Genomic DNA, 461,373 nt, shown 5'->3' on the forward strand with positions numbered 1-461,373 from the left:
TTTAATTAACTTTCGTTATAATTGGTTAAATAAATCGTAACAGTTAGTTACCCTTCTACACTTTCACGAAGAATCGTTTGTGTCACAACAGAGCCAGCACTTGCTCCAAACGCTTGAATAAAACGACTTACCAATAAAACTTCAATGGAATTTGCAATAAAGCATAAGAAACTTCCAGCGCCATATAAAACAATTCCAAATAACATCGCCGGGCGACGGCCAATTATATCTGATAGCCATCCAATAAAAAATACACCTAAAGCAAATCCAGCAAAATACACACTAAGTGTTAACTGCACCTCATTATTACTTACATGTAACGCCTTTGAAATATCAGGTAAAGACGGTGTGTAAATCGTTTCACTAATTTGCGGAAATGCGACAAGAATAATCATTAACAAAAGTGATGGTACTGAGACTTTTTTCATTTTTCATACCCTCCTATAACTTTGAAAATCTCAGAAATAAAAAGACTTTCCTAAGCTACGGAACAGGAGGGGCCATTATAGAAATTCGATCATAAAACAACAAAGAAAACACCTCAATTACGTATGTTAATACTTATAGGAGGGTAATATTAACATTGATTTTTTAAATATACTTTTTCAATTATATTACATATTGTGTTTCTTTTTCTAGTGCTCAGCCTCGGAATATTTGTTAGAAGGATACCTTGATACCAACACCTTTTTATGGAATAATTAGAAATAGTTTGAATTGATAGATTGAATTATTAAACGATAGACTAATATATTTTTAATGTCGTAAGCTTACAAACAGGGGGACTTTCGTAATGATTGAAATTTTAAGGACAATATTAAACTTCCTAATCTCTCTATTCTCAGGAGAATTACCAATTGTATATTATGTATGGATTATTACCCTATTCCTGATTCAAATAATCCAATCTACTCTGAACTACAACTTCTTTAACAAGAAAGACAATTTCAGCACTTATATATCGGAAGGATTACTTGCTTTTATTATTTTATTGTTTGGAGGAATATTAGTATCTAAGTTACTTGCTTACATAATAGACGACCCTACTATTAGTATGACGAATTTAACACATTATTTTGTTTCTCTTATCATATTAACTATATTTGTCTTAATAACCTGCGTTAAAGACTTTATAGAGACATCTATAAAGAATAAAAATATATCTCTTTTTAGCTTTTTAGTAATTTCCTTAATAACAAGTATACTTTCATTCAAGTTTTTATCACCTTTAATTGAAGGTTCTTTTTCTCTTTCTAAATCTTTTATAACTACTTTAATCATTCTAGTAACTGTATCCATTCCTCTATTAATTTCTTTAGAAGAAAAGTATGCAGATGAAGAGTAATTCTTGCACCCATAGTGTGGATTTAGATGTCTATTCTTTTTAACGGTATTACTAAAAAATAACACAGGCATTGAATTGAAATTTACATAGAAATGAGGAAATACAATTGAGCATTGAACAACAATTATATGATGCAGTGAAACGTTTAATTGACCAAAGATATCCACATGGTTGGGGCGGAGCTGCAGCAATCCGTGTAGAAGATGGATCCATTTATACAAGTGTAGCACCTGACGTTATAAACGCTTCAACAGAACTTTGTATGGAAACAGGTGCAATTTTAGAAGCGCATAAATTTCAAAAGAAAGTTACACATTCTATTTGTCTCGCAAGGGAAAATGAGCATTCTGAATTAAAAGTATTATCACCTTGTGGTGTATGCCAAGAACGTTTATTTTATTGGGGGCCAGAAGTACTATGCGCCATTACAAATTCTAAACAGGATATCATTTTTAAGCCGTTAAAAGAATTGCAGCCCTACCATTGGAGCGAAGCATATTATGATGAATTCGCAAAAGAATGGAGTTCGAAATAAAGATTATTCACTAAAAACGCACCGTCACAAATGACGGTGCGTTTTCTATGTAAGAGCTACTAGAAGATACCCTTCTAGCCTACTCCCATTTATAAGTCCAAAATTGTTCAAGTTGCAACCATTTTAATGTTGCTGCATCTTTGTTTTTGATTTTCGCGTGTGTCTCTTCAAGCATCGCTTCTGTTTGCGAACGGTGCGCACCTAGTGCAGCTAATTTATGCTCGAATACTTCACTAATATTGTTTACAACATCTGGCTCACCGAGTACAGCTTCACGATTTTTCGTAATCGCAACCGCATGAATAACTGGACGTTCTTCTTTTGACATACGTGATACGGCGCGAACGACAGCGCGGCCAAATGCATCATGATCTGGATGTACGCCGTGCTCTGGATAAAATGTAATAATTCGAGATGGATTTACTTCTTGAATGATTGCTTCAATTTTGTCTGCAACGAAATCAACATCTTCAAATTCTAACGTTTTATCATGGAAACCAAGCATTCTTAAATCTTTGATTCCCATCGCTTCACATGCATCTTTTAATTCTTTTTCACGTATATTTGGAATCGTTTCACGGTTAGCAAACACGTTTTTCCCCATGTTACGTCCCATTTGTCCTAGCGTACCGCACGCATACGTTACAGGTACTCCTTGATCTGTTAATAAGCGAATTGTTCCTCCCGCCGCAAATGCTTCGTCATCTGGATGCGGAAATACAACAAGTACATGTCTCTCCATAAGTTTCCCTCCTTCTTACTTAAATGGCGTTAAGCTTAACTCAAGTGCAACTGCTAAGCGACCTTGATTATCGTGCCCTGCAAGTAATAAACGCTCTTTATCGTCTACTTCCCAGTGCGTAATACCTTCTGCATATACCCAGCCATGATCCATCTTTAGACCAACTCGGTATGGGTTTGTTCCAGTAATCTTTCCGCGCTCAAAGCGAATAATTGCATTTCGAATGAATGCACCAACCGTCATCATCTTTTCATTAAAGTGTGACGCATACGCTCCGTTCGTTGTTTCTAAATGAATATATACATCTTTATTTACAAAACGTTCAATTTCATTTTGAATAAGAGAACTATCTTTTACTATTTCCATCGGAATTCACCTCTTTAAACCATTTTACGCAAAAATAATGTAAATTGCTATCTCTATATTAGAGGACAACGCCCACTTTTCCTAATAATTTGCACTGTGTTTCTTTATTTTTTTATATCATATGTAAAATCATCATTTTTTCCTTCACTTTGTTAAATAGTTTTCTTTCTTTTTTGAATTTGCTACAATATATTTTATCCCGTATGAATACAGCGAGATACATTTTGACAATTAAATACATACTTTAAAGAAGGTGACATGATTGGAACAATCAGCACATGAAGTAGCAAATTGGCAATATTATTTTGCAATTGCCGTATTTTTAGTCACGTACGGATTTATTATTTCTGAGAAATTGAATCGTGCTGTAATCGCACTATTCGGTGCTGCTATTATGATTATTTTTGGAGTTGTTGAATTACATACTGCTTTCACCTCTCATATTCAATGGGAAACGATTACCCTTTTAATTGGGATGATGATTCTCGTACATATTACGAGTCAATCAGGCGTATTTGAATTTGTGGCCATTAAAGCAGCAAAAGCAGCCGACGGAAAACCAATCCGCATTTTATTATTGCTATCCTTATTAACTGCTGTCGGATCAGCATTTTTGGACAACGTAACAACCGTATTATTAATCGTACCTGTTACGCTATCCATTACACGTATTTTAAAAGTTAATCCTGTTCCTTATTTGATCTCAGAAGTATTATTTTCAAATATAGGCGGAACAGCAACATTAATCGGTGATCCACCTAATATTATGATCGGATCAGCAAATAAGCATTTAGACTTCAATGCCTTTTTACTTAACTTAGCTCCTATCGTAATTATTATTTCTATCGTGACACTTGGCATTATTTACTTCATGTATCGTAACAAACTAAAGACAACACCTGAGCAAATCGAAAAATTAATGGCATTAAATGAAAAAGATTATATTAAAGATCAAAGCCTCCTTTTAAAATCCATTTCGATTTTAGGACTAACTATTTTAGGCTTTGTACTTCATTCGATTATTCATGTAGATGCTGCAGTTATCGCGATGACAGGTGCTACACTTCTTATGTTAATCGGTGTGAAAGAACATGATATTGAAGATGTATTTGCACACGTTGAATGGGTAACCATTTTCTTCTTCGCCGGACTATTCGTTCTCGTTGGTGGTTTAATTGATATCGGACTTATTTCTTCACTCGCAAAAGAAGTAATTGACGTCACAAATGGCGATATCGGTTTCGCCGCTGTACTTATTTTATGGGTATCAGGTATCGCCTCTGCAACAATTGACAATATCCCATTTGTCGCAACGATGATACCACTTATTCAAGACTTAGCTACAGGACTCGGACTATCTGTTGATTCTCCGCAAATCGAAGTACTATGGTGGGCACTATCACTTGGGGCCTGCTTAGGAGGAAACGGAACGTTAATCGGAGCATCAGCAAACGTAGTCGTTGCTGGTATTGCAAAACGTGAAGGACATGCTTTCTCTTATATGGACTTCTTAAAAATTGGTTTGCCGTTAACAATCATTGCATTACTATTATCACATGCTTATATATATTTACGTTATTTAATGTAAAAGTTGTATTGCATGAAATTATATCGACGATTCGACAGAGAATATCGACTTACCGACAAATAACGACAACGAAAAAGGTATGCAGCGCTAAACTGCATACCTTTTTTCGTTCACCAAAATATACCGATAATTGCTAATCCGCCTAAAATCATACCACCAATTTGTCCAACGATTGTTGGTGATAGTTGAACACCTTTCCTCACTTCAACAACCGGTCTTTCGTGCCTTAGTTGCTGCACTTCGCTTTGAAGTTGATGTACACTTCCGTGTAATTCTTTAATTAGTTCCTTCAATTCAGCGACCTCTTCATTTACTGGTTTTGCTTTTTCTAAATTCATTTTGCATGACTCCTTATAAAGTGAAACTTTAATAAGTGGGGGGCATCCCCCACTTATTATTAGTTGAACCAATCGGACGTTTACGGACAGTTAACGCGGGATAAGTTCAATCAGTACATTGTAAAAATTCGCCAATTATCGTTATATCTCCTGCATTTTACACATATAAGAATGCATTTTTAATCTTGCAGCTCTATCCATTCATCCCGCAGTATCCCCATAATGATACGATCAAAACATTTCCCATCTCTTTGCACTGCTTCTCTCATACAGCCTTCCATCTGAAAACCCATCTTTTTATACAACTCAATAGCATCTTTGTTATAAGAAATAACATCAAGACCAACGCGGTGTAAATTCAATTCATAAAAAGCATACTTTAAAATAAGATGGATTGCTTCTCTTCCATATCCCTTCCCTCTATCATTTGCATCTCCTATACCAATTGCTAATAACCCCGTTCTGTTATTCCACTCTATGCCATGAATTGCAACAAAACCAATTAAACGATCATCTTGAACTGTCCTCAACATGAAAGATACACTATTCGATCTCCGTCCCTTTAATAACCCATCACTTGCTATTTCTTGTAACGATTGTGGAAATGCTACATCTGTATCGACATTTCTTAAATACTCACTATCCTCTTGCCACATAACCATTACTTCAGCATCTGCTTCTCTCATAGCTGTTAATTTAATCGTTTTATTTTGAAAAAGATTCATTGTCATTTCAAACTCCCCCTTTTAATAACGGGGATACTTATTTTAACCTATTTATCCCCTTGTTCCATAAACTGTTTCATAGACGGGATACTTACAATAAGCGCTGACATTGGCACATCTCCTCTACGTTAAATTAAATTCATTGTATAATTTTTCATTTATTCTAACAATAAAAAAAGACCCTCTAAATTTAGAGGATCTTCCTAACGACGAATCGATATTATTTCGTAAACATTTTTTCCGCTTCATCCATTGCCATTTTGTTTCCTAAAGCAGAATAATCAAGCCATGGTTGGTCATTGATAATGTATACGTGCTTGCCTTTAACAGCTTTTAAATCTTTCCAAATTGGTGTTTCTTGAAGTTGTTTAAATGCTGCTTTTGCTTTATCATCTCTATTTACAACAACGAAAATCGCATCTGCATCAAAGTCAGGTAATACTTCTTGTGAAATGACTTCGAAAGGGCGGTTTCCATCAATTTTCTCTACACCATTTGCAGGTTGTAATCCTAAGTCTTGGAATAAAATTGGTCCCATCGGTCTTTTCGTACTAAATACACGTAATTCTTTTGCAGTAACGCGAATTGCCATTACTTTTTCGTTATTACCTAATTCTTTATCGATTAAACCTTTTACTCGTTTTGATTGCTCTTCGTAATCTTGAATATATGTATTCGCTTCTTTCTCACGGTTTACAAGTTTACCAACTTGTTTTAAATGGTCTCTCCACGTACCTTCATCTAAATTGAAAGTATGCGTTTTTGCAATTTTTTCGTATTTCGCTACATCTTTACCCGCATATTTTTCATCCACATAAATGTCAGTAGGTTTTAATTGAAGTAATGCTTCCATATTCGGATCAGTTACAACACCAAGTTTCTTCGTATCTTTCAGTTGTTCTTTTGCATGTGGTAAGAAATCTTTTAAATCTCCACCAATTACAGAACCTACTGGTGTAATTCCTAATGCAAGTAAATTATTTGTTAAGTGAATAGACATAGAAGCGATTTTTGGATCATTACTTTTTTCCGTTTTTTTCGTTGTCTCTTCATTAGCTTTCGTTTGACCACATGCTGCTAATACTAAAATACACATGATGCTAAATAAAATAGTAAGTTTCTTTTTCATATGTTCTCCTCTTCGAAGTATTTATTTTGTTTTTGTAAGTAAATAAAGAAAATACGGTGCTCCTAATGCGGCCACTACTACACCAGCCGGAATAGCGTTTGGCTCAAATATAGAACGGCCTATCGTATCTGCTAGCACTAAAATAATCATTCCAATAATACCAGTTAAAGGAAGAAAGTGTTGATATGTAGTACCTACTAACTTCCTTGCGATATGCGGAGCAACTAAACCGATAAAACCAATTCCTCCTGCCATCGATACACTTGCACAAGATAATCCAACCGCTGTAGCTAAAAGTAATAACCGTTCTTTTTGAACAGAAACACCAAGTCCTGCTGCTACACTATCACCTAGTGACAATGCATTTAACGTTTTAGATTTTAGCCACGCATAAGGGGTTAGTATGAATATCCAAGGTAATAATGCAAAGACATGAATCCAATCCCTTCCCCACACGTTACCAATTAGCCATCTAGAAGCGAATGTATATGTCTCATCATTTAACTTAAGGGAGAAAAATAACGAAATTGCACTAAAGCCAGCTGAAACAGCAATACCAACGAGAATAAGTCTAATAGGAAGTAAACCTTTTGACCGATCACTCGCAAGTAAAATAATAAGAAATGCAGCTAATACTCCTCCGCCAAATGTAAATAACGGTATTAAAATCGATGCATTCTCATTAATAGAATGAAAGAAAGTAACGAATATAATTAGCCCGAAAGATGCACCGGAATGCAGTCCAAGAATACCAGGATCGGCCAACGCATTCCTTGATAACCCTTGCAAAATCGCACCGGAAATTCCAAGGCCAATACCAGCTAACATTGTGATTATAATTCTTGGCATACGATAATCGTATAGCACGGTTGCGCTCTCAAAATCACCATGACCGAAAAGCGTTTGAATTACTTTGAGCGGTGCAATGCTAAGTGTCCCCGTATTTAAACTAAGCAAAATAGCAGCGAGACCAATACAACCAAATATTGTAGTTACAGTAACGGCTCTCTTTTTATCCGTGTTTAAAATCTTCTTCACTTACAACTCCCTCCCAACTTTACGTGCTATATAGAGGAAGAACGGAACTCCAACAAGAGCCACCATAATTCCTATTGCAAGTTCTTTAGGAGGATTTACTGTTCTTGCCCCTAAGTCAGCTAAAACTAATAACATAGCTCCTAATAACGCCGACATAGGAATAATAAGTCGATAATTCACACCAACTAATTTTCTAGCAATATGCGGAATAACAAGTCCTACAAATCCGATAGAACCAACTGCTGAAACAGATACACCTGCAAGAATGACTACTATAATCATCCCTAGTATTCTCGTTCGGTTCGTTTTTACTCCTAAATTCGTAGCGACGTCATCCCCCATTGATATGAGTGAAATAGACCGCCCTATCACTGTTGCAAAAAGAATTGTTACGAGAATAATAGGAACTAAAAATTTCAAGTGTTCCCACTTAACACCTGCAACACCACCAGCGTACCAAAACGCTAAATCTTGACTTAAGTCATAATAAATCGCGATACCCGAACTTAACGAATGTAAAAGCGCAGCCATAACTGCCCCAGCGATCGTTAACCTCATCGGTGTTAATCCGCCTGATGTTGCTGATCCGATAATAAAAATGAGCACTGTACTTAAGACCGCTCCAATAAAGGAGACAATCATTAAATAGGAATACGGCATATGCGGGAAAAAGGCAAAACTAAGTGCTACTACAAACATCGCACCTGCATTTATGCCAAGCACACCTGCATCCGCTAAAGGATTTCGTGTTACTCCCTGCATAACAGCTCCAGCCACTGCAAAAGCCGCTCCTACAACTGCTGCACCAATTACCCTTGGGAGTCTTAATTCATAAATAATTTGGTGCTGCGTTAATTTCGGATTATAATCAAAAACCGCTGTCCATACGGTTTGTAAATGGATATCCTTTGCACCAAATGCAACTGCTAAAAATATAGAGCCGATTAAAGATAAAATTGTTAAGCTCATGAAACATATGAACTTAATATGTAGCCAGCGATTATTGCCAGCATATACAGCAGGCTTATGTAACATGTTTCATTTCATCCTTTATATTCAGTTGTTTTTTATAATTGTTTTTTATTTGTAATTATTATTGATAATAATTATCATTTTCATTTAGATATTATATCCCCACTTTTTTTAAATTGCAAACTATTTTTTTACTTTGTTAAATATTAAAATACTTATTACGATTTTTATCCAAAACTTACAAATACATGCAAAATAGACTACTGGAATATTTTTTAAATTGTAGTATACTTAATCATTATTTTGAGTTTTCTAACAAAAAAATCGAAGGTGACACAATGTTCTATTTAAAACAACTACTATACTTCACTTACGAGCAAGCATTATCTTGCTTATTCCCAGTTGTTATTTTCTTAACACTAGCCCTATCAAAAATCATTTCTATCCCAGGATTCTACCGCTACGATTTCATACTCATCGTATGCCTTCTTATGCAGTGGGTTATGTACAAGACTGGCCTTGAGACGAAAGACGAATTAAAAGTAATTACTGTCTTCCACCTCATCGGCCTTTTACTAGAAATATATAAAGTTCATTTCGGTTCATGGAGTTATCCGGAAGAGGCATATTCAAAGGTTTTTGGAGTTCCACTTTACAGCGGCTTTATGTATGCAAGTGTTGCAAGTTACATATGCCAAGCGTGGAGAAGATTGCATTTACAAATGTATCTCTGGCCGAGGGCTATTTTTGCCGTACCGCTAGGAGCAATGATTTACTTTAATTTTTTCACACATCATTTTCTATATGACTTTAGGTGGGTATTAACTTTACTTCTATTCATCGTTTTCTTTCGGACATTTGTGGAATTTTCATTACGAGGCGTTACATATACAATGCCGCTCGTTCTCTCCTTTTTTCTTATCGGATTCTTTATTTGGATTGCAGAAAACATCGCAACATTTTTCGGTGCATGGCAATATCCAAATCAACGGGAAGCGTGGGATCTCGTCCACTTAAGTAAAATTAGCTCATGGTTTCTACTCGTTGTTATTAGCATTATGATTGTTACACAACTTAAATATTTGAAGGAGTCAAAAAAATAATGCTGATTATGTAAAAATAGTTAGCCCATCACTCATTAGAGAGTAATGGGCTTTTTTATTAATATTTTTTAAACCGTTCGTTATAAATTCATCATAATTTACAAGAGCATAAGCATTTGCACATTATGAACTACTACTAGCAGAAGAGGTTGCTGCAGATGAAGCGGCAATCGTTGCCATCATAGCTGCCTGTTGCGCTTGGATGAGGACTTCTATCATAGTTTGTAAACCTGTGTTGGTAGCTTTACTTTCCTCACCTTTCTGACTTACGAACAGTTGAATAGCAATAAGAATATTCGTATCTGTATGCCAACGGAACAATTTCTCCCCCTGCAATTTTTCAATCAACGCTTTAATAGAATGAATCTCTTTTTCTCCATCCTCTAGTAACGCTAATAGCCCGATTGCTGGGTAATGCATTTGTTTCACTTTTACCTTTTCTTGCTTTAACAAATTCCATATGTTTGTGCATGTTGCAACTAATATTTCTTCACGGACATCCTTCTTTAATGAAAGAATATGACTTAAAAATTGAAGATCATTCCCTTTACGTAAGCCAGCTTTCGCTAGTTTCTGATAAAGACGCTCCACTCGATCCATAAGTGTTTCTACATGCTCTGATTGTCCCGCTAATAAAACCGCGAGCGGATAATCATTTGTACCTGTTAGAAAAAGATGATCCTCTTTCATACGTTTATATACTTGCATCGAACGCTGAATGTGCGTGCCATGATGTTCATTATCTTCTGTTAAAAGCACAGCCGCTGCAAGATAAGTAAATATACTCCGGCTAAAACCACCAGCGACCAATTGTTCATATAAATCTAAAAACTTCCGAAAAGCTTTCTTGTAATCTGTAAAGTGAATATCTAATGTTGCGGCCACTACAAAACGATGATAAGACTTTAAGTATGAAAACATTCCTACCTCATTCTTAATATAACTACTAATTTCTAAAAAACGTTTGAGATCAAGCAATTTATCACTACTTGCATACATAGCAGCAATCATCATTCCTGTTCGAGAATCACTCGTTTTCCATTTTAGTTCTCCCTTTATCTGTGCATATGTATGTGTGTATTGCTCCAACTTTTGTTCTAATGTAATCATAGTATTCACCCCTATTTCTAGTTCTTCTCTATTATTATACGTATATTCCATATTTAGGAATACTATAATTAATAATCCATCATAAAAATAATAATTTTTTTATCCTTATATATTGTTTTTTTCGCCCTTCTTCATCAGCATCACGATGATAATCCCTAATCCTTCAAGAAGTTATACAAAAAAGGTAGATAATAATTTATCTACCTTTTTTGTATATATTATTTAACATTACACCTGTATTGCTTGTTATATGCAATTAAGACTAAAGAGCTTTAATAATACGTTCCATCGCCTTCATTTGCCCAATATGATCCGCTTCATGATAAAGCATCATGCCGTAAAGCTCCCCTACCGTTTCCAATCCTAGGAATGGCTCTGGCAGTTTATTCTCAAATGCTTCTGCTGGAATTTCGTTAATACGCTTTGCTTGTTCTTTTAATTGAGCCGTTAACACTTCTAACGTTGGTCCTTCTGTTTTCCATTTAGACGGTCTTGATCCATATCCAAACATACCTGGATATTCAGTTGGTAATTGTTTGAATTCTTTTCCAAACATGAAAACTTCTGCTGCCGTTAAAACGTGACCGATATGCCAGCGGATTGTATTATTAAAACCATTCGGCTGCGTATCCGCAGTTTTATCGTCTAGCGTCTCCATAAATTTAAACAATTCCCCACGCGTTATTTCAAATTGTTTTAAACCAACTAATCTATTCATCTTATCGTTCTCCCTCTTGATGCACAATTTATTATGAACTAAGAATGTTCAACTTATTAAAGTTTCACCTTGTATAATCTATCAGAAACAATTAATAAATACACCTAATATGCTTAATAAAAAGGTTCACCCCTCGTAAATATAGAATTACTTACTGCACAAATATTTTAGTAAACAAAAAAGGAGTGTTAATTTCATGTTACATGTTTTAAAACAGCAATATCACCTTATTCGCTCTACAAGAGAAACTTTATTTTCGTTTTTGGAAGAAATCCCGCTAGAAAAATTACATAGCACTGTTCCCAATTTCGGAAACGGTAGTATTATAAAGACCCATATTCATGTAGCTGATTGCTACCGATACTGGCTTGGATCATTCGCATTTAAGCAAAAGCGAGCAGATTTTTCATTTGCTAGTGATGACGAAATTGAGCATGCAGATGTAGAGAAAGTCCGTGCTAGATTTAAGTTAGTAGATAAGACTGTACAACGGTTTTTAGAGGAATACAACGACCGGTGGCTCGAAAATATAGCAAATGAAGTGAAATGGCAAAAAGAGCCTTGGAGCATAACTCCGCTATGGCTTTTAACTCATACGGAAACGCATGAATTTCACCATAAAGGCCAAATTGTATCTATGGCTAGACACCTTGGGTACACCCCTCCTAATACAGATCTTAATCTTAATTAATTCAATCGTTCAAACAAATGAATTACTATAACTATCGTTAGCAGTGTTTATATATATATGGAAAGGCCCTTCATTCTTTTTGATGTTGTTTATAGTTTTGCAATTTTTTTGCGGCACAAACTTGTAATATATTTTAATTATGTTTGTGTCGTGTTCTTACTAACTAGTTTCATATCCATAAAAAATATATTAATATGTTTCCTTCTATAATTTCAGTTACGTAATCAATAAGAGGTTCTTTCTTTTTATTATGAATGTATACAAAACAAACACGAAAATTCCGAAAATAAAAGTTGAAAACGCTGGTAACACTTTATCATTTGGCACGTACACACTCCAAAAAGAATTAAGAAGCGCATGAAAAATTAGACACATAAAAATACTTTTAGTTGCGTTAATAATTGTAGTTAATAAGAAAGATACGGCAATTGTCGTAATTATAAAGGCTAGAAAATCCCTTTGAGTTTGATTCGTGCCCGGAATAAACCATAACGGCCAGTGCCAAATAGCCCATATAACGCTCACAATAATCGTACTAAAAAATTCTGAAAACCTTTTCTGAAGAGCAGGTTGTAAGATTCCTCTCCATCCAATTTCTTCAAGACCTCCACCAATGATCATTATTGGAAAACTAATTAATGCCACGTATAATGGTTTTTGCACTGTTGCTCCACCAAATATTGTTGGAAGATAACAGCTTATAAAGGCTAGAATAATGATTAGAATATACCATGCAAAGTGATGTTTAGGATTTACAATATTTTTAATGAACCTTCTAAACTCCTCTTGTGATCCATATTTTTTCTTTAAACTAATCGCAATGATTGCCGGCATGATCCCACCGAAAACAAATAATATCATCGCAAGCGGTGTACCCAATGTCGTAATGTTTAATTTTATTAAGTTAATTAATAACCCCCAAAGTGTCCATGTACCTATAAAAGTACAAATTACATATCGTTTAATATCATTACTCATCTACTTGCCTCCTTTGTTTTAATTAGAGCACAAATTTCGAAGTATGAAAACAAATTATGTTAAATTATCCCAACATCCGAAAGAAATATCCATACTCAATTAGACCTTTACGAAATATCCCGCTATCTGCTTCACTTCAATTAAAGCTCGAAGTTAAGGTCTTACTATTCGTTAATACTGGATAGACGAACAAAAAAGAGCATGTTTTGAAATCCAATCAAAACATGCTCTTAAAATATTCTATCTTACAATCTCCATTTCCTCATCAATACCAAATCGTCTCCGCATAATTATAAGCATCACTATTCGGAATGGCATGTTTCCCCTGCGCTTGCGCTTTTCTTGGATCTAAATCATATACCATCGGCGTATAGCATGATGTTTGCCCTTTATTTACAACACCATTTCCTCCAGCACTTCCGCAAGTATATGCCTTTCCATCGGTTTTTCTGACGATCCTTGCATCAGCTTCGTTATTATAAACTGCCGGGCGGGTTACAGTAACTTTTGCCCATGCTGTCTTACACGTCGTGCTAAATTTTAATTCCACATAAGAATTTGAATCAATCCACTTCTTCTCTTTCGTTACTGCTGATTGATCACAGCTATTGTAGTAAGGGCTTTTTCCATCATATGAATGGTCTTCTGCAAATGCTTTATCATTATTCGTCGTACTAAACATACTAGTTACAACGAGCAATGCCAGACAAAGACATGCGCTTACCTTTTTAAAAAGCTTCATAGAATTCCACTCCTTTATTAATAACGTCCAGTTTTCCCGTAGCCATTATTAATCGTCACCGCTTCAGCATCAGCTGTATAACCAAAATCAGCAGTTAAATCAAATACCATTCCTGTATAGGTGCTCGTTTGCCCCGTTTTAATTGCTCCATTACCACTATTAGAATCTACTGATTTTTGAAATACACCATTTTTATATTTATTAATAACAGCGTAAGCATATACTCCTCCAGAAACAGAAGGTGCTGGTTGATCTAAAACAAGCTTAGACCATGCCGCATGACATTTATTACTGTAACGTAAATACACTGTTCCTACTTTTTTACTACCTTCATACACCGCTGTAGACTTTGCATTAAATCCATCTGCATCACATGTTGTACTGCCTCCGTATACTTTCGTTGTTGCTGGATTTTTCCCGTCATAATAACTACTCAGATCGGTAGCTGCAAATGTACTTCCTTGAAAACTAAATAATACCCCTACACTCGCTACACTTAACACACATACTTTCATTAACTTTTTAAACATTGTAAATCTCCTCCCTCAAAATAAGTACGTATATCTATCCCCTATGTACGCCCCTCCTTTCGTGCTGCCTAGAGGCATCTTACAGAAACGAATAAACGTTGTAAATTCCCTTACGATTATTGGAATATACGAAGAAATTTACTTATCCTTTTAAGAAAAAAAGTTGAGAAATACACATTTTATAACATCCTTTATTTCAACCATAAAAGAACCGATACTTGTTACATGCAAGCATCGGTCCTTTTATACAAAATTGCCATTTTTTCTTTTATATAAAATAAATATTTCTCCACTTAATCTGTTGTAAAAAACTCCCTCGTTACATCAATAAATTGCTGCAGTGGCACTGTCATCCATTTGTCTTTATGCCAAGCAATTTGTGTGAAAATTGGATTGATAGTATTGTCTAGGTGTAACTCTTTTATCGTTCCCTCTCGTATATCTTTTTCTACTACTATCGCTGGCAAAACTGCTACACCTAAATCTGCAATCACACATTGTTTAATTGCCTCTACACTAACGAACTCAATCTTATTTACTGGATACACATCTTGGATGCGAAATAACTCTTCAAATAAAATTCGATATGAACACCCTAGTTCTGTTAATAAAAGTGTTTCCTTCTCTAAATCTTTTATAGAAACGGAAGTTTGCTGGAGTAAATGATGCCCTGGAGCAGCTACTACTTTTAATTCTTCTTTCATAAGCGGCTCCACATGTAAAGCATCTTCTGTTTTACATTCGTCCAAAATAAATGCAAGATCGACTTTTCCCTCCATCAATTGTTCCTTCGCATCTTTATTGGAATGTGCTGGTTTAAATATAAGTTTTATTTGAGGAAATTGCGCTTTAAACCTCTTTAATATAGAAGGAAGTCTATATGTACATTGGCTCTCTTGCGCACCGATTATTAACGTACCTGCTATTTCCTCATCATCTTTCACAGCCATCTTCGCTTCGTTACTAAGTGCAATCATCTTGTCGGCATATAGTTGAAACTTTCTGCCCGCTTCAGTTAAGAAAAGGCGTTTTCCTAATCTTTCAAATAACGGCGTACCTAGCTCAGCTTCTAACGTTTTAATTTGCGCTGTCACGCTCGATTGAGCAAAGTTTAATTTCTTCGCAGTTTGTGTAAAGTTCAAAGTATCTGCCGCTACTTTAAATGTAATTAATTGTTTTATCTCCATTTATCATCCCTCTTTTCAATCGTAATTCTCGATTGATTTCATCGAAATAATCCTCTTTGTCTATTGATATTTATATTGTATGATAAAGAGCATCGACAAACAATATAATGGAGGTATTCCATATGAAAGCACTTTGTTTCGAACAGTTTGGAAATCCGGATGTACTACAATATAAAGAACTAAATGATCCAATCATAAATCCAAATGAAATTCTTGTCCGCACGAAAGCAATCGGTTTAAATTTCGCCGATATTTATAGACGCCGCGGTGATTATCATCTCGCTGGCAACCCACCTTATATATTAGGTTATGAAGGCGCTGGTATTGTTGAAAAAGTAGGAGCTGACGTTACGAATATTAAACCTGGAGACCGCATTGCATTTGCTGACGTTCCATTTGCAAATGCAGAATTAGTTGCCGTTCCATCAAAAAAAGCAATCCCGCTTCCAGATTCTATTTCTTTTGAAACAGCCGCTTCTGTCTTATTACAAGGTCTAACGGCACATTATTTAACGAAAGATAGCTATGAAATAAAACAAGGTGATATAGCTTTAGTCCATGCCGCAGCTGGTGGTGTTGGACAACTTCTTATTCAAATCATTAAACTACTAGGCGGAAAGGTAATCGGCCTCACGTCAGCAAAAGAAAAAGCACAAATAGCTACATTATCTGGTGCTGACCACGTATTTTTATATACGGAAGCATGGCCTGCGAAAGTACTTGAAATAACAAACGGCACTGGAGTAAATGTTGTATATGAATCAGTAGGTTCTACATTAGAGGAAAGTTTTAGCGCTACTAAAACTGGTGGCACTGTCGTATTTTACGGAATGGCCGGTGGTAATCCTGCGCCAGTTGATCCGCGTATGCTTATGGATACTTCAAAAACTTTAACTGGCGGAGACCTTTGGAATGTGCTTACTACTTTTGAAGAACGAAAAAAACGCTCTACTCAATTATTTGATTGGATCGCAAGTGGAAAATTAAACATTGCGAGCCCTACTACATTCTCTTTACAAGACGGTGCCCGTGCACATGAATTATTAGAGAGCAGAAAAAGTACAGGGAAGATTTTATTAATCCCATAATCGTTCCAGTAAAAAAAGGAAGCTAGATTTCTCTATCTTCCTTTTCTTATTTTTATCCCGCTTTAATGGGCAGTAAGACCCCCACTGATTAAAGTTTCACTTTATATTTCCACACTTTCTGTCCCTTTTGCAACATAACTCATATCTCCAACCGACTCGACTGTGTATGTTCCATCTTGATATACAATCTTCGTTACACTAGCATTTTCCACTCCAAGTTTTGTTTTACTACTGTCTAACATTTCTATTAAGGTAGTAATCAACAACCCATGAACAACAACTAAAACGTTACCGCCACCATCTTTAGCAGCTTCTTCACTAATTTTATCTATCTCTGCTTTTATACGAGTAGAAAATAATTCCCAATCTTCCGCCTGTTTCGTAGGGTCTGCTGCTCTAATAAGATTAATTACTTCTTGAATAGAAAACTTCATAAGTTCTTCTGGTGATGCAACGCCCGCAGCTTTTCCAACCACATCCCACATATTTTCAAGCTTTTCACCTTCAAAAATACCGAAATTTAATTCTCGTAAATTTTTCCTTTGCTCAAGTTTCAATTTTGATTGCTCACTATATTTTAATACTAAATTAGCAGTTTCAATCGCTCGGCCGCTATCACTACTATACGCATTCATAAAATGAACATCTTTTAATCCCATTCCTAAATTCGTGGCAACTTCCACACCTTTTTCTACTAACGGAGAGTCTGCCCAACCTTGCGCGCGATGGTTCGTATTTAATATTGTTTTACCATGTCTTGTAACATATAACGTAACTACATTCTCATTGCTATTTGTTTCTCGCTTCTTCATTCAATTCTCTCCCTTTACATTTCTATATCAATTTTATCATCTTAATTATTCATTGAGCAAAATATACGTAAGTGCATTTGTTTAATAAAAAAGCTATCTTTCTGTATATCCCTACAAAAAGATAGCATCTTTTATGATTACATTTTTTTAAACAATACTCCTACTCAGCAAATGCACTCGAATATTGCACAACTCCTTCTATACCTTGCAGAGCGTTCTCACTTAGCTCAACCGCCATAAACGCTTCATCTGGCACTTCAAATGGTGCTTTTATATTCCACTCACTTGCTTTCTTAAAACCAAATTTCGGATAGTACTCTGAATGTCCTAATACTACAACTGATCCGTATCCAAGTTCTTTCGCTTTTTCTAACGCAGCTACTATAAGCTTTCCACCAATTCCTTTTTTCTGATAGCCCCTGGCAACTGATACTGGTGCAAGCGCTAATGAATCTACAGAAGCTCCATCTTGTTCTATCGTAATTTTAGATAACATAATATGCCCGACTATTTCTTCGTCTACCGCAACGATAGATAACTCAGGAATAAACGCGTCACATTCTCTAATACGCTTTACAAGTTCATGTTCCTTTTTATCACTAAATTCTTCATTCAAAAATGCTTGTTGTACAACTTCTTCCGTTTTTCTATAATCAGTTTGTTGTTCTTGTCTAATCGTTACCATTTTAATTTATCCTCTATTCTTCCTTATTTCTTTTTGGATTTTACGAAGCGCTTTTTTCGATCCACGCTCAATGTCGTGCTGCATTTTTCTTTCTTTATAATCGACAAATAGTGTATTTAAATCGTATCCCTCTGGGTATAATTCTTTTGCCGCTACTTCTAAATTAATGCGTTTTACATTTACTTCAACAAAGTCGCCGTTATAATATACAACAACATTATAGAAATTATCTATTTCCTTATAGATAATACCAAAATCATCGTAATCTAATAAATTTACACGATCACCGATTTTGTACTCGTAGTGATTTTCTCTTTTTTCTTGCACGAATTTCGGTTTTCTAATTTTACTTTCATTCACTTTTTCTAATGCATATTCTTTATTTCCCATGTACTCTTTCACTCTTTTCAGTACATGTTCTCTTACGTTCATTTTGTTCGCAATCCAAAGTGCATTACTTTCACCTGATTTACCGATTACTAATTTATAAAGTGGTTCTAGTGTCTCGCTATTAAATTGCATTGCTGCGTTCATGAAATCATCATGCATTTCTGAGAAGCGTTTAATTTCACCGTAATGCGTACTCGCAACTGTAATACATCCAGCAAGATAAAACTCCTCTAAAATAGAAATTGCAAGTGCTGCTCCTTCATTCGGTTCAGTCCCGCTTCCTATTTCATCAAATAGTAGCAACGTATTATTATTTGACATCCTCATAATCTCAGATAAATTTTTCATATGTGATGAAAATGTACTTAATGCATTTTCGATACTTTGATTATCACCAATATCTACAAATACATTTTCGAAAATAGCAATTTCTGTTTCTTTATCCCCTGCAATATGAAGACCTGACATTGTCGCTAATGTTAACAATCCAATCGTTTTTAACACAATTGTCTTCCCGCCCGCATTCGGCCCTGTAATAATTAAACTACGATAGTTTTGACCGATTTCAAAGTTTAATGGTACTACTTTTCCACTTAAAAGCGGATGCTTACAATTTACTAAATGAACGTAGCCATGATCATTTAACTTCGGCTCTATTCCATCAATCGATTTACTAAACTTCGCTTTCGCAAACACCATATCATACTGACTAATCAATTCCATATTAATTTTGATATGATAAATATTTTCTACTACCATTCCTGATAAAGTCGCTAAAATTTGATATTCTTCCATCGCTTCTTCTGCTTTCAAACTTGCGAGTTCCACATTTAACTTTGTAACCGTATGTGGTTCTATAAATACAGTAGAACCTTTAGCGGAGGCTTCAACTATACTTCCCGCAACTTGATTTTTATAAGAAGATTTAATCGGAATCGTGTACCTATCGTCCTTTTTACTAATAAAGAATTCTTGAATATACTTCTTATTTGCACTACTATTTAAAAACTTCGTTAAACGTTCTTTTATTTTCCCATCTACCGAATCAATGTTATTTCGAATTCGTTTTAACTCTTTACTAGCGGCAGAATCAATACTATTACCTTTTATTGAAAAATTAATTTCCTCTTCAATACTTTTAAATTCAGTCATTGAATTTGCATAAGAAGCTAATACTGGCGCAAAAAATTCTTTATCTAACATAAATTTTTTAATCTTTCTACATCCACGTAAAAAGTCTGAAACACTTACTAATTCTTCTGGATCTAAAATCATCCCTTTTTCTAATTTTTGAATTGTACTAGCAATATTTGAAATACCGAAAAAAGGCACATGCCCTTCTGCATCTAATATAGCTCGTGCTTCCGTCGTTTCATTCAATCGATTCCTTACTACTTTTATACTTGCACTCGGCTCTAATTTATTTATTAATTCTTTTCCTAATCCACTTACACAATAAGATTTCACTATATCCTTTAATTCGTTATATTGTAACTTTTCAAAAGTCATCGTATTCATTTTGTTTCTCCTCACTATGATTGATTTCTATCATAAATGAAGATACCTACTCATTAGATTCCAATGAGTTCTACATGATTCAATTACCATTTTTAAACATTAAAAATATACACAAAAAAGCTGCGGGGATACCGCAGCTTTTACATTTACAAGGCATGAGTAATAACATATGGGGAAATAAACCATAAAAAAACGGATGGAAATCCCCTTATTACACGCTTTATAAAGTATTGTAGGTATCTTCATAGGTATCGAAATAAATCCATGACAAAATTAGGGGTATGGTATACATAAAAATCCCCTGTTCTTATCCGATTTATTTCATTCAATTTTTCCTATTTAGTACCTACCGCACTCACAAAAAGCACCTCTCATTATTTTATATTATGATCATTGAAATCTAATTTACTGAAATCATCATACTATATGTATAGCAAGAAGTAAAGGTGTCATACTTTAGTCGTACGCACATATGCAGATGTTTCCTCTTGCAATATTAGATACAATATATATAAATCGTTTAACGGAGGGATTTCCATGACAGACTTTCAAAAACAATTTTTCGCACGATTACATATAGAAAAAAAAGACAAAGTTTCATTTGAAGATTTACCTAACATTATGTACGCGATGGCACAAACTGTCCCTTTTGAAAACTTAAATATACTCGAAAACAACTTTACAGAAATATCAAAAGAAAATCTAAAAGAAAAAATTTTAGTAAACAACCGCGGCGGTCTTTGTTATGAACTCAATCCTACTATGTATTACTTCCTTAAAGACGCTGGATTTGATGTTCATCTCGTTTCAGGAACAGTGTATAACGCTGCAAATTCTATATGGGCCGTTGATTCTGGCCATATCGCAACCGTTTTAACACATCATAATGAACTTTACTTAATTGAAGTAGGATTCGGATCATACTTACCTCTTGCACCTGTTCCTTTCTCAGGTGAAGTCATTCACTCCGTTACAGGAGATTATCGTATTCGTAAAAAAATGACCGAAAAAGGAAACTACATGTTAGAGATGCGTAAAAACAATGAGTTTTTGGATCAATCTTCTACTGATGATTGGACGTTAGGCTATGCATTTTATATAGAAGAAGTGGATGAAGAAAAAGCAAATGCAGCACAAAAAATTATCGTTGAACATGAGGACTCACCATTTAACAAAGTACCTCTCATTGTAAAACTAACTGAAGATGGGCATGCATCTTTAACGAAGGATAGTCTCACAATAGCGAAAAATGGTAAAAAAATGAAAGAAAAAATTACAGATGTGCAATATAAAAATCTTTTACATGCAAAATTCGGAATTACATTATAATTTTTTAAGCCTTGCCATTTTAGCAAGGCTTTTCAATTTTCAGCAGGGATTTTTTGCAATTTGTTGTATTTCATAGTTATATAGGAATATAACTACATATTTAGAAAGGAAATGATTATGACAGAACTTAAAGATCGACTACAAGTAGCGGATAAAGAAAAATGGGATTTAACGGATATTTACGATACCATTGAAGATTGGGAAAGCGATTTTCATAAAATTGAAATATTAACGAAAGAATTACACGAGTTTAATGGAAATATTCACGATGGCAATAGTTTATTAGCCTATTTAACAAAGAGTGAAGAAATTTCTAGCATAATAACTTTAATGTTCGCTTATGCACGATTACAATCTGATCTTGATACACGCGATACTGACGCTCAATCTCTTGTCGATAAAGTAACACAATTACAAGTGAAAGTAAGTGCAGCTAAATCTTTCTTTTCTCCATTCTTACTTAGCGTAGATGAAAACACATTACAATCTTACATAGAAGAAGCAGAGGGCTTACAATATTATAAAGAAGACTTATTTGAATTATATCGTTATAAAAAACACGTATTGAATAAAGACCAAGAAGAGATTTTATCACAAATGGGCGAAGCGCTCTCCTCTCCGCAACATACATATGGCATGTTAAATAATGCAGATATACTATTTGGTGAAGTGACTACTAATGATGGAGAAAAAGTTACTTTAACAAGAGGAATGTATGCAAAGTTAATAGAAGATGAGAACCGTGAAAAACGTAAAGAAGCCTATAAAGCTTATTACAAACCATACGTTCAATTAAAGAATTCTATCGCTTCTACTTTATCTGCAGCTATTAAAAATAATGTTACTGTTTCTAAGCTAAGAAACTATCCATCAGCTTTAGAAAAATCATTATTTGGCGATATGGTTCCGAAAGAAGTATATGAAAACCTAATTGATACAACGAAAAAAAACATTCATTCTTTACATACTTATAATAAACTTCGAAAAGAAAAATTAAATGTAGATGAACTACGCCAGTACGATTTAAGTGTTGATTTAGTATCTGGTGTAAAACAGGACATTCCATACGATAGAGCGTTTGACATCATGATTGAATCACTAGCCCCTTTAGGTGAAGAATATATTGAAACATTAAAGAGCTTTAAAGATAAACGTTATATCGATGTGAGAGAAACGCCAGGAAAACGTTCCGGGGCTTATAACTTTGGTGTATACGGCGTTCATCCATTCATTCTTTTAAATCATCACGATGATTTAAATAGCCTTTTCACTCTTACTCATGAATGCGGGCACGGTATGCATACGCACTATTCACACGGATACCAACCAAGAATTTCTGCACACTATACTATTTTCGTCGCAGAAGTCGCTTCTACAGTAAATGAAGTGCTATTAATTCATCATTTATTAAAAGAAGCACAAGATGCTGATGTACGTAACCATTTAGTAAATCACTTCATCGACAAATTTAAAGGCACTTTCTTTACACAAATCATGTTCGCTGAGTTTGAAAAAATCACACATGAAATGGCACAGCAAGGTAAACCATTAAATGCCCAAACCTTTAGCGAGGTTTACGAAAACTTGTTTAGAGAATATAATGGCGACTCCCTCGTATTTGACGAAGAAGTAAAATACGGATGGGCTAGAATACCGCATTTCTATCGTCCATTTTACGTGTACAAATATGCAACTGGATTCGCTTCTGCAATCCAAATTGCCGATAAGTTATTGAGCGGCGATCCAAATGCTCAAAAACATTATATTGAATTCCTTAAAGGCGGAAGTTCAGACTACCCATTAAACTTATTGAAAAAAGCTGGTGTTGATTTAACTACGCCAGAACCGATTGAAAGTGCATTAAATCGTTTTAGTGAACTTGTTGAAGAGTTTTCAGCATTATAAAAAGCATGCAGAGTATATGCTCTGCATGCTTTCTCATTTGAATCACTTTATCCTCATGCTATTTTCGTAACTAAAAAACAAATTTGTGTCACATACTCTTCTACTAAACAATCACATTCGGGTCCCTTTATATAAACTTCATATGGATGACCATCTATTGTATAACCGTTCTTTTCCACCCACTCTTCTAATGCCATATAAGCATAACCTATATAGTCATAACTACCATAATGCAAAGTAGTAACAATTTGATGTTGATGTATCTTTTTTATTTCGCATCCTTGCAATTCATTTTTATCGTCACCATCCATAATCGGAATTCGTAATTCAATATCACTGTGACCCGGCATAAACTCTTCATCATAAAAAACTGTAGAAGGAGAGCCTACTATTTGCAAACTACTTTTTTGTACTTCTTCATATAAATCATAAAAATAATCATCCATATAATCTATATCTATTTGTAACCTTTGAGCAATTACTGTTATTTCATTTCTCATCCCAATTAATATATCGTAACTTCTATGACGAGCAATATTTAAAGCCGTATTCATATTTACCATCTCATTCATTTCAGAAATAACTTGTAAATTTTGTTTCACCTCATGAGACAACTCGATAATTTGCGCCTGCATATGGTGAATAAATGACTCTTGATCTGATGACTGCAGTATTACTTTAATTTTCGGCAAAGGAAACTTGTACTCCCTCAGCTTTTTAATTTTCAGTGCTATCTCTAGCTGCCCTTGCTCATAAAATCTATATCCATTTACCGGATTTACATATGCCGGTTTCAATATTTCCTCTTTATCATAATGCCTTAGCATCCGTGTACTCATTTTACAAATCCGAGAAAATTCAGTAATTGTATACATATACATACCCCTTGAATACATTTTCTTTTGTAAACTTTATTATTAAAACCAATCTAAAAACTTTCTAATTGAAGAACTTTCATTCTGATTGTTCAATTTTTTCATCTTTGAAGGTAACAAATGACTCGGACAATACCACGTTAAACAATTCATTGCGCCTCCCATGGTCGATATTTCTCCTACATGAATTTGAATAACTTGTTTCTCTGTATGTTGTTGAATATATCGTAAAACTTCTCTATCTTTGGCAAGCCCAAACTTAGGGACGTAAAGAGCATCACATGTTTCCAACATATTTATATATAATCCTTTTGCCGACGCTATTTCTTGATCATATTGCCCTTTCTCTGTATATGAGGAAGGAACAACTATAAATTCAGCTTCTGGCATTTGCTCTTGAATAATCTCTTGAACATGATATCTAAATTCATGATCCCCTAAAAAATCACTAATAAACATCGTATGTTCATCAATAAATTTAACCATTCCGTCTGCGTGTGCCAGTACATCTCCTTCTTCAGCAGGAATAATAATAACCCGGCTTACATCTAAATCCCACTCTAATTGCTCAATAATTTCCTCTTCTGTCCAATCATCATTATCATCAAATATGCGTTCTGTTACTATAATGGTATCTTTTTTATTCCAAATCAGATTACCACCATCTAATATTAACGGGGACTTCACATATTCAAAGTCGTTCTTTTTCAACCATTTATTAAAATGTTGATCTAAATATCTCCCTTGATCACCTGGCAAATAATTTGGTCGATATTTAAATTTAACAAGATGATTCGTTACAACTGGCGCTACATCTCTTAGCCAAATATCATCATACTCAAAAAAGCTTGTATAAAAGTCTTGTTCTTCAACAGATAAAGAAATAAATTGATCTGTAGCTCCCTTTTTTTTATTTAAATTTTCATTAAAATAAATAATTTCTTCATAAAACGGTTCATAATATTCATTTGATTCATCTGGTATCGCAGTAAAAATAATTCCCTTTTGTTTTTGTTCCATTTTCTTTCCCTCGCTTTTTTATAGTAATTAAGTAGCCCACTCTTCCTCAACATTTCTTGGGTGGATATAGTACGGTGAAATATTATATATACAAAACCTTAGTTAAGCGCAAAGATCGACTATTGACAGGATTTTAAAATACAATATTAAGAATTCATATGAAAGTATGAAATTTAATAATAGAATCATAATCCCTATCATTATGAAGCTAGTTAAGATTATCTCTTTCAATACCGTTACTCCCTTTTTGCAAAAAATAAAACATGACAAAATAGGCAAAGATAATATTTCACCTATTTTGTCTATATAGCAGCACAACGAAATTCCAATCTATTACTTCAATGCAATCGGTTGTTGTTGTGTCACACAATGAATCATACCGCCATTTTTATAAAGCTCTCTCACATCAATACCGACTACTTTACGATCTGGATATAATTTCTGAATCGTATCGTTTGCGATTTTATCATTCGGATCATTATAATTAGGCACCAACACTACTGTATTTCCAATATAATAATTGATATATGATCCCTTATAATCGAGAGTTTTTCCATTTTCTAATACAACCTTTTCTTTACTAAGCGGTAAGTATTCATACTTATATTTTTTTCCTAAAGCATTTTTTGCATCTAACAATGTATCCATATCTTTATTAGATAAACCCCATTCGGCTAGGTCATCTTCTTTCATCGTTACAATGGTAGATTTATTATGGAATTTAGCAAACCCATCAATATGAAAATCAGTAATATCTAAATTAGGCACTCCGTCTAACCAAATAAAGTTTGTCACACCCAGGTCACTTATATATTTTTCAATTTCCTTTTCTGATAAATCCGGATTTCTATTTTTATTTGTTACCGCACTTCGAGTTAATAAAGCCGTCCCATTGCTGTCTAATTCAATTGCACCGCCTTCAAGGACAAATTTCCCCCAATCAATTCTTTCAATTCCTGCTTGTTTACTCACATTTTCACGTATACGAGCATCATTTTTGTACGGCGTTTTCTTTCCCCACCCATTAAATGCCGGGTCTAATATTTTCAAATTTTTATTATTGTCATAAACAAAGATTGGTCCACTATCTCGTGCCCATACATCATCAGTAGGAGCGATAAAGAAATCAATTTTATCCATATTCAGTCCTTTATCTATTAAAAGTTTATTGATTCGCTCTTTCTCCTCCTCGTCGTATGCAACAATGTGGACTTTTTCCCCCTCAGTTAAAGCACTTGCCATCTTAACCCAAATCGGTTCAACTTCCTGCTTATACTCTTCACCATATGTGTATTCATGAGGCCATTGCAGCCATGTACCTTCATGTTTATCTTTTTCATCTGGCATCGTATATTTTCCGACGGTTTTCTGTATCTCTACTTTTTCTCCTTCTTTCCCCTTAGCATTTTCATTGTTCCCCTCAAAAGAGCATCCACTAACAATCGCTGTAGAGAGTGTAGCTATTAAACAAAACTTTATTGCTTTTTTCATTTTTCTAACCTCCTGTTTGTTACTTCAATAATGTAAAGCTTCACATAGTGTGAAGCTCAAGCTTTTTTACCGATGTAAAATTTACCAATTATTTTTCCGCATAAATTCATTACGTATAGATGAACTTCACACATCAACTTTCCTATATTTAACATCCATATCATTTAACTTTCTATACAAAGTTATTCTAATATTCCCCTTTCATCATTACTTCTTCAGCAAACTTAACATCTCCAAACAAAAAAATCGGTATTGATAATTACATATCAATACCGATTTTCAAATTATTATTTTCCTTCTATTAAATCATTCGCCATTTTCCTAAACTCTTGATTAAATGCATCATTCATACCATTTTGAACGTTAGAGAATAATATGACAAACGTTTTTTTATCCCAGTTAAAATTATTAAAAGTATTCCACCCCGCTAATACGCCGTGGTTATGATAATAATCTGGATACGTATAGAAACTAAATCCATATCTTCTTGCAGGTGATGCCGTAAACATATCTAATACACTTTGTTTAGATAACAGCTTTCCATCCATTATTGCCTCATCTAATCTTTTCATATCTTCAACAGTTGTATACATTTCACCACACCCATACAACCAGTTCATTTTTAAGCGGGGTGCAGCTATTAATTCATTATCTTTTCTCGTATAACCTTCTGCTAAAAAAATATCTTCTGGGAGAGTCGCACCCATTCCAGATTCATGCATGCCAGCAGAAGTAAAAATATTTTCTTTGACGTATTCAGCGAGCGGTTTATTTGTAATTTTTTCTACAATATATGCAAGCACCATGTAATTATAGTCTGTATATTTCCAGCCTGTCCCTGCAGGAAATTGCAATTTTTGCGCTCCAATCCACGTTACTAACTTTAAACGTGACCCTGCATCCACCCTACCTTGTCCTTGATCTGGCAAGCCAGATGTGTGTGTTAATAGATTTCGTAACGTAATGTTTTTATCTGCTGGAAACGATGGAATATACTTATTTACATTGTCTTCAATGTTTAATTTCCCTTTTTCTTTTAGCTGCATAATAGATATTGCAACGACCGTTTTCGTAATAGAACCAATACGATATTTCGTTCTTGGCGTTGTTACTACTTTATCTTTCACATTCGCATATCCATAACCTTTTCGTAAAATCACATGATCTTTACTAGCTACAAGAACGCTCCCATTAAATCCTTTATCTTTTAAATATTGATCTAGTTTTCCAGCTACAGCTTCATAGCGTTTTTTCTCAGTTGCATCAACTTCTTGCATATCGTCCTTTTGCTTACTATTTACATTAGAAAATGCCTTTATATCATATTTCTTACCTTTATTTGCATGTATTAGTGCAACGACACTCCCACAAAAAATAGCAAAAACAAAGAAAACGATTAACCATTTCTTTAGCATAATAGGAACCCTCTTTTATATAGTTTCACTTAACGTACATCCATTCTGTTCTATATCTTTTTATTTTCAAATATTTTATAATACTACCTATTATTCACCTAAATGAACTAGATTCCTTTTTCTCATATTCAGTTTTTAGCTACTCTCTATTGTATTTCTTTCTTGCAAAATTTCCACCTTACAATCGGATGCACCCTACTATAATTTCAACATCTTATGTAACATTTGTTACACACGATAAGAAACGGAGTTGTTACGATGAAAAATACTGACAAACGCAATCGCTTAAATGATAGGATATTTCATTACAGGGTAACAAAAAATAACATAGTTTTAATTGAATATTACATAAAACAGATTATAATGTTAAAAGGAAATGACGCTAACAAATTTTTATACAAAATAAATCATGCACATAATGATACAGAAAAACAACTCATTATGGCTAAAGTAACAGGCAATTTCGAAAGAGAAAATGAACGTAACTGAAAATGAATCTCATTTATATTTTAATTATACAACATATAAAAAAGAAATGTCGCTCATTCGGCATTTCTTTAGACTTTCTTCATAAAAAATTTACATTGCTAACTTTCTTTTATTTTTTGTTTTTTCTATATAAACTGACTGCTGAGATACATAGTAATACTACTATACACAACCACGCATACGTATACCCTTTCTTATCTACAATATAACCAAATAAAATAGGTGCAACAATAATAGCAATTTGATTGAATGTAAGTGCCAAACTAACTGTTATCCCAACAGAATCTTCCCTAGCCAACTCAGCAACTTCGGCTATAAAAAGACTAAACCATCCAATTGAAAAGAAACCTAGCAATGCACTTACACCATACAATACTCCACTCGTTACTGTATGTATGCTCATTACTAACAATAGAATTAAGCCGATAGAAGCACAGACAGCTATAAATAATGGCGTGCGCCGATTTCCATTATAAAACAAATCACTAATAGACGCTAATATAACACGGCCAATCATTCCAGAAAAGAACATAACTGAAAATACTGTTCCGGCTACAATAGATGTGATAGATTGTTCCTTTACTAAAAATTTCATAAAGTGTCCAACTAACACCATTTGCAATGAAATCATACAAATACCCGTTATATATATTGGATACAACTCTTTTTTACATATCACTACTTTTAGCTGCGTCCAAAAAGAAATTTTAATATGTTCTTTCCTTGCTTCCTCCTGTACATATGACTCTTTATAAAACACAAAAAATAATAATCCTCCAATTATACAAATGCATGCAATACTATTGATCGCGTAAGTCACATTATATTGTATTGTTAGAAACGGGATTAGCACTCCCGCTAACGCGCCACCAATCGGTATACCAGCTTGCCTTATCCCCATCGCTAACCCACGATTTTCTTTTGGGAACCATTTTAAAATCACTTTACTTCCTCCTGGCTGGGAAACACTATAAAACATGCCCATTAATAAAAGTACAAATAATAACCCATTAAATCCATTTACTATATTAGTCAGTAAAAGTGAACTCCCTAGCAAAAATGAACTGATAGAAATTAATATTTTTTCATTATATTGATCAAGTAGCCGACCGACAAAAAGCATACAAAATAACGGCCCAACATTTACAACACTTACTAACAATCCACTCTCCGTATTCGTAAGTGCATATTCTTCTTTCCAAAATAAAGCGAAAACCCCGACACCATACGTTATAAGTGTCGCTGTTGTTTGAGCAATCGTCGCAACAATTAACATAACCCATTTATAAGTACGATTCACCCTTTCTTCAATCAACATAATAATCCCTCCCCCCTTCCATTGTATGAAAGTTCTGATATCATATAAAATAAAGATTCATCATATAATCCATCAAAAAAATTGATACCTTTTCGGAGGGATGATACGTGGACATAAAAGATTTAACTGTATTTTACGAGGTCGCGAAGGAAAATAATATTTCTCACGCAGCGAAAAATTTGAACTACGTACAATCAGGCGTAACAATGCGTATGAAACAACTAGAAAATGAATTAGGCGTGCCTTTATTTTACCGTAACGGAAAAGGTGTAACTTTAACTTCTAACGGTGAGATTTTATTAACGTACGCCAAACAAATTATCCACTTAATGGATCAATCTATAAAAGCGGTTCAAAGTAATGGAACTGATCCTAAAGGCACTTTGACAATCGGATGTACAGAATCTACAACTGCGGTAAGGCTCCCCTCTATATTAACGGCCTACTATGAGAAATACCCAAAAGTCGATTTAATTTTAGAAACAAATACGACTGAACAACTAATTAAGCTTGTATTCGAGCGAAAACTAGACGGAGCGTTTATAGCTGGCTCTACTCAGCATGCTGAACTCCATACAACTGTATTTCATGAAGAAGAATTGGTTCTTATTAGTAAAAAACCTTTGTCCTCTCTTACAGACATAGAAGATATGAATTTACTTGCTTTTAGTCACGGGTGCTATTATAGAAGTTTATTAGAAGACTGGCTTCAAGAAGAAGACATCTCACCTAAACGAGTTTTAGAATTCGGGACAATCGAAGCTATACTTGCATGTGTAAAATCAAGTATGGGCGTAGCGATTATGATGAAATCAATTTTAAAGGGGCATGAACATGACGTATCATTCAATCCTTTACCCAATAGCTTCAAAAAAGTTCCTACTACTTTCATTACTAGAAACGATATATTTCGCTCAGCTGCATTACAAAAATTTATGGAGATGACTCACAATGCATGAAAAGAAAATACGTGGTATGAAACGAAAAACAAACACTATGATTAAGCGCATTGAGGAACATACAAAAACGTTCCCTTCTACTTTCTATAACGATGAATATTGGTATATGCCTTTACCAGTTTCTCAAGCTTTTATCGAGTCTCATAAAACACCTAGAAAAGTAAAACGATTATGTATACAAACCTTAATAGATCGAGTAAATCATTTAATAAAAATAAAACCAAGTGATACACATACATATCGAGTTGTTACTATAATTTCTATAGAAAATTTATGGAGATCGCAAATTATCGTATTTAAAAACGATGACTACTTTCAAATTTTTTTCAATAGAAATAATGAATTTCAAACATGGATCCCTCTTTCAATTGAAATTAATTTTTGGGAAACTTGGGGAATTTCAATTTGCCCTACTGCCCAAATGTTGCACTTTCTAGAAGTCATTTATGATGAAGATGCAATCGATAAAAAAGAGATTTGGTTTATTGGAGAGTTATCTTAAAAGGGGTACTTTCAAATGAAAAGCTTCCCTTTTTCCACTTAATAAAATCGCTATATAATGAATTTATCGTTTTACTTTATAGGAGGTTTTCAAATGGTAATACCTAAATATCCTGATGTCCCTACTCTTACGAAAAAACAAATCGATCAAATTACAGAAATCGTTTTTCTAAAAGAAATAACAACACAAAAATGTGATGCTATTTTCGTTTTCGGCGGTTCTCATCCCGGCAATTGGCAAGCTCCTCTAGAAGCTTACCGACAAGGTTTAGGAAATCAAATTATCGTTACAGGTGGTACTAGTTTGCATGGCATGAAACATCCGAGCTGGAATTACGGGGATTTGTCAGATGCAGAAGTAATTGTAACTAAATTAATTGAACATGGCGTACCAAAAGATGCTATCATGTTCGAGAAAAACTCCCTCCATTCTATCGCTAATGTAATAGAAGCGAAAAAGATTTTTGATTTTACAAAGATTAATCGCCTACTATTTGTTTGCAAAAGCTTAGGCGCTGGTCGGCAATACAGAGTATTAAAAAAACATTTACCTAAAACTATTACTTGTATCCCATATACATTTGATACAAGTTTCGATGGTGAGTTTATAATTAATAGATATAATTGGATGGAAAATGAGAAAAGCCGCTCTATGATTTTTGGAGAATACTTGAGAAATATTTGCTACGGTAGAAAAGGCGGCATTGAGCCACCTGAAAATGAGGTTGAAGGTTTAGAAGAATATGTATCCTACTACTATAATCTAGCATAATAGAAAAAGGTATACCAAAACCTCGGTATACCTTTTCTCCTATTTATTTTTCTTTTAACACACTATGTAATCGATCAGGATAATTTGTAAACATTCCTGTAGCACCCCATTTCATTAACAATCTCATATCTGGTTTCTCATTAATTGTATAAGGGTGAATTAACAGACCATTATTTCTAGCCATTTTCATATATGACTCATCAATAATTAGTTCTCCGTTATCATTGCGTAAGTTCGGTCCAATACCAACTGCATACTTTTTAATTTCTTGAAAATCTTCATTTGTTACACGTTTCGGTTCATGTGTAATGCCAGACCATTCAACAATCTCATTGTTTTCATTTGGATAATACCAAAGCAGTTGAACTAACGGAATATTTTTATTCATACTATGAATCTTTGTTAAACTATCTTTACTAAATGACTGAATCATAACACGGCTAGAAGACATGTTTTGACCTACTAAATTATATTTTTTTAATAAAGCTAATAATTTCTCTTCCATTCCTGGATACACATCTGGTGATTTTGTTTCAATGTAATACTTCATGCTTCTTCCGTACTTTTGGAAAATTTCTTCAAGAGTCGGAACCTTTTGACCAACGTACTCTTGCTTAGCCTTTTCTGGATAAGCTTTATTGAACCAAGATCCTGCATCTAAGCTTTTTATTTCACTTAATGTTTTATCTCGTACTTCACCTGTTCCATTTGTAGTGCGATCAACTGCTGTATCATGCATTGCAATCAACTGGCCGTCCTTAGTTAACTGAATATCTAATTCCAAATAATCCGCTTTCATTTTTTTCACAAGATCATAAGAAGCAAAAGTATGCTCAGGTGCATGTCCACTTGCTCCGCGATGTGCAATATTTAAAAACTTATTCGTATCCCATTCATGCTTCCCTTCTGCTTTCGCATGAACAGCTCCCCCAGCAAAGATACTTCCCGTCATAAAGAAGATAACTAACACGCTAATAATTTTTCTCATCCTTCTAATCCTTCCTACGCTGCAAATTTCAACAAGTTAATGAGATTTACACGAAATAGAAGATATACTTTCATCATTTTTATAAGTTTATATTAAAATTCCAATCTTACAAATATAATTCCCCTATGTTATTACTATACTATTTATTTTCCATATCCCCCCTATTCACATGTAACTTCCTATTGATTACAGTTCATCAATAAAAAAAGCCATAAATTATTTAAAGGACACTTCTGTATCCCTAAATAAATTTATGGCTTATCTCAAATATCTCCGGCCTCGATTAACTTGTCGAAATTAATCATACCAAACCTATTAATATTTGTGAATATTATTTAAATAGATATTTTCTATACTAAAGCAAACGGCGGCATTAACTGCGGACCCTTTCCCATACGTGCCAACACCCAATCATCGTAATACCACATTTCCGTTTGACGACGACTCATCATATAATCCCAGCGTACTTCACGCTCAAATTCGATGATTTGTCCGTCGCCTCCAATTGTCACCCAGTTAAAACTCCCATTATCATGCATCATTTTCACCCATAAAACAGGAAAAGTAACAATTTCTCCTTCACCTTTATACTGTCTCGTTTGTTTTTCTATACGAATTAAAGTTAAACCACTTGCATATTGTTGATCAACCTTTTCCATTACATCCATTGCTATTTGTTCAGCATCATCTTTACGAGGCAGTTTATTTGAGTATACCGGCATCATATTCGTATAACTTAATAAACACTTATCATTTTGAGTAGTAATGGTTGTAATATGAGCACCGCCATAATGTAACAACTCTTCCGCCTGATAGCGCTTGATGAAAACTTGTACACCGTCACGTAATTCTTCATGCTCCCGTACTAACTTTACATACTTCGGAAGTGGTAATAACATTGACACTTCTTTACTACAATTTTGAAAAGTATTATATTGATTCGCCATTTAACATCTCTCCCTTATATATAATTCCTCTGGAACATGTGTAAGAAATTCCGTTAGCTCCCCGGCATAATATACATATAATTCATGCATCGCCCTCGTACATGCTGTGTAAAATAAATTGCGTTCAGACTCCCTATAATAACTTTCATGAGAAGCATCAAATATAATAACAGCGTCAAATTCTATCCCTTTCGCCAAATAAGCAGGAATAACAACAACGCCTTTCTCATAAGTTGTATTCTCTTTTTTCATAAGATGGACGTGTAATGTATTCCCTATTAACTCCATCACTTTCATACATTCTTCATTTGTTTTACAAATAACTGCAATCGTTTTATGTCCTTTTTCTTCTAACTCTTTCACCTTAAAAATCATATTTTCTACATGCTCTCGTTCATCACTTACTTTTATATAAACGGGCTTCTTACCATCCCTGTTAAAAGCTTCAATATCATTTCCATTTGGAATCATACACTTTGTAAATTCAATGATTGGTTTTGTCGATCGATAACTCCGGTTAAGCTGGACTGTTTCTACTTTACGATTTGCAAATAATGCGGAGATAAAATTGTTCTCTCTATTGTAATCATGAGAGAAAATATTTTGATTGAGATCACCAAGTAATGTCCATTTCGCCTTCGGAAATAGTCGTTTTAGAAATGCTAATTGAAAGGATGTATAATCCTGCACTTCATCGATGAATACAAATTTCACAAGATGATTCGTTTTAAAACCTTCAAGTAATTCTTTTAAAAATAAATACGGCGTAACATCTTCATTTGCTAGCTGTTTATCCTTCAAACGCTTCACTGTCTGCTTACATATATCTTCCCAGCAATCTGGTACGAAAATATCTTTCTGCTTACTTTCAAATAACTGCTCAAAAATTGCAGGATGATTTACAAAAGCAAATTTTTTCACCTTTCTACGTAGCGAACGAAAATGTTTCTTCACTACATATTTCGTTAATAACTCATGTTCTTTCTCATAATAATCAAATTGATTATCTTTCTCTATTTTTTCATATATGCGATTGTAATCTTCTTTATTTAAATACTGAACTTCTCGTTCCACCCAATCTTTTTTCGCTTCTATCTTTTCAAAATCATTTAACTTCCGAAGAACCCATTCCATTGTAAGTTGCATTCGATTCGGTATAGCAATAGACATGTCTAGACTATAAAAATAATCACATATGGATTTTGCTTTTATAAGTACTTCACTTTTACATGTAACATCATGAAAGTGTAAACCTTTTTCCCCTAGACTTTTCGCGTATTTCTCAAGTAGTCCCATAAATTCAACCGAGGATTTATATTGAATTCCCTTCACTCTAGTTTCATACGTACTTTCATGCTTCTTCGTTAATACGTATTCTAACTGCGCAAATGAATCTTCTACAGTAAAGCTTTTTCCAATCACATGTTCCACATACGCTTGAAACGTCGTTTGTTGCATATTCTCTTCCCCAAGCTCTGGCAAAACGTTTGCAATATAACTATTGAACAACTCATTCGGAGAAAACAGTAACATTTGATCCGCATAAACCGTGCCGCGGTAATGATACAATAAATAAGCAACGCGCTGCAGTGCCGCTGAAGTTTTCCCGCTCCCAGCAGTTCCTTGCACAATTAACACATCACTTTTATCGTTTCGAATAATTTGATTTTGTTCTCTTTGTATTGTCGTTACAATGCTTTTCATTTGTTCACTTGCATTTCGTCCCAGTGCTTCTTGTAATAATTCATCACCTATCGTCACACCTGTATCAAACATACTTTGAATCGTTCCGTTTCGAATCATGTATTGACGTTTTAAAAGCAAATCACCTGAAATCGTACCTATTGGCGCTTTATACTGTGCCCTGCCTAAAGTGTAATCATAATAAAGACTCGAAATAGGTGCTCGCCAATCATATACTAAAAACTCATCATTTTCTTTATCATAAAAAGAGCCGATACCGATATACATTTCATCGGCATCCGCTTCATCATCTTCTTTAAAATCAATCCGGCCAAAATACGGCGTTTCTTTTATTTTCATTAAAAGGTTATATTCATTTTTCGTATGACGATGTGTATGTTCTCTTTCAGCGAGAAGCTCTGCCTCTTGCCTAATACTCGCCGCCGTTTCAACCGCTTCTTTAATATTATCTATATTTACTTTTACATCTTCCCAAAAGTTTTTTCTAATACTAACAATTTCAGACTTCACCGATCCAACTCGGCCATCAAGCTCTTTCAGTTCTTCATCTACTTTTTCAATGACTATATTTACACGTTTTTTCTCTTCTTTATAATGACTCATATAATCTCCCCTTCTCATACTGTTTGAAAGCCTTATATGATACGTAACTTTTTACTTTCGAAAAATGCCACAGGTAACAATCTCCCATGACTTTTGGAACTCTTCGTTTATCCTCTCTTCTTTCCATCTCTCAGAAAAGGCAGGATGATAAAACACTGAAAGTAACCAAAATAGCGTATGCGCTAAAAACAAACTATCTTGTTTTTCAATCTCATTGCGCTCTATCCCGCGATTTATCACATTCTCCAGTTGTCCAACTAATCTTTCTTCATGCTTTTGAATTACCTTATTCTTTTGCTGCACTAATGAACTATTCAATGTAAATAACTCTTCGTTTTCCAGCAACTCTTTCTTTTTAAGCTGAAATAAACGAAAGAACCACTCTTGTAAAATGCTTTCCGTCTCTCCATCTTTTCCTGCAATTTTCTCAAGCTGATCCGAGTATTTGAACAGCCACCTTTCTAAAATAGCATCGCGCAGCGTTGCCTTACTCCGAAAATAAGAATATAAAGCTGCATGACTAACATCAAGTGACTTCGCAATACTAACAAGTGTCGTTCTGCTCCATCCATATTTCATTAACTCTTTTTCCGCTGCATCTAAAACAACATTTTTCGTTAACGCCTTATCTGTCATTTTTCTCACCGTCCATTTTATTTACATAACAATATCATTCCAATAACAACTTACATTTTTTATTTTTTGTAAGTTAAGTGCAAAAAAATACTATTTCAATTAGGTTATAAGATTAACACATCCTCTTTCAACTTACAATATTTTTATTTTGTAAGTTGAAAGCATAATAGAAGAATTGCCTTATATAAGACAATTCTTCCTCGTTACTTAAAAATTACATAATAAATGATTCATTACTTCATTAAGTACTGCATCTGGATTTGCTACCTCTTTTTCCAAACGCCATCCTATAAAACCATCTGGTCTAATTAATACAGCTCCGCCATTCTCTATCCCATATAATTTACTAAAAATATCTTCTTGAGCAATAAAGTCTCCACTTCCCCCTACTCGATACAGTTTAATATTTATTCCTAATTTAGATGAAACATCAAATACAGCTTCAGCCCAAGAGCTATTGTCTACTCCAGTAAGTAATACAAAATTGTTACCAAATAAGTCTAATATAGAAGCTTCTTTCCCTTTATACATCCCCCAAAAGTGCGGCGCTCGCGTTCCAGGTCTCCCGTTCAACTCTACGCTATCCATTCTATGTGGAGTGACTGAGTCATCTATAATCGCCTCTGAACAATACTGATATCCAACTGTAACAGCTAAACCATCCATATTATTCAAACTGCCTTCCTCTCTATTCGCAGCACGAAACAGTAAACTACTCGCATAATCTGTCGTTAATTTTGCAACAGGATATCTCTCTTCATGATATGTTTCTAACAATTTTGGTTTTGCCTTGCCTTTTATAACAGCCGCTAATTTCCAAGCTAAATTGTGCGCATCTTGTATTCCTGTATTGGAACCAAACCCTCCAGTTGGCGGCATAATATGTGCAGAATCGCCAACTAAAAAAACGCGATTATCTTGAAATTTTGTAGCAGTACTTTCAGTCGCTTCCCACGGTAAAACACTTACTATTTCTGACTCAACATTTGTACTTCCAATTGCGGTTTGAATAATTTGTTTACAACGTTCTATAGTGAAATCCTCTGGTCTCTCTCCTTTTAATGGATCATAGGATACATGGTAAATCCATCTTTTTTCGTTATCGACTGGAATGAGCGCACCAAGAACTTCCGGATGAAGTACCATAGTAAAACCAAATGCATCTCCTTGTATAAACTCACTTAAATCCGCTTCAAAATAAATATTCATATAATAACCGCCAATGGTTCCACGACCCTCAGTTGTAATCCCTAATTCCTTACGTATTTTACTTTTTGCTCCATCTGCTGCAATTACATAATCACAATGAATAATACTTTCTTCTTCCGTTTCGCGATTCCGAATCGTTGCGATTACCCCTTGCTCATTTTGTTCATAAGAAACTAATTCATGATAAAAAGATAATTCTCCGCCTAATGTTCTCGCTTCTTGTAACATCATCTTTTCCAAAGTAATTTGATAACAAGCAGTTTGTTTTGATGGACTAATCTCTTCTATTTTCTGAAGTAACTTTTCATCATTTTCATACTGATTCGCCCTCATTTGTGCCAATTCTTCCTGATTCGCCTCAGCTATTGTATGAACCGCTATTCTTCCTCGGCAATTTTCTAACGCTTTACCCGCTGATCTAATTCTTTGTTCTAAACCTAATTCTCGAAATAACTCCATCGTACGAAAAGTAATTCCACCCGCTTTTGGATGAATTGCAGTAGACGGATGCCTTTCAATAAGTAAGTACTTAATGTTATGTTTTGCAAGGAATAACGCAGATGCTAATCCTGATAATCCCCCTCCAACAATTAAAACTGGTACATCATTCGATTTCATATATTTATCCTCCACATCATTGTTCTGAGCTCAGTGACATAAATATAATCAAAAAAACAACAAAAATATAGACTTATATTTCATTTTAAAGTATCATATAGATAGATTACGCCCCAAATTACTTTTACTCTTTCATATATCTATAATCCGCTTGTATTATGTATGTATGAAAGAGTAAAACGAAACAACTCACTTTAAAATAATAAAAACATGATAAGCGGTCGTAACCCTAAAAATTATACAGGGTTACGACCGCTTAATTTTTTGTTCAATGGCTTAACTATCCTCATCTAGAAACAACGTATTATTAAATCATTTTCTATTTTAAAACTTTATCCATTCCAATATGTAATTCTTTTCTACCCCCTTTATCATTTTCAACATAAAAAATTCATTCGTCTCGATTTTCTTTCCCAATATTGCAGTTCATACAACAATCATGTAGCATTACGGTATCGAAATAATGGTCCATCATTTTAAACCTTTCGACTAATTTTTGGAGGTAAAGTGATTGAAATGAATAAACAAGAACAATTAAATGTTATAAAAAAAGATTTTATTGATTCTCAAAAAGTATTATTGGCAATTGGCGATGAAACACGTCAAGCTATTTTGTTAGTTCTCATGGAAACGGAATGTCAAACCGGATTACGTGTAGGAGAAATTACGAAACAAACACACCTTTCTCGGCCAGCGGTATCACATCACCTAAGGATTTTACGAGAAGCCGGTATTATTTTAATGCGTAAAGAAGGTACAAAAAACTTTTATTATATTGATATACGTACAAAATTAAGTTTATTAAAAAATCTTGTATTAGACATTGAAAAGCTATTGCACAACTTTTATCCCACTTTAACGGGCAGTAAGACCCCCACCTCAAAATTCAGCGAAAGCAAATAATTTAGATAGGGGATCAACTGCCCATAAAGGTCCGATTGGTGAGGGCTGATAATCAGTGGGGGATGAAGCCCCCCACAGTTTCATTTTATTGAAATTTGGAGGTATAAGAAATGAAAGCGATGATAATTGATAAATACGGAAAAGTCCCAATGCATATGACAGAGGTACCTACTCCTGAAATAAATGAGTATGAAGTGCTCGCAGAAATTCATGCAGCTAGCATTAACCCAATTGATTTTAAAATACGCGATGGAAAAGTAAAAATGTTACTGAAATATGAAATGCCGCTAATCCTTGGGAATGACTTTTCCGGTGTCATTACGAAGGTTGGATCAAAAGTAACTCGTTTTAAAGTCGGTGATGAAATATATGCTCGTCCAAGAAAAAATAAGATTGGTACTTTCGCGGAATATATAGCCATTCATGAAGATGATATAGCCTTAAAACCGAAAAATTTAAGTTTTGAGGAAGCTGCGTCAATTCCACTCGTTGGCTTAACATCCTATCAAGCATTACATGACATTATGCACTTACAAAAAGGTCAAAAGATTTTAATTCACGCTGGATCTGGTGGTGTTGGTACTTTCGCAATTCAGTTAGCAAAAATAATGGGCGCTACTGTTACAACGACTGCTAGTGAAGCTGGTACGAATTTAGTCAAGTCTCTTGGTGCAGATGAAATTATTAATTACAAAACAGAAAAATTTGAAGAAATACTAACAAATTATGATGCAGTATTTGATACAATTGGCGGTACAACACTTGAAAAATCATTCAACATTATAAAAAGCGGTGGCAACATTGTTTCCGTTTCAGGTACGCCGAATGCTCGATTCGGTAAAGAATTCGGTTCAGGATTTTTCAAAACACTCTTATTTTCATTAGCAAGCAAAAAACTTACTGCACTTGAAAAGAAGCATAATGCTCAATATTCATTTTTATTTATGAAGCCAAGCGGAGATCAACTACGCACTATTGCAAACTATATTGAAGCCGGAAAAATCAAACCGGTAATCGATCGAGTTTTTTCATTTGAAGATGCTCAAAAAGCAATGGAATATTCAGAGGCTGGCAGAGCAAAAGGAAAAATAATCGTAAAAATTAAGTAATAATAAAAACTCCATTTTTTAAAATGGAGTTTTTATATTTGCTGTTAAATAGACATAGTGCAGTGAAGTCCTTACAATAGATTGCAAGGGGAAATATCATATTATACTTTTAGCTAATTTTACAAAAAATACATACGTACACATACATAATAAAAAAATAAACAAGGAGGAGATACAATGACTAAAAATAATGAAGCAGGTTGGAATTTAGACAATAGTTATGCTACTTTACCACATTCATTTTATACAGAAATCCCCCCTACTCCCGTAAGTTCACCGGAGTTAGTTAAGCTAAACCATTCACTTGCGATATCTCTTGGCTTTAATCCGGAAGAACTGAAGAAAGAAACCGAAATTGCGATTTTCGCCGGTAATGCACTACCAGAAGGAGCTCATCCATTAGCTCAAGCGTATGCTGGCCATCAATTTGGACATTTTAATATGTTAGGCGACGGTCGTGCTCTTTTAATTGGTGAACAAATTACTCCTTCAGGTAAACGTTTTGACATTCAGCTGAAAGGTTCTGGCCCTACTCCTTATTCACGCCGTGGTGATGGTCGTGCTGCACTCGGTCCGATGCTACGTGAATATATTATTAGCGAAGCAATGTATGCACTTGATATCCCAACTACCCGCAGTTTAGCAGTTGTCACAACAGGTGAGCCAACCTATCGTGAAACAAAGTTACCTGGAGCTATTTTAACTAGAGTTGCAAGCAGCCATATACGCGTCGGCACATTTCAATATGCTGCAGCTCGCGGCTCAATCGAAGATCTTCAATCGCTAGCTGACTATACAATAAAAAGACATTACCCAGAAATTGAAGATCCTGAAAACCGATATACTGCATTGCTACAAGAAGTCATCAAAAAACAAGCCAGCCTCATCGCTAAATGGCAACTTGTTGGATTTATTCACGGCGTAATGAATACTGACAATATAACGATTAGCGGTGAAACGATTGATTACGGCCCTTGTGCATTTATGGACCATTACGACCAAGGAACTGTATTTAGCTCTATTGATACACAAGGCCGCTACGCATATGGAAACCAACCATATATGGCCGCATGGGACCTTGCGCGATTAGCAGAATCTTTAATACCAATTCTGCACGAAGATGAAGAAGAAGCATTAAAAATTGCTCAAGACGAAATTTCAAAATTTAGCGTACAGTATGAAAACCTGTGGTTCCTTGGAATGAAAAAGAAATTAGGACTATTTAGCAACGAAGAACAAGATCATTCACTTATTGAGCAACTTTTAAAAATGATGGAGAAATATAAAGCGGATTACACTAATACATTCCGTTCATTAACTCTTAATACGTTAGAAAATACCCCTCTATTCGATAGCTCTGAATTTAAAGAATGGTACAAACTGTGGCAATCTCGATTAGAAAGACAAGATGAATCGAAAGAAAATGCCTACGAAATGATGAAAAATAATAACCCATCAATCATCCCAAGAAACCATCGCGTAGAAGAAGCACTAGAAGCAGCTGTCACAAATGGCGACTATAGCGTAATGGAAAAACTTCTTGAAGCTCTAGCAAATCCTTATGCGTATGCTACAGATCAAGAAGAATACTGCGTTACACCTGCGCCTACGAATCGTCCTTATCGTACTTTTTGTGGGACTTGATTGTTTAATATGTAAAAAGGTGTATTCATACAAATTGTGTGAACACACCTTTTTTATATTCCCACCTCTCAACTAGAACTTTAAAATACCCCTCCCCGATTTCCTTTCTTTACTCCAAACCAAAATTAATACTATTCCAATCGGCTTACTGAAAATCTTATTAAACAAATATTGAGAAATAAAAATCGTATTTCTAAATATTGTTATTTTTGATACTATATTTTATAAGAATATTCAAAAAGCGAGGGGATTTCATGAACGTTCAACTACAAGGTAATGAACAAATTACAAAATTATTTAATGACTGGTATTTAGCCATGCTAAAACAAGATGTGTCCCAGGCGACAAACTTAAAGCATGAAATTGAGGAAAAGCAACTAAACATTACAGAAGATGAAAACTTAGCATTATACTATTCTCTACTAGATTTTCGTTTCAAAGTTTTAACTGATGGTTTAAGTATTACAAAAGACAGTTTCAATAAGATAGATTCTTACGCCATTTCACCTAATCACCAACTTTCTTACTACTATCATTTATTTAAGGCGATTCATGCTACTTTAACAACAAATTATAATTTAGCAAGTGAACATTATGAAAAAGCTGAGAGACTACTGGTAAATGCCACTGATGATCTAGAAAAAGGGGAATTTAATTATCGAATGGCTATTTTCTATTATCATTTTTACCAGCCAATTGAGGCTATTGAGTATGCAACCAAGGCGAAAGAATTCTTCATAAAAGCTGTAGGCTATGAAAAGAATGTCGCCTCTTGTGAAAGCGTATTAGGTGCAGCATTTGTATATTTAAAACAATACGAGCAAGCAGAGGAAAAATATAATTCAGCAATCAATATTTTACAGAAACAGGGTGAAGAATCATTACTGTTAAGAGTGCGTAATAACTTAGGTTGGCTATATGCTAATCAAAACTTATCAACATTAGCTATTCGTCATCTATCTGAAGTGACAACAAAAATGCCTACACATTTTAAAGCGATTTTCTTACAAGCAAGGGAACATTCTAAACTTGGTGAGATAAATATCGCTTCAGAATTTATAAAAAAAGGATTAAAAATTTGTACAGAACTTAACAATGAAGAATATATGCTTCACTTTAAAATTTTAGAGTCCCTTAACAATAACAAGTCAACTGAAGACTTAGAAAAAATTATTCTTGAAGGAATTGCGTATTTCGACAAAGAATCCTTATATAACTACACTCAGGAATATTCAGAAAAGTTAGCCATTAAACTTTATGATGAAAATAATCATATAAAAGCAAGTGAGTATTTTCATAAAGCGTTACAAGCAAAAGAAAAAACGTTTGAGAAAGGGGCATTAAAATGATAAAAAAAATTAGTTCTATCGTTTTAGGATTATCTGTACTAGGTATTGTATCTATTGGTCTAAATAGTTCATTTACATATCAAGCAGGCCATGCGGATTTCCCTGCACCACAAAGACCTGACCTTGTTCAATCCGTTGACGTAAGTAAAGACTATAACTCAACAATAGCTGAAAAAACACTTTAGAAAACGAAAGACCTTCATTAAGAAGGTCTTTTTTAATAAGCTTATTTAGAATATTTCCCTTTCATATAGGCTTTATTTTCTCATCAACTCCGCAATCCCCCTACTCCCCTCACTACCAACTTTCTCAAGTTTCTCCACAACTAATGCTCTTCTTTCCACAGAATGATTTTGACTTAACTTCGCTTTTCCTTCTATTTTACTAATCTTAATTTTAAAACCAACTATCCCCTTACTTAATCCCACCATATAATTTGGATCTACATCATCAAGTGAGTAGGCACTCTGTGGATCTTCATATGTATGTACTAAATCTTGAAGAGAATTTATTAATTCCTGTTCATCTTCAACAATTTCTAATTCACCATATACATGCACTGCAACGTAATTCCATGTTGGTACTGCATTGTTTGTTTCATACCATGACGGCGATATGTAACTGTGTGGCCCTTGGAATATAGCGAGTACTTATTGATTCCCACTATCTTTCCACTGTTCATTCGGCCGTGCGAAATGACCATGTAACGTGAGTGTTTCCCTATTTAACAACAACGGCAAATGTGTTGCATATGGTTCCCCGTTATGTTGAGAAAATAATGTCGCAAAGCTATTTTGTTCAATTATTTCATACTTCATCTCTTGATCTTGTATTGCAAAATATTTTGGTATGTACATAATTCCCCTCTTTTCCGGTCTTTTATTTCTCATTATATTTAAGTCTCGTTTCATTCAATAGGGCCAGTTTGTATTTCTTTTACAATGGCAGCTTTCTATCCAAAAAGAACAGGCGGCATATACTCCATGCCGCCTTAGTTTATTTCTTCTAATATATTTGTAATAAATTTCGTCTTACCTTCACTGTAGCTCGTTCTACTTTTTGACTCTCTTGCTAACTCGTCCTTTAAACGACCATATTCACCAGCAACATCTTCATGTTCACGAAGATAATCCCGAAACGCTATATGTCTTCTTAGCTCTTCACTTTCTTTATCACACACATACAAATGATGTTCCATCCAATCTGTACTTTCTCCGTCCCACGGAACGAAAGTATCCTTTCTACCAAATGCCTCTCTCCCTTTATAACTCCATTTTTCCTGATGATAGTATCCTATCGCTTCAAGATTTGTTACTACTTCAGGAAAAATCCCATAATCTTCTATTACAATATCAATATCTAATATTGGTTTTGCTGCAAGCCCTTTAATAGATGTACTCCCAACATGTTCAATGGATAAAATGCTGTCTTCCATTACATCGTTAATGAGAGTTTGTAGCTTATTAAATTCACTTTCCCATTTGATGTTATATTCTTCGATAGTAATTCTTTGTTTCAATGTATCCCTCTCCTCAAAAGCAACTATAACCTCTGAATATGAGTATCCTTAAAATCTGTCTCATATTTCAATCCATATCCAAACATTCGATCCATTCCAATATGTGCTGTCCATATTAAACCAATCATTATAACCGTATCTACCTTAAAATAGACTCCTATGATAGCTATTACTATCGATATAATATATGTGTGACATATATTATAAATCTTAGCACCTACATGATTATTTATACCATACGCTAACATTGATAAATCCGGAGCTAAAAGGAACAGAAAAAATATTATCCAACTAAATTCATATACTGAATACGCATAAATGGCAGCTATGAAAACAACTAGCCCTTCAAAATGTACAATACGTTTTTGCATTCTTTATCATTCCTATTTTTCTATATTTACCGATAAAGTTTCATCACTGAAAGTATCCTTTGCATTTTTTGACCAGATGGTTGCTAATATTGGTCCTGCAATGTTATGCCATACTGCTGCTAATACACTTGGAAGCGCAGCTGCTGGTCCAAAATGTGCTGTTGCTAGCGCAACACCTAAACCTGAATTTTGCATTCCTACTTCTATTGAAATAGCTCTTCTTGTCCCTTCGTCTAGTCTAAGTATGAATGCTGTTATATATCCGAGTAAAAAACCAAATGCATTATGAAGCATAACTGCGATAAATATAAGAAGTCCTGAAGAAGTAATGCTACTTACATTTGCTGAAACTACCGCTGAAACAATAATGATAATTGCTAAAACTGATATGAAAGGGATAACGGTCATTCCTTTCTTAACAGTTTTCGGGAAAAACTTCTTCACTACTAATCCTAAAATAATAGGTATGATAATGACTTGTACGATAGAAAGAAACATAGACATAGGATTAACCGGCATCCATTGTCCTGCAAGCAATAGTAAAATAAGAGGTGTAGCAATTGGTGCTAGTAACGTTGATAATGATGTCATTGCAATAGACAACGCTAAGTTCCCTTTTGCTAAATAAACCATAACATTTGATGCAGTGCCACCCGGTACTGAACCGAGTAACACTAATCCAGCTGCTAATTCGGCTGGCAGATTCATAACGTAGGCTAGTACGTATGCGACAAGTGGCATAATAATAAACTGAGCACATACACCGATAATAACTGGCAATGGTTTTGTAGCAATGATTTTAAAATCAACAGCCTTTAACGTTAATCCCATCCCAAACATAACAACCCCAAGTAAAATCGTTATGTAACTAGTTAACCCTAGAAATGGAGCAGGAATAAAATACGCAATAGCTGCAATACAAATAACCCAAAATGCAAAATACTTTCCAGCTATATTACTTATCGCTTCTAGTACTTTCACCCAATCAGCCCCTATCCTTTAACTGAAAAACTTTATTCGGATTCAAAATATTTTGCGGGTCAAGAGCTTTCTTTATTTTCTCCATTACGAGTAATGCCGCCCCATGTTCTTCTTCTTGATACTTCCGCTTTCCGATTCCAACGCCATGTTCTCCCGTACACGTTCCCCCTCGTTTAAGAGCATATAAAACGATACTTTCATTTATTTCGTCTGCCTTTTCCACTTCTTCTTTATCGTTAGGATCAACCATTAAAAGCACATGGAAATTCCCATCTCCTACATGACCAAGAATACCACCAACAAGACCAACCTTATCTAATGTCTCTCTCGCATGTTGAATTGCCCCAGCCAATTCTGAAATTGGTACACATACGTCTGTACTCATAAGCTTTTTACCAGGATAGCTATGGACGTAAGCGTATGCTAGATTATGCCGCGCATCCCATAATTTATTTCTCGCTGCCGTTTCCGTTTCAAAAGCAACTTCTTTACATTTATGATCAAAAACAATTTCTTTCGTAAACTCAATATCTTGCTTTAGCCCTGCTTCATTACCATGAAACTCTAAAAACAGCGTAGGCTCTTCTCTGTAACTTGTTTCACTATAATGATTGACTTGTTTCATAGATAGTTCATCAACGAGTTCAATTCTCGCAATCGGAATACCCGCTTGTAATATGTTAATAACAGCTTCTACTGCATCATTTATAGCCGGAAACGATGCTCTCGCGGCCATAACATGTTCTGGTATACCGTATACTTTTAGTGTTAATTCCGTAAAACATCCAAGCGTCCCTTCTGACCCTACGAAAACACCGTTTAAATGGTAACCTGATGATGACTTCGCCGCTAAATTCCCAGTATGTATTACTTCTCCATCAGCAAGAACGACTTCTAAATCACGAACTTGATTACGCATTACTCCATACTTAACCGCTGTCGTTCCGCTTGCATTTGTAGCAGCCATTCCACCTAACGTTGCATCTGCTCCTGGATCCACACTAAAAAACAATCCATACTTTTTCAATTCTTTATTAAGCTGAGAGCGAGTCACTCCTGGTTGTACTCTCACTAGAAAATCTTTCTCTCTTATTTCAAGAATTTTGTTCATTAACGAAAAATCAACTGTAATCCCTTTTTCATAAGGAATTACGTGTCCCTCTAAACTGGACCCTACTCCAAACGGAACGACAGCTGTTCCGTGCTGACTCGCTACTTTCATTATCGCGCTAACTTCTTCGGTCGTTTTCGGAAAAACTACTACATCAGGTAAACTACTAGCATGATAAGATTCATCTTTACTATGTAACTCTCTTACTGTCGTATTGATTACTACTCGATCTTCAGGAATTACGTTTTTTAATTCATTTACTAAACGCTCTACTGTTATTTCCATCGTACACTCTCCTACTCTCTATAAATTTGAATTACAAAATATGTTAAGTGTTTTATACATAATAATCCGAAAAATTAAATAATTCAAGTTTTACATAAATGAAATTCGTTTCCTACTATCCAATAAACAAAAAGAACTTGCAATTAATTGAATATAGATTAAATAGTATAATAAAATAAAACCAGACCTTATATTTAGAGTTTTTGAGTTTGATTATATATAATCAAACTTTTTGTTTGTATGGGGTAGCACAAATAAAACGCGAATTTCGTACGCTAAGGATATCCAATATAAAAAATCCCAATCTCTCAGTGATATACATAAGAAATTGGGATTTAATTATTTAACAATTGCACTCAACTGTTAAATAATATCTATTTTTTCATACGCTTTACAAACCTATAACCTGTTATCTCGTAACCAAGGAATTTATATAGTTCGTGTGCCTTTATCCTCTGTTCACTTTTTCCACTTAGAAGATAAATAAAATTAGAACCCCTTTTCAAAGACCATTCTTCCACATATTTAATCAATGCTTTCGCAATACCTTGACCACGATATTCTTTCTTTGTAACTAGCGATGTTATTTGAATCTTTTCATCATTGTTTGTGTACGTTGTATGAATTGTTATTCCTATCATCCCTACTAAGTTATTATCATTTATTGCAACAAAGGTGTAGTAATTTGGATTGGATTCGATACGTTGCATTCTTACTTTCATTTCATCTAATGAACTGGGATAACCTAAATCTGGCATTAAATCTGTAAATTGTTTGATGTCATCAGAATTATATTTTCTTATCTCCACTAAGGAACCCCCCACATTTTTTCTCTAATTATATCATCTTTAATATTACAATATTTGTCTTAACGTACAGAATCCGCGTTATGTTGGTGTACCCCATGCCCATCACCTTAAGAATTTAGAACTTCCCCAAAAAATTATGAGTTTTTTGTTACAAGTTATCACAAAATTTTCGTTTTTTTGGTAGTTTTATTTTCTTAGCTTGATTACGATGAGCGGCACCCCATAAAGGCCCCTAATACATAATTGATGTTCTGCCATTTGTAGAAAACAATTCACTTATACCATTTTAACAAGAAGAAATATCTCGTCCATGTTGTAATATTGGCTTACGTTAAGCTTGTGAAAAAAACATATTCATGTATAATACAATTGATGTATGATACATTAGTTGTAGGAGGGGGACCTTTTTGAAAAGAGAAGATGCCTTAAAACTAAGAACAGATATTAAGAAAATGATTGTAATAACTGGGGTTTTTGAATCTCAAAATTTGCCCAATGGACCATTTGAAAAACCTTTACCAACTTCTCAAATGATGGCGTTAGAAGAACTAGAGGTGGAAAAATTAACAGTTTGGCAACTATCCAATAAACTTAGATTAGAGACTTCAACTGTAAGTAGATTGGTAGATAAGTTAGTAAAAAAGGGGCTTATTTATCGTGAAGTAAATGAAAAAAATAGAAGAGAACTTTTTCTGCACCTCACAGAAAAAGGTCACATAACTGTTAATTGCTTAAGAGAGCAATCCATTACATTTTATCAAAGTATTCTCAATAATTTATCAGAGTCAGAACAAAAAATAGTTGTGGATGGTTTTGAATTATTTATTGATTCTATTTCTAAGTCTTTTGATTAGAATGAGGTAAATCATAACATTTGGAGGATAAAATGAGTTTGCATTTTGAACGTCCTATTATTGAATTAAAAGAGAAATTTGATGAATTAAAGAAAATTATGAAAGAAAATAATGTAGATTTATCTTCAGAAATTCATGAATTAGAAAAACGTTTAAATAAAATGCAAGATAAAATTTATTCTAATATTACACCTTTTCAACGAGTTCAAATTGCAAGGCTACGTAACCGGCCCACGACATTGGACTATATACCTTTATTGTTTACAAACTTTCTCGAACTTCATGGTGATCGATTATATGGTGATGATAAAGCAATGATAGGTGGTATTGCAAAATTTAAAGGAATGCCCGTTACGGTTATTGGTCATCAAAGAGGTAGAAATACAAAGGAAAGTATAGAAAGAAATTTTGGAATGGCACATCCAGAAGGTTATAGAAAAGCGCTAAGACTTATGAAACAAGCTGATAAATTTAATCGCCCTATTATTACATTTATTGATACAATAGGCGCCTATCCAGGGATAGGGTCTGAAGAACGTGGAATTTCTGAAGCGATAGCTCGAAATCTATTTGAAATGACTACACTTAAAGTGCCAATTGTTTGTATTGTAATTGGAGAGGCATCAAGTGGTGGGGCTCTTGGCATTAGTGTCGGTAACCATATCCATATGTTAGAGTATTCATGGTACTCGGTAATTTCGCCAGAAGGAGCAGCATCTATCCTATGGAAGGACGCTAAGTATGCTCCAGAAGCTGCTGAACATATGAAAATTTCAGCAAAAGATTTAAAACATTTAGGAATTATTGATGAAATCATCCCTGAAATTAAAGGTGGAGCACAAAATGATATAAAATCACAGGCAAAAATGATTGAATCTGTAATCGAATCATCTCTAAAAAAATTGATACCATTATCCTCGGAAGAGCTTATACAACAGCGATATGAAAAGTATAGACAAATAGAGAATTATAAATGAAAGTATTTAAAGTCCATATTACATTTCGGAGGATTCTCGCGAAAAAAATTCTAAATATTTTGTAAGCAACCTCTTAAACCGGGATATGCTGACACTATTACTCTACAAAAGATGTGTGATCGGTATGGAAAAGGAAAATTTATTCAAATGGAAGCATTATCACATGCCCATCAACTTAAGAAATTGATTGTTCCCCAAAACGAAAAAATGAGCTAAATTCTCATAAATAACTGTAAAAAGGTGAAAATTCCGGTATGGGGGTATCTCAAAACTTAGGTTGATGGCAATGTGGCGTGACCCCTGTATGTAAAAATACATCCATTAAATCAATCTTTTTTGAGATAATGGATGTATTTTTTTATTTTTCATTTACCTACATTTTGATTATTATATTACATATAATACCGTAGATATTTAAATGTAACTACAATAAAAAAGGCACTACATCATTAAAATGTAATACCTTTTTATTAGTTTGCTTATAAATATTTTACCCTAGATAACAATTATGGCAAGTTCTTTTCTATAAAGTGAAACTTTAATCAGTAGGGGGTTCATCCCCCACTGATTATTAGTTGAACCAATCGGGCTTTTACGGGCAGTCCGACCCCTACCTAACTTCTTTGCTTTCGTTGAAATATGAGATGGGGGTCTTACTGCCCGTTAATGCGGGATAAAACTATATTTTAAACGACTTCTTTATTAACAACATAAACCAAATTAAAGTAACTGCCATCAACGAATGAGAAAAACCAACAATATAAGTTAACCCTTTAAAGTCCGCTCCATTTAACTGAAGAAGCCCTCTTGCTGCTAGCGAACCTAACATTAAAATTAGTGCGATATTATGTACAACAAACCACTTATTAAAAGTATTCGCTTCATGAAACGCGAATACTTTTGCTAATCCTAAAGCAATTAAAAAGAAGAAAAAGCCGAGTACAAGTGTATGTGTATGTAAAAGGTTTAACAAAGTAGATCCTACAATCCCTTTATACTTTCCATACTCCCTAGCGAAAATCCCTGATAATAAACCGATAATCAAATACGTAAACGATGCATTATATAATTTCTTCATTATGTACCTCCTTGAGTAGAATGTGTAGTGTGTCATATTTAGTAATAATGATAGTTATATAGTAAAAACTCCTAGTCACCTAGGAGTCATTGTATAAGCATCTCACTCTTTACAATCAATTCTAATTATAAAATATCCCTTTATACAAAACAAACGAACTTTATGTGAACAATCAGGACTCTATTAAAATATGTTGCGATTTTGTATTACACAATCCATACTAATGATTATAAATGTTAAAGGTGGTGCATTGGATTGATAGTTCTTGAAACTGAACGCCTCGTTCTTCGCTGGTTTGATATAAAAGATGCTCCATTTATTCTTAAATTAGTAAACAATCCTGCATGGATTCAGTATATCGGTGATAAAAGGATTAAAAACTTAGAAGATGCAAAAAAATACATCTTAAACGGACCCATCGATATGTATAATAAAATGGGCTTTGGCCTTTACTTAGTAGAACGAAAAGAAGATTTCACTTCACTTGGTATGTGCGGTCTTATTAAAAGAGATTCATTAGAAGATGTTGATATTGGCTTTGCCTTTTTAGAAGAATTCCGTTCAAAAGGATATGGCTACGAGTCAGCCTCCGCTGTAATCGAATACGGAGTACAAAAACTAGGACTGAAACGAATTGTAGCAATTACTACTATTGATAACATCAATTCAGGAAAGCTTTTAGAAAAAGTAGGATTGAAGTTCGAAGAGGTCATTTCGGACTCAGGGGAAGATTTAAAATTATTCGGGTATAACGCGTAAAAAAGATTTTGAAAGAAAAACCCTTGATTTGTCTACGCTAAGCAGAAAATCAAGGGCTTCATTTATGTTCTAAGGGGGCGTAATGATCGAATAGAATGGGAACTGTTAATATCGAATTTATATTGACCTAAGAAATTTATATGCTCCCAACCTAAAGGTGGAATATGGGCAAGTAAAGGCTCCTGATGTTTTCCTACTTCCATATGTAAATCTGTTTCGTGATGTAGTAAACCATCAATGACATGAACGGCATCCCTAGCATTCGTATTAATCACTTTTGTATAAAAGCTAGAGAATTGATCACTCACAAAGCGATAAAGTGAAACTTTAATCAGTGGGGGTTTTCTTCATCCCCCACTGATTATTAGTTGAACCAATCGAACTTTAATGGGCAGTTAATCCCCCACCTAACTTCTTTGCTTTCGCTGAATCTTGAGTGGGGGTCTTACTGCCCATTAAAGTGGGATAAATGGTAGCACCTTTACCTGTTCCGTAATGTGGATTTGCGTCTGCATGTAAAGATGAAACCCCAATTTGCATGCACATCCCATCTGAAGACGAAGTGGTACCATCTCCCCAATAAGAAGCTAATTCTAGTTGGTGCTAGTAATTTACTAATGTTGCTTGTGCCTTATTCATTGAATCTTCACCACTCGTTTTTTATCGGACTTCTTTTTACTGTACTTTTATTTTCTTTATGAGTTATTAGAAAAATAATTGTCTATATAAGTCTTTATTTTTTCAAAATTCTTTTCCATAAATAAGATTGCTGGTACTTCAATTATTGGAAGATTATTTTCATTATCAAAAGGTGGACACGGTTTGGGAACTACCAAATAGTCAACTGAGTTTTTATCCCTAATATAATTAATCGAAACATCATAATACTCAGAAAAATATTCCTTCAAATCATCCTGATTCCTTAAAAATGGTAGAGAAAATATTGAACCATAATTTATACCAGCGTCGACAATTAATACAAAGCATATTTTTTTCATGATACACCCTCCTCGTATAATAAGTTTTAAGTTAATAACTGTTCCTTGAAAATTAAATAGTTTTTATCTTCAAGAGCTACATCAAAAAAATGATGTATGGGTAAAATTTAGTCTTGGATATCAGGGGATCCCACAGATAATGGAAGTACAGCGATGAATCCATCGGGAATATGCTTACTCCTCCTGTAGTTCGAGCACGTTAAAAGACTGTGACCCAGACCAAAATGCACTGCATACGCACAAGCTGTATCGGTTTCCTTCACTTACCTCTCTAGTGGTGGGAGGGCAGCTTAGGTGAAGGCAATCATTGAATACTCATACGCGAGGTTGTGGCTATGTTTTGGACTCTAGGGAGATCCCACAGTATCCAAGCTCATTCCAAATACTATTCAAAGAAAGGAGGTCCTTTCTTTGAGATTATTCGTAGCTATTGATGTAAGCTCTGAAAAACTTGATGTATGTTTTCTTGACAGTCATGACACTTGTTTTCGTAATCCGAAATTAGCTTTAGCTTCTAGAAGAAACTATATGGCTAGCTCATATCCTATCGGTATCTTGAGTGTTGATTTTACATGGAACGACTTTACTTAGGCGAAAAAGCTAAACTTTTTTACGGATCTAATCGGCTTTATATTTGAGAGATATTGTCTTATCGTGTTTTTCATGACATTTAGTTGGTGGCCCCGTGGTGTAATTAGAAAAAGGTAACACTGATAAAAACAGGTTTCCTTTTTCTTTATATTCAATTAAATTATATCATTATTTTACATAAATTTACAGACTTTGTTTTTTTATTTTATTGGTAAGCTTATGCTTAGCGTATAATTTACGCGTTTCGTCGGCAGGACCCCTTATATGGAATCTTGTACAATACCGTATTGAAATTAAATATGCCTAAATGGACTGCACATATGGTAGCTACGATACTTTCCCTTGGTAGTACCTATCAAGCTTTTGTAAATTTTATTTAATTTTTTGTATAACACGCAACAAAAAGGTCGCCACTCACGGCGACCTTTTTACTATTTCACTTCTACCGTATAATTCCCTGTTCCCCCGCTATACTGATACACATGTAAGTAATACTTTCCTGGATACGTGTAGTAACTTCCTACTAACTTATTCCCTTCTTGCTGTGCATACGTAACATAATTATTTAAATCTGCTTCCGAATAAAGAACCCAGTTCATTCCGATATTATTTTCATTCGTTACGTTAATTTGAAGGTTTTTAGCAGTATCCACATTAATTTCAAAGAAATCACTCGTATCGCCATTTCCTAAACTAGCACGTAAAATTTGATTTAGCTGCAGTTTATTTGCTGTTTGAAATGAGTTATTCGGCTCTTTTTCCACACTGTTATCTTCTTTCTTTTGAACCGTTACATTCGTTGTAGCAGTATTCGTTAATCCTTTGTCATCTGTTACTGTTAATTTCGCTGTATATGTTCCTTCTTTTGTATACACGTGAGTCGGATTTTGCTCATCACTTACTGCTCCATCGCCAAACTCCCATTTATACGAAATGATTTTCCCATCTTCATCTTTTGATCCATCGCTTTTAAACGAAATTGCTTCATTTACCTTTCCGCTATATGGACCATTTATAACCGCAACTGGCGCTTTATTCACAGCACCTTCTTCTGTATTAATACCATGGAATACAACATCATACTCAAATTGTCCTGCTGCATTCACACGATAGTTTACGAAGTATGCTGTTACTGTTTTATAGCCTGTCCATTCTTTCGCACTTAAACGTTTTAACGTATCATTCACGTTTTGTGTAATTGTCTTCCAGTCTTCATATTCTCCTTTTGCAGTAGTACCTGTGTATGTTCCTTGTAGTGTAAATGTATGAAAGAACTGTGATTTATTTTTCTTAACTGATACATTATTTAATTTTGCTTCTGCTGTAATTTCTGCCGCAATATCTGAAACTGGTTTCGGTGCGTGAGTTGCTAAATAATCATCTGATACTAACGGAACATTATATTTCTCACGGTTATCTACTAACATTTGCATATAATCTTGATATTCTTTATTTAAATTCGCATCTTTACTTAAAGCAGAGCGGTATGCATCATATGCTGTTACATCATTTTTCCTAATAAGATCATGAATTTTGTCAAACATATCATATCTCTTATTGTACATGTACGATTGTAAAGCGAAGGAATAATTATAGAAATCCCACGTTCCATATTTTGCGTTTAACGTTCTCTCTGCTGTATAACGTTCTGCTGGATTTGAAGATATTCCTCCTATAATGCTCTTTCTCGGTACAACATTATCTGTTCTCGTTGCCCCTGCAAAAAACTCCGCATTCCCTTCTTCAAACCAAGATAATCTCTCATTCTCATACATCTTCCCTTGTCCCCAAAGTCCTGGCACTTCATATCTACCTTGTAAGTAATGTGTGAACTCATGTCGGAACAATTCTTCTAAACTATAAATACTTTCTTCTGGCGTACGTTCATAAGTAAAGAACGTACCTGTTCCTTCTATATAAAGACCGCCGTTATTCGTTTCATATCCGTATAATTGACGGTTAAATTGATATTCAGATGGGCTATTATAAATAACCATTGTTAATACATCATCAGGATTGCCTTTTTCTAACGGCTGGTCACTTTCAACCGTACGATGGAATTGTGCCTTCACTTCTTTTGCCGCCCAATATAGACGTTTTACTTTTTCTTCTGTCACCTTATCTCCAGCTTTTAACACAATTGCTCCATCATCGAACGTATACGTTTTCGGTAAATATTTTTTCTTACCATCTTCTCTTATTTGATCTAGATCAACCACTTTACCATTCGCATCTTTCCCGCCATAATTCGTCGCAATTTGCTCAGCAGCTACGAAATATTGCTCTCCTAAATACGGATACATTTTCATTGCGTCCGTTACAACTTGCAACCCTTTCGTTCCTGTACTATGGAACGTACCAAGTCTACCTGTATAATAAATACCATTATTAATTAACCAACCATTTTTCGCTGTCACCGTTCCAATTAAGGCAAAACGACTTAATTCATTAATATAGCTATCAATTTTTTGATACCACATTGTATCTTTCGGTGCTTTTCTCGTATCGTATAAATACGATTGAATATCGTAATCAACACCTTGCATAATATCGTAAATCGCATTTCCAGCTGATAGATTGTCTACCAATGTAGAAAAATTATCGTTATATTGTTTAAAAATCTTTGCAGCTGATGTTATCGTTTCCACATCACTCGAAGCATTTCCTATTAATTTTCCGTATGATGAGACAACTCTATTTTGTTCTAACGTACCGAGTTTGAAATTCGGGTTATTCGCAATCGTTTTTAATGCAGGTAAGCATTTATCATGATAGCTTCGATCATTTAGTTTACTTAATTCTGTATGATAAAATCCTAGATAAAACCCTGAGCGTAATACCTCTACTAAAGTCTCAATCCCTTTTGAATCATCCTTCGTATAAGCTTGTCCTTGCTGCTTCAATTTATCAATAATTGCCTGCATTCTACTATCATTTTGATAGAATGCAAGACTATCCTTATTAAACTGAAATAGCCCAGTAATTTGCTCCCAATCAATTGTTACAAGTAAATCCACTAACTGCTGATTGCTCAATTGATTTAATTCAGCAATTGTATACGTTTTCGCTGCGGTTAATTGTTTACTTTTCTTTTTTACTTCAGGCGGTCTTTGTGACAAATCAGCAAATTGTAGCCTTTTCTCAAAAGACTTATTTTCCAACACTTTTGATGAATGAGCTAATTCTTGCACTGGTAATTGTACACCAACCGGCTCCATTTTGAGCACATTCCGATATGAAACTTGCTCTCCCTTTGTACCTTCTGCCAATGCGCCCCCTTGAAAACTCCCTAACATGAAACTAGCAAAGCTTACCCCTACTAACACTTTTTTTGAATAGCCTTTCATGCTCTCCCCTACCTTACATTTTTAGTGTACCGCACCATTATTTTACTATTTTTACTTTTTATACTGTATTGAGAAAAAATAAGGTAACGTTCACACATGTATCCATACCATGCAAAATTAACACTTGACTTTATGTGCGTTTTATATCAAAAAAAGATAGATGATAGCGTAATTCCCGCTACATCTATCCTCGTTTTCAGCGCTATGATTTTAACTTTATGAATGTAACTTCCGGTAATGTTTGCATATGCTGAATAAACTCATTCTTTTCTTCTGGCGATATATTTTTCAGTTGCATCCCTACCTTATAAACAGTTTCTATACCTTGCTGTGAAGCTTCCACTTCATATGAAAGTATTGGAATGCCTTTCACTTGTAGTGTTTCTAATATTTGTTGTACTGCTTCATGTTTATTTATACACATTTGCACCGTTATATTTTGTGGAAATAAAAATTGCACCTTAAAAATACGACTTACAATCTCTAAACCAATTAAAACGAGAATCGTCGCTCCAATTCCTACTACATACATGCCAGCCCCAATTGTTAATCCAATTCCTGCTGTGGCCCATAAACCAGCTGCTGTCGTTAATCCTTTCACCGCCTGCTTTTGAATAATAATTGTCCCTGCACCTAAAAAGCCTACACCACTAACAACTTGTGCTGCAATACGGCTTGGATCAAGTGCCATATGTTCTTCATTCATAATATCTGAAAAAGCATATTTCGAAACGACCATTATTAATGCACTCCCTACCGCTACTAGGAAATGTGTTTTTAATCCCGCCTCTTTTGATCGAATTTCCCTTTCAATACCGATTATTGCCCCTAACAAACCCGCAACACCAATTCGTATAATGAAATCAAAATTTGCACTCACGAGCCCTTCCCCCTTTCATTCATTATAGATAGATAAAACAAAAATTATCACACACATCCATGTATCGATATGAAGGAATTTCACTAAAATACACTTAATACCTAGGTCGTTTTATGTTAATATTTTAAATATTAACATAAAATAAATAACTTCCAATTTTAAACATCCACTCATTTTCTTGAAAAAACAAAGGTGGATTACATGAAATGAGGTTGAGAAAGTTTGGAAAACGCTTTCATTTTTTGTTGTAATTTTTTATACATTCTACATAAATAAAGGAGCTTGCTAACAATGAACGTCTCTTTGCTTACACCTACTACCGATTTACAAGACGAATACTTAGATTTTTATAACGAATGGAAAGATAGCGGTGAAACGATGATTCCGTGGGTTATTACAAAAGACCCTTCTAACTTCCCCGCTATGGTACAAGAACTACTAGATGCCCATAACGGAATAAATCTTCCTGAATCTTGGGTACCAGATTCTACGTATTGGCTCGTTACAGATCATAATAGAATTGTAGGCGCTGTTAATATACGTCATAGTTTAACCGAACATTTATTTAACGCTGGCGGTCATATCGGTTATGGCATTCGCCCTTCTGAAAGAAGAAAAGGTTATGCTACGAAGTTATTAGAATTATCTCTAGAAAAAACGAAGGAATTAAACATCGAGAAAGTACTTGTTGTTTGTGACGAAGTGAATACAGCTTCTGAAAAAACAATTTTACATAACGGTGGACTTCGTGATGATGATTTCACTGAGGAAGATGGGAATGTAGTAAGAAGGTTTTGGATTGAGCTATGAAGAAGTCCACCAATAAACATACTCTTGTTATAGAGAAGTATAGTAGAAGTAATGAGCTACAAGTAAAACAACTTATTGATTTATATAATGAAGAATCGTATCTATATCACTTATTACGAAATATTAAAACAAAATGCGCGTATGTTGCCTACTATAAAAAAGATGTAGTAGGCATCTTTTTTACCTGGGGCAGTAACTTCCATCCATTCTGCACATACTTTCGAATATATACGAATCCTTTCTATTCAGAGCTACACATTGAAGAATTTTTATTAAACGAAATTCCAAAACTAGAAAACTTCAAACTACCATTACAAACCTCTATATGGGAAACGTCAGCTCATTTAAAAAATTATTATGAGCAAAATAATTTTATGGAAATCCGAAGAACATATATGCCGATATTAGACGTACGAAAAATAATTTCTATCGATATAGTCCCTAATTCAAATTATCATTTACAAACTTTATCAAACATCTTATCCGATAATAATTTACTAGAAAAACTAGCCTACTTAGTAAAAGAAATTTACGAGCAGACCCACTTAGCAAATCCAGTTGCCTCATTCCCGCTACAAACTTGGAAAGAAATGATCTTAGCTGATGATGTGTTACTGGATGGGAGCTATCTCATTATAGATGAAGAGTATCAAATTGTGGCATACTCTTTCCTCCATACATCAGAAAAGGATAATACGGTAGAACTAGGATGGTGCGGAACTCACACGATAGACGATTTATCCTTACTGAAACTGCTCGTTTTCGAACAATTTATGTATGCAAATAAACACGGCTATTCTTTCATTCAAGGTGAATTCGATTCAACTAGTATATATGCCATGGAAATCTTAAAATCCTTTCCTTTTAACCCTTGTCCTACTTGGATTACGTATCAAAAAGAAGCTAGAAAGTGATGAAACACTTTCTAGCTTCTTTTATACTGCTTCTATTTCAAATTGGACTGTAATACCACTCGGGTCTACTACTGTAAACCCATTTATAGTTTCATTTATTTCATGCTGTTTTTCTATTAATCTTTCTTTCACTTCATCTAACGCTTCTTTATGCGGCAGTACTATCGTATACACTTTTAATCCAGTTGCATGTGCCGGTGGGTGCGGATTATTTACTCCGTTCCACGTATTTGCGCCTATATGGTGATGATATCCTCCTGCAGAAATGAATACGCAGTCATCTTCGCGTTGCTGTACTTCAAAGCCTACTGTATCTACATAAAATTCATATGACTCCTCTACATCGGCTATCCGTAAATGCACGTGTCCAACGACAGTATTAGCAGGTAATCCATCAAATTCATAATCAACAAGCGTTGCTAGTTCTTTTAAATCAAGCGGGGTACTTCCTCCTGGCCCTTCTCCCCATTGATCGCGCGGACGATCCGCATATATTTCAATACCATTTCCCTCTAAGTCATGTAAATAAAACGCTTCGCTATACGTATGATCACTCGCACTATTAAACCTTGAAATTGGTAAAATTTCATTTGAATATGTATAACGTCCCTCTTGCTCAGCTGGACTATCAATTACATTCTTATTACGAATCACACCAAATAATGCCGAAGCAAACGCCTCACGAGTCGGAACTAAAAAGGCTACATGATATATACCAGTCGTACGCGGCTCTTGCAGTAACCCGTCCTCTAACTTTTCAAGAACAAGTAACGTGTTCTTTCCACCTTTTCCAGATAAATACGCTTTATTCCCCTCTTGCTTAATTACTTCTAAACCTACAACATTCTCGTAAAAAGCAATTTGACGTTCTAAATCTAACACCTTAAATTCAACATGACCAATACGTGTTTTTGGATGAATTTGTACCATGAGTAACTTCCTCCCCAGTTTCCTTTTATTTTTATATAAGTTGATGGACAATAGCCACATTCAACGAACATACTTTAATTTTGTTTTTTTGTAGCATCAACTTTCAGCCATTTTGTTGATATTTCGCTTAATGTCCCATCTTGTTCTAATTCTTTCAATGCTTTATTTATATCTTCTAACTTTTCGCTCTTTTTAGCAAATGGAAATGCAATCTCTCCCCATTTAAGTGGACCAAATCCTACTTTCACATTATCTAAATCGGCCTTTTTAATTGTTGTTTCTACTTGCACTTTATCATTATAGTAAGCATCTACACGACCAAGTCCTACTTCATTCAATTCTGCTGTTGGATCTTCTGAGAACGTTTTAATTGTAAAAGCATTATTTTTATTTACAGCTTTTAATTCTTGTTCCCCGGCTGTACCAAGCCCCACACCTACAGTCTTTCCTTTTAGATCTTCTATCGATTTAATTGTATTATTATCTTTCTTCACCGCGAAAACAGATCCTGAATAAACATATGGAATTGAAAAGTCATATTTCTTTTTTCTTTCCGGAGAAACCGATAATTCATTTGCAATTGTATCAATACGACCCGAGTCTAATAAACCGAATAATCCTTCAAAATCAGAAACGCTCCATTCAACTTTATATCCAGCTTTTTTAGCAGCCGCTTCAATAATTTCAGCATCAAAACCTTTTACTTTCTCACCCTCTTTAAAAATAAATGGACTACGACCTGCAGACGTCCCAACTTTCACTACTTTTTCATCTGTTTTTTTGCTCGCTGTATCTGAACCACAAGCAGATAAAAGCCCAACCGATACTGTTAATGCTAATGTTAGTAATAATGATGATTTCCTCATAATTTTTCCTCCTAAATAACGAAATGATTGCCTTCTTCTGAAGCATTCAATTGTCGTAAAAACTTTTTCGTACGCTCATTTTGTGGATTCCGAAAAATTTCTTCTGGCGTTCCCTGCTCTACAATAATGCCATCAGCCATAAATATAATACGGTCCGCTACTTCTTTCGCGAAATTCATTTCATGTGTGACAATAACCATCGTTATATGCTGCCTTGCCAAATCCTTAATGACTTGCAATACCTCGTTCACTAATTCTGGATCAAGTGCAGAAGTCGGTTCATCAAACAATAATACAGCGGGATTTAAAGCCATTGCCCTAGCAATACCTATTCTTTGTTGTTGCCCACCTGATAACATCGTTGGGTAGAAATTTTCTTTTTCAGCTAAACCTACTTGTTTTAATATTTCTTTTGCTATTCTTTTTGCTTCTTCTTCACTTTTTTTCTGCACAACTGTTAATGGCGTTGTAATATTTTGCAATGCTGTTTTATTTTTAAATAAATTATAATTTTGAAAAACCATCGCTGTTTTTTGGCGTAATTTTATTATTTCCTTTTTATAAAGCTTCTTCACATGAATCTCTAAATCTTCAATTCTAATACTTCCATCCTCTGGTTGTTCTAATAAATTTAAACATCTTAATAGTGTCGATTTACCTGAACCAGAAGGTCCAATAATGACTACCACTTCTCCTTTATTTACAGTAAGTGAGATTCCTTTTAGTACTTCATTACTTTTATAAGATTTATACAAATCACTTATCTCAATCACACATATCACCTCATCCTTGTTACAAATACGGTGCATCCAGTTTCTTTTCTAACTTTTTCTGTCCCCAGCTAATTACGATTGTAATAATCCAATATACAATTGCTACCGCTAAGTAACTTTCCATATAACGATACGATTGTGCCGCTAACATTTTCGCTTGCGCTAAAATTTCAGCCACCCCAAGTGCAAAAGATAACGAAGATTCTTTTAACAATCCAACAAAATTATTTCCAAGTGACGGTACTGCAACCCGAATAGCTTGCGGAAAGATAATCTGTCGCATAGCTTGCGCCTTTGTCATTCCAACTGATAAACAAGCATCCATTTGTCCCGATTCGACAGCATTTAATGAACCCCGAATAATTTCTGACAAATACGCTGCATTATTTAAACTGAGACCAATTAAAGTCGCTTGCATCGCTGTAAGTACTGTAAAGGTTGGGAATATTTGCGGCAATCCGAAATACAACACGAACAATTGAACTAATAAAGGTGTTCCTCTAAAGAAAGATATATATACTCTTGCAATAGAATATAGAAATTTCGTTTTGTTTTTCGTTATGATCGCCAAACCTATCCCTATAACAAAAGAAATAATCATTGAAACTACAGTAATTCCTAAAGTTATGTATACATACTTAAATAATTGCGGAAAACTTTCTAAAAAATACGTTACATCAAACTTCACTCTATCCCCCCTCTCTAAATAAAAAACTCTTCTTACACATATAAGAAGAGTTGAATGTTAATCCATTTCCCCTCATCTTCCAAACGCTTCATACGTTTGCTGGACTTAGCACAGTACTTTTATAGCCTGTTGCTGAGATTTCATCGGGCCAGTCCCTCCATCTCTCTTAATAAGAAAACTAATAAATTTTTCCATTTATTTAGTTGTTATTATGAAGAATACAGTTAATAACTAATAATGTCAATAGGAAAACTAAGAATTAAATTCGATAAAGTGAAACTTTAATCAGTGGGGGGTTCTTCATCCCCCACTGATTATTAGTTGAACCAATCGGGCTTTTATGGGCAGTTGATCCCCCATCTAACTTCTTTGTTTTCGCTGAATTTTGAGGTGGGGGGTCTTACTGCCCATTAAAGCCGGATAAATTCCCAAACATCTTGTTCCTCACATTCACCTAGTCTTGAAATGTATCACTAATACTGGATAAACTACACAGAAAAAGCCATTATTTCTATTGTTAGTAGAAATAATGGCTTTTTCTAGATTATGATTCTTATCGCATTTTATGTACTTCAGCAACTAACTTTCCGCCCTGAATACCCATATAAAGCTTCACAGGTGCATCATTCGTGTTTTCAAACACTAAGTCTAAGTATGGATATGCAATTGTAGCATCTCTTCCTTGTGGAACGTAACCTACCGTTTTAGAATGTGTTGTTCTCTCTACCATTTTCAAACCAGCTTGATCTGCTGCATTGTATAATGTTGATGATGTTTGACAAACACCACCGCCATATCCATCTACTAATTTACCATCTACAATTTCTTTTCCTAATTGATATCCTTTATCTGGCGTTGTATCACCAATTAATGCATTGAAAGAGAAACGGTCTCCTTTTGCTAATACAACTCCATTTATGCTCGCTGCTGACAAACGAATATTTTCAATACGGCCACCTGTTGAGCCACCTAAATTCGTTTCATATCTACCAATTACCGTACCACTTCCTTGCGCATCACTTAATGTTGCAGTAGGCTTCTTCTCAACAATAGGTAATTGATAGGAAGAATCCCACATACCTACGTTTAATAATTTATCTACTAATTCTTTTTCCATTAATTCATAAGAAGGTTTCCCTTCTTGCCAACTTCCATCAGATCCTAGACGTGAAGGGACCATCTTTTTGTCAACATTTTTTCCAACTTCCCTAGCAACCTTCTCAACTGATTTTTTAAATTTCGCTTCATCTTCAAAATAACCTAGACTCGACAAATCTAGCTTTTTCACTTCCGTACCTGTACGACCATCTACTAAACTAATAGAATCCTGTACTTCTGCTTTAGCCTCTACCGTGTGGCCACCAATATCACTTACTAATGCAACATCACTTACTTTTGTACCACAGCCACTCACTACAGCTACACATAAAACCCCAACTAATATACCCTTTACTTTACGGAACAATATACTCTCCCCTTTTCCCCAATACTACTTTTATGTATTATTTCATTTTTATGTATGTTTTGTTACAATCATTTTACAATATATTTATAAATTGTTACAAGTTATTTTTCACTCTATATAAATTACTCTGTTCTTTTCCAAATGTCTATACATATTTACATAAAAGTTTGAGTTTGATAAAATTGTAACCTTTACGTAACCTCTCCCCATTATCCAGTATATACCATAAAACGAACGAAATACAAATGTAAAACTCCATATTCATATTTATAAAAAAACATCCTGTGAACATAAATAGGTATTTGCCGTGCCACACTCCGCTTTTACACATACATTATGGTGAATTAACCTATTTTAAAGAAATGGAGGATGTTTTTATGTACCCCTACAATCCATACGATCCATATAACCAAACTGGTTATCAACCTCAATATGATTTACAAGCACAATACCAACAATATATAGATCCAGTAGAACAAGTTAATCCATACGATCAAACTCGACAATTCCAACTTCCAATCTCTTTTCCTGGTGCTGGAAACCGCCAATTAGAAAGACGAGTAAATGAGCTTGAACAAAGAGTACGTCAATTAGAAAACACGGTTGAGCGTCATACACGTAGATTAAACCGCTTAAACCAACGTTTACGTACAGTAGAAAACAGACTGAACATTCCATTTTCAGCATTAGAAGACGGATTTTAATTTCGAAAATAAAAAATATATGAAGGAAGGGGGCTTCCCCTTCCTTATATAAATTGACGAAAGTTTTTTCCATCTCTATACTGATAAGAGTTAATGAAATGAAACAAGGTGATAAATATGGATTTTGAAATAAATTATCTTTCCTTTTATGTTGTACAAGTAGAAGGAAAAGGTGAAGCTGTTGATAAACGCTACAAACATTTTCAAACATTAGACGCTGAAGAGTATGAAGATAGCTCCTTAAAAGAATTTTTGAATGGAGAATTATTAAAAATTTCAAAGCGAAAAGTAGAACGTCATGCGAAAACAGAACAAGCTCCGACAAAGATCGGTCGCTTTATTGTAGAAGAAGGGCACGAACTTGATTCAAACCCTCATTACAACTTATTTAATCGCATCCGCTTTGCAGAAACGAAGGAAAACTTCAAAGATATGAGCGAACCTCTCGTTTATACATATCTTGACACAAGTGCTGTGCGCGGTGGTGTATTTTTAATTGCGCAAGCAAAACTACGCAAATACTTTGATGATCCATTCGTCTTCGTTATGAAATGTGACTTCGAGCCAAAAGTCGCTTCTATTTCCGATGAATCCACACTAATTCGTAACGTTGAAATGGCCATCACAACAAAAAATATGAAATCTATCCAATATCCGTACATGCCCGAAGAAGGTATGGTCGAAGTGGGCGAGCTAAAAATTCACCAAGCATCACACGCCCGTTACTTTGAAGACTTCTTAAAATTCGTCGAATACGAACGCTCTATGCCTGAAATTATGAAAACACAAGTAATGGACATGGTATACGACCAAATTGAAGATGTATTTGAAGAAGGTACGGAAGAGCGCGAACAATTCGACCAAGCGATGGAAGTATGGGCTGCCAGTCCGAAACGCGAAATTATGGAACAATTTTCAACCGAAGAAGTAATGGAAGCTACCGCTCAAATCGTCGAGCACGCGCCTGAAGTGGAATTAAAGCTAAAAGCAGACCATATCTCTGTAAAGTCCCTGCTTGCTGATTTCGGGGATCAAATACATATCGCAAAGGTAAATGACCGATACGTATTAATGATTGAGGCTGATACACTTACATTTGAGAAAGGCTTCTCTCCAATTGAGTTTCTGAAGCCAGATGAATTGCAAGACGTAATTGAGCGGATTGAGAATAAGCAGCAGTATTCTTATGATCCGAACGGGATTGAATAAATTCTTCTATATACCTATTTTTACTGAGCGCTATTAACAAACGATCTTTTATTTAGGACATATTTGAAAGTTATGTAAAAAACCGATTCTACTAAGAATCGGTTTTTCTGCTTTATAATAAAATATGCTTATTTTTGATCCAAGAGGACATTTGTTACAGAATCAAGTAGATTACTTCCTTATTACACAAGCGTATTGCCAATAGAAGGACTTACTTCAATATTTCTAGTTGAACAAGTCCGTCTATACATTTTTTATGTTTTCTTTTTAGTCACTATGTATGTTGTTCAAGTGAAAATTTCACTTCACTACCTCAAATTTATTGTAATCGTAGAAAGATAATTGAAAACGATATTCTGGATGCTCTCTCACCCAATCGTAGGCTTCTTCTAAAATTTCCATTTTATTTTGCAAGTCATTCAATTCACTACATTCGTTCCTTTTCTGTTTGCATAGCGGACAGAATCCATTCACTATTTCAACACTCGTCGCCCTAATCGTTTTATTTTCTAAGTCAACTACTAAACGAAGAATAAAAGAATGCTCTTCTTTTGTAGTCACCGTCATTTCAGCAATCCCATCCTCATTCCAAAAGACTCCGTTTAATTCCATCTGTACGTTGACGTCTTTAATATCTAAGTCTATCACTATCACACCTCCCTTGTATAAAACTCATCTTTTACTCTTCTATTTTAATCTTTAACACACCACGACTTAAAGAGATATTAAGCTTTTTCCAATTCTTCTTCTTTGCTATGAAAGGAAGTGTAATTACCGCTAATAGCGTGGTAAATATTATCCCAAAAACTAAAACTGTTACAATGTTAAAGATTGCTTCCATTCAACTTTACCCTCTTTCATTTCTATGGGCTCTAATTTTATGAATATATTAAAAAATTTCTTACCACACCATAAATTTCAAAGTAGCACAACAAATCAATTCCTATTTATATGAATACTTTATTCATCCATCAATACAATGACAGTAAATTTATGTAGCTACAAATAGAGAAGAATGTCATTTAACCTCTGCATTCTTCTCCATCTCAGCCAAATACCTAATCCGCCTTTCCGCTTTTCTAACCGCCGTACGAAAATGTTTTTTCAGAAGTTCTATTGTAGGTTCACTTATATAATATCTTTCCGTTATACTTTCCCACGTGTCACTACTTTCAAATGTACTCCAAGCGAACGGACGCTCAGTATTTTTTCTCATTTCTTTAAATACCCATTTTCGCATCTTTTTTTTCGCTTTTTCTGTTAGTTTTCCGTTCTCTACAAGTTCAAGTTCACCATGCCTTTTATACCTTTTAGTAATATCTCTCTCACTATATGCTTTAAGAAGTATGTTCGCTGTATTCTCAGCATCCGCTAAAGCACGGTGCTGCTTTCCTTCCCATGTTAAACCGAGTTGTTCTACTGCAGATTGTAAACTCGGTGTATGCTCAAATAATTCTTCATACGCTTGGAAAACAAACTTTTGCAAATCAATTCTTCTTTCTTTTTCCATACACGGGCAATCTACACCATGTAACGTACAATCATGAACTAGAAACCGATAATCTTCTTTTCCCCATGTAACAAATATAGAATCTTCTCCGATAAACTGAATAAATCTCTCTATAATTTGCGGAAATTTCTCTACATTCATTAAATCTTTCTTTGTAATTCCCGTTAATTTTGTCGTATGACGAGTAAGCCTAGCACCCGGTTTTACTAATTCCGAAAATTCTCCAATTACCTTCATTGTACTCGCTTCTATTTTTACAGCCCCTATATCAACTATCTCTGACGGGTCGTCTGATTTATACGGCCTAAAATTTCTCTCTATATCAAACACAATAAAATGTGTAGTGTTTTTCAATTTTTTTACCTCTTTCTAAGTTCCTTTTCACACACATACTTTATTTTCAGTATTTATTTATTCATACACTTTATGCATGCAATACCTTGTCTAAAAAAACAAATTCAATCTCATTACTATATGTACATAGGGGGTTATTCAGTAAAAACGCAAAAAAAAAGAAGGGCAAGCCCTTCTTTTTTCCACAATTACTTCTTGTTAACGTTAGTAGCTTGAGGTCCACGGTTACCTTGTTCTACTTCGAAAGTAACTTCTTGACCTTCTTCTAAAGTTTTGAAGCCTTCGCCTTGGATAGCTGAGAAATGTACGAATACGTCTTCTCCGCCTTCAACTTCGATGAATCCGAAACCTTTTTCTGAGTTAAACCATTTTACTTTACCGTTTTGCATGAAAAAAATCCTCCTACAATGTACCTATATGTACATATTCATTTTCAACCACTTTACAAAAATAAGTCAGACATTAAAAAAACTGCAACTCTGAGGAGATTTAACATTGCTATCCTCCTCGGAAGTTACAGCTCATTTAAATCTCTATATTATTAAAAGTAAAATGGTTTAAATATAATATATCATATCAATATAATAAAAGCAAAGTTTTTTTTACTATACAACTTTTTTCTTCCATTGCATTGCTTTTGATTCACCTGATCCAGCTACAACATAGCCTTCTTTTTCGTTCACGATGCGCCAACCATGCCCTTTAACTGAGTCACATACTGTAACAATTCCTTCTTCTAGAAGTACACGACAAACTGTACTAATCCCCGCCTTATTTTGCGTTGACGTTGTATATAGCACATGTTGATCTACACTTAAGTCTAAATAGCTACTTGCTTTTTGCTCACTTTGACATGTGTGCCAATATGTTTTTTCACTCTCTATACTTTCATCTATTTTACAAAAAGAAATATTACCGCTAATCCCCTTGCACGACCCACTGGCTGCTACTAAATAAGAATTGTGTAAAGTCAACGCTGAAATCATCTGATTCATTACGATTTTAATCCTCTTTAATTTACGTGTCTCCAAATTAAAGAGCCAAACACCACCATATTTAGTATGTATTTTCGTACCAATAAATAAGTAATGTTTATATAAAAACAACGATCGAATAGATGGTGCCCCGCCACCATACTCAAGAAATGGATGAATGGTTTCCCATGTCGAACCAAAATCATTCGAATGATACAACGTTTTATCTCCATGAGCAATGACAGTTCCTTCTATATTACTACACACATTCCAACTCGTTGCCTTTGTTGGAAAACGTTGAACCGTCCAATTCTCCCCACCATTCATACTACGAATAAAAATTCCTTCGTCACCTACACCATACACTACATTATCTTCGCTATGTAAATCCCTAATTCGTTTTTGAAAACCATGTAAAATTTGTTTCCATTCTCCGTCTTGTTCAATAAATAAACCATTATATGTAGTAGCTAACATAAGCTTTCCATCTCTTAACTTTGTAATAGCGGTCGCACTTAACATTGTCTCCACGTTGACACTCCCATTCTTAGAACTTCTCAGCAAATGCAATTGCAAAATTACTGCATTTTTCAACATCCTCTTCATCTTCTGGAGCTAGTTCGATTTTCAACCCTTCTTGTACAAGCTCTGCACCGCGCTCTACAAGTCTTTCTTCAAATATCGTTACCGCTTCACAAAATAGTTCATACGCCGTATCACCTGATCCGAATACCGCTGCTTTCTTCCCTGATAAATCTATATTTTCTAAGTCATCATGGAAATCTTCCGCTTCAAATGGCAATTCCCCATCTCCCCACGTATAAGACCCTAAAATGATTCCATCATAAGCTAATAACTCTTCAGCATCCATGCCTTCCATTTCTTGCAATACTACTTCATGATCAAAGGCATCTAAACTAACTTTAATTAAATCAGCAATACTCTCTGTATTTCCTGACATACTCGCATAAGCTATTAAAATTTTCGCCACTTCGGCATCCCCCTCTTACAATAAATGATTCTCATTATATTAATAATGAGAATCAATTTCAATTATATTTTTATTTATTCCATATAAAAAAGCACAGATGACTATACAATCATCTGTGCTTTTTATTACTTTTTAAAAATACCAAACGGCTTTCCAACTGGTAAAACAACTTTTCCAAAGTGTGTGTTTAACACTGCTGCTGCTGAACCATAGAAAGATAATAATGAAATAAGAAGTTCAGAATATGCTGCTAAATTATGCATTGCATGCGGCATAACACCTAAAGTACTTAATGAAAGACCAATAAATAAGAAATCAATAAGAACGAAAATCATAAATAATACTTTATGTGTTTCCATTGCACCAATTGTCATAAAGATTGTGAAAATCAAATATCCGATAAAGGCTACACCAAGCTGTTTTGAATCTGCAGCTTGTACTAATTTTTCGCCGAATACTCCAAGTTGAATTAACCAAGTCATTCCAACGCCTAGCCAAAATAGACCGTACGCACCGAATGCTGTTGTACCGAATGTATTGTTATGCTTTGCATCATGAATGCACGCAAAGATTTGTGCAAATCCTCCTAAAAAGATTGCCCATGGTAATACGAGTGAAACGCCATCTGTTAAGCCTAACTTTTGAGATGATGCTACAAGTGTTACCATCGCTAATCCAAATAGACCGATTCCAGATGGATCTGCTGTTGTCATTTTCACATGATGTGTAGTTGTTTGATTGCTCATATAAACCTCCTGATTATAAACATACTCGAATACAATACTTAAATCAGAAGGCTATGTCAATGGTTTTTTTTGTATGTTGTCAGACTTTACTTTTTATAATGATTGAATATACTTCCGACCACTTCATACGGTTTTATATTCACTTTTTCCAACTCATATATCGGCAACCATAACGGAATATAAATCCCTCTATCTTTCATTTCGAATTCTTCAGCTTTACCACTTCCAAAAACTCCACCTATAATATCGGCATTAAAATAATACTCCGTACTCTTATACTCCACCTTTGCAATTAAATGCTCCACTTTTATATGTACCCCTAATTCTTCAAAAATTTCTCGCCTTGTTGCTTCTTCAGGTGTTTCTCCTTCTTCGATTCCTCCGCCTGGAAAAACATAGTACGTTTCATCTTCTCGAATACGTTTTATAAGAGCTATTTTTCCTTCCTGCACAATGATAGCCGCGCCGCGATTTCTTATCATTTTATTACCTTAATACCGATCGCAACTGTTCCCCACTTTTTTTCTTGTTCTTTCGTATATATTTTGTATGTACTTTCTAACATTTCCTCTAAACTATCATTTTCACAATCCAATAATTTTTTATCAATTTGTTCGTACATTGCTTGAAAGTTTTCGTATCGTTTTATCTCCGTTACTTTTACAGCCATCGTTGCTGCTGTCGTAAGGTTCGTAAATATAATATGATCGCCTTGTTTTATGAGTTGACGTTTTTTATCGTATAAGCGCACTTCATACACTTTTTTTCCTAATTTAATTGACTGAAAAGGTTTATTATATAATCCCATTTCATATCTCATACATTCCACTCCCACTTATTCATTTTACCTATTAACACTGGTCACCTTACTACACCTTGCATATAATATTCCACGCTTATTTCTTGATTGAGAAAGAAGGTTGAGGAATCATGTTATATTTAAATCAAAAACCTGAATATAGTAAGTATGATATCGGTGATTATACTTATAGTAAAGTAGGTCCAACTATTTTTTCTTGGAATGATGAAACGAAATTAAAAATAGGTAAGTTTTGTTCATTAGGAGAAGACGTTGTTTTCATACTTGGCGGAGAACATCGCGCGGACTGGATAACGACTTATCCATTTAACGCTCTTTTCAGCGAAGGAGCCCATATTACTGGTCACCCCTCTTCAAAAGGTGATATCGTAGTCGGCAATGATGTATGGATTGGTTATCAATCCTGCATTTTATCTGGTGTTACAATTGGTAACGGTGCCATTATTGGTGCCAAAAGTGTTGTTACAAAAGACGTCCCTCCATATGCAATTGTGGCTGGTAATCCAGCAAAATTTATTCGATATCGTTTCCCGCAAGAAATAATTGACAAACTAGAGAATCTTGCATGGTGGGATTGGGACATTTCTGTTATAAAAAGAGCGATTCCATTACTACTCTCCGACAAAATCGATGAATTTTTCACCTCGCCCGAAAAAGAATCTACATGATTCATACAGAAAGAGCATCCTTCTCTTACAGGATGCTCTTTCTGCATTTATTTTTTCTTTATTTGCAAGTGATCACACGGAGAACATTGAAAAGGAATTTTCCCTAAACAATTAAGATTCGTTTCGCAAATTTGTTCTATCGTTGGAACGAACGGAATGACGACCATATTACTTTCTACTATTTGTGTAACAGGTGGCAATACTGTACCTACTTGATGTTCGAAACGAATACTCGCTTGATTAATATAATTTCCTGAACCACTTGGTGCGCTCTGCACTACTACTTGGAACGAAACCGTTCGCGCTTGACCAGGATTTAAACTTCCTATAAGAAATCCTGATACTGGGTTTACATTTGGCACTGACGTATTATCAACCGTTACAGTTCCAAGGACAAATTGAACACTACTATCTAACATATCTTGAAAACGAATGTTTTGTATTGCTGTATCCCCCGTATTTGTAATAACTGTTGTAAACGTAATAACATCTCCAATCGTTGCTGCCTGTAAATCTGCTGTTTTTACGACTGTCGTTGAGACATTTTGAGAAATAAACGGGATAACAACTGTATTGCTATCACCTTCAACTAATACTGGCGGCTCATTCGGGTTTACAATTGCAAACCCATTTGCTATAGCAGTATTTGTAACTAAATTATTTATTTGTCCTCCTGTTATTACAACTTGGAAATTAATAATTGCCGCATCATTTGGCTGAAAATCACCTAACGGGATACCAGTATTCGGATTGGCAAATGGGAGAGGTACATCATTTACCGTTACCGTGCCATTTATAAATAACGTATTCGGATCAATGATATCTGTTAAAATAATATTCGTCACAGGAACTGTACTTTCATTTATAACGGCGATTCCGTAAGTGATAACATCTCCTACCATCGCTACTTCAAAGTTTGCTCCTTTTGCAACAAATAAGATTGCAGTATTTACCGTTACTATAACTGTATTGCTCGTGTCCATCACTGTAACTGGCGGCTCTCCTGGTACTAAAATATATTCTGCCAACGCCCCTGCAACGTTCACTACTGTACCACCATCTGGAAAACTTGTAATCGTAGCTTTATATGTTACAAGTGCGGTCTCACCAACTGGAATATCAGGTATCGTAAATCCGAGCTGCGGATTTAACCCCGGCTGTGAAACTCCATTTATCGTTACACTATTTGCGACAAAATCGGCTTCTGGAGATAGCACATCTATAAATTGAACATTCATTGCATCAGCAGTACCAGTATTTAATATACGAACCGTATACGTTACCGTTTCTCCTACTCCAACAACTGAATGATCTACTTCTTTTAGCATATCTAAGCTGCCTCTATTTACTGGCGTAACCGTCGTATTACTTGAATTCGTAATTGTAAACGGAGGTTCTCCTGGAATCAATTCGAAATCACCCGTTACTCTCGCTGTATTCATAATGCTACTAGAAGGTGGAACCGCGATTACATTTACTTCAAATGTAATTAATACGCTATCTCCTACTGCAAGATTCGGTAATGAAAAGCCTACAAATGGATCTAAGCCTACTTGCGGAATTCCATTTATTTGTACACTTCCAGGAATGAATTCTAAACTAGGTGATGGGACGTCAACAAACTGAACATTCGTCGCTGTTACCGTTCCCGTATTTGTAACTTGCACACTATACGTTAACGTATCTCCTACTCGCGTTGCTTGTTTATTTACTGTTTTTATTACATTGAAGCGCCCTCTATTCACCCTCGTTATTGTCGTATTACTTGACTGATTTACTATAACTGGTGGCTCTCCTGGCACTAAAGTAAAGCTTCCTGTTATATTTGCAACGTTCGTAATTGTTCCTGATGACGGTATGCTTGTAACTGTCGCTTGAAACGTCACGATAACTGTTTCACCAACTGAGATATCTCCAACTCCAAATCCAGTAATCGGATTTAAGTTTGGTTGCGGGGCTCCATTTATCGTTACACTATTTGCTACAAATGACGCACCTGTTGAAATGGTATCAATAAACTGAACATTGTTAGCTGTTACTGTTCCTGTATTCGTTATTTGTACTGTATACGTCAATATATCTCCCACTAGAGTAGCGGCTCTATTTACTTGTTTAATAACATTAAAGCGTCCTCTATTTACAGTTGTGAGTGTTGTATTACTTGGCTGATTTACTATAACTGGTGGTTCTCCTGGTACTAAAATAAAGCTTCCAGTAACATTTGCCGTATTGGCAATTGTTCCGTTTGACGGAACGCTAACAACTGTTACTTGGAATGTGACTTCTACACTTTCACCTGGATTTATATCTGGAAGCGTGAACCCATTATTCGGATTGAACCCAGGTTGTAACACACCGTTTATCGTTACACTGTTCGGTACGAATGTTATAGAGGAAGGTAATACATCACTATATTGAACATTCGTTGCTATCACGGTTCCCGTATTTTGAACTACTGTTGTATATGTGATTGTATCGCCTACCGCAACAACCGGCTGACTTACTGATTTTAATACATTTAAACCAGGCTCATTGATTTCTGTTAATGTCGTGTTACTTGTCGTTATCTCAGTAATAGGCGGCTCTGTCTCACTTACAGCAAATGTAGCCGTAACGTCCACAAAGTTAACAACTGTTCCACCTTGAGGTATGCTCGTTACCATCTCTCGGTATGTGACAAGTACAGAATCACCTACAGGTATATCTGGAACTGTAAAGCCTATGAATGGATCTAGTCCAGGTTCTGGTATTCCATTTATACTCACACTTCCTGGAACAAATGCTACACCACTCGTACTAGAATCAAGAAATTGAACATTCGTTGCCGGTACTGTTCCAAAGTTAGAAATTAGTACATCATAGGTTAATATTTCTCCAACCGTCGCTGCCTCTTTATCTACTATTTTCACTGGAGAAATTGAAGCTATATTAATTGTCGTAACGACTAAATTCGTTAATATCGTTTGCGTAATCGGTGGCTCCTGCGGATTTGGTTGTGAAGTAAACGTAACGTCAGCATCATTTAATATGACTTCATTATCTGGAATTTCCGTAATGGTCACTTGGAACGTTACAGAAATACTCGCACCAGTATTTAATAACGGAGTAACTGTAAAGCCTATTTCTGGATTTAATCCAGGTTGCTGTATTCCACCTATCGTTACACTGTTGTCAACAAACGTCGTCCCTTCTGGAATGACATCCTGGAAGAGTACGTCTGTAACAGGGATAATTCCTACATTCGTTATTAACACTGTATACGTTAATACATCTCCAACAGCTCCAGCGGCAACATTTACTGTTTTTGTTGCTGTCACTTCGCCAGGAGGAGGTAATGGTATTGTAACTACCGTTGTATTACTTGAATTCGTTGTTGTTACAGGTGGTTGTAAAGGATTTAATAAGAAAGTGGCTGTAGCAGATGCTGTATTTAATACTGCTCCGCGTGTAGACGGTGCAACTACCGTAACTTGGAACGTTACTGTCAATGATGTTCCAGCTGCAATATTAGGAAGCAGGAAACCTACATTTGGGTCAAATCCAGGTTGTGGCGTTCCATTTATCGTCACACTATTTGGTACAAATGTTGTTTCTAGAGCAATTGGATCAATGAAAGAGACATTCGTTGCTGTTACTGTGCCGTTATTTCGAATGACAACAGAATACGTGTAAGTTTCTCCAAGTGCTGCTTGTTGTACAGATGAAGATTTTTGTATATTTAACTGTGCTGTATTTACTTGTGTCACTACAAAATTACTAGTTGTAGTAGTTGTTATAGGAGGACCTGCTGGATTAATAAGGAAACTTGCGGTAACGTTTGATTGGTTTCTTATATTTCCACCACTCGGAACACTTGTCACTGTCACTTGGAAGGTAATTGTAGCAGTTTGCCCCACCGGAATATTGGTAACAGGAAAACCCGCTATAGGATTCGCACCTTGCTGAACGACTCCATTGATCGTTACACTATTCGCTACAAATGTAGCTCCAGATGGGATTGGATCTTGAAAAATAATATTCGTTGCAGGAACAGTTCCTGTATTTTGAATAAGAATCGTATACGTTAACGTATCTCCTACTCCCGCTTGTGTTGTATTTACACTCTTCATTACATTAAGCGATCCCACATTCACTCGCGTCACAACAATATTACTAATCGTTACAATTGTAATTGGTGGCTGGAGAGGACTGACTTGGAAATCCGCAGTTACATTCGCATTATTCGGAAGAACTCTATTTGGTGGTTCACTTGTGATTGTCACTTGAAAAGTAACTGTTACTGTCCCTCCTACTGGAATATTAGCAAGCGGAAATCCAGAGGTCGGATCTAAACCCGATTGCGGGGCTCCGTTTATTGTTACACTATTCGCTACAAAAGTGGTTCCAACTGGAATCGGATCAAGGAATGATACGTTTGTCGCTGCTACTGTTCCACTATTTTGTATAAGAACTGTATACGTTAACGTATCTCCTACACCAGCTTCAGTAGCACTTACACTTTTCATTACATTTAATCCTGAAGAATTCACGACCGTCATAACAGTATTACTTGGTACTGTTACAGTAATTGGTGGCTCTGTTGGATTCAGAAGGAAATCTCCAGTGACATTCGCATTATTTACAACATTATTTCCTTGGGGAATTTCATCAATTAATACTTCAAACGTAACAATTACATTCGCGCCAGTAGGCAAATCATTTAACGGGAATCCAAGTTCTGGATCTGCACCTTCTTGTAAAATACCATTAACAAATACACTGTTTTCAATAAATAATGTTCCTTGTGGAATTGAATCTTGGAAAAACACATTTGTAGCTGGTACACTACCTGCATTTATGATTTCGATTGTATATACTAAAATATCGCCTACGGTTGCCACATCCGTATTCACTGCTTTCACAACTTCAAAATTCCCTGATTGTACAGTTGTATTCACTAGGTTACTCGGAATAGTAATCGTAACTGGTGGTTCACTCGGATTCACTTGAAAACTTGCTGTGACATTCGCGCGGTTTAAAATATCTTCATCTCCTGGATCCTGTACAATTACTACTTCAAATGTGACTACAACCGTTTGAGCCGCAGGAATATTTGGAAGAGAAAATCCTGTATTCGGATTCAATCCACTTTGTGGTACTCCATTAATTGTTACAGAATTTGCAACGAAAGAAACAGCGGAAGAAATAGTGTCTTGGAATAACACATTTGTTAGGGGAACGTTTCCTGTATTTTGAACGGCAATCGTATATGTTAAAGTATCTCCTACTGCTGCTTGCGTTGTATTCACTTCTTTTATTACATTTAAACCGCCTGTATTAATTTGTGTTACCACTGTATTCGTCATTCTATTAATTGTAACTGGTGGCTGATTCGGATTAACAACAAAATTAGCAGATACACTCCCCCGATTCGCAATCGTACCTCCCGATGGTGTAGATGTAACTCGAACTTGAAATGTAACAGTCCTACTTCCGCCAGCAGATATATTAGCTACTGTAAACCCAGTCGCTGGATTTGCCCCAGGTTGTGAAACCCCGTCCACAGTCACACTATTTGCGATAAAAGTCGTTCCAACTGGAATCGGATCTTGAAAAATAACATTTGTCGCAAGTACATTTCCGATATTCTCAATAGTAATAGTGTACGTAAGAACGTCATTCACTGTCGCAAAAGCTCTATCTACTGTTTTTCTCGTTCTTATATCAGCTATATTAATAGTAGTCACTACAGTATTACTTGTCGCTTGCCCTGAAACTGGTTGTTGACCAGGCACTGGGGTAAAGGTAAAGGTTGCACTCGCACGGTTCGGAATTGGATTGACAAGAGGATTAGATGTTACTCGAACTTGAAAGCGCACTACAGTCGTTTGTGAAGCATTAATACTTCCTAGATTAATACTACTTGCTGGATTCGCTCCTGGACGCGCTACTCCATTCACCGTAACACTATTTGGAACAAATGTTGTTCCAGCCGGGATGCTATCAACAAAAATCACATTGTTTGCAGCAACATTCCCATTATTTGTGACATTAACTGTGTACGTTAATACATCATTAAGTGTCGCAGTCTGTAGATCTACAGATTTTTGCATACTTATAGTTGCTTGGTTCACTGTCGTTTGTACTGTATTTGAAGAAGATGTACTTGTAATAGGAGAACTACCGACAAAAGGACGGAATTGATATGACACCATCGCCCGATTTGGAATAGGGTTTGGGTTCGGAAACGATGTTATTCGTACTTGAAATGTAACAACTCTTTGCGTGTTATTTGGGATTGTTCCTAAATTAATTCCAGTAGCAGGGTTTGCATTCGGCTGTGTTACTCCCCCTACTGTTACACTACCTGCAACAAACGTCGTTCCGTTCGGAATGCTATCACGTAATACAACGTTTTCTGCACTTCCTGTTCCTGTATTTGGGACCGTAATCGTATAAGTGAGAGTATCCCCTACCCCTGCGACTGTTCTATTGACCGATTTAACAGGATTAATAATTGGACCTGTTGCATCAATTTGAACACCAAAACCAGCTGCAGCGTATCCATCTCCATTTGTAACAAATCGAACAGTTGCTGACGTTTGATTGTTTACTAAAGATGCAGAGGCATCTACATTCGTAATATCCCACCCTTGTCTTCGGACAGCCAAAGCTACCCCTAACGGCTGATTTAAATCTCCGAATGTACCGCTCGTATCTAAATTTCCGCTGTCATTACAAATTTGAGACTGGAAGAAATTATTTGCAGGGTTTCTCGGCCCGAATAATGCAACTGTAGCATTTGGGTTTGGTCCAAAGCGAAGTTGATCTCCAGAAATATTGGAATCTCCCTCTTGAGCGGTTACAAGTACCCTTCCTGTTACAGCTCCTGTAGCTGGCGTAGCAAATCCTGAAATAGTAGCATCAACTGGTGGTGATGAAGCATCAATAATTTCTTGACCTGCATATACTGACAAATTTCGAAGTGGTAAACTTGCATTTTGATACACAACCTCAAGCGTCCATCCCGCTGAACGGCTAATTGTTGGGTCAGCTGAAGTTCTTGCAGCTGGCACAGCACCCGTTGTATACGTGCCTGCCCCACCTGCACTAACAAGATTCGTTACATTGGCAGAGCGAGCATAATAAAACTGGTTTCCTACTGAACCTTGCTGCGCGGTAGCAGGATCTGGCGTAACAGAAAACGTCCCTGCTGGCGTTGTAAATGTAATGTTATCATTTAAAAATGGTAAAACATCTTCCGTATCAGTCCGGAAAGTACCAGCCCAAACTAATTCTGCATATAACACACTGCTTCCCGCTGGAAGATTTAAAATTGCACTAGAAGAATTCAATCGCCAGTCATCCGTTGTACCTGCTGGGAATCCTGGTACTTGCAGCGCTGTATTTACTGTCGTAAACACAGCAAGTGTACCAAAAATATTGCCTGGCGCAGGCGATGTAGGGCTAAGCCCTAACGTATTCCCCGTAAAAGTGACGGCACCAGGTACTGTTGTCGTAAAACGATTTATAAAAGGCACGCAATCATCTCATTTCAATTATAGTAAAAAGTGCTCTATACTATAAAATGTAGACAAACTATACAATGTACGTTGTCCAACAAAATTCCGCACATATGAGAGGAGTTTATAAAACTATGCGCTACGTTATCATAACAGGAACTTCACAAGGTTTAGGTGAGGCTATTGCCACACAATTGTTAGAAAAAAATACAACTGTCATCTCTATTTCTAGAAGAGAAAATAAAGAGCTTACGAAACTCGCAGAACAATATAATAGCAATTGTGTTTTCCACTCCTTAGATCTTCAAGATGTACATAATTTAGAAACGAACTTTAACAAAATCATTTCATCTATTCAAGAAGACAGTGTATCTTCTATTCATTTAATTAATAATGCGGGTACGGTTGCCCCTATGAAACCAATTGAAAAAGCAGAAAGTGAACAATTCATTACGAACGTTCACATTAATTTACTTGCGCCAATGATCCTCACCTCCACTTTCATGAAACATACGAAAGAATGGAAAGTAGATAAACGTGTGATAAACATTTCATCTGGTGCAGGAAAAAATCCTTACTTTGGCTGGGGGGCTTATTGTACAACAAAAGCTGGCGTAAATATGTTTACACAGTGCGTAGCAACCGAAGAAGCAGAAAAAAAATATCCAGTAAAAATCGTCGCTTTTGCACCTGGTGTTGTTGATACAAATATGCAAGCACAAATTCGCGAAACAAATAAAGAAGACTTCACAAACTTAGACCGCTTCATTACATTAAAAGAAGAAGGAAAGCTATTATCACCCGAATATGTTGCGAAAGCTATTCGGAATTTATTAGAAACCGAAGACTTCCCTCAAGGCGAGGTTATTAGAATTGACGAATAACAAAAAGGCGTGCTATTTTAGCACGCCTTTTTGTTCTACTTCTCTAAAAATATGAGTACAGACTCCGCAATTTGCTCATAACCGATTTCTTGATAAATTTTATTCGATGTCGGATTCGCTAGATCAGTATATAACGTAGTCGTCTTGTACCCTTCATCTAACATACGTTGACTAAGTGCCGCTACACAATTAGATGCGTATCCCTTTTTCCTTGCTTCTTTAGGTGTATATACGAAATTAACTGTTATATTATTTTTAGTTGGACGTGTTTTTGCTGCTACAGAAACAAGTTTCCCGTCTACTTCTAGACCAAATAAACGATGATTAGTAATTAATGTATGTGCCGTTTGTTTTGCTTCTTCTTTCGTAGTAGGAAGATTCACATCTTCACAAAATTGATATATCCACTCTTCTATTAATGTTAGTTCATCACTACTTACTTCTCGAAAAAACCCATCCTCGCTCGGTTTCTTCTTCACTTCTTTCAACTCATATACCCCTTGCTCCATTACCACATTCGTTTTCTTATTTTCTAACACCGCAATCTCTTCTGCTAAGTGCTGTACAACTTTCTTATCACCAATTAACCCAGGAATATCCGGATATATTTTCGTTAACTCTTTTGCAAGCTCCTTGATAGCTACTCCCGAAATTTCAGAAGTTGCAACAATGATTTGTTTCTTCTCTTCTGTTTGAAGAAATACAACCGCAATTTCTTCTCCTTGTTTCGCTATCCCCATAAATATCGGTTGGTGGACCATTTGTAATACGCCTAATATGAGATTATTTTCCTGCTCATTCTTTTCTAGAAATGGTGTAACCTCTTCTTTAAAATTAACAATCTCTTCATATACATGCAATTGAATCATCGACAATCTCTTCTCTCTATTTATAGTTTTATTAAGGTATTGGCGATTAATTCACTAAATTCCTCTTTTACGATTCAATAATATTCGAAGCTAACGTATTCAAATTATTTTCAGCTTGTAAAATTCTCTGTTTTTCCTTTTCAAATACCTCTTCTTCTTGTCGAAATGACTCTTTTCGATTGTTAATCATGCGCTCCATTTCTTTTTTACTTGGCCCACCGTATACATTTCTTTTTTGTATAAAAGCTTCTGGCGATATAATTTCTTTCCACTCTTTTTCTAATAAAGTTATATTAAATTTTTCTTGTAAGTACATATTCACATCTTTCAAATGTAATTCATGAAGCTCCTTTTTCTGCTCCAATAACATATTTGCAATAGCACTCGCTGCATGATGCGCATGCCGAAATGGAATGTCATAGTTTTTTGTTAAAGCATCTGCGAAATCAGTTATCGTAATTGCATGTTTATAGGAACGATTTTTCAACGTTTCTTCCTCTACTTTCATCGTTCGAATAACTGCATTCATAATAGAAAAAACACGAATAGTCTTTCCAATCCCTTTATATAAATACGGCTGCAAGTCATCCTCTGTATCCACAATATCACCAAATGGTGTATTATGAATCATTTGAAATACTGTAAATGCTTCTCCTAAAGCACTACTCGTAATTGCACGGGCGTGTTCAATAGAAACTGGATTTCGCTTTTGCGGCATAATACTACTAATTTGCACATATGGCTTCGCCACAGTAATACCATCATATTCTTTCGTCGCTAATAGTAAGAAGTCATGGATCCATCTGCTCGTATTCGTCATCATTACCATAAGTAAAGAGCTAACTTCTAATAAATAATCCGCTCCAGCAACAGCATCATATGAGTTCTCAATTACATTTGTAAACCCAAGTAAATCGGCAACTCGCTCTCGTTTAATTTGGAAACTTGTTGTAGAAAGCGCAGCGGCTCCCATTGGCGACTGATTTAAAAGTTTGTACGTTTTTTTCATGCGTTCTAAATCTCTCTGCATCGTATCATAAATCGCTAACGTATAATGACCAAATGTCGTTGGCTGTGCTGGTTGTGTATGTGTATAAGCTGGCATAATCGTTTCCTTATGATCAGAAGCAAGTTGCAGCATACTTTCCTGCAATAACAAATGATGTTCCATTAATCGTAATACATACCGTCTTAAACTCATGCGATACATCGTTACACCCATATCATTTCTACTTCTACCAATATGCATATTACTTACAAAATCGCTTTTTGCTTCTTGAGAAATTAAATGTTCCACTAAAAAAAAGAGATCTTCATGCTGCTCTGTATAGAGCAATTGCTCTTCTGGCATTCCCTCTACCTTTTTTAATGCGTGTAATATAACTTTACCTTCTTCCTTTTTCATTAAATTTTCTTCCATCAGCATTGTAATATGCGCTTTATGCACTTGAAACATATCTTTCAATAAGTAATTTCGTTGAAAATTAAATACATGTTGTAATACACAATCCACATATGTTTTCCCAGGGAAATCAGCGCCTTCACTCTTTATAAACTCTTCTTTATTTTGTTTCATCACCTTTTCCCCTTTCACCTAAGTATTACTACCCATCATACCCAGAGATAGCAAAAAAGTGCTTGTATATAAAAATAAACTCGGCGCCTCTGCACCGAGTTTACTTAATAAAAGTCGCATCATACTTATCACTTTGCAACACTTGGAAATGTAAGTTTGCTAAATGTTTCCGTATTTCTGCACTGTCGTCCTCATTTAAATTATTTGCTAAGAACACTATTTCTGTACAGTTCCCGCGTTTATCCATTGCATAAACTGCCTTTGTAACTGTCCATGGCGTATAACCATTTTTTTGGCCTGCATGTCTAAATGTTTTACGATATTTCTTAGCGCTCATATCTGTTTCAACGATATTCGCCCATACTTTTTCTTCAGCTTCTGTTAGGCCACCTTTATGATTTGCCTTTTGAAGCAGTACCATATAATCGTTTGCAGAAGCAGCTGGCAATCGATCTGACCAAATTTTATCGTAACGTTCCTCTAAATAAAGAGGAATTTCCTTCTGTAATAATGGCCCCTTCTTTTTTAAGCGTTCATGAATAATCATTGCATATTCACGATATTGCTCTTGAGACATTTCTTTTAACTTTTTCTCTATTTTATATTTCGGAACATGTAATTCTTTATGCAAATATCCTGGAATGTATAAAGATGAAACGATTGGAAATAGCGGCTGATGTGCTGGAAGCGATAAACTTTGTAAATTCCGATTAATATTATCTAATCCTAACACTTCCATTAAATATTCAGCATTCGCATTCGAACTAAACTTAACCATTCCTTTTGCCACTTCTTCTAAAGAAACCGCTCCTTCAGTTATCTTGCCTGTCTTCTCCAAATATCTTTGCCATCTATCTTGTGCACCACCATCTGTATTCGGTACATAATAACGATTCACGTCATTAATGGAAACAAAACTAGACGAATCAATTTTCCCTTCCGTAACTTGTTTCGTATATTCAAGCGCCACAATTAATTTCATTGTACTAGCAACTGGCAACACAACGTTAGGATTGACAGAATAAACAACTTTATCATTTCTCTTTACTAGAAGCGCACTATTTTTTTCATCTTTATGTTCTTCAATAAAGGATGCAATATACTGTGCATCATCATTATTTGAACTCCACACTTTTTTCACTAAAAAGTTACCCGATATTAGCAAAACGAAAATACCCACAATCACTGCGCATACTATAGTTTTTTTCAAATAAAATTCCTCTCCTATTGTGTAACTCTTCTCTATCTATCTCTTACAAACAAAATAATGGAGATGATTATTTTAGTAATCATCTCCATTATTTTAACTTGTATTCTCCCATTATGTCTACGTCATAATTTTAACGAAATCTTCGAGGAATTTTTTATAATGTAACGACCAACCAATTCGCACCCAATTCTTTAATGCTTTTGAGTCAGGTTGAGGCCGGAAATCAGCAATACTCTCTCCTTTTGCAATTCCAACTGTATCTACATCGACTCGGCGATATACATAATCCAAAAGGGACGGATTTGCCGCAACCATCATTGTAACGACGTCATGTACTGGACTACCTGTTATTTTCGGGTTTAACTTTTTATATGCTTTATAATAATACGTAAATATCGGCTCGATCAACTTATTGAAACTCGTTTTAGAGTGTTTTGTAATATATTTTACCATTTCCGGCGTAATAATAGCTTCAGATGTAACGTTAAGTGGCACTAATGTCACATTCTTAGCATTTTGCATAACTAATTGTGACGCAATGGGATCACCATGAAAATTTGCCTCTGCGACTGGTGTCACATTTCCAGGCATTAAAAAAGCACCGCCCATTATATAATATTCTTTCACAAACTTCATCATCGGCTTTTCTAAAATAAACGCTGTCGCAAGTGTCGTTGACCTGCCAGCATCAACTATAATTAATTCTCCTTTATATTTTTCAAGAATATCAAAAAACACACAAAAAGGCTTTATATTTGGAGAAAGATTTTTCGGAGGACGAATTGGTCCTAAACCTTCTGCCCCGTGAATTTCCGGATAGTATGTTGTAATATCTCCTGATAAAGGAATCTTCGCACCATTAATAACCGGTATATCTTCCCTTCCTGCTAACTGTAATAAATATGCTGCATTACTCGTCGCCTTTTCTTGCGTTACATTTCCATATCCCGTTACTACGCCGACAATATCAATATCAGGATGCAACAATCCATACATAATTGCTAAAGAGTCATCAATTCCCGGGTCTCCTAAAAATAATACTTTTTTCATCGACCTCAACTCCATCCCCCTCAATTGTTATTAATTTATGAATAGTCATTGATATACAGAATAAAAAAGAACAAATTCATACGAAAAAACGCAGTCCTATAAGGACTACGTTTTTCATATAACCTATGCTGTTTTTTTCACAGCACTCATACTTCCAATGATGTAAGCGATAAACGCTAAGCAAATCGGGAAGACAACCGTATGTATACCGAACGGATTTGGGTAGAAAAGATGGATACACATATATGACCCTACTCCAACTACAATAGACGCAAGCGCTCCTGTTGCATTTCCTTTTCTCCAATATAACCCTAATACGATCGGCCAAATGAATGCTGCTTCTAATCCACCGAAAGAAAATAAATTTAACCATATTAAAAAATCTGGTGGTTTAATTGCTGCTGCATAAACGAGCAGCCCTACGATAGCAGTAATCCATAAACTTCCTTTTCTAATCGTACTATCTGTCGCATCTTTATTTATGTAATTCACGTATATATCTTTAATGATTGATGAACTTACAAGTAGCAATAACGAGTTTACTGTAGACATAATGGCTGCCATTGGTGCAGCTAAGAAAACCCCAGCTAGCCACGGTGGCAACACTTCCATCGCGAGTAGCGGCATTACTTTATCTGGTACTGTTATACCTGGAAGTACGACTCGTGCGAACACACCCGTTAAATGCATACCAATCATAATGGTACCCACAACAATCGTCCCAATTATTAACGCTTGATGCATCGCTTTTGAATTTTTATAAGACATGGCACGCACACTAATTTGCGGTAAACCAACAACGCCAATTCCAATTAAAATCCAAAATGATGTCACATATGATTTCGTTAAGCTTCCATCCGCTCCGAATGGTGTAATTAAATTCGGATTGATTTGAACAAGTTCCTGCATAATCTTTTCAATTCCACCACCGGCAACGACAGTAGCGATTAAAATGATTGTCGTCCCAACTAACATAATGATACCTAATAACGTATCTGATAAAGCAACTGCACGAAATCCACCAATTAATACGTACACAAGTACAGAAAAAGTAAATAAAAATAGTGCTGTTGTATAAGAAAGACCCGTTAGCGACTCAATTAATCGGCCACCGCCGACCCACTGAGCTACTGTTGCTGAAAATAAAAAGATAATAATACATAACGCAGAAAGTATGACAACTGCTTTATTATTGTATCTTCCCTTTAAATAATCGATAAGAGTAATAGCTTCCATCTTCCTAGCAATAATGGCAAACTTTTTACCGATAACTGTTAAAACGATATACCCTGTTACAACTTGAATCGCAGATAACAATACCCATCCAAGCCCCATATTGTATGCTATACCAGGGCCACCAATAAAGCTACTAGCACTACCGTACGTAGCAATCATTGTCATTGCTAATAATAAACCACCGAGCTCACGCCCACCTAAAAAATATTCTTGCAAAAACTTATTATGGGCAGTCGCTTGTACACGTCTTGAAGCATATACACCAATTAAAAATACAACGATAAACGAAATTATCATTGGAATGATTACATACCAATTCATCTATTATTCCTCACTTTTTTCTTCCTCATCGAGTGAAATATCTTGAAATACAAAACGAACAACTAAACTAAGTAAAATAACCATAACGATAAAACCAACGATACAGCTATAAAAAAACCATGCTGGAAAACCAAATACATATGTATATTCACTTGGATTTTTACTACCAAGCCCATAAGCAAATCCGTACCATATTATAAAATTGATAATAGCAAGTCCAAGACCAATTAACGCTTCTCTATGGGCGATTCGAAAGCGTGGATCATCATGATAATTCTTCATTTTTCTCCCTCCTCTCACGATGTATTATTGTACCATTGTTCTTCTAGTTTTTCCTACTAGAAAGCAAAAACAAGCAGGATTTTTTATAATCATATAGAAGACTTTCTTACATTACATATTTTTTACAATTGTAACACAAATGAAATTTGAATTTTCAGTATTTGTTAATTATGATTTTAATTAGAGGCTTTCCATCTAGTTTCCACATCCTTGATTTCGGAATAAACGCCGTCTCGTACTGCGTTTACATTATATTTTCAAGGGGGTTATACAATGAGTCAACTAGCTGTAAATCTTCATGAAAAGGTAGAAAAGTTTCTTCAAGGTACAAAAAAGTTATATGTGAATGGATCCTTTATTGAAAGCGCTTCCGGTAAAACATTTAACACACCTAACCCAGCAACTGGCGAAACACTTGCCGTCGTTTCTGAAGCTGGTCGCGAAGATATTCATAAAGCTGTCGTTGCAGCTCGCATGGCTTTTGACGAAGGTCCTTGGTCTCGCATGAGCACTGCTGAGCGAAGCCGGCTTATGTACAAGTTAGCTGATTTAATGGAAGAACATAAAGAAGAGCTTGCACAGCTTGAAACGCTAGATAACGGAAAGCCAATCCGTGAAACAATGGCAGCAGACATACCACTCGCAATTGAACATATGCGCTATTATGCCGGCTGGGCGACGAAAATCGTTGGTCAAACAATCCCTGTTTCCGGTGATTACTTTAACTATACACGCCATGAAGCTGTTGGTGTCGTTGGTCAAATTATCCCTTGGAACTTCCCGCTTCTTATGGCAATGTGGAAAATGGGAGCAGCGCTTGCTACAGGATGTACAATCGTTTTAAAACCTGCAGAACAAACTCCACTATCTGCCTTATACTTAGCTGAATTAATTGAAGAAGCTGGATTCCCGAAAGGTGTTATTAATATCGTTCCTGGATTCGGTGAATCAGCTGGACAAGCTCTTGTTAATCATCCACTCGTTGATAAAATTGCATTTACTGGTTCTACTCCAGTCGGTAAGCAAATTATGCGCCAAGCATCTGAAACATTAAAGCGCGTTACACTTGAGTTAGGCGGTAAATCACCAAATATCATCTTGCCAGATGCTGATTTATCTCGCGCGATTCCTGGTGCACTTTCTGGTGTTATGTTTAACCAAGGACAAGTATGCTCTGCTGGATCACGTTTATTTGTTCCGAAGAAAATGTATGATAATGTCATGGCTGACCTTGTCCTTTACTCTAAAAAATTAAATCAAGGTGCTGGCTTAAGTCCAGAAACTACAATCGGCCCTCTCGTTTCCGAAGAACAACAAAAACGTGTAATGGGCTACATCGAAAAAGGGATTGAAGAAGGCGCTGAAGTACTTTGTGGAGGAAGTAATCCATTCGATCGAGGCTACTTCGTTTCTCCTACAGTATTCGCTGACGTAAATGATGAAATGACGATTGCAAAAGAAGAAATTTTCGGTCCGGTTATTTCTGCAATACCGTTTAACGATATTGATGAAGTAATTGAACGTGCAAATAAATCACAATTTGGCTTAGCGGCTGGTGTGTGGACAGAAAATGTTAAAACAGCACACTACGTTGCAAGTAAAGTACGTGCTGGTACAGTATGGGTAAACTGTTATAACGTCTTTGATGCAGCATCTCCATTTGGAGGATTTAAACAATCCGGTCTTGGTCGTGAAATGGGATCTTACGCATTAAATAACTATACAGAAGTGAAGAGCGTTTGGCTTAACTTAAATTAATGAGAAAGAACCTGACCTATCCGGTCAGGTTCTTTTATTATGTATGTCTTTAAACTTGCAGTCCTCCGCTCACATTCAATACTTCTCCTGTAATATAGGATGCGTATTCTGATGCTAAAAAGGCTGCTGCGTTCGCAATATCTTCTGGCGTTCCAATTCTACCAACTGGAATCGCGCCGACCATCTTTTCTTTCACTTTATCTGGTATCGTTTTTGTCATATCTGTATCCATAAATCCTGGACAAATCGCATTACACGTAATACCAAAATTCCCAACTTCTTTCGCTGCCGTTTTCGTTAAACCTACAACGCCTGCCTTCGTAGCTGCATAGTTTGCTTGACCTATGTTTCCTTCTCTACTAATTGAAGATATATTAATAATACGTCCATACCCTTGTTGTCTCATGTAAAGGAGAGCTGGTTGCATACAATAAAAAACACCAGTTAAGTTCACTTGTAATACTTGTTCCCAAGCAGACTTCTCCATTTTATGTAACATTGCATCTCTTGTAATTCCAGCATTGTTCACCAAAATATGTAATGTACCAAATTTTTGAACCGCATATTCAATTAACGACTTCGCTTCATTTTGATTACTCACATCACATCGATATGAGCACACTTCATATCCTTCGTCCGATAACTCACGTGTCGTTTTTTGTAGCTTCTCTTCATTTACGTCGCTAATTAATACTTTCGCCCCTAGCTTTGCATACACCCGTGCAATCTCTTTTCCAATTCCCTGTGCAGCTCCTGTTACAACAGCTGTTTTCCCATTTAAAAACTCCATTCCTATCCCCCATTTCTATTACTTATACTGTATATTTCGGCTTTTTACTTTCCAATTCCTCTTTGTATAAAAAAGTCTATTTGTGTCAAACTAACTTTGCAACGCCGCATAAAGTGAAACTTTAATCAGTGGGGGTTTTCTCCATCCCCCACTGATTATTAGCCCTCACCAATCGGACTTTTATGGGCAGTTGATCCCCTACCTAACTTCTTTACTTTCGCTGAATTTTGAGGTGGGGGTCTTACTGCCCATTAAAGCGGGATAAAGTGTAAGGAGATTGTGTCGAATGAACAAAAAAAATTTCAAACAAAACAAAGCTACTGATGGCATTGATGTTGAGTTCTCTCGTGAACTCGCTGATCACGATGACTTAGAAGCGAACGCACGTGCAAATGCCGCTGATGCACGTCAAAAACGCCAGTCAACAGAAAAATAAGGAAAGCACAACCTTATTCTTTTCAACAGGGACCTACTACCCAACAAAATAAACCGAGAAACATCTCTCGGTTTATTTTTGATATTTTTTTGTATAATGTGCCAAAGTAAGTAGCGGATAAATTTGGGCATAGCTATGATAACGAATATAAAACCCACCAGGTAAACCTGTTCCAGTAGGATATTTTTCATTCACATAAGGATTCGCAAGCAAATATGAAACGCCTTTTCGAATAGTTGGTGTTTCTTTATCATAGTAAGAAATGAGAGCATCTAACGCCCATGCTGTTTGAGATGGTGTACTAAATGGTAAAGTAACGAATCTTTTCTCCACACTACTTTGGCATGATTCTCCCCATCCACCATCTTCATGCTGTATATGTTCAAGCCATAAAGCTGCTCGTTTCAATGATGGATTGTTAGATGGAATTCCGAGTGACCGTAAACCAGTCATAACAGCCCACGTACCATATATATAACAAATCCCCCATTTCCCATACCAGGATCCATTTCTCTCTTGTACATTCATTAACCAATTTATCGCACTTTGTTTTTGTTTCTTAGGTAATTCATTTTGCGTATATGTCCCGAAAAGCTCTAACACTCTTCCTGTAATATCTGGTGTGGAAGGATCCGTAATCATATCACTTGCATTTTCGATTGGTAAATTCGCTAATAATTTGCTCGTCACACCTTTTTCAAACGCTCCCCAGCCACCATCATTATTTTGTAATCCTTTAATCCAATTGACCCCTTTCTTCCAAGCATTATCTATATTTTCGTTTCCTCTACTCCTTGCCAACGCTCTTAGCACAGCTGTTGTATCATCGACATCTGGAATTGTCGTATTTACATCCGAAAAACCCCAACCACCTGGAGTAAGTGCGAGAGCATGTACGCTCCAATCAGCTTTTTTTGTATGCTGTTTTTTCAATAAATATGTTATTGTCTGTTGAATCATCTTGTGATCTTTCGGAACGTGGGCCTCTTGTAACGCATAGCTGAGTAAAGCTGTATCCCATACGGTCGAAGGAGAGTTTTGCAAGTGACTCCCTCTTTCCATCTTCCATATATAAGATGTTATCCCAGCTATAGCCTTTTGAATCAGTGATGATTGAAGAGAATGCCCTAACGCAAGTAAAGCATAAATCATATAAAACGAGGCAGTTGCGTAACTATATAACGTTCCATTTTCATCAATACGCTCTTTCATGAAACGTTCGACTTCCTCATATCCTTTATGATGTAACGAGAGTGGATACGAGATAATTTGTTTTACATCACTTAATAACGTTTGAAACAACGGAGACCGATCCTCCCGAAACCATTCTCCGCCCCCGCCCGCAATGTGATTTAAATTTGGCAATAACTTTTTCCCTACTCGAAATCTTTTATTTAAACACACCATCATCGGAATTAAATGGATACGTGCTGAGCTACTCAATTCAAATATACTGAGGGGGGAATCATTCTGTAGAAACATGATTGGTGTTGGTAAATGAAAGAGTGAAGGATATTCATATTCTCCATGAATTGCTAATAAAAACTTCGTCATAAAATGAGCACGCGCCACGCCTCCGCGTTCCTTAATAAAATTTTCCGCTCGCTTCATATTCGCATCTTCTTTTGTATATTTTTTCGATGCTAGCAAGGCCGCATAAGATTGAATGGTAGCTGATAAATTACCTCCCACTTCATCTTCATACAATTTCCACGTTCCTTCATTTGTTTGAAGTGATGCTAACCTTTTTACAAACGGTTCTATCTCTTTATCTCTACCTAATAATTTTAATAAAAAAATCATATGGCAATCTGTTAATGGAGCTCCTTCAAAACAAAATCGCCACGTACCATCTTGCCGTTGCATCGTTTGAAGTGCAGTTGCTCTTCTCGCTATTTCTTCATGCGCTTTTTCATATAATAACAAGTTACTCACCCACCCTTTCGAAATCCGTATAACGATATTCAAGAAAGCAGCTGAATATGTATGAATACAAAGAAAAGCAGAACATATAAGATGCTCTGCTCATAAACAATATCCTACTCCGACAATAATCCCTAATAAAGCACCAACTACTACTTCATACGGCGTATGCCCGACAAGCTCATTTAACTTCTTATATTCTGTTTGTCTACCGTGAAAAAACTCATTCAATATTTTCGCCTGTTTACTTACTGCCAGCCTTACTCCTGAAGCGTCATACATAACTATAATGGCAAAAATAGCAGCAATTGCAAATAAAGTACTTTCCACACCTTCCACAACGCCAACACCTGTCGCCAGTGCTGTAACAGTTGAAGCATGAGAACTTGGCATCCCACCTGAAGCGAAAAACTTTGCAAAATCAAATTCACCCGTTTTGAATAATTTAAAGACTACTTTCGTTAATTGTGCTAAAAACCATGAAATTACAGCGGCCATAAGCGGATCGTTATGTAAAATTGTTTCCACGTTCTCAGCTCCCTACTAGCTATAATGGAAATCCTATAGTATCAGTATAAAGAAAAATGCGTAGAAAATACTACGCATTACGATACTTTTGCTGATTTATTTTTTATAAATTTCGGTTGTTTCTGCACTAAGAACTTTGTTTTCGCTACCGAGAATACAACTAATGCAACCCATATACAGAAAAATGCAATCATATGAGTAGATGTGAAATGTTCACCAAATACGAATACACCTAAAATCAAACTAATTGTTGGCGCAATATATTGTAAAAAACCTACCATATAAAGTGGAATAAGTTGGGCTCCTTTTGCAAAATAAAAAAGTGGCAATGCTGTAACAATGCCCGCTCCTATTAATAGTAATGTCGATAACATTGAGATAGAGCCAAATGAGCCGAAACCATGTACTCCTGTCATTACTAGATAAATAATCGCAAACGGTGTCACTAACATCGTTTCCATCGTAAGTCCAATTGTCGCATCATAGTTTAACAATTTTTTTGTTAATCCATATAATCCAAATGAAAGGGCAAGTGATAAAGAAACCCATGGAATAGCCCCGAAACGTACTGTTAAAATAATAACTCCTACTCCAGCTAAACCAACTGCAACGTATTGCCAAAAGTTTAACTTTTCCTTTAAAACGACTGTACCAAGTAAAATACTAATAAGCGGATTAATATAATAGCCAAGACTTGCTTCAATGACATGATTATGATTAACGGCCCATATGTAGACAAACCAGTTTCCGCTAATCAAGACTGAAGCTATTGTTAATGACATTAATAATTTAGGTCGTTTAAAAAGATTCATGAACTCTCCAATAAACTGACGAAATCTCTTCGTAACACCTAATACGATTAACATAAACACGAACGCCCAAACGATGCGGTGTGCTAATATTTCATCTGCTGGGACTTCCTCAACCCATTTCCAATAGATTGGTAGTATTCCCCACATCGTATACGCACCAGCCGCATATATAATCCCTTTTTTTTGCTCTGCTGATTGATTCCCCATCTTCCTTTTTCTCCTCTTCTCATTTTTTCTCCATTATACGTTCCCACGTGCTCACTTTACCAATAATCAATCTGCATTTCTTTCGACATTTCTCATACAACGAATAATAAACATACCGTTATTACAACAAGTAACGGTATGCCGAAAACAAATTTCTTTTTATGAGTTTTATGATGAAACATATACATACCAATCCAAGCTCCAACTGCTCCCCCAGCTGCTGCTGATAAAAACAACGTACTTTCTGGCGTTCTCCACTGTTTCTTCTTCGCTTTTCGTTTATCAAGCCCCATAAGGCTAAAAGCTATAACGTTAATAATAATAAAATAAATCCATTTCATCGCTTTCTCTCCCTATGAAAAATTCGCTTAATGGTAACATGAAAAAATGATGGAAACAACTGAAGAACGCTTTTTATTGATTAGTTACCTTCATATTTACATAGCCAATTAAACAGAAAGATGTTATGGGCAAGATCTTATATTTCATTCCCTTCACCCACTACCATAGCATCGAAAAAACTTCTCTCAATCTCTTTTTCATCAAAATGAAGAACTACGATTAGCCCCACATATAAAGAAACGAAATTTAGAAACCATTCCTCATTATCATCTTTCTTAGCTAAACATTTAAATATCTCTTGAAATTGCATACGCTCGTCTACAGCAATAATCGGTCGCACGCCAAAATATTTCAATACAAGATGTAGGTTTAGCTGCACGGATAATGATAAAATATACTTTAATAGCTCCGTATAATGAGCAACATTTTTTTCACTATATAACTTCACAAGCTCTTGATGTAAAGTAGAAATCGATAATTCTTCTTTAGTCACTTTTGTTGCTTCTATCATTTCAATCATCTTTTTCATATCCATTACATTTACCCCTCCTGTTGCAAAACAAAAGCCAAAGTGTATTTATTTTATAATCAGCAATAATTGAGTATTTCTCGCCTCTCTTTCTTCTTCACTTACTAAGTCATACTTTTTTAAAAGGTGAAATACATCATTTAACATTTCTTGTGAGTGATTACCTTGCAAAAATTTTTTTAACCCTTTAAAAATATCTTCAGATAAAAAAATCTTTTGACTTTCAAGTTTATTCATTACATCTTCAATAGAATGATCGATATTACACGCCATAAAAAATTCCTCCTCTATCCTTTATAAATAATATCTTCTGCTAACGATGTAAACACTTCTCCAACAAGAGAATCTTCATCATATACAGATGAACCGCTATTTTCTTCACGTTTTGCAAAAGGTACTTGTGCGATTACTTCTGTTTGCAATTGTTCTGCTAACATTTCGCCGCCGCCTTTTCCAAACAGATAATTTTTCGATCCATCTTGTTCTTCATAATAAGCCATGTTTTCCACAATCCCTAAAATCTCGTGTTTCGTATGTTTTGCCATTACGCCTACTCTAGATGCTACGAATGAAGCTACATTATGTGGTGTTGTAACAATAATTTCTTTCGCCTGCGGAATCATTGCTGCAACATCAATAGCAACATCTCCTGTACCAGGTGGTAAATCAAGAAGTAAATAATCTAATTCTCCCCAGTGCGTATTCGCAAGGAAATTTTGAATCCATTTATTTAACATCGGTCCGCGCCACATAACCGGATTATTTCCTTCTGTAAAAAATCCCATCGACATGATTTTAACACCGTGACTAATAACTGGAATTACTGTTTGATCAATCATCGTTGGTTTTTGATTCGTTTCCATCATAGCTGGAATGCTAAAACCATATATATCTGCATCTAATATCCCCACTTTTTTGCCCATACGAGCTAAAGCTGTTGCAAGATTAATTGTTACAGTTGATTTTCCGACTCCACCTTTTCCGCTCGTTACAGTAATAAAACGTACTCCTGAATCAGGACGAAGCATGCTCGGCATACCAGTTTCTGTTCTACTATTTTTCTTTAACTTCTCTGTTAAAGCTGCACGTTCTTCACTTGTCATAGAACCGAATGTCAAATCTACTTTAGAGGCACCAATTGCGTGAAGTGATTCTTCAATATCTTGTTGAATTTTTGCTTTTAACGGACAACCTTGAATCGTTAGCACTACTTCAAGTTTAACCTCTGTTCCATTCATTTGTATATTTCTAACCATGTTTAACTCTACAATACTTTTGTGTAATTCTGGATCCTCTACATGTTTTAACGCATTCATTATTTGTTCTTGAGTAATCATAAAACTCATCCCTTCTCGTATTCTAATTTATCCGACTTTAACTACTAATCAGTGGGGGATGAAGAACCCCCCCACTGATTAAAGTTTCACTTTATATACAACATCTTCTTGTCGTTGCAAGAAACACTTATTATCCACCACTAACAGGCGGGATAAATGCGACGATATCTCCAGCTTGTATCATCTCTTCATTCGTTACAAACTCTTCATTAACAGCCACCATCACTCTATCAAGCGATTGTAAACTATAGTTTGCTTTGAGCCATTCTTTTAATTGCTGCACTGTCATTTCTTCTTTTTCTGAAATTACGAATCGATCTAATCCGACTTCCTCACGCAAATTTGCAAACAGTAAAATTGTAATCATTTTCTCATTCTTCCTTCTTCGGTTTTCCTGCTGGATATGGTGTATTTTCAAGTTGATCGCCAATCCACATCGTCCCATCTTCCCAAAATTCTTTTTTCCATATTGGGACGATTCGCTTTATACGTTCAATTGCGTATTCATTCGCTTCATAAGCTACTTTGCGATGCGGTGATGAAACTGCAATGACTACCGCAATATCCATTATTTCTAGCCGGCCTACTCGGTGAGTAATTGCTACTTTTGCATCCGGCCATCTTTCACTAATTTCTTCACCAATTCTCATAAGTTGCTTTACTGCCATCGGTTTATATGCTTCATACTCTAAATGTAGCGTTCGTTTTCCTTTTGTTAATTCTCTCACTGTACCAATAAAAGTTGTAATCGCACCTGCCTCTCTTCTTGCAACTTTATTCGTTACTTCTTCAACTACAATCGGTATATCAACAATCTCAAATAGCACTTGTCCCATTGGAACCACCTCTCACTTTGCGAAATGTCCAAGGCCATTCACTACCTTCGTTATCTTCCAATAAAAGAACATCCACAAACATATCTTTTTTATATCCTCTTGTCCCACCTGGTAATACGATAAAAATATTCGATTCTGCTAATGAAGAGACCGAGCTAGATTTATCAAATCCTGAAGGACAAGCAATTAACTGACCTTCGTTATATGTCAGTTTCGCTCGTACAAATCTTGTAAATGGATTTGGCTTTAGAAAGTCTTCTCCTAATAACGCTTTTTCTCTCTTTACATGTGCTTTTTCACTAAACATATACGTCCGAATACAAGGTCTTACAAATAATTCAAACCCTACGTAACAAGCAGATGGATTTCCTGATAAACCAAATAATAACTTGCCATTTAATTGTGCTACAGTCGTAACACTTCCTGGCCTCATTGCAACTTTATTGAAAAGAACAGATGCACCTAACTCTTCATATATAGCTGGTAAATAATCGTAATCCCCTACTGATACACCGCCTGTTGTAATGAGCATATCTACTTGGCCAAGCGCTTCTTTTACAGCTTTGAAACATGTATGAAAATCATCGCTAAACTTCCCAAAATATTTTACTCTTCCGCCCGCTCTTCGAATTTGAGACAATATCATATACGTATTACTGTTTCGGATTTTCCCTGGCTGTAATGAATCGTTTACGTCCAGTAATTCACTTCCAGTCGCTAATAGTCCAATTACAGGCTTTCTAGCCACCGGTACCTCGCTATACCCAAACGTAGCAAGAAGAGCTGAAATACCTGGATGAATGTATGACCCTTTCTTTGCAAGAACCGTGCCTCTACGAGCATCTTCACCTTGAAAAGAAATATTGTCGCCCGTTTTGAATGATCGCTTCACTTCCATATATTTGTTGCCATCCTCCTCATATTGACGAGTTAGCTCTAACATAACAACCGCATCACACCCATTCGGAATTTGCGCTCCTGTCATAATTCGAACTGCTTGAAATGGACCTACTTTCTCATCGAATAGCGATCCTGCACCGATTTCACCCACTACTTCAAATACACTTGGAGTTTCATAACTTGCTAAATCCGTATCTTTTGCTCTAATAGCAAACCCGTCATACGGTGAACGATTAAATGACGGCACATCATGGTCAGCTACTAAATCCTCTGCTAATATACGTCCATAAGCTAATTCAATAGGTAGTAGCTCCTTTAAGCCGTTATGAGCAAATCCCATCACTTTACGAACAGCCTCTTCAACTGTGATTGGTACTCTTCTTTCCATTGTTGACAACCCTTTCTATTAGCCAAATACGCGATAATATAGTTGTTTCGCTTTCGAAATATCATTTGTGCCATGAATAAAAACACGACCATCCCGAAAAACAACGATGCGGTACTCATCTAATTGGCAAGATAGTAAATACGGATTCCGATCTACTTCCCCCACTTTTTTTAATACTTTTTCTATATCATCAAAATTGTATTTTCTATTGTCTACTGGTCTAATTTGAACTGTATTTCTTCCGCATAAAGCAGCTATCTTCGTTTGGTTTTCATATGATAAATAAGGATAAGTTCGATTCAAACCACATGAGAGACAAGCGTCTGTTTTTATTTTCCCTAGTTTTATAAAATGGTTTTGATTACTCCATATATCAAACATGAAAAATGTTTTTCTAATAGCTGCAAAATCTTCTACTAAAATTTTGAGTGCTTCCGCCACTTGATATGCTGCGACGATTTGTACAGTCGGGCTAATAATTCCAGCTGTATCACACGTCACACCTGTAACTGGAACGTTCTTCAGCACACAATGTAAACACGGTGTCTCTTGGGGAATAATTGTATAACTCATACCGTACGAGCCAACGCAAGAACCATATACCCACGGGATATTATGTTTTTGTGATAAGTCATTTATTATAAATCGGATATCGAAATTATCTGTTGCATCAATGATTACATCGACATTTTCTAATAGCCCTTCCAAGTTTTCTACACATGCATCCATTACGAAAGCATGTATTTGTACTTCCGCATTAAGTTTTTCTAGCCGATTTTTAGCAGCGATTGCTTTTGGCAATTTCTCTCTTGCATCTTGTTCAGAGTACAATTGTTGCCTTTGTAAATTACTCCATTCAACGTAATCACGATCTATAATCGTCAACTTGCCAATACCTGCACGTACGAAACTTTCGGCACTTGCACTTCCTAATGCGCCTACTCCTACAATTAACACATGTTTATTTCGAATTTTTTCTTGCCCTCTACTCCCAATTGGTTTAAACAAATGTTGTCGTGAATACCGCTCAGCCATTACATACCCTTCCTCTCACGAACTCTATTTCATATTAGAATGTTGTTTTTGATAACAAGCAAAGTACGCAAATCCAACAAAACCAGCTCCGCCAATTACATTTCCGATAAAGACAGGAACAAAATTTTTAGCAAGATCCATCCATGTCAGATGACCTGCAAAAATAACTGCTGAGATGACAAACATATTTGCTACCACTTGCTGAAATCCAATCACTACAAATGCCATAATTGGAATCCAAATTCCGATTATTTTTCCGACAAAATCACTCGTCCCATAAGCGAGCCAAAGCGCCAAACAAACGAGCCAATTACACCCAATTGCTAAAATTAAAGTTCTCCCAAATGATTCATGTAACTTTCCTTCTGCTATCGCTACCGTTTTATTTAAATAATCTCCCTCTGTTAATCCGCCAAGATGACCGAAACAATACGCTACGAAAATAGCTCCTACAAAATTCATGAAAGTAATCCAAATCCAGTTATTTAGCACACTAACCAATGTAATTTTCTTTGCATATAGCGCCATAGATAGTGACATCATATTTCCGGTAATTAATTCTCCTCCTGCTAATACGACGAGCATGAGTCCAACAGGAAAAACCGCTCCTCCTAAAACATTCACTAAACTCCCCCAGCGCTCAGGCAAATTACCTAAAACGCGAATGTTAAGTAAAAAACCTAGCGAAATAAACGCTCCTCCTAAAAAACCGAGAATAAGCATTGCTGGCAAGGTCTGACTTACTTTTTGAACACCGGCCTCAATTACAAGCTCAGCAATTTGTTCCGGTTTATGAAATGCCATTACTAATTCCTCCATTTTCTCCAAATAAAAAAGCAGCTTCAAAAAACCTCCTCAAAATAAAGGTTTTTGAATGCTGCTTAATTTCTCTGCACATCTTTTACAGAGAGATCAATCATCACTTTTACTATAAAATAGAAAATCTACAAACGTTGCACATCTTCCATTTTGTATATACTGCATCATAGTGTCACTTATATATATCAACCACCAATATGTGACATTTCAATTTTAGGTGCTCTTTTTTTACTTGTATGACTTAAGCGTTCATCTGAATAACGATCTTCTCGGTTGTTCCATATATCGCTTACGATATCTTTTATTTCTTCATCATTGTATTCAGATCGAAGCAATTCTCTCAAATCATTTTCTTTAGAAGCGAACAAACAAGTGTATAACTTTCCTTCTGCAGAAATACGGGCTCTCGTACATGAGGAGCAGAAGGAATCTGTTACTGATGAAATAATACCTATTTCTTCATCACTTCCAATATAACGATAGCGAGTCGCAACCTCTCCTGCATAATTCGCTTCTATTCGTTCTAATGGCATAACTTGATGAATCGTATCTACTATTTCTTGTTTAGAGACAACCTCTTTTAAATCCCAACCGTTATAATTTCCAACGTCCATATACTCAATAAAACGAAGAATATGTTTATTTTCCTTAAAGTATTGCGCCATCTGCAAGATATCCTGTTCGTTTTTCCCCTTTTGAACGACCATGTTTATTTTAATTTTCATACCGACTTCAGCTGCAGCTTGTATTCCTTCCAGAACCCTTTGTACTTTGCTTCTATTACCATTCAAATAGAAAAACCGCTCTTCTTCTAAGGAATCTAAACTAACTGTCACACGTGATAAACCCGCCTTATATAAATCAGGAGCAAACTTTTTAAGTAACGATCCATTAGTTGTTAAACCGATATCCTCCACACCATTTATTTTATTCAGGCGCTCGATAAGCTGCGGAAGACCTCTTCGAAGTAACGGTTCTCCGCCTGTAATCCGTAATTTTCTAACACCTAAAGAAACGAAAATACGCGTTATCCTTTCAATTTCATCAAAAGATAAAATTTTATCATTAGACAAAAACGAGTAATCCGGACCAAATATTTCTTCTGGCATACAATATCGACAGCGAAAATTACAGCGATCAGTAACTGAAATACGTAAATCCTTTAACGGACGTTGTAGTTTGTCTAATGTGACAGATTTCATATTTATTGCCTCGCTTTTACTTATTTTATATTTAAAACACGCTCCGGATGCGTATATACATTTAAGGATTCATTCCGAATAAACCCTATCGTAGTAATACCTAATTCTTCAGCTAGCTGTAAAGCCAACTCAGTTGGAGCTGATTTTGACAGTATAATTTCACAACCAATTTTTGCAACCTTCAATAGTATTTCCGAAGAAATACGACCACTAAAAACAATGATTTTATCTCTTATAGAAATATTATTTTTTAAGCAATAACCGTAAATTTTATCTAACGCATTATGTCTACCGATATCCATTCGGCTTAAAATAATACCATTCACATTGCACAAAGATGCATTATGAACGCCGCCTGTATGATGAAATGTCTCTGCAGATTGCTGCATTTCTTTCATTAATCGAAAACAGTCTTCTGCAGCAACCTGTACATGAACGCCATTCATTTTCTTTGCGCTTAATGCATCATTTGCAAAAACAAACCCTTGTCTACTCATGCCACAGCATGAAGTAATATAGCGTTTATTTTGCATTTGTTCGTAATACGGATTTACTTTTGTCGTCGTGACATGTACAAATCCTTCTTTCTCTTGTACCCATATGTCATCAATATCTTCATATTTCCGAATAATTCCTTCAGATGCTAGGAAGCCTATTACCATATCTTCTATATATTCTGGAGTACTAACCATTGTAACAAACTCCTGTCCGTTCATTTTAATCGTGACTGGAAACTCTGTTACAATGCTGTCCTCTATATGCTTAAACGCCCCTTGTTCATAACGAAAGATTTCTCTTTCTACCTGTATCGGTTTCACGATCAGTATCCTTCTCTCACGTTATATTTTTATCAAAAACAAATACCGAAACTGCAATATCTTCTTCTACTTTCATATCTGAAAACAAATTCACTAATTTCGCTCCAACAAGTTCCTCCAAATGTTCACGGGAATTCGCAGCATACACTTCTTGAATCATTTTCGTTCTAGCCATATGAACCATTTCCGCACCGTCCATCGTACTTGAAATGAATTTCTCAGTAGGTGTTAAGTTTCCGTAAAGAGTCGCAATCGCCATATTTTCAGCAAAAACAGTATGAATTCGTTCTGGCCCTTTTCCGAAAAGTTCCTTTCGAAGTTTTCGAATCATATCATTAAATTCATGTACTTTTTTTGACATACCATTATACCTCCCAAAAGCCTCATTTTACTTTATTATATATTTTACCAAAATGAGCCTTCCGCCCAAACTATTTCGTACAAACATTTGGGCGAAAGGATTTACCTCGTGAAGGTTACTCGTCTTTTAACCCTTTACCCATACCTTTTAAGAAATGAAGCCCAAATCCGATAGCACGGTTAATGTCTGGATCTTTCAATACTTTCATAAGATCGAATACCCCTACTTTTTTATTACTCTCTAGATGTTCATTACCTTCTTCTAGCCCTACTAATAAACTACCTATAAGCTTTTTCGTAAGTTCCGGATCAAGTTCTGTTAGAGCACCTGCAGCCCCCATCATATTATTAATTAAATTTGTAACCGGCTCACGAGTCACTTGGCCAAGAACAATCTTTGCGATTGGTTCTTTCGCCTTTAGCATAGAATTTGCAGCTTCTAACATGCCAATATCATTCAATTCCCCTACAATGTTAAACATTTGATTTAGAGCGTCTTCATTATTAGCTAGAAGCTCTTTTAAATCATCTAATTTTTTCTGTTTTATTTCTTCCTCAGTTAATTCTTGTTTTTGAATCATTTTTATAGGTGCAGCCATATTTTTCTCCTCCTACTTATCCGTTAAATGCACATACCCTGGACGTGCCCACTTACGATGTACCTCAATGCCAGCTTGAGGGTGACGTTTTTTATTACGCGGATTCGCTTTTGGCATCGGATTTTCACCCTCAACTTCCAGCACTTCCATACGCACTTTCGTCTGTTTATAAGCAGGTGTGTTCGTACGCGTATCAACGGCAGGACCTGTTAAGAAATTAATTGCTGTTTCATTATCTGTAGAGTTCATCGGTAAATATAACTCATTCGCTTTTACACGATCTGTTACAAGTGCACGTAATTTTAACGCTCCAAACGGAGAGACAAGACGGACTAATGAACCAGTTTTCACTCCACGTTCTTTTGCAAGTGCTGGAGAAACTTCGACGAAAACGCCAGGCACTTTCGTTTGAATACCTGTTGATTTATTTGTCATATTCCCTTCATGGAAGTGCTCAAGCATACGACCATTGTTAATATGAAGGTCGAACTCAGCTGGGAATTCAGCTGGGCGCACCCAGTCAGCAATCGCAAAACGAGCTTTTTTATCTGGGAAGTTAAATCCATCTTGGAAAAGTAATGGTGTATTCGTGCCGTCAAAACTTCCCCAAAGGAAACTATTCCATCCTTCCAGTACTTCATAGTTTGCTTGTGAGAATAGTGGTGATAAACTTGCCATTTCAGCAAAGATTTCACTTGGATGGCTATAATTCCAGTTTGCACCTAATTTATTCGCAACTTCCTGCACGATCCACCAGTCTGGCTTCGCATCTCCAAGCGTAGGAAGAACTTGATATAGTCTTTGAACACGACGCTCTGTATTTGTGAAAGTACCTTCTTTTTCAAGAGATGGCGCTGCTGGTAATACAACATCTGCATATTGAGCCGTTTTAGATAAGAAAACATCTTGCACAACGAAGAAATCAAGGCTTGATAATACTTCATGTACATGATTTGCATTAGAGTCTACAAGAGCCATGTCTTCTCCGACAAGATACATAGCTTTCATTTTCCCTTCGTCAATCGCGTGAAGCATTTCAATATTATTCAGACCTGGTTCACTATTAATTTTCACTCCGTAAGCCATTTCAAATTTCGCACGTTCCATATCGTTCGTAACGTGCTGATATCCAGGAAGCCATCCTGGTAAAGTACCCATATCACAAGCACCTTGTACGTTATTATGACCTCGAAGCGGATATGCACCAGCGCCTGGACGACGATAATTACCTGTTGCAAGTAGTAAGTTTGAAATCGCAGCGGAAGTATCAGATCCACCTGTATTTTGCGTTACCCCCATTCCCCAAAGGATACATGTACCATCTGCATCACGAATCATTTCAGCCATTTGAATCAGTGTTTCTTTTGAAATACCAGTCATTTCTTCTGCATATTCAAGTGTATATGCTGTAAGGCTCTCTTTGAAATCTTCAAAGAAATTTACATTCTCATCAATAAATCGTTGATCGTGCCAGCCTTGATCAATCATATATTTCGTAACAGCCATTAACCATACTTGATCTGTTCCTTGTTTTGGACTAATAAAGACATCTGAACGCTCTGCCATTTCTGTTTTACGAAGATCAGCCACAATTAATTTTTGTCCGTGTAATTTATGTGCACGTTTAATACGTGTAGCTAAAACAGGATGACCTTCTGTCGGATTACAACCTACAATAATAACAAGACCAGATTGTGCAATATCTTTAATCGTTCCAGCATCTCCGCCCATACCAATTGTCCGGAATAATCCGTCTGTCGCTGGTGATTGACAATAACGTGAGCAGTTATCAATATTATTCGTTTCAAATACTTGTCGAGCTAATTTTTGAATCACATAATTGTCTTCATTCGTAATTTTAGATGAAGAAATAAAACCGATAGCATCTTTTCCGTACTCTTCTTTAATCGCTCCTAATTTACTTGCAACTACATTCAATGCTTCTTCCCATGTAGATTCAACAAACGTTCCATTTTTACGAATTAAAGGTTTCGTAATTCGTTCTTTAGAATTTACGAAGTCCCAACCAAATTTTCCTTTTACACAAGTAGAAATTGCGTTAACTGGCGCATCAGAAGAAGGTTGTACTTTAAGAATTTTACGTCCTTTCGTCCACACTTCAAATGAACACCCTACGCCACAAAATGTACATACTGTTTTCGTTTTCTTCGTGCGAGTATCACGCATGGCCGCTTCCACTTCTGATACCGCAAAAATACCGCTATATCCAGGCTCAACTTCTTTAATTAAATCTACCATTGGTTCAAGAATATCTGGTTTTAATCCCGTCATAAATCCAGCTTCACCGAGCATCGTTTTTTCCATTAAAGCGTTACAAGGGCAAATCGTTACACATTGACCACAGCTCACGCATGAAGAATCATTAATATTTACTCCTTCATCCCAAATCACTCGTGGTCGCTCCGCTTCCCAGTCTATCGATAACGTTTCATTTACTTGTAAGTTTTGACACACCTCAACGCATTGACCACATGCAATACATTGATTCGGGTCATAGCGATAAAACGGATGCGTCATATCAACTTCACTTACATCTACTTTCGGTTCATAAGGATATTTTTGATGTTCGATTTCCATTAATTCTGCTGTATTATGCAGTTTACAGTTCCCATTGTTGTTGTCACATACTGTACAGTATAATAAATGATTTTCTAATAACCGATCCATCGCCTCTGTTTGTGCTTCTTTCGCACGAGTAGAGTTACGTTCAATGTTCATACCTTCTGTCGCTACTGTCGAACAAGAGCGCATTAACTTTCCGTCAACTTCTACAATACAAGTGTCACATGTTTGAATAGGATCTACTTCTGGCACGTAACAAATTTGCGGATGTTCAATCCCGTTCTCGTTCATAACACCCAATATCGTTGAACCGGGCTCCGCTGTATACTTTTTTCCGTCAATTGTAATATGAACCATGTTGTTATTCATGGTCTTTCCCCCTTTTTGAGAATAAAAAAAACTCCACCACGAAAATATACGCACCACATTTCGGCACGTTATTATCATGGTGGAGTAGTTTATTAGCACATCTTGCTAAAATACCAATCCATTTATTCATAAATAAAACGATAGATTCATAACAGGTCATATCACGATTCCATCTTTAACACTATAATTATAGCGTTAAAGTTAAAAATATACAATATAAAATTTAAACTACGCATATGTCAGCTTGGAACTATCCATAATAACCCATATAAAGTGAAACTTTAATCAGCCCTCACCAATCGGGATAAAACATAACAAGGAGTAAGCAAACAAATGGGGTCTTTTAATAAATGGATTCGTGGTGAAAAATCTTTTTCTACCCAAGAGCAAGCTGATCACACATTAAATAAATTTATCTCTTCTTCCCTTTCCCTTAATTTAAAGCACTTGTCCAAACTGTTTAGCGGTATTCCAGAATTAATAACACGCACTTTTCCATTAAAAAACGGACAGGAAGCTGCACTTATATATATGGAAGGACTTGTAGACAAAACTGTTATTAACGTAAACATCCTTCGTCCTCTCTTATTTAAAGAGTGGACTGAAGACGATTTTTGGGAAGCCTCTGTTTCTATCGGAAATATTAAAAAAGTTCAACAGTGGACAGACATTGAACAATCTCTTTTACACGGCAAAAGTATTTTATTTATAAACGGGCAATTATCCGCTTTAGAGCTTGATACGCAAGCGGCACCAAAAAGGAGCATTGAAGAGCCTACAACAGAGAGCTCCATAAAAAGCTCACACGAAGGATTTAATGAAGTAGCGAGCGACAGCCTTGCACTTATTCGTCGATATATTCCAAATCGCGAATTGAAAGTAAAGGAATTCACTGTTGGTGAACGAGCTACTTCAAAAGTTTTTTTGCTGTACTTAGCAGACATTGCAAACGAAGATGTTGTACAAGAGATGGCCTGCCGCATCGAATCAATCAAAGTAGATGCCATTCTTACTACCGGAGAATTAGAAGGATTTGTTGAAGATAATTCCTATACTCTCTTTCCGCAATTATCAATAACTGAACGCCCTGACACAACAGCACATCATATTTTAGACGGGCGAATTGCTGTTGTTGTAGATCGTTCACCAGGCGTATTAATGACCAATGACTTTTTCAGCTTTTTTTCAGACGATAGATGATTACAGCTTCAGACCAATGATTCCATCTTTTATACGATTACTTCGTTTCACTGGATTATTTATTGCAATTTTTGCTCCTGCTCTTTATATTGCTATGATTTCCTTTCATTATGAAGTGATTCCACTTAAATTATTGTTAACGATTGGAGAATCTCGAGCTAAAATTCCTTTTCCTCCTATATTAGAAGCACTTTTGATGGAATTAGTACTTGAAATGCTCCGCGAAGCTGCAGTTCGGCTTCCTGGACCCGTTGGACAAACCATCGGCGTCGTAGGAGGGATTGTTATTGGACAAGCTGCAGTTCAAGCAGGAATAGTAAGTAATGTCATGGTTATCGTCGTATCTATTACTGCAGTCGCTTCTTTCATCATCCCTAACCTAGAAATGTCTGCAGGAATTCGCCTTCTTCGATTCCCAATGATGATAATTGCCTCTTTATTTGGTGTCATTGGCATTATGGTTGGGATGGCAATCATTATTATTCATATACTTTCCATGGAATCTCTCGGTGTTCCTTATGGTAGTCCGTTTTCTCCGTTATTTGCTTCGGATTTAAAAGATATTCTTATACGTTTACCATGGAAAATAATGAAGAAACGCCCACTATCCCTTAACTTAAAACAAGAGAATCGACAAAGCGATATAGAAGGAACGGAGGAAGATAAGTGACAAAGCGTGCAAAGAGGGAGATTAGTTTATTTCAATACATCTTAACGATTAGTGGTGTTCAAGTAGGATTCGGTGTCCTTACACTTCCACGTGAAGTTGCACAAGGGGCGAATACAGATGGCTGGATGTCTATTATTATTGGATGCGCTATCACTACTTTAGTCAGTCTGTCTATTGTAAAAATCATGGAAAAGCATCCTGGATATACTTTACTCGATGTGCTAACTCGTTATCTTGGGAAGTGGCTAGGAAGAGCAGGAATGATTTTTTGGATTTTATATGCTGTCCTTGCAGCTATTTCCTTAATTTTTTCCCTCTTATACGTTATTCACATTTGGATTTTACCTAGAACTCCAATGTTTTTAATTATGATTTTACTATCTATTCCCATGCTTATGCTCGCATGTAAAGGCGTTCTTATTATAAGTCGCTACGCTGTTTTCACTGTGTTTTTCACACTGTGGATGCCTTTGCTATTGTTTATCCCTCTTAAAGACGGGCATTGGATATACCTTCTCCCTCTTCTTAAAGAGGGCTGGATACCAGTTTTAAACACCGTAAAATCAACTATTATTGCATTTCTTGGATTTGAGTTTGCATTTATCCTTTATCCGTATTTGAATAACAAATCCTCTGCCAAAAAAGGGATTGTTATCGCAAATTTAATTACACTATTTCTCTATCTTCAAGTCACGTTCGTTTCTTTCGTTTATTTTAGTCCAGATGGTATAACAAAGTTTTTATGGCCCACCCTTTCTCTTGTTACACCATTTCACTTTTCATTTCTTGAGCGGTTTGAAATTATCTTTTTATCTTTTTATCTCTTCATTATTTTTGATTCTTGCATTCCTTACATATTTACTGCTTCAGATGGAATTAATCAATTACTTAACAAAAAAGGGAGTTCCTTACCTATTTGGTTTTTATTATTCGGGTGTATTGTTGTCTTATTCTTTTATATCCCTTCCTCTTACCAAATAAGTGCTTTGCGAGACTTTTGGGGAACTGCCAGTTATTTTATCGTTTTTCTATTTCCAGTCGTATTTCTCTTATACATGACACTTTATCAGCATTGGAAAAGGAGAAGAGTTTAAATGAGGCGCTTTATTCATTTCACTATACTTTACTTTCTCATAACCTTTTTAACAGGCTGTGGAGATCGACTCGACTTAGAAAAACAATCGATTTCATTAATTTACGGCTTTGACGCAAAAGCAAAAGGAAAATTAATTGTGTACCACGTAAATCCTATTTTTAATGAAGACGTAGAAAAAAAGTACGAAACACATGAAGCGAAAGTACGTACACCTCGAGAAGCAAAAGCAACGTTTAATAGTTCAAGTGGCGGTTTAGTATCTACAGAAAAGTTACAGCTCATTTTATTTAGCACAAATTTTTTAAAACAAGAAGGGGCTATGCCTTACCTTGATGTTTGGTATCGTGATCCTAAAAACACTGGAAACATGCGTATGGTTGCAGTAGACGGTCCAATTTCTTCAGTTATATATAATAACTTTAAAGACAAGCCTGCCCTTCCCGAGTATTTAACAGATTTAATTAATACGAACAAACTGTACAATCGGACCGTTTTTACAACATTCCATGAATTTCACAGGCAAACGTTTAATAAAGGTATAACACCTGCTATTTCAGAAATAAAAAAAGGTAAAAAAGATGTTATCGTTACCGGTTCCGCGCTATTAACTTCTCGCGGAATTTATAAAATGTCATTAAATCGTTATGAAAGCGCCCTTCTTCTTTTGTTACAAAAGAAAGCGAATACACCGGTTTCGCTTACATTGAAAATCCCTTCTACTTCAGTTGAAAGTAATAGTGATTTAAAAGATACCGATGGCGGCGATTTCGTAACAATAAATGTTCTTAGCATGAATCGTGATATCCATACAGACTATAGCGATAACCGCTTCAAATTTAATGTTAAAATGAATTTAAAAATCGCTGTATCTGAACTTACATTCAATATGGATATAGACAAAGATAGAAAGAAATTAACTTCTCTTATTACAAAACAACTAAACAAAGATTTGAACGATTTAATCCACAACATTCAAAAACAGCAGCTTGATCCATTCGGATTTGGTGATTATGCGAGAGCGTTTCAATATGAAAAATGGAAAAGAGTTGAAGACGATTGGCCGAGTGCCTTTTCAAAAGCTAACGTAAAAGTAGCACCTACTATTAAAATTTTAGAAAATGGGATTATTAAATAGCAAAAACACGCTACTTGTTCTTATACGTTTAAAGAACAAGTAGCGTGTTATCATCTTTATTTTGAAGCTTCTTATACAGTTACACTTCTGTTTCTGGTTCTTCGTTTTCCACTTCTTCCAATCTTTGCTGCTCTGCAAGCTCAGCTGAAATCATTCCATAATAAATTTCTGGATACAATCCGAATATTTGATATACACTTCCTAAAAACGGCATCGGAATCCCTCTTTTCTAAAGTTGTATTGCCACTTTTAAGGATTCCCTTTTCATTCATTATACATTCGTTTTTGGCGTTTCTTCTTCATCATGAACGCTTAATAAATTTTGCCACTTTTTATAAGGAGCACTATTTGGATCTACATATCCTTTCGCGTACGAACGATCCCACAATTGTTTAATAAACATCTCTTTCTCTTTCTTGGCAACCATATCAGCACCTGTACCGTAATAGTTTTGGAAATATAACTCAATTTCATCAAGGAACAGCCTTAATAATTCATCAGAAGTTTCTTCTAACGTTGGATCATATTTCGCTTCACGGTCATACATTAAAATCATATCTAAAATATTATGGACATGCTCTTTACGTAGCCATCTAATATCTTGAGCACCTAATACAAATGGATGCGTATATAAATGTCCACCTTGTATCATCGCCTTTTCTTGTTCTTCTTCAAATCTGGACAAAATGTTTTCATAAATAAATGGGTTATGAAGCAATGCTCTGTGTAATTTATAACTTTCACTTGAAATATTTTTACCCATCGACTGAATTAAGAAGCTACGTCCAACACCGTTATATTGATACACGAACTGACCATCAACAGCAACTAAACTTATCCAGCGATACATATACGCGTATAGAAGAGCTCGATTACATTTATCATAATCTAACTTCGTTTGCGTTGCATTTAAGTCTGGCATGAATGCTGGTAAGTGCCAATACTTATCTAAATGCGGTGTTAAACTAGATTTTTTACTATTCAACTTGTTTACACGGCGATAGTACGACTGAAAATAATCACCTTTATCATTCATAAATCCATTTGCAATATGTCCAGACGAAAGCTTAGGAAAGTCTTGTAGTGATAAACCGTAATGTGCACGATAACAAATGACTTCAAATGGCGAGAAAGCTTCATTTACTGTATCTTTTTCTTTAAACATTTCTTGCATTAACTCCTCTTGCAGTTCTTTCTTTAAAGATGGATGTATGCCCCAATATTGTAATTCCCTATGATGAGAAACTTTCGGCACGAATGGACTTGCTAAATGGAACAAGTCTTCAATTTTTTCACGAACATATTCATCACGATCACGATTCTTATAATCCGCTTCTTTTCGTAATGCCTCAACGATATTCAGCTCTAATTTATCGCGATAGCGTATTTGTAATTCATCATAGCAATAACTTAGTATGTGCTCACGATAAAAGTCTTCTACCTTTTTCGATTGAATCTCTTCTGTTTTCGCATCCCGGCAATATTCCCCGTATAAGCTCATATAAATTTCTGCTGATATATCTTTCGGTAATACACCTAAATTTAAATGTTGTTGCATATCTTGCCATATCTTTTCTTGTAACTTCTCTTCCGCTAATACGTATACATTCGTTGGGTTTGTTTTCCCTTCAAATTCTTTGCTTCGTTTTTGAATTTCGAACAATAAATTTTCACGTGTTTCATGTAAATTATCAAAAAACCTTTCCCAATATTGAATCATTTTATTAACTGCTTGATATAGCGATTGATAAACGAGTTCTAATAGCATTTCTTTACGGTATTCGTTTAATTTGTGTACGTACTGCGTTACAATATCTTCAAATTCCTTTTTAAATAAACGCTGCTGGTTATTAATCATTTTTCCGAACCAACCTTGTTGTTGCGCAATTTCTACTCGGCGTACAGCTGTTACCGTTCCATCAATGTTACTCACATTAAATTTCTTATCGTAGTTTTGAATTAAATTACGCTTTTGTTCATTATTTTCATGTAGTCGATTCATTTTTTCCACTAACTGCTTTCGAATTTCATACAACATAAAACGAGCTGCTACTGGATGAACTGGATCTGTTTTCTTTAAAAACCATGTATTTAATTGATATGACTGGCCTTCAGAACCACTCGGTGAAAAACGGTCTGATTCAATCATGTCATATAAAAGTGTCGTTACATGTTCATGTACACGGCTCGGAATCGCATACGCATATAAACGAACCGCATGATCGACCCTTGCTACTTCACCTTTCATTTGTTCCATCATTTTCAGTTTCGCAGCCGAAATTTTACACTCATGCTGCAGACGATTTAATTCCTCGTCTTTTTGTACCGTACGCTGTACATAGCTTTCTACAGCTTCTAAAAACAGTTTAGATTTCGCAACACCAACCTTACCGCCTTCTGCTCCTTCACGCGTTTCATTGTACATTTGTCTATAGAAAATATGAGCCTGCTCTGGACGAGTAGCAAGATGTTCTAAATCTTCTAAATAACTTTTCCCGCGCTCTGGCTTTTCACGCTGCATACCACGTTTTACATCTTGGTCATATCTATGCTTCTTCTCTTGAAACAATTGATCTAAATGAAGCCACGATTCATCTAAACCTTGCACGGCCCATTTTAAAGCACAATATTTTAACACATGCTCATATGGATAAATAATCTTTGCCGTTCCTGCTCCGCAATATCGCCCTTTCCCACTTGATTCTGCTAATTGCTGAATTTGATTATCTTCCTGTGCAAAATGATTTGCGGACATCGGACTAAATAACTGTAAATAAATCGTATTTGCCATTTGCTCCATATAATCTGATAAATTGTGCAGATGGTGTCCATGTAAATTTTCGTAATCATATAAGAAACAATAATTGTACGGTAAATGATGTTGTTTAATTGTATGATTCGTTCTTCCGTCTTCATCTACTTGATCCGGTCGATACTCTAATTCAATCGTAACCCCGCCGCGTTTTGATAACTCTCCAGTAGAACCGAGCGTAATGGCATGTAATTCTTTTAACGAGGCATAGCCATTTGCTTGCACCGTTTCAAACTCTTTCGCACTAACCGTTCTCGTCTTCACTAACACATCCGGCATTAGAAATGCACCGCGTATTAAAATGTTGTGATGCTGCAGTTTTTTCCGAAGCATTTCACGTAAATATAATGCAATTTGTAGAAACATTCCTGAACCTGTTCCGCCCGCTAGTGATGTTACGATAATGACACGCACTCCATATTCTGTTTGATCGCTCGTAACTGGAAAAATCTTCTCAATTTCTTGCCAAAAGGACGTGAGTTTATCTTCTTTCATCGCAGCACGTAACGCTAAACGGGAAATAACGCGTAACTGTCCTGCCCCTTCTGTCAGTGGTTTATCAAGTATAGTCGGGTCCATCGGAAACCATTCTGGAATCGTTGGATCTCCTGCAATATACTCCCTAGGCGTTTTGCTCGAACTCGTTTGCGTCTTAAACTTTCGAATATGATCAAATTTACTCAATGTATTCACATCTGTATCAAATACGTGCATTGCTACCTTTTTTCGACGCTCCTCAGGCAGTCTTTCATATATTTGATGTGTCACAGTACTACCGATTCCACCTAAACCAATTAATATCGTTGGAACTTGTAACGTCACGTGAACCACCTTCCTATTCTTGCTTGTTTGAAAAGAGGAGGGAAAGATAACATTCTCCTCTTCTCCCCACCTACTATTCACACTCGTATTTGTAAATCTCCTTACCATATCCTCTATCAATTACTAAAAGTTCATTTGGATATAGTGTCTTATGTTCCATTCCAACCTCATCCTCTGTTATAAACATCCCATCAATAATCATTCCTACTACTTGTGACTCTTTCGCTACAAATATCGATTTTGATCCTTTCTTCGCTATAAACGTAACGGATTGCACAGTCTTTCTTTCTGCCCTAAACGGAATACCAAAATAATGCTTCCACCATTTATTTTTCAGTAATTCTGGCTCAGATTGATATAACCAATCTTTCGCTACCTCTTGATCCCATTCGTAATACAATAGTGCTTTACGATGAAATCTCGGACGGACAATCCATCCTAAAACGATTATTCCTACTATTAACAGTAATAAAGTGATAGGAATAACAAACTTAAAAATAAGCGCATACTTTTCATAAAACGGTGCATCTTGAATGTGGAGTTTTATGTTTTTCTTTACTTCTTGTAACTTTGAATCCTGCACTACGATGGTAGCTTCTACGGTGCCGGTATCTGTAAAATTGAACGTGTCGGAGTAATGAGGTCGAGGATAAATATAAATTTGATTACCATGTTGTTTTATTTCATAGTTGATGGATTGTTTAGATGTGACACCAGTAGATTTTAATAGTTTTTTTACAGCCTCTTCTGTCATCGGCTTATCATCTAACTGTGGTTGTATAATAAATGGTTTACTACTCTCTAAATTCGTTACTTTTTCTTCATAATCTTTCGTGACAGTTCGAAGAGATAATGCAGGCTTTTTCGTTGTTTCGATTTTAAATTCTTTCGTCTGTCTGTAAAACCCCTTTATGTTCATATGAACTTTCCCACGTACTAATCCTTTAGTAAGCTTAGTTTCGTAATAAAACACATGTCTTTTATCGTCCCACTTCATCGCATATTGCTTTCCATCTATTTCTACTTCTGCCTGGAAGTAAGAAGACTGAACGGGCAACTCAGTAGGCTTTGCTTCAATAACAGCTGTCACACCTTCATACATTTCCTCAACATTTTTTCGATCCTTATCTTCTTTGTCATAAGTAGAAACAGTATAATTAAGCGCCGGTTCGACTAGTACTTGTAACCCTTCTTTCTCAATATCTCGATCCACTTCTATCGTATACGTTCCTGGTTTAATAACTTCTTCATTTTCCGTACTGATATGAACTATATTTCCGAACAATTTCGCTTCACCTGGTGCATGTATGGAAAAAGAAGATTGTAATTGTAATGGTTTAGAAATTTGTGTGACCTGATAATTAGACAAAGAAGGCGATTGTCGCACAAGCGTCATACGTTTTAACGGAAATGGTGTTGTAATCTCTACTTTCTTCCCTACTACTTTCGTTTTTACAATCGATTCAACAGAGGAGAACGGATCACGATTTGCCACTAATGCTGCCACTTGATTGACGCTTTTTACAATACCATCCTCTCCACTAGATGGCATCGTAACTCCATTTATCTCTTTTTTCCATATTTCTTTAAACGTATTTAGTTGTGCCTTTTCTTGCTGTCCTAAATCCTCTTCCATCGTAATTAAAATTGGATGTAACGATATCTTTTTTGCATCCATTTCTTTCTTAAACTGTGCTAACTTTTGTGTAATTTGTTCTTTTCCGCCAATCTTATCTTTCTCTAAATCATTAAATGCCCCGTCAGTTAAGACAATAAGCCAAAATTCACGTTTCCCATCTATATCTGCTTCCTTTTTTATAGATTGCATCGCCGTTTCTACTGCGCTAAACGGAGTATTTAAATACGTTTTCCACGCTCCAATTCCCTCAATTTCCGTTTGTCTCTTATCCTTCGTTAACGAAATGTTTAATGGATCATTCGGCTTGCTCATTGGAACGTAAGAAAATTTATCTTTTTCATCTAATAGCGCAACTAAACTTTGCAAAGCATAATTGGCATATTTCCAGCGATCGTTATTTCTCATGCTGCCCGAATCATCATATACAAGTGAAACGACCCTTTCCTTTGCCTCCTCTCCTTTTGCAAAAGTCCAAAAAGGATGTAACCATATAAATAGAAACAACATGAATGTGGCACAAATTCGAATTTTCATGATGAGGCTTCGCCACCTTTGTAGACAAATTCCTATGTTTAAATTTATGAGAGGATACAAGATATATGACTTGTATTTTAGGACAACGAACACAGCATAACTTTATTATGTAAACAGTTATAAAAGCTGAATATGATTCCTTCTAGCGTTTTCTATCCGATACTATAAGTAAAAAAGCCTGTTTAAGCTCTACACTTAATACAGACTTTTCCTACTTTTTATTTTAAAAACACATAACAAAAAGTTTGATTTTTGAATTAACACATCACTTCTATTGTAAATCCACCAGGTGCTTCCACATAAAACGTATACGCATGTGCACGTTTAGGAGCCTCAACCAAAAATCCATCTTCCTTCAATCTTTGATTTATCTTATCTACTTGCTCTTCACTTTCTTGTGGAAATCCTACATGAAATGTTTTTGGATAATGTACGTCTTTCCCTTTCATTAACGTTAATATAAATCCATCATTATCACGCATAACTGCAAAGCCATTTCCCCTTGTTCCGCTACAAGTTAAGCCAAAATACTTTTCTAAAAACTCTCTAGCTGCTGTTACATCTGTAACTGTTAAATTAAGATGTTTAATTCCCAATCCTTCACCTTCTTTCTTAATTTTCTAATATTTTATCATATAAAGTGAAACTTGAATCAGTGGGAGTTTTGTTCATTTCCCACTGATTATTAGCCCTCACCAATCGGGCTTTTACGGGCAGTTAATCCTCTACCTAACTTCTTTGCTTCCGCTGAATTTTGAGGTGAGGGGCTTACTGCCCACAAATAGCGGGACAATTAAAAAACACGCCTTTCACAGCGTGTTTCATTTCTTCACATACACTTCAACAATTGGATTATCTTTATGATCCGCATGCAAACGTATATTCTCTTCACTTGTACTATAAATACTAGCTAATAACATAATCGTTAGCACATTAGGAGTTTTTGCATCGCTCCCGTATTTCCTTTCCAGTGCTTCCTTATATTCAAAATCCAAATCCCCTTGCACATATGTATACACTTCAAAACCGTCTTCTAAATTGCAAACTACTGTATCAATAATATCTGCCCCTACTTGTTTCTTCATTTCCTCTCGCAATGCTTCAATAAACTCTTCCCATGATACTTCGTATGTCTGAAACTGATCTGTAGATTTCATGCCTTTTCCTCCTTATATATCCTCTTCCTATATTTCCCCTTTCCTATAACAATTATGATAGATAGGGCATTCGTACAAGCCGCACTTGTCCCCTTTACATATCGTATTACTGTAATGCGGAAGGAGAAGAAACATGCATAGACAAAAATGTTATGATACGTGCCGACGTTATTTCGGTAAAGTTGTTCGAATTGAAGACATTGATGGTCGTATTCATTTAGGTAAAATAATCGATGTGACAAAAGATTCCGTATGGATTGAGCCCATGCAACAGCATTCATCTTTTGATACAGGATTCGGATACTATGACGCATATGCAAACGGTGGCTGTGACCTTTGCGGTGGCCTTAGTAGATGTGACAGCTGTGGATTCGGTTGCGGCGGTGGATTCAGTGGTTGCGGTTGTGGTGGTCGAGGTTGTGGTAATTGTGATGGCGGCGGTTGTGGCTGGGGCGGCGGTTGCGGCTGGGGTGTTGAACTCGGATTTGGTTTTATCTTCGGAATTACATTAGCTGCATTATTTTTCATTTAATATAAGTAAAGAGTTGACTATTTTTAGCCAACTCTTTTTCTTCATTTTTCACATATAAAAATACGATGCCCTAAAATGTGTTGGTACATAAGCCTTATATTTTCATGTTGCACCCATGCCTCATATAACTCATTCGGAATAAATTGTGATACATTCCATTCCGGCTCTTCTATATAAGCAGTGATTGTTTCTGCAATTGTACCACCGCCAGCAATAGTAACCCGCTTAAAATTTGCTTTCTGAAATAATTGTACCCACTCACTCTCAGTTAATAGCTCTTTCATCCCGTATAATTGAGCGATTTTCTCTTCCTCACCCTTACCAATATGCCTATCAATAATCATTTCAATGACAACAAGCTTACCGTCTTTCTGTAGTACACGATAGCACTCCGAAATAACCCTTTCTTTCTCTGTAAAAGCAAGTATCGATTCTCCGAGTACCAATTCAAATGAGTTATTCAAACACGGTAAATTCTCTACATTTTCTTCAATTAATTGTATATCTAATCCTTCAAACGACCATCTATCTTTCGCCTTTTGAATCATAATTTCATTCTTTTCCACCGCTGTTACTTTATATCCAAAATTTTTTGCCATATATGCTGCGGTTTTTCCCGTGCCGCAACCTATCTCAAGAACATTCGCTCCATGTCTAAAAGGAAGTTGGGCTAACAGTTGTTTTGTTAACGTAAAACCACCAGGATGAGCACTCCCTATTCCGTAATAAGCCAGGAAATCGATGTAAGTATTTCGTTCCATAAAATTCTCCTTTAAATTTTCTATAATACATATATTCACCCATCAATAAATAGTGCACATAAAAAAGCATTTCCAAGTGCAATACCGCAACTTGAAAATGCTCTTATCTTTTTTATTTCTCTTCTACATACGCCCATTTGAAACTATATTCCGGACTAATATTATGTTTCACGATTCCCTTTATATTTGGTTTCATTACATATGATCTAGCATTTTGATATAATGGTACAAGCGCTACATCGTCTTCAAGTAATATTTTTTCAGCCTTCCCTAACTCTGTCCAACGTTTTTTTGCATCAGCCATCCATTCTGTCTTACTTTTATTAATAATGTCATCATATTTTGAATTTGAGTAGCTCATCTGGTTTTGCGAATTTTTTGTTTCAAACATATCAAGATATGTCATTGGATCCGCATAATCTGGATTCCAGCCACCATATGAAAAATCATAATCTTGGTCTGATTCTAATTTTAGTTTTTGCTTAAATGGTTGCAGTTTAATATTTACTGTCACGCCTTTTAGGTTTTTTTCAACTTGATCTTTTACATACTCCCCAACTTTTTTCGCATTACCAGTATCATAATTTAATAACTCTATCGTCACTTGATCTTTTCCTAGTTCTTTTTTCGCTTCTTCCCAGGCTGCCGCTGCCTTTTTGGAGTCTTGTTTTAAACCATTCTTGAACGTTTCTGCAAAATCTTTACCGTCTGGTCCACTCGCTAAACCTTTTGGTACTAAGTAATCCACTGGTTTTGAACCATCATTTAAAATAACATTCGTTAAAGCTTTCTTATCAATAGATAATGCAATTGCTTCACGTAGTTTTTTGCTCTTTAATGGTGTATCTTGCCCACCACGTTTTTGATTTAAACGTAAGTAAAACGTACTTGTTTCCGAATATGCGCCAAACTCTTCTTTATTATTTCTATACTTATCAACAAATTCACCTGATAGAAGCGCGAAGTCAATTGCACCTGTATCATATAAATTCACTCGAGTAGCCCCTTCTTTTACTACACTATAGTTAATTTCATCTAATTTTACAGTCTTTTTGTCCCAATACTGATCATTTTTCTTTAATTTCCAGCCTTGCTCATGTTTCCAATCAGTAAGCACAAATGGACCATTATAAAGCGTTGTATCAGACTCTAAACCAAATTTATTTCCTTTTTCCTTTACAAACTTTTCATTTAATGGATAGTATGAAGCAAATGCCATTAAGTTCAAGAAATATGGTACAGGTCTTTCTAGTTCTACTTCAAGCGTATAATCATCTACCGCTTTTACACCTAATGTCGAAACTTCTGCTTTTCCTTGATTTATCGCTTCTGCATTTTTAAGATAGTATGCAATAAATGCATACTCAGCAGCTGTTTTTGGATCTACTAGACGTTGCCATGCAAATACGAAATCTTTCGCTGTTACAGGATCACCGTTTGACCATTTTGCATCTTTCCGTAATTTAAATGTATATTTTTTACCATCCTCGCTTTTTGTGCTAGATTCCGCTACAGCTGGGATTGGCTTATTATCTTTATCAAGGCGATATAAACCTTCCATTGTATTCCCTAAAATTTGTGAACCAAGTGTATCTGTATTTTTGGAAGTATCCATTGTCGGAATTTCATTCGTTTCTGTACGATTTAACACTTGCTTTGCCGCATATTTAATATCAGATTTCTTCTCTTCCCCACCATTATTAGACGTTGTAGTCGTTTTTTTCTCCCCACCAGAAGATCCAGAACATGCTGTTAAAGCCATACTCATCGCTAAAACTGGCGCTACAACCGCCGTAAACTTTTTCATCTTTTTCTTCATTTTTGTACCCTCCCCAATTTATATGTACGAAACTAACTTTGAGAGATTTCTTTCGTTTTATTTTTCGGAAAATTATTACTAATTATCGTTCTACTAATTTCTTCTAATTTGTAAAGTTTTTTGATAATATTAAGAATAATCACTCTAACAACTATAATAACTATTACTATACGAATTCTCCCACATCTACTATATGTAAGTACCACTTTTCTTATTCTTCTCTATTTATTTAAATTTAATTGAATAGTAAAAGAGCGTTTAAAAATAAATACTATATTTTTTAAACGCTCTTTTTCTTATTTCTCTTCCGTTACATACGCCCACTTAAAGCTATATTCTGGACTGATGTTATGTTTCACAATTCCTTTTACATTTGGTTTCATTACATATGCTCTTCCTGTTTGATATAAAGGAACTAATCCTGCATCTTCTTCAAGTAATAATTTTTCTGCTTTCCCTAACGTTTCCCAACGCTTCTTCGCATCACCCATTAATTCATTACCTGCTTTTTGTACCATTTCGTCGTATTTTGCATTTGAATAACTCATTTGGTTATATGGACTCTTCGATTCAAACATATCAATAAATGTCATTGGATCCGCATAGTCTGGACTCCAACCTGCATAAGAGATTTCATAATCTTGTGCAGTCTCTAATTTTAATTTTTGCTTGAATGGCTGAATTTTCGTATTAATCGTTACACCTTTTAAATTTTTCTCAATTTGATCTTTAACATAATCAGCAATCTTTTTCGCAGTTCCATCATCATAGCTTAGTAATTCAATTGTAACTTGATCTTTTCCAAGCTCTTTTTTCGCTTCTTCCCACGCTGCTGCTCCTTTTTTCGGATTATATTTCAGACCATTTTTAAATGTATCTTGATAATCTTTACCATCTGGTCCTGTCGCAAGCCCTTTTGGAACCAATTGGTCTGTTGCTTTTGATCCATTATTTAGAATTACATTTGCCAATCCTTTTTTATCAACTGATAATGCAATTGCTTCACGAAGCTTTTTGCTCTTTAACGGTGTATCTTGTCCGTTACGCTTTTGATTTAAACGTAAGAAGAATGTACTTGCTTCTGAATACTCACCGTACTCATCTTTGTTCGATTTATATTTATCTACGAATTCTCCTGATAGTAGTGTGAAATCAATTGATCCTGTATCATATAAGTTTACTTTCGTCGCAACTTCTTTTACTACACTATAGTTAATTTCTTCTAATTTTACAGTCTTATTATCCCAATACTTATCATTTTTCTTTAGCTGCCATCCTTGTTCATGTTTCCATGAAGACATAACGAACGGCCCGTTATACAACGTTGTATCTGCTTCTAAACCGTACTTATCACCTTTTTCTTTTACAAACTTCTCATTTAACGGGTAGTATGATGGGAATGCTACTAAGTTTAAGAAATACGGTACTGGCTTTTCTAATTCTACTTCTAGCGTATAATCATCTACCGCTTTTGCTCCTAAATCTGTTAGAGGTTTTTCACCTTTATTAATTGCTTCTGCATTTTTAATATAGTAAGCAATAAACGCATATTCTGCTGCTGTATTTTTATCCAGTAAGCGCTGCCATGCATATACGAAATCTTTCGCTGTTACTGGATCACCATTTGACCATTTTGCATCTTTCCGTAATTTAAATGTATATTTTTTGCCATCCTCGCTCTTCGTACTAGATTCCGCTGCAGCTGGGATTGGCTTATTATCTTTATCAAGACGATATAATCCTTCCATCGTATTTCCTAAAATTTGTGCCCCTAACGTATCAGTAGATTTAGAAGTATCCATCGTCGGAATTTCTTGGTTTTCTGTACGATTTAACACTTGCTTCGCTGCGTATTTAATTTCGGATTTTTTCTCGTCCCCACCACCACTAGACGTCGTAGTTGTTTTCTTCTCCCCACCAGATCCAGAACACGCTGTTAACGCCATACTCATTGCTAAAACTGGCGCTATAACTGCCGTGAACTTTTTCATCTTTTTCTTCATTTTTATACCCTCCCCAATTATATGTACGAAACTCATTTTGAGAGATTTTCTAATAACTAGTTATCAGAAAATTCTTATTAATTAATATTCTACTAATTTTTCTGGTTTTGTAAAGTTGTTTTTAAAATATTCTAAAAATTATTTTTTTGTAATAGTAAAAGACATTTTTCACAGTTGTTACTATACAAATTATCTATATCTATCGGTTCATTTACATTTAATCTCATAATAAAAGAGCATTCCAAAAGTCAATAGTCTACTTTTGGAATGCCCTATCATTTTATCTTTCTATTGTGAACAATGAGATTCACACTACAAAATAAGCTAAGAAACTTATATTTATAGTATCACTGTTTAAAATTATTTCCCATCAGTGATATATGTCCATTTGAAGCTATACTCCGGACTAATGTTATGGTGAACGATGCCCTTCACATTTTGTTTTTGAACGTATGCATCACCACGTTGGTATAAAGGCACAATTGCTACATCTTTCTCAAGAAGTAATTTCTCAGCTTTCCCTAGCTCTTCCCAACGTTTCTTCGCGTCACCCATTAATTCTCCACCAGCTTTTTTGATCATATCATCATACTTCGGATCAGAGAAACTCATTTGGTTATGAGAATGCTTAGACTCAAACATATCTAAGAATGTCATTGGATCCGCATAATCTGGATTCCAACCGCCATATGAAATATCATAATCTTGCTCTGTTTCTAATTTCAGTTTTTGCTTGAACGGTTGAAGTTTAATATTGACTGTTACACCTTTTAAATTCTTCTCGATTTGATCTTTAACATATTCTCCAACCTTTTTCGCATTACCAGTGTCATAGTTTAATAACTCAATTGTAACTTGGTCTTTTCCAAGCTCTTTTTTCGCTTCTTCCCATGCAGCTGCTGCTTTTTTCGCATCTGGTTTAATACCATTTTTAAATGTTTCTTGGAAGTCTTTACCGTCTGGTCCAGTTGCTAATCCTTTTGGTACTAAGAAGTCCGCAGGTTTAGATCCATCATTTAAAATAACATTTGCTAAATTCTTTTTATCGATTGAAAGCGCGATTGCTTCACGTAACTTTTGACTCTTTAATGGTGTATCTTGTCCGCCACGTTTTTGGTTCATACGAATAAAGTAAGTACTTACTTGTGAATAAGTCCCAAACTCTTCCTTATTATTTCTATATTTATCAACGAATTCTCCTGATAGAAGTGCAAAATCAATTGCATTTGTATCATATAAATTTACTCTTGTAGCTACTTCTTTTACTACACTATAGTTAATTTCATCTAGTTTTACAGTCTTTTTATCCCAATATTGATCGTTTTTCTTCAGTTTCCAGCCTTGTTCATGTTTCCAATCAGTAAGTACGAATGGTCCGTTATATACTGTTGTATCAGACTCTAAACCGTATTTATCCCCTTTTTCTTTTACGAATTTCTCATTTAACGGATAGTACGATGGGAATGCTACTAAGTTTAAGAAGTATGGTACTGCTTGTTCTAATTCAACTTCTAAAGTAAGGTCGTCTACTGCCTTTACTCCTAGTTCCGTTACAGGTTTTTCCCCTTTATTAACCGCTTCTGCATTTTTAATTGGGAATGCGATAAATGCATACTCAGCAGCTGTTTTTGGATCTAATAGACGTTGCCATGCAAATACGAAATCTTTCGCTGTTACAGGATCACCATTTGACCATTTTGCATCTTTACGTAATTTGAATGTATATTTTTTACCATCCTCACTCTTCGTGCTTGATTCTGCCGCAGCTGGGATTGGTTTGTTATCTTTATCTAATCGATATAAACCTTCCATCGTGTTCCCTAAAATTTGAGAACCTAATGTATCTGTATTTTTAGAAGTATCCATTGTTGGAATCTCATTTGTTTCAGTACGATTTAGTACTTGTTTCGCCGCTAATTTTTCTTCTGATTTGCTATCTCCACCTGAGCTAGAATTTGTGCTTGTCTTCTTATCTCCACCTGATGTAGAACATGCTGTTAATGCCATACTCATTGCTAAAACTGGTGCTACAACTGCTGTTAGTTTTTTCATTTTTTTCTTTTTCACTTTCTGTACCCTCCCTAATTCTAAACGCTCTCATTTAAGAATTTTCTGATAATTCTGTTTTTCTTTATATATTTATCAGAAGATTCTTATTAACTATTATTCTACTAATTTTTTGAGTTTTGTAAAGTGTTATTATTGAAAATTTTTAAAAAATTATTTTATTACAGTAATATTCATAAAAATTCCATAATCTTTCGAAACACTATATCTTATTGAATCTTATGTATTGATTTAATAGTCTTTATACCCTTCCACTATAAAACACCTGTAAATTATTGTTAATAAATAATGTATATCGTAACAAACCTCTTTTCTACAAAAATAAAAAAGTCAGCTTTGCTGACTTTTTTATCCGACCATTTTCTCTTTTTTCATTTCCTCTATTACTCTCGTATACTTCTCTTCATCAAATTCATTTTCACTTTTTGCAACAACTACAGTCGCAATACCGTTACCAATTAAATTGACGATAGCACGTGCTTCTGACATGAAACGATCTACACCAAGTAATAGCGCTAACCCTTCTAATGGAATAACATTCATCGCAGATAACGTAGATGCTAATACAATAAACCCTTCACCTGTTACTGCTGCTGCACCTTTAGATGTAACTAATAAAATAGCTATTATCGTTAATTGTTGACCTAGTGAAAGATCGACGTGAAAGACTTGAGCTAAAAATATAGTAGCCATCGATAAATAAATGGTCGTTCCATCTAAATTAAAAGAGTATCCCGTCGGAATGACTAAACCTACTACTGGCTTCGAACATCCGAAGTCTTCCATCTTTGTCATCATTCGCGGCAATACTGATTCTGATGATGATGTCCCGAGAACAATGAGTAATTCTTCTTTAATGTGAGCTAAATATTTCCAAAAACTAAATTTGTACAGTTTACAAATAAAATTTAAAACAATAAAAACAAATAATGCCATTGTCGCATATACACAAATCATTAATTTACCAAGTGGAATAAGTGTACTTAAACCATATTTGCCAATTGTAAACGCCATCCCGCCGAATGCTCCAATCGGTGCTAATTTCATTACAATTGATAAAATGTTAAAAAATACTTTCGATAATCTTTCAAAAAAATCGATTACCGGTTGTCCATTTTTCCCTAACATCGTTAACCCAGCACCGAATAAAATGGAGAAGAACAGCACTTGTAAAATATCACCTTTTGCAAATGCTTCAAACATGTTAGACGGTACAATATGTAAAAAGAAATCCACCCACTTCATTTCTTGCCCGCTTTGTACATATTGCGAAACATCTCCGCCCTTTAGCTTTGAGGGATCTAATCCATCTCCGGGACGTACAACATTCGCTATGATGATACCAATAATTAAAGCCGCAGTTGTAACAATTTCAAAATATAATAATGCCTTACCACCAACACGACCTACCTTTTTCATACTTCCCATACTTGCAATACCAAGCACAATTGTTAAAAAGATAATCGGTGCAATAACCATTTTAATCATATTGATGAACGTTTCACCAATTGGCTTCATCTCTTGTCCAACACTCGGCCAAATAGCTCCTACTGCAATACCACAAATAATGGCCACAATAACTTGAAATGTTAAATTCTTTACGATTCTCATTTTTGATACTCCCCTGCTTCTTTCATTTCTCCCATACTTTTTCAATAATTGCTAATGATATATTCTATGTAATAGCCCCCCTGTTATGTAACTTAAACTACAATTTTATGTTACACTATTATCTTAAATTCGAAAATAGTATATAACATTAATGAATAAAGTACATACTATTAAACATAATAAAAAAGCAGACATTACATCTGCTTTAATTTTCCTCAATCTGTTTTTCACTTAATCCTAAATGTGTTCTAAGCGTATTACTCAAACTCTGCAAATCTTTTTTATTAGGATTATAATAATATACACGTTGCCCATTTGGACCATTAGGTAAGTATAAATCATCACCTGCTAATTGAATTTTTTCAATCGAACAATTTAAACCGTATTTATAAAAAGATAAAATATCATCCATTGCTAAATTTGTTTTAAAATCACCATCAACCGCCTCGACTATTTTTTCTAGCTTCGTAATTGATCCTACACTTTTTAATTTACTTAAAATCGCCTCAATAACAAGTTGTTGGCGCTGTCCTCTCATTGCATCACTATCAATATGGCGAGTTCTTGCTAAGGCAAGTGCTTCTTCCCCTGTTAATTTTTGTAGTCCTTTTTTCAAATGGATCGCGTCAGGTTCATCTTTACTATTTTGCTCCGTAAATTCAACTGGGACATCTACTTCAATCCCATCTAATCCATCAACAATTTTAGTAAATGAATTAAAATTAAACTTTACAAAATAATCAACAGGCACTTGTAATAACTTTTCTACCGCTTCCACTGAAGTTTGCGGCCCTCCATCTTTACCATTTTTAACGAAACCACTTCCATATGCATGCGTTATTTTATCTTTTTTCTTTTCAACCGGAACATATGTGTATGTATCACGTGGTATACTCGTTAATTTCACAGTCTTATCATCTTTATTAAAAGTAGCTAACAGTAGTGCATCTGTATGAAATGCACCATTATACTCCTTTTGTCGTTCTTGATTTTCATCAATTCCCATAATTAAAAGTGAAACATTATTCGTAATCGGTTTTACAGTTTCCTCACGTAAATTTGATTTTTCACCACGTGCTAAATTAACATTTGATTTTTGTACGAGATTAGAAGTTTTCATATATACGTAAGTACCATATCCAAATCCGCAAAATAGTAATATTGCTAACAATACACTTATTATCGTTGTCTTTTTATATTTTCGTTTATTTTTCTGTTCTCTTGAAGAAGAGGTATTCTCCATATCGTTTCCTCCGTTTTCTATTCATCTAATATATTTTTCAATTTTTCATACTTAGCGCTATCCTTTTGAAATGCATTCTCTTTCAACCCTTTGTTTATTTGTATCCATTCAGTCGTAATCGAATATTGAATCATACCTTCGTGGAAACTAAGGAATTTTAGCATAATCCCTGTATTTTTCTCTACAACCATTTCAAATTTCCCTCTTAAATCTTCAGATGTACTTACAGGCATTTCTATATTTATTGTCCCTTCTATTTTGTAGCAATCCAGTCCAAGATACTTCGTTTCTTTATAATTCCAATCTTTATATCGAATTAATAGATCGGCAAATTCGGATTGAATACTATACTTTGCGAATCCCACATATTCATCATCATATCTTTTTTTCTCACCTGATTTTCTCAATAACCTTTCCGTAGGATTTAATTTTAATAGTTCATAGTTTCTTTCTTTCGGGCTCCATTTTGTTTCTTTGTACGTATACTTCTCGTCATCAAACTCTTTTTTCTTACCCTCGTTATATATAATTGTTCGTTTTTTCGCTAGTTTATCTTCTTTCGAAGAGATACCTCTTTGTTGCTCCGTATCAATCGCATATTTGTATGTTGTAGCAATTCTTGAAGAACTAGAATATTCCTCAAATTGTCCTGAAATATTATTAAAATGATCAATGGAATCTAGCATCTTTTCATGAATCTTTTCTTTATCTGGATAATTTGCATTCGCTTTTATTTCCTCTTCGTTTTCGTAATCAGAAAATGCCTTTTTCTTTACATATTCAAACACTCCGCCGTTTTGAGCAAAAATTTGATCAGAAAACTCCGACATAGACACAATTGAAAGTGCTAGAACCGCAGCACTTATAGCCATCATATAAACTCTGTAACCTTTCTTTTTTACCGGGAGATTATGTAGTGTACGATTAATCTTTTCATTTAACTCTGGTGGCACTATAACACTCTCTTCTTTTATTCTCTTTTTTAATTTCTCATCAAATAATTTATCATCAGCCATCCTTTGCACCCCCTATTCCATCTTTAATCGTTTCTGTAGTTGTTCCCTCGCACGTGCCAATCTCGATTTCACTGTTCCTTTTGGTACTTCTAAAAGCTTCGCTATACTCTCTTGATTCATATCTTCATAATAATAAAGCACCGTAACAGCTCTTAACTCTTCATGTAACGATTGAATCGCATTACACAAATCTATATCTTCATACTGATCGCACGCACTCATATTGTAATCATTCTCTTCTGTCACAATTATCTTTTTATACGTTCTAATAATGTTATTACATTCATTCATTAAAATTCGAATCAACCAAGTTTGAAAAAACTCTTCTTTCTTTAATTTTTTTATATTTTCATAGGCTTTTAAAATTGTTGTTTGTATCGCATCCTCTATATTTGTCTCATCACGTAACATAGCCTTTGCAATACGATACATCTTTACTTTTTCTGTATGTATAAGCCTCATAAATGCTTCATGATCACCTTTTTTTGCTAAAGAAACATCGGTTTCTTCTTTTACAATCATTTTATATAAAGGGATTACTTTCACAATTGCTCCTCCTGTTTCATCCTCACTTCAAATTTAACTTTACATGTATTAGACGGATGAGCCTAGAAAAAGGTTCATTTTTTTGAATATTTCCATAAAAAAAGGTAAACATTTTTCATGTTTACCTTTTTTTATACGTAACTCTGAGGAGATATCCATTTGGATCGACAACTTTAAAGCAATTATTTTTTTATAAAACAATAATGACTTTTCTACATCATTTACATATAGCTGCAACTCATTCGTTTCCTCCTCATCAAAAAAAGTCCACTCATATAGTGGACTTTCTACTCTACAACGGTAAATCCCTCTTCTTAAACAATACAATCGCTACTATAAAAATACAAAGCGCTCCCGCAGCTAAACCTATACTTACTGGCCATATATTATACGTTCCTTCCGCAATTTCTTTTGGACGAAACAGTGTAAATAACGATAGACTTTTCATCCACTCTAACTTATCACTTAATTTACCTACCATATTTAGTACAAAAAATAAAATAGTTAAACTTGCTGAGTAGCTAAGTGCTTTTCTTTCATCATTACATATACAAGAAAAGAAAAATGAATAAGCACTAACGACTAAAAATGTGAGCCCTCCGACTATATTTATCTTCAGGAATAATTCTTTATTTAAATTATTATCTTGTAAAAACCATTCCGCACCTACTATGCCCGCTACATACGTAACAACTACAATAATTAGTAGTCCTAATATGAGAACAGAGGCTTGCGTGATTGCAATTTTCACTCTAGATACAGGTGTCGCTAATAAATATGCCATCGCCCCTTTATCTACATGCCGGGCAATTAAATGTGTTGCAACTGTAACGCAAAAAATTGTTAATATGATAATAAACAATAGACTATAGTACTCACCAGCTAAAAAATCCATTACGTTTTGAATCGGACTTTCCATGCCAACAATTTTTTTCACACTATCAGGCATAGCGCTTATTAATTCATTTAAACCTTTCGCTGATACCATTGAAGGGAATATCCAAATTAACAACCATAAATAAAGTGCAGCACCCATAGCATAACTTAAAATACTTTTGTGCGCTTCTTTCAAACTAGCTAAAAACAATTGCTTATTCATGCTTTACCCCTTCTTTCTTATCGTAATAATGCATAAATAAATGTTCTAAATCCATTGCTCTCGTTTGAAGTGCCGTTACATTATAGTTTGAAAGTATTTGTAAAACAGTTTGATAGTTTCCTTGTACAATAATAGATGCCGCTCTACCTTTCACCGCTTCAAATTGTAAATTACATTGCGCGAGAGAGGCAATCTCTTCCTCTGATGATACAGTTACATCTATCACCTGTCGTCTCATACTTTGTAAATCATGAATATTTTCAACCGTTACAAGGCGCCCATCTTTAATAATCGCTACTCGGTCACATGTACGCTCAATTTCAGTGAAAATATGTGAAGACATAAGAATTGTTTTTCCTCTTTGCTTTTCCTCTACTATTAAATCTATAAACACTTGCTGCATAAGTGGATCAAGTCCTGATGTCGGTTCATCTAAAATTAACACCTCTGGATCATGCATAAATGCAGCGACAATCCCTACTTTTTGCTTCATTCCTTTAGACATTTTTCGAATTGGTGTTTTCACATCAAATTGAAGACGTTCTATTAATTCATCTCGTCTTTTCGTATCCTTTAGCCCACGCATTCCTTGCATTAACTTCAAAAACTCTAATCCGTTCATTCCTTCAATAAAAGAGATTTCTCCTGGTAGATAGCCAACTTCTCTTTGAATTTTCGCTGCTTCATTCCAACAATCCAATCCAAAAATTGTCGCTTTACCATCTGTCGGTTTTATAAACCCCATTAAATTACGAATTGTTGTGGATTTCCCGGCACCATTTGGTCCTAAGTAACCGAATACTTCCCCTTCTTTCACTTCAAATGTAATATGAAACAAACCTTTTCCATTTGAAAATTTTTTTGTGACATTTTGAACTGAAATCATAATTCCACCTCATTTTTTGAAATATTTAATATGTGATATTTCAAAATTATTGTACTCCTCCTCTTTCATATTCGCAACAACTTTTTGAAATATTTGTATGTCCATATTTCAAAATTATTGTTTTCTATTATTTTTTCTTGTATATTTTAATTGAGGTGATTGCATTGAACGGCTTTGAAAAAGTGAAAGAAAAGAAAAAACGTGCTATTAAAGAGGCAGCCTTCTTATTATTTTCAGAACGCGGATTTAATGAAGTGAAAATAGAACATATTGCAAAAGAAGCAAACGTTTCTCAAGTTACCATTTATAATCATTTTGGAAGTAAAGATGCGTTATTTCGAGAGCTTATACAAGAATTTATTATATCTGAATTTCAATATTATAAAGATCTTGCAGCGGAAAAATTACCTTTTCATGATATGATGCAAAAAATGATTGTAAGAAAAATGAATACTGGTGGGTTATTTCAGCCGGATATGTTACTACAAATGATGCAAAGAGATGAAGAGCTCCGAAAGTTTATTTATAGTTATCAAAACGAAAAAATCTTGCCTTGGTATTTAGAAATATTAGAACAAGCACAGCAAAAAAATGAAATTAATCCCCACCTTACTAAAGAAATGATGTTACTTTACATTCAAATGTTCACTAAATTAGGGGATGATTTCGGAGCACAACTTCTTGAAAGAGATCGTGAAAAACATATACAAGATATCGTTACGATGTTCTTTTATGGACTGTCCGTCCCAGAAAAATAATTGTATCTAAAGAACAAATAAAATCAACAAAAAGCCCTTTGATATTTAAATCTCAAGGGCTTTTTCATGTCAAATAAATGGCTAAAACTAACTTTATCTTAAAGAAGTGAAATGCTGCTTTATAGATAACACCTTATTATAGATTAACTCTTTTAGCATAACAGGCTGAATTGAGATAATCGTTTCACCGAAATTCAGAAAATAGTTCGAGATAAAATCAACTTCTTGTTTATTGAAATAGCCTGTTATAATATAATGTTCATTTTCTTTTTGTATCCTCATGGAAGGATAATTCTCTTTATCAAAAATGTCTTTTCCTCTTTGATTAACAATGACAATAAAATCAATTGCATCAGGTTTTCTGTGAAAAGTAGCAAGATAATTTAATAATTCCTCAAGATTTTTTGGCTTCGTATTACTTGTTTCCACAATAGAAAGAATTTTATCACATCTAATTATTTGAACATTATTTGTCTCAAAATTAAAGATTTTAGCATACCACTGGCCAAATTTAGATTCTATTCGAATAAATTGTGCAATCAAGGCTTTCTCCACATCTTTTTTTAAATATGTTAAATGATAAACTCGCTCAGCAAAAATCCCCTGCAAAATTTCTTTTAAGAACGGACTAAAATTACTATGATTTGTTACTTCAAAAGAAAGCGTTCGTTCCATAATTGCAATATTTTTACGCACATTATCAGGTAAGACATGTTTAAATTTATTTTCAAGCGCAATACTTTCTATATTGAATGGTTTTGTCTTGTATCCATTTAATGTAAGAATTGAAAAATATAATGCATACATTTCATCCACACTAAAATAAATTGGTGACAACACACTATTTTCTATAATTTTATAACTTCCATTTCTGCCTAGTTCAGAATATATTGGTACACCTATTTCTTCTAATGATTGAATATCTCGCAACGCGGTACTTTTAGAAATATCATATCTAACCATTAAATCTTTTAAATTAAAATATCTTTTATTATTTAAGAAAATAAGCATATCATTTATTCGTTCCGTTTTTTTCATATTTCCCTCCTCGAAAGGTGTCATGTATTGAAACCTTTTTAGTCTATATTATAATTATTAACTAATAAAGGAGTTATAAATTTATGACATTAGAAATAGCTATTTTTCTTTCAATGAATGGGCAAGCAAAGGAGGCAATTCATTTTTATATACGTAATTTAGAAGCCAAAAAGTTAATGGTTGTTACGTATGAAGAACTGGCGAAAAGAGATAGTTCTTTCAAAATTACAAGTGAAAATAAAGATCATATTGCTCACTCTGTTTTACAAATTGGGAATACAAAGCTAATGATAGCAGAAGATACAATGAATCCTAACGAAGGTTATAACATTGGAAATAACATGTCACTTTGCATTCAAAGCGCTAATTTAGAAGAAATACAAAGATTTTATAATAATTTAATTTCCTATAAGAATGTGAAGGTAATCTCTCCACTAGAAAAAAATGTATTTAGTGAAGCATATGGTATTATTGAAGATCCTTACGGCATCCAAATCCAGTTAATGTATGATAAGCGATTAAACTAAATAATTTTTCATATTCCTAATAAAAAAGACACGAAATTCGTGTCTTTTTATTTTACAGTGATAACTCTACCCGTTTCATTACTTTCAACCGCTAATTGAATAAGTCGAATAACTTCTAAACCTTCTTGTGCTGTTACAGGTGGTTTCTCACCATTTATAATGCTATCTCTTACACCTTTATAGTACATGTCATAACAGCCGACTTCTGTTGGAATACGTACTAACTCTTCTTCTGTTTGTAGAGTAACAAAATTCTCTTCAGCGTCTACTCCATAACCGCTATCGCCTGGCTTCATTCCATTTTTTAATTGTTCTTCCTGTGAATCCATACCGTATTTCACGATAGAACCTTTATCTCCATGCATTGTAAAGTGTGGACCTGCCTTTTTCACATAACTGCTACTACGTAAAATGACACGTTTAACTCCGTAGTGAAGTACTATGTGGAAATAATCATCCACCTCTGCACCTGGTCGCTGCTTAATTACATCTGCACTTATCGCATTTGGTTTCCCAAATAATGATAATGCTTGGTCAATTAAATGCGATCCTAAATCATATAATATTCCTGATCCTGGTAAGTTCTTTTCTCTCCAGCGATCACGTACATGTGGACGGAAACGATCAAAATGCGCTTCATATGCGTATAGATTCCCTATTCTATCCTCTTCTAATAATTTCTTTATCGTTAAGAAATCATTATCAAAACGGCGATTATGATATACACTTAATACCACATTATGTTTCTTTGCTAATGAAATAAGCTCTTCCCCTTCTTCAATTGAAACAACAAATGGTTTTTCTACAACAACATGCTTACCGTTTAATATTGCTTCTTTTACATATGGAAAATGAGTTGTATTTGGTGAAGTAATGACGACTAAGTCAATATCAGCTCGCTTCACCAATTCATCAATTGTACTAACGACGTTAGCACTCGGTAATGTTTCTTTTACTACCTCTTCTTTTGAAGATAATATGGCACGAATATCGTATTCTTCTATCGTTTGTAATAATGGGATGTGAAATGTTGTACTAGAAAATCCAAACCCTACAATCCCTACACCTATTTTTTTCATGTTGCCCCTCCATTTATCCCGCTATTTGTGGGCAGTAAGACCCCCACTGATTAAAGTTTCACTTTATGAGAACGATTTCATTCAGTTATTATAACAAGATTATTATAATTTACATAATAAATTGCCTAGAAAAAAGCATCTTGCCATTATTTATGGCAAGATGCTTTTTTTATTCCGGTCGTTTTTTCGTCCACGTTTCAATAACTTCACCAGTATCATTAACATCTAGTACTAAACTACCGTTACTATACCTGTCCTTATTTCGATACGCTTTCGGATCAATTTCTTCTACTATATGTTTCTCTGTCTTCATGTAAACTAGTTCATCGTCTCTAACGATTTCAATACCGACAATGCGGTATGGATTACGTTTTAACTCTTTGAAAATAACAAGACCTCGCTTCGCCCTCGTTGATTTCTCAATTTCTGATGCTTTTAGGCGTTTTACAGCACCACGCTGCGTTACGAGAATAAGTTGATCTTTGTCACCATTTAATGGCTTACCAGCAGCAACATAGTCATCTTCTTTTAAATTAATTGCTTTCACACCAGCGGCTCTTACACCGACTGGACTTACTTCATCTTCATGGAAAATAAGTGCATATGCACCGTGTGTAGCAAGAACGATATCACTCGTTCCATCTGTCGCAAATATATCAACAACTTCATCATCTTTTTTCAAGTTTACAGCAACGAACGCTCTTGAGTAACGCTGTACTTTATATTGGTTTAATTCTGTCTTCTTAATCATACCATTCTTTGTTACAAATACGATAAATCGCTTTTCTTCCTCAAAGTTCGGTACGACAGTTGCCCAAATAATGGTTTCATCCCGGTCGAGTGAAACGATATTAGCAACGTGCTGACCTAAATCTTTCCAACGAATATCTGGCATTTCGTATACTGGCAAATATATATAGTTTCCTTTATTCGTAAATAAGAGGACTGTCTCTGTCGTATTCGTATCGAATCGTTCAAGTAAGATGTCACCCTCTTTCATACCGAAGTCTTTGCCGTTTGAGGCATTATGTGAGCGCCATCCAGTACGTTTCACATATCCTTCTTTCGTTACAGTAACGATGACATCTTCTTGTGGGATCATCACTTCTACATCGATTTTAATTTCCTCGATTTGATCTTCAATAATCGCGCGTCGATCATCACTATATGTTTTCTTAACTCTCTTTAAATCTGTTTTAATTACTTGAAGTAATCTTTTTTCACTTTGTAAAATTGCCTGTAGCTCAATAATTTTCTTATTAAGCTCATCTGCCTCTTGTTGTAGTGCTGTAATATCTGTATTCGTTAAACGATATAATTGCAAGGATACAATTGCTTCCGCTTGCGCTTCTGTAAATCCAAATTTCGCACTTAAATTATCTTTTGCATTACGCTTATCTTTTGAAGCTCGAATCGTTTCAATAACTTGGTCTAAAATCGATAATGCTTTCTTTAAACCTTCCACAATATGTTGACGATTTTCTGCCTTTCGTAATTCATATTGCGAACGTCTCGTAACAACTTCTTTTTGATGTCCAATATATGCATCCAAAATTTTCGGTAATGTCATAAGCGTTGGACGGCGATTATTAATCGCTACCATATTAAAGTTATATGGTATTTGTAAATCTGTATTTTTATATAAATAATTTAAAATACCTTCAGAATTTGCTTCTTTTTTTAATTCTACGACAATGCGAAGACCTGTACGATCTGTCTCATCACGCACTTCAGCAATGCCATCTAATTTTTTATCTAGACGTAACTCATCCATTTTCTTAACAAGGTTTGCTTTATTTACTTCGTATGGAATTTCAGTAATTACGATTTGCTGTTTCCCACCACGAACCGTTTCAACTTCTGCTTTCCCGCGAATAATAATTTTACCTTTACCTGTTTCATACGCCTTTTTAATACCGTCAATCCCTTGAATAATACCACCTGTTGGGAAATCAGGTCCTTTCATAACTGTTAATAAATCATCAACAGTACTATTCGGTTTATCAATACGCATCATTGTAGCGTCAATAACTTCTCCAAGATGATGCGGAGGAATTTCTGTTGCATAACCAGCGGAAATCCCTGTAGATCCGTTCACTAATAAGTTCGGGAACGCTGCTGGTAAAACAACCGGTTCTTCACTCGTATCATCAAAGTTGGATACGAATTCTACTGTTTCTTTATCAAGATCACGTAATAACTCAGATGCAATTGGTGATAATCGGGCTTCCGTATAACGCATTGCTGCTGCTGGATCCCCGTCAACACTACCGTTATTACCATGCATCTCAACTAAAACATTACGTACTTTCCAAGTTTGGCTTAAACGTACCATCGCCTCATATACAGAGGAATCACCATGCGGATGATAATTACCAATAACGTTACCGACTGTTTTAGCTGACTTACGGAACGCTTTATCGTGCACGTTTCCTTCTACATACATAGAATATAAAATACGTCTTTGTACTGGTTTTAAGCCGTCACGCGCATCTGGAAGTGCGCGATCTTGAATAATATATTTACTATAACGTGCAAAGCGATCACCTAACACGTCTTCAAGCGGGAGGTCATGAAACTTCTCTGCTTGCATGTTATTCCACCTCCGTCTCCATAATCATTTCATTTTCTAAAATATTTCCTTCTTCTTGCATACCAAACTGTACATTGCGCTCAATCCATTTACGACGCGGTTCTACTTTATCACCCATTAATGTTGTAACGCGGCGCTCTGCCCTCGCTGCATCATCAATTTTCACGCGAATTAATGTACGCGTTTCAGGATTCATCGTTGTTTCCCATAATTGATCCGCATTCATTTCGCCAAGTCCTTTATAACGCTGTAACATGTAACCTTTTCCAACTTTTTTCGTTACTTCATCTAATTCATCATCTGACCATGCGTATTCAATTACTTCACTTTTTCCTTTTCCTTTACTTACTTTGTATAAAGGAGGAAGTGCGATAAACACTTTACCAGCTTCGATAAGTGGTTTCATATATCTGTAGAAGAATGTTAATAACAATACTTGAATATGCGCCCCGTCTGTATCAGCATCGGTCATAATGACAACTTTATCGTAGTTAATGTCTTCCACATCAAATTCATTGCCTACACCGCCGCCAATTGCATAAATGATTGTATTAATCTCTTCATTTTTAAAGATATCAGCAAGCTTTGCTTTTTCTGTATTAATTACTTTACCACGTAATGGTAATACCGCTTGGAAACGTCGATCTCGTCCTTGTTTCGCAGAACCACCGGCAGAGTCACCCTCTACTAGGTACAGTTCATTTTTCTGCGGATTACGTGATTGTGCGGGTGTTAATTTACCACTTAATGTACCTTCTGATTTCTTTTTCTTTTTACCAGTACGCGCTTCTTCTCTCGCTTTGCGAGCGGCTTCACGTGCTTGCGCTGCTTTAATTGCTTTTCTCACAAGAAGTGTAGCTACGTCCGGGTTTTCTTCTAAAAAGTAAGCTAAATGCTCTGATACAATGGCATCAATTGAAGAACGAGCTTCACTTGTACCTAGTTTCCCCTTCGTTTGTCCTTCAAACTGAAGTACTTCTTCTGGTACACGTACAGAAACGATAGCCGCTACACCTTCACGAATATCTGTACCTTCTAAGTTTTTATCTTTTTCTTTTAATAGCGAAACTTTACGAGCATACTCATTAAACACACGCGTCATTGCTGTCTTAAATCCAGCTTCATGTGTTCCACCATCTTTTGTACGTACGTTATTTACAAACGATAGAATATTTTCTGAGTAGCCATCGTTAAATTGAAATGCTAGCTCTGCCTCAATTCCATTTTGTTCACCAGAGAAATATACAACTGGATGAATCGAATCTTTCTCTTCGTTTAAGTATGAAACGAAAGCTTCAATTCCTGTTTCATAATGAAACACATCTTCTAAATCATTTCGTTCATCTTTTATTGAGATTTTCATCCCTTTTAATAAAAATGCAGATTCGCGTAATCTTTCACATAAAGTTTCATAGTTATAATTTGTTGTACTGAAAATTGTTGTATCTGGTTTAAAATGCATTGTCGTACCAGATTCTTTTGTCTTTCCGATTTTTTCAAGCGTCGTTACAGGAACACCACCATTTTCAAAGCGTTGTTCATAAATATTTCCGTCACGCTTAATCGTTACGACTAACCATTCTGATAAGGCGTTTACAACTGATGCCCCAACACCGTGTAAACCACCGCTTGTTTTATAGCCACCTTGACCAAACTTACCGCCTGCATGAAGTACAGTTAAAATAACTTCAGGTGTCGGTTTCCCAAGTTTATGCATTCCCGTAGGCATTCCTCGCCCTTTATCAATAACGCTAATACTATTATCTTTATGTATTACGACAGAAATTTCGTCGCCAAATCCCGCTAACGCTTCATCAACGGAGTTATCTACTATTTCGTATACTAAATGATGCAATCCACGGCTGTCCGTGCTCCCGATATACATACCCGGGCGTTTTCGAACGGCTTCAAGTCCTTCTAACACTTGAATCGCATCTTCATTATATTGGAACTGATGCTTCGCCAAACTCCTTGCCCCTTTCCTAATCCAAAATCAGAACATATGTTTCTATTATAGAATAACGCCTCGACTATAGTTTTGGCAAGTTATCTTATCTCTTTTATATACCATTTTCAATAGAAAAATCCTTGTTTTTTCACAAGGATTCCTCTAGGCTACTATTTCAGAAAAATAATCGTTTGTCAACGAGAAATGGATATGTATGCCAAGATTACATATTCCAAACCTTTATTATGATCCAAATGATCAAGATCCAAAACGGGATTACAAGTAACAATCCCCAAAAACAGCCTTTAAAAAATCTCATGATGAACACCTCGTTCATCGGCCCTACTTATCTATAATAAGGGCTGAAGCAATCTTTCTAACTTTACAATCTATACTATTTTGTCATTGCATGTTCTACTTTTATGCAACGATCCATTATTACAGTATAGTCTTTTTCTTTTAAAAGTTGATATGTATCTTCATCTTGTACTCCTAATTGTGCCCAAAAAACATCTGCATCAATCTCCACAAATTCTTTTGCAACATCCATTAAAAATTCTGAACGGCGGAATACATTTACAATGTCAACATGTTCCTTAATATCTTTTAGTGAAGCAACTGCCTTTTCTCCAAGCACTTCATCTACTGTTGGGTTTACTGGAATAATGCGATACCCAGCATCTTGCATTGCTTTTGACACCATATACGATGTACGTTCTGGCTTATCTGATAATCCAACAACCGCAATTGTTTTGCTTTTCTTTAATACTTCACCAATTTCCGTACGAGTTGGGTTTTCAATCATCATAATTAATCCCTCCTATTCCTTTAGTATAGCCGATAAAGAAAGTCTCTTTCAATATGAAAGAGACTTTCTTTTATTCCGATTATTGATTCTTTGTAGCTGAGTTATCTGCTAAAGTAGCTGTTTTCGTCATTTTTTGACCGTTACGATAGAATGTAACTTCCACTTTCTCGCCTACTTTTTTCTTTTCATATAAATATTTACGGAATTGAAGAGCATTCTCTACTTTTTGATTATCTAATGCTACTACAATATCATATTGCTCTAAACCAGCTTTTTCGGCCGGTGATATTGGGTAAATTTTACCTAATACAACACCGTTTGTTACGTCTTTCGGTACTTTCAATTGATTTACTGCATAAGCTTGCACATCTTCTAATGAAACAACACCTACTCCAAGGGCTGGACGTTTCACTACTCCGTCTTTTTCAAGTGATTCAATAACTGGCTTTGCGATATTAATTGGAATAGCAAATCCAATTCCTTCAACTTCTTGTTGTGCAATTTTACTTGAATTAATCCCAATTATTTCACCGTTTTGGTTAAATAACGCACCACCACTATTACCTGGATTGATCGCTGCATCTGTTTGAATAACTTGTGCTTGCCAATCTGGACGTTTGTCCCCATCAATATCAACTGGAATTTCACGTTCTTTACTACTGATTATACCTTCCGTTACACTTCCATCAAACCCTAGTGGGTTACCGATCGCAATTGCTTTTTCACCCGCACGGATTTTACTTGAATCACCTAAAGTGGCAACTTTATTTACATTAGATCCATCAATTTCTACAACCGCTAAATCTAACCAAGGGTCTTTCCCTACAAGCTTTGCATCTACTTTTTTACCATCACTTAGTTTTACAGCAAGTTTATTTGCTCCATCTACTACGTGGTTGTTTGTTACAATATATGCTTTATTTCCTGCTTTTTTATAAATCACACCTGACCCTGAACCGGCTTGTTGTTCTTGACCTGTCGGTTGCATTGCAAATGGATCAATGCTTTGTTGCATATTAATAACACCTACAACAACATCTTTCGCGCCTTCAATCATCCCAGGTAAATCAGTCTCATTTTTTGCTTTATTGACAACAGGAACTACAGTACCTTCTACTTTCGAATCTGAACTAAATGATGATACCGCCGCTCCATTATTTTGAGCCCATGGCATATATGGTGCTGCAAAACTAATTGAAACAGCCCCAACTACAGCTCCGACTAAACCTGTGAAAAAATAACCTTTTTTACTTCCTGATTTTCTCACTTCTCTCGTTTCACTATGCTCTTCATTTAAATTTGGTCCGTCGTAATATCCCATGTTTACTTCCCCTCTCTGGTGAATTCGTATTTTCAGTATAGTCACGTTTTGTGTCCTTCTTGTGAACTCATCGTGAAATCCAATTAAAAAAATACTCTTATCTAACATTGTAGACAAGAAATGTATTTTTTGTACATTCTGCCTGCCAAAGAGGATATAAAATCGACATTTCCCTAGGCTAAAGTACACAATCCGTTACGATTATTCTTCAAACTTATAACCTACTCGAATAACAGTACCAATATGCTTCGCTTTATCTCCTAGCTTATTTCGTAGTTTTTTAATATGAGTATCAACCGTTCGGTCATCACCGTAATAGTCATATCCCCATAACTGATCTAATAAATGTTGACGTGATAACACAATTCCTTTGTTCTCCATTAAATAAACGAGAAGTTCAAATTCTTTATGTGTCAAAATAATTTCTTCTCCATCTACTAAAACAGTTCTAGATAGACGATTCACTTCTATTCCAGCTAAAGACATAGCATTTTCTTCTGCTACCCCTACCACGCCATCCGCACGTTTCAGTAACGTCTTCGCGCGAGCTACTAACACTTTCGGGCTGAAAGGTTTCGTTACATACTCATCTGCACCTAATTCGAACCCTAGTAATGTATCATCCTCATCCGAACGTGCTGTTAGCATAATAATTGGTACTGCTGATTCTTTTCTAATTCGTCTACAAACAGACCATCCATCTATTTCTGGTAACATAATATCTAACATAATTAAATCAATTTCATGCTCTGCAAATAATTCTAACGCTTTTTTTCCGTCTTCTGCTTCGATTACTTCAAAGCCTTCATTGCGAAAATAATCGCTAACAATTTCACGTAATCTTCTTTCATCTTCAACAAGTAATACTGTTTTATTCATATAATCTATCCCGCCTTTTTACTCTTTCAATCGAATAATACGTTGATTGGAGCTTCCGCGAAATGGAAGTGTTAAATCTTTTTTCTCGATTTCAAATCTTCCATCGACTAAAACATCCCCATAATGTAACAACTCTATCATATCATTATTTTGAGAACTCTGTATCTCTTCTAACGTATAACCTGTATACATCCATAAATTTTTTTTCAAATCTTTCACTGCTCTTGCTACTTGTTTCACTTCAGCAGCTTGAAAAAATGGATCTCCACCTGAAAATGTTACATCAGTTAATGGATTACTTGCAATCTCTTTCACAATTTCTTCTACTGTCATTTCAGTTCCATTACAAATATTCCACGATTTCGGATTATGGCAGCCGAAACAACGATGCGGACAGCCCGCAAAAAACACGACTGTCCGCAACCCTTCTCCATCTACTACACTATCATGAATGATGTTCAGCACTTTCATTTATGCTTCACCCGATCCATCTCTTCACTACGTTTCGCACTATTCCACTTCGACATATCTCCTACAAGATAACCTGTTATACGGCGAATTCTTTCTATGTTAGCCTCATCTTCATTTCCGCAGCTCGGACATTCATTTCCAATAACTCCGTGATAACTACAGCACTTACAACGGTCAACAGGGTGATTAATTGAACCGTATCCAACGCCATTCTCTGCCATCGCTTGTACAATTTGTTTTAATGCCTTTTTGTTATGCATTGCTGCTCCATCTAGTTCAATATACGTAATATGTCCCCCGTTACATAGAGCGTGGAACGGGCCTTCTAAACGAATTTTATTTATCGCCTGAATGTCATAGTAAACTGGGATATGGAATGAATTCGTATAATAATTATGGTTCGTTATACCGCTAATCACGCCAAATTCTTCCCTATCCTTTTTCACAAACTTCCCTGATAACCCTTCTGCAGGAGTTGCAATGACTGAGAAATTCAGTTCATGTTCTTCTGTCGCTTTATCCATTCTATCTCTCATAAAGGAAATAATTTCATATCCGAGTTTCCATGATTCTTCATCTTCTCCGTGATGCTTTCCTGTTAAAGCTACTAAACACTCCGCAAGACCAATAAAACCAAGACTTAACGTCCCTTGCTTTAAAATCGATGCTACAGAATCTTCAGGCTGTAACTTTTCTCCACCGCGCCATACACCTTGTGAATATAAAAATCGAAAATCTCTTGCTCGTTTCGTACATTGATACTCAAATCTCTCTAATAATTGCTGGATTCCTACATCTAAGTAATAATTTAACGCTTCAAAAAACGCTTCTTGTGAACCACTAATGAGTGCTAATTTCACTAAGTTAATGGACGTAAATGATAAATTCCCTCTTCCAATCGCCGTTTCTTCTCCATGTATGTTAGACATAACACGAGTACGACATCCCATGTAACATACTTCACTTTCCGGTCTTCCATCATAATGCACAGCATTAAATGGCGCATCTAAAAATGAAAAGTTAGGGAATAATCGTTCAGCCGTTGTCTCTAACGCTAATTCAAATAAATCATAGTTCGGATCGCATTCTTCAAAATTCACACCTTTTTTCATTTTAAAAATTTGAATAGGAAAAATTGGTGTTTCCCCTTTACCAAGACCAGCTTGTGTCGCTTTTAAAAGTTGTTTAATTAAAAGTCTTCCTTCTTTCGATGTGTCTGTTCCATAATTAATAGAAATAAACGGTACTTGCCCCCCGCCCCTACTATGCATACTATTTGAATTATGAATGAAAGCTTCACAAGCCTGATACGTATCATTTTCTGTTTCTTTCCACGCAAATTCTTCTATTTGTTCTTTCGTAAGCGGATATGACTGTAATCGTTTCTTATGTCTCTCTACTGTTTTTCTCACATATGGAGCTAAATCGACATCAAAGAGTGCAAACGATTGACCACCATGCTGCATATTTTGATTCGCTTGAAAAATAATAGATGAAAGAGCTAATGCACTTTTAATGTCTTGCGGTTGTCTCATATGTCCATGTCCGGTATGAAAACCATTCGCAAGCATTTGCGCTAACGGAATTTGTGAACAAGTTGTCGTTCCTGTCGCATAAAAATCTAAATCATGTGGATATAATATATTTTCATTTATCGCTTTTTTCACTTGATCTGACAATAAATTTTCAACAGCGTAATATTTCGCACTCTCAGATGCGAACGTTCCCATTACTCCCATCGGAGAGCGGCCATCTACATTTGCATTTTCTTGCATTAAATCTTGTTCATTTCCGTGGACTATTGTCTCAAACACTTTCATTAATTCTTCTTCTCCACGTGTATTATTTTGTAACATTTATAACCCTCCACCAATATGTTGTTGTCTTTTGATTAAAATGTTACTACATATAGTCTTAGTGTTTCTGTGAGAAATGTAACATTCCTGTGAAATTTTTTGCACGAAATAATGAATTTTTCATTTACAAAAAAGAAATGTGCTCTTTACAAATGTATGGTACAATATACGGGAAAAACTCTTTTTACCCTTTATCAACACATTTGAATAAAGGAGACTGAACTTATGGTTACTACATATCTTTTATTTATCGTTGCCTACTTACTTGGCTCGATTCCATTTGCACTAGTCGTTGGAAAGATTGGTTATGGAATTGACATTCGTGAGCACGGAAGCGGTAATTTAGGCGGAACCAATACATTCCGCACACTAGGGAAAAAAGCAGGTTTTATCGTTACAATTGCTGACATTTTAAAAGGTACATTAGCAACGAGTCTACCGATTATTTTCGCGTTAGACATTCATCCACTATGGTTCGGATTAGCAGCTGTTCTTGGACATGTGTATCCGATTTTCGCGAAATTCCGTGGTGGTAAAGCAGTTGCAACTTCTGCTGGCGTGCTATTATGCTACTCACCAGTTGTTTTTGCAATTTTAGCTGTTGTCTTTTTCAGCCTTTTATTTACAACAAGATACGTATCACTTTCTTCTATGGTAACAGCTGTCGTTGCCGTTATCGCATCAATTGTTAGCGGGGATAAAATCTTCATTATTGCGATGTGTTTATTAGCAGGTATGGTTATTTATAAACACCGTGCAAATATTGGACGAATTATAAATAAAACTGAACCGAAAGCAAACTTTTCAAAAAAGCAAAAATAAGATTGTAACCCACATAACGCAAAAAGAAAACGTGAAGCATATTAATAGCGTCTTTTTGCGTTATTTTTTATACTAAAGAAAAAGCAACATAATTTGGAGGAACTATACATGAATCTTTCCGTAACAAAAGAAGCAGCACAATGGTATAAAAACGAATTAAACTTACAATCGGGTGAAACACTGCGCCTTTTCGTACAATATGGCGGTTGTAGTACTGTGCAAAAAGGACTTTCTTTAGGTATTCGTAAAGATGATCCTGCACATCCTGCTGTTCAAATTCAAGAAGAAGGTATTAACTTCTTTATTGAAAGCGATGATGAATGGTTCTTCGATGGACATAATTTATCTGTTACATTTAACGACGTTGATGATTTCCCGCAATTTAATTATGAAAAATAAAAAAACGTGGCTTCCGCCACGCTTTTTTATTTTTTCTTAATTTCCTCATATTTCGCATACCACTCTGGATAGAACTTTTTAAATGATACGGGCCTGAACCCTTCTTTTTTCGCACAAATATTTGTCGTACTTGCCGTAATACAAAGTTCACCTTCACCATTATATATTTCATATCCATATACAACGCGAAGCGGGCTCACTGTATCAACCCACGTTTTTACAATTGCTTTTTCCCCGTAACGCATTGCTTTACGATAAGAAATTTGCAAATCTAACACAGGAGAAATAATTCCTTCTTTCTCCATTTCAACATATGAAAACCCTAAATCTTGTATAAGTTTCGTGCGACCTAATTCAAGCCACACCAAATAGTTTGAATGGTAAACAACACCCATTTGATCTGTTTCCGCATAACGGATTTCAACTTCATGTTCTGCTACAAACATATATATTCGCCTTCTTTCACTTCTGCTACCTTGCATACATTTAATCATAATACAGTGAAATCAAAAATAAAATAAAAACAGTGAATCTTTTACCGAAAGGAGCAAGCATATGATTCAAATTGTAACGGTTCGTAGCGGTGATAGCGTATATAGCTTGGCATCAAAATATGGATCAACACCTGACGAGATAGTAAAAGACAATGGATTAAATCCAGCTGAAACACTCGTTGTTGGTCAGGCACTGATCGTGAATACGAAAGGGAATAATTATTATGTACAGCCTGGCGATAGCTTATATCGAATCTCTCAAACATATAACGTTCCTCTCGCTAGTTTAGCTAAAGTGAATAACTTATCTTTAAAATCCATTCTCCACGTTGGACAGCAATTATATATACCGAAAGGGACGAAACGTGCAGTAGAATCCATCGCTTATTTACAACCTTCTACTATACCTATTAAAGAAAGTTTAGTTAATGCTACACGTGCTATTAATCCATTTTTAACATACTTAGCTTACTTCAGCTTCGAGGCAAAAAGAGATGGTACGTTAAAAGAACCAACTGAAACAGCTAAAATCGCTAATATTGCAACGCAAGGTAATACCATCCCTATGCTCGTTATTACGAACATCGAAAACGGAAATTTCAGTGCCGATCTAACATCCGTTATTTTACGGGACGCAACAATCCAAAACAAATTTATTACAAATATTTTGCAAACTGCTGAGAAGTACGGTATGCGAGATATTCATTTCGATTTTGAGAGTGTTGCACCCGAAGATCGCGAAGCGTATAATCGTTTTTTACGAAATGTGAAAACACGCTTACCTAACGGATACACATTAAGTACAACGCTTGTACCAAAAACAAGTTCCAATCAAAAAGGAAAATTTTTCGAAGCTCACGATTATAAAGCACAAGGACAAATTGTTGATTTCGTCGTCATTATGACATATGACTGGGGATGGCAGGGCGGACCACCGATGGCAATCTCTCCTATCGGTCCTGTAAAAGAAGTACTTCAATACGCAAAATCTCAAATGCCTCCACAAAAAATTATGATGGGGCAAAACTTATACGGATTCGATTGGAAACTTCCGTTCAAACAAGGAAACCCACCAGCAAAAGCAGTTAGCTCTGTTGCAGCTGTTGCACTTGCTCGTAAATACAATGTTCCTATCCGCTATGATTTCACAGCTCAAGCTCCACATTTCAATTACTTTGACGAAAACGGTGTACAACACGAAGTTTGGTTTGAAGATGCGAGATCTATTCAAAGTAAATTCAATTTAATGAAAGAACAAGGCATTGGCGGTATTAGTTATTGGAAGATCGGCTTGCCATTTCCACAAAATTGGCGTTTACTCGTTGAAAACTTTACGATTACGAAAAAGGGCTGACAAAAGTCAGCCCTTTCTGTACATTCTGTTAAGATTCATCTTTGATTTCACTTTTTAATGAGTCAATACTTTCTAAACGTCTTTGATTTTTTGCTTCAATAGCAGAACGGTCTTTTTCATTAGAAAGCTCCGCTGTTTCTTTTGCTTCATTAAAGTTATCAATTGTATTTTGCACCATTTCTTGTAACTTTTCAGCGTTATCACTTCGATTATCTGGATTTGGCATGTACTTTCCTCCTAATATTGTATATACACACCATCTTAAATTACCTATCTTCCCTCAAATTTATACATAAAAAAGGAGAATACAATATTCTCCTTTTCTTTAACCGTTATCAACAATCGGTTGTTTGCCCGTTTGGTCTTGCATTTGCTTTCCTTTATTGCCACCAGCTTTTTTTGATTGTGTTCCAATATGATTCGGTGCAAAGTCTTTTGAATTCTTTTTCGGATTACCCATTACTATCGCCTCCTTAACAGTAGTATCGTACTAGTGTTAAGAATTATTCAGCTTGCTTAAAAAGTTTCATTTCATAACGTTTTTCAATACGCTCTTCAATGCGATCGATTGCATCGCGATCGCTTAATAATTGTTGTTTATTTTCTTTCACAAGCTCGTCAAACGATTTACGGCGACTTCTTCTCATGCTGTTCACCCTCTCTCCTTCGCTTTCTTATTACATAGTATGAGCAAAGGAAAAACTATTTAATCAGATTTGCAAGAAAATTTTATGTTTTAGTACTCCTAAAAAAACTCCGTGTACAGTAAAATGTACACGGAGTTTATTACACCATAATATTCAAATATTCTTTTAGTTTTTCATCTGCATTCATTTCACTTTGTTTATAATCATGCAGCGCTTGCAATACAAAATCATACTGTTCTAAAATATAACTTTCTAATTTCAGGACGTCCTCTAAGCTATTAAGCATAATTCTCGTGTTACCAACTTCACTTTTTAACGCCGGTTCACAGGCTAAACTCGTACATATTTCTTTCACATCATCTTCTAATATGTCTGTTAATACGTATTTCTTTCGCCCTTTTACCTTTAATCTCATAACTGGATAAAAAGCTTTTATATCTAAATAGCTTCCTACATTCATGCAACGAATCCATTCAATATCACGTTTATTTCGTACAAGTATCTCTTTTACCGCTTCATATACTGCTGTTTCATCAAGTACTTCTGTATTCGATTTCCTTTTCGCCTCTTCTTCAATAGAGGCACATTTTTGATAAACTGCTGCACAAGTAATACAATCATCAAATGCATTATGAGAACTTAAACGAATTCCAAGCATTCGCTTTAACGTTTCAAGTTTATGATTAGGAGCGTGTTTCATATATTTCTTCGCTAAAAATACAGTATCAATCACTTTATTTTTCGGTTCCGGTAAACCAAGCATATTCACATTACTTTTCAAAAAGCGCATATCAAAAGATGCATTATGAGCGACAATTACATTTGTATGTAAAAATGCTAAAAATAAAGGTAACACTTCTTCAATCGTCGGTGCATCCGAAACACGATAATTTGTAATACCTGTTAAACTCGTTATTCGGTCCGGAATTGAACGCTCTGGATTCACATAGGAAACAAATTGATCTACTAGTTCATGATTACGATATTTCACTGCTGCGACTTGAATAATTTTATCATTATAAGGGTTAAATCCTGTTGTTTCAAAGTCAATTACAACATAATCTAACGGTAAGGATATATTCCCCACTCCAAATACACTCCTTTATCTCTCAACGTTTATATTTCTTTCATCATATCATGAAGCTTTCACTACGTGAAAAAGAAAAGGCAGAAATGATTATATTCCATCTCTACCTTTTCACTGTTATTTTAATTTAGCAATCCGTTTCTCCATTTCTTTTTGTGTCATCGGTCCAATAAACTTATCTTGAATGACACCTTTTGTATCTATAAAATACGAAGTTGGGATCGTAATGACTTTATACGCTGTTGTTACATCAATGTTCTTGTCCAATAAAATAGGAAAAGTAATTCCTTTTTCCTTTGCAAAATTACTTACCTTTTCTATCCCCCCGCCTTTTTCTGAAGGCGTATAATTTATTGCTAAAATTTCTACATTTTCTTTATGCTCTTTATAGAAAGCCTCCATATCTGGCATTTCTTGCTGGCAAGGCCCACACCACGTTGCCCAAAAGTTTAAAATCACTTTCTTTCCTTTTAAATCTGATAACTTTACATTCGTTCCATCTAACTTCGTTAATTCAAAGTCTGGCGCACTCTTCCCTATTTCAATACCATTACTTGCAATCATTTCTTTCATAGCAGCTTCACTTTTTGTGCGCTCCCCTTGGACCGCCTGATCGTTTTTACCAAACTGTTCATAAGCTGCATATCCCGCTAAACAAAGTAATACTACAATAATCGTAAGCTTCCGCCACATGTTATATCACCCTAACGTATTTATCTTCTTATAACTTAATCACTCAAATACTATATACCTTATTTTAGCTTATACGGACAAGCTTGGAAATATTCACAGTCGAAATAATTAGAATATTCTTATTTAAAGTGCATTTTTTTCCTTTTTATCATATAATTAGAAAAATAAATGCAGTGTTGTTTATTTTCTTATGGACCTATTCACCTTTTTACTTTCGTAGTTATATAAACTTCAACAAAAGGGGGATTTTTTATGAATTCATTCGAAAAAATAACATTATATATTCTTAGTTTTCTTTTATACCCAATCGGTATTATTACATGGATCATTTCACTCTTTAGTAACGATCTTGAAAAAAAGAAAGTAGGGCGTATTTGTCTCTACGTTTCTCTAGTCTCATTCGTCCTTTTCTTAATTCTTGGAATTGCAACTTTCCTTATGACAGCTACTTTTAACGTCGATCTGAATCATTCAGAATCTATCGAGTATCAAATAAATGACGCTGAATAAAGATAAGAGCATTGTTCTTATCTTTATTCACATCTCTTAAAAAATGAATGACTATTTATTAATTTTTCAGGACTTCCACATGCTACAATACTTCCTTCTTTCATGATGACAACGCGATCTGCTAGTATTACTTTCTCTACATCATGTGTCGCCACAATTCTCGTGACCTCGCCTCCCAGCCCTTCTATCATATTCCAAACAATTTCTTGATTGCTCGGATCTAATCCGGCAGTCGGTTCATCTAAAATAATAAGATTTGGATTTGAAACAGTTGCTCGCAATAATGCAAGACGTTTCCTTTCTCCTCCCGAAAACTCTTCACCACTTTTATGTAATACAGTTTGAATCCCTTCAGGCAAGTCCCTAATAATTGATGTTCCATTTACAAGTTCAATATTTTTTTCTAACTGGTGTTCTATATACTCTTCACCGAAATACATATTCTCTTTTACTGTCGTCCGAAAAAAACGTGGTTCTTGCCACACTGTAGTCAATCGAGCCTCATTTCCATAATAAGCAACGCTACCGTTAGATGGTTTATACAAGCCTGCCATTAATTTTAAAAGCGTTGTTTTTCCTGCACCACTTTCTCCTACAATCATAATGAGTTCACCAGGTTTAATTTGCAAATCAATATTATAAATTCTGCATTTCTCTTCATCATTCTCCTGAAATGAAACATTTGTTAATGTCATCCCCATCGCTCTTTCTACATTACTATTTGCCACTCGCTTATCTAAAAAGGAAAAAACTCTATTTGCCGAAGCAATTGCAACTTGTGTCATCATTAATAAATCGCCCACATAACGGACAGGGAAAAAGAGCATTTCAATTGTCGCTAACACTGCAACAAGTGAACCAACTTCTATTTCCCCCTTCATTATTTTTTGCACACCTATAATGAGAACAACGATATATGCTCCTGTTTCAATCACCGTTCCAACTACCCCAATGCAATGTTGCATCATCGTCTTCTTTACTTCTGTTTTATAAGATTGTGCTGTTACTCTCTTAAATAAGCGAATGGCCCACTTTTCTTTTTGTAAACTACGCAAATCTTGTACTCCTTTTACAAACTGTGACACCATCTCTACAACAGTTGACTGATTGTTTTGAGCAATACTTGCAATATTTCTTACCTTTTTCCCCATCAATATCGGAACCGTTGCACTTAAAAATAAAAACGGAGTTACCCACAATATAAACTGTATATCTATATGTTGTAGTGCTATGAACGCACCTATAAATTGTGCAATGGCATGTATATATTCTATTAATATAGAACCATATAATCTGACCCAGTTTGGAATATCAGACACAACTAACGTTTCTAACTCTCCTTGTTTGATTTTCTCACTCTCTTCAAATGGTAATAAGAAAAAATGGCGCAATACATCTATACGCTTCTTTTGCAATATTCGTTGACTTGCTTTTGAGCTTACATAATCAAATGAAAGATTGTTCACCCACATCAACAAGCGGCTAACTGTAAACAAAGTAATGTAAAGATACGCTCCCTTCAGCTCTCGTTGAATTAGGTTATCTACAATTAGTCCCATGAATAGTGGACGAGATAGATTTAAAATAGCTGCAAAAATCCCACTGCATACAGCTGCTATTACTAATATTTTTTCTTTCTGTAACGGTAACAAAATTCTTTTATATTCTTTCATAATATCCCCTCCATTTTTATAGTAAAAAGAAAGGGATGAAACCAAATGGTTTCATCCCTTTCCATAAAGTGAAACTTTAATCAGTGGGGGTTTTCTTCATCCCCCACTGATTATCAGCCCTCACCAATCGGACTTTTATGGGCAGCCCGCCCCCCACCTAACTTCTTTGCTTTCGCTGCATTTTGAGGTGGGGGTCTTACTGCCCATTAAAGTCGGATAAAATAAGGAAGCTAACAGTTGTTAGCTTCCTTATCATTCATTTCAATTGTTTAGTTTGACACTTTAGACTCTTCAATTTTCTCACGAAGAACCATTTGTAAGATACCACCGTGACGGTAGTAGTCAATTTCAACTTCACTATCGAAACGAGCTACTACTTCAAATTGTTTTTCGTTGCCATCTGCATCAGTTGCAACTACTTTTACAAGATCGCGTGGTTTAACTGTTTTGTCGATTTGAATTTCAAATGACTCGTTACCAACAAGACCTAATGTTTCAGCGCTTTCACCATCTTTAAATTGAAGCGGTAATACGCCCATTAACACTAAGTTACTGCGGTGAATACGCTCGAAGCTTTCTGCGATTACTGCTTTAATACCTAATAAGTTTGTACCTTTTGCAGCCCAGTCACGAGAACTTCCCATACCGTAATCTTTACCTGCAACAACTAGAAGGCCTGTGCCGTCTTCTTTATATTTCATAGCAGCATCATAGATTGATGTTACTTCACCAGTTGGCCAGTATGTTGTATATCCGCCTTCTGTGCCTGGTGCAATTTGGTTTTTAATACGGATGTTCGCGAATGTACCACGCATCATCACTTCATGGTTACCACGACGAGAACCGTAAGAGTTAAAGTCAACTGGTTGTACGCCGTTTTCTAATAAGTAGCGTCCAGCTGGTGTATGCTTACCGATTGAACCTGCTGGTGAAATATGGTCTGTCGTTACAGAGTCACCAAATTTACCAACTACGCGTAAGCCTGATAACGTTTCAACTTCACCTGGCTCTTTAGATAAACCTTCAAAGAATGGTGGATTTTGAATGTATGTTGAATCATTATCCCAAGTATATAAAGCTTCGTTTGAAGTTTGGATTTCATTCCAACGCTCATTGCTATTAAATACTTGTGCATATTCTTTTTTGAACAGTTCAGATGTAACAACGCTTTGAACTACATCTTCAATTTCTTTAGCTGATGGCCAAATATCGTTGAAGTAAACAGCATTGCCATTTGCATCTTTACCGATTTCATCATTTTTCAGGTCAATATCAACAGTACCTGCAAGTGCATATGCCACAACAAGTGGTGGTGATGCTAAGTAGTTCGCTTTTACAAGTGGATGAATACGACCTTCAAAGTTACGGTTACCAGATAAAACAGATGTTACTAATAAGTCGTTTGCTGCGATTGCTTCTTCTAATTCTGGCGCTAATGGACCAGAGTTACCGATACAAGTCGTACAGCCGTAACCAACTGTTTGGAAACCTAATTGATCTAAATATGTTGTTAAACCAGACTTATCTAAGTACTCTGTAACAACTTTAGATCCTGGTGCTAATGATGTTTTTACGTATTCAGGTACTTTAAGTCCTTTTTCAATTGCTTTCTTCGCAACTAGACCTGCTCCAATTAATACGTACGGGTTTGATGTATTTGTACAGCTTGTAATTGCAGCGATTGCAATTGCACCTGTTTTCATCGTTACTTCTTTATCTTCTAATGTAACCTTCACCTCTTTATCGAACTCTTGCTCATTAAATCCAAGTCCTTGTGTTCCAACTGGTGCTACAACAGCTTTGTGGAACGCATCTTTCATATCTGAAAGTGGAATTAAATCTTGTGGGCGTTTCGGTCCAGAAAGGTTAGATTCAATTGTATTTAAATCAATTTCAACAAGATCAGTGTAAATTGGATCTTTGCTGTCTGCTGTATAGAATAAACCGTTTGCTTTACAGTATTCTTCAACAACTCGAATTTGCTCTTCATCTCTACCTGTTAAACGTAAGTATTCTAATGAAATATCATCGATTGGGAAGAATCCACAAGTTGCGCCGTATTCTGGTGCCATGTTTGAAATTGTTGCACGGTCAGCTAAAGGCATGCTCTTTAGTCCATTACCGAAGAACTCAACGAATTTACCAACTACACCTTTTTGACGTAATACTTGCGTTACTTTTAATGCAACGTCAGTTGCTGTAGTACCACTTGGAAGTGTACCAGTTAATTTCACACCGATTACTTCAGGTACTGGGAAGTATGAAGGCTGTCCAAGCATTCCTGCTTCTGCTTCAATACCACCAACGCCCCATCCAAGAACACCGATACCGTTAATCATTGTTGTATGTGAGTCTGTTCCAACTAATGAATCTGGATATGCAACTAAGTCACCTTCCTCATTTTTCACAGCGTGAACAACTGGTGCTAAATATTCAAGGTTTACTTGGTGTACAATACCTGTAGCTGGTGGAACTGCACGATAGTTATCAAATGATTTTTGTGCCCAGCTTAAAAATTTATAACGTTCTTCATTACGTTTAAACTCTAAGTCCATGTTGAATGCAAGCGCGTCTGCCGTACCCGCTCTATCAACCTGTACAGAGTGATCAATTACAAGGTCTACAGTAATTTCTGGATTAATTTTATCAGGATCCCCACCCATGTCTGCCATTGCTTTACGAAGCGAAGCCAAATCAACAACAGCTGGAACACCAGTGAAATCTTGTAAAATTACACGAGATGGTTTAAATGGAACATCGATATCTTGCACATCTTTCGTTCCCCATTTCGCTAAATTTGTAACATGCTCTTCTGTAATTACACGTCCGTCTACTTGACGAAGTACTGACTCAAGTAAAACTTTCACGGAATATGGTAATTGAGATACGTTGCCAACCCCTGCGTTTTCAAGCGCTTTCAAATCATAATAATGATACGTTTTTCCATCTACTTCAAAAGTTGCGCGTGATTGAAATGGATTATGTTTGACCATTATGTTTCCCCCCTGTTAAACGTGACTAAGTTGTCTGAATATAAAATGTAGACAAACTTTTCAATACCTTACGATAATATCTTATTACAACTTTCTAAATAAGTAAATAATAAGAAACTTATAGATTATCATAAGTTTTCTTTATGTTTCTAAATTTGAATAGTGTTCATGCTCCTTATGAATACTATTACCATAAAGTAAAGTGCTCTATTAGCGCTTTACTTACAGTTCATACATACTATGAACTGCTCATCATTCAACTTACAAAAAAAGTTATAGAGGTGAAATAAAATGGGTAAAAGAAAAGCAAATCATACTATTTCAGGAATGAATGCGGCATCTGCACAAGGACAAGGTGCTGGTTATAACGAAGAGTTTGCAAATGAAAACTTAACTCCTGCAGAACGACAAAATAATAAGAAACGCAAAAAGAACCAGTAACGAAAAATCCCAAAAGGAACATTCACCTTTTGGGATTTTTTCTAATGTTTATAACGTAACAATTCCGAAACCTTTACAAATCGATAGCCTTGCTTTTGAAGCTCCGGTAAAATTTTTGCTAGCGCTGCTACTGTTTGACTACGATCATTTCCTCCATCATGTAACAATACAATATCTCCGCTTTTAGCATTTTTCACTACATGATTTACAATGGATTCAACACCTGGATTTGCCCAATCACGTGGGTCTTGGTGCCATGACCATAGTACAGTTTGATACCCAGCTTCTTTCGCTGTTTTAAATACAGCATCGTTAATATATCCACCAGGTGGACGGAATAACAAAGGTTCTTTTACCCATTTTTCAAAATATTTCTTTCCATCTAAAATATCTTTTTTTAATTTTTCATCTGATGAACTATTCGCATATAAATGATTCATCGTATGATTTCCAATTTCATGTCCCTCTTTCAACACTTGTTTTACTAAATATGGATTTCGCTGAACTCGAAATCCGATCATAAAAAATGTTGCTTCCGCTTTATATTGACGTAATAAATGTAAAACTTGTGTTGTATAAGTTGGATCTGGTCCATCATCAAATGTAATGGCAATAACCTTTTCATTATTAGGTACTTCCCACGTTACATAGCCAGTTGGTTCTAGCTCTTTTCTGAGCAACATTTTCGCTTCCACTTTTTCCACTTGAAATATATGTACTGCGCATAGTAAAGAAAAAATTACTAAAAAAACTTTCTGTTTTAGCATAATATTCATTAAAGTAAGAGATTGTCGAATACCAACAATCTCATTTACTTTTCTAATTGATCTACATTTCGCATAATGTTTTGGAGATTACTTTCATATTGCTCAAGTTGTGGACGTTGTGTTTCTGAAGCTACCTCTAGTGCATTTTGAATTTGTTCATATGCTTCCTGAACCTCTTGGCGTAATTCTTTTAAATCATGACCGTAGTTTGGATCATTTTTCACAATGTTGTTAAATGCATTTTCTGCTTGTGTAACGCCTTGCTGCGCTGCTTGAAAAGCTTGTTGCTTATCTTTATGATATGGCATTATACAATCCCCTTTCCATAATAGTTAGTCCCACTTATCTTTACCTTTTTTTCTAAAAACATTCTCGTATAAATTTGCAAACTTCTCTCATTCTAAAAAGAAAGAGGAGGTGTCACAGACAATGAGCAAAAACAATCGTGAAGCGAAAGAAAAAAAAGGACAACCCGAACCATTAAGCGGATCTCATAAAGTAAAAAACCGTAACCATTCACGCCAAAAACATCATGCACATCATGATATGTAAAACACAAAATGCACACTAGCTACCTTTTCCACATACAATGTTTATATTTTTCCATTTATTCTTCACCCCTACTTCATTCATGCATAACATAGTATGAATTGAGATTTTACGGAGGGTGTCTTACATGGGCAAGAAAAAGAAGGATTGTCTTTTTCATGTTGATGGTTTCGAAGAATGGATGGATCAGTTTTGTTCTGATTCTTGTAGCAACTTTAGTTTCCCAAATCAAATTCATATTGACCTTTGTGAAACGGAACAAGAATACATTTTGGAAACAGATGTACCAAATGTAAAAGAACAAAATGTAGTCATTAAAAAGATGAAGACAGGCCTAAACATTTGCATACTTCATAAAAATATTTCTTTGCAGAGAATCATTCCTTTACCCGATAATATTATTTATAAAAAGATGCTAGCCTGCTTAGAGAATGGATATTTAGCCATTCATATTTCCAAAAATGAAGTTGCTCATAAACATGAGGAAAAAGTTCTTTTTCAAATTGAGAATTAAAATAAAGTAAAACTTTAACCAACAGGAGTTTTACTGCCCGTTAATAGCGGGATAAATACAAAAATAAGCCCCAGCAGGTGACTGGGGCTTATTTTATTTCGCATGTAATTCTATATTAGAATTTCCATCATATCTTTTTTTCAATAAACTTTTCGTAACTAACAGCACTGGAAACGCTACAGTTGAAAATATAGCTAGCGCTGAAAATACTACAAACCCATTTTGGTACCCGTAATAATCGAGAAGTACGCCCCCAAACCACGGACCAATTACTGCTCCAATTCCCGAAAAGCCCATCGCCCCGAAATATGTTCCTTTTAGATGCGCGACAGCAATATCATCAATAAATACATCCGTCATTGAAAACATTAAGACTTCTCCAATTGTAAAAATAATTGTGCAAATGGCAGCACCTAGCGTAGATTCTATTATTCCAAATCCAAACAATCCTCCGCTCACAAATAAAGTTCCAACCATAATGGATACTAACGGTGTATACTTTTTACATATTTGAATAACAGGGTATTGAATTACGACTACAACAATCGCATTTAAAGCTAACATATATGAAAATACTTTCACTCCATCCTGGAATATATGTGCATTTGCAAAATATTGAGATACCGTCGTCGTCAAATGTGAAAAACCACAATTACTCAAAATAATACCGACTAAAGCAACTAAAAATACTATATCTTTTCGCAATATACGCATTGCATTTAGCATTGTAACAGGTTTTTCTGTACTCACTTTCTTTTTTTCCATTGGATACTTCTTAAATTGGAACGCTAGTATAGCTGTATATAGAATATATACCCCAGCTGCTACTAAAAAAGGAATTGTTGATTTTGCACTTCCAATCTGTAGTCCAACAATTGGTCCAATTGCAACTCCAACATTTATTGCACCATATCGCAAGTTATAGACGAGTAACCGATACTCAGGCTTTGTTAAATCTGATAATAATGCTCTTGATGTTGGCTCAAAAAACGACCTACATAATCCATTTAAAGCGTTTAATAAAAAGAAACTTAAAACATGATCTGCAAGTGAAAAACCTATAAACACAAACATCCAAACAATCATGGACCAGAGCATAATCATTTTCCGGCCAAATCGATCTGATAAATTCCCTCCGATAAAACTAGCAAAAACACCAACAAGTGCACTCGTTCCAATAATAGCACCAGTCATTCCAGCTGATACACCTTTAACAGTCGTTAAATAAATCGCTAAAAAAGGGATACTCATTGACGTGGCGAACCTCGCAAATAAAGTCCCTATTATAATTGTCATTCCTAACGGATGAATATTTTGTAACTTCCCCTTCATCTTAAAAACCTACTCTCCCTGTTATCACATAAAAAAAGAAAGCAAAGGATCTGCTCTCTTTTCCCTTTTTATACTTGAGTTGTTGATACCCGAGCTGTTCTCGTTATATCCATATCTATGCCATATGTAAACTGTAATTCTTTACAAACATCTTTAATTAAAATTGCTACATTATACTTTTCATTAAATTGTAAAACGATGTTTTCTACTTCTTCATATGTATACTTATATTCTCCTGTAATAACACTTTTTAGATCAAAGCATTCATTTATACAAAGTTGCACAAGCAGCTGGTCATATTTCTCGATTACATCTTCTTTCTTCCACATTACCTCTTTTACATATAACCGATCAAACTTCACACTTTCTCGATTACAATCCGTTAAAATCCGGGTCATTTCATTTAATTCTCGATACAATTCAGAAATATTTTTGCTTAAACTAAGCAGTTTATCTACGCCATTTTCATATAACATATTCATTCCACCCCCGCATTTTCTTTTTCTTATTATAGCAAGAAAATTCTAAAAAAAGCTTCTTTCTTCTGAAATATTAGGAAACTAATTTCGATTGCTTTACAATGAAACTAGTGAACACGAAAGGGGAAAGAAAATTGGAGCAAAAATTATATTACACTGACGCTTATAAACAAGACTTTACTACAAAAGTTATAAAGCAAGATTATGATAAAGACGGTAACTTATACGTTGTTTTAAACGAAACGGCATTTTATCCGACAGGCGGCGGACAACCACATGACACTGGAACTTTAAATGGTATTGCTGTACTCGATGTTGAAGAAGTCGATGAAGAAATCCGCCACTTCATTACAGAACAATTACATACAGAAGAAGTAGAAGGTAAAATTAATTGGGAGCGTCGTTTTGATCATATGCAACAACATGCAGCTCAACACATTTTATCTGCTGCTTTTTGGGATCATTTTAACATACCTACGATTGGATTCCATCTTGGTAGAGAAACGGTAACAATTGATTTAGAAACAGAAAATCTGCATACAGAAACAGTTGAAAAAGCAGTACAAATTGCAAACAATATAGTTTTTGAAAACCATCCAATCCGTATAGAGTGGATGAACTTAGAAGAAGCGAAAACGTTACCCCTTCGTAAAGAACCGACTATGATTGAAAATATACGCGTTGTTATGATCGAAAACTTTGATTATAACGGCTGTGGCGGAACACACCCGAAACGTACTGGTGAAGTAGGTCCTATTCAAGTTCTTAGCTGGGAACGCAATAAAGGTGGCATACGACTAACGTTTATCGCTGGCTGGCGCACACTAAAACTTGTGGGGCAACAGCAACAAATTATGAAGGATGTTTCCAAACAATTAAACAGTAGCGAAAGTGATATTTCAGCAAAAGTAGCACAACTGCTTACTTCTCAAAAAGAAAACGAAAAAACAATACAAACAATGACTGAAAAATTATTATATGCAGAGGCAAACGAACTACTTCAACACCCTACCGAAATACATGCTGGCATACTTATTTCTAAAATGTTTACAAATCGTTCTATGCAAGAAGTCTCAAAGCTTTCTGCTATTATTACAGAACAACAAGAGCACGCCATTACATACTTTGTCATTGAAAATGATGACAAACTACAATGCATCCTTGCTTGCGGAAAAACAGTCACGCTCGATATGAATGCTCTGTTAAAAAAGGCACTTCCTACAATCGAAGGAAAAGGCGGCGGAAATAAAAAGAGTGCGCGCGGCGGCGGAAAAGCGGTTATGACTGGGGATGAGTTTTTAAATCAACTTGTTTCTTCTTTACAGTCAACAGTGTAAAACATGTTTATGAAGGATAGCTAACGGCTATCCTTCAACTATATTTACAGGCCTACATTTTGTTTCAAGCCTTGATAACTCCCTGCATTTGCAAACCCTTCATTTACCAATTTTATAAAAGTTTCCGAAAAACCATAATGACTTAATTCGTTAATCGGTACCATTTGCACATCATGAATTGGATTATGATCAAACTCATTAGAAGGTAGCGTAATTTCTCCCTCGATCCTTTCAAGCAGAAACGTAATATGTAATAAAGATGGCCTAACATCTGGTTTATCACAAACATAGAGTAGCTTCTTAATTTTAACTTCTAACCCTGTTTCTTCTCTCATTTCTCGAATCATCGCTACTTCTAACGTTTCACTATTCTCTACCCTTCCCCCAGGTAAAGACCAATTGCGATTAGCTACTTTTTGGTTTACTAGCAATAACTTTTCATCTTCAATTAAAATTCCAGTTACACGAACTTGCATTACATTTTCCATATATAATCTCCTCTTCCCGTTATATTTACAAATTAATCCTTCCACAAAAAGAACATACGTTTTATAATTAAAGAAAATTATGGAAGAAAGAAGTTGTTACATTCATGCGTCCACCTTTAACAAAGTTTATATCACTTGAAGATTTCCAAAACTATTATTGGTTAAAAGCAGAACTCCAAACATTTTGTCGTGAGCATGGTTTGCCAGCTAGTGGCTCTAAGATTGAAATAACCGAGCGTATCTCACATTATTTACATACTGGTAAAATATTAAAAAACAGCTCTGTTCAAAAGGTGAGTAAAGCTTCCCTCCCTTATAAAGACCTTTCTCTTCAAACAATTATTACTAACAATCACCGCTGTAGCGAAGGTGTTCGTGCTTTTTTCAAAGAAAAAATCGGAGCAAACTTCCGCTTTACAGTAGCTCTTCAAAAGTTTTTTAAAGAGAATGTTGGCAAAACATATGAAGACGCGATAACGTTTTGGTATGAAGAGAACGAACGAAAAAAAGATCCTACTTATAAAACAACTATCAGCCCGCAGTTTGAATACAATCGCTTTACTCGCGACTTTTTCGAAGATCCAAATAACAAAGGGAAAACAAAAGCTGATGTTATCGCTGCTTGGAATGAAATAAAAGCAAAACCTGGTAGCAATGCTTATGTTCCTCAAAAAGTAGAAAACTAGTTCCTTTCTAGTCTTCTACTTTCTCAAATAATAAAGCAAGCCCTATTCCGCCCCCAATTCCTAACGTCGTAATTCCATACTTCATATACTCTCTTTGCGCTTGATAAAACAAACGTGTTACAAGCATAGCCCCAGATGCACCGTACGGATGACCGAGCGCAATTGCACCACCATTTACATTTAATTTCTCGTACGGAATTTGTAACGTCTTTGCACAAGCAACAACTTTTGAAGCAAATGCTTCATTTATTTCAAAATAATCAATGTCCTCTACTTTCATATTCATTTCGTTTAGTAATTTGTTCACCGCAAATATTGGACCAGTCCCCGGAAGGTTGGGATCTACTCCAACTACAGCACTGCGAACAAAACGAAGAACAGGCTTGTATCCTAATTTTCGAGCTTGCCGCTCTTCCATTACAAGAACTGCACATGCCCCATCATTTACACCACATGAATTCCCTGCCGTTACTGTACCATTTTGTAAAAATGCAGGTTTTGTTCTTTTAATCATTCGTTCATAATTCATTTCTAGCTTTATAGATTCATCTAATAATCCATTAAAAGACATTATTTCATCATGTATATATCCTTTTTCTAACGCTTGCAGTGTTCGTTTATAACTGAGGCAAGCATACTCGTCTTGCATTTCTCTCGTAATGTTATAACGTTCTGCAACATATTCAGCCGCTACCCCCATACTAGGATCGCCAATTGTTTCCGGTGAGAATCGCGCTCTATTTTGAAAAGGTGACGTACTTGTACTCTCTACTCCTCCTGCAATATAACAATTACCTGCCCCGCCTTGAATGAAATGACATGCGGTGCGAATCGCTTCCAATCCGGCACCACATTGCCGATCAATTGTTACTCCCGGAATATGATAACCAAGTCCTGCTTCTAAAGCAGATAATCTCGCAATATTCCCTCCTGGTCCCACAACATTCCCTAATATAACATCGTCTATTTCTCTCTCAATCCCTTTACTTAAAAACGTAAGGAGTGGTGCTGCTAATTGCTGAACTTCATAATCTTTTAACATCCCATTCTCCTTGCCAATGGGTGTTCTTTTCGCCTCTACAATAACTGCCCTATTCATATATTTTCTCCCGTTTTTCAATCATACTTTTTGCTACCATACGAGCAATCTTTCCACTATTTGTATAAGGTATTTCATCTACAAAATGCCATTCTTTCGGTATTTTAAACGAGGATAATCGTTGTAAGCAAAAACTCTTTAATTGTTGCCTCGTAGCACTTCCTTTGACGATGGCGACAGGCTTTTCACCCCAATAACTATCATTCACACCAACTATAACTATTTCATCTACAGCCGGATGTTCATGTAATACACTTTCTATTTCTTCTGGAAAAATATTAATTCCTCCAAATAAAATCATATTCTTTTCTCTACCTACAATATATATAAAGCCTTCTTCATCTTCATAGCCTACATCTCGCACTGTCATCCAGCCATCTACATTCAATTCTGGAACTACAATCCCACTTAATATGTAACCCATAAAAAACTGATCACTTTTCACATAAACAGTTCCTACCTCACCTTTCTGTACTTCTTCACCTGCTCCATTACATATTCGAACTTGCACATTGTGACAAGGTTTCCCTACTGAATTTGGCCTTCTTTCACTCTCTTCATCAACTAATGCTGTTACAAAACTTAGTTCCGATGCACCGTAAAATTCATATTTTTGCGCATAAGGAAATATACTCTTTATTTTTTCTTTCGCCTCAGCTTCCCATTTCGCTCCTGACGAAATAATTTTCAATGTATTTTCTATTACTCTTTTTTCTTTATATAAAGATTCTAGCATTGTCGGAACTGTATACATGACCGAATTTTTTTCCGTTTCTAACTTATCCAACACTTGATTTGGAATAAACTTTCTCATAATATGCACCGTTTGTCCTATATATAATGCACTTATTGCCCCGTATAAAAAAAGAGAATGAACGAGCGTTCCAGCTATTAAAATAGAATCTTCCTTTTTCATATGAAAGTCATGTACATTACAATCAAAGCTATGAATCCACGATTGTTGTGCACGTAAAAATGCTTTTGCCTTTCCAGTCGATCCTGATGTAAACCCCATATAAAAAGGAGCATGTTGTACATTTTCTACAGGATAATATGCAGGCAGTTTGTTCTCTATCATTCTTTTCCACTCATCAATTTCTATTACTCTTCCTTCCTCTCCCGATATATCATTCAACTTATATCGTTCCGTCACAATCATATCCGGATTACTGATTACTAGTCTTTCCTTTAGCTCATCCTTTTTCCATTTTATATCTAATGGCACACAAACCCATCCGGCCATAGCAGCACCAGCAAATAGTTGTAAAAACTCGATACGATTTTCTAATACAATTGCTATCGTTTTATTCTTTGACTTTTTTTCATCCAACCAGCTTGCTACTTTACACACTGACTCAAACCACTCTTTATATGTTAAAACTCGATCATTTTCCTTTATTGCTATTTTATTCGGTTGTAAGGAAGCATGCTTTTTATATTCTTTTGTAATCCCCATATGAGACGTCCTTTCTCTTAAAAATAATAAAAAGAAACACGCAATGAGCGTGTTTCTTCTCTTTTTCATCCCGCATTTGTATATTTCCCACTCTTTAAAGCAGGCGTAATAATATGTTTCAATGAACGGTGTAATTTTGTTACAAGAACTGCTGCAATAATTGCTTTTATACAATCCCCTGGTAAGAACACAGCACTTACTTTCATCGTCTGCCATATAGAAATATCCATTACGAAAGCTTGTACAATAATACCAAATACATAAACTACGAAAATACCACCAATTATATTAATGCATAATACTTTTATTATAGAAACTTCACGTAAACGCTCAATTAAATAACCAATGACAAACGCTCCAGCAATATAACCAAGTAAATATCCTGCACTTGGCCCAACAAATACACTAAGACCACCGCGTCCACCAGCAAGTAATGGTGCTCCAACTCCTACTATAAGTAAGAAAACAAGTTGACTTAATGCACCAAGACGTGATCCTAACAGCCCACCAGCAAGCATAACACCAAGTGATTGTAATGTAATTGGAACTGGTGTAATAGAAAGAGCAATCGGAGGTATTAACCCTAACACTCCCATAATAGAACTAAATAAAGCGACGAAAACTAAGTTTTTTGTATTCATATTTGCTTCTCCCATTTGTAAACTGAAAATAATTTTCGGATAACATATTATAGAAGTTATATTATATTTCTATCTAGAATTTGTCAACTTATTTTCATAATAGGTTTACAAATATGAATTCCATTATTCCCCTTTACGCAAATGCTCAAGTTCTTTCCGAAGCGCTTGTTTTAAAAACTTCCCAACAGATGTTTTCGGTATTTCTTCCATAAATACAATATCGTCTGGCAACCACCACTTTGCAAACTGCGGTTTTAAAAACGCATATATTTCTTCTTTTGTTACTGTACTATTTTTCTTTTGAACAACGCAGGCAACTGGTCGCTCTTGCCACTGCGGATGAGGAACGGCAACGACAGCTGCTTCAAATATAGCATCATGTGCCATTAAAGCATTTTCAAGGTCCACTGAGGAAATCCATTCTCCCCCACTTTTAATAACATCTTTCGTACGGTCAACAATTTTCACGCAACCTTCCTCATCGACTGTGACAACATCTCCTGTATATAACCATCCATCACGAAAACCTTCGACAGTACGCTCATCGTTATAATAGCTTTCAGCGATCCATGGTGCTCGTAAACAAAGTTCTCCCATCTCTGTACCATCCCACTTCACTTCACCATTTGTACCGACTACTTTCATCTCTACACCAGGTACAAGATACCCTTGTTTTGATCGAATTTCTAATTGCTCTTCATACGATAATTCTGTTTCATAACTTTTTAAACGCGCAAGTGTTACGAGTGGGCTCGTTTCCGTCATACCATATGCATGGATGAAAGGAACATTATGTTTCTGTTCAAATGCTTTAATAACACTTTTCGGTGCAGCTGCACCACCACATAGTATTCTCGTCATACTAGATAAATCGTAACTATTATTTTCTAACTCTTGTAATACACCGAGCCAAATTGTCGGCACACCAGCAGCTAACGTCACTTTTTCAGATTGGATCATTTCTAATAAAATTTTTGGTGTAAACATCGGTCCTGGAAGAACTTGTTTTGATCCAAACCACGTAGCAGCGAAAGGAAGTCCCCAAGCATTCACATGGAACATCGGTACAATCGCCATTGCTGCATCACTTTCCGATAAAGCAGCTGTATCCGCTAAACCAAGTGCCATACAATGCAATACAGTACTACGATGCGTATATACAACACCTTTTGGATTTCCTGTAGTCGCCGACGTATAACACATACCAGCAGGTGTGTTTTCATCAATATCTTTTACAAATTGGAAATTTGGATCGCCTTCTTCTAATAGCTTTTCATAATGATATACAGGTTCTAGCGTAGTATTTGGAAGTTCATCTTTATCAGTCATAATAATGTAAGCTTGTACAGCTGATAGTTGTGATTGAATATTTTCAACGAGCGGTACGAGATCTTCATCTATAAGTAGAATGCGATCTTCTGCGTGCTGAATAATATATGAAATATGTTGAGGAGATAAACGAATATTAATTGTGTGCAAAACAGAAGCAATACCTGGAATAGCAAAATACGCTTCCACATGTCGATGATGATTCCACGCTAACGTTCCTATACGCTCGCCTTCCTTAATTCCTAACTTTTTTAACGCACTGGAAAGCCTTCTCGTCCTTTCACCTAACTGCTTATACGTTAACGTTGTAATTGTATCATGTGTCCGTGAAACAATTTCTTTCTTTGAAAACAATTTTTCTGCTCTTTCCATCATAGAACTAATTGTTAGCGGTACATTCATCATCATATTGGTTATATCCCCCTTTAAAGCGTTTTCATTTTTCGTTTATTATAACAGACTCTCGTAAATAATTACGACATTTTTCTGTATTTTCTGAATTATTTCTTTGGAAATAATTCAGAAAATACTAAGAGAAAATATACTAAAATTCCTTCTTACGATATATAAATACCGAAATAACAAAAGAAAAGATATATATGATAACGCCAAATATTGTATATAGAATTGAAACGTATACAGATAAATTTAAATTTGATATTGGAAATTGTCCTATTAAATAGCCAATTACACTTTGTAATCCAAAATAAATAACAAGTCCCCCACATGCGCCTCCAATTGTAATAGCATCAGATTTTTCTGCTCCAAAAATATAGAGGAGTGGATAGGCTATTGCTCCGGCATTAAGGATGATGAACGTCCCTAAAGAAACACTCTTAAATATATCATCATCAATTGGCGTATCTGAAACTGAAGCATGTACGTAAAATATGCTATACGATAATAAAGTACCAATAATTACAACTATAAAATAGAAAAGGTAGTGACTTTGCACAATGTTATTTCTAGTAACCGGTAAAGTAAGTACATATTTTTCATAACCCGACTTACTCTCATACTTAATAACTTCAAGTGCAGGAATTGCAGCAAATAAGATAATGAATGTAGCAATTAAACGGTACATTGAAGCATTACCAAAATAAAAAACAAATCCCGATCCTAATATCGCTATTCCCATGAACGTAAAGAAAGTTCGATACACTAGATAATAGTTTGTCAATAATAAACCTTTCATTTATTTTTCACTCCTTGTTAATAAAACACTTATTTCTTCTATCGAAATGGTTCTATGAGCAATCCCATTTGGTAGTTTATGCACATCTGATACAAGTACATTGAAATAAGAACCATTATTCCTTTTCACCACAACTATATCTTTGTTGATTAAAGTTAGTTGTTCCTCATCAACATCTACAATGGCATAATTGTCTAAAACCTTATCCTTTTCTTCATTCAATAAAATTTCTCCATCTTTTATCACAATAAGGTGACTAGCTATTTTTTCTACATCACTCATAATATGTGAAGAAAGTAATATACCACCATTACTTTTATTCACAAAACTTTTTAATTCCTCTAACACCTGCTCCCTAGATGAAGGATCAAGACCTCCCGTCGCTTCATCTAGAATTAATAATTTGGCATTATGTGATAATGCAACAGCTATAGATAGTTTCATCGACATTCCACGGGAAAACCTACCTACTTTTTCATAAGTAGGTAAAGAGAAAGAATGAACTAATCGGTAAAAATTTTCTCTATCCCAAGAGTCAAACATCTTTTCAAAAACCTTATTTAGTTGTTTTATTGTAAGATGAGCCGGGAGATTCATAGCATCAAATACGACTCCAATCTTCCCCTTATTCTTGGCATCTTTATTTATATTTTCTTTACCAAATATTTTGACTGTACCACTATCTTTAGAAATTAATTGTAGTACTGTTTTAAAAGTTGTTGATTTCCCTGCCCCATTGTCACCAATGAATCCAACAATTGATCCAGACGGCACATTGAAAGAAACATCTCTTAAAACAACTTTGTTTCCAAATGATTTACTTAAATTTTCAATTTCTAGAAGATTTGACATCATTACACTCCTATCTTAATTTTTCATAAAAGTATGTTTTTTCCTATTAAAAATTATCCACTTTTTCTCTCACTTTCTTTTTCAGTTTAAAAATAAGACGATTACTATATTCTTTATTTTCTACTAAAATTCGATACACCTCTAATACTCCTAACACACGAACAAAAAGATAGACTCCAATTGCAATAAGTACAACACAGTACGGATAATACTGTACTAATTCTCCTGAAGTGATATGCTTTTTCTCAAACAAAAACGGGATTGCGCCTGCAGCTATAAAACAAAATCCAATGATTATTACTGCTGCATACTTTTTCTTAATAATCGCATATCTGTTTGTCAATTCTTTTAGAAAGTTTTGATCAAATAGTAGTTCTTCCTTTTTCAATACATTGTATCGACTCTCTTCTATCGTTACAGGTACCATCATTGCTCCAATTCCAAGGACAGCAATGATAATGACAAGGAATGTCGACATTGTTGCATTTTCTTTAAATAATAAATACGGAATTGTAGACAAAATAAGTAAACTAAACCCTAACGCTATATATTTTGAAATCTTTTGCCCGTACACTATATACCCTTCTGCCATTTCCTGACTTACATAATAGCCATCCACATTTTCATTACTTTGCTCAGCAGTTTCTTTTAATAAATAGTCGAGTGATACTTCAAATACATTTCCAATCATTATTAACTTTTCAGTTTCAGGAAAACCTTGACCGTTTTCCCATTTACTCACGGCTTGCCTTGTTGTGTTTAATTTTTCAGCTAATGCTTCTTGAGAAAGGCCCTTTTCCTTTCTTAATTTAAAAAGCTTTTCACCAAATCCCATATGTGTGTCCCCCTTTGTTTTCTTACCTAAATTGTATGTAAACATTGCACTTATCTCTATCTTCCTGTGGTTGCACTTTGTCAACTTACGGTTGCGATTGTGTTATATAGCGGTTTTATATACGATTTAGCTATTTTTCTTCTAAGATTGTGGCGTTAATAAATCATTCTCCCTCAATAACCAATTATAACAATTAAAGGTAATTACTGTTATAAAAAAATAAAAACTCCCTTATTCATTTAAAGGAGTTTTCGATATGAAATATTCCAAGAAGGGCTAATTTTCTTTCTCATATTAATTCACAATTTCTTCTATACATTTTTGCATGTTGTGCAACGATTAATAAGCATCCCACACAGTATATGTTGTCATCTCTTTATATAAGGCGTATTCATATATATATAAAATATTACTCCTATTAATTTCTCTAATAAAACCACTTCTCAATAATCATAACGGCTTCTGCTTAAACTTTTCATAATGTCGTACTTTTAATAAAAGGACATTCCCGCAATCTGTACAAATATAAGCATCTACCGGTGAAGATGTGAACATCGTCTCCTTTTTCCGTATTTGTGCATAACCGACAAACTCACCTTCTCCTATATTTTGAGAACCACAATTAGAGCATGTCTGCACGTCTTTCTGTTTCATGAGAGCACCACCTTTAATCTGTTTCTACTCCCTTCGACAGTTCACTTCCATTTCCCTTCCAAAAAACCTCTTATTCTCTTACATTTCAACAGGAATCTCAGAATAAACATCGTATATGTACTATGAAATATATTTATTGACGGAGGAACTTTATGAGTACGATTATGACGTTTAATACAGCTCAAGAAATTGAAAACGCAGAAATACATATGCTCTCTTCTAGATTAACGCTATTACAAGCAATAAACGAAAATCCAATGCAAGTACAAATGAAAAAGTTCGGTAGTGCCACTGCTTTTTCATCAAAAGTAATTGCTGGTCCGGCTTTTAATACGGTAAAAGGTATTACATTTACAAATACAGATGAGTTAGATGAAATTATCTCTTATTATCAATCACTACAAATCCCTTGTCGTTTTGAAATTACACCCGCTCAAGGTACAGCTGAACTATTTCATTACTTATCTGAAAAAGGTTTTTATCAATCTAGCTTCCATACCGCTTTATATAGTATACCGAGAAAAGATCCATCCCTTCTTCCTTCTAACATTTCAGTACGCCAACTAAAAGAAAATGAATTTCATATTTTTGCAGACATATATGTGCGTGGATTTAACATGCCATCCTTTACAAAAGATGGTGTGCGCCAAAATAACGAAATTCTTTATAATAAACCAGGATGGCATTTTTTCATAGCTGAAGTTCAAAATACCCCTGCAGGCATTGGTGTTCTGTACATAAATAATGGGATTGCTTCATTAGCTGCTTCTGCTACTTTGCCAGAATTTCAGCGTAAAGGCTGTCATACTGCCTTAATTCAAAAACGAATTGAGACAGCTATTGAATCCAATTGTCATTTAATAGTCGGACAAGCAAAATTCGGTAGCAGCAGTCAAAATAATATGGAACGTGCCCATATGAAAATTGCTTATACAAAATCAATATGGACTGCAAAAGACATGTAATTAACATTCCTTCTCCTTCCATTACAATCTTATACATTCTATGACAATTCCTTTTCTATACCATTAATAATTTGAATATTCAAACTATATTTGTTAAGCTATTACTAGATACATCATTCAACTTGCAATATGAAAAGAGAACTCTAATCAAACTACAAGGAGGAGAAATGTATGACTAAACATGACCATGGTTTAAAAGAAAAAGTAGAAGGTGCTATTGATAAAGTAAAAGGCGAAGTAAAAGAAGTTGTCGGGAAAGTAACTGACAATAAAAAATTACAAGCTGAAGGAAAATGGGATAAAGTAAAAGGCACTGCTAAAGATACGGTTGGCAATGTGAAAGAAAAAGTACATGAATATAAAGAGCATAAATAATAAAAACACGTTAGATGTATTTTCATCTAACGTGTTTTACTTTATATACATAATGAACCACATAACATATGATATATTTTTATTTCTCTATACTTTTTGTAAGTGGCTCTTTAAAGGCATTTCTATTCCATACAACAAAAACAATAAGAGAAATAATAAAGAATACAACAAGACATATACCCAAATAATCAAAATTAACTACCTGTATGAGATTCCAAAACGGTCCCTGTAAATTATAGCTTTCAATAAGCAAAGATAATAGTTGATATCCCCCTATTAAAAAAGCCGTTATAACAGATATTAAGGTAATTAATACATTATACGAATTTCTTATTCGATTATTTTCCATTGCCCACTTATAATTCGTATTCATGAATGTACTATCTAATGTATCCATCAATGACATTCCTGCAGCAAATAAAATGGGGAAAGCAAATATACTTACAAGTGGAATAGATTGACTTGTTGCAGTTACTGTAGAAAGAGCAATTAATCCAATTTCACTTGCTGTATCAAAACCGAGCCCAAATAAAAAACCGATCATATACAATTGCTTCTGACTATTAATAAAACTAAATAAACGTTGTGCGAAACGATATATAAACCCTAAGTTTTCTGGTTGCTTATCTTCTTGGCTCCGTAACACTTTAATAAGATACAACAGATTGGTAAGACCGATAATAATAAGGAATGTGCTAGAAACGATTGTACCAATAATACCGCCTATAGTAGAAAAACTCTCCATTCCATGTTTTGCCGTTTTTCCAATTAAAGCAATTAATACAATCATCACAAATACTACTGTAGAGTGTCCTAATGAGAAGTAAAATCCCACCCCCTGTGAGTTTTTACCTTTTTCAATTAATTTCCGAACAGTATTATCAATTGCGACAATATGATCACTATCAAACGCATGACGCAATCCTAAAGAATATGCAATAATAGCCATTCCAATTATGCTATTACCTTTATACAGTGCTGGTAATAATAAGAGAATCCCAAGCACATGAAGAAATATAATAATAACAAAAAATTTAGTTGCCTTCTTCAGTTCACTTTTCCACATAGTTACTAGCCCTTTCTACTTTAAATTGAATACTTTTGAAAACGAAAAGTGCCATAATAAAAACTACGATCGTTATAATAGTCGCTAAAATAATTACAAAATTATTTAACACATCTGTATGATTTGTAAGTGTTAACAGAGCTGGTACTGTTGCAGTAATCCAAGATTCAACGAAGCATACAATTCCTACATAAATATGAATCTTCTTTTTCAACCCATCTTGCAGGAAAAATAAAAACCAAAGGAATGCCCAAAAGAACCAAATTATTGTACTTTGTAGGCCTCCACTCTCATGTAATTGATTCACTATTCCCATAACCGTTGCAATGATAGCAACCCAAAGAGAATAGTAACCTACACCTGAAGAATCAAGTTTTAGTATATTTGTAAGACCAACATATAAATAAGTAAAACCAAATAAAAAGATAGTTCCATTAGATAGGATAGTCCACTCATCGGATTGACTTCCTGTAAATAATAAATATAATGGTGTCAAAGTTTGTAGTGCCCCTACAAATAAATTAAAGTACCCTACACTTTTGCTATCAATGAGTTTAAAAGCTGCTAGTGAATTCATAAATAGAACTGCACCAACAAATAATAATCCCACATTAGTCATAGTATCCCCTTCTCCTACTTAATATTTTCGATAGGATGTTAATTCTTCATGCAGACAATTTTCTCTAACAAAACGATGACACTGAAAAAATATAGACTCCATATCCTCTGTATTATGACTAAGTATGCGTATGACAAAGCCTTTACATGTCGTAGAAGCTATTCCAATCTTCATATTGTTAGTGTTAGAAAACGATGTTTTTAATGCTGCAATTAAGTCATTTGTAACGTTCTCATTAATAACTATGAAAGTACCATAATGGGAATATTGATTTAATATTCCCATTTGATCTAATGACTCTTTAAAAGGGTTTAGCAATAAATGATCATATACTACAAGTTTATTTTCCATATATATTTTTGTTAGCGAATCAAAATATTGGTATGTGAACTTCTCCATATTCGGCGACCAGCCAGGCGTAACTGAATCACATAAAATCAATGTAGAATTATTTTGCATATATATATTTGTTTTTTGCTTATATGCTGCGTCCTTGTACATAATTAACGGGTCTGGTAGATATTCCATAGCAGCATTCTGACCAATATAAAAATTCAATTCTTGCAAAGCATAACTATTTGGAGTCTTGTAAACTTTCGTTGCGGATTGGCTTGTTATATATGTTTTCGCATCTTTACCAACATTTATATTTATAGAATAGAAATCTCCTTTTAAATAGCCTCCACCAGAATTCATAATATAGTAATATGCTCTACCATACTTGTCCAAATATATCGGCTGCGTTACTTTTAAGGCATCTTTATGATAAACCTTAATAGGTACGGTTTTATCTCTCTTTTCCATCACATCAATGTTTAAGACACCTGTAGGAGATTTCATTTTTTCAATCCTTCTAACATAATGTTTTGTCGCATCCAATTTATTAATTCTTGTAAACCTTCCTCATCCTTCAAATTTGTAAAAAAGTATGGTTTATTATGTCGGTAATGTTTTGTATCCTGCTCCATAACTCCAAGATCTGCCCCTACATAAGGTGCCAAATCCGTTTTATTAATTACAAATACATCAGATTTAATCATTCCTTGCCCACCTTTCCGTGGAATCTTTTCTCCCTGCGCCACATCAATAATATAAATTGAAAAATCCACTAGCTCCGGACTAAATGTGGCAGCTAAATTATCACCCCCACTTTCAATAAAAATAATATCTAAATTATTATGTCTAATCATGAGTTCTTCAATTGCTTCAAAATTCATAGAAGCGTCCTCTCGAATTGCTGTATGTGGACACCCTCCTGTCTCTACACCAATAATTCTATCTTCTGGTAAAACACCTGTTTTCAATAAAATCTTTGCATCTTCTTTCGTATAAATATCGTTTGTAATTGCTGCAATTTCATAATCTGTATTTAGATGTTTTGTTAACTTTTCAACTAACATTGTTTTCCCAGCACCTACCGGGCCACCGATACCAATTTTAATAGGCTTTATCATTTTATTTTTCCTCCCTATGACATGAAGACCCTTACATTTACATCTTCATGTTGCATTTGATTTATTTCGAATTCAGGATCATTCAATCCAAAATCATCTAATGAAAGTATTTGAATTCTATCAATAGATTCACAGATTAATCCATGACATTCTTGTAATAGTTTTTGACCGTCTGTTTGTCCAAGAGGAATGGCTCTCACACCGTTTTGAATTATACTTCCAACACTTGAGTATAAGAAAACTAAGAGGGTTTCTTCTATTGTCATTTTCAATTCCGCTCCTAATATTCCATATACGATACTCGGATGACCTTGTAATTTATTACCTATAATATTTTCTTTATATATATTTAAATTTACAAATAAAAACAATTCACACAATAATTTAGAAGTACTTTTACTAATCATTCTATTTGCTTTTCTACATTCAAAAGGCAATGTTTGTGCTGTTATTAAATCATCTAAAAATGTAATTTGTTCTCCCTCATTATTCTTAATTGCTTCGTAAGTATATTTGCAAATTAAGCCGTCCGTGTATGTTAATTGCACTTTTATATATCGATTCATCCATTTGAAAAATCCGGCTTTATTTGTAACTTGTCCCTCTTGAATAAACGTTTCTAATCCAAAAGAGTGACTAAAACTTCCTGTTGGGAAGTTAGAATCACTAATTTGGAGTAGGTTAAGTAGGTTAAATATGTTTGTGTGAAGCATGCTTGAACGGTTTTGGTAATACTCTATTTTCTTTTTGATAAGGAACACCTTCCTTTTTAAGTAAATCTTCTACTAAGTAGTCATTCGCCAAAATCATGCACCCTTCATCGAATTGTGCTGGTAAATGTCTATTGCCTAAGTTATGAGCAATGATTCCCATTTCTTTTATTGATGTTGGAGTAATTACAATTACTTCTTCTGGTAATACTTCAATATATACAATTCGATTTTCATCTTCATATAAAATATCACCGTTCTTTAATGTTTCTCCACTACCTAAAGACACCCCAATTTCAAAACCAGATTCTGAATATAGTTTCTGAACCCTCTTCAGTAAAAGCTCACTAGAAATCAATATTTTATCAAGATGCTTTTTTGTATTTGAAAAATCATCCATATTGCATACGTTGTTATTAATTTTTTCAATAATCATTTTATCTCCCCCGTTATATCAAAATAAAAAATATCTTTGAGCCATAGGTAGTACATCTACTGCTTCACACGTGATTACTTTTCCATCAACTTTAACTTCATATGTCTGCGGATCCACTTCAATTTCTGGTGTTGCATTATTTAGCTTCATATCTTGCTTCGAAATCTCTCTCGTATTTTTAACAGGTAATACAACTTTATTTAAACCTAATTTGTCTTTAATATTATTCTCATAAGCTACTTTCGATACAAATGTAATCGAACTGGACTGTACTGCTTTTCCATATGCACCAAACATCTTTTTTTCATAATATGGTTGTGGTGTAGGAATCGAAGCATTCTCGTCTCCCATTAATGCCATCACCACCATCCCGTTTTTCAAAACCATATCTGGCTTAACACCAAAAAATTGCGGATCCCATATTACAAGGTCAGCGTACTTTCCTACTTCAATAGAGCCGACATATTCTGAAATCCCATGTGTAATAGCTGGATTAATTGTATACTTCGCTATATAGCGTTGAATTCTATTATTATCGTTATATTCTTTATCTCCCTCTAAACTACCAATCTGCTTTTTCATTTTATCGGCGGTTTGCCAATTGCGAATAATAACCTCTCCAACCCTTCCCATCGCCTGTGAGTCAGAGCTAATCATGCTGAAAACCCCTAAATCTTGCAAAATATCCTCTGCCGCAATTGTTTCTTTTCGAATTCTTGAATCTGCAAACATTACATCTTCTGGAATATTGGCTTTTAAATGATGACATACCATAAGCATATCTAAATGTTCATCCAGCGTATTCACTGTATATGGCAAGGTCGGGTTCGTTGAAGATGGTAAAATATTATTTAGTGCAGCAATCTTTATAATATCTGGTGCATGCCCACCTCCAGCCCCTTCAGTATGGTACGTATGAATAACACGATTATCAATAGCTTTTATCGTTTCTTCCACAAAACCACATTCATTTAACGTATCGGTATGAATAGCGACTTGAATATCATATTTATCAGCAATCTGTAACGAGTGATTAATTGCGGAAGAAGTCGCTCCCCAATCTTCATGAATTTTCAATCCGATAGCCCCTGCAAATATTTGTTCTTCCAAGGCAGGTAGACTTGAACTATTTCCTTTCCCTAAAAATCCAAGGTTTATTGGAAAAGCTTCTGCTGCTTCTAGCATTTTTCTTAAGTTCCAAGATCCAGGTGTTATTGTAGTTGCCTTAGTCCCTTCTGCCGGTCCTGTTCCCCCACCAATTAAAGTTGTTATACCTGAAGCTAATGCTGTATCAATTTGTTGTGGGGATATGAAATGTACATGTGTATCGATACCTCCAGCTGTAACGATTTTTCGCTCACCAGAAATTACTTCCGTCGATGTTCCAATGATGATATCAATATTATCCATAACCGAAGGATTACCACTCTTACCAATTGCTGAAATTTTCCCATCTTTTATACCAATATCCGCTTTATATATTCCCGTATAATCAATAATAATTGCATTCGTAATAACAACATCCACAACCCCCTGTTCCCTTGTAAGTTGTGAATTTTGTCCCATACCATCCCTAATTGATTTTCCTCCGCCAAAGACAGCTTCATCACCATATACAGTGGCATTTCGCTCAATGTGTGCGAATAATTGTGTATCCGCTAAACGAATAGAATCTCCTGTAGTTGGACCGTATAAATCAGCATATTGTTTACGTGACATCTTAAAACTCATGCTATCTCCCTCTTTTTGTGTAAGATTGAATATCGCCATCCACTTTATTTTTAAATCCATACACTTTTTGTTCCCCGGAATATGGAACTAATTCAATCGTTTTTTCATCTCCAGGTTCAAATCTTACAGCTGTACCCGCTGGAATATTTAAGTGTTGTCCAATTACTACACTACGATCGAATTTTAATGCCTCATTCACTTCATAAAAATGGTAATGAGATCCAATTTGAATAGGTCTATCTCCCTGATTTAACACCTTAACTTTCGTTACTTTTTTATCTCCATTACATACTATGTCTTCTTTCGCAAGAATATATTGCCCTGGAATCATAACATTCACTTCCTTTAATGAATTGGTTGATGAATAGTTACTAATTTTGTTCCATCAGGAAAAGTTGCCTCGACTTGAATATCTGATATCATGTCTGCAATACCATCCATAACATCTTCAGCACTTAAAATATTTTTTCCAAGCTCCATTAATTCCGCCACATTTTTACCATCTCTTGCTCCTTCCAAAATTTCATACGTAATAATAGCGATACTTTCTGGATAGTTTAACTTAAGCCCCCTCTCCTTTCGTCGATAAGCTAAATCAGCCGCAACAACTACTAGCAGTTTATCAATTTCTCTTGGCGTTAATCTCATTACGCTCTCCCTTTCTGAAGTATTTTAAAACTAAGAATATTCTAAAAACAAAAGGTGTATTTTCAATGTCCTTCCCGTGTTTTCTCCATGTTTTTTCTATCAATCAAATAAAAAAAGACTAGAATTTCTAGTCTTTTTTATTTCCCTTCATTCTTCTCTAACACATACAAGTCTTCTTCAATATTAGATAATTTCTCTATTACAAGCTTTCTAGCATCTCCAATTGCTTGATTGTATGCAAATGGTCCTACTAATTTAATCATTTCTTCTATTAAACGCTCTGCTTGGAAGCGTCCAATTTCATCTAAATCTTCTTCAACGAAAAATTGCTGAATTTGTGCTACTAGCTCTTCTTTTTTATCATTTGGTATTTTTATATTCATCATCATTTGTTACTCCTCTATATTTATGATAGTACGTTTCTTAACTCTACCATAGAAAAACGCTTTCCAGGACAAGTTTTTGTAACCCCTTCTAGCTCTCTATGACCAAGTATATTTTCTTTCTTTATAGCAAACTGCTTCATAAACATTTTACATAAAGAATATAATGCATTCATTTGTGCAGGAGTTGGATCGTATTTATCAAAATTACCTGTCATACATATTCCAATTGTATCCCTATTATTATCTTTCGCATGTGCTCCAATATGTAAACCTCGTCCTTCAACTATGGTTCCATCTTCTTCAATAAAATAATTGTAACCAATCCCGCTCCATCCTCTTACTTTTTGATGAAACTCATGTGTTTGATATACATCCCATCCATCTTCGGATGTATGGTGGATAATCAGTTTATTCACTTTTTCTAAAGGAACTAATTCATCTTGAAAGGTTAAATTAACACATTTAATTTCCATTTGAACATCCTCCCTTAAAAATCAATCATCATCATTGTTTTATCATCTGGTCTTATTCTCTTTTCTCCTTCTAGCTTTTCGATAATTGCTACATATTCACTTATACTATTCTTTCTTATATATGCAACAGCTTGTTCGAGCGACCAATCTGGGTGGAATAATCCGTCTGAACAAATAAAAATGCCGCTCACTTCATCTATATGTAATTCACCATGCTGTAAATAATGTATCGCTTCTTTCATTCCGTTTGCAACGGAATACCCGCCCTGCATATTTGCAAGATAACGATTATATTTTAACTGTTCTCGCACATCTTGAAAAACATGTTCTTCTAGTACAGATAACCCTTGTTTACGATCTTCTTCTCTCTTCTTTTTTGCTCGTTTGCTAATTCCTTCAACTGTGTCTTTCGTTAATACTTGTATTGTTCCATTTCGAAGTATTGCGACAATCATACAGTCCCCTAACTGTGCGTATTCAATTTTCTCTCCACCTATTTGAACTGCCGCAATACATGTGCACCACAAATGCTCTTTTTTTCTCGTATCTACCTTATATTCTAACATTTTTCTTTGCAATGCTTCATTTGCTTTTGCAACTGCAACTGGTAAACTATGATTTTCACGTAATGAAGCAAAATAACTTGCAAATAAATGCGAAGCGATGTATGCTCCATTATGTCCCTGTTCATCACGAAACGGGACGAGAGGTGTTGCACCGTCACATACACCATATATCTTATTTTCTTCATTACAAAAATAAGAATCCTCACATTCTTGCTTCAACGGGCTTTTCTGTTGATATGTTTTTATCTTCACAACTGTATCCCCTTTCAAATGATAAAATACTCAAATTCTTTTGATTAATCAAATTTACCGAAATAAACTGTTTTTACCCAAAACTTTCAATATCATATATAATCTTGAAATAATATGAATTTTTTAGTGAAGGACGGGAAAGAGATGGTCAGATTTCTTGGTGTTATTATTGGTTCTATTATTATTGCGATTGCCTTTAATCTTTTCCTTATCCCCCACAAAATTTTAAGTAGTGGAATTGGCGGAATTGCTATTATTTTAGGGATTGTAACTCCTGTAAACACAGGTATTATTAACTTTGTATTAAACTTACCTATCCTTATTTTAGGATACATAGGCCTTGGAAAAAAAGTAATTTTTAACACGATTGTCTCTGTTATTGTATTATCTGTTGCATTATACTACGTTCCAGTAAAAGTCGTAGCAACAGATCCACTTTTATCTTCCATCTTTGGTGGTGTCATTGCCGGAGCTGGTATCGGTCTTGTTTTTAACTGTAATGGATCAACTGGTGGATTTGATATTATCGGTATGTTGTTGTCTCGCAAAAGAGACATTAAACTTGGTGGATTCCTTATTATTTTAAATGCAGTCGTTGTTATTATTGCAGGATTCTTCTTCACTTGGGATGTTGCCCTTACAAGCTTACTTTCCATTTATGTAACTGGTAAAGTTATCGATGCTATTCATACGAAACATCGAAAGGTTACACTTATGATTGTAACAAATGAAGCGGAAAAAATGAAAAAACAACTTCTTTCAACTGTTGTACGTGGCATTACATTACTTGATGGCGAAGGTGCTTATTCTAGCGAAAAGAAACGTGTACTTATGACCGTTGTTTCTCGAGAAGAATTAGCAAGTATGAAATTAACAATTTCTGAAATTGACCCTCATGCATTCGTTAACATTACCGAAACGGTTGAAGTATTAGGATTGTTTAGAAAAGGTTAAAAAACTAGGTGGATTTCCACCTAGTTTTTATTTTCCATAAATTCAATTCGATTTCCGAACGGATCTGATACGTAAAATCTAATTACATCTGGACGTGCATGGTCATCTATTACTTCCATACCTTGCTTTATTAACTCTTGTTTAAATTCATCAATTTTTAAAACATAAAAAGCTGGATGCGCCTTTTTTGCTGGCTTGAAGTTTTGCTCAACTCCGATATGAATCTCTTGATTTCCACACTTAAACCAACATCCACCACGTTTCTTTAATTCCTCTGGCTTCGGAATTTCCTCCATACCTATTTTTTCACCATAAAATTCTCGTGCTTCTTCTTCACACCCTACAGGCGCAGCTACTTGTACATGATCGATCCCTTGAATATAATTTTTCATTTTCTCTCCCCCTCCTCTATCCTAATATTATAAGGAAAACCTACTCCTGTAACTTACAAAAGGTTTATAAAACAATATAAGCTCCCCTTATTACTACCCTACATTCACTTTGCGAAAAATAAAGAAAACAAAATTTATTCTATAACTTCCATTTTTTATAGAAATACACATTACATCTATATTATAGTTATGAATAGACAAATCTTTTTAGATGCTATTTGTACGGAGGAACTATTATGAGTCGTAAAAAATATTCATCAACTCAAAGAAAACGTCATCCGAACATTTCTAGACGTTTACGCAACCATATACAAGATTGTTCATTAACAGAAATGTACGCATCTCTGTTCGAATACAACCCTGATGGTATTATTTCATTAAATTTAGAGGGAATTATTATACACACTAATCCTTCTGCCGAAAGAATACTAGGTTACACTTCTTCAGAGTTAGAGCGGAAAAGCATTACCTCGATTTTAGAAGCTCATATTTCTGAGCAAGTATTACAAAATATAAAGAATACGGAAGCGGATAATCAACAAGAGTATATTTTATCTATTTATCATAAAGATGGATTCTTATTAGATGTCGTGACAAAACTAGTTCCTATTTTTGTCCAAAATCGTCTAACTGGCGTATATGCCATTATGAAGCCTCTTGAAAAATCAGAAAGAATTGAGAAAAAGCTTAAAGAAAGTGAGAAGAGGTTACGTACATTAGTAAACTCCATGCCTGCGTTTGTTATATTTAAAGATCATGAAGGGCGCTGGCTTGAGGCAAATGACTACGCACTTTCTTGCTTCAATTTCCATCATGTACCTTACCACGGAAAAAAAGATAGTGAACTCATTCAATATAATGAAGCGTACCGAGAAGCTTTTTTACATTGTGAAGAAGTCGATGAATTAGCATGGCAACAAAGACAAATTCTTCATGGTGAAGAATTTATTATTCATAGAGATGATTTCGACCTAATCTTAAGTATATCGAAAGTTCCTCTCTATCACCCTGACGGCTCCCGTAAAGGTCTTATCGTAATGGGAAGAGATATTACTGAGCTAAAGGAAACGGAAAAGTTATTACGAAAATCTGAAAAGCTCGCAGTAGTCGGACAACTGACAGCTGGAATCGCTCATGAAATTCGAAATCCACTCACTTCTCTAAAAGGTTTTCTAACATTGCTACTCCCTGAAATAAATGAGGAGCAGAAGTGGTATATCGATGTTATGTTAAGTGAAATTTCACAGATGGAATCTATCACGAGTCAATTTATGGCGATGTCTAAACCACAAGTATTAGCAATCCAAACTTGTAACATACAAACTTTAATTGAAGAGGTAGTTACATTTATTTTACCAACCGCAATTATGCATAGCGTTCATATCATTATGGATCATTTTGATTACGTATATGACATTCAATGTGACGGTAACCAATTAAAACAAGTTTTTATAAATATATTAAAAAATGCGATTGAAGCAATGCCAAATGGCGGAAATATTTTCATCCAAACAAAACCATTAGAGGGGAATTTCATCTTAATACGGATTATCGATGAAGGTTGCGGTATCCCAGAAGATCGTATCTCCCGTTTAGGCGAACCGTTTTATAGTTTAAAAGAAAAAGGCACAGGGCTAGGATTAATGATGTGTTACAAAATAATTGAAGAACATCATGGTAAATTACACATTTCAAGTGAATTAAATAAAGGTACGGTCGTCGATATTCACCTACCACTTTCTTCACCCCACCTTGCAATCCAGTCTTAAATAATAAAAGAAGCATCTGCTCACGATTAGCAGATGCTTCTTTTATTATTTATACTTATAGAACTGTTTTTCCATACCATTCTTTTGCTTTTTCTACTTCACCCATCGTTAATTGATGTCCTCTATTTTCCCAATGCATTGTTACATTAGCGTTTGCATTTTCTAATAGTAGCTTCAATTCCTCTGACTCAGAAGATGAACAAATTGGATCATTTGTCCCAGCAGCAATAAACACGGATTTCCCAGCTAAATTAGGCAATTGTGTTCCTCTTCTAGGCACCATTGGGTGATGAAGCACAGCACCTTTTAATGCATTTTCGTAATGGAATAATAAGCTTGCCGCAATGTTTGCTCCATTTGAATACCCGATAGCTACAATGTTATTTCTATCAAATTCATATGCTTTTGAAGCTTCATCTAAAAACTCATTTAATTCCTTCGTACGGAAAATCAAATCTTCTTCATCAAAAATGCCTTCTGCCAATCTACGGAAGAAACGTGGCATGCCATTTTCTAATACATTTCCTCTAACACTTAATACAGATGCTTCCGGATCAACTATTTCTGCAAGTGGTAATAAATCTAATTCGTTTCCTCCTGTACCATGAAGTAATAACAACACTGGTTTTGACGTATCTTTTCCTTTTTGAAAAACATGTTTCATCATAATCCTTTTCCCCTTTCAATCACTTTAATCTAAATGTCTCACTTCAAACGGCAAAAGCGTTTGTTCAATCTGTTTTCTATGCTGTTCATATTGTTCCGGTAATTTTAATTCCTCACCCATCGTCTCTAACGATTCATCATGAGCGAAACCAGGAGGATCTGTTGCAATTTCAAATAAAATTTCACCATGTTCTCTAAAATAAATTGCGTTAAAATAATTACGATCTTGTACAGGAGTTACGTGGTATCCAAAACGGGACACATGCTCTTTCCAGTCTAGCTGATCAGCGTCGTCACTCGCTCTCCAAGCAATATGATGCACTGTACCAACGCCCATTTGGCCACGACCGATTGTTGATAACCTCAAGTCGATAATATTTCCAATCTTAGCAGAAGAACGGAATCGAACAAATTCGCCTTCTTCTCCAATTTTCTCAAGACCCATAATATGTTCTAACAGTTCAGCAGTTTTTTGAGGCTGTGCCGATAATAGAACCGCACCATCAAATCCTTTAATTGCTACTTCTGGCGTAACTTCTCCAAAAGTCCAATTATTTAATTCACCCTCTTCTCTTTCTACTAATTCTATATGCAAACCATGTGGATCATCAAATTCTAAATACTGCTCTCCAAATCGAGTCATTTTTGTATATGAAACATCGAATTTTTCTAATCTATTCTCCCAAAACTCCATTGCACCTTTTGGTACAACATAAGAAGTGATCCCTACTTGACCGTCACCAATAACTCCTTGACGAGCACCTGCCCATGGGAAAAACGTAATAATTGTTCCAGGCTTTCCTCCTTCATTACCAAAATAAAGATGGTACGTACCCGGATCATCAAAATTTACTGTTTGTTTCACTAAACGTAAACCTAATACACCAGCATAAAAATCTACATTTTCTTGTGGATGTCCTACAATTGCTGTAATGTGATGTATCCCCATTGTTTTCTTTTCCATTTCGTCCACTCCTTTTTAATTCATTATAAAAATTAATTTACATTAAAATTCATTATTCATTTTGTCCATACTAGAAAGTAAAATCCGTCATGATAATTTTATCTTGAATTCGAGATATTAATTATAAAATTACACATTAACGTTTAACTTATCGAAATTATCTCGATTTCAAGATAGTTTCCAAAAAACATTTACTCACTTTAATACCATAATCAGTGGGGGTTTTACTGCCCATTAAAGTGGGATAAAACGTGATTTAGAATATCATTTACCTCAAACTTAACACTTATTATAAGTTACTTACTTTTCTTTGTCAACAAGTTACTTATTTCATTTAAAATGAAAAGGGAGTAAACGCTATTCACCGTTTACTCCCTTTTCAAATCATTTCGTTTCTTCTTCCAGCACTGCTTCCATCTCATTAAATTCAAGATGAATTGCTTTAACTGGTTCTTTCGTTACTAAACTTACAACAATCACAGCTAATAAGCTACAGAAGAATCCAGGTACCATTTCATACATAGTCGCTTTTAAACTTGGAATTTGTACCCAAGTAATTACAACTACTGCACCAACAATCATCCCAGCAAGAACGCCCCATTTGTTCGTTCTTTTCCAATATAAACTTAATAAAATGGCAGGTCCGAATGCTGAACCAAATCCTGCCCAAGCATAACCGACGAGTGTTAAAATTGTATCACTTGGATGATACGCTAAAACAACTGCGATCATAGCTACTACTAAAACTGACAGTCTACCGATAAATACAAGTTCTTTATCACTTGCGTTACGACGGAAAAATGTTTTATAGAAATCTTCCGTTACTGCACTTGAAATAACAAGTAATTGCGAGGAAATACTACTCATTATAGAAGCTAATATAGCTGACAATAAAAACCCGGTAATGTACGGATGGAATAAAATGTTTGAGAATGTTACAAAGACCATTTCTGGGTCTTGTAATGTCCCATTATTTTTAGCATAGTAGGCGATACCAACCAAGCCAGTAAGCATTGCACCTATAATGGAAATCGCCATCCAACCGATACCGATTCTACGAGAAGTTTTCAAATCTTTAATAGAGGTAATTGCCATAAAGCGGACAATAATATGTGGTTGACCAAAATACCCAAGACCCCATGCTAAAAAGGAAATAATACCAAGAATTGTGGTCCCTTTAAACATATCTAAATGCGATGCATCAACTTGCTTAATCGTATTGTATGTCTCTGTTACACCACCGACATCTGTAAAAGCAACAATTGGTACTAATACGAGAGCAATAAACATAATACACCCTTGCACAAAGTCGGTCCAACTTACTGCTAAAAAACCACCGAATAGTGTATAAGCAACTACGACACCGACAGTTACAAATAAACCAATTTTATAATCAAGGTTGAAAGAATTTTCAAACAAACGTCCACCTGATACTAAACCAGCCGACGCATAAAATGTGAAAAATACTAAAATGACGATAGCGGAGACAAAACGAAGTATTTTCGTACGATCTTTAAATCGATTCTCTAAAAAGTCTGGAATCGTAATTGAATCATTAGCCACTTCTGTATACGTTCGCAAACGCGGGGCAAGAATTAAATAGTTTGCATAAGCACCTATTAATAAACCTATCGCAATCCACACACTTGATAACCCTGTCGCATACATCGCACCAGGTAATCCCATTAGCATCCAACCACTCATGTCAGAAGCACCAGCTGATAAAGCTGTAACTGCTGGACCGAGTCCCCTTCCGCCTAACATATAATCTGATAAATCGGATGTCTTCTTATAAGACCAATAACCGATATACAACATACCTGCCATATAAATAGCAAGCGAAACCATAATCTCAATCTTCACCAAATCTCTCCCTTAGTTACATAAGCCATTCAAAATTTCGAAAAATGACTTTTTCTATTTTCTTGTTTTCGCTTATGGTTCCCTACCTTAACAAACATTTTTTGTTCTTTCAAGTAAACAGGTGTTTTTTACTGCATGTGAAAACCTTCATAAACGCCTTTATCCCAGTGGATTACCCGGGTTTCAAAATAAATTAAAGTAAAAATATTCAGAAAATAAAAAGACATTTTTTCACACCTTATTTTCATTCGTTTATTAGTTGAATTTTAAAAGAAAAAAGCCATACAAATGTATGACTTTTAGTCTATTAAACATAGCTTATCTTCTATTTACTAGTAGGAAACAATTCTGAAAGAGGAACTATCCGCCCCACCTCATCTTTAAACACAATATGCTCTCTCGTTAAATGACGCGGGCTCTTTACCCCCGCTGCTGCCGCAAGTGAGAACAAACTATATCTCATACTAACAACATAATTCATTACGCGCCATTTCTTCTCATACGGATCTAACGCTTTTTGATAATGAGGATTCGTCGTCGCCACACCAGACGGACATTGCCCCGAATTACATTGGAGCGCCATAATACAGCCACTTGCCATCATAAACCCACGTGCTGAATTTATAGCATCTGCACCAATAGCTAAAGCAATTGCCACTTTATCTGGTGTAATTAATTTCCCCGAGGCAAACACTTTGAATTTGTCCCGAACACCATAATGATTCGCTGTATCAATACATGTCAGTAACGCTGGAATAAGCGGCATCCCCATACTATCTGCCATCGATTTATACGTCGCACCTGATCCACCTTCTGAACCATCTATTGTAATGAAATCTGGATAGATATTTAACTCTTTCATCGATTTGAATAAATCTTCCAACGGCTCCTGCTGTCCAATTACAATTTTCATACCGACAGGTTTACCGCCGTTTTCTTGCAACTGCTGAATAAAATAAAGTGTATCTGCTGCATTATTTAAAAATGAAAATCGATTCGGTGAATTAATCGTTTCTCCTTCTCGTACATTTCGAACAGAAGCAATTTTCTCATTTACTTTTTGTCCCTCTAGATGACCACCACGTATTTTCGCACCTTGCCCAAATTTCAATTCGAATGCTTTAATATTTCTTTCTTTTGCTTTCTCCATAAATTTCTCCATTGAAAACTTACCATCCTCATCACGGTAACCAAATAATCCTGGACCAATTTGCGCAACGATATTTGCACCTGTATGTAAATGTTCTGGTATTACACCACCTTCTCCCGTATTAATCCACGAACCGCCAGCCATCTTCGCGCCAAACCCACTCGCTAAAATATAATTTTCGCCAATCGCACCGTAAGAAGTTGCCGATGCTCCAAACATGCCATACAGTTTCCATGGATATTTACGATTTTCACCGACGATAACCGCATCATCTTCTTCATATAACCAAAGATTCGTTGTATCCGCTGTCAATTTTTCTCTTCGTGAAAATAACCCTTCTTTATGAATCACATACTTTTTTCCTTCACGTTCTTGCGCTACATTCACACTTAATTCTTCTGTTAATATCGGAAATAATGTATTAGCAATATAGTAACCAGATGTATCAAAATCTCGTTTTGATCCAAAGCCAAGTATTTCAGAACGGTACTTTGCTAAAAACATTACACTTTGAAAATCATAACGTGAAAAAGGCTTTCCATCCGTATCATGATCAAACCAATATTGTCTAAATTCCGGTCCTATCTTTTCAAGTAAATAACGCATCCTTCCTAAGTATGGATGTAGCTTTAATATAGAATGATGCGTCCGTTTTTTAATAAAAAATGTAATAATAAAAAAAATGATTAATAGTAGCATTAATAAGAGCAATATACTAATAATAACGAGTAGCGTTTCACTCATCCCGCTTCCTCCTATGAAAATCCATAATAAAAGGAGAACACTCGATGTGTTCTCCTTTTATCTTTATTCAAACTAATGTAGCAAGATGCTCTTTCGCATCATATTCAACTAAACTTTCAGCATTTTTAATTCGATGAACAAAATCTGGATTAGCAATTAAAGGTCTTCCAAATGCCGCTACATCAATTATTCCTTCTTGCAACGCTTCTTCAGCCTCTTTCGGATTTAAATTCCCTACTCCTACGATCGTACCATCCCAATATTTTCTTACTAATTGATGAAAATTCTTTCCGTCAGCAATAACTGCCGTATAATTCATCGTTGAAGGGTGAATCATCGTTAATCCAACTTCTTTGAACATATTTACAAACGTTTCAATTGCAAGCTCAGGGTTTTCCCACATATAAGTAGGATTATCACCTTTGAAAGCAGAGAAACGAAGAAGTGTTTTATTAGCTCCAACAGCTTCTATTACAGCCGCCGTTACTTCTTTCATAAACGTTAACCTCTCCTTTAAGTCTCCGCCGTATTTATCAGTACGCTTATTTGCAAACTCATAAGTAAATTGATCAATTAAATATCCATGTGCACCGTGAATTTCTACTCCATCAAACCCAGCTTCGATTGCATTCTTTGCAGCTTGTGCGTATTGACCAATCACTGCTTGTATTTCTTCTAACGTCATTGCTTCTGGCGTATCAAATGGTTTACGAAAACGGGGAACATTTCCCTCTGCAGCGATAGCAGACGGTGCTTGCGGCATTTGTCCACCAATTATCTCGTGATGACTCATACGGCCAACATGCCATATTTGAGCAATAATCGTTCCGCCTTCTTTATGTACTGCTTCTGTAACAGGCTTCCACGAGTCGATTTGTTCTTGTGTATAAATCCCTGGTACTCCCGGATTACCTTTTGCTCTTGGGCTAATGACGATTCCCTCTGTAATAATTAATCCAACTCCATCAGCTGCACGCTTTCTATAGTACTCAACTACATCAGTACCAACTACTCCCGTTTCATGATTTGCGAAACATCTCGTCATCGGTGCCATTGCTATGCGATTACGAAGAGACCAAGATCCAATTTGAATCGGATTAAACAACTTTGTTTCTTCAATATTTTCAAAAGATCCCCCAGCGTTTATATTTGTTCCTTCATAAATACTTGCTGCTTTATTATTTGAACTTGTCATTTTTCTTCCCCCTAAAAAATTCTTACTATAATCGCATCATACTTACTTTTAGATAGTAACGTCAATTTATACGCCTTTACCATCGAACATTCGAATATTAAAAAATAGAATGATACAAATAAAAAAAAGATTTCCTAGGCAGGAAACCTTTTTGAATTGACCATATATGGCTAACAATTCGTTTATCTCTTTTATATAAAGAAAATAAACAATTATTATCTCTTCACATATAAAAAATTCCTTAGCAGCAGAAGTGAGAGTGGTTCAGTATTCTTCTAAAAATAATAACTTATAAACCTAAAACAATGAAAGCCCTACCTCTCTTTCATCCTTACGGCTCCTCGTCCGTGCCAGTGTGAATCAGGATTGCAAAAATCAAGTAACTATTCTATCGAAGTGTGTAATTAAACTTCGAAAATTCATAAAGAATTAAAAAATAAAAATGGAGTTGATTGTAGTAATAACAAAAGAGGTTAATGCTCTAAAAGTGGTTTGAAAGAGTTGAATGTCTTTGAAATGATTAATTTTCTATAATTATGTTCCCAAAAAATTCAAAACCTTTTTTGGGATCTAATACATTATTTGTAATGAATCTTAACAAAAGCTTTTTATTTGACTTTCTGTGATACCTTCAATTAATCCCAGTTCACTAATCAAAAATTCGTGTGCATTATCTAACATTTTCTTTTCGCTTGCATTAAGGGCTTTTTCTTTCTGCATACGTAATAAATCACGTACAACTTCAGCACCTTCTTGTATTTTACCCGTCTTTATTTTATCAGTGTTCAATTTATACCTTTGTTTCCACGTAAGTAATCTATCAGATTCTCCATGTTGAAAAACATCCAATATGTGTGCTATCGCCGTTATATCCGTGACTGGCCGTATATTTGAGCTCAATATTCTCCCTGCAGGAATCATTAATTCCATATTACTACCCAACATTTTTATAACATAATACTGTTGTTTTTCTCCTGCGATTTCCTTCTCTTCTATGGCCTTAATTATACCTGCTCCGTGCATTGGATAAACAATGTTATCGCCAATTTGAAACAAATAATCCACCTCCATATATGGTAACCTTCTCAATCTTATCACACAATTACTTTTTTAGCAAAGTTTTTATTTTATCATAAAATTATTTTTCATGTCAATCCTTTCGAACTAAGAAAATAAATTCGTAAAACATCACTAAAAACCCGCAATCTTATTAACTTTTCCACCCATATATACATTCTAATTTCACCTTCTCTTTTTACATAAAAACACATTACTACATATAAGTAGTAATGTGTTTTTTATACGGAATCGTTAAACATTCCCTATTAATTTCACGCCTATATACTAACCTGCTTACGGACTGTCTCTCTCGCTAAAAGAAAACTCATAATCACTTGCGCAGCTACTCGGCTCGTCATATCTCTGAAATCAAGAGTTGGATCAATTTCTACAATATCCATCCCTTGAACGAGAGGTTCTTTGCCAAGAAATTCAATCGCATCCAGTAAAGTCGCGCTATCCATTCCCCCAGGACCAATCGCTGGACAACCTGGCGCAAATGCTTGATCTAGTACATCCATATCAAGAGAAATATAAATAGAAGTCACGCCTTGCTTTCTTAATACTTCGATACTTTCCGTCATAATATCTTTTATTTCTCGCTCTCGTACATCTTTCATTGTATACACTGTCACGCCATGTTCTTTTGCATATTCATGGTACGCTCGTGCATTTGAAAAATTACGAATACCGATTTGAACGAGTTGTTTTCCTGTAATAACACCATTTTCTAGTAAACTACGGAACGGTGTACCATTTGACGGACCACCATCTTCTAAGTTGCGCAAATCATGATGGGCATCAAATTGAATAATACCGACCTTCCCTTTACTATTTGCAAATCCTGTTATACTCGGAAAACTAATCGAATGATCCCCACCAAGAACGATTGGTATCATGTTCGGATTTACTTTCGTTACATGACCAACTGTTTTCGCAATTCGGTTATGACTTTCTTTTATATCCGTCACATGCATCGTAATATCTCCGCAATCATATAAGACACTTTCTTTCATATCATGTTCTTCTGTAATTGCGTACGTGCTATATGCATCTAACATCGCACGAATTGTTTTTGGAGCAAAACTTGCTCCTGAATGACTAATAGATGGTTTAGAAAGGGGTGCTCCAATTAAGGCCGCACCGAATATTTCCACGCCTTCCTCCCAATCTTTAATCATTTCACTCCATTTTGTCACTTCACGATCGATAAACTTGGCATTTTTCTTTAAATAGTGGCCGTGCTCCACGATTGTTCACCTCTTGTATATGCGATATTACCATTCTTCCATACTGTATTTACATGACTTACGCCGTAATGATACGGTACGTAAGCATAATTGTAAGCATCCCATAGCACTAGATCTGCCTTGCGACCTACTCTAATTTTCCCAGCTACATCGCCACGATTAATTGCGTAAGAAGAGTTAACTGTTACCGCATTCCAAACTTCTTCTGGTGTCATTTTCAACTTCAGCATTGCGATGCTCATAATAAGCTGAATGTTTTCCGTTGGACAGCTGCCCGGGTTAAAGTCTGTAGCTAACGCAACTGCAACACCTTCATCAATCATTTTTCGGCCGCGTGCAAAGCTTTCTTTATTTAAATAGAAAGTTGTTCCTGGTAATAAAGTCGCTACTGTATTAGAGTTTGCAAGCATTTCAATTCCTTTATCAGAAGCACCAACTAAATGGTCCGCTGATGCTGCACCAATTTCAGCCGCTGCTTCCGCACCACCAAGAGGGTCAATTTCATCCGCATGAATTTTCACATCAAATCCAAGCTCTTTCGCTTTTAATAAAAACTCTTTTGACTCTTCAACAGAGAACACACCTGTTTCACAGAAAATATCAACGAATTCCGCTAATTGCTTCTCTTTCATTTCTGGTAATAAATCTAACATCCATTGTAAAAATTCTTTCGATCTACCTTTATACTCTTTTGGAACTGCATGAGCACCTAAAAATGTGGAAACTAAATCAATTGGATGTTCTTTTTGTAATTGTGCCGTTGCCTCTAATTGTTTCCATTCCGTCTCATCATCTAATCCGTAACCACTCTTCGCTTCTACAGTTGTAACTCCGAAAGATAGCATACGGTCTAAATGGAATTTCGCCTTTTGAACAAGCTCTTCTTTCGACGATTGTTTCGTTGCATTTACAGTTGAAAGAATACCTCCGCCTTGTTCTAAAATTTCTAAGTATGGAACTCCTTGTAATTTTAGCGCGATTTCATTTTCACGAGATCCACCAAATACAAGGTGGGTATGCGGATCAACAAGACCAGGAGAAACCATTTTCCCGCCACAATCAATAACTTCTTTTGCCTGAAGTCCTTTTGCTTCTTCTGCTGTCCCAACGAAAGTGATTACACCATTTTCAATTCCAACCGCACCGTTTTCGATAACAGGAAGCGTGTTCATCGCTTCCCGTCTTAACAAGCCATCTTCTTGATCCATTGTTAGTAATTGACCGATATTTATTAGTAAAGTGTCCAGCATGTTTTTCTCCTCCTTATTTCATCATTGGAATGTTAACGCCTTTTTCTTTCGCAGTTTCCACAGCTAAGTCATACCCTGCATCCACGTGACGAACAACACCCATACCAGGGTCAGAAGTTAATACGCGCTCAATACGTTTTGCTGCTGCTTCTGTTCCATCTGCAACGATAACCATTCCAGCGTGAAGTGAATAACCCATACCAACGCCGCCACCGTGGTGAACAGATACCCAGCTTGCACCGTTTACACTGTTAATTAATGCATTCAAAATTGGCCAGTCAGCTACTGCATCACTACCATCTTTCATCGCTTCTGTTTCACGGTTTGGAGATGCTACTGATCCGCAATCTAAATGGTCACGACCGATAACGATTGGTGCTGATAATTCACCATTTGCAACCATTTCATTAATAATGCGACCAAATTTCGCGCGCTCACCGTAACCAAGCCAACAAATACGTGACGGAAGACCTTGGAACTCAACTTGCTGACGAGCCATACGGATCCAGTTACATAAATGCTCATTATCAGCAAACTCACGTAAAATTACTTCGTCTGTTTTATAAATATCTTCTGGGTCACCAGAAAGTGCTACCCAGCGGAATGGTCCTTTTCCTTCGCAGAATAATGGACGGATAAATGCTGGAACGAATCCTGGGAAATCGAATGCATTTTTCAAACCTTCATCAAAAGCAACTTGGCGAATGTTATTTCCGTAATCAAATGTAATTGCGCCTTTTGCTTGCATAGCAAGCATGGCTTCTACATGTTTTGTCATGCTTTCTTTTGATAATTGTACGTAGCGCTCCGGATCTTCTTCACGAAGTTTTGCTGCTTCTTCTAACGTGTAACCTACTGGAATATAACCGTTTAATGGATCATGAGCAGATGTTTGATCTGTAACTAAATCTGGCGTAATATTACGCTTCACTAGCTCTGGTAAAATCTCTGCCGCATTTCCTAATAAACCAATAGAAATCGGTTCTTTCTTCTCTTTATACTCGTTCGCAACCGTTAATGCTTCTTCTAATGATTCTGTATACATATCACAGTATCTCTTTTCAATACGACGATCAATGCTGCGCTTATCAACATCAATAGCGATAACAACACCGCCATTCATCGTTACAGCAAGAGGTTGTGCACCTCCCATACCACCTAAACCAGCAGTAAGTGTTAATGTACCTTTTAATGAACCACCGAAATGTTGACGTGCCGCTTCACCAAACGTTTCATATGTTCCTTGTAAAATACCTTGTGTTCCAATGTAAATCCAGCTACCTGCTGTCATTTGTCCATACATCATAAGACCTTTTTTCTCTAGTTCACGGAAGTGATTCCAGTTCGCCCACTTCGGTACTAAGTTTGAGTTCGCTAAAAGAACGCGAGGTGCATCTTCATGTGATTTAAAGATTGCAACTGGTTTTCCTGATTGAACAAGTAAAGTTTCATCGCTTTCTAACGTTTTTAATGAATCTACAATTGCATTGTAGCTTTCCCAGTTACGAGCTGCACGGCCGATCCCACCATATACAACTAATTCTTCTGGCTTTTCAGCAACTTCCGGATCTAAATTGTTCATTAACATACGAAGTGCAGCTTCTTGCACCCACCCTTTCGTTTGTAACTCCGTACCTCTTGGCGCGCGAATTGTTTGTTTAACTTTTTCCATTTCAATCTCTCCCTTTTCTCATTTTATAGTGCTGCGTTTACATCTAATCTTTCTTTGATCGAATAATTCGTTTTTAACCAATGCGCAATATTTTCAATATCCGTTGAGAATATACGGTCATTTGTAATAGAAGGCACTTGCTGACGACCTTGATGATAGAAACTTTTCGTCACTGTACTCATGTTTTCAATACCGCGATATTCTGCAGCTTGCATCGCACAAATCATCTCAATTGAAAGAACACGTCTTACGTTTTGAATAATTTGATGTGCATGGCGTGAAGCGATTGTTCCCATACTTACGTGATCTTCTTGGTTAGCTGATGACGGGATTGAATCAACACTCGCCGGATGTGCTAACGTTTTATTTTCAGAAACTAGTGACGCTGCAGCATATTGCATAATCATTGCACCAGACTGAAGTCCTGGTTCTGGACTTAAAAATGGTGGTAAATCGTTTAATTGCGGATTCACTAAACGCTCAATACGACGCTCTGAAATATTTGCAAGTTCTGCCATCCCTACTTTTAAGAAGTCCATCGCAAATGCAATTGGTTGACCGTGGAAATTACCACCTGAAATTACTTTTTCCCCGCCATCAAAGATTAGCGGATTATCCGTTGCTGCATTCATTTCAATTTCTAATTTTTCTTTCACATAATTTAAAACTTGCCAAGAAGCACCGTGTACTTGCGGAATACAGCGAAGTGAATATGCATCCTGCACACGTAGTTCTCCTTGTTTTGTTGTTAATTTACTATCATGAAGGATGTCACGAATTCTGCTCGCTACTTCCACTTGCTCTTTATAACCACGTGCTTTATGAACATTTTCATCAAATGCATCAATAATGCCTTGTAAACCTTCAATTGTCATAGATGCAATTAATTCAGCTTGATAAGCCGTTGCTTCTGCTTCTATATAAGAAAGAACTCCTTGCGCTGTCATCGCCTGCGTGCCATTAATTAACGCTAGACCTTCTTTCGCTTCAAGTTCAATTGGCTCAAGACCTTCTTCTGTAAGAGCGACCATTGCATGAACGCGTTTTCCTTTATAGAACACTTCACCTTCACCTAATAATACGAGCGCAAGATGAGATAAAGGTGCTAAATCGCCACTCGCACCAAGTGAGCCTTGTTGTGGAACAACTGGGTGAATTTTACGATTTACAAACTCAAGAAGCATATTTACAACGAGCGGTCTAACACCAGATACTCCTTTAAGCATCGTGTTTGCTCGTAAAATTAACATACCGCGTGATACTTCTTCAGGGAATGGCTCGCCTATCCCACATGCATGTGACTGAATTAAATTATGTTGAAGTGCCTTTACATCATCTTTTTGAATTAGCACATCACTAAACTTTCCAAATCCAGTTGTAATACCGTAAACGACTTTTCCGTCCTCTACAATTTTCTCAACTACTTCGCGGCACTCCGCCACCTTTTGCATACTAGTTGGACAAGCTGTTACACCTTCTCCTTCAAGTAACAACCTCTTCATTTCTTCAATTGTCAATGTGTGTCCTGTTAACGTAATCATTGTTTTTCCTCCTTAAAAAGGCAAAAGGGGACCTTATCTTTTTAAGACAGACTTCTGTCCTAAAAAAGTAAGGCCCCCTTCTAACTAATAGACTATGGGCAAATCATATGTGATTAATTCCTAAACCAATCGCCTCATGCTCAGATCCTTTTACAGGTGCACCAATCGTTCCATATAATGCAACAGCAACCCATTCGCCCTCTTTTTTTCCGTCGTATGGTGTACCGCGCACAATCGCAAAGCGAAGTCCCACTGTACGAAGAACGTCTGCTAACTGAATTTGACCTCTCGTCACTCCGTACAAAGCTTCCATAATTGCGTGATAAAGTGCATGTGTTTCTCTGTAAACGTCTGTTTCAATAACTTGGTTGCTCTTAGCCGCTGTTTCCATTGCTGCGACAACCTTTTGCGAATTCATCGAACCCACTTTCCCCGTACAATACTTCCAACCTTTTGGGATAGATAATACAGGGCTTTCATTCTCATCCGCAAGTGCCAACAGCATGGCCATACGACCAATTCGATGTGTTCCTTGAAGAAGCATGTGACTCTCTCATTTCTTTTAATTATTTGAATATTTCTTAATTTAAGAATATATGAAAACGGTTAAATCGTCAATAGTTTAAACTCACATTCAAACAATTTTTTCATCTCCTCCATTTGTGTACACAAATGATTTACACAAATTTTTCAGGCGTGTTATAGTCTCACTAACCGATACAAAGGGGAGAGATTTCAGTGACAAAGCGAAAAGATATTCATTTTCGAATTGAAGAAAAATTACTTGAAAGGTTTGAAGCTGCACTCCATTACGAAGGCTTAAAGAAAACCGACGTATTAACGCACGCAATTCAGCAATTTTGCACGAAGGTGGAATGCGAAAAGATGAATGATGTAAAACGCCAATACAACGTAAGCAACCATTTACAAGCTCGTATCGATACGCATAAACATTATGAAGAAAAACATGTGAATTTAGATAAAGTCGTCATGGATCATTTACAACTTCAAGGAGACGAGAAAATATTAGAGGTTGGATGCGCTAACGGAAAATTTCTTTCCCTTTTGCAAGCGAATGGCCATAAAGGTCAATTAACAGGTTTTGATCAATCAGAAGCTATGCTCTCTGAAGCCACTAAAACGAATAATTTAATTGAATGGAGACTAGGTGACGCTGAAAAACTTCCTTTTGAAGCCAATTGCTACGACTGGATCGTCGCAAGACATATGTTATATTACATGAAAGATGTTGAAAAAACCATCCAAGGGTTCCATAAAGTAATACGTCCTGGCGGCTCACTTTTAGCTACAACAAATTCTGACGTTACATTACCTCGTATAGTTGAAATGTGTAACCGCATGTTAGGCGCATTTGATTTACCGAAAACAACATCTTCAGTCACGCCATTTTGTTTGGAAAATGGTAAAGAGATATTACAGTCTGTTTTTCCAACTGTTGAAGAAGCAGTTATTCATAATGCTCTCGTTTTTCATCATGCTACTCCAATTGTAAACTATATTTCTAGCATGTTTCCGTCGCTAAATATACCTGATAATACACATCTTCACGCCGAAATGAAGGAATGGCTAAAAGAAGAAGTAAAAAATGAATTGTTACTTCATAACGGTATATGGCGCGATCCGAAAACGTTAGCCATTTATCGATGTCAAAAAGAAAAAAGCTAGCATTCGCTAGCTTTTACATATTTTTAAGTAAAAGCTCCTCCATCATCACATTCCCCTTACCACTGTAAAAATTTATATTATGTTCGTTTGTTACCCAAAAATAAGAGGCAATCGCTATTCCAAATGGCACAAATGCATGCCCCTGTGCTGTAATAATATTTGAATGTTGCACAACTTCTTCATACACAAAATTTTCTACTGGAAAACAATCTAATTTTCTATAATCCATAGTTACTGTATACGAGTTTTCTTTGAATAATCCTGCTTTTGCTAGCACATACGGTCCAGCACAAATAGCAGCTACTAATTTTTCTTGTTCGTGAAATTGACGGATGACTGCAAAGAGTCCTGCCGCATCCTTCATATGTATCGCATCTCCGCCTGGAATAATAATTCCCTCATATTCTTCCACACGCACTTCTCTTAATTCTATATGTGGTTGCACTTGCAAACCCGTTTCACTTATAATCAATTCTTTTGTTAAACCTGCTGTAATGATTCCATATTTGTTTTTCAGCAATGCCGTTGCTACTGTTATTTCAAACTCCGCAAATGTTGGGTATACAAATAAAAGTATTTTTTTCATAGCCCTCTTTCCTTTAACCAATCCATAAAATATACTTCTAATTCTTCTGCTGTTAATCTATTCGTGTCCACATAAGTTATAGGAAATTGTTTATACCAGTCTTTTTCAGTTTCTACTAATTTAAATTGCTCCTCAAATGTACTTCGCTTTCTTGTTCTATCGTTATTTTTTCTATCATATACATTCTTTTTCGTCACATCTAAATAAAAAATAGCATCTGAACGGCATTCTCTTAATTTATATAATTCATCTTTCAATTCAGTTTCTATATCCCACTCTTTCCCTATAATCATTGGATAAAAAAGTGTATAAAATTCAATATCTTCAGGTCCACGATCAAAAATAACGACTGAACCCTTCGCATTTTGAAACTCCTTTATTTTAGCTTCTATAAACATTTTTTGATTTACTATAAACCCTTCTTTTGAATTCATATCCAAATTTAATTGTTTTCGCTTTTCTACAATTGGATAAGGATTTTCATATATAACTGAAAGCCCATATCGTTCTAATCTTTTAGCCAATGTTGTTTTTCCACTTGCCATCGGTCCTTGGAGTGAAATTACATATGCCATCCCTCTCATTCCCTTGCACTTTAGTACATTCATAATATACAGAATTTTTAAAACCATCAACAAAATATATATCATCTTGTTTCTTATTCTTATGTAACTTATAATAAAAAATAGAGATTATGACGGACGCATCAATAATGTAAGCTTGGAAATCCAAGCTTACATTATTTTTTGCTTTCCCTTTTCTAATAAAAAGAGTATACTAGTTTAGAACGTATGTTCTTAATGATTACATACAGTAAGGAGATAAGACAATGGTATACGATACAAAAGCAATTTCTTGGAATGAGTCTTTAAAACAACTTCAACGCCACTATACAAACAAACAAGTTGACCGAAAAGAATTTGAGGATATTGAACTGATGGAATTCTTCCGCGATAACGACTACATTTCTTTACCTACACATATAAGTGGCCTATCAACAGCACGTTTTACTTCTTACTCTATTTTCACAACTGAAGATAAAGATCGTAAAGTTGGCACATTAATCATTGAATATGTAGAAGATGATAATAATAATTTATGTGTGGAACAACTATACTTTGTTTAAATGATAACGCTTGGTCAAAATGACCAAGCGTTCTTGCTTTCTATGAATCTCACTGTTTATAATATGAATAATAGAAAACCGCAATCATTAAGGGGGGATATATTTGCTCGAAGGATGGTTCAGTTGGTTTATTGTGCTATGGACTGTTATTTTATTAGGGCTTATGTCTATCGGTGGATATTTTATGTTCAGAAAATTTCTGAAACGACTACCAAAAGAAGATGGTATGTCCATTTTAGATTGGGAAGAGCACTATATTAATAAAACTAGGCATTTGTGGGATGACGAACAAAAACAATTGTTAGAAGAGCTCGTAAGTCCTGTTCCAGAATTATTTCGCGATGTTGCTAAATCAAAAATTGCTGGCAAAATCGGAGAGCTTGCATTACAAGAAAAAGCCTCTCAAATTACACAAGATTTAATTATTAAAGGGTATATTATCGCTACACCGAAACGTGATCATAAATTTTTAGTAAAAAAACTACAAGAAAAAGAAATTGATTATTCTCATTATGAATCTTTACTGACAAAATCCTCCTCATAAAAGAAAGATTGCTAGCTTATAGCAATCTTTTTTAACTTACAGTTACAGATTTTTCGGCTGTTAATCTAGCTTCTGCCAAATCTATTTGTAATCCAACCGCACTTGTATAAATCGTATCCCCTGTACCTGTAATATTTACTTGTGTAGATGTCGTATTTGGTGCAATAGAACCTGTTGCATTTACATTTGTAATATCAAATTCAGCTCTTGCATTTGCATTTGTAGTTGTTCCTGAAAAATTCCGATCCGCAAAACTACCAATTGTATTTAAATTTCCGTTAATATCATTCACTTGCCCTCTAAAAAAATTTCCTGATGGATTATTCGGTCCCGTTAATGTCACAGAATTCAACTGAAAATTATCACCTGTAAAGTTCGGATCACCATTTACTGCCATTACAAAGGCTCGCGCTGTCACTGTTCCTGTAGCTGGCGTAAAAAATCCTGAAATGGTTTGTGGTGTACCTGATAATAAAAAACCTGGAAATAAGCTTACATTTCTCATTGGATAGGAGGAATCACGATAAACTACAATTAAAGACCATCCAGCACCATAACCAACTGGCTGACGCGTAGGTAATCTCGTTACACTATATCTTCCTGCCGCTCGATTCGGTAAACCTTGCAGTAAAGATGTGACGTCTGCTGCTCGGTTATAAACATTTGCTATAAAAGGGAGATTTGTCCCTTCTGATGACCATGCTGAATTAATTGTCACTTGTGTACTCGTTCCATCAGGCGTAACTAAATTTGGAGGATTCGCATCAACAACAGCAGTTGTAACAGCCGTATCCAATCCACCTGACCAAACAAGTAACGCAAAATCTACAACCGCCGTAGCTGGAACGATAGTAGTCGATGGATTTAATTCAGCCCATGAGCCATCTAATGTCCAATCATTTGTTGTACCTCCAAATGTATTCGGATCTGTCGATGAAGGAACTCCTCCAAAAGTAGAATCCGTATTTAATGTTATAAGTGCATTGTAAGCAAAGTTTGTATTTGCAGTACCGCGCATTCCCATCGTATTACCCGTATGCATCATAAATAAGTTATCATTTTTACCGTAAGCTTGAACGAAAGCCAAAAGAATTCCTCCCTATTAATTTACGAGAATTTTTCTATCAATTTAACTTACAGTTACTGATTTTGTAGCAGTTAGACGTGCCTCTCCTAACTCTATTTGCAAACCTACAGCACCAGCATAAAGATAGTCAAATGTATTTGGGATATTCACTGTCGTAGAAGTTGATCCAGCTGTTAACACCCCATTTGCAGGTACATTTGTCACATCAAATTCTGCACGCCGATTAGTCGCAGAAGTACCAATGGGCATATTTCTATCCCCAAAACTTCCGACTGTATTTAAATTCCCCAAATAATTATTTACTTGTGAAGCAAAAAAGTTGTTTATTAAATTATTAGGTCCTGAAAGTCCCGTACCATTTAAGTTAAATCTATCACCTGTCGCATCTGTATCACCATTTATCGCCATTGTAAATACACGAGCATTAACTGGTGCTACAGCAGGAGTGATAAAATTTGAAATCGTCGCCGTCTCACCCAATGTAGAAATGAGTAACCCAGTATATAAACTAACATTCCTAACAGGATATGAATTATCACGATATACAACAACTAATGCCCACCCTACCCCTGTTCCTTGCAAAGGTGGATTTGCTGTTGGAACACGTTCTACAAAATAATCACCTACAGCACGATTAGGATGTCCTTGAAGAATACTCGTCACATTAGCTGCACGTGTATAAATCGTACCTTGAAATGTCCCACTCGACCTTGTTTCTCCCCACGCAGGCGTACTTGTAATAGTGTGAGTCACATCATCCGGAGTTCTGAATGTTGGAGTATTCGCATTTACTACCTCTTCTGTAACAGTACCTCCCAATGTTCCTTGCCAAACTAACATCGCAAAATCTACAGTTGCTGTTGCTGGTACGTCTGTTAGTGAAGGATTTAACCTTGCCCATGAACCATTTAATGTCCAATCATTCGTCGTTCCTGCAAAGGTATCCGCATCTGTGGAAGACGGCACCCCAGCAAAACTCAAATTTGTATTTGTGGAAATTAATGCGTTATATTGATATGCAGTAGCTGTCGTAATACCGCGCATCCCTAACGTATTTCCTGTATGCACCATAAAAAGCGAATCTGTTTTTGTATATGTTTGTACAAAGGCCAATAACCTCACTTCCTTTCTATTAAAAGTAATATTTTCTCGCTATTTCATTTAATGCGAGCAAAACGAAAAAGTTCCATTTATATACGTACGAGCTAATTTAGGCAAAAAAAAGCCTTTGCCTATTCCTATTCATTTATATTTGAATAGGATGCAATGACGAGCTCATTTTTCATATTTTTTTACAAATAGAACCAGCTTTCAATTTTAAATGGATACTATTTGTAAATGTCTAACTATTGATCGGATTTAAATTCATTTAGAAAGGACGAATCTAATGGCAATAGCAACAATAGGAAGTCGTTTAACCTATACAATCGTTGTCCAAAATACCGGAACACTACCTGCACAAAACGTTACATTTACAGACCCTATACCTGCTGGCACCACTTTCGTTCCAAACAGTGTAACTGTTAATGGTACTCCAACAGCCGGCAATCCTTCAACTGGAATTCCTATTAATAATATTCCGGCTGGTGGCTCTGTTACAATTACTTTCCAAGTAGATGTAACAAGTATTCCTACCCCACCTGTCGCCAGTAACGTAGCATCATTTGGATACGAATTTCAACCTGCACCTAACGCACCCACTATCACACGTACAACAACAAGCAATATAGTTAATACAGATATTTTCACAGCTAATGTCGCATTAACAAAAGCAGTAGATAAAACAATTGCTACTATCGGTGATACGATTACGTATACAATTACGGCCACAAATCAAGCCCCATTAGCTGCTAATAATGTTATCATTACAGACACACCTCCTGCCGGCACATCGTTCGTACCGGGTAGCGTTACAGTTAATGGTACTTCTACTACAGATAATCCTGCTACTGGAATAAATGTAGGAACGATTGCTGCAAACGGGAATGCTACAATTACGTTTCAAGTTCGAGTTAATACTCTCCCTACACCTAACCCTATTCCAAATAGTGCAACTTCAAGTTTTCAATATAATCCACCAAACCAACCACCAATTAACAGAAACTCTACAAGTAATATAGTTGAAACACAAATTAATGCTACTATCATTAATCCAACTAAAAGTGCAAACCAACAAATTGTAAATATTGGTGACATCATTACGTATACGATTACCATTCCAAATAACGGTAATATTTCAGCGACAAACGTTTCTATCACAGACCCTATCCCTACTGGCACTACTTTTATTCCCAACAGTGTTACAGTTAATGGAACGGCACAATCTGGCGTAACTCCAACAAATATTCCGCTAGGTACAATTCCTGCTGGTCAAACTACAACTGTCACATTTCAAGTCCAAGTCACTTCCCTTCCAGCTAACGGAACGATTACTAACGAAGCAAATGTAACATTTACGTCGCAACCGAATCCGGCTGAACCCCCAACAACCACTACGATAACACCACCTCCAACAACTACTTCTGTACGAACTGCAATTGTAAATCCAACAAAAACCGCTAGTCCACAAATTGCTGATATCGGTGATATTATTACGTATACGATTACTGTACCAAATACAGGAAACATCGCTGCAACGAACGTTATTGTAACTGATCCAATTCCAAGTAGCACTACATTTATTCCGAATAGCGTCACAATTAACGGTACTTCACAACCTGGCGTAAATCCTTCTGGTGGTATACAAATTGGTACAATCGCAGCTGGTAATACTGTCACTGTCACTTTCCAAGTTCAAGTTACCTCTCTCCCAGAGAATGGCCTAATCCGAAATATCGGAACCACAACATTTACGTATCAACCAGATCCTACAAAACCAGCTATTACAACAACAAACCCTACACCACCTACTACTACTCCTGTTAACACCGCTATTACAAACCCTGTTAAAACGGCGGATAAAACTACTGTTGATATTGGTGATGTTATTACGTATACGATTACTTTCACTAATGATGGTACGATCCCTGCTACAAATGTAGTTTTTACTGATACCATTCCTACTGGTACAACATTCATTCCGAATAGCGTAATCTTAAATAATGTACCGGTTCCAAATTCAAATCCCGCACTAGGAATCCCGGTTGGAACAATTAATCCCGGTGAAACCAAAACACTATCTTTCCAAGTTCTTGTTACACAAATTCCAGCTGGCGGTGTTATTACAAACGAAGCTTCAACGACATATACGTACCAGCCAGATCCAACAAGACCGCCGGTTACCACAACCGAACCGACAGCACCTACTACAGTCTCTGTTAATACCGCTACAGTTAACCCTACAAAATCTGCTAATCGTACTTTCGTTGATATTGGTGATGTTATTACGTATACAATTAGTTTACAAAATAACGGCACTGTTCCCTCAACAAATATTGTACTAACAGATCCAATTCCAAACGGTACAACATTTATTCCAAATAGCGTCACGATTGATGGTGTCTCACAACCTAACAGTAATCCTGAAAACGGTATATCAATCGGTACTTTAAATCCAAATCAAGCAAAAACAATTACATTCCAAGTTCAAGTTACAAGTGTCCCGCCAAATGGAATTATAGAAAACCAAGGCAGTGTATCATTTAATTATATTGTTAATCCAAATGAGCCTCCTGTTACAACAACTACCCCAACTCCTAAAACTGAAACTCAAGTTGGGACCGTTATTACAGCGCCTACAAAATCTGCCGACAAACAAGTTGCTGATTTAGGAGATACGATTACCTACACGGTCACATTTACAAATAACGGGACCGTTCCGGCTACAAATGTAGTCGTTACAGACCCTACACCTAACGGGACTATTTTCGTTCCAAATAGTGTTACAATCGATGGCATTACAACGCCAGGAGCAGCCCCATCACTTGGTATACCACTTGGTACCATTTCTGTCGGAGAAACGAAAACAATCACGTATCAAGTTGTCGTTACAAACTTACCACCTGATGGAATAATTAGAAACCAAGCATCCTTCACTTACCAATATCAACCGAACCCAAGTGAGCCTCCTGTTACAACAACTACTACCACTCCAAGTGTAAACATTCCAATTAATAATCCTAATCCAACGACTACAAAATCTGCTGATCGACAAGTTGCTGATATAGGGGATACGATTACTTTTACTGTAACATTCCAAAATAGAGGGACCGTCCCCTCTACAAATGTTATTATAAAAGATGCACTTCCATCTGGTGTTTCTTTCGTTCCAGGTAGCGTTGTCGTAAATGGCACATCACAACTTGGAGAAAACCCTGAAATTGGTATACCCGTCGGCACTGTAAATCCCGGTCAAAGTATTACAGTTACGTTCCAAGGTGTAGTAAATAGTATCCCGCCCGGAGGAGTTATTAGAAATCAAGCAAATATTACATTCACATACGAGCCAAATCCAAATGAACCTCCCGTTACGACAACTATTACAACTCCTGAAACAGAAACAGCAGTTAATACCGCTACACTAAATCCACAAAAAACAGCAGATCGCTCCTTCGTTGCATTAAATGATGTCATTACCTATACTCTCTCATTTCAAAACACCGGTACTGTTCCTGCTACGAATATAACAGTAATAGATTCTATCCCTGCCGGTACTGTATTTATTCCAGATAGTGTTACGATTAATGGGATTCCTCAAGCAGGAACAAATCCATCATCAGGAATTTCACTTGGAACTTTAGTGCCATCCGAACGCGCAACGATTACTTTCCAAGTACGAGTAATAAACATCCCTGCTAGCGGCGAAATCCGAAATCAAGGTAGTGCAACATTTAATTATCAACCGGATCCAAATTTACCTCCAGTCACAAAAACAGAAACAACTCCTGAAACAACGACTCCTATCCAAACTGTAGTCATAAGTCCAACAAAAACAGCAAACCTTACGTTTGCAGAAATTGACGATATTGTAACTTATACTGTCACATTTACAAACCAAGGAACTATACCTGCTACTGGTGTAACAATTACAGATTCTTTGCCACCGGGTACAACTTTTATTACGAATAGTGTTACTGTAAACAATGTCGCTCAACCCGGCGTAAGTCCAGTCACAGGAATTCCTGTTGGAACAGTTAATCCCGGCGAGACAGTTACTGTTACATTTCAGATTCAAATAAACGCTATTCCTCCTAATGGAAAAATAGAAAATACAGCAAGTATTACCTACACTTCTCAGCCTAATCCAAGCGAACCTCCTATTACAACAACAGAAACGACTCCTACCGTAACTTTACCTGTTCGTACCGCTAACCCGAACCCGCAAAAAACAGTGGATCGTGAGTTTGCAAGTATTGGTGATACGCTCACTTATACAATTACCCTTCAAAATACCGGTAATATACCTGCAACTGATGTCATTATTACAGATTCTGTCCCTACTGGAACTACATTTATCCTTGGTAGCATTACGATTAATGGCATTCCACAACCTAATTTGACCCCTGAAACAGGAATCCCAGTTGGCACATTAAACCCTAGACAAATAGTGACTGTTACTTTAGAAGTACAAATAACAACTTTACCACCAAATGGCATTATCTCAAATGAAGCAAATGTCACTTACACATCTCAACCAGATCCGACACTCCCGCCTATTACAACAACCACACCGACTCCAATCGCAGAAACAATTGTACAAAATGCAGAATTAGAGTCAACAAAAACAGTAGATTTGCCAATCGCTAACATTGGCGATGCACTCACTTATACAATCACCCTTGAAAACACTGGAAATATTCCTATGACAAATGTATCTGTCATTGATCAACCACCAGTAGGCACACAATTTATTGTAGATTCTGTTACAGTAAATGGCCTTTCACAACCAGGTGTTGATCCAAGCATTGGGATACTCATTGGTACAATACAACCAAATCAAATAATAACCATTACGTTCCAAGTAACGATTACGAATATACCTCCTAACGGGGTTGTTACAAATGTTGGTTCAGTCAACTTTACCTCTCAGCCTAATCCAAATGAACCTCCTATTACAGAAACAGAAGAAACACCACCAGTTAATACTGAAATCATTAACACCATTATTAATCCAGCAAAAACAGCTGATCGTAACAATGTTGATATAGGTGATATTATTACGTACACTGTTACATTCCAAAATTTACAAACAGTACAACTGACAGACATCGTCTTTACAGACCCAATCCCAACAGGAGCTACTTTCATTCCAAATAGCGTTACAATTAACGGCACTCCAACTAGTAATGTAGATCCAGCTCTTGGCATACCTCTTGGCACATTAAACCCTAGTGAATCGATCATTGTAACTTTCCAAGTTCGTGTTGTTTCAATACCCCCAAACGGAATTCTTATAAATGAAGCTACTATCACCTACACATTCCAGCCTAATCCTGGAGAACCCCCAGTAACAGTAACTACACCGACTCCACCTACTACTACAAATGTCAATACCGCAACAACGAACCCTACAAAATCCGCTGATAAAGCATTTGCTTTATTAGGTGACACAATCACCTATACAATCTCCTTACAAAATACAGGAACTGTCCCTGCAACAAATGTACTTGTAACCGATCCTATTCCAGCTGGTACTACTTTCATTCCGAATAGCGTTACGATAAACGGCATTCCACAACCAGGTATCGTTCCTAGTTCCGGAATTCTTATCGGTACATTAGAACCTAACACTTCAGCCGTCGTAACTTTCCAAGTTCAAGTAACTTCGATACCACCGACAGGTTTTATTGAAAATGAAGGGATCGTTTCATTCCAATATCAGCCAGACCCTACTAGACCACCTGTATCTGTTACTACACCTACACCTACTACAAAGACGCAAGTAAGTGAAGTTACTATTAATCCTAACAAACAAGCTAACCCTCAAGTTATTAATCTCGGTGATACTGTCACATATACAATTACGTTCCAAAATGTCGGGAATATTAATGCGACAGATGTTATTATTACAGACCCTACTCCATCTGGTACTACTTTCATTCCGAACAGCGTTACGATTAATGGCGTCACGCAACCTGGAACAAATCCAAATAATGGTGTAAACGTTGGGACTGTAACTCCAGGACAAATTGTTACATTAACTTATCAAGTTACTGTAACTGAACTCCCACCAGACGGTATTATTAAAAACACTGCAACTGTCACTTACACATTCCAGCCAAACCCTAGCGAACCCCCTATTACTATTACAGATCCTACTCCAACTGTTGAAGTAGCCGTTATTACACCTACACCTAACCCAAATAAACTAGCAGACAAACAAATTGTAGATATAAATGAAATCATAACGTATACTGTAACCTTCCAAAATCGCGGATCAGTCCCTGCAACTTCCGTTATCATTACTGATCCGTTAGCAAACGGGTTAACGTTTCTTCCAGGTACTGTTGTAATAAATGGCATTCCAGATCTTGGAGCAAATCCTGTTGTAGGTATACCTGTTGGAACAGTCAATCCAAACGATACAATTACTGTTCAATTCCAAGCAAGAGTCACAAGTGTACCACCTGGTGGTATTATTCGAAATCAAGCAACTGTTACTTTCACATATGAACCAGGTCCTGGTGAACCTCCTATTACAATTACAGACCCTACTCCAATTAACACAACGAATGTAAATACAGCTATATTAAATCCGAAAAAAACAGCCACGCCGGAAACAGTTACTTTAGGTGATATCATTAATTGTCGATAGGTAAGTCTTTGAGGTTATCTCCAACTTTTCCCCCGATCCGCACGGTACGTGCCACTTTCACGGCATACCGCGGTCCACCTATATTGTAGTTTTCTTTTCATCTAATAATGATAAGCTCTAAGCAAACAACGCTAGTTGTTCATGTTCCATATCCACTTCATTTTGTGATTACATACAGATTTCCTCATTTTTGACTAATTTCCGCAATTTATTAAGTTTGCCTAACTGTTCCTCGTTGAGTTTTAATTTATTGAGGAATTGGTTTATGGTTTCTATATTGGTCGCGTGTATTAGTGTATGGACACTTGGCTTGATGATGGTAAGATTTTTGTAGCTGTCATCCCTTGTTTCACTCCATAATCGCTTATGGTGACAGTGGATGTCCCAAGGCGAGAGTTTCTCACCTGTTACACTGCATCTTCCTTTTTGTGCAATATAAAGAGAAATTCGATTATCATTGTATTCTATGGTTGCCCGTTCATTTATAACTGGGTTTTCTCTTAACCATTTCAGTTCCGCTTCGGTTATTTCTGCCAAGTTTTTGTGTATAAGGGCTCGTCCTTCTGCGGTGTATCTGTTAATAGATTGCTTTTTCATCATCGGTTTTTTGTGTTGAATATAGGAGATTGGTAAAATAGGACATTTCATGAGAAATCTCATCGCTTTTGACTTTAGGTATGGTTTAATACCTCTGTCTTTCCCTTTATATTTCCCTATATTCGTGTATCCGTTTGTGTTGCTTTTTCCTCTAATTTTTGACTTTGGGAATCTGTTATACATCATGTGACCAAGACTATGGTTCATTTTACTGAAATCCAGGGAAGCATGCGTTGCTATTTTATAATAGTTGTGCTTACCAATGACCATGCTGTTGTATATACTGATTCTCTTAATTGTTTCATTAGAGTTTGGGGTTCTCTGTATCCTTTTCACTTGTTTTGCTAAATCTTGTTTTGTTTTTTCCAGTGCTTTTGGAGAGATGTGTGTTACTGCAATGTATCGTGTGTTACCGTTCTTCTTACCTTTCTTTACAGCCTTAAGAGTGAAACCTAAGAATTCACTCTGTTGCTTTTTCAGATTGGTTACTTTAGACTTTTCGGTTGAGATAGGCAGTTTTAGACGTTCTTCTAACCACATTTGAGTTGCTTCGAAAATTTTCTCCGCATTCCTACGTGTATTTGTAAAGATTTTAAAATCATCTGCGTATCTTACGATATACATTGGTTTCATCTTGGATGTTTTGGATAGACAATATGTTACAGTGTCATTACTCCAAATCCCATCTTTCAATCTCGGCTTTACCTTCTTGGCTTTGAAAGTTTCCCATTGATTACTAATCCACCAGTCAAATTCGTTAAGGTTAACATTGGCGAGTAGTGGACTAAGGATACCACCTTGCGGGGTACCTTTGGTCGGAAATATCGTTTTGCCGTTAGGCAGTTGCACTGGCGCTTTCAATATTTTCCGGATAATGACTAGTAGTTGTTTGTCACGAATACCCAGTGTCCATAGTTGGCGCATGAGTTTGACGTGACTTACTTCGTCAAAGAATCCCTGAATGTCTATATCCACCACATATGTAAGGTTTTGCTGATTTACCCGTTTTGTTGCGTCTGCTATAGCATTTTCAGCACTTCTGTTTGGGCGAAATCCATGACTTCGGTTACAGAAGTGTGCTTCACAGATAGGCTCCATTACTTGTAAGATGCATTGTTGGATAATCCTATCCCACATACTTGGTATTCCCAGAGGTCTGGTTTTCCCATTGGGTTTCGGTATTTCCTTGCGCCTTACTTTCTGCGGTTGGTAGTTTTGAAAGCGTCTTTTTACTTCGTTCAAGAAATAGCTTTGTTCCATTCTCTCAATATCCTTAATGTTTACATTGTCACAAGCTGCTGTTTTACTCCCTTTGTTTCCTTTAATATTACGAAACGCGAGGAGTATATTTTCATCTGATATAATGATAGGCATTAAATTTTTAAAAGAATTTTTCTTTGTTGCCTTCTGGTATAAGTTATCTAAGAAAGTTTGGATACCGTAGTATTCGTTGTGTCTTAGTTTCTTATTCTTTGGCGTGGACTTAGTTCTATCATTCATGGTCTATCACCTACTCTCATATTGATTTGGTGACCTTTTGAGTCTTACCAGAATCCATGCAAGATTAGATGAAATTTCAGTTCCTACAAATAGGCTTGTGGCTGTTCCTCCAATTCCATTACAGAATCTTCAACGGTCGTGCCACTACTCTCACCACTATTAAGAATACTTCCCTCGGTTACCCGTTTCGTATTCAACTATATCCGCCGATAGAGTCATAGACCCAACGTTAGTGGCTTTCGACGTTCCGTTCAGACTATCGTTGTTTTAAAGATCTTTCAATCTCCGATTTAGGTGCTTGCTTTACCCCGTGTCTAGCTCCGTTGCCTGTAACAACGTTAGGATTGGTCACTATGCGATGTTTCCAATCCATTAGACAAGTCTTATTTTCAGACTCCGAATCATTTCTGACCCGTAAACCTATCGAGGTGTACATTCGCAAGTTCGTCAGTGTTTACACATTCTCACCTTGTCGGTTGACAGCATACGGTACTTAGTTAGTTCCAGCCGGTTTATTATTCCTGCTGGCTTTCGGTTATCCATATAGACACTACGAACCGTAACCGCATGTTTTACCCTGCTTCCAACATCTCACTCTGCCGAGTGTATGCAGTTGGGAATCTCACTGGGAGAGTTTCGGGGCGTTACTCCTTCATTCCTCTCACTCGCCTGAACAGTTATCCTACTCTTTATTGTTTTCGATGTTTCTACAATTAAGAATAGTCCTCGTTGTCGCCTATGCTCCCGCATTACTTACTCGAGAACGTCTCGCACCGTATACGATTTCTCTCCAAAATACAGGTACCATTCCTGCTAATCATATACTTGTAACTGATACAATTCCTATCGGTACTTCGTTCATCCAAAATAGTGTAACAATTAACAACGTGCCGCAACCAACTGCAAATCCATCAGCAGGCATCCCAATTTCAACACTTGCTCCTTCTGAATCCGCAACGATTTCTTTCCGTGTCCTAGTTACTTCAATTCCACCAAGCGGAGAAATTCAAAACCAAGGTAACGTTTCCTTCCAGTACCAACCCGATCCTACTAAACCACCTGTATCCGTTACTACGCCTACACCTACTACAATTACTCCTGTAAACGTTGGGACTATTAATCCGATAAAAACCGCTGATAAATCCATCGTTTCAGTAGGTGATACGATTACATTTACTATCACATTCCAAAATGAAGGTACGATTCCTGTCACTGACATTTCTGTTACAGACTCACTTCCTGTCGGCACATCATTCGTTCCAAATAGTGTCACAATTAATAACATTCCCGTTCCAAACGCAAATCCATCCACAGGCATTCCAGTCGGAACTCTTAATCCAACAGCATCCGTAACTATTTCATTCCAAGTACAGGTTATTACACTTCCAGCTAATAGAATGATTACAAATATCGCATCCATTACGTATACTTCTCAACCCGACCCGACTAGACCACCTATCACAACAACGACTACAACACCACCAATTACGATAGAAGTAAACCCTAATGAGCCAAACACATTTATTAAGACCGCAAATGTAAATAGCGCCCATCTCGGTGATTTCATCACATATACACTTACCTTTACTAACAATGGCACCATCCCAGTAAATAACGTACTCATTACCGACCCACTTCCTCCTGAAGTTACTTTCTATCCAAATTCAGTAACTGTAAATGGAGTAGCACGTCCCGGAACTAACCCAACTATCGGTATTCTTATCAATACTGTTAATCCAAGTGAATCCGTTGTTGTTCGTTTTATCGTTCAAGTAACAGCAGAGCCACGAAATGGTCTCATTCGAAATACCGCCCGCATTCGCTATACACTCAGACCAGATCCTACTAAACCACCGATTTCCGTTGATGAAACTTCAGAGCCAAACATTATTCCGTTTATCGGTCCGTTCGTCTCACCAAATTTAAATTGTTTCTTTAATGGGGAACGTTTTATCCGGCGCGGTTGGAATAGAAGATGTTAGCAATATAAAATAAAAAGACAGCGCCTTTGACGCTGTCTTTTTATTTTATACATATACAGTTTTTAAGTTAATTTCATATCTTTTTCATTATAAAAACCATCTTCTTTTTCCATTTCCTTCTGTAATTTCGTAAAGGAACGGTACATTGCAATTCTCCATGACACAATCATCGCAAATGCCAGTAAGAAGAACATACCACTAAGTTGTCCTAAATCAAGAGATTGGCTTAAGTATGTTTTAAATACAATCCGCACGACAAGTAATCCAATTAATATAAAAACAAATGCTTTGGAACGCTTCAAATAAATCTCTTGTCCTCTAATCTCAAATTTAGATGTTTTAATAAGAAAAATAGAGAAAAACAAACCGACGCCAATTGCTTCTAACATTTCTGCTGGAGTTAATCGAAATTCAGGAAAAACATACATCAACGCTCCCGTACTCATAAAAAATGGTGGAAGTATAATTTTTTTCAATGTTGCAGGTTTCTTAGCTGCTTTTAAACGAATAAACATCGCACCAACAGCCATACAAACAGCAACGATACTGGATAAAACAACTATGTTCATATTTTCTCATCCTTTTTTGTGGCTATATGCAAAATATACTTTCATTATATGCTTTTCCGTTAGTATTTCCAACATTTTCACAGAATAATACTAAAAACCCGTAAAACCACCAAATAAACTTGAGAAATATACGATAATTTTTGTCATCCAGTTAAAATATAAGAAGATACCCATGATAATCATAATGTATCCCCCGATTTTCATGAACTTCATACTGTTTCTTTTAATCCAAGACATTTTCGTAATAAAGAATGATAGTACGAAGAACGGGATAGCAAATCCAAGTATGTATGCGATCATATAAATCATTGCTGATTCTGGATTTGTTGCTGCTAATCCAATAACCGATACTAAAATAGGTCCTGTACAAGGTGTCCATCCTGCCGCAAATGCCAATCCAATTAGAACAGATCCAAAATAACCACTCGGACGATTCTTAAATGTAAATTTACGGTCTTGCATTAAAAACTTCGGCTTAAATACACCGACAATAATTAAACCGAACACGATGATAAATATACCACCTAACTGTCTAATTAAATCTTTATAATTCGTAAAAATGCCCCCGATAAAGCTTGTACCAAATCCAATTGCAATAAATATAATTGAAAATCCAAGTAAGAAAAACGCTGTATGTATCATACTTCTTTTGCGAAGCATTGCATTTTCTTCTTTCAACTCAGAAACCGACATACCTGTTATGTACGATAAAAATGCCGGATAAAGCGGTAAGCAACATGGGGAAATAAATGATAAAAACCCAGCACCAAACGCTAAAAAAATACTAATATCTTGCATTATTCCACTCCTCTCCTTACATATTGTAGCAAAAACATATAAAAATACTATGAACAATTCGTGAAATCACTTTTCCAACGTGATAATAAGAAAAACTATCCTTTCACACTTTTTCTAAAAAAACGTTTTCATTTCCTTCTATTTATATAGAAAAATCTCAATTACACTACAAAACCTCTCTAATGTTATTAACATAACAAAGGTAATATAGTTTCTCAAATGATTAGCATGTTATTCGTACGTTTATATACATATTGATTAAAAAATATTTTTTTCAAATGCTGTCTTTATACAATACAAACTTGATTTTACAATACTTCTATTATTACTAATTTCAAGATTATGCATAAATATCATACTTTTATTATTATTCTATAAAATGTCACACTTTTCTTTTATTTGACCCTTCATTTTTAATTTTGTATACTTCCCTCTAGTTATATATGTCCGTTACGGAACAATTTCATATAGATAGGAGGACTATTTCATGCTTCGTTATTCTCTTTTAGTTTTATTAGGAGCGTGTAGTTATGGGATTTTAGCTATTTTCGTTAAACTTGCATATGCAGAAGGATTTTCACTTGGAGAGGTAATTGGCAGCCAATATTTGTTCGGTTGGATTATTTTGCTTGCTATTACACTTCTATTTTCTAGACATCGTGTTCCATTAAAACAAGCTTTAATTTTATTCGTTGCAGGTACATCTGCAAGTTTCACTGGAATTTTTTATTATGCTTCATTAAAAACTGTACCAGCATCTATCGCCATTATACTTTTATTCCAATTCGTTTGGGTCGGAATTATTATTGAAGCAGTCGCAACAAAAACTTTACCTTCACGAGAAAAAGTTATTTCTGTTATTTTCTTACTTGCAGGTACATTTTTATCAAGTGGTTTACTAGAAAAATCAGCAGGTGATTTCGATACGACTGGAATTATATTAGGCCTATTATCTGCTGTTACATTTGCAACATACATTTTCGTGAGCGGAAAAGTTGCTGTTGAAGTACCTTCATTACCACGCGGTGTTCTTTTAATGGCTGGTGCTTTAACTTTAGTAATGATCGTATTCCCTCCAACATTTATTTTTAACGGTGCAATTTCTGAAGGACTTTGGAAATACGGTTTAGGTTTAGGAACATTCAGTATCGTCATTCCTTCTATCGCCTTTACAATTGGTATTCCAAAGATTGGTTCTGGCTTAGCGACTATTCTTGGCGCTGCGGAACTACCAGTTACAACAATTATGTCTGTATTCGTTTTAAAAGAAGCTGTACTATCTTCACAATGGTTCGGTGTATCACTTATTTTAATCGGGATTGCAATCCCGCAAATTGCCTATGCAATGCGTGGACGTTATCGTAAACATCATACACACAAAAAGTTGGCAGCATAAACGAGAGAGGATTTTCATTTGAGAATCCTCTCTTTTATTATTGTATACTTATAGTAAATACTTTATTTAAGAAAGAGGGCATTATAAGTGGCATCAAATCTAGAACAGTTAACTGATCAACTTATTTCTATTCGTAGAAATTTACATGAGAATCCAGAATTATCCTACGAAGAATTCGAAACGACGAAAGCTATAAAGAATTGGTTAGAAGAAAAAAACATTACAATTATCAATTCTAATTTAGAAACGGGCGTTATTGCTGAAATTTCGGGGAATAGTAACGGACCGCTTATAGCAATCCGTGCTGATATTGATGCCCTTCCTATTCAGGAAGAAACAAATTTATCCTACGCTTCAAAAATCCATGGAAAAATGCACGCTTGTGGGCATGATTTTCATACAGCTGCTATTATAGGTGCCGCTTATTTATTAAAAGAAAGAGAACCTTCCCTAAATGGAACTGTTCGCTTTATATTCCAGCCGGCTGAAGAGAGTAGTAATGGCGCTTGCAAAGTTATTGAAGCTGGGCATTTACATGGCGTACAAGCTATTTTCGGTATGCATAACAAACCTGATTTACCAGTAGGTACAATCGGTATTAAAGATGGTCCACTTATGGCCGGAGTTGATCGATTTGAAATTGAAATTCACGGAGTTGGTACACATGCAGCTGTACCAGATGCTGGGGTAGATCCAATTGTCGCATCCTCTCAAATTGTGATGGCACTACAAACTATTGTAAGCCGAAATATAAGTTCATCTCATAATGCAGTTGTTAGCGTCACAAACATCCATTCAGGAAATACGTGGAACGTTATTCCTGAAAAAGCAATATTAGAAGGTACTGTTCGTACTTTCCAAGCTGAAACACGCGAAAAAATTCCAGCCTTAATGGAACGTATCATTAAGGGCGTTTCTGATGCACTAGGTGTAAAAACAGAATTCCATTTTCATTCAGGTCCTCCTGCCGTTCATAATGATGAAATTCTTACTCATTTATGTACACAAACTGCACAGGAAATGTCACTAGACGTGATTACCCCTACTCCTTCCATGGCTGGCGAAGATTTCTCTTTTTATCAACAACACATACCAGGATCATTCGTCTTTATGGGAACGAGTGGTACACATGAATGGCACCATCCCTCGTTCACTATCGATGAACACGCATTGCCTATCAGCGCAAAATTTTTCGCTTTATTAGCCGAAAAAGCGCTTAAACAATTAACATAAAGAAAAGCCGTTAAGAGTGTGCTTAACGGCTTTTCTTTTAAGTTAAATCTCGTTTTAAAAATACAGTATAAGAAACCCCTAAAAATACGAATAAATAAAGTAGTAGCATACACGATGCAAACGGGAACGTTACTCCATCAATAAAGCTTCCATTCTTTGCAATACTGTATAAATCTGTGTTTGCTGGCAATAAATATTTCGCCCAATCATATCTAGTTGCTGCTAGTAATGCGATGTTTCCTGATAAAGCGAGAAATAGTGAAATACCAATCGCGCCTCCGCTAGATCTTGTTAGCACAGAAATCATAAATGCAAACGCTGCATACACAATCGTTGGCAACCACGATAAAATATAATACTTACTAGCCTCTACAAAAATATTTTGTTTTATAATATTTCCATCTTGGAAAATAAATTCGCTCCATGCAGGCTGCTGGAATTTATAAATAACAAGCCCACATAAAATGGAAAAAATCATATTAAATATAAACAATAACGCTGCAAATATGACAATTGCTAAAAACTTAGCTGTCAAAATTTTAAAGCGACTCGCTGGTCGTATCGTTAAAAATTTATATGTTCCCCAGCTATATTCATTCGCAAAAATTGTACTTGCATACACGAGGATAAACGGAAGTAATATTGGAAATACGATAAAGCCTGTATCTCTCATGAAAGAAAGTGGAGAACTACTTGCCGGTGCTGTATCTGTATCTAAATGCTTCATCTTAAGCTGATATTCCTTTACAAGCTCATCCCCAGATCGTTCCGCTAAAATTGCTTCTTTTTCCATGCCTAGCTTTTTCTCAATTTCTACAGTTCGTTCTGTATAATCAGCTTTCCATCCTTTTGTTTCCGGCTCCAAATACTTTACAGTAACCCATCCTAATCCGATTATTAATACTGCAATAACTGCAAATGGAATAATCGTTCGCTTTCGCTTAAATATTTTATACAATTCGTTATACACTAAATTAAACAATATCTTTTCCCCCTGTTAATTCTAAAAATTGCTCTTCTAACGTTTTTCTTTCTTCATATACACGATACACTTGAATGTTTTTCTCAAGCAATGTACGAATAACATTTGGGATTTCTTCATCTTTTACATGAATAAGTAAATCATTACCTTTTATTAAAACATCTTGGTCTAACATTTCTGCCGCTTTATTCGCATCATCTACGCGTATACGGATTGTCTCCATCTCTTCACTTTGATTATGCTGAATATTTTGCGTCGCGACATATTCTCCGTGCTGAATAATGATAACTCTATCACACATTAATTCAACTTCTGAAAGTAAGTGACTAGATACAAGAACAGCTTTTCCTTGTTCATGTGCAATTTTCTTTATGTACATTCTCATTTCATGTATTCCACTAGGATCTAATCCATTCGTTGGTTCGTCTAATATTAATACATCTGGATCATGAATAAGCGCTTGAGCAATTCCTAAACGTTGTCTCATGCCGAGTGAATATGCTTTTACTTTGCGGTCAATTACTTGTCCCATTCCTAACAATTTCACTACTTCATCGATACGTTCTTCTGTCACGTTCCCATTCATTCGTCCGAAATATGTTAAATTTTCATAGCCACTCAAGAAAGGATAAAATTCCGGTGTCTCAATTACTGCTCCAATTTTCGAAGCAGTACTTTCAAATTGTTGTTTTACAGATTGACCATCAATCCAGACTTCGCCCTCTGTCATACGAATCATGCCGACCATCATTCTCATTAAAGTCGTTTTTCCAGCGCCATTTGGTCCGAGCAAACCAACTACTTCACCCTTTTTAACTTCAAAACTAATATTTTCTACAAGTGTCTTTGAACCGATTCGCTTCGTTAACCGCTCGACCTTTACAATTGATTGTTCATTTGTCATTCTATACAACCTTTCCTTCCCATTCTTTGTCAGGTCTTTACACTGTAACATGATTATTTTTCTGTGTAAAATAGAAAAAGGCATGATTCCTCATGCCTTTTCCTTGAAATGAAACGAATTTTTATCTTGTAAACTTTGAACAAATCGAAAACATTGCACCATCGATAATAGAAGGATAACGATCATAATTATACTAACGACTACGATTGCATATATTGTAATCGGTGCACTATCTATCCCTTGTATTCCTGCTATTTTCATACAGATAATCGTAAACAATTTTAAAAATAACATCCCATTAACTAACCCAAACACAAACGCTACTCCATAAATAAATAATTGCTCCTGACATAATAAACATAGTACATCATTTCTCTTCCCATTCTCTGCTACATAAGATTTAATTTCTTCTTTCCTCACTTGCAGAAGAGAATACGTCATTTTATATGTAATAAACATACATATGAAAATGACTACGATAAACAACGTGTAAAAACACATTTGAAATAAAAGTATAGTCCCTAATTCCCCAACAACTACTTCATTAAATTGTAGCGATATCATAAAAAACAAAATCATAGTACTCATAGCAATCCACATGAATTGCTTCATCCTTTTGGCAGCAAATGTTCTTATATTTTTTCTCGCTAACCGACATAAAGACATAAAATTCTTCCCCTACCTTATTACATACGCATTCTATACTACTAGTGTATAAAAATATGACATTTTAAACATCGCACTACAATCGGAATTTCCTCTAAGTCTTTAGTCCTAGAACACAAAAACGAACATGTTTATCTCTTTAGTATAGAACTAAAAAAAAGAACACTAAAGCGGAAAGGCAATAGTATTGCCTTTCCGCTTTAGTGTTTAATGAGGTGTACTTTTTAATAACTTAATTAATCTCATCCTCAACTTCTATTCTTTTCTTCTCTCTTGCAATTTTTAAAAACTCTAAAAGCTCTGGATTGCTATTCATTTTTTTGTAAGCTACTGACATTTCTGCAACAAAATTAGAATCATATAGTTCTTTATATACAACTTCTGTTTTATATAATTTATTTGCCGATACGGGTATGACTGTAATTCCAATCCCTGCTGCTACAAGTCCCATAACTGTTTGATATTCCGTCGCTTCTTGTACGATACGCGGACTAAACCCGACGTCGCGGCAAAGTGATAAAATTGTATCGTATAACGCTGGCCATACTGGTCTCGTAATAAATACAAACGGTTCATCTCGTAAATCTTCTATATGTATTTCATCTTTCTCTGCAAGTGGATGAGCCTTCGGTAAACATAAAGTACACGATAGTTTTTGTATCGGCTCTAATTCTAATAATTGTGTTGGGATTGGTGGACGCAAAAATCCAATATCAATACGATTATCATGAAGTGCATACACTTGATCTGGAGTAGATAATTCATGTAATGCAACAGACACCCTCGGAAATTTCTTTCTATACTCCCTTACGATAGATGGTAAAATATCATATATCGCCGCACCTACAAAACCAATTGAAAGTGAGCCCACTTCTCCCCTTTGGGCACTTTGTGCAATTTCTACCGCTTTTTCAATTTGTTCGAATGCTTTTTTTACTTCTTTCAAAAACATTTCTCCAGCTTCTGTTAATTCAACCTTTCTCTTCGTTCTTGAAAATAACATAACTCCCATTTCTTTTTCTAATTGCTGAATTTGTTGACTAAGCGGTGGTTGTGTCATTTGTAAACGAGCAGCCGCCCGTCCAAAGTGTAACTCCTCTGCCACTACAACAAAATATTGCAAATGCCGTAATTCCATTTTGGACACCCTTTTCCATTTCAATTAATACGTCTAATATATTAATAACATATAATTTATATATTAGACAAATTTTTTGAATGAACGTATAGTAGAATTTGTTAATTCTTTTTTACAATTTTTATGTAAAAAAAGAAAGAGGTGGTTACTGTATGAAATGGTGGAAATTAAGCGGACAAATTTTACTATTATTTTGTTTCGCTTGGACAGGTGAATGGATTGCAAAACAGGCACACCTCCCAGTTCCAGGAAGTATTATCGGTATTTTTTTATTATTAATTTCATTAAAATTTAACCTAGTGAAAAAAGAGTGGATACAGGACGGTGCAGACTTTTTATTAAAAGAACTTATTTTATTTTTCATTCCTTCTGCAGTCGCTGTCATACGCTACAAAGATACACTATCACAATACGGAATCGATCTCATCTTAATTATTATGATTAGTACACTTTGTGTCACTCTCGTTACAGGACTCTTAACAGAATTGCTACTAAAGCGGAAAGGATCCGTGCAATGATCGGTTTTCTTTGTTTACTATTAACACTATTCACATATTGGATATCGAAGAAAATGTATAAACGCTGGAATTGGAGCTTACTTTCTCCTCTTCTCGTCTGTCCTATTATTTTAATCGCTTTATTACTCGGACTAGACACATCTTATGAAACGTATGAAACTGGAGGCCAATGGTTAACAGAATTATTAAAACCTGCAACAGTTGCTTTTGCATGGCCAATCTATAAATACTTTGATTTACTCAAGAAACATGGAATGGCTATTTTACTTAATGTCATTGTCGGTTCGTTTCTATCAGTTATTACTTCAGCACTACTAGCAAATTATTTTCAAATTGATTCATCGTTAGAACATAGTTTAGCACCTCATATTGTAACGACACCAATTGCAATGGCCATTTCAGAAATGATTGGTGGTATGTCACAATTAACAGCAGTATTTGTTGTTTTAACTGCGTTAACAGGAGCATTGCTCGGACCTTCTCTCATTCGTATATGCCGTATTAAAACAGCAATTGCAAAAGGTATTATGTTAGGAACGAGCGCAAATGGAACCGGCACATCAAAAGCATTCGAAATCGGTCCTGTAGAGGGAACGATCGCAAGTTTATCTATGCTTTTAACTGCAGGAGCTAGTTTAGTTATCGTTCCGCTTTTCTTATCGTGGATACATTGAAAAAGCAAGTGTTTACACACTCGCTTTTTTATTTATGTATTTGTTTAAAATCTCATAATCCTCCGGGAAAGATAGCGTTAATTCCTTCATTTCATCTATCCCCTTCCAAGCAATTTCATGTATTAACTCATCAGGATTTTGGATTTTCATACTACCGCCTATTCTTTTTACGATATAATAATGAACGTATACAGGAACCCCATATGTAATCGCTTCTTTTTCGTATATTTTACTTACAACTTCCACATTGTAGCCTGTTTCTTCCCAAACCTCTCGGATACAACATTCCTCTAATGTTTCTCCTTTTTCAAGTCCTCCACTTGGGACGGACCACCTTTTTTCTTCACCCTTTTGTCCTTGTAATACCATTAAAACTTCATTTCTTTCATTTACACATACTGCTGCACAGCCTATCCATCTTTCCATATACATCCCTCCCCTACTACTATTCGGTTCCTTTTTCCTTTTCTCCTTGAAAAAAGAGGAAAAAAGGAAAACGATGACGAAAATTTACATCAACTTCATAGGCAGTTCCTTCTTAGAAATTAAAAACGGAAGGATGAAAGCATGATTTCTAAATATGTTGTAGAATGTGTCTTTTGCGAAGAAAATCGAAAACCTCGCCAGGCTATCGTCACAGTTCCAGCTACTACTCAGCTACTAGCTATTGAAAAAGTGCGTGCAGAGTGTAAACGTCGTTTCGGAAAAGCTTTATTATTACAAACTGAAATTAAAGAAGAAATAGTTTTTGAACAAAAAGAAAGCTGACCATAAATTGGTCAGCTTTCATATCCGATCATATTTTCACATGAAGATTAGGGGCATCCTCTTTAAGGATCGGGATTTTCCCATTATGTACGTTCCATAATGGTCATCGAACAATATATTTCTATACAATTAAATATTGAATAGAATAGGGCAAAACTTGTTCGCATTTTTAGAAAAGGGATAGGGATATAATTCAAGTAGTACTTCGAATACTCGAACTTTACACTCATTATATTAAAGCAAATCCTTTTATATGGGAAATATGAATTACTTACATAATTCATTCGTAAAACATATTAGTTTGCTATATTATTTTTATTCCATGAATAACATGCATCCAGCTAGAACTGGTGTCATAATCATTGAAAACTTCAAAAGCATACTTGGTGCATAATTTGTAAACTTCGCCCCAATATACGCTCCTAACATCGTCCCAATTAATACTTGCAATAATAATATATGATCTAGGTAGCCTTCTGAACTATATCCTAGCCCACCTCCAATCGCAATTGGCAATATAACCAGCATTGTTGTTCCTACAGATTGCTGGATCGTTAACCCTAATAGAAACATTAATCCAAGTTGAATAAATGGTGCAGAACCTATCCCGAATGAACCAGCCATCATTCCAGTGACTAATCCAAGACATATACATTTCATTATGTTCTCTTTCGAAAAATCTTTAATCTCTGCTAAAAGTAACTCTTCCCTATTTTGAAACTTAATTAATTTAATAAACATAAAAATTGCAGATAAAAATAACATCCCAGCTGTAAACCAATGAAGAAGATGTCCTGGTATAAGTGAACCAATTTTTGAACCGATATAAGAACCAAGCGCTCCACATCCCCCAACAATCCCGCCTATAGTAAGTACTACATTTCCTTCACGATAATGACTTATAACCCCAGATAATGTCGTAAATGCCATAGCAGTTAAAGACGTTGCAAGTGCAACGTGAATAGGAATATGGAATACTAAAGTGAGTATTGCGATAATAAACCCGGCTCCCCCAGCTCCAACAAACCCTAATAAAATCCCCATTACTAACATCGTTATAATAATTGCCACATACTCTCCCTCCAGTAAGGCAATTATCCACCATATTCTTTCTTCTACACAAATAAAAAGCATCCATCTAGGATACTTTTTATTTCCATACTATGTACTTAATCTTGATTAATCAAAATAACCGCGGGGCCAGCGACTACTACTCCAGCTACTTCGATTTTTTCAAATTCCTTTACTGTAATAGATATAACGCCTTCTCTTTCCATCAATTCTTTACTCAGGACATCAGTCGGTATAGCTTTCACCGTCTTACCTCCTTTTCATTTATACAATATGCCAAAAACAACTTAACGCATCTATATATATGCATCACCTCCGCTTTCATTCCTTATTCCCTTCAAAACCCTTCTCTCCCTTCCATAACGTATTGAAAAATAAAAAAGCACTCGCAATCGCGAATGCTTTTTCATTATTTACTTTCTATTACTTTTAACATTCTATTAATAAATGCTGCCGATTCCCCACGCGTTGCAGAACCTTTCGGCATAAATTCATTATTTTCATTTCCTTTTACAATACCTAATCCATAAACACGTTGTACAGCTTGTTTATCATATGCTAAATCTTGATCTGAGAATGGTAACGAGACTAAGTTACCTTTAATTTTTTTATATTGCAGTGCACGGTCAATCATGATAACAGCTTCATCTCGTTTAATCGTATCGTTTGGAGCAAATATACCATTTCCTCTACCACTTATTATCCCAGCACTTGCTGCACGATTAATACCATCTATTAGCGATGGATGTGCTGTATTTAAGTCATTAAAATTCGATGATCCTTCAGGTAGCTGCAATGATCTTGATATTAAATTTGCAAATTCACCACGTGTCACAAGGCGCTCTGGCCAATAAGAACCTTTTCCATCTCCAACCATAATACCGCGCTTATCTAATTCACGAATGTCTGCTTCATACCAACCACCCGTTATATCATCTTTATGGTTCGCATCATAATAAACTTTTGTTCCTTGTAAGAATGGTTCCCACCCATTATTTTTAATCATAATGGCTGGACAAATCTTCCCACTCCAAAATTGATGTTTTTTCACATTTTCTAAAGGAATATTTAATTCCCCCATTAAATAAGCTGCTAGTTTACGAGCATTTTCAACAGCTTTATTATAATCACCATCTTCGTTTACAGCAATTTCAATCGCAATTGATTCTCGATTCCCAGTTCCTTCTGCCCCATCTCCTGCATGCCAAGCATTTTCGTTTAATGGCAGGTGTTGATAAATCTCTTTATCGTCTACCGTAAAGTGCCACGACGCTGAACGATCTTCCGTTCCCGTTGCTTGGTTATATAAATATATCGCATGGTTTCTAGCATTTGCCCCAACACTATAATTATCGGTCTCATGAATCGTAATATACTTCGGGTTCATCGCATAACCTGGACGAATATTTTCATTTCCTTTTGGTACAATCATTTCTTTTAAAGGTACACCATAAATATCCGTTGTTTTCTCTTCTATTGGCGCAACATACATAGCTGCTGCACGTTTTGTACGTGTTGGTGCTGCATCTTGTATAAGTGAAGCTTTTGTTCCTTCAAATTTTGCTGAAGGTGAATGAATCCATTTCATCTCATTATTTATTTTTACTTGGAACCATTCTCCCGCCTGTCCAATTGCTTGAATAGTTTGCGGCTCCAGTACATTTTCTTCTTTGTATGAAGTAAATGGTTCAGAGTAAGTAGAGCTTTCTTCATTAATAACTAACTTTTCACTTAATAACGGGTGAATTTCTTTAACCTCTACATTTCCATCACTATTTTGTATCCACCCCGTTCCCGATGAAGTTTGAACATAGTAAGCGTTTCCTTTTCTCTTCTCAGCTTTTACGACTTGATTCGAAATACGAATCCCTGTCTCTTTTTGAAAATTACTAGAATCGTATAAAGGTACTTCTTTCACTATATGTACAAGAAACTCACCTTGCACTTCACTTCTTACTCCTTTATCTTCCCCTCGACCATCTTCATCTTTCATATGGTTTTCAATACTTTTTAAAGCTTGTTCATCAGATGAAACTGTAACAGTTTTTCCAAACTCATTAGCATAGGAATAATTTGGAATCGTTACCATACTAAATACAATTGATGCAGCTAAAACATTATAAAATCCTTTTTTCATCATAATACTTAACACGCATATCATTAAATTCGTGTTAAAATTTCCCTCCTCAACCAAAATATAGATTATCTACTAAACTATTAAGCAACATAACCATTTACAATATAACAGACTCATTTCAATTCGTATAGATAGGAATGACTACTATTTGCCTACATTTACTATATTGGAATATAAAAAGAAGCTATAATATATAGCTTCTCTCTACGTTTCTTCAATCGTTATGCACCTTATATTCCACAACTTTACCATCTCTATCAAATTGTAAAACAAGATGTTCACTATCTATGGGAATAAAGCCACGTTCAGTTCCAAGATAGTACGAAGTGATAACCCCGTTTTCTCCATTTCTCGTTTCAGTAGGCGTTCCTAATAATTGTGTAATTTCTTCATTTGATTTTCCTGTTAATTTATATTTTTGCAATAGATCATCTACCATATGTACCCGTTTATCTTCAGCATGTAACCACCGATCTTGTTTAAACTTGGAAGTGTACGTATGCATACTTAATTGTGCCGTACATACTACTAACGGAATAAGTGCTACTATTAACACTCCCGACATTTGCTTCTTTTCTTCATTACGATTTTTAGCAACATATAAGATCGACTTTTGAATCATAACTAATAAAACAAATGGCATGGCTATTATAAAAATGCTCGTTACACTTAATGACGTATGAGCCATACCAATAATAAACATAAAAGCAAGATACATGAGTATATACAAACAAATATAAACATACAAAATACCCCTTAATATAACACTCAGAAAGCCCACCTCTTTTTAATTCATTATATAATTCATTCGATTAATGGTTTCTCGAAGTTTTTCCAACTCTTGACCTGTATATATTACTTTCCCCGTTAAGAATTCATTTCTGAAGAACGATACAATTTGCTCTCTATCTTTTAATCTCGGCGTTTTTTCTTCAGAAAGATCTAGCACTTCTTTCCCATTCTCATTATAAAAATATACAATCGGATTTATGTTTTCCTTTACAATATCAACTTGCATTTCTTTCAAACAATTGTATAGAATATGAGATAGTTTCTTCGCTCTATATACTGGGTTCCCTTCATTTTTCACTTGTATCGTTAATGAATCTTCACCTGTAATATATTCAAACGTCTCTTCTTTCTCTATCTCTTGTTGATACTTGCCAATTTCATCAATCATAAATGAATATGTACTAGCATTTTCTTTCGTTAAGCCATGAATTAATTTCCCTGTCCATTCTTTCGTTTCAAGTACATACATACCCGTTTTACTTAAAACAAGATGATGAATTCGAAAATCATTTCTTCCATGCTGATTCCTCATAAAAACATTCGGCATTATATGAAATTCATTATCTAGTATTATGCCTTGCTCTACGAAGCCACGCTTCATATATTGTAATGTTTCGTGCGTACTCACTTCGGCTCCATTTTTCGTATACTCTCGCAAATCTGCAATTAACTTTTGAAACATATGTATTTCGTTACTATGTTTTTCTTGCATTTCACTGCGTTCTTTACTATGTTGCACAGCTAATTGATTTTTCATCATACGCATATTTTCAAGTTCTCTAGCTGCACTTATTTGTAAATCATTGTATTTTTTCTGTTCCATATTTTTTAATGTATTTTGCTGCTCTTTATGTTCTGTAACCGTAGCTGCAATTTCATTTTCGTACGTTTCAATTGCTTGTTTCTTTTCAAATTCCGCTTGCTGGCTCTCTGATTCTAGCTGTTTATTTTTATAAAACAGCACGAATACTGCAGCTAATAATAATAAAATTACACCTATTAGCACATAATCCATATTTTTTCTCCTTTATTTCATTTTCAATTATTTTTTATAAATATATCTATTATAGTATACTATGGTTTCGATATAGACCTTGTAAAAGTTGTATATTTTTAATAAAAGGTACCTCTGAAGAGATACCTTTTATTTCCACTCTATTGTACACCATACTGAATATAACTTGAATCGTAGTATACCCATTGATTTGTCCCTAAGCAAAGCCATCCATCTTGCTTACTCCATACTCGATACGATTCACCATGATGTAACTGTCTTATAACATTTCCATTTAATGATGGAGCATCACGTAGATTTACATTATCACCAGTAATAGTCGCCACATAATGTTTATACTGAATATAACTCGAATCATTATATACCCACTGATTTGTCCCTAAACAAAGCCAACCACCCTGTTCTCCCCAAACTTCATATGCTTCGCCACGATTCAATTGGCGAATTACACTAGACTGTAAAGATGGTCCACTTCTCAAATTCACATTATCTCCATTAATTATAACAACTCCGTACACTGGAGTTGCATTATTAAACGGGGAAACATTACCTCCACCACTTGCTCCATTCCCTTGTAAAGCTTCTAATGAAACTGCAGCTGATACATCACAATTTCCTACGCCTGAAATTTGTCCAGAATCTGTGTACTGCCACGCTGTCCACTCTGTCCATCCACCAGCATCAGCAGGCGGTGTACTCGAGTATCTAGCAATCCAAAGTGGAATATCACTTAATCCGCTAATTCCGAACTCATTAATATACCAAACTCCTGTATATAACATTACATCTTTTCCAGTAGCCTGTTTCACATAATTTATGAAGCTTCTTGCCCAATTCGATATAGCGCTACCAGTTAAATTACTGTTGCTCGGATCTGTTGGTGATTCTAAATCCAGAACTGGCATTAAGTCTGTGTGGTTACTTTGTAATATACTCACAAAATATTTCGCCTCTGAAATTGCATCATTTTGTTCTGGGCGTGCAAAATGGTATGCACCGATTAATACATTCGCATTTCGTGCTGCTTGTACATTCTTAGTAAAAGTAGGATCAATGTAATTTACACCTTCTGTCGCTTTTGCATACGCCGCTGAAATACCGGATCCCTTCACTGCATTCCAATCAATATTCCCTTCCCAATGAGACACATCAATAAACGTAATATTTGAACTAGATCTATCTTGCATATAAAAGCTCCTATCAATTTTTTCATTTCGTATACATACAATATGTACAACTTTATTAAAGGGTGACGACGTTTATACTATAGACATAAAGAGCAAACATATTTTATAACCAAAGTAAAAAAGCCTTGTAATTACAAGGCCTTTTGTAAACTTCCTTTATTTTGTAGTAAATACATATTATAATACAATCCTTGTTCACTCAGTAATTCTTGATGCGTCCCTCTTTCTACTATCTCTCCATCGTGCATAACAAAAATTTGATCTGCATCTTGTATGGTAGATAATCTGTGCGCAATCGCTATCGTAGTCCGTCCTTTTCGCATTTGCTGTAACGCTGTTTGGATTGCATCTTCAGTTTCTGTATCAATATTTGCTGTTGCTTCATCTAATACTAACACTTTCGGATTCGTTGCTATCGTTCTAGCGAAAGCAATTAATTGTCGTTGACCACTAGAAAATGCAGCTCCTCTTTCTACTACTTCCGTTTCATACTGCTCTGGTAATTTTTCAATAAACGTATTCGCTTGCACAAATTGTGCCGCTTCTTTTACTTCTTCATCCGTAATTTCTTCATTATACATACGAATATTTTGTTTTACATTTCCCGCAAATAAAAATGCATCTTGCAATACAAGTCCTATTTTCTTTCTAATTTCTTGTTCTTCAAATTTCTCTAACTCTACACCATCTATTACAATATTTCCGGAATTAATATTATAGAATCTCAGTAATAAATTCATAATAGTACTCTTTCCGCTGCCAGTGTGCCCAACGAAAGCAACCGTTTGCCCTTGTTTCACGTGAAAAGATACATTTTTTAAAACATCACGTTTTCCATCGTACGAAAAAGTAACATTTTTAAATTCAATATCTCCATTAATAACTTGAGGATTTCCATCCCCTTTTTGAACTGGCGCTAAATCTTTCTCATCCATTAAATGAAATACACGTGATGATGAAACCAGTGCCTGTTGGAAAAATGATAATTTCATCATCATCTCATTTACAGGCTGGAAAAAACGATGTATATAGTTAACAAACGCATATAAAACGCCTACTTCAACAGGACTCTTCAAAGCATCAATTCCAAATAAACCAAGTACTAACGCAATAGCTACAATATGAACTAAATCAGTTGCTGGACGTAAAAGCAATGCATCTAACTTTAATGTACGTCGCCCTGCACTATAATGTTTATTATTCACTTCTTCAAATTCTTTTCTCATGCGCTTTTCTTGTCTGAACACTTGAACAATATTCATCCCTTGAATGGACTCGTTTAACTTTGCATTTAACACACTTAATTGATTACGGACTTCTAAATAAAAAGCTGCACTTTTCCGGCGATATAGCACCATAATCGCAAACATGATCGGAATTAATACGAGAGAAAATAGCGCTAATTTTACATTTAATAAAAACATCGCTACTAAAATCCCTGCTAAAAATACGATATTTTTAACAAATGTTGATAATACACTGACATAAAAATCTTTAATTGCTTCTGTATCATTCGTTATGCGCGATACGAGCGTACCAATCGGCGTACGATCAAAGAAACTTAATGACAACTTTTGAACATGCTCATATACTTCAACACGCATATCTTGAACAATTTTAAAAGCAATATTTTGAAAATATAACAAGTCTAAATAAGTAAATAATACTTTTAATAAGTGAGCAACAATATACACTACAAATAAAGTAACAAGTGCTGATTGATCAAAGTTACGTGGTACTAAGTGTTCATCAAGAAATTGTTTAATTAAAAAAGGACCCATCATTTCTGTTACAGTTGCACCAACTAGAAATAAAAATGCTAATGCTAACAGTCCTTTATATGGCCTCATATAAGACAGTAATCTTCTTAAATCGCTCTGTTTTTTCTCAGCCATCATACGCCTCCTTTCTCGACTAATGCTTCTAACTGCTGGCTTTCATACATTTCTTTATACCAACCATGTTCTTTCATTAGTTGTTCATGTGTACCTCGTTGTACAATTCTACCTTCATCCACAACAAGAATAAGATTGGCATGCTGAATTGCACTTAAACGATGGGCAGTAATAATTGTCGTTTTCCCTGCTCTTTCCCTCTTTAAAGCATTTAAAATTGTTTCTTCTGTTTTTGCATCTACTGCTGATAAACAATCATCTAAAATTAAAATTTCAGCATTCGTTAATAAAGCACGCGCAATAGAAATCCTCTGTTTTTGACCTCCAGATAACGAAACGCCTCTTTCTCCTACTACTGTTTCATATCCTTCTGAAAATTGGAGAATATCATTATGAATACAAGCAATCTCTGCGGCCCGAGTAATTTCATTATATGTAGCATCCGCCTTTCCAAAGGCAATATTCTCCCCAATACTTGCTGAAAATAAAAAATGATCTTGCGGCACGTATGAAATGGCAGAACGGACACCGTAAAGTGTTACATCGCGAATATCCCGCTCCCCAACTTTTAACTCACCATTAAAATGATCATACTCACGTATTAAACATTTTAATAAAGTCGTTTTCCCTGCACCTGTACGTCCTACAATCCCTAACGTTTCCCCCTTCTTCAAATCAAAGTGAATATCCGTTAAATGTAACAGTTCATTTTTCTTATACGAAAACGAATCGACCGCAAATGAAATATCACCGCTCGCTATTGTATGCACAGCATTTTCTCTATTTACTACATCTGATTTTTGTGAGAGGATTTTTTCTACACGGTCATACGAAGCACGCCCACGCTCCATAATATTAAACAGCCATCCAAACGCTAACATCGGCCAAACGAGAGTACCTAAATATGTCGTAAATGTAACGAGATCACCTACTGTTAATTCACCTCTCACAACTAATACTGACCCGTAACATACTGCAATTAAAAAAGAAAAACCTACGATAAGAGCGATTGTTGGATCAAATAACGAATCAATACGTGCAACTAACATATTTTTATGTACGACATCTTCTGATTTTTTTCGGAACGCTTGTAAATCTTCTTTTTCTTGTCCAAGCGATCGAATTACCTTCATCCCACTCATACTCTCTTGCACTTTATCATTGATTTCCGAAAACGATTGCTGTGCTTTATGAAACCTTTTATGTAATAAAGTGCCGTAATAATTTGTCGATATTGCTACAATCGGCATTGGAATTAAGCTTAACAATGTTAACTTCCAACTAATTGTAAAACCCATCGCTACGAGTACACACCCTCCAACAGCTAATGAATCAACAAGTGTTAAAACACCCGCCCCAGCAGTTTGCTGAATTGCTTGAATATCATTGGTCGCGTGCGCCATTAAATCACCTGTGCGATTTGACTGATAGAAAGATGGACTCATCTTTGTAAAATGTTCATACAAATTTTTCCGTAATTGGCGAGCTAACTTTAATGAAGACCCAAAAATCATAATGCGCCACACGTAACGTAATATGTACATCGTAATACCTACGAGTACTAAGAGTACAACCCATTTTAGTAACTTATCAGTCGTTAATGTTCCATCGTTAATTTCATCTACAACAATCCCAATCACTTTTGGTGCTACAAGTTCTAAAAGTGCGACGCCAAATAATAAAATAATTCCGGTTATGTACGCTCGTTTTTCTTGTTTAAAAAACCACGCTAAATTCATAAATACTTTCATATTTTTCCTCCTCCCTTAAAATGAGCGATGTTTTCAGTTTACCAAAAATACAGAATTTTTAAAAGTTTTAAACTCTGTCTATATCAAAAAGAAAAGACACTCTTAGCGAGTGTCTTTTAGCGCTTATTTCATTTGTTGCTTGTTCATCGCGCTCATCATTTGATTGATTTTCTTTTGGGAAGGTTTTTGTCCCATTTGCATCATCATCATTTTTAACATTTGTTCGTTAATTGGTGGATTTTTTTGTAAGTAATTCATCATGTATTTGCGGGCAATGAAAAATCCTAACGCCACGCCTGCTACTAGTGCTACTACGCCCACTAGAATACCTAACCAAATTGGCATATATTTTCCTCCTTCATGTTGTCTACCTTACAGTGTACTAAAACCTTTTCAATAAGACAAGATACAATTCGACATTTTTTACACATATGTTCGTACTTGTTTTAGAGGATTCAGCCATCCGTACTTTGTATTTTCATAATCCATAGCTAAAAATGTTAATTCACACTTCCGAAGCACCTCAAAGAAAGTCGTTTCCATAGAAACATTTCCAGAGGTATTCATGCGAATATAGTGTGGTTTCACCATTATTTCGCCATATTCTGCCCCTGTATAAAGTGTATGTGTATGATGTGTTCGATCATATTTACCAAGAACGCGCAAAGCTTGTTCTAATTTATGATGAATTTTCATTACTTGTAATGGCATCGTTATATACATCATTTGTTTATATAGCACTTTTTTCTCCGAAAGGGACCCAGATTCTGAAAATCGAGCAAATAAATCAAAAAACAAATATTCACGACCAAAGTAAGCTTTCGCAATATCCTCTTGAATTAAATACAATTCATACGTTTTCATCTTTCGCCTCCCAATCTGGACAACCTTTTCTCTTCATTATATAGAAGAAATTTTGCAATGATTGTCTGACTGCGGAGAGAGAAAAAACTTTTTCTGTCGAAAAAACTCATTTACATAGAAAAACCTCTCCATGCCGGAGAGATTTTTCTAAAATCATTAAAGCATTTCTTTTACTTTACGAACAACGTTCTCTACAGTAAATCCATACTCTTCCATAATCTTCTCACCAGGAGCAGAAGCACCGAATGTATCGATACCTAACACATCTCCTTCAAGACCTACGTAACGGTGCCATCCGAATGTAGCACCCATTTCGATTGCGAAACGTTTTGTTACTGCTTTTGGTAATACAGATTCTTTGTACTCAGCAGTTTGAGCTTCAAAGCGATCCATAGATGGCATGCTGACAACAGATGCGTCAACACCGTCTACTGCTAATGCTTTTTGAGCCTCAACAGCTAGACTTACTTCTGATCCAGTTGCAAGTAAGATTACATCAGCTGTTTCTTTCTTGCTTGCAGAAACTACATATGCACCTTTTGCTACTTTTTCATACGTATCGTCTTTTGCACCTTCTAATGTTGGAAGATCTTGACGAGTTAATACTAAAGCAGTTGGTTTGTTTGTAGATTCTAGAGCTAATCTCCAAGCAGCAACAGACTCGTTACCGTCAGCTGGACGAATAACAGATACATTTGGCATTGCACGTAGCGCCGCTAATTGCTCGATTGGTTCATGTGTTGGACCATCTTCACCAACAGCGATACTGTCGTGTGTGAATACATACGTTACCGGCAATTGCATTAATGCTGCAAGACGAATTGCTGGACGTAAGTAGTCAGAGAATACGAAGAACGTACCACCGTAAGTTTTTAAACCACCATGTAGTGCAATACCGTTCATTGCTGCACCCATTGCGAACTCACGTACACCGTACCAAATGTTCTTACCGCTGTAATCATCTCTTGTAAAGTCTTTTTCGTTATTCATGTATGTTTTGTTAGAACCAGCAAGGTCAGCTGATCCACCGAAGAATGATGGTACAGATTCTGCAATTGCATTAATTACAGCACCAGAAGAATTGCGAGTTGCTGCTTTTGATCCTAATTCATAAGTTGGTAAGTTTTGCTCCCAACCTTCTGGAAGTTGACCGTTCATTGCTGCTTGGAATTCGTTTGCTAATTCTGGGTATGCTTGTGCATATTCACCTAGCATAGTGTTCCACTCTGCTTGCGCAGTTTCACCAACATCTTGTACTGTTTTACGGAAGTTGTCGTATACTTCTTCTGCTACGTGGAAGTCTTGCTCAGCAGTCCAAGCATATGCTTCTTTCGTTAATTTTGTTTCTTCTACACCTAGTGGAGAACCATGTGAAGCTGATTTTCCTGATTTGTTTGGAGAACCGAAACCAATTGTCGTTCTTACTTCAATTAGCGTTGGGCGTTTTTCGTCAGCTTTCGCTTCTTCGATTGCTTTTGCGATAGCTTCAATATCGTTTCCATCCTCAACACGGATTACTTGCCATCCGTATGCTTTGTAACGATCTTCTACACTTTCAGAGAATGAACGATTTAAATCGCCATCTAATGAAATATCGTTTGAATCGTAAAGCACAACAAGGCGACCTAATTGTAAATGAGCAGCTAATGAAGATGCTTCAGCAGAAACGCCTTCCATTAAATCTCCATCACCACAAATAGCGTATGTATAATGATCTACTACATTATACGCATCACGGTTATATTTAGCAGCTAAATGTCTTTCAGCCATTGCCATACCTACAGCAGTTGAAATACCTTGTCCAAGTGGACCAGTAGTTGCATCTACACCAGGTGTATGACCGTACTCAGGATGTCCTGGAGTTTTGCTTCCCCATTGACGGAAGTTCTTTAAGTCATCCATTGTTACATCATAACCAGATAGGTGAAGTAGGCTGTATAATAACATTGAACCATGACCTGCTGATAATACGAAACGATCACGGTTAAACCACGTTGGGTTATTTGGATTGTGTTTCATAAATTGAGTCCATAATGTATAAGCCATTGGTGCTGCACCCATTGGCATTCCTGGGTGACCAGAGTTTGCTTTTTCAATCGCATCGATGGATAATGTGCGAATCGTGTTGATAGAAAGTTGTTCGATTGAATGTGACATGCTATTCTTCCCTTCGCTTATATTAGTAAACGTTTTATACATTTATATGATAGCTTCCCACGCAAGATTATACAACATGTATCGACAAATATGTTGATGTTTTTTTGATTTTTTATAAAAAAATCAATGTTTCCGGGAATGTATGGGCATTCAATATGACATACTTTTTCATTATTTTTATTTTAAAAAGAAAGAGAATTATCTGTATATTTATACATATATACAAAACCCTTCTATACTAACTTTTTTAGCCCACCTTTAAAAATACAAAAAAGCATCTAAATTCGATGCTTTTCAAATCAGTTAAACAATCCGTTTCCGAATCGAACTTGAAATAAAATCAATGATAATAACCATTAAAATGATGCCTAATAAAATAATTCCTACACGAGACCAATTGCGTGAACTCAGCGCAAAAATTAGAGGTGTGCCAATTCCCCCTGCTCCAATAACACCTAAAATGGCAGCGGATCGCACATTAATTTCGAACCTGTATAACGTATAGGATAGAAAATCTGGTAATACTTGTGGCAATACTGCATACCAAAGTATTTGAAATCGATTCGCACCTGTTGCTATTAACGCTTCCTTCGGTCCTTTATCTATATTTTCAATTCCTTCTGAATATAATTTTCCTAACATTCCAATAGAGTGTAACCCTAAAGCTAGAACGCCGGCAAAAGAACCTGGTCCAACAGCTTTTATAAATAAAAGAGCCATAACTAATTCAGGAAATGTACGGACAAAACTAAGTACAAATTTCCCAGTTCCCGAAGTTAATTTTCCACTACTCATATTCGTCGCCGCCCAAAAAGCGAATGGAACAGATAAAAAGGCAGAAATAAATGTACCTAATATCGCAATTGCCAACGTATCAATTAAACCATGTAATAAATCTTCACCATCTGACAAAGATACATACGACCAATCTGGATTCAATACACCTGTCATAATTGCTTTTGTAATTTCTCCCGCCGTATCTTTGATTCCCTCTAGCGGTACTCCCGAAAAAGCCCATACATAAACAAATGTAAGTGCTATGAAAATAATCCAGCGATACATACTCGGTTTCTTCGGTTTTGGTACGATTAACGTCGTTTTACTCATTATAATTTCTCCCGCAACAATGTACTTACATAATCAATTAACAATACAACAACAAGGGTATAAATAATAATAGATGCAGTTTGTTCATATTGTAAAAACCCAAGTGTACGATCATAATATAATCCGATACCGCCAGCTCCTACTAAACCTAAAACAGCTGCTGCACGTACGTTTACCTCAAATGTATAAAGAACATAGGAGACAAAATGCGCTTTCACTTGCGGAATTACCCCATAAACAATCCATTGCACCTTATTTGCTCCTACTGCTGTCATTGCTTCTAATGGACCTGGATCAATCGATTCAATTGACTCATACAACAATTTCGCCACGAGCCCAATTGAGAAAAACGTAAGAGCTAAAATACCTGGAAGTGGTCCTATTCCAAAAATAGCTACGAAAATTGCCGCTAATAATAAATCTGGTACCGTTCGGATAAAATTTAAAATCAATCGAGCGGGACTGTACAAAAATGCACTCGTAAACACATTACTTGCCGCAAATAGTGCCAGTGGAATAGCTAATATCGCTCCTAAAGTCGTCCCGATAATCGCCATACGTATTGTATCTAACATTGCTGTTGTAATAACTTGAAAATAACTCCAATCTGGCGGCACCATCTCTTTTAACAAATCCATCATATTAGGAAAACCAACTACTAGTTTTGAAAATGATGCGTCGACCTGCATACTACTTCCCCACAACAGTAAAATGACTAGAATTAACGTTAACATATGTTTTAACTTACTCGGCGGCTTCGGTATCGATTTCGAATATATCGTCACGTCATTCATTTAACTGCCACCTCTAACAATTCGCTTTTCTGCGCTACGTCACCATAAATTTCAGCAAATTTTTCATCCGTTGCCTCTTCTACTAGGCCATCAAAAACAATTTCACCTGCATGTAATCCAATAATGCGTGTCGCATATTGCCTAGCTAAATCAATAGAATGTAAGTTTACAATTGTTGTAATTCCAAAATCTTCATTAATTTTTTTCAAATCATCTAATACTTGCTTTGTTGTTAGTGGATCTAACGACGCAACAGGTTCATCCGCTAATATGATTTTTGCTTCTTGCGCCAACGCTCTAGCAATGGACACACGTTGTTGTTGTCCTCCTGATAATTCATCAGCCCGCGCATATGCTTTTTCTAAAATATTTACCCTTTTTAACGATTGAAAGGCAAGCTCCAAATCTTCTTTCGGAAATATGCCTAACGTTGTACGCAATGTCGAATGATACCCAACACGCCCAGCTAATACGTTCTTTAATACCGTTGATCGCTTTACAAGATTAAAACTTTGAAAAATCATACCAATATCCCGGCGCATGCGGCGTAATCCTTTTCCTTTTGCAGCAGTAATTGACTCACCTTCAATCATGATTTCGCCTTCTGTAATCTCATGAAGACGATTTACTGATCTTAAAAGTGTAGACTTTCCAGCTCCGGACAGCCCTACCATTACAACAAACTCACCTTTTTGAATTTTCAAGTTTATATGATTCAATCCTTTTGTACCATTTGGATACACTTTGGAAACATTTCGAAACTCTATCACACATCTTACCTACCTTCTATGAATTCAAAACGGCAAACTAACTGAAAACATACCTTTCCAGTTAGCTTCCATTTCCATATGTATTATCGCGTTTTTACTTTCTTCCCATATTCACGAACGATATCAAATTTACTATCATCAGATTTAACATATCCTTCATGTGAATATACTTCTTTAATGATTTTGTGACCTTCCTCATTCTTTCCAATTTCAATGAAAGCATCCTGTAATTTCTTGCTCCACTCTTCATCTAAATCCGAACGTACCGAAATCGTATCGTTTGGAATTTTCTCCGTAAATTTCACTATTTTCGTTTGATCGAATATATTCGGATAATCTTTTTTTACAATATTACGAGCATCTTGGAATACAACAGCTGCGTCTACATCACCATTTAAAAGAGCAATAAGCGACTGATCGTGACCTTTTAATGTAACAGGTTTCACATCTTTTAACGGATCAACGCCCTCTTTTAATAGTACAGCCGCAGGCCACACATACCCCGCTGATGACGTTACATCTTGATAACCAATTTTTTTACCTTTTAAATCTTTTACACTATTAATATTTGAATCTTTCTTAACAACAAATTCAGACTTATAAAAGTCTACTAAATCCTTTGTAGGAGCTCCCGTTTCATCATCTACTCCAAAACGTTGTGCTTGTAAAATTACGTTTGCAGCCTTTTTCTCATGTGCTAGCACATACGCTGTTGGAGGTAAAAAACCTACATCTACTTGCTTAGATGCCATCGCTTCTACAATTGTATTGTAATTCGTCGAAATACTAACTTTTACTGGAATATTTAACTTATCACTTAATAGCTTCTCAAGTGGTTTTGCCTTCGCCTCTAACGTATCTGCATTTTGAGAAGGAACAAATTGAACATTTAAAGTCTTCGGTACATACCCTTTTTTCGTATCTTCATTTTTACTTGCGCTTGATTCCTTCGTTCCACAGCCACTTAATAAACCCGCTGCTAATACAACTGTTGTACTCATTGCAAAAACTTTTTTCAACATAATTAATGCCTCCATTTTTGTTGTTATAAAATAACCTTCCGTAAACATGAAGAAATATATCACACAATTTCACGAATAATTGTTTATTTACAGAATCTTTACACATTCTATACACTCACATTAAAATTCTCTTCCTATATTTGATATGCTTAATTGGTAGATAACAATAGAAAAGGTGAATGATATTGAATCAAAATCAAATTGTAACTTTAAACATCTTATTAACAAGTGATATACATGGTACCGTTTATCCAATTCACTATCAAGATAACTCCAAAGCTGAAATTGGTTTAGCTAAAATTTCTACTCTTATAAAAAAAGAACGTTCCGAAAATAGAAACGTCCTATTAATTGATAATGGTGACTTCATACAAGGAACACCCTTTACTTATCATTACGCTACATATGAAAAAGATAAGAAAAACCCAATGTCATTAATAGCAAACTATTTACGTTACGACGCTGCAGTGATTGGGAATCATGAATTTAATTATGGACTGGACGTATTAAATCATGCTATTTCTACTGCCAACTTCCCGTATTTATCAGCAAATATTTTAGATAAAAACAGCAAAGAATCTTATTTCGGAAAACCATATATAATAAAACAGATTGAATCAAATATAAAAATTGCTATTTTAGGGATGACAACGCATTACATTCCAAATTGGGAACAACCCCCTCACATTAAAGACTTACAATTTGAAGATGCGTTAGAAACAACAAAAAATTGGGTTTCTTACATTCGCGAACACGAGAAACCAGATTTACTGGTCGTAGCGTATCATGGGGGATTTGAACGCGATTTACAAACTGGAGAACCGACTGAAGTTTTAACAGGTGAAAACCAAGGGTATGCAATGTGTCATGAAATTGAGGGCATAGATATTTTATTAACAGGCCATCAGCACCGAAAAATTGCTCAAACAGTGGGTAATGATGTAACAATTTTACAGACTGGATGTAATGGACATTCAGTTGGAAAAGTAACTATAACATTTGAAAAAATGAAACAAGAGTGGGTAAAAAAAGAGAGTTATTCAGAACTATTGGCTGTGCAAGAAATCGAGGCAGATCCAGATGTTCTTTACTTGGTAGCCGATTATGAAGAGAAAACACAAAAATGGCTTGATCAACCTATTGGAATCATCCACGGTGACATGCAAATTTCAGATGCTATGCAAACTCGTTTGAAAGACCATCCTTTTATTGAATTCATAAATAAAATACAGATGGATATTGCTAATGTTTCCATTTCTTGTACAAGCCTATTCCATAATACATCTCCAGGTTTCCCGGAACATGTAACAATGCGTGACATCGTTTCTAATTATATTTATCCAAATACATTAAAAGTAATTAGAATAACTGGCTCAGATATAAAAGATGCTCTCGAACTCTCTGCTTCTTATTTCACATTAAAAGAAGATGGATCTATCATCGTAAACCCTACCTTTATAGAACCAAAGCCGCAACACTATAATTACGATATGTGGGAAGGAATTTCGTACGTATTAAACATTTCAAAACCAATTGGCGCAAGAGTAGAATCTTTACAACATAAAGGCACTCCTCTTAATATGAACGAAGAATATGACGTCGTTATGAATAATTATCGCGCAAGCGGCGGAGGGAACTTCTTTATGTTTCAAAATAAGCCCGTAATAAAAGACATCCCAACAAATATGTCTGAACTTATCGCTAACTATATATTGAAACATAAAAAGATAGAAGCAACCGTTAATAACAACTGGGAAGTTATTAAATAAATAAAAAAGATGGGCTTCGCCCATCTTTTAGTTTAATTTTGCATTATCTTGCTTTTTTAAAGCTTTTAATTTCGCCGGTGTAACATCAGTACCTTGTTCGTTAACAACTTTAATTCCTTTTAGTTCGTTTAACATATTTTGACGAAATCCTTTTAAATATTGTTCACGTAGCGATTGACGCTCACGTTGTTCTTCTTCAGTTAAACCTTCAGCTTTTGCTTTTTTCGCTAAGAAGTTAATGCGTTCAACGAGTTCGTGACTAAGCATCTCGAATCCCCCTTCTACTCAAAACTGATTATTATCATACAATAGTTACTCTTCTTTATCAAGCAATTGCTTTGTATACTCTACATATCTACGATGTACCGTCGCTTTTGAAACATTATGACCAAAGCCACGTAGTGTTGCTGCAATTTCTTCGAAAGTAAGTTCACTCTTACGCAAACGTACAATTTCCTCAATTGGCACTTCTTTCTTCTCTCGTCCTACACTTAAATGACGATTCTTTAAATTATTTTCTGGACGATAGCCTTTTTCTACTGCTCGTTGCATACCACGTTTAATTTTTAAATTATGAATCTTTCTTTGATACTCTTCAACAATACCAATAATATCTAATACCATTGAATCAGAATCCGACAATTGCAATTCACCATTATGTGTATGCGTATATACTTTTATTCCTTCTTTATGTAAACAGTGCATTAACGCAATCTTTGCATTCCCCCTACCAAGGCGCGTTTCATCTTGTATAAGTAGCACATCAATTTGTTCGTCTCGAATTGTATCTAGCACTTCTAATATGCCGTCACGTTCAATTGTATAGCCACTAGCCTGTTCCTCAATCACCTTAGTAACATTCATTTGGTAGCGCTCCGCTAAATGCAATAATTCATCTTTTTGACGTAATAATGATGTTTCTTGTGCTTCTTTTGTTGTACTCACACGCGCATAAATAATTGCATTCATTATGAACCCCTCTTTCTCACTATAATTTCCCTTTAGTGTAACATAAATTCGCCTTTTGTTCGAACTTATGTTTGTAGAATGTTTTTTCACATGTTATACTTATTAATAAGAAAAATGAAAGAAAACGAGGTGTTAGAAAACATGGAAAAGTTAACGAAACGCCAGCAAGACATTCTCGACTTTATTAAGCTAAAAGTACAAGAAAAAGGATATCCACCTTCCGTACGTGAAATTGGTCAAGCAGTCGGCCTCGCTTCTAGTTCTACAGTGCACGGACATTTATCAAGATTAGAAGAAAAAGGATACATTCGACGCGATCCAACAAAACCACGCGCAATTGAAATTTTAGGTGAAGACCGAATGGATACAGAAACACAATCTGTTATTCAAGTTCCAATTGTCGGGAAAGTTACTGCTGGATTACCAATTACAGCAGTCGAAAGCGTTGAGGAACACTTCCCTCTTCCAGCTAGCATTGTCGCAGGAGCAGATCAAGTGTTTATGTTACGTATTTCTGGAGATAGTATGATTGAAGCTGGTATTTTCGATGGAGATTTAGTTGTTGTTCGCCAACAACAGTCTGCATATAATGGTGAAATTGTAGTCGCTTTAACAGAAGATAATGAAGCAACTGTTAAACGTTTCTATAAAGAAAAAGACCATTTCCGTCTACAACCGGAAAACTCTTCATTAGAACCTATCATTTTAAAGCAAGTGTCCGTTATCGGTAAAGTAATTGGCGTATATCGTGATTTACATTAAGAATATAAAAGAAGATAATTACCTTATTTATATACGGTAATTATCTTCTTTTTTGTATTTTGATAGATTTTCATACATTCTATTTCTTATGAACGCGTTTCAATCGTCACATCGCCCGCAGCTGTTTTACCGCTAATCTTTTTACTCCCATTACCAATCGTTACGTCTTTATTTTCTTCATTAAAAATTGTTACATCCCCGGCAGCACTTTGCCCAGTAATTACCGCATCTTTTGGTTTTTCCGATAAAGTAATATTTATATCTCCCGCAGTTGAACTTGCTTCTAGATTATACATAGAATCATGATCTAGAATATTTATTTCCCCACTGGTCGTTTTTGCAGTCACTTTCCCTATTACTTTTTTAAAGTTTACTTCACCAGCTTTTGTAGATCCCTCCACATTCTTAGCCGTTACATGTTTCAAATCCACTTCTCCAGTAAGTGTTCTAGCACTTACACGTTCACTTTTCACATCACTTATTTCAATTTGTCCAGCAGATGAATTTACTTTTACATCTTGGTAAGAGCGTTCAGGCACAAGGAGAGTCAATGTAGACGTTTGAAACCTAAAATCGTAAAAAGAAAAATCAAATGAAGCATCTTTTTCTCTTTCCCCAATGATTTTTAATGTGTCACCATCTTCAGTAATACGAATCTCTTGTTTACGCGCATCTCCTGATTGCTTTACATAAAAAGAAGCGTCAGGAGATTTTTGGACAACAATATCCCCGACATCTAACTTAACTTCTATATTTTTTAGTGTTTCATTTTTAATTTTATCTTCTTTGTTTCCTTCTTCTGCAGCTTGCACTGCTTTTTCATATGTTTGTGAAATCCCAATTACTCCAATAATGATACAAGCGATTGCTGCTAACAAGATTTTTTTCATCATCTACTCCCCTTTTATCATTTTGAAGTTCCATATTACATAACGTACGCAAAGCTTTTTAAACCACTTCGTACTATAATAAGCGATTATACATAACAACAAACCTACTCCAACAAAAGTTATACTAACGAATAAATCTAACCATATAAAAGTACCCATAAATACTTTTCCAATTACGAAAAATGGTGTCACTACACTAGCAATCCCACCGACCCAAAAAGAAAATATAAAAGCAATAATTGCAACTAACGGGCCTAACACAATAACGAAATTAAACAAACTAAGTCCAATCGCCGCCATGACAGCTCTTGTCACATTTGAAGTTGATGGATCTTTTTTCATTTCATCGAAACGATACATCGCAAGCAATTCTTTTGCAATTACTTTCGGAGAGCCAAGCCCCTTTATTATTTCCGATTCAGTTTTTCCCTCTTCTATCCCAAACTGAAAATGCTCTTCATAATCAAATAAAATATCTTTTCTCTCTTCGTCCGGTAACTTTCTAAGGTGACTTGATAATTCCTTAAGAAACTGTTCTTTACTCATCCCATTCCACCCCTTCAATAATTTCTTGTACACCTTTCGCAAAATCACGCCACTCTGTTACTAACACATTCAGTTGCGTTTCCCCTTGCTCAGTTAGTTGATAATATTTGCGAGGTGGTCCTTCCGTAGATTCTTTTAAATACGTTTGAAAATATCCTTCCTTCGTTAAACGGCGTAATAAAGGATATACTGACCCTTCCGATATTAAAAATTTATTTGAGATTTGCTGAACAAGTTCATAACCGTAACAATCCTTACGTTTCACAAGTGCCAGTACACACAGTTCTAACACACCTTTTTTAAACTGAACGTTCAAGTGCAATCCCCCTTTCTCATTTCAGTACTGTTCAATACACGGTACCTTCCTTATCCATAATATACCACTTAGTACTATTTATTGCAAGGTACTATATTTTTAAACACCCGAACTTTAGTATTAAACATATTCAATACCGAACACAACATATCATACAATTTTTTAAACCCATAGATATTACGCATGTTACTTGTACTTATCCATCCTTTTGGAACACAAAGTAATTCGAATTTCACCACGTTACATTAAAGATATGGAATAGAAATTCAAATACCGTCATATTTTTTCAGGCATCTATTCAATTCATTTCAACTAACACCTATATTGTCGACAAATAAAAAAGCCCTGATACCGTAGTATCAGGGCTTCCTCACCTCTTAGTATAGAGACATATATTGATCGCGTTCCCATTGGTGAACTTGCGTACGGAAAATATCCCATTCAATTTCTTTCGCTTCGATGAAGTGCTCAAGTAAGTGATCTCCTAATGCGTTACTAATTACTTCATTAGCTTGTAATGTAACTAAAGCTTGCGCTAATGTTGCCGGTAAATCAACGATACCTGCTTCTTCGCGCTCTTCTTTTGTCATTACGTAGATGTTACGATCTACTGCAGCTGGTGGAGTTAATTTGTTTTTAATTCCATCAAGACCTGCTGCTAATAATGTTGCCATTACTAAATATGGGTTTGCAGCTGGGTCAACACTACGTACTTCTACGCGTGTGCTAATACCACGAGATGCAGGGATACGTACTAATGGACTACGGTTTTGTGCAGACCATGCTACGTAACAAGGAGCTTCGTATCCAGGTACTAAACGCTTGTAAGAGTTTACAGTTGGGTTTGCTACCGCTGTAAATGCTGGTGCGTGTTTTAAAATACCTGCGATGAAGTGACGAGCGTCATCACTTAATTGTAAGTCACCGTTTTGATCATAGAATACGTTCTCACCATTTTTGAATAGTGATAAGTTACAGTGCATACCTGAACCGTTCACACCGTATAATGGTTTTGGCATAAATGTTGCGTGTAAACCGTGTTTACGAGCAATTGTTTTTACAACAAGTTTGAATGTTTGAATGTCATCACATGAACGAATTGCATTTGCATATTTGAAGTCAATTTCGTGCTGCCCTGGAGCAACCTCATGGTGAGACGCTTCAATTTCAAAGCCCATTTCTTCAAGTTCAAGAACGATATCACGACGACAGTTTTCCCCTAGATCCATCGGCGCAAGGTCGAAGTATCCACCGTTATCGTTTAATTCTAATGTTGGATTTCCTTTTTCATCTACTTTGAATAGGAAGAATTCCGGCTCTGGTCCAAGATTGAAATCTGAGAATCCTAAAGCTTCCATTTCTTTTAATACACGTTTTAAATTGTTACGTGGATCCCCTTCAAATGGAGTGCCATCTGCATTGTAAATATCACAGATTAATCGAGCTACTTTACCTTTTTCAGCTGTCCAAGGGAAAATCACCCAAGTATCTAAGTCTGGATATAAGTACATATCAGATTCTTCAATACGTACGAAACCTTCAATAGAAGATCCATCAAACATCATTTTGTTATCAAGAGCTTTTGTTAATTGGCTCACTGGAATTTCTACGTTTTTAATTACCCCTAAAAGGTCCGTAAATTGTAAACGGATATACTTTACATTCTCTTCTTTCGCCAAACGGAAAATATCTTCTTTTGTGTACCTAGCCATTATAAATTCCTCCTTAGTCCCTCTAAACACCTTCAGAATCAGTTCTCTTTAGTGAAAAAATCTTGAAATATCACCTTGTCGCAATGAAGTTCGATTAAATCTACCTGTATGTTGTAGTTCATCTCGAAGTATTTTGCGAAGCTCAGTTTTTGAAATTTCTTTCGTTTCTTCTTTTACTTTCACTGCTTCTGTTTGATTTTCTTTCATTAGTAACACTTGTTTAATACCAGCCATATTCAAGCCTTGATCTAATAAATCTTTAATCTCTAACAACTTATCTACATCGTTAAATGAGAATAATCTACGATTCCCCTTTGTACGGGTTGGAGAAACAAGATTATGCTCTTCATAGTAGCGAATTTGACGTGCAGACAATTGTGTTAAATCCATAACAATACCAATAGGAAACAGCGGGGCAGAACGTCTATCTTCTTTCATTGCTTCAGTTCCTCCTTCGCCTTAACTGCTTCTCATTTTATACCATGTTATGTTTGGTGTCAATAGATGTTAGCTTTTCTTACATGATTTTTTATAATTTTTTTCATTCTTTTTTCTAATGAAATAAATCATTACTTTCACACGAAAAAAAGCTGTCAAAATTGACAGCTTCCCTTTAAGAAATTGTTAATAATTCTTTTTCAATTAATGCATCAATTGCAGAACAAATCGCAATCTTCACATGCGAATAAGTTAGCCCACCTTGTACGTAAGCAACATAAGGCGGACGAATTGGACCATCAGCTGACAATTCAATACTTGCACCTTGAATAAACGTTCCCGCAGCCATAATTACATCATCTTCATACCCCGGCATATAATTGGCATATGGAGTGAAGTGAGAATTAATCGGAGATGCATATTGAATTGCTTGGCAGAATGCAATCATGCGATCTTTGTCATCAAATTGAACAGATTGAATTAAATCCGTTCTTGGTGCATTCCACGCTGGTGATGTATTCATTCCTAACTTTTCTAAAAATGCAGCTGTAAAAATCGCACCTTTTAGCGCTTGTCCTGCTACATGCGGCGCTAAGAAGAAACCTTGATACATTTCTTGCAGACTGTATAAAGATGCCCCTGCTTCCGCACCGATTCCTGGAGATGTTAAACGATATGCACACGCTTCAACATACTGTTCTTTACCAACAATGTAACCACCAGTTTTAACAATTCCCCCACCCGGGTTTTTAATAAGCGAACCTGCCATTAAATCTGCACCAACATGACATGGCTCTTGCTCTTCAATAAACTCGCCATAACAGTTATCTACAAACACGACAACATCTGGTTTAATTTCCTTAACAAACGCTATCATCTCTTTAATTTGAGAAATAGTAAACGACGGACGAGTAGCATAACCTTTTGAACGTTGAATTCCAATCATCTTCGTATTACTATGAATGGCAGCTGCAACAGCTCTAAAATCAACTAGCCCCTCTTCAGTAAGCGGAACTGCATTATAACCAATATTATATTCTTTGAATGATCCTACACCTTTTCCACGTACACCAACAATTTCTTCTAACGTATCATACGGCTTACCCGTGATGTACAATAACTCATCTCCCGGACGTAAAATACCGAATAGCGCTGTTGAAATTGCGTGAGTACCTGAAATGATTTGCGGACGAACAAGACCAGCTTCCGCTCCAAATACATCTGCATACACTTTTTCTAACGTATCACGACCAATATCATCATAACCGTAACCTGTCGTCGGAATAAAATGTGAATCACTAATTTTATGTTTACGGAAACTTTCTAACACACGAAACTGATTACTTTCAATTACTTCATCCGCACGTTTATGTACTTCTGTAATTTGACTCTCTACTTCTTTTACGATTGGAGCAATTTTTTCTCCATTTTTCAAACGATCAAACATTTTTATTTTCTCCTTCTTCCACTAAAAATCTCTTTAATTGTACATTAAGCGATGAATGAGCAAAAATATACCCCGCGCAATCATATACAAATTTCTCTTCCAAAAACTCCATTTTCGTTAATAGCGTCTCTGTCTTTAATAGAGTTAATAACTTACCTTCACTCGGAGGAATTTTCACTTGATAACAATTCATTTCTTCCTTCATTTTCGTTTCTATCGCTTCTTTTATATGTAATAGATCATTTTCTTCAAAAGCACTAGTCATTAAGAAGTCACTTTTCGGAAACGGAATAAAGTTTTGATGTAATTCATCTTTTTTATTATATAACGTAATAATAGGAGTATGATTGATTTCGAGTTCTGACAATAATTGTTTTACTGTTTTCTCATGCCCTACATAATTCGGATCTGCAGAATCCACAACATGTAAAATAACATCCGCTTCACCAGCTTCTTCTAATGTCGAGCGGAATGCAGCAATTAATGATGTAGGTAAATCTTGTATAAAACCAACCGTATCAGTTAGTAATACTGTATAACCAGAAGGTAACGGCATCTTCCTTGTTGTCGGGTCTAGCGTTGCAAACAACAAGTTCTCTTCAAATGTATCGGCTTCCGTTAATCTATTAAACAACGTAGATTTCCCTGCATTTGTATATCCTATTAACGAAACTTGAAATACTTTATTATCTTTTCTTCTCTCACGATATCTTTTTCGATGTTCTACAACAACTGCAAGTTGTTTCTTTATTTCATCAATCCGTGATCGGATATGACGACGATCCGTCTCAAGTTTCGTTTCCCCCGGCCCTCTCGTTCCAATACCACCACCAAGACGTGATAAAGACAATCCTTGCCCCATAAGACGCGGCATTGTATATTGCAACTGAGCTAATTCAACTTGAAGCTTCCCTTCTCTCGACTTCGCACGTTGCGCAAAAATATCTAATATAAGTTGCGTTCGATCAATTACCCTCGCATCTAATACTGAGGATAAATTCCGAATTTGACTCGGTGTTAATTCGTTATTAAATACGATAACATCCGGTTCTAATTCTTCAGTTAACATTGTAAGCTCTTCTAATTTACCTTTACCTATATAAGTCGCCGGATGAAACTTCGGTCGTTTTTGCGTTGTAGACACTAACAATTCTGCTCGTGCAGTTTTCGCTAATGATGCAAGTTCTTTCATGGAATGCATAAATTTTTCATCATCATCTTGCGGCAATTGACAGCCCACTAATATGACTTTCTCTTTTTCTTCCATCAAATATGTTCACTCATCCTTTTCGAAATTTAAACCTTCTAATATAATAGCAGAGGAAGCACATTTCATCTAGTTAGCGGGGGAGAAAATTCATGGCATGGGAGATTTTTAGCATCATAGGCACAATTGCTTTCGCATTAAGCGGGGCTATTGTTGCAATGGAAGAGGATTATGATATTTTCGGGGTGTATATTTTAGGAATGGCAACCGCATTTGGGGGAGGTGCCCTTCGTAATTTATTAATCGGTTATCCGATTGTCGCGTTTTGGCAACAAGACATGTTATTCCAAATCGCACTTTTATCAATGACGATTATTTTTCTTTTTCCAAATAAATTAATTAGACACTGGAAAAAGTGGGAAAACATCACTGATGCTATCGGCTTATCAGCATTTGCCGTACAAGGGGCATTATACGCTCAAAAATTAAATTTACCAATTAGTGCTACAATCGTAGCAGCCGTTTTAACTGGCATTGGAGGCGGTATTATCCGCGATCTTTTAGCCCGTAGAAAACCTCTCGTTCTTCGAGCTGATGTATATGCTTTTTGGACGATTCTGGCAGGTTTCTTAATTGGCGCTCAAATTATTGTTAGCGATTGGGCTCTATACACCTTATTCATTTTAATTGTTTGCTTCCGCATGGTTTCTATTCATTACAAATGGCATTTACCGCATAGACGCATCGACACAAACGAACGTTCAATGCATAAATAGCAATCCAACCTCTTTACAAATCGTAAAGGGGTTTTTCTTTTCTAATGAGTTTTTCTTTACAGAATGTTTATACTAATCCTCAAAGCGAGGTGAATACAAATGACAAACCATGTGAATAAAGGGGCTCAAAAAAGCTCAGTAGGTCAAATTGGACACGACCCTAATTCCGCACACGAAAAAAGTGCTAAAATGGAACGATTCCATAAATCTTATCAAGAAAAAGCAAAAAAGTAATAGAAGCACTTATACAGAAAAACAGACGCACAGTTTACGTACTGTGCGTCTCCTCTTCAAGCATCAAATCACTGCTTGATATTCCAATCAAATCATATTTATCATATGCATCCTCTTGTAACAACCGCATAGCTTGTGTACGAATCGATTTTTCAACAATATTCCGGACATATCGTCCATTACTAAAGGATGTAATTTGCGATGAGTACTTTACAGCATGTAAATGATCTCTAAATTTCCATTCAGCCTCTTTCGATAACTGATATTCACGTTCTTCATACATCCTCTTCCCTATTTCTAACAACTGATTTACTGAGTAGTCCGCAAACTCAATTATAAATGGAAAACGAGATTGCAGTCCTGGATTCAATGAAAGAAAGTGATTCATCTCTCTTGAATATCCAGCTAAAATCAATACAAAACCGTGTTGTTTATCTTCCATATGTTTTACGAGCGTATCAATTGCTTCTTTTCCAAAATCTTTTTCTCCCCCTCGGGCTAATGAATATGCCTCATCAATAAACAAAATTCCTCCCATTGCTTTTTTTATTAAATCTCTTGTTTTTTGAGCTGTATGACCGATGTACTCTCCTACAAGATCCGCACGTTCAGCTTCAACTAAGTGCCCTTTTGATAGAATATTCATCTCAAATAATAATTTCCCTATCATTCTAGCAACAGTTGTCTTCCCTGTACCTGGATTCCCTTTAAATAACATATGAAGTACTTGTTTCTCAGACTTCAATCCTATTTCTTGTCTTTTTTTATTCACATAAATCCAAGCATATATTTCTTTTATTATCTTTTTTATATCATCCATCCCAACGAGTTTTCCCATCTCTTCTTCAATTCTTTGCAGCATCTCATGTTTCGTAGTAGTTTCACTTGAAATTACTGTTTTATTTTCTGCAGCCGGTAAAGAAATTTTCTTTCGATGATTTAACACAATGTTAATTTGATTATTATTTTTCTTTCGCATCGATTGTTCCATACAATCACCTCATTTTATCCACTCACCAAATATTATTATTCTTGTCTCCTTTGCAAATGACTATTTTCAGAAAAGTTTGCTATAATAAAAGAAATAATGAAGGTGGTGGGACTATGGAGACAACGGAATTCCATGATACAATACAAGCCTTTTCTATTTTTTTATTGAATAAAGGCCGAAAACCTTCAACCATTAAACGTTATGTTTATGACATTGAAGATTTCGGACATTGGTTAGAAAAAAACAAAAAGCTCCCTTCCAGTAATATATGGGCTACACTTTGTACAAAAGACTACGAAGATTACTTTTCCGACTTAAAAAAGAATCGACATTACTCAGAGAAAACGATGCACCGTGTATTCATTGTATTAAATAGAATGCATCACTTTCTAAATATTCCTAACCCATTAAAGAACATGGAAATGTCTATTCAACCAGACCGCACACTCCGCAATGAAGATTTCATTTCATCTGATGAAGAAAAAAGATTAAAATATATAGTCACTTCATTAGAAGGACTTTCAGAAAAACAACGTCCTGTACGCCCTTTATTGATGGATCGTAATATCGCTATTTTAAATTTATTAATTGACTATGGATTATCCTTACAGGAACTTACAGCATTAACTATGCATCACGTCCACTTTGAAACTAACACGTTATCTATACCTGCAACCGCAGGAGTAGAAAGAACAATTACATTAACTAGCGAAGACAAAAAACAACTATATACTTATTACAAAAGTATCCCTGAACCCGTTCGTCCAAAATATCATAGTAATGATCCATTATTTGTCGCATTCGATTTTAATCGCGGAACATACAGATGGGTATACGAAAATGATGCACCAAAGGGATTAACAGAAATCGCTATCCAAAAAATGATTCGCCTTGAAGTATCCAGAGCTAATTTACGCAAAGGAATCTCAGGACAACACTTTCGTAACACCTATATTTTAAACTTAATAAAAAAAGAAACTCCGGAGTCAGAAATTATAAAGCTAGCTGGCTTCAAGTCAAAGATTTCACTAAAACGATATTATCAATACGCAGAAAATAGAAAAAACGCCTTATCATAAGGCGTTTTTTCTATTTTTTCTTCAAACAAACGATTTTACTATGACCATTTAACTAATTTTTGCATCTACTATGATGAGTTTCGTTCATATCCTCATGAGAAAGGAGAGATTTAATGTCTCATTATAACGACAGTCAGAACAAATTCTCCAAACCATGCTTTCCAAGTAGCGCTGGACGAATTCCAAATACTCCATCAATCCCAGTTACTAAAGCACAACTTAGAACATTCCGCGCAATCATTATCGATTTAACAAAAATAATCCCAAAACTTTTCGCAAATCCATCTCCCCAAAATATTGAAGATCTAATTGATACATTGAACCTACTAAGTAAATTTATTTGTTCACTAGATGCTACTTCCTCCCTGAAAGCACAAGGGTTAGCTATTATTAAAAACTTAATAACTATATTAAAAAATCCAACTTTCGTAGCAAGCGCTGTATTTATCGAGCTTCAAAATCTAATTAATTTTTTACTATCCATTACAAAACTATTCCGAATTGACCCTTGCACACTTCAAGAGCTTCTTAAATTAATCGCAGCATTACAAACCGCTCTAGTTAATTCTGCTTCATTCATTCAAGGACCTACTGGACCTACTGGGCCAGCAGGTGCTACGGGCGCTACCGGTGCCACTGGACCTCGAGGTAACACAGGCGCTACCGGCGCTACCGGACCTCAAGGTAACACGGGCGCTACTGGTGCCACTGGACCTCGAGGTAACACGGGCGCTACCGGCGCTACCGGCGCTACCGGACCTCAAGGTAACACGGGCGCTACCGGCGCTACCGGACCTCAAGGTAACACAGGCGCTACCGGCGCTACCGGACCTCGAGGTAACACGGGTGCTACGGGCGCTACCGGACCTCAAGGTAATACGGGCGCTACCGGCGCTACCGGACCTCGAGGTAACACGGGTGCTACTGGTGCTACCGGTGCCACTGGACCTCAAGGTATTCAAGGTAACACGGGGGCTACCGGTGCCACTGGACCTCAAGGGCCTCAAGGCAACACGGGCGCTACTGGTGCCACTGGACCTCAAGGGCCTCAAGGGAACACGGGCGCTACCGGCGCTACTGGTGCCACTGGACCTCAAGGTATTCAAGGGCCAACGGGCGCTACTGGTATAGGAGTTACCGGACCTACTGGACCTTCTGGTGGGCCTCCTGGACCTACTGGACCTCAGGGACCTCAAGGTAATACAGGTGCTACTGGGGCCACTGGACCTCAAGGTGCTCAAGGACCGGCGGGGGCTACTGGGGCTACTGGACCTCAAGGTGTTCAAGGGCCAACGGGCGCTACTGGTATAGGAGTTACAGGACCTACTGGGCCTACTGGACCTAGCTTCCCTATAGCAACAATTGTTGTAACAAACAACATTCAACAAACAGTACTACAATTTAATAACTTTATCTTCAGTACTGCAATTAACGTAAATAATATTATCTTTAATGGCACAGACACAGTTACAGTTATCAACGGTGGTATTTATGTAATTAGCGTATCCATCTCTACAACTGCACCAGGATGTGCGCCACTCGGAGTAGGAATTTCAATAAATGGAGCAGTTGCAACTGACAACTTCTCTTCAAATTTAATAGGCGACTCACTTTCATTTACTACAATCGAAACATTAGCTGCAGGAGCAAACATTTCTGTCCAATCTACTCTTAACGAGATTACGATCCCTGCAACAGGAAACACTAACATTCGTCTAACTGTATTTAGAATCGCTTAAATTTCACTATTTATTGTTTATGGCAAATAAAAAAAGAGCGAGAAACTCGCTCTTTTTTTGTTATGTACAATAATTTATTACTACTCTAATTCAATTGAAACATTTTTTTGTGGTACGAATGTAGAAATTGCATGTTTATAAATAAGCTGTTGCTTACCTTCTGTTTCCAGTAGGACTGTAAAATTATCAAATCCTTTAATTAACCCACGAAGCTGGAAACCATTTAATAAGTACAGCGTAACAAACGTATTCTCTTTACGGAGTTGATTTAAAAACTGATCTTGAATATTGATTGATTGCTTCATGTCGAATCCTCCTCTTTTTCTCTACTTACTATTATTCGACTTTAGTTGTAGCTTTCCTTCTATGTATCGTAAAATTTCTGACGTTTTTTCACCGTCTGTAACATCAAACCATGTGACATCCATCTTATTACGGAACCACGTTAATTGACGTTTTGCATAACGACGTGAATTCGTCTTTAATTGTGATACCGCTTCTTCTAAAGAGACACGATCCTCAAAATAATCATATATCTCTTTATACCCAATCGCTTGAATAGATTGACAATCTCGTATCCCTCGATTATACAACCCTTCTACTTCTTCTAATAAACCTTGGTCCATCATTATATCAACTCGTAAGTTAATGCGATCGTATAGCATTTCACGATCCATTGTCAAGCCAATTAAGGAAACATCGTATAATAACTCGTTTTCTTGTTTTTCAAGTTGATCACTCATTTTTTCACCCGTCGTGTGGAAAATTTCTAACGCCCTAATGACACGGCGTACATTATTTGCATGAATACGCTCAGCGCTTTCTGGGTCTACTTCCTGTAATTTCTTATGTACATATTCCACACCACGTTCTAATGCTAACTTTTCCATGTGTTCTCGGTATATAACATCACCAGCATCATCCGTAAACTGATAATCGAATAAAACAGATTGTATATACAGACCAGTTCCACCAACGATAATCGGCAATTTACCACGCTCTGTAATCTCGCGAATATGCTTACGAACACGTTCTTGAAATTCGGCAACCGAAAATGATTCTTCCGGATTTTTTATATCAACCATATAATGTGGAATTCCGTCCATCTCTTCTTTCGTCACCTTTGCGGTTCCAATATCCATCGTACGATAAATCTGCATGGAATCTCCACTTATAATTTCACCATTTAACGCTTTGGCAAGATCAATACTTAACTTCGTCTTCCCAACAGCAGTTGGTCCAATGATGACAGCAACTTTTTCACGTTGCACTTCTCCCATATCATTCAACTCTCTTTATGTAATGTACTCCATCTATTGATTATATCCAATCTTACCAATTTTAACGGCATGATTGCAAGTTCTTTCATTACGGTACATGAAATTATAAATAAAAAAGAACATAGTTTGTCCAATTCCGCATATACATGATTAAAAATACCTTCGAGAGGATGAGTTAACTATGAAACAATCCACTATCAATTTTTCATCTTTGACAAAAGACCTCATTTTAGCTACTGCTACAAAAGAACACAATTGTTCACAAGAAGAATTATACTTTGCCTTAAATTGTTTACTACGTTCTTTTCATTCTGCTCTCCAAGAAACAACATTACATCTAGAAAATAAAGATACAGAGTATATACAAAACCAATTTTGCAGTGCATATAAAATTATTACAGGTAAAACTATTTACCCTTTTCAATAATCCATAAAAGGCGGTTGCTTACATACTTTCAAGCAACCGCCTTTTATATTAATACATATACACTACTCTATCACTTTCACTTTTACAGATTTGCGCCCCCAGCTATTCGCACTACCATCTGAGCCAACTAAAACATCAATACGATTTCCTTTAATTGCCCCACCAGTATCTCCAGCAATCGCTTCTCCATATCCTTCTACCCATACTTTTGATCCAAGTGGAATTACTTTAGGATCAACAGCAATTACTTTCATATTTGGATTCGCTGTTAAATCATGCCCCATTGCAGTTAATACACGACCACCATACGAACCATTCTCACTCGGATCTGCTGTATATGCTGTCGCTTCTACCGTTATTTCACGTCCACCAGCCGGTGCACTTGTTTCATTAGATTTCGCAACTTGTTTCGTAGTTGACTGCTGTTTTGCCACAGGTTTACTTGATTCTACATTCTTAACAGATTCTTTACCCTTAACTACTTTATTACTTTTAACCGGCGTATTTACTCTTTCCGGCGCTTCTTCTTTCGTTGCAACTTCTTTCTTTTCAATCACTGGTGCCGTTCCTGTTAAAAATGGCACATGAACATATCCTGTTTTTCCATTATAGTCAAATTGCAACCATTCATTTTGAACTTGATTTGTCGTTTCAATTACATCATTTTTATTCAGTTTACCAAGAATTTCTGAGTCAGTATTCGCTCCAGCGCGAACATTTAACACACCCGCCGTCACATAATATGTACTTTTTGTAAATTCAGCACTTACAAACGCTTCTTGACCATTTAATTTAATTTTTGTCCATCCGTTTTCTGTATTTACAACATCTAATTTATTTCCACTTAACATTTTACCTACAAGCTTAGACTCTACAGTTGGGTTTTCTCTAACATTTAATACGTCTGTTGTTACAATCGTTTCTGCTTTCGCAGAACCTGCAAAAATCCCAAGACCAAAAACTGCCGCCGTTGCTATACCTAATAATTTTTTCATGAATAGCCTCCATTTGCTTTGTTTTCGTATTTTTAGTATAGCAACAGATTTTTAGTATTTTTCGAAATCACACAATTACAAACCATTCGTAATATGCGATTAATGAGTTGTAACATAAATTTCCATATTAATGAACCCCATTTCTAATAGAATCTTCAATAGTTTTCATATATTTTCCACATACAAGCACCAGAATTTTTTTCCAGAAAAAATTACAGTATTACTTTTTTGTTACAAAAAAATCATATTTCATTACATCTTTTACCAAAATTCATCATTCTCCAATTATTAACCTCCTTTTTTGTAATAAAAAGGAGCAGCTAATAAAAGCTACTCCCTTTACACGTATTATTTAACTTTCTTTTTCCAAATTCCCATCATAAGAGCAGAAACAACTGCCCCTATCAATATCGAGAAAATATATAACACTGGTTTATTTACTAAAGCGATAACAAACAATCCACCATGCGGTGCTGGTAATGTAATTTGGAATAACATTGATAATGCACCTGCAATACTTGAACCGACAACACAACTGACAATTACCCGAACCGGATCTGCTGCTGCAAATGGAATCGCACCTTCTGTAATAAACGATGCCCCCATAATATAATTTGTTAAACCAGACTTACGTTCCGCTTCTGTAAACTTCGATTTAAAGAAGGTAGTTGCTAACGCAATTGCAAGCGGTGGCACCATACCACCGGCCATAACCGCTGAATGCACCCCAAAGTTCTTCGCTTCTATCGCAGCAATACCAAACGTAAATGCTGCTTTATTAATTGGACCACCCATATCAATTGCCATCATCGCACCTAAAATAAGACCTAGTAATATAGCATTTGTACCGTTCAAACCATTTAACCATCCTGTTAACATTTCATTCAATGCTACTACAGGCGGAATTACTACTTTTTGCATAACAACTCCTGTAATCAATAATCCAAAGACTGGATATAACAAAACAGGCTTAATTCCTTCTAACTGTACTGGTAACCCTGAAAATAATTTTTTCAATCCTAAAACAACATATCCGGCTAAGAAACCAGCAATTAATCCACCTAAAAATCCAGCATTCGCATGTGCCGCTAAAAATCCTCCGACAACACCAGGCATAAAACCAGGACGATCAGCAATAGAACTAGCAATAAATCCTGCTAAAATTGGTACAAGGAATAGAAATGCCCCTGTTCCCCCTCCTCCAATAGACATGAACAATTCAGCTAAAGGACCTTCTGCTTTTATACCACCAAACGAAAACGCTAGCGCAATTAAAATCCCGCCACCAACAACGAATGGAAGCATATTACTTACGCCGTTCATTAAATGCTTATAAATTCCTAATCCTTTTTCTTTCTCCGTATTTTCTACCTTTCCATCCTCTTTTACACCTTTAAAGATTGGTGCATCTTGTTTTACAGCCCGATTAAGAAGCGTCTCCGTTTTTCTAATCCCATCAGCGACTGGCACTTGAATAACATGTTTCCCAGCAAAACGGTTCATTTCTACTTGTTTATCTGCCGCAACAATTATAGCCGTTGCGCGTTCAATATCCTCTTTCGTTAAACCGTTTTTTATACCTGTTGATCCGTTCGTTTCAACTTTAATTGCAATTCCTAGCTCTTCTGCTTTTGCTTTCAAGCTATCTGCAGCCATATATGTGTGAGCGATTCCAGTCGGGCAAGCTGTAACAGCTAATACGTACGGTTCATTCCCTTCTGGTTTTGCAACTTCAACCTCTTCTTCTTTTTCATTTTCTTTTTCATCAAATAAACGAAGAAGTTCTTCTTCATCCTTCGTTTCTAACAATTGCTTACGAAACCCTTCATCCATTAATAGTGTAGATAGGCGTGATAACGTTTCTAAATGCGTATTATTCGCCCCTTCACTCGCAGCAATCATAAAGAATAAATGCGCAGGTTGTCCGTCAAGCGATTCATAGTTGATACCGCTTACACTTCTACCAAAACAAATCGCTGGTTGCTTAACAGCTTTTGTTTTCGCATGAGGTATAGCAATCCCTTCACCAATGCCGGTTGTACTTTGTGACTCCCGCTTTAAAATAGCTTCTTTAAATTCAGCTTTGCTATTTAAACGATTTGCCCCGTTTAATTTCTCAACTAACTCATCTATGACAGCTTCTTTATTTGAAGCTGTCAAATTCATAATAACTGTATCCCTTTTTAATAGTTCTGTAATTTTCATATGTTGCTTCCCCCTATCGCTTAGTTACAATTACTTGCGACAATAATTCTTCTACTTTTTCCTTTTCACATAAATCGGCTGAAAATGCTGTTGCACTCCCTGTTGCAACGCCATATTGAAATGCCTTTTCAATATCTTTTGTCTGTTCATATCTTCCTACAAATCCCGCAACGAGAGAATCTCCAGCCCCAACCGAATTAATTACAACACCTTTTGGAATAGTTGCTTCATATATACCTTCTGCCGTAAATAATAAAGCCCCATCTCCAGCCATTGATACGATAACATGCTCTACACCTTGTTCAACTAATTTTCTTCCATATGGTAAAACATCTTCTACTGTGGAAATCTCTACTCCGAATAACTCACCAAGTTCATGATGATTAGGCTTTATTAAAAATGGTTTATTTTTAACTACATGCTGCAAGGCACTACCACTTGCATCTACTACTACACGAATGCCTTTTTCAGCTCCGAACGCTGCGATTGATTCATAAAAAGTAGTTGGGATAGACGCTGGTACACTTCCAGCTAGTACAACACAATCTCCCTGCTCCATACTTTCAATTTGTTTCATTAATTGTTCAAATTGTTCCTTAGTCACACTAGGACCTTGTCCATTTAATTCTGTCTCTTCTCGTCCTTTTATTTTCACGTTAATTCGAGTATCTTCGCTTACTTGGATGAAGTTTGTTATTACACCTTCTGTCTGTAATACATCTTTAATAAATCGACCGGTAAATCCACCAGTAAATCCAAGCGCTACATTTTCAACACCTAAACGATGAAGAACGCGAGAAACATTAATTCCTTTTCCTCCAGGAAACTTCATATCTTTCTCCGCTCGATTTACTGCGCCTAAATCTAAGGAATTAACTTGTACTACATAATCAATAGATGGATTTAAAGTTACTGTATAGATCATTGTTTATCAGCCTCAATTACATTGGTTTGTCTTTTATATTTTTCTAAATCAATTTCTAAATGGTTTGTAATAATATTTGCCTCTTCCACATTGGCAATTTTCGCAAACGCAACTTCCGAAAACTTACTTTCATCTATTAAGAAATATCCTTCATTTGCTAATGTTAATGCCATTTGCTTTAAAAGTGCCTCTTCTGGATCTGGTGTTGTAAAACCAAGCTGTTCATGTACACCATTCGCTCCTAAAAAACATTTATCAAAACGATACTTCTGCATACTTTCCTGCGCCATTGCACCGATTAAAGCTTTCGTCCTACTCTTCATCATTCCGCCTAGTAAATATGCACGAATATTATTTTCAACTAAAGCTTCAATATGCATAAGTCCATTCGTAACAACGGTAACATCTTTATTTATTAAAAATGGAATCATTTCAAATGTTGTACTTCCTGCATCTAAATAAATACAATCACCTTGTTCCACAACGTTAGCCGCATACTTCGCAATTTGTTGTTTTATTTGAATGTTTTTGGATGATTTTTCAACCATCGTTGGCTCCTGTCCTTTTCCCGTTAAAACAGCCGCACCACCATGAACTCTTTTTAATAACCTTTGCTTTTCCAATTGTGCTAAGTCACGACGAATTGTTGATTCAGAGCTTTCTGTTCTTTCCACTAATTGTTGTAATTTAACAACCTTCTGCTCTTTTACAAGTTGCAATATCATTTGATGACGTTCAGGAGTTAACATTTCATTCACCTCTTCTTTGATTACAGTATAATGAAAACGACCACAAAAATCAACCATAAACATTCACAAATAATCAAAATCAGTCACAAACAGTTATAAACAACAAAAAAGAAACCCATTGGATTGTTATATCAAATGGGTTCCTTTACTCGCTTCACTTATAGGGAAGCTTTATATATGCTTAAAACATCGTCTTTATTTAATTTTTTAAAGTTACCAAATTCGCCATAAGCCATCGCTTTATCCGCCATTACATCAATTTCATTTTCTCCAATAGCATAATCAGATAACGTTACTGGTGCCTCAATTGAAGTCCAAAATTGACGTAACGCCTCAATTCCTTCTAACGCAATTTCTCGATCAGTCTTTCCATCTGTTTCTACATCGAATACACGAATAGCGAATTGTTTAAAACGACTTACATTTTCATCTACAACATGTTTCATCCAGTTCGGGAATAAAATCGCAAGGCCACCTCCGTGTGGTATATCATGAACCGCAGAAACTGCGTGCTCAATATTGTGTGTTGCCCAGTCTCCTTTTACTCCCATCGCTAAAATACCGTTTAGCGCCATAGTACCGCAGTATAAAATAGTTTCTCTATGCTCATAACTTTCTAAATCACTTAAAAGCTTAGGGGCAGTTTCAATTACTGTTTTTAAAACAGACTCACAATAACGATCTTGTAATTCTGTATTTGTTCCGTGGTGGAAATATTGCTCTAATACGTGCGACATAATATCTACCATACCGTAAATTGTTTGATCCCTCGGTACAGACGCAGTATGAACGGGATCTAAAATTGAAAATTGCGGGAAAGTAACTGGACTACCCCAACCATATTTTTCATTCGTTTCCCAGTTTGTAATGACAGAACCAGCATTCATTTCAGATCCTGTTGCTGCAAGCGTAAGTACAGTACCAAATGGTAATGCCTCACTAGCAAAAGCTTTTTTCGTTACAATATCCCACACATCTCCATCGTACTTACTACCAGCAGCAATTGCCTTCGTACAGTCAATTACACTTCCTCCACCAACTGCTAAAATAAATTCAACACCGTTATCTTTACAAATTTGAATTCCTTTCTTTACAGTTGATACACGTGGATTCGGTTCAACGCCTGTCAATTCAAACACTTCTGCATTTATATCTTTTAAAATAGAAATTACATTATCATAAATACCGTTTCTTTTAATACTACCTCCCCCGTATACGAGAAGAACTTTTTTACCGAACTGTGGAATTTCAGTTTTCAACTGTTCTAATTGCCCTTTACCGAAAATAAGTTTCGTTGGATTACGAAATACAAAATTTTGCATATCCCTTTACCATCCCTTCTATATGAAAAGTAACTATACTTTTGTATACCATATTTTTTTCATTTCACAAAAATATTTGCCTAACAAAAAAATCCCAGCCTATAGGCTGAGATTTTTTATTGATAATAAGGTGAGATCATTAAGTAAACAATAACACCAGATAAACTTACATATAACCAAATCGGCATCGTCCAACGTACAATTTTACGATGACGTGTTAATTGATTTGTAAAACCAAATACAAGTGCAAACAATGCAAGCGGTACAATAATTGCTGCCAGGATAATATGTGTAATTAAAATGATGAAATACACATATTTAATAAACCCTTCTCCGCCAAAATGTGTTGCCGGCGCTAAGTAATGATACGATAAATAAGAAACACAAAATAGCAACGTCGTCGTAAATGCTGCCAGGATGAAACCACGGTGCATTTTCACATTCTTCTTAATAATAGAGTATAGCGCTGCTAATAAGAATACGAACGTAAAGCTATTAAAAATTGCGTTTAACATTGGTAAAATCGTTACATCAAAATGTACTTCTCCTTCATAGCCAACAGGTCCAAAGAACAAAAATAAAATAATCGCATTTACAATTACAGAAAGCGTTATCACAATAGGAGCATAGCTTTTCTGATTTGTTGATTGATCCACCAAAATGGTCACTCCCTCTTCCTTCAAATATGTATACGTAACCTCACTATTTTAACATACTATTCACAGTGTAAATGTGACAATAGTTTGACACAGCAAGACAAAACAAAGAAAAAAACCCTTCTTAATAAAACTTCTTAAGAAGGATTTTATCGCTTTATTATTCAAATAGCAATGCGATTAGTTTTTGTTAAAAAATGTATCGCTATATGCTTGAAAAATTTCAGACACTTGATATCCCATTAAAGAAATTGCTGTTAATGAAAAGAAACCAATCATAAGAAATCGAAACCACATATAAATCTCCTCCTTGTATTTAGCTTAAAAAACATTCGCTATATTACAAGTTGAGTGGCACTCTTCATCGTCACTTTCCTTTTTCTTTACAATTGCTGTAATAAATCGAATCATAAAGAAAATAACAAAAGGAAATTGTTCGTAATTCACATTGGCATAGTTTAGCAACGGCTCGCGTTGCATATCGAACGGGGATGAGAAGGAATAGAACATACCTTGCTCTTCCATATATACAATTACTATTTTCATACAAAATACGATTCCTAGAAACGAAACAATATCTTGCCATTCTGTCGTATATAGCAGGTTATACAGCTCTAATACGTAATCTTCCATCGTCATCCCCCCTTCCTTTTTTACCATTCTGCTCGCCTTCGTATAAAAAGTCAAGAAAAAAGTTTATATTCACTATGACAATAGTAATTACTCATTTCTATGATTATATATGATTCTTTTATAGCAATGATTGGGTGTAAATCTCTTCGAAAACAAGAAATTAGAATCGAACAGATTCCTCATTCTTACTTGTAGTATTCGATACTGTACTATTTTTATTTCTATTAAAAATAAAATAAGAAAGTATTATAAGAACAGTAACAAGCATCGTCAAAAGTGCTTGTGAACGTAAAGATTCAATTGCAAGCATCGCAACTAAAACTGCTATAATAGCGGCAATTGTAACATACGTTACATACGGGAAAAACCACATTTTCACTTTCAAATTTTGTTGTTCTACTTTCCCCATTTTTTTACGGATCTTTAAATGCGAAACAGCTATAACGAGATAAACGAGCAACGCAATCCCGCCAGATGCATTCACTAAAAATAAAAAGACTTTATCTGGAGATATATAACTAAAAACAACTCCAATATAAGCGAAGAACGTTCCGAATAAAACTGCCCGAACTGGAACACCACTATTGTTCAATTTCAAAAACGCCTTTGGAGCATCTCCTCTTTCTGCCATCGAAAAAAGCATTCTTGAGTTCGTATATAAACCAGAATTTAAACAAGAAAGTACAGCTGTTAAAACGATAAAATTCATAATTTGTGCTGCCGCTGGTACCCCTATATGTTCCAGTACCGCTACAAACGGACTTTTTAGTATGTTCGCTGAATTCCATGGAAGAAGTGTAACAACTACAGCAATCGATCCAATGAAAAATACGAGAATACGCCAAATTACACTATTTGTTGCTGTTTTTACTGCTTTTACAGGTTCAGCAGATTCTCCAGCAGCTACTGCAACAATCTCAGATCCCATAAATGAAAATATAACGACAGTAATTCCAAGTAGCACCGAACTTATACCGTTTGGCATAAATCCTCCTTGTCCTACTAAATTCGAAGTGCCAGGTGCTTCCGTTCCTGGTACAAATCCTAAAATAACAGCTAGTCCAAGACAAAGGAACAAAACGATACTTATTACTTTAATAAAAGAAAACCAATATTCAAACTCTCCAAATGATTTCACCGAAAAAACATTCGTCAATGTTAATAAAATCGTTAATATTAGGCTTAATAACCAAAGTGGGATTTCTGGAATCCAGTATTGAATAATACCAGCACCTGCTGTGGCTTCTATTGCAATAACAATTACCCAGAAAAACCAATATAGCCACCCAATTGTATAACCGGCCCATGGACCAATTGCTTCTCTTGCATATGTTGCAAATGACCCACTTGTCGGGTTAATAGCTGCCATTTCTCCAAGCATTCTCATAACGAAAATAACTAGAAGTCCTGCTAATGCATATGAAATGATAGAACCTGGTCCGGCTGAATGTACAACCGCCCCACTTCCAACAAACAAACCAGCTCCTATTACGCCACCAATTGAAATCATTGTAATATGGCGTATTTTGAGGTCTTTCTTAAGATTTTTTTCCAACTCTTGTACATCCCCTTCCAAACGTAATTTTGAAATTTGCCCCGCATTAACGGGCAGTAAGACCCCCACCTCAAAATTCAGGGGAAGCAAAGAAGTTAGGTGGGAATCTACTCCCCGTAAATGCCCGATTGGTTCAACTTTATGTAAGAGTATTATGTGAAAAACCTTGGCCTACACTTTAAAATATATCAAAATATTCTGAATTTAACAATTGTAATGCAAGCTCCTATAAAAATTATTTCATTAAGTTTAACAATTTCCCATATACAATTGTTGAGAAAATTATAGTTACCTTACAAAAGAATGAATTTTCAGATATTATTAAATAAACAAGATTATACATCTAGACAACTTTTTGTATAGGAGTGTTGATATGTTAAACAAGTTCAAATTCATTTGTTGTACGTTAGTAATTTTTTTACTGTTACCACTATCCCCCTTTCAAGCACAAGCAGCAAACAATTTAGGATCAAAACTACTCGTTGGATACTGGCATAACTTTGATAACGGTACTGGCATTATTAAATTAAGAGACGTTTCACCAAAATGGGATGTAATCAATGTATCTTTTGGGGAAACTGGTGGTGATCGTTCTACTGTTGAATTTTCTCCTGTGTATGGTACAGATGCAGAATTCAAATCAGATATTTCTTATTTAAAAAGTAAAGGAAAGAAAGTAGTTCTTTCAATAGGTGGACAAAATGGGGTCGTTTTACTTCCTGACAATGCTGCTAAGCAACGTTTCATTAATTCCATACAATCTCTAATCGATAAATACGGTTTTGATGGAATAGATATTGACCTTGAATCAGGTATTTACTTAAACGGTAATGACACTAATTTCAAAAACCCAACTACTCCTCAAATCGTAAATCTTATTTCGGCTATTCGAACAATCTCAGATCATTACGGTCCCGACTTTCTATTAAGCATGGCTCCTGAAACAGCTTATGTTCAAGGCGGTTATAGCGCATACGGAAGCATCTGGGGCGCATATTTACCGATTATTTACGGAGTGAAAGATAAACTAACATACATTCACGTTCAACACTACAACGCTGGCAGTGGCATTGGAATGGACGGTAATAACTACAATCAAGGTACTGCAGACTACGAGGTCGCTATGGCAGATATGCTCTTACATGGTTTTCCTGTAGGTGGTAATGCAAATAACATGTTCCCAGCTCTTCGTTCGGATCAAGTCATGATTGGACTTCCTGCAGCACCAGCGGCCGCTCCAAGTGGTGGGTATATTTCTCCAACTGAAATGAAAAAAGCTTTAGATTATATCATTAAGGGAATTCCTTTCGGAGGAAAGTATAAACTTTCAAATGAGAGTGGCTATCCTGCATTCCGCGGCCTAATGTCTTGGTCTATTAATTGGGATGCAAAACACAACTTTGAATTCTCTAATAACTATAGAACATATTTTGATGCGATTTCCTTGCAAAAATAATAAAAAACAACAATAGGTTTTATGTGACCTATTGTTGTTTTTTATTTACCATCAATTAACATCGCTCGTTCATCAAAATCAAATTAAGAATGATGATGTGGAATTGAATACATTAGTTACTATTTTGCTTCAATACAAATACTGAAAGTTCAGGTACACTCAAAAATCTAACAGGCATTCGAGTTGTCCCAATCCCACGATTTACGTATAAATGTAATGGCTTATTCTTTCCTTCTAATTCATACATACCTTCAACATGACTCTCAGCTAGTTTTGTCGTAATGAATGGACCGATAAAAGGGATTTGAACTTGTCCTCCGTGACTATGGCCTGACATTTGAAAATCAACTGGGTAACGTACTATTTTGTCTACAACATCCGGCTCATGTACTAATAACATATTGAAATCTTGTTGCCTTACATGTTTTAAAGTCGAGTCTATTTGCGGCTTACCTAATAAAAAATCATCCAAACCTGATATTGTAATATATTTGCCGTTTTCCGCTTTAATTTTCTGCACTTCATTGACTAACACAGCGAAACCAGCTTCCTCCATATATTTTTTATAAAATAAACTACCTCCGCCGCCCCTATCATGATTCCCAAACACTGCATATTTCCCTAAGGGCGCATGTATTTTTTGTAAAATCCCTTTCGCTTCTTCTCTTTCGGCTTTGTACGATCCAAACTTATCTATTAAATCCCCTGTGAAAACTACTACATCTGGATTTAATGCATTCATCTTCTCCACCAAATTTTCTAATTGTTTCAGTGTGAATTCTGGTCCTAAATGTACATCTGAGAACTGTAATATTTTTTTATTATGAAACTCTTTAGGAATTGTAGAAGCTTCTATTTCATTCCACGTAACTGTTACTAGTTTTCGTTCTATTTCTGTCGCATAGAAATACAAACTTATAGAAATCATTACTACACTTACGAAACTGATTATAGATATCTTGACGATTGATTTTTTTTGTTCTTCTTTTACGTGATACGTATTCATGTTCTCACCTCTAGAAGTACTTTAAAACCTTATTGTTACATTCATGTGACAACACGAACAATGTTAGTTATATTCAATTCCAGCCCTGCTCACTTTGACAAATTTATACAGAAGTCATAACATATTTTTATAATACATAGATTCTTAAAAATGTTCCATTTATTCTTTTATCATTTTATTAAGGAGAGATTATTCATGTCTGTATTTACACCAGAAGAAATCACGGAACTTGCTGCTAATTCCGGAAGAAAAAAAGCTCATTTATCATTACTCCCTATGCTAATTCTCGGTTTTTTTGGCGGTGCTTTCATAGCATTAGGGTATTTACTCGATATTCATGTTATTGGAACAATGCCAAAAGCTTGGGGATCATTTACTAGTTTTCTAGGTGCCGCTGTATTCCCTATCGGTCTTATACTCGTTATTCTTGCAGGCGGTGAGTTAGTAACTGGCAATATGATGACCGTTTCAATGGCGTGGCTTCATAAAAAAATCGACTTATTTCACTTCATTCGAAATTTAGTTATTGTTACGTTTAGCAACTTCATAGGTGCTGTATTCGTTGCTTATTTTTTCGGTCATGTCGTCGGATTAACAGAGGGAGCTTTTTTAGCAAAAACAGTTTCTATTGCGCAAGCTAAACTACAAGATACACCACTACAAGCCTTCATTTCTGCCATCGGATGTAATTGGCTCGTTTGTTTAGCTGTTTGGCTTAGTATGGGAAGTAAAGAATTTATCGGAAAGATTATCGGCATTTGGTTCCCAGTTATGACTTTTGTTGCAATTGGATTTCAACACGTTGTAGCCAATATGTTTGTCATCCCAGCTGCAATTTTTGCTGGTCATTTAACATGGATTGAATATTTTCCAAACTTCATTTTTGTTTTCTTCGGAAACTTAGTGGGAGGTATGTTATTTGTGGCATTACCTTATTTCATATCTTATAATAAGAAACTACCTTCCAATAAAGAGCAAACCGAATTAAAGAAAAAATCTGTATCCGCTTAAATGAACCGTCTATATAGACGTATCTAAAAAATATTACAAATTCCATTTTTTTTACGAATATATGTGCGTACACTTGTTCTCGAATGTTTTATACGTTATAATAACAACTTAAATAGCATTATTTACATATGAGGTGAAAAACATGAACAAAACAGAATTAATTAAAAACGTAGCACAAAATGCTGAGATTTCTCAAAAAGAAGCTACTGTAGTTGTACAAACTGTAGTAGAATCAATCACTAACACTTTAGCTGCTGGTGAAAAAGTACAACTTATCGGATTCGGTACATTCGAAGTTCGCGAAAGAGCTGCTCGTACAGGCCGTAACCCACAAACTGGTGAAGAAATGCAAATCGCAGCTTCTAAAGTACCTGCTTTCAAAGCTGGTAAAGAACTAAAAGAAGCTGTAAAATAATGAAAAATAGCCTTCTCGTTTACGAGAGGGCTATTTTTTTCATTACATAATTAATAAAAATCTGACCATTATGCTGTTTCTTTTGTTCCTTTATGCACATAAAGCCTTTGCTTTCAAAGAAAGGTTTTGCTGTAATACTCGCTTCTGTATAGATCTCCCTATACCCTAGGTTCGCTGCTTCTCTTTCTAACTTCTGTAATATGTAGGAAGCTATCCTTTTTCCTTGATAATCTTTATGTGTAAATAAGCGATCTACGTAATGATCCTCATTATAATCTCCAAATCCCACTATCACACCGTTATGATCCGCTACATAACTAATGTTCTTCTCTAAAGACTGTAACCAGCTTTCTCTATCTAGTCGCTCTGGTGCCCATGCCTGTAGCTGTAATACGTTATAATCTTTTGCATTAATTGTATGAACTGTTTCATAGAACAACTGTAATACTTGTTCTAAATCCTCTTTATGGAATGTTCTAATGATCGTATCTTTTAACATATATGAACCACCTTACTACACTATCATTTAACTTTTCTACCATCTAGTATTCAATATTTCTGCTTTATTATATCTTTTTTCTTTCTATATAAACAAAAAACAATACTTATTTCAAAGTATTGTTTTTTGTTTAAAAGCCTATGCAATTACTCTATAGATTTAAAGTTTTATTATTTTAATTTCACTCTTTGCAATCGTAATGCATTTAATACGACCGATACAGAACTAAATGCCATCGCTGCTCCTGCAACCCAAGGCGCTAAGAAACCAAGCGCTGCAATCGGGATTCCTAAGCCATTATAAGCTAGTGCCCAGAATAAGTTTTGCTTAATATTTCTTATCGTCATCTTACTCATAAAGATTGCATCAGCAATACTATTTAAATCACCACGGATTAACGTAATATCTGCCGCTTCCATCGCTACATCCGTTCCTGTTCCAATCGCCATACCGATATCCGCCGTTGCAAGTGCTGGAGCATCATTTATTCCATCTCCAACCATTGCTACTTTTTTACCTTGCGCTTGCAGTTGTTTCACTTCTTCTGCTTTTCCTTCTGGTAATACTTCTGCGATTACGTGATCAATACCTACTTGCTTAGCGATTGCCTGAGCAGTTTGTGTATTATCTCCTGTAATCATAACAACGTCTAGACCCATTTTCTTAAGTCTTGCGATAGCTGCTTTTGACGTATCTTTTACAGTATCTGCAACGGCAACTATACCAGCATATTCTTTATTGATCGCAATAAGCATTGCTGTTTTTCCTTCTCGTTCTAACTCTTCCATTGATTTAGAAACTTCTTCAATATCAATATTGAATTTCTTCATTAATCGGCGTGTACCAATTAATAATTGTTCCCCTTCTACAACTGATTCAATACCAAATCCAGGAATCGCTTCAAATGTTTCTGAACTTGGAATATCAATTTTCTTTTCTTTAATTCCATCTACAATCGCTTCTGCAAGTGGGTGTTCAGAATTCTTTTCTGCCGCACCTACTAAACGTAGTATTTCTTCTTCATGGAATCCATCTGCTACAATTACATCTGTTAACACAGGCTTCCCGTTTGTCACAGTACCTGTTTTATCTAGAATAACTGTATCTAATCGATGCGTTGCTTCTAAATGCTCTCCGCCCTTAAATAAAATACCATACTCAGCTGATCTTCCTGATCCAGCCATAATAGATGTAGGCGTTGCAAGACCTAATGCACATGGACAAGCGATAACAAGTACTGCTATCATTTTCTCAAGTGCTCCGCCAAAATCACCTGGTGTAACAAAGATCATCCACACTGCAAATGTAATAATCGCGATTCCAACTACAACTGGTACAAAAATACCAGAAATTTGATCAGCTACCCTTTGAATAGGAGCTTTTGAACCTTGTGCCTCTTCTACTACTTTAATAATTTGAGCTAATGCAGTATCTCTTCCTACCTTAGTTGCTTTCACTTTTAAAAATCCATTTTTATTCATTGTAGAACCGATTACTACATCCCCAATTGTTTTATCAACTGGAATACTTTCACCTGTTAACATCGATTCGTCTATTGCTGACTTTCCTTCTACAATCTCACCATCTACTGGAATTTTTTCACCAGGCTTTACATAAACGATATCACCAGCTACTACTTCTTCGATTAAAATTTTCATTTCTGTTCCATCTCGCACAACTGTAGCTGTCTTTGCTTGTAAACCCATCAACTTTTTAATTGCCTCTGATGAACGTCCCTTTGCTTTCGCTTCAAATAATTTACCTAAAATAATTAGTGTAATAAGTACCGCGCTCGTTTCAAAATATAAATCTGTCATATGCTCCGAAGAACCGATAGATTGAATGCTTAAATATACACTATAGAAATAGGCAGCCGACGTTCCAAGTGCCACAAGAACATCCATGTTAGCACTTTTATTACGTAATGCTTTATAAGCCCCAACATAAAACTGTCCACCAATGATAAATTGAACTGGCGTTGCAAGAGTCAACTGCACCCAAGGGTTCATAAGCATATCTGGTAAATAAATAAACGATGTAAATGAGAAGTGACTTACCATTGCCCACAGTAACGGGAATGATAAAATAAACGAAACGATAAACTTCTTCTTTTGTCGCTCAATTTCTTGTAAGCGATGATCAGTTGATCCATCTTGCTCATCTGATTTCAATTCCAATTTATATCCTAACTTCGTAATTGCACTCTTCATTTCATTTACATTAATTTCATCAGGATTAAAATTTACTGTAGCCGATTCCAAAGCGAAATTTACTGTCGCTTCGTTCACACCTTCTAGCTTATTTAAACGCTTTTCTACTCTATTCGCACATGCTGCGCATGTCATTCCTGAAACAGTAAACTCAGCTTTATCACTTACAATTCCATATCCTAACGATTCAACTTTTTCCTTAAATTGTTGCGGATTTGTTTTTTGGGGATCATACATTATTTTTGTTTTTTCAAGTGCAAAATTTACATTTGCATCATGAACACCTTCTACTTTTTTTAGGCCTTTTTCAATTCTATTTGCACATGCGGCACATGTCATTCCTGATATTTGAAGATTGGCCTCTTTTTGTTCATTCATGTCTCTCACCTCTATATACCCTTATGAGGTATAATTATTAGCAAAATAAATCGTACTTTCTATAAAGTACGATTTATTTCCATATCTAAAAATAATTATTGAACATCATATCCTTGATCTTCAATTACAGCAACGATATCTTTTAACTTTACAACTGATGAGTCAATAGTAACTTCAACAGTTCCTTCTGCTAATTGAACTTTCACTTGTTCAACACCGTTTAGTTCTTTCACACTACTTTCGATAGCATTTACACAATGTCCACAAGACATACCTTCAACTTGTAATGTTAACTGTTCCATTTAAAATCCTCCTCTTGTTTCTTCATTGTTTGTTAACCACACCCTCATCTTACCATACCCCCCTAAGGTAATCAACGGTTTTGTATCATGATTTTTCAATTATTTTCTAAAAGTTTATTTTACATACACTTTTTCACATCAATACCCCGAAACCTTATATGAAAGTAAACAAAAAACAAGCCAGTTACGTACTAGCTTGTTTTTACGCTTTTGAAAAACGTTCAAATACTGTCATTAATTCTTCGATTGCTTCGTCACCATTACCATCTTTAATTGCACCTGAAACACAATGACTTGTATGGTTTTTTAATACACCCATTCCTACTTTTTTCATCGCTGCATTAATCGCTGAAATTTGCACTAAAATATCCACGCAATACCGATCATTTTCAATCATATTTTGAATACCCCGAACTTGCCCTTCAATTCTCTTCAATCTATTTATAATTTGCTCTTTTTCTTTTTCTGATCTATGTGTTACTGCTTCATGCTCTTTATGCCCCATATTATCACCTTCTTAAAGTTTCTCTTCATCCAATAAAACAATTGCTTTTACGAGTATACCAATTATAGCATTAAATATCTATGTATGATACCCCATATGAGTATATTTCCACTTTATGATTATTCTTAACACATTGTTAGCTTCTCAGTCTCAATTTTCATTATACCCTTTCCTTTTTTCAAAAAACAATAATAAGCGGGGATTTTCCATCCCCGCTTATTATTCATTCCCAAATATAAAAGCCTCAATCTTCACACATGTAAATTGAGACTTTTTCTTCCTATATATAATTATTGCTGATCACATACTTTTGTATCATTCACTACTGAAGTTCCTTCAACGGTTACCGTATGAAAACAGTCATTTACACGAACAGTCACAACGTTATCTTGCCGATCAATAATATGATATTCATTAAAATTTTTATTCAGAGCACTGCGAATTTGTTCTCCTTCATAAATTGGAATGCCATGTGATAAAACCCAAATAAGCCCAGCAATAGCAAGAATAGTTTTCATACGATCTACCTCCTTGAGAATATAGTGAACTTTTCATCCGTGCTTTTTCAGCTCTACGAATCATAATTGGAATGAACCAAGCCTTTTCGGAAATAAGTTCATTTCGTCTATTTTATGTTTATGCTAATTGTGAACGAATTGTGACAACTTTTTGTCTCTTTAGACGAAAAATTGAAACAAAACTTTCAAAAAGGACAATTCTACTTACGCAAACAAAAGGCTATGGAGAATTTCCCCATAGCCTTTTGTTTACATTTATAATTAGACGATCATTTCATTATGTTTAATAGTAAGTGTTTCAATTTGAATGGTAGCATGTTCAATATGAAACTCTTGTTTTAACATATCAATAATATTTTGAAGTACTTCTTGATCATCCTGTTTTTTATCAATCATTACATGGACGCTTAATGCATCTAATCCAGATGTAATTGTCCAAATATGAAGATCATGTAAATCACGTACACCTTTTACTCCTTTAATCGCTTGCTTTACTTTCTCTAGTTCAATTGCAACGGGTGTACCCTCCATAAGTATATGAATGGAATGTTTTGTTACTCCCCACGCGCTCTTTAAAATTAATAAAGTAACAACTACTGAAATAATTGGATCTGCAATATACCATGAGAATAACGACATAAGTACACCAGCTACTAATGCTCCCACTGATCCTAAAGCATCTCCAAGAACATGTAAATACGCGCTACGTAAATTCACATTATTTTTCACATCACCTTGTCTCATAAGTGCCCATGCACTAATTAAATTTGCTAGTAAACCAATTGATGCGATTAACATCATTGGACCACTTGCAACAGTTGGTGGTTCAAAAAAACGACCAATTGCTTCCCATACGATAAGCCCTGCTACAACAAATAACGTAACTCCATTAATTAATGCTGCTAAAATCTCAAACCGATAATATCCATACGTTTTTTTAGAAGTAACTGTTCTAGCTGCCAATCCAATAGCAATTAAACTTAATAATAATGAACTTGTATCACTTAACATATGGCCTGAATCAGATAATAAGGCCAAACTATTTGTGACTAGTCCCCCGAAAAATTCAAGGAACATAATAGTTGCTGTAATTACTAAAGCTGTAATTAATCCTTTTCTATTTCCTTTCCTGCTTTCCTCAAAATGATGATGTCCATGTGAATGCCCATGAGCATGTCCATGATGTTGGTGACCGTGATGATGTCCCATATAAATGCCTCCTTTTAATTTTGTCTTTCATAATTCCTCTATTAAATTTTTACTTTCTTTATAAAGTGAAACTTCAATTAGTGGGGGTCTTACTGCCCATTAAAGTGGGATAAATGGCTCTTTTCTGACCTGAATTGAACTTGTTGGGCAGCCGTCACTTGCCGCCAACATTGCTTGCAAGAAAGTTTTTGGTATACCCACTATTCCTTGATTGTTATCTAATACACCAAATGATTTCCCCCTTCCGTCTAATTGATATATATCAGGTGCTATAGAAGTACATAATCCACATGACTTACAATTCTTTTTATTTACGACCGTATAATGTAACACTATTAATCACCTCCATTGTTAATATACAATACATAGGTAGGGTATTATAAATCGTTTATTTCACACCTGTTTTTCTTCTAAAGTTTCTATTTCCCTATTTAAATAATAATGGCCTATCGGTTTTAAATCGTTATCCAATTCATAAACTAATGGTGTTCCTGTTGGAATGTTTACATTTTCTATATCTTTATCTGAAATTTGATCTAAATGTTTTACTAAAGCACGTATTGTATTTCCATGGGCTGCAATAATTACTTGTTTACCAGCTTTTACGTTAGGAGCTATCTCTTCATTCCAATATGAAACAACTCGTTTCTCTGTATCTTCTAGGTCTTCTGTAAGAGGGAACTCATAATCTTTTATATCTCTATATTTCGGATGTGCTGCTTCATATCTTTCATCATCTTTTGTCAGTGCTGGTGGGCGTACATTTGTTGAACGTCTCCATAAGGTTACTTGTTCATCGCCATATTTTCTTGCTGTCTCTTCCTTATTTAACCCTTGAAGTGCACCGTAATGTCGCTCATTTAATTTCCATGTTTTATAAACAGGTATCCACATCAAATCCATTTCTTCGAGAGTAATCCATAAAGTACGCATCGCTCTTCTCAAAACAGATGTATATGCGATATCAAATGAGAAACCACTAGCTTTCAGCATTACTCCGGCTTCTCTTGCTTCTTCCAAACCTTTACTAGATAAATCAACATCCGTCCAACCTGTAAACCGATTTTCAACATTCCATTCACTTTGTCCATGTCGTATTAAAACTAACTTTACCATACTTATTATCCCCTCTCCCTTGAAAGTTGCATTTTCATAAAGAAGTACCTTTATGAAAATGCATTGTTACATATTTAGTTCTTTTTTGCTTATTTCACTACTATGACTAAACGCTAATTCAATTAATCCATTTACGTGGGAGTCATCTAATGAATAAAAAACAAGTTTCCCCTCTTTACGCTTTTTCGCTAATCCTATCGTTTGTAATAGTCTTAAGTGGTGTGATGCTGTTGCAATACTACTATGAATAATACTTGCGACATCGCGTACGCAAAGTTCCTTTTCTGTATACAACGCATAAGCAATTTTTAAACGTGTTTCATCTGCAAGTGCCTTAAACATTTTTGCTACACTACTTATATTTTCTTTCTCTAGCATATCACTTGCATGTTTTACTTTTTGCTCATCATAATAACAAAGTTCACAATGTTCTTCCTTCATATGTAACACCTCTTGTTCAAATATATATTTGATTATGTATGTAGTATACCTTATAAACGAGAAACATTCAAATATTCATTTGAATGTTTCTCGTTTATATTAAATTACTCGCTTTCTCACTAGCTTTTTAATTGATGGATACGTTGCTTTTAAACAATAATGAAAAAAAGGTAAGCAATCGCTTACCTTTTCCCTCTTCTATATGTGACTAACAAACCTCAATCCTTTACTTAAAGAAGTCGGCACAACAGACGCGTGATTCTCTCCTTCAGCTTCATAAAACGTAAATCTAAACTGATCGTGTTTCACTTGGAAAAGGCGCTCTGATAATTCCTTTGCCCCTACAACCATATGCTCTCGTTCTAGTGAACCCACTGTAAGAAATACTCCTGTTTTAACCTTTGCATTGTTTAATTCACTTATAAGATTCTCTTCTTTTTCAAGCACAGATTGGTTATTCCACCAAATCGACGGGCTACTTATAAAATAATTTTGAAAAGCATTTAGATTTGTAAATAATATATGTAAAGCAAATAGACCACCTAAAGAATGCCCAAATAGTGTTTGCTTTCCTTTATCAATTTCAAAATTCTTTTCAATTTGCGGCTTTAATTCTTCTTCAATAAAAGTAAAAAAATGATGTGCTCCTCCTGTTTTAGGCCACGGTTTACCGTCTGGCTTTAAAGGTGCATCATTTGAAATTACGCTAGGCGTAAAATCATAGCATCTTTCTTCACCTGAAAATGCCCCTTCAATCGGATAGCCAATACCTACTATAATGGCTGGTGAAACACCTGTTTTTTCTGCTCTAACTGATTGTATTTTAACAGCTTCATGGAATGTTTGAAAAAAGGCATTGCCGTCTAATACGTATATAACAGGATACCCTGACTCGGGTGCTGGCTGCCTCGGCTTTGAAATATAAATTTGATATTCGTTACCTTCTAATTTTGAATACATGTTCCACTGTTCTGTATTAGATGTTTTAATCTGCTGTTTTTCAATAGTAGTATTCACCCTATATCCCCCCTTTTAACTTGTTACATATATTTCTACTTTTTCTTCTTGAGATACAACGCTATCATAACCGAAGCAAACAGGAGCCCCGTTATACGGATCGATCATGACACGCGCATCAATATGAAATACTTCTTTTAATACTTCATTTGTAATAATCTCTTCTGGACTACCAGTTGTAACAATCTCCCCTTCCTTCATTGCAATAATTTCATCTGAAAACCTTGCTGCATGGTTAATATCATGTAGTACCATAACGACCGTACAATTATGTTCTTTATTTAACTTCTCCACAATTTGTAATACATCTAATTGATGAGACATATCAAGATATGTAGTTGGTTCATCTAGTAGTAACACTTCTGTCTCTTGTGCTAAAGCCATTGCTAGCCATACCTTTTGTCGTTGACCACCTGATAAATTTGCAATTTGTCTCGTTCGAAATGCAGAAGTTTTCGTTATATCTAATGCCCAGTCAATCATCTCTTTATCTTTTGAAGTTAACTTATTTACATTATTTCGATGTGGATAACGTCCATAAGAAATTAATTCTTCTACTTTAAGCTCTCCTGGCGCGATTGGAGTTTGCGGGAGTAAAGCTAACTGCTTCGCAATTTCTTTCGTTGGAATTGTATTTAGATCTTGTCCTTGCAAATATACTTTACCACTCTTTTGCTTTAAAATTCTTCCCATTGTTTTTAACAATGTTGATTTGCCGCACCCGTTTGGCCCTATAATTGTCGTTACTTTTCCTTCTTGTATTTCCACATTTAAATCGCGAAACACTGTAAGCTTTTCATAACTCGTTTCTAAATTTTTTGCACTTAAAATACTCACTTTTATTCCTCCTCTTACGCTTTCGCCTTATAAAGTAAATATAAGAAATACGGTACACCGACAATAGAAATAACGATTCCAACTGGTAACTCTACAGGTGTGAAAACTGTTTTTGCAATAAAGTCTGAAGCAATTACAAGAAACATTCCGATTACTCCGCACGTAGGAATGATATGCTTATGCTGAATACCGACAAGTCTTTTCGCTATATGCGGTGCCATTAATCCAATAAAACCAATACTCCCTGAAACAGCAACACATGCGCTCACAAGTCCGATACTACTTAATAGTAAAATTGATTTCTCTCTTTCTAGCGAAACACCTAAACTTGTAATACTCGTTTCTTCCAACTGAAATAAATCTAATAAATAAGCTTTCTTTTGTATGAGAGGAATTAATATGATAAGCCACGGCAACATGGCAATAATGTACTTCCAGTTTGCACTATATATACTTCCGGACACCCATACTGCAGCCATTTCAAAATCAGTTGACTTCATTTTGAGTGATAAATACATAGAAAATGCCCCAAATCCTGATCCAATTGCAATCCCTGTTAATAAAAGTCGCTGCGAATCTAACTTACCGTTTTTCCAAGAAAACAGATAAATGATGATAGCTGCACCTAATCCACCTACTAAACCAAACATTGGCATCATCATAATAGAAACCCAGTCTGTGCTTTTTAATTGTCCTTGGAAGAAAAACATAAAAATGACGATTGCTGTTCCTGCTCCGGCATTAACCCCTAAAATACCTGGGTCTGCCAATCCATTTCTCGTAATCCCTTGAATAACAGCACCTGCAACACCGAGACCTAATCCTACTAATCCAGCAATTATGATGCGCGGGAGACGGAACTCAAAAATAACTAAATCATGGTCTGGTACTGGATCTATTCTAAAGAGTGTTTTAAATACATCTGTAATCGTAATATCAAACGTACCATTCGTTAAACTAATATAAATAGCACATAGTATTAAAAATATAAGTATCCCCATCGTCATTCCGAAACGTTGATTTGAGCTTTTAAGCATGTCTCTCTCCTCCTCTTGTCCGGATTAAATACAGGAAGAAAGGAATTCCAATTAAAGATGTTACGACTCCAATCGGCGTTTCAAATGGATAATTTACAAATCTACTTAAAACGTCACATAACGCTAGAAAAACGCCGCCAATAACGCCTGCACATGGTAAAATCCACTTATAATCTACTCCAATTATAAAGCGAGTAATGTGCGGAATAATTAAACCTACAAAACCTACTTTCCCCACTAAAGCAACTGCTGTTCCTGTTAAAAAGATTACTGATAAAATAGCCATTGCTTTAACTAGTTTTGTACGCTGCCCTAGGTTAATAGAAACTTCTTCTCCTAAAGAAAGAATCGTAATAGATTTTGATATTAACAGTGCTAAAACTATTCCAATTACCCCAAAAGGTATTGTGATTTTAATTATATTAGGATCAACTTGATCTAACTTTGCATTAAACCAAAAACTAACATTTTGAGAAATTTGGAAATATGAAGCCATCGCGGCCGATACACTACTTAAAAATGTTCCAATAACCGTTCCGATAATTGCCAACCTAACTGGCGATAAGCCATTTTGAAGGAGTGAACCAAAACCAAATACGATACCGGCTCCTAATGCAGAACCAATCATTGAACATACAACCATACCAATCGATGACATTCCTGGAAGAAAAATCATACAAAGTGTAATAACAAAAGCTGCCCCATCCGTCACACCCATAATAGAAGGGGATGCAAGATAGTTTCTTGTCATCCCCTGCATAAGTGCTCCTGATATGGCTAGAAATGCTCCAACTAAAAGAGCTGCAACTACCCTTGGTAAACGTGAAGTAATAATGATATTATGATTTACATCACTTGAATCAAAATGAAATAACGCGTTCCACACCGTTTCAGCATCAATACTTTTCGCCCCATACAAAATAGAAAGTATAACTGTAAATAAGATGAGTATGGGTGCTATACATAATATGGTTACTGGTACTGCATTTGTTTTCTGCATATCATTCAACGCACCTTACTTAAAATATTATTTAGATAAATTTTTCACTGCTTCTTTTAAGAATGCTGTTTTACTCCAAGCAGTACCACCTTGTGCCATTGGATCCACAACGTTTACAAATACTTTCTTTTCTTTCGCAGCATTCATACTTTGCCAAATTGGATTACTTTCAATTTCTTCTAGCACTTTCGGGTTTTTATTTTCAGTTGTTTCATATTGTAAGAAAATATAATCCGGGTTAAGTTCAGCAAGTTTTTCAAATGAAATCTTCTCTTGTGCTTTTACAGTTTTTAATTGTTCTGGAGCAGTTAGCCCAAGATCTTTATAAATTACAGGGTTGAAGTATACTCCTTCTGGATATAGGAATAATTCGTTTGCCCTTAGTCTAATAACAAGTACTTTTTTGTCTTTTAACTTATCTCCTAGTTTTGCTTTTGCTTTTTCAGCGTCCGCATTGTAATCTTTAATAATTTTTTCCGCTTTATCTTTTTTGCCAGTTAATTCTCCCATTAACTTTAAGTTATCTTCCCAATTTGTTGAAACATGTGATACCGGGAATGTAGGAGCTACTTTCGTAAATTTTTCAGCTGTTTCTGCTGGGAATTTCGTACTTGATGTAATAACATCTGGCTTTAATTGAAGTAATGTTTCGAAATTTGGTTCCATTTTCTCACCAACAGATTTTGCACCCTCTAAATCTTTCTCAAGATACTTCGGTAATTTACCACCAACAGTAATTGCACCTACTGGCTTAATACCAAGTACCGCCGCATCTTCCATTGACTCTAAACTAGCTGTCGCAATTTTATCTACTTTTGCTGGCACTGTATATTCTTTACCTAAATATGTAATTTTTCGTTTTTCGTCTTTTTTCGTCTCACTAGCCTTTGTCTGTTGTGTTTTTTCTCCTGAAGTTTTATCTGCACTATTACATGCTACTAGCCCTACGCTTAAAACTGTAACCATCCCTAATGTAAATAACTTCTTATTCATCTTTATACATCTCCTCTCGAATTTTCAAAACTATATTCTCAATAAAATTTAACTATATGAAACTTGTCTTACATATATTTCATTAGATTAATAATTCTATCCAGAACTCATTCGCGTTCACTTCCCCTAAGCTATAATTCTTTTATACCTCATCCATTGATAATTATTTTCATTGATAATGATTATCATTACTAAGTATATATTTAATACGCAATTATTTCAAGAAAGATTTGAAAAATTTTAACAAAATGAATAAAAAAGAAGTATCCGCCTAATGTTAGGGGGATACTTCTTTTTTTAGAAATTTATATGTAATTCAACTGGGCCATGGTCTGATTCCATTACTTCACTATTAATTTTCGCCTCTGTTATTTTGTCTTTCATTCTTTCGGAAACAACAAAATAATCTAAACGCCATCCAATATTTTCACCTTTGTAATCTTGCTCTTACATTTGTGAATACATACATACGCACTTTATTCAGGTTATACTAATTTCAGAGGTGATGTTCTTTGTACAATGAAGGAGTTACGTTAACAAATGAGCATTGGCAAGCGATTATTCATAATGATTCTTCCTATGATAGCAAGTTCTTTTATGCTGTGAAATCAACCGGAATCTTTTGCAGGCCATCATGCAAATCAAGAATACCGAATAAAAACAATGTACGAATTTTTCATCATGCAGAGCAAGCGTTAAGTGAAAATTTTCGCCCGTGCAAACGTTGTAAACCAAATGGGCTCACTTTACCTAATGAAGAGTGGGTAGAACAAATTAAAAAGTATATCGAAAAACACTTTGATGAATTATTAACTCTCGACATACTTGCGGAAATGTGCCATGGTAGCTCATTTCATTTACAACGCACTTTCAAAAAAACGACAGGAATAAGTCCTATAGAATATATACAACAGTTCAGAATTGTTAAAGCGGCAGAACAACTATTACAAACAAATCAATCCATTAAAGAAATTAGTAATGCTGTTGGGATAGAAAACCCAGAATATTTCGCAACTTTATTCAAAAAGAAAACAGGATTTACGCCTACTGCATATCGAAAAAAGAATGAAATGAAAGAGGGTTACAATAATGAATTCCTACAAAAATGATTATATATATTGGACGCTACTTACACATGAAAATTGGCAATTTCATATTGCTGCAACTGAAAATGGACTATGTTTCATTGGATCACAAGATGAGACCTTTGAAGAATTAAATATATGGGCTAGAAAAAAGCTTCCCCAACATATATTGATCCATAGTCCAGATTACTTACAAGTATATACAAAAGAAATTATCGAGTATTTAGAAAACAAGCGAGAAACTTTTGCATTTCCTATCGATGCTTACGGAACTGAATTTCAATTATCTGTTTGGAATACAGTACGTGAAATTCCTTATGGGAAAACATATTCTTACACAGAAATTGCCGAAAGAATTCAAAAATCTAAAGCGGTGCGTGCCGTTGCTACTGCTATTGCAGCTAACCCACTTCTTATTACGATTCCTTGCCATCGTGTTATTGGAAAGAATGGGAAACTAACTGGCTTTAGAGGGGGATTAGAAATGAAGAAAGAATTGCTTACATTAGAAAAGTCGCAGGTAGAATTCTTATGACAGCAGAATATAGTAACGCATTAACTTTAGCAGTGCCAACAGAATTTAGTTTCCAAGAAAATTTACGCTATCTATCACGTTCTAACAATGAATGTATGTTTCACATTGAAGACAACAAAATTTATAAAGTTATCTCTGTTCACGATGTAAATCCTTTAGTTGCAATTAGTATGAATACAGATGGGCATATTCAAATACGTTTTTTAGAAGAATTATATACATCTGAAGAATCGATACACGAAGCTGTAGCTAACTATGTGAAGGATTGGTTTGATTTAACTACTGATTTAGCTCCCTTTTATACATTGGCTAAACATGATGTACTCCTTCAAAGACCAATTGAACAATATTATGGACTTCGTACTTTAGGTATTCCAGACTTATTTGAAGCACTTTCCTGGGGAATTATCGGTCAGCAAATTAACCTCACATATGCTTATACGCTAAAAAGAAGATTAGTCGAACACTTTGGAAATTATGTAGAATGGAACGATAGAAAACATTGGATATTCCCTTCTCCTGAAACGATTGCCAATTTACATGTAGAGGATCTCAAAAACTTAAAAATGACGACTAGAAAATGTGAATATTTAATCGGTATTGCAAAGCTTATTACAGAAGGAAAACTATCAAAAGAATCTTTACTGCAAATACAAGATGTGAAACAAGCTGAAAAACAATTAACCGCTATACATGGTATAGGACCGTGGACTGCCAACTATGTTTTAATGCGCTGTTTACGCTTTCCTTCTGCCTTTCCAATTGACGATGTTGGCTTGCACAATGCAATTAAATATATAACAGGTTCCGAAAGTAAACCGACTAAACAGGAAATAAAAGATTTTGCGGCAAATTGGATGAACTGGGAGTCTTACGCAACTTTTTATTTGTGGCGAGTATTATACTAAAAAACCAAGTAGCACATCTGCACTACTTGGTTCTTTTTTAAGCTTGTTCTTCAAATCGTCTTGCAATCTCTACAATAACTTGAACAGCTTTTTCCATAACATCTACCGAAACATACTCGAATTTACCGTGATAGTTTTCACCACCTGTGAAAATATTCGGCGTTGGTAATCCCATATATGATAGCTGTGATCCATCTGTCCCGCCGCGAATCGGATGAATGTTTGGTTCAATATTTAAACTTTTCATTGCCTCATATGCAATATCAACAATTTCTCTCACTGGTTCAATCTTTTCAAGCATGTTATAGTATTGATCATTCATTTCTAAAACGACTGCATCTTGTCCATACTTCTCTTGCATTTGCTTCACAATATTTTCAACGTTATGTTTACGCGCTTCAAAATTTTCACGATCAAAATCTCGAATAATATAATACGCTTTACTTTGCTCAACATCACCATTTAAAGAAAGTAAATGATAGAATCCTTCATAGCCCTCAGTATATTCCGGCGCCTCTTCTACTGGTAAATACCCATTAAACTCCATAGCAAGTTTAGTTGCGTTACGCATTTTATTTTTCGCTGTTCCAGGATGTGTATTCGTTCCGTTAAACGTTAACTTAGCACCTGCAGCATTAAAGCTTTCATATTCTAAACCACCTAATGGACCTCCATCCATCGTATAAGCGAATGATGCACCAAACGCTTCTACATCAAAATGTGCTGGGCCACGGCCAATTTCTTCATCCGGCGTAAATGCAACTCTTATTTTTCCATGCTTAATTTGTGGATTATGTACTAAATAGTTCATTGCAACCATAATTTCTGTCAAACCAGCTTTATCATCTGCTCCAAGAAGTGTCGTACCATCCGTTGTAATAATCGTATGACCTTTATAAGATGGTAACTCTGGGAATTGCTCTGGTGTTAACACAACATTTAGCTCTTCATTTAACGTAATTGCGTTCCCGTCAAAGTTTTCATGAATTTGCGGTTTTACATTTTTCCCTGTAAAATCTGTCGCCGTATCTAAATGTGCTAAAAAGCCAATTACAGGAACATCCTTATCCGTATTAGCAGGAAGTGTTGCCATTACATAACCGTTATCATCCATCGTCACTTCTGTTAACCCAATTTCTTTTAGCTCTTCCACTAATAACTTACCAAATTCAATTTGTCCAGGTGTTGTTGGCACTGTATGACTTTCTTCATTTGATTGCGTATCAATTTTTACATATCTCGTAAATCTTTCAATAAGTTCTTGTTTCAAACTCGTTCACTCCCTTTTATATTTCTTTCTCTATTATAATCCTTGAGACGAAATATTTTAACTTTTTTGACTGTGAATACATATATTTCATTTGCATTTTAGCTATTTTAAATACCAGCGGAAAAGTCGTAATATTTGTACATTAAAACTCTCACATGTAATATACATAATTATACAATATGGGAGGTTTTAAAAATGAGGCTAACTCTCTTTCGCTATTTTCTTTTTTTCTTAGGATTAATTTTTTTCGGCCTTGGAAATGCTCTTGCAGTAAAAGTTAAATTTCTCGGTTTACATCCTTGGGAAGTTTTAAACATGGCTCTCTACCAAAGGTTTGGATGGACCATTGGTACGTGGAGTGTCGTATGTGGATTATGTCTCGTTCTCATTTCTTTACTAGTAGATCGAAAATACATAAATGTAGGAACATTTTTAAATGCACTACTTATCGGTCCGATTATGGACTTTTTCTTACAATCAAATATTCTTCCAAACGCTAGTGATTATTTATGGTTAAACTTACTCATTTTATTTTCTGGCATTGCCATTACAGGTATCGGGGGAGGTATGTATGTTGCGGCTGGAATCGGCGCTGGACCTCGTGATGGATTCATGCTTACTATTTCCGACAAAACCGGTCTATCTATTAGCCGTGCTAGAATCATAGTAGAATGCGTTGTACTAGTTATTGGATTTATGCTCGGTGGCCCTGTTTTTGTCGTAACTTTTCTATACACTTTTATTCAAAGTCCAATCTTCCAGCAATCATTTAAAATGTTTCAAACACTCCTACATACTTTACAAAACAAAAACAAAGAGCAAATTAATAAAAATTTATAAAACACAACTTAATACAAATAAATTCACCCTATTTACGGCTCTCACCGCAAATAGGGCGTTTCTTTTTCATCTCACAATTTAAGAATATATGCTACTCATTCACAATAAAAGTATATACATCATTATAAATACAACCATTCACCCTAATAACGTACTTCCCAGGTTTACTAAAACGAATTGTGTATTTGTTTAGCTGAATTGCTTCTTTATCTCCAGAAAGAACATCAATGCTTCTGCCACTTAATACATATAATTCATTTAGATTCATCGATACATCAATTGCATTGAAATTCTCCTCTTTCATTTGCTGTACTTCCGCAGCGCTTACACTTGGTTCTAAAAACAGTAATCCACTTAATCCAATCGTCCCCGCTAAAGCAACTCCCGCAAACTTTTTAATTTGTTTCATTACAATGACCTCCTTATAGATTTTGCGTAAAGGTGATGTCCCCCTTACACCACAAAGCTATATGTAATGAAATAAAAAGTAAACGAGGACAGTAAGACAAAATTCTACATCTTTTTCTCCTATTGAATATAAATCCAACGTTTGGAGTTTTGTCACATTTAAAATTGTTTACTTAAACCAACTTTCAATTATATTATTCAGAAACTGAATAATTACTTATTGATTTAACATTCTAAAAATAGTTGATAAAAATACTTTCTATTCAAATAAGAAGATTTTGCTATAAAAGTAACTTTTACAATAAAGCCCATACAACCAATTTTATTCTGCTTTCCATAATCTCTCTACATTCATTAATTGTTCTTCTTTCAACTCCATCTTATATATATCTGGTTTTGACGTATTCATTAAAAATTCGAAACTATATTGCTTATCAAAATAATTCATCATGAGTGTCATGACAAGCCCATGTGTACCAATTACAATTTTTTGTCCTTGAAAATCCATTAAGATTTCTTTTAATACTTTCACTACCCTTCTTTGGCAATCCGCATATGACTCTCCTTCCGTTCGTGCAAAGTCCGGATTAGAGAACATCTTCTTTACAAGTGGATACACTTCTTTATCTGATATAATCCGGTCTTCACTTGCAAACCTACATTCTTTGAGATTTTCATATATTAATATTTCTTTTTCATAGAAATCGGCTGTTTTTTCTATCGTTAATACCGCTCTCTTATACGGACTTGAAATGAAAGTATCGATTCCCTCTGTTTTTAATATTTCTGTTACTCTATGAGCGTCTAAGCTTCCCTTTTCAGTTAATCCACGTGTTCTTTCACCCCCTTCTAATTTTGGTGATTCACCATGCCTAACCATATAGATATATGTATTCATACTTCCCCCTCGAAAATATTAATTCATTCATCTTTTATAAACTTTGCTGATTTGTCCGTTTAATCCATTCTCCTACTAAACTCTCGAACAATTCAGGTTGTTCAATTTGTAAATTATGCCCTGCCATATCTAACACCGCTAATGTCGCTCTTGGATAATCATCAATAATTTCTATAATATCTTGATAACCTACGGATATATCTTGCCTTCCAGCTAGTAAAAGAACAGGTTTCTCATATTTCATATGATGAAAATTCATAGTAAGAGAGTAATTTTTTTGCAACCTTTCAATAAACTCATAATTAGCAATATCTAGTCCCGGCTTAATCTCCTCTTTAAATCTCGTATATGTATATTCATTCGCGACCACTGCTAACTCGCAAAATTCTTCTCTATCAGTTGAAGTAAGCTTATTTAAAAACTCCTTATCTTGTACAATTACCTGTTTATTCGGGCGGATCCTTTTTTCTTGCTCCGCTACAACAACAGGACATACTAATAGTAATCCATTAACTCTTTCAAACAGCTTTGTGAGTATACCTCGAGCTAAATATCCGCCATAGGACTCCCCTACTAATAAAAAGTTTTTGGCTGGAATAATTTTTTCAATACATGCAATTAACAGTTCTAACATATGATCTGAACTATTTATCCAATCTGGAGCATTCGATTTCCCCATGCCAGGTAAATCAATATATATTCTTTGGTAACCTTTATATTTTTCGAATACTGATTCCATGCACCTCTGCATTAACCTATGATCAGGTGCACAGCCATGTATAATAATGACTGGTTTTCCTTCGCCAATAATTTCATAATATATTTCTGCATCCTTAATCCGGCATATCATAAAAAAGTCCCCCTAGTGTTCTATTCATGTTTACAGGCATCCCTCTCACCCCCATAGGAATACACGTTCTTATTTTATAACTTTTCAGAACATAATTTCAAATTTTATTTTTCAGATTTAAAATAAAAAAGCCTTCCATGAGTGTATCCCCTCAAAAGAAAGCTCTCTTACATATATTTCCTCCCACTTGAACTTCAAGCATAATTACACATTATTCTTCTAATTTCATCAACACAATTCTCCAGCCATCTGGATCCTCTATCGTTATCCCCTTATCTTTCCAATATGGGTTCTCTGGTTCGACTTCATCATATCCCAATGCGTGCAACCTTTTACTCACCTTTTTCATTTCACTATCTTCATGCATATAAAATACGAGTAAATTATCTTTTGTCGGAGCTGGACATGGGCTCCCATCTATATGTCTTGTAAATTCTAAATGATACTCTTCATCTGGGAGTCCAAACATGACCCCATCATAGCCTTCATGATCATAGAATTCACCTATACGTTTTAAGCCCAATCCTTTTTCATAGAATTCTATCACCTTTTCAAACTGATCAGTTGGACGTGCTATTCGAAACTTTACCCAGTTCTTCATGCTCTTCCTCCTATACTAGAGATTTCATACATACTTACGTATTATTGTATATACGCAACATCTTTTTGAAATCCCTCATTCGTATGAGAATAGATGCATACAAAAGTTTAGTTTATACTTTATAACATTCAATTTTATATAAAATTGAATGTTATACCCTTATGCAATTATACATATTCACTTGCGAACCACTAAAAAACCTTTAAAATTCAAAGGATGACTAAATATACAATTTCCATTTAAAATCTTGATGTAATACATACTATCAAACGCCATGTTTTTTTAATTTTAAGAAGTATTAAACTCTTCATCACTTTCCTTATACGCATGATTTTTATAAGGAAATCTGATACAATTCTTAAATAATATTATTATGTATAGATATTACGAATATAGTGCATAATTAAAGAAGGTGATTTTATTGAAATTAAATAAAAATTTACAACTATGTATATTAATTGCGACATTAATATGCTATTCAATCTATTTTATGTTTTTCTATCTGTTCCCTACTCATTTTTCAAATTCAGATGTACGCTTCGCTTCACTTATTGTTGAATCTATTACATTTGTATCACTCATTTACTCTATATATTCTAAAAAAGTCAGTTCAAATCCGTTTTGGATATGTATCACAATAGCAATTGGTAGTTTTTTATTAGGAAAAATAGTATATACATATCAAGATAGCTTCTTCGAAATTCCAATACATCATTTTACAATTTCTGATGTATTTTACATGTTTTTTCTACTCTTTTGTCTTATCGCTTTCTGCTATAAAATCTTAAAAGAATGCGATAAATGGGAAAAAGCGTTCTTTATTTGTGATATATGCATAGTACTTACTTCCATATTCACATTGGAGTGGTATTTATTTAATCAACCAAATTTAAATATATTCTCTCTTTCACTAGGAGATGTTTTCCTTTCATTTCTATATCCAATTGCTGATTTATTATTTCTTCTACTAGGTGTTAGTCTCTTTTTCCGTCCAACAATTTTTAATTCCAAACGGAAAATTTATATCTTTATTTTTGTATTAATAAGTTCTGCAACTTTTAACTATATTTATTTTTACCTAAATAATCATTTATCAACTGAAACGATAACATTATTACGTCTTTTATATAGAATACCTATATTACTTATTGCAATAGCTGGATCTATTTCAGAAGATCATAATAGCCATAAAAATTATTTCATTGTTAACCCTATAATAGGAAAGAAGGCTTTAGTTGTATTTCCTTATCTTGCCGTTGCAATACTAATCGGGTTTACGTTAAAAGAACAAACAGCATCTTCCACTCTCATTACGGGAAATTGTATTACTTTTATTTTCGTACTCATTCGTCATTCTATTGTACGTATGCAAAACAATTCCCTAACCAAACGTTTACAAGTATTTAATGCCCAATTAGAAGAAAAAGTTACATTACGGACTTCAGATTTAGTTCATAAATCAGAGGCTCTATCTCAAAAGCAACAAAAATTCAAATCATTATATGAATATCACCCTGATCCTATTTTTACAATTGATTTAAATGGTGTATTCTTAAATGTAAATAAAGCTGGAAGTATACTACTTGGAGCACCAACGAACGAGTTACTTGGTGAAACATGTTTTTCAATTATTTTAGATGAAGATAAACATAAACTAGCATGTGCATTAGAAAAAGTGAAACAACAAGAATCGGCATCCTTACAACTTAGTTCTCAATATAAAGATGGCTTTACTTATTTTTTATACGTTACTATCGTCCCTATCATGGTAGATGGACAAATTTTAGGAAGCTATATTATGGTGAAAGATATTACTGCACTAAAAAAACAACAAGAAGAAATAAAATATTTAGCATTCCATGATACTGTAACGAAAATTGGGAACCGTGCCTTTTTCCATAAGAAATTAAAAAGAATTATAAAAAATGCTAAAACGACAGAAAGCGAGTTTGCATTATTATATTTGGACTTAGATCGCTTTAAAGCAATTAACGATACACTTGGACATTCGGCAGGGGATTACATATTAGAAGAAGTAGCGAAGCGATTCCAATCCTGTCTTCCATCACATACTCATCTGTCAAGAATCGGTGGTGATGAGTTTACAGTCTTAATTGAAAACTATACTGATGAAGATTCTTTATTCGAGTTATGCAACCAGTTATTTGAATGCATGGAAAAATCGTTTGTCATACATGAACATACATTAAGTTTATCACTAAGTATTGGCATCGCTATTTATCCATATTCCGGAATCGATACCGCTACACTTCTGAAAAACGCTAATGTTGCAATGTATGATGCGAAAGCAAAAGAACTTAATTCTGTCTCTATTTATGATGACGTAATTGCAAACAAAATTGAAAGACGATTACGATTAGAAAAAGATTTACCAAATGCAATTCAAAATGAAGAATTGTTCCTTTTATATCAACCTCAAGTTGATAGCGAATCTAACGACATTATCGGTGCTGAAGCTTTAATCAGGTGGAATCATCCTGAATTAGGTATTATTTCTCCATACGAGTTTATTCCGATTGCAGAAGAAACACTACAAATCATTCCAATAGGAAAATGGACATTACAACAAGCATGTCAACAAATGAAACGTTGGCATACACTCGGATATTCTCATTTAAAAATAGGCGTAAATTTATCTGCTAAAGAATTTGAACAAGAAGATTTTGTAAAGTCTATTTCTGCTACATTAACAAATACAGGTTTACCAGCAAGTTCTCTTGATCTTGAATTAACAGAACGAATTGCAATGATGGATGAGCGAGAAACGTTAATAAAACTGCGTACACTAAAGAGTTTAGGCGTTCACATTTCAATTGACGACTTTGGTACAGGTTATTCTTCGCTAGCTTATTTACCTTTATATCCAATCGATACGTTAAAAATCCCGAGAGAATTTATTACAATGTCTGAAACATGTGACGATGGAATGGAAATTATTAAAACGATCATCACATTAGCAAATACATTAGGAATGTCAGTTATCGCTGAAGGTGTAGAAACGAAAGAACACGTGCGTTTCCTTCAAAAAAATAATTGTCAATTTATTCAAGGCTACTACTACAGCAAGCCTATTCATGCTGATTCATTTTCTACTCTTCTCAAAAAAGGTGTTCATTCTCTGTAGCGTAAATACATACAAGAAAAGGAAAGAAGAGACGGACTCTTTTTTCCTTTTTTGTACTTTGCAATTTTTCATTTCCTTCACATATCATTTATGTAAGTAGTTACTAATATATTTATGATAACAGACTTGAATAGGAGGGATTTACATGCAACACGACAATCCAAATCATAAACTTTCCAAAAACATTCCTCTATCCCTCTTCTCAATAAAAAACGAGCTAAAACAAAAATGCATCAACGTAAATAACTTCCTTTCTCCCCTTTCGAACGAAGAAAAAGTATTCATACATACAATTAAAGAAAGAACAAAATTATTGAATCAAAATAATGTTACAAGAACTCGTGCTTACTATCAATTTTACAAAAGATATCCTGAAATACATTGGGCATTACTTGGACATATGGTATCGCGGAACGGCGGTTGGAATATGACCGATTTAAAGGGGGATTTATATACGAAATTGTTATCTAATAACGATCAATTTACTTTCTTTTCTTTTTTAGAACGGGGTAATTGGCTTATCTTTCAAGATGTGTATCCACAATTTTTATTATATGAACAGAGTGTTAAAAAAAATAAAAATCTTTTTCATCTCCTCCCTCACCTCAATGTGTCAACATTTATGGAAACGATGTGGAACTTTTTTTGGAAAACTGGAAACAAACAAATATTAACGATTGCGACTATTATTAATGAACAAAACTACTTAGAAAAAAGAGTGATTCAAAATAAATACTTCAAAAAAAATGTACTAAATAGTATTGGATTTAAACTTTTTGATTTCTTTCAATTTAATCATATTCTCTTCCCTTTCTCTGAAGAAAATACTGTACAAAAAACAATATTAATTGGTGATACAATGAAACATTTCACTTCCTTACACGAACGAATTTTGCTCGGAAAACGATTATATACATTATTGTTTCATGATGAACACGTTTTAGCTCGTATACTACAATGGGCTGACACTCATCCACATACTGGATCACGAAAAGATTATTGGCCACATTTATTTTCAAGTGTGAATGAATCCTTTTCAAGAGAGTTTTATAAACGAAGAATAAAGAAATGCCAATTAAAAAGTGATGCCCACCGTATATATAGCCCTGCACTTATGTATGTATGGAAAAATATGAAACATGAAGAAACAGAACATGAAGATTGGTTTAACGACTGGCAAGTCATACATTATTTAACCGATAAGGAGGAAAGGATACATGGACAAATTACAGAAGACTACTGTAAAACACTCGAAAAAATTGAGTTGGCAATTCTTGCAAAGAAAAACGTCCTCCTTCGAGAAGAAGAATAACCTTTTCGCATTAGTTATTACAATCTTATTCTCTTCTATTATCGGAACTTGCTTAGATGCTTTCTTTGTTGCGAAACAAATGTATTCCTTTCCGGTTAGACCATTCTCATCCATATTTTCAGTTAACATTGGTTTTACTTTGTTTGTACTACCGATTTTAACGACGATTTTCATACAAATTTCCAAAACATTATCTACAATTTCTAGAAGTCTATTTATTATTTCACTAGGTATTTGTGCTAGCATTTTTGAACAGATTGCTGAAAGATTTGGTTTCTTTATTCATAGTTTGGATTGGAATCATACATATTCTTTATTTGGCTATATGATTTTCTTTTCTTTTATTTGGAAAGTATATTATTTCATAATTAATAAAAAAGAGTACTAAAAGGCTAGCAAACCTTTTCGTACTCTTTTTTATTATGTTTCATATATTTATTACGCATATAATTCGGATAACTCAATTATTTTATTAACAATACTTTGTTCATCTATTTTTAAACATGTGGATGCATAACCCAATAATACTTCATGACTCCCAACACAAATGCTTTCCTTAGCGTGTAGAAACATTGATAAATCGTTCGAATCATTACCAAACACTACGAATTCTCTCTCTTTTATACCCAATCGTTGTAACCCTACCCATTTATCAATATTCTCAGGGCTTATATCCACGATCCCTTCATTATCATGTTCATAAATACGTATAGGAAGTTCTGTTAACATATTCATAATATATTCTTTTTGAACATGGTCAGGAAATAATACCACCTTCACTACTTCCTTAATTTCATCAATATGTACATTATTAGCCAATTGATTAGGATCTATGTTTTTGTAGATAGGATGATTCTCGCTTCCTGTATAAGAATAATTCCAATGACTATCTATCAAATATGAAAGGCTATGTTTCTTTATTATTGAATGTATAGCACTTACCGTTCCTGGATCAAAAGTTATAACTTCAATAGTGTCCTTTCCCTTTGCAATAAATGCCCCATTCCCACCAATCATTGAATAATGATGCATATGATTTGGTAGCACCGGTAATAAGTCCCTAATCGGTCTAGCTGATGCAAATATAACCTCATGCCCTTTACTTTGACATACGTCTAGCGCGTGAATTATCCCTTTCGTTACTGCGTTCCCTTTAAAACAAATAGTACCATCAATATCAAAAATAAATTTCATATACATCACTCCTTTCTTTTTAATGTATATGAATTATTTTATAATAGAAAGGACAGATGTCCCAAAAGGAGAAACATTATGCAAAATATTGTAGATAATACCTTATTATTAAGCTACTTAAATAACGAGTACATAAAAAAGCTATTCCAACAATTCAATCATCCATTTAAGATCCTTAGATATGAAGCGAAAGAAACTGTACTACACGAAGGCGAAATGATTGATGGCCTATATATTCAAATGTCAGGTCGTACAAAAATAACTTCAAGTGTAATTACAGGTAAAGCATTATTACTAAGATTTTGTTCTGCCGTTTCTATCATGGGAGATATTGAATTAATTCAGTCCGTAAACATACAATCTCATGTAACCTCCGAACAACAGACGGATTTTCTTTTTATTGATAAAAATTATGTAACAAGTTACTTATTACAAGATGTAATCTTCCTTCAAGAACTCATTCATCACGTCACTTATAAACTACAAACCTGCACAACAGCTTCACGTATCAATTTACTAGCTTCTGTGGAAACACGCTTTGCTAGTTATTTATGTACAGCCCGAAATCCATCTAATTTATTTGGGCGCGAAATTCATACTAAAGATCATCATGAAATAGCCTCATTAATCGGGACAACTACCCGTCATCTTAATCGAGTCATTGAAAAACTAATAGCTAACAATATCATGCATAAAAATAATAAACAAATTGTTGTTGACGATTGGAAAGCTATTGATACCCTTTCAAATGGACTACGATATGAATAAAAATTTAATAATTATATAACCCACTTTAATAAAGAGACCGTTTTTATAACGATCTCTTTTTAAGCATAATCTTCAGTTATTGCTAATGATGTAGGATTTTGAAGGCGTTTTGAACGCAAACGATAGGCAACGATTTTCTTTTTATATTGCTTTATTACATCAACATGTTCCTCATGACTATACAGAGAAAATCGAACCTCTTTATTCCCTTTCTTCGTGTTAATAACGATTGGTGTTCCTTCCCCGTGCGGCGGAAAATAATGTTTATCTAAAAATAGAGCTTCGTTAAATTCATGAATAACTTGTAGTTTCGTTTCCCCCTCTATATTTTTTCCGTCTATCAATATAGTGGTATTCTCTTCCTCAAGTTTTTGATGCAATTCAAATCTACTAATAATTGATTCTACAACAGAAGTCGGCATACTAGAAACTAGTACTTTAATCGCACCAAAAATAAATAATGTAACTATAAACCATGTTGTCATTTTCATCATCTCCATTACATTTTAAAATATAAATTTCGTTCCATACGGTATAATTATACTAATAAGTATTCCGGTTACAATCATCGTCACCGAACCGATCGTCGCTTCTTTCTCGCCTTCCTTCACAAGACGACTTACCCCGATAATATGTGATGAGCAGCCCATTCCCACTCCTTTTCCAATTGTACTCGTTATACGGAAAAACTTAAGTACTGTTGGTCCAATAATAGCACCTGTGATTCCTGCAACAACTACAAAACTAGAAGTCATAGACCAACTAAGCTAAATATATATATCACGCATACTTGAAGTAAAAGTGTCACGTACTTCATTTCTTCTCCTCTTTTCACTATCTCACATCCATGTTATGAAATCTCATTTAACGTATCAGCAAACCGTGCAATTCCAAGTTGAATTTGTTCTATATTCACTCTCCCAAAAGTAAAACGAATATATTCACTTTTAGTACCTAAAACACTTCCCGGAACAAACGCTACACCATTTCGTATAGATTCGCCTAATAAATGATATTCATCAAACGTTCCTTGCACTTTGCACCATAAATGTATTCCACCCTCTGGAACAAAAAATTCAACCTGATCCCCTAATATTTCTTTAAGCTTTCTAATTAACGCATCTCTTCTTTCTTTCAATTGTCCACGAAGCATTGTAATATGTGCATGAAAATCTTCTGATTCTAAAAATTGATTTGCCACCCACTGTGTAAATACACTATGGCCAAAATCAACTTGCTGCTTCGCATCCGCTAAACGCTCTATTACACGCGTAGGGCCAATTACCCAGCCAATACGTAATCCTGATGCAACAATTTTTGATAGTGAACTTATATAAAGAACATTCCCGTTTTGATCCATTGATTTTAATGTTGGATTCACTTCACCATTAAATGAAGTTAAACTATACGGATCATCTTCTACAATCGGTATGCCAAATTCAGAAGACAGTTCTAAAATCTTTTTACGTCTTGCCAATGAAAGCACGGTTCCAGTTGGATTTTGATAATCCGGATTTAAAAATACCATACGAATACGATGCTTTTTATGCAAATCAATTAAGTCATCTGGATTCATTCCATGCTGATCAACAGGTAAATGGAATATTTTTAAGCCAGCTGATTTAAATATCGGCAGTGAAAAACAATACGAAGGGTCCTCAATTGCAATCGCATCACCAGGTTTTAATAAGCATTGAACGATAAGATTAAGTGCCTGTTGTGCTCCAGATGTAATAAGGATAGAATTCGAATCTGCTTCAATTTGTTTATATTGCTGAACATGTGCTGCAATTGTTTTTCTCAACATTTCATTTCCAAGTGGATGGTCATAACCGAGGTTTTCCATAAATGTTTTCTCCGACAAAATCGTTCGGAATCTATCACTCGGAATTAATTCTGGTGACAATTCACCACTCGCTAAATTAATTAAGTCGTTTTTTTGTGTTTCCGTTCGAATTTGTTGAACGAGTGGTACATTAGGTAAGAATGAACCATCCTCGACGTACCTACCCCAGTTTGGTATTCGTTTATGCGAAACACCCCATATATCTGTATTCACCCGCGTTCCGCTTCCTTTTTGCCGTTCTACTACTCCAAGTGATTTTAATTCTTCATATGCAGCTACTATCGTACTCCTATTCACTTGTAATTCTTTTGCTAACATACGCTCAGAAGGTAACTTACTGTCAGAAGGAAACTCACCTGAAGAAATACCCCTTTCAATATAACCCGCTATTTGTTTATATACAGGCGTCTTATCTGCACGATTTGGTTTCCATTCCATATAGTTGCCTCCTTTCAAAACGAACTATCCTCAATTTATTACTAACAGTATTCACCGTAAAAATAGTATTAATTAGTCACATTTTCTCATCCAAAAATGGATATATTAAAATAGCTCCGTCTCTAATTACTCGATAGCTTCTGAAATTCCAGCTTCATGCTCTCGTTGCAGTTCGGTTACAAACTATCAAATTATTACCGCATACCATGTTACCCCTAGCAGTAGAACAAAAAGAAGGACAATATAGATGGCAGATAAATTTTTCACATTTCTCTTTGTGGACTTGCCGTAATTCTCCTCTACATTTCGTGCAACTAGCACGGTCCCAAACAGTGATACAATTACAATAATAACGACTAGTGAAATCGCAAAGCTCATTGTATTTTCACCTCTCTAAGGCCAGTCTATTTTTATTAAGAACTTCCTCTTTAAAACGTTGATAACATACTACCTTTCTTCTCTTATCATAATAGATGTTTGCAAAAAACGGACCAACCACTTTTATATTTTTTTGCTCATCCACTTTAAAAATAAAAAGCAACTGAACACTTATGATCAGTTGCTTTTTCCCAGGATTATTTATGCCAATTTTCATTTGAAATTAATTCGATTTAAAAGTTTAGTCTTTTCATAATGAAACATCGATTGAGATAACTCGAAAATTGTTCCATTTACAAGATACACTGTATTTTCAATAAGAAGCGACGTATTTTATCGCTTCTTATCCTCATCATCTTTATTCTTTTATAAGTGACTTATTCGCTCTTATAACTTCTTGATACAGCAGTGGTGACCACTTTTCATTTATATAGTCTTGAATAATCCAGCCTACTCTTGTAGGGTTCTTTTGTTTTATATAGTTTGCAATTTCAGGATTTATATAAGAGGCATAGTAATATGGACTATTCCATGCTGTACCACCAGAAGACAAGCTTGTAAAATTAATATATAGATGATTTAAATCCTCACTATCGTTCATCGTTTCATTTATCGTATCTTTAATAGATTTTACTTTCTCATCATAACTCACTTTATATTTATCTTGTACTGTTACATGTACATTTTGATTTACAGTTGTGGTAAACGTCTCATTATCTGGCCAATAGAAATTATTATATCCTCCAGATTCATTACTACCACCATATCTTTTTAGTAGTACAATTTTCCCACGAGCATCTCCCAATTTTATATTTCCTTCTGTTTTTAAAAAGATAGGATCCACAAAATAACTTTTTTCAAACGTATTACTAAAGGAACTTTCTGCTCCTTTCATATCCTCATACTCTTTTTTTAAAGACATAATAATCGTTTCGCTTGGGTTATCTTTTAAAAATTGTTTCGCTTCGTTTATGAATTCATGCAGTGTTACATAAAGATACAATGGCCCATGATGAAGGACTATCGTATTATCATCTGTTAAACGTCCTCTTATATCAAAAATACGAGCTCCATGATCCATTTGGTAACGAAAATCATATTCTTGCGTCATTCCCCATACTTGCTTTATTGGATTTTGTAATTTGAACGTCCCGCTATCATGTGTTCCTGGAATTGAAATTCGTGCTAATGGGATATTATCAGGTATAGGTTGCATCCACTTTGACCAATTTTCAAACTCATTAACAGAGCTTGTTGCAACTACTTGCTTATCATGTAAAGCAAATACAAATGTGATAAATATCGTACTACATATGAATAATTTCAAAATAAATTTCTTACTGCTCATTATTATTCCTCCTTTTTCTGTTTTATATCAAACTTATTGAATATAATATAATCTGGTGAGTAAAAAATAAATAACATTTCATAAATATGAAATATTACATAGAAGTAAAGTTAAAAAATCATTCACATATCCTAAATTAGAAAAATTTAAAGGAACTTCACCTGAAGTTCCTTTCGTTTACTTTATATTCAATACATATGAACCATCTTTATTCTCATACTTATAGACGTATAAATAATATTTACCTGGCTTTGCATTATAAGTACCTTTAACTACATTTCCTTCGTTTTCACCATATGCTACATAGTTATTTAAATCTGATTCATGATGAAGCACCCATGTCATCCCAATGTTTTGTTCATTTAATAGAGAAATAGTAATATTTTCTGACGAGTCAATTTGGAAAGTAAATACATCTACTCTATCACTATTATGTAGTGTCCCTTTCATCGGTGTATGAAAGTTAACTTTATTTGCCTGTATACGTTCATTATTTGGTTCATTTTCTGTTACTGGTAACTCATTTCCACCGTTTGGTTTTCTTTGTCCATACCCTAAGTTTACTAGTATAGACTTCAAATCTGGTAAAACACCAATTCTATCTGAATATGGATCTTTAGATTTTGTTCCTGTATTCTGGTTGCTTAATATTGCTCTTAGTTCACTCGGTCTATATGGTTGTCCTAAGTTTTCTTTAGCAATGCTTTGTACTAAAGTCGCTGCTCCGGCAATAATAGGTGACGCACTCGACGTGCCACTAAAGCTAGATGTATAAAGATTTACAGCACTTCGACTTTGCTCAGCTGTAGTTGTATCTACGTTTTCTCCCCAACCATACACATCAATACGGCTTCCATAATTCGAAAACCACATACGTTCATGAGGGAAAGATGAAGAGCCCGCTCCTACCATAATTGCACCTGAATCTTTAAAATCTTTACTATTACGATTTAAAATTTGTTTACCATTTCTATCTTTAAATTGATCTAAATCATTCCAACCATTCGCTCCAGCTTCTATAATGACAACACCTTTATCTGTACCAGCACGAATTGCATCAAAGATATCTGGTTGTACCTCAACAGGTAAATATTTATCACCATACCCATCAAAGGAAGCTTGTGCCTCTAATAATAAAACATCCCCAGCTTCTAACTGATTTATAGCACTTAATATTGCATCAGCTGTATTATACTGTCCGTTATCTCTTATTTGAGAAATCACCTTTGCTTTCGCTTTTGGCGCAATCCCAATATTCCCAACTTCATTGTCCTCAGAGGATACAATTCCTAGTACAGACGTCCCATGACCGACATGTTGATCTATATTTCTTCCAGACATTAATTCAATATTTTGATGTACTAAATCCTCATGATTTAATAACCATCCATATTCCATATCAACAAAGGTTACATCACTTCCATTACCGCCTCGGACTCCCCAGGCGAAAGGCGCATTAATACCAGATGGTGCTGCTTCAAGATAACCTTGTTTTTCATATCTAGGATTGTTATTAGGATTAAACGATACACTTAATGGCTGTACTTCCGGTGGTGTTATTTTTTCTTGTTTCTTTATATACACATCTTCTATTAAAGAAGATGTCTTTAACTTATCTACTAGTTCTTCCTCTTGCCCACCATGTTGAGTTTGAAGAATATAGTAGTTTAATAAACTTGTAGATACATTATTAGGTGCTTTCACTTCAAGGTTTTGTATTTGTTCCGGGCTTACAGATGTGAATAAACGAGTAAATGTTACATCTGGGTATTCTGCCAAAAGATCTTCTATTACTTTATCGTTCGTTTGAGATTGTATTTGTTTTTCAATACCATCTTCATATGGAAATTTCAAATCCGCTTTAAATTTTACAATGATTTGCTTATCTGTTTCTTGTTCTATTCCTAATTTACTCTGCTGTTCTATAGAATCAGCATGTACACTATTGACAGTGCCTCCTATTCCTAAAAGTGTTGTAATAATTACAGTTGACGTACACATTTTTTGAAATATTTTCATTACATCAATCCTCCTATTAACAATAATTAATCACTATATTAATCTATAATGATTTTATTTATATAACATATTCCCTTTCTACTAAATAGATTATAGTAATCAGCAATATGAACTTCAATGTATTTTCATATGCAATATTTCATATTCGGACTCTACACTAAATAAATAAGAAACTTATAATGATTATTTATTTTATATGTGCTAATATACTTACATTGAAATATTATATGTAGACATTTTAAGCTACATTACTTAACCGTTTTACCTTATTTTTCCTAGGAGGATTTACAATGAAATTATTAAAAATAAAACATATAATCCCTTTATCTGCAGCTGCAATTACATTCGTATGTAGTCACAGTACAGCTGAAGCTTCTACCATTCATACAGTAAAAAAGAATGATACACTTTGGGGCATTAGTAAACAATACGGAGTTTCAATACAATCCATTAAACAGGCTAATAATAAAGGAAACGATCAAACTTTCATTGGCGAACAGTTACATATCCCGAGTTCCGTCAACTCAAATGAAATCACTGTTCACCAAAACGCCAAGCCTGCGAACATTTCTGGACAAATTATTTATCAGGTACAACCGGGAGATTCATTAGAAACGATAGCACAGCGTTACAATGTTACCGTTCAATCTATAAAACAAATGAACAACACAATCGAAAACAAGCTTTATACAGGACAACATTTAAAAATCAACTCAAGTATTTCAGAAAAAGAAAAAGACTTAATGGCACGCTTAGTTACCGCTGAAGCAGGTGGCGAATCATATAAAGGAAAAGTAGCAGTAGCTAAAGTTATACTAAACCGTGTAAACGCAAAAGGTTTTCCAAATACAATAACAGGCGTTATTTATGAACCTATTAAATACGGATATGCATTTACTCCTGTTACAGATGGAAGAATTAATCAGCCTGCAAGCGCAGAAGCAAAAATGGCTGTAGAAGAGGCTATCTCCACAAATGGAATACATTCTGATTGGCTTTATTTCTATAACCCGAAAACATCAACAGACAAGTGGATTACGACACGTCAAACAGTAGCAGTAATTGGTAACCACGTCTTCGCTAAATAACATTTAAAATCATTAACAGACCTCTTCACTTAAAAGGGCTGTTTTTTTGTATGTAAGAATTTATTTATCATGTGATATAGTGGTCTTTAAAAACTATTTCTTCTTTTAAATAAAGACACTTGTATTTACTTCATCACTCTAAGAAATTAAAAAAGCATCAAGTTCAAAAACTCCCCTTTATTAATAAAATTTATTTCTTACCTTCATAAAATTGTTATACACTAGAAAAATAAAAAACAAACTATTCGTTAGCAGGTGAAAGAATATGTATGATGTTACAATTATCGGCGCTGGAGTAAGTAGCATTTTTCTGGCTTATTCACTAGTTAAAAGTAACAAAAAAGTTTTAATTCTTGATAAAGGTAAAGCGCTAGGAGCTCGCCATTGTCCTTTAGACGAAGGAAAAGCGTGTAATTGTACTACATGTGATAAATATTTCGGATTTGCTGGTTTAGGAAAATCTGAAGGGAAATTTAATTATACAAACGGATTTGGTGGAGAACTTGAGCAAAAAGTTGGTAAAGAGGGCTTTATACAACTTATGGCTGAAGTAGATGAAATTCTATGTCAGTTCGGAGGAAATTCAGTTTCAAAATATTCTACAGAAAATCCAAATCTCAATAAGAGAGCTGCATCGTGTGGTTTACAAATGCTAACAACAGAAGTACGGCATCTTGGTACTACCCTTTCAAATGAAATTTTTCAGCAACTCTACGAATTTTTACTTACGAAAATAAATATACAATTTCATATAGATGTACAACATATTATGAAACAGAAAGATCATTTTACTATAGATACAAATGAAGGAACATTTCAATCTAGGCAACTAGTATTTGCAACTGGGCGTTCCGGAGCAGATTGGTTAAAGGAGATGTGCACTTCTCTACATATTTCTCAGGAACAAACTCGTGTAGATTTAGGTATCAGGGTAGAGATGAAAGAACACCAATTACGTTCTATATTAAAAGATACATTTGAGACTAAACTTTCTTATGAGCATGAAGATTTCACAGCGACTACATACTGTATGAATCCAAAAGGACGCATTATTAGAAAGTACGAAGAAGGTTTAGTTATGCCTGACGGTCAAAATTTTCGAGAGAAAGGAACTGGTACACCTAACTTAAACTTCACTTTATTTATCCCGCGCTATTTTCCAACTCTCAAAGAAGCAAATGTATATGCAAGTTCAATTATTAAAAACATTAACCAAGGACGAGATCGGATTGTTATACAGCGCTTAGAGGACTTACTAAATAAACAGCCTACAATAGCGAACGACATGAAATATAACCGTATACAACCTACGCTACAAGGAGATTATGGAGATTTGAATACAGAAATTCCTCCATTATATATTGAAGGACTTAAAGAATTTTTATTACGATTAGAACAATTCATCCAAGAACCAATCGATACAGATACTTTATTATATGGAATTGACGGAAAATTTTATGCTCCTACGATAAAACTCAATAATCATTTTGAAACGAGTATAAATGGCCTATTTTTAGTTGGGGATTGTTCAGGCGTCACTCATTCATTATCTCAAGCTGCTGCAAGTGGGTTATATGTTGGAAAATATTTATCTCACATTTAATTTCCTTCATTCAGATTGCAATTAAATATTTTAACTTCCATAGTAATAGCTTACTATTTCCCCACAAAAAATCAGGGTTTTATGAGATACATATTTAACATAGCCATTGACATTCAATTCTCACAAATTGAATGTCAACAGTTTTAAAATCCTCTATTCATTTCCATTTTCATTTGTTCGATATTTTGTAACATCATCATAGTGTTTAATATGTTAGGATGTCTATAAGTATTTTTTACTACAACTATGACTTTTTCTGCTCTGTTCTAAAAAATAGATTTACGCTTTAAAATTCCTCATTGTACGTATGTGAATACTTTATATTATTACCTTTAGAAACCATTAACTAAATGGTTCAGTATACTCTAATAGTTATAAAAACATAATATATAACACAAGTTAAATAAATTGCAAAAAAAGGAGTAAAAATGAAAAATAAAATCAATTTACAAATGCAAAATATAAGCTTTGTTTTAATAATTGCTTTAGCAGTATGGTTAAAAACATATCTTATTACAAGGTTCAGTTTTGATTTAAAAATTGAATCTTCTACACAAGAGCTTATTTTGTTTATTAGTCCACTCGCTACATCATTAGCTTTTGTCGGATTAGCATTATTTGCAACCGGTGAAAAAAGAAATTATATCGCGCTATGTATCAACTTCGTATTAACAATCGTACTCGTTGGAAATGTAATGTTCTATGATTTTTATAGCGATTTCGTTACGTTACCAGTACTTGGACAAACATCAAACTTCGGCCAATTAGGCGGCAGTATTATAGAAATATTGAACTACAAAATTATACTCGCATTCGTAGACATTATTTTCTTCTTTATTTTATTGAAGAAAAAATCAATAGTCTTCCAAACAGGACGTGTAACTCATCCGGCACGCTTGTTATATTTTCTTTTAACGATTGGTGTATTTTTTGCTAATCTACATCTTGCAGAAAAAGAGCGACCTGAACTATTAACAAGATCATTTGACCGAGTTATGCTTGTTAAAAATTTAGGACTATACACGCATCAAGTTTATGATTTAACACTGCAAGTAAAAGCAGGATCACAAAAGGCACTTGCTGATAGTAGCAAATTACAAGAAACTGAAAACTACGTGAAGGCAAACCAAAGTGAGCCGAACCCTAATATGTTTGGTGTAGCGAAAGGAAAAAACGTAATTGTTGTCACTCTTGAATCCCTGCAAACCTTTTTAATAGGAGCAACAGTTAACGGACAAGAAGTTACACCATTTTTGAATGAATTCATAAATGAAAGCTATTACTTTGATAACTTTTTCCACCAAACTGGACAAGGAAAAACATCCGATTCTGAATTTCTAATCGATACGTCATTGTATCCATTAAATCGAGGAGCTGTATTCTTCACACACGGTAACAACGATTATACTGCGACTCCAGAAATTCTACGTCAGCAAGGTTATTTCACTTCTGTATTCCATGCGAATAACGCCACATTTTGGAATCGTAACATTATGTACTCTGCTCTCGGTTATGATCGTTACTATAATGAACTTGATTACAAAATTACGCCCGAAACAAATTTAAATTGGGGCTTAAAAGATATCGAATACTTTGATCAATCAGTAGATATATTAAAAACTGTTGATCAACCATTTTACGCTCGTTTTCTTACTTTAACGAACCATTATCCATTTACGTATGATGAAGATACACAATTCATTGAACCATATAACTCTGGTAATGGCGTATTTGATCGTTATATTGTAACAGCACGTTACTTAGACGAATCAATAAAAAAATTTATTGAGCGTTTAAAAGCTGAGGGAATGTATGATGATTCTATTATTGTTTTATATGGTGATCATTATGGCATTTCTGAAAAACATAATCGCGCGATGGCACAGTTTTTAGAAAAAGATCAAATAACAGAATTTGATACTTTAAATTTACAACGCACACCTTTATATATTCATATCCCTGGACAAACAGAAGGTCGAACGATTTCAAAGCCTACGGGACAAATCGATATGAAACCTACTATTCTCAATTTATTAGGAATTGATACTACAAACGATATTCGTTTTGGCCATGATATGTTTTCGGATGAATATGCCGGTTTTGTTGTTTTACGTGATGGTAGCTTCATTACAGACAAGTATGCATACAAAAACAATACTTTCTATGACCGCATAACAGGTGAAATTGTAGACTTACCAAAAGAAGAAGCAGAAGCACTCATTAAACGTGCACAAAATGAATTACGAATGTCTGACAAAATTATTGAAGGCGATTTATTACGTTTCTCAGAAAGTAATAAAATTAAAACTGGTGAAGTACAAACTAAAATTAAAGAGACTGAAAAATAATCTTAATATGAAAAGGGAGCAACTCGTTATAGTTGCTCCCTTTTATTCTCCTATAATACATGATGCAGTTTCATATATTTCATTTTTATTCTACGCTTGTCTCTAAACTTACATCTGTATAAGCATGATCATCACCTATATGTAAAATCACTTCACATTGACGTAATCTCAATTCAAAGAGCATGATGGAATCATGATAAACTTCAGGGTTTGATTTCATTTTATGTAACATCTCTTGTTTTTCTTGTATTTCTAATTGTATATTCTCTACAGCTTGTTTCAAGGAGTTAAATGGATTCCTAAAGAATATATGAATATCTCGCTCTTGTGTGTTTTCGAATAGCTCAAATTGCAAGAAAAATTTCTTCATAATAGAATCCGTTACCTCGGTATAATCTTCATTTTCTACATACTGTTTGTATTTGTTATATAGCATAGTTTTGTTTTTCGGAAGAACTCCAAATAATTTACCGGCACTTTTCAATAAAAATTGTGCTGGCGTAAATCGACGTAAAATATTTACTTCATCCATTTGTATTCTAGTCGTCATTCTGTCAGTATCTCTGCGCCAGTCATCAAGCACTTTAAAGTCACATTCTAACTGTATTCGATTTTCTCCAAATAAAGAATTAAGTCCTTCACTAAGTTCTTCTAAGTACGATTGACTTTGAAGGAGCTCATTATGAGAAGTGGCAATCCAATTTTGCATAGAAAGAGCAAGATTAGGTAATACAGTTTGTTCTAAATATTTATGCACTCTTTCGTTCATTGCTTTATTTAGTTCTGTATCCATGTGACCGAAATCACTGTCTTCACTCATTAAATCAGAACAACTCTGTAATATCTTCGGTATATTTTCAGTAAGATCGTTCGTAATTTCCATTTTCATTGTACGATATGACTGTGTAATGAAATGAATTTTTTCCCTCTCAAATGCAGTAAGGTTATTCATGCTACCGTTTAGTTTCACTAGCATATCTTCATTCCAATTAATAGCATCCACTAGATTATTTTCTTTCTCAACTCGTTTATCCAAAAGATATGTAATTGTTTTTCGAATGAAAAATAATAGCTTTTCAGTACGTTCTGCATCGATATTTTTATGATTAAAGTTAAAATGAATAAACTCTGTTAATTCATTCAATTGTTGATTACTTGTATATAACGAAGAGTAAGGGAAAATCCTCGCATGCGGGAAATATGTGTTTATTCTCGTTGCCGTATCATGTAGTACTCTTTTTACTTCTGCTTCACTATAAATGTTATCGATTTTATTTAATAAGAAATGCACTTGTAAATTTGGTGTATGCTCTTGAATGTTTAATAGAATATCACGCTCTTTATCAGTAAAAGGTGAATCTGCATTCAATACAAACAATAATTCATCTACGGAATTTAGATATTCAAATACCTCATCCCTAGTGTCGTTATTCCTATTAAAGCCGGGTGTAACTACAAATGTAAGTTTATTTTCACTTAAAAATCTGCATGGTAATTTAAATTCGACACATGCCCTATCTCTATATGTTTGATGGTGCTGAGACATCATATTATGGTAATCAGAGATATCTTCCGTTGTTGTAATTGTAGCGTCTGTTATGGCGTTAATTTCTGTATGAGCATTATTTTTTAAAACTACTACATTTGAAATTGATTTTTCTACTATATTTTCTCCTAATATAGAGTTAATAAATGTAGTTTTTCCGTTCCCTGAAGTTCCCGTTACTAAAATACGATTTGTTCTTAAATCCGCAAGTTCGTCAACTAACCATCTAAATCGGTGACCTATTTCTATATTGTGCTTTTGTGCCCACTGTGTAATAGATTCAAAAAGATGTAGACTGTACTCTAAAGCATTCACATGATTCATAGAATATGACAGTAGGTTTTCCGCATGTTTTATATTTGATGAATCTATTTGGGTAGGAAAAATTTCATCCCATGCCAATACAGCTGCTGATGGAAATACAGCATACGATGGATTAACTACTTTCAACCAATTTGTTAAAAGATTGGGAATGATATCGTGTAATTGTCTAAGCGTATATTTCCCTTGAATTAATGCAAAGTATGTTTCTTCGTAAAGAGAAGAAATTTTGTCCCATATATCGGAAGACTCTATTTCAATATGTAAGAAAAATTCATTTATTGTGTTAAGCCACAATAAGTAATTTTGTTCATTTTTATAACTGTTCCAAAGTGATGAAACCATTTGCGTAAATTGTACTTGATCTACATTATTTAATGTAACTAATGCATCATAAAAATAATCTGGTGAAATATGTTTAGTAAATCCTTTATCGATATATCCTTTTAACACCTCAAACCACGGATAAGATTCTGTTCGAATTAACTCATTCACAGCAAGCTCTACTGCACTATCAAAATCTTGTTGTTCCTCATAAAAGGAACGGGCAATTTTTGTGACATTCGGATAATCCGGATTTAAAGAAACCGCTTCTTTAATAACAGCGAAAGCTGAGTCAAAATTATTTTGCTCTATGTAAAGAGAAAGTAATTGTAATCTAATTTCAGTCATCAATATTTTATTATCAGTCGTAATGGAAGTATAAACATTTTCAGCAACTGATAATTGATTCAGTTCGAAATAAGCATCCGCAATATTTTTTTGTGCCCATGGTGCTAATTCATTACTAACCTTCTCCCATTTAAAAATAGCTGCTTCAAAATCTTGATGGCGATAATAAAATTCACCTTGTGCAAAACGAATATAAGATCCATCAGAAACCTCATTTTTTTCTTCGTTTACATAAGCTTCTCCAAGTACGTCAAGAGGTGATTTTGTTACATTCTCCATTAGAAATGTTTCATAATACATCTTTTTTATTAATTGTTTTTCTATTCTCATCTTTTCCCCCACTATATCTTGAAAATACATTTTTAAGATATGTCAACACTTTATTTATGTATGCTTTTTATCTTAACAAAGAATATCTTTTGGAAAATTTCATTTTCCTTTCATTTTTCAAGTTAGATTGAATTTTTATGAGAAAAGTTTCAGTTTTTTTTCAATTCCCTTTCAGTTATGAAACAGCATTAAATGTTCCTAATAACATAATAACACTATAATATTCCGCATTATATTATCAGGAAAAACTTATATGAATCATATTATAAAAACAATTTATAACGAATATATATACAAAATTCACTTCACCTAACATAAAAGAGTTCATCACATAGTGCTTGTTAGATAGACATATATACTAAGTCTCTTCAGAATTTCACATACACCATGATAATTTAAACAACAACAACAACAATAGCGAGCAGCTATTCATACAATATCTTTCTCGAATTGTTTTCCTTTAGAACACTTCAGTAGTTACGTAATTAAATTCCATTAACCTATATAAATAACTAGTCCAAAAAAAATCTATATGCATATCATGTTATAGTAAAGAATTCAGGAAATCCTAAAAGGAGGCATTTTCATGTTTGAAGATAAATCTAAAATCAACTACCCATATGAATTTACTGAAACTACAACAATCCCGCTAAAAAACCCTATCAATAAAAATTTCAAAAACGGCTCTGGTACACATACTTTCCCAATTAAGAAGCATTATAAAGAGCAGGTGCTATATACGGAAAAAATTAATAATAATAAAAATAAATAAGCGTATAGGCTCTTATAACAATTAATCAAATAAGAATCTATATTAGACCTTGCATAGTTATAGGTAATATATAAGTCTTTCTTATACAACTCATGTACTTTTAAAAAGTGCTGATATACAGCGCTTTTTTATACATAGATAATGGAAGAACAAAAAAGGTATGGATATTTTCCGCACCTTTTTTGTCCTTTACTATTTATAAATAAAGCCTACCAGCAAAACTTTACTTGTTGAAGTCATCGGAGAAAGGAGTAGATTTATGATGAATCACAAAGTTAAAGAAGCACCCATGAATTATATAGGCCATTATTGTTCTATTATATATATTTAAAAATTTACTAAACGTTGTTTCAAAGCAACTTAGTTTTCATAAAATATTTTTTGTTTCCGTTGGAACGGATAGGCTTTAATCTCATCTGTATCTAAATTTTCATGAAATAAATGAATGGCTATAATTTGTCTACAATCGTAAGTATGATAATAATATGTTCCGGACTCCATACACATTACACTTGTATATATGGTATTATCTAGTGCACCTTCTTCTGTTATTACTCCACCTTTAGGAACCTCGCAATTTGATAAGATATGAAAAAGAGCTGATACTCCCTCTTCTTCACTATCTATACCTTGAATGTTTTGTTTGCCATATGCTGCCCGCACAAATCTTGATGGTGGAGTGAAATCCCCTGGAAGTCCCATTGAGCCCGATCCCTGACCAAAAGCACTTAATGGTAAGTTACTCCACTCTGTTGGCGCGAATGGCTGCGATTTAAGACCTATGTATTGTCTTAAATTTTGTAAATGCCAATTAAACTCCGGACTATTCGTCATCACTCCTAGTGGGTTATCATACAATTTTAATCCTTCACTTGTCGGCTCCAGTACAATGCAATCTCCCCATTTATCCGCTAAAATCCAATGTAGTGGTGGCGTAAGTCCTAAATCCGGTAATGGTATATCCAAAAAGGTAATGCTATCTACAGATTTCTTTAACTCTTTGACAGAATTGAATTGTGTCAGACTCCAAGTTACAAAATCAAATGGAGCCAAATTCGTTGTGTTGTCATCTATGCTTTGACTATAAGTAGCGAATCCTGGAAAATAGAGTGTTGCACATGTCATACCTGCTTCATTTACTCCGTCCGCCATAATGATCCTTCCTTGATGATTAATACCCATTCCGACCGTAGCATGTTTCGTATTAATGATTTCACCCGTTATATTATTCCACTGGTAATGTCGAGGAATGATTATTACTTCTTGATTCATATCTAATGTGAAGTCCATCGTTCTTGCAAAAAGATGCTGATCGTTTTTTGTCTGTAATGTCAAACTAGTACACATAGATAACACCCCATTTTATGATTTTATCTATACTTTACATAATTCTGATAAATCTGTAAAATAAAAACCTCTTTCCTTACAAACAAATTGAGAACGCACATATAAAGTATACATACGTTGAGGTTATCTCTAGTTTATAAATTTTTAAAATATAGTTGCAAAAGAATTATATGAAAAAGGAGCGAATTGTTACTATCGCTCCTTTTTATTTCTTTCTATATTTTATTAAAATAACTAGAGACCATTTTCTCTATGAACAGTATCTGTGTAAGAGGAAAAATTATTTAGATTGAAAATTATTATATCTAGTAGATTTTGGCTTTCAGTCTAAATAATTTTTACTTTACATTAATTACCTTTTCGTTTTCATATTAAATTAAATTTCTTCTATCCTAATTGAGTCATTACAATTTAGGTTATAAACTAAGAATTTTTATACTATATTAAAAACTTAATTAAAGAAGACTTATTCCCTCTCATTATTTTATATGACCATTCTCAATCATTCATCACCCTAAAATTTCTAAATTCTATTTTCAAAATCATCCTTTCTATTCAGCCTTATATTTCCGAATAAAAACAACTCCCAAAATACCTAAAAATGTTATTATTAGACAATAAATATTTTCGAAAAATAAAAGTGGAGTAGATAAAGCTGCTACTATGCCAAAATAAATTCTAGTTTTTATATCATCCTGTTTACTGAACAAAGAATTAATAAAAATAGACAGAAAAGATATAAAAAATATAAATGAGTACATGCGCATAGCTCCCCAAAAAGGAGTTTTGCCGGAAACATACAATGTTAACAAGACACAAGAACAAAAAATAACAATACTTGCGGCTATAACCGGTAACACAATGTCCTTCATTCTTCTAGAAAATCTTTCAACATCTTGAGCCATACTATATTCTTTTATTATATACATATTCGTCTGATTCATTATTGTATCTAGTAGATTTGTTACAAAATCATCTAATTCATCTACAAAATCAATCTTATCTATACCCTCCAAAATATTTTTTAGTTCTTTATATTTATTACGATTTAGATATGCATTAATCTTAAATGTAGCCTCTAACAAATCTTTCATCTCTATTTCTTGTCTTCTATATAACTTTATAGATAATTTCACACTTGATAATTTTTCTTTCATTTCTATTTGTTTTAAAGATAAAGTTTCTCTTTCTTTACTGTAAATATCTTTAAACTCTTTAATTAACCAAGCTGTAATAAAGAACACAATAAACAGAATAAAAGCTTCTAACGAATTATTTTTTAAACCTAGAAAATTAGAAATTTGTTTTAATATTTCATTCACTTTATTCACCTAACTTTTTATTTTTATTATATATCTATATATAATAAAAAATAAAATGATTTAGCGTAAATTCTATTTTCATTTTATTAATCGCTCTCTCCTCATGTCTAATAATATCTTACAAAGTAATAAGTATAAATTTAATGTTTGATGTCAATTCACAAAAAGTAATATTTTAGTAATAACCCTTCTTACAAAATTGAATGTACCCAATAAAAAGAATTATTATTTAATACCACTCTCTTTATTTGCATTTTTAATAAAGCAAGAAATATGTATTATTTATTGCTTTATTAAAAACTGAATTTATCCGTCCTATATGATCAAACTATTAACAAGATTATTTAATATATAAACAAAAAATTAGCAGATAATTGGTATTACTATAAAACAAAACCATATTTCTAACAAATTAAAATTGAGCTTTTTATAATGAGAAGGATTCATTTTGAATATAATCAAAATAAATCCCTTTTTACTATACAATATGTATTTATTACATAATTTTTATAAAACATAAGATATGTTACTCTAATTTATTTTTTAGCATAGTCTAGATAATTTTTACCTTTTTTCCAATTCCTCATATATATTATTAATTTAAAATACTACATTACATTATTTATAATCATGATAGAAATTATACTAAAGACTTTTAAAATTAAAAATCTATAAACAAGTCATAGTCTAAACCTTTTTTCATGTGAAATTATTTTCTAAAATTCCTTATGAAAAATTCATTGTTTTTAAATTACCATAAGTTTACCTTCATATTTTCTGTATAAAAACAATCTAAAATACCTATTTTTATTTCTTCTATGTAAACATATAGATAATTTTATATTAGGTAGCTTCCCTTTGATTTCTATTTATTTTAGTGTCTCTTTCTTTACTATAGATATCCTTGAATTCTTTAAATTAACAAAGCAACAATAGAAAAACACGATAAACAATATAAATGCTTCTAATGAATTATTTTTCAAACCTAAAAACTAGAAATTTGTTTTAATATTTACTTATTTAATTCGCCAAACTTTTTGTTATTCTTAAACGACACTTTATATCTTTATAAATTAATATCCATTACAATGATGATACATGTATTAGACTGTAAAAAGACTTGTTCAAAGATACACCAATTAATGTTAATCTATCTTAAACATAGCAGAGCCTGTTTTGAAGGAAATAATCTTAACAGGCTCTTAATAAATACATATTTAAACTACCAGCAACACATAGTCCTTTATCCACAGATAAAATTGTTTCTAAAAAATAAATATGATATGTATATAAACCACATTTATTGCTCTTACCCAGAAGATATTCTCTCCACAAATTAAATATTTCGGCACACAATACTCTTCATTTATTATATTTCAATCTTTTTTTTCAAGTAAAACCTGAGAACACTTTCCAAATCACTTAATATTTTTTCTTGTAAGATCAAATATCCCTTTTCTACCAATAATGGTATAGAACAATTTAAATCTTCCTCCATAAACTGAAAATATTTTTCTTTATATTTTTCCTCTAAAGAAATATGTTCTGTAGAATGCCTGTATAACCTTATCTTATGAAGTATTTTCTGAAGCTCCGGAAATTCAGTCTTAAATTCATTCCAAAAATATTGTTTCTTTCCATTCGCCCTGACTGTTCTATCAAAGGACTCTATTAGTGAAATATGAAGTGAGCTAATAAACACCTTGAATTGATTTTCTGTTTTACACAATGGAACATCAAGAAATTGCTGTAGATTAGGTATAACTTCACCACCTATCCATCCCATATCATTTAATTGTAAAAGTTGCTCATCAAATTCATTAACTAATTCTGAAATGCATTTAATTTTCTGTTTCAACTGCTGTGAATTCAAAGATGTGTGCTTTATTATTTGATCTGTACAGCATCCAAATTTTTCATGCATACAACTTACTATCTGTTCTTTCTTTAAGGGATAACCATATTCAGCTAGACTATACTCGCTAGTGGGTAAGTTTAATTCACTTTGCACAAAACTAGAAACGATACCCTCTTTTCCATCCATTAATAAAATTTTGTTTTGATACTCTGACACATGAAATACTCGAAAATTAGAATATGTATCTCTTAATTTTAAAATTTTTTCGTATTGATTTTTTTGATAACTATCTACAAATTCTTTTCCAGATGCAACTAAATTTATTTTAATACCATCCTTTAGTTTTTGCTTAATTCTACTTATAATAAAATCATTTGGTGTACATTTTTTTATAAGTGGTAAAGATATAGATATTTCTTTTTTTACATTTTCTAAATATCTATTAAATTCATTTAATACATTTTCTGAAGAAAGCTGTTTTTCATTTTGATATTTATTAATATACTGAATGCTACTATCAGCGAAATATTTCCCTACTTTTTCTTTTGAAACCGCAAAACCATTTTCCTCTAGTTCCTTTAAAGGATCTTCATACTCTTCTCGTCTTTTTATACCATCGTATACTAAAAATTGAATATCCCCTTCATGATTACGGCATATGAATACAAACATTCTTTTATAAAATGTACTTTTACCTTCTATTTTTAGTACATCAACTAAGTTCCCAGTGAAATTCTCTGGATCATTCATCCTATAACTTTCAATTACTTTTTTAACTTGAGCCCTATCAATACTCTCAACTTCCGGAAGAGAATATAATGGAGATAGCACATCTAAATTTATTTGTTTAGCTGATTTATTATTCATATACATCTGATTTTTAGTTATTTTTCCAGTAAGGCCATCAATATATATATCAACATGTAACTTTTCATAACCATCAATTTTATTTTCTCTTAAATAATGGTGACCTGCTTCTGTAACCTGTTTTGTTTCCTCTTGAATTAAACCAAAATGTATTAAATTATACCAAGAATCTTTTATCAATTCTAAATCTATTCCTAAAATAAGAGACATATCTAGTAAGTCTATATCTACTTTATGCAACCTTAATACAAATTCATCTATAACCGGCAGTTTCTTCTCTTTTAACATTAAACAAAGAAGCCGCCTTTTGAATTGTGGAAATCCCTTTTCAAAATATCCAATTAATTTGTAACCTGGTAATTCACTTTTCGCTTTTTCCATTACTGATTGTATATTCATCATTTATCTCAAATCCTCCATTAAGCAACCTTCTGGATACCTATCAATAAATCTAAGAATATCTGCAAATGGATTTCCTTTATAAGAGTTTGCTTTTCGGGCAAAGCTTGCATTTCCTACTATAATTAAACAAGTTTTCCCTCTAGATAACGCTACATTTAATCTTCTTTCATCACTTAAGAAACCAATTCTATTGCGAGAATTAGATCTAACTAAACTATAAATTGCAATATCTGTTTCTGATCCTTGGAAAGCATCCACATTATCTATAAAAATTTTGATATTTTTCCACTTTGGGTCACTTGGTTTAATTAAATTATTTAGTAGACGTTTCTGAGCATCATACCCAGAAATTACACCTACTCTAATTATCGAATTAACCTCTTGATATTTCTGTTGTATAATCTCAAGCTGTTTTAAAATCACCTGTGCTTCCACATTATTTCTGAAGGAATTTAACACTTCTTGTTCTAAGTTATTACTTAAATCCTCTGTGTTAAGCCATATAATTGATTTTCCTTTCCACTCAAGTAAATGTGCTCTTTCCTCAGCGCTTTTTTTTGTTTCTATATTAGTTGTAGAATAAAATATTTTGTTAATCATTTCAGCAATTGTAGGATGCATTCTAAATTGTGCGGTCAGCGTAATTTTTGCTTCTGGAGCAACTTTTTCAAATAACTCTTCAAATAAACTTCTTTCCAAATCAGAATTTTTTATTCCTATTTCCATTCTCTTCATTTTGGTTGCATCATTCCCAACAATAGGTGGTAATTGCCGATGATCTCCAACTAGTATCACTTTTTTTCCTCTAATAATTGGTACAAGTAGTTCTGGAGCAGTCGCTCTTGCAGCCTCATCCACAATTACCCAATCAAACACCATATCATTTAAGACATGCCTCGAAGCGATTCCTGTGCAGGTCGCAGCAACTACTGAGGCTTTTTGGGCAAAAATTTCATCAAATTCATCTAAAGCACTTAGTCTTCTATGCCACTCTTTAATAATATTAAATTTTTCATTTATCTTATGATTCCTATAATCTAATAGTAACTTCTCTTCTTTTTTATGTTCTTCATAATTTATTGCTAAATTATCAAGCCGATTTGATATTTCCTCTTCTTCTTTAGTAACTAATCCATGTTCTTTCTTTAAATATTTAATAAATTCTTTTTTTGAGGATTCTTTAACACTGTCGATCCATTTTTCCAACTGATTGTTAATCAGCAGTTCCTTAGAATACTCTGAAATCCTCTCACTCCTACCAACACGGATAATTTTTTTATCAGGCAAATATTTTACTATCCCCTGTACAGCATGATCCACAGCAACATGTGATTGAGAAGCTAATAAAATTTTAGACTCAGGTTCTTCCGCGAAAATCCTATTTACAATTTCCGTTATCACTGTAGTTTTACCAGTACCTGGTGGTCCTTGAATTAAAAATATATCGTTTGTAGCCAATGCCCTTTGAACGGCTTCTTTATTAGAGTCATCTAAATGACTATTACTAAATTTCCTTATTACTTTTTGCTTTTTCATTGTTACATGTTGGGGATTTGCTAAAATTTCAATTAAATTTTTATTAACTGATTCCTTATATTTGAGGGTCCTCATTGCCTTTCTTAATCTTTTAATTATAGCTTCCGATTGAAAAATATCTAATCCTAATTTCCCTCTTTGACTTATTAGATTAACATCTATATCCCCATTTAACACAATGCTTAATCGATCATTTTCAATTCCACTGTATTCCCCAACTGTAACTTGTTTTCCGTTATATGTTGTTAGCTGAATTAAATCTCCATTGACCAGAGGATAATCAATTTTATCTATTTCAATTAGTACCTTTCCAGTTTCCCAATTGTGTTCAACACTAGAGTAATAACCCAAGTTTCTCTTTTTGTAATTCTGTTGGTCCTCCTCACTAAGGTATTTATCCCATTTTTTAATCAATTCATTACTTTGTTTTTCTCTGCTAATCTGAGCATCACGCTTCTCTTTAGCTACTATAACTTGCTGCAGTATTTTCTTTAAATGATCCGTTTTAGGTGGTTTTTGGTTAGAATCAATTACCGTCCATTCAATATTTAAATTAATTCCTTTATTAAATTCCTTTTCCTGCTCCATATAATCTTCTAATATGAAAACTTGTTCAATAATCAAATGACTAAAATCAGGTGATAATCTACATTTATATTTAAGATATTCCCCAATTAAATAATAATATCTATTTCCCTTATATATACTACTAGTGTTTAAGTTCGACGAAATGAAATTTTGAACATTTATTCTATTCCTATAATTCAATTTACCTAATTCATATAAATGCTGTCCAATCCACCCAGGAAACTTTAAATATAAAGTTTTTGATTTTGAGTAATGGATAAGATATTCTTTCTTTATATCTCTCATAAATTGATATGCGGATGTATATCTTTCTTTTTTATCATTATTTAAAGCCCTAAATAATATTTGCTTTAACCCATCTGAGCAAACTATATTTTTAATACTGTCACAAATTTCATTTTTATTTTCTGGTGGATCTTGTTGAGTTAAAAGAAAATATAAAATCCCTCCTATAGAATATATATCGCTTCTAACATCTACATTTTCTCTAGCAAGTTGTTCCGGTGAAGAGTAGGACACCGTCATAAAATCTTTTAAAGTTTGATTTCCTCTATTATTTATCCCTAAGATCTTACTAATTCCAAAATCGATTATTTTCACATTATCCGAGTTGGAAACCAGTATATTCCGAGGCTTTAAATCCCTATGTATAATATTTTTATTATGTGCCTCTGCAATCCCTTCTAAAATTTTTATAAGGATTTGCAGTTTTTCCTCAATTCCCAATTCCCTTTGTACAACATAATCTTCTAAATTATCACTTTGAAAATAATTGGTCACTATATAAAATTGATTGTCTTCAATCCCTGAATCCAGATATTCTATAATATTTTCATGATTTAACTGCGAAAGCGCAAGTGATTCCCTTTTAAATAATTCTTTAATCTCTTCCGCCTCATTTGCTCCTACCTTTAAATCTAATAATTTTACTGCAACCGCTTCTTTTGTTTTGATTCTATTAGCCATATACACACAACTCATCTGGCCATTGCTAATTTCATCAATCAAATAATACTTATTGGAAATAATACTACCTATCATAAAAGTCTCTCCTATATTCTTAGTATCAAAATTTTCTCGAAACATATTATATTCAAACAAAAAACACATCTAATTGGTCCATTATAACACGAATAATCTATTACTCATATTTCATATCCCACACATACCATATACGTATTCCCTTATTAAATAAATACTACTAAAATTTATTCCTGTAGCTTCAACTATTTGATTCAAACTTGTATATTTGACCTCTTTGCAGTTCGCTATTCTATCAATACACCTCTTATAATACGTTTCAGTATCTTCTACTACGAATTCAACAAAAGCACTTGTTTTAGGATAATTCATCCGATAACTTCCGAATAAATAATTTCTATTTAATACCTCTCTTGCTATTGCAGCCTCCGTTATCCTAACGGGGCGTTTTTTATCATTATCCCAATTCTTTAACACTTGAATTACCTTTTCTAAAAGTAATTCATCTCTTTTTTTCCAATCAACTCGATTCCTATACCCTGCTGATTTAACCTTAGGCATATGTTTTTCAAACCATTCCCGATCATTCTTTAACAACCATCTATAAACTGCTGGAATTTTTTCTGAAATTTCCTTTCTTGTAGTTTTTGGATTTGATTTATAAAAGTTTAAAAACTCTTCATAATAATCTCGTTTATTATGTTTACGCCCTTGTTTCACATAAAGATTACTATCAGACCAATTGACCGTAAGACCTAATCTAATCGCTTCTCTTTTAATTTTTTTGGGAGATACCCCTAAAAAGTTTGAAATATATTTTAAAGATTGTTTTTGTTTCACCATTTCTATTAATTTTTCATCCCACACCTTTCCAAATTGTTTAATATATTTCACCCTAAAGCTATTATTATTTAATTTATCTATTGAATTAGGCTCATCACGTACATATTGAAAACCACAAGTACATTTAAAGATACCTATTAATTTTCTTGTATCCGCATTTTGTTCCAATTCAATATTATTGATACAAAATGAACCTTTATGGGTTGCTACAGGATTCAAGCATTTCCAAGGTCCTTGACCAAAGGGAAGATATATAAAACCTCTTTGAAAAAACTCCTCAAGGGATTCCGTCAAAAACACGATAAATAAAACATGGCGAAGAGGATGTGTTCTCTTCTTATTAATCAGATTAGCAATCCAATTTCTAGAATTCTCTGTTTTAACCACTGAGTTAAACATTTCTAAAAAATCATTACTATAGAAATCAACAAATAATTTGGATATTTTTCTTGTACGAAACACCTCTCCTTCATAGCTAAATAATCCCTTTGCTTTCAACCTCTCTTTGTATTGTTGGTGCAAAGAAAAGTAAGAAGTCTTTCCATGATTTAATACTAACCATTCAATCTCTTTAGCTATTTTCACATGCATAGAATCTTTTGAAACATACTTTATTTCATCTATTTCTTTTTTATTTATATGAACCGATAATGGAAGCAACTTTTTCCTTCCGGTCAATACCACTTTGTGTAAACAAACATAATGTGTAGAACATATATTTACTCCTTGAAGTTGATGTAATCTATTCCACCATGCTTCTCCTACTGTTTCAATTTGCTCTTTAGCACATAGCGGACAATAAAACAACTCAGATTTCAGTTTAATATTTCCACTTATTAAACCTAGTTGTGTTATCTGATCTAGCCCTGTACCACTTCTTATACTTTGAAAAAAAGCAATTGATTCTTTTTCTGACAAAAACTTTTTATAGTAATAGAAATTTGTATGATTATTAATAACTTCATCAACAGAAAGATAGTTTATAACCCCTGCTTTTTTTAAGACCTTTTCAACTTCCGTAGCAAATTCAATATGTAATACTTTCCCCGGATTCTCAAACAATTCGCTTAATGTCTGACTAATCATTATGTTATTAGAATGAACATGGTACCTACAAACAATACTGTAGAAAGATTCATTTATATAGGGACTTGGGAAATACACTTTTATCTCTCCATTTCTAATGATTTTTCCTTTCTATATAAACAAGGAGAATCATTAGAAGATATCTCCTTGAATGTCTTTTATATGATTTTTCTCTCGTAAGTTATCATATGCATTGGATGTCTTTATTTTTGTATCTCTTAAATCCGACTTATTATCTATAGTTTTAACACTTGCAGTATCTGTACTTGGAAGAATTCTTTGCTTTTCTTCATGTGAAGCAAGTAACCCAACTACTTCTTTCTCTACTGTTTCACTATTACTTGTTTTTTTTATTTGATCAACTTTATTTAAGGTCAGCGCTATTAGTAAAGTCTCTTGCATTAAAAAATTAATATTACTTTTTTGTTCTGGATGTTCTTTTAACACTTGAGAAATTGCTTTCCTTGCTATACTGTAGTCAATCTTTAATTCTTTTAATTTACTTAAAAGAATTAATTGAATCTCATCAGAATTACCTTGTCGTTTCTTCATTTCTTTTCGCTGTTTCTCCAATAGATCGAGATTTATTTGATTTATTGCTTGATCTATTGCGGTATTGGAGTCATTTCGATTAAATTCCATTAATATATCATCATAATTTCTTATTTGACTTTCTACCCCTGACTTTAAAGCAGAAATTATTGGTTTTAAGGCACCTAAATGATTTTTTGCTGCTTTATTAAACATTGCTGGTGTAATAACTTCATTCCTCTTTTTCATGGTCTCAATTTGCGTTAATATAAATAACTTAATTGCAATAGCAATAATCCCTTGACACCCTTCATAAAATACATCTTTTAATTCAGCTGTTAATATTGTTTCTTTTTTTGTCCATTGATACCCCCAAATACTATTTACAAAGAGTTCCCATTCTTTACTGTCTTTTTCAAAGCGTCCCCATGTTAAGTCGCCTTGTCCGCACATCCTTCTTGTTTGTCGAAGGGCCGAACTAAATAATTTTTCAGTTTTAGGTGTACCTACAAAAATAATAGGGATTTGACAGCAATTTGATAATGTAACAAAAAAGTTTAACATCATTTCTTCGCCTTGACTTTTAGCAACACTAAGATGCTGAATCTCATCAACAATAAGTACACCTATTCCATATAAAACAATTAAATTTTCCATTGCTAACATAAGCTGTGAGACCGAATACTTTCGATGCTCATATTTTTGTGCATAGTTTGAACCTATAACTTTATCAATTTCCTTAAAAAAAACTCCTGCTAACCCCTTTAAAGTTCCATCATGTGGACAATCTATTTTTAAATAAACAACTTGTGTTCGCAAAAACAGTTGATTATTATACTCACTATGTTTTATTACCTGTGGGTACATAGCTAATAAGCGTGAAAGGCTCCTTGATTTACCGCCCCCTGATACGCCTATAATTAAAAAACCCTCTCCAGCGACATCATCTTCTAGATTAAATAGGAAATTTCCTTTTTTCATATTTTTGTATATTTCATTCAAATGAATTTTTTCTTGTTTATCAATAGGATTTCTAGAAAGATATCCCTGTCTCAGTGCACAATCAAACATTTCATAGAGCTTCAAATGTATTCCGAACGGCTGAAAAAATTTATTTAATCTTCTCAAATAATGACATCTATACTCTATAAAATCATTTCTTTCTTCGTTTTTATAAGAAGGATAAAATGAAAAACCACTAATAATAGCTTCCTGATCTAAAATTGGTGGAAGCGCCTCTAAAAATGGATTACCTTGATAATCTTCTATTTTTTGATTAAGATACACTGCATCATACCATTCTATATCTACAGGGTAAGTATTAAGTATTGAATCAGTTTGATTATCTTTTCCCATGCTTTTTTTCCTCCAAGTTTTTATATAGAATATTGAATTGCTGAGTATCATATTCTTCAATATCCTCTTCCTCAGACGAAATATCATAGTTAATTTCAGTAATTAAATCTTCTTTTTCTAATACATCTTCAAAATATATAGCTTCTGTAGGAAGCCTCGAATAATTTTCTTCCTTATTGTTACGATTGATATTTTTCACTTTTTTGTTATTGCTTTCTGGATTTAAATCGATAACTTGTTTTTTACGCTTTTCTGCTTCTTTGGTAATATTTTTTACACGATGCGTAAAAGTTAACTCTTTTTCTATATCAGACTGAGCCTCCTTCTTTTTTAAAGAGTACTCATATTCTTGAATTGCTTCAATTTCCATTAGAGTTTTACCAAAATACTTAGAAGACTCGTCCATTTTCAAAGCCACAATCTCTTTATTTTCAATTTCCCGATAGTAAATATATGTCATGTCTCTTGCATCGTACACAATATCTATTGTTTTAGTTTGCCCTCTAGAAAAAGCAAACCATCCTTTCTCCTGAAAATCTTTAGAAAAGTATCGCATTCCTTTAAAAATAACGCCCTTTCCAGTAATTTTAGCTTTGTCTATACTCATACAACTATATTTTAATTGATTTACATGCACCTTATTTAAAAGGCCTGATTGATTTTCTATCCCCCACTCCCATAACTTGATTGGGATTGGTAAAACCTCATCTCTAACCATTTCTTTTGAAAGCTCATAAGTTCGAAGTGTACTTTGATTATGTTTCCGAATAAATTCTATAATATATTTTCTAAAATCCTCTATATTTAATACTGCTTCCAAACGATAATCTTTGCTACCTCTTTGGCCAAAATCCTTCTCTACATAGCCTGGAATAAAGGATTTTGCTTTTTGTTGAACCATGCCTAAAGCCCTTTCAACAATTCCCTTTAATTCAGGTCGATATGCCGGGGTGTTGGCCACATTAATATTCAAAAAACCTTCTAAAAGTTCCACAGCCTTACTTCTTAACTCTCCTCTATCTGCGACTAGCGAAAACGGCATATGTTCACTAGGCCATTCTTCTTGTGCAATTCTAACATCTAATTGCCTGCAATAATCCACTTTATTAATCCCTGTGCAATATAGTGCTAATTTAGCAGCAGCAAGGGAAGCTGGTCGTGTATCCACATGAAACCCTACTATCAATCTACTAAATACATCTACTACAAAATACAAATGCGGTCGACGTATGATAATATTCGGATTCAGTGAAGATACTAAATAAATATCTGCTGGCGTTGAATCAATTTGAAATACACTTCCAGGACCAAATACATAATCATTAGATTTTTTTAAAATTTCTCTTTGGGTTAAAGTATATTTATGCTCACCCATACGTTTTCTTTTAACATAATTACTGTTTGTCAGTTTTTTTCCCCAATATACAAATTGATCAAAGCTAGGAAAAAACTCATGTTGATTAAGAACAACATGATCCATTCCATTAATATTTTGTACTCTAGAAAAGTTTTCATATAAAAAATCATAATAGGCTTGCTTTTGTGTCTTCTTTTGGCTCTTAACATAATGTTTCACATATCCTATTTTAATTTTCTGTTGCATTTCTGGTACAATATTTTTCCCCTCACCAAATAGTTCTTTCGCTTTTTTGGGTGTTCCTCTTTTCTTTTCTCCTGCTTTCTTACTTGTCCCTCGCCCTCCTCTATTGTCATAATTCGGTAATAGAGCAATCTTCTGCTGACCATATCGCCAATATTGTTTCAACCAATTATAAATAGTTTGCTTTGTCCTTATATAGTTATTTTCAACCAACTCTTTAATCATTTTACTTCTTTCTGCTGGATTAAAAACACGTGGAACATTATGCTCTGCTATTAACAAATTAACTATCTTCCATCTTTTATCTAATTCTTCTTTTTGTTTTTCTGTCAGTTCTTTTTCTAAATAAAAATTCATATAAGGATCTATTTTAGAAACAAATAATATACCGCTCTTTATTTGCTCCAAAATAGCTTCAACTTTTTCATATTGCGGCATTGCTTTTTCATCATTTAAATATATCCATACTAAATTCACATAATTGCTATCAATCCAAAGAATACGATAATATTCTATATCACTATCCCCGTTAGCTGATTTCAATATCATATTTATAAATAAACTCATAAAAAGCACCCATTATTTTCAAATTGAAGTACTTGACAGTTAATAGATTGAATATCTATTTTTTGATTAATATCGAATTCTATTACATGATTAAATATTAAATAATAGAATATTGAAAGACCTCCACCGCATTCCAAAGAAAATTCTTTTTCAAATTGCTTTAGTTCAACATTAAGAAAATTATTAGAATTTGAAAGTTTATAACACATAGCTAACGCCAATTTCTTTAGAATTATATAAGTGAATGTTTGGGAAACAACTAAGTTCGCATGGTATAGTAATTTTAAGTTAATAATTCTTTGACTTCCCAACTCTTTTTCAGTCACAATGGCCCAATCAATATTATATTCACTCCAATATACTCGCTCTATCTCTAACTTTTCTAAAGTCCTTTTTTTATTTAATGCACTTGAAGGTTTTATTGTTCGTGCTATCATCTTCATCCTATCATTGTCTTTAATTGTTATCATAAAGTCTGTAGTTAAAATATGTGGAACCTTTGTTTTTGAATCAACTGGATATCTTATCCCTCTTTCTTTCGCAATTCCCATCGTTTTAGCATAATTCAATAAAGGAAATTGCTCTCTTATATCAATAACTTTCTTTGAATAACTTAATGCTAAAAAATAATGATATTCAAGATTAGATAGAAAATGATGAATCCTATTTGCTTTTACACCAGGAATACGTACACTATACCCTTTGGAAGAAAGATCGTATACTTGTACCCATGGTATATAGTTTTCTAATTCACCAGTACCTCGTCCTTCCTTAATCATCTTCTCAAATTTTTTATATGTCCATGTTTTATAACTCACCAACATATAACATCTCCTATTCAGTTTAAATTAATTCTTATTAGAAATTTATTCGCGAAGTATATTTTTAATATTCAAATTATTTATCTGTAATTCATTGAGGATATTTGTGGAATTTTTAATATTAATTTAGTGTATTTTCATTTATCATAACATTTATCTGATAAATATGAATATTTAAAACGAGATTTCATCAAGAAGTTTATTTTATAGTCTACAAAAATAGTGTATCATGTTATAATTTTGTAGACTATAGTCACACTAAACGAGAAAGGAATTTTTTATGTACTTTTGCAAAGTCCCTATAAGTCTATTTAATTCACAAAAAAAACCAGAAACTATCTATTCTATTCTCCAATTTCATTTTAATAAAACAATAAATTGTACAGATGAAACTATATATAAAGAGGGGTTTACAGATTTAACACCCGAAAAAACTTTTTATATTCCTTGTCCAGCCTTTACAGAGGAGAAATTTGGTACAATAAAAGCAATTGACTTAATTATATACGCTCATCTATGTAGAGATGCATATCTAACTAACACCGGAAAAGTTAAGGTAAATATTAGTACTATTTCACAAGAAACACTCTTTAAAAAAACCATCGTGAGAAGTTCCATAAATTTATTACTTCAAAAAGATTTAATTATTAAAGATTCCCATGATGGATACTATATTATCGAGGATTTGTTTTATTATTTTAACGATAAAGATTTTCAAAATTTTATTAACATTTTTAAAACTATAAAAGCATAGCCTAACAATAAAAAATAGCTATAGATTAGTTATAACTAATCTATAGCTATTTTTTATTACGTTAGTAAACACAATGTTAACTCTCACTCTTCAGTCTATTTTGCAGACTATAGTCTGTAGAACAATGATGATTACTCTTCCAAAATTGTTTTATAAACACAAGGAGAGTGGTCTCTTGAGAATTGAAGAAGCCTTTGGAATTATATTACAAAAACATAGAACCTCATCTAACATAAGTCAAGAAAAATTAGCACTTAATTCAGGATTAGACAGAACATATATCAGCTTACTTGAAAGAGGGAAAAGAAAACCTACAATAAATACCATATTTTCATTATCTAGTACTCTCAATATTAGACCTACCGTATTAATTCAAGAAGTCGAGGAATTAATCTTAAATTCAAATTAGTTATCTAAAGTAGGCAAAAGTTATAACGTTTGCCTACTTTCAATTATATTCATAGTATTACATTTTGATTGTGTGCCTTAACTACCTCTTCTAAATATTCATTAACTTCAAGAAAATTGGCTTTACCCTTCTTGTGTATGGAAGCTAATTTTCTCATCTTTGCACTTGTAACTTTTTGATTTTGAAAAGACGTTTGCAATATATGTCTTATTCTTCGCTTCTGAAAGTCTTCAATAGTTTCCACTATTTCTGATATATATTTTTCAGTAAGCGGATATTTCTCTTTATTTTGAATTTTATTCATTGGCGCCAATATTTTATCAAGTTTCCCTAATGATTTTCTTATTAACTTCCCTTTACTTTTTTCATATTCTTCCCAATCTTCTACAATTTTTTTTGCCTCCACTAATAATTGCTGATCCCTTCTGTGATACGCATCTACTTCTTTTATTTTTAATTTTTGACCTCTTTTTGAAGGAGGGGAATTGTCTTCTATCCACTTAGGATCATATTTCCTTAACCAGGCATATATAGCTCTATTCATATTATTTAATTCTCTACGATTATAATCTGGAAATGATTCTCTTAATACCTTCCACTTAATTTTATATTCTTCAGTTTTTTCCTTTTGCTGCTCCTCTATTAAATTTTTATCTTCACTATAATTTTTTTGTCTCTTCCTTTTCTCCCTTTTTATTTTTTGAATTGTTGGCTTTGAAAATCCAGTATATGTACATAATTCTTTTACAGTTGCACCATCTCGCATTAAGCTTTCAAACTTTTCCTCCCATACCTCCCCTCTTTCTATAATTCTATTACTAAAATATGTGACGCTTAAAGGATTCTGCTCCCATTCTCGTAAGCGATAAATAAATCCACAACTACATTTAAAGTCACCTTGAAGTCGTCTATTTAATCCATGAAGAGTAATCTCAACATCCTCAATACACCTTTTAAGATAGTGATCCGCCAATGTGTTCATACAAATCCAGGGTCCTTCACCAAATGGTTCAAAAATAAAATTTTCTTCGAAAAATCTCTTTGGTGAGCCACATAAACACCGTATTACTAATAGATGGCGAATTGGATACGAATGATACATAGATTTTTCTCCAAGAAAATATTTTAACCAATTACTTGTGTCTTCAATTTCAAAGTCTGAATTTAATAGTTTTAAAAATTCTTTTGGGTAATAATCTAACATTAACTTTCCTAATTTTTTTTGTCTCTCAGCTTTCGGAAAACCAATATTTTTTTTTGCCATGAGCGTTTCATATTTATTAAATAGTTGTTTTGAAGAGAGCGACTCAAATTTAGAATCAAATAAATACTGAATATCTTCAGCTAAATTTAGAAGAAACGGAAAAATGCCCTCTTTAAAAACCAATTGTTCATTATAGATGTCTTGCTTTTCTAATAGTAAAAATGGTTGATTACTTTCCTTTATTATGTTTACAGGATATCGCGTTAAAGCTTTTTGATGTTTTATACATACTAAAACTCCTGGACATTGAAATATCCGATTCCAATACCCCTCTCCCAGCCCATCAAATTGTTCTCTTAAGCATTCCTTACAATAATATAAATGTTCCTTTATAAAATTCCCCTTCCCCAAAAAATGTCCTAATTTTCCGAATGGAGCATTATATCTTTGCTTTGAGGATCTTACAATAATTTTTTTTAACCAATTCTCTTCTTGAAAAGGTATTATAAAAGGTATTATTGTATGATACATAAGGAAATATTCTATCGTTATTTTCTCATTTAAAGGCTTTAAATTATCTACTAACCGGGCTAAATTACTAAGGGACTCAATTCCCAAATTCGAAGCTTGTTTATTAAAAAGTTCCTTCATTGTAGCACCATTCCCTGCACTTACTACGTGACTTTGATACCTACTAACAATACTATATAACAATTCATCTTGATAAGGTGTAGGAAAATAACAAATCATTATTTTGATTCTCCTTCCATATCTTTCAACATACTCCTTGTAAACTTTTATATTTTAATTAATATACAAATTTATAGCTATTTTCTTTTTAAACTCTACACATTTATTCTTTAAACCGCTTACATATTCATAACAATCTAATTCTAAGTTGCCTTGATAATACTTCAACTTTATTGCTTGTATTTGGTAATCCCATTCCGTTATTTGCTTTAAATTTCTAGTTATCAAATCTAGAATAAATACATTTCCACCATCATTCATCTGATTAAACATGGGTCCAATTATTATAGCGATGCATGTATCGGTAATCCAAACTGTATCCTTAGGTATACTTTGTTTATCTTTAGAAGTTATTAAACCGATATTCTCTCCTGTACTTAAATTTATTAAATATAAATTTGGATATGTTTCCCATTCACATGGAGATAAATATAGAGCCTGGCACTTATTTGGTGAAATTAATGGTCTTGAAGATATACTATGAGTCAAAAATTTCCTCTCTCCCTCATCATTAATTAACTCAATCCGATTATCCCAACGTCTATAATGTATTTGATACATAAATAAATCTCCTTTCTTATTAGTTATTTTATATTATTAATATTACTGTCAAAAGAGAAAATTTTACTGCTAACGAAATTCCTTAAGGACGTTGTACTTACGATTAATAATTAAGCACAAATCTTTATTTTTTAATAATTTCACAAGAATAATTGTGTTAAATTAAGGTACTGTGACTTCCATAACTAACTTTGCCTTTTTTAGTACCTGAAGGTGTCTAGAAACCGCCCCTCGCTTAAATGACAAATTCGCACCAAAAATTGTGTTGTTAAAGAACGTTCCTGTAGTGTTTTCAAAATTTGCAGCTTAAAAATCCCCCTTAATAATCGATAAATATCCATCATTATTTCATCTACAAAAAAATGAAGCCAAACAAAAATAACTCCATATTAAATAAAATTTCTCTAGATTTTTATTCATAACATATTTAATCATTATTATTTCATGCTCTTTTTACTTATTTTCACTTCAATAAATTTCCAGTTTTATTTCCCATTCCTTCAGCATACATTTTTTACCGAAGGGTGTTTTATCTAAAAAATTACCTCCTTATCGATGAGCACTCACTTATGTAGTGCTCCTTTTCATGCTGTATAATTCTGTTTTACTTGTATAATTACATATAGTTTCTTTTTGAAACCCCCACATTCTTTTTTTACAAGTTGCGATGAAACAGTTAGCTTTTTTCTAACTGTTCTTTTGTTATTTTTCACTTTTTAGTTAAACGTACATATATTAACTTTGAACAATGGCCAATAGAATACTTAACCTACCTCTCTAAGGGCACATTTATATGTGTGCTCTTTTTTGATTTACTCTAAAACAACGATTTTGTTTAGTTATCATTTGATTAATCATATTTAAAAATTTTTAACATATCTTAATATTAACCAGGAATTACACTACCCCCAGTAGATCTGTAGTTCCTGTAATTGAGCATATAGCCCTGATTAGAACCTGTTATAAACAATAGGTTCTATTTATCGTCATTCTTCATCCCCATCATTGCGATAGGTAAGATTTTGAAGTTTTTGCCCCACTTAACACTATACGTGCGAATTTCACTACATTCAAATATCTCAAGGTTACATTAAGTGATACAAATATTATTATTAATGTATTCACTTTTAGCTTGAAGATTAAAAAATTCATGATTACACATATTTATATTCTCTATCCATTTTGGATACTTTAGAAATGGATGCTTATTTTATACATATTTTACTTTTATGATTTTAATCAAAATGTGAGGAGATCGTTTATGATAAAAGGCTATACAGCATTGCTTATTATAGATGTGCAATTGGGTTCATTTAAAGAAAAAAGAATACTATATAAAGGAATAGAATTATTAAAAAACATTCAATTGTTAATCCATAAAGCTCGTACTGTCCAAGCGCCTATTTTTTACATGAAGTTTAATGGGAAAACAGGATCTTTATTAGAGCATGGAAATCCGGAATGGGCAATTCATGAATCTGTAGCTCCACTATCTGAAGATATCGTTCTTGAAAAAAACCACCCTGATTCATTTCATGAAACAAGTCTTCAACAAGAATTGAATAAAAGGGACATCGAACACATTGTGATTACAGGCGTTCAGTCTGAAATATGTATAGATGCGACGTGTCGACGTGCATATAGCTTAGGGTATGATGTTACTCTTGTTGAAGATGGGCATAGTACATATGACACTACATTATTATCGGCATCCCAAATTATTAAGCATCATAACGATATAATAGGTGAATGGTTTGCTGATTTGAAAAAAGCTCAGATAATTGAATTTTAATTAATCTTGAATAGGTTTTTCTTGATAGATATAGTACGAATCATTTAAATTTAGCTAAGGTATTAATCCTGTTCATCATTATTAAACATATGTTTTACCTTATGAGATAATATAATAATTATATTCTAAGAATTAAATGCCCCTTTTAGGGTTACAGACAAACCGCTATCAAGCAACTTAAAAATTTTTTTTTTCATTTTGGGGTAATTCTAAATTCTTAAGTTGATGGGTAGGGTTAATCTCCAGCATTTCCTAAATAAACCACACTAAGCAAAATATTAGTAACATTAAGTTATGACACCGTTTGTTATAAAAAATTCTAAAAAACTGACTTCTAAATTGGGAAACCGACTTTAAGACATCTTATTCAATATTTAATACTCGTTTATATCTTTCTATTCTTTCCTCTGCTATCCTTAATCTTTCGCTTTTTAATAAACTCTCATGCCTCTGTTGTGATGAAAAACTAGTCACTTCGAGAATATTTATTTCAACATTAAAATTCCAATCATTTATTTTATAATCAATGGGATACTCAATTTGACCAATATCCTGTTCTGCGTCTACTGCTATATATTTACCATCTTTTAAAAAGAGCTTATAGCTTAACCCCAATTGTATATATCCCTAACAATTCTCCTAATTCAGAATGCGTTATCTTTAATACCTCTCCACGCACTTCAATGTCCTCCCTGTTAATTAAATTATTTGCAAATGATTTTTTATCTTTAACAAGATAAAAATAATCAGTGCTGCCTACAACTATAGTTTGATCTAATTCGTACCAATTTGGTTTCCAGTTAAAAATCATAATACAACACCTCTAAAAAATGATTGTTCAACTACTTAGAGACCTGGCGGCAAAACGCGGATTTTATATGCTAAGATGGTTTCTAAAAGTAAAATGTCATCTTTACTACTGTAAAAAATAACTAGTCAAACGTAAAAAATATTAGTTGACGTAAAATTCGTCATAGTTAACTAATTTTTAATATTAGTAAATCTCCGTTTCATTAAACAATTTACTTTATATATTCCAATAGTCACTATTTATATCACTGTTATATTTATATTCAATCTTTTCTTTTCCACACTTACAAAAACTAGCTGTACCGATCCGTCCTGTTTTAAAATTTTCACTATCTTGAGTTTTAATAAAGTTATATTTATGAATACATTTAGGTCCTTTTACTTTATTTATCCATTCCCGTAACATAAAGTAATCACTCTCCTTTAAAGAATATTCCTCGTGGATTTCTGCATTGATAAAATTTTAAGAAATATTTTCAATCAATGACTATGTTATGCCTTAGTGTACAAAATTCATGAGATGTTGGTGCTCCCTCATGCCCATCAACTTAAGAAAATAATTTCACTCAAAAACGAAAAAATGAGCCCTTGTTCCTATTAAATTCCTTCCATAGATTAAGGAAGGAATTTATAGTTCAATTATACATGTTCCTTTTGATTATTTATTTGCATATCGTATTTTGACCAAAACTATATGCAAATGAGGTGAAAACATGCCCATTACGAATCGATTTTCTACCACTACTAACGGTGCACTCGCTATTACAGGTAATACTTTAGGCTTAAGTAAAATTAGTAATCAAAACCGTGCTGGTACAATCGGGGCAATTGGTGCATTCGCAACTACGAATACTGCTTTACAAGTACCTACTTTCCCTGCTGGTACAACGTTAAACTATATACAAAATAGTTCTACCGCTATTTTAAATATCCCTGCTGGTAGTACGATTCTTTACGCAGAACTCGTTTGGGGTGGAAACTATTTATCTCGTGATCAAAACATTACGAGTGTATTAGGAAACCCAGTTTCTTTTACAACACCTGTTTCAACATACTCGATTACTCCTTCAGCTGTTACAGCTTCTAATCAAACATTCGTTTCTGGATCTGTCACATTTGGATTCTATACACGCTCCGCAGATGTAACATCCCTCGTTCAGGCTGGAGGATCAGGCTCTTATACAACGGGATCTGTCCCTGGACTTGTTGATCCTTTAGATGCTTCTAACGGAGCTATTAATTCTGCTGGATGGACGCTTATTGTCGCTTATCAAAACGGAACATTACCTGCAAGAAACTTAACCATTTACGTAGCTGGTAATCGTGTTTCTGCTGATACTGGTAGTGCCGATGTAGCTGTCTCAGGATTTTTAACACCTTCAGGAGGGCCAGTAAGCGGAAGATTATTTTTAAGTTCTACCGAAGGAGATGCTGATTTAATTGGGGATCAGGCTCTATTCGGACCTAATTTCAGTTCATTAAATGCTTTATCTGGACCTAACAATGCTGTAAATAATTTCTTCGGTTCCCAAATTAATAATGCCGCTGGAAACTTAGATACAACTGGGACATTTGGAACGCGAAATCAAAGTGCCTCTACAGGTACAAACATCTCTGCTGGAAGACAAGGCTGGGACATTACTTCTATTGATATTTCTCCTTATTTAACAAATTCTCAAGTATCTGCCGCAATCCGTTTAACTACTAACGGAGATGCATATATGTTAAATACAGTCGGTTTACAAATCAACATAAATTCCCCTAACATACAAGCAACGAAAAGCGTGAATAAAAGTGTTGCTGCAATTGGAGATGTTCTCACTTATACAGTTACGATTCCTAACACCGGACTTCTTCCCGCCAATAACGTTATTTTTACAGACATTCTCCCTAACGGGACTTCCTTTATACCTGGCACTGTAACAATAGATAATGTCCCGCAAACAAACGCAAATCCAGCCGCTGGTATATCTCTTGGAACAATCAATAATGGTGCTTCTCGCACAGTAACTTTCCAAGCTACTGTCGTTTCTCTGCCAAATCCAAATCCGATTTCTAACACTGCTAATATTACATTTCAATATACACCAATCGCCGGAGGAACGACCTTTAACGGTCTGGCAACAAGCAACTCTGCTGGAACACAAGTTAACCTGGCAGATATTAATGGTACAAAATCAGTTAACAAAATTTTTACTGATATTGGTGAAACGCTAACTTACAGTATTGCCTTAGCTAATATAGGAAATATCGCCGCAACGAATGTGATATATACAGATCCAATTCCAAGCGGGACTATTTTCATTCCAGGCAGTGTAACCGTGAACGGAGTTACTCAAGTTGGTGTAAATCCCGCTAATGGTATATCAATTGGATCAATTGCTGCAAATTCTACGACTACTGTTTCATTTCAAGTATTCGTTCCTTCTATCCCGCAAACAAATCCAATATTAAATAGTGGTACCACAACATACCAATACACTCCTGTGCCAAATCAACCTGCAGTAAGTGGAACTGATACGACCAATATCGTATCCACTCAAGTGAATAATGCTACTGTAACAATGACGAAAGCAGTAGATAAAAATTATGCAGATATTGGCGATACACTGACTTACACTGTTGCCTTTACAGGTACAGGTAATACAAACGCGAACAATGTTATTTTTACAGATGTCATTCCTACTGGAACAACTTTTGTTCTAAACAGTTTAACAATTGATGGCACGACACAAGTGGGCGCAAATCCCGCTACTGGCGTGAACATTGGATCTATCCCAAGCGGCACAACAAAAAATGTTACATTTCAAGTAGTAGTAAATACAATACCCGCGTCAAATGTCGTATCTAACGGATCAAGCGCTTCTTATCAATATACCGTCAATCCTAGCCAATCACCCGTTATGAAAAATATTTCTTCTAATCTCGTTTCCACTCAAATTAACAATGCGAATGTAACATTATCAAAATCAACTAACAAACAATTTGCCACAATTGGCGAAACGATAAATTATACAATCCTTATTACAAACAGTGGAAATACAGCTGCAACGAACGTACAGCTAACAGATTCACTTCCAAATGGAACGATATTAACACCAGGTTCTGTAACACTCAACGGTGTTTTACAAAATGTAAATTCTCTCGTTTCCATACCTATTGGTACAATACCCGGCGGAGCTACTTTCACTTTATCCTTTCAAGTAACAGTCATTAACCTTACCGCTCAAAACCCTATCATTAATAATGCTTTTGCTTCTTATATTTACACTGTAAATCCAAGCCTGCCACCAACTTCCAAAACAGCAAACTCTAATTCTGTTACAACAGCAATTAGAATAGCAAACCTTCAAGCTACTAAATCTGTAGATAAAACGTTTGCTGAAGTTGGAGATGTATTAACTTATACCTTCTCTCTTACAAACAATGGAAACGTTACGGCGAACAATGTAGTACTATCTGATTCAATTGCGAACGGTACTTCCTTTATATCGAACAGTGTTATCGTTAACGGTGTTACTCAACCTGGCGCAACACCAGCTAGCATCAATATTGGTAGCATCAATGTTAATACTACAATTACAGCTTCATTCCAAGTAGTAATCACTAGCATTCCAAACCCAAACCCTATTTCGAATAGCGCTTCCATTTCCTATAACTTTATCGTTGATCCAAACGCTTCACCTGTAAGTAAGAACACTACTTCAACTACTACATTTACTCAAGTAAACGATGCAAATGTCATTTCAGCCAAAACAGTGGATCGAGCGTTCGCTACCGTAGGGGATATATTAACTTATACTGTTACTTTGACGAATGCAGGAAGTGTTTCTGCTGATAGCCCTACTTTCGTAGATACGAATCCAGACGGTACTACCTTTATTCCAAATACTTTTCTTATTAATGGTGTACTTCAAAATAACGCAGATCCAAATATAGGTGTTCCACTACCTTCCATTGCTACGAACGGCTCACTTACAGTCTCTTATCAAGTATCTGTCACCTCTTTACCAACACAAAATCCAACAATAAATTCATCTAGTACACAGTATAGCTTTATTTTAAATCCGGGCGACCCACCAACTATAGAAACATCTTTAAGTAATACTGTCAGTACACAAATTAATGTAGCAAATGTAGTTATTGTCAAACAGGTAGATTTAACTATTGCTGACGTTGGGCAACCAATCACATATACCATTGCTTTAGCTAACCCAGGAAATACTCCAGCAAATAATGTTGTTGTTACTGATATACTACCTCCTGGTACGACTCTCGTACCAAATAGTATTTTTATAGGTGGTGCTTTACAGCTAGGTGCAGATCCAAGTGTTGGCCTTCAAGCTGGTACGATTCCAGCAGGCGGAATTACAACAATTGTTTTCCAAATTAGTGCAACCAGTTTACCTTCACCAAATCCAGTTCAAAACAGCGCCGCACTTCAATATAGCTTTATTGCCGATCCAAATTTACCTGCTGTTGTGAGAAATGCTACTAGTAATATAGTAACTACACAAATTAATACTGCTAATATTGTCGCTACGAAACTAACAAGTACAAATTTCGCTGATGTTGGCGATGTCATAACTTATGCAACGATTTTAACGAATAACGGCAATATCCCTGCCTCCAATGTAACGTTTACAGATATCATTCCAGCTGGTACCATCTTCCTTCCTAACACTGTAACGATTAACGGCGTCCCTATAGCTAATGCAAACCCGGCTAATGGCATTTTAATTGGTACGATAGGAGCGAATTCATCACGTACTGTTTCATTTCAAGTTTCTGTACCAACTATTCCTAGTCCAAATCCGATTACAAATCAATCAGGCACAACATTTCAATATACGTATGATCCATCCAAACCTGCTGTGATGCAGATGGTTGCTTCTAACACTGTACAGACAACTATTAATAACGCCTCAATTGCCGCTACTAAATCTGCAGATAAACAGTTTGCTAACGTAAATGATATGATTACGTACACGACTACTTTAACGAATAACGGGAACACACTTGCATCAAATGTAATATTTACAGATGTAATTCCAAACGGAACATCGTTTATTCCTAATAGTGTTACTGTAAATGGGAATACACTGCCTAATGTCAATCCAGCAAGCGGAATTGCAATCGACCCAATAAATCCGAATGCAAATACAATCATCTCATTCCAAGTACAAGTAAATTCTATCCCGAATCCAAATCCAATTCCGAACCAAAGTAATACAACGTACCAGTATGTCGTAGATCCTAACTTACCTCCAGCATCCGCCAATACGTTAAGTAACGTAATAACAACTCAAATTAATAATGCTACAATCATCGCTACGAAGTCAGTGAATACACCGACTGCTGCAATTGGAGATATCGTTACTTATACGATTGCCGTTACAAACACAGGAAATATCCCTGCTAGTGCAACTGTTTTAATAGATGGACTTGGTGCATGGGCTTCATTTATCCAAAACTCCGTAACGATTAATGATGTTCCACAGCCAGGATTAGATCCATCACTTGGTATTCATTTGGCAGATATCCCGCCAGGAAATAGTGTATTTATTACCTTTGAAGCACAAATTTTAGCAATACCACCTAGTGGTACATTAACAAATAATGCCCTTGTAAATTATGAATATACCGTGAATCCAAACCAATCTCCTGCTGTTGGTAGTACAATTACGAATACGACGGTTACTCCAATTGTTGATGCTACTTTATCTATAAATAAAACCGTGAATTCAACATTTGCTACTATTGGGGATACACTTACATTCACCTCAACCATTACTAATTCCGGTAACACTACCGCAAGCAATGTTATTTTTACAGACGTCATTCCAAATGGCACAACGTTTATTCCAAATAGTTTTACGATAAATGGAACAACCATTCCTAATACAAATCCACAAAACGGTATCAATATTGGTAACTTGAATGCAAATGCATCGGTTACGCTTAGTTTTCAAGTAAACATTACAACTCTTCCAAACCCTAATCCAATTCCGAACCAATCATCAACTCAATACAGTTTTATTGTAGATATAAATGAACCACCTGTATCTCGGACAATTCAATCTAATACCACTTTTACACAAATAAATTCTGCTTCCGTTATCGCAACGAAGACTGCAAGCAGTGCATTTGCTTCTGTTGGAGATACAGTTACGTATACAACTACTCTCACTAATAGCGGAAATACTACTGCAAACACACCTGTTTTTATTGATATATTACCACCTGAACTTTCATTCGTTCCTGATAGTGTACAAATTAATACCATTCCACAACTTGGATTTAGACCAGATAGCGGGATTTCTTTAGACTCAATTCCAGTTGGAGGAACGACAACAATTAGCTTTCAAGCTATCGTTGGCTCAATACCAGTTACAAATCCAACTTTGAACCAGTCTAGCACGACATACTCGATCATTGTTGATCCTACCCAGCCGCCGGTGACAGAAACAGCTACAAGTAATCCAACTTTAGTTCAAATTAACGAAGCGATTATTCAAGCAACGAAAAGTGTGGATCGACTATTTTCTGACGTAGCACCTGGAAATTCATTTTTAACGTATACTGTTTTATTGGAGAATATAGGAAACACAACTGCTACGAATATCATTTTTACAGATCCGATTCCAAATAATACAGTGTTTATAGCGGATAGCGTTCGAGTAGGCGGGGTTTTATTACCTGGGGTAAATCCAGCGAATGGGATACCAATTGGGGATATTATTGCAGGAGATTTTACAAACGTTACCTTCCGTGTGCAAGTAGTTAGCATTCCAAATCCAATTTTCACAATTGGACCTGGGGGGCCAAACTCACCAGTTGTAAATGGCGCTTCTATTGATTATCAATTTATGACAGGACCTAATTTACCACTCGTTTCAAGAAGTACGACATCCAATCCGGTTTCGACACAAATAAATTCCGGAGAAATTACACTTGTTAAATCTGTAGATAAAACTTTCGCAACAATTGGCGATACAATTTCTTATACGATTACATTAAATAACCCTGGAAATGTCACTTCACAAAATATAATTTTCACAGATATTTTACCTGACGGAACGACATTCATATCTGGCACTCTTGCAAACGATTCTGGTACACAGCAAATCGGAAATCCAGCTAACGGGATTCAGATTGGAAATATAAACCCAAATGGAACGGCCGTTATTACTCTCAACGTACTTGTTACAAACATTCCAAGTATAAATCCAATTACTAATTTTAGTTCTGTACAATTTGCACACGTCGTTGACCCTAGCCAAGCTTCTGTATTACAAACAACTATATCAAATACAGTTTCGACAACAATTAACAGTGCGATATTAACAACCCAAAAAAGTGTTGATAAATCTATCGTTTCCGTCGGGGATACACTTACGTATACAACGACTATTACAAATACAGGAAATACATCGGCTACAAATATAACTTTTACAAGTGCGATTCCTTCTAGTACTACTTTTGTACCAGATTCATTCACAATAAATGGGGTCCAACAGCTTGGTGCACAACCAGCACTTGGAGTCAATATACCAAATATCGATCCTGGCGAAACAGTAACTGTTACTTTCCAAGTAAATGTTATTTCTGTTCCCCCTTCCAGTTCGATTATGGGCAATGATACAATTTTATATTCGTATACTGTTGATCCAAGTGCCGCTCCTGTTACAACTTCTACTTCAACGAATATCGTTACAAACCCGGTACTAGATGCTATGATTACAATGATTAAATCAGTCGATCAAACACTTGTAACACTAGGTGATACCCTTACCTATACAACAATTTTAACGAATAGTGGGAATACAAACGCTACGAATATTACGTTCACTGACCTTATACCAAATGGTACAACGTTTATTACTGATAGCGTTACAATTGATGGCATCACACAAATTGGATTGAATCCTAATACAGGCATAACAATTGGATCAATTGCCTCTAACAGCTCAATAGCAATAGCATTTCAAGTGACCGCTACTTCTACACCAGCCCAAAATCCTATTGCCAATTCCGCTACTGCTTCTTACACATTTATCGCGAATCCAAATACACCAATTGTTTCAAGAAATGTTACTTCAAACACAACATTTACTACAATTAATACAGCTACCGTTCTTTCATCTAAACAAGTTGATAAAACATTTAGCCACATCGGAGATACGCTCACTTATACTGTCGCTTTAACAAACAATGGAAACTCATCCGCACAAAATGTTATTTTCACAGATACCGTACCGAGCGGAACTACATTTATTGCAAACACATTTTCTATTAATGGAGTTCCTCAAAGTGGGGCGGATCCATCGAACGGTGTGAATATTGGGACAATAACAGCCGGGACTACAGTAACAGTTTCGTTCCAAGTTACTGTAACATCATTACCAAACCAAAACCCAATTGTAAATTTCTCATCAACATCGTATCAATTAGTCTCACCACCTGATGCAGAAACTTCAATTAGTAATCCTGTTTCAACCCAAATTAACGAAGCAATATTGTCTATGACGAAAAATGAAAGTGTATCCTTTGCAGATATCGGGCAAACTGCTTTTTATACTACTTCTATTACCAATGTAGGCAATACCGACGCAACGAATATTGTATTCACAGATACATTACCAAGTGGACTCACATTTGTTCCTAACACATTAACTGTCGATGGCGTTTTACAACCTAACGCAGATCCAAATACAGGTGTATTACTTGCAACACTTCCACCAAATGAAATATATAGTATCGTCTTTCAAGTTACAGTAAACAATATTCCCCCTAGTAACCCAGCACCAAATACAGCATCAACGACGTATGAATTTACTGTTGATCCTGTTAATCCTCCCGTTTCAAGTGCAGCTACTTCCAACACTACACTCCTTCAAATAAACAACGCAACTATTATTAGCACCAAAACAGCAGATCTTACTTTTGCGGATGTTGGTAATACAATAACATTTACACTTAACCTTCCTAATACCGGAAATGTGACCGCAACTAATGTAACTATTATCGATATTCTTGATAGCAATTTAAGTTTCGTTCCAAATAGTTTCACAGCTAATGGGCAAACCATTCCAAACGCTGATTTATCTACTGGTGTAAATATCGGTTCCATTAATGGTGGGAATGCGGCAACCGTCACATTCCAAGCAACTGTTATTACACTTCCAACACTGAATCCCATTTCTAATTCTGCTTCTATCACATATCATTATGTCGTTGATCCTAGCCAGCCACCTATTACAACTTCCAATCAATCTAATGCAACGACAACACAAATTAATAGCGCTATCCTTACTGCACAAAAAAATTCAAATGTATCAACGGTAGATATCGGGCAGGATATTACCTACACTGTTACAATTACAAATGGCGGAAATGTGAGTGCAACGAATGTTATTTTTACCGATCTTATTCCAGACGGAACTTCCTTTGAACCGAATAGCTTTACATTGAACGGAACTACCATCCCAAATGCAGATATTATTACAGGTGTTCCAATTGGTGATATCGCGCCAAACCAATCTGTCATTGTGGCATTTCACATTATCGCCAATGAAATTCCACCTATAAATCCCATTACGAATCAAGCTAGCATTAGCTTCCAGCATATCGTTAATCCAGCTAATCCTCCAGTTTCAAAAAATATTACTTCTAACACCATTGCAACAAAAATTGAAAGTGCTATTTTAAATACGATTAAAATAGGAGATAAAACTTTTGCAACGATTGGTGATACGATTACGTATACAACTACGATTACGAATACTGGAAATATTCCAGCTAACAACGTTGTTTTCTCAGACCCTTTACCTTCATGGACACAGTTTGTTGCAGGATCAATTGTTGTTGACGATACTTCATTACCATCCGCTTCTATCACCAGCGGTATTGGCATAAATACAGTCAATCCAAATCAAACTGTAACAATCATATTCCAAGTTCAAATTGTAAGCAATCCAACAACATTCACTCCTGAACTCCAAAACTTAGGATTTGTGAACTTCCAATATAACGTAGGCAATGCATTACAGGCTCAGCCTGGCAATGTGGAAACGAACGTCTTCGTTACTTCTATTCATTCAGCAATACTTTCAGCTGTAAAAACTGCTAGTACAGCCTTTGCGAATATTGGAGACACGATCACTTATACAGTTTTAATTCAAAATAGCGGCAATACAAACGCTACGAATGTAAATTTCTCAGACCTTATTCCAGCGGGAACGATCTTTGTTGAAAATAGTTTTGCTGTAAATGGAAGTATCATTCCAGGTGCAAATCCAAATAACGGAGTTAATATCGGAACCGTTAGCGCGAGTAGTTCCTTAACTGTTACTTTCCAAGTCATAGTTACATCTACTCCACCTTCAAACCCAATTACAAACGTTGCATCTATTCAATTCACATTCATTGTTGATCCGGCCTCTCCTCCTGTTACAGGCACGATAAATTCTAATAGCGCTTCAACACAAATTAATAACGCGACTGTTACAACTGTTTTACAAGCAAATCGTTCAATTGTGTCTATCGGAGATGTAATTACGTATACAGCAACATTAACAAACACTGGAAACTTTCCTGCAAATTCTGTATTACTCATTAATGGGATTCCTGAAGGGGCATTATTTGTTCCAAATAGTGTTACGCTTAACGGGATTTCACTCCCAGATGCAAGTCCAACACTCGGTATTCCAGTTGGTATTATCGCACCAGGTGATTCTGCTACTATTACGTTCCAATTTCTTGCAACTTCTATTCCACCGCAAGGGGCAATCATAAATCAAGCCATTACAAGTTACACGTATATCGTCGATCCGAGTCAACCTCCAGTTACAGCAACATCCTCGTCTAATACGGTTAATACAGCTGTTGTTGATGCATCGTTATCCGTAATTAAAAGTACAGATTCTCTCGTACAATCTACTGACGGTACAATCACTTACACAGTAGTCGTTCAAAATAACGGAAATACTACTGCAAATACAGTTACTTTAACAGATTTGGTCCCCGAAGGAACTGCCTTTATTCCGAATAGCGTAACTATTAATAGCGTTTCCGTTCCAGATGCTGATCCTAACGTAGGAATACCATTAAACTCCATCACACCGTCAGAAATCATCACTGTAACATTCCAGGTTATCGTTCAATCCATTCCAAGCGTCAATCCAATTTCTAATATAGCTCGTATTGACTATACTTTTATCGCCGATCCAACTGCTCCTACCATCTCTCGAACAATTACGTCTAATCCAGCTTTCACACAAATTTCGGATGCGAATGTTCTTTCTTTAAAAGCAGTCAATGCACAACAAGCGACAACAGGGGATATTTTGACCTATACGATAACACTAGAAAATACCGGAAATATTCCAGCTACTAATCTATTATTTTCAGATACGCTTCCAGAAGGGACTACATTCGTAGAAAATAGTTTTACACTTAACGGAACAGCTATACTTGGTGCCAATCCAAATGCAGGTGTTACTTTGCCTACCCTAGTAGCAAACGCTACTCACCTGATTTCATTCCAAATTCTAATTAACGATTCATTCTCGCAACAATCAATTACAAATCAGTCTCATACAACATATACAATTCAACCAGACCCAGGACAACCGCCTATTACGGAAACATCTACAAGTAATATTGTTATTGCAAATTTCGTTCTAGCACAATTGACAGTTACAAAAACATCCAATCCAACAACTGTAGATATCGGTGGAACTATCCTTTATATTTCTGAAGTGAAAAATATCGGTAATGTTGACGCAATAAATATTAATTTTACAGATTCTATCCCTGCTGGGACTACATTCGTTCCCGATAGTGTCACAATTAATGGTGTCCTTCAGCCAGGTGTAAACCCTGAAAACGGAATACCGATTGGAACAATTCCAGCAAACAGTTCCAAAACGATACTATTTCAAGTGCAAACAAATAATCCACCGAATGAAACTGAAATTGTAAATCAATCTTCAGCAACTTACCAATATGTAAGTATTCCTACAGCCCCACCAGTAAATCGCTCTGCAAATTCTAACATTGTTACAACATCACTTCAAAATGCAAATATTATTTCTGTTAAAAGTGCGGATGTAAATTTCGTATCAATCGGGCAAATGATTACCTACACAAATACACTTCAAAATATAGGAACCGTTCCGGCTAACAATATCGTGTTCATTGATACCATTCCAGAAGGTACTATATTCATTGAAGATAGCTTAGCAATAAATAATGTAATTCAGCCTGGCGTGAATCCTGAAAACGGAGTAACTCTCGGCACGATACAACCAAATGAAACAGTCACTATTTCATTCCAAGTACAACTTACAAATATACCAGAGGGCAATACAGTCATTAATATTTCAGACACTTCGTACGAATACCAAATTGACCCTAGTTCTCCAATTATTCAGCGTAGATCGTTATCAAATGCAGTAAATACTGAAGTGCGAACGGCAAATGTTAGTGCAATTAAATCCGCTAACAGATCCATTACACGTATCGGTCAAATCATCACATATACAGTCGCAGTTACAAACGCCGGTACAATACCTATTACAAATACTCTCCTACTTGACGCAATTGCTTCTGGCACCACATTCGTTCCAAATAGCATTCTTGTAGATGGCGTACCAAGACTTAACGAAAATCCAATTACCGGTATCAATCTTGATATAATTCTTCCAAATAATACGATTATTGTTACGTTCCAAGTAAGCGTAGTTTCTATACCGCCACAAAATAACATTAATAATATCGCCGTCATTCACTATGAGTATCGACCAGACCCAAGCACACCACCAATTTCAGAAACGACCTCTTCCAATGCTACAAACATACAATTTATTGATGCTATTCTTATTGCTACAAAGTCCACTAATACTGTATTAGCTAACATTGATGAAACCATTGAATATACAGTATTCATTCAAAATAATGGATCGACTACAACTAACTCCATCTTTTTTACAGATACTATAGCGAATGGAACAGTATTTATTCCAGGAAGTGTAATAGTTAATAATACTGTGCTTCCTGCAGCAGATCCAAATATCGGCTTTTCCATTCCTAATGTCGCAGCAGGTCAAATGGCTACAATAACATTCCAAGTTTCCGTTACGAATTTACCTGCTGTAAATCCAACACCTAATACTGCAAACATCGTCTACGACTTTATTTTCAATTCTGACTTTGCACCAATTCAAAAATCTACTACTTCCAATACTACTTTTGTTCAAATTAATGATGCTGATATCGTTTCACTTAAAACTGTTGATTTGACCTCTGTAACGATTGGTGACATTTTAACTTATACAACAACTTTAACGAATACGGGGAATACGGATGCAACTGCTGTTGTATTTACAGACAATATACCTGATGGAACAACCTTTATTGACGGTAGCGTTTTAGTAAATAACATTCCTCAGCTTAATGCCAATCCAAGTGCTGGTATACTTGTAGGAACGATTGCTCCTAACACTTCTATCCCAGTCACATTTTCTGTTACCGTCGTAGCTCTTCCAGCCAGCGGTCGTGTTCAAAATCAATCAACTTCTCGTTATACAATAAACGTGGAAGAACAAATATCGACTAGCAATATTACCTTCACTGAAGTTATTTCTGCTAATGTAATTGCGACAAAAACAACACCTATCCAATATGCTGACCTACAAACTATTATCCCTTACACTATTTCCATTACAAACAATGGGAATATACAAGTAGAAAACATTATTGTTACAGATATCATCCCAGCAAATACGAGCTTTATAGAGAATAGTGTTATCGTGAATGGCAACGCTCGGCCAAATGACAATCCACTTAACGGTATACAAATTGATAACATTCCGCCTAATACGACAGCAACCATTCTATTCCAAGTACGGGTTACTTCGATTCCACAAACAAATCCAATCTCTAACACGAGTACAATTGAATATGAATACACGGTACCAAATCGACCACCTATTACCGAAACTATTATTTCATCAGCTGCTTTAACAGAAATTAATCATGCGAATTTGAATAGTAATAAAGCTGTTGACCTTGCATTTGCAACGGTTGGTGATACGTTAACGTATACGATTACACTAAATCAAACCGGTAATGTTGCAGTAAATGATGTAATCATTCAAGATATGATTCCTCAAGGTACTACATTTATAGAAAATAGTGTCATTGTAAACGGAGAAACTCTTCCAGGGGTGAATCCAGTAAGCGGTATACCAATTGGTACTATAACTATTGGTGGAGACGCTATCGTTTCATTCCAAGTAACTGTAACTTCTATTCCAACACCAAACGAACTAAACAACAACGCAATTACTACTTTTAACTATATAGTCAATCCAAATAACGTACCTGTTACAAATACGACTACAACAAATACCGTAACAACTACTGTCCAAAATGATAATGTCATTGCCATAAAATCTGTTGATGTAACGAATGCCTTACCTGCTCAAACTTTAACGTATACAATTACGATTATGAATAGCGGTAATGTAACGATTGAAGACCTTCTTGTTATAGACACCATACCAATAGATACGACTTTTGTTGCTGGTAGTGTTACGATTAACGGAATCAATCAGCCTAATGAGAATCCTGAAAATGGTATTATATTAGGAAATCTTGCTCCTAATGAGTTTGTTATTATTACGTTCCAAGTAACAATATCTTCTTCTACTCTTCAATCTACAATTAATAATAATGCTTCTATTTCCTATACCGTTATCATTGATCCAACAAAACCACCTATTACAATTACAAAACAAACAAATACTGTTACAACAACATTAATTGAGCCATTAATTAACATTGAGAAAACAGCAGACAAATCTATCGTCGTTATAGGAGATATCATTACATTCACATTAGCGGTATTTAATCACTCCACAATTCCGACAATCAGTACTTCTGTTATAGACACAATTCCAGCTGGTACAATATTTATAGAGAACAGCGTAACAATTAACGGTACTCCCGTTCCAAATGTTCGTCCAGACACTGGTATTAATATTGGTTCTTTATCTGCAGATTCAGTAGCAACTATAACATTTCAAGTTCTCGCAACTTCTATTCCTTCAAACAGTACAATTATAAATTCTGCAACAGTTACCGCTGCTTTTCAATTGACACCACAGGATCCAATTATTACTTTCATTGTTAATTCAAATATTGTTCGTATACCAGTTCAATTTATAACTGCAATAGTCACGAAAAATACTTCCGTCAGCTCAGCTTATTTAAATCAATATTTTGATTACACGGTACGTATTACAAATACTTCTGAAATTTCACTCTCAAATATTTCTTTACAAGATACAATTCCAGCAGGTTTACAATTTATTAACGGAACTGTCTTTATTAACGGTGAACGCTCTCCACTAGCAAATCCGAATATCGGTTTCCTAGTCGCTACTAATTTGGAACCAAACGAAACAATTATCGTGTTATTCACAGTACAAGTAATAAGTCCACCTGTTAATAATGAGTATAAAAATACGGCCAATATTTCTTTACAACTTCAAGTCTCACCTACCGACCCACCAATTACAGTAACCGTTACAAGTAACGAAAACATCGTCACCTTTGTTCCAGAAAATCCAGATGAAACACTTCCAAATTTAAGTTGCTTCTTTGACGGTGAACGCTTCATTCGCATTACTCCTCGAAATATAAGAAATTGCCTTTGGGCTTGGATTTGGTGGCAGTAATTAAATAAAAATAAAAAGCTTGTAATGTGGATATTATCCACATTACAAGCTTTTTTGACATGGTACCTCCATTTACTTAAACCATTTCAAACCTCTGATAAAAAATTATTTAGTTGAAAAGAGAATATAAAAGTAAAAGGTGAGGTTGGACGAAATAGTGTAAAGGCTTGTCCACTGATATGATTTATGTAAGAAATACAGGTAATGTATATGAAGCAATCTGAGTTATGAAAATAAAATATACAACACTGAGTATAACTGCTATTTATATTTAGCAGCTAATATCTAATTCAGTAACGAATCAAATTACCTCATTTCACCCTCTTGGGTAAAGCTGAACCTGAATGTACAATTATTGAATGAACATGAACATTAACTTGAGCATCACTAAAATAATTTTTACCTTGATCCCAATCCTTACTTATTTTCTTCCATTCTTTATAATTATGCCGCTTATATACTTCTCCAAGTTCCAAAACATCTACTTTATGTTTTTTTTGAATAAGCTTTATTGATTTTTGGATGTGCTTTTTTATTTCCTTTGAAATCTCCTCCTCCAAACTCTTCTCATTTATAAGTTGTTTATGATTACTAAAGTGTAACTCTGCCAGTGTACCTTCCAAGGATAAATGAACATCAAACTCCGGTTGCGTAGTATCTTCAGTAAATACCTTAATGTTACGTTGTAGTTTATGAATTTCATATGTAATAAGCTGATTCTTTTTACGTATGGTAAAAAAACCTCCAATTTTTCTACCTATCAGGTAATTCATCCCCATTGTTTGTTCTCCACTTAACATTCCGACATACTTGTTATCTTTTCCACGAAACAGTGCAGCCCCTTCCATTTGTATCCCTTGTTTTGTTAACTTTAAGATAGGTAATACAAAACTTCGTTTTGAAATAATTTTTTCCTGCACATCCCCAATTCTTGCTGCCTCAACCATCTGAGCATTTTTCGGGGGATGTTCAGCTAACATATCAATATACTGTGCTGGTAAATTTTCGGGTTTTGCACTTTGATTCAAGACAGCTTCTGCGTTTTTCTCAGAAACAAATAGACGGATATTGCGTCTCATTTCATGATCTCGAATATATACATCTAACGTATTCTGTAAAATATATGGATTCGAGAGTAACTCTTCAGAAAAAATAATCACTTGTATATGCGGAAAAAATAATGTGCGACTAATTTTTTTAGCGATAATTCGTATTTGTTCAAACACACTATCAGCTTTTGCACTCACATTAATATAATTATTACTATTTCCACCACCTTGTCCTCCTTGTTGCGTTACCTGAGGGAGTACCACCTGATACGTCCCTTTCATTATTGGATTCGATTGTTTTTTCTTCACAATATCGTATGCAGCCCCTACTACAAATCCTCTTTCTTCTATTTCTGCTAATTCAGAGCAACCACTGATAGATCCAGCTACAAGCATAATCACAATAATTTTGGGAAGGTATTTCATTTTCACGATTCCTCCACTTTATTCTATATATAATAAAAACAATAAAAGTGTTAATACGAAAAAAGGTGAAAAACGGAATATAATTGTAATGCTATATACAGGAAACAAGAAAATAAATAACTACAAAACAAGAAAAGTTACTAATCGTTTATTTGGAAACAGACATGAATCTCTACAGAATCCAGATTTATAATTTATATCAAAAAAATTTATATTAACCCTTCTTTTGTCAAGATGATAATGATTAAAACATTATAGGTTTAGTTTAATTAGTTGTTTGTAGTATTATAGTAACTTATGTTATGAAAAAAGCTTTTGTTAATGGAAAATAAGACTGTTCTGAAATTTAATATATCTCTATATGGATAGTTTGCTTATAAAATAAAGAACCTATATTGATTCATTATTTTATAAATCTTCTGGGGATAGGAATAAGAAATTTAAATTTAATCCATAACTAGGGGCTTTTTAAAAGATATGAATTTAATTATAAATTCATGAAGCACTATGCTTAGTATGTGATTATTTCTGAAATTTATGTTGTTTTTAATGACAAAGAATATAAATTTTAAATTGTTACATAAAATATATATTTATTAATAAGGAACAGTGTTGATATACTAAACGAGCATTCCATAAATGACGAAAAAGAAACAACGGGAGACAAATTGTTCTCTAATTTTGCCATCAAGCATATCAAGATGCAGGTGGATGTAACGAACAATCCCCTGGGCACCTACTTAAGTTTAGTTCATCAAAAAAATAGGATGGTAGGGGGAGCACCATATTGCTATCAAGCTAAAATTTTAGAGCATCCCCAAAACATGATTTTGCGCTAACTTGTAACTAAAAAGTTCATTTTTTCGTTTTGGGGTGATTCTGCAATTCTTAAGTTACTAGGTATTTAATGCTATTTTTTATTCTGCACCTTTAAATTTTAGAGAATATTCACAGCTGTAATTTTGCAGGTTGAAATAGCAAACCTAACAATTGTAGTTGGACTTATAGGTAAAGTACCTAGAACTATACCAAGGCCTGTTTGTTCTACGTTAAAATCTGCTGCAGTAGAACCAGTACTTGCTAAAAGATTCACCGTAGAACCAATAAGCGTATCTAGCAATTCCCTAATTGGTCTTTCGCGACAATCACATTCGCATCCTAAGTCTACAGGTGGGAGTAATGTTATAGATGGTCCTGGCGGTAAAAACCCTACCCCTGTTACATCAGAAATATTGACTACAAAGGATGTGGAACCATCTGTAACTGTAACTAGAAAATCATTTACGGAAGTGATAGTAAATAAAAAGAAAAGTGGTGGGACGTTTGGTGCATCTGCAATAGTGCCAAGAAGCACTGTTTCCCCAATAAGTTGTTGTAAAACATTCTGCATAGGTAAAACACAACAATCACAAAGACAACCTTCAGTTGCCCCCGTTGAGCCTGTTGCCCCCGTTGGGCCTGTTGCCCCCGTTGAGCCTGTTGCCCCCGTTGGGCCTGTTGCCCCCGTTGAGCCTGTTGCTCCCGTTGGGCCTGTTGCCCCCGTTGGGCCTGTCCCTCCGGTTGGGCCTGTTGGTAGAGTAAATGATGGAATTGGTGGCAGTGTAGGGCCAATTAAATTTGGATTCAATGCATTAGCTTGAAACATTTCGTTTTTATCAAACATATAACTACCTCCTATGGGTATAATTTATTATAGGAATATATACAGTTACCTTATATAAAAATTATTTATCATTATACAATATGCTATCCCTTTACTATTGTGTGTGTTGTTTTGTGATGATCCAATGACAGGATTTTTTTATTAATAGTAAATCCAGTTCTGACGTAAAGACTGTACATATTTGAAGAGGTATATAGGGTTTTAATGAAATTTGTTCTTGTTGGTATCTCACAAAATGTCCATCAAATTAAGCAATTTTAATACTCCTAAATAGAACAAATACGCTAAGAATTTCACTATAAAAAATCCGTTATATTAAGTGTTAAATGGATTATAAAGCCCTTTCAAAAATAATAAAGTGGTTACTTTAAGCACTACAGAAACAATTTTAAAAAGCCTTACTACAATTTATTTGTAGTAAGGCTTTTATAATTTTTATATCAAATGCAAGTAATTTTATTATCATTTTATAAATTATTTATGTATAATTTTTTTAAAATTAAAACCAATTAATACAAATAATACTCCAATTATCCCAATAAAGAATAATAAATAACTTATTGGAATTAAGAAGAAAGCAGGCTCTACCAAAGTACCATCAGGCTCCATACTTGAACCGACCATGCCTGAAATAATTAAGCATGCAATACCTAATAATATTGGTGTAATAGCTAATATAAATTTATTGTTTTTCAATAAATTTTTGTTGGTTATAGACTCTTGGTTTTTCTTTTTAATAAAAAACATTAATTTAATTTCTTATTAAATAATTTGATAATATCTTCATAAACTAAACTTACTTAAATTTTATAGGAGTGTACCATTAGTGAAAAAAACTTGGATGCTATTCATTCTTTTATTTCTTTTTATTTGTTTCACACCAAAATATACTTACGCTTTTACTGATAGTCGTAAAGCGTATGAGAGAACAGGGAAGGTAATTTGGGAAGTAAATACAAAGGAAAAAATAGTTGCAATCGCATTTGATGATGGTCCGCATCCTATTTTTACACCTCAAATATTAGATATTTTGGCCAAATATAATGCAAAGGCAACTTTCTTTGTAGCAGGAAATAAAGCTAAACGGTTTCCTGCTGTTTTAAAAAGGCAAGTGAGAGAAGGACATGAGGTCGCTAATCATACTTATCATCACATATATGACAAAAATATTACTGTTTCTAAGTTAACGAAGGAATTAGATCAAACAGACCAAATTATAAAGCGTACCATCGGTTATAAACCTAACCTTTATCGTCCAGTTGGAGGTCTTCATAATGATTTAATTATTGATACAGCTATTAAAAATGAAAAGTTAGTTATTCTTTGGTCATGGCATCAGGATCCTCAAGATTGGAAAAGCCCAGCAGCTAACCAAATATTTAAACATATAACAAGAAATATTGAACCTGGTAATATCGTTCTGCTGCATGATTGGAATGGAAGTGAATATTCACAAACATCTCAAACTGTTAAAGCATTAGAAAATATCATGAGATATTTATATGAAAATGGTTATGAATGTGTAACGGTATCTGAAATGCTTTATCGTTCAACAACAATAATTCCATCTTTTCTTGATCCTTTTCAAACAATATATAGAAAAGATAAAATCGTGCGTCCATCAATCTAACCCAGTAATATCATTGTAATTCTTCAGCAATCAACTCGATTTTATGAAAAAAACTAAATATTCACAAAACATAACTGCCGTTACTTTACAAAGAAAGGAATCCTTATATTACTTTTTCAGCCTCCGAATACTTTCTATGCCTAACTTACATATATTGCCTATTTCCTATCTATGAAATGGGCAACCTCAAAGTTAATGGGGGTTAATGGAAATTTGACAAGAGAAAGGTGTGCGATACCTGCTTCTTGAATATAAACATCAAGGGAATTGCTATTAGTACCAGAGTAAACGTTCATCCCTTCAGGAATACTCTTCTTATGGAATCATTTTTCAACATTACATCAGAATCCATAGCAGTGCTTTAGTTATACAAGAAAAACGATACTTCATTATTGAAGTATCGCAAAAAACTATTTACATGTTATAGCCTATCCAGTATTAATTACTCACCTAAAATTGCAACGGGGCTAAACGATTCATAATGAATCAATTCCTTTGGAACTTCCCATTCGTGCAAAATTTTAATAATAGCTTCCATAAAAGGAAGAGAACCGCATATATAAAAATTTGCTTCCTTGGTAGCAATGTTTGACTTTAAGAAGTTTAAGTTAATATATCCTTCTTTATCAAAGTTGTTGGAAGTTTTGTCCTCCTCTGTTGGTGAGTCGTAACAAACCAATGATTTTATATTTTCATTTTTAGTAGCCAATTGCTTTATTTCCTCATGAAATGCGTGTGTCTTACTATTAAGAGTAGAATGAATAAACGTGATGCTCTGTTTTGATTCTTTCTGAGTAAGATATTCTAACATACTTAATAAAGGAGTAATCCCGATACCTCCACTAATTAAAACTATAGGCAAGTCATCTTCTTTAAGTGTAAAATCGCCAGCAGGAGCAGAAATTGAGAGCGAATCTCCCATTTGAATTTGTTTATGTAAGTAATTCGATACAATTCCATCAGGTGAAACTTCGTGTTCATTTTCCCGTTTTACACTTATGCGGTAATAATCTTTACCAGGAGCTTCGGAAAGACTGTAATGGCGAATGTGAGTATACTTTTCTCCAGGAATTTTTGCTTTAATGGTAAGGTATTGTCCAGGTTTATATGCTGCAATAACTTTTCCATCTTCAGGTATTAGATAAAAAGAGGTAACTTCATTACTTTCTTTTTCCTTTTTATCCACAATAAAATTGCGGTACCCGTCCCATCCCCCTGGTTGGCTTTTTGCTTCTTTGTACAGATTCTTTTCAATCTCAATAAAAGCATTAGCAATATAACCATATGCTTTTCCCCATGCATCTATAATTTCATCTGTTGCAGCATCCCCAAGAACATCTTTTACTGCTTGTAACAAAGTTTCTCCTACTACAGGATATTGTTCGGCTTTAATCCCGATAGCTCGGTGTTTTTGAGAAATTCGTTCAATTACAGGTTTTATCGCATCTAGGTTGGTGATGTACTCCCCGGCTGCATAAACAGCGTATCCCAAAGCTTCCTGTTGGAGACCTCTTTTCTGATTGGTTTGATTAAAGATATTATTTAAATCAGGGGTTTTCTCGAATAAAAGCTCGTAAAACCTTTTACCTATTTCTGTACTATGTTCTTTTAATACTGGAGCTGTTGACTGCACAATTTGAATTGTTTTCTCGTCAATCATAAATGGTACATCCCTTCGTATACAATGTTCTTATAAAACATTAGCATTATTTGAAATTCCTCTTTTATTATTCCATTTTTTTACTTTTTCACTCCAGGATAACGAATCTTTTTTTATTTTTATAGATCTAAACTGGTCCAATAGTTTCTGTGATTCTGGTACAATTGCTCTGAAATTTTTGTGCCAGAAACTTCTTAGTTACGTATTGAAAAATGTTATCATTTTCTGTAAAAGGCCAATGAATTAAACGTACCTAATTTTTTAGATTTTTGTATCCGGTAAGATGGAATTAAACTTAGAAATTACGTGTTCCGGAAAAAACGAATTGAAAACCATAAAAATTGTTGAGTGGCTCAAAAAAGAAGTAATCGTTGCCGTATGCCTAAACGACTATTTTCGGTCCTTATTATACAATTCTTGTTACATCAGTAGTTGTAGCCTTAGCGTACGAAATTCGCGTTTTGTCGGCAGAACCTCATTGCTATCAAGCTAAAAGCCTTGATGATATTAACTCAATAAAATCGATATCTATGCATTTTATTCAATAAACAGATTTGTTATTTGTTTATTCTCATCATAGTGACCACAAATAGGTGCTCCTATATAAGGAGAGCCGTAAACACTACTTTTTCGGATATGAAATTGAAAGCTAGAATTACTATCTACCATACAGGTTATGTGATAAGTATCTTCTATTTCATAAATATCAGTAAGAGTAGCTATGAAAAACATTCTTATCATACCTTTCTATATTATAAAGTTTATTTAGTTTTTCATTACTAAATATAAAAATATTAAAAATTTTTTCATTTGAGTAGCGGGGAAAATAGTTAACTTATAAAATACTATATGTAATCGATTTAAATGATTTGATCTTTATAATTATGAACAAATTGTTTTAGAGTAGTTGGTTTCCTTTCGAGCAGCTGTTCTAAATCTAAAGTGACTTTTTTAGCCAAACCTAATCGTGCTGTAGTATAAATACCAATCATCACCATTATGAAATCATTCTTCAAACCTTTTTGCATCATTCTTTTTCTAAACTTAAGAATACTAGGATTTGTATATATGATGTTTTCCTTTGTTTCTTTTGAAATAGTTTCAGCAACTTCATAATATGTCAATGCTTCACTTCCAGTTAAATCATAAGTCTTGAATTTATGTCCATCTTCAATTAATACTTTTGCAGCAACCTCACCAATATCTCTTACATCAATAAAACTGGTTTTCCCATTTCCCGCTGGTACTTCAATAATTTTTTCATTTCTTAATTCATCACCATGTTGAGATAATAGATTTTGCATAAAAAAGCTCGGTCTTAAAAATGTATAAGGAATTCCAGAATCTTTGATGATTTTTTCGATTTTAGCATGAGGTACAATTGGATTTTTTTCTACACCTAACAAAGATAAGAATACAATATGTTTAATCCCTACTTCTTTTGCAGCATCTATAACAGGTTGAAAATACTTTTTGGCATCAGCAAGGTGAGGGGGACGCAGAAGAAATAATTTTGTAATCCCACTTAAAGCTGTTTTTATGGATGAGGGGGTTTCAAAATCAAAATAAACTCCCTTACTTTCTTTTCTACGAGTTGCCACCTGAAAATTAACATTTTTTTGCATTAACGTCTTTACAACCTCTTTTCCTACATGACCTGTAGCACCTGTCACTAAAATCATTTTTATCATCCTTTATTTTAGTTTTAAATTTTGAATCATATTTTGTAAAACACCGATTGTTATTTCTATCTCGTCTTTTGGAATATCTTTTATAGAGATCCTAATTACATCATTACTGATATGCTCTAATTCATTTAGTAATGAATTTGCTTTATCTGTTAAAAATACTAGGTGTGAGCGTTTGTCATTTGGATTATGCTTAGTAATAATCCAATCTTTTTGCAATAACCTTTGAATAATTCCTGTTACTGTTGGGCGGTCAGCAAATAATCTTTCTGCAATCATAGCAGGTGTTGTTCCAGTTGGATGAAGCGAAATATCCTTTAAAACGGCCCATTGTTGAGCGGTTACCTTATATACTTTTAATTGATTTGTTAATTCCGTTTTTGTCATTACACTTACTTTATTTAATAAATATCCTAAGTTATCCATGTATATCCCCTCTAGTTAGCATACTAATCATATAGTTAGTATACTAATTATATGATTGGAAATCAATTTAATTATATTATTTAGATTAGATAATTAAATGTATGTCAAAAATCAAAACTACTTATAAAATACAGTAACTAATTGTTTTACAAATTTTGATTACCATAAACCAAAAATTGTACGTTTTCAAACATTTTAGAGGCAAACTATCTATTTTTTTGTACTTATATAGAAAACTACTAATAAAGAACTAGTTTTGAGCTTTTTCAGTAGCTTTTATTGCATTCCCCTTTTAATTAAATGAAATCCTTTTTAAGTACATAATAAAAAAACTAGAAAAACTGTTACAAAATCCACTTTTCTGGTTTCTATATACTACAGGTATTAAATTAAAAGTGAGGTTTTAAATAACATGTTAACCATAGAAAACAAAGAAAGTCATGCTACTGACGTGACCTTTGAAGGCTTATTAAAAAATACTATGTTTACGTTGGTAAATGGATCCTATAGATTTTTAGAACTCAATCTATTGATGAAGAGTTGGCACAAGGAGTATTTGTACAATAATCTTTAACTAGCGGGGTACTTTAATTGAGCAATAAACTAAAAATTTTTAACTTCCTTTAACGAATTTCACGTCAACCTTCCTCTCTTGTGGTGGTGCCTTTTTGTTTCGATGAGTTAAGTTATAATTATTTGGAACATCTAGATGTGAAAGTGCATTATATATGATGGGAGTATCTTTCTTCCAGCATATATAATGTCTTGGTCAATTGAAGAAGGCTGTGGAAACAGTCGGACTTCATACAAAAAAATGAATCATAACAAAAGCACTACTTGGAGTATGCTTTTGTTATGATTGATAAATTATTTTTTCGTGAGAATTAAATATTAAATTTCATATAATATCCATTCTTATACATCAAAAATACTTAATATCCTAAATTTAGCTTTATTATTGTACTATATGAAAAATAATTCGAATTTTATTTTGGTATAACAGGAACCCAAAGTTCATGCCTCGGTTTATGTTTTGGGCCGTAATAGCATTCTATACATGGTAAATTTGCTAGTTCATACTTAGAAGTTGGAACCCACTCAGAGTATAAGCGTTTCCATGCATCCACTATGTTCGGGAAAACGGCCCATGTACTCACAGGAATAACAAGGGTTTCCATATCATCTGGTGCTTCTCCATCGTATCTTACTCCCATAAAGTAGGAAAACTCTTCATCTGTGATGGCAGCATCTTTTCCACAAACCCCCAAAAGACTTTCCAGTTTGCATTTTGGATTTTCCCATGACATATCTATCAATTCTTGCATAAACCCGTCTTTTTTCGCATTGTTCCAAAGTGTAGGAATTTTTTTAAATGCACTACTTGTCTTTACGAGCTTACTTTTGCCTACAATTCTTAGTTCAAAATCAAGATTTTCAATCCTGTACTCCATCTCGGTATCTCCTTTTATAGAAATTTGAAAGGAAATTTTCGGATAAGCTTTTAACGGTACTCCTTTATTACGAGCGTTAGAAGGAGTTATTCCATGCATTTTTTTAAAAGCACGTGAGAAAGCATCAGAAGAAACATAACCATATTTAATAGCTGCGTCAATAATTCTAATATCGTCTTTTTGAATTTCGAATGCTGCAAGAGTTAACCGTCTTCGTCTAATATATTCTGAAAGTGATACACCTGCAATTGATGAAAACATTCTAGAGAAATGAAACTCAGAGCAACTAGCTGCCTTTGCAATTTTCTTATAATCTATGTCTTCATCCAAGCTATTTTCGATGTATTCTAATGCATTATTCATTCTTTCTAGCCAATCCATAAGTTTACTTCCTTTCAAGAATTTACTTTAATACATAACAAACAATAATAACCGACATTTCATGCCTAAAAATGTCGGGACAAGAAATACAACATTTAATAAATAGTGCATTCTTTTCAGATGTTTTTTCTTTATCTGAAGAAACTATTATTTAATAAAAAATCTTAAATATTTTGCCTATAAAATTTATAATCTATCCACTTATCATAACTTTCTATAATTACATCTATTTTTTTCAGACTATCTTTTGAACATATCATTTGTGTTTTGAAATTAGATTTTGATATATACTTGTGTACCATTACCTAGTACTGTTAATACAGCAATCAGTAATATTGTGTTACATTAGGTTACCGTAGCTTCCATAATTAGCTTTGAAAGAATTTGTATAATATTTTTTTGACTTTTATATAATACATATTTTCCATCTTTTTTACTGGTAACTAATTTTGCTTTTTTTAGTACTTGAAGATGTCTAGAAACCGCACCCTCACTCAAATGACAAATTTGTGCCAAGGATTGTGTGGTTAATGATCGTTCCTGTAATATCCTTAGAATTTGTAACCTAGAAGGCTCCCCTAAAGCTCTATAAATATCTACCATTTTTTCAATCGGTTGCTCTGGAAATGCCTGTTCTCTTGCTATTGAAGAATCATAAACAATAACAACTCCCTCTTTTATTTCGTCTACAAAAAAATGAGGCCAAACAAAATAGCTGGGCATAAAAATAATAGATTCATCACTTTTCATCTGATAAATTGTTTTAAATGGTTTGTGAAGATACAATTTATTTTTATTATCAATCCAAGAAATGCGCTCTGAGGATAAGGAAGCTATAAATGCTGAAAATCCTTTTGTTTTGAGTAAGGTAGTTTGCTCCACAATTTCATTTAATAATTCACTTTTTAAATCCTCCCATATAGCCGAGAAAATTATTTGATAATAATCTGTTAGAAAATTAAGTAACCTATGGAATACAAAGATTGGTCGCCTCTTTAAATCTTCGAGTATAGCACTCTTATTACTGAAAGCAAAATCAGTCCATTCAATCCCTTTAGCTAAACTAGGTATAAATCGATTTTCTCTGTGTTCAAAGACAAGTGTTAACTCATGTAGAATTTTACGAGCATTTTTAACAGTTAATTTTTTTGCGAGTAATTCTATCTCCTCTTCAATTGTGAATACAGATTTGTAGATTCCAGGAAGAAGCGTGGGTGGAACTCCTAGTTCAAAGCATAGATTAAAATATTGTAGATCTTTCTGCATATCACTTGTTAAGTTTTTTTTAGCTTCAATAACCCATGGTAAGTGAATCCCGTGATGTTTTGGATTGTTTAATACATGCATGCTTCGAAACATTTCATTCAAAGGTGAAAAAGAAAATTGAATGCGTTGTAACAGCGTTTCCTTGTTATTTGCTATATACGGAGGAAATATTATTTCAATTCCCATATTAATGCTCTCTCCTTAAACGATTTGATAAAAACGAAATCGATAGATTATTAAGATAATTTTATTTTATCATTACATTGAAAGTAAAAACACTTAAGGGGGAAATTTATTATGTTGAAGCAAAACGAAAGACTTATGTACAAATCAGAAGCATTTGATAACGAGATGTATTGGGAACGCGTAAACCGAAGCCTTGGATGGTTAGGCAGCACCGAGGAAGAACAAGTACAAAGACAGAAAAAACTACGTGATGCTGTTGTTGGAATTGCTGGAACTGGTGGTATTGGAGGAGCGCTTGCTGCACGCCTTGTTAGAATGGGCGTAAGAAATCTAAAACTTGCAGATCCAGATACATTTGATGTTACGAATATGAATAGACAAATGGGTGCTGATCTGGATCATCTAGGAAAAAATAAAGCTGAAGTTGTTGCTGAAATGACTTACAATCTTACGAAAGATGTAAACATAGAGGTATATCCAGAGGGGATTACTCCTGAAAGTGCTGAAGAATTTATAAAGGATTGTGATTACGTTTTAGACCAGATGGATTTTTACGAAATTCGTAACCGATATGCCTTACATCGTGCTTTTCGAAAATCAGACCGTTGTAAATTCATGTTAAAGGTTCCTACAGTTGCTCATGGTACATATATTTATAAATACACAAAAGATTCTATGCCTATCGAAGAAGTGTATGATATTCCTGAAGATGCTGCAATGACTCCAGAGGTTATTAAACGACTTATGGAACGCCTTATCCCTGAAATGCCTTCATATCCAAGTAAAGAAATGTTAGACCATTGGTTTGTAGACTTAGAGAGAATGCCTATTTTTGCTGGATGCCCACCGCTTGCAGAAGGTGTTTTAGCAGAACGATTAGCATTAGCTATTACAGAACTTGATCAATTGCCAGGTGCTCAACAATTACCAGTTCAACCGGGATACGCTATGTTTGATACTATGGCTTGGCAATCTAAAATTGTTCATGGTAAGTGGTGGTCAGAATGATTCGACCTGTAACGAAAGTCATTTTATTTTCAGAAGTTAATTCAAAATTTGGTTTACCCTTTCTTCAGGAATTAATGCAAGAGCCTTCTATTTCCATAGAAGCTCTTGTAACTAGTCCCGAAGGAAAGTTATGTTCTTATTATATTGGAGAACCTGATCAAGTTGATTTAGAAAAAGAAGCCAAGGACATTGGCATTCCCGTGTTACGACCGGATAAACTGAATGATTCTAACACAGTAGAATTATTAAAAAATTATAATGCTGACTATTTTATTATTGCTAATTACCAAAAAATCTTAAAAGAAGATATTTTATCTATTCCCAAAGAAGATACTATAAATTTTCATCCAAGCCCATTACCTAGGTATGCTGGATTAGCACCTTTTTTCTGGATGGCTAAAAATGGAGAAAAAGAAGGTGGCGTTTCATGTATCCAAGTCGTACCAGAAATTGATGCTGGCCCTATTTTAGCTCAATTGCCAGTTGTGATGTCAGGGACTGAAACAGCTTTAGAAATTCGAGAGACGCATTTTAAACAATCCATTATTTTACTAAAACAAGTTCTTCAAAAAATTAAAAATAATGATTTCACTTCAAAATTGCAGTTATTGTCTAATCGAACCTATTATAGTCAACCAAAAGAAGAAGATTATTTTGTAAATTGGGAACAAGATATAGAATCCATACTCCGTACTATTCGCGCTGGGTATCCACAAGGAGCTTTGGCATTTAATCAATATAATGAAAAAATCCGGATTTTAAGTGCTGAAAGAACAGAATATCCTCAACAAATTCAAAGTATTGGTGTATTTCGTGAACATAACAATAAAATTCTTGTTTCTACAAAAGATGGATGGCTTCATTTACAAATGATTATAAATGATGTTTTGTCAACCAGCACACAAATAGATGAACAAGAACATAATGAACAGGTAGTGTCAATTTAATGGATAATACAAATGTGGTTATAAATCGTAAACTCCCTCTTTTTAGTGAAAAGTTAGTCATTCTGATTGCTGGTATCGGGATGTTCTTATCAACTTTAGATACAGGGATTATTAACATTGCTCTACCTTATTTAGAAAAAGAGTTTCATTCAACAGTAACTATAACAGCATGGAGCGTTACCATATATGTTATGGCACTGAGTGCAACTATCCTTTTATTTGGAAAAATTAGTGATCGTGTAGGTCGTTTTCGAATATGTTTATATGGTTTTTTCATATTTTTAATTAGCTCTATACTATGTGGATTAGCTCAAGAGATGTGGCAATTAATTGTATTTCGTGCTATTCAGGGTATTGGTGCTGCTGCATTACAGGCTACATCTGCTGCACTTATTACAACTCTTGTCAGTCCTGAAAATCGCAATCATGCATTAGGTACCTTAGGGGTAATGATAGGCTTAGGACCAATTTTAGGTCCTACAGCAGGTGGGCTTTTCATTTCATTAGGAAGTTGGCGATGGATTTTTTGGATTAACATCCCATTATGTTTAATAGGTTTGTGGGCTTGTTATAAAATTTCTCGATTTATAAAAGAGGAAAAACATCCAGCTCCTATTGATGTTTTAGGAAATATATACTTTACTTTAAGTGCCTTGTTATTTCTTTTCAGTTTATCTCACGGAGCAAACAAAGTAATGGGAAGTATACCTACTTGGGGGTATATAATCGCTTCTATTATTTTATTAGGTATTTTCATATTCCATGAATCCAACACTAAGCATCCTATTATAGATGTACATTTATTTCTTAAGTCAACCTTTATTGTTCCAATACTTGCAACGATAGGATTCGGGGTGGCATCAGCAATTATTTTTATCGTCCCTCCATATTTTTTACAAAATTTCACGTCATTAACTCCTTTACAAACAGGTTTTGTTTTACTATCAGCCCCACTTGGCCTAGTAATCTTCTCAAGAATAGCTGGGAAGTTCATGGGGCGCTTTGGAACAACCTTATTTATGAGAATAGGTTTAGGAGTTATGTTTATAGCATTTGTCGGCTTAAGTTTTATTGAAGCACAGTGGTCACCGTATCTATTAGCTAGTGTATTGTTTCTATACGGTATTGGAGGTGGCATTTTCCAACCAGCAAATATCGCTTCAATCATGGCATCTGTTTCAAAAGAAAAACAAGGATCCATTGGAGCCGTACAACGCATGTTACAAAATGTGGCAATTGCCTTTGGTGCAGCAGTTGCTGCAACATTCATGAGTACACAAAGCTATTTAGGAACAGATGGACTCATCCAAGCCTTTCGATATTCATGGTATATCGCAGGAGGATTATTACTCTTTAATATCTTATGCTTCTTAGGGTACCGAAAATCTTAAATTTTTTTTCAGTAACAAAAACCGATTTACCTAGGGATAAATCGGTTTTTGTTTAACTAACTGTATTGCAACGGCCTATTCAACTAAAAATATAAACACTTAAATATCACTTAGTTTTTATGAAGAAATCCCATCATATTTTCATAGGATATAACTTCATTAGTCATGGTTTCATACTGCCCTTTCGTAATTACTTCCGATGCAAGTTTTCGTAAAGTAGAAATAGTAGCTCTATATGCTCCAGATCCAAAACTTATTCTACTAACATTTAAACATTCTAAATCTGGAATAGATGGTGTTGATTCATGAATCAACACATTAAGTGGTAAATTTATTTTTTTAGTAAACATGTGAATATGTTCTTTCTGGGCTAATCCAGGGATGAAAATCCCATCTGCACCAGCATCTTTGTATGCTTGTGCACGTTTCATCGTCTCTTCAACCCTATTATTGTTAAATATGTATGCATCCGTACGTGCATTTATAAAGAGAGGAACCCCTTCTGAAATAGACACATTTTTAATACTCTCAATTTTCTTTTGCTGATATGCCGTATCGTATAAGGAATATATATGATTTTTCTTACTATCTTCTAAGTTTATCCCTACAACACCGCTAGCTATAATTTTTCTTACATTCTCTAATATTTCTTCAATTGTTTCTCCATATCCAGATTCTATATCTGCACTGACAGGAATATTTACAGATTGGGTAATTTTCTCGATAACATCAAGCATGGATTCAAATGGCAGTTGCTCACCATCACTATAACCTAAAGATGCCGCAATTCCTGCACTAGTTGTTCCAATAGCTCTATAGTTTAAGTCTTCATATATCTTTGCACTCATAACATCCCAAGCGTTTGGTAAAATTAATATGGAAGAATCGTGATGATAATCATTAAATATCTTTGACTTCATTAAAATGTCATTCATTTTATCTTCCCCCTAAAATAATATCTTGTAACAATTTTACCATTTTGAAAATTAGATTAGCATGGAAATATACTTATTTTATTAGGAGTGTGAAAAATGAATATTTCTAAAGTGGATTTATTACTACATTCTGATTTAAGAGTACATATATTATCCTATTTATTAGACGGTAAAGCCTACCCTGCTAGTGAATTGGCTCATGTTGCTAAGATAAAACCTAAAACAGCTACCTATCATCTATCAAAAATGCAAGAAGAAGGAATCCTTTCTATAGAAAAACATGGAAAACATAGTTATTACAGAATTTTTAATTCCGAAATATCAAAAATTCTTGAATCATTTCTTGTAATTAGCCCTCAAGAAAAAATCAAGCCCTTGCGTCAATCATCTCAATCCAGTGAATTTAGATATGCTCGTACCTGCTATAATCATTTGGGTGGAAAGTTAGGTGTGGCTATTACAAATTCCCTACTAGATAAAGGATACTTAATTAAAAATGATCTATACTTTCATATAACAAAGACTGGTCAAGAATTTTTTAAAGAACTCGGTATCGATATTAATAAGATTACACAAAAACAAAGAATATTTGCAAAGGCTTGCTTAGATTGCTCTGAAAGAGAACATCATCTTGCTGGGAGCCTAGGAAATGCATTATTAGAAAAATTCTTACAACTAAATTGGATTCAAAGAGTACCAAAGTCACGAGCAATCAAACTCACTCCTAATGGAACAAAGAAATTTGAACAAATGTTTTCTATAGATATTACACAAAATTAAATTTTATTGCTGGGTATTTTTCTTAGCTTGATGGCGATGTGGCGATACCCATGTTTCTCATAAAACATCCAAATCAATCCAAACAATCAGTAATGTTCTACAAAATTCTTTAACAATATATCCATATATTCGAATTTATTTAGAAATCGATACTATACCAACTACCGTTAATATTGATATTACTACATTGAAAAGTAACCAAGAATGTCCACCAAATAACTAATAATTCTTATAAAATTTAACATTTTATATTGGTTGTTACTTCATTCGTATTTTTAATTTGAAATGGGATTTATACCTTTAACTAATTATTATCTTTAAAAATCTATATGAATATGATGAGTATCCTGAGATTAACTATGCTAGTATACACTTAAAAATTTTTTCTCAGTCACTTTTAATATTACTTCACATATATTCATTGTCACAAAGTATTTCATCAATATATCAACCGACTTATAAAAGTATAAAAAAGAAAAATGGATATGCTCCATTTTTCTTTTTATTTATCTTTATGTACTGGAAGTTGAATTTCTTTTAAAAATTTCGATCTTTTAGACGGCTTTCCATTAATTGTTTTAGGGAATGTAATATAAAGATTTTTCTTTGGCCTTGTTACAGCAAATGATGATAGGTAACCCTTTGACGTTATCTCCGCGTTTTCCCCCACCCCACACCGTACGTGCGACTTTCATCGCATACGGCGCTCCATCTCCTCACATACCTATGAAATCATAATATTTAAGGAGACTTGAGACCTTCCCTCCACCATTTATTATCCTGGCTTCATTGGTACTACATCTCTACTGCCATCTCTATTCATAACTCTTTTTACCAAGTTATTACTAAACGTTAGAGATTTCAAACGTTCCGATATTGCTAGGTACATAACTATACTTAGGTTCTACCTTTACCCCGAATTCACGTTATTAAACTAAAGCAACCCATTAGCTTTATCCATCACAATTTGTACGATAATTGCTTTGGAGTGAATTTAAATTCTATGCATTTCTACATAATGTTCTACGAGGCGTACATTCAGTAGTTCGTCATCAATCTTCATTGAATACTAACCATATATAGCTCCCTGCCCGCATCACTTTCGCAGTGTGTTTAACCTTTCCTCAGCTTGACCTGTTAGGGCTACTCAATGCGACTTCACCCAGCTTCACACACAATCGTCACCAACTATGCATGTGGGAGTATCAGCAGCCATCTTATCATAGGATTTGTTTTAGGTATCCCATTGTGGTCTCGCAATATCAGTTGTCATTATGATATTTCATAATGCGGCGCATCCCTCGTTAAACGATTTCGCACCAACGTTTCGCACCATACATTAAACGTCTCTCTTCTTCGATTGTTGTTGGTGGTTCTGCCTTTTCTATAGACTCTTTTAATACAGTTGAAGTAACCTTTGTTGCTCTTTTACTTGGCAATCCTTCGTCATAGACACCAATTAAAAATACATTTGGAAAAGATAACCCCTTACTTTTATGTATGGTTAATAAGTAAAGAGCATTATATGTTCCATCATGATACTTCTCTAATTTGCTTGTCATTTCTTTCTTTTTTTTATCTAATTCATTAAACCTTTTAGCAACATCTTCCCAAGAAGAAAACTGGCTTGTTTCTTTTTCAATCCACTTTATTTCATCTGCTGTTAATTGATTTTCTGAGACAGGGAATTTTAGTAATTTATTTATTATTCCAGAGATTGAAACAGGTTTCTTATTTTTTAACTTCACAAGATCTTCCAGGTATTCTATCACTAACGCTTTCTTATCTGAATTTTTATTTTCACAAATGAAATCAGCTACTTTTTTGGGATTTAAATAAAGAGAACCATTTCCAATAAAATTAGCCACTTCTTGTTTTTTCTTATAAAAAGCATATGAGGTCTCTGCAATAATGTTATTCCATTGAGCTCTTTTATTAACTTCTTCATTATAAAAGCGGCTCCAATATCTATAAGCTCTTTTAAATACGTCCAAGCTAAAAATCCCCATTAAATCATCATTTGCTTCTATTACAAAAGGAATATTCTGAGCCTCTAGTTCATAAAGAAATGTTTTAATTTGAGTCGCAGAGCGATATAACACTACACTTTTTGTATAATCTGGTGACCATTCTTTTTCTACATCATTGTGATTTAGGCCAATTCTTTGAGCTCGATTTATTATCCACTCTGCTTCTTTTTCGGGATTTGATAAAGGCTGAATAAAACAATCTCCCTCACTTTTATGAAATGGTTCCATTGATTTCTGTATTCTATCCTCAGCATTGTAAGTGATTACTCGGTTTCCAGCCTGCACTATTTTAGCTGTAGAGCGATAATTAGTCATAAGTGTAAGTGTATGAGTTTCATATATCTGATCAAACTCTTTTATATATTTTGGTTGAGCACCTCTAAAATAATAAATACTTTGATCATCATCTCCCACAATTATTAACTTGGCTACATCTTCTTTATCATTTGGACAAATGAGCTGAATAATTTTCATTTGAAGAGGATTGGTATCCTGGAATTCATCAATAAAAATATAACTAAATCGTTGTTGTATATATTCTCGGGCTTCTTTATCATTCTCGAGTACATGTAATAAATTAATCATATAATCATCAAAAACAACTATATTATTTTTTTTTCGTATCTCGTTAAACTCTAGCATCATTTGATAAAATCTCTGACTTAGAGACTCCTTATTTGTTGAATCAAGAAGATCAAAGTGTTTTTCTATATGTTCCGTCATTTCTTTGAGCGAAAAACCCATATTCGTCCAATAACTAATTTTTTCATTTAAGTTTTTTTCTCCAGCATCTTCATCTAACTTTCTTAATCCATATTTTTTAATTAATTCTTTTAATTTTATGTTATATTTTCTTTCGTCTACCTTTCCTCCATTGACACCTATAGTTTCTACATATGGAAAGCGCTTTTTTAACTCGTCATATAATTTTTTAAAAAAACTATGAAAAGTCCCTATAGCTACCCTTGTCCTCTCTTCCTCTAAGAAAGATATAACTCTTTCTCTCATTTCTTCAGCTGCCTTTTTTGTAAAAGTCACCATAGCTACCTTTTCTTCAGGAATATCTTTCATCATTACTAAATAAGCCGCTTTAGCACAAATCGTTTGTGTTTTCCCACTCCCAGCACCAGCAATAATTCTGAGGTTGTTTTGCATATTATATCTAATCGCTTCTACTTGTTCCCTATTAAAATCATTATTATCATTTTTAGGTTTCAAAAACTCAAAAAAGCCTTTGTCTTCATCAAAATCAGAAATCATTTGTTCCTCTTTGATATTTTCATATGTCATTACTCCATAATAACTTTGATAATGGTTAATAATAGCTTGGGTTTGTAATAACTCTTTTTCTTTAATTGTAATATACTCTATATTTTGTTTAAGTTCTTTTCCTTGCTTCCTTAACATATTATTTATTAATTTCTTTTCATCTTTTAATTCTTCATTATTTCCATATAAATCCTGTATAACATATTCCTTTTCCTTAAGCTCTCTCTCTAAAAAACAAATTTTCTCTTGAAGTTTCTCTATTTCTTTTGTTAATTTTGTTTTTCCTAATATACTATCTAAAAAATTTATGCTCATTTACTTCTCCCTCTAACTTGATTAAAATTAAATCTTAGTTATTATTATACCTTAAGATGGAAGTCCCCTCCCTTATAAATAACAAAAAATTACATAACTCGCATTTTTTAATGAAAGAAATCAAACTTATTACAAATATCAATTCTCTATTTAAAGCATTTGTTCCCAAATATCTAGAACTTATTCTCTCCATTGTTTGGATTTTAAACTGAAGGGCTATTTTCTATAGATAACACCTCTTGTTTTAATAGTGTCCGTTATCAGATGTCATAGATAGACTTTTTCAGTTACTAAATGAAAATTTTTATAATCTTTTTTTTTGAAGGATTTTTAATTTTTTATAAAGAAGAGAAAAACATAATTTTTAGTTGAGGAGGATTTTAAGTTGGCTATAAATCCATCTTTACAAATAACAAAAGAACAAGATTTTGATTTTGTTTTCCAATTGAATAAAGCAAACTTTTCGGCCTGAAAAAGATTACATCATTACAGATGAAGAAAAGGAAATTGGTTATTTGTCTATTAATTTTAACAGGGAATTTATTTATGTAAGACATATTGAAGTCCTGCCTTCGTATAAACAAAAAGATGTAGAAACATCAATTTTTAACCAATAAAAAAGAAAGGTGTAGAAGAAATCGAAATAAAAAAAGTGAAAATGAGATTATCTCCGAACAATTAATTTAACTGTGTTTATTTCACAACAGGGTACTATTTTTTGAATGAAACTTAGATTTTCAAACAATATTATTGTTATATTTTTTATTATAGTGAATTATCCTAAATCAAAATTAAACAAGTATAACCCCGTCTAAATTTAGAACGGGGTTATACTTGTTTGAGTTTTTTAATTTAACAACTTTATTCTCATTTTATACATTGAGAAGAATACCCATTTTTATTTTAATATTTGTCACTTACAAATATTCTTAGAATTTTAATTAACATCTATTACTTCCCATCCAGCTTCAATAGCCATTCCCTTTTTTTCATCTACTGAATCTCCTAAATTCATCTTATTTATAGCCACCACAGCTAAATGTGTCGGCCTACTTAACGCTACATAAGCTGTTTTTAGTGCATCCCTAATCACCTCAGGTAAATATCCAGATTCAGTTTCATAATTACGATAATTTCCAACTAAAAAATCAAAAATCTCCGTACAATCATAGAATATGTCTGGATTATTAAAATCACCTTTCCTTATCTGTGATTCTAAAAGAAGTGTTGCTTTATGAGTCTCACCTTTAACAGAATGAACTGTTCCAAAGCAAATATCTTGTGCTACAAATTCTACATCTATCGTTTGGTTATTTTGGAAGAGCTGTTGTCCTCGCTTATAACTAATATAATTCCTCTCAATTCTATTGCATACATGTTCTATACAATCATTTAATAAATCTTCACTATTAATTATTATCTCTTCTAATTCAATAATTGCTTTATATATTTTAATAATTTCTCCCTTAATATCCTCGTTTACAACTCCCTCAGCACCATAAATTTCTTTTATGCATATCGCTATCCTAGACTTTATATTTATAAACTTTTCTTGTCTCAATAAATTATTAAAATAATTAAAAGAATATGCTGATTTCCCCTTCGGTAACTGATCATTTGTATGCTTCACATACATTAGTAACCCTTTCATTACTATCTCATAAAAATTCTTGATTATCGTTTCTGTTTTTGGCTTTACATCACTGTTTCTTTTGTACCTAGTATAATAATTTTTCACTTCATCATGCATTAAACCTACTGCTCCTATTTTTTTGGTACTCCACTTAAACTCTGTATTAGTATCTGATAAACTCTTTACTAAATTTAAGTACTCACTTATAACGTTATCTTTAGAGTTATATAATAATAAGTATGGTTTAAATGATTTTTTATTAGGATTTCCTCTTAATACTTCATATTTTTCAATACAAGTAGTCCTTAAAACTTTTGCGATGCTCTCACCAAAACGTGTACTATATGATAATTCAAGTTGCGGTATCGTTTCTCTAGATGGTACCCAAGCATCTTCCCCTTTTCCAAACATTGTATACAACGCTTGATATGGATCTCCAAATTTTTGTAATATTGTTAATCCATTATTAAATATTCTCATTAATAAATCATATTGTATCTCACTTGTATCTTGTGTTTCATCAATAAATGCCCACAAAAATCGTTTTCCAAATGCGTTCTTAATAGGATGTTCATACTTTTTTATATACCAATTTGAAAATGATATAGTATCATTATGCCTAAATATCCCCATTTCTAACAAATCTCTGAAGGTATTAATCACATCTTCTCGACACCACTCATTGCACTCACCTATTAACTCTAGGTTACCATCACTTAAAAATTCTAAATATGTTTCTTTTATTCGAGTCGTAGGGGCATAAGAGGAACTATATTCACTGAAAATTTCAGTGAATTTTTCTTTATACATCTCCTCCTCATCTAATAGCGCTTTTTTGTTTGGGTATAATTCTTGATACGCCTTAGAAGTAAAAAAATGATTTAAAAAATCATGTATAGTTCCTATAAAGTTTGGATATCCAAAATTAACTATTCCAATTTCTTCAAGCTGTTTCTTAATTTCGTCTACAGCCACATTAGTGTGAGTGATAATACATATACCTTTTTCCTTATCTAATTTTCTTACTCTCTTCAACCAAAAAGCAATCTTTGCTATTAATACTGTTGTCTTTCCACTGCCTGGACCAGCAATAATATTAGCACTCGAATCTGCTAATATCACACGCCTCTGATCATCTGAAAACTCACAATTTGGCGGAAGAAGAATTCTTTCAATGCTTTTTAACTCTTCTATTAATTGATCATCTGTCCGATTCCCCTCTAGAACTATCATTGCTCTTCTCCTCTTTCTGGTGGCTCAGTAACATGATAAATAGCTTGTACGAGATACCCTAAGGATGGATCTACTGCTATTTTATTTTTCAATTCTTCTGGTAGTACTTCTAGTTTCTTTGCTAATTTCTGTGCTACTATTGCTTTTGAAATATATTTATTACTTAAAGGCTTGTATACTTCATAAGCAGCCTCTTCTTTTGTATCCTCATTATCTAATTTAGAAATAATATCTTCTAACTTTCTTTTATTTTGATGACTATCAGGGTGTTTATAACGAATTGAATGAACTACTTCAGCAAGCGTAGGTCCTAAAGAACTTAAAGCTAATTCATATTCTAAAGTCCAATTTGGCGCTACAAAAATGCCTACATTAGATTCTAAATGCTCGAATTCTGATTCAATCTGAAGTTTTTTCTTAACTCTCAGCTCTTCTATAGTATCTTTATCAATAGGTTTCGATAAGACTTTACTTAACTGATCATTATCCTCCTTTCTTATTGTTATTGAATATCTTTCTAACTGACCCTTTAATTTACTAATAGAAGTAAATGCCTGACCTATTATTTCATTAATATCATCATCTTGAATTTCTTCACCTATTATCTCCTCTATTTGCGACTTATCTGAAACAACAAGTACTGATTTATAATCCTTAGACGAATCCTGATAAAATTCTATTGGTCTAATATCAACATCTGTAACTATAGATACAGGCATGTTTAATGTTGGATTTCCTTTTTCTAACCATTGAGTAGATCTGGAAAAAATTTTTGCATATCTTTTAAATGCTGTATTTCCTATATTTACTATAGAAACTCCATACCTATGTAAAGGTCTATTAATTAATTCAGCTAACATTGGTAGTAATAAATTTTCAGCATCCCCTTCTACAAATATGACTCCTTTAGCAAAGAATAAATTTGCTTTCGTTGCGTCTAAAAAGCGTTCAAGGAATTCATAATCTTGTTTTTCTAGGCTAGTATTATTATGTCCCATAGGATATGCTTTATTTTCATGAATCAATATAATGTGTTCTAAAGAAGCAGAAGCCGCCAAAGTTGTGCTATGTGTTGATAAAATAAATTGTCCTTTGTATTCAGAACCATCTTCTAAGCGTTTTTGTAAATATTTTATTAATCTAAGTTGTGCTTGCGGATGTAAATGCGCCTCAATTTCTTCTATTAGTGTCAAGTTAGGACCAATTTCCATCCTATCATTTAAAAGTAGCATTTCGGCTGCAATAAATAGTAGGTTCAAGCTTCCTAGTCCTGATACTTTGTCATCTAAATCTAAACTTAGTTTTCTAAGAATATCATTTAATTTAGCAGGTGCCACTTGAAATTTGGGCTTATAAGTCTCTTTTCCATTTAAAGGAATATTAAAAAATTCATCTAAGTAATTAGAAATCTCTCCTATAATTGTTTTTCCATCTGTAGGGGTTGTAAAGTACTCCTCAATTTTTTGGTTTGTTTCTTCAACAATATCCTCTAAATCATGCTGTGATCCTGCAGTAACTTTAAAAGAAGAATATCCTTTTAAAATCTGAGCAAGTCTAGACTTAAAACCAGGCTTCAATTCATTTTTCGCATCTCTTAGTGGCTTTAAATAAGTTGCTTTTATTACTTCTCTCGCAGTACCTTCCAACCTAAAATCTGCATTAATAGGCCCCGCTTTTATAAACTTTTCAATTCTTTCTCCAGTTAATTCATTCTTAATCCTTTTTGCCGTTAGTCGAACTATTAGTTCATATTCATTAACTTCATTAAATGAGAGCCACTCCAAAAACACCCCGGCCTCATCCTCATTCAAATCTGCAAAAATACATTCTATTTTCATTTCATTACTGATTTCTTCTTGATCATTAACAAAAAAATCTTCTTCTACTATCCGCAAATTTTCAGAACTGATTGTTCCTAATGTAAAATGTATTGCATCAATAATGGCACTTTTACCTGCATCATTTTCTCCAATCAACAAGTTAAAGTTCTTATGTAACTGTAATTGAAGACCAGGTTCACCGGCTCCTCCTTCTCCAAATTTTCTAAAGTTCCAAATTTTTATCTCCTTTAAAAACATTTTTATTCCCCCTCTATAAATTCTTTCATTTATTCATAACTAACTTATTAATATATTATAAATATTTTTGCATGAGGATAATACAATATCTATTGATTACTAAGTATACTTCCTATTAATTAAATTCATATTATTTATCTTTCAGAAATTGAAATTCTTTCTGTATTCAATTTATATTAAAGAAGATTTAACATCATAGGAATATGTTACTTCCTCTTTTAATATCATTGATTCCCCAATTCATGAATGATAAACGTAAAAGCGATAGACATTAAATTTCTATCGCTCTTATATTTTACAATATATCACATATGTTTAATGCAGCTTAATTCGACATTTTTACATTCAACTGGGAAAAGTCGAAATATGCTGTCTCCTCTACCTCTTCAATAACAACTTTCTTTCCCACATTTTGCTCGACAACATAATCTAGCAATTTGGAGGAAACTTTTTTCTTTTCATTCTCCTGAAGTACATAATCTCTAATATCAAACTCTACACATTTATTATACTCATAAACAAATACCTTCATTAGAAGTATTGTTCCATAATATTCAGAACCAGTAATGTAAGATCCATTTAAGCCAGGATATCTCTTATCATACTTCCATTGTTCTTTCTTTGGGATTCCTTGCGTTAAATAAGAGATTTTATTGTCCCTTCTCTCAATATTCACGATTCTTCCTTTAAGTCTACTCGACATTCTAAACAACCCCCTATGTAATAGTTATCATCCAGTGGTGATGTACTAAAGATAGCACAATAACAAATATGGAACTAAGTACGATTTTCGGGAAATTTTACGTTATCTAAGTATTTATCATAGAAGGATCTAACAATTTTTATTTTCTTATTATTCCACTCTTTATCATACGTTATCGTGTCAAAGAGATTATACTTTTGCATTAAATGCTTTTCAACATGGGATAAATCAAGTTCTCTATATGCTCTATCAATTCTATCCTTAAAATGTGTGACTAAAATTGCTTTTTGATATAACACATGTACTAGCTGTGTATAAGTTGTTTGATTACCATTTATTAGCTCCGCAATATAAGCATGTCGATGCTTAAGAAATCTATTAGCACTTTGAAAATTGATATCTACAATCGCTATATTAAAAAGCACTGCAAAATTTTCAATATTATATTCTCTAAGATTCTGTTCGTCTATATATGTAGCTATTCTATACACTAGCTCAGTAAAATAATTCCTCTCGAGATCATAGAAGTTAATTAAATGATAAAAAAAATTATCTGCCTTCAAAACCTTTTTAACATCGAGATAATAATTGTCCATCGCTTTAAACATTTCAATAAAGCGTTTATTAGATATTTTTTTACTACTAACAATTCTCTTAGTTGTAATACTCTTTAATAATTCAAGCTGTTGCATCGTTATTAATTGAAAAATATCCAATTCACTTAAAGAAAGACCAGCTATTTTTTCAGTTATATTTTCTGTTACATGAACCTTTAAACCAAAAATTTGATTAAAATCAATACCTTTCTCTGTTAAATTCTCTATTTTATTCTCTTTGTAATAATTTGAAAAAGATAGTATCCGTTTTAATTGCTGATAATCTGAATCAAACGTTTCTCCAGGTTGAATATAAGAACGCAATGAAGATTTTTTACTACTAATTAAATACACTTCTTTATATTTCTCAAACAGTATTTGGGTAACAAAGTCTTCAAACTCAATAATCCCACTAAATATATACTCAAAGCCCTCCTCATTCATATATTCACTTATTATCGTCTTTATACTGTTTCTAAATGAATTTATTTGCAAACTCTCACCCCTTATCTTCTTCCTCTCCATAATTTTAAGTTATTTAGATATATATTATAAGTACTTTGCAATATTAATAATTTAAACTTTCAACCGCATTTCTACAAATAGCATTTTCAGCTCACGTAAAGTGTGAAGTTACAGCTCATGTTTATGTCTTTCAAAATTTACTTCTATAAATAAAAACGTATAATCATAACTTTAACTAGATATACACCTTTATTGTAAAACTTATAACAAAATTATAACTACACACCAATTCCTTCCCATACCTATTAAACTAATATTTTGAGAAACCTTCATAACAAAAAAAACTAATTTTTACATTTATTTATGAGAGTTCAGCTTTTTTCGTTTTGAGGTATTTCCTTTTCTTACCTTGACTGTGATGCCTACTTACATCAGAATCTAAAAAATTAATAAAAACGAAGCGACTTATTTTAATCGCTTCGTTTTCTCAACTCATAATTTTTCCAAAATAATAACGAAAATAAATTATTTCCTTTTGATTTTTCTCCAGTCTAATTAATTTTTCCCTAGTCTAATTAATTTTTCCCTAGTCTAATTAATTTTTCCCTGGTCTAATTAATTTTTCCCTGGTCTAATTAATTTTTCCTTTTTGACAGTATCCCTACATAACCCTCTTAAACATCTTCTCCAACTCATAAGTAGAATGATGCACAAGAATTGGTCTTCCGTGCGGGCACGTGTATGGGTTTGTTGTTGTACGAAGTTCTTCCAGTAAAGCAAATATTTGATCGTTTGTTAAATATTGATTAGCTTTAATGGACGCCTTACAGCTCATCATGATGGCTGCTTCTTCACGTAGTTTTTTAATATCAACTTTTTTTAGTTTGACGACTTGTTCCATCATTTCGTCGATAATTTCTGTTTCTTGTCCTTTTGGGAACCACGTTGGATGTGAGCGGACGATAAAGGATTGATGACCGAATTGCTCCAAAAATAGTCCAACTTTTTTTAGTTCTTCTAGTTGCTCTTCGACACGTAAAAATTCGGTAAGAGATAAATCAATACGGTATGGTACGAGTAGTTCTTGTACTTCTTGTGCTACTCGTCCTACTTTATCACGGAAGTATTCATAATTAATACGTTCCTGCGCAGCATGTTGGTCAATCATATATAAGCCTTTATCATTTTGAGCGAAAATATATGTTCCATGCATTTGTCCAATTGGATAAAGTGGTGGTAAGTCATTACCGTTCATTTCGATCTCTTTGATTTCCTGAACTTCTTCTTCCAATTCCTCTAATTCAAAGTCTTCATCGTTACTGTCCCACGATTTCTCTTCTCGAATCGGTTCTTCTATTATCGATTTTGTAGATGGTTGCCAACTTTGTTCTTCCCTTACGAGCGATTGTGGTGGTTGCCATTCTTGCTTCGGCGGTTGCCACAGTTGTGCTGGCTGCTTCACTGCCAGCGGTTCTTCTTGTTTTTCATCCATGCCTGTCGGTAAAATAATTTCCGGCATAGATGGCTCCTTCGGCTTCGCATGCTCAAACTTGAACTGTTCTTGCACACTTTCATCTTTTTCTTTTTTCTTCGTTGTCACACCCGCATCTGGAATGAGCTGTATTTTTTTGAATGCTGCTTGCAATGTTTCTTCGATAAGCTTTAGCAATTCTTGTTCTTTACTAAAACGAACTTCTAATTTCGCAGGATGTACGTTAACGTCAACTAGCATTGGATCCATTTCAATCGATAAGAAGCCGATTGGATATCGTCCGACTGGCAATAATGTATGGTATCCTTGCTGAATAGCTTTCATTAATACGAAATTTCGAACGTAACGACCATTTACAATCGTTGACATATAATTTCGAGATGCTCTCGTTACTTCTGGTAATGTTACATAGCCTTTAATTGTGAAATCTAAAGATTCCGCTTCAATTGGAACAAGCTTCTTCGCAACTTGAATGCTATAAATCGATGCAAGTACTTGTCTTACATCACCGTTTCCTGATGTATGAAGCAATTTCTTTTCATTATGAAATAGCTTTAACGATACTTCTGGATGTGACATTGCAATACGATATACGATATCTGTAATATTACCAAGCTCTGTATGAATGGTTTTCATATATTTAAGACGCGCTGGTGTATTAAAGAATAAGTTTTGTACTGTAATATCTGTTCCTTTTCGGCTCGCTGTTTTCTCCTGCTTTATAATGTCTCCACCTTTAATAATAAGGTGCGTACCAGGTGCATCACCTGTGCTAGTGATTAATTCTAATTCACTAACTGAGGCAATACTCGGCAATGCCTCACCGCGGAAACCGAGTGTCCTTATGCGAAACAGATCGTTTTCATCTTTAATTTTGCTCGTCGCATGTCGTTCAAAAGCGACAATACAATCTTCTTCTGCAATACCATCACCGTTATCAATGATACGAATTTTCGATAACCCAGCTTCTTCTAAGTGGATTTCAATAGATGTACTATTCGCATCGATAGAATTTTCCACAAGTTCTTTTACAACTGAGGCAGGACGCTCTACTACTTCCCCTGCCGCAATTAAGTTTGAGAGTTGGTCATCGAGTTTGCGAATTTTCCCCATCTACTTACTCATCCTTTCTTTAACTTTTTCTGTAAGCGATACAGTTCATTCATCGCTTCTAAAGGTGTCATATCAAGTAAATCAATTTTTTTAATTTGCGCAAGTACTGCCGTTTCTTTTGTATCTAGAACTGGCTTGTCTTGTTTTTTCGGAGACTGTTCTCCACCAAAGAATGATAGTTGTGATTCTTCTTCATTCTCTACCTTTGTTTCTTCTATTTCTACTGGCGCTTCTTTTACAACTACAGGTTCTGGAATTACTTCTTGCTCTTGCATTTTCACTTCTACACGCTTTGGAATAATAATTTCTTCTTGTCCTTCTAATTGCGCTAACACTTCTTTCGCACGAGCAATTAAGCTATCTGGAAGCTCCGCAAGTTGCGCAACGTGAATTCCGTAACTTTTATCTGCTGCCCCGTCTTGAATTTTATGAAGGAATACTACTTTTCCGTTCTCTTCAATAGCTGAAACGTGTACATTCTTCAGTTGATCCAAACTTTCTTCTAGCACTGTCAATTCATGATAATGTGTAGAGAATAACGTTTTTGCACCAATTTGGTCGTGAATATGTTCAATGATCGCTTGTGCAAGTGCCATACCATCATACGTAGATGTACCGCGTCCAATTTCATCGAATAAAATTAAACTTCTTTCTGATGCGTTTGCAATGGCATTTTTCGCTTCTAACATTTCGACCATAAATGTACTTTGACCTGAAATTAAATCATCTGCTGCGCCAATTCTCGTAAAGATTTGGTCAAATACAGGTAATACTGCTTCTGTTGCTGGTACGAAACAACCGATTTGCGACATAACTGTTACAAGTGCTAATTGTCTCATATACGTACTTTTACCAGACATGTTCGGTCCTGTAATTAAAAATACATCCATATTCTCTGGCATAATACAATCATTCGGTACATACAATTTCCCGTTCAATACTTTTTCTACGACAGGATGACGACCATCTTTAATAAAGATTTCGCGCTTCGTTGTTAGTACAGGTTTTACAAACTGTTCTTCTTCACTCACTGTCGCAAAACTTTGCAGTACGTCTAATTCACTGATTACTTTCGCTAGATGCTGTAATTTCGGAATAAATACTTTTACTTCTTCACGAAGTGCTGTAAATAGATCATATTCTAGTTGTACAATTTTTTCTTCTGCTTCTAAGATTAATGTTTCTTTTTCTTTTAGTTCATCTGTAATGAAACGTTCCGCATTAGCAAGCGTTTGTTTACGCTCATAGCGGCCTTCTGGTAATGCTCCAAGGTTTGCTTTCGTTACTTCAATGTAGTACCCGAAAATACGGTTGTATCCGATTTTTAACGATTTAATTCCTGTAATATCACGCTCTCGTTTTTCAAGCTCAGCAATCCACGTTTTTCCGTTTTTACTCACGTAACGATATTGATCAAGCTTGTCATTATAACCATCTTTAATAATATCTCCATCTTTAATAGAAAGTGGTGGATTTTCTTGAATACTTCTTCCTAGTAATTCTGTTAAGCTCTCACATGGATCTGCACCTTGAATTAATCTCGCTGCATACGCGTTATCTAACAAACTAATCGCTTCTAAAATAGCTGGCACTTGCAGTAACGAGCGTCTTAACTGCAATAAGTCCCGTGCATTCACATTACCAAATGCAACTTTCCCTGCTAAACGTTCTAAATCATATACTTCTTTTAACTTTTCTTTTAAATCTTCACGCAAGAAGTAATCATTTACAAACGTTTCAACCATTTCTAAACGCTCTTCAATTCGTTCCTTCTGTATAAGTGGACGTTCCATCCACTGTTTTAACATACGACCACCCATAGCAGTCTTCGTCTTATCTAATAGCCATAATAATGATCCTGTTTTTTCTTTCGTTCGAAGTGTTTCTGTCAGCTCTAAATTTCGCTTTGAATGCACATCAATCTTCATAAATTGATTCGTATAATAAATTTCCACAGGCTGCAAATGATCTAATGAACGTTTTTGCGTTCTTATTACATAGTTAAATAAGCGCCCAACTGCTTTAATTAACTTTGCTTGTGAAACATTTTTCACAAGATGTTCTAATCCTTCAGGAATTGCCGTTGCATCTTCATATGAAATCGTCATTTTTAACGTTTCAGTTAACTTGTTTAGTTCATCTTTAGAAAAGGAAGAATCTACAACAATTTCTTTCGAACCAGTTGCATACACTTCTAATAAAATATCTTCTACTGAACCAGTCAATAACGTTACTGTATTTTGCCCAGTCGTTAAATCGTTACAAGCTAACGCATATGATCCATCTTCAAAATGTGTTAACGCGGCTAAAAAGTTATTTTCTTTCTCATCAATCGTACGCCCTTCCATCATCGTTCCTGGCGTAATTAATTGTACGACTTCACGGCGCACTACACCTTTAGCTGTTTTTGGGTCTTCTACTTGCTCACAAACCGCTACTTTATATCCTTTTTCAACAAGTTGTTCAATATAGTTTTTAGCCGCATGATACGGTACACCACACATCGGTATACGTTCACTACTACCACCGTCTCGGCTCGTTAATGTAATTTCAAGTTCGTGGGCTGCTTTAACCGCATCCTCAAAGAACATTTCATAAAAATCACCTAAGCGGAAAAATAAAAAGGCATCTTGATAGTCTGCCTTAACTTTTAAATATTGCTGTATCATAGGCGTATATTGCGTCATACTTATCCTCCATAATTCTTACATAATAATCTATATTCATATATGTCACATTTCACGGACACTCTTATCTCCTATTTCAGGAGTCTTTCTTCATTATAGCACATTTCATTAGCAATCATGTTCATCTAAGCACCACTTATGTAAAGTAAAAAGCTAGGAAGAACTTCTCCCTAGCTTTCTATTACTCTTCTTCTGCATCAACGATAAAGTTCGGATCTAACTCTTCAAACTCATCATCTTCAATTTGGAAAGCATCATCTGATTCTACACAACCTTCAGGGTTTACACTTACACAAATTTTCGTTTCGCCAACTACTTCTGTTACAAATTCACGTTCTACCGTTACAACAATTTTATTACCATTTGGTGATACAAGAGCTTCTAAACAATTTGGTGGCTGAATGACACGAGCAATAATTTCTAAATCATCACCAGAAAAGTTTTTATCACGATATCCAATGCTTACTTCATCTGTGTAGTTTACACGTTCTGTTACAACTTCTGTCTTTGTATTGCCATCGAATGAATACCAAGTGTTCACATCGTAGAAACCTTCAATTTCCACATGTTTTCCATTCTTTCTTGCTTCGTACGAGTGGTTAATTACCCAGCACCCTAAAATACTTGTTGGCTCATTATTCGATTCACATGTATGCGTTGACTTTGTATACTTACGTCCTTTTCCAACCACTGCTTTTGTAATAATCTCTCTAAATTCGGACATTCGTAACCCTCCTCAATCACTATTCACTTAATCATATGCGTGACAATAGCGGAATGTGTCATTCTTTTTTTGAGAAGAACTTACGTTTAATCCACTAAAAAAAGAGATGTCAATTCGACATCTCTTTAACAACCACAATTTCCTTTTTTACTTTCTACCGCTGCGCCCGTTTCACCCTTCAATACATCGCCATTAGTTGAAATTAATATTTCATCTGTTACGTTGTTAGAAATCGTACTTGCAACTAGCTGTAGTAAGTCATTTACATATGTTTGTGAAGATTTAAATTCTTGTACAACTGGGATACTATCTAACTTATCTTGCAGGGCATCAATTTCAGCTTCTACTTTTTTCAAAGCTTCCCATTTCCCGTAATGTTGCAAGTTTACTGCTTGTTTTTGCAGTGCTTTAATTTCATCAATTGCGCGCTTCACATTTTCATTTTTATGAATTTGCGCCTCTGCTTTCTTAAAGAAATCAACTTCTTCTGTTTCAGAAATCATTTTTGCTAATTCTTTCGCTTGCTCAACAATTTCATCTTTCGAATATACTTTCATCTATTATTCCACCTCAATCGGCTCTTCAACTAATTCTCCGTTAAGAGACCAAGTTTTTGCATCCGTTACTTTTACTTTCACAAGCTGACCAATTAAAGACTTTGGAGCAACGAAATTTACAAGTTTATTCGTACGAGTATAACCTGCAAGTACTTCTGGATTATTTTTACTTTCCCCATCAACTAACACTTCTACAATTTGACCTTTATAACGATTATTCTTTTCAATTGCCAATTTATTTACTAATGCATTTAAGCGTTGCAGACGTTCTTTCTTTACTTCCATCGGTACATTGTCTTTCATTTTTGCAGCTGGTGTACCTTCACGCGGAGAATAAATAAAGGTAAAGGCAGTATCAAACCCTACTTCACGATATAACGACATCGTTTCTTCAAATTGCTCATCTGTTTCATTCGGGAAACCGACGATAATATCAGTTGTTAATACCGCATTTGGAATTGCTTCTTTAATTTTTCTTACAAGCTCTAAATAATGCTCACGTGAATATTTACGCGCCATAATTTTTAACATTTCTGTGCTTCCAGATTGAACTGGTAAGTGAATATGTTCTACTAAGTTGCCACCTTTTCCAAGCACTTCAATTAAGTGATCATCGAAATCGCGTGGATGGCTCGTTGTAAAACGAATACGGGCAATATCAACTTTACGGAGTTCGTCCATTAAATCGCCAAGACCGTATTCTATATCTTCAAAGTCTTTACCATATGCATTTACGTTCTGTCCAAGTAACGTAATTTCTTTATAACCATTCGCAGCTAAATGACGAATCTCTTGGATAATGTCTTCTGGACGTCTGCTTCGCTCTTTTCCGCGTGTATACGGTACGATACAATATGTACAGAACTTATCACAGCCATACATAATATTTACCCAAGCTTTAATATCACCACGACGTACTTTCGGAAGATTTTCAATTACGTCTCCTTCTTTGGACCAAACTTCAACTACCGTCTCCTTCGAGAACATTGCATCTTTTAGAATGTACGGTAATCTATGAATATTATGCGTTCCAAACACCATATCTACATGCTGATTTTTTTGCATAATTTTATTTACAACTGATTCCTCTTGGGACATACAACCACATACACCAATTAAAAGATCCGGATTTCTTCGTTTTAGTGCCTTTAAATGCCCTAGTTCACCGAACACTTTATTTTCAGCATTTTCACGAATAGCACAAGTATTTAATAATACTACATCTGCTTCTTCAGTTGAAAAGGTTGGTTCATATCCAAGTGCAGTGAAAATACCTGCCATTACTTCTGTATCATGCTCATTCATTTGACAACCATATGTACGAATATAGAACTTTCTTCCTGTACCGAAATTGCGAAACTCTTCAGGTAAGCCAAAATCCCGTTCAATTTTAACTTCTTCTTTCCCTCGTTTTTTCGCCTCTTTTAAGGAAGGTGGTTGGTATACACTTTCAAAGTATTTACTATAATCTTTCTCTTCTTTTTTCTTAGAGGAATTTGCTTGTTGACTTGCTAATCGTTGTTGCTCGTTCATCGGTAATCTCCTTTCACCCTTAACTATACACACTTTATAGTCCATTTTAATGCACTTAGACCCACCTCAAAAATGGTTAGATAGCTTGAGAGATAACTTGTCCTTTGAAACTTGAGTAACCAATCTAATCATCTATAAGAATGAAGTCTTCCCCACACAAATAGACATTCCCTTTTTATATTTCTTTTTGTCCTACTAAAAAGCATATTGCTTTATCCCTATAAACATTACCATAGTATGAAGCGTTTCGCCAATTTTAACAAAAAATTGGCGCTGTCTTATCTTACATTTTATTAGCAATGAACTTGCCATTTCCATACAACGATTTACATATTATTGTACCATTCTGAATTTTCTAAGTAAATAAGACTACCTTATTTTCACTCATAAAAAAAGGTTGCCAAATGGCAACCTCCTCTTCTTATATTACATAAATTCAGCAACAAGTTCATCAAACATTTTCTGATCCATATTTAAATCAGATTGCACTAAAGGCTTCTCACTATATCCTTTTACTAGTTCTTGGTATGAAGGTTGCGCTGTATTTTGATAAATTAAACCTGTTACTAATCCGTTATTTTCCATTAATGTTTGCATAGCCATCATGCGATTAGACGGATCATATCCCTCTACTGTACTTAGTTTTGTTAAATTCTCTTTAAACCAATCGTAAGTATTTACTTTATTGTAAGTAACACATGGGCTGAACACGTTAATTAATGAAAATCCTTTATGATTAATACCAGCTTCAATAATTTGTGTTAATTCTTTTAAATCACTTGAAAAGCTTTGCGCCACAAATGTCGCACCAGCTGTTAAAGCCATTTCCATAACATTTAGTGACGGTTCGATTGAACCTTGTGGTGTACTTTTCGTTTTGAATCCAGCTTCACTACGTGGTGAAGTTTGCCCTTTTGTTAATCCGTAAATTTGGTTATCCATTACGATGTACGTAATGTCAATGTTACGACGAATAGAATGGATCGTATGTCCCATACCAATCGCAAATCCATCACCGTCACCACCTGATGCGATAACTGTTAAATCACGGTTTGCCATTTTCACACCTTGCGCAATTGGAAGGGCACGACCATGAATACTATGCACACCATATGAATTAATATATCCTGAAATACGACCTGAACAGCCGATACCAGAAATAACAGCAAGTTCATCTGGATTTAGGCCAACGTTAGCTGCCGCACGTTGAATTGCAGCTTGCACTGAGAAGTCTCCGCAACCTGGGCACCAGTTTGGTTTTACACTGTTACGAAAGTCCTTAAATGTTGCCATTTAATACAACCCCTTTTTTGCATTCGTTGTAAATCTCTTTCGGCAAGAATGGGTTCCCATCATATTTTAAAAGACTAGAAATTTTCTCACCGTTACCAAGATTCATTTTCATAATGTTAGCAAGTTGACCTGTTGCATTGTTTTCTACCACTACAACACGCTTCGCATTTTTCACAAGTGGATCGATTTCAGCTGTTGGGAACGGGTGAATTAAACGCACATGAGCATGGTTTACTTTCATACCCTCTTGTTCTAAGCGTTCCATTGCTTCTTCGATCGCACCACGAGTTGAGTTAAATCCAACAAGCAATACGTCTGCTTCTTCATGCTTAACATTTTTATAAACAGGGGTATTAAACTTCAAGTTCTCCATTTTACGGAAACGTTTGTCCATTTGATCTTTACGGTTTATAGCTGATTCAGATGGTTTACCCGTTTCATCATGTTCTACACCTGTAACATGGTGAACACCATTTTTCATACCAGGTAAAACACGTGGTGAAACGCCATCTTCTGTTACTTCATAACGCTTGAAGTATGCTTTATTTTCACGTTCTGGTAATTCCGCTTCTAAATCAAGCTTACCGCGACGAATTTCCACTTTATCTAACTTAAGTGGTTCTACTGTCTGTTTCCCTAAAGAAAGCTGTAAATCTGTTAAGAAAATAACAGGTACTTGATATTCTTCAGATAAGTTAAACGCTTCTACAATATCATAGAAAGCTTCTTCCACTGTACTTGGCGCCATTACGATTTTTGGAATTTCACCGTGCGTACCGTAAATCATTGCCATTAAATCAGACTGCTCTTGTTTCGTAGGTAATCCTGTACTTGGGCCACCGCGTTGTGTATCAACAATTACTAATGGCGTTTCTGTAATACCTGCTAAACCGATTGCTTCCATCATTAAGGATAGACCTGGACCAGCAGATGCAGTTAATGTACGAACACCAGCATAGTTTGCACCGATTGCCATTGTACAAGCTGCGATTTCATCCTCAGTTTGGATTACTGTTCCGCCGACTTTTGGCAATTTTTTAATTAAGTATTCCATAATTTCTGATGCAGGTGTAATTGGATATGCAGACATAAAGCGAGCACCACCAGCTACTGCACCAAATGCAATTGCATCGTTCCCAATCATAAACATGCGTTTCTGACCATCAGCTTTTTCAAGCTGCATCATGTTTACTTTTTCACCTAGTAACTCTTTCATATATTGAGAGCCGCGCTTAATTGCGTCCATGTTTTTTTGAACGACTTGCTCTCCTTTACGACCAAAGATCTCTTCAACAACATCTAAATAAGCTGTTTCATCTAATCCTAATACCGCACTTGATGCTCCAACAGCAACCATGTTTTTCATTAATGATGTGCCTAATTCTGAAGCAATATCTGTAAACGGTATCACATATAGATTTACATCTGTATTGTCAGGTATTGTCGGATTAAATTTCGCATCTGCAACTACAATCCCACCTGGACGTAATTCGTGGAAGTTAAAATCAATTGTTTCTTGATCAAAAGCAATTAAAATATCTAAATCATCTGAGATCGCGCGTACTTCTGTTGTACTTACACGAATTTTATTATTTGTATGGCCGCCTTTTATACGTGATGAGAAGTGGCGGTAACCGTATAGGTAATATCCTAATCGGTTTAATGCAATACAGAAGATTTCTCCTGTACTTTCAATTCCTTCACCTTGTTGGCCTCCAACTTTCCATGAAAGTTGACTAATCATCTCCTACACCCCTTTTGGCTGCATTCATTGTAGTGTATTTTTTTACAGTAATAGTTTAGCATTTTTTATGCAAATAAACTACAATGGACGCAAATTATGCCTCTTCTGATTTCCCTGAATCTTTAGTATAAAGCTATTTTGTTTTTCATTCTAGTATTAGGTCTTAAAAAAAGCAATAATATCAAATGAATTAATTCTAATTTTTCTGGATTTTTAAAACAAAAATTTTAAAAGCTTATATGTTCAACAAAATTATCATATAAAAATCGCTCTACAGTAGATGCAGCATAGTGTTTACAAAGCTCGTTAATTACATTTTCATAATCTCCATACGCTGATACATCTACAACCGTTTCTAATATCCCATCAAAATCCGAACCAAATCCTATATTGTTCTCTCCCCCCAACGAACAAATATATTCGATATGTCTTATTATATCTGTTATATTCGCTTGTTTTTCACTTGTTAGGAACTGTGGTACAAAAGTAACACCAATCACGCTATTTCGCTTTATAAGAACTTTAAGTTGTTCATCATTTAAATTACGTGGATGCTGACAAAGTTTCCTACAATTTGAGTGGGAGGCAATTGGATTTCTTGCAATTTCAATCACATCCCAAAAACTTCTTTCATTCAAATGAGAAACATCAGTCCATACATGTAATGTATTAAATTCTTGTACAACATGTTTACCAAAAGTCGTTAAACCCGCCCCACGCGTCTCTAGCGCACCATCAGCTAATAAATTGGCATAATTCCATGTTAGTCCAAAAGAACGTACTCCTAGGCGATAAAACAACCGTAATTTCATTTCATCTTTTCCAAGTGCTTCGCATCCTTCTAGTGTTAATATTGCTCCAATCTCGTCCTGTTTTAACATGTTCATATCATCTTTTGTCCGAATAAACTTTACACCCGGTAGTGATAAAATTTCATTATAAAAAATATCTACCATTTGTAATGCCACTTCAAATCGTTTTTCATACGCCACTGTTTCTGGAACATATATAGCAAAACATTGTATACTTCCTTTTCTTCTCTTTAACTGTTCAAACGTAATATGTAATTGCGAATCATGTTTAAAATCCTTTTTCCCCTTCGCATTCCATAACTGAAAGAGTACATCACAATGGGCATCAAATATTTTCATTTCCATTCCTCCATTATAAAAACAACCTGTTTGCATACTGCAAACAGGTTGTTTAAACTTAACGAGGTTCTACAATTAATTTTATTGCTGTACGCTCTTCCCCATCAATCATAATATCCGTAAACGCTGGGATACAAATCAGGTCCAAACCACTAGGCGCTACAAATCCTCTTGCAATTGCTACTGCCTTTACCGCTTGGTTCAATGCACCTGCACCAATGGCTTGAATTTCTGCTGTTCCGCGTTCGCGAATAACACCTGCAAGTGCACCAGCTACAGAATTAGGGACCGACGTTGCTTTAACTTTTAATATTTCCATTCCGCGTTTCCTCCTCGTTTCTATAAAAAGTATTAGCAATTATTTCACTTTAACTTATATTCACGAGGAATGACACGTATTCCTGCTAAATTTCTGTAATTTTTCTAAAAAATTAAAAAATAATAACTTATCTAAATTTTAATGGAAATTACTCAAAAAATGGCTGATCATCATTAATTAAGATACGCTCAATTTTCTTAGCTTTTCCTGTATTAGGATCCACATCAATTAGCACTGCACTTAATTGTGTTCTACCATTTGTCACTTCAAATCGTACTGGTAAGTTTGTTAAAAACTTCTTCAATACTGCTTCTCGGTCCATACCTAAAATTCCATCGTACGGCCCTGTCATACCAACATCTGTGATATATGCCGTTCCGCTTGGTAAAATGCGATTATCTGCTGTAGGAACATGCGTATGTGTACCTACTACCGCTGTAGCACGACCATCTACATACCAACCTAACGCTTGTTTTTCGCTTGTAGTTTCCGCATGGAAATCAACAAAAATAATATTCGTACGTTTTTTCGCAATGTTAATTAATTCATCCACTTTACGGAATGGACAATCAATTGGAGGAAGGAACGTACGTCCTTGTAAGTTAATAACTGCAACTTCTGTTCCATTACAGTTCACAAAAATAAGCCCTTTTCCTGGAGTTCCTTCTGGGAAGTTAGCTGGTCTTGCAAGATATTTTGCATCATCAATAAATTCAAATACTTCACGGTTATCCCAAGCGTGATTTCCAAGTGTAACCGCTTGTGCTCCGCATTCTAAAAAGTTACGATATATTTTTTCCGTAATTCCACGTCCACCTGCTGCATTTTCTCCATTAATAATGGTTACTGTAGGTGTATATTTCTTCTTTAGTGCCGGTACGTATTGTTGAATCATACCTCTACCAGGAGATCCTACTACATCCCCAACAAATAATATTCTCATATGTCTTACCCTTCCTATGTACTACATTTTTTATTACTATAGCTTCAAGTAATTATCTTACAATATATTTATTATAAGTTTGTTTCACTTGTATGCTAGGTATAACTAATTTCCTTTATTTTAACCAATTCCAACACAAAAAAATAAAGTGGTGTTTCACCACTTTATTTTGCGTATTCCACTGCACGTGTTTCACGAATAACAGTTACTTTAATATGCCCTGGGTAATCCAGTTCATTTTCAATACGTTTTCGAATATCACGAGCTAAACGATGAGCTTCTAAATCATCAATTGTATCTGGTTTTACCAGAATACGAACTTCTCGTCCTGCTTGAATTGCGAAAGATTTTTCTACGCCTTCATAAGACTCTGAAATCTCTTCTAACTTTTCAAGACGACGAATATAGTTCTCAAGTGTTTCACTACGAGCTCCAGGTCTTGCAGCTGATAATGCATCTGCTGCTGCAACTAAAACTGCAATGATAGAAGTTGGTTCTGTGTCTCCGTGGTGAGATGCAATACTGTTTATAACTACAGGATGCTCTTTATATTTCGTTGCAAGTTCAACACCAATTTCAACGTGGCTACCTTCTACTTCATGGTCAATCGCTTTACCGATATCATGTAATAGACCAGCACGTCTTGCTAGTTTTTCATCCTCACCAAGCTCTGCCGCCATAAGTCCAGTTAAATATGCAACTTCCATAGAATGTTTTAAGACGTTTTGTCCGTAACTTGTACGGTATTTTAAACGACCTAAAATCTTAATTAAATCTGGATGTAATCCGTGAACACCCACTTCAAACGTTGTTTGCTCTCCGACTTCGCGAATATACTCGTCCACTTCACGTCTTGATTTTTCGACCATCTCTTCAATACGCGCTGGGTGAATACGTCCGTCCTGTACTAGTTTATCAAGAGCGATACGAGCTGTTTCACGACGAATTGGATCGAATCCAGAAAGGATAACCGCTTCTGGTGTATCATCGATAATTAGGTCAATACCTGTTAACGTTTCTAACGTACGAATATTTCGACCTTCACGCCCGATAATACGTCCCTTCATTTCGTCATTTGGAAGATTTACAACCGAAACGGTTGTTTCAGCAACATGATCAGCTGCACATCTCTGCATTGCAAGAGATAAAATCTCTTTTGCTTTCTTATCTGCTTCTTCTTTCGCACGAACTTCACTTTCTTTTACCATTACGGCAATTTCATGAGAAACTTCACTTTCTACTTTACCAAGAATAATTGCTTTCGCTTGTTCGCGTGTCAGATTGGAAATGCGCTCTAATTCTGTTTGTTGCTTTTGAACTAACTCTCCCACTTTGCTTTCCAACTCTTCAATCTGTTGTTGTCTCGCTACAAGAGAATCCTCTTTCTTTTCTAACTGTTGCTCGCGTTTATCGAGCGTTTCGTCTTTACGATCAAGGTTCTCTTCTTTTTGCATTAAACGATTTTCTTGTTTTTGTAATTCGCTTCTACGGTCACGAATTTCTAATTCAGCTTCTGTACGAAGTGTATGAATTTCATCCTTTGCTTCTAAAAGCGCTTCTTTCTTAAGTGCTTCAGCCTCACGATTCGCTTCGTCTAGAATACGTTTCGCTTCATTGGCTGCACCATTAATCTTCGCTTCAGCAATAGACTTTCGAACAAAAAAGCCAACAACTGCACCGACTGTTGCAAGCAAAATGGAGATGAGTATCCAAACTGTACTACTCATGATTTCACCTCCCCTTGCTATGAATGAAAAAAGACTGTCGGCATGTACATTGAATACCAACATACAGCAAAGACCGTCGTCCCGCTTTTTTAAGGGACTTTCTTCATTTCACAATTAAAATGTCATATTATTATTTCGGCAAGATTTAAGTCTTACTCCGAATATTACTTCTCTTCTTGAGAAGAGTGTTTCGTATATAAGAAAAAATATACATTCTCATTGTATCTATCGCAATTTTCATTGTCAAGCGTTGTCTACTTTTACTTTCTTTACCTTCAGCTCTAATTTATATAGGAATGTAAAAAGCAGAGAGCATATTATCCTGGAAAACCTTAGTAAATTCCAGTTTATTCATGTAAAACACGCATATATCCCTCTGTACACATAATGTTTTAGATGGATTAAATATTTTATCTCCAACGATATACAACGCTTTCATAATGATACAAAAATAAAAGACACGAAGCCGTGTCTTTTATCCCACTTTAATCAAGAAGACTTGGATCTTCCATATCTTCAGCACCTGAATCTTCGCTAATTCCGTGATGCTCACGAATAAAGAAGGCAATTTCTTCTCTTAAATCCGTATTTTCTTTTAAGAACTGCTTCGAATTTTCACGACCTTGTCCTAAGCGTTCTTCATTATAAGAGTACCAAGCACCACTCTTTTGAACGATATCAAGTTCAGAAGCCATATCTAAGATTTCACCTTCTCTTGAAATACCTTCTCCGTACATAATATCAACTTCCGCAACACGGAATGGTGGTGCCACTTTATTTTTAACTACTTTTACTTTTGTTTTATTACCAACAATGTCGTTACCTTGTTTTAATTGCTCCGCACGACGTACTTCAAGACGAACAGTTGAATAGAATTTCAACGCACGACCACCTGGAGTTGTTTCTGGCACTATCTATAGATTTTCCATCTCTATAGTCCGGACTATCTCTTCATCTCTTTACAGAGAGCCTTGCACTTCCAGCAGTAGCCTATCATCTGCCGTACCCTACTCAGTTAACTAAAAGTCCTTTTCGGTAGTCTCTACACCTTCCCCATATCACTATGGAGCTTGGCACGGTATTACCCTAAATAATGGTGGGCTTCACCGTTAGCAACTATATGAATAGTTACACCCTTAGGCAATAAGGTTCACAAGGTTTTTTAACATGCTATCACTAGCAAGGGAAACCCATGGTAAACTCCTTAATCTTTACGATTAAGCAACTTGTAGTTGATTTCCGAACATAACCCCAACTTTTTCACGAATTTGGTTAATAAAGATTGCGATTGTTTTTGATTTATTGATTGCACCTGAAAGTTTACGAAGTGCTTGAGACATTAGACGAGCTTGTAAACCTACGTGTGAGTCACCCATGTCTCCTTCAATCTCAGCTTTTGGTACAAGAGCTGCTACAGAGTCAATTACGATAATATCAACCGCACCACTTCGTACAAGTGCCTCTGCGATTTCTAAACCTTGCTCCCCTGTATCAGGTTGTGATAATAGTAATTCATCGATGTTAACACCTAATTTTTGTGCATATACAGGATCCATTGCATGCTCAGCATCGATGAATGCCGCTTGTCCACCTTGGCGCTGTACTTCTGCAATTGCATGTAATGAAACTGTTGTTTTACCTGAACTTTCAGGTCCGTAAATTTCGATAATACGGCCACGTGGGTATCCGCCTACTCCTAGTGCCACATCTAGTGCTAAAGAACCACTAGAAACCGTAGAAACTTTACGCTCTGCTTGTTCTCCTAATTTCATAATTGAACCTTTACCGAATTGCTTCTCTATTTGTTTTAACGCCATATCTAACGCTGCTTGACGATCACTCATTCAAAATTCCTCCTTAACTGAATTGCTAATCTTATTATACCTATTTTCAATTCAATTTGCCAACAAAAATCGAACATTTATTCGATTTTTTTATTTTTCATTAAATATAACCGCATTTAACCATTAAAAAAAGCTAAAAGAGACTTATATCTCTTCTAGCTTTTTATACAAATGATAAAATCCATATTTTGCTGAGCGTTCCCTAATTTGTTGACGACTTCCGCTTAAATTTAGAGGAAAGACTACAGTTGGTTCATCTTTAATCGCCAATCCAACAAATACAGTTCCCGGCTCTTTATGTTCTGAAGCATCTGGTCCTGCTACCCCAGTGAAACTAATTCCGATATCCGCTTTTAATAATTCTTTAACATTTTCAGCAAGATAACGAGCACATTCTTTACTAACTGCACCGTCAGTAGACAACACTTCCTCAGGTACATGTAATACATGTTGCTTCACATCATTATGATAACAAATGACACCGCCTTTAAATACGGAAGATACACCAGCACTTTCTGTTACTTGATTACCGAAGAGACCACCTGTTAAACTTTCCGCACACGCTAAAGTTAATCCTTTTTTCTTCAATAACTCTATCGCCTTATAATGCAGAAACTCTTGGTCATACCCGTAGAAAAACTCTCCTACTCTTTCTAAAATCAAATCTTCCACATGCTGAATGAGTTTCTCTGCTTCATCAACATTTTGATGTTTAGCAGTTAAACGTAATGTCACTTCTCCATCATTGGCAAGCGGGGCAATTGTCGGATTCGTTTGTCCATCAATTAAATCTTGAACTTTCACCTCTAATTGAGATTCCCCAATTCCGAAGAAGCGAAGCACGCGAGAATAAATGTTTTCTCCTGTTGTAAAGTTACGTAAAAAAGGCTCTACATAACTTACATACATTGGCTTCATCTCTTTCGGTGGTCCTGGTAATAAAATATAAACTTTTCCGTTCTTATTTAACCCCATACCAGGTGCCATACCGTGATCATTTGCAAATACATTTGCCCCATTCAAAACGAGTGCCTGCTTTTTATTATTTTCAGTGAACTCACGACCTGTACGCTTAAAATAATCGCTTATTAATGCTAATGCATTTTCGTCATATACAAGCTCTTCCCCTAAGCTAGACGCAATTGTTTCCTTCGTCAAATCATCTTTTGTCGGGCCTAATCCACCTGTAAAAATAAGCATGTCCGCACGCTCTTCTGCAACTTCAATCGCCTGCTGTAATCGTTTGTTATTATCTCCAACTACAGTATGGTAGTACACATTAATGCCAATTGAAGCTAACTTTTCAGATAAAAACTGGGCGTTTGTATTTGCAATTTGTCCAAGTAATAATTCTGTTCCAACCGCAATAATTTCAGCATTCATCCCAATTCCCCCATAAACTTCTATTTTGAGTTTACAAAAGCAGCTCTATTTTTCCAGAAATAATCCCATCCTGAAATAACAGTAAAAATTAATGCAATCCATATAAAAATATCAGCAACTGGAATATGGATTAAATTTAAAGGCACATCGTGTAATAAATATGCCGCAATCGCGATGATTTGTGTCCACGTCTTAATTTTCCCTAGTTGATTTGCCGCAACTACTTCCCCTGTTCCAGCAAGTACAAGACGTAAACCAGTGACCGCAAACTCACGGCTTATAATGACAATAACGATCCAAGCAGGTACGTATTGCATCTCAACTAACGTGATAAGTGCCGCTGAAACAAGTAATTTATCAGCTAACGGGTCAAGGAACTTCCCTAAATTCGTTACAAGATTATACTTTCTTGCGTAATGTCCATCAATCCAATCTGTAGCCGAAGCAACAATAAAGATAAGCGCTCCTACTAAATGTTGAATTGGTAAATCAACATCACCAATTGTGTATGAACCCCAATCAAAGGGCGCTAACATAATTACCATAAAAATTGGAATTAAGCAGATTCTAGATATTGTAATTTTATTTGGTAAATTCACAGCTATTCCTCCATCATATCAAAAACATTTGTTCATTGAAAAAAGTCATCGAAGCGATGACTGTTATTGTGCAGGTTGCTCTATCCCTAGATTTTTAATCAAGAATTTTTGATGATAATTCTCTTCTGGATTCAACGGGAATGTAACGACTTGGCCATTTAATTTAAATTCAACATTCGGTGCACTTCCTATATTAAGGTTTACCACTTTCGCTGTTGATAAATCATATTTTTGAGTTTGGCCTTCCTCTATTGTTCCACTAAAGATATCATTTCCTGCCTCATTTTTAATACCTACATAACTTGCGCCTTTTGTTGTAATTTCTAGTTCTAACGTTTTATTATTATGAATTTCCAAAGTGGATTCCTTACCAGTTGTCCCAATTACTTTGATTTCTTGTTGTCCCGTTTGTTGCGCTGGTTGTTCTTCTTTCTTTGGCTCTTCTTTTTTCGGTTCTTCTTTTTTCGGCTCTTCCGCTTTCACTTCATCTTTCTTCGTATCTAACGGAGAGTTTTCCGCTTTTTTAACTTCAATTTTCTCGCTTTGAGCATTCGGAACTTTCTCATCATCTTTTCCAGTCAACGCTTGGAAAACAAACCAAATTACTACTCCAATTGCAATAACTAACAGCGCAACTAAGATTTTTGGCATATGATCTGCAATTGGCCATGATGAAGACTTTTGCATTGTTTCTTGCGTTTTTTGTCCAGTTGATACTTGTGGAACGTCACGTTTTTCAGATTGCGGTATCGTACTCTGATATTCCACAAGCAGTTCTTCTCCATTTAATCCAACCGCATCTGCGTATTGTTTAATGAATGCACGCGCATAAAAAGCTCCTGGCAATACATCATAATTGCCTTCCTCAATCGCTACTAAATGGCGTTTTTGAATTTTTGTAATCTCATGCAGCTGATCAATAGACAAGCCTTTCGTTCCTCTTGCTTCTTTCAGCTTTTGTCCTAATTCTGTCACTACTAACACCTCAATATTTCTTTAAAAGTCAAACATAGAGAAATTATTTTGCGTACCTTGCTCAATTTCATCTACTAAATTATATTGAATCTCTTCATCATAATCGTTACGCAACTCGATAATATAATCAAAATCATCCAATGTGTATTCTGACTGACTCACAAATACGTCAGGATGTTCCACAACTTTCGTTGCAGGCAATCTCATAATTTCACGAACAAGCTGCCAATGCCTTTCGTTAGCACGCTTTGTTGACACGATTCCATCTAAGATGAAAATATTGTCGTCGCTATACTCATCTTCAATCAATTGACTACGAACAGTTTGCTTAATAAGAGTAGACGATACAAATAACCATCTTTTATTTGCACAAACACTTGCGGCAACAATGGATTCTGTTTTTCCAACACGAGGCATTCCTCGTATACCAATTAGCTTATGGCCTTCTTTTTTCATTATTTCAGCCATAAAGTCTACAAGTAACCCTAATTCATCACGCACAAACCGAAATGTCTTCTTATCATCTGCATCTCGTTGTATGTACCTACCATGTCTAACCGCTAGCTTATCTCTTAGCTTTGGCGGACGATATTTCGTTACCGTTATGTTATCCATCGTATTTAAAATTGATTCAAGTCTAGAGATTTGCTCTTGATTATCACACATAAGGAGTAATCCACGCCTTGCATTATCTACACCATTAATTGTGACAATATTAATGCCGAGCATACCGATTAACGAAGAAACGTCACCAAGCAAGCCAGGTCGGTTTTTATGTATTTCATATTCAAAATACCATTCAATCATCCAAGATCACTCCCCTTGCTTACTTTACACCTACGTACTATATTATATGATTTCACCTTAATAGGGAAGCTAAATGTATAATCTATCCCTTTCAATTATTATACAAAAAAAATAGAGAGGAGAATCTCCTCTCTATTTTTTACTTATGTTGTACAAACTTTACCATTAAGTTTGCGATTGTATGTTGCTCTTGTTCGTCAGCAACTTTCCAAAGCTCAGCTAATAGTTTCTCTTGATCGTTGCGTGCTTCTACTTCATTCGCTAAATAGTCACCAACACGAAATGCCATATCTGATACAGCACCACCATCAAGACCTTTTCCTTGCGCTTGCTCTAAACGTTCTCCTAAAAAGCTCTTCCATTGATCAAAATTATCTAAAACTGACATGTGTAAGCACCTCACTACTTAGTAATAGAATCATGCTTAATTTGTACAGTTTTTCATTTTTTATGTAAGAAATTTTTAACAATGCCAACCGCCGTTCACTCCGATAATTTGTCCCGTTATATAAGATGCACCTGGAGATACAAGAAATGACACTGTTTTTGCTACTTCTTCTGGCAATCCCAGCCTACCTAACGGAATCTCTTCTGCAATTTCATTCTTATCCTCTTCTGAAAATACGTTTAACATTTCCGTTTCAATTGCACCTGGCGCCACCGCGTTCACCCTTATTCCACTTAATGAAACTTCTTTTGCTAAAGCTTTCACATATGAATTTTGCGCACCTTTTACCATCGAGTAAAGCACTTCACATGATGCACCAATTTGTCCCCATATAGACGAAACAAGTACAATATTACCGCTTCTCCGCTGAATCATTGAAGGCAGTGCCATTGATAATAATTTATAGATACTCTTCACTTGAAGTTCTACCATATCATTCAATTCATCGTTCGTTACATCTGTTACGAGTCCAAATATACTCTTCCCAGCTGCATATACGATAACATCAAGAGGATGTTCAATTTGTTTCCACAATTGCTCTGCCCCATCAGTAGAAGCTAAATTCGCTTGAACAGGAATTACTTCATCCCATTCTTTCTGTAACTCATTCACTTTCTCTTCACTGTTATTATAATGAACATATACTGTATATCCATCTTGAATTAATTGTTTCGAAATAGCAGAGCCAATCCCTCCGCTTCCTCCAGTTACTAATGCATACTTTTTCATACTATTCCTCTCTTATCTCAAAAAATCTTTTCCCCACAAATAAATAATACCCTCATCTTACAATTTATCAATGATAAGATGAGGGTATTATTGTGAAACCTTTTATTTTTTCGGTAAAACTTGACAAACGCTCATTTTTTCTTCTGATAATAATAATTTTGCTACTTCTTGTAAATCTTGAACCGTTAAACTTTCTAATACAGTCAATGCATCAAACAGACTCGACTCATTAAACGCATATCGTGTAAATTGATTTGCAATATATTCTGGTGAATTCAAGGAGCGTAAAAAGCCACCTATTTTCTTTTTCTTTACTCGTTCTAATGCCGCCTCATCTAATTGATCATAATTTGTGTTTAATAAAATACCTTTCAAACGCTCTTCCAGTTCATCAGGTTGCTTCGTATCGCCGCCAACCATTGCAAAACCGAAGTTATTCTCTTCCGTATAATCATACGAGAACGAATCATCAATGAGTCCTTCATTATATAAAGATTCGTAATGAACAGAACTTTTCCCAAATAAATAATCTAAAAGTAACGTAAGCGCAATTTCTTGTTTTAAAAGGGCTTCTCCTTTTTCTTTTAAGTTTGTCGCTTTAATACCAACTAAACATTTCGGTGTTTGTACAGGCATTGAAATAATTTTCTTCTTTTCATTTACCTCATCTGGTTCTTCTTCGAATGAACGTACTATTTCCGGTTGATTTTTATAATCTTTTTTCGCTTGATTTTCACGTATCAAATCCATCGTTTTCTCTGGATCGATTGCACCTACAACAAACATTAACATATTACTTGGATGATAAAACGTTTCATAACATTCATATAGTAGGTCTTTCGTAATTTTACTAATAGACTCGATTGTACCCGCAATATCAATTTTAATCGGGTGCTTTACAAACAAGCTATCAATTAACCCAAAATATAAGCGCCAATCTGGATTATCTTGATACATTTGAATTTCTTGCCCAATGATACCCTTCTCTTTTTCAACTGTTTTTTCAGAAAAGTAAGGCTCTTGTACGAAATTTAACAATGTATTTAAATTTTGTTCTACATTTGATGTACATGAAAAAAGGTAAGCTGTTCTTGTGAATGATGTGAAAGCATTTGCCGATGCCCCTTGTTTACTAAACAATTGGAACGCATCGTGATCTTCTTTTTCAAATAATTTATGCTCAAGAAAATGAGCAATCCCATCCGGCACACGAATCATCTCTTCTTTACCTAGTGGTACGAATGTATTATCCACAGAACCATATTTTGTCGTAAACGTTGCAAATGTTTTATTAAATCCTTGCTTCGGTAAAATATATACATCTAATCCATTAGGAAGTTTTTCATAATAGAGTGTCTCTTTTAATTGCTCATAAACAATTTTCTCCATTTATTCTCCCTCCGTTCCTTGTAAAAAGTAAATTGTATCTAGTTCAATATTTTTAGCAACTTTCACAATCTCTTCTTTCGTCACACTTTCAATACCTGTAAGCCATTCTTCAACCGGACGCGTACGATCTGAAATAATACCATGATACAGCATTTCCACAAATCCGCGCGGTGTATCAATCGCTTCTAATATTTGATTTCGAATGACACTTTTCGTTTGATGCATCTCCTCTTCAGAAAAATCACCATTTTGCATTGCAAGCATTTGCTCTTTAATAATCTCAACCGCTTTTTCATAATTTTTCGCTTCGATTCCTGACATGACAAATAATAAACCTTTATGACTTTCAAAGCGAGATGCTGCGTAGTACGCTAAACTATTTTTTTCACGAACGTTAACGAATAACTTCGAATGAGAAAATCCTCCAAACAATCCATTGAACAATTGCAGTGCAAAATAATCTTCATCTTTATACGTAATAAACGTACGATAACCGATGTGTAATTTACTTTGTTTTAATTCTTGTTTTTCCACAACTTCTTTTTCTTCATTATTTCTCTTATGAAGAAGTACATTTCTTTCTCTCGCAGGACGCGCTGAAATAGAAAAATACTTACTTACAAGATCCACTGCGTTTTCTGAAATATCACCAATAATGTATAGATCCATTTCATCCTCTGCTAACACTTTTTGATAATATTGATACAAACTTTCATTTGTAATAGAAGAAACACTCTCTTTTTTCCCATTTGCGCTTAAACGATACGGTTCTACTTTGCACATTTCTTCAATTAAACGCTCGTTTGCATAACGCATTTTATCATCATAAGTCGCTTCAATTCGTTGCAAGAGCGCTCTCTTTTCACTTTCCACGATAGAAGGTAGAAAACCATTCCCCTCTGTCGCTGGATGCAAAACGATATCAGATAACATAGAAAGCGCTTTTTCAAATAACGGTGGTGCATCATGTAAATATACTTCATTTGCAATGTCTACATAAATAGAGATAATATGGTCTTCTCCTTTTTTACTTACATCTACTGCCAAAGAAGATCCATATAATTCTTCTAAATATTGACGAAGACGAATTACAGAAGGAAGCTTTTCTGTCGCACTTTGCAATACGTATGGCAATAGGGCACGCTCTGTCACCGTCTCCTCATTTAAAGGTGCTTTCAAACGAAATACAAATGTATTTGTTTTATATTTATCAGTTGGAATAATATGTACTCGTAAACCACCTAGCTCATGTAACTGTTGTTCCATCAGTTTCATTTATAGCCCTCCTTTACGTATATAGGAATATTCCTCTTCAATATACAGTTTTTAGAAATAAAAAATCAACTTTTCTTCCTCACTATACTTACATTAGGCCCTTTCTAAAAACTGTAATATGTAAGGAACATAGTAAAATTCCGTATTAAATATAGTCTATGTAAAAAAGCCCGCACTAATGTGCGAGCTTTTTTTATACTTATCGTTTTCCTTTTTCATAAGGAGTTCCTAATGCTTTCGGAGCTTCAGAACGACCTACAAAACCAACAAGCGCTAATATTGTGAATACATACGGTAATATCGTTAAGAATACACTTGGAATTTCTTTTAGTACTGGAATTGTACCACCTGTTATTCCTAATGATTGAGCAAATCCGAAGAACAGAGCCGCTCCAAGAGCACCGAGTGGATTCCATTTACCGAAAATCATTGCTGCTAACGCTAAGAAACCTTGTCCAGTAATTGTAGCACCTGAGAAGTTACCAGAAATCGACATAGCGAAGACCGCTCCACCAACTCCTGCAAACATTCCAGATATAGCAACTGCAATATAACGCATTTTATATACGTTAATCCCCATCGTATCCGCTGCCATTGGATGCTCACCAACCGCACGAAGACGAAGACCGAACGGCGTTTTATAAATGATATACCAAACGACAAACGCTAAAATAATAGCAATATATGATGTTAACGGTACATTAGAGAAAAAGATTTTTCCGATTACCGGAATATCCGAAAGACCCGGAACATCGATTTTTTCAATGCGGTATTGAATGAAATCAGTTTGTCCTTTGCCAAAGATTTTCTTAATCGCAAATACTGTTAAACCAAGTGCTAAGAAGTTAATTGCTACTCCGCTTACTACTTGATCTGCACGGAATGTAATGGATGCTACTGCGTGAAGAAGTGCAAACAATCCACTACCAATTGCTGCAAATAATAATGCAATCCAAGGAGTCATCGACCCCCACGTATCACCCATTAATAACGTTGTAACAATACCAATAAATGCACCAAATAACATTAAACCTTCTAACGCTATATTTACAACTCCAGAACGTTCACTGAACACTCCACCTAACGCCGTAAAAATAAGTGGCGCTGCCGTATATAACGTACCCGTCACAAGAATGGCTAAAATATCTAAAAAGCTCATTTATTTCCCCTCCTTGCTCATGCGTGTAAGTGCCCAGCGTAAAACATAACTGCACGCTACAAAGAAAATAATACATGCAATAATAACGTTAATTAACTCCGAAGGTACATCTGCTTCGAAATTCATTTGTGGTGCTGCACTTTTCAAACCACCAAACAGTAAAGCTGCTAATAGTATACCAAATGGATTATTTCCGCCTAAAAGTGCTACCGCAATCCCATCAAATCCAATACCAGTAAACGAAGACATTGCTGTCATACTTTGGAATGTCCCTAATCCTTCCATAGCTCCACCAATTCCTGCAAAAGCACCAGCAATTGTCATTGATAATACAACATTACGCGATACTTTCATTCCTGCGTATTGAGAGGCATTTTGGTTAAAACCAACCGATTTTAATTCATACCCTAACGTTGTTCTATCTAATAAGAACCACATTACAATCGCAATGATAATAGCCACAACAATTCCCCAGTGTAAACGAGATCCATCTGTCAATGAAGATAACCAATCAGAAGCTAACGAAGCACTTGCTTGTACGTCATAAGATTTTTCATTACCTTCGTGGATAAAACGTTTAATAAGATCATAGGTAACATAAAGTGCAATGTAGTTCATCATAATTGTAACAATTACTTCATTTACTTTAAGTTTCCCTTTTAAATATCCAGGTATAAAACCCCATAAACCGCCGACAATTGCTGCCACTAAAATAGATAACGGAATATGCAAAATTGCTGGTAACGACACTGCATATCCAAACCAAACAGCAGCAAGCCACCCAACTAATAATTGTCCTTCCACTCCAATATTGAAAAGACCTGTACGAAATGCAAATGCTACTGAAAGACCAGCTAATACAAGCGGAATCATTGTACGCAACGTCTCACCGATAGCTTGTGGATTGCCAACCATCCCTTCCCAAAGCGCGGCATATCCAACAATTGGATCATATCCACTAACTAACATTACAATGGCACCAACAAGTAAACCGAAAACTACGGATAACACAGGTACTAAAATATTAATTGTTCGTTCTGTTAAAAATTTTTTAGCCATTTGTGTTCACCTTCTCTTTCCCTGTCCCGCCGGCCATTAATAATCCAAGCTGTTGTTCATTTGTTTCTTTCGCATCGACAATCGCTACAATTTTCCCTTCATATATAACAGCCACTCGATCACTTACATTTAAAATTTCATCCAGCTCTAAAGATAAAAGTAATACTGCCTTACCATTATCTCTCTGCTCAATTAATTTTTTATGAATAAATTCAATCGCACCTACATCTAAACCACGTGTTGGCTGTGCTGCAATTAATAAATCTGGATTACGATCTACCTCACGTGCAATAATTGCCTTTTGTTGGTTTCCACCAGATAGAGCGCGAGCTAACGTTTGTTCACTAGGTGTACGTACATCAAACTGTTCAATAAGTGCTTTCGCTTTTTCTGTAATTTTACTAAAATTTAAAATCCCTTTCTTTGAAAATGGATTTTTATAGTATGTTTGTAAAACAATATTGTCCCGAACAGAAAAATCGAGAACAAGTCCGTGTTTATGACGGTCTTCAGGAATATGACCAATCCCCTCTTCTGTTATTCTTCGAACAGGCCAATTCGTTATTTCTTTTCCTTTAATTGCAATAGAACCTGACTCAACTTTTCGTAAACCAGTAATCGCCTCTATTAATTCACTTTGACCATTTCCATCAATCCCTGCAATCCCAACGATTTCTCCTGCACGAACAGTTAAGTCAAGGCCTTTTACAGCAGGTAACTTGCGCGTATCATGAACAATTAGGTTTGCAATAGATAGTACTTCTTCCATTGGTTTAGCTTCTATTTTTTCTGTTTTAAAATTCACTTGACGTCCGACCATTAACTCTGCAAGTTTATGCTCATCCGTTTCCGCTACATCAACAGTACCAATCCCCTTACCTTTACGAATAATTGTACAACGATCGCAAACTTCCATAATTTCTTTCAACTTATGTGTAATAAGGATAATAGATTTCCCCTCTTGCACAAGCTTTTTCATAATTTGAATCAACTCATGAATTTCTTGAGGAGTTAACACCGCGGTTGGCTCATCAAATATTAAAATCTCAGCACCACGATAAAGAGTCTTTAATATTTCAACCCTTTGCTGCATCCCAACAGAAATATCTTCAATTTTCGCATGTGGATCAACAGCCAAACCATACTGTTCAGATAATTGCTTAATTTCTTTTGCCGCCTCTTCAACAGCAATTTTCCCGTTTTTCTTCGGCTCATTTCCAAGAATAATATTCTCTGTAACTGTAAAATTATGAACAAGCATAAAATGCTGATGGACCATCCCAATACCAAGGTCATTTGCTATATTCGGATTTGTAATTTTTACAGGTTTTCCTTTAATTTTAATTTCACCTTGTTCTGGTTGGTACAAACCAAATAGTACATTCATCAATGTGGATTTCCCTGCACCATTTTCTCCAAGTAAAGCATGTATTTCTCCCTGTTTTACTTGCAGCGTAATATCATCATTCGCTACAATGCCTGGGAATACTTTTGTAATATTGTTCATCTCAATTACGTATTCCATTTTGTTCCTCCTTTTAGCAGGGAACACTCCCTAATTACACTCTATTAAAAGTATTTATATATATGCAAAGGTTAGTTCTACGAACTAACCTTTGCTATTTCTCTATTATTATTTCTTTAGAGAAGCTTCATATGTTTTATATTCTTCGTCAGTTGCAGGGACTTTAATTTCACCGTCAGTGATTTTCTTCTCAAACTCTTCTACTTTTGTTAAGATTTCTGGATTTACTTTTTTCACATTGTCAGTAGTTTTCGCAATACCAACACCGTCATCTTTTAATCCGAATTCTTCTACTTTACCGCCTTTTAATTTACCATCTTTCGCTTCTTGTGCTACTTTTGCTACTGCAATATCAACACGTTTTACCATTGATGTTAAAGTTACGTTTTCAGGCATACCTTCTTGATTTTGGTCACGGTCAACACCGATTACCCAAACGTTTTCACCTTTTTTCTTACGGTTTTTCGCTTCTGTGAATACACCGTTACCAGTTGCACCTGAAGCATGATAGATTACGTCAACTCCACCACCGTACATTGCTGAAGCTAATACAGAGCCTTTTTCTGGTTTATCAAATGCATCAGCATATTGTGATACGATTTCGATATTTGGATTTACTGCTTTTGCACCAGCTTTAAAGCCTGATTCAAATTTTGTAATTAATGGGCTTTTTACACCACCAACAAACCCAACTTTATTTGATTTTGTCGTCATCGCTGCTACAGCACCAACTAGGAATGAACCTTCATGGTCTTTAAATGTAATACTTGTTACGTTCGGCTTCTCTACAACTGTATCTACAATCGCAAATTGCTCTTTTGGATATTGTTCAGCTACCTTTGCAATTGATTTTTCCATTAAGTAACCAATACCAAATGTTGTGTTATAATGATCTTTCGCAAATTTCGTTAAATTCGGGATATAATCCGCATCTTTACTAGATTGAAGATAACGATATCCTTCATTTTTCTTTAAGTCATTGTCTTTACCGAACTTCGTTAAACCTTCCCAAGCTGATTGGTTAAATGATTTGTCATCAACGCCTCCAACATCTGTAACCATACCAACTTTAAACTCTTTTTTGTCGCTACTCGCTTTATCCGAGTTACCACATGCACCTAACACCGCACTTGCTGCTAATGTTAATGATAATAAAAGACCTGTTTTTTTCTTCATACTAGAAACCCCTCCTGAAATGATTTGTCTATTTTTTTATACGCCGCTGTCCCTAACTTCTTGCTGTCACCTCCCTAAAAAGGAACTCACCTACATACGTTTTCTTAATACGTGGAAGCTAAACTTGTCAGCTCTAAAGTAATTGATAGAATATAAGATTGGCTCATCATTTTGATCATAGTGCATTTGTTTTAACACTAGCAGTGCCGTTTCCGGTTCACATTCCAAAATCGGTGAGATTTTCGGATGATAGCCAATCGGCTCAATGTGAGCAACTGCGTATGTGATACGTTTGTGCGTATTGTTATGTATCACTGTAAGCAATGATTCTTCGTTGTATCCCGATAAATCTGGCAATATCTCTTTTGCAAGTTTATCGATACAATATACAACAGGTTCCCCATCTGCTGTACGCACACGCTCAATCATCACTGCATTAAAACCATCTTCACTATTAAACTTCTCTTTTTCTTCTTCTGTTAAACTTGTTGTAGATGATGATAAAAAGATAGTTCCTGGTGTTTTCCCCACACTAGAAATCATATCTGTAATACTAGAAAGTTGTTCAATCCCAGAAGAAAATAACGGCTTTGCATTTACAAATGTTCCTACACCATGTCTGCGAATGACAACATTTTCTTCTTCTAAAATACGCAGCGCTTCCCTTAAAGTCGCTCTACTTACGCCAAGTTCTTTCGCTAAATCAAACTCTGATGGTAACTTTTGTCTTTCTTTGTAAGCCCCATCTTTAATTTTTTCTTTGATGTGATCAATCACCCGTAAATATAGGTGACGACTATCGGATTTTACTGACATAAGACTCCCCCGCATTTCAATTATTCGACCTCTGATGTAAGACTTCTTTTCTCTTTTTTCAACTTACAACATAATAAAAATTGCTAAATACTAAAAACAGGCATAATTGTCGAATAAATATTAATAATTTTTTAAGATGAAATTTTCACTCTTTACTGCATAAAAAAAACTTTGCACCACAAACATTCCTCATAGCGAGAAAAAGTTCGGCACAAAGATCTCTTACATCCTTTGTTACACACTTTTCCCCTCATAGTCTAGCAATTCATGGTTGCCAGGTAGAAACTTATGGACCTTATCTCCAAGATTATATGAGGCAGTGATTCTTTTCGAAGTAATCTTACCACTTGCTCCCATACGTGTCAACAAAATTTAACAATTTTCCACATTAAATATCGAACGTTCACAAAAAACCACACCAAAGTATTCGTATTCTAAAGAATCGCCTTAAATGTAAGCCCTTTCTTTATTGCTGAATATAGTATATAACAAAACCAGCATATAAAAAAGCCTAATTGTAAAAACAATTAGGCTTTTTTTATGAACTTTTTTCTTGTACATCATTAATGAGCACTTCACGTGGTTTACTACCTTCATACGGACCTACTACACCATTCATTTCCATTGCATCAATTAAACGGGCAGCACGTGTATAACCAACTCTAAACCTACGTTGCAACATAGAAACCGATGCTGTTTGCATTTCCACTACGAGCTGAACTGCTTCATCATATAATTCATCTTCTACTTCCTGCTTCGTATCAGGAACATCTTGCGGAATCATATCTTCTTGATATTGCGCTTTTTGTTGACCAATAACATATTCTACAACTCTCTCAACTTCATCATCTGATAAAAACGCACCTTGTACACGTACGGGCTTCGATGCACCAATTGGTATAAATAGCATATCTCCACGACCTAGCAGTTTCTCTGCACCACCGCCGTCAAGAATTGTACGAGAGTCTGTTTGAGAAGATACAGCGAATGCAATACGTGATGGAATATTTGCTTTAATAACTCCCGTAATGACATCAACTGACGGACGCTGCGTTGCAATAATTAAATGAATACCGGCAGCACGAGCCATTTGCGCTAGACGCATAATCGCATCCTCTACATCCGATGAAGCAACCATCATTAAATCTGCTAACTCGTCCACAATTACGACAATATAAGGTAATTCGGGTTGTTTCGCTTCTGATTGATTATTATGCTCTTTTATATAGTCATTATATCCTTCAATATTTCGCGTGCCACTATGAGCAAATAATTCATAACGGCGCTCCATTTCACTCACAACTTTTTTCAATGCTTGCGATGCCTTTTTCGGATCCGTTACAACTGGTGTTAACAAATGAGGCACACCGTTATATACATTTAACTCTACCATTTTCGGATCAATCATCATTAATTTTACTTCATGTGGTTTTGCACGCATTAAAATACTAACAATAATACCGTTAATACATACACTTTTCCCGCTACCTGTCGCACCTGCCACTAGCAAATGGGGCATTTTATTTAAACGGGCTAATACAGCTTCACCTGTAATATCTCGTCCAAGACCTATTAACAACTTCTCTTCCGGATGATTGTTAGCTTTAGAATCAAGAACTTCTCTAAGCGTTACCATAGAGACTTCTGAGTTCGGAACTTCAATTCCTACAGCTGATTTCCCGGGAATAGGCGCTTCAATACGAATGTCTTTCGCCGCTAACGCAAGTGCTAAATCATCACTTAAACCGACGATTTTGCTTACCTTTACTCCCATATCAGGATACACTTCATATTTTGTAACTGCAGGACCTCTATGTACTTTTGTTACTTTCGCTTTCACTCCAAAACTTTGGAAAGTACGTTCTAATTTACGAGCATTCTCATAAATTTCCGCATTTTCATTTGTAACTTGCTTATTCTTTGGAAATTTCAATATATCAAGCGCAGGAAGCTTGTAATCTTTATTTTCTACATTTGAAAATTGCATAGGAGGTGCTTGTGTTTCCCCCTCTAGCGATTCAACGATTTTTTCTCCACGCTTTTTCTTCGGCTCTTCAACTGGTGGAGCCTCTTCAATAAACGGTGAAGTGACTAACTCTTCTTCCTCTACTTCAATTCGTTTATCCTCTTCTTCATTTACAGGATAATTCTCAGTGAAATTCGAAATAATCGGAGGATCAATTGAGATTTCTTCCATCGGCTCAATAATTTCTTCATGTTCTGCAGCGCGTTTGCTCCTTGTGCTTCTTGTTGTTTTTTTCTTTTCTGTTTGTTCAGCCGTTCTTTTGGCTCTCCAATCTTTATAGTCCCCTTGCATCACTTGAAATTGACTTCTAAGAATTCTGCCAACTGGAGCTAACACTTCTCCAATATGCTTATTTGTTATACAAAGTATACCGAGAATAACTAAAATAATACCAATAATATAAGCTCCTACTTCGTCAAATAAGAAGTAACAAGTCGCGAACATAAGTGCACCAAACATGCCACCACCTAAATGAACGCTATCTGGCCCTTTTTTCATTTCAAGAAAGAAATTATCTTTCGTACTTACAATAACAGAAGTATTTTGCACTGCTCCATCTTTCGTAAGAAGGTTAAATAATGTAATATGACTAAACATTAATATCGCCAATACTATTAAATAAAAACCGATTAACCGTTTATTTAAAAGGTTCGGCCATCCACGTTTTATAACGAATGAAACGGATAAAGCTATTACACCTAACACACCAATTATGTACCACTCACCAAAGAAGAAGCGAAAAAATAACACAAACGATTTTCCTACAACGCCTAGCTGTAAAATCGTAATGATTGAAAGTGCAAAAAGAGTTAAACCGACGATTTCATAATACAAAGTTGGCTTTATCGTACGTCTTGTCTTTGCCTTCGTCCCTCTTTGCTTTTGTTTTGCCATTTCTTCACCTCGTGATCTACATATAAGTAAAACTTCCTAAAAAACTCTGCTTATATGTTTGTTTTCTCTATTTTTTCAGGTCTTTATATCTTCTATTTTTACACTTCTTGTAAAATGTTAAATAAACAGAAGAAAGCAGCCCTCTCATGGCTGCTCAACCGTCTTGTTTTTTATATTATACCATAGCTTCTAAACAAAATCCTTCTTTTTGCTAAAAGGTTATTTTCTGTCCCGGCTCAAACTCTAAGTAGTGAAGCGGATCCGTACTTAACACGCGTACAATAGAATAATACCCATGTTCTTCTTCTGAAACCATTAATTCAACACCATTTATATTTACGACTTTTTGACTTTCACATTGCGAATAATCGGCTGGATACACGAGTTGCTCTGGCATAATTGTATATAAAATCATTGTAACATTGTCCCTTCTGCATGATCATCCGCGCGACCATCTATTAATTCGTTTAATTTTCGAATCGCATTTCCGATACCACCGACATCATCTATAAGACCATACTTCACTGCATCTCCACCAATTACATTCGTACCAATATCTCGCGTCAAATTCCCTTTCGCAAACATAAGCTCTTTAAAACGATCTTCCGTTACTTTCGAATGCTTCGTCACAAAGCGAATGACTCTTTCTTGCATTTTATCTAAATACTCAAATGTTTGTGGCACACCTATAACAAGACCTGTTAGACGAATCGGATGAATTGTCATCGTCGCAGTTTCTGCAATAAATGAATAGTCTGTAGAAACGGCAATCGGTACACCGATAGAATGCCCTCCGCCTAAAACTAAAGATACTGTCGGTTTTGAAAGTGAAGCGACCATCTCAGAAATTGCTAGCCCAGCTTCAACGTCACCTCCAACTGTATTTAACACTAAAAGCAAGCCTTCAATTTTCGGATTTTGTTCAATCGCAACAATTTGCGGAATAATATGCTCATATTTCGTTGTTTTATTTTGCGGTGGCAACTGAACATGACCTTCCACCTGTCCAACAATTGTTAAACAATGAATACGTGATTCATTCATTTGCGGTACATTCGTTTGTCCAAGCTGCTGAATTTTTTCCACTATTGAAGCTTCTTTTCCGGTTTCTTTCGGCTCAGCCTCTTTCTCTTCATTTGTATAACGATCACGTTCTGTCATATCGCATCCCCTTTCACTCGTATATAACTAGTATTTCTTAAGTTATAAATTTCATTCGATAGAGTGAAAAAAGAAAAAAGATCACCCATAAAGGTGATCTTTTTTATACTTCCATAATAATCGGTAAAATCATAGGTTTTCTCTTCGTCTCTTCGTACAAGAACTGTCCTAATAATTCACGAATATTTTGTTTTAACATAGACCATTCAATTGAATATTCTTTAATTGATTGCTCAACAATCATACGTACAATCTCTGTAGAACGGTCAATTAACGCTTCTGATTCACGTACATATACAAATCCACGTGAAATGATTTCTGGACCAGAGATAATTTTCTTTTCATCTTTACCCAGTGTTACAACAACTACTAATATTCCATCTTGAGATAACATTTTTCTATCTCGAAGAACGATATTACCAACATCACCTACACCTAATCCATCAATTAACACATTGCCAGCTTGCACTTTGCCAACTAAGTTCGCTTCATCGTCACCAAAACCAATTACATCGCCTTTTTCTACAATAAAGATATTTTCTCTTGCAATACCTACATCTTCAGCTAAGTATGCATGTGCTTTTTGCATACGGAACTCACCATGTACGGGTACAAAATATTTCGGTTTCATTAAATTTAACATTAATTTTAATTCTTCTTGGCTACCGTGACCTGAAACGTGAACTTTTCTTTCACCGTAATAAACAACTTCAGCTCCCGCTCTAAATAACAAATCAATAATTTTCGATACAGATATTTCATTACCTGGAATTGGAGATGCCGCGATAATAACCGTATCACCTTTACGAATTGAAATTTGTTTATGAGCTTGCTTTGCCATTCTAGAAAGGGCTGCCATCGGTTCACCTTGGCTACCTGTCGTTAAAATAGCTACCTTTTTCTCTGGGAAATTGTCTACTTCTTGTAGTGAAATAACCATACCTTCTGGAACATCTAAATAACCAAGACGTCTTGCGATATCTACCACTTTCACCATACTACGTCCTACAACCGCTACTTTTCGTCCTGTTTCAGCAGCTGCATCAAATACTTGTTGAATACGATGTACATTCGATGCAAATGAAGCAACGATAATACGTCCTTCTGCGCCGTAGAACACTTTAGAAATTTCTACACCAACTTCTTTTTCAGAACCTGTATAGCCTGGACGCTCAGCATTTGTACTATCAGATAATAAGCATAGAACGCCTTCATTTCCGATTTGAGCCATTTTCCCAAGGTCTGCTCCACTATTTCCAATTGGAGTTTGATCGAATTTAAAGTCTCCCGTATATACGATTGCACCTTTTGATGTATGGAAACAAACACCAACAGAATCTGGAATACTATGTGTTGTTCCAAAGAACGACACCGTTGTAGTATTAAACTCTACTGTTGAATTTGAATCGATTGTTTTTAAATCTACACGGCCTAACATACCCGCTTCGCCAAGTTTTTCTTGTATAAGTCCTACCGTTAATTTCGTTGCATACACTGGAATTGATAATTTACGAAGTACGTAAACAATGCCACCAATATGATCTTCATGACCGTGAGTAATAAATAAACCTTTTACTCGCTCTTGGTTTTCTACTAAATATGTAATATCAGGAATAACGATATCAATTCCAAACATTTCATCTCCTGGGAACATTAACCCTGCATCTACAATAAAGATTTCAGAATCAATTTCAACACAGTACATGTTTTTCCCGATTTCACCTACTCCACCAAGAGCAAATACTTTAACAGACTCATTCTCTTTTCTCTTCATGTTGTTGCCTGGTTTAAAAATCTTTCAAACACTGATTTCACTAAAATTGCAGAGACACCAGGGGAAACTCTACAACCACCATATATTCACCGTCCAAGACGAATGTCCTTACCGTTATGCGATATCATGTCCTTGTTTATTTTTTAAACCAGGTTTCACCTCTCTTTCATTATATAAATCAAATATCTTATTCGATATGATATGAAAATGTAATCAAATTATAATTTTTACCAATTTTGCTAAGCATACCCGTACTAAGCTACTTAGCCATATTATACCTGATACAAGAAATAGAACACAAGTTAAATCGTGCGAAAGAAAAAGGAAAAGAACGCATTCCCAACAAACTTATCGAACTGATGTCCTTTATATTTACTCCGATTTCGTACCCCATATCGTTTTGAAGAAATAGCTATAAATACTCTAAATTCATTTCATAATATAGATTTTCAAGACTTATTTTTCTAGAATTGAACAAAAAACTTATAAAATGAAGTTTTTTTATGAATTACGTCATATTTGAAGCAATTTATCCGAAAAATAGAATTGGTATTTTAATACGTTTATACAAGTGTTCATTCTATAATAACTATGACTTTTTAATTCTTTTAAAGGGTTACGATTATTTTCTTTTACATATTGCAATATATAATGAAAAACCAGTTAATGACCTTATAAAAACATATATAGGTAAGATAAGAAAAGAGAGGAAAAGACTTTCATACAAATAAAAAATGACCTAGTTCTACACTAGGTCATTTTTATTAACGAGGGATAGATTGCATAACAGATTGTAACGTTACTCTTTCTTCTTCTGTTAACGGAAGAAGTGGTAAACGTACAGAACCTACATCTAATCCAACCATTTGTAATGCTGTTTTTACTGGTGTTGGGCTTGGCGCCATAAATAATGAATCCGTTACTCTTACAAGTAATTGATGTAATTTTTGCGCCTTCTTAAATTCACCTGCTTGGAACGCTGCAATCATTTCTTGCATTTCATTTCCGATAACATGAGATGCTACAGAAACGATACCTTTCGCTCCAACTGCCATAGCTGGTAACGTTAAACCGTCATCACCGCTGTATACTGCAAAGTCGTCCGCTGTTTTTTCAATGATTTCTGTCATTGTTAACACATCGCCGCCTGCATCTTTAATCGCAACAATGTTTTCTATTTCTGATAAACGAACAACTGTATCAACGGAGATTTGTACAATAGATCGTCCCGGAACGTTATATAGCATAACCGGAAGTGGCGTGCTTTCAGCAATTGCTTTAAAGTGCTGATACATTCCTTCTTGACTCGGTTTGTTATAATACGGTGCTACTAGCATTACTGCATCAACACCAACCTCTGTTGCTTTTTTCGTTAAGTCAATAGAAGCATGCGTATTATTGCTACCTGTTCCAGCGATTACGGGCACCCTTTTATCGACAACAGATACGACATGGCGATATAACGCTACTTTTTCTTCTGAAGTTAATGTAGGAGATTCTCCTGTCGTTCCTCCTACCACGATTGCTGTTGTACCGTTATCAATTAAATAATTTACCAATTTCGTTGTCTTTGCAAAATCGATATTGCCGTTTATATCAAACGGTGTTACCATCGCGGTTGCAATTGTCCCAAAATCTATCATGGTCTCACTCCTTATTGTTCCAGTTGCTTTTCTTTTGAAAGCTCAAACGCACTATGTAATGCATTTACAGCCTCCACTAAATCAGTTTCTTTTACAAGAACCCAAATTGTCGTATGGCTATCTGCTGATTGCAGAATTTGAATACCTTTTTCAGCTAAAGCTGTAACGATTTTCGCAGTAACCCCTGGGTATCCTGCCATTCCAGCTCCTACAATAGATACTTTCGCACAATGCTCTGTCACAATTGGCTCATACCCAAGGTTTTGTAATAGTTCAACTGCACGATTTGATACATTATCACTCACCGTATAAGCTACCCCAGTAGGTGAAATGTTAATTAAATCGACACTGATTCCTTCATTCGCCATTTCTTTAAACACATGCTGCTGCAAATCATATGCTGTTTCTTTTGCAAGTACTTTAATTTGCGTCACATTTGATACATGTGCAATACCTGTAACAGGACGTTCTTCTACATCACGGCCTTTTGTAGCGCCGTCAGATGCTGAAATAAGCGTACCTTCACTATCAGAGTACGTAGAACGTACACGAAGCGGTACTTTTGCATGCATCGCAATTTCAACTGCACGTGGATGAACGACTTTTGCACCTTGGTATGCCATGTTACAAATTTCGTTATACGTTACAGTTTGAAGGTGACGTGCATCTTTTACAATGCGAGGATCTGCAGTCATCACACCTTCTACATCTGTGAAGATATCGATATATTCAGCATGAAGCGCAACACCTAAAGCTGAAGCTGAAGTATCACTACCTCCACGTCCAAGTGTTGTCGTATCACCTTTTTTCGTTTGTCCTTGGAATCCTGTCACAACGATTACATCTACATTTTCTAGCTCTTCGTGTATACGATCACAATTCATTTCAATAATCTTAGCATTTGTAAAATCATCATTTGTTACAAAACCAGCTTGTGCACCATTTAATGCCGCTGCTTTTATACCGTTCTCATTTAACATGTTAGAGAAAACGATTGCTGAGATTAATTCTCCGCATGATAATAATAAATCTTGCTCACGATTAGAAATGTGAGATTCCTCTTGATTTACAAGACTTAACAACGTATCAGTTGCATATGGTTCACCTTTACGACCCATAGCAGATACGACAGTCACTACTTTATAACCCGCATCTAGCGATTTTTTTATATGATGAAGCGCATGCTTACGTCCATTTTCATCACGTACAGATGTGCCACCAAATTTTTGAACAATAATTTTCATATTTTGCACCTTCTCTTAGCCGTTTACACTAATTGTAATTTTACTAAGCGCTCTGCAATTTGAACAGAATTCCATGCAGCGCCTTTTAATAAGTTATCAGATACGACCCAAAGATGGAATCCTTTATCGTTATTTAAATCTTTACGGATTCTTCCAACGAATACTTCGTTTTTACCTACTGCAGTAGCTGGCATTGGATATAATTGCTCTTCTGGGTTATCTTGCAGAACGATACCTTCCGCATTTGCAAGTAAGTTCTTTAATTCCTCTACTGTTACGCCCTCTTTTTCTACTTCAATGTAAACAGACTCAGAGTGACCTGATACAACTGGTAAACGTACACATGTTGCCGCTACTTCTAATTCTGGCATATGCATAATTTTTTTCGTTTCATTAATCATTTTCATTTCTTCAAACGTAAATCCATTATCTTGGAACTTATCAATCTGTGGAATCGCGTTGAAAGCAATCGGGAAATGTTTCTTATCACCTGATACAGGTAAAACATTCGCCTTTACTTCTTCACCATTTAAGATTGCTTGTGATTGTTCATGAAGTTCTTCAATCGCTGCCGCACCAGCACCTGATACAGCTTGATATGTGGAAACGATTACTCGTTTTAAACCATATTGCTGACGAACTGGCTCAAGAGCTACTACCATTTGAATTGTAGAACAGTTTGGATTTGCAATAATACCGTTATGTTCTTTTAAGTCGTTTTCATTTACTTCAGGTACAACAAGTGGCACGTTTTCTGTCATACGGAATGCACTTGTATTATCAACAACAATCGCACCGCGCTTTGCTGCTTCTGGCGCTAATTGTTTTGATACAGATCCACCAGCACTAAATAGTGCGATATCTACTCCTTCAAAACTTTCAGGAGTTGCCTCTTGAACTGTAAATTCTTCGCCTTTAAATACAAGTTTCTTACCTGCAGATCGTTTAGATGAAAGTAACGTTAACTTCCCAATTGGAAATTCTCGTTTCTCTAAAGTATTTAACATTTGTTCACCAACTGCGCCGGTTGCTCCAACTACAGCGACATGAAAAGTTTTTTGCTTTTCCATCACTATGCCCCTTTCTAGATACCAATCCTTCTATAACTTAGAATGAGAAGGAGTATACAATACCCCTTCTAATCTTAATAACGTTAATTTTATCATATTCTACAGTAAGAATGATGGTTTCATCGAAAATTGTCCGTTTTTTTTCGTTTTTTAATTCATATATCTGAATTTTTCTACGACAACCGGTTGCAATTGCTTCCCTTGCAGCGCTTCTAATACTGTATCTTCCAGTAACTCCATGCGAGCTACCATTGAATTTGGTTTTTTCTCTGGTGCATCTTGACCGAATGGGACGAAGTAGATGTTTTTTGTAGCCATTAGGCGCATGAGATTTACCCCATTAAGTCCCAACGCATCATTCGTCGAAACAGCCAATACGACGGGCTTACCATTTCTTAGCGTCGCTTTCGCTGCCATTAATACCGGAGAGTCTGTCATTGCATTAGCAAATTTACTCATAGAATTTCCTGTTAGTGGTGCAATTACCATACAATCTAGTGGAATTTTAGGTCCTAGCGGTTCTGCGCCAACGATTGAATTAATCGCTTTAAAACCTGTTACTTCTTCAATCTTTTTAATCCACTCTGCCCCTTCTCCAAATCTCGTATTTGTTGATTGAACAGTGTAAGAAACAACTGGACGCACTTCAGCTCCCTCAGCAATTAACTTTTCTAAATGAGGCATTACTTCTTCGTACGTACAATGTGAACCAGTAAAACCAAACCCTATTCTTTTCCCTTTTAAATTCATTCCCCATTCTCCTTTCTTGCGATTACATCTTCTGCTAATAACTGAGAAAGAACGTTCGCTAAAATTTGTCCTGCTGTTTTTGGAGCAACAATACCTGGTAATCCAGGTGCTAACAGCGCTTTAACTCCCCTTTTTTCCGCATATCTAAAGTCGGTACCACCTGGTTTAGAAGCTAAATCAATTACTAACGTATGAGCTGGCATTTTTGAAATGACATTCGCTGTCACAACGAGATGAGGAATTGTATTAATGACAATATCGATATCCCCTACTTCTTTCTCAATGTCCTGCATATGAAAAGGAGAAAACATCATTTCTGTAATACGTGCAATATGTTCTGATCGTCTTGCTCCAACTTTGACATGGGCTCCTAATGATTGAAATGCTCTGGCAACGCTCATCCCTGTTCTACCAAATCCTAAAACCATTACATTAGAACCATGAATTGTATAGTCGGTATGTTGAATTACCATCATTAATGTACCTTCTACAGTTGGTATAGAATTGTAGATTGCCACATCATCACGATCAAATAATTTAATTAGTTTACGGTTTGTAGTAGATACGAGATTTTCCAAGTAAGGCGTACCAATACCTGAATATATAGTAAAATGTTCTGGTGTATTTTCAATTTGTTCTTTCGTTATAGAAACTTTTTCATTTGAAAAAATAGTATCTACTTCTCCCTTGGCATTTGTACCTGCAACTGGCAAAATAATTGCATCTACAGAAGTGAAATCTAAATTTTGTATACTTTCTTTTGCTGCCCCTGTGAAGCCATGGTCTAACTGATCAAACCCTATCAATGAAAGTTTCGCATCCAATTCAACGAGCTTGCGAATTACTTCTAGCTGTCTTGCATCTCCTCCTATGACAGCAATATGCATCTCAGTCAACATTCCCTAATTCACCTTCTTTTTCTGTCATTTATAAGAAAAGTGCCTACTTTTTCTTTTTCCTCCACATCATATGTAATGTACGAGTTTTAGGTGATTGAAAAACAAAAAGCACCCATCATGTATCCCCCTATTTGTATGCAGGAAGGCCCCACCTCAAAATTCGGCGTAGGAAAAGACATTATGTTGGATTTTGCTCTGAGTAAAATGAACAAAAAAGATGACCAAAATGGCCATCTTTCACTTCGAATTTGAACGATCTGTAATATCGCAAAGAATCATATCATGACCCACTTTTTTTATTTGACTCCATGCGACTCTTATTTCTTGTGGTTCCTTTTTAAAACCTCCCCATTTCCCAGCAGGTATAATAAGAGCCTGTATTTGTCCATCCTTCTCATCAATCTCTAAATCCACATAGCCTAAAACCCCCATTTTTTCTGCTCTTTCTAAATTAACAATTTCTTTCCCACTTAGTTCACTTAATCGCATACTCTCTCCCCCTACCCAAATTATTCATTTAAGTTATCCATAATTAGTACCTATTCTATATACCCACAAAAAATAACCGTATCTCATTTAAAAGAGATACGGTTATTTTTAAATCATATATGGTAATTACAGTTTTATTCCTTTTGGAAGTTTTCCATCTGGACTAATTAATGCTGCAGAAAATTCATCTGTAAACATGTTACGAATTAACTCATCTACATTTTCTTTTGTTACCGTGTTTACACTTTCAATAATCTCATCAAGTGAACGGTGCTTACGAAGTAGCAATTCATTTTTACCATTACGGCTCATACGACTATTCGTACTTTCTAAACTTAACATTAAGTTTCCTTTTAATTGCTCTTTACTATTCATAAGCTCTCTTTCTGTAATACCTGTATTTTTTAATGTTTCTAATGTTTCTTGCATTGTTTCATACAGTGTATCTAATTGTTGGCTACCTGTTCCACCATACAGCGTTAACATACCTGTATCTTCATAAGAAGAATGGTAAGAGAATACTGAGTAAGCTAACCCGCGTTGCTCACGTACTTCTTGGAATAAACGGCTACTCATACTACCACCTAAAACGTTATTTAATACAATTAAGTTATAAATATCTTCGTGTCCCATTTGTAAGCCTTTATATCCTAAACATAAATGAGCTTGTTCTGTTTCCTTTTTACGTGCTACCTTATTAAAATGGAAAATTGGGCTATGTACTTGTTCACGGTTTGTCGTTCCTTCATAACTACCGAAATATTGCTCTACTGTTTGTAAAAAGGCTTCATCAATATTTCCTGCAATTGATACAACTACATTTTCAGGTGTGTAATGATCCTTAATATATTGACGTAGCGTATCACCTGTAAACGTATTAAGCGTTTCTTCTGTTCCTAAAATAGGGTATCCAAGCGGATGCGTTTCATATGTTGCTTTCGTTAACATATCATGCACAATATCATCTGGAGCATCTTCGTACATTTTAATTTCTTCACATACGACATTCTTCTCTTTTTTCAGTTCTTCTTCATCAAATGTTGAATTAAAGAACATATCTGCTAATACATCTAGAGCATATTTAGCATGCTCATCTAGCACTTTTGCATAGTAACAAGTGTATTCTTTTGAAGTAAAAGCATTCACTTGTCCGCCAATGCTATCAAATGATTCTGCAATTTCACGTGCACTACGTGTTTCTGTTCCTTTAAAGAACATATGCTCTAAAAAGTGAGAAATCCCGTTATTTTTTTCATTTTCATTTCTTGATCCTGCATGGATCCAAATACCAATCGCAACCGATCTTACAGTTGGTATATTCTCCATAACTATTCTTACACCATTTTTACAAGTATATTTTTTAATCAAAAACTTTCCTCCTAATGCCAGTTTCTCTAAATAAGTGCTATTATTTAATGATAACAAGTTTAAGGATGAATGTCATGCAAATGTATTTAATCCACACGTTTTTCATCCAGTAATTCTGTTATATTCCCTACTTTATATCCTTGTTCCTTCAATTTTGTAATCATTGTATCTAATGCTTCTGTTGTGGACGAAGTAGGATGCATTAATACGATAGCACCTGGATGTATTTTTCTCATTACTCTCTGCAATAGTACACCTGGCTCAGGTCGCTTCCAATCAATTGTATCAACAGTCCACATAATCGTTCCCATTTGAAAATCATCTGCAATTTTCACGACTTCATCCCGAAAACTTCCACTCGGCGGTGCAAACCATCTTACCTTTTGATTCGTAGCTGCTTCGATCATTCGATTTGTTTTTTGTAACTGATCTCTTATTTCATCAGACGATAATGTTTTCATATTAGGGTGTGTGTAAGAATGATTTCCAACTTCTTGCTTTGCATCGACAATCATTTTTGCAAATCGTAAATTTTCTTTCACCCAACGTCCTTCTAAAAAGAAGGTCGCCTTCACATCATGTTTTTTCAATATTTCTAATATACGAGGCAAATACTCATTTCCCCATGCCACATTTATTGTTAACCCGACCATCTTTTTATCCGGATGACCTCTATAAATTGGTGCTGGTGATAAATCTTCTAAGTGGACACTCGGTGATACTTCCTTGAATTCAAGATGTTTTTGATCAAACTGCTTTAATTTCTTCATATTGTTATAGGATGCTTCCATATCAACTTGTCTTCCATTATATCCTGGTGTTGCTTTCCATATCTTATCAATCATCGCATTTTGCGGTGCAATCTCATATTGTTTTGCATGCTTTTGAATTTCTTCATATAAGTGATCCTGTGCAAAAACAGAATAAGAACCTGCACTGACATATAAAAAGAATATACATATGTATGCCAATATACGAGTTTTCATATAAACCCTCCCATTAACTATATAAAAAACCATTTTCCTTCTTATCTTTGTTAATTTGAGCGTTATAATGAAAACTATACCTATACTGACATAAAAATATATGCAAATCATATTTTTACATAACAAAAAAAGCCAGTTAAACTGGCTTTTACTTATTGCTGCTCTTGTTTGTTTTCTTCTTTAGCAGCTTCTTTTTCTTGCTCTTCTTTTAGCAATACTTTTCTAGATAAATTCACGCGACCTTGCTTGTCAATCTCGATAACTTTAACTGTAATTACATCACCGATTTTCACAACGTCTTCTACTTTACCTACACGCTCAAGTGCAAGTTCAGAAATGTGAACTAATCCATCTTTACCGCTGAATAATTCAACGAAAGCACCGAATTTCTCAACACGTTTCACTTTTCCTTCGTAGATTTCCCCTACTTGTACTTCGCGAACGATATCCTCGATAATTTTCTTAGCTTTGTCGTTCATTTCTTGATTTATTGAAGAAATGAATACTGTACCATCTTGCTCGATGTCAATTTTAACGCCAGTTTCTTCAATAATTTTATTGATTTGTTTACCGCTTGGTCCGATAACGTCACGGATTTTATCTGGGTTAATTGTCATTGTAATAATCTTTGGAGCGTACGCTGATAATTCAGTGCGTGGCTCTGCAATTACAGATAACATATGATCTAGAATGTGCATACGACCAACTTTCGCTTGTTGTAATGCCTCTTCTAAAATTTCACGAGATAGACCATCGATTTTAATGTCCATTTGTAGTGCAGTTACACCGTGTGCTGTACCTGCTACTTTAAAGTCCATATCACCTAAATGATCTTCCATACCTTGAATATCAGTTAAAATTGTGTAATGCTCACCTGATTTAACTAGGCCCATTGCAATACCTGCAACTGGAGCTTTAAGTGGAACACCAGCATCCATCATTGCTAAAGTACTACCACAAATACTCGCTTGTGAAGTAGAACCATTTGATTCTAATACTTCAGATACAAGACGGACTGTGTATGGGAAATCTTTTTCAGACGGAATTACAGGCTCAAGAGCACGTTCTCCTAGTGCACCGTGACCAATTTCACGACGACCTGGTCCACGCATTGGTCTTGTTTCACCAACACTAAATGATGGGAAATTGTAATGGTGCATAAAGCGTTTTGATTCTTCTACACCAAGGCCATCTAAAATTTGCACATCGCCTAATGCGCCTAATGTACAAATACTTAATGCTTGTGTTTGTCCACGTGTGAATAAACCAGAACCGTGTGTACGAGATAAAATGCCAACCTCTGATGCTAATGGACGGATTTCGTCACCTTTACGGCCATCTGGGCGGATTTTCTCAACTGTAATAAGACGACGTACTTCTTCTTTTACAATTTTATATAAAATCTCATTTACTTGTCCTAATGTATCAGCATCAGCTTCTTGCGCTTCGTAATGCTCAATTACACGCTTTTTCACTTCGTTAATTGCATCTTCACGTGCATGTTTCTCATGTACTTGAATTGCAGAATGCATATCCTTCTCAGCCATTTCACGTACAGATTGGTTAAGATCAGCGTCAACTTCATAAAGTTTTACTTCTGATTTCTCTTTACCTACAGCTTGTACAATCTCTTCTTGGAATGCAATTAGACGTTTAATTTCGTCATGACCAAACATAATTGCTTCTAACATTGTTTCCTCAGGCACTTGATCTGCTCCTGCTTCAACCATGTTAATTGCATCTTTTGTACCAGCTACAACAAGGTGAATATCACTTTGTTCTTGCTGTTCTACTGTTGGGTTGATAACGAATTCGCCGTTAATACGACCAACTGTTGCACCCGCGATCGGACCTTCAAATGGAATGTCTGAAATCGATAACGCTAATGAAGAACCAAGCATAGCTGCCATTTCAGAAGAACAATCTTGATCAACACTCATTACGATGCTGACAACTTGTACTTCGTTACGGAAACCATCTGCGAAAAGTGGACGAATTGGACGGTCGATTAAACGACTTGCCAAAATTGCTTTTTCACTTGGACGACCTTCACGTTTAATGAAACCGCCAGGAATTTTTCCGACTGCATATAAACGCTCTTCATAGTTTACTGTAAGTGGGAAGAAATCTACATTTTTTGCTTCTTTTGATGCAGTTGCTGTAGATAGAACCGCTGTATCGCCATATCTTACTAATACTGCTCCGTTCGCTTGCTTTGCAAGCTGACCTGTTTCAACTGTTAGCTGGCGACCAGCTAAATCTATCGAGAAGACTTGCTTTTCTTGACTCATTTAAGTACCCCTCTCAATTTAAAGTATTCAATTCTTCTATGTAAATGGATAGTATATCACAATATTCTACCTCTAGTATTACCGAAAATGAAGTAAGCTATAAAGAGTAGAAGATATATTTTTACCTAACAAAAAAGCGGGAATATTCCCGCTTCTTTGACTATCGACGTAAGCCAAGCTTTGTGATTAATTCACGGTAACGTGTGATATCGCTATTACGAAGGTAAGTTAGTAAGTTACGACGTTTACCAACCATCTTTAATAGACCACGACGTGAATGATGATCTTTCTTGTGAGTACGTAAGTGCTCGTTTAGAGTGTTAATTTGCTCCGTTAGGACAGCAATTTGAACCTCTGGAGAACCAGTATCAGTCTCATGAGTTCTAAATTGTGCAATGATTTCATTTTTACGCTCTTGTGTTAAAGCCATCCTATTTCACCTCCTATTAATTAAACCCCCGATTACCTAGCAAGCGTCGGTGAGTCGCAATGCCAAGCAATGGTTGTCATAAAGTACATAACATAGAATACTACTTTTCATTTGAAAAAGCAAGTATATTCTTTTCGTTCGCAAAATATTCTTGTGCTGTTTTCTTATCTTTAGCGATTTGTTCAACTAACTCATCGATGCCATTGAATTTCTTCTCTTCTCTTATACGCATATGCCACTCTACTGTAACATTTTGATCATATATGTCTTTGTTAAATTCAAATAAGTGCACTTCAATAGATAGTTGGCGCTCATCTTCTTTAAAGGTTGGTTTATATCCAATATTACATACACCATCGTACCATTCATCGTGAACTTTTAATCTCACTGCATAAACACCTACAGGTGGTAATAGATACTCATCACTTAAACCTACATTAGCTGTTGGGAAACCAATTTGACGTCCACGTTTATCACCGTGTACAACCGTTCCTCCTACTGTATATGCTCTACCTAAAATAGATGGAATTTGCTCCATTTCGCCATTTCGAATTAACTTTCGTAATGCCGTAGAACTTACTTTCTCTTCTTGAAATTCAACTTTTTCAATCACAGTCTGTGTAAACTCCCCTCTTGCATGAAATGGTAAAGTCTCCATCTTTCCTTTTCCTAAACGTCCATATGAATAATCAAATCCTGCTACTACATGTTTTACATTTAAACCAATAATATAATCATCTACAAATTGTTGTGGCAATAAGCCTGCAAATGATTCATCGAATTTAACAACATATAATATATCGATTCCTAAACTCTCGACTATTTTTTCTTTATCACACATTGGTGTAATATACTCCGCATGCGCTTCCTTTTTACCTAAAACAACAGATGGATGCGGATAAAATGTCATCACTGCACTTTTATATCCTCGTTCATCCGCTATTTGTTTCGCAGTTCGAATCACACATTGATGTCCTAAATGAATGCCATCAAAAAATCCTAATGCCATTACAGTAGGTGGTAATTCTAATTTATTTTGTTCATGTGGATGAGTTAAATGAATAAGTTTCACGCTTGAATTCACCTTTTTCTGTAATAATCCTTCCAATAATTCATTATAGCTTTAGTTCTTGATTATTCACAAGTACTTTCATCGGCTTTAGCATACCAGGGTGTTTTGGATGGTGCTCATAAATTGCAAGGCAACGATCGTTTTTATCAAACACTGTTATAAATGGCGCCGTTATTTGCAATTCATTTTTTAAGAACATACCATTTTTTATTTTTTCTGCTTGCTTTTCATCTACAACCATTTTCGGGAACTTACTTAACGCTTCATCAATTGAAATGAAGATAGACTCTACTGTTCCATTTTGCACGTTTTCTTCAATTTCTTCAAATGATATGCAATCTTCTAATACAAATTCACCTGAAGCCGTTCTTACAAGGTGAGACATATGTGATGGAAAACCAAGTTTTTCACCAATCATTACCGCTAATGTTCTTACATATGTGCCTTTACTACACGTTACACGGAAACGGAATGAAATATTTTCTCCTTCAAACACTTCACGTTCATCCAGTAATACAAATTCATGAATTGTAATTGTACGAACTGGACGTTCAACCTCTTGTCCTGCTCTTGCATATTCATATAATTTTTTCCCGTTAACTTTTACAGCCGAAAACATCGGAGGCATTTGCTCAATCGTACCTGTTAATGCGGCAAGAACCTCTTCCACTTCTTTACGAGTAATAACACGATCTACATGTTTCGTTTCCACAACTTCACCTGAAGCATCTTCAGTTGTTGTTGAAAACCCTAATGTTACTTCACCTTCATATGTTTTCGTTTCACTTGTTAAAAATTGTGCAATCTTCGTTGCTCGTCCAACACAAATAGGCAATACTCCTGTTACATCTGGATCTAATGTTCCTGTATGACCAATTCGTTTTTCACGCAATATCTTTCTTAATTTAAATATACAATCGTGTGATGTCATGCCTTTTGGCTTATGTAATAATACTACACCTTCCATATATGTTCACCTCATCGTAATTCTTTCATAATCATTACCTAAAACTTATTTTACATTGAAAAAATGGATAGACAAATGTCTATCCATTATTCTTCACGTTTACCTTCTTTATTAATTTCATGTAAAAGTGTATCAATTCGATGACCATATCCGATAGATTCATCAAATTCAAAGGAAATTTCAGGCGTTTTACGAAGACGAATACGTTGGCCAATTTCTGAACGAATGAAGCCTTTTGCCTTCGCTAAACCTTTTAATGTACTTTCTTTCTGTTCTTCATCACCTAAAACAGAAATATATACTGTAGCAATTTGTAAATCTCCACTCACTTGTACATCTGTTACAGTAACAAATCCGACACGTGGATCTTTAATTTTACGACTGATGATGTCGCCTAATTCTTTTTTCATTTGCTCGCCTACACGGTTTGCACGTAATTTCATAACTCTTCACCTCATTCAATACCATTCCAATTGTGTTATCGTACGTTCAATTTCAGGAAATGAATCGATATACTCAAGTACACGATTCATTTCTTTTTCACAAATAACACGATTTGAGGATACGGAAACAATCGCAATTTCTGTACGTTGCCATACATCTTGATGCCCTACTTCTGAAACAGCTACGTTATAACGCTGTTTCACACGAGTTAACACCCGTTGCAAAATTGCTCGTTTCTCTTTTAAAGAATGCACATCGTAGATCATACACTCGAATGAGAGAGAAGCGATAATCATCGCTTCACTTCTTCCATAATGTACGCTTCAATGATGTCCCCTTCTTTAAGATCGTTGTATTTCTCAATTGTAATACCACACTCATAGTTTTGAGCAACTTCTTTTACGTCGTCTTTGAAACGTTTTAACGTATCAAGTTGACCTTCATAGATTACCACACCATCACGGATAATACGCACGCCGCTATCACGTGTAATTTTACCATCTGTTACGTAACAACCTGCGATTGTTCCAACTTTTGTTACTTTAAACGTTTGACGTACTTCTGCTTGACCGATTACTTTTTCTTCAAATTCTGGATCTAGCATACCTTGCATCGCTGCTTCGATCTCTTCGATTACTTTATAAATAATGCGGTGTAAACGAATATCAACGTTCTCTAATTCAGCTGTACGCTTCGCATTTACATCTGGGCGTACGTTAAATCCAATTACAATTGCATTAGATGCAGAAGCTAAAATAATATCAGATTCTGTAATCGCACCTACGCCTGTATGGATAATTTTAACTTTAACACCTTCAACATCAATTTTACGTAGTGATGCTGCCATTGCTTCTACAGAACCTTGTACGTCCGCTTTCACAATTAAGTTAATTTCTTTTACATCGCCCTCTTGGATTTGTTGGAATAAATCTTCAAGGCTTAATTTAGATTTCTCACCACGTTGAGCAAGTAGCGCTTCTTGTGCACGTGATTCACCGATTTGACGAGCTTTCTTCTCATCAGCGAATGCCATGAAACGATCTCCTGCTTGTGGTACTTCGTTTAAACCTGTAATTTCAACAGGAGTTGATGGACCAGCAACTTTTACACGACGACCAATATCACTTACCATTGCACGAACACGACCGAATGTAGTTCCAACAACGATTGGATCTCCTACTCGAAGCGTACCGTTTTGAACAAGTAATGTCGCGATAGTTCCTTTACCTTTATCAAGTTGGGCTTCAATTACAGTACCAGTTGCATAGCGGTTTGGATTTGCTTTATACTCTTCTACTTCACTTACAAGAAGAATCATTTCTAGTAAATTGTCAATTCCTTCGCCTTGAATCGCAGAAATTGGTACGAAAATTGTGTCTCCGCCCCATGCTTCTGGAACTAATTCATATTCTGTTAGTTCTTGCATTACGCGATCAGGGTTCGCAGCTGGTTTATCCATTTTATTCACAGCTACAATAATTGGTACTCCTGCTGCTTTCGCATGGTTAATTGCTTCAACTGTTTGTGGCATAACACCGTCATCAGCTGCAACAACAAGGATTGTAATATCCGTTACTTGTGCACCACGAGCACGCATCGTTGTAAACGCCGCGTGACCAGGTGTATCTAAGAATGTAATTTTCTTGTCATTTACTTCAACTTGGTATGCACCAATATGCTGAGTAATTCCACCCGCTTCACCAGCAGTTACTTTAGAGTTACGGATAGAGTCAAGCAATGTTGTTTTACCATGGTCAACGTGTCCCATGATTGTAACTACAGCTGGACGCTCTTTTAAGTTCTCTTCATCATCTTGCTCATCGATGAATGTTTCAAACTCAGTTTCGCTTACAATTACTTCTTCTTCTACTTCAATACCGTAGTCGTTAGCAATTAACTCAATTGTATCTTTATCTAAGTCTTGGTTAATTGTTGCCATAATTCCAAGCATGAAGAGCTTTTTAATAATTTCAGATGGCTCTTTACTTAATTTCTTAGCAAGATCACCTACTGTAAGACTTCCAGAGAAAGTAATTTTATCTGGTGTTTCTACAGTTTGTGTTTGTTGTCTTCCAGCAAAGTTCTCTTGACGCTTGTCTTCGTTTCCTTTGCCTTTTTTCTTTTTCTTATTGCTGTTCTTTTTACTACGAACAACTTTTTCTTCTACTTCAAACTCATCTGCAACAGAAGGTTTTTCAGTTTGATACTCATTATCTAATTTGTTTACTACTTCATCGTCTAACATTGTCATATGATTCGAAACCTCGATATTCATTTCTTTTAGTTTTGTCATAAGATCTTTACTTGAGATATTATGTTTTTTCGCATATTCATGCACTCGAATTTTACTCATACCTTCACCCCCGGTAATTTGTATCGAGCATGCTACGCAGCTTTTTCGCAAAGCCTTCATCTAACACAGCTACAACGACTCGCTCATCTCTCCCAATCGCATGCCCTAATTGTTGTCGATTTTCGACCTTTCTCATTGGTACGTTGTAGTACGTCGTTTTATCCGTAATACGCTTTGTAGTATTTACTGACGCATCTTCAGATAGCAACACAAGTTTTGCTTTGCCACTTCGTACTTCCTTTAAAACGAGTTCTTCACCCGAAATAATTTTTCGAGCCCGGTTTGCTAGTCCTAAAAACGATTTCCAATCGGACACTTATTTCGACTCCTTCTCAACAAGCTCAAGAAGTTCTTCATAAAGAGAACTGTCGATTTTCGCTTTTAGATGATGTTCCAAAACATTTTTCTTTTGAGCTTGAAGAATGCTTTCTTTATCTTTTGATAAATAAGCACCTCGTCCTGATTTCTTTCCAGTTAAATCAATAGACACTTCTCCCTCTTTGGAACGAACAATGCGAACGAGCTCTCGTTTTGATTTCATTTCTTGCGTTGCAACACATTTTCGTAACGGAACTTTTCGATTGCTCATACTCATCACCTCTACTCGATTTCGTCTTCAACTGAATCGAATCCGAATGCGACTACGCTATCTTCTTCTGTTACAATTCCAAGTTGTTTCGCATCAGACTCACTCTTAATATCAATTTTCCAACCTGTTAATTTAGCTGCAAGACGTGCATTTTGTCCACGTTTACCGATAGCTAATGACAGTTGGTGGTCTGGAACAACAACAGTTGTTGCTTTTTCTTCTTCATCTACAAGCACTTTAACAACTTGTGATGGGCTTAAAGCATTGGCAACATATTCTACTGGATCATTTGACCAGCGAACGATGTCAATCTTTTCACCTTTTAGTTCGTCTACAATGCGTTGTACACGTTGTCCTTTCGGTCCTACACAAGAACCTACTGGATCCACATCAATGTTCTCTGCATGTACAGAGATTTTAGAACGATCTCCTGCTTCACGTGCTACAGAACGAATTTCAACCGTTCCATCATAAATTTCAGGAACTTCCATTTCGAATAAACGTTTTAAAAGACCAGGATGTGTACGTGATACGTAAATTTGTGGTCCTTTTGTTGTTTTTTCTACTTTCGTAATGAATACGCGAATACGATCATGTGGTTTGTACTGTTCGTTCGGCATTTGCTCACTTACAGGTAATAAAGCTTCTACTTTCCCTAAGCTTACATAGATGAAACGAGCATCTTGACGTTGTACGATACCAACCATGATATCTTCTTCACGATCACTAAACTCAGAGTAAATAACACCACGCTCTGCTTCACGCACTCGTTGTGTTACAACTTGTTTTGCAGTTTGTGCTGCAATACGACCGAAATCTTTTGGCGTTACCTCAATTTCTAGTACGTCACCATCTTGATAGTTTGGATTAATTTGTCTTGCTTCTTCAACAGAAATTTCAAGACGTGGATCAAACACATTATCAACAACGTCTTTACGTGCTAAAACTTGGATTGTTCCCACTTGTGGGTTAAAGCTCACACGAACGTTTTGTGCTTGGTTAAAATTGCGTTTATAAGCAGAGATTAACGCTGCTTCAATCGCATCAATAATAATATCTTTACTAATTCCTTTTTCTGACTCTAATACGAGCAAGGCATCTAACAACTCAGTGCTCATGAAGATCCCCCTTCTAACTAAAACGTAACAGCAAGTCGCGCATTTGCAACTTTGTCCATTGGAATTTGGATTTCTTTTTTACGTGTTTTAATTGTTAATAATAGTGTAATTGTAGTACCATCGTAGGAAAGCATTTTTCCTTCAAACATCTTTTCACCATCAATCGGCTCATATGTTTTAATTGCCACTTGTTTTCCTACCGCTTGCTGGAAGTCTTTCTCTTTCTTTAATGGGCGTTCTGCTCCAGGAGATGACACATCCAAAAAGTAAAGATGAGGAATTGGATCCTCTTTATCTAAAGCTTCGCTTAAACGTTCACTCACCGCACCGCATTCTTCAATGTCGACTCCCTTTTCAGAATCGATGAATACGCGTAAGAACCAGTCTTGTCCTTCTTTCACATACTCTACATCTACAAGTTCAAGATTTAACTCTTCAACGATTGGCTGCGCAAATGCTTCTACAACTTCTGTGACTTTCTTATCCATAAACAGCCTCCTTCCTGCCGCCATGTACCATTTACAAGAAAAGACCCCGCCCATAGAACGGTCTATCTTATTCTTTCTCGTTAGCTAACAAAAGCCCCTGCCGTTAAGCAGGGAATATCTGTCTTAGTATTACCAAATTTAAGAAGTAAAACTTGTAACAAAATATGTATATACGACAGAAATTTCTTACCTCTCCACATCAATAAAATGTAGATAGTAACACGAAAGAGTGGGTTTCCCCACTCTTTTTTTCACACAATATACATGACATGGTTATCTCGGTTAATAGTATACCATAGCAAATGTTGATTTGCAAAGACTTTTCCTACCTATTAGAACAGTGATAACTGGTTTTGATCCGGCAAATCACCTAAACAACCTTGACTATCTAAGTACTCAATAATTGTTTTCGAAACCTTACTACGCTGCTGCAAGTCTTCCTTTGATAAGAATTCTCCATTTTTACGAGCTTCCACAATACTTAAAGCTGCGTTCGTACCAAGACCAGGTACCGCATTAAATGGAGGAATTAATGAGTCTCCATCAATAATAAAGTCTGTTGCATGTGAACGATACAAATCAACCTTTTGGAATGAGTATCCACGCTCACACATTTCAAGTGTCATTTCTAGTACCGTTAATAAACTCTTCTCTTTCGGCGCTGCATCTAAACCTTTTTGCGCAATTTCATCAATTCTTGCACGTATAGATGCTGAACCTTTCGCCATCGCTTCTACGTCAAAGTCATCTGCACGAACGGTAAAGTATGCCGCATAGAATAGAAGCGCGAAATGTACTTTAAAGTATGCAATACGCACGGCCATAAGTACGTATGCAGCCGCATGGGCTTTAGGGAACATGTACTTAATCTTCTTACATGAATCAATATACCAACCTGGTACATTATTATTTTTCATGTCCTCTTCCCATTCTTCTGGTACACCTTTACCTTTACGTACTGACTCCATTATTTTGAAGGCTAATGATGGGTCTAAACCTTGATAGATTAAATATACCATGATGTCATCACGACAACCGATAACTTCACTCAGCGTACATGTACCGTTATAAATTAATTCGTTTGCATTACCTAGCCATACGTCCGTACCATGTGATAATCCAGAAATTTGGACTAACTCTGAGAATGTCGTCGGTTTCGTCTCTTCTAACATCTGTCTTACGAATTTCGTACCAAACTCTGGTATACCAAGTGTACCTGTTTTACAGTTAATTTGTTCTTCCGTTACGCCTAACGATTCTGGCCCTGAGAAAATTTTCATTACTTCTGGATCATCCGTTGGGATTGTTTTCGGATCAATACCACTTAAATCTTGTAACATACGAATAACTGTCGGATCATCGTGTCCTAGTATATCAAGTTTCAATAAATTATCATGAATCGAGTGGAAGTCAAAGTGTGTCGTTCTCCACTCAGCCCCTATTGAATCTGCCGGATACTGTATCGGTGAGAAATCAAAAATGTCCATGTAATCTGGCACAACGATAATACCACCTGGATGCTGTCCTGTTGTACGTTTTACACCGGTACATCCTGCTACTAAGCGATCAATTTCTGCATTTCGAATCGTTAAGTTATGATCATTTGCATAACCTTTTACATATCCATAAGCAGTTTTTTCCGCAACTGTACCAATCGTTCCTGCACGATATACATAATCTTCACCGAACAGTACTTTCGTATAGTTATGGGCACGTGGTTGATATTCCCCGGAGAAATATAGTGATAGGTAAGCATTTGATATTATCTCCAGCTTTTCCCCCACTCCACACCGTGCATGAGGCTTTCACACTCACACGGCGTTCCATCGTTAACTTTGTTGAAATTTATAAGCTGAGTTTTGGATTTCCTACTTCCGTTCTCAGCTTATTTAATTTACTTAATGCTTTCTTATCGAATTTGACTAACATTTTTTTATAATCTTCATTTGCAAGAGGGTCTTTATTGTGAATTAACATATGATATTTCTTATTAATAATAATCAAGTTGTGACATTCATCACTACCACCTTGCTCTGTTGGCTTGATGTGATGACATATAGCATTATGAGGAGTCAAGCGTTCTCCTGTTATACCACAACATCCTTTTTGCGCGACATATTTACTTAAGCGATTATTTTCATACAGAACACTTTTGTTTTTATATATTCCTTTACGAAACATTTCTATTTCCCGCACAGACACACGTTTTATTTCTTTATGAATTGATGCCCTATCCTTTTTATTATAAACAGAGAAGTTAGGGTCTCTTTGACCTCGTATATCATGTCGAATTGCTTCAATAGGATAGACCAGTAATCCATTACTTTTAAATCTTGGACAATTATAATCTCCATAAAACTTATCAATGATATTATTCGTTTCCTTTGTATAAACAAAGATGTTTCTAAAGATCAATGATTTTATATTTGGATGAACTTTATGTCTTATCTCATTAAAATCCCGAGAAATTCTGGTCGCAATTTTGTAGTAATTATGCAAACCGAGAATGTTTGAGTTAAAGTTCATAACTTTTTCTGGAGTAGGACTTTTTCTTAGTTTCACTAATTGATGCCTAATGACACCCAATACTTTACCTTTCGCTTTCGGGTCCATTTTAGAATTTACAATATAACCAGTTTTAGCATTTCCCTTCTGAACTGCTCTAAATCGAATTCCTAGAAAATCGGTACCATTTTTCCGTAAGTTTGTGATTTTACTTTTTTCTTCACTTATCTCAAGCCCTAATCTTTCCTTGAGCCATTTTTCAACTGCTATTTTAATCTTTCTAGCGTTTTCATAGGAATTTGTGAAGATTTTAAAATCATCTGCATACCTTACTAGATACATTGGTTTTAACCTTGTCTTTTTAAGCGCATCCGTTTTATTACGTTTTAATTTATAAGGTACTCTTGTCGGTTTTGTTTCCCATTGGTTTGATACCCACCAATCAAGTTCATTTAATACAACATTGGCTAGCAATGGAGATAAAATACCACCTTGAGGAGTCCCTTTAGCAGGAATGCCTTCACCTGTAACTTCCGCCTTCAGCATCTTTTTGATGATGTATAAAACTTTTTTATCCCGTATTCCAATTGTCCATAGTTGCCTCATTAGCTTTTTATGATTAACGTTATCAAAGAAACCTTTAATATCTATGTCCACTACAAAATGTTGATGACTGTGATTGACCATATGATAGCACCTAGCTAAAGCGTCATGAGTGCTTCGTTTTGGTCGAAAACCATAGCTTTGCGGATGAAACTTCGCTTCAACAATTGGTTCCAAAATTTGCAGGAACATTTGCTGAATTAATCGGTCTTCAATCGTTGGAATCCCTAAAGGTCGCATTTTTCCGTTTGGCTTTGGTATAAACACACGTCTTACTGCATGTGGCATGTAGTTTTCCAATCTCTTCTTCGTTATTCTAATTAGCTTGTCGGCATCTATTTTATTAAGGTGTTTTATTGTGTGTCCATTTGTACCTTTCGTTTTACTACCTGTATTGCTTTTTAAATTACGAAACGCTAATCGAATGTTTTCTTCAGAAATAATCAACTCATAAATATTTTTGAAATATCGACCCTTTTTACTTTCTTTATAAAGATTATCAAAAATTGATTGCAAGCCAAAATATTCATTGTTTCTTAACTTTTGAATCATCAAGTCAGCCAACTAATCACTTCCTTATGAAGTTTTCGTTTCTCTTTGGTCATACACGAATCTGACTTTTGTAGGTTTTGTTTTCAACGTTAACGACTTGTGCCCTTCCCTCTGAAATGTTTTTATCCTCCGACTTATTGGTTATTCAGTCATCTTCGGCATTTCATCAAGCGGTACTACGGCACTACTGCCACTTTCGTAAAATGTGTTATAGCATCTGCCTTTCCACATACCATCGTCATCGAAGTGCAATCTTCTCTTATGTCGAAAGCTTCACACGTTCCACTATTCTTATCTGTACATACTCCCCTTAGGTTCCCCCTAAATTCCGCCAAGCTTGACTGTGCCTGTAACACAGTATGGATTTTCATAACCAAACGCTTACTCATCCACACTTGGAAGTCCTCTTTGGACCCCGTTATATTTCTATAACGTGACATTCACGAAAAGTCAGTCGAGGGTTCGTCCCAGTCGTTCTACTGATTCTAACCATAGGGATTTTATAGACACCAGACCTATCATTCACAGAAGATTTCTATCTCCCTTTCCTCGTCTTTTACGTTAGGGTGAACTTCAGCCTACTTTAACGGGCTTCAAACGATGTTGATGTTTGCAATATCGCTATCGCTTGCCGTAGCTTCAGTGAGTATGTTTCAGGACGTTACTCCATCATTCCATACTTCAGAATAGCAGTTCTACTAGCAAATACTAGTGCTTAACCTTTTCAGTTAAGAACGTGTCACACTCAAATCGATATCGGGTACCTTATCTCCTTTAAATCCAAGGAACGTTTCGAACGGAATATCATGTCCATCTTTTACGTATGGAACATTACATGTAGGACATTCTTTATCCGGTAAGTCGAAACCAGACCCTACAGAACCATCATTAAAGAATTCTGATTGCTTACATTTCGGACATACATAGTGTGGTGGTAATGGGTTTACTTCTGTAATTTCCATCATCGTTGCAACGAATGATGAACCTACCGATCCACGCGAACCTACTAGATATCCGTCTACTAATGATTTTTTCACAAGTTTATGTGAAATTAAATAAATTACGGCGAATCCATGACCAATAATACTTTTTAATTCTTTTTCTAAACGGGCTTCTACTATTTCAGGTAACTCTTCACCATAAATGCTACGCGCCATTTTATAACTCATATCACGCGTTTCATCATCTGCACCTTCAATTTTCGGTGTATATAGATCATCTTTTACTGGATGAACATCACCAATTAATGATGCAATCTTTTGTGTATTCGTTACGACAATTTCTTTCGCTACGTCTTCACCTAAAAATGAGAAACACTCTAACATTTCATCCGTTGTACGGAAATGTACAGGTGGTAATGAATGTCGGTTTAACGGATTCGCTCCACCCTGTGAACTTACTAAAATTTTACGATACATTGCATCTTCTGGATCTAAATAATGTACGTTTCCGGTAGCAACAACTGGTTTATCTAACGTCTCACCTAGTTTTACTAAGTTAGAAATGATTGTTTTTAATTGTCCCTCATCTCGAACGAGTTCACGCTCTACTAAATGACGTAACACTTCTGGTGGCATTACTTCAATGTAATCGTAGAACTGCGCAATTTCTTCTACCTCTTCAGGAGCTTTTTGCATCATCGCCTCAAACACTTCACCTTTATCACAAGCCGTTCCTACTAAAATACCTTCACGATACTTTTTTAATAGTGATCTTGGTACTCGTGGTACACGGTAAAAGTAATTTAAATGAGAATATGAAACAAGTTTATATAAATTTTTCAATCCAACATCCGATGTAGCAAGTAATGTCATATGACTTGGACGCCCGCGTTTATATGCATCCCCTTGTCCCATACTATCGTTTAATTGATCGTGATATTCAAAACCTTTTTCAATTACCTCTTTTAACATTTTTACAAGTAAATATCCCGTTGCTTCTGTATCATAAATTGCACGGTGATGTTGCGTTAATTCGATATCCATCTTTTTACACAACGTATTTAAACGGTGATTTTTCATTTCTGGGAATAAGAATCGTGCAAGCTCTAACGTATCTATTACTGGATTTTTTGTTTTTTCTAAACCAGCTTTTTTAAATCCTACGTTAATAAAGCCCATATCGAAGCTTGCGTTATGAGCAACAAGTGTATGGTCGCCCATCCATTCTTCAAACTTTTTAAACACTTCGTCCACTTCTGGTGCGTCGGTTAACATATCATCTGTAATACCTGTTAATTCAATGATCGTTGCCGATAATGGTTGATGCGGATTTGCAAAAGATTCAAAGCGGTCAATAATTTCGCCGCCTTTTACTTTTACAGCAGCTAACTCAATAACTGTATCATATACAGCTGATAAACCTGTCGTCTCAACGTCAAAAACAACATACGTTTCCTCTGCAAGTAAACGATGCGCTTCGTTATACGCTATTGGTACACCGTCATTAACTAAATTCGCTTCTACACCGTATATAACTTTAACTCCAGCCTTTTTCCCCGCAGAATATGCCTCCGGGAACGACTGAGCCACAGCATGGTCTGTAATGGCAATAGCCTCATGCCCCCATTTACCTGCTTGAGCAACAAGCTTAGAAACTGGAGTAACAGCATCCATTTGACTCATTGGCGTGTGAAGATGCAGCTCTACACGTTTTTCGCCTTCTGGTGCTTTATCTTTACGAGACGGTCCTGTTATTTCATTAATATCATTTGCAATCATTACTAAATCTCGAACAAATGTATCATTTTGAACAGAACCACGAGCCTTCACCCACATTCCTTTTTTCAAGGATTGTAGCATTGGAATATCTTCTTTATCACGTGAGAACATTTTGATCATAATCGAATCTGTATAATCCGTTATTTTTAAAGTTAATAACGTACGTCCACTACGAAGCTCTTTCGTTTCCACATGGAAGACATATCCTTGAACTGTTTTTCTTCTTTCTTCATCTTGAATTTCTCGCATCGGTGTAATCTCTTCATCTGGCTTAATAAGATACCCGAGTGTGATCGGTCCTTCATGCACAACGCTACTTTCTTCAGCTTGCTTCTTCGCCATTTCTTCCATAGCTTGTATAACACGCTCGCGGTCCTCTTGCTGCGTTTGCTCACGAAACTTTTGCATTTCTTCTGTATTTTGCTGTATATGTGTGTCTAACTGGAAACGCGGGAATCCAAAAGCCTCGTATTGATCCCCTACTGGTTTCGCAACGTTTTTCTTTAAAGCAGTAGATTCCAGCTCATTATTCACATTTATAAGTAACTTCACTCCATTGACCTGCGGAAGCTGCTTCTTTAAATAAGCAAACATAGGTGAAAATGTAATTCGTTCCGTACAAAGTGGCCAATACGCCCTCACTTCTTCTTCAGTAAATTGTTTGTTCTCTGTTTCTAATGCAAATGTTGTTCTTGCAATATGAGAAAATGATTGCTTAAGCTTTGTTTCTAGCAATTCATATAATTCTGTAGGCAAAATACGCGGTACTTGTAAATCAAAATGCCAACTTTTATTCGCTTTATCAATAACTAGCTTTTCAATGCCACCGCCTTGTAAATATTGATTTATAAGGTCTTCTGGTATTTGCAACTGCTGGAGCAAAATTTGAAATCGCTCTTGTTGTTCATTTGTTAAAGACATAAGCACTCTCCTTCCATTTGCTATTATAAATTGAAACGTACTACAAAGAAAGATTTCTCCCTTCTTCTTTTACAAAATACGTTGACAAAGAAAGAGAAGGTACCTCGTTATGAGGTACCTCTTCTTATTTTAAAATATTGGCAATATATGTTTGAAGCTCTTCTACTTTCACTTCTTCAGACTCACCTGTAGCACGTACTTTCACTTCTACAATACCTTCGTCTGCTTTTTTACCAACTGTCACGCGAACTGGAAGGCCGAATAAATCAGCATCAGCAAATTTAACGCCTGCACGTTCTGCACGATCATCTAGTAATACTTCATATCCTTGCTCTTGTAATGAGTTATAGATGTTTTCACCCATTTCCCGTTGTGCATCAGATTTCATATTTACTGGAATTACATGCACATGGAACGGTGCAACAGCTTTTGGCCAAACTAAACCGTTCTCATCATTAAACTGCTCTGCAATTGCTGCCACTGTACGAGACACACCAATGCCGTAACAACCCATAATAAGTGGTTGTGTTTTTCCGTTTTCATCTAGGAATGTTGCGTTCATTGCTTCACTATAACGAGTTCCTAATTTAAATACATGACCAACTTCAATTCCGCGTGCGAAAAGAATTGTTCCGTTTCCGTCTGGAGATTGGTCTCCTTCTTGAATGAATCGTAAATCCGTATATTGACTTACTTTAAAGTCACGTTCTGGATTTACATTTACATAATGGAACCCTTCTTCGTTCGCTCCTGAACATCCGTTGACAATTGATGCTACAGCGTGATCAGCAATAATTTCAATATCACCTGTTACACCAATTGGACCTAATGAACCAACTTCACAATTTAATAATTCTTTTACTTCTTCATGAGAGGCAAGCTCAACAACGGAAGCACCGTATACATTTTTCACTTTTACATCGTTTACTTCATGATCACCACGAACAAGTACAACTACTAATTTCTCATCTACTTTAAATACCATAGACTTAATGCACTTTTCAGCTTCTATGTTTAAGAAGGCAGATACTTCTTCAATTGCTTTTTGGTCTGGTGTTGCTACTTTTTCAAGCGCTTTTTCTGCTTCGTCACTCTTCGTATACGTAGCTACAACAGGAGCCATTTCGATGTTCGCTGCATAATCAGATGTATCCGAGTATGCAATTGTATCTTCACCAACATCAGATAATACCATAAATTCATGTGTATCTTTTCCGCCCATTGCTCCTGAATCAGCAATAACCGCACGGAAATTCAAGCCACAACGAGCGAAAATGTTAGAGTATGCTTTGTATAAGCGATCGTACACTTCATCTAAGCTCTCTTGTGTAGCATGGAAAGAGTATGCATCTTTCATTAGAAACTCTCTTCCACGTAATAAACCGAAACGAGGTCTTTGTTCATCACGGAATTTTGTTTGAATTTGATATAATGTTAACGGTAATTTTTTATATGATTTCACTTCATCACGTACAAGATCCGTAATTACTTCTTCATGTGTCGCTCCTAATGCAAATTCACGAGCGTTACGATCTTTCATACGCATTAATTCAGATCCGTAAGAATACCAACGACCTGACTCTTGCCATAATTCTGCAGCTTGCATCGCTGGCATTAATAATTCTACAGCACCTGCGCGCTCCATTTCTTCTCGAACGATTCGTTCTACTTTGTGTAGCACTTTTAATCCAAATGGTAAAAAGCTATAAATACCAGAAGCATTTTGACGCATAAAACCTGCACGAAGTAATAACTGATGACTCTTAATTTCAGCATCAGCTGGAACTTCACGTAATGTAGGACTAAATACCATACTTTGTTTCATTTATTCGCACCTCTTCATTTTACTCTTATACGCAGGAAAACCCCTCACCTCGAGTTAGGTGAGGGATTTTATTCTACGAGCTCTATTTCATTATAAGTTTCACTTTATTTTACAAGAAAAACTTACGAATGTCATTCCAAGTTACTACTAACATAAGTAACATTAATAATGCAAAACCAATAAAGTGAACCATTCCTTCTTTTTGACGGTCAATTGGTTTCCCGCGTAACGCTTCAATTAAGAAGAAGAACAAACGTCCACCGTCTAAAGCAGGAACTGGTAGTAGGTTAAATAAACCAAGGTTAATACTTAAAACGGCTGCTAAACTTAATACACGCGTAAATCCATAATCTACAACTTGATCTGTTAGATTATAAATTCCTACTGGACCTGACAACTCATTAATAGAGAATTGGCCGGTTACTAATTTCACAAGAGACTCAAAAATTAGTTTCGTCCATTGGTATGTTTGTTCAAAACCTGATTTAATAGAACCCATCACTGTTTTTTCTACAGGAGAGTAAACACCGATTCTACCAACTTCTTCTTTACCTTCTTTATCAAGCGTTGGCGTTACTTTCACATTAAACTGTTCACTATCACGCTTTACTTGTAACGTAATTTCTTTATTCGGATTTTCACGTACAATGGTAACAACATCTTTCCATGTACTTGTGTTTTTCCCATCAATAGCTTGAATTGTATCATTTTCTTTTAATCCAGCTTGCTCTGCCGCACTATTCTCCATCACTTTTCCGACCATTGGTTTGTCAACAGGAACACCTTGTACAAATCCAAGAATCACAAAAATAACAAACGCTAAAATGAAGTTCATTGCAGGACCCGCAAAGATCGTTAAAGCACGTTGACCTAATTTCTTAGAGCCAAACTGTCTATTATACGGAGCAATTTGAATTTCTTCACCGGCAGTAATAATACGAGCCTTTTCATTTACTCGGAATGTTTGAAGCTCTTCCTCGTACTCTTCATAACCCGAAATTGTTAAATTATGCTCTAAATCAGCTTGTTCCACTTCAATCACGCGAACATTTGGATACTTTTCATATCCATCAAAAACTAATTTTACAACTTCGTCTTTTTCGTTTAATACAAGGCCAACCTTTTTCCCAGGCTTTAACTCAACTGTATCTGCATCCTCGCCAGCCATTCTTACATAGCCACCAAGGGGCAATAATCGAATCGTATACACCGTTTCATTCTTTTCAAATGAGAATATTTTCGGACCAAAACCAATCGCAAACTCACGGCATAAAATACCTGCTCTTTTTGCGAAATATAGATGCCCTAGCTCATGGAAAAATACGAGTGCACCGAAAATTAATATAAAGGCAATCGCTGTATTCAATTCCATACCACCTTTGCTAAATTTGTTCCATCACAAACCGTCTTGTGGTTGCATCAATTTCCAGAATTTCCTCTAAGCTCGGACGTGCAATGACATTGTGATGGTTCATTGCTTTTTCAATGAGGTCTTCCACTGTTAAGAAACCAATTCTCTTTTGTAAAAAAGCTTCAACAGCTACTTCATTCGCTGCATTCATTACAGCCGGCATACTTCCACCTGTTTTTCCAGCTTCATACGCAAAGCGCAAGCAACGGAAACGTTCTTGGTTCATTTTCTCAAAATGCAATGTACCCATTTCCCATAAATTTAACTGCTTTGTGTCTGAAAGAGGCAATCGATCAGGATATGTAAGTGCGTATTGAATTGGTACTCGCATATCAGGTGAGCCAAGCTGTGCCATCACACTACGATCTTCAAATTCAACCATAGAATGAATAATACTTTCTTTATGTAAAACAACATCGATTTGCTCGTAAGGGATACCAAAAAGCCAATGTGCTTCAATTACTTCTAGCCCCTTATTCATCATTGTAGCAGAATCAATTGTAATTTTCGAACCCATTGACCAGTTTGGATGTCGAAGCGCATCTTCTACGGTCACATGATGCAATTCATCTCTCGTTTTATCACGGAAACTTCCACCAGAAGCCGTTATAATTAGTCGAGAAATTCTTTTTTCATTTTCACCATTCAAGCATTGAAAAATAGCTGAATGTTCACTGTCTACTGGAAGTAACGAAACATTATGTTTTCGCGCTGCTTCCATTACAAGATGCCCTGCAGTTACTAACGTTTCTTTGTTTGCAATTCCAATTGTTTTTTTCGCCTCAATTGCACGAAGTGTTGGTAACAACCCTACGCTACCTACAACAGCATTTACTACGATCTCCGCATCTGGATGTAATGCTACTTCTAAAAGTCCTTCACTACCATATACAATTTTTGTATTACCAGAGACAGCTTGTAATTTTAAAACATCTTCCTCTCTTTGCACAGAGACAATTTGCGGAGAAAATTCTTGAATGACTTTTACTGCGTAGTCAATATTTTTCCCTACAGAAAAAGCAACGAGACGGAATTGGTCTGGGTGCGAGCGTAATACATCTAAAGTTTGTGTACCAATTGATCCGCTTGCACCTAATAAACTAATGTTTTTCATGACTCCAACCCCTCGTTCATTTATTAATTGTATTGTAATAAGAAGTAGAGAATTGGTAAAACGAATAACCAACTATCTGTTCGATCTAATATACCACCATGTCCAGGTAAAATTGTACCTGAATCTTTTACGCCATAATGACGTTTAAATGCAGATTGTACTAAATCACCAATTTGTCCAAAAATAGAAATGATAATTGTCAGCACAATTAAAATTACTACATTCGATTCCACTGGGAAAAACATGTTGTAAACAAGCGCTACAATAATTCCACAAACGATGCCGCCTAATGAACCTTCAATCGTTTTATTTGGACTAATTTCTGGCCATAACTTTCTTTTTCCTAATGCTTTTCCTACGAAATATGCGCCTGAATCAGTAGCCCATATAACAAATAATGCGCAAAACACATATTTAATTCCTAAAATTCTCGTTTCATTCAAATATAAGAATCCCATTGCAACATATGTTGTTGCCATTAGTAAAAATGAAGCATTGTCAAAAGTAAATGTATTCTTAGAAAGGACTGTATATGATAAAAGTAATAGAACAATCACAAATGTGATTTCTAATTTACCTAATCCAATCCAAGTAAACAGTTCTGATGCACTACTTGGAATTAAAATAATCCATAATAATACTGCAGCTAAAACTGTTGGTACTGAAATAAGCGTAAGCTTATTCATACGAATTAATTCATATAAACCTATAGAAGCAAGTGCATACACTAAAACCGTAAAAGGCACGCCACCGTAAATTACGATGGGAATGAATAGCGCGGCAGCAACCACTCCAGTAATAATTCTCTGTTTCACTACCAAACCCTCTCTTTCTACACGCCTCCGAATCTGCGCCCTCTATGCTGAAAGTCTGTAATCGCATTTAGCAAATGTTCCTCGGTAAAATCTGGCCAATACACATCTGTAAACCAAAATTCCGAATATGCAATTTGCCATAACATGAAATTACTAATACGTAGCTCTCCGCTCGTACGGATTAACAACTCTGGGTCAGGTAAAGAACTCGTCATTAAGTAGGAAGAAAGCATTTCTTCGCTTACATCTTCAACACGAACTTTTCCTTCCTCACGATCTTTCATCATATGTTGCACAGCAGAAACGATTTCATCTCGACTTCCATAGTTTAACGCGAAATTCAGAATTAATCCCGTATTCTCTTTCGTCTCTTCCATGGCCTTCTCCATCGCTCTGCGTGTATGCGTAGGAAGACGATCTTGTTGCCCTATTACACGGACTTGTACGTTCTCTTCAATCAATTCTGGTAAAAATGTACCTAAAAATTCTTCTGGAAGCTTCATTAAATAATCAACTTCCTTTTTCGGTCTTTTCCAGTTCTCAGTTGAAAAAGCATAAAGAGTTAATACTTTCACATTAAGTTTGCTTGCAAATTTTGTGATTTTCTTTACAACTTGCATGCCTTCATGATGTCCCGCAATACGAGGCATCGCTCTCCTCTTTGCCCACCTTCCATTACCATCCATAATGATGGCAATATGTTCTGGGATGTATCCTTTTTTCACTTCTTCAACGAGATGATCAAACGATGTGTCCTTTTTACCTTTAAAAAAAGGAAAGTTTTTAAACATCATTCATACCCTCCAACAAGCAGACGTATGCCTAAAAGTGTAAAAAGACCCCCTTAAGAAGAGGGTCATATTTGCGAAAGTATCGCTATTACACTTCCATGATTTCTTTTTCTTTGTTTTTTGCGATTTCGTCAACTTTTGCAATATATTTATCTGTTTCTTTTTGGATATCTTCAGTATATCCTCTTAAATCGTCTTCTGTAATCTCGCCAGCTTTTTCAAGCTTCTTAAGATCATCGTTACCGTCACGACGTACGTTACGAACAGCAACTTTTGCTTCTTCAGCATATTTTTTCACAACTTTTACAAGATCACGACGACGCTCTTCTGTTAATGCAGGGAATGCAATACGAATTACAGTTCCATCATTAGAAGGGTTTAAGCCTAAATCTGCTTTTAAAATTGCTTTTTCGATATCACCGATAGAAGTTTTATCATACGGTTGAATTACAAGTAAACGTGCTTCTGGAACTGTAATGTTCGCTAATTGCACAACTGGTGTTGGTGCACCATAGTAATCAACTTGTACTTTATCTAATACAGACGCGTTTGCACGACCAGCGCGAACTGTTGCTAATTCGCGTGAATAAGCAGCAACCGCTTTTTCCATTTTTTCATTTGCAGACTTCAATACTTGTTGTCCCATATTTATTTCCCCCTTACAACTGTTCCGATATTTTCGCCTAACACGGCACGTTTAATATTCCCTTTTTCCATAACTGAGAATACAATTAATGGAATATCATTATCCATACATAGAGAAGAAGCTGTAGAATCCATTACACCTAAACCTTCTTTTAATACATCTAAGTAAGTAAGTGTTTCGTATTTCGTAGCTGTTGGGTCAATAGATGGATCTGCATTATATACGCCATCCACATTGTTTTTCGCCATTAAAATTACGTCAGCTTCAATTTCCGCCGCACGTAATGCTGCCGTTGTATCTGTAGAGAAGTATGGGTTACCAGTACCTGCTGCGAAGATAACAACACGTTTTTTCTCTAAGTGACGAACTGCTTTACGACGAATGTAAGGCTCTGCCACTTGACGCATTTCAATTGAAGTTTGTACGCGAGTTTGAATTCCGATGTTCTCCAAGCTATCTTGAAGAGCTAATGAATTCATAACTGTCGCTAACATGCCCATGTAATCCGCTCCTGCACGATCCATGCCCATCTCACTTCCAATTTTTCCACGCCAAATGTTACCGCCGCCAACAACAACAGCAACCTCTACATCTAGTTCTGCAATTTCTTTCACTTGTTCCGCAACTGACTTAATAACAGCTGGGTTGATTCCAAATCCTTGCTCGCCAGCTAAAGCTTCTCCACTCAGCTTTAAAACGACACGATTATATTTCGGTTTACTCATAATGAACCTCCAATTGCTTACATCTTTATTTTAAAAAAGGGAACACAATGTGTTCCCTAATCTGTATTAGTTACTACCTTTTACTTGGTTCATTACTTCTTCAGCAAAGTTGTCTTCGCGTTTTTCGATACCTTCACCAACAGCGTAGCGAACGAATCCTTTTAATGTTGCGCCTTTAGACTCAACGAATTGACGAACTTTCATATCAGGGTTTTTAACGAATGCTTGGTCAAGTAAGCAAATCTCTTCGAAGAATTTGCCTAGACGGCCTTCAACCATTTTTGCAACGATTTTTTCAGGCTTGCCTTCGTTTAATGCTTGTTGTGTTAATACTTGACGCTCATGCTCAACTTCTTCAGCTGTTACAGCATCACGATCGATGTATTTAGGGTTAACTGCAGCGATGTGCATTGCTACGTCTTTAGCAGCCGCTTCATCAGTAGAACCTTCAAGAACTGTTAGAACACCAATGCGTCCACCCATGTGTAGGTAAGCACCGAATGCATCTGCATCAGTTTTTGATACGATTTCGAAACGACGAAGTGTAAGCTTTTCACCAATTTTAGCGATTGCTTCGTTGATGTGCTCTTCAACTTTTTTACCGTTTTCCATTGTTTGAGCCATAGCTTCTTCAACGTTAGCAGGTTTCTTAGCTAATAAGTGAGCAGCTAATTCTTTAATTAATGTTTGGAAACCTTCGTTTTTCGCAACGAAATCAGTTTCAGAGTTTAATTCTAAGATTAAACCGTCGTTACCGTTTGTTTCGATGAAAGTTAAACCTTCAGCAGCGATGCGGTCTGCTTTTTTAGCAGCTTTCGCGATACCTTTTTCACGTAAGAAGTCAATTGCCTTCTCCATGTCGCCGTTAGTTTCTGTTAAAGCTTTTTTGCAGTCCATCATACCTGCGCCAGTTTTTTCACGTAATTCTTTTACCATTTGTGCAGTGATTGCCATACTTTTCATCCTCCTAAAATATGTATTTATACCTTTTATAAAGGTGTTTATACCTTAAAAAAGGTGATAAAAGGCCGAACCCCTTATCACCTTTCCAACTTTGTTACGCAGTAACAGTTTCTTCACCTTGTTTTGCTTCAAGGATCGCGTCTGCCATTTTAGATGTAAGAAGTTTTACAGCACGAATTGCATCATCGTTCGCTGGGATAACGTGATCGATTTCGTCTGGATCACAGTTTGTATCAACGATACCGATGATTGGAATGTGTAATTTGCGTGCTTCAGCAACTGCAATACGCTCTTTACGAGGGTCTACTACGAATAATGCACTTGGAAGACCTTTCATATCTTTAATACCGCCTAAGAATTTCTCAAGACGCTCTAACTCTTTTTTAAGTTGAACAACTTCTTTCTTAGGTAGTACTTCGAAAGTACCATCTTCTTGCATTCTTTCGATGTCTTTAAGACGCTTGATACGCTTTTGGATTGTTTGGAAGTTAGTTAAAGTTCCACCTAACCAACGTTGGTTAACGAAGTACATACCAGCACGAGTTGCTTCTTCTTTAATAGCTTCTTGTGCTTGTTTTTTAGTACCTACGAATAAGATGTCTCCGCCTTCAGCAGCGATGTCACGCATAACTTTGAAAGCTTCCTCAACTTTTTTCACAGTTTTTTGTAAGTCGATGATGTAGATACCGTTACGCTCTGTGAAAATGTAACGCTTCATTTTTGGGTTCCAACGACGAGTTTGATGTCCGAAATGAACACCAGCTTCAAGCAATTGCTTCATAGAAATTACTGACATAATATAGTTCCTCCTAAATGGTTTTTGATATCCTCCGTTTACTTCATCTCTAAGCGAAACTACAAACGTAGCACCAACACTTAAATCAGTAAACGTGTGTACTTTGTACTGACACCACTGCTTACTATATCATACTGAAATATTACAATCAAGTCGAAAATGCGAACAATGTAAAACTTTCTTTGTTCATACTCGAATTCTAGTATTACCAACCTGCATTTCTTTTAAGCAAAAAGTGAAATGCAATTCATGGCTTTTCAAAAAAATGCGATTATGACGCTATGTACGAACAACATCAATCTGTTATACAAAAAAACTCTCCTCAAAAAATGAGAAGAGTTTTATAAATTAGTTTGTTTTTAATTTAGCAAGTTCATGTAAGAATTTGTCGTTTAATACTTTAATGTATGTTCCTTTCATACCTAAAGAACGTGACTCAATTACACCAGCACTTTCTAATTTACGAAGTGCATTTACGATTACCGAACGAGTGATTCCTACACGGTCAGCAATTTTACTTGCAACAAGTAAACCTTCTGTTCCGTTTAATTCTTCGAAGATGTGCTCGATTGCTTCTAACTCACTGTAAGATAATGAGCTGATCGCCATTTGAACAACAGCTTTGCTACGCGCTTCTTCTTCAATTTCTTCTGCTTTTTCACGTAAAATTTCCATACCTACAACAGTTGAGCTGTACTCAGCAAGAATTAAATCATCATCTAAGAACTCTTGACCAAGACGAGCTAAAACTAATGTACCTAGACGCTCACCGCCACCAACGATCGGTACGATTGTAGTTAAGCCTTGACCAAATAATTCTTTATTTTCTACTGGGAATGCTGTGTAAGCACTGTTTACATCTAAGTTTGAAGATGTTTCTGTAATGTTGAATAAGCTTTGTGTATACTCTTCTGGGAATTGACGCTCTGCAAGCATTTGTTTCATACGCTCATTCTCGATTTGTTGGTGAATTGCATAACCTAGTAATTTACCACGACGGCTTACTACGAATACGTTCGCTTCGATTACTTCACACATTGTGTCAGACATTTCTCTAAAGTTTACAGGCTTTCCTGCTGCGCTCTGTAATAACGCATTTAATTTTCTTGTTTTTGCTAATAATTCCATTTCAAAAGTTCCTCCTACATGTTACTCACATATTTTTTCATCACTTGGAAACTAGGGCGAGTCACCTGATGACACTATTACAAAATAAACTGGCTCACATCTTTATTTTTAGCAATCGTTGCTAATTTTTCCTCAACGTATTGAGGCGTTATCGTTATTTTCTCTAACGTAATTTCAGATGCTTCAAACGATAAATCTTCAAGGAGCTTCTCCATAATCGTATGAAGTCTTCTTGCTCCAATATTATCTGTATCCTGATTAACTTGATAAGCAATCTCAGCAATCTTACGAATAGCTTCGTCTGAAAATTCAATTTCTATACCTTCAGTCGCTAATAAAGCAATATATTGTTTAATTAACGCATTGTCAGGCTCGATTAATATTTTAACAAAATCATCCGTCGATAATTTTGTTAATTCTACTCGAATCGGAAATCTCCCTTGTAATTCCGGAATCAAATCTGACGGTTTAGACATATGAAACGCTCCAGCTGCAACGAATAAAATATAATCCGTTTTTACTGATCCGTATTTTGTCGCAACATTTGATCCTTCTACAATTGGTAAAATGTCACGTTGCACACCTTCACGTGATACATCTACACTATTCGACTGCTTACCAGCAATTTTGTCAATTTCATCGATAAAAATAATCCCGAGCTGTTCAGCACGATAAACAGCCTCTTGTGTAACTTCATCCATATCAATTAAGCGCTGTGCTTCCTCATTTGTCAAGACTTTTCTTGCTTCTTTTACAGAAAGTTTACGTTTTTTTGTTTTTTTCGGCATAAAACTTCCTAATGCATCTTGGAAATTCATCCCCATTTGTTCCATGCCAGTTCCTTGCAGCATATCGAACATGGAAGACTGTTGTTCAGTCACTTCAATCGATACAATTTCATCTTCAAGAAGTCCTGCAGCAAGCTTTCTTTCCACATCTTGACGTTTCTTTTCGATTTCAACATCTTCCTGTGAATCTGTTGTTTGATTCGAATTTTGAGCGCCGCCAAATAGCATTTCTAATGGGTTTTTAAATCCAGATTGCTTCTCCGGACTCGGTACTAAAATTTCAACAAGACGTTGGTTCGCTTGTTCTTCTGCTTTGTCTTGTACTTTTACTACCATTTCTTCTTTCACAATGCGAACTGACGTTTCCACAAGGTCACGTACCATCGATTCTACATCTCTACCTACATATCCAACTTCTGTAAATTTCGTAGCTTCAACCTTAATAAAAGGTGCTCCAACGAGTTTCGCCATTCGTCGTGCTACCTCTGTTTTACCAACACCTGTCGGTCCAATCATTAAAATATTTTTAGGTGCAATTTCATCACGTAGATTTTCAGCTAATTTACTTCGGCGGTATCGATTTCTTAAAGCTACAGCAACCGCTTTCTTCGCATCTTTTTGACCGATAATGTATTGATCTAATTTTTCCACAATTTGACGCGGAGTAAAATGTAAATGCATATAAAATGCCTCCCTTACGATTCTACAATTCTTCCACAATTATATTGTGGTTTGTATACACACAAATATCGCCTGCAATGTCTAAACTCGCTTTCGCAATTTGCTTCGCTGTTAAATGTTCACTTGCATATTGTTTTAAAGCACGACCTGCTGAAAGCGCATAATTTCCGCCAGATCCAATTGCTAAAATACCATCATCCGGTTCAATCACTTCTCCCGTACCTGAAACAAGGAGCATAGTTGTTTTATCCATGACAATGAGCATCGCTTCTAGCTGACGTAACATTTTGTCACCGCGCCATTGCTTCGCCATCTCAACAGCAGCACGCTGCAAGTTTCCATTATACTCTTCTAATTTCCCTTCAAACATTTCAAAAAGAGTAAATGCATCAGCAACTGAACCTGCAAAACCAGCTAAAACTTTCCCTTGAAAAAGTTTACGAACCTTACGAGCTGTATGTTTCATTACAACAGCATTTCCCATTGTCACCTGGCCATCTCCAGCCATTGCACATTCTCCATTATGATGAACTGCAAATATCGTTGTAGCGTGGAAATTTCCCATAGAAAAAACTCCTTTATATGTTTTTATAGCTTTAAAAGCAATTTATGCCCGTGGGTGATGCTTCATGTAGACAGAACGCAATCTTTCTTTAGAGACATGCGTATAAATTTGTGTCGTAGACAAATTTTCATGACCGAGTAGCTCCTGTACAGTACGTAAATCTGCCCCTTCATCTAACATATGTGTAGCAAATGTATGCCTTAACATATGAGGACTTATACGCATTGTCAGTGAAGCTTTCTTAATGAGTTCATTTAATACATAGCGTACTCCTCGACTTGTCAGCGGCGTGCCTTTCGCATTTAAAAATACCATATGAGATTGTTCTTCAGTTTTCTTGGCTAACTGTTTTCTCCCGTTCTCTATATAAGTAATTAAAGCATCTTGTGCATAGCTCCCGAACGGAATATACCTTTGTTTTTTTCCTTTTCCCATTACTAAAATTGTCCCCACCGCAAAGTCAATATCGGTAAGTTGTAAATTGACACATTCACTCACACGGATCCCGGTCGCATACATCAACTCTAATAAAGCTTGATTCCTTTGACCTAACGGGGTTCCCGTATCAGAAACTTTAAATAATTCCTCTAATTCTTCAGCATATAAAAACTTTGGGATTGACAATTCTTTTTTGGGGAGTGACGCAAGTGCAAACGGATTATCTTTCCGATAACCTTCACGCATCAAAAAACGATATAAACTTCGTAAGCTTGATACTTTTCTTGCGACAGATTTACGGGCTAACTTTTCATCGTGCAACGTCGTTAAGTACAAACGAACATCCGCGTATGTAATATCTAAAAAAGAGGATATGCCTTCTCGCTCCATAAATTGCACAAAATGTTCTAAATCATTTTGATAACTTGCAATTGTATATTTTGAATAATTTCTTTCAATTTGTAAATATCCAACGAATAATTGTAACAATTTCTTCACATTCACACAATTCACCTCAATAAAGGCTACTAAATCGTATCACAACTTAGTAGCCTTTGCAAGAAATTTAACTAAATATTTACAAAATTTCGAATCGTTTCTAAAGCGCGTGTTGCATAGGCTTCATTACGTTCTGCTTTCTTTTTAATTTTCTTCTCTAACGGTGCAAACAGACCGAAGTTTGCATTCATCGGTTGGAAGTTTTTTGCATTTGTCGCAGTAATATAATTCGCCATACTTCCCATCGCAGTTACTGGTGGTAATACAACCGGCTCTTCACCTTTTACAAGTCGAGCAGCGTTGATACCTGCTAGCAATCCTGAAGCCGCTGATTCAACATATCCCTCCACTCCAGTCATTTGACCAGCGAAGAATAAATCATCACGTTGTTTATATTGGTATGTTGGACGAAGCAAGTTAGGTGAATTAATAAACGTATTACGATGCATTACACCATAACGTACAATCTCTGCGTTTTCCAGTCCTGGAATCAACTGTAACACTTCTTTTTGCGGTCCCCATTTTAAATGCGTTTGGAAACCTACGATATTGTATAACGTTCCCGCTGCATCATCTTGGCGTAACTGAACAACAGCATATGGCGTTTTCCCTGTTTTCGGATCTTCTAATCCAACAGGTTTCATCGGTCCAAATACTAGTGTTTGTCTTCCTCTACTTGCCATAACTTCTACTGGCATACAACCTTCAAAGAAAATTTCTTTTTCAAATTCTTTTAAAGGTACTGTTTCAGCAGCGATTAAAGCCTCGTAAAAACGGTCGAATTCCTCTTCCGTCATTGGACAGTTTAAATATGCCGCTTCACCTTTATCGTAACGAGATTTTAAATACACTTTATTCATATCAATGCTGTCTTTCTCAACAATCGGTGCTGCTGCATCATAGAAATAAAAGTAGTCTTCACCCGTTAATTCTTTTAATTGCGCAGAAAGATCAGGCGACGTAAGTGGACCTGTCGCGATAACAGTAGGACCTTCTGGAATTTCAGTAATTTCTTCATTCACCACAGTTACGTTCGGATGATTTTTCACATATTCCGTTACTTTTGCCGCAAATTCATGACGATCTACCGCTAAAGCCCCTCCTGCTGGTACAGAACACTCATCAGCTGCACGAATAATAACAGAATCCATTAAACGCATTTCTTCTTTAATAACACCAACAGCATTTGTTAATGTGTTTGCGCGAAGCGAGTTACTACATACTAATTCTGCAAATTTATCTGTGTGATGAGCTGGCGTTTGCCTTACCGGTCTCATTTCGTATAATCTTACTTGGACACCACGTTTTGCAATTTGGTAAGCTGCTTCACTTCCTGCAAGACCTGCGCCAATGACGTTTACTACTTGTGTTGTCATATATTTATCACCTTTCCTTTTCTTCCCGAAAAAAATGTGAGCAGTTACGCTCACATTTGTTGTTCTTCTTCATAATCACACGAAATACATTGTACTTGTACGCCTTTTTTCAACTTCTTCTCTACTAGCATACCTTCACACTTCGGACATTTACGGCCAATCGGCTTATCCCAAGATACAAAGTCACACTCTGGATACGTACCGCACCCATAGAAAAGACGTTTCTTTTTATTACTACGACGCTCAATAATTTGACCTTTATCACATTTCGGACAAGTAACACCGATTTCTTTCACAATCGGTTTTGTATTACGACAATCTGGGAAATTCGAGCAAGCCATAAATTTCCCGTATTTACCCATTTTAAAGACCATTGGGTGATTACATAATTCACAATCTTCCCCAGCTGGTTCATCTTTAATTTCCACTTCACGCATTTCTTTTTCCGCTTTTTCTAAACGCGGTTCAAATCCTACGTAGAAATCATCAACAATTTTTACCCAATTCGCATTTCCTTCTTCTACTTCATCGAGGCTTTGCTCCATGTTAGCAGTAAATTCAATGTTAATAATTTCTGGGAAAAACTCTAAAATAAGTTCAATTACTATTTCACCTAGTTCAGTTGGAACGAAGCGTTTATTATCCAAACCTACATATCCACGTTTTTGAATCGTTTCAAGTGTCGGTACGTAAGTCGACGGTCTTCCAATTCCAAGCTCTTCAAGTGTTCTTACTAAACGAGCCTCTGTATAGCGCGGCGGAGGTTGTGTAAAGTGTTGCTTCGGTTCTAAATCCTTCGAAAATACGGTTTCCCCTACTTCTAAAGGTGGCAACATCTTATCCTTTTCTTCAGCCCCATCATCTTTCGACTCTACATACACTTTCATAAATCCTGGGAACTTTACAACCGATCCACTTGCACGGAACTGAACATTATTATTAATGAGTCTCGCTGTCACAGTATCCATTATAGCAGACGCCATTTGACTTGCAACAAATCGCTCCCAAATCAATTTATACAATCGAAGTTGATCACGACTTAAGAAACTCTTTAGTTCCTCTGGCTTTCTCATTACCGAAGTAGGACGAATTGCCTCATGCGCATCTTGTGCGTTCGACTTCTTCGTTTCTTTCTTCTTTTCTGTTCCTATGTATTCCGTACCAAACGCCTCAGTAATGTACGTACGTGCCTCTGTTTGAGCTGTTTCTGAGATACGTGTTGAATCAGTTCTCATATACGTAATAAGACCTACAGTTCCTTGTTTTCCAAGATCAATTCCTTCATACAATTGCTGCGCAAGCATCATCGTTTTCTTTGCTCGCATGTTTAACTTACGCGCCGCCTCTTGTTGCAAGGAAGATGTTGTAAATGGTAATGCCGGATTACGTTTTCGCTCTTTTCTCGTTACATTTTCAACTGAGAACGCATTATCTTTCAGCCGTTCAATTATTTCATTCACTTGTGTTTCATTCGTTAATTGAACTTTTTCACCATCTACACCGTAAAAGCTTGCTTCAAATGTGTCTTTCCCTTTCACAAATTCTGTCTTAATTGTCCAGAATTCTTCAGGCTCGAAACTTTGAATTTCTCTTTCACGTTCGATAATTAAACGAACTGCTACAGATTGTACGCGTCCTGCACTTAATCCTTTTTTTACTTTCTTCCATAATAAAGGACTAATATTGTAACCAACAAGACGATCTAGTATACGTCTTGCTTGTTGTGCATCTACTAAATTCATGTTAATCGCGCGAGGATGTTTAAAGGATTCCTTTATTGCATCTTTTGTAATCTCATTAAACACAACTCGGCAATCTGATTCAACGTCCACATTTAACGTATTGGCTAAATGCCAAGCAATAGCTTCCCCTTCGCGGTCTGGATCGGCCGCGAGATAGACTTTCTTTGCTTTTTTTGCTGCTGATTTTAAGTCTTTTAAGACGGGACCTTTACCACGAATGGTAATATACTTCGGGGTGAAGTTGTTCTTTACTTCTATCCCCATTTGGCTTTTAGGTAAATCGCGAACGTGTCCCATAGACGCGACAACTTTGTATTTTTTCCCTAAATATTTCTCAATGGTCTTCGCCTTAGAAGGCGACTCCACGATTACGAGGTAATCTGACATGCTAGTGCCTCCTTAAGAGGTGGATTCAAGTCTTCATTAATCTTATTGATTTCTCTTGTTTTTGTCAATCAAGAATGAATATACCATACAGTGCCTATCTACCATTTGTCAATAATTGTTTAATAAAAACATAAAAATATAAGGTTAATTTAAAATCTCTTCCAGTATATCTTCTGCATTTCTTACTAGTTTCGCTCCTTGTTGAATGAGATGATTTGTTCCTGATGCACTATCTATAAATATAGGTCCAGGAAGTGCAAATACCTCTCTATTTTGCTCTAGAGCAAGGTCTGCGGTAATAAGTGTTCCACTTCTCGATTTCGCTTCTACAACTAAAACACCTTTACTTATGCCACTAATAATCCGATTCCTTTTTGGAAAATACCATTTTTTCGGTGCATAGTGCGGCGGATACTCTGTTAATAACAATATATATTCATTCCACACTTCATATAAATATCGATTCTCTCTTGGATATATATACGATAATCCATGTCCTAGTATCGCAATTGTTGGGCAATGCCGTCTTACTGTAATTTCATGAGACATCGCATCTATCCCTCTTGCAAATCCACTGACAACAAGCCATTCCTTTTCTAATAATGGATGTAAAATAAATTTCAAACTTTCATATCCATATAAATTCGGTTCTCTTGTTCCAACAACCGCTAATTTATTCACTTTATTGAGAAAATCTTTTTCTCCTTTTCCATATAATACAAAGGGAGGATCTTGTATTTCACGTAATAATTTTGGATAATCTTCATCCCATATTGTCATATAAAAGAATCGATTTTTCTCTAAATAAGATATATATTGTGGGAGATTTGAACTTTGAAGAAAATTTACTAATTCTGAAGATTTTTTCGAGGATATTCCAGTGTAACATTCAATTTGTTTTGCATTAAAATTGTATATTTCCTTCAATTCTGGATCGACATGTAATAGCCTCTCTATCGCCTTCCAATGGTCTGCTAACAAGTAATGAAGATGTAATAATCGTTCTCTTTTCATCACAATTCTCCTTACCCATAATTTTTATTATGTTAACAAGAAGTTTGTAAAAAGACACCTTCAAGCAAGAAGGTGTCTTTCAACAGATTAGTAGTTTTTACAAGTCTCAAATAGACCTTTTTCTTTTAAGACAGAGATTAGCGTTTCACCCATAACTGCTGGAGTTTCCGCTACTTTAATACCACAAGCTTCCATCGTTTTAATCTTTTCTGCAGCAGTTCCTTTGCCGCCAGAAATGATTGCACCAGCATGACCCATACGTTTGCCAGCAGGCGCTGTTTGGCCGCCAATGAAGCCTACAACAGGTTTTGTCATATTAGCTTTTACCCATTCAGCTGCCTCTTCTTCCGCTGTACCACCGATTTCACCAATCATAATTACAGCGTGTGTTTCTTCATCTTCATTAAATGCTTTTAACGCGTCAATAAAGTCTGTACCGTTAACAGGGTCTCCGCCGATACCTACAGCCGTAGATTGACCAATACCTTCTTGTGTTAACTGATGTACAGCCTCATACGTTAATGTACCAGAGCGAGATACGATACCTACATGACCTTTTTTATGAATGTATCCTGGCATAATACCAATTTTACATTCATCAGGTGTGATAACACCTGGGCAGTTCGGTCCAAGTAAACGTGTATGTTTACCAGCCATATATCTCTTTACATTTACCATATCTAATACAGGAATTCCTTCAGTAATACATACTACTAAATCAATTTCTGCATCAACTGCTTCCATAATTGCATCAGCCGCAAAAGCGGGTGGAACGTATACAACTGAAGCGTTTGCGCCTGTTGCTTTCACTGCATCTTCTACAGTATCAAATACTGGTACACCTTCAATATCAGTGCCACCTTTACCTGGCGTTACACCACCGACAATTTTCGTACCGTATTCTATCATTTGCTTTGTGTGGAATAACCCTTGAGAACCTGTAATACCTTGAACAATAACTTTTGTATCTTTATTAACTAATACGCTCATTTTTCTCCCCCGCTTTCTATTAGCCCACTAGTGAAACAATTTTTTGTGCACCGTCTGCCATAGATTCTGCTGCAACAATATTTAAGCCAGACTCATTTAAAATTTTCTTACCTAACTCTACGTTTGTACCTTCAAGACGTACAACTAAAGGCAATTCAAGACCTACTTGTTTCGTTGCTTCAATAACACCTTCTGCAATAACATCACACTTCATAATGCCACCAAAAATGTTAACGAAGATACCTTTTACATTTTTGTCAGAAAGGATAATTTTGAATGCTTCTGTAACCTTTTCAGCTGTCGCACCGCCACCAACATCTAAAAAGTTAGCTGGATCTCCATGGTAATGTTTAATGATATCCATAGTAGCCATCGCTAAACCTGCACCATTAACCATACAACCGATATTTCCATCTAAAGGAATGTAGTTTAAGTCATATTTAGAAGCTTCGATTTCTTTTGCATCTTCTTCATCAAGGTCACGAAGTTCTAAAATGTCTTTATGGCGATATAAAGCATTAGAATCAAAGTTTAATTTCGCATCTAATGCCATAACTTTACCATCACCTGTTGTAACAAGTGGGTTAATCTCTGCGATAGAGCAATCTTTTTCGATAAAAGCACGGTATAAGCCCATCATAAACTTCACAGCTTGTCCTACAAGCTCTTTTGGAATATTGATGTTAAATGCAATTCGGCGTGCTTGGAAGCCTTGTAAGCCTACTGCTGGATCAATATATTCTTTAAAGATTTTTTCAGGTGTTTTTTCTGCTACTTCTTCAATTTCTGTTCCGCCTTCTTCAGAAGCCATTAAAACAACTTGAGAAGTTGCACGGTCTAAAACAAGACCTACATAATATTCTTTTTTAATATCGCAACCTTCTTCGATAAGTAAGCGTTTTACTTCCTTACCTTCAGGACCTGTTTGATGTGTCACAAGTGTAGTTCCTAAAATGCTCTCTGCATATGTACGAACTTCATCTAAATTTTTTGCAACTTTTACTCCGCCAGCTTTGCCGCGTCCACCAGCGTGAATTTGTGCTTTCACTACACATACATCCGTTCCTAATTCTTTCGCCGCTTCTACAGCTTCTTCTACTGTAAATGCAACCTTCCCGTTCGGAACGCTAACCCCATAGCTTCTAAGGACTGCCTTACCTTGGTACTCATGGATATTCATGGTCCCATCCTCCCCTGTTTTCCTGTTTTACTCGAAAAGTTTTTTAATGTTTAAAAAACATTACATTGCCATTGTATAAGATGATTGGCACGCTGTCTACAATAAAGTGTCAGAAAACTGAAATCGCTTTATTCTTTTTGGAAAATAGTAATGTTTATATGTCAAAATACAAAATAAGCTGCGTTTTCGCAGCTTATTTTTGAATCATATCTTTAATTGGCGCGAACGATTTTCGATGTTCTTCTAATATGCCATGCGCTTCAATCGCTTCTAAATGCTGTTTTGTGCCATATCCCATATGTTGTTCAAATCCATATGCAGGATACTTTTCTCCAAGCTCTTTCATCATACGATCTCTCGTTACTTTCGCAATAATGGATGCAGCTGAAATAGAAATACTTTTTGCATCACCTTTAATAATAGATGTTTGCGGAATTGGTGTAGGGAGTTTCATCGCATCAATTAATAAATATTGTGGTGTACAAGATAAATTCGCTACAGCATCTAACATCGCTTGTTTCGTCGCTTGATAAATATTTATTTCATCAATAACTTGCGGTGATACAATTCCAACTCCAATTGCAATTGCTTGCGCTTTAATTTCATCATAAAAACGCTCACGTTTCGCTTCACTCAACTTTTTCGAGTCATTTAACCCCGGAATATAAAAATCCTCAGGAAGAACGACAGCTGCCGTCACAACAGGCCCAGCTAACGGTCCACGACCTACTTCATCTATACCTGCGATATATGTGAGACCTTTTTCACGTAACGCATTTTCATACTTAGACATTTCTAGAAATTTTTCTTTTTCCTTTTGCGCTAACTCTTTTTGTTTATACCACTTAGAAATGAGCTTTTGTACCCCTTTACGTTCATCTTTTATTAATATTTGAAAGCGGTCGTCCTCTTCACTCATAATTTCTTGTAGTAAATGTTCCGCCTCTTGAATAGTCACTTTTTGCATTCATGCCACTCCCTTTATATACAAAAAAGAAAAGACGTACAAACGCACGTCTTATACTTCTTCTACTTTTTCTGCATCTTCTGTCTGCTCCGCAAACTCTTCTGGTGTTTCAAACGTCATTTTCCCAAGTTTGCCACCACGAAGCTCACGAAGTATAAGTTCAGATGTTTTATCATAATCAATCATTCCGCCGCCCATTAAACAGCCTCTATTTTTTCCAATCGCATCAAATAACTCCACGATGTCTTCTGGAATGTCATTTAAATTATAGCGCTCTTTTAATCGGTCTGGGTAATGTTTCTCCATAAAACGTAGCGCATAAACAGCTACGTCTTGTAGATTTAAAATAGAATCTTTAATTGCACCAGTCGTAGCTAGACGTAACCCAACTAATTGGTCTTCAAATTTAGGCCATAAAATACCTGGCGTATCTAACAGCTCCATTTCTTTCCCAACCTTAATCCATTGCTGAGCTGTTGTCACACCAGGACGATCCCCTGTTTTAGCAATATTTTTCTTCGCTAACTTATTAATCAACGTAGATTTACCAACATTCGGTATCCCTACAATTAATGCACGAATCGCTCTCGGTCTAATACCTTTTGCAACCATTTTATCGAATTTCTCTTTCACTAACACTTTACAAGCCGCCGCAATTTCCTTCATGCCTTGTCCAGCCTGTGCGTTAATTGAAATTGCCATATGGCCTTTTTCTTTAAAATATGCGATCCATTGCTTTGTTAAACGATCGTCTGCCATATCCGCTTTATTTAAAACAACAAGCCTCGGTTTATGTGTAATAATCTCATCGATCATCGGATTTCGAGAAGATAAAGGTAATCGAGCATCTACAAGCTCAATTACAACATCAATTAACTTTAATTTTTCTGTTACTTGGCGTCTAGCCTTTGCCATATGTCCCGGGAACCATTGAATTACCATGTTGCCACCTTCTTTTTCTTTTATTTCACAATACGAGCATCTTTTAACGGCCAATATAGTATATTTGCCTTTCCAATCACTTGGTCCATTGAAATTGTACCAATCGAACGGCTATCTTTACTAAAACGACGATTATCGCCTAAAACAAATAATTGACCTTCTGGAACAGTTTTCTTCCCTGTCATTTCTTCAAGAGTGAAATCATATGTAAGCGGTCCGTCAGCAATTTGTTTTTTCTGCTTGTCTAAATACGGCTCCTCATAAGCCTTTCCGTTAACATATAGTTTATCATTACGATACTCTATTTCATCGCCTGGTAGGCCGATAATACGCTTAATATAATCTTTATCTTCCGTCGCTCGGAATACAATAATATCAAATCGTTTCGGATCTCCTATGTGATAACCAATTTTATTAACTATCATTCGATCGCGATCATGTAATGTAGACGCCATCGATACTCCATCTACGAGAATTGGCGCAAAGAAAAACTGTCTAATAACACCTGCTAATACAACAGCTATCAAAATTGCCTTGATCCATTCCCAAAGTGAACTCTTTTCTTTCTTCATGCTTTTCCCCTCCACGATTATGTAAGCTGATCGTATTATATCAAAATTTTATATAGATTGGAAAAAGGGAGCTTGTGCATTTACAAGCTCCCATACATGTCTTATCGAATTTCTTTAATACGTGCTTTTTTACCGCGAAGGTTACGTAAGTAGTATAACTTAGCACGACGTACTTTACCACGGCGAAGTACTTCGATTTTCGCGATTCTTGGCGTGTGAACTGGGAATGTACGCTCTACACCTACACCGTAAGAAATCTTACGAACTGTGAATGTTTCACTGATTCCGCCACCACGACGTTTAATTACAACACCTTCGAAAAGCTGAATTCTTTCACGAGTTCCCTCAACTACTTTTACGTGTACACGTAAAGTGTCTCCAGGACGGAATGAAGGAAGGTCAGTTTTTAATTGGCCTTTTGTAATTTCTGCGATTAATTGTTGCATATTAAATTCTCTCCTTTAAACAGATGCTCTTATAAAGTCTAAATAAATTACAGCGGAACATCGTTAATACGGCTACTGATTTCAGCAGCACAAGTGTTATAATAGCATATTGCTAAGGCTGTTGCAATAGAAAATATATCAAGCACTTATTTGCCTTCTTTAATCTGTTCTAGCCACTTCTTTTCTTGCTTAGACAATTCTCGTTCTTCTAGTAAATCCGGTCTACGCGTGTACGTACGACGCAACGATTCTTTATGTCGCCATTCATCAATATTTTTATGATTTCCCGACATTAATACATCTGGCACTTTCATACCACGAAAATCAGCTGGACGTGTATAATGAGGATGCTCTAATAAACCTGTACTAAACGAATCCTCGACTTGTGAAGCATGATTTCCTAGTACTCCTGGAAGGAGACGTACGACACTATCAGTTATAACCATAGAGGCTAACTCTCCACCCGTTAATACATAGTCACCGATAGAAATCTCATCTGTTACGAGATGTTCACGAATTCGTTCGTCATATCCTTCATAATGCCCACATACAAAGATTAAATGTTCTTCCTCTGCAAGCTCTTCCGCTTTCTTCTGAGTAAACCTTTCACCTTGCGGACACATTAAGACAACTCGCGGCTTCCGCTCCGTTTCTTTCGTTAAATCTTCTACAGCATCAAAAATAGGCTGAGGAGTTAATACCATCCCAGCGCCGCCACCATACGGATAATCATCCACGCTATTATGCTTACTCGTTGTATAATCGCGGAAATTGACAACACGAAGCTCTACCGCTTCTTTTTCTTGTGCTTTCTTTAAAATTGAAGATCCAAACACACCTGTAAACATATCTGGAAACAAAGTTAAAATGTCAATTTTCATTATAGTAGCCCTTCCATTACATGAATGGTTACTAATTTATTCTCAATGTTAACTTGAAGTACAACATCATCAATATAAGGAATTAACAGATCTTGACCTTTTGGACGTTTAATTACCCAAACATCATTTGCACCAGGAGATAAAACTTCTTTTATTGTCCCTAACGCTTCTCCTTCTTCCGTTACAACGTTGCAACCAATAATTTCATGATAGTAGTATTCGCCTTCAGCTAGTTCGCCTAATTGATCTTCAGGCACTTTTAAAAGAGAACCTTTAAACTGTTCTACTTCATTTACATTCCCATATCCTTCAAATGTCAATAAATCAAATGTTTTATGTTGACGATGAGAAGTAATCTTTACTGGGAAAGGCTCTCCACCTTTTTCATTCGATATGTATAACGTATTCCCTACCTTATATCGCTCTTCTGGAAAATCAGTACGAGAAACCACACGAATTTCTCCTTTTACGCCATGAGTATTTACAATTTTCCCTACGTTAAACCATTTTGTCATAAACAGTATGTCACCCCTGGTTTCTATATAAATTAAGCATCCCCATTTCACATATGGAACATGCAATTTCTCTTTAAATGTTAAAAAAGGGAGAGGAAATAACTCCTCGCCCTTTTTACGTTTATTGAATTTCCAGTGTTACTTTTTCACTATTGTGATGTCCCACTGAATACAAGAGCATTCGAATTGCTTTCGCAACTTTCCCTTGTTTTCCAATGACTTTTCCAACATCCTCAGGATGTACAGTTAATCGATACTTTATCTCTCCGTTGTAAAGTTCCTGTGTAACTTTTACATCTTCAGGATAATCGACAAGAGGCTTGACAATCGTCTCGACTAACTTCTTCATAGTCATTGCCTCAATTACTTACCTTGTTTAGATAAGTGGAATTTCTCCATGATACCTTGGTTAGAGAATAAGTTACGAACTGTATCAGATGGTTTAGCACCATTTCCTAACCATTTTAATGCTGCTTCTTCGTTGATCTTAACTTCAGCTGGTTGAGCAACCGGATTGTAAGTACCGATTTCCTCAATGAAACGTCCGTCACGAGGAGAACGAGAATCTGCAACAACTACACGATAGAAAGGAGTTTTTTTAGCTCCCATACGTTTTAAACGAATTTTAACTGCCATTTATAAAGCACCTCCGAATTTATTTCACACAGATAATTATATTAGCAAAAAGACTATTGCTTTGTAAAGTATTTTTTCTTAACAGAGCCATCTTTTTTCCTTACATGAATGGAAACTTCAATCCACCTAGTCCTTTTTTCTTACCTTTTTGCATTCCAGTCATCGTTTTCATCATCTTTTTCATATCATCAAATTGCTTGATTAAACGATTGATTTCTTGTACCGTTGTACCGCTACCTTTGGCAATGCGTTTTTTGCGACTAGCATTGATTATTTCCGGTTGTTCTCGCTCTAATTTAGTCATAGAACGAATAATTGCCTCAATATGCCCAATTTGTTTTTCATCAACTTGTGCATTTTTCAGCCCTTTAATTTTATTTGCACCAGGAAGCATTCCTAACAATTCATCAAGCGGGCCAAGTTGACGCACTTGTCCAAGTTGTTCTAGGAAATCGTCAAGTGTAAACGAAAGCGTACGCATTTTTTGCTCAAGTTCTTTTGCTTTCTCTTCATCAACTGTAGCTTGCGCTTTTTCAATTAATGTTAAGACGTCTCCCATCCCTAAAATACGGGATGCCATACGTTCTGGATGGAACGCTTCAAGTGCATCTAGT

405 protein-coding genes, 15 pseudogenes and 2 riboswitches (1 of these 422 only partly in view) are annotated in these 461,373 nt (G+C 35.1%); of the genes and pseudogenes, 89 read left to right on the plus strand and 331 right to left on the minus strand.

All coding sequences use genetic code 11. The features are described 5' to 3' along the window. Positions 1-50: 50 nt before the first annotated feature. A pseudogene (locus RTP99_RS06215) lies at positions 51-428 on the minus strand (MFS transporter); the annotation flags it as partial. A 365-nt stretch (positions 429-793) separates the two neighbouring features. On the opposite strand from RTP99_RS06215, the gene RTP99_RS06220 reads away from it, so the two are divergent. Next, positions 794-1,345: a DUF5823 family protein gene (locus RTP99_RS06220; RefSeq protein WP_041184691.1), complete on the plus strand. Its 552-nt coding sequence runs from the start codon at positions 794-796 to the stop codon at positions 1,343-1,345. A 106-nt stretch (positions 1,346-1,451) separates the two neighbouring features. After that, complete coding sequence (locus tag RTP99_RS06225; RefSeq protein ID WP_000021274.1) at positions 1,452-1,880, plus strand: cytidine deaminase; 429 nt, start codon at positions 1,452-1,454, stop codon at positions 1,878-1,880. Positions 1,881-1,959: 79 nt separating this feature from the next. Here RTP99_RS06225 and bshB2 read toward each other — a convergent pair whose 3' ends face one another. Further along, on the minus strand, positions 1,960-2,622 hold the full coding sequence (gene bshB2 / locus RTP99_RS06230; protein ID WP_000439461.1) for a bacillithiol biosynthesis deacetylase BshB2: 663 nt from the start codon (positions 2,620-2,622) through the stop codon (positions 1,960-1,962). A 15-nt stretch (positions 2,623-2,637) separates the two neighbouring features. Next, positions 2,638-2,988, minus strand: coding sequence for a YojF family protein (locus tag RTP99_RS06235; RefSeq protein WP_000407039.1), 351 nt, complete (start codon positions 2,986-2,988; stop codon positions 2,638-2,640). A gap of 262 nt (positions 2,989-3,250) precedes the next feature. Between RTP99_RS06235 and RTP99_RS06240 the strand changes: the two genes are divergently transcribed. Continuing rightward, positions 3,251-4,576, plus strand: coding sequence for an ArsB/NhaD family transporter (locus tag RTP99_RS06240; protein ID WP_000438023.1), 1,326 nt, complete (start codon positions 3,251-3,253; stop codon positions 4,574-4,576). Positions 4,577-4,686: 110 nt separating this feature from the next. On the opposite strand, the gene RTP99_RS06245 is transcribed toward RTP99_RS06240, so the two are convergent. The 5 genes from RTP99_RS06245 to RTP99_RS06265 form a co-directional block, all read right to left on the minus strand. Further along, positions 4,687-4,914, minus strand: coding sequence for a coiled-coil domain-containing protein (locus RTP99_RS06245; RefSeq protein WP_001047304.1), 228 nt, complete (start codon positions 4,912-4,914; stop codon positions 4,687-4,689). Between the two features lie 179 nt (positions 4,915-5,093). Further along, positions 5,094-5,645: a GNAT family N-acetyltransferase gene (locus RTP99_RS06250; RefSeq protein WP_000178489.1), complete on the minus strand. Its 552-nt coding sequence runs from the start codon at positions 5,643-5,645 to the stop codon at positions 5,094-5,096. A gap of 214 nt (positions 5,646-5,859) precedes the next feature. Beyond that, the gene (locus RTP99_RS06255) at positions 5,860-6,768 is read right to left on the minus strand and encodes an iron-hydroxamate ABC transporter substrate-binding protein (RefSeq protein ID WP_000728192.1); all 909 of its coding nucleotides are present in this window, start codon (positions 6,766-6,768) and stop codon (positions 5,860-5,862) included. Positions 6,769-6,789: 21 nt separating this feature from the next. Beyond that, complete coding sequence (locus RTP99_RS06260; protein WP_000722674.1) at positions 6,790-7,806, minus strand: FecCD family ABC transporter permease; 1,017 nt, start codon at positions 7,804-7,806, stop codon at positions 6,790-6,792. Beyond that, positions 7,807-8,841, minus strand: a complete 1,035-nt coding sequence (locus tag RTP99_RS06265) for a FecCD family ABC transporter permease (RefSeq protein WP_000902674.1) — start codon at positions 8,839-8,841, stop codon at positions 7,807-7,809. A 275-nt stretch (positions 8,842-9,116) separates the two neighbouring features. Here RTP99_RS06265 and RTP99_RS06270 point away from each other — a divergent pair, with 275 nt between their 5' ends. Next, positions 9,117-9,881, plus strand: a complete 765-nt coding sequence (locus RTP99_RS06270; protein ID WP_000499566.1) for a DUF817 domain-containing protein — start codon at positions 9,117-9,119, stop codon at positions 9,879-9,881. A gap of 123 nt (positions 9,882-10,004) precedes the next feature. Here RTP99_RS06270 and RTP99_RS06275 read toward each other — a convergent pair whose 3' ends face one another. Together RTP99_RS06275 and RTP99_RS06280 are read right to left on the minus strand one after the other, a co-directional pair. Next, positions 10,005-11,042, minus strand: a complete 1,038-nt coding sequence (locus tag RTP99_RS06275; RefSeq protein ID WP_029141169.1) for a DUF4003 domain-containing protein — start codon at positions 11,040-11,042, stop codon at positions 10,005-10,007. Between the two features lie 211 nt (positions 11,043-11,253). Continuing rightward, a complete protein-coding gene (locus RTP99_RS06280) occupies positions 11,254-11,709 on the minus strand; it encodes a DinB family protein (protein ID WP_001081131.1) in 456 nt (151 codons plus the stop codon). A 196-nt stretch (positions 11,710-11,905) separates the two neighbouring features. Between RTP99_RS06280 and RTP99_RS06285 the strand changes: the two genes are divergently transcribed. After that, positions 11,906-12,400, plus strand: a complete 495-nt coding sequence (locus tag RTP99_RS06285) for a DinB family protein (protein WP_046647752.1) — start codon at positions 11,906-11,908, stop codon at positions 12,398-12,400. Positions 12,401-12,616: 216 nt separating this feature from the next. On the opposite strand, the gene RTP99_RS06290 is transcribed toward RTP99_RS06285, so the two are convergent. The 4 genes from RTP99_RS06290 to RTP99_RS06305 form a co-directional block, all read right to left on the minus strand. After that, positions 12,617-13,378, minus strand: coding sequence for a CPBP family intramembrane glutamic endopeptidase (locus RTP99_RS06290; protein WP_000063843.1), 762 nt, complete (start codon positions 13,376-13,378; stop codon positions 12,617-12,619). A 265-nt stretch (positions 13,379-13,643) separates the two neighbouring features. Then, positions 13,644-14,120, minus strand: coding sequence for a DUF2690 domain-containing protein (locus tag RTP99_RS06295; protein ID WP_000765226.1), 477 nt, complete (start codon positions 14,118-14,120; stop codon positions 13,644-13,646). Positions 14,121-14,137: 17 nt separating this feature from the next. Then, positions 14,138-14,650 (minus strand): DUF2690 domain-containing protein, encoded by a 513-nt coding sequence (locus tag RTP99_RS06300; RefSeq protein ID WP_000473757.1) that lies wholly within the window; start codon positions 14,648-14,650, stop codon positions 14,138-14,140. A gap of 293 nt (positions 14,651-14,943) precedes the next feature. Then, the gene (locus RTP99_RS06305) at positions 14,944-15,837 is read right to left on the minus strand and encodes a LysR family transcriptional regulator (protein ID WP_000403878.1); all 894 of its coding nucleotides are present in this window, start codon (positions 15,835-15,837) and stop codon (positions 14,944-14,946) included. Positions 15,838-15,959: 122 nt separating this feature from the next. Between RTP99_RS06305 and RTP99_RS06310 the strand changes: the two genes are divergently transcribed. Next, positions 15,960-16,925: a quinone oxidoreductase family protein gene (locus tag RTP99_RS06310; RefSeq protein WP_000645244.1), complete on the plus strand. Its 966-nt coding sequence runs from the start codon at positions 15,960-15,962 to the stop codon at positions 16,923-16,925. Positions 16,926-17,026: 101 nt separating this feature from the next. Here RTP99_RS06310 and RTP99_RS06315 read toward each other — a convergent pair whose 3' ends face one another. The 3 genes from RTP99_RS06315 to RTP99_RS06325 all read right to left on the minus strand — a co-directional run bounded on the left by RTP99_RS06315 (position 17,027) and on the right by RTP99_RS06325 (position 20,330). Next, on the minus strand, positions 17,027-17,737 hold the full coding sequence (locus RTP99_RS06315; RefSeq protein WP_000745512.1) for a histidine phosphatase family protein: 711 nt from the start codon (positions 17,735-17,737) through the stop codon (positions 17,027-17,029). A 160-nt stretch (positions 17,738-17,897) separates the two neighbouring features. Continuing rightward, positions 17,898-18,422 carry a GNAT family N-acetyltransferase gene (locus tag RTP99_RS06320; protein ID WP_000256491.1) on the minus strand — a complete coding sequence of 175 codons (525 nt, stop codon included), beginning with the start codon at positions 18,420-18,422 and terminating at the stop codon, positions 17,898-17,900. 6 nt (positions 18,423-18,428) lie between these two features. Beyond that, positions 18,429-20,330 (minus strand): endonuclease MutS2, encoded by a 1,902-nt coding sequence (locus tag RTP99_RS06325; RefSeq protein WP_001095173.1) that lies wholly within the window; start codon positions 20,328-20,330, stop codon positions 18,429-18,431. A gap of 537 nt (positions 20,331-20,867) precedes the next feature. Between RTP99_RS06325 and RTP99_RS06330 the strand changes: the two genes are divergently transcribed. Next, on the plus strand, positions 20,868-21,659 hold the full coding sequence (locus RTP99_RS06330; RefSeq protein ID WP_046647758.1) for an arylamine N-acetyltransferase family protein: 792 nt from the start codon (positions 20,868-20,870) through the stop codon (positions 21,657-21,659). Between the two features lie 117 nt (positions 21,660-21,776). Next, positions 21,777-23,564, plus strand: coding sequence for an oligoendopeptidase F (gene pepF / locus RTP99_RS06335; protein ID WP_000137553.1), 1,788 nt, complete (start codon positions 21,777-21,779; stop codon positions 23,562-23,564). 53 nt (positions 23,565-23,617) lie between these two features. Here pepF and RTP99_RS06340 read toward each other — a convergent pair whose 3' ends face one another. From RTP99_RS06340 to RTP99_RS06355, 4 genes are all read right to left on the minus strand, one after another. Then, complete coding sequence (locus RTP99_RS06340; protein ID WP_000288088.1) at positions 23,618-24,439, minus strand: MerR family transcriptional regulator; 822 nt, start codon at positions 24,437-24,439, stop codon at positions 23,618-23,620. Positions 24,440-24,481: 42 nt separating this feature from the next. Then, positions 24,482-25,459: an agmatine deiminase family protein gene (locus RTP99_RS06345; protein WP_000435968.1), complete on the minus strand. Its 978-nt coding sequence runs from the start codon at positions 25,457-25,459 to the stop codon at positions 24,482-24,484. 333 nt (positions 25,460-25,792) lie between these two features. Continuing rightward, on the minus strand, positions 25,793-26,950 hold the full coding sequence (locus RTP99_RS06350; protein WP_000709175.1) for an agmatine deiminase family protein: 1,158 nt from the start codon (positions 26,948-26,950) through the stop codon (positions 25,793-25,795). Between the two features lie 287 nt (positions 26,951-27,237). Then, positions 27,238-28,365, minus strand: a complete 1,128-nt coding sequence (locus tag RTP99_RS06355) for a serine hydrolase domain-containing protein (protein WP_000915221.1) — start codon at positions 28,363-28,365, stop codon at positions 27,238-27,240. 258 nt (positions 28,366-28,623) lie between these two features. On the opposite strand from RTP99_RS06355, the gene RTP99_RS06360 reads away from it, so the two are divergent. Further along, positions 28,624-28,854 (plus strand): hypothetical protein, encoded by a 231-nt coding sequence (locus RTP99_RS06360; protein ID WP_000798804.1) that lies wholly within the window; start codon positions 28,624-28,626, stop codon positions 28,852-28,854. Between the two features lie 109 nt (positions 28,855-28,963). On the opposite strand, the gene RTP99_RS06365 is transcribed toward RTP99_RS06360, so the two are convergent. Next, positions 28,964-30,172, minus strand: a complete 1,209-nt coding sequence (locus RTP99_RS06365) for an MFS transporter (protein ID WP_000904348.1) — start codon at positions 30,170-30,172, stop codon at positions 28,964-28,966. A 107-nt stretch (positions 30,173-30,279) separates the two neighbouring features. Between RTP99_RS06365 and RTP99_RS06370 the strand changes: the two genes are divergently transcribed. From RTP99_RS06370 to RTP99_RS06380, 3 genes are all read left to right on the plus strand, one after another. After that, positions 30,280-31,131 carry a LysR family transcriptional regulator gene (locus RTP99_RS06370; protein ID WP_000351705.1) on the plus strand — a complete coding sequence of 284 codons (852 nt, stop codon included), beginning with the start codon at positions 30,280-30,282 and terminating at the stop codon, positions 31,129-31,131. Continuing rightward, positions 31,124-31,633 (plus strand): DUF3916 domain-containing protein, encoded by a 510-nt coding sequence (locus RTP99_RS06375; RefSeq protein ID WP_000544604.1) that lies wholly within the window; start codon positions 31,124-31,126, stop codon positions 31,631-31,633. The genes RTP99_RS06370 and RTP99_RS06375 overlap by 8 nt, the downstream gene beginning before the upstream one ends. A gap of 93 nt (positions 31,634-31,726) precedes the next feature. Continuing rightward, positions 31,727-32,404 (plus strand): YdcF family protein, encoded by a 678-nt coding sequence (locus RTP99_RS06380; protein WP_000236555.1) that lies wholly within the window; start codon positions 31,727-31,729, stop codon positions 32,402-32,404. A gap of 43 nt (positions 32,405-32,447) precedes the next feature. Here the strand turns inward: RTP99_RS06380 and RTP99_RS06385 are convergent, their stop codons facing one another. The 5 genes from RTP99_RS06385 to RTP99_RS06405 form a co-directional block, all read right to left on the minus strand. After that, on the minus strand, positions 32,448-33,392 hold the full coding sequence (locus tag RTP99_RS06385) for a glycerophosphodiester phosphodiesterase (protein WP_001226318.1): 945 nt from the start codon (positions 33,390-33,392) through the stop codon (positions 32,448-32,450). A 350-nt stretch (positions 33,393-33,742) separates the two neighbouring features. After that, complete coding sequence (locus tag RTP99_RS06390; RefSeq protein ID WP_000013356.1) at positions 33,743-34,339, minus strand: hypothetical protein; 597 nt, start codon at positions 34,337-34,339, stop codon at positions 33,743-33,745. Next, positions 34,340-36,646, minus strand: a complete 2,307-nt coding sequence (gene helD / locus RTP99_RS06395; RefSeq protein ID WP_000020212.1) for an RNA polymerase recycling motor HelD — start codon at positions 36,644-36,646, stop codon at positions 34,340-34,342. It abuts the gene before it with no gap. Positions 36,647-36,697: 51 nt separating this feature from the next. Then, positions 36,698-37,282, minus strand: a complete 585-nt coding sequence (locus tag RTP99_RS06400) for a TetR/AcrR family transcriptional regulator (protein WP_000129988.1) — start codon at positions 37,280-37,282, stop codon at positions 36,698-36,700. Positions 37,283-37,489: 207 nt separating this feature from the next. Then, the gene (locus tag RTP99_RS06405; RefSeq protein ID WP_000839986.1) at positions 37,490-39,109 is read right to left on the minus strand and encodes an FAD-dependent oxidoreductase; all 1,620 of its coding nucleotides are present in this window, start codon (positions 39,107-39,109) and stop codon (positions 37,490-37,492) included. Positions 39,110-39,616: 507 nt separating this feature from the next. Here RTP99_RS06405 and RTP99_RS06410 point away from each other — a divergent pair. The 5 genes from RTP99_RS06410 (at position 39,617) to RTP99_RS06430 (ending at position 44,299) form a co-directional block, all read left to right on the plus strand. Beyond that, the gene (locus RTP99_RS06410; RefSeq protein ID WP_000571883.1) at positions 39,617-40,012 is read left to right on the plus strand and encodes an ArsR/SmtB family transcription factor; all 396 of its coding nucleotides are present in this window, start codon (positions 39,617-39,619) and stop codon (positions 40,010-40,012) included. A gap of 110 nt (positions 40,013-40,122) precedes the next feature. Then, complete coding sequence (locus tag RTP99_RS06415) at positions 40,123-41,121, plus strand: NADP-dependent oxidoreductase (RefSeq protein WP_000646396.1); 999 nt, start codon at positions 40,123-40,125, stop codon at positions 41,119-41,121. Positions 41,122-41,298: 177 nt separating this feature from the next. Then, a complete protein-coding gene (locus tag RTP99_RS06420) occupies positions 41,299-42,765 on the plus strand; it encodes a protein adenylyltransferase SelO (protein WP_000164894.1) in 1,467 nt (488 codons plus the stop codon). 254 nt (positions 42,766-43,019) lie between these two features. After that, positions 43,020-44,114: a Rap family tetratricopeptide repeat protein gene (locus tag RTP99_RS06425; RefSeq protein WP_001102723.1), complete on the plus strand. Its 1,095-nt coding sequence runs from the start codon at positions 43,020-43,022 to the stop codon at positions 44,112-44,114. Then, on the plus strand, positions 44,111-44,299 hold the full coding sequence (locus tag RTP99_RS06430; protein ID WP_000592008.1) for a Phr family secreted Rap phosphatase inhibitor: 189 nt from the start codon (positions 44,111-44,113) through the stop codon (positions 44,297-44,299). The genes RTP99_RS06425 and RTP99_RS06430 overlap by 4 nt, the downstream gene beginning before the upstream one ends. Positions 44,300-44,371: 72 nt before the next feature. On the opposite strand, the pseudogene RTP99_RS06435 reads toward RTP99_RS06430, so the two are convergent. The 6 genes and pseudogenes from RTP99_RS06435 to RTP99_RS06460 form a co-directional block, all read right to left on the minus strand. Further along, positions 44,372-44,971, minus strand: a pseudogene (locus RTP99_RS06435) (FMN-binding negative transcriptional regulator). A gap of 134 nt (positions 44,972-45,105) precedes the next feature. After that, positions 45,106-45,633: a GrpB family protein gene (locus RTP99_RS06440; protein ID WP_000813608.1), complete on the minus strand. Its 528-nt coding sequence runs from the start codon at positions 45,631-45,633 to the stop codon at positions 45,106-45,108. Positions 45,634-45,656: 23 nt separating this feature from the next. Beyond that, entirely contained in the window at positions 45,657-46,004 is a 348-nt protein-coding gene (locus RTP99_RS06445; RefSeq protein WP_001172037.1) for a DUF4260 domain-containing protein, read from the minus strand. Between the two features lie 12 nt (positions 46,005-46,016). Next, a complete protein-coding gene (locus RTP99_RS06450; protein WP_000865820.1) occupies positions 46,017-46,985 on the minus strand; it encodes a bile acid:sodium symporter family protein in 969 nt (322 codons plus the stop codon). 4 nt (positions 46,986-46,989) lie between these two features. Further along, positions 46,990-48,381 (minus strand): FAD-binding oxidoreductase, encoded by a 1,392-nt coding sequence (locus RTP99_RS06455; RefSeq protein WP_000406959.1) that lies wholly within the window; start codon positions 48,379-48,381, stop codon positions 46,990-46,992. A gap of 374 nt (positions 48,382-48,755) precedes the next feature. After that, on the minus strand, positions 48,756-49,190 hold the full coding sequence (locus tag RTP99_RS06460; RefSeq protein WP_000405815.1) for a GNAT family N-acetyltransferase: 435 nt from the start codon (positions 49,188-49,190) through the stop codon (positions 48,756-48,758). A gap of 407 nt (positions 49,191-49,597) precedes the next feature. Between RTP99_RS06460 and RTP99_RS06465 the strand changes: the two genes are divergently transcribed. Continuing rightward, positions 49,598-50,044 carry a MarR family winged helix-turn-helix transcriptional regulator gene (locus RTP99_RS06465; RefSeq protein ID WP_000817666.1) on the plus strand — a complete coding sequence of 149 codons (447 nt, stop codon included), beginning with the start codon at positions 49,598-49,600 and terminating at the stop codon, positions 50,042-50,044. A gap of 32 nt (positions 50,045-50,076) precedes the next feature. Next, a complete protein-coding gene (locus tag RTP99_RS06470; protein WP_000052087.1) occupies positions 50,077-51,021 on the plus strand; it encodes an acetyl-CoA carboxylase carboxyltransferase subunit alpha in 945 nt (314 codons plus the stop codon). Between the two features lie 679 nt (positions 51,022-51,700). Here the strand turns inward: RTP99_RS06470 and RTP99_RS06475 are convergent. Continuing rightward, positions 51,701-52,099, minus strand: a complete 399-nt coding sequence (locus RTP99_RS06475) for a DUF2871 family protein (RefSeq protein WP_000737906.1) — start codon at positions 52,097-52,099, stop codon at positions 51,701-51,703. Between the two features lie 255 nt (positions 52,100-52,354). On the opposite strand from RTP99_RS06475, the gene RTP99_RS06480 reads away from it, so the two are divergent. After that, positions 52,355-52,858 carry a GNAT family N-acetyltransferase gene (locus RTP99_RS06480; RefSeq protein WP_000636232.1) on the plus strand — a complete coding sequence of 168 codons (504 nt, stop codon included), beginning with the start codon at positions 52,355-52,357 and terminating at the stop codon, positions 52,856-52,858. Positions 52,859-53,055: 197 nt separating this feature from the next. Here RTP99_RS06480 and RTP99_RS27830 read toward each other — a convergent pair. From RTP99_RS27830 to RTP99_RS06495, 3 genes and pseudogenes are all read right to left on the minus strand, one after another. Then, positions 53,056-53,190: pseudogene (locus tag RTP99_RS27830) on the minus strand (Tn3 family transposase); the annotation flags it as partial. 133 nt (positions 53,191-53,323) lie between these two features. Further along, positions 53,324-53,506 (minus strand): annotated as a pseudogene (locus RTP99_RS06490) (Tn3 family transposase); the annotation flags it as partial. 47 nt (positions 53,507-53,553) lie between these two features. Next, the gene (locus RTP99_RS06495) at positions 53,554-53,856 is read right to left on the minus strand and encodes a hypothetical protein (protein WP_000717607.1); all 303 of its coding nucleotides are present in this window, start codon (positions 53,854-53,856) and stop codon (positions 53,554-53,556) included. 411 nt (positions 53,857-54,267) lie between these two features. On the opposite strand from RTP99_RS06495, the gene RTP99_RS06500 reads away from it, so the two are divergent. After that, positions 54,268-54,447 carry a hypothetical protein gene (locus RTP99_RS06500; protein WP_001236331.1) on the plus strand — a complete coding sequence of 60 codons (180 nt, stop codon included), beginning with the start codon at positions 54,268-54,270 and terminating at the stop codon, positions 54,445-54,447. A gap of 431 nt (positions 54,448-54,878) precedes the next feature. Here the strand turns inward: RTP99_RS06500 and colA are convergent, their stop codons facing one another. Beyond that, entirely contained in the window at positions 54,879-57,794 is a 2,916-nt protein-coding gene (gene colA / locus RTP99_RS06505) for a collagenase ColA (protein ID WP_000679538.1), read from the minus strand. A gap of 202 nt (positions 57,795-57,996) precedes the next feature. Then, positions 57,997-58,674 (minus strand): MgtC/SapB family protein, encoded by a 678-nt coding sequence (locus RTP99_RS06510; protein ID WP_001275622.1) that lies wholly within the window; start codon positions 58,672-58,674, stop codon positions 57,997-57,999. A 291-nt stretch (positions 58,675-58,965) separates the two neighbouring features. Between RTP99_RS06510 and RTP99_RS06515 the strand changes: the two genes are divergently transcribed. Both RTP99_RS06515 and RTP99_RS06520 read left to right on the plus strand, forming a co-directional pair. After that, positions 58,966-59,484 carry a GNAT family N-acetyltransferase gene (locus RTP99_RS06515; RefSeq protein ID WP_001103108.1) on the plus strand — a complete coding sequence of 173 codons (519 nt, stop codon included), beginning with the start codon at positions 58,966-58,968 and terminating at the stop codon, positions 59,482-59,484. Next, positions 59,481-60,398 (plus strand): hypothetical protein, encoded by a 918-nt coding sequence (locus RTP99_RS06520; protein WP_000749951.1) that lies wholly within the window; start codon positions 59,481-59,483, stop codon positions 60,396-60,398. Before RTP99_RS06515 ends, RTP99_RS06520 begins: the two co-directional genes overlap by 4 nt. Positions 60,399-60,419: 21 nt before the next feature. Here the strand turns inward: RTP99_RS06520 and RTP99_RS06525 are convergent, their stop codons facing one another. The 5 genes from RTP99_RS06525 to RTP99_RS06545 form a co-directional block, all read right to left on the minus strand. Beyond that, on the minus strand, positions 60,420-61,328 hold the full coding sequence (locus RTP99_RS06525) for a VOC family protein (RefSeq protein ID WP_000249886.1): 909 nt from the start codon (positions 61,326-61,328) through the stop codon (positions 60,420-60,422). 74 nt (positions 61,329-61,402) lie between these two features. Beyond that, complete coding sequence (locus RTP99_RS06530; protein WP_001232342.1) at positions 61,403-62,194, minus strand: amino acid ABC transporter substrate-binding protein; 792 nt, start codon at positions 62,192-62,194, stop codon at positions 61,403-61,405. 11 nt (positions 62,195-62,205) lie between these two features. After that, the gene (locus RTP99_RS06535) at positions 62,206-62,967 is read right to left on the minus strand and encodes an amino acid ABC transporter ATP-binding protein (protein WP_000570172.1); all 762 of its coding nucleotides are present in this window, start codon (positions 62,965-62,967) and stop codon (positions 62,206-62,208) included. A 19-nt stretch (positions 62,968-62,986) separates the two neighbouring features. Next, positions 62,987-63,655, minus strand: coding sequence for an amino acid ABC transporter permease (locus tag RTP99_RS06540; RefSeq protein ID WP_000667175.1), 669 nt, complete (start codon positions 63,653-63,655; stop codon positions 62,987-62,989). A gap of 69 nt (positions 63,656-63,724) precedes the next feature. Continuing rightward, positions 63,725-63,831, minus strand: a riboswitch (SAM riboswitch). Positions 63,832-64,208: 377 nt separating this feature from the next. After that, positions 64,209-65,120, minus strand: coding sequence for a VanW family protein (locus RTP99_RS06545; protein WP_000488988.1), 912 nt, complete (start codon positions 65,118-65,120; stop codon positions 64,209-64,211). Between the two features lie 362 nt (positions 65,121-65,482). On the opposite strand from RTP99_RS06545, the gene RTP99_RS06550 reads away from it, so the two are divergent. Next, positions 65,483-65,824 (plus strand): hypothetical protein, encoded by a 342-nt coding sequence (locus tag RTP99_RS06550; RefSeq protein ID WP_001997954.1) that lies wholly within the window; start codon positions 65,483-65,485, stop codon positions 65,822-65,824. 117 nt (positions 65,825-65,941) lie between these two features. Then, positions 65,942-67,033, plus strand: a complete 1,092-nt coding sequence (locus RTP99_RS06555; protein WP_046647775.1) for a DUF3900 domain-containing protein — start codon at positions 65,942-65,944, stop codon at positions 67,031-67,033. Between the two features lie 300 nt (positions 67,034-67,333). Here RTP99_RS06555 and RTP99_RS06560 read toward each other — a convergent pair whose 3' ends face one another. The 9 genes from RTP99_RS06560 to RTP99_RS06600 all read right to left on the minus strand — a co-directional run bounded on the left by RTP99_RS06560 (position 67,334) and on the right by RTP99_RS06600 (position 72,428). Then, complete coding sequence (locus RTP99_RS06560; protein WP_000566102.1) at positions 67,334-67,681, minus strand: hypothetical protein; 348 nt, start codon at positions 67,679-67,681, stop codon at positions 67,334-67,336. A 31-nt stretch (positions 67,682-67,712) separates the two neighbouring features. Beyond that, positions 67,713-67,874 (minus strand): hypothetical protein, encoded by a 162-nt coding sequence (locus tag RTP99_RS06565; RefSeq protein WP_000387290.1) that lies wholly within the window; start codon positions 67,872-67,874, stop codon positions 67,713-67,715. A gap of 177 nt (positions 67,875-68,051) precedes the next feature. Then, a complete protein-coding gene (locus RTP99_RS06570) occupies positions 68,052-68,897 on the minus strand; it encodes an exonuclease (RefSeq protein WP_000799574.1) in 846 nt (281 codons plus the stop codon). A 188-nt stretch (positions 68,898-69,085) separates the two neighbouring features. After that, positions 69,086-69,286 carry a cold shock-like protein CspB gene (cspB, locus tag RTP99_RS06575; RefSeq protein ID WP_001179150.1) on the minus strand — a complete coding sequence of 67 codons (201 nt, stop codon included), beginning with the start codon at positions 69,284-69,286 and terminating at the stop codon, positions 69,086-69,088. Between the two features lie 216 nt (positions 69,287-69,502). After that, positions 69,503-70,402 carry a WD40/YVTN/BNR-like repeat-containing protein gene (locus tag RTP99_RS06580; protein ID WP_000449506.1) on the minus strand — a complete coding sequence of 300 codons (900 nt, stop codon included), beginning with the start codon at positions 70,400-70,402 and terminating at the stop codon, positions 69,503-69,505. Positions 70,403-70,418: 16 nt separating this feature from the next. Next, complete coding sequence (locus RTP99_RS06585; RefSeq protein ID WP_001062754.1) at positions 70,419-70,862, minus strand: flavodoxin; 444 nt, start codon at positions 70,860-70,862, stop codon at positions 70,419-70,421. A 125-nt stretch (positions 70,863-70,987) separates the two neighbouring features. Next, positions 70,988-71,608, minus strand: a complete 621-nt coding sequence (locus RTP99_RS06590) for an acetate uptake transporter (RefSeq protein WP_000070946.1) — start codon at positions 71,606-71,608, stop codon at positions 70,988-70,990. An 86-nt stretch (positions 71,609-71,694) separates the two neighbouring features. Then, positions 71,695-72,090, minus strand: coding sequence for an NUDIX hydrolase (locus RTP99_RS06595; RefSeq protein WP_000620820.1), 396 nt, complete (start codon positions 72,088-72,090; stop codon positions 71,695-71,697). Then, entirely contained in the window at positions 72,087-72,428 is a 342-nt protein-coding gene (locus tag RTP99_RS06600) for an ASCH domain-containing protein (protein WP_001268342.1), read from the minus strand. Before RTP99_RS06600 ends, RTP99_RS06595 begins: the two co-directional genes overlap by 4 nt. A gap of 110 nt (positions 72,429-72,538) precedes the next feature. On the opposite strand from RTP99_RS06600, the gene RTP99_RS06605 reads away from it, so the two are divergent. Then, positions 72,539-73,096 (plus strand): CatB-related O-acetyltransferase, encoded by a 558-nt coding sequence (locus tag RTP99_RS06605; RefSeq protein WP_000966315.1) that lies wholly within the window; start codon positions 72,539-72,541, stop codon positions 73,094-73,096. A 47-nt stretch (positions 73,097-73,143) separates the two neighbouring features. On the opposite strand, the gene RTP99_RS06610 is transcribed toward RTP99_RS06605, so the two are convergent. Continuing rightward, entirely contained in the window at positions 73,144-80,616 is a 7,473-nt protein-coding gene (locus RTP99_RS06610) for a DUF7507 domain-containing protein (protein WP_001115899.1), read from the minus strand. 116 nt (positions 80,617-80,732) lie between these two features. Between RTP99_RS06610 and RTP99_RS06615 the strand changes: the two genes are divergently transcribed. Next, a complete protein-coding gene (locus RTP99_RS06615; protein WP_001271063.1) occupies positions 80,733-81,482 on the plus strand; it encodes a (S)-benzoin forming benzil reductase in 750 nt (249 codons plus the stop codon). A 35-nt stretch (positions 81,483-81,517) separates the two neighbouring features. Here RTP99_RS06615 and RTP99_RS06620 read toward each other — a convergent pair whose 3' ends face one another. The 6 genes from RTP99_RS06620 to RTP99_RS06645 form a co-directional block, all read right to left on the minus strand. Next, the gene (locus RTP99_RS06620; protein ID WP_000615396.1) at positions 81,518-82,351 is read right to left on the minus strand and encodes a GNAT family N-acetyltransferase; all 834 of its coding nucleotides are present in this window, start codon (positions 82,349-82,351) and stop codon (positions 81,518-81,520) included. A gap of 67 nt (positions 82,352-82,418) precedes the next feature. Continuing rightward, complete coding sequence (argH, locus tag RTP99_RS06625) at positions 82,419-83,927, minus strand: argininosuccinate lyase (protein ID WP_046647784.1); 1,509 nt, start codon at positions 83,925-83,927, stop codon at positions 82,419-82,421. Positions 83,928-84,027: 100 nt separating this feature from the next. Next, a complete protein-coding gene (locus RTP99_RS06630; RefSeq protein ID WP_000751370.1) occupies positions 84,028-85,137 on the minus strand; it encodes a serine hydrolase in 1,110 nt (369 codons plus the stop codon). Positions 85,138-85,254: 117 nt separating this feature from the next. Then, a complete protein-coding gene (locus RTP99_RS06635) occupies positions 85,255-86,196 on the minus strand; it encodes a nucleoside hydrolase (RefSeq protein WP_306470986.1) in 942 nt (313 codons plus the stop codon). Positions 86,197-86,310: 114 nt separating this feature from the next. Continuing rightward, positions 86,311-87,744, minus strand: coding sequence for a sodium/pantothenate symporter (gene panF, locus RTP99_RS06640; RefSeq protein ID WP_001104831.1), 1,434 nt, complete (start codon positions 87,742-87,744; stop codon positions 86,311-86,313). A 3-nt stretch (positions 87,745-87,747) separates the two neighbouring features. Next, a complete protein-coding gene (locus RTP99_RS06645) occupies positions 87,748-88,026 on the minus strand; it encodes a YhdT family protein (protein ID WP_000800722.1) in 279 nt (92 codons plus the stop codon). A 273-nt stretch (positions 88,027-88,299) separates the two neighbouring features. Between RTP99_RS06645 and dhaS the strand changes: the two genes are divergently transcribed. After that, positions 88,300-89,784, plus strand: coding sequence for an aldehyde dehydrogenase DhaS (gene dhaS, locus RTP99_RS06650; protein WP_000080292.1), 1,485 nt, complete (start codon positions 88,300-88,302; stop codon positions 89,782-89,784). A gap of 49 nt (positions 89,785-89,833) precedes the next feature. On the opposite strand, the gene fabG is transcribed toward dhaS, so the two are convergent. Continuing rightward, positions 89,834-90,574 carry a 3-oxoacyl-ACP reductase FabG gene (fabG, locus tag RTP99_RS06655; RefSeq protein WP_000395028.1) on the minus strand — a complete coding sequence of 247 codons (741 nt, stop codon included), beginning with the start codon at positions 90,572-90,574 and terminating at the stop codon, positions 89,834-89,836. A gap of 286 nt (positions 90,575-90,860) precedes the next feature. On the opposite strand from fabG, the gene RTP99_RS06660 reads away from it, so the two are divergent. Further along, on the plus strand, positions 90,861-91,010 hold the full coding sequence (locus RTP99_RS06660; RefSeq protein WP_001035807.1) for a YfhD family protein: 150 nt from the start codon (positions 90,861-90,863) through the stop codon (positions 91,008-91,010). A 72-nt stretch (positions 91,011-91,082) separates the two neighbouring features. On the opposite strand, the gene RTP99_RS06665 is transcribed toward RTP99_RS06660, so the two are convergent. The 17 genes from RTP99_RS06665 to fdhF all read right to left on the minus strand — a co-directional run bounded on the left by RTP99_RS06665 (position 91,083) and on the right by fdhF (position 106,597). Beyond that, positions 91,083-92,936: a terpene cyclase/mutase family protein gene (locus RTP99_RS06665; protein WP_000928119.1), complete on the minus strand. Its 1,854-nt coding sequence runs from the start codon at positions 92,934-92,936 to the stop codon at positions 91,083-91,085. 99 nt (positions 92,937-93,035) lie between these two features. Beyond that, a complete protein-coding gene (locus RTP99_RS06670) occupies positions 93,036-93,461 on the minus strand; it encodes a divergent PAP2 family protein (RefSeq protein ID WP_000447815.1) in 426 nt (141 codons plus the stop codon). Between the two features lie 77 nt (positions 93,462-93,538). Continuing rightward, the gene (gene rarD / locus RTP99_RS06675) at positions 93,539-94,480 is read right to left on the minus strand and encodes an EamA family transporter RarD (protein WP_000528116.1); all 942 of its coding nucleotides are present in this window, start codon (positions 94,478-94,480) and stop codon (positions 93,539-93,541) included. Positions 94,481-94,572: 92 nt separating this feature from the next. After that, on the minus strand, positions 94,573-94,821 hold the full coding sequence (locus RTP99_RS06680) for a DUF1294 domain-containing protein (RefSeq protein WP_000871327.1): 249 nt from the start codon (positions 94,819-94,821) through the stop codon (positions 94,573-94,575). Positions 94,822-94,958: 137 nt separating this feature from the next. Continuing rightward, positions 94,959-95,357 (minus strand): hypothetical protein, encoded by a 399-nt coding sequence (locus RTP99_RS06685; protein ID WP_000367286.1) that lies wholly within the window; start codon positions 95,355-95,357, stop codon positions 94,959-94,961. Positions 95,358-95,399: 42 nt separating this feature from the next. Then, the gene (locus tag RTP99_RS06690) at positions 95,400-95,624 is read right to left on the minus strand and encodes a hypothetical protein (protein ID WP_000752372.1); all 225 of its coding nucleotides are present in this window, start codon (positions 95,622-95,624) and stop codon (positions 95,400-95,402) included. A gap of 14 nt (positions 95,625-95,638) precedes the next feature. Continuing rightward, complete coding sequence (locus tag RTP99_RS06695) at positions 95,639-96,688, minus strand: P-loop NTPase (RefSeq protein ID WP_000632625.1); 1,050 nt, start codon at positions 96,686-96,688, stop codon at positions 95,639-95,641. A 130-nt stretch (positions 96,689-96,818) separates the two neighbouring features. Beyond that, positions 96,819-97,055: a molybdopterin converting factor subunit 1 gene (gene moaD / locus RTP99_RS06700; RefSeq protein WP_000628475.1), complete on the minus strand. Its 237-nt coding sequence runs from the start codon at positions 97,053-97,055 to the stop codon at positions 96,819-96,821. 4 nt (positions 97,056-97,059) lie between these two features. Continuing rightward, on the minus strand, positions 97,060-97,524 hold the full coding sequence (gene moaE, locus RTP99_RS06705) for a molybdopterin synthase catalytic subunit MoaE (RefSeq protein WP_000531876.1): 465 nt from the start codon (positions 97,522-97,524) through the stop codon (positions 97,060-97,062). Next, entirely contained in the window at positions 97,505-98,812 is a 1,308-nt protein-coding gene (gene moeA, locus RTP99_RS06710; RefSeq protein ID WP_000442211.1) for a molybdopterin molybdotransferase MoeA, read from the minus strand. Before moeA ends, moaE begins: the two co-directional genes overlap by 20 nt. Positions 98,813-98,830: 18 nt before the next feature. Then, entirely contained in the window at positions 98,831-99,847 is a 1,017-nt protein-coding gene (locus RTP99_RS06715; RefSeq protein WP_000840941.1) for a molybdopterin-synthase adenylyltransferase MoeB, read from the minus strand. 24 nt (positions 99,848-99,871) lie between these two features. After that, positions 99,872-100,651 (minus strand): formate channel, encoded by a 780-nt coding sequence (locus tag RTP99_RS06720; RefSeq protein WP_000864003.1) that lies wholly within the window; start codon positions 100,649-100,651, stop codon positions 99,872-99,874. 200 nt (positions 100,652-100,851) lie between these two features. Continuing rightward, positions 100,852-101,868, minus strand: coding sequence for a GTP 3',8-cyclase MoaA (gene moaA / locus RTP99_RS06725; protein ID WP_000844149.1), 1,017 nt, complete (start codon positions 101,866-101,868; stop codon positions 100,852-100,854). A 20-nt stretch (positions 101,869-101,888) separates the two neighbouring features. After that, positions 101,889-102,686 (minus strand): formate dehydrogenase accessory sulfurtransferase FdhD, encoded by a 798-nt coding sequence (gene fdhD, locus RTP99_RS06730; protein WP_000802679.1) that lies wholly within the window; start codon positions 102,684-102,686, stop codon positions 101,889-101,891. 16 nt (positions 102,687-102,702) lie between these two features. Then, positions 102,703-103,047 carry a Na-translocating system protein MpsC family protein gene (locus RTP99_RS06735; RefSeq protein WP_000039582.1) on the minus strand — a complete coding sequence of 115 codons (345 nt, stop codon included), beginning with the start codon at positions 103,045-103,047 and terminating at the stop codon, positions 102,703-102,705. A gap of 115 nt (positions 103,048-103,162) precedes the next feature. Further along, positions 103,163-103,645, minus strand: coding sequence for a helical membrane plugin domain-containing protein (locus RTP99_RS06740; protein ID WP_000729887.1), 483 nt, complete (start codon positions 103,643-103,645; stop codon positions 103,163-103,165). 12 nt (positions 103,646-103,657) lie between these two features. Further along, entirely contained in the window at positions 103,658-106,597 is a 2,940-nt protein-coding gene (gene fdhF, locus RTP99_RS06745) for a formate dehydrogenase subunit alpha (protein ID WP_001063662.1), read from the minus strand. 333 nt (positions 106,598-106,930) lie between these two features. On the opposite strand from fdhF, the pseudogene gerSA reads away from it, so the two are divergent. From gerSA to gerSC, 3 genes and pseudogenes are all read left to right on the plus strand, one after another. After that, a pseudogene (gerSA, locus tag RTP99_RS06750) lies at positions 106,931-108,467 on the plus strand (spore germination protein GerSA). Further along, positions 108,464-109,561: an endospore germination permease gene (locus tag RTP99_RS06755; RefSeq protein ID WP_000166515.1), complete on the plus strand. Its 1,098-nt coding sequence runs from the start codon at positions 108,464-108,466 to the stop codon at positions 109,559-109,561. The pseudogene gerSA and the gene RTP99_RS06755 overlap by 4 nt, the downstream one beginning before the upstream one ends. Further along, positions 109,562-110,698 (plus strand): spore germination protein GerSC, encoded by a 1,137-nt coding sequence (gerSC, locus tag RTP99_RS06760; RefSeq protein ID WP_001252220.1) that lies wholly within the window; start codon positions 109,562-109,564, stop codon positions 110,696-110,698. Between the two features lie 79 nt (positions 110,699-110,777). On the opposite strand, the gene RTP99_RS06765 is transcribed toward gerSC, so the two are convergent. From RTP99_RS06765 to RTP99_RS06785, 5 genes are all read right to left on the minus strand, one after another. After that, positions 110,778-110,912, minus strand: coding sequence for a hypothetical protein (locus RTP99_RS06765; RefSeq protein WP_001116176.1), 135 nt, complete (start codon positions 110,910-110,912; stop codon positions 110,778-110,780). Positions 110,913-110,969: 57 nt separating this feature from the next. Then, on the minus strand, positions 110,970-114,332 hold the full coding sequence (locus RTP99_RS06770; RefSeq protein ID WP_000175139.1) for a tubulin-like doman-containing protein: 3,363 nt from the start codon (positions 114,330-114,332) through the stop codon (positions 110,970-110,972). A 73-nt stretch (positions 114,333-114,405) separates the two neighbouring features. Continuing rightward, entirely contained in the window at positions 114,406-116,505 is a 2,100-nt protein-coding gene (locus RTP99_RS06775; protein ID WP_000702085.1) for a vWA domain-containing protein, read from the minus strand. Between the two features lie 257 nt (positions 116,506-116,762). Further along, a complete protein-coding gene (locus RTP99_RS06780) occupies positions 116,763-117,101 on the minus strand; it encodes a VOC family protein (protein WP_000511525.1) in 339 nt (112 codons plus the stop codon). Positions 117,102-117,326: 225 nt separating this feature from the next. Beyond that, positions 117,327-117,662 (minus strand): hypothetical protein, encoded by a 336-nt coding sequence (locus RTP99_RS06785; protein ID WP_000842919.1) that lies wholly within the window; start codon positions 117,660-117,662, stop codon positions 117,327-117,329. Between the two features lie 133 nt (positions 117,663-117,795). Between RTP99_RS06785 and RTP99_RS06790 the strand changes: the two genes are divergently transcribed. Then, on the plus strand, positions 117,796-118,194 hold the full coding sequence (locus RTP99_RS06790; protein WP_000554981.1) for a hypothetical protein: 399 nt from the start codon (positions 117,796-117,798) through the stop codon (positions 118,192-118,194). Between the two features lie 41 nt (positions 118,195-118,235). Here RTP99_RS06790 and RTP99_RS06795 read toward each other — a convergent pair whose 3' ends face one another. From RTP99_RS06795 to RTP99_RS06840, 10 genes are all read right to left on the minus strand, one after another. Beyond that, positions 118,236-118,955: a class I SAM-dependent methyltransferase gene (locus RTP99_RS06795; RefSeq protein WP_000440858.1), complete on the minus strand. Its 720-nt coding sequence runs from the start codon at positions 118,953-118,955 to the stop codon at positions 118,236-118,238. Positions 118,956-119,067: 112 nt separating this feature from the next. Continuing rightward, positions 119,068-120,774: a peptide ABC transporter substrate-binding protein gene (locus tag RTP99_RS06800; RefSeq protein ID WP_000728468.1), complete on the minus strand. Its 1,707-nt coding sequence runs from the start codon at positions 120,772-120,774 to the stop codon at positions 119,068-119,070. Between the two features lie 296 nt (positions 120,775-121,070). After that, positions 121,071-122,777: a peptide ABC transporter substrate-binding protein gene (locus RTP99_RS06805; protein ID WP_000728441.1), complete on the minus strand. Its 1,707-nt coding sequence runs from the start codon at positions 122,775-122,777 to the stop codon at positions 121,071-121,073. Between the two features lie 360 nt (positions 122,778-123,137). Next, complete coding sequence (locus tag RTP99_RS06810) at positions 123,138-124,844, minus strand: peptide ABC transporter substrate-binding protein (protein ID WP_000727516.1); 1,707 nt, start codon at positions 124,842-124,844, stop codon at positions 123,138-123,140. 348 nt (positions 124,845-125,192) lie between these two features. After that, on the minus strand, positions 125,193-126,455 hold the full coding sequence (locus RTP99_RS06815; RefSeq protein ID WP_001223613.1) for a dicarboxylate/amino acid:cation symporter: 1,263 nt from the start codon (positions 126,453-126,455) through the stop codon (positions 125,193-125,195). A gap of 205 nt (positions 126,456-126,660) precedes the next feature. Beyond that, positions 126,661-127,698, minus strand: coding sequence for an LCP family protein (locus RTP99_RS06820; RefSeq protein WP_000432320.1), 1,038 nt, complete (start codon positions 127,696-127,698; stop codon positions 126,661-126,663). 17 nt (positions 127,699-127,715) lie between these two features. Continuing rightward, positions 127,716-128,714, minus strand: a complete 999-nt coding sequence (locus RTP99_RS06825) for a hypothetical protein (protein WP_046647789.1) — start codon at positions 128,712-128,714, stop codon at positions 127,716-127,718. Between the two features lie 12 nt (positions 128,715-128,726). Next, positions 128,727-129,260: a sigma-70 family RNA polymerase sigma factor gene (locus RTP99_RS06830; protein ID WP_000864742.1), complete on the minus strand. Its 534-nt coding sequence runs from the start codon at positions 129,258-129,260 to the stop codon at positions 128,727-128,729. 292 nt (positions 129,261-129,552) lie between these two features. Then, complete coding sequence (locus RTP99_RS06835; protein ID WP_046647791.1) at positions 129,553-130,359, minus strand: ABC transporter permease subunit; 807 nt, start codon at positions 130,357-130,359, stop codon at positions 129,553-129,555. After that, entirely contained in the window at positions 130,352-131,245 is an 894-nt protein-coding gene (locus RTP99_RS06840) for an ABC transporter ATP-binding protein (RefSeq protein ID WP_000626589.1), read from the minus strand. The genes RTP99_RS06835 and RTP99_RS06840 overlap by 8 nt, the downstream gene beginning before the upstream one ends. 155 nt (positions 131,246-131,400) lie before the next feature. On the opposite strand from RTP99_RS06840, the gene RTP99_RS06845 reads away from it, so the two are divergent. Beyond that, a complete protein-coding gene (locus RTP99_RS06845) occupies positions 131,401-132,003 on the plus strand; it encodes a TetR/AcrR family transcriptional regulator (RefSeq protein ID WP_226990212.1) in 603 nt (200 codons plus the stop codon). A 93-nt stretch (positions 132,004-132,096) separates the two neighbouring features. Here the strand turns inward: RTP99_RS06845 and RTP99_RS06850 are convergent, their stop codons facing one another. Beyond that, entirely contained in the window at positions 132,097-133,065 is a 969-nt protein-coding gene (locus RTP99_RS06850) for a helix-turn-helix transcriptional regulator (protein ID WP_029141175.1), read from the minus strand. A gap of 59 nt (positions 133,066-133,124) precedes the next feature. On the opposite strand from RTP99_RS06850, the gene RTP99_RS06855 reads away from it, so the two are divergent. Beyond that, positions 133,125-133,568 carry a VOC family protein gene (locus RTP99_RS06855; RefSeq protein WP_000171334.1) on the plus strand — a complete coding sequence of 148 codons (444 nt, stop codon included), beginning with the start codon at positions 133,125-133,127 and terminating at the stop codon, positions 133,566-133,568. Between the two features lie 47 nt (positions 133,569-133,615). On the opposite strand, the gene RTP99_RS06860 is transcribed toward RTP99_RS06855, so the two are convergent. The 8 genes from RTP99_RS06860 to RTP99_RS06895 form a co-directional block, all read right to left on the minus strand. After that, positions 133,616-134,647 (minus strand): oxidoreductase, encoded by a 1,032-nt coding sequence (locus RTP99_RS06860; RefSeq protein ID WP_000719733.1) that lies wholly within the window; start codon positions 134,645-134,647, stop codon positions 133,616-133,618. A 169-nt stretch (positions 134,648-134,816) separates the two neighbouring features. After that, on the minus strand, positions 134,817-137,240 hold the full coding sequence (parC, locus tag RTP99_RS06865; RefSeq protein WP_001147473.1) for a DNA topoisomerase IV subunit A: 2,424 nt from the start codon (positions 137,238-137,240) through the stop codon (positions 134,817-134,819). Between the two features lies 1 nt (position 137,241). Beyond that, the gene (gene parE / locus RTP99_RS06870) at positions 137,242-139,206 is read right to left on the minus strand and encodes a DNA topoisomerase IV subunit B (RefSeq protein ID WP_001062200.1); all 1,965 of its coding nucleotides are present in this window, start codon (positions 139,204-139,206) and stop codon (positions 137,242-137,244) included. Between the two features lie 376 nt (positions 139,207-139,582). Next, on the minus strand, positions 139,583-139,996 hold the full coding sequence (locus RTP99_RS06875; RefSeq protein WP_000972424.1) for a CoA-binding protein: 414 nt from the start codon (positions 139,994-139,996) through the stop codon (positions 139,583-139,585). Positions 139,997-140,075: 79 nt separating this feature from the next. Further along, a complete protein-coding gene (locus RTP99_RS06880) occupies positions 140,076-141,317 on the minus strand; it encodes a S1C family serine protease (protein WP_000542636.1) in 1,242 nt (413 codons plus the stop codon). A 201-nt stretch (positions 141,318-141,518) separates the two neighbouring features. Beyond that, positions 141,519-142,196, minus strand: a complete 678-nt coding sequence (locus tag RTP99_RS06885) for a response regulator transcription factor (protein WP_001044683.1) — start codon at positions 142,194-142,196, stop codon at positions 141,519-141,521. A gap of 18 nt (positions 142,197-142,214) precedes the next feature. Next, positions 142,215-142,667 (minus strand): anaerobic ribonucleoside-triphosphate reductase activating protein, encoded by a 453-nt coding sequence (gene nrdG, locus RTP99_RS06890; protein WP_000866403.1) that lies wholly within the window; start codon positions 142,665-142,667, stop codon positions 142,215-142,217. Then, positions 142,664-144,523 carry an anaerobic ribonucleoside triphosphate reductase gene (locus RTP99_RS06895; protein ID WP_000940077.1) on the minus strand — a complete coding sequence of 620 codons (1,860 nt, stop codon included), beginning with the start codon at positions 144,521-144,523 and terminating at the stop codon, positions 142,664-142,666. The genes nrdG and RTP99_RS06895 overlap by 4 nt, the downstream gene beginning before the upstream one ends. Before the next feature lie 225 nt (positions 144,524-144,748). On the opposite strand from RTP99_RS06895, the gene plsY reads away from it, so the two are divergent. Both plsY and RTP99_RS06905 read left to right on the plus strand, forming a co-directional pair. Then, on the plus strand, positions 144,749-145,345 hold the full coding sequence (gene plsY / locus RTP99_RS06900; RefSeq protein ID WP_000258965.1) for a glycerol-3-phosphate 1-O-acyltransferase PlsY: 597 nt from the start codon (positions 144,749-144,751) through the stop codon (positions 145,343-145,345). A 108-nt stretch (positions 145,346-145,453) separates the two neighbouring features. Further along, positions 145,454-145,744, plus strand: a complete 291-nt coding sequence (locus tag RTP99_RS06905) for a HesB/YadR/YfhF family protein (RefSeq protein WP_001054447.1) — start codon at positions 145,454-145,456, stop codon at positions 145,742-145,744. 26 nt (positions 145,745-145,770) lie between these two features. On the opposite strand, the gene RTP99_RS06910 is transcribed toward RTP99_RS06905, so the two are convergent. Next, the gene (locus tag RTP99_RS06910) at positions 145,771-146,190 is read right to left on the minus strand and encodes an acyl-CoA thioesterase (RefSeq protein ID WP_000495815.1); all 420 of its coding nucleotides are present in this window, start codon (positions 146,188-146,190) and stop codon (positions 145,771-145,773) included. A gap of 109 nt (positions 146,191-146,299) precedes the next feature. Between RTP99_RS06910 and RTP99_RS06915 the strand changes: the two genes are divergently transcribed. Then, complete coding sequence (locus RTP99_RS06915) at positions 146,300-147,592, plus strand: glycoside hydrolase family 18 protein (protein ID WP_000614837.1); 1,293 nt, start codon at positions 146,300-146,302, stop codon at positions 147,590-147,592. A gap of 28 nt (positions 147,593-147,620) precedes the next feature. Here RTP99_RS06915 and tlp read toward each other — a convergent pair whose 3' ends face one another. From tlp to RTP99_RS06940, 5 genes are all read right to left on the minus strand, one after another. Further along, entirely contained in the window at positions 147,621-147,818 is a 198-nt protein-coding gene (tlp, locus tag RTP99_RS06920; protein ID WP_001133509.1) for a small acid-soluble spore protein Tlp, read from the minus strand. A 99-nt stretch (positions 147,819-147,917) separates the two neighbouring features. After that, a complete protein-coding gene (gene sspN, locus RTP99_RS06925) occupies positions 147,918-148,052 on the minus strand; it encodes an acid-soluble spore protein SspN (RefSeq protein ID WP_000527987.1) in 135 nt (44 codons plus the stop codon). Positions 148,053-148,095: 43 nt separating this feature from the next. Then, positions 148,096-148,239, minus strand: coding sequence for an FbpB family small basic protein (locus RTP99_RS06930; RefSeq protein ID WP_001254697.1), 144 nt, complete (start codon positions 148,237-148,239; stop codon positions 148,096-148,098). Positions 148,240-148,378: 139 nt separating this feature from the next. Continuing rightward, the gene (locus RTP99_RS06935; protein ID WP_000526916.1) at positions 148,379-149,326 is read right to left on the minus strand and encodes a 3'-5' exonuclease; all 948 of its coding nucleotides are present in this window, start codon (positions 149,324-149,326) and stop codon (positions 148,379-148,381) included. A 117-nt stretch (positions 149,327-149,443) separates the two neighbouring features. Continuing rightward, complete coding sequence (locus RTP99_RS06940; RefSeq protein ID WP_000269068.1) at positions 149,444-150,019, minus strand: TlpA family protein disulfide reductase; 576 nt, start codon at positions 150,017-150,019, stop codon at positions 149,444-149,446. A gap of 252 nt (positions 150,020-150,271) precedes the next feature. Between RTP99_RS06940 and RTP99_RS06945 the strand changes: the two genes are divergently transcribed. Next, a complete protein-coding gene (locus RTP99_RS06945) occupies positions 150,272-150,529 on the plus strand; it encodes a hypothetical protein (RefSeq protein ID WP_001083879.1) in 258 nt (85 codons plus the stop codon). Between the two features lie 23 nt (positions 150,530-150,552). On the opposite strand, the gene RTP99_RS06950 is transcribed toward RTP99_RS06945, so the two are convergent. Next, on the minus strand, positions 150,553-152,202 hold the full coding sequence (locus RTP99_RS06950) for an ABC transporter ATP-binding protein (RefSeq protein WP_000666358.1): 1,650 nt from the start codon (positions 152,200-152,202) through the stop codon (positions 150,553-150,555). Between the two features lie 269 nt (positions 152,203-152,471). Beyond that, complete coding sequence (acnA, locus tag RTP99_RS06955) at positions 152,472-155,195, minus strand: aconitate hydratase AcnA (protein ID WP_000238580.1); 2,724 nt, start codon at positions 155,193-155,195, stop codon at positions 152,472-152,474. Positions 155,196-155,486: 291 nt separating this feature from the next. Here acnA and sspO point away from each other — a divergent pair, with 291 nt between their 5' ends. Continuing rightward, positions 155,487-155,636, plus strand: coding sequence for an acid-soluble spore protein SspO (sspO, locus tag RTP99_RS06960; RefSeq protein ID WP_000518052.1), 150 nt, complete (start codon positions 155,487-155,489; stop codon positions 155,634-155,636). A 41-nt stretch (positions 155,637-155,677) separates the two neighbouring features. Here sspO and pdaB read toward each other — a convergent pair whose 3' ends face one another. Both pdaB and RTP99_RS06970 read right to left on the minus strand, forming a co-directional pair. Beyond that, positions 155,678-156,403, minus strand: a complete 726-nt coding sequence (pdaB, locus tag RTP99_RS06965; RefSeq protein WP_116733340.1) for a polysaccharide deacetylase family sporulation protein PdaB — start codon at positions 156,401-156,403, stop codon at positions 155,678-155,680. A 44-nt stretch (positions 156,404-156,447) separates the two neighbouring features. Further along, positions 156,448-156,711 (minus strand): hypothetical protein, encoded by a 264-nt coding sequence (locus tag RTP99_RS06970; RefSeq protein WP_001146297.1) that lies wholly within the window; start codon positions 156,709-156,711, stop codon positions 156,448-156,450. 121 nt (positions 156,712-156,832) lie between these two features. Between RTP99_RS06970 and RTP99_RS06975 the strand changes: the two genes are divergently transcribed. Then, the gene (locus RTP99_RS06975) at positions 156,833-156,955 is read left to right on the plus strand and encodes a small acid-soluble spore protein P (RefSeq protein WP_000042141.1); all 123 of its coding nucleotides are present in this window, start codon (positions 156,833-156,835) and stop codon (positions 156,953-156,955) included. A 124-nt stretch (positions 156,956-157,079) separates the two neighbouring features. Continuing rightward, positions 157,080-157,466 (plus strand): Hsp20/alpha crystallin family protein, encoded by a 387-nt coding sequence (locus RTP99_RS06980; protein WP_000516732.1) that lies wholly within the window; start codon positions 157,080-157,082, stop codon positions 157,464-157,466. Positions 157,467-157,559: 93 nt separating this feature from the next. Here RTP99_RS06980 and RTP99_RS06985 read toward each other — a convergent pair whose 3' ends face one another. Both RTP99_RS06985 and RTP99_RS06990 read right to left on the minus strand, forming a co-directional pair. Then, a complete protein-coding gene (locus tag RTP99_RS06985) occupies positions 157,560-158,798 on the minus strand; it encodes an MDR family MFS transporter (protein ID WP_000676820.1) in 1,239 nt (412 codons plus the stop codon). A 68-nt stretch (positions 158,799-158,866) separates the two neighbouring features. Further along, positions 158,867-159,274, minus strand: a complete 408-nt coding sequence (locus tag RTP99_RS06990) for a hypothetical protein (RefSeq protein ID WP_000965146.1) — start codon at positions 159,272-159,274, stop codon at positions 158,867-158,869. A 137-nt stretch (positions 159,275-159,411) separates the two neighbouring features. Between RTP99_RS06990 and RTP99_RS06995 the strand changes: the two genes are divergently transcribed. Next, positions 159,412-160,614, plus strand: a complete 1,203-nt coding sequence (locus RTP99_RS06995; RefSeq protein ID WP_000435905.1) for a serine-tRNA(Ala) deacylase AlaX — start codon at positions 159,412-159,414, stop codon at positions 160,612-160,614. A 44-nt stretch (positions 160,615-160,658) separates the two neighbouring features. Here RTP99_RS06995 and RTP99_RS07000 read toward each other — a convergent pair whose 3' ends face one another. After that, complete coding sequence (locus RTP99_RS07000) at positions 160,659-161,102, minus strand: NUDIX hydrolase (protein ID WP_000432556.1); 444 nt, start codon at positions 161,100-161,102, stop codon at positions 160,659-160,661. A gap of 104 nt (positions 161,103-161,206) precedes the next feature. Here RTP99_RS07000 and RTP99_RS07005 point away from each other — a divergent pair, with 104 nt between their 5' ends. Further along, positions 161,207-161,788: a DUF6434 domain-containing protein gene (locus RTP99_RS07005; protein ID WP_001247724.1), complete on the plus strand. Its 582-nt coding sequence runs from the start codon at positions 161,207-161,209 to the stop codon at positions 161,786-161,788. A 7-nt stretch (positions 161,789-161,795) separates the two neighbouring features. On the opposite strand, the gene RTP99_RS07010 is transcribed toward RTP99_RS07005, so the two are convergent. The 8 genes from RTP99_RS07010 to RTP99_RS07045 all read right to left on the minus strand — a co-directional run bounded on the left by RTP99_RS07010 (position 161,796) and on the right by RTP99_RS07045 (position 169,849). Then, positions 161,796-162,887: an acetyl-CoA C-acyltransferase gene (locus RTP99_RS07010; protein ID WP_001077964.1), complete on the minus strand. Its 1,092-nt coding sequence runs from the start codon at positions 162,885-162,887 to the stop codon at positions 161,796-161,798. Continuing rightward, positions 162,880-164,343: an acyl-CoA synthetase gene (locus tag RTP99_RS07015; protein WP_000513147.1), complete on the minus strand. Its 1,464-nt coding sequence runs from the start codon at positions 164,341-164,343 to the stop codon at positions 162,880-162,882. Before RTP99_RS07015 ends, RTP99_RS07010 begins: the two co-directional genes overlap by 8 nt. A gap of 65 nt (positions 164,344-164,408) precedes the next feature. Beyond that, positions 164,409-164,984 (minus strand): biotin transporter BioY, encoded by a 576-nt coding sequence (locus tag RTP99_RS07020; RefSeq protein WP_001093344.1) that lies wholly within the window; start codon positions 164,982-164,984, stop codon positions 164,409-164,411. Positions 164,985-165,107: 123 nt separating this feature from the next. Next, positions 165,108-166,721, minus strand: coding sequence for a long-chain fatty acid--CoA ligase (locus RTP99_RS07025; protein ID WP_000980170.1), 1,614 nt, complete (start codon positions 166,719-166,721; stop codon positions 165,108-165,110). Between the two features lie 136 nt (positions 166,722-166,857). Further along, positions 166,858-167,508, minus strand: coding sequence for an ABC-2 transporter permease (locus tag RTP99_RS07030; protein ID WP_000677371.1), 651 nt, complete (start codon positions 167,506-167,508; stop codon positions 166,858-166,860). Continuing rightward, positions 167,509-168,360 carry an ABC transporter ATP-binding protein gene (locus RTP99_RS07035; RefSeq protein ID WP_000067336.1) on the minus strand — a complete coding sequence of 284 codons (852 nt, stop codon included), beginning with the start codon at positions 168,358-168,360 and terminating at the stop codon, positions 167,509-167,511. Positions 168,361-168,406: 46 nt separating this feature from the next. Further along, positions 168,407-169,195, minus strand: coding sequence for a helix-turn-helix domain-containing protein (locus RTP99_RS07040; protein WP_000505618.1), 789 nt, complete (start codon positions 169,193-169,195; stop codon positions 168,407-168,409). Between the two features lie 450 nt (positions 169,196-169,645). After that, on the minus strand, positions 169,646-169,849 hold the full coding sequence (locus RTP99_RS07045; protein ID WP_000810212.1) for a hypothetical protein: 204 nt from the start codon (positions 169,847-169,849) through the stop codon (positions 169,646-169,648). Between the two features lie 152 nt (positions 169,850-170,001). Between RTP99_RS07045 and RTP99_RS07050 the strand changes: the two genes are divergently transcribed. Both RTP99_RS07050 and RTP99_RS07055 read left to right on the plus strand, forming a co-directional pair. Further along, positions 170,002-170,814 carry a GNAT family N-acetyltransferase gene (locus RTP99_RS07050; protein ID WP_000104260.1) on the plus strand — a complete coding sequence of 271 codons (813 nt, stop codon included), beginning with the start codon at positions 170,002-170,004 and terminating at the stop codon, positions 170,812-170,814. Between the two features lie 171 nt (positions 170,815-170,985). After that, positions 170,986-171,189, plus strand: a complete 204-nt coding sequence (locus RTP99_RS07055) for a CsbD family protein (protein ID WP_000160408.1) — start codon at positions 170,986-170,988, stop codon at positions 171,187-171,189. Between the two features lie 79 nt (positions 171,190-171,268). Here the strand turns inward: RTP99_RS07055 and RTP99_RS07060 are convergent, their stop codons facing one another. The 12 genes from RTP99_RS07060 to RTP99_RS07115 form a co-directional block, all read right to left on the minus strand. Beyond that, positions 171,269-172,255 (minus strand): HoxN/HupN/NixA family nickel/cobalt transporter, encoded by a 987-nt coding sequence (locus tag RTP99_RS07060; protein WP_000265975.1) that lies wholly within the window; start codon positions 172,253-172,255, stop codon positions 171,269-171,271. Next, positions 172,242-172,874 carry an AmiS/UreI family transporter gene (locus tag RTP99_RS07065; protein ID WP_000185992.1) on the minus strand — a complete coding sequence of 211 codons (633 nt, stop codon included), beginning with the start codon at positions 172,872-172,874 and terminating at the stop codon, positions 172,242-172,244. Before RTP99_RS07065 ends, RTP99_RS07060 begins: the two co-directional genes overlap by 14 nt. A gap of 18 nt (positions 172,875-172,892) precedes the next feature. Next, positions 172,893-173,714, minus strand: a complete 822-nt coding sequence (locus RTP99_RS07070) for an urease accessory protein UreD (RefSeq protein WP_000841917.1) — start codon at positions 173,712-173,714, stop codon at positions 172,893-172,895. Beyond that, positions 173,711-174,328, minus strand: a complete 618-nt coding sequence (ureG, locus tag RTP99_RS07075) for an urease accessory protein UreG (RefSeq protein WP_000594924.1) — start codon at positions 174,326-174,328, stop codon at positions 173,711-173,713. Before ureG ends, RTP99_RS07070 begins: the two co-directional genes overlap by 4 nt. A gap of 14 nt (positions 174,329-174,342) precedes the next feature. Then, positions 174,343-175,041, minus strand: a complete 699-nt coding sequence (locus RTP99_RS07080; RefSeq protein WP_000903408.1) for an urease accessory protein UreF — start codon at positions 175,039-175,041, stop codon at positions 174,343-174,345. Continuing rightward, positions 175,019-175,474: an urease accessory protein UreE gene (locus RTP99_RS07085; protein ID WP_000582801.1), complete on the minus strand. Its 456-nt coding sequence runs from the start codon at positions 175,472-175,474 to the stop codon at positions 175,019-175,021. The genes RTP99_RS07080 and RTP99_RS07085 overlap by 23 nt, the downstream gene beginning before the upstream one ends. 18 nt (positions 175,475-175,492) lie before the next feature. Then, entirely contained in the window at positions 175,493-177,205 is a 1,713-nt protein-coding gene (gene ureC, locus RTP99_RS07090) for an urease subunit alpha (protein ID WP_000008663.1), read from the minus strand. Position 177,206: 1 nt separating this feature from the next. Then, positions 177,207-177,536 carry an urease subunit beta gene (locus RTP99_RS07095; RefSeq protein ID WP_000612159.1) on the minus strand — a complete coding sequence of 110 codons (330 nt, stop codon included), beginning with the start codon at positions 177,534-177,536 and terminating at the stop codon, positions 177,207-177,209. Between the two features lie 14 nt (positions 177,537-177,550). After that, entirely contained in the window at positions 177,551-177,853 is a 303-nt protein-coding gene (locus tag RTP99_RS07100; protein WP_001241327.1) for an urease subunit gamma, read from the minus strand. A gap of 137 nt (positions 177,854-177,990) precedes the next feature. Then, complete coding sequence (locus RTP99_RS07105; protein ID WP_041184504.1) at positions 177,991-178,242, minus strand: DUF2164 domain-containing protein; 252 nt, start codon at positions 178,240-178,242, stop codon at positions 177,991-177,993. Between the two features lie 17 nt (positions 178,243-178,259). After that, positions 178,260-178,712, minus strand: a complete 453-nt coding sequence (locus RTP99_RS07110) for a peptidoglycan recognition protein family protein (protein WP_000402972.1) — start codon at positions 178,710-178,712, stop codon at positions 178,260-178,262. Between the two features lie 14 nt (positions 178,713-178,726). Next, positions 178,727-179,548: a protein phosphatase 2C domain-containing protein gene (locus RTP99_RS07115; protein WP_041184503.1), complete on the minus strand. Its 822-nt coding sequence runs from the start codon at positions 179,546-179,548 to the stop codon at positions 178,727-178,729. Between the two features lie 126 nt (positions 179,549-179,674). Here RTP99_RS07115 and RTP99_RS07120 point away from each other — a divergent pair, with 126 nt between their 5' ends. Beyond that, positions 179,675-180,484, plus strand: a complete 810-nt coding sequence (locus RTP99_RS07120; RefSeq protein ID WP_000251336.1) for a YitT family protein — start codon at positions 179,675-179,677, stop codon at positions 180,482-180,484. A gap of 20 nt (positions 180,485-180,504) precedes the next feature. On the opposite strand, the gene RTP99_RS07125 is transcribed toward RTP99_RS07120, so the two are convergent. After that, positions 180,505-180,876 (minus strand): VOC family protein, encoded by a 372-nt coding sequence (locus tag RTP99_RS07125; protein ID WP_000800774.1) that lies wholly within the window; start codon positions 180,874-180,876, stop codon positions 180,505-180,507. A 236-nt stretch (positions 180,877-181,112) separates the two neighbouring features. On the opposite strand from RTP99_RS07125, the gene RTP99_RS07130 reads away from it, so the two are divergent. Next, on the plus strand, positions 181,113-182,645 hold the full coding sequence (locus tag RTP99_RS07130) for a BA3702 family sensor histidine kinase (RefSeq protein ID WP_000087686.1): 1,533 nt from the start codon (positions 181,113-181,115) through the stop codon (positions 182,643-182,645). 55 nt (positions 182,646-182,700) lie between these two features. On the opposite strand, the gene RTP99_RS07135 is transcribed toward RTP99_RS07130, so the two are convergent. The 11 genes from RTP99_RS07135 to hutP all read right to left on the minus strand — a co-directional run bounded on the left by RTP99_RS07135 (position 182,701) and on the right by hutP (position 196,543). Beyond that, positions 182,701-183,312, minus strand: coding sequence for an alpha/beta hydrolase (locus RTP99_RS07135; protein ID WP_000975490.1), 612 nt, complete (start codon positions 183,310-183,312; stop codon positions 182,701-182,703). 24 nt (positions 183,313-183,336) lie between these two features. Then, positions 183,337-184,275, minus strand: a complete 939-nt coding sequence (locus RTP99_RS07140; RefSeq protein ID WP_000412744.1) for a ring-cleaving dioxygenase — start codon at positions 184,273-184,275, stop codon at positions 183,337-183,339. Positions 184,276-184,659: 384 nt separating this feature from the next. Continuing rightward, positions 184,660-186,138 carry a sodium/proline symporter PutP gene (putP, locus tag RTP99_RS07145; RefSeq protein ID WP_000687612.1) on the minus strand — a complete coding sequence of 493 codons (1,479 nt, stop codon included), beginning with the start codon at positions 186,136-186,138 and terminating at the stop codon, positions 184,660-184,662. A gap of 325 nt (positions 186,139-186,463) precedes the next feature. Beyond that, positions 186,464-188,032: an FMN-binding glutamate synthase family protein gene (locus RTP99_RS07150; RefSeq protein ID WP_000005191.1), complete on the minus strand. Its 1,569-nt coding sequence runs from the start codon at positions 188,030-188,032 to the stop codon at positions 186,464-186,466. A 67-nt stretch (positions 188,033-188,099) separates the two neighbouring features. Beyond that, complete coding sequence (locus RTP99_RS07155) at positions 188,100-189,227, minus strand: alkene reductase (RefSeq protein WP_000204411.1); 1,128 nt, start codon at positions 189,225-189,227, stop codon at positions 188,100-188,102. A gap of 594 nt (positions 189,228-189,821) precedes the next feature. Continuing rightward, positions 189,822-190,283 carry a CarD family transcriptional regulator gene (locus RTP99_RS07160; protein WP_172656213.1) on the minus strand — a complete coding sequence of 154 codons (462 nt, stop codon included), beginning with the start codon at positions 190,281-190,283 and terminating at the stop codon, positions 189,822-189,824. A 281-nt stretch (positions 190,284-190,564) separates the two neighbouring features. Beyond that, positions 190,565-191,536, minus strand: coding sequence for a formimidoylglutamase (gene hutG / locus RTP99_RS07165; protein ID WP_000399842.1), 972 nt, complete (start codon positions 191,534-191,536; stop codon positions 190,565-190,567). Continuing rightward, positions 191,515-192,786: an imidazolonepropionase gene (gene hutI / locus RTP99_RS07170; RefSeq protein ID WP_000887535.1), complete on the minus strand. Its 1,272-nt coding sequence runs from the start codon at positions 192,784-192,786 to the stop codon at positions 191,515-191,517. Before hutI ends, hutG begins: the two co-directional genes overlap by 22 nt. Positions 192,787-192,799: 13 nt before the next feature. Continuing rightward, positions 192,800-194,458: a urocanate hydratase gene (hutU, locus tag RTP99_RS07175; RefSeq protein WP_000416709.1), complete on the minus strand. Its 1,659-nt coding sequence runs from the start codon at positions 194,456-194,458 to the stop codon at positions 192,800-192,802. Between the two features lie 23 nt (positions 194,459-194,481). Then, positions 194,482-195,999 carry a histidine ammonia-lyase gene (hutH, locus tag RTP99_RS07180; protein WP_000631849.1) on the minus strand — a complete coding sequence of 506 codons (1,518 nt, stop codon included), beginning with the start codon at positions 195,997-195,999 and terminating at the stop codon, positions 194,482-194,484. Positions 196,000-196,102: 103 nt separating this feature from the next. Beyond that, positions 196,103-196,543, minus strand: a complete 441-nt coding sequence (gene hutP, locus RTP99_RS07185) for a histidine utilization transcription antiterminator HutP (protein ID WP_000926516.1) — start codon at positions 196,541-196,543, stop codon at positions 196,103-196,105. A 194-nt stretch (positions 196,544-196,737) separates the two neighbouring features. Between hutP and RTP99_RS07190 the strand changes: the two genes are divergently transcribed. After that, entirely contained in the window at positions 196,738-197,685 is a 948-nt protein-coding gene (locus RTP99_RS07190) for a class I SAM-dependent methyltransferase (protein ID WP_000166753.1), read from the plus strand. A gap of 13 nt (positions 197,686-197,698) precedes the next feature. Here the strand turns inward: RTP99_RS07190 and RTP99_RS07195 are convergent, their stop codons facing one another. Together RTP99_RS07195 and RTP99_RS07200 are read right to left on the minus strand one after the other, a co-directional pair. Next, positions 197,699-198,271 (minus strand): DJ-1/PfpI family protein, encoded by a 573-nt coding sequence (locus RTP99_RS07195; protein WP_000722216.1) that lies wholly within the window; start codon positions 198,269-198,271, stop codon positions 197,699-197,701. After that, positions 198,268-198,846 carry an AAA family ATPase gene (locus RTP99_RS07200; protein ID WP_000332135.1) on the minus strand — a complete coding sequence of 193 codons (579 nt, stop codon included), beginning with the start codon at positions 198,844-198,846 and terminating at the stop codon, positions 198,268-198,270. Before RTP99_RS07200 ends, RTP99_RS07195 begins: the two co-directional genes overlap by 4 nt. Before the next feature lie 254 nt (positions 198,847-199,100). Here RTP99_RS07200 and RTP99_RS07205 point away from each other — a divergent pair, with 254 nt between their 5' ends. Both RTP99_RS07205 and RTP99_RS07210 read left to right on the plus strand, forming a co-directional pair. Further along, positions 199,101-199,397: a hypothetical protein gene (locus RTP99_RS07205; protein WP_000262396.1), complete on the plus strand. Its 297-nt coding sequence runs from the start codon at positions 199,101-199,103 to the stop codon at positions 199,395-199,397. Between the two features lie 103 nt (positions 199,398-199,500). Next, entirely contained in the window at positions 199,501-199,941 is a 441-nt protein-coding gene (locus tag RTP99_RS07210; protein ID WP_000889381.1) for a DUF2621 domain-containing protein, read from the plus strand. A gap of 31 nt (positions 199,942-199,972) precedes the next feature. On the opposite strand, the gene RTP99_RS07215 is transcribed toward RTP99_RS07210, so the two are convergent. Both RTP99_RS07215 and RTP99_RS07220 read right to left on the minus strand, forming a co-directional pair. Beyond that, a complete protein-coding gene (locus tag RTP99_RS07215; protein WP_000896226.1) occupies positions 199,973-201,028 on the minus strand; it encodes a hypothetical protein in 1,056 nt (351 codons plus the stop codon). Between the two features lie 42 nt (positions 201,029-201,070). Next, positions 201,071-202,141, minus strand: coding sequence for a hypothetical protein (locus tag RTP99_RS07220; RefSeq protein ID WP_000896240.1), 1,071 nt, complete (start codon positions 202,139-202,141; stop codon positions 201,071-201,073). Positions 202,142-202,415: 274 nt separating this feature from the next. Here RTP99_RS07220 and RTP99_RS07225 point away from each other — a divergent pair. After that, positions 202,416-208,769, plus strand: a pseudogene (locus tag RTP99_RS07225) (DUF7507 domain-containing protein); the annotation flags it as partial. 180 nt (positions 208,770-208,949) lie between these two features. On the opposite strand, the gene ltrA (RTP99_RS07230) reads toward RTP99_RS07225, so the two are convergent. Continuing rightward, entirely contained in the window at positions 208,950-210,878 is a 1,929-nt protein-coding gene (gene ltrA, locus RTP99_RS07230; RefSeq protein WP_000999901.1) for a group II intron reverse transcriptase/maturase, read from the minus strand. 776 nt (positions 210,879-211,654) lie between these two features. On the opposite strand from ltrA (RTP99_RS07230), the pseudogene RTP99_RS07235 reads away from it, so the two are divergent. Beyond that, positions 211,655-212,860 (plus strand): annotated as a pseudogene (locus tag RTP99_RS07235) (hypothetical protein); the annotation flags it as partial. Between the two features lie 62 nt (positions 212,861-212,922). On the opposite strand, the gene RTP99_RS07240 reads toward RTP99_RS07235, so the two are convergent. From RTP99_RS07240 to RTP99_RS07250, 3 genes and pseudogenes are all read right to left on the minus strand, one after another. Beyond that, positions 212,923-213,429 (minus strand): CcdC family protein, encoded by a 507-nt coding sequence (locus RTP99_RS07240; protein ID WP_001028639.1) that lies wholly within the window; start codon positions 213,427-213,429, stop codon positions 212,923-212,925. Positions 213,430-213,519: 90 nt separating this feature from the next. Beyond that, entirely contained in the window at positions 213,520-214,227 is a 708-nt protein-coding gene (gene ccdA / locus RTP99_RS07245; protein WP_001152681.1) for a cytochrome c-type biogenesis protein CcdA, read from the minus strand. Positions 214,228-214,243: 16 nt separating this feature from the next. After that, positions 214,244-214,388: pseudogene (locus RTP99_RS07250) on the minus strand (peptidase T). 326 nt (positions 214,389-214,714) lie between these two features. Between RTP99_RS07250 and RTP99_RS07255 the strand changes: the two are divergent. Both RTP99_RS07255 and RTP99_RS07260 read left to right on the plus strand, forming a co-directional pair. Then, on the plus strand, positions 214,715-215,623 hold the full coding sequence (locus RTP99_RS07255) for an EamA family transporter (protein ID WP_000947030.1): 909 nt from the start codon (positions 214,715-214,717) through the stop codon (positions 215,621-215,623). An 87-nt stretch (positions 215,624-215,710) separates the two neighbouring features. After that, positions 215,711-216,856 (plus strand): M20 peptidase aminoacylase family protein, encoded by a 1,146-nt coding sequence (locus RTP99_RS07260; RefSeq protein WP_000157890.1) that lies wholly within the window; start codon positions 215,711-215,713, stop codon positions 216,854-216,856. Positions 216,857-216,893: 37 nt separating this feature from the next. On the opposite strand, the gene RTP99_RS07265 is transcribed toward RTP99_RS07260, so the two are convergent. The 4 genes from RTP99_RS07265 to alsR all read right to left on the minus strand — a co-directional run bounded on the left by RTP99_RS07265 (position 216,894) and on the right by alsR (position 220,546). Continuing rightward, positions 216,894-217,838 (minus strand): ABC transporter permease, encoded by a 945-nt coding sequence (locus tag RTP99_RS07265; RefSeq protein WP_000482765.1) that lies wholly within the window; start codon positions 217,836-217,838, stop codon positions 216,894-216,896. After that, the gene (locus RTP99_RS07270) at positions 217,831-218,742 is read right to left on the minus strand and encodes an ABC transporter ATP-binding protein (RefSeq protein ID WP_000180642.1); all 912 of its coding nucleotides are present in this window, start codon (positions 218,740-218,742) and stop codon (positions 217,831-217,833) included. The genes RTP99_RS07265 and RTP99_RS07270 overlap by 8 nt, the downstream gene beginning before the upstream one ends. Before the next feature lie 90 nt (positions 218,743-218,832). Further along, positions 218,833-219,408, minus strand: a complete 576-nt coding sequence (locus RTP99_RS07275; RefSeq protein ID WP_000050606.1) for an FtsX-like permease family protein — start codon at positions 219,406-219,408, stop codon at positions 218,833-218,835. A gap of 232 nt (positions 219,409-219,640) precedes the next feature. Then, entirely contained in the window at positions 219,641-220,546 is a 906-nt protein-coding gene (gene alsR, locus RTP99_RS07280) for an acetoin biosynthesis transcriptional regulator AlsR (protein WP_000423229.1), read from the minus strand. Positions 220,547-220,698: 152 nt separating this feature from the next. On the opposite strand from alsR, the gene RTP99_RS07285 reads away from it, so the two are divergent. Further along, positions 220,699-221,064, plus strand: a complete 366-nt coding sequence (locus RTP99_RS07285) for a CidA/LrgA family holin-like protein (RefSeq protein WP_000872364.1) — start codon at positions 220,699-220,701, stop codon at positions 221,062-221,064. Beyond that, the gene (locus tag RTP99_RS07290; RefSeq protein WP_000578951.1) at positions 221,061-221,738 is read left to right on the plus strand and encodes an LrgB family protein; all 678 of its coding nucleotides are present in this window, start codon (positions 221,061-221,063) and stop codon (positions 221,736-221,738) included. Before RTP99_RS07285 ends, RTP99_RS07290 begins: the two co-directional genes overlap by 4 nt. 12 nt (positions 221,739-221,750) lie before the next feature. On the opposite strand, the gene RTP99_RS07295 is transcribed toward RTP99_RS07290, so the two are convergent. Then, positions 221,751-222,164, minus strand: coding sequence for an NUDIX hydrolase (locus RTP99_RS07295; protein ID WP_000442966.1), 414 nt, complete (start codon positions 222,162-222,164; stop codon positions 221,751-221,753). A gap of 141 nt (positions 222,165-222,305) precedes the next feature. Between RTP99_RS07295 and RTP99_RS07300 the strand changes: the two genes are divergently transcribed. Further along, positions 222,306-222,506: a DUF3903 domain-containing protein gene (locus RTP99_RS07300; RefSeq protein ID WP_000624205.1), complete on the plus strand. Its 201-nt coding sequence runs from the start codon at positions 222,306-222,308 to the stop codon at positions 222,504-222,506. Between the two features lie 315 nt (positions 222,507-222,821). On the opposite strand, the gene RTP99_RS07305 is transcribed toward RTP99_RS07300, so the two are convergent. The 15 genes from RTP99_RS07305 to RTP99_RS07375 all read right to left on the minus strand — a co-directional run bounded on the left by RTP99_RS07305 (position 222,822) and on the right by RTP99_RS07375 (position 239,068). Next, on the minus strand, positions 222,822-223,577 hold the full coding sequence (locus RTP99_RS07305; protein WP_000974645.1) for a sulfite exporter TauE/SafE family protein: 756 nt from the start codon (positions 223,575-223,577) through the stop codon (positions 222,822-222,824). A gap of 98 nt (positions 223,578-223,675) precedes the next feature. Next, entirely contained in the window at positions 223,676-223,822 is a 147-nt protein-coding gene (locus RTP99_RS07310) for a BC1881 family protein (RefSeq protein ID WP_000644411.1), read from the minus strand. Positions 223,823-223,986: 164 nt separating this feature from the next. Further along, entirely contained in the window at positions 223,987-225,714 is a 1,728-nt protein-coding gene (locus RTP99_RS07315) for an S-layer homology domain-containing protein (protein ID WP_011040581.1), read from the minus strand. Positions 225,715-225,928: 214 nt separating this feature from the next. Beyond that, complete coding sequence (locus RTP99_RS07320) at positions 225,929-226,495, minus strand: hypothetical protein (RefSeq protein WP_011040582.1); 567 nt, start codon at positions 226,493-226,495, stop codon at positions 225,929-225,931. 6 nt (positions 226,496-226,501) lie between these two features. Next, a complete protein-coding gene (locus RTP99_RS07325; protein ID WP_000386802.1) occupies positions 226,502-227,521 on the minus strand; it encodes a nuclease-related domain-containing protein in 1,020 nt (339 codons plus the stop codon). 140 nt (positions 227,522-227,661) lie between these two features. Beyond that, positions 227,662-228,708 carry a GH25 family lysozyme gene (locus RTP99_RS07330; protein WP_001154090.1) on the minus strand — a complete coding sequence of 349 codons (1,047 nt, stop codon included), beginning with the start codon at positions 228,706-228,708 and terminating at the stop codon, positions 227,662-227,664. A 131-nt stretch (positions 228,709-228,839) separates the two neighbouring features. Further along, positions 228,840-230,603, minus strand: a complete 1,764-nt coding sequence (locus RTP99_RS07335; RefSeq protein WP_000818387.1) for an ABC transporter ATP-binding protein — start codon at positions 230,601-230,603, stop codon at positions 228,840-228,842. Continuing rightward, entirely contained in the window at positions 230,603-232,354 is a 1,752-nt protein-coding gene (locus RTP99_RS07340; RefSeq protein WP_000862464.1) for an ABC transporter ATP-binding protein, read from the minus strand. Before RTP99_RS07340 ends, RTP99_RS07335 begins: the two co-directional genes overlap by 1 nt. 123 nt (positions 232,355-232,477) lie before the next feature. Continuing rightward, complete coding sequence (locus tag RTP99_RS07345) at positions 232,478-232,699, minus strand: YneF family protein (RefSeq protein ID WP_001123317.1); 222 nt, start codon at positions 232,697-232,699, stop codon at positions 232,478-232,480. Between the two features lie 78 nt (positions 232,700-232,777). Then, on the minus strand, positions 232,778-233,218 hold the full coding sequence (gene sirA / locus RTP99_RS07350; protein WP_000860645.1) for a sporulation inhibitor of replication protein SirA: 441 nt from the start codon (positions 233,216-233,218) through the stop codon (positions 232,778-232,780). 156 nt (positions 233,219-233,374) lie between these two features. Continuing rightward, positions 233,375-235,375, minus strand: coding sequence for a transketolase (gene tkt / locus RTP99_RS07355; RefSeq protein WP_000019785.1), 2,001 nt, complete (start codon positions 235,373-235,375; stop codon positions 233,375-233,377). 303 nt (positions 235,376-235,678) lie between these two features. Beyond that, positions 235,679-236,482, minus strand: a complete 804-nt coding sequence (gene phnE / locus RTP99_RS07360) for a phosphonate ABC transporter, permease protein PhnE (RefSeq protein ID WP_016718259.1) — start codon at positions 236,480-236,482, stop codon at positions 235,679-235,681. Then, positions 236,482-237,276 carry a phosphonate ABC transporter, permease protein PhnE gene (gene phnE / locus RTP99_RS07365; protein WP_001000768.1) on the minus strand — a complete coding sequence of 265 codons (795 nt, stop codon included), beginning with the start codon at positions 237,274-237,276 and terminating at the stop codon, positions 236,482-236,484. The genes phnE (RTP99_RS07360) and phnE (RTP99_RS07365) overlap by 1 nt, the downstream gene beginning before the upstream one ends. Then, positions 237,273-238,046 (minus strand): phosphonate ABC transporter ATP-binding protein, encoded by a 774-nt coding sequence (gene phnC, locus RTP99_RS07370; RefSeq protein WP_000569239.1) that lies wholly within the window; start codon positions 238,044-238,046, stop codon positions 237,273-237,275. Before phnC ends, phnE (RTP99_RS07365) begins: the two co-directional genes overlap by 4 nt. Before the next feature lie 83 nt (positions 238,047-238,129). Next, entirely contained in the window at positions 238,130-239,068 is a 939-nt protein-coding gene (locus RTP99_RS07375; RefSeq protein ID WP_312365029.1) for a phosphate/phosphite/phosphonate ABC transporter substrate-binding protein, read from the minus strand. 185 nt (positions 239,069-239,253) lie between these two features. Here RTP99_RS07375 and RTP99_RS07380 point away from each other — a divergent pair, with 185 nt between their 5' ends. Next, entirely contained in the window at positions 239,254-240,837 is a 1,584-nt protein-coding gene (locus tag RTP99_RS07380; protein ID WP_001075239.1) for a bifunctional metallophosphatase/5'-nucleotidase, read from the plus strand. A gap of 27 nt (positions 240,838-240,864) precedes the next feature. Here RTP99_RS07380 and RTP99_RS07385 read toward each other — a convergent pair whose 3' ends face one another. After that, entirely contained in the window at positions 240,865-241,104 is a 240-nt protein-coding gene (locus RTP99_RS07385) for a DUF896 domain-containing protein (protein ID WP_000948565.1), read from the minus strand. Between the two features lie 45 nt (positions 241,105-241,149). Next, positions 241,150-241,806, minus strand: coding sequence for a YneB family resolvase-like protein (locus RTP99_RS07390; RefSeq protein ID WP_000991471.1), 657 nt, complete (start codon positions 241,804-241,806; stop codon positions 241,150-241,152). 141 nt (positions 241,807-241,947) lie between these two features. Between RTP99_RS07390 and lexA the strand changes: the two genes are divergently transcribed. Beyond that, complete coding sequence (lexA, locus tag RTP99_RS07395) at positions 241,948-242,568, plus strand: transcriptional repressor LexA (protein WP_000413738.1); 621 nt, start codon at positions 241,948-241,950, stop codon at positions 242,566-242,568. Between the two features lie 86 nt (positions 242,569-242,654). On the opposite strand, the gene RTP99_RS07400 is transcribed toward lexA, so the two are convergent. From RTP99_RS07400 to hflX, 7 genes are all read right to left on the minus strand, one after another. After that, on the minus strand, positions 242,655-243,461 hold the full coding sequence (locus RTP99_RS07400; RefSeq protein ID WP_000976104.1) for a DUF4097 family beta strand repeat-containing protein: 807 nt from the start codon (positions 243,459-243,461) through the stop codon (positions 242,655-242,657). After that, positions 243,462-244,004, minus strand: a complete 543-nt coding sequence (locus RTP99_RS07405) for a DUF1700 domain-containing protein (RefSeq protein WP_000032400.1) — start codon at positions 244,002-244,004, stop codon at positions 243,462-243,464. It abuts the gene before it with no gap. Further along, positions 243,997-244,320: a PadR family transcriptional regulator gene (locus RTP99_RS07410; RefSeq protein WP_001102622.1), complete on the minus strand. Its 324-nt coding sequence runs from the start codon at positions 244,318-244,320 to the stop codon at positions 243,997-243,999. Before RTP99_RS07410 ends, RTP99_RS07405 begins: the two co-directional genes overlap by 8 nt. 377 nt (positions 244,321-244,697) lie before the next feature. Then, positions 244,698-246,032: a type I glutamate--ammonia ligase gene (gene glnA, locus RTP99_RS07415; protein ID WP_000135329.1), complete on the minus strand. Its 1,335-nt coding sequence runs from the start codon at positions 246,030-246,032 to the stop codon at positions 244,698-244,700. A gap of 48 nt (positions 246,033-246,080) precedes the next feature. Then, on the minus strand, positions 246,081-246,470 hold the full coding sequence (glnR, locus tag RTP99_RS07420; protein ID WP_000656783.1) for a transcriptional repressor GlnR: 390 nt from the start codon (positions 246,468-246,470) through the stop codon (positions 246,081-246,083). 175 nt (positions 246,471-246,645) lie between these two features. After that, complete coding sequence (locus RTP99_RS07425) at positions 246,646-247,917, minus strand: methionine gamma-lyase family protein (RefSeq protein ID WP_000460298.1); 1,272 nt, start codon at positions 247,915-247,917, stop codon at positions 246,646-246,648. Next, the gene (gene hflX / locus RTP99_RS07430; RefSeq protein WP_000391402.1) at positions 247,910-249,184 is read right to left on the minus strand and encodes a GTPase HflX; all 1,275 of its coding nucleotides are present in this window, start codon (positions 249,182-249,184) and stop codon (positions 247,910-247,912) included. The genes RTP99_RS07425 and hflX overlap by 8 nt, the downstream gene beginning before the upstream one ends. A gap of 92 nt (positions 249,185-249,276) precedes the next feature. Between hflX and RTP99_RS07435 the strand changes: the two genes are divergently transcribed. After that, positions 249,277-249,900: a trimeric intracellular cation channel family protein gene (locus RTP99_RS07435; protein ID WP_000312265.1), complete on the plus strand. Its 624-nt coding sequence runs from the start codon at positions 249,277-249,279 to the stop codon at positions 249,898-249,900. 99 nt (positions 249,901-249,999) lie between these two features. Further along, positions 250,000-250,134: a hypothetical protein gene (locus RTP99_RS07440; protein WP_000181496.1), complete on the plus strand. Its 135-nt coding sequence runs from the start codon at positions 250,000-250,002 to the stop codon at positions 250,132-250,134. A 34-nt stretch (positions 250,135-250,168) separates the two neighbouring features. Here RTP99_RS07440 and spoVK read toward each other — a convergent pair whose 3' ends face one another. Beyond that, complete coding sequence (gene spoVK / locus RTP99_RS07445) at positions 250,169-251,125, minus strand: stage V sporulation protein K (protein WP_000438184.1); 957 nt, start codon at positions 251,123-251,125, stop codon at positions 250,169-250,171. Between the two features lie 113 nt (positions 251,126-251,238). Here spoVK and RTP99_RS07450 point away from each other — a divergent pair, with 113 nt between their 5' ends. Continuing rightward, the gene (locus RTP99_RS07450) at positions 251,239-252,204 is read left to right on the plus strand and encodes a tyrosine-type recombinase/integrase (RefSeq protein WP_000450317.1); all 966 of its coding nucleotides are present in this window, start codon (positions 251,239-251,241) and stop codon (positions 252,202-252,204) included. Positions 252,205-252,317: 113 nt separating this feature from the next. Next, positions 252,318-253,943, plus strand: a complete 1,626-nt coding sequence (locus tag RTP99_RS07455; RefSeq protein ID WP_312365047.1) for a Gly-Xaa-Xaa repeat protein — start codon at positions 252,318-252,320, stop codon at positions 253,941-253,943. An 80-nt stretch (positions 253,944-254,023) separates the two neighbouring features. On the opposite strand, the gene hfq is transcribed toward RTP99_RS07455, so the two are convergent. Continuing rightward, positions 254,024-254,248, minus strand: a complete 225-nt coding sequence (gene hfq / locus RTP99_RS07460) for an RNA chaperone Hfq (protein WP_000813896.1) — start codon at positions 254,246-254,248, stop codon at positions 254,024-254,026. 21 nt (positions 254,249-254,269) lie between these two features. Further along, positions 254,270-255,223 carry a tRNA (adenosine(37)-N6)-dimethylallyltransferase MiaA gene (gene miaA / locus RTP99_RS07465; RefSeq protein ID WP_000504947.1) on the minus strand — a complete coding sequence of 318 codons (954 nt, stop codon included), beginning with the start codon at positions 255,221-255,223 and terminating at the stop codon, positions 254,270-254,272. Positions 255,224-255,404: 181 nt separating this feature from the next. Between miaA and RTP99_RS07470 the strand changes: the two genes are divergently transcribed. Continuing rightward, positions 255,405-255,650, plus strand: a complete 246-nt coding sequence (locus RTP99_RS07470; protein ID WP_000814415.1) for a hypothetical protein — start codon at positions 255,405-255,407, stop codon at positions 255,648-255,650. Positions 255,651-255,712: 62 nt separating this feature from the next. Here RTP99_RS07470 and entD read toward each other — a convergent pair whose 3' ends face one another. The 8 genes from entD to gabP form a co-directional block, all read right to left on the minus strand. Beyond that, positions 255,713-256,645, minus strand: coding sequence for a cell wall-binding protein EntD (gene entD / locus RTP99_RS07475; protein ID WP_000734632.1), 933 nt, complete (start codon positions 256,643-256,645; stop codon positions 255,713-255,715). A 348-nt stretch (positions 256,646-256,993) separates the two neighbouring features. Further along, positions 256,994-258,850, minus strand: coding sequence for a PTS fructose transporter subunit IIABC (locus RTP99_RS07480; RefSeq protein WP_000704642.1), 1,857 nt, complete (start codon positions 258,848-258,850; stop codon positions 256,994-256,996). Between the two features lie 13 nt (positions 258,851-258,863). Continuing rightward, complete coding sequence (gene pfkB, locus RTP99_RS07485; protein WP_000640847.1) at positions 258,864-259,775, minus strand: 1-phosphofructokinase; 912 nt, start codon at positions 259,773-259,775, stop codon at positions 258,864-258,866. Further along, positions 259,772-260,524 (minus strand): DeoR/GlpR family DNA-binding transcription regulator, encoded by a 753-nt coding sequence (locus RTP99_RS07490; protein ID WP_000957276.1) that lies wholly within the window; start codon positions 260,522-260,524, stop codon positions 259,772-259,774. Before RTP99_RS07490 ends, pfkB begins: the two co-directional genes overlap by 4 nt. A 158-nt stretch (positions 260,525-260,682) precedes the next feature. Next, positions 260,683-261,846: an iron-containing alcohol dehydrogenase gene (locus RTP99_RS07495; protein WP_001179079.1), complete on the minus strand. Its 1,164-nt coding sequence runs from the start codon at positions 261,844-261,846 to the stop codon at positions 260,683-260,685. 116 nt (positions 261,847-261,962) lie between these two features. Further along, positions 261,963-262,505: a DUF420 domain-containing protein gene (locus RTP99_RS07500; RefSeq protein ID WP_000228316.1), complete on the minus strand. Its 543-nt coding sequence runs from the start codon at positions 262,503-262,505 to the stop codon at positions 261,963-261,965. A 318-nt stretch (positions 262,506-262,823) separates the two neighbouring features. Beyond that, positions 262,824-263,162 carry a hypothetical protein gene (locus tag RTP99_RS07505; protein ID WP_116733334.1) on the minus strand — a complete coding sequence of 113 codons (339 nt, stop codon included), beginning with the start codon at positions 263,160-263,162 and terminating at the stop codon, positions 262,824-262,826. A 133-nt stretch (positions 263,163-263,295) separates the two neighbouring features. Then, a complete protein-coding gene (gabP, locus tag RTP99_RS07510) occupies positions 263,296-264,690 on the minus strand; it encodes a GABA permease (protein WP_000414399.1) in 1,395 nt (464 codons plus the stop codon). Positions 264,691-265,063: 373 nt separating this feature from the next. Between gabP and RTP99_RS07515 the strand changes: the two genes are divergently transcribed. After that, positions 265,064-266,146, plus strand: a complete 1,083-nt coding sequence (locus RTP99_RS07515) for a chitinase (protein ID WP_000932465.1) — start codon at positions 265,064-265,066, stop codon at positions 266,144-266,146. A gap of 112 nt (positions 266,147-266,258) precedes the next feature. Here the strand turns inward: RTP99_RS07515 and RTP99_RS07520 are convergent, their stop codons facing one another. Next, positions 266,259-267,152 (minus strand): metallophosphoesterase, encoded by an 894-nt coding sequence (locus RTP99_RS07520; protein WP_001099523.1) that lies wholly within the window; start codon positions 267,150-267,152, stop codon positions 266,259-266,261. Positions 267,153-267,347: 195 nt separating this feature from the next. Between RTP99_RS07520 and RTP99_RS07525 the strand changes: the two genes are divergently transcribed. Together RTP99_RS07525 and RTP99_RS07530 are read left to right on the plus strand one after the other, a co-directional pair. Continuing rightward, a complete protein-coding gene (locus RTP99_RS07525; RefSeq protein WP_000110523.1) occupies positions 267,348-268,163 on the plus strand; it encodes a formate/nitrite transporter family protein in 816 nt (271 codons plus the stop codon). Positions 268,164-268,305: 142 nt separating this feature from the next. Next, positions 268,306-268,578, plus strand: a complete 273-nt coding sequence (locus RTP99_RS07530; RefSeq protein ID WP_001043904.1) for an HU family DNA-binding protein — start codon at positions 268,306-268,308, stop codon at positions 268,576-268,578. Between the two features lie 19 nt (positions 268,579-268,597). Here RTP99_RS07530 and RTP99_RS07535 read toward each other — a convergent pair whose 3' ends face one another. The 15 genes and pseudogenes from RTP99_RS07535 to RTP99_RS07605 all read right to left on the minus strand — a co-directional run. After that, entirely contained in the window at positions 268,598-269,077 is a 480-nt protein-coding gene (locus tag RTP99_RS07535) for a GNAT family N-acetyltransferase (protein ID WP_000910419.1), read from the minus strand. A 170-nt stretch (positions 269,078-269,247) separates the two neighbouring features. Further along, positions 269,248-271,665, minus strand: coding sequence for a heavy metal translocating P-type ATPase (locus RTP99_RS07540; RefSeq protein ID WP_001005297.1), 2,418 nt, complete (start codon positions 271,663-271,665; stop codon positions 269,248-269,250). 95 nt (positions 271,666-271,760) lie between these two features. After that, positions 271,761-271,967, minus strand: a complete 207-nt coding sequence (copZ, locus tag RTP99_RS07545) for a copper chaperone CopZ (protein ID WP_000436974.1) — start codon at positions 271,965-271,967, stop codon at positions 271,761-271,763. Between the two features lie 202 nt (positions 271,968-272,169). After that, the gene (locus RTP99_RS07550) at positions 272,170-272,472 is read right to left on the minus strand and encodes a metal-sensing transcriptional repressor (protein WP_000509876.1); all 303 of its coding nucleotides are present in this window, start codon (positions 272,470-272,472) and stop codon (positions 272,170-272,172) included. A gap of 290 nt (positions 272,473-272,762) precedes the next feature. Further along, positions 272,763-272,990 carry a hypothetical protein gene (locus tag RTP99_RS07555; RefSeq protein WP_000849103.1) on the minus strand — a complete coding sequence of 76 codons (228 nt, stop codon included), beginning with the start codon at positions 272,988-272,990 and terminating at the stop codon, positions 272,763-272,765. A gap of 261 nt (positions 272,991-273,251) precedes the next feature. Beyond that, complete coding sequence (locus RTP99_RS07560) at positions 273,252-274,199, minus strand: cation diffusion facilitator family transporter (RefSeq protein ID WP_000509824.1); 948 nt, start codon at positions 274,197-274,199, stop codon at positions 273,252-273,254. Positions 274,200-274,298: 99 nt separating this feature from the next. Then, positions 274,299-274,532 carry a ferredoxin gene (locus RTP99_RS07565; RefSeq protein WP_000903573.1) on the minus strand — a complete coding sequence of 78 codons (234 nt, stop codon included), beginning with the start codon at positions 274,530-274,532 and terminating at the stop codon, positions 274,299-274,301. Between the two features lie 60 nt (positions 274,533-274,592). Continuing rightward, complete coding sequence (gpmA, locus tag RTP99_RS07570; protein ID WP_000240143.1) at positions 274,593-275,315, minus strand: 2,3-diphosphoglycerate-dependent phosphoglycerate mutase; 723 nt, start codon at positions 275,313-275,315, stop codon at positions 274,593-274,595. A 66-nt stretch (positions 275,316-275,381) separates the two neighbouring features. Further along, a complete protein-coding gene (locus RTP99_RS07575) occupies positions 275,382-275,756 on the minus strand; it encodes an ArsR/SmtB family transcription factor (RefSeq protein WP_000656812.1) in 375 nt (124 codons plus the stop codon). Between the two features lie 198 nt (positions 275,757-275,954). After that, the gene (locus RTP99_RS07580; protein ID WP_001098330.1) at positions 275,955-276,773 is read right to left on the minus strand and encodes an alpha/beta hydrolase; all 819 of its coding nucleotides are present in this window, start codon (positions 276,771-276,773) and stop codon (positions 275,955-275,957) included. Between the two features lie 15 nt (positions 276,774-276,788). Continuing rightward, on the minus strand, positions 276,789-277,610 hold the full coding sequence (locus RTP99_RS07585) for an ABC transporter ATP-binding protein (RefSeq protein ID WP_000025777.1): 822 nt from the start codon (positions 277,608-277,610) through the stop codon (positions 276,789-276,791). Positions 277,611-277,624: 14 nt separating this feature from the next. Then, positions 277,625-278,647 (minus strand): FecCD family ABC transporter permease, encoded by a 1,023-nt coding sequence (locus tag RTP99_RS07590; RefSeq protein WP_000920433.1) that lies wholly within the window; start codon positions 278,645-278,647, stop codon positions 277,625-277,627. Next, a complete protein-coding gene (locus RTP99_RS07595) occupies positions 278,640-279,647 on the minus strand; it encodes a FecCD family ABC transporter permease (RefSeq protein WP_001173062.1) in 1,008 nt (335 codons plus the stop codon). The genes RTP99_RS07590 and RTP99_RS07595 overlap by 8 nt, the downstream gene beginning before the upstream one ends. Before the next feature lie 27 nt (positions 279,648-279,674). Continuing rightward, positions 279,675-280,640, minus strand: a complete 966-nt coding sequence (locus tag RTP99_RS07600; RefSeq protein ID WP_001035516.1) for an iron-hydroxamate ABC transporter substrate-binding protein — start codon at positions 280,638-280,640, stop codon at positions 279,675-279,677. Between the two features lie 297 nt (positions 280,641-280,937). Further along, positions 280,938-281,075 (minus strand): annotated as a pseudogene (locus tag RTP99_RS07605) (exodeoxyribonuclease III); the annotation flags it as partial. A 77-nt stretch (positions 281,076-281,152) separates the two neighbouring features. Between RTP99_RS07605 and RTP99_RS07610 the strand changes: the two are divergent. Genes RTP99_RS07610 through RTP99_RS07620 form a run of 3 tightly spaced genes read left to right on the plus strand, consistent with a single transcriptional unit; the run spans position 281,153 to position 283,168 of the window. After that, entirely contained in the window at positions 281,153-281,749 is a 597-nt protein-coding gene (locus RTP99_RS07610; RefSeq protein ID WP_000282156.1) for a bifunctional transcriptional activator/DNA repair enzyme AdaA, read from the plus strand. After that, complete coding sequence (locus RTP99_RS07615; protein ID WP_001089810.1) at positions 281,730-282,260, plus strand: methylated-DNA--[protein]-cysteine S-methyltransferase; 531 nt, start codon at positions 281,730-281,732, stop codon at positions 282,258-282,260. The genes RTP99_RS07610 and RTP99_RS07615 overlap by 20 nt, the downstream gene beginning before the upstream one ends. After that, positions 282,257-283,168: a DNA-3-methyladenine glycosylase family protein gene (locus RTP99_RS07620; RefSeq protein ID WP_000123529.1), complete on the plus strand. Its 912-nt coding sequence runs from the start codon at positions 282,257-282,259 to the stop codon at positions 283,166-283,168. The genes RTP99_RS07615 and RTP99_RS07620 overlap by 4 nt, the downstream gene beginning before the upstream one ends. 37 nt (positions 283,169-283,205) lie before the next feature. Here RTP99_RS07620 and pepT read toward each other — a convergent pair whose 3' ends face one another. Continuing rightward, complete coding sequence (gene pepT, locus RTP99_RS07625) at positions 283,206-284,438, minus strand: peptidase T (RefSeq protein ID WP_000807021.1); 1,233 nt, start codon at positions 284,436-284,438, stop codon at positions 283,206-283,208. 195 nt (positions 284,439-284,633) lie between these two features. Here pepT and RTP99_RS07630 point away from each other — a divergent pair, with 195 nt between their 5' ends. Next, positions 284,634-285,278 carry a YczE/YyaS/YitT family protein gene (locus RTP99_RS07630; RefSeq protein WP_001241271.1) on the plus strand — a complete coding sequence of 215 codons (645 nt, stop codon included), beginning with the start codon at positions 284,634-284,636 and terminating at the stop codon, positions 285,276-285,278. 91 nt (positions 285,279-285,369) lie between these two features. On the opposite strand, the gene RTP99_RS07635 is transcribed toward RTP99_RS07630, so the two are convergent. From RTP99_RS07635 to RTP99_RS07650, 4 genes are all read right to left on the minus strand, one after another. Further along, the gene (locus RTP99_RS07635; RefSeq protein ID WP_000809489.1) at positions 285,370-285,687 is read right to left on the minus strand and encodes a hypothetical protein; all 318 of its coding nucleotides are present in this window, start codon (positions 285,685-285,687) and stop codon (positions 285,370-285,372) included. A gap of 321 nt (positions 285,688-286,008) precedes the next feature. Continuing rightward, positions 286,009-286,584 carry a histidine phosphatase family protein gene (locus RTP99_RS07640; protein ID WP_001099564.1) on the minus strand — a complete coding sequence of 192 codons (576 nt, stop codon included), beginning with the start codon at positions 286,582-286,584 and terminating at the stop codon, positions 286,009-286,011. Positions 286,585-286,618: 34 nt separating this feature from the next. Continuing rightward, positions 286,619-287,434 (minus strand): alpha/beta fold hydrolase, encoded by an 816-nt coding sequence (locus tag RTP99_RS07645; RefSeq protein WP_000563088.1) that lies wholly within the window; start codon positions 287,432-287,434, stop codon positions 286,619-286,621. 211 nt (positions 287,435-287,645) lie between these two features. Further along, complete coding sequence (locus RTP99_RS07650) at positions 287,646-288,035, minus strand: VOC family protein (protein ID WP_000800657.1); 390 nt, start codon at positions 288,033-288,035, stop codon at positions 287,646-287,648. A gap of 421 nt (positions 288,036-288,456) precedes the next feature. Here RTP99_RS07650 and RTP99_RS07655 point away from each other — a divergent pair, with 421 nt between their 5' ends. The 3 genes from RTP99_RS07655 to RTP99_RS07665 all read left to right on the plus strand — a co-directional run bounded on the left by RTP99_RS07655 (position 288,457) and on the right by RTP99_RS07665 (position 292,880). Then, entirely contained in the window at positions 288,457-291,180 is a 2,724-nt protein-coding gene (locus tag RTP99_RS07655; RefSeq protein ID WP_000773530.1) for a bifunctional diguanylate cyclase/phosphodiesterase, read from the plus strand. Positions 291,181-291,325: 145 nt separating this feature from the next. Beyond that, positions 291,326-292,492: a DUF2515 domain-containing protein gene (locus RTP99_RS07660; protein WP_001163388.1), complete on the plus strand. Its 1,167-nt coding sequence runs from the start codon at positions 291,326-291,328 to the stop codon at positions 292,490-292,492. Beyond that, a complete protein-coding gene (locus RTP99_RS07665; RefSeq protein ID WP_001189175.1) occupies positions 292,455-292,880 on the plus strand; it encodes a CBO0543 family protein in 426 nt (141 codons plus the stop codon). Before RTP99_RS07660 ends, RTP99_RS07665 begins: the two co-directional genes overlap by 38 nt. A gap of 50 nt (positions 292,881-292,930) precedes the next feature. Here RTP99_RS07665 and RTP99_RS07670 read toward each other — a convergent pair whose 3' ends face one another. Beyond that, positions 292,931-293,686: an HAD-IIB family hydrolase gene (locus RTP99_RS07670; protein WP_000668600.1), complete on the minus strand. Its 756-nt coding sequence runs from the start codon at positions 293,684-293,686 to the stop codon at positions 292,931-292,933. A gap of 78 nt (positions 293,687-293,764) precedes the next feature. Between RTP99_RS07670 and RTP99_RS07675 the strand changes: the two genes are divergently transcribed. Continuing rightward, a complete protein-coding gene (locus RTP99_RS07675) occupies positions 293,765-294,454 on the plus strand; it encodes a Crp/Fnr family transcriptional regulator (RefSeq protein ID WP_001179788.1) in 690 nt (229 codons plus the stop codon). A gap of 59 nt (positions 294,455-294,513) precedes the next feature. Here the strand turns inward: RTP99_RS07675 and RTP99_RS07680 are convergent, their stop codons facing one another. The 7 genes and pseudogenes from RTP99_RS07680 to RTP99_RS07715 all read right to left on the minus strand — a co-directional run bounded on the left by RTP99_RS07680 (position 294,514) and on the right by RTP99_RS07715 (position 300,483). After that, on the minus strand, positions 294,514-294,939 hold the full coding sequence (locus RTP99_RS07680; protein ID WP_000214612.1) for a YfmQ family protein: 426 nt from the start codon (positions 294,937-294,939) through the stop codon (positions 294,514-294,516). A 21-nt stretch (positions 294,940-294,960) separates the two neighbouring features. Then, positions 294,961-295,212: pseudogene (locus RTP99_RS07685) on the minus strand (LrgB family protein); the annotation flags it as partial. Positions 295,213-295,304: 92 nt separating this feature from the next. Continuing rightward, positions 295,305-296,738: a MocR-like pyridoxine biosynthesis transcription factor PdxR gene (gene pdxR / locus RTP99_RS07695; protein WP_000454988.1), complete on the minus strand. Its 1,434-nt coding sequence runs from the start codon at positions 296,736-296,738 to the stop codon at positions 295,305-295,307. Between the two features lie 186 nt (positions 296,739-296,924). Then, positions 296,925-297,116 (minus strand): hypothetical protein, encoded by a 192-nt coding sequence (locus tag RTP99_RS07700; protein ID WP_000006463.1) that lies wholly within the window; start codon positions 297,114-297,116, stop codon positions 296,925-296,927. A gap of 213 nt (positions 297,117-297,329) precedes the next feature. After that, positions 297,330-297,443: pseudogene (locus tag RTP99_RS07705) on the minus strand (GntR family transcriptional regulator); the annotation flags it as partial. Positions 297,444-297,474: 31 nt separating this feature from the next. Further along, positions 297,475-298,464: a phosphatidylinositol diacylglycerol-lyase gene (plcA, locus tag RTP99_RS07710; protein ID WP_000095609.1), complete on the minus strand. Its 990-nt coding sequence runs from the start codon at positions 298,462-298,464 to the stop codon at positions 297,475-297,477. 177 nt (positions 298,465-298,641) lie between these two features. Continuing rightward, a complete protein-coding gene (locus tag RTP99_RS07715) occupies positions 298,642-300,483 on the minus strand; it encodes a S8 family peptidase (protein ID WP_046647921.1) in 1,842 nt (613 codons plus the stop codon). Positions 300,484-300,773: 290 nt separating this feature from the next. On the opposite strand from RTP99_RS07715, the gene RTP99_RS07720 reads away from it, so the two are divergent. From RTP99_RS07720 to RTP99_RS07730, 3 genes are all read left to right on the plus strand, one after another. Next, on the plus strand, positions 300,774-301,571 hold the full coding sequence (locus tag RTP99_RS07720; protein WP_000770999.1) for a cell wall hydrolase: 798 nt from the start codon (positions 300,774-300,776) through the stop codon (positions 301,569-301,571). 265 nt (positions 301,572-301,836) lie between these two features. Next, positions 301,837-303,174 carry an NAD(P)/FAD-dependent oxidoreductase gene (locus RTP99_RS07725; protein WP_000272375.1) on the plus strand — a complete coding sequence of 446 codons (1,338 nt, stop codon included), beginning with the start codon at positions 301,837-301,839 and terminating at the stop codon, positions 303,172-303,174. 428 nt (positions 303,175-303,602) lie between these two features. Beyond that, positions 303,603-305,522: an LTA synthase family protein gene (locus RTP99_RS07730; protein ID WP_000791065.1), complete on the plus strand. Its 1,920-nt coding sequence runs from the start codon at positions 303,603-303,605 to the stop codon at positions 305,520-305,522. 85 nt (positions 305,523-305,607) lie between these two features. Here the strand turns inward: RTP99_RS07730 and RTP99_RS07735 are convergent, their stop codons facing one another. Beyond that, complete coding sequence (locus RTP99_RS07735) at positions 305,608-308,421, minus strand: dynamin family protein (protein ID WP_116733333.1); 2,814 nt, start codon at positions 308,419-308,421, stop codon at positions 305,608-305,610. A 556-nt stretch (positions 308,422-308,977) separates the two neighbouring features. Here RTP99_RS07735 and RTP99_RS07740 point away from each other — a divergent pair. Then, positions 308,978-309,163, plus strand: coding sequence for a hypothetical protein (locus RTP99_RS07740; protein ID WP_000461128.1), 186 nt, complete (start codon positions 308,978-308,980; stop codon positions 309,161-309,163). Positions 309,164-309,523: 360 nt separating this feature from the next. Here RTP99_RS07740 and RTP99_RS07745 read toward each other — a convergent pair whose 3' ends face one another. From RTP99_RS07745 to RTP99_RS07780, 8 genes are all read right to left on the minus strand, one after another. Next, positions 309,524-310,510, minus strand: coding sequence for a choloylglycine hydrolase family protein (locus tag RTP99_RS07745; RefSeq protein ID WP_000337584.1), 987 nt, complete (start codon positions 310,508-310,510; stop codon positions 309,524-309,526). Between the two features lie 551 nt (positions 310,511-311,061). Next, positions 311,062-311,832 carry a hypothetical protein gene (locus RTP99_RS07750; protein WP_095842701.1) on the minus strand — a complete coding sequence of 257 codons (771 nt, stop codon included), beginning with the start codon at positions 311,830-311,832 and terminating at the stop codon, positions 311,062-311,064. Positions 311,833-313,201: 1,369 nt separating this feature from the next. Further along, positions 313,202-314,959, minus strand: a complete 1,758-nt coding sequence (locus RTP99_RS07755; RefSeq protein ID WP_095842700.1) for a hypothetical protein — start codon at positions 314,957-314,959, stop codon at positions 313,202-313,204. Then, positions 314,960-318,124 (minus strand): serine/threonine-protein kinase, encoded by a 3,165-nt coding sequence (locus tag RTP99_RS07760; RefSeq protein WP_198320246.1) that lies wholly within the window; start codon positions 318,122-318,124, stop codon positions 314,960-314,962. A gap of 111 nt (positions 318,125-318,235) precedes the next feature. Then, positions 318,236-320,071 carry a TnsD family Tn7-like transposition protein gene (locus tag RTP99_RS07765; RefSeq protein ID WP_312365117.1) on the minus strand — a complete coding sequence of 612 codons (1,836 nt, stop codon included), beginning with the start codon at positions 320,069-320,071 and terminating at the stop codon, positions 318,236-318,238. 54 nt (positions 320,072-320,125) lie between these two features. Continuing rightward, positions 320,126-321,880 (minus strand): ATP-binding protein, encoded by a 1,755-nt coding sequence (locus RTP99_RS07770; protein WP_232514377.1) that lies wholly within the window; start codon positions 321,878-321,880, stop codon positions 320,126-320,128. Next, positions 321,867-324,047 carry an integrase catalytic domain-containing protein gene (locus tag RTP99_RS07775; RefSeq protein WP_232514376.1) on the minus strand — a complete coding sequence of 727 codons (2,181 nt, stop codon included), beginning with the start codon at positions 324,045-324,047 and terminating at the stop codon, positions 321,867-321,869. The genes RTP99_RS07770 and RTP99_RS07775 overlap by 14 nt, the downstream gene beginning before the upstream one ends. Beyond that, positions 324,044-324,871 (minus strand): TnsA endonuclease N-terminal domain-containing protein, encoded by an 828-nt coding sequence (locus RTP99_RS07780; protein WP_095842697.1) that lies wholly within the window; start codon positions 324,869-324,871, stop codon positions 324,044-324,046. The genes RTP99_RS07775 and RTP99_RS07780 overlap by 4 nt, the downstream gene beginning before the upstream one ends. A 277-nt stretch (positions 324,872-325,148) precedes the next feature. On the opposite strand from RTP99_RS07780, the gene RTP99_RS07785 reads away from it, so the two are divergent. Together RTP99_RS07785 and RTP99_RS07790 are read left to right on the plus strand one after the other, a co-directional pair. Continuing rightward, the gene (locus tag RTP99_RS07785) at positions 325,149-325,622 is read left to right on the plus strand and encodes a hypothetical protein (protein ID WP_095842696.1); all 474 of its coding nucleotides are present in this window, start codon (positions 325,149-325,151) and stop codon (positions 325,620-325,622) included. 175 nt (positions 325,623-325,797) lie between these two features. Continuing rightward, positions 325,798-326,031 carry a helix-turn-helix domain-containing protein gene (locus tag RTP99_RS07790; RefSeq protein WP_001217314.1) on the plus strand — a complete coding sequence of 78 codons (234 nt, stop codon included), beginning with the start codon at positions 325,798-325,800 and terminating at the stop codon, positions 326,029-326,031. 49 nt (positions 326,032-326,080) lie between these two features. Here RTP99_RS07790 and RTP99_RS07795 read toward each other — a convergent pair whose 3' ends face one another. After that, the gene (locus RTP99_RS07795) at positions 326,081-327,985 is read right to left on the minus strand and encodes a TnsD family Tn7-like transposition protein (RefSeq protein WP_095842695.1); all 1,905 of its coding nucleotides are present in this window, start codon (positions 327,983-327,985) and stop codon (positions 326,081-326,083) included. A 54-nt stretch (positions 327,986-328,039) separates the two neighbouring features. After that, complete coding sequence (locus RTP99_RS07800; protein WP_095842694.1) at positions 328,040-328,546, minus strand: hypothetical protein; 507 nt, start codon at positions 328,544-328,546, stop codon at positions 328,040-328,042. 1,261 nt (positions 328,547-329,807) lie between these two features. Here RTP99_RS07800 and RTP99_RS07805 point away from each other — a divergent pair. Next, positions 329,808-330,338, plus strand: a complete 531-nt coding sequence (locus RTP99_RS07805; RefSeq protein WP_312365131.1) for a cysteine hydrolase family protein — start codon at positions 329,808-329,810, stop codon at positions 330,336-330,338. A gap of 363 nt (positions 330,339-330,701) precedes the next feature. Here the strand turns inward: RTP99_RS07805 and RTP99_RS07810 are convergent, their stop codons facing one another. From RTP99_RS07810 to RTP99_RS07820, 3 genes are all read right to left on the minus strand, one after another. Further along, the gene (locus RTP99_RS07810) at positions 330,702-330,953 is read right to left on the minus strand and encodes a hypothetical protein (protein ID WP_232514375.1); all 252 of its coding nucleotides are present in this window, start codon (positions 330,951-330,953) and stop codon (positions 330,702-330,704) included. Then, entirely contained in the window at positions 330,937-331,149 is a 213-nt protein-coding gene (locus tag RTP99_RS07815; RefSeq protein ID WP_232514374.1) for a hypothetical protein, read from the minus strand. Before RTP99_RS07815 ends, RTP99_RS07810 begins: the two co-directional genes overlap by 17 nt. Positions 331,150-331,365: 216 nt before the next feature. Beyond that, the gene (locus RTP99_RS07820) at positions 331,366-331,554 is read right to left on the minus strand and encodes a hypothetical protein (RefSeq protein ID WP_000943186.1); all 189 of its coding nucleotides are present in this window, start codon (positions 331,552-331,554) and stop codon (positions 331,366-331,368) included. A gap of 307 nt (positions 331,555-331,861) precedes the next feature. On the opposite strand from RTP99_RS07820, the gene RTP99_RS07825 reads away from it, so the two are divergent. Further along, positions 331,862-346,894, plus strand: coding sequence for a DUF7507 domain-containing protein (locus RTP99_RS07825; RefSeq protein ID WP_312365133.1), 15,033 nt, complete (start codon positions 331,862-331,864; stop codon positions 346,892-346,894). Between the two features lie 311 nt (positions 346,895-347,205). On the opposite strand, the gene RTP99_RS07830 is transcribed toward RTP99_RS07825, so the two are convergent. From RTP99_RS07830 to RTP99_RS07845, 3 genes are all read right to left on the minus strand, one after another. Continuing rightward, positions 347,206-348,369: a Ger(x)C family spore germination protein gene (locus RTP99_RS07830; protein WP_095843093.1), complete on the minus strand. Its 1,164-nt coding sequence runs from the start codon at positions 348,367-348,369 to the stop codon at positions 347,206-347,208. A 937-nt stretch (positions 348,370-349,306) separates the two neighbouring features. Then, positions 349,307-350,032, minus strand: coding sequence for an exosporium leader peptide-containing protein (locus tag RTP99_RS27835; protein ID WP_095843094.1), 726 nt, complete (start codon positions 350,030-350,032; stop codon positions 349,307-349,309). Between the two features lie 474 nt (positions 350,033-350,506). Continuing rightward, entirely contained in the window at positions 350,507-350,779 is a 273-nt protein-coding gene (locus tag RTP99_RS07845; protein WP_095843095.1) for a DUF3955 domain-containing protein, read from the minus strand. Between the two features lie 79 nt (positions 350,780-350,858). Here RTP99_RS07845 and RTP99_RS07850 point away from each other — a divergent pair, with 79 nt between their 5' ends. Next, on the plus strand, positions 350,859-351,662 hold the full coding sequence (locus RTP99_RS07850) for a polysaccharide deacetylase family protein (protein ID WP_095843096.1): 804 nt from the start codon (positions 350,859-350,861) through the stop codon (positions 351,660-351,662). 442 nt (positions 351,663-352,104) lie between these two features. Here RTP99_RS07850 and hmpA read toward each other — a convergent pair whose 3' ends face one another. The 5 genes from hmpA to RTP99_RS07875 all read right to left on the minus strand — a co-directional run bounded on the left by hmpA (position 352,105) and on the right by RTP99_RS07875 (position 358,720). Further along, positions 352,105-353,322, minus strand: a complete 1,218-nt coding sequence (gene hmpA / locus RTP99_RS07855; RefSeq protein WP_312365140.1) for an NO-inducible flavohemoprotein — start codon at positions 353,320-353,322, stop codon at positions 352,105-352,107. Between the two features lie 860 nt (positions 353,323-354,182). Further along, positions 354,183-355,004, minus strand: a complete 822-nt coding sequence (locus RTP99_RS07860) for an SDR family oxidoreductase (protein ID WP_095843099.1) — start codon at positions 355,002-355,004, stop codon at positions 354,183-354,185. A gap of 12 nt (positions 355,005-355,016) precedes the next feature. Further along, on the minus strand, positions 355,017-355,436 hold the full coding sequence (locus RTP99_RS07865; RefSeq protein ID WP_095843100.1) for a MarR family winged helix-turn-helix transcriptional regulator: 420 nt from the start codon (positions 355,434-355,436) through the stop codon (positions 355,017-355,019). 986 nt (positions 355,437-356,422) lie between these two features. Next, complete coding sequence (locus RTP99_RS07870) at positions 356,423-357,268, minus strand: AraC family transcriptional regulator (RefSeq protein WP_095843101.1); 846 nt, start codon at positions 357,266-357,268, stop codon at positions 356,423-356,425. A gap of 345 nt (positions 357,269-357,613) precedes the next feature. After that, the gene (locus RTP99_RS07875) at positions 357,614-358,720 is read right to left on the minus strand and encodes an ArsR/SmtB family transcription factor (RefSeq protein ID WP_095843102.1); all 1,107 of its coding nucleotides are present in this window, start codon (positions 358,718-358,720) and stop codon (positions 357,614-357,616) included. A gap of 111 nt (positions 358,721-358,831) precedes the next feature. Here RTP99_RS07875 and RTP99_RS07880 point away from each other — a divergent pair, with 111 nt between their 5' ends. The 3 genes from RTP99_RS07880 to RTP99_RS07890 are packed head-to-tail and all read left to right on the plus strand — an operon-like array spanning position 358,832 to position 362,066. After that, positions 358,832-359,728 carry a ThiF family adenylyltransferase gene (locus RTP99_RS07880; RefSeq protein WP_157734612.1) on the plus strand — a complete coding sequence of 299 codons (897 nt, stop codon included), beginning with the start codon at positions 358,832-358,834 and terminating at the stop codon, positions 359,726-359,728. Then, on the plus strand, positions 359,725-360,675 hold the full coding sequence (locus RTP99_RS07885) for a methionyl-tRNA formyltransferase (RefSeq protein ID WP_095843103.1): 951 nt from the start codon (positions 359,725-359,727) through the stop codon (positions 360,673-360,675). The genes RTP99_RS07880 and RTP99_RS07885 overlap by 4 nt, the downstream gene beginning before the upstream one ends. Next, positions 360,675-362,066, plus strand: coding sequence for an MFS transporter (locus RTP99_RS07890; RefSeq protein ID WP_095843104.1), 1,392 nt, complete (start codon positions 360,675-360,677; stop codon positions 362,064-362,066). The genes RTP99_RS07885 and RTP99_RS07890 overlap by 1 nt, the downstream gene beginning before the upstream one ends. Before the next feature lie 110 nt (positions 362,067-362,176). Here the strand turns inward: RTP99_RS07890 and RTP99_RS07895 are convergent, their stop codons facing one another. Then, positions 362,177-363,001 carry an isocitrate lyase/PEP mutase family protein gene (locus tag RTP99_RS07895; RefSeq protein ID WP_095843105.1) on the minus strand — a complete coding sequence of 275 codons (825 nt, stop codon included), beginning with the start codon at positions 362,999-363,001 and terminating at the stop codon, positions 362,177-362,179. A 96-nt stretch (positions 363,002-363,097) separates the two neighbouring features. Here RTP99_RS07895 and RTP99_RS07900 point away from each other — a divergent pair, with 96 nt between their 5' ends. Beyond that, complete coding sequence (locus RTP99_RS07900) at positions 363,098-363,781, plus strand: ArsR/SmtB family transcription factor (RefSeq protein ID WP_095843106.1); 684 nt, start codon at positions 363,098-363,100, stop codon at positions 363,779-363,781. A gap of 1,304 nt (positions 363,782-365,085) precedes the next feature. Here the strand turns inward: RTP99_RS07900 and RTP99_RS07905 are convergent. The 84 genes and pseudogenes from RTP99_RS07905 to ffh all read right to left on the minus strand — a co-directional run. Next, the gene (locus RTP99_RS07905) at positions 365,086-367,395 is read right to left on the minus strand and encodes an ATP-dependent helicase (RefSeq protein ID WP_232514356.1); all 2,310 of its coding nucleotides are present in this window, start codon (positions 367,393-367,395) and stop codon (positions 365,086-365,088) included. 937 nt (positions 367,396-368,332) lie between these two features. Further along, positions 368,333-370,261: a UvrD-helicase domain-containing protein gene (locus RTP99_RS07910; protein ID WP_232514357.1), complete on the minus strand. Its 1,929-nt coding sequence runs from the start codon at positions 370,259-370,261 to the stop codon at positions 368,333-368,335. Then, positions 370,258-372,339 (minus strand): ATP-dependent nuclease, encoded by a 2,082-nt coding sequence (locus RTP99_RS07915; protein ID WP_095843107.1) that lies wholly within the window; start codon positions 372,337-372,339, stop codon positions 370,258-370,260. Before RTP99_RS07915 ends, RTP99_RS07910 begins: the two co-directional genes overlap by 4 nt. Before the next feature lie 325 nt (positions 372,340-372,664). Continuing rightward, a complete protein-coding gene (locus tag RTP99_RS07920; RefSeq protein WP_095843108.1) occupies positions 372,665-373,042 on the minus strand; it encodes a hypothetical protein in 378 nt (125 codons plus the stop codon). Between the two features lie 74 nt (positions 373,043-373,116). After that, the gene (locus tag RTP99_RS07925) at positions 373,117-374,133 is read right to left on the minus strand and encodes a hypothetical protein (RefSeq protein ID WP_095843109.1); all 1,017 of its coding nucleotides are present in this window, start codon (positions 374,131-374,133) and stop codon (positions 373,117-373,119) included. Between the two features lie 631 nt (positions 374,134-374,764). Beyond that, positions 374,765-376,708 (minus strand): DNA mismatch repair endonuclease MutL, encoded by a 1,944-nt coding sequence (gene mutL / locus RTP99_RS07930; RefSeq protein WP_000516452.1) that lies wholly within the window; start codon positions 376,706-376,708, stop codon positions 374,765-374,767. Between the two features lie 8 nt (positions 376,709-376,716). Beyond that, a complete protein-coding gene (gene mutS, locus RTP99_RS07935; protein WP_000196017.1) occupies positions 376,717-379,395 on the minus strand; it encodes a DNA mismatch repair protein MutS in 2,679 nt (892 codons plus the stop codon). A 181-nt stretch (positions 379,396-379,576) separates the two neighbouring features. Then, positions 379,577-380,119 (minus strand): outer spore coat protein CotE, encoded by a 543-nt coding sequence (gene cotE / locus RTP99_RS07940; RefSeq protein ID WP_001288798.1) that lies wholly within the window; start codon positions 380,117-380,119, stop codon positions 379,577-379,579. A gap of 125 nt (positions 380,120-380,244) precedes the next feature. Further along, entirely contained in the window at positions 380,245-380,676 is a 432-nt protein-coding gene (locus RTP99_RS07945) for a YlbF/YmcA family competence regulator (RefSeq protein ID WP_000870462.1), read from the minus strand. A gap of 3 nt (positions 380,677-380,679) precedes the next feature. After that, entirely contained in the window at positions 380,680-382,209 is a 1,530-nt protein-coding gene (gene miaB / locus RTP99_RS07950; RefSeq protein ID WP_001005374.1) for a tRNA (N6-isopentenyl adenosine(37)-C2)-methylthiotransferase MiaB, read from the minus strand. Between the two features lie 426 nt (positions 382,210-382,635). Next, positions 382,636-383,502, minus strand: a complete 867-nt coding sequence (locus tag RTP99_RS07955) for a 2-oxoacid:ferredoxin oxidoreductase subunit beta (protein ID WP_000190154.1) — start codon at positions 383,500-383,502, stop codon at positions 382,636-382,638. Beyond that, positions 383,489-385,246 (minus strand): 2-oxoacid:acceptor oxidoreductase subunit alpha, encoded by a 1,758-nt coding sequence (locus RTP99_RS07960; RefSeq protein WP_000625421.1) that lies wholly within the window; start codon positions 385,244-385,246, stop codon positions 383,489-383,491. Before RTP99_RS07960 ends, RTP99_RS07955 begins: the two co-directional genes overlap by 14 nt. 227 nt (positions 385,247-385,473) lie before the next feature. Next, the gene (locus RTP99_RS07965) at positions 385,474-386,397 is read right to left on the minus strand and encodes a dipeptidase (RefSeq protein ID WP_000688010.1); all 924 of its coding nucleotides are present in this window, start codon (positions 386,395-386,397) and stop codon (positions 385,474-385,476) included. 58 nt (positions 386,398-386,455) lie between these two features. After that, positions 386,456-386,716, minus strand: coding sequence for a stage V sporulation protein SpoVS (gene spoVS / locus RTP99_RS07970; RefSeq protein WP_000404341.1), 261 nt, complete (start codon positions 386,714-386,716; stop codon positions 386,456-386,458). 148 nt (positions 386,717-386,864) lie between these two features. Then, the gene (locus RTP99_RS07975; protein WP_001221095.1) at positions 386,865-387,659 is read right to left on the minus strand and encodes a TIGR00282 family metallophosphoesterase; all 795 of its coding nucleotides are present in this window, start codon (positions 387,657-387,659) and stop codon (positions 386,865-386,867) included. Between the two features lie 164 nt (positions 387,660-387,823). After that, the gene (gene rny, locus RTP99_RS07980) at positions 387,824-389,386 is read right to left on the minus strand and encodes a ribonuclease Y (protein ID WP_000099774.1); all 1,563 of its coding nucleotides are present in this window, start codon (positions 389,384-389,386) and stop codon (positions 387,824-387,826) included. 485 nt (positions 389,387-389,871) lie between these two features. Continuing rightward, positions 389,872-390,294: pseudogene (locus RTP99_RS07985) on the minus strand (recombinase RecA family protein); the annotation flags it as partial. 327 nt (positions 390,295-390,621) lie between these two features. Beyond that, a pseudogene (gene recA, locus RTP99_RS07990) lies at positions 390,622-391,230 on the minus strand (recombinase RecA); the annotation flags it as partial. A 144-nt stretch (positions 391,231-391,374) separates the two neighbouring features. Beyond that, positions 391,375-392,613: a competence/damage-inducible protein CinA gene (cinA, locus tag RTP99_RS07995; RefSeq protein WP_000990722.1), complete on the minus strand. Its 1,239-nt coding sequence runs from the start codon at positions 392,611-392,613 to the stop codon at positions 391,375-391,377. Positions 392,614-392,633: 20 nt separating this feature from the next. Continuing rightward, positions 392,634-393,212, minus strand: a complete 579-nt coding sequence (gene pgsA, locus RTP99_RS08000; RefSeq protein ID WP_001052965.1) for a CDP-diacylglycerol--glycerol-3-phosphate 3-phosphatidyltransferase — start codon at positions 393,210-393,212, stop codon at positions 392,634-392,636. 63 nt (positions 393,213-393,275) lie between these two features. Continuing rightward, the gene (locus tag RTP99_RS08005; RefSeq protein ID WP_000137481.1) at positions 393,276-394,187 is read right to left on the minus strand and encodes a helix-turn-helix domain-containing protein; all 912 of its coding nucleotides are present in this window, start codon (positions 394,185-394,187) and stop codon (positions 393,276-393,278) included. A gap of 21 nt (positions 394,188-394,208) precedes the next feature. Next, a complete protein-coding gene (locus RTP99_RS08010) occupies positions 394,209-394,994 on the minus strand; it encodes a DUF3388 domain-containing protein (RefSeq protein WP_000574107.1) in 786 nt (261 codons plus the stop codon). A gap of 139 nt (positions 394,995-395,133) precedes the next feature. Next, a complete protein-coding gene (locus RTP99_RS08015; protein WP_000114454.1) occupies positions 395,134-395,382 on the minus strand; it encodes a DUF3243 domain-containing protein in 249 nt (82 codons plus the stop codon). Between the two features lie 75 nt (positions 395,383-395,457). After that, on the minus strand, positions 395,458-396,171 hold the full coding sequence (ymfI, locus tag RTP99_RS08020; RefSeq protein ID WP_000759611.1) for an elongation factor P 5-aminopentanone reductase: 714 nt from the start codon (positions 396,169-396,171) through the stop codon (positions 395,458-395,460). 102 nt (positions 396,172-396,273) lie between these two features. After that, positions 396,274-397,560, minus strand: coding sequence for an EF-P 5-aminopentanol modification-associated protein YfmH (yfmH, locus tag RTP99_RS08025; protein WP_000411947.1), 1,287 nt, complete (start codon positions 397,558-397,560; stop codon positions 396,274-396,276). Beyond that, entirely contained in the window at positions 397,561-398,835 is a 1,275-nt protein-coding gene (gene yfmF, locus RTP99_RS08030; protein ID WP_000772435.1) for an EF-P 5-aminopentanol modification-associated protein YfmF, read from the minus strand. Positions 398,836-399,034: 199 nt separating this feature from the next. Next, positions 399,035-399,994, minus strand: a complete 960-nt coding sequence (locus RTP99_RS08035) for an ABC transporter permease (RefSeq protein WP_000008842.1) — start codon at positions 399,992-399,994, stop codon at positions 399,035-399,037. Beyond that, entirely contained in the window at positions 399,995-401,053 is a 1,059-nt protein-coding gene (locus tag RTP99_RS08040; protein WP_001074499.1) for an ABC transporter permease, read from the minus strand. Continuing rightward, positions 401,046-402,578, minus strand: a complete 1,533-nt coding sequence (locus RTP99_RS08045) for an ABC transporter ATP-binding protein (RefSeq protein ID WP_000456919.1) — start codon at positions 402,576-402,578, stop codon at positions 401,046-401,048. Before RTP99_RS08045 ends, RTP99_RS08040 begins: the two co-directional genes overlap by 8 nt. A gap of 108 nt (positions 402,579-402,686) precedes the next feature. Next, positions 402,687-403,754 (minus strand): BMP family lipoprotein, encoded by a 1,068-nt coding sequence (locus RTP99_RS08050; RefSeq protein WP_000730592.1) that lies wholly within the window; start codon positions 403,752-403,754, stop codon positions 402,687-402,689. A gap of 90 nt (positions 403,755-403,844) precedes the next feature. Then, positions 403,845-404,570 carry a GntR family transcriptional regulator gene (locus RTP99_RS08055; protein WP_000114176.1) on the minus strand — a complete coding sequence of 242 codons (726 nt, stop codon included), beginning with the start codon at positions 404,568-404,570 and terminating at the stop codon, positions 403,845-403,847. 233 nt (positions 404,571-404,803) lie between these two features. Further along, positions 404,804-404,905: riboswitch (purine riboswitch) on the minus strand. A 203-nt stretch (positions 404,906-405,108) separates the two neighbouring features. Continuing rightward, on the minus strand, positions 405,109-407,490 hold the full coding sequence (locus RTP99_RS08060; protein WP_001118801.1) for a DNA translocase FtsK: 2,382 nt from the start codon (positions 407,488-407,490) through the stop codon (positions 405,109-405,111). 211 nt (positions 407,491-407,701) lie between these two features. Then, positions 407,702-407,905 (minus strand): YlzJ-like family protein, encoded by a 204-nt coding sequence (locus tag RTP99_RS08065; RefSeq protein ID WP_000605027.1) that lies wholly within the window; start codon positions 407,903-407,905, stop codon positions 407,702-407,704. Then, on the minus strand, positions 407,902-408,651 hold the full coding sequence (gene tepA / locus RTP99_RS08070; protein ID WP_000139814.1) for a translocation-enhancing protein TepA: 750 nt from the start codon (positions 408,649-408,651) through the stop codon (positions 407,902-407,904). The genes RTP99_RS08065 and tepA overlap by 4 nt, the downstream gene beginning before the upstream one ends. A 103-nt stretch (positions 408,652-408,754) precedes the next feature. Next, positions 408,755-410,425: a ribonuclease J gene (locus RTP99_RS08075; RefSeq protein ID WP_000823085.1), complete on the minus strand. Its 1,671-nt coding sequence runs from the start codon at positions 410,423-410,425 to the stop codon at positions 408,755-408,757. A 764-nt stretch (positions 410,426-411,189) separates the two neighbouring features. Further along, complete coding sequence (gene dapA, locus RTP99_RS08080; protein WP_000564761.1) at positions 411,190-412,068, minus strand: 4-hydroxy-tetrahydrodipicolinate synthase; 879 nt, start codon at positions 412,066-412,068, stop codon at positions 411,190-411,192. Positions 412,069-412,079: 11 nt separating this feature from the next. After that, positions 412,080-413,312 (minus strand): aspartate kinase, encoded by a 1,233-nt coding sequence (gene dapG, locus RTP99_RS08085; RefSeq protein WP_000692473.1) that lies wholly within the window; start codon positions 413,310-413,312, stop codon positions 412,080-412,082. Positions 413,313-413,335: 23 nt separating this feature from the next. Continuing rightward, positions 413,336-414,382, minus strand: coding sequence for an aspartate-semialdehyde dehydrogenase (gene asd / locus RTP99_RS08090; RefSeq protein ID WP_000414848.1), 1,047 nt, complete (start codon positions 414,380-414,382; stop codon positions 413,336-413,338). Between the two features lie 150 nt (positions 414,383-414,532). Then, entirely contained in the window at positions 414,533-415,132 is a 600-nt protein-coding gene (gene dpaB, locus RTP99_RS08095; RefSeq protein ID WP_001049480.1) for a dipicolinate synthase subunit B, read from the minus strand. Continuing rightward, the gene (gene dpaA, locus RTP99_RS08100) at positions 415,129-416,031 is read right to left on the minus strand and encodes a dipicolinic acid synthetase subunit A (RefSeq protein ID WP_000954733.1); all 903 of its coding nucleotides are present in this window, start codon (positions 416,029-416,031) and stop codon (positions 415,129-415,131) included. The genes dpaB and dpaA overlap by 4 nt, the downstream gene beginning before the upstream one ends. A gap of 237 nt (positions 416,032-416,268) precedes the next feature. Beyond that, entirely contained in the window at positions 416,269-416,520 is a 252-nt protein-coding gene (locus RTP99_RS08105; protein ID WP_001239750.1) for a YlmC/YmxH family sporulation protein, read from the minus strand. Between the two features lie 126 nt (positions 416,521-416,646). After that, the gene (locus RTP99_RS08110; RefSeq protein WP_000592997.1) at positions 416,647-417,888 is read right to left on the minus strand and encodes a M16 family metallopeptidase; all 1,242 of its coding nucleotides are present in this window, start codon (positions 417,886-417,888) and stop codon (positions 416,647-416,649) included. Between the two features lie 86 nt (positions 417,889-417,974). Continuing rightward, positions 417,975-418,874 carry a polysaccharide deacetylase family protein gene (locus RTP99_RS08115; RefSeq protein ID WP_000857420.1) on the minus strand — a complete coding sequence of 300 codons (900 nt, stop codon included), beginning with the start codon at positions 418,872-418,874 and terminating at the stop codon, positions 417,975-417,977. A 152-nt stretch (positions 418,875-419,026) separates the two neighbouring features. Further along, on the minus strand, positions 419,027-421,165 hold the full coding sequence (gene pnp / locus RTP99_RS08120; RefSeq protein ID WP_000076751.1) for a polyribonucleotide nucleotidyltransferase: 2,139 nt from the start codon (positions 421,163-421,165) through the stop codon (positions 419,027-419,029). Between the two features lie 160 nt (positions 421,166-421,325). Next, on the minus strand, positions 421,326-421,595 hold the full coding sequence (rpsO, locus tag RTP99_RS08125; RefSeq protein WP_001229392.1) for a 30S ribosomal protein S15: 270 nt from the start codon (positions 421,593-421,595) through the stop codon (positions 421,326-421,328). 100 nt (positions 421,596-421,695) lie between these two features. Then, positions 421,696-422,667: a bifunctional riboflavin kinase/FAD synthetase gene (ribF, locus tag RTP99_RS08130; protein ID WP_000766721.1), complete on the minus strand. Its 972-nt coding sequence runs from the start codon at positions 422,665-422,667 to the stop codon at positions 421,696-421,698. Positions 422,668-422,710: 43 nt separating this feature from the next. Beyond that, the gene (gene truB / locus RTP99_RS08135; RefSeq protein WP_000399331.1) at positions 422,711-423,634 is read right to left on the minus strand and encodes a tRNA pseudouridine(55) synthase TruB; all 924 of its coding nucleotides are present in this window, start codon (positions 423,632-423,634) and stop codon (positions 422,711-422,713) included. Between the two features lie 86 nt (positions 423,635-423,720). Continuing rightward, positions 423,721-424,077 carry a 30S ribosome-binding factor RbfA gene (rbfA, locus tag RTP99_RS08140; protein ID WP_000776443.1) on the minus strand — a complete coding sequence of 119 codons (357 nt, stop codon included), beginning with the start codon at positions 424,075-424,077 and terminating at the stop codon, positions 423,721-423,723. Between the two features lie 15 nt (positions 424,078-424,092). Further along, complete coding sequence (locus RTP99_RS08145) at positions 424,093-424,374, minus strand: DUF503 domain-containing protein (RefSeq protein ID WP_000582364.1); 282 nt, start codon at positions 424,372-424,374, stop codon at positions 424,093-424,095. After that, entirely contained in the window at positions 424,371-426,431 is a 2,061-nt protein-coding gene (gene infB, locus RTP99_RS08150) for a translation initiation factor IF-2 (protein WP_000036345.1), read from the minus strand. The genes RTP99_RS08145 and infB overlap by 4 nt, the downstream gene beginning before the upstream one ends. A 4-nt stretch (positions 426,432-426,435) precedes the next feature. Continuing rightward, positions 426,436-426,747: a YlxQ family RNA-binding protein gene (locus RTP99_RS08155; RefSeq protein WP_001286523.1), complete on the minus strand. Its 312-nt coding sequence runs from the start codon at positions 426,745-426,747 to the stop codon at positions 426,436-426,438. After that, positions 426,748-427,020, minus strand: a complete 273-nt coding sequence (rnpM, locus tag RTP99_RS08160; protein WP_000071128.1) for an RNase P modulator RnpM — start codon at positions 427,018-427,020, stop codon at positions 426,748-426,750. An 11-nt stretch (positions 427,021-427,031) separates the two neighbouring features. Next, positions 427,032-428,138, minus strand: a complete 1,107-nt coding sequence (gene nusA, locus RTP99_RS08165) for a transcription termination factor NusA (protein ID WP_000102609.1) — start codon at positions 428,136-428,138, stop codon at positions 427,032-427,034. Between the two features lie 17 nt (positions 428,139-428,155). Further along, positions 428,156-428,626 (minus strand): ribosome maturation factor RimP, encoded by a 471-nt coding sequence (rimP, locus tag RTP99_RS08170; protein ID WP_000359097.1) that lies wholly within the window; start codon positions 428,624-428,626, stop codon positions 428,156-428,158. A 332-nt stretch (positions 428,627-428,958) separates the two neighbouring features. Further along, positions 428,959-430,374: pseudogene (locus RTP99_RS08175) on the minus strand (PolC-type DNA polymerase III); the annotation flags it as partial. Positions 430,375-430,471: 97 nt separating this feature from the next. Further along, positions 430,472-432,286, minus strand: a complete 1,815-nt coding sequence (gene ltrA, locus RTP99_RS08180; RefSeq protein ID WP_011040601.1) for a group II intron reverse transcriptase/maturase — start codon at positions 432,284-432,286, stop codon at positions 430,472-430,474. Between the two features lie 743 nt (positions 432,287-433,029). Further along, positions 433,030-435,927, minus strand: a pseudogene (locus RTP99_RS08185) (PolC-type DNA polymerase III); the annotation flags it as partial. A gap of 124 nt (positions 435,928-436,051) precedes the next feature. After that, positions 436,052-437,752, minus strand: coding sequence for a proline--tRNA ligase (locus RTP99_RS08190; RefSeq protein ID WP_000814305.1), 1,701 nt, complete (start codon positions 437,750-437,752; stop codon positions 436,052-436,054). A gap of 109 nt (positions 437,753-437,861) precedes the next feature. Next, on the minus strand, positions 437,862-439,118 hold the full coding sequence (gene rseP / locus RTP99_RS08195) for an RIP metalloprotease RseP (protein WP_001090246.1): 1,257 nt from the start codon (positions 439,116-439,118) through the stop codon (positions 437,862-437,864). A 16-nt stretch (positions 439,119-439,134) separates the two neighbouring features. Continuing rightward, positions 439,135-440,277 carry a 1-deoxy-D-xylulose-5-phosphate reductoisomerase gene (gene dxr, locus RTP99_RS08200; RefSeq protein WP_000790363.1) on the minus strand — a complete coding sequence of 381 codons (1,143 nt, stop codon included), beginning with the start codon at positions 440,275-440,277 and terminating at the stop codon, positions 439,135-439,137. A 23-nt stretch (positions 440,278-440,300) separates the two neighbouring features. Continuing rightward, on the minus strand, positions 440,301-441,092 hold the full coding sequence (cdsA, locus tag RTP99_RS08205) for a phosphatidate cytidylyltransferase (RefSeq protein ID WP_000813584.1): 792 nt from the start codon (positions 441,090-441,092) through the stop codon (positions 440,301-440,303). Positions 441,093-441,109: 17 nt separating this feature from the next. Continuing rightward, positions 441,110-441,886 (minus strand): undecaprenyl pyrophosphate synthase, encoded by a 777-nt coding sequence (gene uppS / locus RTP99_RS08210; protein ID WP_000971300.1) that lies wholly within the window; start codon positions 441,884-441,886, stop codon positions 441,110-441,112. A gap of 85 nt (positions 441,887-441,971) precedes the next feature. Beyond that, the gene (gene frr / locus RTP99_RS08215; protein WP_000531500.1) at positions 441,972-442,529 is read right to left on the minus strand and encodes a ribosome recycling factor; all 558 of its coding nucleotides are present in this window, start codon (positions 442,527-442,529) and stop codon (positions 441,972-441,974) included. A 2-nt stretch (positions 442,530-442,531) separates the two neighbouring features. Next, positions 442,532-443,254 carry a UMP kinase gene (pyrH, locus tag RTP99_RS08220; RefSeq protein ID WP_000042663.1) on the minus strand — a complete coding sequence of 241 codons (723 nt, stop codon included), beginning with the start codon at positions 443,252-443,254 and terminating at the stop codon, positions 442,532-442,534. Positions 443,255-443,320: 66 nt separating this feature from the next. Next, positions 443,321-444,208 carry a translation elongation factor Ts gene (gene tsf / locus RTP99_RS08225; protein ID WP_001018580.1) on the minus strand — a complete coding sequence of 296 codons (888 nt, stop codon included), beginning with the start codon at positions 444,206-444,208 and terminating at the stop codon, positions 443,321-443,323. A 103-nt stretch (positions 444,209-444,311) separates the two neighbouring features. Further along, a complete protein-coding gene (gene rpsB / locus RTP99_RS08230; protein WP_000111483.1) occupies positions 444,312-445,013 on the minus strand; it encodes a 30S ribosomal protein S2 in 702 nt (233 codons plus the stop codon). A 348-nt stretch (positions 445,014-445,361) separates the two neighbouring features. Further along, positions 445,362-446,141, minus strand: a complete 780-nt coding sequence (codY, locus tag RTP99_RS08235) for a GTP-sensing pleiotropic transcriptional regulator CodY (protein ID WP_000421288.1) — start codon at positions 446,139-446,141, stop codon at positions 445,362-445,364. A 77-nt stretch (positions 446,142-446,218) separates the two neighbouring features. Next, positions 446,219-447,610: an ATP-dependent protease ATPase subunit HslU gene (hslU, locus tag RTP99_RS08240; RefSeq protein ID WP_000550081.1), complete on the minus strand. Its 1,392-nt coding sequence runs from the start codon at positions 447,608-447,610 to the stop codon at positions 446,219-446,221. 22 nt (positions 447,611-447,632) lie between these two features. Beyond that, positions 447,633-448,175 carry an ATP-dependent protease proteolytic subunit HslV gene (gene hslV / locus RTP99_RS08245; protein ID WP_000526271.1) on the minus strand — a complete coding sequence of 181 codons (543 nt, stop codon included), beginning with the start codon at positions 448,173-448,175 and terminating at the stop codon, positions 447,633-447,635. A 42-nt stretch (positions 448,176-448,217) separates the two neighbouring features. After that, positions 448,218-449,117 carry a tyrosine recombinase XerC gene (xerC, locus tag RTP99_RS08250; RefSeq protein WP_001101230.1) on the minus strand — a complete coding sequence of 300 codons (900 nt, stop codon included), beginning with the start codon at positions 449,115-449,117 and terminating at the stop codon, positions 448,218-448,220. Positions 449,118-449,182: 65 nt separating this feature from the next. Next, on the minus strand, positions 449,183-450,487 hold the full coding sequence (gene trmFO / locus RTP99_RS08255) for an FADH(2)-oxidizing methylenetetrahydrofolate--tRNA-(uracil(54)-C(5))-methyltransferase TrmFO (protein ID WP_002028254.1): 1,305 nt from the start codon (positions 450,485-450,487) through the stop codon (positions 449,183-449,185). Between the two features lie 50 nt (positions 450,488-450,537). After that, positions 450,538-452,616, minus strand: a complete 2,079-nt coding sequence (gene topA, locus RTP99_RS08260; RefSeq protein ID WP_001286972.1) for a type I DNA topoisomerase — start codon at positions 452,614-452,616, stop codon at positions 450,538-450,540. Between the two features lie 144 nt (positions 452,617-452,760). Beyond that, the gene (gene dprA, locus RTP99_RS08265; protein WP_000818028.1) at positions 452,761-453,630 is read right to left on the minus strand and encodes a DNA-processing protein DprA; all 870 of its coding nucleotides are present in this window, start codon (positions 453,628-453,630) and stop codon (positions 452,761-452,763) included. 87 nt (positions 453,631-453,717) lie between these two features. Continuing rightward, on the minus strand, positions 453,718-454,620 hold the full coding sequence (gene sucD / locus RTP99_RS08270; RefSeq protein WP_000115178.1) for a succinate--CoA ligase subunit alpha: 903 nt from the start codon (positions 454,618-454,620) through the stop codon (positions 453,718-453,720). 19 nt (positions 454,621-454,639) lie between these two features. Further along, complete coding sequence (gene sucC, locus RTP99_RS08275) at positions 454,640-455,800, minus strand: ADP-forming succinate--CoA ligase subunit beta (RefSeq protein ID WP_001020785.1); 1,161 nt, start codon at positions 455,798-455,800, stop codon at positions 454,640-454,642. Positions 455,801-455,993: 193 nt separating this feature from the next. Then, positions 455,994-456,767 carry a ribonuclease HII gene (gene rnhB / locus RTP99_RS08280; RefSeq protein WP_001174724.1) on the minus strand — a complete coding sequence of 258 codons (774 nt, stop codon included), beginning with the start codon at positions 456,765-456,767 and terminating at the stop codon, positions 455,994-455,996. Between the two features lie 51 nt (positions 456,768-456,818). Beyond that, positions 456,819-457,709 carry a ribosome biogenesis GTPase YlqF gene (gene ylqF, locus RTP99_RS08285; protein WP_000236697.1) on the minus strand — a complete coding sequence of 297 codons (891 nt, stop codon included), beginning with the start codon at positions 457,707-457,709 and terminating at the stop codon, positions 456,819-456,821. Between the two features lie 20 nt (positions 457,710-457,729). Further along, on the minus strand, positions 457,730-458,281 hold the full coding sequence (lepB, locus tag RTP99_RS08290) for a signal peptidase I (RefSeq protein WP_000711857.1): 552 nt from the start codon (positions 458,279-458,281) through the stop codon (positions 457,730-457,732). Between the two features lie 101 nt (positions 458,282-458,382). Further along, entirely contained in the window at positions 458,383-458,727 is a 345-nt protein-coding gene (gene rplS, locus RTP99_RS08295; protein ID WP_001186516.1) for a 50S ribosomal protein L19, read from the minus strand. Positions 458,728-458,873: 146 nt separating this feature from the next. Continuing rightward, positions 458,874-459,608 (minus strand): tRNA (guanosine(37)-N1)-methyltransferase TrmD, encoded by a 735-nt coding sequence (gene trmD, locus RTP99_RS08300; protein ID WP_000686892.1) that lies wholly within the window; start codon positions 459,606-459,608, stop codon positions 458,874-458,876. Continuing rightward, complete coding sequence (gene rimM, locus RTP99_RS08305; RefSeq protein WP_000170268.1) at positions 459,608-460,123, minus strand: ribosome maturation factor RimM; 516 nt, start codon at positions 460,121-460,123, stop codon at positions 459,608-459,610. The genes trmD and rimM overlap by 1 nt, the downstream gene beginning before the upstream one ends. A gap of 121 nt (positions 460,124-460,244) precedes the next feature. Then, positions 460,245-460,472 carry a KH domain-containing protein gene (locus RTP99_RS08310; RefSeq protein WP_000737403.1) on the minus strand — a complete coding sequence of 76 codons (228 nt, stop codon included), beginning with the start codon at positions 460,470-460,472 and terminating at the stop codon, positions 460,245-460,247. A gap of 14 nt (positions 460,473-460,486) precedes the next feature. Beyond that, complete coding sequence (rpsP, locus tag RTP99_RS08315) at positions 460,487-460,759, minus strand: 30S ribosomal protein S16 (protein WP_000268750.1); 273 nt, start codon at positions 460,757-460,759, stop codon at positions 460,487-460,489. Between the two features lie 100 nt (positions 460,760-460,859). Further along, a protein-coding gene (gene ffh, locus RTP99_RS08320) for a signal recognition particle protein (protein ID WP_000863461.1) crosses the window boundary here: on the minus strand, positions 460,860-461,373 show its final stretch. Its footprint extends 836 nt past the window's final position; 514 of the gene's 1,350 nt are visible here — the last part of the coding sequence; its start codon lies beyond the right edge, outside the window — the gene reads right to left on this strand; it ends in the stop codon at positions 460,860-460,862.

This window comes from Bacillus sp. (in: firmicutes) (assembly GCF_031983925.1).
GTDB classification, from domain to species: Bacteria; Bacillota; Bacilli; order Bacillales; family Bacillaceae_G; genus Bacillus_A; species Bacillus_A pacificus.

Bases quoted from the DNA above. Each gene is read 5' to 3' on its own strand.
- RTP99_RS06985 (WP_000676820.1), bottom strand. From the start codon at position 158,798: ATGAAGGGGAAGTTACAAAATATTCATCCGTTAGGAATGACAATTATA.
- RTP99_RS06280 (WP_001081131.1), bottom strand. From the start codon at position 11,709: ATGAATAGATTAGTTGGTTTAAAACAATTTGAAATAACGCGTGGGGAA.
- RTP99_RS07730 (WP_000791065.1), top strand. From the start codon at position 303,603: ATGAAAAATAAAATCAATTTACAAATGCAAAATATAAGCTTTGTTTTA.
- sucD (WP_000115178.1), bottom strand. From the start codon at position 454,620: ATGAGCGTATTAGTTAATAAAGATACAAAAGTTATTGTTCAAGGTATT.
- RTP99_RS07085 (WP_000582801.1), bottom strand. From the start codon at position 175,474: ATGATTATTGAAAAAATTAATAACAACGTATGCAATATGGATGATTTT.
- RTP99_RS08050 (WP_000730592.1), bottom strand. From the start codon at position 403,754: ATGAAGAAAAAAACAGGTCTTTTATTATCATTAACATTAGCAGCAAGT.
- RTP99_RS07620 (WP_000123529.1), top strand. From the start codon at position 282,257: ATGACAGCAGAATATAGTAACGCATTAACTTTAGCAGTGCCAACAGAA.
- RTP99_RS06940 (WP_000269068.1), bottom strand. From the start codon at position 150,019: ATGTGGCGGAAGCTTACGATTATTGTAGTATTACTTTGTTTAGCGGGA.
- RTP99_RS06245 (WP_001047304.1), bottom strand. From the start codon at position 4,914: ATGAATTTAGAAAAAGCAAAACCAGTAAATGAAGAGGTCGCTGAATTG.
- RTP99_RS07300 (WP_000624205.1), top strand. From the start codon at position 222,306: ATGATTTCTAAATATGTTGTAGAATGTGTCTTTTGCGAAGAAAATCGA.
- RTP99_RS07700 (WP_000006463.1), bottom strand. From the start codon at position 297,116: ATGAGCTTTGCGATTTCACTAGTCGTTATTATTGTAATTGTATCACTG.
- dxr (WP_000790363.1), bottom strand. From the start codon at position 440,277: ATGAAAAACATTAGTTTATTAGGTGCAAGCGGATCAATTGGTACACAA.
- RTP99_RS06595 (WP_000620820.1), bottom strand. From the start codon at position 72,090: ATGATAAGAAATCGCGGCGCGGCTATCATTGTGCAGGAAGGAAAAATA.
- dapG (WP_000692473.1), bottom strand. From the start codon at position 413,312: ATGAAAATTATTGTTCAAAAATTTGGTGGCACATCTGTACGTGATGAA.
- RTP99_RS07890 (WP_095843104.1), top strand. From the start codon at position 360,675: ATGGATAATACAAATGTGGTTATAAATCGTAAACTCCCTCTTTTTAGT.
- tsf (WP_001018580.1), bottom strand. From the start codon at position 444,208: ATGGCAATCACTGCACAAATGGTAAAAGAATTACGTGAAAAAACTGGC.
- asd (WP_000414848.1), bottom strand. From the start codon at position 414,382: ATGGAAAAGCAAAAAACTTTTCATGTCGCTGTAGTTGGAGCAACCGGC.
- RTP99_RS06645 (WP_000800722.1), bottom strand. From the start codon at position 88,026: ATGAAGAATTATCATGATGATCCACGCTTTCGAATCGCCCATAGAGAA.
- RTP99_RS06855 (WP_000171334.1), top strand. From the start codon at position 133,125: ATGACATTAGAAATAGCTATTTTTCTTTCAATGAATGGGCAAGCAAAG.
- RTP99_RS07880 (WP_157734612.1), top strand. From the start codon at position 358,832: ATGTTGAAGCAAAACGAAAGACTTATGTACAAATCAGAAGCATTTGAT.
- moeA (WP_000442211.1), bottom strand. From the start codon at position 98,812: ATGGAAAGAAGAGTACCAATCACAGTTGAAGAGGCTGTTCGTAAAGTG.
- RTP99_RS06425 (WP_001102723.1), top strand. From the start codon at position 43,020: ATGAACGTTCAACTACAAGGTAATGAACAAATTACAAAATTATTTAAT.
- RTP99_RS07455 (WP_312365047.1), top strand. From the start codon at position 252,318: ATGTCTCATTATAACGACAGTCAGAACAAATTCTCCAAACCATGCTTT.
- RTP99_RS07035 (WP_000067336.1), bottom strand. From the start codon at position 168,360: ATGTCAAATCTTCTAGAAATTGAAAATTTAAGTAAATCATTTGGAAAC.
- RTP99_RS07055 (WP_000160408.1), top strand. From the start codon at position 170,986: ATGACTAAACATGACCATGGTTTAAAAGAAAAAGTAGAAGGTGCTATT.
- RTP99_RS07910 (WP_232514357.1), bottom strand. From the start codon at position 370,261: ATGATAGTTCTAGAGGGGAATCGGACAGATGATCAATTAATAGAAGAG.
- RTP99_RS07315 (WP_011040581.1), bottom strand. From the start codon at position 225,714: ATGAAAAAAGGATTTTATAATGTTTTAGCTGCATCAATTGTATTTAGT.
- RTP99_RS07975 (WP_001221095.1), bottom strand. From the start codon at position 387,659: ATGAGAATATTATTTGTTGGGGATGTAGTAGGATCTCCTGGTAGAGGT.
- RTP99_RS07945 (WP_000870462.1), bottom strand. From the start codon at position 380,676: ATGAAAGTATATTCGAAAGATGAAATTGTTGAGCAAGCGAAAGAATTA.
- rny (WP_000099774.1), bottom strand. From the start codon at position 389,386: ATGAGTAGTACAGTTTGGATACTCATCTCCATTTTGCTTGCAACAGTC.
- acnA (WP_000238580.1), bottom strand. From the start codon at position 155,195: ATGGTCAAACATAATCCATTTCAATCACGCGCAACTTTTGAAGTAGAT.
- RTP99_RS06550 (WP_001997954.1), top strand. From the start codon at position 65,483: ATGGAGGATGTTTTTATGTACCCCTACAATCCATACGATCCATATAAC.
- RTP99_RS08115 (WP_000857420.1), bottom strand. From the start codon at position 418,874: ATGAAAACTCGTATATTGGCATACATATGTATATTCTTTTTATATGTC.
- cotE (WP_001288798.1), bottom strand. From the start codon at position 380,119: ATGTCCGAATTTAGAGAGATTATTACAAAAGCAGTGGTTGGAAAAGGA.
- RTP99_RS06950 (WP_000666358.1), bottom strand. From the start codon at position 152,202: ATGAAAGAATATAAAAGAATTTTGTTACCGTTACAGAAAGAAAAAATA.
- RTP99_RS08010 (WP_000574107.1), bottom strand. From the start codon at position 394,994: ATGATTGAATGGTATTTTGAATATGAAATACATAAAAACCGACCTGGC.
- RTP99_RS06800 (WP_000728468.1), bottom strand. From the start codon at position 120,774: ATGAAGAAAAAGATGAAAAAGTTTACGGCGGTTGTAGCGCCAGTTTTA.
- RTP99_RS07040 (WP_000505618.1), bottom strand. From the start codon at position 169,195: ATGGGATTTGGTGAAAAGCTTTTTAAATTAAGAAAGGAAAAGGGCCTT.
- RTP99_RS08045 (WP_000456919.1), bottom strand. From the start codon at position 402,578: ATGGAATACGTAATTGAGATGAACAATATTACAAAAGTATTCCCAGGC.
- RTP99_RS07450 (WP_000450317.1), top strand. From the start codon at position 251,239: ATGGAGACAACGGAATTCCATGATACAATACAAGCCTTTTCTATTTTT.
- mutL (WP_000516452.1), bottom strand. From the start codon at position 376,708: ATGGGGAAAATTCGCAAACTCGATGACCAACTCTCAAACTTAATTGCG.
- hslV (WP_000526271.1), bottom strand. From the start codon at position 448,175: ATGGGAAATTTCCACGCTACAACGATATTTGCAGTTCATCATAATGGA.
- RTP99_RS07960 (WP_000625421.1), bottom strand. From the start codon at position 385,246: ATGATTAGTCAACTTTCATGGAAAGTTGGAGGCCAACAAGGTGAAGGA.
- RTP99_RS06775 (WP_000702085.1), bottom strand. From the start codon at position 116,505: ATGAAAATTCGAATTTGTGCCACATTCATGTTGTTTCTATTTATATGG.
- fabG (WP_000395028.1), bottom strand. From the start codon at position 90,574: ATGGAGTTTTTAAATGGGAAAACAGCTGTTGTAACAGGAGCTGCACAG.
- RTP99_RS07645 (WP_000563088.1), bottom strand. From the start codon at position 287,434: ATGATATGCCGGATTAAGGATGCAGAAATATATTATGAAATTATTGGC.
- RTP99_RS07755 (WP_095842700.1), bottom strand. From the start codon at position 314,959: ATGATGAATATACAATCAGTAATGGAAAAAGCGAAAAGTGAATTACCA.
- RTP99_RS07030 (WP_000677371.1), bottom strand. From the start codon at position 167,508: ATGAAAGGTTTATTATTGACAAACTATTATCTAGTGTATCGAACTTTC.
- glnR (WP_000656783.1), bottom strand. From the start codon at position 246,470: ATGAAAGAAGATAGACGTTCTGCCCCGCTGTTTCCTATTGGTATTGTT.
- RTP99_RS06790 (WP_000554981.1), top strand. From the start codon at position 117,796: ATGCATAGACAAAAATGTTATGATACGTGCCGACGTTATTTCGGTAAA.
- RTP99_RS07400 (WP_000976104.1), bottom strand. From the start codon at position 243,461: ATGATGAAAAAAATCTTGTTAGCAGCAATCGCTTGTATCATTATTGGA.
- RTP99_RS06275 (WP_029141169.1), bottom strand. From the start codon at position 11,042: ATGGAATATACGTATAATAATAGAGAAGAACTAGAAATAGGGGTGAAT.
- RTP99_RS07405 (WP_000032400.1), bottom strand. From the start codon at position 244,004: ATGAGTAAAGAACAGTTTCTTAAGGAATTATCAAGTCACCTTAGAAAG.
- rimP (WP_000359097.1), bottom strand. From the start codon at position 428,626: ATGGATAAGAAAGTCACAGAAGTTGTAGAAGCATTTGCGCAGCCAATC.
- RTP99_RS07795 (WP_095842695.1), bottom strand. From the start codon at position 327,985: ATGATTTGTTATTTTCCTACACCTTATCAAGATGAATTGTTATATAGT.
- RTP99_RS07870 (WP_095843101.1), bottom strand. From the start codon at position 357,268: ATGGATTGGCTAGAAAGAATGAATAATGCATTAGAATACATCGAAAAT.
- RTP99_RS07800 (WP_095842694.1), bottom strand. From the start codon at position 328,546: ATGTATCAAATACATTATAGACGTTGGGATAATCGGATTGAGTTAATT.
- RTP99_RS07535 (WP_000910419.1), bottom strand. From the start codon at position 269,077: ATGTTAAAAGATACGATCATTAGAACATTCCATAAAGAGGATTTAGAA.
- RTP99_RS08060 (WP_001118801.1), bottom strand. From the start codon at position 407,490: ATGGCAAAACAAAAGCAAAGAGGGACGAAGGCAAAGACAAGACGTACG.
- RTP99_RS06555 (WP_046647775.1), top strand. From the start codon at position 65,942: ATGGATTTTGAAATAAATTATCTTTCCTTTTATGTTGTACAAGTAGAA.
- RTP99_RS07660 (WP_001163388.1), top strand. From the start codon at position 291,326: ATGCAACACGACAATCCAAATCATAAACTTTCCAAAAACATTCCTCTA.
- RTP99_RS06945 (WP_001083879.1), top strand. From the start codon at position 150,272: ATGAATTCATTCGAAAAAATAACATTATATATTCTTAGTTTTCTTTTA.
- RTP99_RS06400 (WP_000129988.1), bottom strand. From the start codon at position 37,282: ATGACAGATAAGGCGTTAACGAAAAATGTTGTTTTAGATGCAGCGGAA.
- RTP99_RS07900 (WP_095843106.1), top strand. From the start codon at position 363,098: ATGAATATTTCTAAAGTGGATTTATTACTACATTCTGATTTAAGAGTA.
- codY (WP_000421288.1), bottom strand. From the start codon at position 446,141: ATGGAATTATTAGCAAAAACAAGAAAATTAAATGCGTTATTACAGAGC.
- RTP99_RS07140 (WP_000412744.1), bottom strand. From the start codon at position 184,275: ATGGAAAAGAAAACAATGGGGATACATCACATTACAGCAATTGTAGGA.
- RTP99_RS07785 (WP_095842696.1), top strand. From the start codon at position 325,149: ATGTACTTTTGCAAAGTCCCTATAAGTCTATTTAATTCACAAAAAAAA.
- phnE (WP_001000768.1), bottom strand. From the start codon at position 237,276: ATGAATGACGTGACGATATATTCGAAATCGATACCGAAGCCGCCGAGT.
- RTP99_RS07505 (WP_116733334.1), bottom strand. From the start codon at position 263,162: ATGGTAAAAAAGGAAGGGGGGATGACGATGGAAGATTACGTATTAGAG.
- RTP99_RS07915 (WP_095843107.1), bottom strand. From the start codon at position 372,339: ATGTTTTTAAAGGAGATAAAAATTTGGAACTTTAGAAAATTTGGAGAA.
- moaA (WP_000844149.1), bottom strand. From the start codon at position 101,868: ATGAAATCTGTCACATTAGACAAACTACAACGTCCGTTAAAGGATTTA.
- RTP99_RS07560 (WP_000509824.1), bottom strand. From the start codon at position 274,199: ATGGGACATCATCACGGTCACCAACATCATGGACATGCTCATGGGCAT.
- RTP99_RS06390 (WP_000013356.1), bottom strand. From the start codon at position 34,339: ATGGCGAATCAATATAATACTTTTCAAAATTGTAGTAAAGAAGTGTCA.
- rpsP (WP_000268750.1), bottom strand. From the start codon at position 460,759: ATGGCAGTTAAAATTCGTTTAAAACGTATGGGAGCTAAAAAAACTCCT.
- RTP99_RS07920 (WP_095843108.1), bottom strand. From the start codon at position 373,042: ATGTCGAGTAGACTTAAAGGAAGAATCGTGAATATTGAGAGAAGGGAC.
- RTP99_RS06860 (WP_000719733.1), bottom strand. From the start codon at position 134,647: ATGAAAAAAATAGGTGTAGGGATTGTAGGGTTTGGATTTTCTAGTACA.
- RTP99_RS07630 (WP_001241271.1), top strand. From the start codon at position 284,634: ATGAGGCTAACTCTCTTTCGCTATTTTCTTTTTTTCTTAGGATTAATT.
- RTP99_RS08310 (WP_000737403.1), bottom strand. From the start codon at position 460,472: ATGAAGAAGTTAGTCGAGACGATTGTCAAGCCTCTTGTCGATTATCCT.
- RTP99_RS06320 (WP_000256491.1), bottom strand. From the start codon at position 18,422: ATGGTAACGATTAGACAAGAACAACAAACTGATTATAGAAAAACGGAA.
- RTP99_RS07525 (WP_000110523.1), top strand. From the start codon at position 267,348: ATGTCTGTATTTACACCAGAAGAAATCACGGAACTTGCTGCTAATTCC.
- RTP99_RS07290 (WP_000578951.1), top strand. From the start codon at position 221,061: ATGATCGGTTTTCTTTGTTTACTATTAACACTATTCACATATTGGATA.
- cspB (WP_001179150.1), bottom strand. From the start codon at position 69,286: ATGCAAAACGGTAAAGTAAAATGGTTTAACTCAGAAAAAGGTTTCGGA.
- RTP99_RS06300 (WP_000473757.1), bottom strand. From the start codon at position 14,650: ATGTTTAAAAAGTTAATGAAAGTATGTGTGTTAAGTGTAGCGAGTGTA.
- RTP99_RS06305 (WP_000403878.1), bottom strand. From the start codon at position 15,837: ATGGAGATAAAACAATTAATTACATTTAAAGTAGCGGCAGATACTTTG.
- RTP99_RS06885 (WP_001044683.1), bottom strand. From the start codon at position 142,196: ATGAATAAAACAGTATTACTTGTTGAAGATGAAAGAAGATTACGTGAA.
- RTP99_RS06495 (WP_000717607.1), bottom strand. From the start codon at position 53,856: ATGAAAAAAATATGCTTTGTATTAATTGTCGACGCTGGTATAAATTAT.
- RTP99_RS06915 (WP_000614837.1), top strand. From the start codon at position 146,300: ATGATTCAAATTGTAACGGTTCGTAGCGGTGATAGCGTATATAGCTTG.
- RTP99_RS07340 (WP_000862464.1), bottom strand. From the start codon at position 232,354: ATGAAAGTATTTATGAATTTAGCGTGGTTTTTTAAACAAGAAAAACGA.
- RTP99_RS06970 (WP_001146297.1), bottom strand. From the start codon at position 156,711: ATGCCATATCATAAAGATAAGCAACAAGCTTTTCAAGCAGCGCAGCAA.
- RTP99_RS06785 (WP_000842919.1), bottom strand. From the start codon at position 117,662: ATGAAATCTACAGATCAGTTTCAGACATACGAAGTATCATGGGAAGAG.
- RTP99_RS07120 (WP_000251336.1), top strand. From the start codon at position 179,675: ATGGTCAGATTTCTTGGTGTTATTATTGGTTCTATTATTATTGCGATT.
- rarD (WP_000528116.1), bottom strand. From the start codon at position 94,480: ATGGGGAATCAATCAGCAGAGCAAAAAAAAGGGATTATATATGCGGCT.
- RTP99_RS06255 (WP_000728192.1), bottom strand. From the start codon at position 6,768: ATGAAAAAGAAACTTACTATTTTATTTAGCATCATGTGTATTTTAGTA.
- hslU (WP_000550081.1), bottom strand. From the start codon at position 447,610: ATGCATTTACATTTTACTCCGCGTCAAATTGTGGAAAAATTAGATCAA.
- RTP99_RS07490 (WP_000957276.1), bottom strand. From the start codon at position 260,524: ATGTTAACTCCTGAACGTCATCAAATGATATTGCAACTTGTAAAAGAG.
- RTP99_RS07015 (WP_000513147.1), bottom strand. From the start codon at position 164,343: ATGGGGATTACAAAAGAATATAAAAAGCATGCTTCCTTACAACCGAAT.
- tlp (WP_001133509.1), bottom strand. From the start codon at position 147,818: ATGCCAAATCCAGATAATCGAAGTGATAACGCTGAAAAGTTACAAGAA.
- tepA (WP_000139814.1), bottom strand. From the start codon at position 408,651: ATGACAGAACGTGATCGTTATACAAATGAAGAGAAAGAGGCTGAGCCG.
- trmFO (WP_002028254.1), bottom strand. From the start codon at position 450,487: ATGACAACACAAGTAGTAAACGTCATTGGCGCAGGTCTTGCAGGAAGT.
- RTP99_RS07385 (WP_000948565.1), bottom strand. From the start codon at position 241,104: ATGCTTAGTCACGAACTCGTTGAACGCATTAACTTCTTAGCGAAAAAA.
- RTP99_RS06690 (WP_000752372.1), bottom strand. From the start codon at position 95,624: ATGGCGTGTAATATCGATCATTCTATTGAAGATGTAATGAATAAACTT.
- topA (WP_001286972.1), bottom strand. From the start codon at position 452,616: ATGTCAGATTACCTCGTAATCGTGGAGTCGCCTTCTAAGGCGAAGACC.
- RTP99_RS06420 (WP_000164894.1), top strand. From the start codon at position 41,299: ATGACTAAAAATAATGAAGCAGGTTGGAATTTAGACAATAGTTATGCT.
- RTP99_RS07540 (WP_001005297.1), bottom strand. From the start codon at position 271,665: ATGAATGAACAAAAAGAGGCCAATCTTCAAATATCAGGAATGACATGT.
- RTP99_RS08040 (WP_001074499.1), bottom strand. From the start codon at position 401,053: ATGGCTAAAAAATTTTTAACAGAACGAACAATTAATATTTTAGTACCT.
- ureC (WP_000008663.1), bottom strand. From the start codon at position 177,205: ATGAGTTTTAAGATGTCACGTAAACAATATGCTGATTTATACGGTCCA.
- RTP99_RS06445 (WP_001172037.1), bottom strand. From the start codon at position 46,004: ATGCAAAAACGTATTGTACATTTTGAAGGGCTAGTTGTTTTCATAGCT.
- RTP99_RS07725 (WP_000272375.1), top strand. From the start codon at position 301,837: ATGTATGATGTTACAATTATCGGCGCTGGAGTAAGTAGCATTTTTCTG.
- RTP99_RS07200 (WP_000332135.1), bottom strand. From the start codon at position 198,846: ATGGCATATGTAATTTCACTCCAAGGACCGATGGCAAGTGGAAAAACA.
- RTP99_RS07805 (WP_312365131.1), top strand. From the start codon at position 329,808: ATGATAAAAGGCTATACAGCATTGCTTATTATAGATGTGCAATTGGGT.
- RTP99_RS08075 (WP_000823085.1), bottom strand. From the start codon at position 410,425: ATGAAGAGAAAAGAGAATGAGTCTGTTAAAGTATTTGCTCTTGGTGGA.
- RTP99_RS07815 (WP_232514374.1), bottom strand. From the start codon at position 331,149: ATGATTTTTAACTGGAAACCAAATTGGTACGAATTAGATCAAACTATA.
- pdaB (WP_116733340.1), bottom strand. From the start codon at position 156,403: ATGCTAAAACAGAAAGTTTTTTTAGTAATTTTTTCTTTACTATGCGCA.
- RTP99_RS06735 (WP_000039582.1), bottom strand. From the start codon at position 103,047: ATGTCAAAAAAAGTACATGAATTTAATGATATGATTCGAAAACTTCGA.
- RTP99_RS07515 (WP_000932465.1), top strand. From the start codon at position 265,064: ATGTTAAACAAGTTCAAATTCATTTGTTGTACGTTAGTAATTTTTTTA.
- RTP99_RS06430 (WP_000592008.1), top strand. From the start codon at position 44,111: ATGATAAAAAAAATTAGTTCTATCGTTTTAGGATTATCTGTACTAGGT.
- dapA (WP_000564761.1), bottom strand. From the start codon at position 412,068: ATGATAGATTTTGGGACAATTGCAACCGCGATGGTAACACCGTTTGAT.
- RTP99_RS06825 (WP_046647789.1), bottom strand. From the start codon at position 128,714: ATGGCTGATGATAAATTATTTGATGAGAAATTAAAAAAGAGAATAAAA.
- helD (WP_000020212.1), bottom strand. From the start codon at position 36,646: ATGAGTCATTATAAAGAAGAGAAAAAACGTGTAAATATAGTCATTGAA.
- RTP99_RS06360 (WP_000798804.1), top strand. From the start codon at position 28,624: ATGAAAAATACTGACAAACGCAATCGCTTAAATGATAGGATATTTCAT.
- RTP99_RS07965 (WP_000688010.1), bottom strand. From the start codon at position 386,397: ATGAAAATATTTGATGCCCATTGTGATGTACTCTTTCAGTTATGGAAT.
- rplS (WP_001186516.1), bottom strand. From the start codon at position 458,727: ATGCAACAATTAATCGCAGAAATTACAAAAGGCCAATTAAAAACTGAC.
- RTP99_RS06345 (WP_000435968.1), bottom strand. From the start codon at position 25,459: ATGGAACAAAAACAAAAGGGAATTATTTTTACTGCGATACCAGATGAA.
- RTP99_RS07295 (WP_000442966.1), bottom strand. From the start codon at position 222,164: ATGGAAAGATGGATAGGCTGTGCAGCAGTATGTGTAAATGAAAGAAAT.
- RTP99_RS07155 (WP_000204411.1), bottom strand. From the start codon at position 189,227: ATGACAAGTTCAAATAATAAAGCAGCAAGTATTTATGAAGGAACAAAT.
- RTP99_RS06680 (WP_000871327.1), bottom strand. From the start codon at position 94,821: ATGAAATGGATTTATTTTATTATTATTAACGTTATAGCTTTTAGCCTT.
- rnhB (WP_001174724.1), bottom strand. From the start codon at position 456,767: ATGCAAAAAGTGACTATTCAAGAGGCGGAACATTTACTACAAGAAATT.
- RTP99_RS07375 (WP_312365029.1), bottom strand. From the start codon at position 239,068: ATGTTGAAAAAAGTTTTTGCAATGAGTACAACAGTTGTATTAGCAGCG.
- hutP (WP_000926516.1), bottom strand. From the start codon at position 196,543: ATGCTTCTTCAAGGAACACATCGAATTGGTCGTATGGCCATGCTGTTG.
- RTP99_RS07495 (WP_001179079.1), bottom strand. From the start codon at position 261,846: ATGCAAAATTTTGTATTTCGTAATCCAACGAAACTTATTTTCGGTAAA.
- RTP99_RS07440 (WP_000181496.1), top strand. From the start codon at position 250,000: ATGACAAACCATGTGAATAAAGGGGCTCAAAAAAGCTCAGTAGGTCAA.
- RTP99_RS07060 (WP_000265975.1), bottom strand. From the start codon at position 172,255: ATGTGGAAAAGTGAACTGAAGAAGGCAACTAAATTTTTTGTTATTATT.
- sucC (WP_001020785.1), bottom strand. From the start codon at position 455,800: ATGAATATCCATGAGTACCAAGGTAAGGCAGTCCTTAGAAGCTATGGG.
- RTP99_RS06720 (WP_000864003.1), bottom strand. From the start codon at position 100,651: ATGGCATTTCATAAACCGGAACAAATTGCTGAGCTTGTAATTGAGGCC.
- moaE (WP_000531876.1), bottom strand. From the start codon at position 97,524: ATGGGACAAGTGCTATTTGAGATTGTTGATATACCGATTGTAGTTGAA.
- mutS (WP_000196017.1), bottom strand. From the start codon at position 379,395: ATGACGCAATATACGCCTATGATACAGCAATATTTAAAAGTTAAGGCA.
- nusA (WP_000102609.1), bottom strand. From the start codon at position 428,138: ATGAGCACTGAGTTGTTAGATGCCTTGCTCGTATTAGAGTCAGAAAAA.
- RTP99_RS06880 (WP_000542636.1), bottom strand. From the start codon at position 141,317: ATGGGATATTACGACGGACCAAATTTAAATGAAGAGCATAGTGAAACG.
- RTP99_RS06525 (WP_000249886.1), bottom strand. From the start codon at position 61,328: ATGGTACAAATTCATCCAAAAACACGTATTGGTCATGTTGAATTTAAG.
- RTP99_RS06325 (WP_001095173.1), bottom strand. From the start codon at position 20,330: ATGAATACGATGACTTTTGAAAAGTTACAATATAACGAATTAAAGGAT.
- RTP99_RS07780 (WP_095842697.1), bottom strand. From the start codon at position 324,871: ATGTTGGTGAGTTATAAAACATGGACATATAAAAAATTTGAGAAGATG.
- cinA (WP_000990722.1), bottom strand. From the start codon at position 392,613: ATGAATGCTGAAATTATTGCGGTTGGAACAGAATTATTACTTGGACAA.
- RTP99_RS07905 (WP_232514356.1), bottom strand. From the start codon at position 367,395: ATGAGCATAAATTTTTTAGATAGTATATTAGGAAAAACAAAATTAACA.
- RTP99_RS06600 (WP_001268342.1), bottom strand. From the start codon at position 72,428: ATGAGATATGAAATGGGATTATATAATAAACCTTTTCAGTCAATTAAA.
- RTP99_RS07595 (WP_001173062.1), bottom strand. From the start codon at position 279,647: ATGCAGAAAACAAATGCAGTACCAGTAACCATATTATGTATAGCACCC.
- RTP99_RS06455 (WP_000406959.1), bottom strand. From the start codon at position 48,381: ATGGAAATAACAGTAGAGCGTTTAGTAAATGAATTAAAAAACGTAATT.
- RTP99_RS07325 (WP_000386802.1), bottom strand. From the start codon at position 227,521: ATGGATTATGTGCTAATAGGTGTAATTTTATTATTATTAGCTGCAGTA.
- RTP99_RS07555 (WP_000849103.1), bottom strand. From the start codon at position 272,990: ATGAAAACTATTCTTGCTATTGCTGGGCTTATTTGGGTTTTATCACAT.
- RTP99_RS07240 (WP_001028639.1), bottom strand. From the start codon at position 213,429: ATGAACATAGTTGTTTTATCCAGTATCGTTGCTGTTTGTATGGCTGTT.
- RTP99_RS07435 (WP_000312265.1), top strand. From the start codon at position 249,277: ATGGCATGGGAGATTTTTAGCATCATAGGCACAATTGCTTTCGCATTA.
- panF (WP_001104831.1), bottom strand. From the start codon at position 87,744: ATGAATTGGTATGTAATCATTCCAATGATAATTTCGTTTATCGTTGTA.
- RTP99_RS06895 (WP_000940077.1), bottom strand. From the start codon at position 144,523: ATGTTACAAAATAATACACGTGGAGAAGAAGAATTAATGAAAGTGTTT.
- RTP99_RS06815 (WP_001223613.1), bottom strand. From the start codon at position 126,455: ATGAGAATCGTAAAGAATTTAACATTTCAAGTTATTGTGGCCATTATT.
- RTP99_RS07150 (WP_000005191.1), bottom strand. From the start codon at position 188,032: ATGAGTGAAACGCTACTCGTTATTATTAGTATATTGCTCTTATTAATG.
- RTP99_RS06930 (WP_001254697.1), bottom strand. From the start codon at position 148,239: ATGAGAAGAAGTCGCCGTAAATCGTTTGACGAGCTTGTGAAAGAAAAT.
- fdhF (WP_001063662.1), bottom strand. From the start codon at position 106,597: ATGAATAACAACATGGTTCATATTACAATTGACGGAAAAAAGTATACA.
- ccdA (WP_001152681.1), bottom strand. From the start codon at position 214,227: ATGCAAGATATTAGTATTTTTTTAGCGTTTGGTGCTGGGTTTTTATCA.
- hflX (WP_000391402.1), bottom strand. From the start codon at position 249,184: ATGGAAGAAAAAGAGAAAGTCATATTAGTGGGCTGTCAATTGCCGCAA.
- lexA (WP_000413738.1), top strand. From the start codon at position 241,948: ATGGAAAAGTTAACGAAACGCCAGCAAGACATTCTCGACTTTATTAAG.
- RTP99_RS07530 (WP_001043904.1), top strand. From the start codon at position 268,306: ATGAACAAAACAGAATTAATTAAAAACGTAGCACAAAATGCTGAGATT.
- RTP99_RS07675 (WP_001179788.1), top strand. From the start codon at position 293,765: ATGCAAAATATTGTAGATAATACCTTATTATTAAGCTACTTAAATAAC.
- RTP99_RS07745 (WP_000337584.1), bottom strand. From the start codon at position 310,510: ATGTGTACTAGTTTGACATTACAGACAAAAAACGATCAGCATCTTTTT.
- ymfI (WP_000759611.1), bottom strand. From the start codon at position 396,171: ATGAAAAAGTATGCATTAGTAACTGGAGGAAGCGGAGGGATTGGCTCT.
- RTP99_RS07735 (WP_116733333.1), bottom strand. From the start codon at position 308,421: ATGTATTTTCAAGATATAGTGGGGGAAAAGATGAGAATAGAAAAACAA.
- RTP99_RS06975 (WP_000042141.1), top strand. From the start codon at position 156,833: ATGAGCAAAAACAATCGTGAAGCGAAAGAAAAAAAAGGACAACCCGAA.
- RTP99_RS06475 (WP_000737906.1), bottom strand. From the start codon at position 52,099: ATGAAGAAATTATATAATGCATCGTTTACGTATTTGATTATCGGTTTA.
- RTP99_RS07025 (WP_000980170.1), bottom strand. From the start codon at position 166,721: ATGATGATGAATGTACCGCTAACAATTAGTTCTATGATGGAAAGAGCA.
- trmD (WP_000686892.1), bottom strand. From the start codon at position 459,608: ATGAAAATTGACATTTTAACTTTGTTTCCAGATATGTTTACAGGTGTG.
- parC (WP_001147473.1), bottom strand. From the start codon at position 137,240: ATGCAAGCAGAGAAGTTTCATGACCTCCCGCTTGAAGACGTGTTAGGT.
- copZ (WP_000436974.1), bottom strand. From the start codon at position 271,967: ATGGAACAGTTAACATTACAAGTTGAAGGTATGTCTTGTGGACATTGT.
- ylqF (WP_000236697.1), bottom strand. From the start codon at position 457,709: ATGGTAATTCAATGGTTCCCGGGACATATGGCAAAGGCTAGACGCCAA.
- RTP99_RS07205 (WP_000262396.1), top strand. From the start codon at position 199,101: ATGGTATACGATACAAAAGCAATTTCTTGGAATGAGTCTTTAAAACAA.
- RTP99_RS07070 (WP_000841917.1), bottom strand. From the start codon at position 173,714: ATGAAATCTCCTACAGGTGTCTTAAACATTGATGTGATGGAAAAGAGA.
- RTP99_RS07270 (WP_000180642.1), bottom strand. From the start codon at position 218,742: ATGACAAATGAACAATCAATTGTAAAGGTCGAGCGGTTAACGAAGCGA.
- bshB2 (WP_000439461.1), bottom strand. From the start codon at position 2,622: ATGGAGAGACATGTACTTGTTGTATTTCCGCATCCAGATGACGAAGCA.
- RTP99_RS07100 (WP_001241327.1), bottom strand. From the start codon at position 177,853: ATGAGATTAACGCCAAGAGAAATTGATAAACTGCTAGTAGTTGTTGCG.
- RTP99_RS07010 (WP_001077964.1), bottom strand. From the start codon at position 162,887: ATGAATAGGGCAGTTATTGTAGAGGCGAAAAGAACACCCATTGGCAAG.
- RTP99_RS07895 (WP_095843105.1), bottom strand. From the start codon at position 363,001: ATGAATGACATTTTAATGAAGTCAAAGATATTTAATGATTATCATCAC.
- RTP99_RS07020 (WP_001093344.1), bottom strand. From the start codon at position 164,984: ATGAATACAAAAAACTTAGTTTTCGTCGCTTTATTTAGTTCTATTATG.
- pdxR (WP_000454988.1), bottom strand. From the start codon at position 296,738: ATGGAATGGAAACCAAATCGTGCAGATAAGACGCCTGTATATAAACAA.
- hfq (WP_000813896.1), bottom strand. From the start codon at position 254,248: ATGAAGCAATCAATCAATATTCAAGATCAGTTTTTAAATCAACTCCGT.
- RTP99_RS08015 (WP_000114454.1), bottom strand. From the start codon at position 395,382: ATGTCAGTTTTAGATAATTTTGATCAATGGAAGAGCTTTTTAGGAGAA.
- RTP99_RS06875 (WP_000972424.1), bottom strand. From the start codon at position 139,996: ATGATGATTGAAAACCCAACTCGTACGGAAATTGGTGAAGTATTAAAG.
- RTP99_RS06685 (WP_000367286.1), bottom strand. From the start codon at position 95,357: ATGGATATGAAAAAGATGATTGAAATGATAGAAGCAACAAAAGTGACT.
- ltrA (WP_000999901.1), bottom strand. From the start codon at position 210,878: ATGAATGATAGAACTAAGTCCACGCCAAAGAATAAGAAACTAAGACAC.
- RTP99_RS07670 (WP_000668600.1), bottom strand. From the start codon at position 293,686: ATGAAATTTATTTTTGATATTGATGGTACTATTTGTTTTAAAGGGAAC.
- uppS (WP_000971300.1), bottom strand. From the start codon at position 441,886: ATGATGTTTAAAAACTTTCCTTTTTTTAAAGGTAAAAAGGACACATCG.
- RTP99_RS07345 (WP_001123317.1), bottom strand. From the start codon at position 232,699: ATGCCAATTTGGTTAGGTATTCTAGTGGGCGTAGTAGCACTAGTAGCA.
- yfmH (WP_000411947.1), bottom strand. From the start codon at position 397,560: ATGGAGAAAATTGTTTATGAGCAATTAAAAGAGACACTCTATTATGAA.
- RTP99_RS07425 (WP_000460298.1), bottom strand. From the start codon at position 247,917: ATGTTTGATCGTTTGAAAAATGGAGAAAAAATTGCTCCAATCGTAAAA.
- RTP99_RS07830 (WP_095843093.1), bottom strand. From the start codon at position 348,369: ATGAAATACCTTCCCAAAATTATTGTGATTATGCTTGTAGCTGGATCT.
- pfkB (WP_000640847.1), bottom strand. From the start codon at position 259,775: ATGATCTATACAGTAACTTTAAATCCATCTATTGATTATGTAGTACAA.
- phnE (WP_016718259.1), bottom strand. From the start codon at position 236,482: ATGAGTAAAACGACGTTAATCGTACCAAAACCGAAGAAACCGAGTATG.
- dprA (WP_000818028.1), bottom strand. From the start codon at position 453,630: ATGAAAAGAGAACGATTATTACATCTTCATTACTTGTTAGCAGACCAT.
- RTP99_RS06980 (WP_000516732.1), top strand. From the start codon at position 157,080: ATGGGCAAGAAAAAGAAGGATTGTCTTTTTCATGTTGATGGTTTCGAA.
- RTP99_RS07650 (WP_000800657.1), bottom strand. From the start codon at position 288,035: ATGAAGAACTGGGTAAAGTTTCGAATAGCACGTCCAACTGATCAGTTT.
- dhaS (WP_000080292.1), top strand. From the start codon at position 88,300: ATGAGTCAACTAGCTGTAAATCTTCATGAAAAGGTAGAAAAGTTTCTT.
- RTP99_RS07105 (WP_041184504.1), bottom strand. From the start codon at position 178,242: ATGATGATGAATATAAAAATACCAAATGATAAAAAAGAAGAGCTAGTA.
- RTP99_RS06795 (WP_000440858.1), bottom strand. From the start codon at position 118,955: ATGGAACGAAATACTTACATCGATTTCCTGGCTTATTACGGAATAGGG.
- entD (WP_000734632.1), bottom strand. From the start codon at position 256,645: ATGAAAAAATTATTAGGTATAGCAACGGCGGCAGTTTTTGGTCTTGGG.
- RTP99_RS06910 (WP_000495815.1), bottom strand. From the start codon at position 146,190: ATGTTTGTAGCAGAACATGAAGTTGAAATCCGTTATGCGGAAACAGAT.
- RTP99_RS07095 (WP_000612159.1), bottom strand. From the start codon at position 177,536: ATGATTCCAGGGCAATATATTCTTGCGAAAGAAGACATAGTATGTAAT.
- RTP99_RS06695 (WP_000632625.1), bottom strand. From the start codon at position 96,688: ATGATTACTCAAGAACAAATAATGAATGCGTTAAAACATGTAGAGGAT.
- RTP99_RS07825 (WP_312365133.1), top strand. From the start codon at position 331,862: ATGCCCATTACGAATCGATTTTCTACCACTACTAACGGTGCACTCGCT.
- RTP99_RS07520 (WP_001099523.1), bottom strand. From the start codon at position 267,152: ATGAATACGTATCACGTAAAAGAAGAACAAAAAAAATCAATCGTCAAG.
- RTP99_RS07110 (WP_000402972.1), bottom strand. From the start codon at position 178,712: ATGGAAATTAAATGTGTTAATTTAACCTTTCAAGATGAATTAGTTCCT.
- RTP99_RS07125 (WP_000800774.1), bottom strand. From the start codon at position 180,876: ATGAAAAATTATATTCAAGGGATCGATCATGTACAAGTAGCTGCGCCT.
- RTP99_RS08190 (WP_000814305.1), bottom strand. From the start codon at position 437,752: ATGAAACAAAGTATGGTATTTAGTCCTACATTACGTGAAGTTCCAGCT.
- RTP99_RS07600 (WP_001035516.1), bottom strand. From the start codon at position 280,640: ATGAATAAGAAGTTATTTACATTAGGGATGGTTACAGTTTTAAGCGTA.
- RTP99_RS08105 (WP_001239750.1), bottom strand. From the start codon at position 416,520: ATGCGATTAAGTGAACTAAGTGGGAAAGAAATTGTTAATTTAGAAAGA.
- rpsB (WP_000111483.1), bottom strand. From the start codon at position 445,013: ATGTCAGTAATTTCTATGAAGCAATTGCTTGAAGCTGGTGTTCATTTC.
- RTP99_RS06590 (WP_000070946.1), bottom strand. From the start codon at position 71,608: ATGAGCAATCAAACAACTACACATCATGTGAAAATGACAACAGCAGAT.
- RTP99_RS06530 (WP_001232342.1), bottom strand. From the start codon at position 62,194: ATGAGGAAATCATCATTATTACTAACATTAGCATTAACAGTATCGGTT.
- RTP99_RS06740 (WP_000729887.1), bottom strand. From the start codon at position 103,645: ATGGCTGCACCTATAAAAATGATTCAAAAACAAGAATTAACTGAGGAA.
- RTP99_RS07860 (WP_095843099.1), bottom strand. From the start codon at position 355,004: ATGATTTTAGTGACAGGTGCTACAGGTCATGTAGGAAAAGAGGTTGTA.
- RTP99_RS06470 (WP_000052087.1), top strand. From the start codon at position 50,077: ATGAGTTTGCATTTTGAACGTCCTATTATTGAATTAAAAGAGAAATTT.
- RTP99_RS07000 (WP_000432556.1), bottom strand. From the start codon at position 161,102: ATGGAAAATGTAATGCAAGTTCGTGTAACTGGAATTTTAATTGAAGAT.
- RTP99_RS07760 (WP_198320246.1), bottom strand. From the start codon at position 318,124: ATGATAGGTAGTATTATTTCCAATAAGTATTATTTGATTGATGAAATT.
- RTP99_RS07775 (WP_232514376.1), bottom strand. From the start codon at position 324,047: ATGAGTTTATTTATAAATATGATATTGAAATCAGCTAACGGGGATAGT.
- hutH (WP_000631849.1), bottom strand. From the start codon at position 195,999: ATGATTACGTTAACAGGACACACATTGACAATTGAAGAAATGAAGAGG.
- plsY (WP_000258965.1), top strand. From the start codon at position 144,749: ATGGTTACTACATATCTTTTATTTATCGTTGCCTACTTACTTGGCTCG.
- RTP99_RS07715 (WP_046647921.1), bottom strand. From the start codon at position 300,483: ATGAAAATATTTCAAAAAATGTGTACGTCAACTGTAATTATTACAACA.
- ureG (WP_000594924.1), bottom strand. From the start codon at position 174,328: ATGATAAAGCCTATTAAAATTGGTATCGGTGGCCCGGTAGGTGCTGGG.
- RTP99_RS07470 (WP_000814415.1), top strand. From the start codon at position 255,405: ATGAAACAATCCACTATCAATTTTTCATCTTTGACAAAAGACCTCATT.
- RTP99_RS07955 (WP_000190154.1), bottom strand. From the start codon at position 383,502: ATGGCAACATTTAAGGACTTTCGTAACAGTGTAAAACCAAACTGGTGC.
- rbfA (WP_000776443.1), bottom strand. From the start codon at position 424,077: ATGAAATTACGTGCAAACCGTGTAGGCGAGCAAATGAAAAAAGAATTA.
- RTP99_RS06620 (WP_000615396.1), bottom strand. From the start codon at position 82,351: ATGATTCAATTGCATGTATATGAAGAGATTGTTAATTTTAAAGAAGAG.
- RTP99_RS06385 (WP_001226318.1), bottom strand. From the start codon at position 33,392: ATGAGAAAAATTATTAGCGTGTTAGTTATCTTCTTTATGACGGGAAGT.
- pepF (WP_000137553.1), top strand. From the start codon at position 21,777: ATGACAGAACTTAAAGATCGACTACAAGTAGCGGATAAAGAAAAATGG.
- RTP99_RS06310 (WP_000645244.1), top strand. From the start codon at position 15,960: ATGAAAGCACTTTGTTTCGAACAGTTTGGAAATCCGGATGTACTACAA.
- RTP99_RS06250 (WP_000178489.1), bottom strand. From the start codon at position 5,645: ATGACAATGAATCTTTTTCAAAATAAAACGATTAAATTAACAGCTATG.
- RTP99_RS07845 (WP_095843095.1), bottom strand. From the start codon at position 350,779: ATGTTTTTTATTAAAAAGAAAAACCAAGAGTCTATAACCAACAAAAAT.
- rnpM (WP_000071128.1), bottom strand. From the start codon at position 427,020: ATGAGCAATCGAAAAGTTCCGTTACGAAAATGTGTTGCAACGCAAGAA.
- RTP99_RS06805 (WP_000728441.1), bottom strand. From the start codon at position 122,777: ATGAAGAAAAAGATGAAAAAGTTCACGGCAGTTATAGCGCCAGTTTTA.
- alsR (WP_000423229.1), bottom strand. From the start codon at position 220,546: ATGGAATTACGGCATTTGCAATATTTTGTTGTAGTGGCAGAGGAGTTA.
- RTP99_RS06340 (WP_000288088.1), bottom strand. From the start codon at position 24,439: ATGTATACAATTACTGAATTTTCTCGGATTTGTAAAATGAGTACACGG.
- RTP99_RS06515 (WP_001103108.1), top strand. From the start codon at position 58,966: ATGAACGTCTCTTTGCTTACACCTACTACCGATTTACAAGACGAATAC.
- RTP99_RS07005 (WP_001247724.1), top strand. From the start codon at position 161,207: ATGCGTCCACCTTTAACAAAGTTTATATCACTTGAAGATTTCCAAAAC.
- RTP99_RS07680 (WP_000214612.1), bottom strand. From the start codon at position 294,939: ATGACAACATGGTTTATAGTTACATTATTTATTTTTGGTGCGATTAAA.
- RTP99_RS07590 (WP_000920433.1), bottom strand. From the start codon at position 278,647: ATGCTTAAAAGCTCAAATCAACGTTTCGGAATGACGATGGGGATACTT.
- pnp (WP_000076751.1), bottom strand. From the start codon at position 421,165: ATGAGTCAAGAAAAGCAAGTCTTCTCGATAGATTTAGCTGGTCGCCAG.
- RTP99_RS07135 (WP_000975490.1), bottom strand. From the start codon at position 183,312: ATGATGAAACATGTTTTTCAAAAAGGAAAAGATACGTCAAAACCAGTG.
- RTP99_RS06415 (WP_000646396.1), top strand. From the start codon at position 40,123: ATGAAAGCGATGATAATTGATAAATACGGAAAAGTCCCAATGCATATG.
- RTP99_RS07195 (WP_000722216.1), bottom strand. From the start codon at position 198,271: ATGAAAAAAATACTTTTATTTGTATACCCAACATTTGCGGAGTTTGAA.
- gerSC (WP_001252220.1), top strand. From the start codon at position 109,562: ATGAGGCGCTTTATTCATTTCACTATACTTTACTTTCTCATAACCTTT.
- RTP99_RS06820 (WP_000432320.1), bottom strand. From the start codon at position 127,698: ATGGAGAATACCTCTTCTTCAAGAGAACAGAAAAATAAACGAAAATAT.
- spoVS (WP_000404341.1), bottom strand. From the start codon at position 386,716: ATGGAAATATTAAAAGTTAAAGCAACGTCGGTCCCTAATTCTGTAGCT.
- hmpA (WP_312365140.1), bottom strand. From the start codon at position 353,322: ATGATTGACGAGAAAACAATTCAAATTGTGCAGTCAACAGCTCCAGTA.
- dpaA (WP_000954733.1), bottom strand. From the start codon at position 416,031: ATGTTGACTGAGATGCATATTGCTGTCATAGGAGGAGATGCAAGACAG.
- RTP99_RS07575 (WP_000656812.1), bottom strand. From the start codon at position 275,756: ATGAAGGAAGAACATTGTGAACTTTGTTATTATGATGAGCAAAAAGTA.
- sspO (WP_000518052.1), top strand. From the start codon at position 155,487: ATGGGTAAAAGAAAAGCAAATCATACTATTTCAGGAATGAATGCGGCA.
- RTP99_RS07080 (WP_000903408.1), bottom strand. From the start codon at position 175,041: ATGCTTCACACAAACATATTTAACCTACTTAACCTACTCCAAATTAGT.
- sspN (WP_000527987.1), bottom strand. From the start codon at position 148,052: ATGGGTAATCCGAAAAAGAATTCAAAAGACTTTGCACCGAATCATATT.
- RTP99_RS06220 (WP_041184691.1), top strand. From the start codon at position 794: ATGATTGAAATTTTAAGGACAATATTAAACTTCCTAATCTCTCTATTC.
- RTP99_RS06330 (WP_046647758.1), top strand. From the start codon at position 20,868: ATGACAGACTTTCAAAAACAATTTTTCGCACGATTACATATAGAAAAA.
- hutU (WP_000416709.1), bottom strand. From the start codon at position 194,458: ATGGAAAAAGTTAAACAAACAATTCGCGCGCCAAGAGGTACGGAGTTA.
- glnA (WP_000135329.1), bottom strand. From the start codon at position 246,032: ATGGCTAGGTACACAAAAGAAGATATTTTCCGTTTGGCGAAAGAAGAG.
- spoVK (WP_000438184.1), bottom strand. From the start codon at position 251,125: ATGGAACAATCGATGCGAAAGAAAAATAATAATCAAATTAACATTGTG.
- RTP99_RS07050 (WP_000104260.1), top strand. From the start codon at position 170,002: ATGAGTACGATTATGACGTTTAATACAGCTCAAGAAATTGAAAACGCA.
- RTP99_RS06840 (WP_000626589.1), bottom strand. From the start codon at position 131,245: ATGATTTCAGTTCAAAATGTCACAAAAAAATTTTCAAATGGAAAAGGT.
- RTP99_RS07865 (WP_095843100.1), bottom strand. From the start codon at position 355,436: ATGGATAACTTAGGATATTTATTAAATAAAGTAAGTGTAATGACAAAA.
- miaB (WP_001005374.1), bottom strand. From the start codon at position 382,209: ATGAACGAGCAACAACGATTAGCAAGTCAACAAGCAAATTCCTCTAAG.
- RTP99_RS06375 (WP_000544604.1), top strand. From the start codon at position 31,124: ATGCATGAAAAGAAAATACGTGGTATGAAACGAAAAACAAACACTATG.
- RTP99_RS06850 (WP_029141175.1), bottom strand. From the start codon at position 133,065: ATGACACCTTTCGAGGAGGGAAATATGAAAAAAACGGAACGAATAAAT.
- RTP99_RS07720 (WP_000770999.1), top strand. From the start codon at position 300,774: ATGAAATTATTAAAAATAAAACATATAATCCCTTTATCTGCAGCTGCA.
- RTP99_RS06265 (WP_000902674.1), bottom strand. From the start codon at position 8,841: ATGTTACATAAGCCTGCTGTATATGCTGGCAATAATCGCTGGCTACAT.
- RTP99_RS06615 (WP_001271063.1), top strand. From the start codon at position 80,733: ATGCGCTACGTTATCATAACAGGAACTTCACAAGGTTTAGGTGAGGCT.
- RTP99_RS07550 (WP_000509876.1), bottom strand. From the start codon at position 272,472: ATGGGGCATAAAGAGCATGAAGCAGTAACACATAGATCAGAAAAAGAA.
- pyrH (WP_000042663.1), bottom strand. From the start codon at position 443,254: ATGAGTAAACCGAAATATAATCGTGTCGTTTTAAAGCTGAGTGGAGAA.
- RTP99_RS06350 (WP_000709175.1), bottom strand. From the start codon at position 26,950: ATGAAAAAAGCAATAAAGTTTTGTTTAATAGCTACACTCTCTACAGCG.
- RTP99_RS06905 (WP_001054447.1), top strand. From the start codon at position 145,454: ATGAATCTTTCCGTAACAAAAGAAGCAGCACAATGGTATAAAAACGAA.
- RTP99_RS06380 (WP_000236555.1), top strand. From the start codon at position 31,727: ATGGTAATACCTAAATATCCTGATGTCCCTACTCTTACGAAAAAACAA.
- RTP99_RS08035 (WP_000008842.1), bottom strand. From the start codon at position 399,994: ATGAGCTTTTTAGATATTTTAGCCATTCTTGTGACGGGTACGTTATAT.
- infB (WP_000036345.1), bottom strand. From the start codon at position 426,431: ATGAGTAAAATTCGAGTGCATGAATATGCGAAAAAACATAATATCTCA.
- RTP99_RS06765 (WP_001116176.1), bottom strand. From the start codon at position 110,912: ATGCCGTTTTTAGGAAGTGTATATCAAATATTCGGATTGTATCCAGAA.
- RTP99_RS07045 (WP_000810212.1), bottom strand. From the start codon at position 169,849: ATGAAACAGAAAGACGTGCAGACATGCTCTAATTGTGGTTCTCAAAAT.
- RTP99_RS07820 (WP_000943186.1), bottom strand. From the start codon at position 331,554: ATGTTACGGGAATGGATAAATAAAGTAAAAGGACCTAAATGTATTCAT.
- RTP99_RS06285 (WP_046647752.1), top strand. From the start codon at position 11,906: ATGTTACATGTTTTAAAACAGCAATATCACCTTATTCGCTCTACAAGA.
- RTP99_RS06355 (WP_000915221.1), bottom strand. From the start codon at position 28,365: ATGCTAAAGAAATGGTTAATCGTTTTCTTTGTTTTTGCTATTTTTTGT.
- rpsO (WP_001229392.1), bottom strand. From the start codon at position 421,595: ATGGCTTTAACACAAGAGCGTAAAAATGAAATCATTGCACAATTTAGA.
- hutI (WP_000887535.1), bottom strand. From the start codon at position 192,786: ATGCTGGACACTTTACTAATAAATATCGGTCAATTACTAACAATGGAT.
- RTP99_RS07770 (WP_232514377.1), bottom strand. From the start codon at position 321,880: ATGGGAAAAGATAATCAAACTGATTCAATACTTAATACTTACCCTGTA.
- RTP99_RS27835 (WP_095843094.1), bottom strand. From the start codon at position 350,032: ATGTTTGATAAAAACGAAATGTTTCAAGCTAATGCATTGAATCCAAAT.
- RTP99_RS07275 (WP_000050606.1), bottom strand. From the start codon at position 219,408: ATGTCTTTATGTCGGTTAGCGAGAAAAAATATAAGAACATTTGCTGCC.
- RTP99_RS07640 (WP_001099564.1), bottom strand. From the start codon at position 286,584: ATGAATACATATATCTATATGGTTAGGCATGGTGAATCACCAAAATTA.
- RTP99_RS07285 (WP_000872364.1), top strand. From the start codon at position 220,699: ATGAAATGGTGGAAATTAAGCGGACAAATTTTACTATTATTTTGTTTC.
- RTP99_RS08055 (WP_000114176.1), bottom strand. From the start codon at position 404,570: ATGTCAGTAAAATCCGATAGTCGTCACCTATATTTACGGGTGATTGAT.
- RTP99_RS07635 (WP_000809489.1), bottom strand. From the start codon at position 285,687: ATGAAACAAATTAAAAAGTTTGCGGGAGTTGCTTTAGCGGGGACGATT.
- RTP99_RS06990 (WP_000965146.1), bottom strand. From the start codon at position 159,274: ATGTTATATGAAAATGGCGTAGATAAACTGCTTAGTTTAAGCAAAAAT.
- RTP99_RS08065 (WP_000605027.1), bottom strand. From the start codon at position 407,905: ATGATTTTATATACAATTATGCCAGAGCAACTCGTGTATCCAGCCGAT.
- RTP99_RS06520 (WP_000749951.1), top strand. From the start codon at position 59,481: ATGAAGAAGTCCACCAATAAACATACTCTTGTTATAGAGAAGTATAGT.
- RTP99_RS06835 (WP_046647791.1), bottom strand. From the start codon at position 130,359: ATGAATAAGCAATTGTTTTTAGCTAGTTTGAAAGAAGCGCACAAAAGT.
- RTP99_RS06270 (WP_000499566.1), top strand. From the start codon at position 9,117: ATGTTCTATTTAAAACAACTACTATACTTCACTTACGAGCAAGCATTA.
- RTP99_RS07330 (WP_001154090.1), bottom strand. From the start codon at position 228,708: ATGCAAGATAGATCTAGTTCAAATATTACGTTTATTGATGTGTCTCAT.
- RTP99_RS07740 (WP_000461128.1), top strand. From the start codon at position 308,978: ATGTTTGAAGATAAATCTAAAATCAACTACCCATATGAATTTACTGAA.
- RTP99_RS06235 (WP_000407039.1), bottom strand. From the start codon at position 2,988: ATGGAAATAGTAAAAGATAGTTCTCTTATTCAAAATGAAATTGAACGT.
- RTP99_RS07255 (WP_000947030.1), top strand. From the start codon at position 214,715: ATGCTTCGTTATTCTCTTTTAGTTTTATTAGGAGCGTGTAGTTATGGG.
- RTP99_RS06315 (WP_000745512.1), bottom strand. From the start codon at position 17,737: ATGAAGAAGCGAGAAACAAATAGCAATGAGAATGTAGTTACGTTATAT.
- colA (WP_000679538.1), bottom strand. From the start codon at position 57,794: ATGAAAGGCTATTCAAAAAAAGTGTTAGTAGGGGTAAGCTTTGCTAGT.
- gpmA (WP_000240143.1), bottom strand. From the start codon at position 275,315: ATGGTAAAGTTAGTTTTAATACGACATGGACAAAGTGAATGGAATGTT.
- RTP99_RS07480 (WP_000704642.1), bottom strand. From the start codon at position 258,850: ATGAAAATTACAGAACTATTAAAAAGGGATACAGTTATTATGAATTTG.
- yfmF (WP_000772435.1), bottom strand. From the start codon at position 398,835: ATGAAACTGATGGAACAACAGTTACATGAGCTAGGTGGTTTACGAGTA.
- sirA (WP_000860645.1), bottom strand. From the start codon at position 233,218: ATGAAAACGTATGAATTGTATTTAATTCAAGAGGATATTGCGAAAGCT.
- moaD (WP_000628475.1), bottom strand. From the start codon at position 97,055: ATGATTACAATTTTACTGTTTGCAAATTTGCGTGAGGAAGTCGGATTA.
- RTP99_RS07615 (WP_001089810.1), top strand. From the start codon at position 281,730: ATGAATTCCTACAAAAATGATTATATATATTGGACGCTACTTACACAT.
- RTP99_RS07390 (WP_000991471.1), bottom strand. From the start codon at position 241,806: ATGAATGCAATTATTTATGCGCGTGTGAGTACAACAAAAGAAGCACAA.
- RTP99_RS07335 (WP_000818387.1), bottom strand. From the start codon at position 230,603: ATGGCTGAGAAAAAACAGAGCGATTTAAGAAGATTACTGTCTTATATG.
- RTP99_RS06565 (WP_000387290.1), bottom strand. From the start codon at position 67,874: ATGGAAGCAATCTTTAACATTGTAACAGTTTTAGTTTTTGGGATAATA.
- RTP99_RS06290 (WP_000063843.1), bottom strand. From the start codon at position 13,378: ATGAGTAATGATATTAAACGATATGTAATTTGTACTTTTATAGGTACA.
- RTP99_RS07065 (WP_000185992.1), bottom strand. From the start codon at position 172,874: ATGACTAATGTGGGATTATTATTTGTTGGTGCAGTTCTATTTATGAAT.
- RTP99_RS07130 (WP_000087686.1), top strand. From the start codon at position 181,113: ATGAGTCGTAAAAAATATTCATCAACTCAAAGAAAACGTCATCCGAAC.
- RTP99_RS06605 (WP_000966315.1), top strand. From the start codon at position 72,539: ATGTTATATTTAAATCAAAAACCTGAATATAGTAAGTATGATATCGGT.
- tkt (WP_000019785.1), bottom strand. From the start codon at position 235,375: ATGTCACATTCAATCGAACAACTTTCTATCAACACGATTCGCACATTA.
- rimM (WP_000170268.1), bottom strand. From the start codon at position 460,123: ATGACAAAATGGTTTAACGTAGGGAAAATTGTAAATACTCATGGCGTA.
- lepB (WP_000711857.1), bottom strand. From the start codon at position 458,281: ATGAAGAAAGAAAAGAGTTCACTTTGGGAATGGATCAAGGCAATTTTG.
- RTP99_RS06405 (WP_000839986.1), bottom strand. From the start codon at position 39,109: ATGAAATCGAATGATGTACCAGTTTTAATTGTTGGAGGGGGATTATCA.
- plcA (WP_000095609.1), bottom strand. From the start codon at position 298,464: ATGAGCAGTAAGAAATTTATTTTGAAATTATTCATATGTAGTACGATA.
- nrdG (WP_000866403.1), bottom strand. From the start codon at position 142,667: ATGAAAGTGCTGAACATCATTCATGATAGTGTAGTAGATGGAGAAGGG.
- argH (WP_046647784.1), bottom strand. From the start codon at position 83,927: ATGAAACAAAATAAAGAAGAGTTTATAAAGAGTGAAGGCGCTGATTTC.
- dpaB (WP_001049480.1), bottom strand. From the start codon at position 415,132: ATGAATTTAAAAGGGAAAAGAATAGGGTTTGGTTTTACTGGTTCACAT.
- RTP99_RS06660 (WP_001035807.1), top strand. From the start codon at position 90,861: ATGAACAAAAAAAATTTCAAACAAAACAAAGCTACTGATGGCATTGAT.
- RTP99_RS07875 (WP_095843102.1), bottom strand. From the start codon at position 358,720: ATGGGAATTGAAATAATATTTCCTCCGTATATAGCAAATAACAAGGAA.
- miaA (WP_000504947.1), bottom strand. From the start codon at position 255,223: ATGGGAGAAGTGCAACGTGAAAAAGTTGCTGTCATCATTGGACCAACT.
- ltrA (WP_011040601.1), bottom strand. From the start codon at position 432,286: ATGATTCAAAAGTTAAGAAACAATGAATATTTTGGCTTGCAATCAATT.
- RTP99_RS06715 (WP_000840941.1), bottom strand. From the start codon at position 99,847: ATGGCTGAGCGGTATTCACGACAACATTTGTTTAAACCAATTGGGAGT.
- RTP99_RS06365 (WP_000904348.1), bottom strand. From the start codon at position 30,172: ATGTTGATTGAAGAAAGGGTGAATCGTACTTATAAATGGGTTATGTTA.
- RTP99_RS06295 (WP_000765226.1), bottom strand. From the start codon at position 14,120: ATGAAGCTTTTTAAAAAGGTAAGCGCATGTCTTTGTCTGGCATTGCTC.
- frr (WP_000531500.1), bottom strand. From the start codon at position 442,529: ATGGGACAACAAGTATTGAAGTCTGCAAATGAAAAAATGGAAAAAGCG.
- RTP99_RS07885 (WP_095843103.1), top strand. From the start codon at position 359,725: ATGATTCGACCTGTAACGAAAGTCATTTTATTTTCAGAAGTTAATTCA.
- truB (WP_000399331.1), bottom strand. From the start codon at position 423,634: ATGGAAGGTGTAGTATTATTACATAAGCCAAAAGGCATGACATCACAC.
- RTP99_RS08145 (WP_000582364.1), bottom strand. From the start codon at position 424,374: ATGATTATCGCTTCTCTCTCATTCGAGTGTATGATCTACGATGTGCAT.